The organism is Streptomyces sp. NPDC020489 (assembly GCF_044386545.1).
Classification (GTDB): domain Bacteria; phylum Actinomycetota; class Actinomycetes; order Streptomycetales; family Streptomycetaceae; genus Streptomyces.
In genome coordinates, this window is sequence record NZ_JBIRUZ010000001.1 from 47,926 (window position 1) to 489,014 (window position 441,089).

Consider the following 441,089-nt stretch of genomic DNA (forward strand, 5'->3'; position numbering starts at 1 on the left):
CGCGGGGCCCTGGCCCCCCGGAAACAGACGGGGCGGCGCATGTCCCCCGCCGCGGCCCCCGGGGCCCCCGCCGCCGCCCTGTCACCCCCCGCCGCGGGGGGGGGCCCCCCGGGGGGGCGCCCACCCCTCGCGAGGACGATCGGGAGTCCTACTCGGACAGCTCCGCCGCCACCAGCTCCGCGATCTGGACCGCGTTCAGGGCCGCGCCCTTGCGGAGGTTGTCGCCGGAGATGAACAGCGCGAGGCCGTTGTCGACGGTCTCGTCGGCGCGGATACGGCCCACGTAGGAGACGTCCTTGCCGGCCGCCTGGAGCGGGGTCGGGATGTCGGAGAGCGCCACGCCCGGGGCCCCGGCCAGCAGCTCGGTCGCGCGCTCCGGGGAGATCGGGCGCTCGAAGCGGGCGTTGACCTGGAGGGAGTGCCCGGAGAAGACCGGGACGCGGACACAGGTGCCGGAGACCTTCAGCTCGGGGAGCTCCAGGATCTTGCGGGACTCGTTGCGGAGCTTCTGCTCCTCGTCGGTCTCGTTCAGGCCGTCCTCGACGAGGTTGCCGGCGAAGGGCAGCACGTTGAAGGCGATGGGGCGCTTGTAGACCTGCGGCTCGGGGAAGTCGACCGCCTCGCCGTCGTGGGTGAGCTTGTCGGCGTCGGCGACGACCTTCTGGACCTGGCCGTGCAGCTCCGCCACGCCCGCGAGCCCGGAGCCGGAGACCGCCTGGTAGGTGGTGGCGACGAGCGCCGTCAGACCCGCCTCGGCGTCCAGCACCTTCAGGACCGGCATCGCGGCCATCGTGGTGCAGTTCGGGTTGGCGATGATGCCCTTGGGGCGGTCCGCGACGGCGTGCGGGTTCACCTCGGAGACCACCAGGGGCACCTCGGGGTCCTTGCGCCAGGCCGAGGAGTTGTCGATCACGACGGCGCCCTGCGAGGCGACCTTCTCCGCCAGCGCCCGGGAGGTGGCGCCGCCCGCCGAGAACAGCACGATGTCCAGGCCCGTGTAGTCCGCCGTCGACGCGTCCTCGACCGTCACGCCGTCCAGGACCGACCCCGCCGAACGGGCCGAGGCGAACAGGCGCAGCTCGGTGACGGGGAAGTCGCGGTCCTTGAGGATCCTGCGCATGACCGTGCCGACCTGACCGGTGGCTCCGACGATTCCGACCCTCACGGTGACTCCTTCGCGTGCGTACTGCGTGGCCTGGACGTTTCCATCATGCGTCTCACCCGGGCCGTTGTGTCCAATCCTTTGCCCGAGGGATGGGACGGCACTCCTGCCAGGGGCGCGGCTCCGGCGTCTCCTCGCCGGGCGACCGCACGGGGAGGAACGTGTCCGAGACGCGATGCGGACCGGAAGAAGTTGCGAGTTTCCGGTGCGGGAACGGATTTTCGTCGACCTCGAAGAGATGGATCACGGCCGATCCGGAGATCACCGGCTCCGCCTCGGGTCCGGTGTGACGAACGACTCCGTACCAGCCACCCGTGGTCCGGGCTCCGAGCGCGGGGTCGCGTCGAGCCGGGCCGGCTCCACACGCCACTGCGTGCTCCCGTTGGCACGGACCGTGACGAAGCGGTGTCCCCGCGATCTTCCGGCGGCTCACGGTGACAGTGAAGATCACGCGAAGAAAGAATTTCCGTGCCCCGGGCCGAACGTTTCCGCCCGGGTCGGCGTCATAGAGGAAACGCGGCGAGGAGAGGGGGAGCCGTGCTGCGCAGAAAGGCCCGCCACGGGCAGGGGGACGTCGTCGACGACCCCCTGGACGCGGCCCAGGAACGCCGGGTGCGCGCGGTGCTCGCGCTCGGCGGTGTACCGCAGGCGGACCTGCCGGACGGGGTGCAGCAGGTCCGCCTGCGGCTGCTGGAGCGGGCGGCGAAGGGGTACGAGGCTCCGCGCGACGTCTCCGCGTGGGCGGCCGTCGTCGCCTCCAACCTCGCCATGGACTGGCACCGCGCCAAGCGCCGCCAGGAGCGCATCGGTGAACGCCTCGCCTCCTTCCGGCAGTTGGAGCACCCCTCCGGCGAGGACACCAGCGTGCTCTCGCTCGCCGTCGCCCAGGGGCTCGACGAACTGCCCGACGCCCAGCGCCAGGTCGTCGTGCTGCGGTTCTACGCCGATCTGCCGGTCCGTGACATCGCCCGGGAACTCGGCGTCCCGGAGGGCACGGTCAAGAGCAGGCTGCACACGGCGGTCCGCGCCCTGCGCGCCCGTCTGCACGAGGACGAGGTGGTGTGACATGACCGCCGAACACCAGGGCGCCGACGCGCTGATGGCCGCGATCACCGGCGAGCCGCTGCCCGAGGGCACGGACGCCGCCTGCCTCGCCGAGCACCGCGAGGCCGCCGCCGATGTGGCGCTGCTGCGCGAGCAGTTGGGGCTCATCGCCGACGCGCTCGTCGAACCGCCACCGGCCCCGGCTTCGGCCGCCAGGAGAGTCCCGGCCGTCAGGAGAGTCCAGTCCGCCAGGAGAGTCCCGGCCGCCGGGAGTGCCCCGGCCCGTCCTTCCCGAGGCCGCCGACGCACCGCCGTCCGGTTCGCCTTCGGCGGTCTCGCGGTGGCCGCGGTCGCCTCCGTGGTCGCCGGAGTGGGCTGGCTGGCGGCCCAGGGCGCCGACGGCATCGGGGGCTCCCAGGCCGACAGCGCCAGCGGCGCGAAGTCCCAGCCCGAGGCCGACGCCGGCACCCGCTTCGGCAGCCCCTACTACCTCGCCTGCACCCGGCTGGTCGCCGAGGGCACCGTCGCCTCGGTCGAACGCCTCGCGGACGGGGTGCAGTTGAGGGTGGTCGTGGACGTGATCCGCTACTACAAGCAGGAGGAGAAGCGCCCGGAGCGGCTCACCTACGTCGTCGAGGACACCTTCGCCCCCGGCCTCGTCCGTGGTGAGCGGGTGCTCTTCGGGGTCCCGCAGGGCGCCGCGGTGCCCGACCACTGGGTGGTCGGCGAGCAGGCGGTGGCCCGCGAACGGGCCTGGATCCAGGCCTCGTTGCCACAGTCGCGCGAGCTGGGCTGCTGAGACCCGGCAGGACGGCAAGAGGGGGACGGCACGAGGGGAAGGCACGAGGAAGGGGCGGGCGCCCGGTGGACGCCCGCCCCTCATGCCGTAACGATGACTTACGGCGTGACCTTCTCGATCTTCACGCTGCCGATGCCCGCGACCGTGCCGCGCGCGTTGACCAGCTGGACCTGACCGAAGAACTCACGGCCCTCCGGAGCGGCCGCCAGGGCGGTGACCTTCGCGGAGACGTTCGCGGAGGCGCCGGTGCCCAGCTTCACCGCGGCCGAGTCGTCGACCGAGACGGAGCCCAGGGCGGCGGAGAAGAACACGTCCTGGTAGTCGTAGGCGGTGGAGCCGGCCGGGATCGCGTAGCCGATGACCTGGACGGTGTACGTGCCGGCGGCCGGGGAGGCCACCGAGACGGACTCCTCGGAGTCGCCGTCGGCGGAGGTGCCCGCCTCGCTGCCGTCGGGGGCGAGGACGACCAGGTCGAGGTCGGCGGCCGCGTCGGAGACGTTGCCGATGGCCACGTCCAGGGACTTGGCGCCCGCGGGCACCTCGACCGTGCTGACCTGGGTTTCGCCGTTGGCGATGGTCGGGCGGGCCGACTTGGCCGAGCCGAGCGGGCCGCCGACGAGCTTGCCGTCGAGCGCGGCGAACTTGTTCGTCACCGTCCAGGAGACGGCGGCCGGGGTGCCGACCTTGGCCTCGGGCACGGTCACGACCTCCGGGGCGAAGGTGGCGCCCAGGACGCTGACGTCCAGCTTGTAGGGGTTGTCGAGCAGCGGCGACGTACGGCGCGACTCGACCTCGATCTCCCAGACGCCCGCGACCGGGTTCGCGTACGAACGCACGTCGGGCTTGCAGCCGTTGCCGTCGAGGTAGTTGTTGTAGCAGAACGGCGTACCGGCGAACGCGGAGTCCTCAGCGGACACGCCGTAGGGGTGGATCGCCATGAACCGGGTCTGGCTCTTGTCCTTCAGCCCGCCGATGGCGACCTCGAGGGACGTGGCGCCCTCGGGGACGGTCACGAAGTAGTGCTGCGAGCTGTTGCGCTGGACGGTGTGCGACGCCGAGTAGGTGTACTTCAGCGGCGCCGAGACCACGACCGTGTTGAGGATCTGCTGGTCGATGCCCTCGGTGCGCGGGTCGTCGACCTCGAGGATCGCGCTCTTGAGGCCGGCGGTCGGCGACTTCGCGGCGATCTTGACGGTGACCGGCTTGTTCAGCCCCAGCTTGATCTCGTCCGAGCCGGCGATCGAGAACGTGCCGGAGGCGTTGTTCTCCAGGTGCAGCTCGTGGCGGATCGCCTTGTCGGGGCCGGACGTACGGGTGATGGTGACCTCGTACGACTTCTTCACGCCGGCCTTCAGGCCGCCCTCACGGTCGTAGATGCCGGTGCCGAAGCCCGGCGTCTTCAGGAACTGGTCGAGCGCGGTGTCGACCGGTGCCTTGACGGTGTAGTCGTGGGCGGTCGCGCCGTCCTTGATGGAGTCCCAGGCGTCCTCGATGTTGATGAGGCCCGCGCCCTCCTCGTACGCCTGCACACCCTTGATGTGGTCGGCGGTCGAGGTCAGCGCCGTGCGCAGGGTCTTCGGGGTGAGCTCGATGCCCTTGGCCTTGGCGGCGGACAACAGCAGCGCCGAGGCGCCCGCGGCCTGCGGGGACGCCATCGAGGTGCCCTGGAGCATGCCGTAGCCGGCCGGCAGCGAGTAGCCCGCCTCGGCGACCGGGGCGCCCGGCAGCCAGGTCTGGATCGTGTTGATCGCGGCACCCGGGGCGACCAGGGTCGGGGCGAAGCCGCCGTCCTCACGCGGGCCGCGCGAGGAGAACGGCATCATCGCGTACTTCTTCTCCACGACCGAGCCGTAGTTGACGTACCAGGTCGCCTTGGAGATCGAGGCACCGACGGAGATCACCTTGTCGGCCAGACCGGGGTCGCCGATGGTGTTGGCACCGGGGCCGGAGTTGCCGGCCGAGATGACCAGCTGGACGCCGTAGGTGTCGATGAGGCGGGTGTAGAGCTCGGAACGCGCGTTGTTGCCGTCGTTCAGCGCCGGGAGACCGCCGATGGACATGTTGACGATGTCGACGCCGCGGTTGGCGACGAGGTCGATCATGCCCTCGGTGAGCGCGATGTTGGTGCAGCCGGGGCCGAACACGCACGCGCGGGAGGAGACCAGCTTGGCGCCCGGGGCGGCACCGTTCATCTTGCCGCCGAACAGGCTGTTGGCGGCGGTGATACCGGCGACGTGCGTGCCGTGCTCGCTGGAGATCATGCCGATGTTGACGTAGTCGGCCTTGGCGCCGGAGGCGTTGTAGACGACGTCCTTGCGGATCTCGGCGACGAACGGGATGCGCTCGGAGACCTCGGTCGCCGGGTTGTCCGTGCCGAAGTAGGCGATCTGGTGGCCGTCCTTGTACGGCTTCAGGGCCTCTTCGTCGGTGAAGTCGTGGTCGTCGTCGAGGTCGACCCGCATGGTGCCGGCCGCGGCGTCGTAGAGCACGCCCCAGGCGTCGGTGGTGTCGCCGTCCCGGTTGACGTCGCCCGCCTGGTCGCCGCCGGACGTCACGGACTCGTAGAAGTAGTTGAACTTGTACGAGCCGTCCGGTGCCTTGAAGGTCTCGGCGGCGCCGCCCGCGGGGGTCGCCGAGAACGCCGGGCCGGCCACGGAGGTGGTCATCCGGCGCCAGGAGAGGTCGCCGTCGGAGACCGGGTCGGTGGAGGTGACCCAGTCGACGACCTTGCGCTCACCGGTGGTGGTCTTCTGGAGCGACGGGTGGCCGAGGTCGATGCCCGAGTCGAGGATGCCGATGGTGATGCCGCGGCCGTCCGCCTTCGGGTGGTCCTCGACGAAGTCGACGGCGCCCGTCTCGAAGGACGGGTTGTACGGGTTCTCGGCGGGGGTCTGCTTGCCGGGGGCCTTGGGGGAGGCCGTCGCACCGGCGGCACGCTTGGCGGTGTCCGCGCTCGGCGCCGGGTCGTCCAGCGGGATCTCCTGGCGCAGGTCGATGCCGTGCACGGAGGAGAGCTTGACGGCGGCGGCGATGGCCGAGTCCGCCTTCGCGGTGGGGACGGTGGCCCGGACGTATCCGACCTTGTCGAAGGTGCGGCCCACGAGACCGCCGTCGACGGCGTCCAGCTGCTTGGCGACCTGCTCGGTCTGCCCCGGAGCGGTCGCGATCATCATCGAGATGGTCTTGTCGCCCTCGGCCTTCGCCTCGGCGAGCAGGTCCGCGTCGTCCGAACCGAGCTTGCCGTGGGCGGACTTGGCGCCCGGGTCGGCCGCGGCCGGCGTGTCGGCGTCGGCCGCGAACGCCATGGGTATCGGCCCGGCGGCGGAGAGCGCGGCGACGAGACCGGCGGCGACGGCTATGCGCACCACGCGTCTCGCGCCGCCCGATATCGGTTCGCGCTGAGGGGTGAGGGTCATCGGCATCCCTTGTAGGTAAAGGAACGTGCGGTAGCGGCCGGGGCCGATCGGTCCTGACCGCGAAGGCCCGGAACGAGATCCCGGACGATCGCACAGCTTTACGCATGGGAAGGATGTTTAGGGAGAGTTGACCGAATCGATATGGGCGTATGGGGAAAACCCGCGATCCGTTTTAGGGAGTTGAGCGACAAAAGGGATGAGTCGCTCGCCCGGTTCTCAGAATTGTCTGGTACAACCGTCAACTTTCCTTGGTGCGCGCGTAGTGCCGCGACGCCTTCGCCCGGTTCCCGCAGGCGGCCATCGAGCACCAGCGGCGGGTGCCGTTCCGTGAGGTGTCGAAGAAGTGCAGGATGCACGCGTCGTGGGCGCAGGTGCGGATCCGGTCCGGCGCGGTGCTGAGGAGTTCCAGATAGTCGCGGGCGGCGAGCCATGCCGGACCCCAGGCGGCGTCGCGGAACTCGGGCGCCTCGCCCGGCCCCTCGGCGGTCAGGGTGGCCCGGATCCGTCCGTGGGCGAGGATGTCGTCGACCGGTTCCGTGGCGCCCTGGTGGACCGCCCGGTGCAGCGCGTCCCGGGCCTGGAGGGTGTGGCGCAGGGTGGCCGCGTCGGCGTCGAACCGCCCGCCGAGCCCGTTCGCCGTCAGCCATACGGCCAGTCCGTCCGTGTCCGCCAGGAGGTCCTGCACGGCCCCCTCCCGCATCCACCGCGTGTTGAGCAGGTCGAGGGCGAGGGGCTCGCCGGTGAGGGGACGGGGGTCGGCGGACATGTGGGGCTCCCTTCCGTGCTAACCGCTCAAGGGTACGTGACCGGTTGCGCTCACCCTCTCTAACCCTTAACCTCTCAATAACTGGTTAGATCTGATCTGCTGCTGAAGGGGACCGTCATGACCCTGCGTACCGGCCACATCGGCCTGAACGTCACCGACCTCGACCGCTCGCTCGCGTTCTACCGCGACGTCCTGGGCTTCACGGCGATCGGCGAGGGCAAGGAGGAGGGCCGCCGCTACGCGTTCCTGGGCGACGGCGAGAGCCTCGTCCTCACCCTCTGGCAGCAGGCGGAGGCGGCCTTCGCGGGCGACCGCGCCGGCCTGCACCACCTCGCCTTCGAGGCCGACTCGATCGAGCGGGTCCGGCAGTACGAGCAGGCGCTGCGCACGGACGGCGTGGACTTCGCCCACGAGGGGGTCGTCGCCCACCGGGAGGGCTCGGCGTCGGGCGGCATCTTCTTCCACGACCCGGACGGCACCCGCCTGGAGATCTCGGTGCCGAGCGGCGCGGACGGCGCGCCTGCCCCGGTCGAGGCGGCTCCGACCTGCGGCTTCTTCTAGCCATGAGCGTCCACGACATGAGCGGCACCGACCCGGGGGTCTATCACGCGGGCTCACGGGCCGTGCAGGACCGGGTGGGGGTGCGGGAGGCCGCGGACCATGTGGGGCGGTCGATCGGCGAGGGCATCAAGCCGGTCGCCGCGGCCTTCCTGGAGGCGCAGCCGTTCCTGGTGCTCGGCGCCGAGGACCCGGCGACGGGCCGGGTGTGGGCCTCGGTGCTCACCGGCACGCCGGGTTTCGTCCGCGCCACCGGAGCGCACCGGATGTCGGTGGCGGGCGGCCTTCTGGAGACCGACCCGCTCGCCGGCGCGCTCACCACGCCCGAACTGCCCGTCGGCACGATCGCCCTCGACCCGCGCACCCGCCGCCGCATGCGCCTGAACGGGCGCCTCCGGCCGACGCGGGAGGGGTTCGCGGTGGAGGCGGAGAGGGTGTTCGCCAACTGCCCCAAGTACCTGCAACGCAGGGAGTCCTACGAGGTGATCGGCGACCGGCGGCCGGGCCCGCAGCGGCGCGGCGGTGAACTGACCCCGGAGGAGGCCGGGTTCGTCACCGCGGCGGACACCTTCTTCCTGGCCACGACCCACCCCGCGGGCGCCGACGCCAGCCACCGGGGCGGCAACCCCGGTTTCGTGACGGTGCGTTCAGCGCGCGAGCTGAGCTGGCGGGACTACCCGGGCAACGCCATGTTCCTCACGCTCGGCAACCTCGCGGCCGACCCCCGGGCGGGCCTGCTGTTCCTGGACTGGACGACGGGCACCGTGCTCCAGCTGACGGGCGAGGCGAGGACGGAGTTCGACGGCGGGGAACGCAGGGTGCGCTTCACGCTGACGGAGGCCGTGCGGACACCGTCGGCGGTGCCGCTGCGCTGGTCGGCGCCCGCATACTCACCGGCCAATCCGGACCCGGCGGGCTAACTTGCCCGTATGCGCAAGAACGTGAGGGTGGCGGCCTACGCCATATGCGTCCGTGACGGCCAACTCCTCCTCGCCCGCTGGGTGGGCGGCGACGGACGCCCGGAGTGGACCCTGCCGGGCGGCGGCATGGAGCACGGCGAGGACCCGTACGACACCGTCCACCGGGAGGTGGCCGAGGAGACGGGCTACACCATCGAGATCACCGGCCTGCTCGGCGTGCGCTCACGCCGCCACGTCTCCCGCCGCCGCTTCGGCCGCACCGTCGACCACCACGGCGTGGGCCTCGTCTACGAGGCCCGCGTCACCGGCGGCGAACTGCGCCCCGAGGTCGGCGGCTCCACCGACATGGCCGCCTGGCACGACCTCGACGCGGTGCCCGACCTGAACCGCGTCAACCTGGTCGACGTCGGACTGCGGCTGTGGCGGGAGCGGCCGGTGACAGGGCGGGTGGTACAGCGGTAGTACCCCGGGAGATGAACGCGGAGTGACCGCCTCCCGGCCGTTCGAGGAGCGGGCGTGGACGCGCAGGGCAGCCCAAGATCCACGTACGGTGATCGGCGTCGGTCGTTGCCGTCTCGTTCACGCGCAGGCCATCCCCGGTGCCAACGATCCAGGGTGAGCGGGTTGTTCGCGACTGCGGACCCCCCGCGACCACTGCCGACGCGTTCGCACTCGGGGAGACCGCGCCATGTCGCGCACACGCTCTGTCAACCGCCGTACCGTCCTCGCCGCCACCGGCGCCGCAGCCGTCTCCGCGGGCGTCGGCTACGCCCTGCGGCCCACCGACAGCCAGGCCGCCACCACGGCCCCCGGCACCGGCACCGGCACCGCCGCCGAGGCGCCCGTCGCCCAGTCCCGGCAGGCCCCGGCCGCCGCCCCGCTCGCCCCGTACACCCGCGGCACGACCGTCGCGACCGTCGCCGCCCCCCGTACCTCCTCCGGCTTCCGCCGCCTCGGCGACGGCATCGGCTGGCGCCGGGTGGTCCGCGACGACCTCGCCACCCCGAAGTCGGGGCGGGCCGGGCGCCGGACCGCGCTCGCCGCCTTCGTGCAGCTCACCGATCTGCACCTGATGGACACCCAGCACCCGCTGCGCCTGGAGTACCTGCGTTCCACCGACGTGCACGCCTGGCGGCCGCAGGAGGCGCTCACCGTGCACGGGGCGGTCGCGCTCGTGGAACGGGTCAACGCGCTGCGCGGCGGACCGGTGACCGGCGCGCCGCTGCACTTCGCCATGACCACCGGCGACAACACGGACAACAACGCGAGGTCCGAGCTGGAGTGGTTCATGAAGGTCATGAGCGGCGGCCGCATCCGCCCCAACTCCGGTGACCCACGCCACTACGAGGGCGTCCAGAACAGCGGCATCAAGCAGTACTGGCAGCCCGACACCACCGTCCGCGACGCCGACAAGCAGCGTGGTTTCCCGCACCTCGACGGCTTCCTGGCCGCCGCGATCCGCGAGCTGAACAGTCCCGGCCTGAACCTGCCCTGGTACTCCACGGTCGGCAACCACGACTCCATGCCGCTGGGCTGCTACGCCTCGCACGGCGACTCCTGGCTCACCGAGTACGCGGTCGGCGGGAAGAAGCTGATGAGCCTGCCCGCGGCCGAGGCGAAGAAGCTCCAGGACGCGATCAAGAAGGCCAAGGACCCCCGGGGCGTGGGCTTCCGCGACCTGCTCAAGGCACACGCCCGCGACATGCGCTCGGTGACCCCGGACGCGTCACGGGCCCCGTTCACGCCGCGCGAGTACCTCCAGGCCCACCTGGACCCGGCGTACCGCGGCCTCGGTCCGGTCGGCCACGGCTACTCCACCGCCAACCTCGACGCGGGCACCCAGTACTACTCCTTCCGTATCGCCGAGGACGTCATCGGCATCAGCCTCGACACCACCGACGCGGGCGGCCACTACGAGGGGTCCGTGGGATCCGCCCAGCTGAAGTGGCTGGAGCGGACCCTGAAGGAGAACCAGGACTCCTACGCCGTGATCTTCAGTCACCACACCAGCTCGTCCATGGACAACACCCGCCCCGACCCGGCCCGCCCCGGCGAGCGGCGGCACACCGGTGCGGAGGTCCTCGCCCTGCTCGGCCGGCACCGCAACGTCCTCGCCTGGGTGAACGGCCACATCCACCGCAACGAGATCACCGCGCACGCCGTCGGCGAGGGCCGCTCCTTCTGGGAGATCTCCACCGCCTCCCACGTCGACTACCCCCAACTCGCCCGCGTCATCGAGCTGGTGGACAACAAGGACGGCACGATCTCCCTGTTCACCACCTGCGTGGAGTCCTCCGCCCCGCACCGCACGGACTTCGCCGACCTCTCCCAGACCGGCCTCGCCGCCCTCTACCGCGAGTTGTCCTACAACGCCCCCGGCGCCCGCACCGACCTCGCGGGCGGTGCCCGGGACCGCAACACGGAGCTGGTGCTGAAGAAGGGCTGAAAGCCGCTCAACCGGCGCACCCGGCGCAACCCCGGTGATCTCGGCCGGGTCTCCCTCCCCGACCACGCTCGGTGAAGAGCACACAGGGGAGAGACATGACCGTACGGACGACTCTCGTGGCGGCGACGGCCGTGGCGCTGTCACTGGCCCTGGCGGGCCCGGCGTTCGCGGCCGCACCTGCCGGAGGCGGCCACGAGGCGACCCGCGAGGCGATCGAGGCCGCGGTGAAGGACGGCGTGCCCGGGGTCACGGCGACGGCGAGGACCGGACCCCGCGTCTGGTCCACGACCGCCGGCGTGGGCGACCTCGGGACGGGCCGGCCGCGTTCGGTCCACGACCGGTACCGCGTCGGCAGCATCACCAAGACCTTCGTGTCGACGGTGCTGCTGCAACTGGAGGCGGAGGGCCGGCTGTCGCTGGACGACAAGGTGGCGAAGTGGCTGCCGGGTACCGTCCGGGGCAACGGCCACGACGGCCGCCGCATCACCCTGCGCCGGCTCCTCGACCACACCAGCGGCATCTTCGACTACACCGCCGACGACGACTTCGTCAGGACGTACTTCCTCAAGGACGGCTTCTTCGCGCATCGCTACGACACGAAGGCACCGGCGGACCTGGTGGCCGTCGCGATGACCCACAAGCCGGACTTCGCGCCGGGCACGTCCTGGAACTACTCCAACACCAACTACGTCGTGGCGGGCATGGTGATCGAGAAGGTCACGGGCAGACCGTACGGAGAGGAGGTCCGGCGGCGGATCGTCGAGCCGCTGTCCCTGACCGCCACCTCCGTCCCCGGCACCCGGGTCACCGTCCCGGGGCCCAGCAGCCGCGCCTACTCCAAGCTCGGCGGGGCGGCGACGGGACCGACGTACGACGTCACCAGGCTGAACCCCTCGCTCGCCTCCTCGGCGGGCGAGATGATCTCGGACTCCTCCGACCTGAACCGCTTCTACTCCGCGCTGCTGCGGGGCAGGCTGCTCCCGCCGAAGCAGCTGAAGGAGATGAAGACGACCGTGCCGGTCGACGTCATCCCGAACGCCGGCTACGGCCTCGGCCTCATCGACCGCAAGCTGTCCTGCGGCGTCCACGTCTGGGGCCACGGCGGCGGCATCCACGGCTCGAACTCGGAGGCGGTGACCACGGCGGACGGCCGCCACACCCTCGCCCTCAACCTCAACGGGGACTGGTCGGGGGACACCGACGCCGTGATCGAGGCGGAGTTCTGCGGCTAGGACCGTGGCGCCGGGCGCCGGCGCGCGCGTGAGGAGGGGCCGCCGATCCCCCTCCGATCGGCGGCCCCTCCTCTCCCCTCCTGGTGCTGCCCGGTCCGTCACTACCGGGGCAGCACCACGACATACGCCGCCGGATCGCGGTCGCCCGACGCCATCAGGGCCGTACGGACCACGGCCGCCTGCTGTTCCATGGCCTCGCGGAGCTTTTTCGGCGTGATGTGCACGACCGTGATGCCGAGGCGTTCCAGGGTTTCGCGCTTGCGGGCGTACTCCGACCACAGGGCGTCCTCGTCCTGGCGCGGGGCCCGGGTGTCCAGCTCCACCGCGACCGCCTGCTCGGGCCAGTACGCGTCCAGGCCGCCGAGGTGGGGGCCGCCGGGCAGCCGCAGGTCGACGTTCCAGATCGGGTCCGGCAGACCGTGCTCGCGCACCATCCGGTACAGCCGGTCCTCCGCGATCGCCCTGCCCTCCGCGAGCAGGGAGTCCACCGCGTCCACCACGTGCGGCCGGCCCAGCAGCTTGGCGTTGTTCAACTCCCGTACCACCGCCGCCGGTTCGCAGTGGCCGCCGCGGACCGCCTCGGTGAGCAGCCGGCGCACCACGCCCGCGTCCGACAGTTCCGCGACCGCGTCCGCCAGCGCGCGCGGCACCGGTGCCACCGGCAGGCCGGTGACCTGCTGGGGCTGCGGCAGGGACGTCGTGCGCACGACGCGGGCACAGCCCGTCGAGCGCAGCCGGCGCAGCCGCGGGACCAGGACGTCCAGCGTGTCCTGGGACATCAGCGGCGGCGCCGAGGTGAAGCCGTGCAGCGTCAGGGCGGCCAGACCCGTCAGCATCGCCTCCGTGTACGTCGGCGCGTGCGACTGCTCCGCGCCGGGCTGGGCCGGGACCCCGGCCGGGCGCTCCTTGGCCGCGTACATCAGGACCGCGTGCAGCCGCTCCTCGCTGGTGGGCGGGCCCGGGTGGAGCAGGACCACGCCCGGCAGGAGCTGCTGCCAGGGGCCGCCGGGGCGGCACTGCTCGTTGGTCTCGGACGACGAGACCCCGTGCGACCTCAACTGCGCGGCCGTCATCACCCGGCGGTGCACCTCCGAGAGGTGGCGGACCGGGCGGGGGGAGAGCGGGGGGACCGGGGTGTTGTGGTTCATGCAGCGGGGATTCCCGCCGTTGATCTGATTCCTAACCCCTGTTACACGCCTGTCGACGAATGCGGACAACACGGTACTAAAGGACGGGTGTTCGGATGCCGAGTAGGCGGCGAAAACCCCTGGTCCGAATGGGTGGGACCAGGGGTTACGGCCCTGATTGCCTGAACTTCGTAACGGCTACCGACCGCCCAAGCTCAGGCCAGCGATGTGATCAACCGGCGGTCGCGTCACATGCCTGGCCGCGCAGCGCCCGCGCCAGGTCGTCCCGCGCCTCCAGGACCAGCCGGCGCAGCGCCGGAGCCGCGTCCTGGTGCGCCGAGAGCCACGCGTCGGTCGCCTCCACCGTCTCCCGCGACTGCTGGAGCGCGGGGAACAGGCCGCCGACCACGTCCATGCCGATCTGGATCGACCGGTCCGTCCACACGCGCTCGATCGCCTCGAAGTACCGGGGGGCGTACGGCGCCAGCAACTCCCGCTGCGAGGACTGGTTCCAGCCCGAGATCGTCGCGCCGACCAGCGCGTTGGACAGCGCGTCCGACTCCACCACCTGCGCCCACGCCTGCGCCTTCACCGCCTGCGACGGCCGGGCCGCGAGACAGCGGACCTGGTGGCGCTTGCCGGACGCCGTGTCGTCACGGGCCAGCTCCGCCGCGAGGACGTCCTCGTCGGCGACCCCGTGCGCGGCCAGCGGCTCCAGGAACGCCCAGCGCAGCTCCTGGTCCACCGCCAGCCCGTCGATGCTCTCCGTGCCCGCCAACAGGCCCTGGAGCAGCTGGAGGTCGGCCTCGCCGGAGGCCACGGTCGCGAAGAACCGCGCCCACGCCAGCTGGTGCTCGCTGCCCGGCTCCGCCAGCCGCAGCTCCTTCAGCGCGCCCTCGGCCAGCAGCCGGCCGCCGGTGGCACGCCACTCGGGCGCCACGTAGTTGACCAGCGAGGAGTTCGCCCAGGCGTGCAGCATCTGGAGCACGCCGATGTCGGACTCCCGGCCCGCGAACCGCAGCACCAGGTCGACGAAGTCACGGGCGGGCAGCAGCGCGTCCCGTGTCATGTTCCACAGCGCCGACCAGCACAGCGCACGGGCGAGGGGGTCCGCGACGTCCCCCAGCCGCGCCTTGAGGGTCTCCAGGGAGGTCGCGTCGAACCGGGTCTTGCAGTACGTGAGGTCGTCGTCGTTGACCAGCACCAGCTCCGGCGCCGCCGCGCCCGCCAGGTCCGCCACGACCGTCCGTGGCCCGTCGACGTCCACCTCCACGCGCGCGTACCGCTCGACCGCCCCGTCGGCGCCCTTGCGGTACAGGCCCACCGCGACCCGGTGCGGGCGCAGTTCGGGGTGCGACTCGGCGGCCTCCTGGACCACGGCGACCTCGTCCACCAGGCCCTCGGGGTTCAACAGCACCTGCGGGGTCAGCGAGTTGACCCCGGCCGTCTGGAGCCAGGACCGCGACCACGCCGTCATGTCCCGGCCACTGGTCTCCTCCAGCACCGACAGCAGGTCGCCCAGGCGTGTGTTGCCGTACGCGTTGCGCTTGAAGTAGCGGCGCGCGCCCTCCAGGAACGCGTCCTGGCCGACGTACGCGACGAGCTGCTTGAGCACCGAGGCGCCCTTGGCGTAGGTGATGCCGTCGAAGTTGAGCTTGGCGTCCTGGAGGTCGCGGATGTCGGCGGTGATCGGATGCGTCGACGGCAGCTGGTCGGCGCGGTACGCCCAGGCCTTGCGGCGGTTGGCGAAGGTGATCCAGGCGTTCTCGAAGCGGGTCGCGCCGACGTTCGCGAACGTGCCCATGAAGTCCGCGAAGGACTCCTTCAGCCACAGGTCGTCCCACCAGACCATGGTGACCAGATCGCCGAACCACATGTGCGCCATCTCGTGCAGGATGACGTTGGCCCGCGCCTCGTAGGACGCCTGGGTCACCTTGCCGCGGAAGATGTACTCCTCGCGGAAGGTCACCAGGCCCGGGTTCTCCATCGCGCCGAGGTTGTACTCGGGCACGAACGCCTGGTCGTACTTCCCGAAGGGGTACGGGTAGTCGAAGTGGTCGTGGAAGAAGTCCAGGCCCTGCTTGGTGATCAGGAAGACGTCGTCGGCGTCGAAGTGCTTCGCGAGACCCTTGCGGCACAGGGCGCCGAGCGGGATCTCCAGCGTCGTGCCGTCGCCGAGGTCACGGGAGTACGAGTCGGTGACGTAGTGGTACGGACCGGCCACCACGCAGGTGATGTACGTCGAGATCGGCTTCGTCTGCGCGAACCGCCACACGCCGTCGGTCCGTTCACCGACACCGTTGCTCCAGACCGTCCACTCCTCGGGCGCGCGCACCTCGAAGCGGAACGGCGCCTTGAGGTCCGGCTGCTCGAAGTTCGCGAAGACCCGGCGGGAGTCGGCCGGCTCGTACTGCGTGTAGAGGTAGACCTCGCCGTCCTCGGGGTCGACGAAGCGGTGCAGGCCCTCGCCGGTGCGGGAGTAGGCGCACTGGGCGTCGACGACCAGCTCGTTGTCGGCGGCCAGGTCCTCCAGGAGGATCCGGGAGCCGTCGAAGACCTCGCTCGGGTCGAGGTCCTTGCCGTTGAGCGAGACGGCCGTCACCGTCGGCGCGATCAGGTCGGCGAAGCTCGACGCGCCGGGCCGCGCGCAGCGGAAGCGGATCGTGGTGACGGACCGGAAGGTGCGCGGAGCCTCGTCGGCGCCCGCGGGGCCCACGGCGGACCGGACGTCGAGCGACACGTCGTACCCGTCGACGGACAGCAGGGCGGCCCGCTCCCGGGCCTCGTCGCGGGACAGATTCTCACCGGGCACGGGCGGCACTCCCTCGGTCGACCAGCGGATGGTGTTCGGTATGTGGACAGCACCGATCCTGCCATGTGCCCCTGACGCGCGGCAGCGGGGAATGACGGCGGGAGCGGGGAATGGCGCGGGCCGCGGTCGGTGTTGCCTCTGTCGATCGAACTCTTTCCTGAGGAGACGCATGTCCGAGACCAGCTCCACCAAGACGCCCGTCGACTTCTGGTTCGACCCGCTGTGCCCCTGGGCCTGGATGACCTCCCGCTGGGTTCTGGAGGTGGAGAAGGTCCGGGACATCGAGGTGCGCTGGCACATCATGAGCCTGGCCGTGCTGAACGAGCCGAAGCTCGACGAGCTGCCCGAGGAGTACCGCGAGCTGCTGGAGACCAAGGCCTGGCAGCCGATCCGGGTGGTCACCGCGGCCTGGCAGAAGCACGGCTCCGACATCCTCGGCCCGCTGTACACCGCGCTCGGCACCCGTATCCACAACGAGGGCCAGGGCCCGACGCGTGAGGCCGTCGAAGGCGCCCTGGCGGACGTCGGCCTGCCCGCCGACCTGATCGAGTACTTCGACCAGAAGGACTTCGAGTTCGACGCCGAGCTGCGCGCCTCCCACAAGGAGGGCATCGACAAGGTCGGCCAGGACGTCGGCACCCCGGTCATCGCGGTCCCCGGCCCGGACGGCGAGCAGATCGCCTTCTTCGGCCCGGTCGTCACCCCGGCCCCCAAGGGCGAGGAGGCGGCCCGCCTCTGGGACGGCACGGTGGCGGTCGCCTCCGTCCCCGGCTTCTACGAGATCAAGCGCACCCGGACCAAGGGCCCGGACTTCAGCAACCTGTAGGGATCACCCCTCGGGGTCGGCGGCCGGGATCCGGAGGTCCTCCGGGAGCAGGTCGCCGTCCCCCTGGTGGTGCACGGGCTGGTACCACCGGCAGCCCTCCGCGGTGCACCGCCACAGGTCGGTCCTGCCGCGGTGCTTCTCCTTCGTCCTCGCCCGCTCCCCGGCGTCGAGCATCCGGTACACCTGGTTGTACTTCTTGCAGCCGGGACAGTACTTGTTCTTGAAGAACACCGACCCCTCCTCGCGCTCACCGCCGGATCAGGGAAGTCCGTCACCACCGCGTCGACTCCCAGCCGGTAGTACAGCGCGTACGGCGCCCACGCGCCCCCGAAATCGCCCGCTCCGCCGGAACCAGGCCGGAAGGAACCGGTTCTCCGCGCGGACGGTGTACGGCCCCCACTGCCGCCGCCCCAGCTGCCGCGCATCCCCCGAGGGTCTCCTCCCGGGCGCTCCCCGACTACGCGACGCGGCGGTCACCGGACTCCGGGTGACCAGCGACGACGGCGTCGCACCCGTCTCCCCTCGAAGTGCCGTACGAGCAGGCCGAGCCGTAGCACCATGGGCCCATGACGGAGATCGACACCTCGGTACCCCACTCGGCCCGCATCTGGAACTACTGGCTGGGCGGCAAGGACAACTACCCCGTGGACGAGGAGGCCGGCGACGCCTACACCGCCGTCTTCCCCGGCATCGTCACCATCGCCCGCAGCAGCCGCGCCTTCCTCGGCCGCAGCATCCGGTACCTCGTGCAGGAGGCCGGCGTACGCCAGTTCCTGGACGTCGGCACCGGGCTGCCCACCGTCGACAACACCCACGAGGTCGCCCAGCGCCACGCCCCCGAGTCGCGGATCGTCTACGTCGACAACGACCCGCTCGTCCTCGCCCACGCCCGCGCCCTGCTCACCTCCACCCCGGAGGGCCGCACGGCCTACGAGGACCTCAGCATCCACGACCCCGAGCGCATCCTCCGGGCGGCCTCCAGAACCCTCGACCTCACCCGGCCGACCGCTCTGATCCTCAGCGGCATCCTCGGCCACATCGCCGACCACGACCTGGCCCGCGAACTCGTCGCCCGCCTGTTGGCAGGGCTCCCCTCGGGCAGCCACCTCTGCGTCAACGACGGCTCCCGGGGCACCGACCCGGACTACGAGCAGGCCCAGGACGCCTACAACGAGACCGGCGCGGTGCCGTACTTCCTGCGCCCGGTCGAGCAGATCGCCGCGTACTTCGAGGGCCTGGAGCTGGTGGAGCCCGGGGTCGTCTCGGTCCCGCTGTGGCGCCCGGACCCCGGCACCGCGCCCACCCCGATCGGCCAGCACGGCGGCGTGGGCCGCAAGCCCTGACGGGCGGGCTCAGGGACGGGGCAGCAGCCCCCGTTCCATCGCCACCACCACCGCCCGCGTCCGGTCGTTCACGTCCAGATGCCCAAGAGCCTGGTCGACCAGGGCAGTTGGCCGACACGGGTGCTCGGTGGAACATGGCGTCAACCGATCGGCTGACCCGCGGGGTGCGGAAAACCCCCGTGCGTCACGTTCTCGCGAGTGCGGAAAACCCCCGCGAGTCACGTCCTCGCGGGGGCCTCCCGTCTTTCCGCCCGCCGGTGAAGGGTGAGAAGACGATCACGAGGCGGGACGACTCACGGGCACCCCTCAGGGGGCCAGCAGCAGCACGTCGGCGCGGGACGTGGCGGCCCGGTGACGCCGGGCCACGTCCTGCCAGTTGACGACCTGCCACATGGCCTCGATGAAGTCGACCTTCTGGTTCCGGTACTGGAGGTAGAAGGCGTGCTCCCAGGCGTCGAAGACGAGGAGCGGCACCGAGCCCTGGCCGACGTTGCCCTGGTGGTCGTAGACCTGCTCGACGATCAGGCGCCCGCTGAGGGGCTCGTGGGCGAGGACGCCCCAGCCCGAACCCTGGGTGGTGGCCGCGGCCTTGGACAGCTGCGCCTTGAAGTTCGCGAACGACCCGAAGGACTCGGTGAGGGCGTCGGCCAGGTCCCCGACCCCGTCCGCGGCGAGCGGCTCGCTACCGCCGTCACCGGTCATGTTCTGCCAGTAGATCGAGTGCAGGATGTGCCCGGAGAGATGGAACGCCAGGTTCTTCTCCAGCGCGTTGATCGCTCCCCACGTCTCCTTGTCCCGCGCCTCCGCCAGCTGCTCCAGCGTGTCGTTCGCGCCCTTCACGTACGCCGCGTGGTGCTTGTCGTGGTGCAGCTCGATGATCTCGGGGCTGATCACGGGTGCGAGCGCGGAGTAGTCGTAGGGCAGGTCCGGAAGCGTGTAGACGGGCATGGCGGCGGGTCCCCTCGGGATCTTGTTGCAAGTGGCTTGCAACAACAAGCTAACAGCAAAAAGCCCCCGTGTGGATCACACGGGGGCTTTTTGCCGGCGGGCGCGTCAGCGCACGGCACGCCGTCGCTGCCAGGCGTACCCGACGGCCGCCAGCACGGCCGTCATGCCGCCGGTGAAGTACAGCTGGACCCGGGTGTCCGGCTCCCGGGCCATCAGTACGAAGATCGCCGCCATCCCGGCCATCGCCACCCAGGTCAGCACCGGGAACGCCCACATCCGCACGGTCAGCCGCTCCGGGGCCTCGCGCTCCAGCCGCCCGCGCAGCCGCAGCTGGGACACCGCGATGAAGGCCCAGACGACCAGGATCACCCCGCCGATCATGTTGAGGAGCCAGGAGAAGACGTCGTCGGGACGCCAGTAGCTCAAGCCCACGCACACGAAGCCGAAGGCGCAGGAGACGAGGACCGCGACACGGGGCACACCGCCGGAGACCCGGCCCAGCGCCTCGGGCCCCTGGCCGCGCGCGACCAGCGAGTAGGCGATCCGGGACGAGCCGTAGATGTTGGCGTTCATCGCGCTCAGCAGCGCCACCAGCACGACCACGTTCATCAGCTGCCCGGCGCCGGGGATGCCCAGCTCGTCCAGGGCGGCGACGTAGGGGCCCTTCTCGACGACCGCCTTCGAGTCCCAGGGGACGAGGGTGACGATGACCGCCATCGAGCCGATGTAGAACAGCGCGATACGCCACATCGCGGTGCGCACCGCGCTCGCCACGCCCCGGACCGGGTCCTCCGACTCGGCCGCCGCGATCGTGACCGTCTCCAGACCGCCGTACGCGAAGACGGAGGCGAGGATGCCGATCACGAGTCCCTCGCCGCCGTTCGGCAGGAAGTCCGCGAGATGGCCGGTGCCGGGGGAGTCCGTGCCGGGCAGCACCCCCGCGATCGCCAGCACGCCCAGCACCAGGAACAGGCTGATCGCGCCGACCTTCAGGGCCGCGAACCAGAACTCGAACTCGCCGAAGTTGCGCACCGCGGCGAGGTTCGTGGCGCAGAAGACGACCATGAACAGCACCACCCAGGCCCACTCCGGAGTCCCCGGCAGCCACCCCGACACGATCTCGGCCGCGCCGATGCCCTCGAGGCCCACGGCCGTGCACAGCAGCACCCAGAACGACCACCCGGCGGTGAAGCCCGCCCACGGCCCGATCGCCCGCTCGGCGTGCGCGGAGAAGGAGCCCGAGGAGGGGTAGGCGGCCGACATCTCGCCCAGCATCCGCATCACCAGCATCACGAGGAGGCCGGACAGGACGTAGGCGACGACGATCGAGGGTCCGGCGGCGGCGATCCCCGCGCCGGAGCCCACGAACAGCCCCGCGCCGATCACGCCCCCGAGGGCGATCATCGACAGATGGCGTTGCTTGAGGCCGTGGGAGAGGGCGGCGGCGTCCGACTCGGGGGGTGTCGGGGCTTGGGTGGTGCTGGGCATGGGCGTGGTTCGTCCAATGCGTGAGATGGCAAAAACGCCCACAGTCTGGGCGGCCTCTCCGCCCAGAGGGATCGACTGCCCAGTATGCGGACGCTTCCGCGACCCTGCGTGACCTGTCGGCCACGCTCGTGCGGTGCGACGCGCGCCCTCGACGCCGACCGGGACACCCGGAGATCCCTCCCCGCGGCGCCCGTTTGGCGGGACCCTACAGACGCTGTTCACACGGGACACGTGAGCGAAACGTCCCGGCCTCAGTGACCGGTGTCACGTCCTGCCCGGTGTCACCACCACCCTTTGTCCGGAGCCCACCAAACCGCCGCTCCAGCCTTTGTCGAGCGCTGACGGTGATCGACGCGAGGACCCCGGGATAGCGTCGCGATGTCCTCACCGTTCATACCCTCGCGGAGTCCCCATGAGCACCGCCGTCGCCCCCGTCCGCCCCGGCCAGGTCCTCGCCGACCTGCTCCCGGCCTCCCGTGTCCGGGACGCCGCGCTCGTGCTCGGCGGCGCCGCCCTGACCGGCCTCGCCGCCCAGATCGCGGTGCCCGTGCCGGGCTCCCCGGTGCCGGTGACCGGCCAGACCTTCGCCGTCCTGCTCGTCGGCATGACGCTCGGCGCCGGCCGCGGCTTCCTCTCCCTCGCCCTCTACGCGGTCGCGGGCGTCGCGGGCGTGCCCTGGTTCGCCGACGGCGGGTCCGGCGCGGCCGCCGCCTCCTTCGGGTACATCCTCGGCATGATCCTCGCCTCGACCGTCGTCGGCGCCCTGGCCCGCCGCGGCGCCGACCGCTCCATGTGGCGCACCGCGGGCGCGATGCTGCTGGGCGAGGCGATCATCTACGCCGTCGGCGTCCCGTACCTGGCCTACGCCGCCGACCTGTCCCTGTCCGGGGCCGTCGACGTCGGCCTCACCAACTACCTGATCGGCGACGCTCTCAAGGCGGCCCTGGCCATGGGCCTGCTGCCCACCGCCTGGAAGCTCCTCAACCGCGACGAGCGCTGACGTCGTCCCTGAAGAGGCTCGCCGGGTCGTACGACGACTTCAGCCCGGCGAGCCTCTCGCGCGTCCCGGCGTCGTACAGCCCCTCGCGCCGGCCCCCGGCCCCGAACGCGAAGTTGAGCGCCCGCCCGAGCGTCACCGGCGCGAGCACCGCGAAGGCCGGATCGAGGACCGCGCGCGCCGTCTCCCGGTCCGCCATGGTCAACAGCCGCACCAGGAAAGCCCCCTCCCGCCACGGCACGGAGTTCGGCGCGGGCCCGGCGAGCGCGCCGCCGAGATGGTTGACCTGTACGACGACCATGGCGCCGACGCCCGCCTCCGGCCCGGTCCGCCGCAGCACCTCGGCGCCCCGCGCGACGTCCAGCTCGCTGAGCACGGCACTGTCCCCGTAGTACGCGTGCGGGACGTCCGGGTCGCTGTGGATGGTGTGGCTCTCGGCGTACGGCATCGTGCGCAGCGACTCGGTGAGCACCGGCCCGATCTCCCGCAGCGGTGCCACGAGCCGCTCCCCGTCGGAGCCCGTGTACGCCACGCGCACGGAGACCACGTACCGTCCGCGCAACCGGGGCGGCAACGCCGGCAGGTCCGGATACGGTACGGCGGCGAAGGACGAGGTCAGCCCGTCCGGCACGGTCCGCGTCCACGCCTCCCACACCCGGAGCGCCGCCGCCGGGTCGACCACCCGCCCGTCGAAGGCCAGCGCTCCGCCGTACAGCGTCCGCACGGGGACGAGGTCGATCTCCAGTTCCGTGACGACGCCGAAGTTGTGACCGGCGCCGAGCAGCGCCCCGTACAGGTCGGGCGCGGACCGCCGGGTCACGTGCCGGAGCCGGCCGTCGGCGGTGACGACGTCCAGGGACCGGACATGGTCGGCCGCGTAGCCGAACTCCCGGGCGAGGATGCCGAGTCCGCCGCCCAGCGTGTACGAGACGGCGCCGACGCCCGGCGCGGAGCCGTTGAGCGGGGCGAGCCCGTGGGGTGCGGCGGCCTCGACGACCTGGCCCCAGCGGACGCCCGCCTGGAGATGTGCGGTGCGGCGGACGGGGTCGACGCGCACCCCGTCCATGTGCCGTGTCGAGATCAGTACCCCGCCCTCCAGCGGCCCCGGCACGCCGTGACCGGTGGCCTGGACGGCGACCGGCAGTCCCTCGGCGGCCGCGCCCCGCACGGCGGCGACGACGTCGTCGGCGTGGCGGGCGGCGACCACGCGAGTGGGCCGCTGGGCGAATCCGGTCTGGAAGGTGGTGAGTTCCTGCGCTGCATGGCTGTTCATGCACCCCATGCTGGAGACATAACCTGACAGCTTCCGTCAGGTTATGTCCCCGTCGTGCGCAGACCCTGCCGCCGGCGCGGGCAGGGCCGTCGGGTCAGCTCACCCGCGGTCGCCGGGTCGACCACCACAGACCGGCCGCACCGGCCGTCAGCAGCGCCGCGCCCGCCGCTCCCAGCGGGAGCACGTCACGGTCCGGACCGGTCTTCGGCAGTTCCTCCTTCTCACCGCCCGGTCCCACGGGCTGGTTGTCGGTGCCGAGCAGCAGCGGGGTGACCGGGGCGTTCGGCGACGGATTCGTCGTACCGAACGGAACCGGGCCCTGCTGCCAGTACGTCTTCTTCCCGTCGCCGGTCTGCACCGGCAGACAGATCTTGCCGGTCTTCTTGAGATCGAATGTCGCGTCCACGGCGTACGACTTCGACTTACCGGCCGCGAGATTGTCGATCAGGCAGGCGAAACCGCTGTTCGAGCCCTCCGGCAGATCGCTTTTGGCAATCGAGGAGCACCCTTGAACGTCATTGACCGTCAGGCCGTCGAAGCCGACGACCAAAAGCCGGATCTTTCCGCTGTCCTTGGTCCCCTCGTTCTTCACCGTGGCGGTGAGATCGGTTTTTTCGGAACTGTTGTCGACCGAGATCTGTTCGGGCAGCAGCGTGGTCAGCTTTACACCCGCCGGCGCCTCGTCAACGGCCTTTCCCCCCTTGCTGCTTCCGGGTCCCTCGTCCGCACCGGCGGCGGTGGAAAGGATCAGCACGGCCGAAAAAGATGCCGTGACCAGCGATCCCGCGATGGTCGTCCTACGACGAGAACTCATGTTCGTCCCCCTTGGCTGCGCCTGAATTCGCAGTACTTGAAGAGCTACCACAAGATTTCTCCGCACTATGCTGGTACGGCGTGAAGTGTGACCATTGTGTTGAAGTAGGCGGGGACCGGTGCGTGACCGAGGGGGTGTGACGGATTGCCGGGAAACACGGAGAATGCGGGAAACACGGGAAACACGCGGAGTGGTGGGGCTCCCGGGACAGTGGTGACGGGACGTTATCGCCTGGTCGAGAGCATCGGTCAGGGCGGAATGGGGCGGGTGTGGCGGGCCGCCGACGACATGCTCGACCGGGAGGTCGCGGTCAAGGAGATGCGCATAGACGGCCTCGACGCCGAGGACGCGCGCACCCGACGGGAACGCACCCTGCGCGAGGCCCGCGCCACCGCGCGGATCGACCACCCCAACGTCGTCCGGATCTACGACGTCGTCGACGAGGGCGAACGCCTGTGGATCGTCATGGAGTTGGTCGTCGGCCGCTCCCTGGAACGGATCGTGGCCGAGGGCGGCCCGCTCGGCCCCCTGGAGACCGCCCGCATCGGCATCGGGCTGGTCACCGCGCTGCGCCAGGTGCACGCCCGCGGCGTCCTGCACCGGGACATCAAGCCGGGCAACGTTCTGGTCGAGGCCGGCGCACGACGTGTCGTCCTCACCGACTTCGGCATCGCGGCCATCCAGGACGCGAAGGCCCTGACGATGGTCGGCATGCTCGTCGGTTCCCCCGACTACATGGCACCCGAGCGGATCTCCGGCCGCCCGCAGGGCCCGCCCTCCGACATCTGGTCCCTGGGCGCGACCCTCTGTGCGGCCCTCGGCGGCCGCTCCCCCTTCTCCCGCGACACCACCCTCGCCACCCTCCACGCCGTCCTCTACGAGGAGCCCGAACTCCCCCCGGCCGCAGGCCCCTTGCGCGAGATCCTGGCCGCCCTGCTGGAGAAGGACCCCGAGATCCGTCCGGGCCTGGACGAACTGGAGGCCTCCCTGCACCCGGTGGCCTTCCCGGCGCCCACCCCGACGGTGCGGGTGGCCGGGGGAGAGGTGCGGGCCGAGACGGAACCCGAACCCGTGGCGGAGCCGGAGCCGTCCACCCCGGACCACGCGCCCCCTCGACTCCCCTGGCCACCGGGGGAGTCGCCGACGCCGCTCTATGTGGACCCCTCCCACGTCCTGGCGCCCCCGGACCCCAGGACTCCCGGCCCGGACCGCGAACCGGACGCCGTGCACGACGCGACGCCGCAGCACCGCGCGACACCCCCGAGGACCCAGCGCCCCGCCACCCACGAGCCCGCGCCCCAGCCGGCGGGACACAGCTCCCCGCTCCACCCGGCGGGACACACCTCCCCGCCCCATCCGGCCGGACACACCTCCCCGCCCCACCCGGCCACCCAGGGCCCGCCGGCCCACCCCGCGACCCCCGGCCCCGACCCGTACAGTGCCTCCACCGAAGCCGCCTCGTCCGCCGCCTCGGAGGTCCGTTCCGAGACCCCGGGCGCCGGCAGGGCACAGGGCACTGCCCGGCCGGGCGGCGTCTCCCTGGTCCCTCCCGAGGCGGCGACCGAGGAGCGCCCGGTGCGTCCACCGCCGCCCGTCATGCCCCCCGGCGAACTGCCGGGCCCCGCACGCCCGGGCGGCCCGCGGCGCCCGCACCGCCGTACCGGACTGCTCGCCGCCGCGGCCGCCGTCACCGCCGGTGCGGTCGTCGCGGTCGTCCTGCTGATGAACTCCGGCTCGCCCGGCGGGAACCGGGCGAGCGACTCGCCCACGCCGTCCACCACGGCCTCCGTGAGCCCGCAGCCCACCGTCGAGGGCACGTCCCGGCCGCGGAGCCTGCCGCCGGGCGCGCACCGGGAGGCCGGCGGGTTCGCCTGGGCGACCCCGGAGGGCTGGCGCCGGGACGTGAAGACCGGCGCCGAGGTGCACTACACCTCGCCCGACGGCACCCAGGAACTCGTCGCCAAGTCCTCGCTGGCCCGCGGCGATCTGATGGAGACCTGGCAGACCTCGGAGGAGAACGCCCACCAGGGGCAGGACTACCGCAAGATCCGCCTGGAGGAGACCAGGTTCCGCGAGTACCCGGCGGTCGTCTGGGAGTACACCTTCACCCTGCGGGGCACCCGCTGGCACGCCCGGCTGCTGGGCTTCAACGCGAACGGCAAGTCGTACCAGATCAACACCTGGTACCAGCCCGCCGTCGAGAAGCAGGCGCTGGAGACGTACGAGAGGGTCACGGACAGCTTCACGATCCTGTGACGGCACGGGCACCGGTGACGGCATGGGAAAAGGGGCCCCGCGTGCGGGGCCCCTTCATCCTGTCGCGGACGAGGTCAGCCGACCTTGATCTCGTCGTGGACCTCGGCGGGGGCGGTGGCCCGGCCGCGGCCGATCCTCTCCTTCACGAAGGCGATGGCGAGCACGATCGCGGCGACCAGCAGGGACAGCAGCACGGTCTCGCGGCCGTCGTGCTCGGTGTCGGTGAGCATGTAGCCGAGCACGAACACGATCAGCGCGGCCGTCGCCCAGGTCAGGTACGGGTACAGCCACATCTTCACGACCAGCTTCTCCGGTGCCTCGGCCTGGATGATCCGGCGCATGCGCAGCTGCGAGAAGCAGATGACGAGCCAGACGAACAGGGCCACGGCACCACTGGAGTTGACCAGGAAGAGGAAGACGGAGTCGGGGAACTTGTAGTTGAAGAACACCGCGACGAAGCCGAACACCACGGAGGCCACGATGGCGGCGAGCGGCACGCCCCGGCCGGTGGTCTTCGCGAACGCCTTCGGCGCGTCCCCGCGCTCACCGAGCGAGTAGGCCATGCGGGAGGCGGTGTAGAGCCCGGAGTTGAGGCAGGACAGCACCGAGGTCAGCACGATGAAGTTCATGATCTGACCGGCGTGCGCGATACCGAGGGAGTCGAGCGCGGCGACGTAGGAGCCGTCCTTCTTGATGGACGGGTCGTTCCACGGCAGCAGCGTCACCACGACGAAGATCGAGCCGAGGTAGAAGACGGCGACCCGCCAGATGATGCTGTTGGTCGCCTTGGTGACGGCCTGCTGCGGGTTCTCGGACTCGCCGGCGGCCAGCGTGGCGATCTCGCTGCCCATGAAGGAGAAGACGACGAGCAGGACGCCGGTGAGGATCGCGCCCGCGCCGTGCGGGAGGAAGCCGCCGTGGTCGGTCAGGTTGCCGAGGCCGGCCTGGTCGCTGTCGACGCCGGGGAGCACGCCGAAGACGGCGAGACCGCCGATGACGATGAACGCGGCGATCGCGACGACCTTGATGCCGGCGAACCAGAACTCGAACTCGCCGTAGGAGCCGACGGAGACGAGGTTGGTGGCGGTCAGCACGACCATCACGATCAAGGCCCAGCCCCACTGCGGTACGGCGGGCACCCAGCCGTTGAGGATGACCGCTCCGGCGGTGGCTTCCACGGCCAGGACGACGACCCAGAAGAACCAGTACAGCCAGCCGATGGAGAACCCGGCCCAGCGGCCGAGCGCGCGGTCGGCGTGCGCGGAGAACGAACCGGAGGTGGGGTTGGCGGCCGACATCTCACCGAGCATCCGCATCACCAGCACCACGAGCGTGCCGACGAGCGCGTAGGACAGGAGGATGCCGGGCCCTGCGGTGGCGATGCCGGAGCTGGAACCGACGAAGAGACCGGCACCGATGACTCCACCGATGGCGATCATGGACAGATGGCGGTTCTTCAGTCCGGCCTGGAGACCAGTCATGCGGGGAGTTCCTTTGTGCCGGGTGTGCGGGGACGATTCAATGAATCAGAGGTAAATGAATTAATGAACCTTCGATTCCAGATCGTTACTTGAGGTTTTCGTGAGGTTGAATGGCCTGGGGGTCTCTTTACCGGGCCGACACCCGAGGCTGCTGCCCCGAAACCGCCGTGTCACACTCGTCCCATGCGCGTGTATCTCGGCTCCGACCATGCGGGCTTCGAACTCAAGAACCACCTCGTCGACTGGCTCAAGGCGGCCGGCCACGACGTCGTGGACTGCGGCCCCCACATCTACGACGCCCAGGACGACTACCCCCCGTTCTGCCTCCGTGCCGCGGAGCGGACGGCCGCGGACCCCGACGCCCTCGGCGTCGTGATCGGCGGCTCCGGCAACGGCGAGCAGATCGCCGCCAACAAGGTCAAGGGCGTCCGCGCGGCGCTGGCCTGGAGCGAGGAGACGGCGTCGCTGGGCCGCCAGCACAACAACGCCAACGTGGTGGCGGTCGGCGCACGCATGCACACCCAGGACGAGGCGACCAGGTTCGTCGAGACCTTCCTCGCCACCCCGTTCTCCGGCGACGACCGCCACATCCGCCGCATCGACATGCTGTCCGCCTACGAGACCACCGGCGACCTTCCCCCGATCCCGCCCCACCACCCTCAGCAGTAACGGCAGCGCTCTCCCGGCGCGCGAGGGCAGGGGTGCGTCCCGGCGCCCTCGCACGTCCGGGGCGGCGGGTGCGGGGACGGTCCCCGCGCCCACGGACGAAGAAGGAGCCACCGTGCCTGAGGGGCACACGATCCACCGCCTGGCCCAGGACTACGCCGCGGCGTTCCGCGGCACACGCACCCAGGTCAGCAGCCCCCAGGGCAGGTTCACCGCCGCCGCCCTCCTCGACGGCGCCGAACTCACCCGCACCGAGGCCCACGGCAAGCACCTCTTCCTCGCCTTCCGCGAGACCGACTGGATCCACATCCACCTCGGTCTCTTCGGCAAGGTCACCTTCGGCGCGGCCCCCGCGCCCCCGCCCACCGACACGGTCCGCCTCCGCCTCGCGAACCCCACCGCGTACGTCGACCTGCGCGGCCCGACCACCTGCGCGCTGATCACCCCCGCCGAGAAGCAGGCGATACACGACCGCCTCGGCCCGGACCCGCTGCGCGACGACGCGGACCCCGAGGCCGCGTACCGGAGGATCTCCCGCAGCCGTACGACGATCGCCGCCCTGCTGATGGACCAGAAGGTCATCGCCGGCGTCGGCAACGTCTACCGCGCCGAGGTCCTCTTCCGGCACCGCGTCGACCCGTACCGCGCGGGCAACACCGTCACGCCCGCGGAGTGGGCCGCGATCTGGCAGGACCTCGTCGACCTCATGCGCGAGGGGGTGCGGAACAACCGCATCGACACCGTCCGCCCCGAACACACCCCCGAGGCGATGGGCCGCCCGCCGCGCGTCGACGACCACGGCGGCGAGGTGTACGTCTACCGCAGGGCCGACCTCCCCTGCCACGTCTGCGCCGGTGAGATCCGCACCGCCGACCTCGCCGCCCGCAACCTCTTCTGGTGCCCGACCTGCCAGACCCCCTGACCTGCCCAACCCCCTGACCTGCCCAACCCCCTGACCGGCCCAACCCCCTGACACGCCGGAAGGCCGCCCGGCCCGGGCGGCCCCCGCCCCTCGACGACCCCGTCAGAACCCGTGCGGCAGCCAGGGCGCGGTCGTCGAGCCGAACGCCAGCGCCGCCTCGGCCAGCGCCCCGCGCCGAAGCTCCCGCACCCGCCCCGCCGCCCCCAGCGCGGCCAGGCTCACCCCGCCCAGATACGCCGACCCCAACTCCCGTACGGACAAGGAGAGATCGGCGGCGTCGGTGGTCCGCTCGCAGGACGCCCCCTTCGCGTCCCCGGTCAGCCGCCAACGCCCCGCGTTCCAGGGGCAGAAGTCGTCGGCGACCTCGAACACCACGTCCACCGGCGCCTGGTAGGTCCGCGCCTCCAGCGCGGCCCCCACGTCCACCAGCCGCACGTACAGCGAGTCCCGCACCTGCGGTGAACACCGCCGGATGTCGGAGACCAGCGACTGCCATGCGTCGTCCACCGGACGCGACCCGGTCACCAGCACCGACGTCAGGTCCACGTCGAACAGGAACCGCCACAACGCCGCGTACGCCGCCGGATCCAGCGCCTCCAGGTCCCGCAGGAGCACCTTGCCCCGCGGCCCCGCCGGCTCCCAGTCCGGCTTGACCCGGAAGCGGGTGTACCCCACCATCTCGCCGTCCCGCTCCGCTACCACGCACTGCAACGGCGACGCCCCGTCCCGGTCGCTCGCCGGGTCGAGCAGCCTCAGCCGCTCCCAGCCGGGGGCCCGCGCCAGCATCCCCGGCCGCTCCGGCACCACGCGGGCGTAGACCGCCTCGCACGCGTCGAGCACGTCGGCGGGCCTGGCGTACCGCAGCCGTACGTCGTCCGTCCCCGGCGGCACGGACAGTCGTACCCGATGGGTGTCGATCTCGGCGCTGATCTGGAAGGTGGCCGCGCCGTACCCGAACCGGCCGTAGATGGCGGGCTCCGAGGCGGTCAGCACGGCCAGCGGCCAGCCCCAGGCGCGTACGTCGTCCAGCTGACGCCGCTTCATCGCGGTGAGCACACCGCGCCGCCGGTGGGTCGCGGCGACGCTGACCATGGTCACGCCCGCCGCCCGCACCGAGGAACCCCCGGGCACGGTCAGCCGGAAGCTGAACGCCCCCGCGGTGCCGACGCACTCGTCACCGTCCCAGACGGCGAGGGAGCGGTCGGTCTCGGTGAGGGAGTCCCACAGCTCCCGTTCCTCGGTCGACTCCGGGACCCCGCCGAAGGCGCGGATCAGGACGTCGTACCACTCGTTCCACTCTTCCCGCCGCAGCACCCGCAGGTCGGTCGCCAAGTCAGAAGCCATGGACCATGCCTACCAGGGCATTGCGGGGCGAGCCAGGGAATTTCCGCCGGGCGGCGGCGCGAGGGCGGTCCGTGAAGTTCACTGTGAAGTCGAACCTCGGACGGGGGACAAGTGGGACCTCCCGTGCCAAGCAACTGATCCGATGGATAAGGTCCCCAACTAATGGCAGCAGGACGAGAACGGCGCGCGGCGGCCGAGACGTTCACGGCCCGGTGGAAGATGCAGTGGCACCGGGTCCGCGTCGGCCTGCGGCGAAGTGCCGTGGACTACTTCCGCGGGGACGGCTCGGACTGGGTCGCGCTGGTCGGTCTGCTCGTCACGATCCCGCTGATCGCGGCCACCACCCTCGCCAACTCCGTCTGGTGCTCCCCGGCCGCGCTGGTCCTGCCGATCGTCGCGGGCGGCCTGGTGCTGCGCCCGGCGAGCCTGCTCGGGCTGTACGCGGCGGCGGCGACGGCACTGATCGTGGAGTCGGTGCAGCTGGGGCCGTACACGGAAGGGCCGTCCCGGGTGACCCCGGGCATCGTGCTCGTGGTGGCGGCCTGCGGCTTCTTCGGTCTGCTGATCGCCCAGTTCCGCAGCAGGGTCGGTGTGCCGTGGCGGCGCGGCGGCACCATGCTCTTCGACCTCCGCGAACGCATCCGGGTGCAGAGCAAGCTCCCCCAGCTGCCGCAGGGCTGGCACCGCGAGATGGCGCTGCGCCCGGCGGGCGGCCAGTCCTTCTCGGGCGACTTCGTGGTCGCGGCCCGCACCAACGGCGGCCGCACCCTGGAGGTCGTCCTGACGGACGTGTCGGGCAAGGGCATGGACGCCGGCTCCCGCGCCCTGCTCCTCTCCGGCGCCTTCGGCGGCCTCCTGGGCTCCCTCCCGCCCCACGCGTTCCTCCCCGCCGCCAACGGCTACCTCCTGCGCCAGGACTGGGACGAGGGCTTCGCGACCTCCATCCACCTGGTCCTGGACCTCGACTCCGGCGACTACGAGCTCTACTCCGCGGGGCACCCGCCGGGCCTGCAACTGAGCGCGGGCAGCGGCCGTTGGGAGGAGAAGGCCGCCGAGGGCCCCCTCCTCGGGGTGTACGACGGCGCCCAGTTCGACCCGGTCAAGGGCTCCCTGCGCCCCGGCGACGTCCTGATGCTGTTCACCGACGGCCTGGTGGAGACCTCCGAGCGCGACATCGTCGAGGGCATCGACCGCCTCACCGGCGAGGCCGACCGCTATGTGGCGGGCGGCTTCAACGGCGCCGCCTGGCACCTGATCGAGGCCGTCGCCAAGGACGTCAACGACGACCGCGCCCTGCTCCTGATCAGCCGCGAGGGCCCGACGGCCCTGGCGGCGAACCTCTGAGCGGCACCCGAGGGGCCCGCATCGGGCCCGGGGTGGCATCCGAGGGGCCCGCATCGGGCCCGGGGTGGCATCCGAGGGGCGTGCGCCGGGCCCGGGGTGGCATCCGAGGGGCGTGCGCCGGGCCCGGGGCGGCACCCGAGGGACATGCGCCGGACCCGGGGTGGCACCCGAGGGGCGTGCACCGGACCCGGGGTGGGGATTACCCCCGCTCCGATCCGCCAGCCGTCCTCATCGCCGCGGCCCTGCGGTGCTCCGTAGCGTCGAGGCATGACCAGGGACCGGACTGAATCAGACCTGCCGCGCGCATGGGCCGTGGAACTGCGCGGGGTGCACCGGCGCTACGGACGGGGCCGCACCGCCGTCCACGCGCTGCGCGGCGTCGACCTCACCCTGCCGCCCGGCACCTTCACCGCGGTCATGGGCCCCTCCGGCTCCGGCAAGTCCACCTTCCTCCAGTGCGCGGCCGGTCTGGACCGCCCGACCTCCGGCACGGTCCGCCTCGGCGGCACGGAGATCACCGGCATGAAGGAGAACAAGCTCACCGCCCTGCGCCGGACCCGTCTCGGCTTCGTCTTCCAGGCGTTCAACCTGTTGCCGTCCCTCACGGTCGAGCAGAACGTCGCCCTGCCGACACGCCTCGCCGGCCACCGCCCCGACCGCCGCCGAACCGCGGAGGTCCTCGCCCAGGTCGGCCTGACCGACAAGGCCCGGCGCCGCCCCGGCCACCTCTCCGGCGGCCAGCAGCAGCGCGTCGCGATCGCCCGCGCCCTCGTCACCCGCCCCGACGTGATCTTCGCCGACGAGCCCACCGGCGCCCTGGACACCACCACCGCCGCCGAGATCCTCGGCCTGCTGCGCCGCGCGGTGGACGAGCAGGGCGCCACCGTCGTCATGGTCACCCACGACCCCACGGCCGCCGCCTGGGCGGACCGCGTGCTGTTCCTGGCCGCCGGTGACATCGTCGACCACCTGGACCGCGCCACCCCCGAGCGGATCGCGGCCCGGATGACCGCCCTCACCACCGCGCGGCCCTTCGAGGGAGCGGCGGCCTGATGCCCAACGGTCTCGCCCGCGCCGCCCTCCGCTTCCGCCCCGCCGCGTTCGCCGGCACCTTCGTCGCCCTCGCCATGGCCGCCCTGATCGTCTCGGCCTGCGGCATCCTCCTGGAGACCGGCCTGCGGGCGAAGGTCCCGCCCGGCCGCTACGCGAACGCCCCGGTCGTGGCCGCCGCCGACCAACGCGCCCACTACGGCACGGGCGACAGCGCCGACAGCGAACCGGTCCCCGACCGCGCCCGCCTCGACGCCTCCCTGGTCGCCAAGGCGGCCCGCGCCCCGGGTGCCCGCGCCGCCGTCGCCGACGTCACCTTCCCGGTGACCGAGACCCGCGCCGAGACCCGCGCCGGGGCCCGCGACACCCGGGCCCGCGACACCCTGGCCCGCACCGCCCACAACTGGTCCGCCACGGCCTTCACCGGCGAACACCTGACGGCGGGCCGCGCCCCGGCCCCCGGTGAAGTCGTCCTGGACCACGCCCGCGTCGGCGACCGTGTCACCCTCACCACCCCCACCGGGACCCGGACCTTCCGCGTCTCCGGCACCACCGACACCCCCCAGGTCTGGTTCGCCGACGAGGAGGCCCTCCGGCTGTCCGGGCACCCCGGCCGCATCGACGCCATCGCCGTCCTGCCCCGGCCCGGCGTCCCCACCAAGACCCTCGCCTCCCAGGTGAACCGGGCCCTCGACGGCAAGGCCGAGATCCACACCGGCAGCTCCCGCGGCACCGTGGCGGACCCCGCCCTCGACGAGGGCAGGGAGATCCTCGTCGCGCTCGGCGCCTCCTTCGGCGGCACCGCCACCCTGGTCGCCATGTTCACCGCCGCCGGCACGGTCGCCCTCGCCGTCGGGCAGCGCGGCCGGGAGTTCGCCCTGCTGCGCGCCATCGGCACCACCCCGCGCCAGATCCGCCGCACGATCGCCACCGAGGCCCTCCTGGTCGCCCCCGTCGCCGGCGTGATCGGCTGCCTGCCCGGAGTCGCCCTGGCCGCCTGGTGGTTCGGGCAGTTGCGGGACCGGGGCGCGGTGCCCCGCCCCGTCGACCTCGCCGTCTCCTGGATCCCGCTCGTCGCCGCGGTCGGCGCGGTCCTCCTCACCGCCCTGCTCTCCGGGTACCTGGCGGCCCACCGCAGCTCCCGCATCAAGCCGGGCCAGGCGCTCGGCGAGGCGTCCGTGGAGCGGCTGCGCCCCGGCTGGATCCGCACCCCGCTCGGCGTCGCCGCGCTGGCGGGCGGCTGTGTCTGCGCAGGGCTCGCGGCCTCGACGACCGGCGCGGACGCGGCCAACGCCGCACTCGGCATCGTCATGCTGTTCATGCTGGCCGTGGCCCTGCTCGGCCCGCTCGTCGCCCGCGCCTGCGCGACCCTGTTCGGCCTCCCGCTGCGCGGCGCCGACGCCCCCGCCGTCCTCGCCGCCGCCAACGCCCGGACCAACTCCCGCCGGATGGCCTCCGCGATCACCCCGATCGTGCTCGCCATGGCGTTCTCCTCGGTGCTGCTCTTCCTGCACACCAGCGAGGACCATGTCGCCGCGGAGCAGCGGCGCGAGGGGATCACCGCCGACCACATCGTCACCGCCGACGGCCCCGGCCTCGCCCCGGACGCCGTACGACAGGCCGAGCGCGCCCCCGACGTCACCGCCGCCGTCGGCCTGTTGAAGACGTCCGTGCTCGTCCCGGCCTCCGGCGGCGCGCTCCAGGCGGCCACCGCCCAGGGCGTCACCGGCTCCGCGCGCGCCCTGGAGGCCGTGCAGGACCTGGACGTGAAGGAGGGCCGGCTCTCCCTGGGGCGGGGCGAGATCGCCGTGGACGCGGGCCTCGCCGCCGACGCGGACGTGCGGCTCGGCGACCGCCTGCCGATCCGGCTGCCCGACGGCACGAAGGCAGAGCCGCGGATCGTGGCGACGTACGGGCGCGGCTTGGGCCTGTCGCAGGTGACGATGGGCCGCGCCGAGCTGGCCGGCCACGTCACCTCCGCCTTCGACACCGAACTGTGGACGAAGGGCGGCACCGGCGCCGGTCTGAAGGACCTCGGCACGGTCCTGGCGTGCGCCGACCACACCAGCGCCCCGTCCATGGACCGCGAGCTCAACTCCTGGGCCAACCACGTCATGGCGGCCGTCCTCGGCGGCTTCGCGGCGATCGCCGCCGGCAACACCCTGGTGATGACGGTCCTCGACCGGCGCCGCGAACTCGGCACCCTCCGCCTCATCGGCTCCACCCGCGGCCAGGTGCTGCGCATGATCCGCTGGGAGGCCCTGCTGGTCACCGTCGCGGGCATCGCGCTCGGCACGGCGATCGCGCTCGCCACCCTCGTCCCGATGACGAACGGCCTGACGGGCCAGGGCCCCCACATCCCGCCGCTGATGTACGGCTCGCTGGTCGCGGCGGTGCTCGCCCTGGGCCTGGCCGCCGCCGTCCTGCCGGCCCGTGTCGCGCTGCGCGGGGAGACACTGGAGCCGTGACCGACACCTCACCCACGCTGACCCTCACCGAGGTCGAGACCCTCGCCCGCACCGCCCACCAGGGCCAGACCGACAAGGCCGGCCGGCCCTACGCCGAGCACCTCCAGGCGGTCGCCGACGGGGTACGTGCCCGGGGCGGAGACGCCGAGCAGATCGCGGCCGCCTGGCTGCACGACGCCGTCGAGGACGACGCCCTCTCCGCGCACTGGCTCGAACAGGCCGCGCTGAGCCGTCGTACCAAGGACATCGTGCTCGCGGTGACCAAGCGGGCGGGGGAGCCGCCCGAGGCGTACGCCCGGCGGATCCTCGCCACGCCGGGCGCGCTGCTGGTGAAGGAGGCCGACCTGGCGCACAACGCCGATCCGGCGCGCCTCGCGGTCCTCGACGAGGAGACCCGGAAACGACTGACCGAGAAGTACACGCGGATGCGCGCACTCCTCGGTCTCGGTCCGGGGGCGGTCGGCTAGGCCATGACCTTCTCGCGGGGTTCCGTCTTCTGCCGCTGACGGGCGAGTTCGGCGGCGTCCCGCTGGAACGCCCACTCCATCCTCGGCTCCATCGCGAACCGGAAGACCCGCCGGACCGGCTTGGTGCACAGCGCGGTGACGACGACTGCCGCGACGACGCTGACGGCGATCTCGCCGAGCGGACGGTGCAGCCAGGGGTGGTCGAACCAGCCCTGGTAGTCACCGGCCTTCACCAGGAAGCCGTGCAGCAGGTAGCCGTACAGCGTGCCCGCGCCGAGCGCCGTGAACCACATCGGGCGGCGGGGCGTCCAGGCGAAGAAGCAGGCGGTCAGCAGCAGCGAGCAGCCGAACATCGCCAGCACCATGACCGGACCGGCCCACCACGGCGCGCCCAACTCCTGCGCGGCGTCACGGTGGTAGAACCACGCGGTGTTCATGCGCGGCACCGCCCACCAGCCGACCGCGAGCGCGGCGGCGAACACCGGCACCGCCAGGATCCGGACCGCGCGGGTGCGCACCCGGTGGAAGTGCTCGGGCTTCATGCACAGGCCCAGCACGAAGTAGGGCAGGAACTGCAGGACCCGCTGGAGGTCGAGGTCGTCACCGATGGACGGGGTGACGGAGGCGAGCATGGCGATGCCGAGCGCGAGGGGGAGGGGCCAGCGGACCGTCTTGAGGATCGGCGTGACCATCCGCCAGACGAACAGGGCGCACAGGAACCAGGTCAGGTACCAGGGGTCGAGCAGGCTGATGTCCTTGCCGGGGTCGTCCCCGACCACCCGCTCGAAGACGACGTAGGCGGTCTCGAAGAGGATGTACGGCACCGCGACGCCGGTGATCAGCCGCCGCAGCCGGTCGGGGCGCATGTCGAAGCTGCGGGAGAAGAACCCGGAGATGATGATGAACGCCGGCATGTGGAACGAGTACACGACCGTGTACGCGGCCTCCAGGACGCGGCTGTCGCCCTTGAGCGGTTCCCAGGCGTGACCGACGGCCACCAGGACGATCGCCAGGTACTTGGCGTTGTCGAAGAAGGCGTCGCGCTGCTTGCCGGCGGGCTTGGCCGACTGCTCGGTCTGCTGTTTGAGGGGCGAGCGCGGACTCGGCACTCCCGTTGCCGACGGCCTTGCAGGGGGGAGCGGCGCTCTGCCGCGTGCGGGGGACGAGGCAGCGTGGAACATCTGAGGCACCCTAGCGTTGTCTGTGGCTCTTCGTAAAACCTGCGAGGTCGGTCCTGGTTATTCGCTTCGAATGCCCGGGAAATCGCACGGTTGACGCGCCGGGAACGTGACGGTCAACACACCAGGACAGTAAGGATTGTTGCCCCCGCAAGCGCCAACTTGGTGGGATTCATCCCGACTAAATAGGGCATAAGACCAGCAGCCGACTCCGGTGGAATGTCCGCTTCCGGCAGCCGTGGCGCCCATTCGAATTACCTGCGAACAGGTTGTGTGGAGGGCGAAACGATCCTGTCGAATTACCCGTTCGGGGGAGAGGCGGACACGCTCTCGAATTGTCGTGCGGAACACGGAGGTTGGCCCGCGCGGCCGGCCGGCGCCCCATGGATCGAGCACACCTGTGGTCAACGATGCCTCACCTGCCGCATACAGCGGCTTGGTTGGTGGCACGATGGTTCTGGCGGGGGTGCGCGGGGCCGGCATCCCCGGGCCGGGAGCGGACCGACCGAGGGTGTGTGATCAGTTGTGGCCATTTCGCTGTCAGTGGTGCTGCTGTTGGCGATCATCATGGTGGTGTTGATCCGTGGCGGATCCCTCAAGGCCGGACCTGCCGTCGTGGCCGTGCTGTTCGGCTTCTTCCTCGCCTCGACGGGCATGGCCGACGACATCCAGCGCTTCCTCAACTCGATAGCGGAGACCATCAACTCGATCCAGTTCTGACCCCCTTCGGCCCCTGGTACTAGGCTGATCCGTCCGGTCACGGGGGCCGGCGGCGGACAAACAGGGGGCGTACGGGGATGGCGCTGCGCGACTCGGACCCGGCGGACGTGGGCGGGTACCGCATCGAGGACCGCCTGGGCAGCGGCGGCATGGGCGTGGTCTACCTCGCCCGTTCCGCCTCCGGCCGCCGTCTCGCGATCAAGGTGGTGCACGGCCAGTACGCGGACGACGACGAGTTCCGCGCCCGGTTCCGCCGTGAGGTGGCCGCCGCCCGCCAGGTCAGCGGCGCCTTCACCGCTCCGGTCGTGGACGCGGACGCCGACGCGCCGCGCCCCTGGATGGCCACGCTCTACATACCGGGGTCCAACCTCGGCGTGCACATCCAGGACAACGGCCCGCTGCCGCTGCCCCGGCTGCGGGACCTGGCCGCCGGCCTGGCCGAGGCCATCCGTGACATCCACCGCGCCGGAGTGGTCCACCGGGACCTGAAACCGGCCAACGTGATGCTCGCCGACGACGGCCCCCGCGTCATCGACTTCGGCGTCTCCCGCGCCGCCGAGTTCGCCGCCTCCGACGTCCTCACCCAGACCGGCCGCGTGATGGGCACCCCGCCCTTCATGTCCCCGGAGCAGTTCTCCTCGCCCCAGGACGTGGGCCCGGCCGCGGACATCTTCTCCCTGGGCGCCGTGGTCGCCTACGCCGCCTCCGGCCACGGCCCCTTCGACAGCCCGAGCCCGTACGAGACGGCGATCCGCGTGGTCGAGGGCACCCCTGAACTCGACGGCGTCCCGGCCGAGTTGCTCCCCTTCATCCGCCTCTGCCTGGAAAAGGATCCCAAGTCCCGCCCCACCGCGGACGAGTTGCTGCGCCTGCTCAAGGACGGCGACTGGCCGACCGCGCAGGACACGCCGACGGGAGTGTCCGGCACCGGCCGGCCCCGCCGTCGCACCCGCCGGTGGCTGGCCACCGCGGCGGGCACCCTGGCGCTCGCGGCCGCCGTCACCACGACACTCGCCCTCGACGGCGACCCCGCTCCCCCCGGCGACCTCCCGGCCGGCTGGACGGCCTGGCACGCGCGGTCGAAGGATCCGAGCGTCGACAAGGACCCGCTGGGCCCCAGCACCCTCTTCAACCGCTGCGCCGCCACCGGCACGTCCCTGGTCTGCGCGGGCGACGAGGTCATGGCGACCCGCTTCGCCCTGGCGGACGGCGAGAACACCTGGGCCCTGCCCATCGACCCGACCGCCGACAACGAGGACTTCAGCAGCAGCAGCTCCGGCGGCGGCACGATCATCGGCACCCGCGAGGGCCGGGTGTACGTCTACGGAGCCGACGACCGGCCCGACGCCGACAAGAGCTCGTACCTGACCCGCTACACGGTCCAGGCCCTGGACGCCGAGACCGGCAAGGTGATCTGGAGGACGGTCACCGCCGACGGCGAGGACGGCACGGAACCGAGCAGCGACCAGGGCGCCTCGGCGGCCGTGCCCGAGGGCGTCATATCCGTGTACGGCAGGACGGGGAGCCAGCTGGCCCTGCTCGACGCCGACGACGGCAGGGTCCGCTGGAAGCGCCCCTTGCCGGACCCGGCACGGTACCTGTGCCTGCTGCACAGCGTCGGCGGACAGGCCTACCTGCTCAGCGGCAAGTACACCTCCGACGAGATCGAGACCACGAGCGTCTCCCAGCTCGACCCCGCCACCGGCAGACCCCGCTGGACCGTCAAGGTCAAGGGCGACATGAACATCGTCGGCCACCACGACGGCCGCCTGGTGCTGATGAGGACCACCGGCGCCCACCGCACCCTGACCCTGATCAACATCGCCACGCACGTCGTGACGACCGTGAAGCTGTCCGAGGCCCAGCCCGAGGCCGCCACCCCCACCCTCGCCGGCGGCACCCTCTACTTCACCCTCACCAACGGCGGCATCCGCGCGGTCGACCCCACCACCGGCCGCCAGGCCTGGGCGAGCAACACCGGCGTCGAGCAGTCGGGCCCCCCGACCGTCTCCGGCACCCACCTGTACGTCGCGTCCCCGAGCGGCCGCCTCGCCGCCGTGAACCGCGCCGACGGCGAGGTCGACAGCACCCTCCCGGGCCGCGACGACGGCGCCGTGGAGGGCCCCCCGACCGGCGCCCCCCTCACCCTGGTCGGCGACGCCCTCTACGTCCCCTACGGCCTGCGCTCCGTGTACACGGTGGACGTACGCGACCTCTGACCCCGGGGAGGGCTCCGCAACCCCCGCCTCGGACGTGACCCGAGCGCCCCCACCCTGATATTTGTCAGGGTCACGACGTCCCTGGTGCGGTCTACGGTTCGAGTCGTCGGTTGCGACTACACAGGAGATCCCATGGGACTGAGAAAACGAGCGGCTGCGACGGTCGCGACGCTGATCGCCGCGTTCCTTCTTCCGCTCGCCGCGCAGGCACCGGCACAGGCCGCCGCCACCGCGTGGACGCCGGGGATCTCCCCCCTGTACTCGGGCGAGTACGTGCAGCGGGACATCCAAGGCGGTGCCGATGCGGACAGGGCGCTCAAGATCTGCGCCCTGGCGTCAGGGATCGCCTGCGTCTCGGTCGGTCAGGGCGACGGCAAGCAGAGCATCTTCCACCTGTACAGGTGCGGTACGCGATCGCTCTCGAACTTCATCGACGCGCTCTCCGTGCTCAACAACCAGACGGGCGGAGCCGAGGTCCGCTTCACGGGACCCAACGTCGGCACGTACCGCGCCCCCGCCAACTCCAGCGTCATCTGGAGGTTCCCGAACGAGGCGACGTACGACTTCAACACCATGTCCGTCTGCTGAGATCACACCACCCCAGCAAACGATCAGGGCCAGGCGGAGGAATGAACCTCCGGCCTGGCCCTGAGCCGTACAGAGCGGGCGACGGGAATCGAACCCGCGTAGCTAGTTTGGAAGACTAGGGCTCTACCATTGAGCTACGCCCGCACAGGAGGCGCCGCAGGTCAGGTGACCGCGGCACAGAAGGCATCGTAGCGGGTCGGGGCCCCTGACCGCACGCCCCGTCAATACGGCGGCCCCACCGCTCGCGGGCATGTACCCTACGTGTCGCACCAGACGGGGTGTGGCGCAGCTTGGTAGCGCGTCCGCTTTGGGAGCGGAAGGCCGTGGGTTCAAATCCCGCCACCCCGACCACCTTTCTTGATCGCCTTTTGGGGCGTGTCTCGGCTGCGGTTACTATGCAAGCTGCGCGCCCGTGTGCCTCTCGTCTGATGTAGTCCTGGGCGGCGAATCCGCCGGAGCCGTTCTGGCCCCGGCAATCCAAGAAGTCAGCCACAAGGAGACCGAACCGTGAAGAGCGCCGTGGAGACCCTGAACCCGACTCGGGTTCGGCTCACTGTCGAGGTGCCCTTCGAGGAGCTCAAGGACAGCCTCGACGCGGCGTACAAGAAGATCAACCAGCAGGTCACGGTGAAGGGCTTCCGCAAGGGCAAGATCCCGGCCCGCGTCATCGACCAGCGGTTCGGTCGCGGCGCCGTGCTGGAGGAGGCCGTCAACGACGCGCTTCCGAAGTTCTACACCGAGGCCGTCAACGAGGCCGAGATCGACGTCCTGGGCCAGCCCGAGGTCGACATCACCGAGCTGAAGGACGGCGAGACGCTGAACTTCACCGCCGAGGTCGACATCCGTCCGTCCCTGGAGCTCCCCGAGGACTTCTCCTCCATCGAGGTCGAGGTCGACGCCGTCGAGGTGACCGACGAGGACGTCGAGAAGTCGGTCGAGCAGCTGCGTGAGCGCTTCGCCTCCACCTCCCCGGTCGAGCGTGCCGCCGAGGACGGCGACGTCGTCACCATCGACCTGGAGGCCAAGGTCGACGGCGAGGTGCTGGAGGACGGCATCGCCAGCGGTGTGTCCTACACCATCGGCTCGGGCGAGCTCCTCGACGGCATCGACGACGCCGTCAAGGGCCTGGAGGCCGGTGGCGAGACCACCTTCACCTCCGAGCTCAAGGGCGGCTCCGCGGCCGGCAAGGAGGCCGAGGTCACCGTCAAGGTCACCCAGGTCGCCGCCCGCGAACTGCCCGAGCTGGACGACGAGTTCGCGCAGCTCGCCTCCGAGTTCGACACCCTCGACGAGCTGAAGGCCGACAGCCGCAAGCGCCTCGAGAACATGAAGCAGTACGACCAGGCCACGCAGGCCCAGGAGCGCGTCCTGGAGAAGCTGCTGGAGCTCGTCGAGGTGCCCGTCCCCGAGAAGCTCCTCGAGGACGAGATCAACACCCGCAAGCACAACCTCGAGCACCACCAGCTCGGCCAGATGGGCCTGGACCTGGAGAAGTACCTGGAGATCCAGGGCAAGACGGTCGAGGAGTTCGACACCGAGACCAAGGACGCCGCGGTCAAGGGCATCAAGACCCAGTTCGTCCTCGACGAGCTGGTCAAGCGCGAGAAGCTGAACGTCAACCAGGAGGAGCTCACCGAGCACCTCATGCGCCGTGCGGCCTCCTCGGGCATGTCCCCCGACCAGTTCGCCCAGGCGGTCGTCGAGGGCGGCCAGGTTCCGCTCCTGGTCGGCGAGGTCGCCCGCGGCAAGGCCCTGGCCGTCGTGGTCGAGGCCGCCACGGTGAAGGACACCAACGGCGAGGTCATCGACCTGGACGACGAGGACGAGGCCGACGAGACCGCCGCGGAGGCCACCGAGGCCGACGCCACCGAGGCGGACGCCAAGACCGAGGGCTGATCGCGCCCACGGCGCCGCACAGGCCGTAGAGCGTCGCGTACGGCCGTCGCGCGCCCTTGTACGTCGCAGGAAAGGCCCCCGGGGACATGGTCCCGGGGGCCTTTCCCGCCTACGGCGGCTACGCCCCCGGCGAACACCCCGGGAACCGGGATGGCTCGGCCGGGCCTGCGCGTTAGGGTCCATGAGTACGAGGGCAGGGGAGTCTGACGAAACTGCCCAGCCCCGGCAGGAACACGTGAAGACGGCCCGGCGCCGTCGTAAGACGAGCAGGTGGATACGTGACGAATCTGATGCCTTCAGCCGCCGGCGAGCCTTCCATCGGTGGTGGCCTCGGTGACCAGGTCTACAACCGGCTGCTCAACGAGCGGATCATCTTCCTCGGCCAGCCGGTCGACGACGACATCGCCAACAAGATCACCGCACAGCTGCTGCTCCTTGCCGCCGACCCGGACAAGGACATCTACCTCTACATCAACAGCCCGGGCGGCTCGATCACCGCCGGCATGGCGATCTACGACACCATGCAGTACATCAAGAACGACGTGGTGACGATCGCCATGGGTCTCGCCGCCTCCATGGGGCAGTTCCTGCTCAGCGCGGGCACCCCCGGCAAGCGCTTCGCGCTGCCGAACGCCGAGATCCTGATCCACCAGCCGTCCGCCGGTCTCGCCGGTTCGGCCTCGGACATCAAGATCCACGCCGAGCGGCTGCTGCACACCAAGAAGCGCATGGCCGAGCTCACCTCGCAGCACACGGGGCAGTCGTTCGAGGAGATCACCCGCGCCTCCGACCGCGACCGCTGGTTCGACGCGGAGGAGGCCAAGGAGTACGGCCTCATCGACGAGGTCATCACCACGGCCGCCAACATGCCGGGCGGCGGCGGCACCGGGGCCTGAGCCCCACCGCTGGGCCCCAGGGCCCCGCAAGCGCCCCCAGCCGACCGCCTCAGCTCCTAGGAGACAGACAGTGAACGACTTCCCCGGCAGCGGCATGTACGACCGCACGCGCGCCGAGTACACGGGCCCCTCGGCGGAGTCCCGTTACGTCATCCCGCGCTTCGTCGAGCGCACCTCGCAGGGCGTCCGCGAGTACGACCCGTACGCGAAGCTGTTCGAGGAGCGCGTGATCTTCCTCGGCGTGCAGATCGACGACGCCTCCGCCAACGACGTCATGGCGCAGCTGCTGTGCCTGGAGTCGATGGACCCCGACCGGGACATCTCGGTCTACATCAACAGCCCCGGCGGCTCCTTCACCGCGCTGACGGCCATCTACGACACGATGCAGTTCGTGAAGCCGGACATCCAGACGGTCTGCATGGGCCAGGCGGCCTCCGCCGCGGCCATCCTGCTCGCCGCCGGTACGCCCGGCAAGCGCATGGCGCTGCCGAACGCGCGCGTGCTGATCCACCAGCCCTACAGCGAGACGGGCCGCGGTCAGGTCTCCGACCTGGAGATCGCCGCCAACGAGATCCTGCGGATGCGCGCGCAGCTGGAGGAGATGCTGGCCAAGCACTCCACCACGCCGATCGAGAAGATCCGCGAGGACATCGAGCGCGACAAGATCCTCACGGCCGAGGAGGCGCTCTCCTACGGTCTGATCGACCAGATCATCTCCACCCGGAAGATGAACAACGCGGCCGTCCGCTAGTCGGAGGCTGTATTGTCTGCCGCCCCTTGGCCTGGTTCGTGTGCTTTGACACGCTGCACGTCAAAGTGAACCGCGCCAAGGGGGGCCCGAACGGGGGGCCCGGCAAGGTACCGTCGGAATAAGGCAGCACCAGGAGCCGCTGGACCTAGGCGTCTCCCAGGCGAAGGGGAAGCACACCGTGGCACGCATCGGTGACGGCGGCGATCTGCTCAAGTGCTCGTTCTGCGGCAAGAGCCAGAAGCAGGTCAAGAAGCTCATCGCAGGGCCTGGTGTGTACATCTGCGACGAGTGCATCGACCTCTGCAACGAGATCATCGAGGAGGAGCTCGCGGAGACGAGCGAGGTGCGCTGGGAGGAACTGCCCAAGCCCCGCGAGATCTACGAGTTCCTCGAGGGCTATGTGGTGGGCCAGGAGTCGGCCAAGAAGGCGCTCTCCGTGGCGGTGTACAACCACTACAAACGCGTCCAGGCCGGAGAGAACGGCGGCGGCAACGGCCGTGACGACGCGATCGAGTTGGCGAAGTCCAACATCCTCCTGCTGGGCCCGACGGGCTCCGGCAAGACCCTGCTGGCCCAGACCCTGGCCCGCATGCTGAACGTCCCGTTCGCGATCGCCGACGCAACGGCGCTCACCGAGGCGGGGTACGTCGGCGAGGACGTCGAGAACATCCTCCTGAAGCTCATTCAGGCGGCGGACTACGACGTCAAGAAGGCCGAGACGGGCATCATCTACATCGATGAGATCGACAAGGTCGCGAGGAAGAGCGAGAACCCCTCCATCACGCGTGATGTGAGCGGCGAGGGTGTCCAGCAGGCCCTGCTCAAGATCCTCGAGGGCACCACGGCCTCGGTCCCGCCCCAGGGCGGACGCAAGCACCCGCACCAGGAGTTCATCCAGATCGACACGACGAACGTCCTGTTCATCGTGGGCGGTGCCTTCGCGGGCCTGGAGAAGCTCATCGAGTCCCGGGCGGGCGCGAAGGGCATCGGCTTCGGCGCGACGATCCGCTCCAAGCGGGAGCTGGAGGCCAAGGACCAGTTCGAGGACGTCATGCCGGAGGACCTGGTGAAGTTCGGGATGATCCCCGAGTTCATCGGCCGTCTGCCCGTCATCACCTCGGTCCACAACCTCGACCGCGAGGCGCTGCTCCAGATCCTGGTCGAGCCTCGCAACGCCCTGGTGAAGCAGTACCAGCGCCTCTTCGAACTCGACGGCGTGGAGCTGGACTTCGAGCGCGAGGCGCTCGAGGCCATCGCCGACCAGGCCATCCTCCGCCAGACCGGCGCCCGAGGCCTGCGCGCCATCATGGAGGAAGTCCTCCAGGGCGTCATGTACGAGATCCCGTCCCGCAAGGACGTCGCCCGCGTCGTCATCACGGCGGACGTCGTCCACTCCAACGTCAACCCCACCCTGATCCCGCGCGACGCGCGCAACGGCCGGGGCCCGGGCGAGGCGAAGACGGCGTAACCGCCGCCGCGCACCAGGACGAACGAAGGGGCCCCGGTCAACCGACCGGGGCCCCTTCGCAGTTCGGAGCGTCAGATCTTGACGCGGACCTCCTTGCGGAGCTTGACCGTGAGCGCGGCCACCTCCGTCGGATCCGCCCCCTTGCCGGCCGCGATGTCCGAGAACTCCAGGGGCATCACGAAGCCGATCGTGCTGTGGTCGCCCCAGGCGCAGTACGTCATCTTCATCTCGCTCGGCACACCCGCCGAGGCCTCGGTGTTCTTCATCGTGGCCTGCTGGCACTTCAGGACGGTGCCGTCGAAGCCCTCGGGCGTGTAGGCCTTCGGGTCGCCCTCGAAGGTGACGTCGTTCTCGGCCGCGTCCTTCTTCATGGAGGCGAAGAGCGCGTCGACCGTCTTCTCGGGGTCCTCGATCTCGCCGTAGACACCACCGAAGGACAGCAGCTTGCCCGCCAGCGGGTTGTCCGGGTCCTCGCCCGCCTGGTACGACGCGTCGACGTCCTTGGGGTCCTTCACGCCCCACTTCGCGGCGTCCTTCAGATCCTCCTCGGTCATCGCACCGTCGGAGTTCTCGCCCTCGCTCTTCTTGTACTCGCCGAGAACCTTGGCCGGAGTGGTCAGCTTGTGCGGACCGTCGTCCCCGGCGGCCGAGTCGCTGTCACCCCCACCCAGCACCAGCGCCGCGCCCACCGCGATCGCCGCCACGACCGCCACCGCGCCGATGATCAGGCCGAGCTTCTTCTTGCCGCCGCCGCCACTGCCACCGCCGGGCACGGGCGGCATCGGGGTCGTGTAGGGCTGCTGACCGTACTGCTGCTGCCCGTACGGCGGGGTCTGGGGCGGGACGCCGCCCTGCTGGGGGTAGCCGTAGCCCGGCTGTTGGGGCTGGGCGGGCTGCTGGGGGTAGCCGTAGCCGGGCTGGGGGGCCTGCGGCGGCTGCTGGCCGTACGGGCCCGGCTGGCCGTACGGTCCGGGCTGCTGGGGCTGCCCGCCGTACGGGCCCGGCTGGTTGTGACTCATTACTGGGGTCCCCTCCAGATGCTTATGTGTTCCGAACATCCTGGCGCAGGCAGGGCGCACGCACCGCATCGGGGGGTGCCACCGTTACAGAACAAAGCCGTTTCGGGACACCCCCGCGACACCCCTAAACTGGGCCCGTGACCGAGAACGCTCAGCAGCAGCCATCAGCGCCCGACACCGAACTGCCGACCCAGTACGCGCCGGCCGAGGTAGAGGGGGCGCTGTACGAGCGCTGGGTGGAACGGGGTTACTTCGCCGCCGACGCGAAGAGCGACAAGCCCGCGTACACCATCGTCATCCCGCCGCCGAACGTCACCGGCTCCCTGCACCTGGGGCACGCCTTCCAGCACACGCTCATGGACGCCCTCACGCGCCGCAAGCGCATGCAGGGGTACGAGTCGCTGTGGCTGCCCGGCATGGACCACGCCGGTATCGCGACCCAGAACAAGGTCGAGCAGCAGCTCGCCGAGGAGGGCAAGTCGCGGCACGACCTGGGGCGCGAGGAGTTCGTCGAGCGCGTCTGGCAGTGGAAGGAAGAGTACGGCGGCAAGATCCTCGGCCAGATGCGCCGCCTGGGCGACGGCGTCGACTGGGACCGTGAGCGGTTCACCATGGACGAAGGGCTGTCCAAGGCCGTCCTCACCATCTTCAAGAAGCTCTACGAGGACGAGCTGATCTACCGCGCCGAGCGCATCATCAACTGGTGCCCGCGCTGTCTGACCGCCATCTCCGACATCGAGGTCGAGTACCAGGAGGACGACGGCGAGCTCGTCTCCATCACGTACGGGGAGGGGGAGGAGACGCTCGTCGTCGCCACCACCCGTGCCGAGACCATGCTCGGTGACACCGCCGTCGCCGTTCACCCCGACGACGAGCGCTACCGGCACCTCGTCGGCAAGCGGATCAAGCTGCCGCTGACCGACCGCACCATCCCCGTCGTCGCCGACACCCACGTCGATCCCGCGTTCGGCACCGGTGCCGTCAAGGTGACCCCGGCCCACGACCCCAACGACTTCGCCATCGGCCAGCGCCACGGCCTGGAGTCGATCACGGTCATGGACGAGCGGGCCGTCATCACGGTCCACGGACCCTTCCAGGGCCTGGACCGCTTCGAGGCGCGCTCCGCCATCGTCGCGGCGCTGCGCTCGCAGGGCCGGATCGTCGCCGAGAAGCGGCCCTACGTCCACTCCGTCGGCCACTGCTCGCGCTGCAAGACCACCATCGAGCCGCGCCTGTCGATGCAGTGGTGGGTCAAGGTCGGCCCGCTCGCCAAGGCCGCCGGTGACGCGGTCCGCGACGGCCGGGTCAGGATCCACCCCGAGGACATGTCGAAGCGGTACTTCGACTGGGTCGACAACATGCACGACTGGTGCATCTCGCGGCAGTTGTGGTGGGGCCACCGGATTCCGGTCTGGTACGGCCCGGACGGCGAGGTCGTCTGCGTCGGCCCCGACGAGGAGCCGCCCACGGGCGAGGGCTGGCACCAGGACACCGATGTCCTGGACACCTGGTTCTCCTCCGGCCTGTGGCCCTTCTCCACGCTCGGCTGGCCCGAACAGACCGCGGACCTGCGGAAGTTCTACTCCACCGACGTCCTGCTGACCGGCCACGACATCATCTTCTTCTGGGTCGCCCGGATGATGATGTTCGGCCTCTACGCCATGGACGGCGAGGTCCCGTTCAAGACCATCGCCCTGACCGGCCTGGTCCGCGACGAGCGCGGCAAGAAGATGTCGAAGTCCTTCGGCAACGTCGTCGACCCGCTCGACTGGATGGACAAGTACGGCTCCGACGCCGTCCGTTTCACCCTGGCCCGCGGCGCCAACCCCGGCACCGACGTCCCGATCGGCGAGGACTGGGTCCAGGCGTCCCGGAACTTCGCCAACAAGATCTGGAACGCCACCCGCTTCGCGCTGATGAACGGCGCGACGGTCGAGGGCCCGCTGCCGTCCCCCGAGCAGATGTCGGCCACGGACCGCTGGATCCTGTCCCGTCTCAACAAGACGGTCGCCCAAGTGGACGCGTTCTACGAGGACTTCCAGTTCGCCAAGCTCTCCGACGCCCTCTTCCACTTCGCGTGGGACGAGGTCTTCGACTGGTACGTCGAGCTGTCGAAGACCACGTTCCAGGCGGGCGGCGAGGGCGCCAAGGTCTCCCAGCGCGTCCTCGGCGAGGTCCTCGACGTCACGCTGAAGCTGCTGCACCCGCTTGTCCCGTTCGTCACCGACACCCTCTGGACCACCCTCACGGGCGGCGAGTCCATCGTCATCGCGGACTGGCCGACGGACAGCGGCTTCCGTGACGACGCCGCCGAGCGGGAGATCGAGACCCTCCAGTCCGTCATCACCGAGGTCCGCCGCTTCCGCGCCGACCAGGGCCTCCAGCCCGGCCAGCGCGTCCCGGCCCGCCTCACCCTCGACGGCACGGCACTGGCGCCGCACGAGGCCGCCATCCGCCAGCTCCTGCGCCTCCAGCCCGAGGGCGACGCCTTCACGGCCACGGCGACCCTCCCGGTCGCCGGCGCCGAGGTCGCCCTCGACCTCTCCGGCACCATCGACGTCGCGGCGGAGCGCAAGCGCCTCGCGAAGGACCTGGCGGCCGCCGAGAAGGAGAAGGCCCAGGCCACGGCGAAGCTCGGCAACGAGGCGTTCCTCGCCAAGGCCCCGGACAACGTGGTGGACAAGATTCGCGGCCGGCTGGCGAAGGCGGACGAGGACATCGCCCGTATCCAGTCCCAGCTGGACAGGCTGCCCCAGCAGTAGCCGACCCCGGGGCGCGGGGAACTGTGCGAGCCACAGCCTCCCCGCGCCCGCAAGGCGGCACCGGCCACCCCACTCCATGGGCGGCATGCCGGTCAGCCTCCGTAGACTGGCCCCGTGAGCGACAGCGACCCCTTCGACGAGATCATCGACGCCGAGACAGACCGGGACCCCGACCTCGCGGTCATCGAGGCCGGCAGCCGCACCCTGCGCACCCAGGGCGGCCCGCCGGAGGCAGACGTGCCGGGACGACCCGAGGACCCCGAGGTCGACAAGGCTCTGCGCGCGGTCGAGGCGGACCTCGCCACGCGGTGGGGCGAGACCAAGCTGGAGCCCTCCGTCAGCCGTATCGCCGCGCTCATGGACGTCCTGGGCGACCCGCAGCGGTCGTACCCCTCGATCCACATCACCGGCACCAACGGCAAGACCTCCACGGCCCGCATGATCGAGGCCCTCCTCGGCGCCTTCGAGCTGCGCACCGGCCGGTACACCAGCCCCCACGTGCAGTCGATCACCGAGCGCATCAGCCTGGACGGGGCACCGATCTCGGCGGAGCGCTTCATCGAGACGTACGAGGACATCAGGCCGTACGTCGAGATGGTCGACGCGCAGCAGGAGTACCGGCTGTCCTTCTTCGAGGTGCTGACCGGCATGGCGTACGCCGCCTTCGCCGACGCCCCGGTCGACGTGGCGGTCGTCGAGGTCGGCATGGGCGGCTCCTGGGACGCCACCAACGTCATCGACGGGGACGTCGCCGTCGTCACCCCCATCGACCTGGACCACACCGACCGGCTGGGCGAGACGACCGCCGCGATCGCCACGGAGAAGGCCGGCATCATCAAGCAGGACGCGACGGTCATCCTGGCGCAGCAGCCGGTCGACGCCGCTCAAGTCCTGCTGAAGAAGGCGGTCGAGGTCGACGCCACGGTCGCTCGTGAGGGACTCGAGTTCGGAGTGGTCGCGCGGCAGGTCGCGGTCGGCGGGCAACTGCTCACGCTGCGCGGGCTCGGCGGGGAGTACGAGGAGGTCTACCTCCCGCTGCACGGTGCCTACCAGGCGCACAACGCCGCCGTGGCGCTCGCCGCGGTCGAGGCGTTCTTCGGCGTCGGCTCGCAGCGGCCCGAGCCGCTCGACATCGACACCGTACGCAAGGCCTTCGCGGCCGTGACCTCCCCGGGGCGGCTGGAGGTCGTACGGCGTTCTCCCACCGTCGTGCTGGACGCGGCGCACAATCCCGCGGGCGCCCGTGCCACCGCCGAGGCGATCGGCGAGGCCTTCGACTTCAGCCGGCTGATCGGGGTGGTCGGGGCGAGCGGCGACAAGAACGTGCGAGGGCTGCTGGAGGCCTTCGAGCCGATCTTCGCGGAGATCGTCGTCACCCAGAACACCAGTCACCGGGCCATGGACGCGGACGAGCTTGCCGGAATCGCCGTCGAGGTGTTCGGTGAGGAGCGCGTACAGGTCGAGCCGCGGCTGCCCGACGCCCTGGAGGCCGCGATCACGCTGGCCGAGGAGGAGGGCGAGTTCGCGGGCGGCGGTGTGCTCGTCACCGGATCGGTCATCACAGTCGGCGAGGCCCGGCTGCTGCTGGGGAAGGGCTGAAACCCACCAATGCGTACTCTGTGCTCCTCGACCCTGATCGGCGAGTTCTTCATCATCGGCTTCGCCGCGCTGGTCGCCATGAAGGACGACAGCCTGTCCACGTCGGCGGTGTGGACGGTCAGCGGTGTCGCCATGGTGCTGTGTCTGGTGCTGTGCGGTGTGATCACCCGGCCCGGCGGCGTCGCCCTCGGCTGGGCCCTTCAGATCGCCCTGATCGCCTCCGGGTTCGTCGTGCCGACGATGTTCTTCCTGGGCGTGGTCTTCGCGGCGCTGTGGTGGGCCTCGGTGCACTACGGGCGGAAGGTCGACGAGGCGAAGGCCAGGTTCGCGGCGCAGGCCGACTCCCCTACACCTGACGCTGCGTGACCGGCCGGGGGACACGCCCGGTAATCTCGTCACCCGCACATTTTTTGATCACAAGGAGCCCGTCGTGACCCAGCGCACCCTCGTCCTGCTCAAGCCCGACGCCGTCCGTCGTGGCCTGACCGGCGAGATCATCAGCCGTATCGAGCGCAAGGCCGGCTGGCAGATCACCGCGCTGGAGCTGCGCACCCTCGACCAGGACACGCTGGAGCAGCACTACGGCGAGCACAAGGGCAAGCCGTTCTACGAGCCGCTGGTGGAGTTCATGGCCTCCGGTCCGGTCGTGGCGCTGATCGTCGAGGGCGAGCGGGTCATCGAGGGCGTGCGCGCGCTGGCCGGCCCGACCGACCCGATCGCCGCGGCGCCCGGTTCCATCCGCGGTGACTTCGGTGTGATCGTCCGCGAGAACCTGATCCACGCCTCCGACTCGGAGGAGTCGGCCGAGCGCGAGGTGAAGATCTTCTTCCCCGGCCGCGCCTAGCCTCCGCGCGCGTTCCTTCCGTGCGTGGGTTTCGTGGCTTTTTCTGACGGCGTGTCATAACGCCCGTCGGTCTGACCTGGGACGGCCGTCTGTTTTCGGCCGTCCCTTGGCATATGCGTGCCGATCGGGGGAACGGGTTCCCCCTATGGACCGTCTCCACAAGCGCGGCGGCCTCTCATCTGCTGACAATGGCGAAGACCCTCGCGCAGTGTTCGCGTAGGCGCCACTACGATGGAAGCCTTCACGTCACAGCACCCACTTCGCCGACCTGAAAAGCCCTCAAAGCTCCCAGGAAGGCCAGACGAATCCTGATGGGGAACTCAATGTCGTTCATCGGCCGTGACATGGCTGTCGACCTCGGGACCGCCAACACGCTGGTGTACGTCAGGGGTCGCGGGATCGTACTCAACGAGCCGTCCGTCGTCGCGATCAACACGAACACCGGTGGAATCCTGGCTGTCGGCGCCGAAGCGAAGAAGATGATCGGGCGCACGCCCGGCAACATCGTTGCCGTGCGTCCGCTGAAGGACGGTGTCATCGCCGACTTCGAGATCACCGAGCGGATGCTCCGCTACTTCATCCTGAAGATCCACAAGCGGCGGTATCTGGCTCGTCCGCGGGTCGTCGTCTGTGTGCCCTCGGGCATCACGGGCGTCGAGCGCCGCGCCGTCATCGAGGCGTCGTCCCAGGCCGGCGCCCGTCAGGTGCACATCATCGAGGAGCCCATGGCCGCGGCCATCGGCTCCGGCCTGCCGGTCCACGAGGCCACGGGCAACATGGTGGTCGACATCGGCGGCGGCACCACGGAGGTCGCGGTCATCTCGCTCGGCGGCATCGTCACCGCCCAGTCCATCCGCGTCGCGGGCGACGAACTGGACAACGCGATCATCCAGCACATCAAGAAGGAGTACTCCCTCCTCCTCGGTGAGCGGACGGCCGAGCAGATCAAGATCACGATCGGTTCGGCGTACGACCTCGACGCTGACGAACACACCGAGATCCGCGGCCGGGACCTGGTGTCCGGGCTGCCCAAGACCGTCGTCATCTCGGCCGCCGAGGTCCGCAAGGCGATCGAGGAACCCGTCAACGCGATCGTGGACGCGGTCAAGACGACCCTCGACAAGTGCCCGCCCGAGCTGTCCGGCGACATCATGGACCGCGGGATCGTCCTGACCGGCGGCGGCGCCCTGCTGCGCGGTCTGGACGAGCGGCTGCGCCGGGAGACCGGCATGCCGATCCACATCGCCGAGGACCCGCTGGACAGCGTGGCGCTCGGCTCCGGCAAGTGCGTGGAGGAGTTCGAGGCGCTCCAGCAGGTCCTCGACGCCCAGCCGCGCAGATGACGTAACTCTTCGATTCCGCCGTACGAGATGATCTCCTCTCGTGCGGCGGATCGTTGATATAGAGGCATATGCTCGCGCACACACCCGCCTCTACACACCCGCACATTCCTGAACACCGCACATTCCTATTGAGGAAGGCACGCCGCCGCACGTGAGGGACACACGAGAGAGCCGGCTGCTCCTGGTGCTGCTGATCGCCATCGCGTTCGCACTGATCACGGTGGACATCCGCGGCGGGGAGGACTCACCGGTCGACGGTGCCCGCCAGGCCGCGGCCACGGTCTTCGGCCCCGTCGAGGACGGCGTCTCGGCCGCCGTGAACCCGGTCGGCAACGCGGTCTCCGCGATCCGCGACTCCGGCGAGCGACACGACCGGATGGCCGCGCTGGAGAAGGAGAACGCGGCCCTCAAGGCCCGCCTCGGCAGCGACGACCGCAACGCCAGCCGCCTCAAGCAGCTCACCAGCATGCTGAACGTGGCCGCCGAGGGGCAGTACGGCATCAAGGGCGCCGAGGTCATCGCCATAGGAGCGGCCCAGGGCTTCTCCTGGACGATCACCATCGACGTCGGCAGCAACGACGGCATCAGGCGCGACATGACCGTGCTCAACGGCGACGGACTCGTCGGCCGCGTGACCACCGTCGGCCCCGACACCGCCACCGTGCTGCTCGCCAGCGACCCCGACTTCACCGTCGGCACCCGCATGGAGGCCGGTGACGAGCTGGGCTTCGCCTCCGGGCAGGGCGACCGCCCGCTGCGCGTCGAACTCCTCAACGGCAAGGCCGAGGTGAAGAAGGGCGACCGTCTGGTCACCTTCGGCTCGCAGGCCGACAAGCCCTTCGTGCCCGGCGTCCCCGTCGGCGTCGTCTCCCGCGTCGACCCCTCCGGCGGCGACCTCACCCGCACCCTCTACGTCACGCCGTACGTCAGCTTCACCAAGCTCGACATCGTCGGCGTCGTCGTCGAGACCCCGAAGAAGGACCCGCGAGACACGGTGCTGCCCGACAAGCCGAAGCCGACCCCCCGGCCGACCGTCACCGTCACGGTGACCCCGTCCGCCAACGCCCCCGCCGACGGCCAGCTCGAGCAAGAGCAGTAGGAGCTGATTCCCCTTGCGTGTCAACCGGATCCTGCTCTCCACCTCCCTCGTCGTCGTCGCCCTGGTCCTGCAGGTCAGCGTCCTGGCCCGACTCCACCTCCCGGGCGCGGTCCCCGACCTGCTGCTGCTGACCGTCCTCGGTCTGGCGATGGTCTACGGCCATGTCGGCGGCGCCCTCGTCGGGTTCGGCGCCGGTCTGCTGGCCGACCTCGCGCCGCCCGCCGACCACGCCGCCGGGCGCTACGCGCTGGTCCTGTGCGTCATCGGCTATCTCGCCGGGCTCGCCAAACCGGAGAACGGCAGACTCAAGTCGGCCACCGGCCCGATGCTCGTCGTCGTCGCCGCGGCCGTCGGCACCACCCTGCTCTACGCCGGTGTCGGCGCCCTCGTCGGCGACACCGCCGCCCGCCATGTCGGGCTCGGCAGCCTGCTGTTCACCGCCGCGCTCTACGACCTGCTGCTCGCGCCCTTCGTCGTCCCCGGCATCATGGCGCTCGCCCGCCGCGCCGAGAACGACCCCCTCGCGGAGACCACCTCCGCCGCCAACGCCACCGACATCTCCTCCGGCTGGCTCTCCTCGGGCACCGGCCTGAGGATCGGCGGCCAGCGCGGCGGACTCGGCGCGCTGAAGACCAAGGCCCGCACCCGGACCGCACGCGTCGGGCGCATCAAGGGGGTCAAGCGGCTGTGACGGCGGGGCAAGGGCGCCTGGAGCAGGCGCCGGTGAGGGCGGGGCAGATGGCCGAGAGGCCGGGCGAGTTCACCCGAACGTGTCCGCCGGGACGGAACGCGGCCTCACAGGTCAGCCGTTCATCATTCGTACGCGCACACCACACGGCGCACTGAGAGGGGGCGGCAGCCGCAGTGACCAACATCCCCGAGACCGGTCGGACCCCACGGGTCCAGATCAGGCTCATCGTGATCCAGATCCTCGTCCTGTCCCTGCTCGGCACCCTCGGCGGGCGCCTGTGGTACCTCCAGATCCGCGAGGGCGACGAGTACGCCAAGGAGGCCTCCGGCAACCACGTCCAGCAGGTCGTGGAACCCGCCGTCCGCGGCTCGATCCTGGACGCGCGCGGCGTGCCCATCGCGGACAACGAGACCCGGCTCGTGGTCTCCGCCTCCCGCACCGACCTGCTGAAGATGAAGGACGACGGCAAGGCCGTCCTCACCAAGCTGGCCAAGGTCCTCGGCATGACGCCCCAGGAAGTCATGCAGAAGGTCCGCCTCTGCGACGCCGAGACCCCCCAGCCCTGCTGGAACGGCTCGCCGTACCAGCCCATCCCCATCACCGACGAGGCCACCGCCAAGCAGGCCCTGCAGATCCGCGAGCGCGCCGAGGACTTCCCCGGCATCACCGCCGAGCCCGAGGCCGTCCGCCGCTACCCGAGCCCCGGCAAGGCCAACACCGCCCAGGTCCTCGGCTACCTCTCCCCGGTCACCGACGAGGAGATCACCAAGGCCCAGGACACCGACTCGCCCTACCTGCGCTCCGACCAGGTGGGCCGCAGCGGCCTGGAGCGCCAGTACGACAAGGAGCTGCGCGGCAAGGCCGGCGTCACCCGCTACGAGGTCGACAACCTCGGCCGCGTCATCGGCCAGGCCGAGGCCGACGAGGCCCAGCCCGGCGCCGACCTCGTCACCAGCATCGACGCCCGCGTCCAGCGGGTCGCGGAGTACGAGCTGAACGACGCGATGAAGAAGGCCCGCGAGGTCTTCGACGACAACACCGGCGAGAACTACAAGGCCGACTCCGGCGCGGTCGTCGTGATGGAGGCCAAGACCGGCCGCATCGTCGCCATGGCGTCCAACCCGACCTACGACCCGAACGCCTGGGTCGGCGGCATCTCCGCCAAGGACTACAGGAAGCTCACCGGCAAGGACTCCAACTACCCGCTGATCAACCGCGCCATCCAGGGCCAGTCGGCGCCCGGCTCCATCTTCAAGGTGGTCCCGACCGCCGCCGCGGTCAACGCCGGCTACTCCTTCGCCGGCCCCTACAACTGCTCCAGCTCGTACTCCATCGGCGGCCAGGTCTTCAAGAACTTCGAGACCAAGGGATACGGCCCGATCAGCCTCGGGCGCGCCCTGGAGGTCTCCTGCGACACCGTCTTCTACCGCCTCTCCCACGAGGAGTGGAAGAAGGACGGCGGCCTCAAGCCGAAGAAGGACGCCAACAACTGGTTCTACAAGACCGCCCACCAGTTCGGTCTCGGCGCCACCACCGGCATCGACCTGCCCAACGAGGTCAGCGGCCGCATCCCGGACCGCAAGTGGAAGCAGGACTACTGGAAGGCCAACAAGGACGCCTGGTGCAAGACGGGGAAGAAGGGCGGCAGCTACGCCGAGCAGATCGCCTACGAGAACTGCCTCGAAGGCAACCTGATGCGCGCCGGTGACTCCGTCAACTACTCCATCGGCCAGGGCGACACCCTCGTCACCCCCATCCAGATGGCCACCATCTACGCGGCGATCTCCAACGGCGGCACGCTCTACGACCCCTCCGTCGGCAAGGCCGTCGTCAGCGCCGACGGCAGGACGGTCGACGAGATCAAGCCGAAGGCCCACGGCAAGCTGCCCATAAGCGCCAAGACGCTGGCCGAGATGGACGACGCCCTCGCGGGCGTCGCCACCCGCGGCACCGCCGCCTGGCGGTTCGCCGACGTCGGCTGGCCGCAGGACAAGATCCCGATGCACGCCAAGACCGGTACCGCCGAGGTCTACGGCAAGCAGACGACGTCCTGGTTCGCCACGTACACCAAGGACTACGCGGTCGTCATGACCATCTCCCAGGGTGGTACGGGCTCCGGCGCCTCCGGCCCCGCCGTGCGCAACATCTACGACGCGCTGTACGGCGTCTCCGACGACGGCACCATCGACAAGAAGAACGCGCTGCTGCCCACCCCGCAGAAGGGCCTGCCGAAGGTCCAGACGGACGGCACGATCAAGTCCCCGAAGGTCTCCAAGGACCCGGGCAAGGAGCAGCGGGTGACCCAGGAGGGCGCCCCCGAGCCGGACGAGACCCAGCTGGCGGCGACCGTCGAGAACACCGCGACACGTAACCGCGACACCCGCAGGCGCCGCCGCAGGGGAAGCCGGAGGATGTGCACATGACCGGCAACAGCTTCTCCGTCCCCGGCTACGGTCCCGAACGGGCGGGCTGGACCCGGCTGTTCGCCCGGGACTCCGTGGCCCGCCGACTGGACTGGCCGATACTGTTCGCGGCCCTCGCCCTGTCGGGGATCGGTTCGCTGCTGGTCTTCTCGGCCACCCGCAACCGCACCGAGATCAACCAGGGCGACCCGTACTACTTCCTGATCCGGCACATCATGAACACCGGCATCGGCTTCGCCCTGATGATCGGCACCGTCTGGCTCGGCCACCGCGCGCTGCGCACGGCCGTGCCGATCCTCTACGGCGCCTCGGTGTTCCTGATCCTGATGGTGCTCACCCCGCTCGGCTCCACGGTCAACGGCGCGCACTCCTGGATCGTGCTCGGCGGCGGCTTCTCCCTCCAGCCCTCGGAGTTCGTGAAGATCACGATCATCCTGGGCATGGCGATGCTGCTGGCGGCGCGGGTCGACGCGGGCGACAAGCCCTACCCCGACCACCGCACCGTCCTCCAGGCGCTGGGCCTGGCCGCCGTGCCGATGCTGATCGTCATGCTGATGCCCGACCTCGGGTCGGTCATGGTCATGGTCATCATCGTGCTGGGCGTGCTGCTCGCCTCCGGCGCCTCCAACCGCTGGGTGTTCGGCCTGCTCGGCGCGGGAGCGACGGGCGCGATCGCGGTCTGGCAGCTCGGCGTCCTGGACGACTACCAGATCGCCCGCTTCGCCGCCTTCGCCAACCCCAGCCTCGACCCGGCCGGCGTCGGCTACAACACCAACCAGGCCCGTATCGCCATCGGCTCCGGCGGGCTCACCGGCTCCGGCCTGTTCCAGGGTTCGCAGACCACCGGCCAGTTCGTCCCGGAACAGCAGACCGACTTCGTGTTCACCGTGGCGGGCGAGGAGCTCGGCTTCGTCGGGGCGGGCCTGATCATCGTGCTGCTCGGCGTGGTGCTGTGGCGGGCCTGCCGCATCGCCCGCGAGACGACGGAGCTGTACGGCACCATCGTGGCCGCCGGGATCGTGGCCTGGTTCGCCTTCCAGTCCTTCGAGAACATCGGGATGACCCTCGGGATCATGCCGGTCACCGGCCTGCCGCTGCCGTTCGTGTCGTACGGCGGAACGTCGATGTTCGCGGTGTGGCTGGCGGTCGGACTGCTCCAGTCGATCAGAGTCCAACGGCCGATGTCGGCATAGCGCCACGAGTCGTGCCCAGCGGTGGGCACATGCCCGGTGAGTTCCTGTGGGGTGGGGGAGTGGGATGTCCGAGGAGTACGTGGCCGTGTGCCCGCTCGACGAGGAACTGGTGAGCCGGGTCCTGCGGCTGGCGGAGCTGGACCTGACCGACGCCGACGCCGTCGAGGCCGCGACCGGTGAGGCCGGCTGGTCCGACTGGTCGCAGGCGGTCCAGGGCCCGGCGTACGCGGAGACGCCCGACGTCCCCGAGGCCACGCATGTCACCCCGCAGGGCCACTTCGTGACCGCCGACGGCGACGGCGCGCTCTCGCTGCCCTTCGCCTACCTCTACACGGTCGACGGCGGCCTGCTCGACGAGGACATCTGGGACGCGGTCCCCGGCTGGAGCAGCCAGGAGGGCGCCTGGCGACCGGAGTTCGACGCCCACTACGCCACCGTCGTCCAGCGCTTCACCGATCGGCTCGGACCACCGGACCACGACATACGCCGGCCCAAGTACGACACCCGGTACGTCAGCTGGCGCCTGGAGCACAACGCGCTGGTCGTCGCACAGGGCCCCGAGCCGCTGTCGTACCACCAGTTCGAGGACGCCCACATCCTGCTGATCTCCCGGACCGCGAAGGACGCGCCGTTCCCGGACGCCGAGCAGCTGCGGGCACTCCTCACCTCCTGACCTCGGCAATCCACCCGGGGACTCGCCGTCGGTGCCCTCTGCCGTCCCCGCCCGACTCCGTCTAGATTCGGTGCATGGCGGACACACAGCGCGAGATCGAGCGAAAGTACGAGTCCGACGAGAGCGGGCTGCCCGACCTCACCGGCGTCGCCGGGGTCGCCGCGGTCATCGACAAGGGCGTCGCCCACCTGGACGCCACCTACTACGACACCCACGACGAACGCCTCGCCGCGTCCTCGATCACCCTGCGCCACCGCACCGGTGGCTCCGATCCCGGCTGGCATCTGAAGTTCCCCGTCGCCCCCGGCGTACGGGACGAGATCCGGGCCCCGCTCTCCGACACCCTGCCCGACACCCTCGCCGCCCTGGTCCGCTCCCGGGTCCGGGACGCCGAGCTGGTGCCCGTGGTCCGGCTGCGCTCCGACCGGGACGTGCGCGACCTCGTGGACGCCGACGGCCGGCTGCTCGCCGAGGCCAGCGTGGACGCCGTGCACGCGCAACGGCTCACCGGGGGCGACGGCAGCGCCCAGTGGACCGAGATCGAGGTGGAACTGGCGGACGACGGCGACCCGGCCTTCCTCGACAAGGTGGAGAAGCGGCTGCGCAAGGCGGGGGTGCGGCCCTCGGCGTCGGCGTCGAAGCTCGCGCGCGCCCTGGCCGAGACCGCCCCGCGCAAGCCCGACCTCGCGCCCGTCGAGGACCCCGTGACCGCGGGCGACCACGTGCTCGCGTACGTCCGCACCCAGCGGGACGCGATCGTCGGCCTCGACCCCGCCGTACGCCAGGACACCGAGGACGCGCTCCACCGTATGCGCGTCGCCACGCGCCGGCTGCGCAGCACCTTCACGTCCTTCGGCGAGGTCCTGGACCGGGCGGTCACCGATCCGATCGGCGACGAGCTGAAGTGGCTGGCCGGCGAGCTGGGCGTGGACCGGGACCGGGAGGTGCTGAAGCAACGGCTGTCGGCGACCCTCGACGCGCTGGACCCGACGCTGGTCGCCGGACCGGTCAGCGAGCGACTGAACCGCTGGGCGGGTGACCAGTCCGGGGCCAGCGCCCGGCTGATCGGGGTCCTCGACTCCCGCCGCTACCTGGCCCTCCTCGACGCCCTGGACGCGGTGCTCACGGACCCGCCGCTGCGGAAGGCGGCCGGGAAGAAGCCCGGCAAGGTGCTCGCCGAGGCCGTACGCGAGGCCTTCGGGAAGGTGTCCGCGCTCGTCGAGCAGGCGCTGGAGCTGGAGCCCGGCACCGACCGGGACGCCGCGATCCACGAGGCGCGCAAGAAGACCAAGCGCACCCGGTACGCGGCGGAGGCGGCCACCCCCGCTCTCGGCAAACCCGCGAAGTCCCTGACCAAGAGCATGAAGGGGCTGCAGAACCTGCTCGGGGAGCACCAGGACAGCGTCATGGCCCGCCAGACCCTGCGCGAGCTGTCGGCGGTGGCGCACGCGGCGGGCGAGAGCGCCTTCACCTACGGGGTGCTGTACGAGCGCGAGGAGCAGCGGGCGGCGACCGTGGAGGCCGAGCTGCCCGGCCGCTGGGACGGGATCAGGGGCGCCGCGGACGCCCTGTGAGCCTTCGGGCGTGCTGGGGGTGGCCACGGCCGCGTTAGGCTAGATGGTCACCCCTGCCAGCAAACCCTGTCCTGTCAGTCCAGCCCACCCCACGAAGGTTCGCGAGATGTCTGCCGAAGTCGCTGCGGCCGCTGAGTCTGTGTTCCCGCAGCTCGAAGCTCTGCTCCCGCATGTGCAGAAGCCGATCCAGTACGTCGGCGGAGAGCTCAATTCCACGGTCAAGCCGTGGGAGTCCTGTGACGTCCGCTGGGCGCTCATGTACCCCGACGCCTACGAGGTGGGTCTGCCCAACCAGGGCGTCATGATCCTCTACGAGGTCCTCAACGAGCAGGAGGGCGTCCTCGCCGAGCGCACGTACAGCGTGTGGCCGGACCTGGAGGCGCTGATGCGGGAGCACGCCGTCCCGCAGTTCACGGTGGACAGCCACCGGCCCGTGGGCGCGTTCGACGTCTTCGGCCTGTCCTTCTCCACCGAGCTGGGCTACACGAACATGCTGACGGCGCTGGACCTGGCGGGCATCCCGCTGGAGTCCCGCGACCGCGGTCTGGACGACCCGATCGTGCTGGCGGGCGGCCACGCGGCCTTCAACCCCGAGCCGATCGCGGACTTCATCGACGCGGCGATCATCGGCGACGGCGAGCAGGCCGTGCTCGACATGACGAAGATCATCCGCGAGTGGAAGGCGGAGGGCCGGCCCGGCGGCCGCGAGGAGGTCCTCTTCCGCCTCGCGAGGACGGGCTCGGTGTACATCCCGGCGTTCTACGACGTCGAGTACCTCCCGGACGGCCGAATCGCCCGCGTGGTCCCCAACAAGTCGGGGGTCCCGTGGCGGGTGTCGAAGCACACGGTCATGGACCTCGACGAGTGGCCCTACCCCAAGCAGCCCCTCGTCCCGCTGGCCGAGACGGTGCACGAGCGCATGTCGGTGGAGATCTTCCGCGGCTGCACGCGCGGCTGCCGCTTCTGCCAGGCCGGCATGATCACCCGCCCGGTGCGCGAGCGGTCCATCACGGGCATCGGCGAGATGGTCGAGAAGGGCCTGAAGGCGACCGGCTTCGAGGAGGTGGGCCTGCTGTCGTTGTCGTCGGCCGACCACACCGAGATCGGCGACATCGCCAAGGGCCTGGCGGACCGGTACGAGGAGGACAAGATCGGTCTGTCCCTCCCCTCGACCCGCGTCGACGCCTTCAACGTGGACCTGGCGAACGAACTCACCCGCAACGGCCGCAGGTCGGGCCTGACCTTCGCGCCCGAGGGCGGCTCCGAGCGCATGCGCAAGGTCATCAACAAGATGGTCTCGGAAGAGGACCTCATCCGCACCGTCGCCACCGCCTACGGCAACGGCTGGCGCCAGGTGAAGCTGTACTTCATGTGCGGCCTGCCCACGGAGACCGACGAGGACGTCCTCCAGATCGCCGACATGGCGATGAACGTCATCCAGAAGGGCCGCGAGGTCTCCGGCGCCAACGACATCCGCTGCACGGTCTCGATCGGCGGCTTCGTCCCCAAGCCCCACACGCCCTTCCAGTGGGCCCCGCAGCTCTCGGCGGAGGAGACCGACGCCCGCCTGGAGAAGCTCCGCGACAAGATCCGGGGCGACAAGAAGTACGGCCGCTCCATCGGCTTCCGCTACCACGACGGCAAGCCCGGCATCGTCGAGGGCCTGCTGTCCCGCGGCGACCGCCGCATCGGCGCCGTCATCCGCGCGGTCTACGAGGACGGCGGCCGCTTCGACGGCTGGCGCGAGCACTTCTCCTACGACCGCTGGATGGCCTGCGCCGACAAGGCCCTGGCCGACTTCGGCGTCGACGTCGACTGGTACACCACCCGCGAACGCTCCTACGAGGAGGTCCTCCCCTGGGACCACCTGGACTCCGGCCTCGACAAGGACTGGCTCTGGGAGGACTGGCAGGACGCCCTCGACGAGACAGAGGTCGACGACTGCCGGTGGACGCCGTGCTTCGACTGCGGGGTGTGCCCGCAGATGGACACGAGCATCCAGATCGGCCCGACGGGCAAGAAGCTGCTGCCCCTGACGGTCAAGAACGGCGGCCCGACACCGACGGGGAGCGGGCACACGCACTGACGTGCGTGCGGCGGCTGTCGCCTGAGGGGCGGAGGTCCGGGCCGGGCTCTTCCCGGCGCCGGGGGTGCGGGGTGACCTGAGCGACGCCGAGTCGATATGCCTCGGGGGGATCCGGATCGGGGGAGACGGCGTCTTGTGCGGTATGGAGCTGGAGAAGACCGTGCCGTCGTCGCCCGTGTCGCAGGCGCGGCCGTCCGAGGGGTGTCTGGCGGTGGTGATTCGTGTTCCGGTGCGGATCGTCGCGCTGGTGCTCGTGGTGCCCGTGCGGATGGTGTGGGACGCGTGTGTCGTGGCGGGGAGGTTGCTGAACGACACCGTGCTGCGGCCGGTCGGGCGGGCCCTGTTCGTGTGGCCGTTGGTGGGGCTGTGGCGGTATGCGGTCGTGCCGTTCGGCAAGGGGGTGGGGTGGCTGGGGACGTACCTGCTCGTCGTGCCGGTGGGGTGGCTGTACCGGTATGTGCTTACGCCCTTCGGGCGTGGGCTCGGGGCCGGGTGTGCGTGGGTGTACGCGCGCGTGCTCACACCCGTCGGACACGGGGTGCGGGCCGTCGTGGCGTGGTTGGCGCGGTATCTCCTCGTCCTGCCCGCCACCTGGGTCTGCACGTGGATGCTGATGCCCGTCGGGCGTGCCCTCGTATGGCTGTTCAGGGGGGTCGGGCTCGCGCTGTACTGGGTCACGCGCGTGGTTGTCGTGCTGCCCCTGCTCGCGCTGTGGCGGTGGGTACTGGTGCCCGTCGGGCGGTTCCTCGCCGTCGTGGGGCGGGAGGTGGGGGAGGCCCTCGGGCACGCGTGGCGGGTCGCCGGGCATGTCTCGCGTGCCGTCGGACGGTTCCTCGGAACCCTCTTGCGGTGGCTCCTCGTCGAGCCGGTGCGGTGGGTGTACCGGACGGTGCTCACACCCGTCGGGCACGTCGTCCGCGACCTGGTGCTGCGGCCCGTGGCGGAGGCCGCGCGCAGTGTCCGGCAGGCCGCCCGACAGGCGGTCACGGCCGCCCGGGAGTCCGTACGGCAGGCCCGGGCGGACTTCCGGCGCATGCTCCTCGGCGAACCGGTCAAGAGGGCCGCGGTGGACCGGCGGGAACCGATCGGCCGCGAGACACGTACTCTTGGTAGCAGTACGACCGCACTCACGAAGGACTGAACGACACTGGGCAAGCGACAGCCCGAAGGCCCGCCGCCCGCACCCGCGGTGCAGCGCATCCGACTGCGCTACACCAAGCGCGGCCGCCTCCGGTTCACCAGCCACCGTGACTTCCAGCGCGCTTTCGAGCGTGCGCTGCGCCGTGCCGAGGTGCCGATGGCGTACTCGGCGGGGTTCACGCCGCATCCGAAGGTGTCGTACGCCAATGCCGCACCCACCGGCACGGGCAGTGAGGCGGAGTATCTGGAGATCGCGCTCACCGCGGCGCGTGATCCGGAGCAGCTCAGAGCGCTGCTCGACGAGTCGCTGCCGACCGGCCTCGACATCGTCGACGCGGTCGAGGCCCGGACCTCCGGGCTCGCCGACCGGCTCACGGCTTCGGAGTGGGAGCTGCGGCTCGACGGAGTGGACCCGGCCGACGCCGAGCGCGCGGTCGCGGCCTTCAACGCCGCCGAGTCCGTCGAGGTCCAGCGGATGACCAAGAACGGTGTCCGCACCTTCGACGCCCGCCCCGCGGTCGCCCGGCTGGAGACGCACCGTCCCCAGGCTGATAGGCCGACCGACCAGCCCTGTGCGATACTGCGGCTGGTTGTTCGGCACGTGACGCCTGCCGTACGACCCGACGACGTCCTGTCCGGTCTTCGCGCCGTGGCCGACCTGGCGCCGCCGGTCCCCGCAGCGGTGACCAGGCTGGCGCAGGGGCTGTTCGACGCAGAGAGCGGCACGGTGACCGACCCGCTCGCGCCCGACCGCGAGGCAGCTGAGGCCCATGCGGCCGCCGCCGCCGCGAAGGCGCCGGCGTAGGGAAGGTCCCGCGAAGGACGGATGCCGTAGCGCCGCCCTCGTACTCGGGAGCCACCTGGGTCGGGCAGCGTACCGACCACAAGACTTTCGCCAGGCCGTACCCAACAGGGTGTACGGAACCGGCGAGACAGGACACAGAGAGCTCCCGTGCGGCGCCCGCGCCCCGGACGGCGGCACCGCGCAACGCGCGAGCCGCGGACGTCACCGGCATGTGCCGGGCCAGGCGCGGCGCCCGGGAGCCTGACGGGAGAAACGCCCGCATGCTCGAGCCGACCGAACCCACCGAGGGTTCCGAACTCAACACCCCCAGCGACACCCTGCCGCCGCGTCGTCGGCGCCGGGCCGCTTCCCGACCGGCGGGTCCGCCGGTCGGCGCCGCCGCCGAGACCCCGGACGAGGTGACGCCGGCCATACCGGCCGCCGATGCCGTCGACACGGTCGAGGCCGAGGAGACCGAAGAGACCGAGGAGACGACGGTCGCCGCGGAGGCCCCCGCCGCCCCCGAGCCCGTCGGGGAGCCGGCTCCGGCCGCTCGTACGCGTCGGCGTGCCACGCGGCGCGCCACCGCCCCCGCCGCTGCCACGACCGCGGCCGAGGCCGCCGAGACGGTCGTGCCCGTGACCGACACGCCCGTGGCGCCCGCCGCCGAGACCGCGCCCGCCGCCGAGGACGCTGCCGAGCCCGCGCCCGCCGGTCGTACGCGTCGGCGTGCCACGCGGCGCGCCTCCGCGCCCGCCGGTGCTCCGGCCGCCGCGGAGAGCGTCGTGCCCGCTGCCGAGCCGACCCCCGCCGTCGCCGAGACCCCCGCCGAGCAGGCCGCCGTCGAGGCGCCCGCCGAGGACGCCGCGCCTGCCGGTCGCACCCGGCGTCGGGCCACGCGCCGGGTGACCGCGCCCGTCCAGGACACCGAGGCCCAGGCGACGCCCGCGGCCGAGCCCGCCCCCGTCGCCGACGAGGCCCTCGCCGAGGAAGAGGCCCCGCGCCGCACCCGCCGCCGCACCACGCGCCGTACGTCGGAGAGCGTGGAGGCGCCCGTGAGCGCCGCCGAGGAGACCGAGCCGGCCGCCGAGGCCGCCGTGGAGGCCCCCGCCGCTCCCGAGGCGCCCGCCGCCGACGAGGAGGCCGGCCCGCGTCGTGCGCGACGGCGTTCCGTGCGCCGGGCCGCCACCGGGTTCGCCGCGCCCGCCGCCGCGGAGACCGACGACGACGAGCCGCGCAAGCCCGCCCGGCCCGCCGTGGCCGTGTTCCAGGCGCCCGTGTTCACCGAGCCGCAGTTCCAGACGCCGCAGCGGGCCGCCGCCGAGGCCGCCGCCGCGGGGACGGAACCCGAGGAGGCCGAGGAGGAGTTCCAGGAGGAGCCCGCCCCGCGCCGCCGGCGCCGCCGCCGGGGTGCCGAGGAGCCCGCCGAGGCCCCGGCCGCCGTGGAGAGCGCCGCCGAGGACGAGACGGACGAGGCCGAGGACGGCACCGACGCCGAGGACTCCGTCGAGACCGACGACGCCGAGGAGGGCGGTTCGCGCCGTCGCCGCCGTCGCGGTGGCCGCCGCCGGCGCCGCGGTGACTCCGCCGAGGCCGAGGCGGACGGCGAGGACGCCGACGAACTCGCCGCCGAGCAGGCGGATCAGGACGCCGAGGACACCGCCGAGCAGACCGAGGAGGACGCCGACGAGGACCACTCCGACGACGGCGGCTCCTCGTCCTCCAGCAGCCGTCGCCGCCGGCGCCGTCGTCGCCGTGCCGGTGACACCTCCGTCGACACCGAGCCCGACGACGGCGACCCGGAGCGCACGGTCGTCAAGGTCCGCGAGCCCCGTCCCGCGCGGGACAAGGGTGCCGAGCCGTCCGACGAGGTGCAGTCCATCAAGGGCTCGACCCGTCTGGAGGCCAAGAAGCAGCGCCGCCGCGAAGGCCGTGAGCAGGGCCGCCGCCGGGTGCCGATCATCACCGAGGCCGAGTTCCTGGCCCGCCGCGAGGCCGTCGAGCGCGTGATGGTCGTCCGCCAGTACGGCGACCGCACGCAGATCGGCGTCCTCGAGGACAACGTGCTCGTCGAGCACTACGTCAACAAGGAGCAGGCCACCTCGTACGTCGGCAACGTCTACCTGGGCAAGGTCCAGAACGTGCTGCCGTCGATGGAGGCCGCCTTCATCGACATCGGCAAGGGCCGCAACGCGGTGCTCTACGCCGGTGAGGTCAACTTCGAGGCGCTCGGCATGGCCAACGGGCCGCGGCGCATCGAGAGCGCGCTGAAGTCCGGTCAGCCGGTGCTCGTGCAGGTGACCAAGGACCCGATCGGGCACAAGGGCGCGCGGCTCACCAGCCAGGTCTCCCTGCCCGGGCGCTACCTCGTGTACGTGCCCGAGGGGTCGATGACCGGCATCAGCCGCAAGCTGCCCGACACCGAGCGCGCGCGTCTGAAGACCATCCTCAAGAAGATCGTCCCCGAGGACGCGGGCGTCATCGTGCGCACCGCCGCCGAGGGCGCGAGCGAGGACGAGCTGCGCCGCGATGTCGAGCGACTCCAGGCGCAGTGGGAGGACATCCAGAAGAAGGCGAAGAACGGCAACGCGCCGACGCTGCTGTACGGCGAGCCGGACATGACCGTCCGGGTCGTCCGCGACATCTTCAACGAGGACTTCACCAAGGTCGTCGTCAGCGGCGACGAGGCGTGGGAGACCATCCACGGATACGTCTCGCACGTGGCGCCCGACCTCGCCGACCGGCTGTCGAAGTGGACCTCCGAGATCGACGTGTTCGCGTCGTACCGGATCGACGAGCAGCTCGCCAAGGCGCTGGACCGCAAGGTCTGGCTGCCCAGCGGCGGCTCGCTGGTGATCGACCGGACCGAGGCGATGGTCGTGGTCGACGTCAACACCGGCAAGTTCACCGGTCAGGGCGGCAACCTCGAGGAGACGGTCACCAGGAACAACCTGGAGGCGGCCGAGGAGATCGTGCGTCAGCTGCGGCTGCGCGACCTCGGCGGCATCATCGTCATCGACTTCATCGACATGGTGCTGGAGCAGAACCGGGATCTGGTGCTGCGGCGCCTGCTGGAGTGCCTGGGCCGGGACCGGACCAAGCACCAGGTCGCCGAGGTCACCTCGCTGGGCCTGGTGCAGATGACCCGTAAGCGGGTCGGCCAGGGCCTGCTGGAGTCCTTCTCCGAGACCTGCGTCCACTGCAACGGGCGCGGTGTCATCGTGCACATGGAGCAGCCGACCTCCGCCGGTGGCGGCGGCAAGCGCAAGAAGCGCGGGCGCGGCGGCATCGAGCACGTGCACGAGGCCGCGGTGGCCGCCGAGGCGGCGGAGGCCGTCGAGAGCGCCGAGTCCGCCGAGGAGGCGGAGACCGAGGACGAGGTCGCCGCCGAGGCCGCGGCCCCGGTCGCGCTGCCCGCGCCGGAGTACGAGGCGGACGAGGAGCTGTACAGCAGCGCCGCCGAGGCCGAGGCCGCCGCGACCCGTGGCCGTTCGCGGCGACGGACGAGCCGGCGGGCGTCGGCTCCGGCCGGCACGCCCAGGCGGGAGCGGACGGAGAAGGCCGAGCAGGGCGAGAAGGCCGTCGAGAAGGCCGAGGTCCCGACCGCCCAGGACGTGACCGCGGAGGACGAGGTCGAGCGTCCGGTGCAGCCGGAGCCGGCCACCCAGGCCCAGGCCGAGCCGGCCGCCGTCGAGGACCCGGTCGTCGAGGACGCCGCGCCCAAGGGCCGTACGCGCCGTCGTGCGACCCGGAAGGTGTCGGCGCCCGCCGGATCGCCCGCGGGTGCCGAGGCGGCCGTCGTGACGGTCACCGAGTCCGCGCCGGCGCCCGCGCCGGTCGCCGAGGAGGCTCCGGCCGAGCCGGTGGCCGCCGAGGCGCCCGCCGAGAGCGCCGCCCCGGCCCGTCCGCGGCGCCGTGCCGTCCGCAAGGCCACCGCGCCCACCGCGCCGGAGGAGGCGGCCGTCGTGGTCGTCCCGGCGGCGGAGAGCGCCCCCGAGGCCCCGGCAGCCGAGGCCCCGGCCGCCGAGGAGGAGGCCGCGGCTCCGGCGAAGCGGACGGCCCGCAAGACGGCCAAGAAGGCGACGGCGAAGAAGGCCGCCACCAAGAAGACCGCCGCCAAGAAGGCGGTCGCGAAGAAGGCGACGACCAAGAAGGCCGCCGCCAAGAAGACGACGGCGAAGAAGACCGCGGCGGCCGAGCAGACGGCGTCCTCGGTCTCCGCTTCCGCCGACGAGAGCTGACGTCCGGCTCGTCCCGGGGTGCGGCTGGTCAGAAGTGATCAGCCGCACACCCGGGGGGCCCGACCCGGTTTGACCCGTTCGGCTGCGGCCCCGTAGCCTTGAGCGTCGGCGTGTCGACTGACACGTCACATCCCCGTAAACCTCTTCCTCCCGGGTTGTGTCCGACCGGGAGAGGCTGCCCTTGTGTCGGGCTGCTGGACTGCGGGGGTGCCGTCCCCGAGCAAGAGAGTGAGATCCGCGTGTACGCCATCGTGCGCAGCGGTGGTCGCCAGCACAAGGTTGCTGTCGGCGACATCGTTGAGGTTGACAAGATTTCCACTGCCAAGGTTGGCGACACGGTCGAGCTCTCGACCCTGCTCGTTGTCGACGGCGACTCCGTGACCAGCGACCCGTGGGTCCTGGCCGGTATCAAGGTCCAGGCCGAGGTCGTGGACCACCACAAGGGCGTCAAGATCGACATCCTTCGCTACAAGAACAAGACCGGCTACCGCCGTCGTCAGGGCCACCGCCAGCAGTACACGGCGATCAAGGTCACTGAGATCCCCGCGGCTGCGAAGTAAGGGACTGAGGAGAGATGGCACACAAGAAGGGCGCATCGTCCACCCGTAACGGTCGTGACTCCAACGCTCAGCGCCTCGGCGTGAAGCGCTTCGGCGGTCAGGTCGTCAACGCGGGTGAGATCCTGGTCCGCCAGCGCGGCACCCACTTCCACCCCGGTGCGGGCGTCGGCCGTGGCGGCGACGACACGCTGTTCGCGCTGAACGCCGGTGCGGTGCAGTTCGGCACCCACCGTGGCCGCAAGGTCGTGAACATCGTCCCGGTCGCCTGAGCCAACGCTTAGGGCTCAGACCGAACGTTTCGCGAGGCGGACCTCACTTCCCGTGCGGGAAGGCGGGTCCGCCTTTCGCGTGTTAGAGCAGTAGAGAACCGTACGAAGATTTCAAGTGCTGGAGGCACCTCACCATGACCACCTTCGTGGACCGCGTCGAACTCCATGTCGCCGCGGGTAGCGGAGGTCACGGCTGTGCCTCCGTCCACCGGGAGAAGTTCAAGCCGCTCGGCGGCCCCGACGGCGGCAACGGCGGACGGGGCGGCGACGTCATCCTGACCGTCGACCAGTCGGTGACCACGCTCCTGGAGTACCACCACTCCCCGCACCGCAAGGCCACCAACGGCAAGCCCGGCGAGGGCGGCAACCGCTCCGGCAAGGACGGCCAGGACCTGGTCCTGCTCGTGCCGGACGGCACCGTCGTCCAGGACCGGGCGGGCAACGTCCTCGCCGACCTGGTCGGCCACGGCACCTCCTATGTCGCCGCCCAGGGCGGTCGTGGCGGCCTCGGCAACGCGGCGCTGGCCTCCGCGCGGCGCAAGGCGCCGGGCTTCGCGCTGCTCGGTGAGCCGGGGGAGCTCCACGACATCGTCCTGGAGCTGAAGACCGTCGCCGACGTGGCGCTGGTCGGCTACCCGAGCGCGGGCAAGTCCTCGCTGATCTCGGTGCTGAGCGCGGCCAAGCCGAAGATCGCCGACTACCCCTTCACCACGCTGGTGCCCAACCTCGGTGTGGTGACCGCCGGTTCGACCGTCTACACCATCGCCGACGTGCCCGGCCTGATCCCGGGCGCCAGCCAGGGCAAGGGCCTGGGCCTGGAGTTCCTGCGGCACGTGGAGCGGTGCAGCGTGCTGGTGCACGTGCTGGACACGGCGACCCTGGAGTCCGACCGTGACCCCGTCTCCGACCTCGACATCATCGAGGAGGAGCTGCGGCAGTACGGCGCCGGGCTGGACAAGCGGCCCCGGATGGTCGTGCTGAACAAGATCGACGTCCCGGACGGCAAGGACCTCGCCGAGATGGTGCGCCCCGAGCTGGAGGCGCGCGGCTACCGCGTCTTCGAGGTGTCGGCGGTGGCGCACATGGGGCTGAAGGAACTGTCGTTCGCGCTGGCCGACGTGGTCGCGAAGGCACGCGCCGCGCGGCCGAAGGAGGAGGCGACGCGGATCGTCATCCGGCCCAAGGCCGTGGACGACGCGGGCTTCACCGTGACGCGCGAGGAGGACGGGCTGTTCCGGGTGCGCGGCGAGAAGCCGGAGCGCTGGGTGCGGCAGACCGACTTCAGCAACGACGAGGCCGTCGGCTACCTCGCCGACCGGCTCAACCGCCTCGGTGTCGAGGAGAAGCTGATGAAGGCGGGCGCCCGCGCGGGCGACGGCGTCGCGATCGGCCCCGAGGACAACGCGGTCGTCTTCGACTGGGAGCCGACGCTGATGTCCGGTGCCGAGATGCTCGGCCGGCGTGGCGAGGACCACCGCTTCGAGGCACCGCGTCCGGCCGCCCAGCGGCGCCGCGACAAGGAGGCCGAACGGGACGAGGCGTCGCGGGAGTTCGACGACTTCGACCCCTTCGAGGGCTGACCGTCCCGACCTGCCGCGTGTGCAGCCGTGCGCGCGGCTGAGCGTCCGTCCCGGCCTGCCGGGTGTGCAGTCCTGGCGCGCGGCTGAGCGTCCGTCCCTACCTGCCGCGTGCGCAGTCCTGGCGCGCGGCTGACCGTCCGTCCCGACCTGCCGCGTGTGCAGCCCTGCGCGCGGCGGGTCAGGCGACCGTCGTTCCGGTGAGTCGTACGGGGCGGTGCGGCTGAGGTCCAAGAACCTCAGCCGCACCGCCCGTACCTCAGCCGAAGTTCACGTGCCCCACGCGGCCGACCGCGGCGGAAGAACACCCCCTGTGCCGCCGGGGCCCCTGTTGTCTTCCGAGTTGTCATGCATGCGAAGACCACGGTTCAGCGGGCGGACCGTCGAGAAGGCGAGCTTCTTCTTGTCCAAGAGGCAAGTGAGGCAGGGGAGTTCGCTGATGACCGGAGCAACGTCGCCCGACCGACGCCGCTTTCTGACCGCCGGTGCCGCCGTGCTCGGCGCCGCCGCCTCCGCCCAGCTGTGGGTGCCGGGCACCGCCCGGGCGGCCGGATCGGCGCTGCCCGACGGGGTGTTCAGCCTCGGTGTCACCTCCGGCGACCCGCTGCCCGACGGCATCGTCCTGTGGACCCGGCTCGCCCCCGACCCGCTGAACGGCGGCGGCATGCCCGACCGTGCGGTGCCGGTGCAGTGGGAGCTCGCGGAGGACGAGCGGTTCAGGAAGACCGTGCGCCGGGGCGTGGCCCAGGCCCGGCCCGAGTACGGGCACAGCGTTCACGTGGACGTACGCGGTCTGCGCCCGGGCCGCGGCTACTGGTACCGCTTCCGCACGAGCGGGCAGATCTCGCCGACCGGCCGCACCCGCACCGCCCCCCATCCGCACAGCAAGGGCGGCAGTCTGCGCTTCGCCCTCGCGTCCTGCCAGAACTACCAGCACGGCTGGTTCACGCCGTACGCCGACATGCTCGCCCAGGACCCCGACTTCGTGCTCTTCGTCGGTGACTACATCTACGAGTCCTCGCCCGCCTCGACCGGGGTGCGCCGGCACGAGGGCACCGGGGAGCCGTACACCCTGGTCCAGTACCGCAACCGGTACGCCCAGTACCGCTCGGACCCGGACCTCGCCGCGATGCACGCCGGCGCCCCCTGGATCGTCACCTTCGACGACCACGAGGTCGACAACGACTTCGCCGGCGAGATCCCGCAGGACCCCGACAAGCAGGCGCACGACGCCTTCACGGCCCGGCTGACCGCGGCCTACCAGGCGTACTACGAGCACATGCCGGTCCGCGCGACCTCCGTGCCGAACGGCCCGCACATCCAGATGTACCGCCGCCTGGAGTTCGGCCGCCTCGCCCGCCTCAACGTGCTCGACACCCGCCAGTTCCGCAGCGACCAGGCCACCAGCCAGGAGGGCGCCCAGGACCCCGCGCTCACCATGCTCGGCGCCCGGCAGAAGGAGTGGCTCCTCGACGGACTGCACGACTCACCGGCCCGCTGGAACCTCGTCGCCTCGCAGATCATGATGGCCGAGACCGACCTGAAGGTCGGCGAGGGCAAGCTCTGGTACTACGACGCCTGGGACGGCTACCAGGCCGAACGCAACCAGCTGATGCGGGAGTTCGAGGACGTCCGCAACCCCGTGGTGCTCACCGGCGACCGCCACCTGACCATGATCAGCGACCTCAAGCAGGACTACGCCGACCCGGACTCCGACGTCGTCGGCGCCGAGTTCGTGGGCACCTCCATCTCCAGCAACGGCGACCAGGACCAGGACACCTTCCGCAAGCAGTGGGACCCGCTGATGGCGGACAACCCGCACTGGAAGCTGCTCGACGCCCACCGCGGCTACCACCTCTTCGACGTCGACCGGCACGGCATCGACGCCCAGGTCAGGGTCGTCGACACGGTTCGCCGGCCGCAGGCGACGGCCGGCACCCTGGCCAGGCTGCGGGTGGAGTCGGACCGGCCCGGGGTCGAGCTCGCCTGACCGCGGACACGGGGTGAGGGGAGCCTGGGACTCATCGGTGTCCCAGGTCTCCCTCAGCGCCGTCTCAGGAACCCCTCGGCAGAGCGGCTTCTCGGGCTGCCCGAGAATCTCCTCCAGCCGGTCCCGGACGCCGCGAACGGTTCGCTCACCCTCGCCGAGACCGAAATGCTGCGGAATCTTAATCGGGAATTCCGCGCCAATGGACTGCCCGACGAGTGGTATTCCCCGCTCGTCCGCAACGGCGCCGTCATGCATATGAAGAACACGTGCAGCCCCTCGTCCGAGGACGTGAAGATCGGCACCCCCGGCCGGGCCGTCGAGGCCGCCGCGCGGATCGGCGCCGAGACGACCGGACGGATCACCGCGACGGGCGTGTGGGTGCTGGGCGACCCGGCGCTGTCGGCCGCCGTACTGCCGCCGCCCGTGCGGGAGGCGCCCGCCGAACCGCGGGTGTCACCCGAAGTGGCTGCCCAGGCGCTGTACGGCGCGCTTGCGGCCGCGGCCGCGAGGCCGGCAGGGCGCACCGGCCCCCGGCACGGCGCGCTCGGTGCACCGGACGCCCTCCCGGGAACTCGTGAAGGTGCGGGGGCATCGCTGTCTGAAGAAGCTCCGCGGACATTGACCGTTTGTGCGCTTACTCACAGCAATTCCACGGGTGCCCGATTCGGGTCTCCCTCCGTCACCTGGAGTACAAGGTGAATGACAGATGGCGCGCACATATGCGGCGGAGGGCGCTCACCTTGCACTGCGGTAACCGGAAGTGGGACCATTTCCGAGTTCCCTGTCGCCCCGAGGTAGGTCATCTGTGTCCCAGCACATCGCCAAGCCCCGCACCACCGCAGTGATCCTGGCCGGGGGTACCGGTCAGCGCGTGGGTCTCTCGATCCCCAAGCAGCTGCTGAAGATCGCCGGCAAGGCAGTCATCGAGCACACCCTGACCACCTTCGAGAACGCCGACTCGATCGACGACATCATCGTCCTGATGGCGCCGGGCTATGTGCCGGACATAGAGAAGATCGTGGCCAAGGCCGGGTTCACCAAGGTCAAGAAGGTCATCGAGGGCGGCTCGACCCGGAACGAGACCACCGAGCGCGCCATCGAGGCGCTCGGCGAGGGGCTGGCCGAGGGCGAGGACGTCAACGTCCTGTTCCACGACGCCGTTCGCCCGCTGCTGTCGCGGCGCGTCATCGACGACTGCGTGGTCGCGCTGGAGCGCTACCAGGCCGTCGACGTCGCCATCCCGTCCGCGGACACCATCATCGTCACGCGCAAGCACGGCGACGACGGCGAGTTCATCACCGAGATCCCGGACCGCTCCCGGCTGCGCCGCGGCCAGACCCCGCAGGCCTTCAAGCTGTCCACCATCAAGCGGGCCTACGAGGTCGCCGCCGGTGACCCCAACTTCCAGGCCACGGACGACTGCTCGGTCGTGCTCAAGTACCTGCCGGACGTGCCGATCCACGTCGTCGCGGGCGACGAGTACAACATGAAGGTCACCCAGCCCGTCGACGTCTTCATCGCCGACAAGCTCTTCCAGCTGGCCTCCACCGCCGCGCCCGAGCAGGTCTCCGAGGAGGCCTACCGCGAGCTGCTGACCGGCAAGACGGTCGTGGTCTTCGGCGGCTCGTACGGCATCGGCAAGGACATCGCCGAACTCGCCGAGGCCTACGGCTCGAAGGTGTACGCGCTGGGCCGCTCCACCACCGGCACGCACGTCGAGAACCCCGAGGAGGTCGACGACGCGCTGTCCAAGGCGTACGCCGAGACCGGGCGCATCGACTTCGTCGTGAACACCGCGGGCGTGCTGCGCATCGGCAAGCTGGCCGAGACCGACAACGCCACCATCGAGGAGGCGCTGAAGGTCAACTACCTCGCCCCGGTGCAGATCGCGCGCTCCAGTTACAAGTACCTGGCGGAGACCAAGGGCCAGCTGCTGCTCTACACCTCCAGCAGCTACACCCGCGGCCGTGCCGAGTACAGCCTGTACTCCTCGACCAAGGCCGCGATGGTGAACCTCACCCAGGCCCTGTCCGACGAGTGGGCCGGTGACGGCGTCCGCGTCAACTGCATCAACCCGGAGCGCACCGCGACCCCGATGCGCACCAAGGCCTTCGGCCAGGAGCCCACGGGCACGCTGCTCTCCTCCGAGGCGGTGGCCCGTACCTCGCTCGACGTCCTGCTCTCGGAGCTGACCGGTCATGTGATCGACGTCCGCCAGCAGGACCCGACCGCGGCCGCGGGGCAGGCCTCCGGCTTCGAGCAGGCGCTGGCCGCCGTGTTGGACCGTCAGGACGGCGTGGCATAATCGTCTGCAATTGAACATCTGCTATTCAGGCCTCTGTGGCTGCCCGTTATCGGAGCATTCGCAGGGGCCTGAATAGCTCCCCCTCGCGAATTCCTCACATGTTCGCTGCACGTCAGAACCACACCAGCACTCCCCCTCCAAGAGCAGGTTCCTCTGTGATAACCAGAGCCATTCGCGTCGCCCGGGTGGGCAGCGCGGCCGAACTGGCCGCGGCGGCCCTCATGATCCTGGGCTTCCCGGCGCTCATGCTGGCCGCGCTCGTCCCGAGCGTTCCCGCCTTCACGGCCGCCGCCGCGGTGACGTACCTGGCGGACCACTTTCTGCACCGCAAGGGCAGCTATCTGATCAACCGCCTGAGCAAGGTGCGCGCGGGCCTGTCGATCCGCTTCCTGATCAGGCAGCTGCTCCTGGTCCTGCTGCTGGCCCGCCTGGGCCTCGCGGACGGCCTGGTCTTCTACGGCACGGTCGCCTGCTTCATCGCGTTCTACGGCCTTCAGGCCCCGCACGGCGCGCTGGTCACCCTGATCCGCAACCGCCGCAGGATGCCGGTCGCCACCCGCAACGTGGACCTGAAGTCCCGCATCCGCATCCCGGACGCCCCGCCGCGCCGGCTGCTCCACCGCAGCGCCGAGAAGATGCTGCACCTGGACCTCGCCGCCGTCGTCGGTGTGCTGGTCGGCGCGGCCGTGGACGAGACCGTCCCGGCCCTGGTGGGCATCGGTGTGACGATAGCGCTGGGCTGCCTGTACGTCCTCGCGCTCATGCCGTACGTCCGCGGCAGCAAGACCCCGCCCCACGCGGACGCCGTGCTCGCCGCCGTCGACGACTGGCTCGCCGCCTACCGGCCGGAGACGGTGCTGTACTTCTCCGGCTCCAAGGACTCCGCCTACCAGGTCAACATGTGGCTGGAGACCATGGGGCAGCTGGACTCCAGGCCGCTGATCATCCTGCGTGAGCGGGTCATCCTGGCCAACCTGGCGCCCACCACGGTCCCCGTCATCTGCGTGCCCGGAGGGGTGCACCTGATGAACATGGACCTGAGCACCGTGCGCGTCGCGCTGTACGCGGCGAACGTCGGCAAGAACATCCACCTGCTGCGGGTGCCGACCATGAAGCACGTCTTCATCGGCCACGGCGACAGCGACAAGCTCGCCAGCGTCAACCCGTTCAGCAAGGTGTACGACGAGGTGTGGACCGCGGGCCGCGCGGGCCGCGACCGCTACGCCATCGCCGACGTCGGTGTCCGCGACGAGGACATCGCCGAGGTCGGCCGCCCCCAGCTGGCGCCGATCCAGACCTGGCAGGGCGTGCCCGAGGGCCGTGTCCCGACCGTGCTGTACGCGCCCACCTGGGAGGGCTGGGACGGCAACCCCGGCAACACCTCGATCGTGCTGGCCGGCGAGAACATCGTGCGGCGGCTGGTGCAGGCCGACCCGCCGGTCCGGGTCCTGTACAAGCCGCACCCCTTCACGGGCACGGTGAGCAAGGAGGCGGGCGCCGCGCACGCGCGGATCACGGCCCTGGTCGAGAAGGCCGCCGCCGAGCGTGCCGCCGACGCCCGCTTTTCCGCCGACGCGGCCGCCCAGGCGCGGGCCAAGGCGGACCTCGCCCGGATCGAGGCCCGGATCGCCGTGCTGTCCGGCAGCGGCGGCGACAAGGGCGACGAGGCCGAGGCCACCCGGGACGGCGTGGTCGACGTGGCCCGGCACGAGGAGATCGCCCGGCTGCGCGCCGAGTGGAACGACGCCTACTGGCGTTCCTTCGGCAGCTTCGAGCACCGGGTCATCACCGGCGCCGAGCCGCGGCTGTACGACTGCTTCAACGTCTCCGACGCGATGGTCTCCGACATCTCCAGCGTGGTCTCCGACTTCATCGCCAGCGGCAAGCCGTACGCGGTGACGGACTCCGCCGAGCTGGGCGTGGAGGAGTTCAAGCGGCAGAACACCGCGGTGCGCGCCGCGACGATCCTGTCCAACAGCGCCATCGAGCTCGGCGCTCTCCTGGACGCCGTCCGCGACCCCGCGGGCGACCCGCTGGCGGCGGACCGCAGGGAGCTCAAGCAGTACCTGCTGGGCCCGGACGAGCCGACCTCGATCGAGCAGTTCAACACCGCGGTGGCCAACCTCGCCATCAAGGCGGAGGCACGCAACGTCGGCCAGGAGTCACGGGCGGCGAGCGGAGCGGCCGAGGCCACGACCACGGCCTGACCGGCGCAGCGGTAGAACGTAAAAAGGGGCCCTGTTTTCGGGAGGTGACTCTCGGAAACAGGGCCCTGTTACGTATGTCAGGAGGACGGGTGTCCAGGGCCCGGTGACCTGCGCCACAAAAATGGTATGGGCAGGCAACCGCTTCCCGTCCTGGTCCGTCTACTACGTTGCGAATAAGCCAATACAGGGGGAATGCCCTATGACCAAGGGTTCCTCATGATGTGGGGGAAGTGTGTCCGTGCCGCAGCCTGATGTGACCGTGATCATCGGGGCGTACGAAGCGATGCCGTACCTGGTCGACTGCCTCGCCTCCGTCGAGGCCCAGACCATCGACCACACCCGCATCGAGGTCATCGCGGTCGACGACGGCTCCACCGACGGCACCGGCGAGTGCCTGGAGCAGTTCGCCGCCCGCGCCGACATGCCGGTCACGGTGATCCGGCAGGACAACTCCGGCGGCCCCAGCGGCCCGCGCAACGTCGGCCTGGGCAAGGCCGCCGGACGGTACGTGTTCTTCCTGGACGCCGACGACCGGCTCGGCCCGGAGGCCCTGGAGCGGATGGTCGCGATGGCCGACCGCAACGGCACCGACGTGGTGCTCGGCCGCGTCGAGGGCATCAACCGCAAGCCCCCGCGGTCGATGTGGGGCAAGACGCTGGAGCGCACCGACATCTGGTCCTCCAACATCAAGTTCACCCTGAGCGCGCAGAAGCTGTTCCGCCGTGAGCTGCTGGAGCGTCACGGCATGCGCTTCGACGAGTCGTTGTGGACCGGCGAGGACGCCCTGTTCACCATGGAGGCCTATCTGCGGGCCGACGGCGTCTCCCTCATCGACGACTACGTCTGCTACTACCTGGTGGGCCGTGAGGACGGCAAGCACGTCACCAAGAGCGGCAGCTACACCCTGCGCTTCGACTCCGCGCGCGCCCTGATGAACCTGATCGCGGAGATGGTCCCGGCCGGCCCGCGGCGCGACATGCTCATGCTCCGCCCGTTCCTCGTCACCCTGCTGCCGCAGTTCGGCCCCCGCTTCCTCAAGGACAGCGAGCAGGTCCGCCGGCACAAGCTGGAACTCGCCAAGCCCCTGATGGACGCCTACTGGACCGACGAGGTCGCCGTCCGCCTCAAGGTCGAGGAACGGCTGCGCCTGCACCTGATCGCCGAGGAACGGCCCGACCTCCTCCTGGACGTCCTCACGTTCCTGCGGGACAAGAGGCAGGCCGCCGCGCTCCTGGAGAAGCGCGGCCGCCGTCTGTACCTCGCCTACCCCCACTTCCGCGACGCCGCCGCCGGCATCCCCGACGCCGTCTACCTCGCCGAGCCGCGCGAGGCCCGGAACTTCCCCGGGTACCGGGAGGGCGGGCTCGACTCCTTCACCCGGCGGGCGGCGCGCAAGGCCCGCCGGATGCTGCCGGGCCGGGGCGTCAAGCGGGCTGCGGCGGTGTGACCGACGGCTCCTCGGAGCGTTCCCCGGCCTGTTCTCCGGCCCGCTCCCCGGTCTGCCGCGGCGCAGGGATCTCCGCCGCCAGCCGCTCCCGCATCCGCGTGCGGTGCTCCCCGGCCTTCGCGCACAGCGCCTGCACGGCCGCGTCGAAGCGCACCTGCGACACCGGCTCCGCCGGGCCCAGCAGATGGCGCTTCAACGCCGCCCGCTCCTCGGCCAGCCCGTCCTTCTCCGGCCGACGCACCGCCTCCAGCAGCGCCGGCACCCCCTGTCCGTCCGGCGTCAGCACGGTCGCCGCCCGCACGGTCGGGAAGGTCTCCCGGAACGCCTCCTCGGCCAGCCCGCTGGTGTTGGCCACCGCATAGGGCTTGCCGCTCGCCAGGAAGTCGCTGACCACGCTGGACACATCGCTGATCAGCAGATCGGCCCGGTTGAAGCAGGCGTACAGCGCGGGCCGGGCGTCGGTGACGACCTGGTGCTCCCACTCCGGCAGCGACGCCCAGTACGCCTCCTCCCAGGCGGCCATGGCCCGCTCCACCGCCCGTGCCCGCCCCTTCGGCGGCACCGACTGAAGCAGCATCCGCTCCACCTGGTCGGCGCCGTCCCGGAAGTCGGCCGTGGTGAGCCGGTCCAACTCCGCTGTCCGCAGCGCCAGTTCCCCGTCGTCGGCGGGACGCGGTCCGGTCCGCCGCCGGTTGGCCGCCCGGATCAGCTCCCGGATGCGCTGATCGGCCGCCCCGGCCCGCGGATCGACCGAACCGGTCAGCGGGTGCGGCTTGTAGAGCAGCCGTACGCCGTCGTCGGCGAGCAGCGCCCGTACGAGGTTCTCGCCGGCCGCGATCACCGAGGTGTTGCCCGGGTTGCCGTCCCAGCCCTCCCAGGTCGGCGCGTAGAGCACCGTGGTGTACGTGCCGGTCGGCGGGCCCGCGTACGGCGTCACGGCGTCCAGCTGGGGACGGCCGATCTCCACCACGTCCCGGTCGTCCACGCCGACCTCGGCCAGCGCGTAGCGCTCACGGGCCGCGGGACCGGCCACCCACACCTCGTCGTACGCCTTCGCGTACGGGTTGCACGAGGACAGCTTGTCGCTCTCGCCGTGGTTGACGAAGGTGTGCTTGAGCGTGGGGATGCGCAGGACCTGGGAGGTCTTGCCGGAGTTGGAGGGGTGGATCAGGACCTGGAGCGTGGACTGCTCCAGCCGCATCAGCGTGGTGACCTTGGGCAGGCAGATCACCGGGATGTCGGTCGCCGCGATCTTCTGCACCATGAACCGCTCACGCAGCACGACGACCGGCCGCGCGTCCAGCTTGGCGAGCGGCTCCAGCCACATGTTCGCCTGGTACGCCGAGGACGCGCCGCCGGAGAAGTACAGGCCGACGGTCGGCCGGTACTCGGCCAGCCACGCGTCGAACCAGTCCAGCACCTCCTGCTCGCCCGCCGGACGACGGCTCGGCAGCAGCCGCAGCAGCAGCTCACCCAGGCCCAACAGCGCCAGCAGCAGCGACAGCGCGACCCCCGCCGCCGCGGCCGCGGGCACGTCGGTGGCCGCCGTCGCCGCGAGACCGGCGGTGGCCGGCAGCCCGAACAGCAGCAGCCGGTGGCCCGGCCGGCGCAGCAGCAGTGCGGGCGGGGCGGTGGTCAGGCGCAGCGCGGAGGCGTCGATGTTCCGGGTCACCACCGGCAGGGTGCGGGTGCGGCGGACCAGGACCGAGACCGCCTGGATCGCGAAGTGCAGACCGTAGAAGATCAGGACGCCGGCGACGAGCGGGGCGTACACCGACTCGCGCTCCTGCTCGCCGACCCGCAGCAGACCGGCCACCAGCAGCAGGTCGCGCAGCACGTGCCGCACGGTGATGTCAGCGTGCGACTTGGCGAACATCGACATCATGGGGCGCTGCCACCGGTACAGCACGCCCTCCCCGGCCACCGAGGCGGCCGTCGCGGCGAGCAGCAGCGGGATGTCGGGCAGGAGGGCCGCGACGGCCTGCGCGGCGAACGCGGCGGCCAGCAGGGCGATGACGGACAGCTGGGCGGCGCGACGGCGCAGCGGGAGGGCGACCCGGCGCCTGCGCGGGCGGCTGAAGGGACGTTTCAGGAGACCCGCGAGCGAACGGGTGCGCGGGCGTCTCGGGGAGCGTCCGAGGCGGAGTCTCTTCGCGGGCCGTTTCGGCGTCTTGGACGCCTTCGGCCTCTTCTTGAAGCGCCGGCGGGCAAGGGAAGGGGACACTGCGTCACTCCAAGGTCGTCGCAGGACGTGCGCCCGGGTTAACGCCCGCCGACCTCTGGACGACACGCGCGTGTCCGGGCGCCTTGTGACGACCGTGGAGTGCTAGGGCTACGGGCGGCCCGACTGAAGAGCCCGGCGGATGGGGGCGCCCACCACCCGGCGCGCCCGGCGGTAGACCGACGGCGCCGGGATGTTCACGGACGTCCGCGATCCGGACTTCGCCCGGGCCAGGTCCCGCTTCAGCCGCTCGTTGTCCCGGCCCAGTTCGGTGATCTGGCGCTGCATGAACGCCATCCGCGCGGCCAGCGAACCGAGGTCCGCCTCGAGCCAGGGACGCACGGCCGGCGGGAAGGAGAGCTTGCCCAGCCGCTTCTCGAAGGCCGCGCCGCCGTCGCCGTGCGTGAAGGTGTTCCGCAGGCCGTTGCGGTCGAGGAACCCGGTGAACCGCTCGAAGCGCTCCTGGTGACCGCTCACCAGCGCGCCGAAGTCCGCCTCCTCGTACAGCCGCGCCGGGTCCAGGTCGGCGGGCACCTTGTCGATCGGGACGTGCGGGATGTCGAAGTAGCGGCACAGCTCCAGCGTCCGGGAGTCACCGACGAGCACCGTCGCGGGGGTGCCCGCCAGCAGCGCCGCGATGTTGCCGTGGATGCGGGAGCCGAAGGAGAAGTCGAACGCGCGCAGGTCGTCGATCCAGGTGATCGGGTCGAGGTAGACCCGGACCTTGTCCTCCCCGTACATCGGGTGGTCGGGGTGCGTCGGTATCGCCGTCACCTTGGCGTTGGGGTCCGACAGGTCCCGCCAGTGCAGCTGCCGCGCGTCACTGAGGTTCTGGCCGATGAAGCGCAGGTGCGGATAGCGGGCGTGGGTCTGGGCGATGAGCTTGCCGAGGCCCTGCTTCTGCACCGCGTTGTGCGAGCCGTTGATCGCGATCCGGGACTCGGCGGTCAGCGCGGGCGTCCGCTTGCGCACGTCGAGTTCCTTGCCGTACATGAACAGCGAGGGGCAGCCGATCGTCTCGACGTCCCGGAACCCCATGTCCTTCAGGTACTGCTCGGTGAACTCGCCGCGCACCCCGATGGAGGCGCTGTGGTCGAGGACCGCCGAGACGAACGCGCGCACCGACGGCTCGATGGGCTTCAGCCGCGACGGGTCGTAGTTCAGCCCGGTCTGCGCGCCGACCCCGACCACCACGACCGGGATCTTCAGCCGCTGGATCAGCCGCGTCAGCCGCTGGAGCGCCGTCTCGAAGGACGGTCGGAAGGCGTTGGCCAGAGGGACGACGAAGGCGTCGTACTCCTGGTTGATCCGGTCGGCCTCGGACACCAGGGACCGCATGCCGTTCGAGTGCACCTCGGTGTCCGGTGTCTCGAGGATCTTGTGCGTGGCGTCGCTGAAGATCAGGTTGCCCGAGTTGGTGGCGATGAGGTCACGTTGGAGGGACTCCTCCGTGGGAACCACGTCGAACGGGCTCTTGCCGGACCGGATCAGGATGCGCTTCACACTGTGAACTTTAGGCGACACAAACTACAACTTAAATTTGGATCCCCTTTGATTTCTATAAGCAACCCCTACAACCTTTTTGCCGTACGCAAACGGTGAGCAACCGGTTACCGCGTGAGGTGTCCGGGGGTTGGAACGAGACGTCTCACACGGGCCGGTTCGCGTAGATTGCTGTCACGCGCAAGGAAGTGGGGACAGTGCAGGTGGCAAGCGCACGGCAGGACGTGGCCGAGGCCCGCAGGATCGTCGTCAAGGTGGGCTCCTCGTCGCTGACCACCGCCTCGGGCGGCCTGGACGCCGACCGGGTCGACGCCCTGGTCGACGTGCTCGCCAAGAGCCGCGGCGGGGGAGAGCGGGAGGTCGTCCTCGTCTCCTCCGGGGCCATCGCGGCCGGACTCGCCCCGCTGGGACTGCGCCGCCGCCCCAAGGACCTCGCCCGCCAGCAGGCCGCCGCCAGCGTCGGACAGGGCCTGCTCGTGGCCCGCTACACCGCCTCCTTCGCCCGCTACGGCGTCCGGGTCGGCCAGGTCCTGCTCACCAGCGACGACATGAGCCGCCGCGCGCATCACCGCAACGCCTCCACGACCCTCGACAAGCTCCTCGCGATGGGCGCGTTCCCGATCGTCAACGAGAACGACACCGTCGCCACGGACGAGATCCGCTTCGGCGACAACGACCGTCTCGCCGCCCTCGTCGCCCACCTGGTCCGCGCCGACCTGCTGGTCCTGCTGTCCGACGTGGACGGGGTCTACGACGGCGACCCCAGCAAACCCGGCACCTCGCGGATAGTGGAGGTGCGAGGGCCCGCGGACCTGGCGCACGTGGAGATCGGCAGCACCGGCAAGGCCGGCGTCGGCACCGGCGGCATGGTCACCAAGGTCGAGGCCGCCCGGATCGCCGCCGCGGCCGGTATCCCGGTGGTGCTGACCAGCGCGGTCCACGCCGCCGAGGCGCTCTCCGGCGGTGACACCGGCACCTACTTCCACCCCACCGGCAAGCGCTCCGCCGACCGCCTGCTCTGGCTCCAGCACGCCTCCACCCCGCAGGGCTCGCTGACCCTGGACGACGGCGCGGTCCGCGCGGTCGTCCAGCGCCGGACCTCGCTGCTGCCGGCCGGGATCGCCGCCGTCGAGGGCGAGTTCAACGCCGGCGACCCGGTCGAGCTGCGGGACGCCGAGGGGCGCGCGGTGGCCCGCGGGCTCGTCAACTTCGACGCCAGGGAGATTCCCCAGCTGATCGGGCGTTCGACCCGGGAGCTGGCGCAGGAGCTGGGCGCGGCCTACGAGCGCGAGGTCGTGCACCGCGACGACCTGGTGATCCTCCAGCCCTGACGCCGTCCGGGCGGCGTACCCGAAAACGGGGTGAACGCCCCGGCCGGAGCGTCGCCCTCAGGTGGACGTTCCGCAAAAGCGCCACACGAACCCTTGCGGCCTGCTCAACTTTGTCCCAGGGACACATTCCGCACGACCACCGGGTCGGTCACTGAGTGGAGGAGGCCGTCGTGAGACGAGTGCGCCCGGGGGATCGGTCCCGCAGCGGTACCGCCGAGGTCTCGTCACGTGCAGCCGGCGAGGAGCGCGCCCTGACGAGCGTCGCGGCCGGTGACCGGTACGAGGAGCCGCGTGACCTGCCCCGGCTGTGGCATGTCACGCTCAGCGTCTCCGGGCCCCAGGCCCCGCTGAAGGAGGTGCGGCGCGGTCTCGAACAGCTCGCCCACGACCACCCCTTTCTGCTGACCAGCCGCTACGCCGGCGACCACGCGGAGATCCGGTACTGGGAGGAGGCCCGCGACCTGCACGACGCGGCCGCCGTCGCGCTGCGGCTGTGGGGCGAGCACCGGCTGACCGCGGGACTGCCGCCCTGGGAGATCGTCGGCCTGGAGGTCATCGACCGCGAGACCTACCACCAGCGCATCTCCGAGGGGTACGGCCCGCTCCCGGCGACGCCGGTGGGGGTCCACCCGTTCTGACGGCAGGTGGACGGATGTCTCGGGGTGTGGGATGAACGCCGGCCGTCCCGCTTGTCCGCACTACCCTTCCCTCATGACCACGCTCTCGCCGTACGACGCCATGTCCCCGGTCGCCCAGGCCGCCTACCGTGCCAAGGCCGCCGCCGCCGACCTCGCCCCGCTGCCGCGGGCCGAGAAGGACGACGCGCTGCTCGCGATCGCGGACGCGCTGGAGGTCCGTACGAGCGAGATCGTCGAGGCGAACGCCAAGGACATCGCCAAGGCCCGCGAGGCCGGCACCAGCGAGGCGATCATCGACCGGCTCACCCTCACCCCCGAGCGGGTGCGGGCCATCGCCTCCGACGTCCGGGACGTCGTCGCGCTGCCCGACCCGGTCGGTGAGGTGGTGCGCGGCTCGACCCTGCCGAACGGCATCGACCTGCGCCAGGTCCGCGTCCCGCTCGGCGTGGTCGGGATCATCTACGAGGCCCGCCCGAACGTCACGGTGGACGCCGCCGCCCTGTGCCTGAAGTCCGGCAACGCCGTCCTGCTGCGCGGCTCGGCCTCCGCGTACGAGTCGAACACCGCCCTCGTCCGGGTCCTGCGCGATGCCGTGGGCGGCGCCGGACTGCCCGCCGACGCGATCCAGCTCGTCCCCGGCCAGTCGCGGGAGAGCGTGCAGGAGCTGATGCGCGCCCGCGGCCTGGTCGACGTGCTCATCCCGCGCGGCGGCGCCTCGCTGATCCAGACCGTCGTCACCGAGTCGATCGTCCCCGTCATCGAGACCGGCACCGGCAACTGCCACGTCTACGTCGACGCCCAGGCCGACGTCGACATGGCGATCGACATCCTGATCAACTCCAAGGCCCAGCGGGTCAGCGTGTGCAACGCCGCCGAGACCCTCCTGGTCCACCAGGACATCGCCGCCGAGTTCCTGCCGCGCGCGCTGGACGCCCTCGCCGAGGCCGGGGTGACCGTCCACGCCGACCCGCGCGTGCTGGCGTACGCGAACGACACCAAGGCCACCGTCGTCGAGGCGACGCTGGAGGACTGGGACACCGAGTACCTGTCCTACGACATCGCCGCCGCCGTCGTCGACTCGCTCGACAAGGCCGTCGAGCACATCCGGCTGTGGACCTCCGGCCACACCGAGGCCATCGTGACGACCTCCCAGCAGGCGGCCCGCCGCTTCACCCAGCTGGTCGACTCCACCACCGTCGCCGTGAACGCCTCCACCCGCTTCACCGACGGCGGCCAGTTCGGCTTCGGCGCCGAGATCGGCATCTCCACGCAGAAGCTGCACGCGCGCGGCCCGATGGGGCTGCCGGAGCTGACGAGCACGAAGTACATCGTCACGGGCGACGGACACGTCCGGCGCTGAGGCACCGAGGCGCACCAGAGGCGCATATGCGGTCGGCACACGCGTGCGGTACGCGCCCCTACCGCACGCGAGGTGCCTCGGACGGCGGACGAATTTCCGTACCGTCTGCCCAAAATGACCCCCCAGGTCTACTCTGGATCCGTGCCGGAGGACGTGGGGGGCATGCCGTTCCCTGACGGCTGGGAGCCCGACGACGACCACGACCGCGGGGTGTCGGACGAAGAGTTCGCCTCCGTGGTCTTCGACGAGGCCTTCGTACGAGCGGCCGTGGTGCACGAGCCGACCGCCGTCGAACGCCTCCTGGCCGCCGCCCAGGCGAGAGCGGAGGCCTCCGAGGCCGAGGCCCGCCGGGCCCACGGCGGCGGTGAACGCTACGAGGACGGGTTCGGTCCCGCGGGACGCGGCGCTTTCGGCCATGATCCCGAGCTCGACGAGCTGGACGACGCCGACATCCTCGAGGGCCGCTACGGCGCCCCCTGGACCTACGGCAAGCAGGTCCGCTGGCACCGTCCCGTCGCCTGGATGCTGGCGCTCGTGATGGGCGTCGGCATGGTCGCGCTGGCCTTCGTCGCGGTCTACCGGGGCGCCTCCTCCGACAGCCGGGACCAGGGCCCGCCCGCACCCGCCTCGACCGGTCTGGAACAGGGTTCCGCGGCGGCCCCCTCGGCCTCCGCCGACCATTCCCAGCCGGCCATCTCGGCCTTCCCGCGCACCCCCTGACCAAGGACCGGCCGGCTGCCGACGATCCCGGTGAGAACCTGTCAGAAGTTGTCGCACAGCGGGGCGTTTACCTGAGCTCCCGGAGACCTACTCTGAAGGTATGGGAGGGCCTGGAGACCCGCCTGAGGGGGCACCCGAGGGCGTCCCCGGTGGCGGTGAGGACGAGTACCGATCCGTCGTCTTCGACGAGTCGTTCGTCCGCGCTGCCCGGCTCCAGGAGTTCTCCGCGCGCGAGCGCCTCGCCGACCACGCGCCCGCCGTCCGGCGCCTCCCGCCGATGCGCCGGGGCCTGTCCCGGCAGCTGCTCGTGCTGGCCGTGCTGATCGCCCTGGCCTTCGGCACCGCGATCTACATGGGCGTACGGCACCCCTACGAGAACCCCGCCGCGCTCCGGGACGTCGAGGCCTCCGCGTTCCGCACCACGGTCGTCCCGCTCGCCCCGCAGGGCGAGGTGCCCGGCGCGGCCGACCCCGAGTCCCTGTACGCCCACAGCCCCGCCGCCCGGTTCCGCGTCGGCGCCGCCGGGATCACCCTGCCCGCCGCCCGGGACACCTCGCACTTCTCCACGACACAGGTCATGAGCGCCCTGGACACCGTCAAGGAGTACCTCGTGCGCTCCGCGCTCTACCCGGAGGTGCTCACCGGCGGGGAGACCCGGCCCGTGCGGGTGCTGCTGCCGGCCGACCAGCACCCCCAGTTCGACGAGAGCCTGAACCATCCGGCCGCCGACGGACGGCACGCGGTCACCGGATGGCTGGTGCGCTTCGACCCCGAGACCGTCGAGCTGGCCGACCCCCGGATCCGGGTCCGGGGCACCCTCAGGACCACCGAGACGTCCTCGGCGTTCCTGGAGATCACCTCGGACCACACCTTCGTCTACGCGCTGCGGCCGGCCGGCGCGGCCGCCGGGGCGGACTCCTCGCTGTTCACCGTGCGGCGCGAGATGCGCTTCCGCTTCGACCAGAACGACGTGCGGCTGCACCAGGCGCAGCTCACCGTGTCGTACGTCCAGGCCGGGCCGCTGTCCTGCGGGGACGACGTGGCGGAGCTGCTGCGCCCGCTGCTGGCCGGCCGGACCGCGAAGGCGGGCGGACCGACCGGGACGGACCCGTTCGCGACGGGACGGGCTACGGCGGTGTGCGGGACGTTGGCGGCGGGGGCGCAGCCGAAGGTGTGAGGTGCGGTGCGCCTGGCCGCCGTTGGGGGCCGCGTTGTCGGCGAGTGCGGGCTGTGTGTGGCTGGTCGCGCAGTTCCCCGCGCCCCTGAGGCGCCTCCGGCGGCCTCGGCGCCCTCAGGTCTCGTCTCGTGGGGGCGTGTCCCTGTTGTTCGGGGGCTCTTCGTCCCTCGGGGGTGCGCTGGTGAAGCCGCCGAAGCCCCGGCGGACCCGGCCGCCCAGGTCGCCCGCGCCGCCGGCGATGTCGGTGACCAGCTTCATCAGCGGGTCCTTGGAGCTCTTGACGTTGCTCGCGTAGGCGGCCGCCGACTCGCGGAAGGAGTCCGTGACCGAGGTGTCCTTGTCCTCGTCGCGCCGCGGGTAGTGGCCGTCCATGATCCGCTGGTGGTCGCGGGACTCGGCCCACTTCTTCAGCTCGGCCGCCCGCACCGTGGTGAAGGGGTGGGAGCGCGGCAGGACGTTCATGATCTTCAGCACCGAGTCGCGCAGGTCGCCCCCGGCCTCGTACTCCTCGGCCTGCTTCAGGAACGCGTCCACGTTCATCTCGTGCAGATGGTGGCCGCCCGCCAGCTTCATCAGGCCGCGCATCGAGGCCCGCAGGTCCTGGCCGACCAGCAGGCCCGCCCGGTCCGCCGACAGCTCCGACTTGCGGAACCACTCGCGCAGCGCGGTCACGATCGCCATGATCGCGAGGTTGCCCAGCGGGATCCACGCCACGCGGATGGCGAGGTTGGTCAGGAACAGCAGGATGGTCCGGTAGACCGCGTGACCGGACAGGGCGTGCCCCACCTCGTGCCCGACGACCGCCCGCATCTCCTCCTCGTCGAGCAGATCGACCAGGCCCGTGGTGACCACGATGATCGGCTCGTCCAGGCCGATGCACATCGCGTTCGGCTGCGGGTTCTGGCTGACGTACATCGGCGGGACCTTCTCCAGGTCCAGGATGTAACAGGCGTCCCGCAGCATGTCGTTGAGGTACGCGAACTGCTGGTCCGACACCCGCACCGAGTCGGACAGGAACATCAGCCGCAGGCTCCGCTCGGGCAGCAGCCCGCTCAGCGCCTTGAAGACCGTGTCGAACCCGCTCAGCTTGCGCAGCGCCACCAGCGCGGAGCGGTCGGCGGGGTGCTCGTAGGCGCGCGAGGAGATCCCGGGGAAGCGCCTGCGCTGCCTGCTCGGCACGTTCTCGTGCCCGTTCTGCTCGTGGCCGTCGTCGGACATGTCTTCCCCCATGTGCGTGAGAGGTGGTCCTTTGCGGACCCTTGTGCGGTCCTTTGCGCCCCCGAAGCAGAGCCCAGCCTAGGCGGAGATACGGTGGACGGGCAGTACAGCGAAGGAGTCCCGTCATGGAGCACCACCCCGCGTCCGCCTGGCTCACCGCAGCCGCGGGCGCAGCCGAGCAGCAAGGGCCGGGAAACCTGCTCCGGGTCGTACTGGTGGTGATGCTGGTGGGCTGTCCGCTGACCGCGTGGTTCCTGCTGCGTGGCTACAGGCAGAAGGACGACTGACGCGCCGCGGAGGTTCCCTCCGGCGCGAGCCGGACGGCAACCCGGCGTCCCAACGGCGGAGTCGGCGTGATCGGCGCGGAGCCGCCCGCTTACCATGGGCCGACGTCTTTATCCCGCCCACCGGATAGGTCCTGCCGAAGATGAGCTTCCACAGCGCCGCTGCCCAGTTGGTCACCCTTGCCGCCGAGGGCGAGGAGCACGGCGGCAACCACGAGAGCCTCAGCCCGCTGCTCACCGGCGGCGGCGCCTTCGTCGCCCTGATGCTCCTGCTGTGGATCACCACTCGCTTCAACCGCGACCGCTGAGGCACCGGTGCCCATACCGGGGCACCTCGGGCCTCCTCCGGCCGCTGCCCTCAGGACGGGCCGGTAGGGTCTGCACGCATGGGAGAGCAGGACATGCCTACCGGCCCGGGCAACGCCCCGTCGAACCGCGGCAAGCGGCGCCTCGGCGTGATGGGCGGAACGTTCGACCCGATCCACCACGGGCACCTCGTGGCGGCCAGTGAGGTCGCCGCGCAGTTCCACCTGGACGAGGTCGTCTTCGTGCCGACCGGGCAGCCGTGGCAGAAGAGCCACCGCAGTGTCTCGCCGGCCGAGGACCGCTATCTGATGACGGTCATCGCGACCGCGGAGAACCCGCAGTTCTCGGTGAGCCGGATCGACCTCGACCGCGGCGGCCCCACCTACACCGTGGACACCCTGCGCGACCTGCGCGCGCTCAACCCCGACACCGACCTGTTCTTCATCACCGGCGCCGACGCCCTCGCCCAGCTGCTCACCTGGCGGGACATGGAGGAGCTCTTCTCCCTGGCGCACTTCATCGGGGTCACCCGCCCCGGCCACCACCTCACCGACGCCGGACTCCCGGAAGGCGGTGTCTCCCTGGTGGAGGTTCCCGCGCTCGCCATCTCCTCGACGGACTGCCGCGCGAGAGTCGCCAAGGGCGACCCCATCTGGTACATGGTGCCGGACGGAGTCGTGCGCTACATCGACAAGCGCGAGCTGTACCGCGGCCAGTGAGCCGAGAGGGGCACCCGGTGAACGATCCATACGACACGGGACACGGCGGCGACCACGAGGACCGCTACGAGGTGGTCGGCTACGACGAGTACGGCCGGCCCGTCTACCAGCAGGTCGCCCCGCAACAGCCGCAGCAGCAGCCGTACGACCCGTACGCCCAGGGGCAGGGCTACGCCTACGACCCGTACGCGGCCGGCGCACAGCAGCAGGAGCAGTACCCCGCCCCGTACCCGCCGCAGTACCCGGGACAGCCCTACGACACCGGCCACCAGGCGCCCGTGCCGCCCTACGACCCGTACGGGCACACCGGGACCCAGGCCGCGGGCACGGCGTACGACCCCTACGGGCAGGCCGCCGCGAGCGGGCAGCAGCCCCGGGTCGCCGAGCAGACCGCCTACATCCCGCAGCAGGCCGGACCGGCCGAGGAGCCGGACGCCGGGGACACCCGGTCCGAACGGGACTACGAGACCGCCCAGTTCGCCTTCGTCGAGGAGCCGGACACCGACTCCGAGGACGTCATCGACTGGCTGAACTTCACCGAGAACCGCACCGAGCGCCGCGAGGAGGCCAAGCGCCGCGCCCGCAGCCGGCTCGTCGCCCTCGTCGTCGTCCTCGCCCTCACCGCGGTCGGCGGTGTCGGGTACCTCTGGTACGCCGGGAAGCTGCCCGGACTGTCCTCCTCCGAGGACAAGACCGGCACGGCCACGTCCGCGGCCGCCCAGAACCGCGACGTGATCGTCGTCCACCTGCACAACACCAAGAAGGGCGGCACCTCCACGGCGCTGCTCGTCGACAACACCACCACGAAGCAGGGCACCACCGTCCTGCTGCCCAACTCCCTCGCCGTGGCCGACGACGACGGCACCACGACCACACTCGCCAAGTCCGTCGAGGACGACGGCTCCTCCGGCACCCGCGAGGCCATCGACACGGTTCTGGGCACCCAGATCCAGGGCACCTGGCGGCTGGACACCCCCTACCTCCAGAACCTCGTCGACATCATCGGCACCATCGAGGTCGACACCAACGCCGACGTGCCCGACCCGGACGCCAAGAAGAAGGGGACCGCACCCCTGGTGAACAAGGGCGCGAACCAGACCCTCAGCGGCAAGATGGCCGTCGCCTACGCCACCTACCGCGGCTCCGGCGAGGCCCAGAACGCCCAGCTGGAGCGGTTCGGACAGGTCATGCAGGGCGTGCTGCGCAAGATGTCCTCCGACGCCCAGGGCGCCACGGTCACCGTCCAGACGCTGGCGCAGATCCTCGACCCCTCGCTCACCGACAAGGACCTCGGCACCTTCCTCGCCAAGCTCGCCGACCTCGCCAAGGGCGGCGACTACAAGACCGCCCTGCTGCCCGTCCAGACCGACGGCGCCCTGAGCGCCCAGGCCAGCGACAGCGTGGTCAAGGACGTCCTCGGCGGCACCGCCAAGAGCCCCGACCAGGACGCCGCGGTCCGGGTGTCCGTGCAGAACGCCAGCGGCGTCAAGGGCAACACCGAGAAGGCCCGCATCGTGCTCCTCAACGGCGGTTTCACCTTCCTGGAGGCCGGCACCGCGTCCGCCGCGCAGAGCGCCTCCGAGGTGGTCTACGCCGACGCGGCCGACAAGGACAACGCCACCGAGGTCGCCAAGACCCTGGGCCTGCCCACCGGTGCCGTCACCAAGGGCAAGGTCTCCTCGAACGCCAACGTCTCCGTGGTCCTCGGCCAGGACTACGCGCCCTCGACGTCATGATCACCCGACGGACGGGGACCCTCTGCGGTCCGTGAGACCCTTGAGGTCCAGCCATCACCGACCGAAAGCCGTGTAGTGACCGCCACTGACCGCTCCATCGAGCTCATCCACACCGCCGCCCAGGCGGCCGCCGACAAGCTCGCGCACGACATCATCGCCTACGACGTCAGCGACGTGCTGTCGATCACGGACGCCTTCCTGCTGGCCTCCGCGCCCAACGACCGCCAGGTCAAGTCGATCGTCGACGAGATCGAGGAGCGACTGAACAAGGAGCTCGGCGCCAAGCCGGTGCGCCGCGAGGGCGACCGCGAGGCCCGCTGGGTCCTGCTCGACTACGTCGACATCGTCGTGCACGTCCAGCACAGCGAGGAGCGCGTCTTCTACGCCCTGGAGCGGCTCTGGAAGGACTGCCCCGAGCTGGAGCTGCCCGAGGACGCCAAGGCCACCCGCGGCAAGGGCGAGGAGCACGCCAAGCTCAAGGCCGCCGAGGAGGCGGCCGACCTCGGTGAGGACTGGCGGTGAGCGCCACCGGTGAGGTGACGGGCGGCCGGTCCGGCCGGGGCCGCCGCGTCATCCTGTGGCGGCACGGCCAGACCGCCTGGAACGTGGAGCGCCGCTTCCAGGGCACCACGGACGTCGAGCTGACCGAGACGGGCCGGTCCCAGGCCCGCCGCGCCGCCCGGCTGCTCGCCTCCCTGGGGCCCGACGCGATCGTCGCCTCGGACCTGAAGCGGGCCGCGCACACCGCCGCCGAGCTCGCCGCCCTCACCGGTCTCGAGGTCAGCCACGACGAGGGCCTGCGGGAGACCTACGCGGGCGTCTGGCAGGGGCTGACCCACGACGAGATCATCGCCTCGCACGGCGAGGAGTACGCCGCGTGGAAGCGCGGCGAGCCGATCCGCCGCGGCGGCGGCGAGCTGGAGACCGAGGTGGCCGACCGCGCCGCCCCCGTGGTGCTCCGGCACGCCGACAAGCTCCCCGACGACGGCACCCTCGTCGTCGTCAGCCACGGCGGCACGATCCGCACCACCATCGGCCGGCTCCTCGGCCTGGAGTCGCGGCACTGGGAGAGCCTCGGCGGGCTCTCCAACTGCTGCTGGTCCGTCCTCGGTGAGGGCGCTCGCGGCTGGCGGTTGCTGGAGCACAACGCCGGCACGCTGCCCGAGCCGGTGCTCGGGGACGACGACTGAGCGGATTTCACTTTCTGGCAGGTCGCAGGCTAAAGTTCTTCTTGTTCGCCCCGCGGAGCGGAACGAACAAAGCAAGGGGCTATAGCTCAGTTGGTAGAGCGCCTGCATGGCATGCAGGAGGTCAGGAGTTCAATTCTCCTTAGCTCCACATCTCAAGATCCCGTCCCCCTCAGGGGGCGGGATCTTGTCGTATCGGACCGATCCGCATCCGGTCGCATCCGGCTTGAGTCACTTGGGCCCCGGAGGCGTATACCTCTACGGAGGCGCCTTGGCGTGGCTGTTCGCGCTGTCCGGCACGGCCCGCGGTGGGTGCCGTGTCCGGACTGGTACTGAGGCGTCGCTGACCGTATTGGTCCGGCCGTGGCAGAATCAAACGGCCGGAAGGGGGCGCGGCCCGACGGGAGGGAGCAGTGATGCCTGCGAGCATCCTCAAGGAGGTCGGCCACCTCCTTGAAGCAGCGTCGACACGGGACACGGTCACCCGGCTCACCTGCCCTTCCTGCGGTTCCCTGCACGTTGCCCAAGTCCTCGGTGACAATGGAGGGGTTTCCTACGTGTGCACGGCCTGCGGCCACAGCTGGAGCTGATCGATGGGTGCGCACAGGCGAAAGTGCGACTGGTGCGGCAGCGGGACGCCGATCGTGCGGGACATGGAGCCGGTCAATCCCGACTACCAGTACTGGTGCGAGGAATGCGCGCGGGCGCTGATCATAAAAGGCGACCCGATCGAGACGTACCGCGAGCTCGAGGGCGAGCCGATCTACGGCCGGCTGCTCGAGGAGCACTGCACGCTCAAGAGGTTCTACTCGTTCGTCACCGCGTGAGGCCCGTCGGTGGCGGGCCTCCGAAACGATTTGGTGTTCCACCCGGGTGACCGTGTAATGTTGGCGTCGCCGCCGGGGAAGCCCGGAGGACACCGCAAGGGGCTATAGCTCAGTTGGTAGAGCGCCTGCATGGCATGCAGGAGGTCAGGAGTTCAATTCTCCTTAGCTCCACGGAAAGATCCCGCCAGATCATCACGATCCGGCGGGATTCTTGTGTTTCCAGGGGCAGTTGAGACGGCGGTCGATCCGGTGGTCGATCCGGGGTCGTGACGCCGAAGGGGCCGCCCGGAGACGGGCGGCCCCTTCGTGCTGTCGGCTCAGCGGCCCAGAGCGCGGCGGCCGCGGCCCTGGGAGAGCACCGGGAGGTTGCGGGCGGTGCCGTTGTCACGCGGGGCCGACTCCTCCAGGCGCAGGGCGAGGGCGGGGCAGCGGCGGACCGCGCGCAGCGCCTTCGCCTCGGCGTAGCGCGGGACTTGGGCCTGGGCGACGGTGGGGAAGCCGTCGGCGCCGAGCTCGAAGACCTCCGGGAGGATGTCGGCGCACAGACCGTGGCCCCGGCAGAGCGTCCAGTCGACGTAGATCTTCTGGCGGCTCGGGCCGTTCTCCTCGGACTCGGTGCCGCCCGGGAGGCCCGAGGGGGTCTGGCCGCCCTCGAAGAGCGGCAGGACGCCCTCCACGGGCCGTCCGCAGCCGTTGCCGAGGACATGCGCGGCGAGGTCGTCGGTGAAGGCCTTGATGGTCGACTCCAGGAACATCGCGGAGCCGTCCGGGTGCGAGCACGCGCCGCGCCGCTTGACGTTCTTGGCGACCTGCTTGAGCGCCTCCAGGGCGGCCGGGCCGCCGCCGTTCAGGATGTCCTCCAGGCCGCGCGCGGCGGCCGGCAGACCGAGGTAGCAGGGGCCGCACTGGCCGGCGCTCTCCTCGGCCAGCCACTTCGCCACCATCAGCGACTCGCCCAGCGGGCAGGTCTCCTGGCTGATCGGCAGGATGGCGCCGGCGCCGAGCGAACCGCCCACGGCGTCCAGGGAGTTGCGGGAGACGATCGCCTCGTTGACGGTCGCCGCGTCGATCCACTTGCCGTGGTAGCCGCCGGTCAGCACGCCTTGGGGGACCGGTGGGGCGCCCGCGAGCTGGAGGACGTAGCGCAGCGGCACGCCCGTGGGGACCTCGATCACCATGGGGCGGGCGACGGCGCCGGAGACGGTGAGCATGACGGTGCCCGGCTCGTCGTAGAGGCCGGTGTTGCCGTAGCGCTCGGGGCCGATGCGGGCGGCGATGGCGAGTTGGGCGAAGGTCTCGGCGTTCGACAGGAGGGTCGGGGCGCCGCCGACGCCGTTCTGGGAGGCGCTGACCTTGCGGCCGGGCGGGATCGCGGGGCCGCCGTCGATGGAGCGGACCAGCGAGGCCGCCGCCCCGGTGACCATCCGGACGGGGTTGCGCTGCACGCGGGCGCGCAGGGCCGACCTGCGGCCGTTGCTGAGGCCGCGTTCGGCGAGGGCGGCCTCCATGGAGCGCTGGGTGGACTCCCGGGTGACCCCCACCACGAGCGTGCGGGCGCCGAGGGCCTCGGCGACCAGCAGGGCGCCGTCCAGGATCAGGTGCGGGGCGCGGTTGATGAGCACCGTGTCCTTGCGGCAGGCCGGTTCGTCCTCGCTGCCGTTCACGACGACGACCGGGCGCACCCCGCGCTTGATCGCCGCCTCGGCGACCGAGCGCAGCTTCTTGTGGAAGGGGAAGCCCGCGCCGCCGCGGCCCTTCAGGTTGATGTTCTCGGAGAGCTTCGCGAGTTGTTCGCCGCCCAGGGGTTCCAGCGGCCCGTGCACCTTCAGGTGCATGGGCAGATCAAGTCTTTCGACAAGGTCGAAGCCCGACGTGAGCTGAGGAAGTCCGACCACGCGGACTTCTGGGACGTCGGGCAGGGCCTCGTTCACCTATAGCCTCCGGAAGGCATGTTCCAAGGTTCGCCCGGGCCCGGTGTGTCGAAGTCGTACGACTCCCCGGGCCTTGGATCAGTGGCGGGACCGCTGTTGTACGTGTCGTTCGAGTAGTACGCGCCGGACATGGTGTTTGTCTCACCGGTGTCGTACATGTCACTCGTGCCGTATCCACCGGTGCCCGGATCGCGGTAGGTCGGGATGGTGTAGCCGGTGTCCTGGAGCGGGTCGTAGGCCGAGGGGGGCGCCTCGCCGACCGGCGGGGGCAGCGGGACCGGCCAGCTGCCGGAGGTGCTGCCGCCGGTGTCGTAGCGCGGGATCGCCTCCGTGGCCTGCAGGTCCGTCGGCAGGTCCATGCGGGCGGTCTGGTCGGCGCCGTAGGAGGGCTGCTGGGGGATGCGGGGGGTGGGCGTGACGGCACGGTAGGCGGCCGCGAAGCCGTTGGCGGGCTCCGCGGCGGGGGGTGCGGGGGTCTCGAACGCGGCGGACGAGGGGGACCGCGTGGCGCGCGTGCCCTCGTAGCCCGGCAGTGAGGAGGTCTCGGCGTTCCTGGCGCGGCTGGCGTCCAGCTCCTCGCGGCCCCGGTTGTCCGGGGTGCCGAGGATCGCCTGGATGCGGTCGGCGACCTTGCGCTTGACCGGGCGGGGGGCGGCGCGCAGGGCCAGGGCGGCCATGACGCCGGCGAGCGACAGGCCGTAGAGGATCACGAAGACCGGCTTGGCCTCGCGGCCCGAGTACAGGCCGTGGAGCAGGGCGAAGCACCAGGCCGGGTAGGCCAGCATGTGCATGGCGCGCCAGCGGGCGGCGACCGGGGCCGGGGAGGCGAACTGGCTGCGCAGGGCGCCGGTGATGCCCACGAAGATCATCAGCAGGCCGGCCAGCGAGCCGAGCCCGATCAGGCCGGCGCTTCCCGTGACGCCGAGTGAGAACGGGATGATCGCGGAGATCAGCGTGGTGTGGTCGAGGACGACCTTGGTGGTGATGTGCAGCAGCAGGAAGGCGATCGAGCCGACCGCCGTGGTCCGGTGCACGGCCTGGCCGATGATCCGCTGCTGCGGGTTGAGGAAGATCCGGTCCTGGGCGACCAGGCCCCAGATCACCGAGCAGGTGAGCGAGACGAGGGACAGCACGCCCGCGCCGAAATTGAGGAAGTCTCGGACCCTCTCACCTCCGACCAGCACGAACACGGGTATGAAGAGCAGGACGACAGCCGACACCATCCCGTAGACCGATCGACCGGCCTTGGGCAGTGAGCTGTTGTTACGACGAGGGTTCATGGGGGCAACTCCGAGCAGTTCGGGAAAGCGGTCCCGCTGCCGCACTCTAAGTCGAGCCATACCGATGGGTACGAGGTTTGAGTTATTGCGTTGTTATCAAAGGACAATGGGGTCGTTGTGATGTCCCTTAGCGGTTGTTACGCGAAGTAACCTTTGACTGTTGTTCAGTTGTTGTCGGGTGATGTTGGAGTGCTCTGCGGGATCTGAGCGAACGGCACCCGGTGCCAAGAGGGCATACGTAAGCGCGTCGCGGCTTGCTCAATGGCTGCGGTACCCTGACGCCATGCGTGCCGTACGCCTTCTGCTTAGCGAGCCGCGCTGATCAGTCCCGACCGCCGGTAACGGCCCGGTCGGCATCGGCGCGGCGTCCCCTCCTGTGCGAGGGGATTTTTCGTTTCCCCACGAGACAGCCGCCGGCAGAGACGATCGATGGAGCTTGAGGATCATGAGCGAGACGAACCCCGCCGCTGCTGCCGAGGTGGCCGCGCCGCACCGCTACACGGCCGCCGTCGCGGCCGAGATCGAGGCGCGCTGGCAGGACTTCTGGGACGCCGAGGGTACGTACGCCGCACCGAACCCCAAGGGTGACCTGGCGGGCGACGCGGAGCTGGTCGCCAAGCCCAAGAAGTTCATCATGGACATGTTCCCGTACCCCTCCGGTGCGGGCCTGCACGTCGGGCACCCGCTGGGGTACATCGCGACCGACGTCTTCGCCCGGTTCCAGCGCATGACCGGCCACAACGTCCTGCACACCCTGGGCTTCGACGCCTTCGGCCTGCCCGCCGAGCAGCACGCCGTGCAGACCGGCGAGCACCCCCGGGTCACCACCGAGGCCGCCATCAACAACATGAAGTCCCAGCTGCGCCGGCTGGGCCTGGGCCACGACAAGCGCCGGTCGTTCGCCACGATCGACCCGGAGTACTACAAGTGGACCCAGTGGATCTTCCTGCAGATCTTCAACTCCTGGTACGACGACGAGGCTCGCCGCGCCCGTCCGATCGCGGACCTGGTCGCCCAGTTCGAGAGCGGTGAACGTGCGGTGCCCGGCGGGCGCTCCTGGGCCGAGCTGAGCGCCGGCGAGCGTGCCGACCTGCTGGGTGAGTACCGCCTGGCCTACGCCTCCGACGCGCCGGTCAACTGGTGCCCCGGCCTGGGCACCGTGCTGGCCAACGAGGAGGTCACCGCCGACGGCCGCTCCGAGCGCGGCAACTTCCCCGTCTTCAAGGCCAAGCTGCGCCAGTGGAACATGCGGATCACCGCCTACGCCGACCGGCTGCTGGACGACCTGGACGCGCTGGACTGGCCCGAGGCCATCAAGCTGCAGCAGCGCAACTGGATCGGCCGCTCCGAGGGCGCCCGCGTCGACTTCCCCGTCGACGGCGAGCACATCACCGTCTTCACCACCCGCCCCGACACCCTGTTCGGCGCGACGTACATGGTGCTGGCGCCCGAGCACCCGCTGGTCGACAAGCTCACGCCGGCCGCCTGGCCCGAGGGCACCCACGACGTGTGGACCGGCGCTCACGCGACCCCCACCGAGGCCGTCGCCGCGTACCGCGCGCAGGCCGCCGCCAAGTCCGACGTCGAGCGCCAGGCCGACGCCAAGGACAAGACCGGCGTCTTCATCGGCTCGTACGCCACCAACCCGGTCAACGGCGCTCAGATCCCCGTCTTCATCGCCGACTACGTCCTGATGGGCTACGGCACCGGCGCGATCATGGCCGTCCCGGCCCACGACACCCGCGACTTCGCGTTCGCGCGCGCCTTCGAGCTGCCGATCCACTGCGTCGTCGAGCCGACCGACGGCCGCGGCACGGACACCGCCACGTGGGACGACGCCTTCGTCTCCTACGACGCCACGATCGTCAACTCCGCGCGGGAGGGCGTCTCGCTGGACGGCCTGGGCGTCGCCGAGGCCAAGGCGCGCATCACCGAGTGGCTGGAGCGGACCGGCATCGGCGAGGGCACCGTCAACTTCCGGCTGCGCGACTGGCTGTTCAGCCGGCAGCGCTACTGGGGCGAGCCCTTCCCGATCGTCTACGACGAGGACGGCATCGCCCACCCGCTGCCCGAGTCGATGCTGCCGCTGGAGCTGCCCGAGGTCGAGGACTACTCGCCCCGCACCTTCGACCCGGACGACGCGGACACCTCCCCGGAGACCCCGCTCTCCCGCAACGAGGACTGGGTCAACGTCACCCTGGACCTGGGCGACGGGCCGAAGAAGTACCGGCGTGAGACCAACACCATGCCCAACTGGGCCGGTTCCTGCTGGTACGAACTGCGCTACCTGGACCCGCACAACAGCGAGAAGCTGGTCGACCCCGAGATCGAGCAGTACTGGATGGGCCCGCGCGAGGGCCAGCCGCACGGCGGTGTCGACCTGTACGTCGGCGGCGCCGAGCACGCGGTGCTGCACCTGCTGTACGCCCGCTTCTGGTCCAAGGTGCTGTTCGACCTGGGGCACGTCTCCTCCGCGGAGCCGTTCCACAAGCTGTTCAACCAGGGCATGATCCAGGCCTTCGTCTACCGCGACAGCCGTGGCTTCCCGGTACCGGCCGAGCAGGTCGAGGAGCGCGACGGCGCCTTCTACTACCAGGGCGAGAAGGTGTCCAGGCTGCTGGGCAAGATGGGCAAGTCCCTGAAGAACGCGGTCACCCCGGAGTCCATCTGCGAGGAGTACGGCGCAGACACCCTGCGCCTGTACGAGATGGCCATGGGTCCGCTGGACGTCTCCCGGCCGTGGGACACGCGCGCGGTGGTCGGCCAGTACCGCCTGCTGCAGCGGCTGTGGCGCAACATCGTCGACGAGGCCACCGGCCAGGTCACGGTCGTCGACACCGAGGCCGACGAGGACACGCTGCGCGCCCTGCACAAGGCGATCGACGGGGTGCGCCAGGACCTGGAGGGCATGCGGTTCAACACCGCCATCGCCAAGGTCACCGAGCTGAACAACCACCTGACCAAGGCGGGCGGCGCGGTCCCGCGCCCCGTCGCCGAGGCCCTGGTCCTGCTGGTCGCCCCGCTGGCCCCGCACATCGCCGAGGAGCTGTGGCGCAGGCTGGGGCACGCGGAGTCGGTCGTCCACCAGGACTTCCCAGTCGCCGACCCGGCGTACGTCGTCGACGAGACCGTGACCTGCGTCGTGCAGATCAAGGGCAAGGTCAAGGCCCGACTGGAGGTCTCGCCCGCCATCTCCGACGAGGAGCTGGAGAAGGTCGCGCTGGCCGACGACAAGGTCGTGGCGGCGCTGGACGGCGCGGACATCCGCAAGGTGATCGTGCGGGCGCCGAAGCTGGTGAACATCGTTCCGGCGTGACGGGCGGGTGCGTGGTGCGCGGGCGCGTGGTGCGCGGGGGTGTGTGACCTGCGCGGGTGCGTTGCGCACGGGCGCGTGGTGCGCGGGCGCGTGGCGCTCGGGGGTGGGTGACCTACGCGGGTGTGGCGCGGACGCGCGAGGGTCGTGACGCGTGACGGTGTGACGCGCGAGGGTCGTGACGCGTGACGGTGTGACGCGTGACGGGTGTCGGCTGCCGGTGGTGGTCCCCTAAGGGTTGGGTGCGGGCAGGGTCGGGGTTCTCCTGGAACTCCGGGCCTGCCCGTAGCGTTTACGGTGGGAGAGCGGCGCGGAATCTCGCGCCCGGTCCGAGGAGGAGCGTTGTGGAGGCATGGATGACGGTGGTCGCGCTGCTTTTCGTGCTCTTCCTCGTGCTCGGCGCCTACGCCACGGTGAAAGCGGTCGGCGCCGCCAAGCGGGGCGTGGACCGCACCCTCACCCAGGCCCGCCGCACGGTCGAGGACCACACCCTGCGCGCCAAGTCCTTCGCCCAGCCGGGCCCGGGCGGCGAACTGGCCCAACTCCGGCTGAAGCTGCGCACCTCCATGCGCGCCACCCAGGACGCGCTGCACGCGGGCGTGGCCGAGGACGAGTCCCTCAAGGAGTCCCTCGCCCTCTTCCAGCGGCTCAGCGCGCACGGCCATGAACTGGACGGGGAACTCAGGCGGCTGGAGTCCGAGCCGGACCGGACCACCCTCGCCGAGCGGCTGCCCGGACTGCGTGAGCGCACCGAGCAGATCACCCACTCCGCGGACTCCCTGCGCTGGGCGGCCCGGGACCGCGCCCGCCGCTTCGCCGACGACGATCTGGACTCGCTGAGCACCCAGATCGACATGGAGGCCGGCGCCCTGCGGCACTGGACGACGGAGCCGACCGCGTCGAACGGACCGGCGGGGTCGCCCGGACCGGCCGCCCAGGCGGCGGCGCCGTGGCCGGAGGCACCGACGGTCGCCGACGACGCGAGCGGTCAGCAGACCTGGCCGCAAGCCCCGAGGTCGTCCACCGCCGAGGAACCGACCCGGCCCGCCATCACCCCGCCGGGACAGCGGCCCGCCTACCCCTGGCAGAAGAAGCCCCGTCCCGAGAGCACGACTTGATCCGGTCAAGGCTGTTCCAGGTGACAGGGGTCGGGCTGCCGCGCCCCCGCTACGGCAGGTAACCTCCAGCTCATGTCCCGCCATGTCGCGATCGTCACCGATTCAACGGCCTACCTGCCGCAGCGGACGATGGAGCGCCACGGCATCACCGCGGTGCCCCTGACCGTGGTCCTCGGCGACCAGGCACTCGAAGAGGGCACCGAGATCTCGACCCGTTCCCTGGCCCAGGCGCTCCAGAAGCGGCGCTCCGTCACCACTTCCCGCCCCAGCCCCCAGCAGTTCGCCGAGACCTACCGCGAGATCGCCGAGACCGGCGTCACCGGCATCGTCTCGCTGCATCTGTCCGCCGAGCTCTCCGGCACCTACGACGCGGCGGTCCTCGCGGCGCGTGAGGCGCCGGTGCCGGTGCGGGTCGTGGACACCGGGATGATCGCGATGGCGCTCGGCTTCTGCGCGCTGTCGGCGGCGGAGGTCGCGGAGTCCGGCGGCACGGTGGACGAGGCGGTCACCGCGGCGGAGAAGCGGGCCGCGGGGACCGCCGCCTACTTCTACGTCGACACCCTCGACTATCTGCGCCGCGGCGGCCGGATCGGTGCCGCACAGGCCCTGCTCGGCTCGGCACTGGCGGTCAAGCCGCTGCTCCAGCTGGAGGGCGGCCGGATCGTGCCCCTGGAGAAGGTGCGCACGGCGTCCAAGGCCATCGCCCGCCTCGAGGAGATCGTGGCCGACCGGGCGGGCAGCGCCCCGGTCGACATCGCCGTCCACCATCTCGCCGCTCCCGACCGGGCCGCGGCCCTCGCGGAGCGGCTGCGGGTCCGGGTGCCGGGGCTGGTGGATCTGCATGTGAGCGAGGTCGGTGCGGTGATCGGGGCGCACACGGGGCCGGGGCTGTTGGGGACGGTTGTGTCGCCGCGCTGAGAGGGCGCGGTGGGAGTGGTCGCGGTGGCACTGGTCGTGGCTTCACTCGTGTGAGTGGCCGAGTTGTCCACAAGTGGGCTGTCGTCCCCGGGAATTGAGCAAGATCATCGCGTGGGCGCGGGGTGGCCGATCCTCGTCGCATGGCACTTCGATCACGTTCACGTACAGCGACTTTGACCAGTGGGCCGGGCCGTGGTCCCGCCTCCGACGTCCGCGCCCGCCACCGGCGCCGGTCACGGGTGCGGCATCGGCATGCGTCGGCGGAGGAGCTTCGGCGGCGGGCCGAGGCCATGTTCGGGGATTGTGCGGGGGAGAGGGGCGGGGGCGCGGGCTCGGGGGTGGGCCCGGACGCGGGTGTGGACTCCGCCGTGGAGTCAGGTTCCGGTGCGGGCGGTGTGCGGGCGCCGGATGGCTGTGTCGGGGTGGTTGACGCGGGGGCCGGGGCGTTGGTGGGCGCGCGGGTCGGGGTGGATGCCGAGAGTGTGCGGGCCGGGGTGGATGCCGAGGGTGCGCGGGCCGGGACGGATGCCGACGGTGTGCGGGAGGTCTGGGCCGACGGCCATTCCGGCGCACCGGCTGTAGCTGACGCCGGGGTAGGGGCCGGGGAGTGGCGCGTGCGGGCCGGGATGGCTCTGCGGGAGCGGCTGCCGGTGTGGGTGCAGACAAGGTGTGGGCTGGAGCGGCGGAGCGTGGTCGCGCTGGCGGTGCTGCTCGTCGTGGCCGCCGGTTTCGCCGTGCAGCACTTCTGGACCGGGCGGGCGCAGTCCGTGCGGGCGCCCGAGGTGGTCGCGGCGCCCTACGCGGAGCGGGGTGCCGAGGCCGAGGCCGGGCCCGGGCCGGGTGCGCCGAGCACCGCGGGCACGCCCTCGGCCGAGATCGTGGTGGACGTCAGCGGGAAGGTCCGCGAACCCGGCGTCCATCGCCTCCCCATGGGCTCGCGGGTCGCCGACGCGCTCCGGGCGGCCGGTGGGGTGCGGCCGGGTGCGGACACCGCGGGGCTCAACCGTGCCCGCTTCCTCGTGGACGGTGAGCAGGTCGTCGTCGGTGCTCCCGCGGCAGCGCCCGGTGTCGGCGCCGGCTCGGGCGGTACGGCGGCCAGCGGTCCGGCAGGTGCGGTGCCGGGGGCGGGGCCCGTGGCGCCGGTCTCCCTCAACACGGCCACCGTGGACCAGTTGGACACGCTGCCGGGGGTCGGTCCGGTCCTCGCCCAGCACATCGTCGACTACCGCACCCAGCACGGCGGTTTCCGCTCGGTGGACGAACTGCGCGAGGTCAACGGCATCGGCGAACGCCGCTTCGCCGACCTGCGGAATCTCGTACGGCCATGAGCGACGTACCCGAGGTTGGTCCGGGGGTGTCCCGGCCCCGCGGAGCCGTGCACGCCGCCTCCGGCAGCCGGCTCGGCGCGGCCCACCCTCGTCAGGAAGGGCCCACCGACCTACGGCTGGTCCCGCCCGCGCTCGCCGCCTGGGCCACGGCGGCGCTGACGCTGGACGCGGCGCCCGAGTGGACCGCCGGTGTCGTCGTCGCGTGCCTGGTGGTGGCCGTCGGGCTGCTGGTGACGCGGCGCGGTGCGGGGCCGCGGGTCGCGGTGGCCGCCGTGCTGCTCTGTGTCGCCGCGGCCGCCGCCTCGGCCGGGTTGCACGGAGCGGATCTGCGACGCGGGCCGGTACCGGGGTTGGCGCGCGCGTACGCGACGGTGACCGCCGAGATCGAGGTCACCTCCGACCCCCGGCTGACCCGCCCACGCGTGACGGGGGACCGGCCGGCCCCGGTCTCCGTGCTGATCAAGGGGGAGGTGCGGCGGGTCCGGAAGGCTGACGGGACGTCGGTGGACACGCGGGCGCCCGTGCTGGTGATGGTGGATGCGGGGGCCGGGGTGGATGCCGGGGCAGGGAGGGGAACGCGCGCCGAAGAGGGGCCCGGGCGCGGTGTAGGCGAGGGGGCGGCGGCGAATGCCGGGGGCGCAATCGAGGGGAGGGGCGGCGAGGGCGCCGGGGAGGGGACCGGGGGGAAATTCGCTGCGGGTGGGTCCACCTCGTCGTCCTGGCTGCGGCTGTTGCCCTCCACGCGGGTTCGGGTGAGCGCGCGGTTGGCGCCGGCGATGGTGGGCGGGGACCGGATCGCGGCCGTGGTGCGGGTGCGGGGGAAGGGGGCGCCGGAGATCGTCGCGGGGCCCTCGGGGGCACAGCGGTTCGCCGGACGGCTGCGGGCCGGACTGCGGGAGGCCACCGACGAACTCCCGGGCGACGCGCGGGCGTTGCTGCCGGGACTGGTCGTCGGGGACACCTCGCGGATCACCGAGGAGTTGGACGAGGCGTTCAAGGAGACCGACCTCGCGCACACGCTCGCCGTGTCCGGGAGCAACCTCACGATCATCTTGGCCCTGCTCATCGGGCCGCCCGGACTGGCTCAGCGCGTCGAGCGAAGAGGGCTGGCGCCCAGGCTCGGCATCCCTCTGCGCACGACGGCGCTGCTCGGCGGTGCGCTCACCCTCGCCTTCGTCGTCGTGTGCCGGCCGGACCCGAGCGTGCTGCGGGCCGCGGCCTGTGGCACGGTCGTCCTGCTCGCCCTGGCGACCGGGCGCCGCAGATCCCTGATCCCGGCGCTGGCGACGGCCGTCCTGCTGCTGGTGCTCTACGACCCCTGGCTCGCCCGGAGTTACGGCTTCCTGTTGTCCGTCCTGGCCACCGGGGCGCTGCTCACGCTGGCACCCCGCTGGAGCGCGGCCCTGCGACGGCGCGGGGTGCCACCGCGGCTGGCCGAGGCGTTGGCCGCCGCGGGTGCCGCGCAGGCCCTGTGCGCGCCGGTCGTCGCGGTGCTGTCGGCGCGGGTGAGCCTGGTGGCGGTGCCGTGCAATCTGCTGGTGGAGTTCGCGGTGGCGCCGGCCACCGTGCTGGGGTTCGCCGCGCTGGCGACGGCGCCCCTGGCGATGCCGGTTGCCAAGTCGCTCGCGTGGTGCGCGAGTTGGCCCGCGGGATGGATCGCGGACGTCGCCCGTACCGGGGCCGCGCTGCCCGGCGCCGGGGTGGACTGGCCCGGCAGCTGGACCGGGGCGGCACTGCTCGCCCTGACGACGGTGGTCGTGGTGGCGGCCGGGCGGCGCCTGCTGCGGCACCCCTGGTGGTGCGGGGTCTGCGGGGCGCTGCTCCTGCTGGTGGTGGTGCAGCCACCGCCCCTGGCCAGGGTGCTCACGGGATGGCCGCCCCCCGGTTGGCGGTTCGCGATGTGCGACGTGGGACAGGGCGACGCGACCGTGCTCGCGGCGGGCGACGGCACCGGCGTGGTGGTGGACGCGGGGCCCGATCCGACGCTCGTCGACCGGTGCCTGCGCACCCTGGGCGTCACCAGGGTTCCGCTGGTCGTCCTCACCCACTTCCACGCCGACCACGTGGCGGGCCTGCCCGGGGTGCTGCGCGGGCGGAGCGTGGCGGAGATCGAGACGACCGGGTTCGAGGAACCGGCGGACCAGGTGGAGTTCGTACGGCGGCAGGCGGCGCGGCATCGGGTTCCGGTCACCCGTGCCGTGGCGGGGGAGAGGAGGCGTACCGGGCCGCTGTCCTGGGAGGTGGTGTGGCCACCGCCACCGCCACCGCCACCGTCATTGCAGCAGCAGCAGCAGCAGCCGAGCCGGAGCGGGGCCCTCCCCGTATCGGGGCCGGAGCCCGAAGGCCCGAACGACGCGAGCGTCACCCTGCTGGTGCGGTCGGGCGGGCTGCGGTTGCTGCTGCTCGGAGATCTCGAACCCCCGGCGCAGCGGGCGCTGTCGAGATCGCCGGCGGGTGCGCTGCTGGGCGGCGTGGATGTGCTCAAGGTCGCCCACCACGGCTCGGCGTACCAGGACCCGGAACTCATACGGCGGGTGGCGCCGCGGCTGGCGTTGATCTCGGTGGGCCGGGACAACACCTACGGGCACCCGGCGCCCGGCACGGTCGCGGCGCTGCGGGCGCTGGGCGCGAGGGTGCTGCGGACGGACGAGGACGGCGCGCTGGCGGTGGTGGGGACGGGCCCGGGGTTGCGGGTGGCAGGAGACTGACGGCATGAATTCCGCACAGGTTGATGCCTGTCTCCGCCGCCTCGGTGCCGAGTACCCGGCGTGGCCCACCGTGGACGTCCTGCGTGAACTGCACCTGCGCCACCTGCGGACCGTCCCCTTCGAGAACCTGTCGGTCCATCTCGGTGAGGAGATCGTGCTGGAGGAGAAGCGGTTGCTGGACAAGGTGGTGGGGGCGCGAAGGGGCGGCTTCTGCTACGAACTCAACGGCTTCTTCGGGGCGCTGCTCGCGGCGCTGGGCTTCGAGGTGACGCTGCTCGCGGCCCGGGTGTACGGGGAGGAGGGGCGGCTCGGCGTCCCGTACGACCATCTCGCGTTGCGGGTGCGGACGGTGGACGGCGGCGACTGGCTGGCCGACGTCGGCTTCGGGGCGCACAGTCACCATCCCCTGGCCATCGGGGCGCGGGGCGAGCAGGTGGATCCCGGCGGCACGTTCCGGATCGTCGAGGCCGGGGCGGACGCGGCCGGGGTACGGGGTGGGCACACGGTGGCGGAGGCGGCCGACCTGGACGTCCTCAGGGACGGCCGGCCCCAGTACCGGCTGGAGGCGCGGCCCCGGGTGCTCGGCGACTTCGTGGCCGGCGCCTGGTGGCACACCACCTCGCCGGCCTCGCACTTCACCCGCTCACTGGTGTGCTCGCTGGTCACGGAGGAGGGAGGCCGGATCACGCTCAGCGGCCGGACCTTCACGGCGACGGCGGCTGACGGGACCCGCGAGGTAAGGGAGTTGGGGACCGACGAGGAGGTGCTCGGGGTGTACCGGGAGCGGTTCGGGATCGAACTGGAACGGGTGCCGGTGGTGCGGGGCGGCGGCGGGGGCCAGGGGGCCGACGAGAAGGGGTGAGCGAGGTCGGCTTGCGGTGGCGTGCCGGAGAATGGGGCTGTGAGTGATGTGAGACATGTGCTGGTGCTGCCCGACCGGGATGCCGCGGAAGCGGTGGTGGAGGAGCTCGGGGAGCGGTTCGGGGTGGCTGAGGAGCCGCAGATCGTTCGGGACGCGCTGGCGGGGGAGGACGACGCCGAGGACGCGCAGTGGCTCGTCGTGCTGCGGGACGAGGAGGGGCGACTGGATCCGGGGGAGCTGGACGAGTTCGCCGGGCAGTGGGAGGGGTGGCGCGAGGAGCCGTGACGCTCGACCGGGGGTGCCGGGGGTGTGCCGGGGGCGCCGGGAACGCCGGGGGTGCCGCGAGCCGGCGGCGGGGTGCGGCCGTACCGGTCGTCGTGTCAGTGGCGCGTGCCATGCTGTACGCGATGGCCAAGAAGACTGCGAATGACGACCTCCTCGCCCCGGTGACGCTCGCCGTGGGACAGGAGGACCTGCTGCTCGACCGCGCCGTGCGGGAGGTGGTGGCCGCCGCGAAGGCCGCCGACGCCGACACGGACGTACGGGACCTGACCTCGGACCAGTTGCAGCCTGGCACGCTCGCCGAGCTGACCAGTCCCTCGCTCTTCGCGGAGCGCAAGGTCGTGGTCGTACGCGACGCCCAGGATCTGTCGGCCGACACCGTCAAGGACGTGAAGGCGTATCTCTCGGCGCCCGCCGAGGAGATCACCCTCGTGCTGCTGCACGCCGGCGGGGTGAAGGGCAAGGGACTGCTCGACGCCGCGCGGAAGGCGGGGGCGCGGGAGGTCGCCTGTCCGAAGATGACCAAGCCGGCGGACCGGCTGGCGTTCGTGCGGCAGGAGTTCCGGGCGACCGGGCGGTCGGCCACGCCCGAGGCGTGCCAGGCGCTCGTCGACTCCATCGGCAGCGATCTGCGGGAGCTGGCGTCGGCCGTGTCGCAGCTGGTCGCCGATGTCGAGGGGACGATCGACGAGGAGGTCGTGGGGCGGTACTACACCGGGCGGGCCGAGGCGTCGAGCTTCACCGTCGCCGACCGGGCGGTCGAGGGGCGGGCCGCGGAGGCGCTGGAGGCGTTGCGGTGGTCGCTGTCCACCGGGGTGGCGCCGGTGATGATCACCAGTGCGTTGGCGCAGGGGGTGCGGGCGATCGGGAAGCTGTCGTCGGCGCGGGGCGGGCGGCCCGCGGATCTCGCGCGGGAGCTCGGCATGCCGCCGTGGAAGATCGACCGGGTGCGGCAGCAGATGCGGGGGTGGACCCCGGACGGGGTCGCCGTCGCGTTGCGGGCGGTGGCCGAGGCGGACGCGGGGGTGAAGGGGGGCGGGGACGATCCCGAGTACGCGCTGGAGAAGGCGGTCGTCACCATCGCCCGGGCGGCGCGGTCGCGGGGGTAGGGGGTAGGAGAGCGGGTGGTCCGCGGTGGGGTGTTTGCGCCCCCGCCGCCCTTACCCGTTCCCGTCCCCAGGGGCGCTGCCCCTTCGACCCCGGTCCTGGGGGCTCCGCCCCCGAACCCCCGTCGGCCCTGGACGGGCCTCGTCCTCAAACGCCGGACGGGCTGAGAACAAGGACCTCGACCATGCCGAAGGCCCCGGATTCCGCCCTGGGGAAGGGCGGGCTCCGGGGCCTCGGTGCAAGATGTCGAGCCCGTACCCGCGTGGCGAACGCAGGCCGCGTACGGGCTCTTGTGGGCCGGTCGGGAGCGGAAGAGAGAGGGCCCGCTCGGGTCCGTCCGGCGTCAAATCAAGTGTCAGCCGTTGAGGGACGCGACCTTGGAAGCGAGCGCCGACTTCTTGTTGGCAGCCTGGTTCTTGTGGATGACGCCCTTGGCGACGGCCTTGTCGAGCTGACGCGCGGCAGCGCGCTGGTACTCGGTGGCCTTCTCGACGTCACCCGCGGCAGCGGCCTCACGGGCCTTGCGGATCGCGGTCTTCAGGGAGGACTTGACGGCCTTGTTGCGCAGCCGGGCCTTCTCGTTGGTCTTGATCCGCTTGATCTGGGACTTGATGTTCGCCACTGATGAGCCTTCTCAGGTTCAGGCGCGGGACCGCACGGGCCCCATGCCAGGTGATTTCTTGGGGTGTGCCTCGCGCTGAGAGGGCATGAGACACAGCCACCCAGGCTACCAGGGCCTCGCCCGACGGCCCAAAACGGTCCCCGGTCGCCCGCCGTGGGACCATGGAGCCTACGTATCGATCCGACCCGAGCCGCTGCTGACCCTGCGGATACCTCAAGAATCAGGACCCTGCGTGCCCGCGACCCCTAACAATGTGCCCGCGCCGAGCCGTACCGACCCGGCTCTGATCCGCAACTTCTGCATCATCGCGCACATCGACCACGGCAAGTCCACTCTCGCCGACCGGATGCTCCAGCTGACCGGTGTGGTCGAGCAGCGGCAGATGCGTGCTCAGTACCTCGACCGTATGGACATCGAGCGCGAGCGTGGCATCACGATCAAGTCCCAGGCGGTGCGTCTGCCGTGGGCTCCCACCACGGACCCCGGCACCACGCACATCCTCAACATGATCGACACCCCCGGGCACGTCGACTTCACCTATGAGGTCTCGCGGTCGCTGGCCGCGTGCGAGGGCACCGTCCTCCTCGTCGACGCCGCCCAGGGGATCGAGGCCCAGACCCTCGCCAACCTGTACCTGGCGATGGAGAACGACCTCAAGATCATCCCCGTACTGAACAAGATCGACCTGCCGGCCGCCCAGCCGGAGAAGTTCTCCGAGGAGCTCGCCAACCTCATCGGTTGCGACCCCGAGGACGTGCTGAAGGTCTCCGCCAAGACGGGCGTGGGTGTCGACGCGCTGCTCGACAAGGTCGTCCGCGAGGTTCCGCCGCCCGTCGGCGTCAAGGACGCGCCCGCCCGCGCCATGATCTTCGACTCGGTGTACGACTCGTACCGAGGCGTGGTCACCTACGTCCGTGTCATCGACGGCCAGCTCAACAAGCGTGAGCGGATCAAGATGATGTCGACGGGCGCCACCCACGAGCTGCTGGAGATCGGCACGAACTCACCCGAGATGCTCGGGGCCGACGGCCTCGGCGTCGGTGAGGTGGGCTACCTCATCACCGGGGTGAAGGACGTCCGTCAGTCCAAGGTCGGTGACACCGTCACCAGCCAGTCCAAGGGCGCCACGGAGGCCCTCGGCGGCTACAAGGACCCGAAGCCGATGGTCTTCTCCGGCCTGTACCCGCTGGACGGCTCGGACTACCCGGAGCTGCGCGAGGCCCTCGACAAGCTTCAGCTCAACGACGCCGCGCTGGTCTACGAGCCGGAGACCTCCGCCGCCCTCGGCTTCGGCTTCCGTGTCGGCTTCCTCGGGCTGCTCCACCTGGACGTGATCCGCGAGCGCCTGGAGCGCGAGTTCGGGCTCGACCTGATCGCCACCGCGCCGAACGTGGTCTACCGGGTGGTCATGGAGGACGGCAGCGAGCACGTCGTCACCAACCCGAGCGAGTTCCCCGAGGGCAAGATCAACGAGGTGTACGAGCCCGTCGTACGCGCGACGATCCTCGCTCCCTCCGAGTTCATCGGGGCGATCATGGAGCTGTGCCAGACCCGGCGCGGCACCCTCCTCGGCATGGACTACCTCTCCGAGGACCGAGTCGAGATCCGCTACACCCTGCCGCTCGCGGAGATCGTCTTCGACTTCTTCGACCAGCTGAAGTCCAAGACGCGCGGGTACGCCTCCCTGGACTACGAGCCCACCGGCGAGCAGACCTCCAGCCTGGTCAAGGTCGACATCCTGCTGCACGGCGACAAGGTGGACGCCTTCTCGGCGATCACCCACAAGGACGCCGCGTACGCGTACGGCGTGCGGCTGGTCGCCAAGCTGCGGGAGCTCATCCCGCGGCAGGCCTTCGAGGTGCCGATCCAGGCCGCCATCGGCTCCCGGGTGATCGCCCGCGAGACCATCCGCGCCATCCGCAAGGACGTCCTCGCCAAGTGCTACGGCGGTGACATCTCCCGTAAGCGCAAGCTGCTGGAGAAGCAGAAGGAGGGCAAGAAGCGGATGAAGATGGTGGGCTCTGTGGAGGTTCCGCAGGAGGCCTTCATCGCCGTGCTGAGCAGCGACGAGAACGCGGGCTCGGGCAAGGGCAAGAAGTAACCGCGTACTTCCGCGTGAACAGGGGCCTGTCGCGTCCGAGCGCGATGGGCCCTACGCGTGCGTAACGTCGCGCACTGTAGGAAGTGACAGCCCGCCGCCCCTTACATAGGGGGCGGTCGCGCTCTAGTCTGATCTCCACTCGATGGTTACTCGTGAGTTAAACAACGCGCGAGAGCACACCAGCCGCACTGAGCAGCCGCCGCACTGTCGCGGGCCCCGGAGGATGTCGTGAGCGACACACAGACCCTGATCGAGAACCGTCCGCCGAGCGTGGCGACCCTCTTCCTGGAGCGCGTTTCGGCCACACCCGACGCCGAGGCGTACCGCTACCCGGTGCCCCCGGCCTCCGGTGAGGGTCCCGACGAGTGGAAGTCGCTGAGCTGGGGGCAGACCGCCGAGCGGGTCCACGCCATCGCCGCCGGGCTGATCGAGCTCGGGGTGCAGCCCGAGCAGCGGGTCGCCCTGTCCTCCGCGACCCGGATCGAGTGGATCCTCGCGGACCTCGGCATCCTGTGCGCCGGTGCCGCCACCACCACGGTGTATCCGCAGACCAACGCCGACGAGTCCGCGTTCATCGTCTCCGACTCCGACAGCCGGGTGCTGTTCGCGGAGAACGCCGAGCAACTGGCCAAGGCGCGGGACAAGCGCGGTGAGCTGCCCGACCTGCACCATGTCGTGGTCATCGACGCCGAGGGCGTGGAGACCGGCGACTGGGTGCTCTCCCTGGCCGAGCTGGAGGCCCGGGGCGCGGCCCGGCTGGAGAAGGAGCCCGACCTGATCAAGGAGCGGGTCGGCGCGATCACCAAGGACCAGCTCGCCACCCTCATCTACACCTCGGGTACGACGGGCCGCCCCAAGGGCGTCCGGCTCCCGCACGACAACTGGGCCTACATGGCCAAGGCCATCGCCGCGACCGGCCTGGTCGGCGCCGAGGACGTGCAGTACCTGTGGCTGCCGCTCGCGCACGTCTTCGGCAAGGTGCTCACCTCCGGCCAGATCGCGGTCGGGCACGTCACCGCCGTCGACGGCCGGGTCGACAAGATCATCGAGAACCTGCCGGTCGTCCAGCCGACGTACATGGCGGCCGTCCCCCGCATCTTCGAGAAGGTCTACAACGGCATCGCCAACAAGGCCCGCGCGGGCGGCGGCGCCAAGTACAAGATCTTCCGCTGGGCCGCCGACGTCGCCCGCGAGTACGCCAAGGTCACCCAGGACAACTTCCGCCGCACCGGCACCGCCAGCGCGCCCTTCGGCCTGGCCGCCAAGCACGCGGTCGCCGACAAGCTGGTGTACGCCAAGATCCGCGAGGCCTTCGGCGGCCATCTGCGCGCCTGTGTCTCCGGCTCCGTTGCCCTCGCCCCGGAGATCGGGTTCTTCTTCGCCGGCGCCGGCATCCACATCCTGGAGGGCTACGGCCTCACCGAGTCCTCCGCGGCCTCCTTCGTGAACCCGGGCGAGGCGTACCGCACCGGCACGGTCGGCAAGCCGCTGCCCGGCACCGAGGTGCGGATCGCCGAGGACGGCGAGATCCTGCTGCGCGGCCCCGGCATCATGGAGGGCTACCACGGGCTCCCGGAGAAGACCGCCGAGGTGCTGGAGGCCGACGGCTGGTTCCACACCGGTGACATCGGCGAGCTGTCGCCCGACGGCTACCTGCGGATCACCGACCGCAAGAAGGACCTGTTCAAGACCTCCGGCGGCAAGTACATCGCGCCGACCGAGGTCGAGGGCCAGTTCAAGTCGGTGTGCCCGTACGTGTCCAACATCCTGGTGCACGGCGCCGACCGGAACTTCTGCACGGCGCTCATCGCGCTGGACGAGGTGTCGATCCTCGGCTGGGCCGAGGAGAACGGGCTGGGCGGCAAGTCGTACGCCGAGGTGGTGGCCGCGCCGGAGACCGTCGCGATGATCGAGGGCTACGTCAAGGAGCTCAACGAGGGTCTCCAGCGCTGGCAGACCATCAAGAAGTTCCGCCTGCTGCCGCGGGACCTCGACGTGGAGCACGGCGAGATCACGCCGAGCCTGAAGCTGAAGCGGCCGGTGGTGGAGCGGGAGTACAAGCACCTGATCGAGGAGATGTACGCGGGGACTCGCGAGGCGTAGCGCGAGGGCGGCGGGCGGCGGGGCGCGTCGGCCGGTGGCGTCGTCGTGGCGGCGGCCGGTCGCGCGGTTCCCCGGGCGCCCGGGCAGTTGACGCGCGCTGCCTGCCCAGGCGACGGCGCCGGTCTCGCGCTCGCGGGTCGCGCCGGGCCCACTGGCCCGTGGGCCGCGCCGGGCTCACCGCTCCGCGGGTCGGGCCGGGCCCGCCGCCCCGTGGGCCGCGCCGGAGCCACCAGCCCGCTGATCGCGGACCGCGTCCGGCGTGGGCGGCGCACGGCTCCCGCCGAGCACCCCGCCCTGTCGATCGCGGAACGCGCCCGGACGGGCGGCGCGCGGCTCCCCACGGCTCCGGCCGAGCACCCCGCCCTGTTGACCGCGGAACGCGCCCGGACGGGCGGCGCGCGGCTCCCCCCGACCACCCCGCCCCGTCGATCGCGGAACGCGCCCCGACGGCCGCCGCGCGGCTCCCCGCCGCTCCCGCCGAGCACCCCGCCCCGTCCTGGACAATGGACGGCATGCCTTCCGCACTCCCCGACGGCGAGCCCGTCCCCGACGACGGTGCGCTCCCCGCGTCCGCGCTCGCCGGGGCCGCCGACCGCCCCCTCGGGTTCTACCTGCACGTTCCGTACTGCGCGACCCGCTGCGGCTACTGCGACTTCAACACCTACACCGCGACCGAGCTGCGCGGCACCGGCGGCGTCCTCGCCTCCCGTGACAACTACGCGGACACCCTGATCGACGAGATCCGCCTGGCCCGCAAGGTCCTCGGCGACGACCCCCGCCAGGTCCGCACGGTCTTCGTCGGCGGCGGTACGCCCACCCTGCTGGCCGCCGGCGACCTCGTCCGGATGCTGGCCGCGGTCCGGGACGAGTTCGGTCTCGCGCCGGACGCGGAGGTGACGACGGAGGCGAACCCGGAGTCGGTGGACCCGGCGTATCTGGCCACCCTGCGCCAGGGCGGCTTCAACCGGATCTCCTTCGGCATGCAGAGCGCCCGGCAGCACGTGCTGAAGGTGCTCGACCGCACCCACACCCCCGGCCGCCCCGAGGCCTGCGTGGCGGAGGCCCGCGCGGCGGGCTTCGAGCACGTGAACCTGGACCTCATCTACGGCACCCCGGGCGAGTCCGACGACGACTGGCGGGCGTCCCTGGAGGCGGCGATCGGCGCCGGACCGGACCACGTCAGCGCCTACGCCCTGATCGTCGAGGAAGGCACGCAGCTGGCCCGTCGTATCCGCCGGGGCGAGGTCCCGATGACCGACGACGACGTGCACGCGGACCGTTACCTGATCGCGGAGGACACCTTCTCGGCCGCGGGCTACGACTGGTACGAGGTCTCCAACTGGGCCACCTCCGACGCCGGCCGCTGCCTGCACAACGAGCTGTACTGGCGGGGCGCCGACTGGTGGGGCGCGGGGCCCGGAGCGCACTCGCACGTCGGCGGGGTGCGGTGGTGGAACGTGAAGCATCCAGGGGCGTACGCCGCCGCGCTGGCGGCGGGCAGGTCGCCGGGCGCGGGCCGCGAGCTGCTCTCCGAGGAGGACCGCCGGGTCGAACGGATCCTGCTGGAGCTGCGGCTCCGGGAAGGGGTCCCGCTGGACCTGCTGCGCGAACGGGGGCTCACGGCCGCCCGGCGCGCGCTGTCGGAGGGGCTGCTCCAGGAGGCGCCGTACGCGAGGGGACGTGCCGTCCTGACGCTGCGGGGGCGGCTGCTGGCCGACGCGGTGGTGCGGGACCTGGTGGACTGAGAGGCTGTGGGGCGGCTGCGGGTCTGTCGTGGCTGGTCGCGCAGCTCCCCGCGCCCCTGGGTGGGTGCGGTTCCCTCGGTCCCTGAGGGGCCCCGGGTCACGTCGTGACGAAATCGATCAGTTCTTCCACGCGGCCCAGGAGCTCCGGCTCCAGGTCCTTGTAGGAGTTCACTCGCTTCAGGATCGCCTGCCACACCGCCCCCGTGTTCTCCGAAGGCCACCCCAGCCCCCGGCATACGCCCGTCTTCCAGTCCTGGCCGTGGGGGACTTTCGGCCACCCGGCGATGCCCAGGGCCGACGGTTTCACCGCTTCCCAGATGTCGATGTACGGGTGACCGACGACCAGGGCGTGCTCGCTCGTCACCTGCTGTGCGATGCGCCACTCCTTCGTGCCCGGCACCAGATGGTCCACGAGGACCCCCAGGCGGGCGTCCGGGCCGGGCGCGAACTCGGCGACGATCGAGGGCAGGTCGTCGACCCCCTCCAGGTACTCCACGACCACGCCCTCGATGCGCAGGTCGTCGCCCCAGACCTTCTCCACCAGCTCCGCGTCGTGCCGGCCCTCGACGTAGATGCGGCCGGCGCGGGCCACGCGCGCGCGTGCCCCGGGGACGGCCACCGAACCGGAGGCGGTACGGCTCGGACGTGCCGGAGCGGCGGCCGAGGGGCGGACCAGCGTCACCACCCGGCCCTCCAGCAGGAAGCCCCGCGGCTCCATCGGGAACACCCGGTGCTTGCCGAACCGGTCCTCCAGGGTCACCGTGCCCGCCTCGCAGCGGATCACCGCGCCGCAGAACCCGGTGCCGGGCTCCTCGACCACCAGGCCGGGCTCCGCCGGGACCTCGGGGGCGGCCTTGGGCTTCTTCCAGGGAGGGGTCAGGTCGGCTGAGTACTGGCGCATTCGGATGACGATAGGAGAAGCGCCGGACCGCCTAGCGCGACACGCCGAAACGGGCGGCCAGCGCGTCCCGTTGCCCCCGGACGAACGCCGCGTCCACCACCGCTCCGTGACCCGGCACGTACAGCGCGTCCTCGCCGCCGAGGTCGAGGAGCCGGTCCAGCGCCGCCGGCCACCGGGACGGTACGGCGTCGGGGCCCGCCTGCGGTTCGCCGGACTCCTCGACCAGGTCGCCGCAGAAGACCACCTCCGGGGTGCCCGGCACCAGCACGACGAGGTCGTGGCCGGTGTGGCCGGGGCCGACGTTGGCCAGCAGGACCTGGCGGCCGCCGCCGAGGTCGAGGGTCCACTCGCCGGAGACCAGGTGGCGGGGGCGGGGCAGGGCGTCCAGCGCCTCGTCGGCGAGCCGCTCGTCCAGGCCGTTGCGGACCGCGTCCGCCCGCAGTTCCGCACGTGTCTGCTGCTGCTCGAGGAGCGCGTCCATGCCGACCGGCCCGAAGACCTCCGCGTCCGCGACGGCCGCTGCCCCGAACACGTGGTCGAAGTGGGGGTGGGTCAGCGCGAGATGAGTCACACGGTGGCCGGCCAGCGACTCCGCCTGGGCCCGCAGCCGCGCGCCCTCCGCGAGGCTCGACCCGGCGTCGATCAGCAGGGCGGTGTCCACCCCGACGACCAGCCCCGCCGTGCAGTCCCAGCCCGGCAGACGGCACCGGCCCACGCCGGACGCCAGCCGCTCCCACTCCAGCTCTTCCCAAGTCACCGTCATACCGCGACGCTAGCCGTACGCGGGGTCGCGGCGGGACCGTCCTTGCCGGGGCGGTACCCCACCGCCGTACACTGGCCGGGGAACGCTGGCACTCGGACGGACAGAGTGCCAGGCGGGGAGCCGAGGGAACGACATCTGGAGGTGCGCGCGATGCTGAGTGAACGCAGGCTTCAGGTGCTGCGTGCCATCGTCCAGGACTACGTCGGCACCGAGGAGCCGGTCGGCTCCAAGGCCCTGACCGAGCGACACAGCCTCGGCGTCTCCCCGGCGACGATCCGCAACGACATGGCCGCCCTGGAGGACGAGGGGTACATCGCCCAGCCGCACACCAGTGCCGGGCGCATCCCCACGGACAAGGGCTACCGGCTCTTCGTCGACAAGCTCGCGGGCGTCAAGCCGATGACCGCGCCCGAGCGGCGCGCCATCCAGAACTTCCTCGACGGCGCCGTCGACCTCGACGACGTGGTGGCCCGGACGGTACGGCTGCTCGCGCAGCTCACCCGGCAGGTCGCGGTGGTGCAGTACCCCTCGCTCACCCGGTCCACCGTGCGCCATGTCGAACTGCTCGCCCTCGCGCCCGCGCGTCTGATGCTCGTGCTGATCACGGACACCGGGCGGGTCGAGCAGCGGATGATCGACTGCCCGGCGCCGTTCGGCGAGAGCTCGCTCGCCGATCTGCGGGCCCGGCTCAACAGCCGGGTCGCCGGGCGGCGCTTCACCGATGTGCCCAGGCTCGTCGAGGACCTCCCCGAAGGCTTCGACCTGGAGGACCGGGGCACTGTCTCCACGGTGCTCTCCACCCTCCTGGAGACGCTCGTCGAGGAGAACGAGGAGCGGTTGATGATCGGCGGCACCGCCAATCTCACCCGCTTCGGACATGACTTCCCCCTCACCATCCGGCCCGTCCTGGAGGCGCTGGAGGAGCAGGTCGTGCTCCTCAAGCTGCTTGGCGAGGCCGGGGATTCGGGCATGACCGTACGCATCGGTCACGAGAACGCCTACGAGGGACTCAACTCCACTTCGGTGGTGTCGGTCGGCTACGGTTCGGGCAACGAGGCAGTCGCCAAGCTCGGCGTGGTCGGACCGACCCGCATGGATTACCCGGGAACGATGGGAGCGGTACGCGCAGTGGCACGGTACGTCGGACAGATCCTGGCGGAGTCGTAAGTGGCCACGGACTACTACGCCGTTCTCGGCGTGCGCCGCGACGCGTCGCAGGATGAGATCAAGAAGGCGTTCCGTCGGCTCGCGCGCGAGCTGCACCCGGACGTCAACCCCGATCCGAAGACCCAGGAGCGGTTCAAGGAGATCAACGCCGCCTACGAGGTGCTCTCGGACCCGCAGAAGAAGCAGGTCTACGACCTCGGCGGCGACCCGCTCTCGCAGGCCGGCGGCGGTGGCGCGGGCGGCTTCGGGGCCGGTGGCTTCGGGAACTTCTCGGACATCATGGACGCGTTCTTCGGTACGGCGTCCCAGCGGGGCCCGCGGTCGCGTACGCGGCGGGGCCAGGACGCGATGATCCGGCTGGAGATCGAGCTCGACGAGGCGGCCTTCGGCACCACGAAGGACATCCAGGTCGACACCGCGATCGTGTGCACCACATGCAGTGGTGAGGGCGCGGCGCCGGGCACCTCCGCCCAGACGTGTGACATGTGCCGCGGACGCGGTGAGGTGTCGCAGGTCACGCGGTCCTTCCTCGGGCAGGTCATGACCTCGCGGCCGTGTCCGCAGTGCCAGGGGTTCGGGACGGTCGTCCCCACGCCGTGCCCCGAGTGCGCGGGCGACGGGCGGGTCCGCTCCCGGCGCACCCTGACCGTGAAGATCCCCGCCGGTGTCGACAACGGCACCCGGATCCAGCTCGCGGGCGAGGGCGAGGTCGGGCCCGGTGGCGGTCCCGCCGGCGACCTGTACGTCGAGATCCACGAAATGCCGCACTCGCAGTTCCAGCGCCGGGGCGACGACCTGCACTGCACGGTCACCATCCCGATGACCGCGGCCTCGCTGGGCACGAAGGTGCCGCTGGAGACGCTGGACGGTCTGGAGGAGGTCGACATCCGGCCCGGTACCCAGTCCGGCCAGTCGATCCCGCTGCACAGCCGCGGCGTCACGCACCTGCGCGGTGGCGGTCGGGGCGACCTCATCGTCCACGTCGAGGTGCAGACGCCGACGAAGCTGGACCCGGAGCAGGAGCGGTTGCTGCGCGAGCTGGCGAAGCTGCGCGGCGAGGAGCGGCCGCAGGGCCAGTTCCAGCCGGGGCAGCAGGGGCTGTTCTCGCGCCTGAAGGACGCGTTCAACGGTCGCTGACCGTCGGGTGGCGGGGGCTGGGACCGACCGGCTCGGGGCCGGTCCCCAGCCCCCTCGCCCACGGCCTGTTCCTCTGGACTATGCCGCTCGTGGGCCGGATTCGGTCCTGTCCGGTGGACGTGGCACCATGCGGGCATGTCCTCCGCGCTGACCGATCTCTTCCCCCATCCGATCGTGCAGGCCCCCATGGCGGGCGGCGTCTCCGTGCCGCGTCTCGCCGCCGCCGTGTCCGACGCCGGGGGGCTCGGATTCCTCGCCGCCGGGTACAAGACGGCGGACGGGATGTACCAGGAGATCAAGCAGCTCAGGGGCCTGACCGGGCGGCCGTTCGGGGTCAACCTGTTCCTGCCGCAGCCCGAGTACGCCGACCGCGGCGCCGTCGACGTCTACGCCCACCAGCTGGCCGGCGAGGCCGCCTGGTACGAGACCGAGCTCGGGGACCCCGACAGCGGCCGCGACGACGGCTACGACGCCAAGCTCGCCGTCCTGCTCGACAACCCGGTGCCGGTGGTCTCCTTCCACTTCGGCGTGCCGAGCGCCGACGTCCTCGACTCCCTGCGCCGCGCCGGCACCTTCACCCTGGTCACCGCGACCACCGCCGAGGAGGCCCTCGCCGTGCAGCGCGCCGGCGCCGACGCGGTCATCGCGCAGGGCGTGGAGGCCGGCGGACACCAGGGCACCCACCGTGACATCCCGGAGAACGACGGGACCGGCACCGGGCTGCTGGCGCTCGTCGGACAGATCCGCGAGACCGTGGGCATCCCGATCGTCGCCGCCGGCGGCCTCATGCGCGGCAGCCAGATCGCCGCCGTCCTCGCCGCCGGAGCCAGTGCCGCCCAGCTCGGCACCGCCTTCCTCGCCACCTCCGAGTCCGGCGCCGCCGACGTGCACAAGCAGGCGCTCACCGACCCGCTGTTCGTGCGCACCGAGCTGACCCGGGCCTTCTCCGGCCGCCCCGCCCGCGGCCTGGTCAACCGCTTCCTGCGCGAGCACGGCCGGTACGCCCCCGCCGCCTACCCGGAGGTCCACCACCTCACCTCGCCGCTGCGCAAGGCCGCCGCCAAGGCCAAGGACGCGCAGGGCATGGCGCTGTGGGCCGGACAGGGGTTCCGGATGGCGCGCGAACTGCCCGCCGGACAGCTGGTGGAGGTCCTGGCCGCCGAACTCGCCGACGCCGCGACAGCGTTGTCGCGCCTGCCCAAGGGCGGTGACGTCCGATGACGGCGCCCGTGTTCGTGGTCGAGCACTTCCGGGCCGGGGGTGGCGGGCACTACGTGCTGGACGGGCCCGAGGGGCGGCACGCCGTCTCCGTGAAGCGGCTCGCACCCGGCGAGGACGTGATCCTCACGGACGGGGCCGGACGCTGGGCCGACTGCGTGGTGCTCGGCACCGAGGGCAAGGACCGGCTGATCGTCCAGCTGGACTCGGTGAGCGAGGAGCCGATGGAGGAGCCGCGCATCACCGTCGTGCAGGCCCTGCCCAAGGGTGACCGCGGCGAGCTGGCCGTCGAGACGATGACCGAGACCGGCGTCGACGCGATCGTGCCCTGGCAGGCCGCCCGCTGCATCACCCAGTGGAAGGGCGACCGCGGTCTGAAGGCGCTCGGCAAGTGGCGGGCCACCGCCCGCGAGGCCGGCAAGCAGTCCCGTCGCCGACGCTTCCCCGAGGTCGCCGACCTCGCCACGAGCAAGCAGGTCGCCGCCCTCCTCGCCCGGGCCGACTTCGCCGCCGTGCTCCACGAGAGCGGTGACGAACCGCTCGCCACCGTCGAACTCCCCACCGCGGGCGAGATCGTGCTGGTGGTGGGCCCCGAAGGGGGCGTCTCCCCGGAGGAGTTGGCGCTGTTCGCACAGGCGGGGGCGAAGCCCTACGTGCTCGGGCGTAGCGTGCTGCGTACATCGACCGCCGGGACCGCGGCCGCCGCCGTGCTCCTCGCCCGCACCGGCCGCTGGTCCTGACCCCGAGGGGAACCCCGTGGAACTCGCACAAGTCCGGCTGCTCGTCAGCGACTTCCCCGCCTGCTACCGCTTCTACGCCGACGTCCTCGGCCTCAAGCCGCAGTCGGGCGCGACACAGGGACCGTACGAGAAGTTCAGCCCCACCACCGGCTCGGCCGGGATCGCGCTCCAGGACCGGTCCATGATGGCCGGAGTCCTGGGGGAGTTGGGCGGCGCGGCGAGCGGGCACCGGTCCCTGGTCGTGCTCCGCGTCGACGACCTCGACACCTACTGCGCGCAGATCACCGAACGCGGCGCCACCCTCCTGCACGGCCCCGCCCCCATGACCGACCGCATGCGGGTCGCCCACCTCAAGGACCCGGAGGGCAACCTGGTGGAGCTCCAGCAGTGGCTGCTGCTGCGCTCCTGAGATCGACGGCCGCGGCGACGGCGTGGAACAGCTCCCAGCCGTCCACCTCCCGCTCGCCCGCCGGCAGCAGGCCGCGCCGGCCCGCCTCGTCGACCAGGGCGCGTACGACGGCGGGCTCGCGCAGGTTGATCCCCGCCCCGCGGCCGTCCACGGCCCAGCCCTGGAACCAGATGTCCCCCTCGGAGACGTACCGCCCCGAACCCGGCCCGCCGGCCCGGAAGACGAACCGGGTGCGATCACGGCCCCGGTGCAGCGTGAGGACGTCCCGCCAGACGCCGTCGGTCCTCTTCTGACGGAAGGTCCACTCGTAGGTCACCCGCTCGTCCACCACGAGCCGGCGGACCCGGCGGTCGTTGCGCATGGGGTCACCGTAGACGGCGGGCGATGCCCGGTCCTCGGGTTCTTCTGTCCGCTCGAACGCGCGAGGACCGTATGCCTGTCCGCTCGTCCGACACCCGAGTGGCTGGGGAGGGCGGAGAGTGTCCGTATGCGCTCTTCCGTGACGGCCGGGACAGTGGGAAGCTGCCCTCCATGGGGGCATTGAGGAGGATTTGGCGGCGCCGGGGGCGACGTGGACTCGCCGCGGCGGCGCTGGTCGTCGTGGGTGTGGGCGGTGCCGTCGCCTGTGACCCGGCGGGGCTGAACTCCGCGTCCGTGGCGTACACGACCGACCAGACCGTGACCCGGGAGCTGGAGCGACAGAAGGCCGAGGTGCAGTGGCTGACCTGCCAGGCCTCCTACGGCGACCGGTCCACCCCGACGGCGACCGAGAACGCCGTCGCCGAGGTCACCTGCACGGGTGAGACCACCGACGGCAAGGACATCGACGTCGACGGGAAGATCACCCGGGTCGTCAACGGACAGTGCGTCCGAGGTGAGTTGACCGCGAAGGTCGACGGCAAGCAGTGGTTCCAGGTCAACGGGCTCGGCAACTGCAACGCCTCGCCCGAGCCGAACAACCCGGGTGGCGACGGACGGCCCGGAGCCACCGTCACCGTGACCGTCACGGAGACCATCTGGTGCGACAGGTACCCGGACTGCCGGCCCGTCCAGGGCAAGTGACCGTCAAGTGATCCAGCGCCCTGTCCGCCGGGGACCACCCCTGCGTAGGCTGACCGGGTGACCCGGCCCGCGACGCCCTCGTATCTCCGATTCCCGCACCTGCACGGCGACTTGGTGACCTTCACCGCCGAGGACGACGTGTGGGTCGCGCCCCTCGACGGCGGCCGGGCCTGGCGGGTCAGCGCCGACCACGTGCCGGTCACCACCCCGCGCATCTCGCCCGACGGCACCACCGTCGCCTGGACCTCCACCCGCGACGGCGCCCCCGAGGTGCACCTCGCCCCGGTCGACGGCGGCCCCGCCAAGCGCCTGACGCACTGGGGGAGTCCGCGTACCCAGGTGCGCGGCTGGACCCCGGACGGGCAGGTCCTCGCCCTCACCACCCACGGCCAGGCCAGCCTGCGCCGCTCCTGGGCGCACACCGTCCCGCTCGACGGCGGACCCTCGACCGTGCTGCCGTACGGACCCGTCGGCGCCGTCGCCCACGGGCCGTCCACCGTGCTGCTGTCCGCGCCGATGGGGCGGGAGGCCGCCTGGTGGAAGCGGTACCGGGGCGGCACGGCGGGCAAGCTGTGGATCGACCGCGAGGGCGACGGGGAGTTCGTACGGCTCCACGAGGACCTGGACGGGAACCTCGAGTTCCCGCTGTGGGCCGCCGCGGGCAGGATCGCCTTCCTCAGCGACCACGAAGGCGTCGGCGCGCTGTACTCCTGCCTCGCCGACGGATCCGACCTGCGCCGCCACACCCCCACCGACGGCTTCTACGCCCGGCACGCGGCCGGTGACGGCACCCGGGTCGTCTACGCCTGCGCCGGTGAACTGTGGATCCTGGACGACCTCGAGGGGGCCGAGCCACGCCGCCTCGACGTGCGACTCGGCGGACAGCGCACCGCCCGGCAGCCGTTCGCGCTGAACGCCGCCCGCTGGTTCGGCTCCGCCGCCCCCGACCACACCGCGCGCGGCAGCGCCATCGCCGTCCGGGGCGCCGTGCACTGGGTCACCCACCGCTTGGGCCCGGCCCGCGCGCTCGCCGCCGAACCCGGCGTCCGCGCCCGGCTGCCCCGCACCTTCCGCACCGAGGGCGAGGAGTGGGCGGTGTGGGTGACCGACGCCGAGGGCGAGGACGCCCTGGAGTTCGCGCCCGCCACCGGACTCGCCCCCGGCGCCACCCCGCGCCGCCTCGCCGCCGGACAACTCGGCCGGGTCCTCGGCCTCGCCATGGCCCCCGACGGCAGCCGGGCCGCGGTCGCCGCGCACGACGGACGCGTCCTGCTCGTCGAACGGGAGACCGGCGAGGTCCGCGAGGTGGACCGCAGCGAGGACGGCGACGTCTCCGGCCTCGTCTTCTCGCCCGACTCCACCTGGCTCGCCTGGTCCCACCCGGGCCCGCGCCCGCTGCGCCAGCTCCGCCTCGCCCACACCACCGACCTGTCCGTCACCGAGGCCACCCCGCTGCGCTTCCAGGACTACGCGCCCGCCTTCACCCTCGACGGCAAACACCTCGCCTTCCTCTCCAGCCGCTCCTTCGACCCGGTCTACGACGAGCACGTCTTCGACCTGGCCTTCGTGGACGGCGACCGCCCGCACCTGATCACGCTGGCCGCGACCACGCCCTCGCCGTTCGGCCCGCAGCGGCACGGCCGGTCCTTCGAGGCGCCGGACAAGGACGAGACCCCCGACAGCGAGGGCACCCCGGCCACCCGCATCGACCTGGAGGGGCTCGCCGACCGGATCGTGCCCTTCCCCGTGGAGGCCGCCCGCTACTCGAACCTGCGCGCCGCCAAGGACGGCGTGCTGTGGCTGCGCCACCCCGTCCAGGGCGTCCTCGGCTCCTCCCGGGCCACCCCGGACGACCCCGACCCCAGGACCGAGCTGGAGCGCTACGACCTCGCCCAGCAGCGCCTGGAGCATCTCGCCGCCGACGCCGACCACTTCGCCGTCAGCGGCGACGGCAAGCGGGTGCTGCTGTGGACCGACGGCCGGCTGAAGGTCGTCCCCAGCGACCGGCGCGCCTCCGGCGACGACGACAGCGACACCAACATCACCGTCGACCTCGACCGGGTCCGCCAGAACGTCGACCCCTCGGCGGAGTGGCGGCAGATGTACGAGGAGACCGGCCGCATCATGCGGGACCACTTCTGGCGCCCCGACATGAGCGGCGTCGACTGGTCCGGCGTCCTGGACCGCTACCGCCCGGTGGTGGACCGGGTCGCCACCCATGACGACCTCGTCGACCTGCTGTGGGAGGTCCAGGGCGAGCTCGGCACCTCGCACGCCTACGTCGTGCCGCGCGGCGGCCACGGCCACGGGCCCCGCCAGGGGCTGCTCGGCGCGGACATCTCCCGGCACGAGGACGGCAGTTGGCGGATCGACCGGATCCTGCCGACCGAGACCTCCGACCCCGACGCCCGCTCCCCGCTCGCCGCGCCCGGCGTCGCGGTGCGCGCGGGCGACGCGATCGTCGCGGTCGGCGGGCACCCCGTCGACCCGGTCACCGGCCCCGGACCGCTGCTCGTCGGCACCGCGGGCAAGCCGATCGAGCTGACCGTCTCGCCGTCCGGCGGCGGAGACCTCCGGCACGCCGTCGTCGTACCGACCGCCGACGAGGAACCGCTGCGCTACCACGCCTGGGTGACGGACCGGCGGGGGTACGTCCACGAGCGGTCCGGCGGCCGGCTCGGCTACCTCCACGTGCCCGACATGCAGGCCCCCGGCTGGGCCCAGATCCACCGGGACCTCAGGGTCGAGGTGGCCCGCGAGGGGCTGGTCGTCGACGTCCGGGAGAACCGCGGCGGCCACACCTCCCAGCTGGTCGTCGAGAAACTGGCCCGGCGGATCGTCGGCTGGGCCCTGCCGCGCGGGATGCGGGCCTACAGCTATCCGCAGGACGCGCCGCGCGGGCCGGTGGTCGCCGTGGCGAACGAGTTCTCCGGGTCCGACGGCGACATCGTCAACGCGGCGATCAAGGCGCTGGGCATCGGACCGGTGGTCGGCACCCGCACCTGGGGCGGGGTGATCGGCATCGACAGCCGCTACCGGCTCGTGGACGGGACCCTGATCACCCAGCCCAAGTACGCCTTCTGGCTGGAGGGTCACGAGTGGGGCGTGGAGAACCACGGCGTCGACCCGGACGTCGAGGTCGTCCAGCGGCCGCAGGACCACGCGGCGGGGCGGGACGTCCAGCTCGACGAGGCGGTGCGTATCGCGCTGGAGGCCCTGGAGGGGACACCCGCCAAGGTGCCGCCGCCGCTTGACTGACCTGCTCGGTACGATGCCCCCACAGCCGCGACCGAAGGGACACCACATGCCAGGGGAACCGCAGGACGACTGCCTGTTCTGCAAGATCGTCGCGGGGGCCATCCCGGCGACGATCGTCCGCGAGACCGACACCACCGTCGCCTTCCGGGACATCAACCCCCAGGCCCCCACGCACGTCCTGGTGATCCCCAAGGTCCACTACGAGAACGCCGCCGCCCTCGCCGCCGCCGAGCCGTCCGTCGCGGCCGACGTGCTCCGCGAGGCGCAGGCCGTCGCCGACGAGGAGAAGGCGGAGAGCTACCGCATCGTCTTCAACACCGGCAGCGGCGCCGGTCAGACCGTCTGGCACGTCCACGCGCACGTCCTCGGCGGCCGCGGTCTCGCCTGGCCCCCCGGGTAAGTCGCCGTGTCCGTACGCGAACTCGTGGTCCTCGGCACCGCCAGCCAGGTCCCCACCCGGCACCGCAACCACAACGGCTACCTCCTGCGCTGGGACGGCCAGGGCATCCTCTTCGACCCCGGGGAGGGCACCCAGCGCCAGATGCTGCGGGCCGGCGTCGCCGCGCACGACCTGCACCGGATCTGCGTCACCCACTTCCACGGCGACCACTCCCTCGGACTCGCGGGCGTCATCCAGCGCATCAACCTCGACCGGGTGCCGCACCAGATCACCGCCCACTACCCGAGGTCGGGCCAGCACTTCTTCGACCGGCTGCGGTACGCCACCGCCTACCGCGAGACCGTCACCCTCACCGAGGCGCCGGCCGACGCGGACGGTGTCCTGGCCACGACCCCCTCCTACACGCTCCAGGCCCGCAAGCTCTCGCACCCCGTCGAGTCGTACGGCTACCGCCTCGTCGAACCCGACGGGCGCCGCATGCTGCCCGACCGTCTCGCCGCGCACGGCATCAAGGGCCCGGACGTCGGCCGGATCCAGCGCGAGGGCGCCGTCGACGGGGTCCGGCTGGAGGACGTCAGCGAGGTCCGGCGCGGGCAGCGGTTCGCCTTCGTCATGGACACCCGGCTCTGCGACGGCGTGTACGCCCTCGCCGAGCGCTGCGACATGCTCGTCATCGAGTCGACCTTCCTCGACGAGGACACGACCCTCGCGGTCGAGCACGGTCACCTCACCGCCGGGCAGGCCGCCACCGTCGCCCGCGAGTGCGGCGTACGGCACCTCGTGCTCACCCACTTCAGCCAGCGCTACACCGACCCCGACGAGTTCGAACGGCAGGCGCGGGCCGCCGGGTTCGACGGCGAGCTGACGGTGGCTCACGACCTGCTGCGGGTGCCGCTTCCGAAGCGCAGATAAATCGGCCGTACGATGCTTTGATGCCCCTCCCCAAAGCGGAACTGCACCTGCACATCGAAGGCACCCTGGAGCCCGAGCTGGCGTTCGAGCTCGCCGCGCGCAACGGAGTCGAACTGCCGTACGCCGACACGGACGCCCTGCGCAAGGCCTACGCCTTCGAGGACCTCCAGTCCTTCCTGAACCTGTACTACGAGCTCATGGCCGTGCTCCGCACCGAACGTGACTTCGAGGACCTCGCGAACGCGTATCTGGCCCGAGCCGCCGCCCAGGGGGTACGACACGCGGAGATCTTCTTCGACCCGCAGGCGCACATCGCGCGCGGTGTCCCCATGGGCACGGTGGTGGACGGGCTGTGGCGGGCGCTCGGCGCGAGCGAGACGAACCACGGCGTCTCCACCCAGCTGATCATGTGCTTCCTGCGGGACGAGTCGGCCGAGTCGGCCCTTCGGACGCTGGAGGCCGCCAAGCCCTACCTCGACCGGATCGTCGGCGTCGGCCTCGACTCCGCCGAGGTCGGGCATCCGCCCGCGAAGTTCCGCGAGGTGTACGAGGCCGCCGCGGCCCTCGGTCTGCGGCGCGTCGCCCACGCCGGGGAGGAGGGGCCGCCGGAGTACATCGTCGAGGCGCTCGACGTGCTCGGCGTGGAACGCATCGACCACGGGCTGCGGTGCGTGGAGTCACCGGAGCTGGTGGCCCGACTGGTGCGGGACCGTGTACCGCTGACGCTGTGCCCGCTGTCCAACGTGCGACTGCGGACGGTCGACGTACTGGCCGACCATCCGCTGCCCGCCATGCTCGACGCCGGGCTGCTGTGCACGGTCAACTCCGACGACCCCGCCTACTTCGGGGGATACGCGGGGGACAACTTCGACGCGGTGAGCTCGGCACTGGGCCTGGGCGAGGAGCAGTTGCGGGAGCTGGCCCGCAACTCCTTCGTCGCGTCCTTCCTGGAGCATGACGAGGAGCGGCGGGAGCGGTATCTCGCCGAGGTGGCGGCGTACGAGTTCTAGGGCCCCCGGCGGGGGGCGTGTTCAGGCGGCTGTCGCCTTGTCGTACGCCTGGGTCTCCACCTGGATCTCCACCACCGGCAGCGGGCGCCTGCCCACGCCCAGCGCCACCGCGGTCATCGGCGCCGTGATCACCAGCAGGCCCGCCGCCAGGACCAGGCCCATCGCCGGGAAGCCCGCCTGGGCCGCCAGCAGGCTGCCCGTCAGGGGGCCCGCCGCCGTGCCCAGGGAGGACGCCGAGCCGACCAGGACCGCCCATCTGCCGCGCGGGTCCAGGGAGGCGGCCAGGCCTATGACGTACGACAGGACGATCGGGTAGAGCGTGTTCCAGGCGATCTCACCCGTCGCGAACGTCGTCAGGTCGGTCGCGGACGCGCTCAGCGCGATGCAGGCGGCGATCAGAGCCGTGCCCCCGCCGACCGGCAGGGCGTGGCCGAGGCGGGGCCCGAGGGTGCCCGCGCCGATGACGCCCAGCAGGCCCGCGCCGAGCGCCACGGCGAAGACCGCGCCGACCGTGGTCTCCGTCAGATGGGCCTGGGTGAGGCCGATCCGGCCGCTGACGCCCCAGAGCGCGTTCTGGGCGAGGGACCAGCAGGGGAGCGTGGCGGCGAGGAGCAGGCCGGCCCGCAGATGGGGGAGCGGGGTCCTCGTCCGCCGGGTCCGCGGGGTCGGGGTGTGCAGCGGGAGACGGTTCGTCAGGGGCCAGACCGCCAGGGCGGTGAGGGCGATCGCGGCCAGCGGCTGCCCGTGGCCCGGGCCCAGGTGCGGGACGGTCAGATAGACGGCACCCGCGAGCGCGGAGACGCCGAGCAGGCCGAGCGTGGTCGTCCGGTGCGGGTCGCGCTGCGCGGCGATGCCGGTGGCGGCGACCGTGGTGGCCGTACCGGATCCGAACCCGCCGATCACCGCGCCGGTGACGACGGCCACTACGCTGCCGCTGAGCGCGGCCCAGCCGTAGCCGGCCACCGCGAGGGCGAGTCCGACGCGCGCCAGCCTCCGCGCGCCGATCCGGTCCACCTTCGACGCCAGCAGGAACCCCGCGGACGCCGAACTCAGCAGCAGCGCGCTGCCGACGGCGCCCGCCTGGGTGGCGGTCAGAGGCAGCCCCGAGTCCAGTCTGCCGACGGTGGTCGGCAGGAGGTACGGGGCGAGGTACCCGGCGGTGAAAAGGGCGACGAGGGGCCAGGGGATGGTGCGGGGGGCGAACACGGGCGTTCCAAGGGCATGCGAAAGGAGCGGCTCAAGAAGGGGATTGGGCGCCGACCGTCGACGGACAGGAACGCGCGGGCAATTTGTATCAAGCACGCGGTTCCGGAAAGAAGCGCGGGGGGTGTGATCTGAGGCACGTCGCGTTTCGGGCGAGGGAGGGCGGGTAAAAGCGCCCGCCCCGGCAACGCCCCAAGGGGCGCGAGGAACTGCGCGACCAGCCACGACGGCGCGGCAGCAGCGCGACGGCCTAGGGCGGCACCCCCTCAGGGGCGCGGGGAACTGCGCGACCAGCCACCACGGCGCGGCAGCAGCTCGACGGCTTGGGGCGGCACCCCCTCAGGGGCGCGGGGAACTGCGCGACCAGCCACGACGGCGCGGCAGCAGCGCGACGGCCTAGGGCGGCACCCCCTCAGGGGCGCGGGGAACTGCGCGACCAGCCACCCACGGTGCCGCAGCAGCGCGACGGCCTACGGCGGCACCCCCGCAGGGAACCGCGCGATTCGTCTCCCCTCATGGATGACGTCCACGTAGGGAGATGCGCGAGAGTGGGTCTCGATACCGGCGACCTCGTAGGAGAGACCCTGTGAACCTCACGATCACGGACGTACGGCTGACCCCGATCCTCGTCGCCGACCCGCCCCTGCTCAACACGCAGGGCGTGCACCAGCCGTACACCCCCCGGCTGATCGTCGAGGTGGAGACCGCCGACGGGGTCGTCGGGCTCGGCGAGACGTACGGGGACACCAAGTACCTGGAGCTGGCGCGGCCGTTCGCGCAGACGCTGGTGGGGCGACGGGTCAGCGATCTGAACGGGCTGTTCACCCTCGCCGACGACGTCGCGGTCGACTCCGCGCTGGTCTCGGGGCAGGTCGACGTCGGCGGACTGCGCGGTGTCCAGACCGCCGACAAACTGCGGCTCTCGGTCGTCTCCGGGTTCGAGGTCGCCTGTCTGGACGCGTGGGGCCGGGCGATCGGGATGCCCGTGCACGCCCTGCTCGGCGGGAAGGTGCGGGACACCGTCGAGTACAGCGCGTACCTGTTCTACAAGTGGGCCGACCACCCCGAGGGCGTGGCCTGCGAGAAGGACGACTGGGGCGCGGCGCTGGACCCGGCCGGGGTGGTGGCGCAGGCGCGGCAGTTCACCCAGCGGTACGGATTCACCTCGTTCAAGCTCAAGGGCGGCGTGTTCCCACCGGAGCAGGAGATCGCGGCGGTCCGCGCGCTGGCCGAGGCCTTCCCCGGGCACCCCCTGCGGCTCGACCCCAACGGGGCCTGGTCCGTGGCGACCTCGCTGAAGGTCGCCGAGGAGCTGGGGGACGTCCTGGAGTACCTGGAGGACCCGACGCTCGGCACGCCCGCCATGGCCGAGGTGTCCGCGGGGACCGACGTGCCGCTCGCCACCAACATGTGCGTGACGACCTTCGCGGAGATCAAGGAGGCGTTCACCAAGGACGCCGTGCAGGTGGTGCTCTCGGACCACCACTACTGGGGCGGGCTGCGCAACACCCAGCAACTCGCCGCGATCTGCCGGACGTTCGGGGTGGGCGTCTCCATGCACTCCAACACCCACCTGGGCATCTCGCTGGCCGCGATGACCCACGTGGCGTCGACGGTCCCGAACCTGCACCACGCCTGCGACTCGCACTACCCCTGGCAGTCGGAGGACGTGCTGACCGAGCGGCTGACCTTCGAGGACGGGTCCGTGCGGGTCGCTGACGCACCCGGCCTCGGCGTCGAACTCGACCGCGAGAAGCTGGCGTTCCTGCACCGGCGGTGGCTCGACGACGACGGGTCGCTGCGCGAGCGCGACGACGCGGCGGCGATGCGGGTCGCCGAACCGGGCTGGGTGACGCCGGCGGTGCCCCGCTGGTAGGGCGCGGCGTCCCGGCCCCACGGGGGGTCGTCGGGTTTCGGCCGAGCCGGGCGTACTTCTGGTGCGTGGGGTGCGTGGGGTGCGTGGGGTGCGTGGGGTACGCGCGCGGCGGGGGCGCACCGACCGGATCCGGACGCGGTCGCCACGGCACCCTGGGCCGCTCCCGCCCCGGGGGTCCCACCGGGCGCGGCGCGGGACGGCGGGCCGGCGCCGTCGACACCCCTGACGTGCCGGGCGGGTCGCGGGTGAGCGGCGGCCGGTTGTCGGTGACGTGGTGCAAACTGGCCTGATCGGCACCACGTCAGGGAGCGCACCGTGATCGCGTCCGGGAAGGGACCGTCGTACGACACCGGGACAGCCGGGCACCGTCAGGCCCAGGTCGACCCGCTGGCCGCCGTGCGCACACCGGACGACCCGCCCTGGGACGTGTATCTGACCGGCCCCGTCTTCCTCGACATCATCTTCACCGGGCTCGACTCCGCCCCGGTGCGCGGGACCGAGTCCTGGGCGCGCGGGATGGGGTCGAGCCCCGGCGGTGTCGCCAACATGGCGACCGCGCTGGCCCGGCTCGGCCTGAGGACGTCCCTCGCGGCCGCCTTCGGCTCCGACCACTACGGCGAGTACTGCTGGGACGCGCTGGAGCAGGGCGAGGGCATCGACCTCTCCCCGTCCCGCACGGTCAGCGGCTGGCACTCCCCGGTCACCGTGTCGATGGCCTACGAGGGCGAGCGCACGATGGTCTCCCACGGCCACGAGCCGCCCCCCGAGGAGCCGGCCCCCGACTGCCCGCCGCGCGCGCGTGCCGCCGTGGCGTCGCTCGTGCCGGGCAAGCGGGCCCCCTGGATCGCCCAGGCCGCGAGCAAGGGCACCAAGATCTTCGGTGACGTCGGCTGGGACGAGACCGGGGCGTGGGACCTGGCGGGGCTGGCCGACCTGGAGCACTGCGAGGCCTTCCTGCCGAACGCCGAGGAGGCCATGCGCTACACCCGCACCTCCTGCCCGCGCGAGGCGGCCCACGCCCTCACCGCGCACGTGCCGCTCGCGGTGGTCACCCTCGGCGCGGAGGGCGCGTACGCGGTGGACCGGCGGACCGGGGAGAGCGCCGAGGTCCCCGCCATCGCCGTGGAGGCCCTCGATCCCACCGGCGCCGGTGACGTCTTCGTGGCCGGCTTCGTCACCGGCACACTGGCCGGCTGGCCGCTCGCCGACCGGCTGGCCTTCGCGGGGCTCACGGCCGCCCTGTCGGTCCAGGAGTTCGGCGGCTCGCTGTCGGCGCCGGGCTGGTCCGAGATCGGGGCGTGGTGGCGCCGGGTCCAGTCCGTGCCCGGCCAGGACCCCGCGGCCCTGCGCCGCTACGGCTTCCTCGCCGACCTGGTCCCGACGGAACAGGCCCGCCCCTGGCCCCTACGCCGCGCAGTACCGACGATCGGCTTCCGCCGCTCGGCGTGAGACCGCGCGGGCCCGGCGCCGGCTCCTGGGGCTGCGGTACCGGCGGTGCGGGTGAGGCTCTGCGCGGGCCCGGCGCCGGCTCCTAGGTCGGCGGTACCGGCCGTGCGGGTGAGGCTCTGCGCGGGCCCGGCGGTGGCGGCTCCATCGGGCGGTACCGGGGATCGGTTTGCGGCGCTTGGCGTGAGGCCTGGCGGGGGCCCGGCGCTGGCCGCGTCGGCGGGCGGTACGGGGCGGTACCGACGATCGGCTTCCGCCCCTCGGAGTGACGCCGCGCGGAGGCCCACGGCGTTGGCCGCTGGGTCGGGCGGTGTCGTCGATCGGTTTGCGCCGCTCGGCGTGGGGCCTTGCGCAGGCCCGCTGCGCTGGCTCCTGGGCCGGGCGTACCGGTGATCGGGTTCCGCCGCTCGGCGTGACGCCCCGCGCGGGCCCACGATCCTGGCCCCCGCGCCGGGCGGTTCCGACGCTCGGCTTCCGCCGCTGGGCGTGAGACTCCATCCCTCGGCCCGAGGCCCGCCCCGCTCGGCCTGAGGCCCCGCCCCGCTCGGCCTGCCGCCCCGCCCCTCGGCCCGAGGCCCCGCCCATCCGCCTACCGCCCCGCCCCTCGGCGTGACGGCCCCCGTCAGCGACCGGCCGCGCGGGCCAAAACCGCCGTGACCTCCTCGCGGACCACGTCCCACGCCTCCGCGGGCAGGGTGCCGAGCGAGGTGCGGGACAGGGCCTCCAGGGCCGGGGCGGGGTCCGTGGCGCACGGGACGCTCTCGCACGAGACGTCGTAGCCGACGCGCACCGCGACCCTCAGGACGTGGTCGTCGCGCACGGCCGTGGTCACGACCAGGGGCGGTTCGCCGCCGGGGGCGTCGGGGAGCTTGCGGTGGCCGCTGGCAAGAGGGGTGCGCCAGCGCAGGCTGAGCAGGAGCGGACGCTTCGCCGTCAGTTCGGCGAGGTCCGTCTCGTAGGGGCCCTGCGCGTCCAGCGCCGTGGCGCGGGCGTCCAGGACGAGGGCCGCGGGCAGCAGACAGCGCAGCGTGCTGCCGACGATGTTCCCGCCGACCGTCGCGGCCCGGCGAACGGCCCCCGTGCCCACCCGCGCGGCCGCCCCGCGCAGCGCCTCGGGAACCCGGTCGTCGACCCGGGACAGCAGCACCGCCGCCCCCAGCTCCTCGGCACCGAGCACATTGGCCTCCGGCACCTCGCGCAGCGACATCGCCTGCTCCGGGAAGCCGTCCCGCTGCCAGACGGCCCACTGGAGCGTGGCACCACCGACGGGTATCGCTCCCTCGGACAGGCACCGCTGTGCCTCGGACACGGACGTGGGCAGACGCAAGAGCACGGCCGACCTGCTTTCCCCGGCGGGCGGGCGACCTCGTCGCCCCGAACATGTGTGGCACCGACGGGCGGATTCTGCCCACGCGCGCGGGGGTCGCATGCAGGGCTCACCGCTGCACCGAGGGCGCCCTCCATCCTCCGGCACCCCGGCACCGGCCCGGGCCCGAAAAGCCCTACGGGGTTGTCAGTCCCCCGGCGTACCCTGGAAACCGCCAGGCCGCCCGAGTGGCGGGCGAGTCGTTTCGAGGAGGACGAGCAAGGCCTTCAGAGCCGGCCCATGACTCAGACACCCACAGATCGCACACCCGCGCAGGGGCAGGCGAGAGCAGAGTTCACCGTCCCCGCCCAGCACCCCATGGTGACCGTGCTGGGGTCCGGCGACTCCCTGCTGCGCGTGATCGAGACGGCCTTCCCGGCGGCCGACATCCATGTCCGGGGCAACGAGGTCAGCGCGGTCGGCGACCCGGCCGAAGTCGCCCTCATCCAGCGCCTGTTCGACGAGATGATGCTGGTGCTCCGCACCGGACAGCCGATGACGGAGGACGCAGTGGAACGCTCGATCGCCATGCTCAGAGCGAGTGAGAACGGCGAGGGTGACGGCCCGGAGACCCCGGCCGAGGTGCTCACCCAGAACATCCTCTCCTCGCGCGGCCGCACGATCCGGCCCAAGACCCTGAACCAGAAGCGGTACGTCGACGCGATCGACAAGCACACGATCGTCTTCGGCATCGGCCCCGCCGGTACCGGCAAGACCTACCTCGCCATGGCCAAGGCGGTCCAGGCCCTGCAGTCCAAGCAGGTCAACCGCATCATCCTGACCCGCCCCGCGGTCGAGGCCGGCGAGCGGCTCGGCTTCCTGCCGGGCACGCTCTACGAGAAGATCGACCCGTACCTGCGCCCGCTGTACGACGCCCTGCACGACATGCTGGACCCGGACTCGATCCCCCGGCTCATGGCCGCCGGGACCATCGAGGTCGCCCCGCTGGCGTACATGAGGGGTCGCACCCTCAATGACGCCTTCATCATCCTGGACGAGGCCCAGAACACCAGCCCCGAGCAGATGAAGATGTTCCTCACCCGGCTCGGCTTCGACTCGAAGATCGTGATCACGGGTGACGTGACCCAGGTCGACCTGCCCAACGGCACCAAGTCGGGTCTGCGGCAGGTGCAGGACATCCTGGAGGGCCTCGACGACGTCCACTTCTCCCGCCTGTCCTCGCAGGACGTCGTACGGCACAAGCTCGTCGGCCGTATCGTCGACGCGTACGAGCAGTACGACAGCGAGCACGGCACCGAGAACGGCACCCACAAGGGCGGCCGGGGCGGGCAGTCCGGGCACAAGGGGAAGTAGAAGCAACCGCACCATGTCGATCGACGTCAACAACGAGTCCGGAACCGAGGTCGACGAGCAGGCGATCCTCGACATCGCCCGCTACGCGCTCGCGCGGATGCGCATCCACCCGCTCTCCGAGCTGTCGGTGATCGTCGTGGACACCGACGCCATGGAGCAGCTGCACATCCAGTGGATGGACCTGCCGGGGCCGACGGACGTCATGTCCTTCCCGATGGACGAGCTGCGTCCGCCGTCGAAGGACGACGACGAGCCCCCGCAGGGCCTCCTCGGCGACATCGTGCTCTGCCCCGAGGTCGCCAAGAAGCAGGGTGAGGAGGCGCCGACGCAGCACTCCATGGACGAGGAGCTCCAGCTGCTCACCGTCCACGGCGTGCTGCACCTGCTCGGCTACGACCACGAGGAGCCCGACGAGAAGGCCGAGATGTTCGGCCTCCAGGCGGCCATCGTGGACGGCTGGCGCGCGGAGAAGGGCCACACGGGCCCGTCCCCGGCCCCGACCGTGTCATGAGCCTTCCCCTCGTCTCCGGCGCGATCGCCCTGGTCGTCGTCGCGTGGCTCGCCGCCTGCGCGGAGGCGGGCCTCGCGCGGATGTCCAGCTTCCGTGCCGAGGAAGCCGTCCGTTCCGGCCGCCGCGGCAGCGCGAAGCTCGCCCAGGTCGCGGCCGATCCGACCCGCTATCTCAACGTGGCGCTGCTGGTGCGCGTCGCGTGTGAGATGGCGGCGGCCGCGATCGTCACGTACGCCTGCCTGAAGGAGTTCGACGGGACCACCGAGGCCCTTTTGGTCGCCATCGGTGTCATGGTGCTGGTGTCGTACGTCGCCGTGGGGGTCTCCCCGCGCACCATCGGCCGCCAGCACCCGTTGAACACGTCCACGGCGGCCGCGTACGTCCTGCTGCCGCTCGCGCGGATCATGGGCCCGATCCCGAACCTGCTGATCCTCATCGGCAACGCGCTCACTCCCGGCAAGGGTTTCCGCCGCGGGCCCTTCGCCTCCGAGGCGGAGCTGCGTGCGCTGGTCGACCTCGCGGAGGCGGAGTCGCTGATCGAGGACGACGAGCGCCGGATGGTGCACTCGGTCTTCGAGCTCGGCGACACCCTCGTACGGGAGGTCATGGTCCCGAGGACGGACCTGGTCGTCATCGAGCGTTACAAGACGATCCGGCAGGCCCTCACCCTCGCCCTGCGCTCGGGTTTCTCGCGCATACCGGTCACCGGGGAGAGCGAGGACGACATTGTCGGGATCGTGTATCTGAAGGATCTGGCCCGCAAGACGCACATCAGCCGGGACGCGGAGAGCGAGCTGGTGTCGACGGCGATGCGGCCCGCGGCCTTCGTGCCGGACACCAAGAACGCCGGTGACCTGCTCCGTGAGATGCAGCGGGACCGCAATCACGTCGCCGTCGTCATCGACGAGTACGGCGGCACCGCCGGCATCGTCACGATCGAGGACATTCTCGAGGAGATCGTCGGCGAGATCACGGATGAGTACGACCGTGAGCTGCCGCCGGTGGAGGAGCTGGGCGAGGACCGCTACCGGGTGACCGCCCGTCTGGACATCACCGACCTGGGCGAGCTGTACGGGCTCGACGAGTACGACGACGAGGACGTGGAGACCGTCGGCGGGCTGCTCGCCAAGGCGCTGGGCCGGGTGCCGATCGCCGGGGCCTCCTCGGTGGTGGAGCTGCCGGACGGGCGTGGGCTGCGGCTCACCGCGGAGGCGGCGGCCGGGCGGCGGAACAAGATCGTGACCGTGCTGGTGGAGCCGGTGGAGCCGCCGAAGGAGGAGGACGAGCCGGAGTGACCCCCGAGCAGCTGCGCGCCTTCTGTCTCTCCTTCAACGCCGCGGTGGAGGAGTTCCCGTTCTCGCCGGAGATCTCCGTCTTCAAGGTGCGGGGCAAGATGTTCGCGCTGAGCTGGATCGACGCGCGGCCGCTGAAGGTCAACCTCAAGTGCGACCCCGAGGACGCTATCCGGCTGCGGGGTGAGCACGAGGGGCTGATCGCTCCCGGGTACCACATGAACAAGCGGCACTGGAACACCGTCACGGTCGACGGGGGGCTGCCGGACCGGCTGGTGCGCGAGCTCGTCGAGGACTCCTACGACCTGGTCGTGGCCGGGTTGCCGCGGGCCGAGCGGCTGCGGCTCGACCGCTCCTGAGGCCTCGCGGGACCCTTGGCGGGCCGGGGTCCGGGGTCTACGTATGCTCGGCTCATGACCGACAGCAGCGCGCTTGACCCCGAAGACCGCAAGATCGTCACCCTCGCCCGTTCCGCGCGGGCGCGCAACGGTGTGCCCGAGGGCGCGGCCGTGCGGGACGAGACGGGGCGTACGTATGTGGCGGGCACGGTGGAGCTTGCCTCGCTGCGGCTGAGTGCGCTGCGGACGGCGGTGGCGATGGCCGTGGCGTCTGGGGCGAGATCGTTGGAGGCGGCGGCGGTGGTGACTGAGGCGGAGGGGGTCGCCGCGGAGGACCTCTCGGCGGTGCGGGATCTGGGTGGGGCGGGGACGCCGGTGCTGGTCGCCGGGCCGGACGGGGCGGTGCGGGAGACGCTCGCCGCGGGGTGAGCGAGCGCGGGCGGGTCCCGCGCCTGCCTCCCGGCGGCGTCGAGGAGTCCGTGCCGCCGTCGGTTCAGAGGGCGTCGGGGCCGCGTTCGCCCGTGCGTACCCGTACGACCGTCTCGACCGGCAGCGCCCACACCTTGCCGTCGCCGATCTTGCCGGTGTGGGCGGCCTTGACGATCGCGTCGATCACGGCGTCGGAGTCGGCGTCCTCGACGACGACCTCGATGCGGACCTTGGGGACCAGGTCGACCTGGTACTCGGCGCCGCGGTACACCTCGGTGTGGCCGCGCTGCCGGCCGTACCCGCTGGCCTCGGTCACGGTCAGGCCGTGCACGCCGATCTCCTGGAGCGCCGTCTTGACCTCGTCGAGGCGGTACGGCTTGACGATCGCGGTGATGAGCTTCATGCCTGGGACTTGACCTTCTGGGCGGAGGGGACGACGGAGGAGCTGACCGGGGCGCCGTGGCCCAGGACGCCGTGATCGTATGCCGTCTCGGCGTGCACCGTAAGGTCGAGACCGGTCTGCTCCTGCTCCTCGGTGGCCCGGAAGCCCAGCACCTTGTCGATCAGCTTGGCGATGCCGTACGTCACCAGGAAGGCGTACGCGCCCACGGTGACCACGGCCACCAGCTGCTTGCCGAGCTGGGCGAGGCCGCCGCCGTACAGCAGTCCCTCGGTGGAGCCGGTCATCGACTCCACGGCGAAGACGCCGATCAGGAGGGTGCCGATGACGCCGCCGACCAGGTGGACGCCGACGACGTCGAGCGAGTCGTCGTAGTTCAGCCGGAACTTCCAGCCCACGGCGTACGAGCAGACGACACCGGCGGCGAGGCCGACGACGAGCGCGCCGAGCAGGGAGACCGAGCCGCAGGAGGGTGTGATCGCGACCAGACCGGCGACCGCGCCGGACGCGGCGCCCAGCGTCGTCGCGTGGCCGTCGCGCTTCTGCTCGACGAAGAGCCAGCCCAGCAGGCCCGTGCAGCCGGCCGCGAGGGTGTTGAGGAACGCGGCGGCGGCGAGGCCGTTCGCGCCGAGGGCGGAGCCGGCGTTGAAGCCGAACCAGCCGAACCACAGCAGACCGGCGCCGAGCATGACCATGGGGAGGTTGTGCGGGCGCATGGCGTCCTTCTTGAAGCCCAGGCGCGGGCCGAGGACCAGGCAGAGCGCCAGTCCCGAGGCGCCGGAGGTGATCTCGACGGGGAGGCCGCCCGCGAAGTCGAGGGCGCCGAGCCGGTCGAGGATCCAGCCGCCGGGACCCCAGACCCAGTGGGCGACCGGAACGTATACGAGCAGCGCCCAGACGGGGACGAACACCAGCCAGGCCCCGAACTTCGCCCGGTCCGCGACCGCGCCGCTGATCAGCGCGGCGGTGATGATCGCGAAGGTCAGCTGGAAGGTGGCGAAGAGCAGGGTGGGGACGGTGCCCTTGACGCTGTCGGGGCCGAGCCCGGACATGCCCGCGTGCTCCAGGCCGCCGATGAGTCCGCCGCCCGCGTCCTGGCCGAAGGCGAGCGAGTAGCCTGCGGCCAGCCACACCACGGTGACCAAGGCGATCGACACGAAGCTCATCATGAGCATGTTGAGGACGCTCTTCGTGCGGACCATGCCGCCGTAGAACAGGGCGAGGCCCGGGGTCATCAGCAGGACGAGGGCGGTGGCGGCCAGCAGCCAGGCGGTGTCGCCGGTGTCGATCTCTGCGGCTCGGGCGGCTTGGGCGGCGGCGAAGGTCACGGAGGTCTCCAACGGGAGTGGGGGCTCGTCAGAGGGTCACCGGCCCGCGTTTCCGGACGTGTACAGGTGTGTTTCGGCGAGGTTTCATTGCCGTGGGGTTACCGGCGGCTCACCGTCGGCGGCGTGTGCGGACGGATGTACGGCGGGGCTCCGGGGATCAGGGAGAATGGGGCCCATGAGCGTGCGCAGTCAGTCATCCGAGCAGTCCGCCGAGTCCGGGCACCGTGCGGGCTTCGCCTGCTTCGTGGGCCGTCCCAACGCGGGCAAGTCCACCCTCACGAACGCTCTGGTCGGCAAGAAGGTGGCGATCACCGCGAACCAGCCGCAGACCACGCGGCACACGGTACGCGGCATCGTGCACCGGCCCGACGCCCAGCTGATCCTCGTCGACACCCCCGGGCTGCACAAGCCGCGCACGCTGCTCGGTGAGCGGCTCAACGACGTCGTCCGCACCACGTGGGCCGAGGTCGACGTGATCGGGTTCTGCATCCCGGCGAACGAGAAGCTCGGTCCCGGTGACCGCTTCATCGCGAAGGAACTGGCGGCGATCAAGAAGTCCCCGAAGGTCGCCATCGTCACCAAGACGGACCTGGTCGACTCCAAGACCCTCGCCGAGCAGCTGATCGCGATCGACCAGCTCGGCAAGGAGCTGGGCATCGAGTGGGCGGAGATCGTCCCGGTGTCGGCGACGGCGAACAAGCAGGTCGACCTGCTTGCGGACCTGCTGATCCCGATGCTCCCCGAGGGGCCCGCGCTCTACCCCGACGGCGAGCTCACCGACGAGCCCGAGCAGATCATGATCGCGGAGCTGATCCGAGAGGCCGCGCTGGAGGGCGTGCGCGACGAGCTCCCGCACTCCATCGCGGTGGTCGTCGAGGAGATGCTCCCCCGCGAGGACCGCCCCGCGGACAAGCCGCTCCTGGACATCCACGCCTTCGTCTACATCGAGCGCCCCAGCCAGAAGGGCATCATCATCGGCCCCAAGGGCAAGCGCCTGAAGGAGGTCGGCATCAAGAGCCGCAAGCAGATCGAGGCCCTGCTCGGCACGCCGGTCTTCCTGGACCTCCATGTGAAGGTCGCGAAGGACTGGCAGCGGGACCCGCGCCAGCTGCGCAAGCTGGGCTTCTAGAAGCCCGGGGACCTCCCGACGCGCCCAGGGCCTACTCCACTGCCTTGATCCGTCCCACCAGCACCGCCCCCGCGAGCCCCACGGCCGCCGCCACCGCGTACAGCACCCGGTATCCGCCCAGGTGCGTCACGATCGGCGCGGCCAGGGCGGGGGCGGCGACCTGGGGGAGGGCGTTGGCGACGTTGATGACGCCGAGGTCCTTGCCGCGGTCCAGGGCCGTGGGCAGCACGTCGGTCATCAGAGCGAAGTCGACCGACATGAACACCCCGAGGCCCACCCCCAGCAGCGCCGCCACCACGATCGCGCTCGGCCAGGTCTGCCACCCGGCCAGCAGGGCCGTCGCCGCCGCCATCAGCACCCCGGACCACCGCACGAACGGCTTGCGGCGGCCCACCCGGTCCGACAGGACGCCGCCCACCACGACCGTGGCCAGCAGCGTCACGCTGTTGACCGCGGTCAGGACGAGCACGCCCTGCTCGGGGTCGTCGTGGCGCAGACCGTCCCGCAGGTAGTAGAGGAGGTAGAGGATCACCAGCGCGTTGCTGAGGTTGATCAGGAAGCGGGTCAGCCAGGCCCAGGCGAGGTCCGGGTACCGGCGCGGGCTCAGCCAGAAGCCGCGCGCGAACGACCCCCAGGACCAGGGCGGCCGGTCCGCGGCCGGCAGGCTGAGATCGCGGTGGCGCAGCACGTACGGCAGCACCCCCGCGAGGGTGAACACCGCGCACGCCGCGTAGCCCGCCGCGATGCCGCCCGCCGCGGTCGCCAGTCCCGTGCCGACGACCGCGCCCAGGATCTGCGCCGCGCCGATCCAGCCGCCCACCACGCCCCGCTGGAGCCGCGGCACCCGGTCCGGCACGGCCGCCGTGACCGCCGCGAAGGCCGCGTTCAGGGTGAGTTGGACCAGGCACCAGCCGAGGGTCATGAGCCACAGTCCGTCCGCCCCGGCGAGCAGCAGCAGCGACAGCGCGCCGCCCGCCGCACCGGCCACGATCCACGGGCTGCGGCGGCCCCAGCGGGCCGTGGTGCGGTCGGACAGGGCGCCGAAGAAGGGGTTCGCCGCCAGCGACACCACCGCGCCCGCCCCGGTCACCCACGCCAGCAGCGTCTCCTTCGACATCCCGGCGCCGGGCGCGAAGTCCTCCGCCTGCCGGGCCAGGAGGATCTGGAGCGGGCCGTACCAGCCCACCCAGATCGCCACGTTGGCCAGTGACAGCGCCGACGTCCAGCCCCGGCCGACCCGGTCGACGGGCTCCGCGAGGGCGCCGGTGGTCACCTCTGGGCCCGGAGCACGTCCCGGTACCAGCCGTAGGACGCCTTGGGTGTCCTCGCCTGGGTCTCGAAGTCCACGTGGACCAGTCCGAAGCGCCGCGCGTAGCCCTCCGCCCACTCGAAATTGTCGAGCAGCGACCACACGAAGTACCCGCGGACGTCGACGCCCGCCTCCACCGCCCGGTGCAGCGCGCGCACATGGCCGTCGAGGTAGGCGATCCGGTCCTGGTCGTCGGTGCCCGGGTAGGAGCAGCCGTTCTCGGTGATGACGACGGGCGGCAGCCGGTCGCCGTAGCGGTCCGAGAAGCCGGTGAGGAGTTCGGTGAGTCCCTCGGGGACCACCGGCCAGCCGAAGTCCGTCACCGGCACGTTCTCGATCTCCTCGACGGAGAAGGGGAGTTCGGCGGGGATGGTCAGGCCGCCGAACTCGATGTCGGTGCCCTGCGGGGCGCCCACGCGGGTCGGCGCGTAGTAGTTGACGCCGTAGAAGTCGAGCGGCTCGGCGATGACCTTGAGGTCGGCGGCGACGTCGCCCGGCATCAGATCGCCGAGGCCGGAGGGGTATTCACCCAGCAGGACCGGTTCGGCGAACAGGCGGTTCAGGAGCAGGTCGTAGAAGTCCGCGGCCTCCAGGTCGGGCTGCTCCTGGGAGGCCGGCCAGGTCGGGCCGTGCGAGTTGGCGATGCCGATGTCCGCGGCGCCGGCCGCGCGCAGCGCCTGTACGGCCAGGCCGTGGCCCAGGAGTTGGTGGTGGGCGGCGGGCAGCGCGTCGAACATCAGCTGCTTGCCCGGGGCGTGGGCGCCGAGCGCGTGGCCGAACAGGGTGTGTTCGGCGGGCTCGTTGAGGGTGATCCACTTCGTGACGCGGTCGCCGAGGCGGTCGGCCACGAGGGAGACGTACTCCGCGAACCGGGAGGCGGTGTCCCGGTCCAGCCAGTCGAGCGTGAGCGGCAGGTCCCAGTGGAAGAGGGTCGGGACCGGGCGGACGCCCGCGGCGAGGAGTTCGTCGACGAGGCGGTCGTAGAAGTCGAGGCCGCCCGGGGAGTTCACCCGCGGCCAGGAGATCGAGAAGCGGTACGCGTCCACGCCCAGGCCGGCCAGCAGGGACACGTCCTCGCGGTAGCGGTGGTAGTGGTCGCAGGCGACCACCGCCGTGGAGCCGTCCTTCACCCGCCCCGGCTCGGAGGTGAAGGCGTCCCACACGGACGGCTCGCGCAGGTCCGCCGCGCCCTCGATCTGGTGGGCCGAGGTCGAGACGCCCCACAGGAAGCCGGCCGGGAAGCGGGGTATCGGATGCTGTTCAGTCGCCATGGGCCGGATCATCCGTACCAGCGGTAACGGAAGTCAACGGGCAAGCGGGAACCCGCGGTTACGCGCCCTCCTTCAGTACGCGCGAGATCAGGCTGCGCTGCTCCTCGGTCAGGCTCGGGTCGGCGGCGTAGACCGTCCTGTCGTCCACGGTGATCTCGTAGGCGAACCCGTCGGGCACGCCGAGGGGTGGTGTGCCCCGGCCGGCGGCGAGTGCCTGCTCGGCCAGGGCGTGCCACTCGTGGGCGTCGGACCGCCCCACGGTGTCCACCTCGGCGTGACGTTCGATGCCCGCGAATCCACCGGTACGGCTCACTCGAATACGCATGGGTCCGTGTCTAGTACGGAACTACGCCGTGCGCACCCCGACCCGCTCCCAGGCCTTCAGGACGGCCTGAAGCTCCTCGCCGTCCTGGTAGCGGGCCCTGGCCGCGGCCACGGTCAGCGCCGCGAAGTCGGTGAACAGGGCGTCCTTCTTGAGTTGGCCGCCGGTCAGGACGTCGTACCAGATCTGTCCGGCCCGCTCCCAGGCGTGGCCGCCGAGGGTGGTGGCGACGCTGTAGAACGCGTGGTTGGGGATGCCGGAGTTGATGTGGACGCCGCCGTTGTCGCGGCCGGTGCGGACGAAGTCGTCCATGGTCGCGGGCTGCGGGTCCTTGCCGAGGACGTCGTCGTCGTACGCCGTGCCCGGGGCCTTCATCGAGCGCAGGGCCGAGCCGGTGACGCGCGGGGCGAGGAGCCCGGCGCCGATCAGCCAGTCGGCCTCGTCGGCGGTCTGGCCGAGGGTGTGCTGCTTGATGAGGGAGCCGAAGACGTCGGACATCGACTCGTTGAGCGCGCCGGGCTGGCCGAAGTAGGTGAGGTTGGCCGTGTACTGCGTGACGCCGTGGGTGAGTTCGTGGCCGATGACGTCGATCGGGAGGGTGAAGTCGAGGAAGATCTCGCCGTCCCCGTCGCCGAACACCATCTGTTCGCCGTTCCAGAAGGCGTTGTTGTAGTTCTCGTCGTAGTGGACGGTGGCGTCCAGCGGGAGTCCGCCGCCGTCGATGGAGTCGCGTGCGTAGGCGCTCAGGAACAGCTCGAAGGTGGCCCCGAGGCCCGCGTAGGCGCGGTTGACCGTGGCGTCCGTTCCGGGCTCCTCGCCCTCGCCGCGGACCTTCCGGCCGGGCAGGTCGGTGCGGTGGCCGGCGTCGTGGATCGTGCGGTGCGGCTTGCCGGGCTCGGCGTCGGCGGGCGCGGCGATGGAGGGGGCGCCGACGACCGTGGTCAGCCGGCGGTGGGTGCGCTCGTAGGCGTCGCGCTGAAGGGTCCTGCGCGCGGGGTCGGCGAGCGCGGGGTCCTCGGACCGGGCGAGCTTGTCGAGGACGTGCGGTGGTACGACGGTGCAGAAGACGGGCTCTGGGCCCCCGTGGGTCGTCATGCCCGGCACCATTGCACTGCGTTATGTCCGTGTCACTACCCGCAACCATGATTGGTGAAATATGCGGACAGGGAACGGCACGCTCCGTGACGAAGTGGTATGGCGCACTTTTTGTCCACTTTGCGACCCTGGTCCCGCATACTGATACGGCGCCCCGCGTCCGAACCGGCTCGGCTACCATGCTTCGCATCATGCGTTTCGGGCTGCTTCTTCTTAGCTGCCGCGGCGAGGGCCTGTAGTCCAGGTCGACTCCCTCCCCGCGGAGCTTCGCGTTGCGTGTCGGCCGTCCTTTCCGGACATCCTGAGGAGCCCCCGCATCATGGCGAACCGCCAACAGCCCAGTTCCATGCCGATCCACAAGTACGGCCAGTACGAGCAGGTCGACATCCCGGACCGCACCTGGCCGAACAACCGGATCACCGTCGCCCCCCGCTGGCTCTCCACTGACCTGCGCGACGGCAACCAGGCCCTGATCGACCCGATGTCGCCCGAGCGAAAGCGCCGGATGTTCGACCAGCTGGTCAAGATGGGCTACAAGGAGATCGAGGTCGGCTTCCCGGCGTCGGGCCAGACGGACTTCGATTTCGTACGGTCGATCATCGAGGAGCCGGGCGCGATCCCGGACGACGTCACCATCTCCGTACTGACCCAGGCCCGCGAGGACCTGATCGAGCGCACGGTGGAGTCCCTGAAGGGCGCCAAGCGGGCCACCATGCACCTGTACAACGCCACCGCCCCCGTCTTCCGCCGCGTGGTCTTCCGCGGCTCCAGGGACGACATCAAGCAGATCGCCGTCGACGGCACGCGTCTGGTGATGGAGTACGCGGAGAAGCTGCTGGGCCCCGAGACCGAGTTCGGCTACCAGTACAGCCCCGAGATCTTCACCGACACCGAGCTGGACTTCGCGCTGGAGGTCTGCGAGGCGGTGATGGACGTCTACCAGCCGGGTCCGGGCCGCGAGATCATCCTCAACCTGCCCGCCACCGTGGAGCGTTCGACCCCCTCCACGCACGCGGACCGCTTCGAGTGGATGAGCCGCAACCTCTCCCGCCGCGAGTACGTGTGCGTCTCGGTCCACCCGCACAACGACCGCGGCACCGCCGTCGCCGCCGCCGAGCTGGCGCTGATGGCCGGTGCCGACCGCGTCGAGGGCTGCCTGTTCGGACAGGGCGAGCGCACCGGCAACGTCGACCTGGTCACCCTGGGCATGAACCTGTTCTCCCAGGGCGTCGACCCGCAGATCGACTTCTCCGACATCGACGAGATCCGTCGCACGTGGGAGTACTGCAACCAGATGGAGGTCCACCCGCGCCACCCGTACGTGGGCGACCTGGTCTACACGTCCTTCTCCGGCTCCCACCAGGACGCCATCAAGAAGGGCTTCGACGCCATGGAGGCCGACGCGGCCGCCAAGGGCGTCACCGTCGACGACATCGAGTGGGCCGTGCCGTACCTGCCGATCGACCCCAAGGACGTCGGCCGCTCCTACGAGGCGGTCATCCGGGTCAACTCGCAGTCCGGCAAGGGCGGTATCGCGTACGTCCTGAAGAACGACCACAAGCTGGACCTGCCGCGCCGGATGCAGATCGAGTTCTCCAAGCTCATCCAGGCCAAGACGGACGCCGAGGGCGGCGAGGTCAAGGGCTCCGACATCTGGGCGGTGTTCCAGGACGAGTACCTGCCGAACCCCGAGAACCCGTGGGGCCGTGTCCAGGTCAAGAACAACCAGTCGACCACCGACACCGACGGCGTGGACACGCTGAAGGTGGAGGCCACCGTGGATGGTCAGGACACGGTCCTGACCGGTTCCGGCAACGGTCCGATCTCGGCCTTCTTCGACGCGCTGCAGTCCATCGGGATCGACGTACGGCTGCTGGACTACCAGGAGCACACGATGAGCGAGGGCGCGTCCGCGCAGGCCGCGTCCTACATCGAATGCGCGATCGACGGCAAGGTTCTGTGGGGGATCGGGATCGATGCGAACACGACGCGTGCCTCGCTGAAGGCGGTCGTCTCCGCCGTGAACAGGGCTGCGCGCTAGAGGCTGCCGCACGGGGCCGGCCGCGGCGCCGTCGTGGCTGGTCGCGCCCCGCAGCGGAGCTGCTGACATCTGCAGCCCCGCGCCCCTGAGGGCATCACCCGCACCGGCGTTTCGAGGCCCTGCCCGCTGTCATACAGCGGGCAGGGCCTCGTCCCTTTTCGGCCATCCCTCTGTGCAGGTCACGGAAAGGTCTCGTCCAAGGTGCTGACTCGGGCACCCGGATGTGGCTAACATCACGCCAGCACGGCGATGTTGCCGTGCGGTCACGCGGAGGTGCGACGTGCTGCCAGGACGGGGACGAAACGGCCGTGCCGCCAGTGCTGCGCGCATTCTGGGCTGCCGTACCGCGTGGACGCCGACGGGCGACGGGGAGTTCTTCTGCCCGGGCTGCGGAGGCGACCGCAACTACCAGCGGCTGACCGGCAGGCGCCGCTTCACCCTTCTCGGCATGCCCGTGCTGCCGCGCGGCGAGACCGGCCCGGTGGTGGAGTGCGCGGCGTGCAAGCGCCACTTCGGCACCGACGTCCTCGACCACCCGACCACCACCCGCTTCTCCGCGATGCTCCGCGACGCCGTCCACACCGTCGCCCTCGCGGTGCTCGCCGCGGGCGGCACCTGTTCCCGTACGGCACTGGAGACGGCCGCGGGCACGGTCCGTGCCGCCGGCTTCGACGACTGCACGCAGGAACAGCTCGGCGCCCTGGTCGAGGCGCTGGCCGCCGACACCGGGCGGGTCTTCGGCGAGCCCTGCGGTCCCGGCCTCGCCATCGAGCTCCACGAGGCACTGGACCCGCTGGCCCCCCACCTCGCCCCGGCCGGCCGTGAGTCGATCCTGCTCCAGGGAGCCCGGATCGCCCTGGCCGACGGCCCGTACACCCCCGCCGAGCGCGACGCCCTCGCCACCGTCGGCGCCGCGCTCACCATCTGCGCGGACGACGTGACCCGGCTGCTCGCCGCGGCCCGTACACCGTCGTAGGACCGCCACCGCTCCCCGGGGGAGGCGCACACCCGGGTGCGCTGTGCCGGCCGGGTTCCTACAACAGGCCCGCCGCGGCAAGGAACTTACCCACCGTCTCGACCTCGGCCTCGGACAGGCCCACCTGGGGCTCGGCGGTCACCGGGCACCCGATGACGCCCCGCAGGTACAGCGCCGCCTTGAACGCGCCCAACGCCGCCGAGGAGCCCCCCATCCTGCCCGCGTCCCCCGCCCGCACCATCCCGAACAGCGCGCACAACCGCTCCTGTTCCACCCGGGCCCGTTCCCAGTCACCCGCCCGGCACAGCCGGTCCAGCCGCACGTAACCCTCCGGGTCCACGTTCGCCAGGCCCGGCACCGCGCCGTCCGCGCCGACCTGGAGCGCCGCGTCCACGATGAGCTCGGAGCCGGTCAGGACGCTGAAGCCGTGGATGTCGCCGCGGGTCCTGGCCCCGACGACCACCTCGCGGAACGCGCCCAGGTCACCGCTGGAGTCCTTGAGGCCGGCGAGGACGCCCTCGGCGGCGAGTTCGAGCACCAGTTCCGCGGGCAGCTTGGTGTGGACGGCCGTGGGGAGGTCGTAGGCGAGGACCGGGACCGGAGCGGCCGCGGCGACCAGGTGGTAGTGGCGGGCGACCTCCGCGGGGTGGGTGGCCGTGTAGAACGGGGAGATCACGACCACGGCGTCCGCGCCCGCCGCCGTCACCGCCGCCACATGGTCCAGGACCCGCGGGGTCGTCATGTCGATCGCGCCCGCCAGGACCGGGAGTTGACCGCCGACATGCCCCGTGACCGTCTCCACGACCAGCCTGCGCTGCGCGTCCGTCAGATACGCCGCCTCCGACGACGTGCCGAGCACGAACAGCCCGTGCACCCCGCCCCGCACCAGATGGTCGACGAGCCGGAGCAGCGAGGGGACGTCCACCTCGCGGGAGGGGGTCAGGGGCGTGCAGACGGGCGGGACGACACCGGTCAGCGGGGCGGGGATCGTCATCGAGGCTCCCTGGGGTCGTGGCTCTGGCCTACCGGGACAGTGTGCCGCGCCCGGGGGCGGGAAATCGGGCGGCGGGCGGGAGGCGGGGCGTGGTCGAATGGGCCCATGGACCAGTGGGACACGAACCTGGCGGGAGTCATGCGGCTGCCGTCCGGACGGCTGGTGCGCGGCCGCGGCCTGCGGTATCCGCTCGGACCGGAGGCGCCGACGCCGTCGTACGCCCTCTATCTCCTCGGCTCCCGGCCGCCCGAGGTGCCCTGGGAGTCCCGTTGGGTCCGCTGGCCCGACTTCCGGCTCCCGGCGGACGGGCCCGACGCCCGCGCCGCGCTGACCGAGGCCTGGGAGCGCGCCGCGGGTGTTCGCGTCGAGGTGGCCTGCGGAGGCGGGCGCGGGCGGACGGGGACGGCGCTGGCCTGTCTGGCGGTCCTGGACGGCGTACCGGCGGACGAGGCCGTCGCGTACGTCCGGGCGCACTACCACCGGCGGGCGGTGGAGACGCCGTGGCAACGGCGCTATGTGCGGCGGTTCTCAGGGACCGCGTAGGCCCGCGCCGGTCAACCGAGCGTCTCTGCCAGGAACTTGGCCGTCTCGGCGACCAGGACGTCGTCCCGGGCGGCCGATTGCTCCGGCTTCGTCGTCAGGATCGCCAGCAGCACCGGGGTCCCGTCCGGCTTCCAGGCGATACCCGTGTTGTTGTTGGTGCCGTAGGAGCCGCCTCCCGTCTTGTCCGCGACCGTCCAGGATTTGGGCAGCCCGGCGCGCAACCGGGTGCCGCTGGTGGTGTTGTTGAGCAACCAGTGGGTCAGGAGCCGGCGGTCGGGGCGGTTCAGGGCGTCGCCGAGGACCAGCCGGCCGTACGTCCGGCCGATCGCGCGCGGGCTCGTGGTGTCCGTGATCCGCCACGGCTCCGCCGAGTTGAGCTCCGTCTCCCAGCGGTCCAGGCGGGTCACCCGGTCGCCGAGGGAGCGGGCGAAACGGGTGATGGCGGTGGGGCCGCCGAGTTCGCGCAGCAGCAGGTTGCCCGCGCCGTTGTCGCTGAAGGTGATGGCGACCTCGGCGAGTTCGGCGACCGTCATGCCGTCGGCCAGGTGCTCACGGGTCGTGTCGGAGCCCTCTGCCGGCAGGTCGGCGTCCGTGTAGTGGATCCGGCGGGACAGGAACTCGCCGTGCCGGTCCAGATCGCGCAGGACGGCCGCGGAGGCCAGGGTCTTGAACAGCGAGCACATCGGGAACAGTTCGTCGGCGCGGTGCCGGACCGTCCGTCCGGTGCCGAGGTCGCGGGCGAACACCCCCAGACGGGCCCCGTGTTCGGTCTCCAGCTCGCGCAGGCGGCCGGTGACCTCGGGGGTGGCCTGTGCCGGGGTGGCCGCGAGCAGCGTGGCGGCCGAGGCTGCGAGAAGCGTACGTCGGGTGAAGATCGCGCTCTCCTTCGTCCGATGACATGGATGATCTCTCAGTAGATCGACGCCGGACGTCATCCGTTGGTTGCGGGCCCGTAGACCATCGGCGGACGGCGGTGCGGGCGCCGGCTCGCCACAGTGGCCCTATGGAGAACACCAAGGGGATCGATCGGGCACAGTTCCTGGCGGGCGCGGCGGCGGTCGCGGCGGGCGGGGCGCTGCTGCCGGCGGGGCGCGCGACGGCGGCGGGCCGGGACAGGGGGGCCGGGGCACGGCGGGGCCTGACCCGGCGGGGGGTCGTCTACACCGTCGGCGCGGGGGAGACGCCGGCCACCGCGTGGAGCGCCGCGCGGATGCGGGCGGACCTGCGAACCATCCGTGACGACCTGCACGCCGACACCGTCGACGTCACCGGCGACGGCGTCGAGCGGCTCACCGCCACCGCCGCCGAGGCCGCCGAGCTCGGACTGCACGTGTGGCTCCAGCCGACCCTCGGCGACGTCCCGGAGCGGGACGTCCTGGAACACCTCGCCGAGACCGGCCGGTTCGCGGAGCGGCTGCGCCGGCAGGGCGCGAGCGTCGAGTTCAGCGTGGGCTGCGAGTTCTGGCTGTTCGTGCCCGGGATCATCCCCGGGGACGACGTCTTCGAGCGCATCGACAACCTCCAGAACGGCACCGTCGACTGGGCGGCCATGCAGGCCCGCCTCGCCCGTTTCACCGCGCGGGCGGCGGCGCTCGGCCGCACGGTCTTCCACGGCCGCCTCAGCTACGCCTCCGCCCCCGAGATCGACGTCGTCGACTGGAACCTCTTCGACGTCGTGGGCATCGACTACTACTCGTACTTCCCCCGACGAGCCGATTACGTACGGGAGGTGAGGCAGCACCTGCGCTGGGGCAAGCCCGTCGCCGTCACCGAGTTCGGCACCTGCCCCTACCGGGGCGCCCCCGAGGCGGGCGGCATGGGCTGGGACATCGTCGACCACGACAAGACCCCGCCGGAGATCAAGGACCCGGTCCCGGTCCGCAGCGAGCGCACCCAGGCCGCCTACCTCACCGACCTGTTGGACGTCTTCGAGTCGATGAACCTGTACGCCGCGATGGTGTTCGAGTTCCTCACCGCCGACGCCCCGCACCGCCCCGGCGACCCCCGCCACGACCTCGACATGGCGAGCTACGGCATCACCAAGGCGCTCCAGGACCGCCCCGGCGACCCGGACACCCGCTGGCACCGGGAGCCGAAGGCGGCGTTCCACGCGGTGGCCCGTGCCTACCGCCGGGCCGGTCAGCGGCAGTAGGTGTCGCCGGCGGGACGCTCACCGGTGGCCAGGAACCGCGACACGAGCCCGTCCCCGCACGCGTTGCCGTTGTCCAGATAGGCGTCGTGGCCCGTGGAGTCCACGGTGACCATGACCGCACGCCGGCCGAGGGCCTCGCGGAGCTTCAGGGCGCCGCTCACGGGGGTGGCGACGTCCCGTTCGTTCTGCACGAGCAGGATGTTCGACGGCCCTCGGCCGGTGACGCGGACCGGCGCCTCCTCGGGCGCGTACGGCCAGGCGGCGCAGACCATCGCGTTGCGCGGCATCCCGGCGGTGAGCGGGTACCTGGCCCGGCTCTCCGCGACACCCTTGCGGTACACGGCCGCGGCGCGCGGCCAGGCAACGTCGTTGCACAGGGTGCCGGCGCCGACCGCGGCCACGTTCTGCAGGACCGCGTCGGGCGGCGAGGCGGGCGCGGGCGGCAGGGTGCCGCTCTCCGCGGCCAGCATCAGCTTCGCCAGGACGGGGAAGTCGTCGGGGTCGTAGAGGCTGTCCAGCATGGTCTGACGCAGCACGTTGCCGTTGAGCTCCTGCGGGTTGGCCCCGGGCCACGGCATCGGCTCCCGGTCCAGCCGCGCGGCCAGCCTCAGGAACAGCGGCCGCACCTCGGCGGCGCTCCCGGCGAGCCGGTACGGGTTGTCGGGCCGCGCCGCCCACTCGGCGAACTCCGGGAAGGTGTCCTCGACGCCCCGCTCGTGCCCGGCGAGCCAGGCCCGGGACACCTTCCGCGGGTCGGGGTCGTCGTTGCTGTCCAGCACGAGACGGTCGGTGCGGCGCGGGAACAGTTCGGCGTAGACGGCGCCCACGTACGTCCCGTACGACACCCCCCACGCGGAGATCTTCCGCTCGCCGAGCGCCGCCCGCAGCCGGTCGAGGTCCCGGGCCTCGTTGCGGGTGCTCAGGTGCCGGAGCAGCTCGCCGCCGTTCGCCGCGCAGGCGTCCGCCATCCGCCGGGCGGTGACCAGGTTGTCGTCGACGGACCCGTCGGCGGCGGGCCAGGGCCGCAGCTTGGACAGGGCGAGGTCGGCGTGGTCGAGCCCGCAGGTGACGGCGGTGGAGGGCGCGAGCCCGCGCGGCGCGAACCCGATCAGGTCGTAGGCGTCGCGCACCTCCTGCGGGAGCCGCTGCCCCTTGCCCGAGGGGTCGTTGAGACTCGACCCGCCCGGCCCGCCGGGGATCAGGAACAGTGCCCCGCGCCGGGCGTCCGGGTTCTCGCTCGGGATCCGGGACACGGCGACGGAGATCTTCCGGCCGCCCGGATCGGCGTAGTCCATGGGGACCTCGAGGGTGGCGCACTGCTGGCGGGGGTCGACGGCCGGACCCGCGCACCGCGTCCACTCCAGGGCGGGGGAGGCGGCGCTCGCGGTGAGCGGGGTGACGACGCCGAGCGTGACGGCGGTGACGGCGACGAGGGCGGCGGTGCGTGCGGTCTGCTTCATGACCACGAGCCTCGCGGATCTTCGGCGACCGCCCCATCCGGCCAACTGCCTTGTCGGCACGGGGGATTGCCCCCGCCCGGGCGGGGCGCCGCGGAAAATCCGGGCGACCGGGGAGGGACGCCGTGGAATCGTGCCCCCGTGACCCTGCCCCGTACCACCCCCTACGACGACGACCGCGCCGCCTACTCGCGTGCGGCCCTGGCGCGCCTCGCCCTGTGTGCGCAGGCCGTGCACGCCGCCTCCCGCGCCCAAGCCCTGGTGGCGACCCGCAACGACGTGGACACCGGCCCGGGCGGCCGGGTCAGCGAGGCGGTGAGCGTCGGGGAGGCCGCCGAGCGGTTGCTGGCGCGGGCTGTCGTCTACGAGCGGGAGCGAGGGGCCTCCTGGGCGGAGATCGGGCACTACCTCGGACTCGGCGCGGCGCAGGCCGAGGGCCGCTGGACGGCCGAACTCGACCGCTGGAGCGACGCCTTCGAGGTGCCGTACGAGCTGGACCCGACCGGCCGTAAGCGCGTCCCCCGGCTGCCCCGGGGCGCGTACGACCCGCGCGGTGCCCTGTGGGGGCTGGACCTCTGGGCGGGCCTGCACGTGACCACCGGTGACCGGCACGCCGTCAGCGGGGGCCTGACCCCCTGCCCCGTCCACGCCGAGCGCGAACTCGGCGGCGCCGTCCACAGCGCGCACCTGCGCACCTTCCTGGAGGTGCTCTCCGGCTACCTCGTGTACGAGTTCGACGACACCGACTGGGACACCGTCGCGCTCGGCATCGAGGACACCGACGACGAGGAGGACGTCACCGGCTGGTACGACTGTCCGCTGGAGGGTGGCCTGCACGCGGTCCGGGTGCACCTCGCCCGGTGCCGGCCCTTCCCGGAGGACGACGACGGTGAGACCGACCTCGTCTCCGTGCGCGTCACGGGCGTGTACTCCGCCGATCTGTGGCTGCGTGTCGACACCCTGATCACCGCGCTGTGACACGGACAGACTCCTGCCGAGTGTAGGAGCAGTCCCTCACACCGCAGGTGAAAAGCGTGAAACTCGGCAGGGTCGGGGAGCCAGCTGACGGCGACGAAAGAGGAGCGGACATGAAACCCCCACCCCCCGTCGGAAGCCACGTGGTGGACACCCGCAGCGGAAGGGTCGGCATCGTCATGGGGCACGAGGGGCCGTACGTGCAGCTCAGGCCCTACGGCGGCGGCAAGGAGTGGGACGCGGACCCCGCCGGGATCCGCCGCGCCACCCCCGCCGAGCGGCTCGGCGCCGGGACCGCGCCGACGGACGCACACGGCCGCGGCGAGGTCCCTTGAGGCGGACCGGCCCCGCCGCGCTCCGCGCGTACGCGAGAATGGACCCATGAGCCTGTTCCGTGACGACGGCATCGTGCTGCGTACCCAGAAGCTCGGTGAAGCCGACCGGATCATCACGCTGCTCACGCGCGGTCACGGGCGGGTGCGGGCGGTGGCGCGGGGGGTGCGCAGGACCAAGTCGAAGTTCGGGGCGCGGCTCGAACCCTTCTCCCACGTCGACGTGCAGTTCTTCGCGCGCGGCAGCGAGCTGGTGGGGCGCGGGCTGCCGCTGTGCACCCAGAGCGAGACCATCGCGCCCTACGGCGGCGGGATCGTCAGCGACTACGCGCGCTACACCGCCGGGACGGCCATGCTGGAGACCGCCGAGCGCTTCACCGACCACGAGGGCGAGCCCGCCGTCCAGCAGTACCTGCTGCTCGTCGGCGCCCTGCGGACGCTCTCCCGCGGCGAGCACGCCCCGCACCTCGTGCTCGACGCCTTCCTGCTGCGCTCCCTCGCCGTCAACGGGTACGCCCCCACCTTCAGCGACTGCGCCCGGTGCGGAATGCCCGGGCCGAACCGGTTCTTCTCGGTCGGTGCGGGCGGTTCCGTCTGCGTGGACTGCCGGGTGCCGGGGAGCGTCGTACCCTCACCGCAGACCCTGGAACTCCTCGCCGCGCTCCTTACGGGAGACTGGGAGACCGCGGACGCGAGCGAGCCGCGGCATGTCCGGGAGGGCAGCGGGCTGGTCTCCGCCTATCTGCACTGGCATCTGGAACGCGGACTCCGCTCGCTGCGTTACGTAGAGAAGTAAGACGAAGAGGAATCGAGAAGCACATGGTCGTAGGCCGGCTGTTGGGGCGCCAGCGCCGCGAGTACAAGTCGCCGGAACCGCACCCCTCCGGTGCCCGCGCGCCGAAGCTCCCCGGCGAACTCGTCCCGAACCATGTGGCGATCGTCATGGACGGCAACGGCCGCTGGGCCAAGGAGCGGGGTCTGCCGCGCACCGAGGGCCACAAGGTCGGTGCCGAGCGCGTCCTGGACGTGCTCCAGGGGGCGGTCGAGATCGGCGTGGGCGCCATCTCGCTGTACGCGTTCTCCACCGAGAACTGGAAGCGCTCGCCCGACGAGGTCCGCTTCCTGATGAACTTCAACCGCGACTTCATCCGCAAGACCCGCGACACCCTCGACGAACTCGGCATCCGGGTGCGCTGGGTGGGCCGGATGCCCAAGCTGTGGAAGTCGGTCGCCAAGGAGCTCCAGATCGCCCAGGAGCAGACCAAGGACAACGACCGGCTCACGCTGTACTTCTGCATGAACTACGGCGGCCGCGCCGAGATCGCCGACGCCGCGCAGGCCCTCGCGGAGGATGTCCGGGCCGGCCGTCTGGACCCGTCGAAGGTGACCGAGAAGACCTTCGCGAAGTATCTGTACTACCCGGACATGCCGGACGTGGACCTGTTCCTGCGGCCCAGCGGCGAGCAGCGCACCTCCAACTACCTGCTGTGGCAGAGCGCGTACGCCGAGATGGTCTTCCAGGACGTGCTGTGGCCGGACTTCGACCGCCGCGACCTGTGGCGGGCGTGTGTGGAGTTCGCCTCCCGGGACCGCCGCTTCGGCGGCGCGATCCCGAACGAGGAACTCCTGGCCATGCAGGGCAGGACTCCCGAGCAGCGGGGGCGGTAGCCGCCGCCCGGGGCCGTCGACGCCGCGGGGGACCGTCCGCCGGTCTCCCGCTCGCCGAACGGCCCGTGATACGGACCGGTCGGGGAGCCGCCTAGGAGGTCTGCGCGCAGTCCGCGCAGGTGCCGAAGATCTCCACCGTGTGGGCCACGTTGACGTAGCCGTGCTCGGCCGCGATGGCCTCGGCCCACTTCTCCACCGCGGGGCCCTCGACCTCGACGGCCTTGCCGCAGACGCGGCACACCAGGTGGTGATGGTGGTCGCCGGTGGAGCAGCGGCGGTAGACGGACTCGCCGTCGGAGGTGCGCAGGACGTCGACCTCGCCGGCGTCGGCGAGGGACTGCAAGGTGCGGTAGACCGTGGTCAGGCCCACCGAGTCGCCCTTGTGCTTGAGCATGTCGTGGAGATCCTGCGCACTGCGGAACTCGTCGACCTCGTCGAGCGCCGCCGCCACGGCGGCCCGCTGCCGGGTCGCGCGGCCCTTCACGGGCGGTCCAGCGGTCGTCACCGTTGCCTCCTACCTGACGTCTGCGGCTGCCGGGCCATTGTGCCAGCCCGTTCCGTGCCGAGTCAGACGCCGATCTTCCCGGACGCCTCCCGGCTGGCCGGAATCGTGCATTCCGCCGGGTCGCCGCCGGGCTGCGCGGCCGCCGCCTGACGGGCCCGGCGCCGGGCCAGCGGGGTCGCCAGCACGGTCAGCACGATGAACGCGCCGATGGTCAGCAGCACGATCGTCGCGCCGGGCGGTACGTCCTGGTAGTACGAGGTCACGGTGCCGCCGATGGTCACCGCCACCCCGATCGCCACCGCGATCGCGAAGGTCGCCGCGAAACTCCGGCTGAGCTGCTGCGCCGCCGCCACCGGCACCACCATCAGCGCCGACACCAGCAGCAGGCCCACGACCCGCATGGCGACCGTGACCGTGATGGCCGCCGTGATCGCGGTGAGCAGGTTCAGGGCGCGCACCGGCAGCCCCGTCACACGCGCGAACTCCTCGTCCTGGCTGACCGCGAAGAGCTGCCGCCGCAGCCCCAGCGTGACCAACACCACGAACGCGGCCAGCACGCAGATCGCGGTCACGTCGTCCTCGGAGACCGTGGACAGCGACCCGAAGAGGTACGAGGTGAGGTTCGCGTTGGAGCCGGTGGGCGCGAGGTTGATGAACATCACGCCGCCGGCCATGCCGCCGTAGAAGAGCATGGCGAGGGCGATGTCGCCGCGGGTGCGGCCGAACCAGCGGATCAGCTCCATGAGGACGGCACCGAGCACGGAGACGACGGTCGCCATCCACACCGGGGACCAGGACAGCAGGAAGCCGAGGCCGACGCCGGTCATCGCGACATGGCCGATGCCGTCGCCCATCAGGGCCTGGCGGCGCTGGACGAGGTAGATGCCGATCGCGGGGGCCGTGACGCCGACCAGGACGGCGGCGAGCAGGGCCCGCTGCATGAAGGCGTAGTTCAGGAATTCCATCAGCTCAGCAGTCCCGTCCGGATCGGTTCGGCGTCGTGAGCCGCGTGCGGGTGGACGTGGTCGTGGCCGGGCAGCGCGTGCTGGCCGACCGCCTTCGGGGGCGGGCCGTCGTGCAGGACGCAGCCGTCGCGCAGGACGACCGCGCGGTCGATCAGCGGCTCCAGCGGACCCAGTTCATGGAGGACGAGCAGGACGGTCGTGCCCTGCGCCACCTGCTCGCGCAGCGTGCGTGCCAGCACCTCCTGGCTGGCCAGGTCGACGCCCGCCATCGGCTCGTCCATGATCAGCAGTTCGGGGTCGCAGGCCAGCGCCCGGGCGATCAGCACACGCTGGTGCTGGCCGCCGGAGAGGGCGTCCACGGAGTCCTTGGCGCGGTCCGCGAGGCCGACCAGCTCCAGGGCGTGCCGCACGGCCGCGCGGTCGGCCTGGCGCAGCACGCCGAAGCGGGCCCGGGACAGGCGGCCCGAGGAGACCACCTCGGTCACCGTGGCGGGCACGCCGCCCGCGGCCGTGGTGCGCTGCGGGACGTACCCGACGCGCGCCCAGTCACGGAAGCGGCGGCGGGGGGTGCCGAACAGCTCGATCTCGCCGGCCGCGACCGGCACCTGGCCGATGACGCTGCGCACGGCCGTCGACTTGCCCGAGCCGTTGGCGCCGAGCAGCGCGACGACCTCACCGCGGTGCACGGTGAGGTCGATGCCGCGGAGCACGGGGCGCGAGCCCAGGTCGGCGCGGACCCCGCGCATCGATATGACGGGCTCGCTCACTGAGGCCTCCGTAACGGTCATGTGGCGCCGAGAGCTGTCTTGAGCGCCGCGAGGTTGGACTCCATGACCTGGATGTAGTCCTCGCCCTCGGACTTGTCGGTGATGCCCTCGAGCGGGTCGAGGACGTCCGTCTTCAGTCCCGCGTCCGAGGCGAGGGTCTTCGCGGTCTTGTCGGACACCAGTGTCTCGTAGAACACGGTGGTCACTCCGTCGGCCTTCGCCTCGGTCTGGAGCTCCTTGATCCGGGCGGGGCTCGGCTCGCTCTCCGGGTCGAGTCCGGAGATGGCCTCCTGGGTGAGGCCGTAGCGCTCGGCGAGGTAGCCGAAGGCGGCGTGGTTGGTGAAGAAGACCTTGGTCCTGGTGTTCTTCAGCCCGTTCTCGTACGCGGTGTCGAGGGCGTCGAGCTTCGCCGTCAGGGCGGCGGCGTTCTTCTTGTAGTCGGCCGCGTGGTCGGGGTCGGCCTTCTCGAAGGCCCGGGCGACGCCCTCGGCGACCTCGCGGTACTTCACCGGGTCGAGCCAGAGGTGCGGGTCGCGGGCGTGCTCCTCCTCCTCGGAGTGCTCCTCCTCGCCGCCGTGCTCGTGCTCCACGTCGCCGTGGTCCTCCAACGTGGTCAGCGAGGCCGCGTCGATCTTGGTCTCGACCTCGGACTGGGAGACGGCCTTGTCGACGGCCGGCTGGAGCGACTTCAGGTAGAGCACCGCGTCCGCCTCGCCCAGCTCGGCGGTCTGCTTGGTGCTGAGCTCCAGGTCGTGCGGCTCCTGACCGGGCTCGGTGAGGGTGGTGACGTTCACGTGGTCCCCGCCGATCTGCTCGGCGAGGTACTGCATCGGGTAGAAGGACGTGACGACGTCGAACTTCTCCGTGTTGCCGGCCGCGGTGCCGTCGCCGGAGCAGGCGGACAGGGTGCCGAGGCCGAGAGCGGTGGCCGCCGCGACCGCGATCCCGGATATGTGGTGTCGTCGTACGTTCATGACACTCATTTTCAACAAATATGGAAACCGTTGTCAACAAAGCGGGGGTGGGGAACCGATTTGATACCGGGGGTGGCGACGCCGGTAACCTGAGGCATTCGCTGCCGTCCATTCGTCATGAAGAGAGCACCGTGGCCGCCGACAAGATCGACACCATCGTCAGCCTGAGCAAGCGCCGTGGCTTCGTTTTCCCTTGTAGTGAGATCTACGGCGGCCAGAAGGCCGCCTGGGACTACGGACCCCTGGGTGTCGAGCTGAAGGAGAACCTGAAGCGTCAGTGGTGGCGCTACATGGTCACCTCGCGCGAGGACGTCGTCGGTCTCGACTCGTCCGTGATCCTGGCCTCCGAGGTCTGGGTCGCCTCCGGTCATGTCGCCACCTTCAGCGACCCGTTGACCGAGTGCACCTCCTGCCACAAGCGGTACCGCGCGGACCACCTGGAGGAGGCCTACGAGGCCAAGCACAACCGCCTCCCGGAGAACGGCCTGGCGGACATCAACTGCCCCAACTGCGGCAACAAGGGCCAGTTCACCGAGCCCAAGCAGTTCTCGGGTCTGCTCTCCACCCACCTCGGCCCGACCCAGGACTCCGGCTCCGTCGCCTACCTGCGTCCCGAGACCGCACAGGGAATCTTCACCAACTTCGCCCAGGTGCAGGTCGCTTCGCGCAAGAAGCCGCCGTTCGGCATCGCGCAGATGGGCAAGTCCTTCCGCAACGAGATCACGCCCGGCAACTTCATCTTCCGCACCCGCGAGTTCGAGCAGATGGAGATGGAGTTCTTCGTCAAGCCGGGCGAGGACGAGAAGTGGCAGGAGTACTGGATGGAGCAGCGCTGGAACTGGTACACCGGTCTCGGCCTGCGCGAGGAGAACATGCGGTGGTACGAGCACCCGAAGGAGAAGCTCTCCCACTACTCCAAGCGCACCGCTGACATCGAGTACCGCTTCCAGTTCGGCGGCAACGAGTGGGGCGAGCTCGAGGGTGTGGCCAACCGCACCGACTACGACCTCACCGCGCACTCCAAGGCCTCCGGCCAGGACCTCTTCTACTACGACCAGGAGGCCGGCGAGCGCTGGACGCCGTACGTCATCGAGCCGGCCGCCGGTGTCGGCCGCGCGATGCTGGCGTTCCTCCTCGACGCCTACGTCGAGGACGAGGCCCCCAACGCCAAGGGCAAGATGGAGAAGCGCACGGTGCTGCGTCTCGACCACCGCCTCGCCCCGGTGAAGGTCGCGGTCCTCCCGCTCTCCCGCAACCCGGAGCTGTCCCCGAAGGCCAAGGGCCTCGCCCAGGCGCTGCGCCAGCACTGGAACATCGAGTTCGACGACGCCGGCGCCATCGGCCGCCGCTACCGCCGCCAGGACGAGATCGGTACGCCATTCTGTGTCACCGTCGACTTCGACACCCTCGAGGACAACGCGGTGACCGTCCGCGAGCGTGACTCGATGAAGCAGGAGCGCGTGTCGCTGGACCAGATCGAGGGCTACCTGGCGAGCCGTCTGATCGGCTGCTAGTCACCCAGGATTCGCCAAGACCCCGGTTCCCGTGCCCGACAGGACGGAACCGGGGTCTTGTTCTGTCCAGGGCTCCCCCGCGGGGCGGAGTGGTCCCCCTGGCGGCCGGTCGATTGGCCCTGTGACCGGTGGCCCGCCCGCGACAGGGTGAACGCCATGAGCCTCGCGTTCCTGCTGACCACCCTCGTCGTGGTCGCCACTCCCGGTACCGGTGTCGTCTACACCCTCGCGGCGGGCCTGTCGCGCGGGCGGCGGGCGAGCGTCGTGGCGGCGTTCGGCTGCGCCCTCGGGACCGTGCCGCACATGGTGGCCGCGATCACCGGCGCGGCCGCGCTGCTGCACGCCGGCGCCACCGCCTTCCAGGTCCTCAAGTACGCCGGTGTCGCCTACCTGTTGTGGATGGCGTGGGCCACCCTGCGGGACCGGGACGCCATCGCCGTGGAGGGGCCGAGCGCCCCCGTCCCCGCCGGGCGGGTCATCGTCCGGGCGGTGCTGATCAACGTCCTCAACCCCAAGCTGACGATCTTCTTCTTCGCGTTCCTGCCGCAGTTCGTGACCCCGGGGGAGCCGCACGCGCTGACGCGGATGCTCGCGCTGAGCGGCGTCTTCATGCTGGTCACCTTCGTGGTCTTCGCCGCCTACGGGGTGCTCGCGGCGTCGGTCCGCCGCCATGTGATCTCACGGCCCCGGGTGCTGACGTGGCTGCGACGGAGCTTCGCGGGGTCCTTCGTCCTGCTCGGAGCGAAGCTGGCGACGACCGAGGGGTGACGCGACGCGGGCGACCCCCGGGTGAGGCGAGACGGCCCGGTTCCGTGACGGCCGGGTGCGCTGAGATGACGGACTAGTGACAAGTGACAGCTGACAGATATTGAAATTTGTCAGCTGTCATGTCAGGCTGAGAGGCATGACCACACAGACCCGCACCCTCGGCACCACCGGCCCCCAGGTCTCCGCCCTCGGCCTTGGCTGCATGGGCATGTCCGGCATGTACGGCGACGCGGACCGCGCCGAGTCCGTCGCCACGGTCCACGCCGCCCTGGAGGCCGGCGTGACCCTGCTCGACACGGGCGACTTCTACGGCATGGGCCACAACGAACTGCTGATCAACGAGGCCCTGCGCACCGCCCCGGCCCACCTGCGCGAGAACGCGCTGCTCAGCGTGAAGTTCGGCGCCCTGCGCGGCCCGGACGGCGACTGGTACGGCTTCGACGGGCGCCCGGCCGCCGTGAAGAACTTCGCCGCGTACTCCCTTCAGCGCCTCGGCGTCGACCACATCGACGTCTACCGGCCCTCCCGCCTCGACCCGGACGTGCCGATCGAGGAGACCGTCGGCGCGATCGCCGAACTGGTCGAGAAGGGATACGTCCGCCACATCGGGCTCAGCGAGGTCGGCCCGGAGACCATTCGCCGGGCCGCCGCCACCGCCCCGATCGCCGACCTCCAGATCGAGTACGCGCTCATCTCCCGGAGCCCCGAGCGGGAGATCCTGCCCACCCTGCGCGAGCTGGGCATCGCCGTCACCGCGTACGGAGTGCTCTCGCGCGGGCTGATCTCGGGCCATGTCACCCCCGGCCGGCAGTACGCGCCGACCGACTTCCGCGCCCACTCGCCGCGCTTCCAGGGCGACAACCTCCAGCACAACCTCACGCTGGTCGAGTCCCTGCGCAAGATCGCCGAGCAGAAGGGCGTCTCGGTCGCCCAGATCGCCATCGCCTGGGTGCTGGCCCAGGGCCCCCGGCACGACACGACCATCGTGCCGCTGGTCGGCGCCCGCACCCGCACACGGCTCGACGAGGCCCTCGGCGCCCTGGACGTCACCCTGGACGCGTCCGACCTCGACGCCATCGAGGCGGCCGTACCCGCGGACGCGGCGGCCGGTGAGCGGTACGCCCCCGCACAGATGGCCATGCTCGACAGCGAGCGCTGATCGGCGCGCCGGGTACCGTCTAGGCATGCCCCCGACCAGCGAGACCCTGACCGCCGAGCGCATCCTCGAAGCGACCGAGGAGGTGCTGCGCCGCCACGGCCCGGCGAAGGCGACCGTGGTGGACGTGGCCCGCGCGCTCGGCGTCAGCCATGGCAGCGTCTACCGCCACTTCCGTACGAAGGCGGCGCTGCGGGAGGCGGTGACGAAGCGGTGGCTGGACCGGACGACCGAGCAGCTGGCCGGGATCGTCGCGGCGGAGGGCCGGGAGCCCGAGTCCCGGCTCCGGGACTGGCTCACGGCCCTGTTCGAGGTCAAGCGCCGCAAGGCCGGCGACGACCCCGAGCTGTTCGCCACGTACTCGGTCCTGGCCGGTGAGGCCGGGGAGGTGGTCGGCGAGCACATCACCGACCTGACGGCCCAGCTGACGGAGGTGGTCCGCGCGGGCGTCGCCGCGGGGGACTTCGCCACCGTGGACCCGGCCTCCGCGGCCCGCGCGGTCTTCCAGGCGACCGGCCGCTTCCACGACCCCTGCTACGCCCGCGAGTGGGAACAGCCCGGCGTGGAGACCGAACTCGAAGCGGTCCTGGATCTGCTGGTCCGGGGTCTGCGGGCGGGCTGAGCCCCGGACCGGCCGAGTCTCGGACCGGCTGAGCCTCGGGCCGGTGGGCGCGTGACCGGTGCCCCGCGTGCCCTCTGTACAGGCCTGCCGTGCCCGGCCCTCGTAAAAGTTCGCCCCGTCACCCCGCCGTGGGGTCCACCGTCGCCTGATGTGCCTCTGCCAGATGGTCCTGCGCCTTCAGCCACGGCAGGAACTGCGCGGTCTTGCGCCAGCCGCAGGTGTCGCATCTGATCGTGCGTTGCGTGCCCTGGCGTCGCACCTGGACGACGTGCTCGCGCCCGTGCTGGTCCCAGCGGCTCACTCTGCTCGAGTCGATCCCCGACACGGCCTCACCTCCGGCTAGGAGTGTGCAGCAGGACCAACATCAACAGCAGTGTCTTCACGGCACGTTCGCCGTTCGTCGCCGTTCCTCGGCGTCCCCGGCGCGTTCCCGGAACCGCCTCAGCCGACCGTCCGCGGCAACCGCAGGCTCAGCAGGCCCGTCAGGGCCACGCCCGCCAGTTGCGCCGCCAGTGTCGTCACCAGCGCGTCCCGCATGCCCAACGCCGGGATCAGGGACAGGAACAGGGTGCCGAGCGTGGCGACGCCCAGGGCCAGGGCGGACTGTTGGATGGTCACCATGACGCCGCCGCCGACGCCCGCCCGCGCGGCCGGTACCTCGGAGAGCACGATCCGGAAGATCACCGGGAGTTGGAGGGCCTGACCGGCGCCCGCGATCGCCGCTCCCGGGAGCAGTTCCAGGAGTCCGAGGCCCGGCCAGGACCGCCACGCCGCCAGCGCGATCAGTCCGACGCCGACCGCCTGGATCCCGGCCCCCGCGGTCACCACGCGCGTGCCGAACCTCGCGACCAGCCGGGGTCCCGCGAGGGAGACGAAGAAGAACGTCACCGCCATCGGTGCCAGCGCCAGCCCCGCCCGGACCGGGCCGAGCCCCGCGCCCTGCTGCAACGCCACCGCGATGACGAACATGAAGCCGCTGAAGCCGATCGAGAAGGGCACGATCATGACCAGCCCGCGCCGCAGCGACACCAGCCGGAACAGGCTCGGCGGCACCAGCGGCGTACGCCCCAGCCGGTCCGCCCGGCGCTCCACCGCCCAGAACGCCGCCGCCACGAACGGGAACGCCACCAGCGACAGCCACGTCCACAGCGGCCAGCCCGCCGAGCGGCCCTCCGTCAGCGGGGCCAGCAGGGTCAGCAGCGAGACGCCCAGCAGGACCGTGCCCGGGCCGTCCACCGGCTGCGGGTGCGGGGAGCGCGTCTCGGGCACGGCACGGGCGGCCAGGACCAGGCCGACGAGGACCACGGGCACGTTCACCAGGAAGACCGAGCGCCAGCCCGTGCCCGCGACGTCGGCGGCGACCAGGACACCGCCCAGGATCTGGCCGGCCACCATCGACAGGCCGGCCGTCGCGCCGTACAGGCTCATCGCCTTGGCGCGCCGCTGTCCGGAGGTGGCCGCCTGGATGGTGGCGAGGACCTGCGGCAGCATCGCCGCGGACGCCATGCCCTGGGCGACCCGGGCCGCCACCAGGGTCCACGCGGTGGGCGCGAGCCCGCAGGCCAGCGAGGTCAGACCGAAGGCCGCCATGCCGCCGAGGAAGAGCCGGCGGCGGCCGAACAGGTCCCCGAGCCGCCCGCCGAGGACGAGGAGGACCGCGTACGCCAACCCGTAGCCGGACACGACCAGTTCGAGGACCGACTCGCTCGCCGCGAGATCCCGGCCGATGGTGGGCAGGGCGACGTTCACGATGAAGAAGTCGATGAGGGGCAGTGCCGCGCCGAGCAGCACGGTGAAGAGTCCGAGGCCGCCGAGCACGGGTGGCGCGCTCGCGGTGCGGACCGGGCGTGGAAGGGTGGTTTCGGTGGTCACGCGCCCCAGCCTCCGCCCATCGCCAGAGGGGTACCAGAGTGTCTTTATCCTGGTAGCGGGAGTACCTGGCAACAGGGTCCGGACGGCGGCACGCTGGAGGCATGACGACGATGGTCCAGGAGCCGACGGTGGCCCCCGCCGACATCCGGCGGCATGAACTCGCCGCCTTTCTGCGGCACCGCCGCGAGCACCTCACCCCCGAGCAGGTCGGCCTGCCCCGCGGCCGCAGGCGCCGCACCCCGGGACTGCGCCGCGAGGAGGTCGCCCACCTCTCCGCGGTCGGCGTCACCTGGTACACCTGGCTGGAGCAGGCCCGCGACATCCAGGTCTCCGTGCAGGTCCTGGACGCCCTCGCCCGCGCCCTGCTGCTCGACCCGAGCGAGCGCGCCCACCTCTTCCAGCTCGCCGGGGCGGCGGACCCGACACCGGCCACCCGCTGCCCGTCGATCACCCCCGCGCTGCTCCAGATGCTCGAACAGCTGGAGCCGCTCCCGGCCTGCGTGCAGAACAGCCGTTACGACATCCTCGCCCACAACCGGACCTACGGCCTGCTCCTGTGCGACCTGGAGGCGGTGCCGCCGCAGGACCGCAACTGCATGGTGCTGTGCTACACCAACGAGGAGTGGGCCCGGTCGATCGTGCACCTGGAGGAGACCCGCCGGCTGATGGCCGCCCGGCTGCGCGCCGCCATGGCGAACCATCTCGCCGAGCCCGCCTGGAAGATGCTGCTGAAGCGGCTGCGCGCGGAGTCCCCGGAGTTCCGCGAGGCCTGGGACCGGCACGAGGTGGTCTCCCACCGCAGCAAGCGCAAGGAGTTCCGCAACCCCCACGTCGGCCGGGTCTCGGTCATCCACACCGACCTGTGGCTCGGCCCGGACCTGGGGCCGCGCATGGTGACGTACACCCCGGCGGACGAGGAGTCGCGGGAGCGGCTGGAGAAGCTGCACGCCATCGCGGTCGCCCGGTCGGCGTGAGACGACGGCAACCGCTGGGCTACGCGCCGACCTGTGCCGCCTCGCGCACCTCGGCCGACTCCAGCCGCTCGGCGGTGCGCAGCGCGGTCCGGCGCGCCCAGGCGCCGCTGGTCACCGCGCCCAGCACCAGCACCGCGAGCCCGCACCCGGCGATGATCCACCAGGCCGGCACCGAGGCGGCGACGAACGTGTCGGCGTACGAGGCCGAGCCCACGCCCGCCACCAGCACGGCCCCCACCACGGCCACGCCGAGGGTCTGACCCAGCTGCCGGCTGGTGGAGGCGACCGCCGCCGCGACGCCCGCCTGCGCCCGGGGCATCCCCGAGACCGCCGTGTTGGTGATCGGCGCGTTCACGAACCCGAAGCCGACGCCGAAGAGCACATAGCCGAGCAGGAGCGTGACATCGGAGGTCTCGGCGTCGAAGGCGGCGAACAGCACCCCGCTCGCGGTGATCGCCACCCCGGCGACCAGCAGTGGCAGCCGCGGCCCGTGCCGGCCGACCAGCCGCCCGGAGAGCGGGGCGCACAGGAATGTCGGCGCGGCGATCGGCAGCATCCACAGACCGGCGTGCAGCGCGTCCAGGCCGCGGACGTTCTGGAGGTAGAGGGTCGACACGAACAGGAAGCCGCCCAGTGCCGCGAACGCGCTGATCGCGATCACCGTGGCCCCGCTGAACGGTGCCGAGCGGAAGAACCGCAGGTCGATCAGGGGTTCGTGGCGCCGGGGCTCGTAGACCAGCAGCCCCACCAGAGCGGCGAGCGCGAGCGCGGCGTACGGCAGGACCGGGCCGAGGCCGGTGTTCGGCGCCTCGATGATCGCGTAGGTCAGGGAGCCGAACAGCGTGATCACCAGGAGCTGGCCGACCGGGTCGGGGCGGCGGGCCTTGGGGGCGCGGGACTCGGGGACGAAGCGGAGGGTGAGCAGGAGGGCGGCGAGGCCGACGGGGAGGTTGATCCAGAAGATCGAGCGCCAGCCGACGGAGTCCACCAGCAGGCCGCCCGCGACCGGTCCCGCGGCCATGGAGATGCCGACGACCGCGCCCCACGCCCCGATCGCGCTGGCGCGTTCGCGGGGGTCCGTGAAGGTGTTGGTGATGATCGACATGGCGACCGGGTTGAGCATCGAGCCGCCCACCGCCTGGACCATGCGGAAGGCGATCAGCGCCTCCAGGTTCGGGGCGAGCGAGCACAGCACCGAGCCGAGGGTGAAGACGATCAGGCCCGCGACGAAGACCCGCTTGCGGCCGAGCCGGTCGGCGGTGGAGCCGGCCAGCATCAGCAGGGAGGCGAGCACCAGGGTGTACGCGTCGATGGTCCACTGGAGCCCGGACGTGGTGGCGTCGAGGTCGTGCTGCATGGACGGCAGGGCGACGTTCAGGACGGTGTTGTCGAGGCTGACGATCAGCAGGCTCATGCAGCAGATCGCGAGGACGAGCAGGCGTCGCCGGAAGCTGAGCTCGGGCATGAGAGTCATCGTACGCCCGTATCGATAGTGCGTCTAACTAATGGTAGGTACAAGGTCAGGCGGACCGGTACCTGTCGTCGTACGCCACAATGGGGGAATGCCCACGACCGCGCCCACCTCGCACTCGACCCTCCGGATCGGTCCGCACACCGTGCAGCCGCCCGTCGTCCTGGCCCCGATGGCCGGGATCACCAACGCGCCCTTCCGTACCCTGTGCAGGGAGTTCAGCGGCGGCAAGGGGCTGTTCGTGAGCGAGATGATCACGACCCGGGCGCTGGTCGAGCGCAACGAGAAGACCATGCAGCTGATCCACTTCGACGCGACCGAGACACCGCGCTCGATCCAGCTGTACGGCGTCGACCCGGCGACCGTCGGCAAGGCCGTCCGCATGATCGCGGAGGAGGACCTCGCCGACCACATCGACCTCAACTTCGGCTGCCCGGTGCCCAAGGTGACCCGCAAGGGCGGCGGCTCGGCACTGCCCTACAAGCGGAACCTGCTGCGGGCGATCCTGCGCGAGGCGGTCAGCGGGGCCGGGGACCTGCCCGTGACGATGAAGATGCGCAAGGGCATCGACGACGACCACATCACCTACCTCGACGCGGGCCGGATCGCGGTCGAGGAGGGGGTGACGGCGATCGCGCTGCACGGCCGGACCGCCGCCCAGCACTACGGCGGCACGGCGGACTGGGAGGCGATCGCGCGTCTGAAGGAGCACGTGCCGGAGATCCCCGTCCTCGGCAACGGCGACATCTGGTCGGCGCAGGACGCGCTGCGGATGGTGCGGGAGACCGGGTGCGACGGCGTGGTCGTGGGCCGTGGCTGCCTCGGCCGGCCGTGGCTGTTCTCCGACCTGGTGGCGGCGTTCGAGGGGCGCGCCGAGGACATCGCGCGGCCGTCGCTGCGCGAGGTCGCCGACGTCATGGTCCGGCACGCCACTCTCCTCGGCGAGTGGATCGGCGACGAGGCCCGGGGCGTCATCGACTTCCGCAAGCACGTGGCCTGGTACCTCAAGGGCTTCGCCGTCGGCTCGGAGATGCGCAAGCGCCTCGCGATCACGTCGTCGCTGGAGGAACTGCGTTCCGGTCTCGACGAGTTGGACCTCGACCAGTCCTGGCCCACGGGCGCCGACGGCCCCCGCGGCCGCACCTCGGGCAACAACCGGGTCGTCCTGCCGGACGGCTGGCTGAAGGACCCCTACGACTGCGCGGGCGTGAGCGAGGACGCGGAGCTGGACACCTCGGGCGGCTGAGGCACTCCGGGCGGCTCGGTCCCCGTGACCGTCAGTCCTTCGACGGGTGCGGGGTCGAGCCGTAGGCTGTCAGGAAGCGGTCGCGGAACGCGCTCATCTTCCACACCGGGGCGTCGTGGGCGGGGCGCAGGCCCTCGGTCCAGTTCCAGTCCGCGATCCTGTCCAGCACCTTCGGGTCCTTGGCCACGATCGACACCGGGACGTCCCGGCTGGCGTGGTCGCCGCTGACGCGGGCGATGGGCTGGTGGTCGCCGAGGAAGACCAGGACGGTGTCGTCGGTGCCGTAGCGCTCCAGCCACTGGGTCAGCGCCGTGACCGAGTACTGGATCGACTTGCCGTACTCCTCACGGGACTTGGTCGTGTCCGTGACGACGTCGCCGGGCTTCTCGCCGGCCTTCTGGATCGCGTCGAAGACCGAGCCGTCGCCCAGCGCGTCCCAGTCGACCAGCTTCGGGATCGGGGCCCACGGCTGGTGGCTCGACGTCAGGATGACCTCCGACATCAGCGGCCGGTCCCGCTTCTTGCCGTGGACCAGGCGCTGGAAGGCCTCCAGGGCGTACTGGTCCGGCATCGTCGACCAGCTGAACTTCGGTCCCTGATAGCCGAGTTGGAAGGCGTTGTAGACCTTGTCCAGGCCGTAGTACCGCGCCTCGGGCCAGCCCTTCTGGATGCCCGGCATCACCCCGACCGTGTCCCAGGCGCCGGTCTTCTGGAACGCCTTGGTGAGGGTGAGATGGTCACCCGAGGTCACCGTGCGGTACCGCTGCTGGTTGTCGATCCACAGGCCGGACAGGAACGTCGAGTGCCCCAGCCAGCTGCTGCCCCCGTACGTCGCCGACGTCAGCCAGCCGCTCCTGGCACGGAACCCCGCCTTCGCCAGGGCCTCGGTGCGCGCCGCCAGGGTCGCGTCCACCCCCGGCGCCATGATCGGGTCCTCGACCGCGCTGCGGCCGTAACTCTCGATGAACGTGAAGACGACGTCCTTGCCCCGCAGGTCCGGGACCAGCTGCGCACCCGGCGTGGCCCCGAAGGTGTCGGCCTTCGCCTCCTTCGCGAACGCCGCCTCGTCCCGCACCGTGTCCACCACCCGCCGCGCCTGGATCTTCAGCGCGTCGGCGGCCCGGTCGGAGGCGATTGGCGTACCGGCGATCTGGAGCCCGAGGGCGTAGCAGGTGATCCAGGCCATCGCCGCGATCAGCGTGCCGCGCGCGGCGACCGGTCTGCTCGCCACCAGGACCTCGCTCAGCCGGACCATCGCCAGCGTCATCACCGCGACCACCACCAGCACCAGGACGACGGCGCCCACGGCGGCCAGCACCGCGTACGTCCCGCCCATCGAGTCCGCGACGTACGCCTGCGCGTCGTCCAGCAACTCCCAGTCCAGGACCAGGTTGAAGCCCCGCCCCAGATACTCCCGGAACCCCATGTCGAGCACGTTGAGCACGGTCAGCACCCCGAGCCCCGCCCCGGACAGCACCGCCACGACCACCCGGGGCCGGCGCGGCAGCCACAACGCCACGGCCGCCCCGAGGATCGCCTCGACGGGGATCCGGGTGAACCGGTCCGGTCGCAGCGCCCCGACCGCGTTCGGCAGCAGCAGCGCGCCGACGACCAGCACCGCGGCGAGCGCGGTGAGGGTCCGGCGCAGGATGGGCGGGCGGCGGGGCGAGGGTGGTTCGGGGACGACGTCGTCGGTCGCGTCCGGCAGTTGCGGCGTGCTGGTGGAGGCAGACACCCGAAGGCCCTTCCGTACGAGACCCGGCAAGACGGCGGACCCGGCCTGGGGTCCCGGACCCGCCGCACTCCCGTACGGCACCCCGCCCGCGCCTGTTCACGGGTTCGGGCAAACACCGGGCAAACGGTTGGTGCCCCCGGCGCCGGGGCGCGGCGGACCGGAAGGTGACGACACGGCCTCAGGCGCCGCCCACCGCGGTCAGCAGGGCGAGGGGCGTCGCGGCCGACCGGGACTCGCGCACACACGCGTGCGGGTACGGCACCGGCTCCGGATGGGTGTCCCGGCCGTACCCGGCCAGCACCTCCGGCAGCCGGTGCCCGGTGGCCGTCGCCGCGTCCACCAGCGCGTGGGCGACCGTCCGCGCCTCGTCGTGCAGCCCGTACCGCGCCAGCCCGAGCGTGATCAGGGCGTTGTCGTGCGGCCACACCGAACCGCGGTGGTACGACAACGGGTGGTACGCCCCCTGCCCCGCCGCCACCGTGCGGACCCCCCACCCGGAGAAGAAATCCGGCTCCAGGAGCCGCCGCCCCACGGCCTCCCCGTACTCCTTGTCCAGCAGCCCCGACCACAGCAGATGCCCGGCGTCCGAGGCCAGCGCGTCCACCGGGCGGCCCTCGCCGTCCAGCGCCAGGGCCGGGAAGGCGACGTCCGGCATCCAGAAGTCCCGCTGGAACCGGTCCCGCAGATCGCCCGCCGCCTGCTCCAGCAGCGCCGCGTACGTCTCGTCGCCCCACACCGTCCGCGCCACCGACGCCGTGCGCCGCAGCGCGTCGTACGCGTACCCCTGCGCGCCCGCCGCCAGCACCGGCCCGCTCGCCCGGGTTCCGTCGGCCCGGCAGATCGCGCCGGGGGAGTCCTTCCAGTTCTGGTTGGCGAGGCCGCCCTGGTCGGCGCGGTACACCAGGTAGCCGCGCGAGGTCAGCCCGCCGTGGTCCAGCATCCAGCCGACCGCGGCACGCGCGTGCGGCTCCAGACGGCGGGCCAGGGCCACGTCCCCGGTTTGCTCCACGTACGCGCCGAGCAGCACCAGGAACAGGGGGGTGGCATCCACCGAGCCGTAGTACCGCCCGAAGGGGACCTGGCCGAAGTGGGCCAGCTCGCCGTGCCGTACCTCGTGCACGATCTTGCCCGGCTGGGCCACCGCGTCCACGCCGGTCTCCGTCGCCTGGGTCGCGGCGAGGGCGGGGAGGGTGGCGGCGGCCAGGCCGGGGCGGTAGGGGAGGGCGAACAGGGAGGTCAGCAGCGCGTCGCGGCCCAGCAGGGTCAGGAACCAGGGCGCGCCGGCGGCCGGGACGCGCAGCTCCTCGCCGTCCGGGCCGGTCGCCGGGACCTGGAGCGCGGCGAGGTCGGCGAGGCCGCGGGCGCAGGCGGCGGCCAGCTCGGGCCAGCCGCTCGGGAAGGCCACGTCCTGCACGAACTCGCCCTCCAGGCGCAGGAGTTCGTCGTGGAGCGCGGCCGGTGAGCGCGGCACCCGCAGCGCGCGCCGGTCGCCGTGCGGGCGGGCCATCACCCGCAGGGTGAGTTCCGCCGTGCCGTGCGGCTCCAGCTCCAGCGTCCAGACCAGGCGCCGCGCACCGGTGCCGGTCTCCTCGACGGCGTCCGGGGCGGGCTCGGCCGTCACCGTCGTACGGGACCGCCATTCGCGGCGCCGGTAGGTGAACTCGACGCCCGCCTCGATGACGTCGCGGGAACGGGTGACGCCGGACTTCGTGTAGGTGCGGTGGTCGGAGCGGAGTTCGAACTGGTCGGCGAAGTCGGCGTCGGCGGTCACCGCGAGGCGGACCGTCGTCGGGACCGGGCGGTTGCCGGTGACGCGCAGGGTCTCGACGAACGCGCCGTCACCGACGGCCTGTTCGCGGAAGACCGTGTATGCGGGCGGTTCCTGGCGGCCGCCGCGCGGCACCAGGACGCAGCGGGCGCCGTCGCCGTCGGCCACGGGTGTGAGGGTCTCGGGCACGGCGCTGTCCAGCGTGAGCTGCCAGCGGCTCAGGTGCCGGGCGTCGCACACGAACAACCCTTCCGGGAAGGGGGAGTTGCCGCCCCGGACCCCGCTGATGTCCCCGTTGTCGCCCACGGCCGCGAAGGTCGCGCCACGCACGAGCAGGTGATGGCGGTCCGTCATTCCCGTTCCTCTCCCTGGAAGATGCCGGTGTGCAGCAGGTCGAGCGTGAGCGCGGCGGTCCAGCCGAAGCCGGTCGTGCCGCACGCCTCGCCGGTGTACGGGTCGACGTACTCGGCGAAGTCGGAGGTGTCCGCGAGGTCCAGGACGGCCCGGCGCAGCGCGTCGGCGCGGCCGCGCTCGCCGTGGGTGCGCAGGCCCCGCTCCATCAGCCAGGCGGTGTTGAACCAGGCCGGGCCGCGCCAGTAGCGGTGCGGGTCGAAGGCCTCGCCGAGGAGGTCGTAGCTGGGGACCAGGCGGGTGGCGCCGCCGAGCCCGAAGTGCGCGGAGGCGGTCGTCCGGACGAGGGCCTCGACGATGTCCCGGGGGAGGGTCGGCAGGAGCAGCGGGACCAGCCCCGACACGGCTCGCTCGGGGATCGGGCGGGCGCCCCGCACGTCCCGGCAGAAGAACATGCCCTGCGCCGGGTCCCACAGCCGGTCGATCAGTGCTCCCGTCAGGCGTTCCGCGCGCGCGTGGCGGGCCGTGCCCGGCGCCCCCAACTCCTCGGCGATCCGGGCGAGGGCGTGCTCGGAGGCGATGAGCAGGGCGTTGAAGGAGGGGTCCTCGACGGCGAAGTCCCCCTGGCCGTCGGCGTATCCGCCATCGCGGTAGTCCGCCGCCAGCCGTACGTACCGCCCGTAGTCCAGGTCCGTCGGCCGGTCCTGCGCCGCCCCGTGGTCGAGGTCGGCGCGCCGGAAGGAGCGGGCCGGGGCGGGCGTGACGCGCGACAACGGCAGGTCCCAGCAGGGGCTGTTGTCCATCCCCTGCTCCCAGGGGTGCACCACGGACGCGAGCCCGCCGCCGCCCAGGTCCCGGCGGTGCAGCAGATAGCGGTGCCAGGCCGCCAGCCGGGGGTAGACCCGGGTGAGGAAACCGCGCGCCCGGGACAGACCGGGGTCCGCACGGTGCACCAGCCACGCGGCCAGCGCGTGCACCGGTGGCTGCACGATGCCCGAGGTCTGTACGGTGCGCGGGGCCCCCGCGGCCTGTCCCGCGGTCGAGGAGCGCCAGAAGTCGGGGCTCGGGAAGTACGCGTCGAGCGGCACGGAGGGGTTGAAGACGATGTGCGGGACGCGGCCGTCGCCCCACTGGGCGGCGAGCAGCGTCTCCAGCTCCGTCTGCGCCCTGAGCGGCGACAGATGCCTCAGGCCGATCGCGATGAACGCCGAGTCCCATGACCACTGGTGGGGGTACAGGCCGCGCGAGGGCACCGTGGAGGTGCCGGTCCAGTTGTCCTCCAGGACCCGGGCGGCCCGGTGGTGCAGCGCTTCCGGGGGCGGGGGTGGATCGTATGCGAAGGCGCGTGCCGCGCGGCGGGTGGTGAGCTGGGCAGTGCGATCCACTCGGGGCTCCCCGAAAGACGTCTGGCCGACCCGTTCGGTCGTGACCACCGTAGAGTTACGTCTATTTAACACGCAAAACCCAATATGTAATGCAGAGTTGAGAAACACAAGGGGGTGCGCATGACCGGACGGGGTCAGGGAAGCGCCGGCGAGCTGCTCGAACTGGTACGAACCGGGCGGGCGGTGACGCGCGGCGCGCTCCAGCAGGCCACCGGACTCTCCCGTGCCACGGTCGGCCAGCGTCTGGACCGGCTCTTCCGCGCGGGCTGGCTGCGCGAGGGCGCCGGCGGCCCGGTGGACTCCCCGCTCGGCGGCCGTCCCTCGATCACCCTGGAATTCGACGACACCCACGCCGTCGTCCTCGCCGCCGACCTCGACACCCGGCACGCCCGCGCGGCCGTCCTGACGCTCACCGGCGACCTCCTCGCCGAACACGGCGGCGTCCTCGCCGTCGAGGACGGTCCGGACGCGGTACTGGGGGAGCTGGGCCGCTGGTTCGCCGAACTGCTGGAGAAGGCGGGCCGGCGCGCGAGCGAGGTCTGCGGCATCGGGCTCGCGGTGCCGGGACCGGTCGACAGCGGCAGCGGCCGGGTGGTCCAGCCGCCGATGATGCCGGGCTGGGACGGCTACGACATAAGAGGCCGCCTCGCCGGCTCCTTCACCGAGCACACGGGCACGCCCGCGGTCCCGGTCCTGGTCGACAACGACGCGAACCTCATGGCGTACGGCGAACAGCGCACGTCCTACCCCGACTGCTCGGCGTTCGCGCTGGTCAAGGTGTCGACCGGGATCGGCGCCGGGGTCGTCGTCGACGGCTCGATCTACCGGGGGATCGACGGGGGCGCCGGGGACATCGGCCACATCCGGGTGGGTGCGGACGCGCTGTGCCGGTGCGGTTCCCGGGGTTGTCTGGCCGCCGTCGCCAGTGGGGGCGCCGTGGCCCGCAGGCTGGCGGAGAAGGGGGTGCCCGCGGCGTCCGGCTCGGACGTGCGGGATCTGCTGACCGCCGGGCACCCGGAGGCGGCCGCGCTCGCCCGGGAGGCGGGGCGGCAGGTCGGGGACGTGCTCGCGACGGTGGTGACCCTGCTGAACCCCGGCGTGCTGATGATCGCGGGCGATCTGGCCGGAACTCCCTTCCTCACCGGGGTGCGGGAGCTGCTGTACCAGCGGGCGCTGCCGCGCTCCACCGCTCATCTGGAGGTCGTGACCTCCCTGCTCGGCGAGCGGGCCGCGCTGGTGGGGGCGGGTGCGCTGGTCGTGGAGCACCTGTACGCCCCGGAGCGGGTGGAGGAGCGGCTGGCGGCACGGGGTGTGTGACCGGCGTGTTTCGTTCCGGATGTCCGTCCGCATGGTGAAATCCGGGCGGCTGTGGCAGCGTGATTCTCGCCACCCCTGATAGGGGTAGCGCTCAGATGAGCGGATCATGAGCGGATGCACTTCTCCAAGGGGTGGCACTGAGTGCCACCCCTTGATCGTTCATCGATCGAAATCAGACGTGTCGAAAGCTGCTCACATGAGCGAAATCCTTCGGCTCCGCGAGTTGGATCGTTCAAGAAGTGAAAACATGACCAGTCGTTCGCTTGCCAAGCTTTGACTTTCGATCCACTGGCAGCCGGGTGGTTACGGGCGCATGACGCGCAGGTGGACCTCCCCAGACGCCTTCGATCTGGGTATGTTCCTGCCCGTCAGGGCAGCCACCGCGTCCTCGAGGGAGTCGAGACCCGTGTCGGAAAACAAAGATCTCCACGGAGCGAAGTTCGTTTACGACTTCACCGAGGGAAACAAGGACCTCAAAGACCTCCTGGGTGGCAAGGGCGCCAACCTCGCCGAGATGACCAACCTGGGCCTGCCCGTTCCCCCCGGCTTCACCATCACGACGGAAGCCTGCAAGGTCTACCTGGAGTCCGGCGAGGAGCCCGCGGCACTGCGTGACGAGGTGAGTGCGCACCTCGACGCCCTCGAGGCCACGATGGGCAAGAAGCTCGGCCAGGCCGACAACCCGCTCCTCGTCTCGGTCCGCTCCGGCGCCAAGTTCTCCATGCCCGGCATGATGGACACGGTCCTGAACATCGGCCTCTCCGACCAGTCCGTCAAGGGCCTCGCCGAGCAGGCGGGCGACGAGCGGTTCGCCTGGGACTCCTACCGCCGGCTCATCCAGATGTTCGGCAAGACGGTCCTCGGCGTCGACGGCGACCTCTTCGAGGAGGCGCTGGAGAAGGCCAAGGAGGCCAAGAAGGTCACGGTCGACACCGACCTGGAGGCCGCCGACCTCAAGAAACTGGTCACCGCCTTCAAGAAGATCGTCAAGAAGGAGGCCGGCCGGGACTTCCCGCAGGACCCCCGCGAGCAGATGGACCTCGCCATCCACGCGGTCTTCGACTCCTGGAACACCGACCGCGCCAAGCTCTACCGCCGCCAGGAGCGCATCCCCGGCGACCTGGGCACCGCGGTCAACGTCTGCTCGATGGTCTTCGGCAACCTCGGCCCCGACTCCGGCACGGGCGTCGCCTTCACCCGCGACCCCGCCAGCGGCCACCAGGGCGTCTACGGCGACTACCTCCAGAACGCCCAGGGCGAGGACGTCGTAGCCGGAATCCGCAACACGGTCCCGCTCGCCGAGCTGGAGTCGATCGACAAGAAGTCGTACGACCAGCTGATGCAGATCATGGAGACCCTGGAGAACCACTACAAGGACCTCTGCGACATCGAGTTCACCATCGAGCGCGGCCAGCTCTGGATGCTCCAGACCCGGGTCGGCAAGCGCACGGCGGGCGCGGCCTTCCGGATCGCCACGCAGCTCGTGGACCAGGGCCTGATCGACGAGGCCGAGGCACTCCAGCGCGTCACCGGCGCGCAGCTCGCCCAGCTGATGTTCCCCCGCTTCGACGAGGACGCGAAGGTCAAGCAGGTCGGTCGGGGCATCGCGGCCTCGCCGGGCGCCGCGGTCGGCAAGGCGGTCTTCGACTCGTACACCGCCGTCAAGTGGTCCCGCTCGGGCGAGAAGGTCATCCTGGTCCGCCGCGAGACCAACCCCGACGACCTCGACGGCATGATCGCGGCCGAGGGCATCCTGACCTCGCGCGGCGGCAAGACCTCCCACGCGGCCGTCGTCGCCCGCGGCATGGGCAAGACCTGTGTCTGCGGCGCCGAGGAGCTGGAGGTCGACACCAAGCGGCGCCGGATGACGGTTCCCGGCGGACACGTGGTGGAGGAGGGCGACCTCATCTCCATCGACGGCTCCAGCGGCAAGGTCTACCTCGGCGAGGTACCCGTCGTGCCCTCCCCGGTCGTCGAGTACTTCGAGGGTCGGATGCACGCCGGTGCGCAGGACGCCGACGAGCTGGTCGAGGCCGTGCACCGGATCATGGCGTTCGCCGACCGCAAGCGCCGGCTGCGGGTCCGGGCCAACGCGGACAACGCCGAGGACGCCATGCGCGCCCGCCGCTTCGGCGCCCAGGGCATCGGCCTGTGCCGGACCGAGCACATGTTCCTCGGCGACCGGCGAGAACTGGTCGAGCGCCTCATCCTGGCCGACACGGAGAACGAGCGCGAGGAGTCGCTGAAGCAGCTGCTCCCGCTCCAGAAGCAGGACTTCGTGGAGCTGTTCGCGGCGATGGACGGCCTGCCGGTGACGGTCCGCCTCCTGGACCCGCCGCTGCACGAGTTCCTCCCCGACATCACCGAGCTGTCGGTCCGCGTGGCCCTCGCGGAGTCCCGCCAGGAGCCGCACGAGAACGAACTGCGGCTCCTCCAGGCGGTCCACCGCCTGCACGAGCAGAACCCGATGCTGGGCCTGCGCGGCGTCCGCCTCGGCCTGGTCATCCCCGGCCTGTTCACCATGCAGGTCCGGGCGATCGCCGAGGCGGCCGCCGAGCGCAAGAACGCCAAGGGCGACCCGCGCGCCGAGATCATGATCCCGCTCGTCGGCACCGTCCAGGAGCTGGAGATCGTCCGCGAGGAGGCCGACCAGGTCATCGCGGAGGTCGAGGCGGCGACGGGCACCCAGCTGAAGCTCTCCATCGGCACGATGATCGAGCTGCCGCGTGCCGCGCTGACCGCCGGTCAGATCGCGGAGGCGGCGCAGTTCTTCTCCTTCGGCACGAACGACCTCACCCAGACGGTGTGGGGCTTCAGCCGGGACGACGTGGAGGCCTCGTTCTTCACGGCGTACCTGGAGAAGGGCATCTTCGGGGTGTCGCCGTTCGAGACGATCGACAAGGACGGTGTCGGCTCGCTGGTGAAGCTGGCCGCCGAGGCGGGCCGCAAGACCCGCCCGGACCTCAAGCTCGGCGTCTGCGGCGAGCACGGCGGTGACCCGGAGTCGGTCCACTTCTTCCACGAGGTCGGCCTCGACTACGTCTCCTGCTCCCCGTTCCGGATCCCGGTGGCACGCCTGGAGGCGGGCCGCGCGGCGACCCAGTCGGAGGGCAGCGACCACCGCTAGGCCGTACGCCGTTCGGCCACCGAACGCCGGAGCCGTCGTCCGTCCCCGACCCTCACAACCGATGGGCGACGGTTCCGGAGCACGAAAAGAGGGCGGCACCCGTGCGGGGGTGCCGCCCTTTCGCGTCGACCGCCTTCGCCCGGGGGGTCGTTCCCGTTCGGGCGCCCCTGCCTCGGGCGCCCCCGCCTCAGCTGTCGCAGCCGACGCCGTCGTTGTCGCGGTCCAGGTGGGAGCCGTAGCCGGGCTCGCCCCGGTGGACGGGAGCGGCGCCGGCGGCGCGGGCCTCGGTGCAGTTGCCGTAGTACACGCTGCCGGAGTCGGAGTCGGAGTCGGAGTCGTTGTCCGTCGCGGTCTCCGCCTCCGCCTCGGCCTTGGCCGTGACCGTCTTGGTGACCTTGACCGTCTCGGTGGCGGTGACCGTCTCGGCGGGTTCCGGTTCCGCGGTGACCGTCGCGGTCGCGGTCGCGGTGACCGTCGGCCGGGGCTTGGCGCTGACCGGCTTGGCGTCGGTCGTGTCCTGGCCGCTGCCGCCTATGCCGACGCCGACGAAGAGGGCGAGCGCGAGGGCGGGCAGGACGTACCGCTTGCGAGCCCACTTGGGGGCGGCGGTCGGCTCGGTGTACGGGTTGGTCATGTCGTCCCCCTGAGGTGTGGCGCGAGGGGACGACCGTAGTGCGGCACCTCCGGTTGTGAAGGTGAAGTGTTCAATTCGTGACTATCACGTGCGTGCCGTGGCGGTCAGGGCGTGTCGCGTCGCCGGGTCACGATCACCAGCGCGGCCGCGCCCGCGAGCATCACGGACATGCCGGCGGCCGCGATGTACGGGGTGGTGTCGTCGGCGCCGGTCTCGGCGAGGTCGGTGGCGTCCTTGCCGGTGCCGCCCTTGCCGATGCCGTCCTTCTCGGCGGCCTTCGCCGGTGCGGCGTCGTGCTCGGCGGGCTCGAAGCCCGCGGGCGGCTGGTCGCAGGCGGTGCCGTCGTCGTCGCGGTCCAGGTGGGTGCCGTAGTGCTCGTCGCCCCTCGGGATGTCGGCGTAGCCGTTCTCGTACGCCTCCGTGCAGGTGGCGAAGGGGTGGTCGCCGTCGTGCGCCTCGGCGGCTGCGGGCAGGACGGCGAGGGCCAGCGCGGCGACGGCGATGGCGCCGGGCTTGCGGAGCAGGTTCACGGCGGGTCCTTCCACGTTCGTGGTGCGATGAGGTGCCGAACGTAGTGGGGGACCGCTGTGACGGAGGCGGCGCGAAGGAGCCGTGACGCGAACGTGACGTGATCGGACGATTGCGCACCGCGTTCGGTCAACCGCGGTCGCCGGGCGCCCCGTTGGGGGCGCCCGGCGAAGACTACGAGCGGAACGGCCCCGTCACCTCATAGGTGATCCCGCCGGACGAACTGCCCGTCGTGCCGCGCTGGCTGGAGAAGTACAGCCGCCTGCCGTCCGGGGAGAACGCCGGTCCGGTGATCTCCGAGGACGACTGGCCGTCGACGCGCAGGAACGGCGCCACCACGTCGTCCGGGGTGATCAGGCAGATCTCCATGGTGCCGCCGTCCTCGGCGACGAAGAGGTCGCCGGAGGAGGTCCCCGTGATGTTGTCGACGCCGGTCAGCGGGGCCGTCCCCGAGGTGACCAGCGAGTCGTCGTACGCCAACTCGTAGGTGCCGGCCGTCAGGTCGAGCTGCCAGACCCGGTTGTCGCCCTTGGTCGTGAACCAGACCTTGTCGTCGGCGTAGTAGCAGCCCTCGCCGCCGTTGAAGGACTTGGAGCCGGAGACCTGGGTGCGGGTCGAGGTGGGGGAGCCGTCCGGGTCGGGGACGTTCACCCAGCTGTAGGAGCCCGAGGTGCCGGAGCCGGCGACCATCACCTGGAGGGTGCCCGCGGACAGGTTGCCCCAGGTGGTGGGCACGAAGCGGTAGAAGCGGCCGTTGGTCTCGTCCTCGGTCAGGTAGACCACCTTGCGGACCGGGTCGGCGGCGGCCGCCTCGTGCTTGAAGCGGCCCATCGCCGGGCGCTGCACCGCCGCGTTCACCCCCCACGGGTCCGTCTCGTACACATAACCCCGGTCGACCTCCTCGCAGGACAGCCAGGTGTTCCACGGGGTCCGCCCGCCCGCGCAGTTCTGCCGGGTGCCCGACAGCACCCGGTAGGCCGACGTGATCGTGCCGCTGGAGGAGAACCGCACCGCGCTCGCGCCGCCCGACGGATTGATCTCCGAGTTGGAGACGTAGATCCAACCCGTGCCGTCCGCGTAACAGGCCCCGCCGTCCGGGGCGTTGTGCCAGGTGTACGACGTTCCGCCGACCGTCTGGCCGGAGCGGGCGATGACCCGGCTGGTGAACCCGGCGGGCAGCCTGATGCCGTTGGCGTCCGGCGAACCCGGCGCCCCGTACGGGCCGGTGCCGGGCTGGGCCGGCGCGGCGTACGCGGCGCCGCGCCACAGGGTGCCGCCGAAGACGGCGGAGGTGCCGCCGAGGGCGGTCGCGCGGAGGAAGGTACGACGTTCCACTGTCGCTCCAAGGGGTGCCGTGACCGTCCCGCCACCGGTCGGGGGCGGGGGGCGTGCGGGTGGGAACCTAGGCGAAGGGAGTGGACATGTCATGGACGGCCCGTGAACTCGTGCGCGCGGTCCGTGCGGTGGACCGTGCGCACGAGGGGCCCGGCCGGTCCCGAGCCCGCAGCGTGGCCGGTTCCGAGCACGCGCCGCGCGGCCCCGGTCCTGCGCGGGTCGTCGACGCCGGGGCGCGACGAGGGCAGGCTGGCGGCAAGCGATTCAAGCCCGGCGGGAAGGAGTCGGCCATGTCCGGCTGGAACGAGCAGAGCATCCCCGACCAGCACGGCCGTACCGCTGTCGTCACCGGGGCCAACAGCGGCATCGGCTACGTCACCGCACGCGAACTGGCCCGCAAGGGCGCCCGGGTGGTGCTCGCCTGCCGGAGCGAGGCGCGCGGGACCGAGGCCGCCGCCCGGCTGACCGGCGAAGCGCCGGGCGCACAGGTGGAGTTCGGGCACCTCGACCTCGGGGACCTGTCCTCCGTACGGGAGTTCGCGCGCCGGCTCCCGTACGACCGTCTCGACCTGCTGGTCAACAACGCGGGCGTGATGGCGCTGCCGTACGGGACGACCGTGGACGGCTTCGAGACGCAGTTCGGCGTGAACCACCTCGGCCACTTCGCGCTGACCGGACTGCTGCTGCCGGTACTGCTCGACACCCCGGGCGCCCGGGTGGTGACCGTCTCCAGCTCGACGCACGCACTGGCCAACATCGACATCGACGACCTCAACAGCGAGCGCCGCTACCGGCGTTGGAGCGCCTACGCCCGCTCCAAGACCGCCAACCTGCTCTTCACCCACGAACTGGCCCGCAGGCTCGCCGCACACGGCTCGGACGTCGTCGCTGCCGCGGCCCACCCGGGGTACGCGGCCACCAACCTCCAGGCGGCCGGACCCCGCATGGCGGGCCGGCGCCTCGCCGAGCGCTTCATGGCGGTCGGCAACAGGTTCTTCGCCCAGTCCGCGGAGGCGGGCGCCCTCCCCACCCTCTACGCCGCCACCGCCCCCGACGTACGCCCCGACTCCTTCACGGGCCCCTCCCTCGCGGGCTGGCGCGGCACCCCGGCCCCGTCCTGGCGAGCCCCCTGGACCCGCAACGACCGCGCGGGAGAACTCCTGTGGACCGCTTCGGAGCGGCTCACCGGAGTGTTGTACGAGGCGCTGAAGGTCTGATTCCCCCCTCACAGGCCGAGCGTTCCACCGAAAGGTTGAATCCAGGGGCAACCTATGGACGACGCGGAACGGTGCGGCCGGTCGGCAGACTGGCGGCGCCGCCGCGTACGGAAGGTGGCGGCGGAATCAGGAGGATCCCCCCACCATGCCCAGCAACTTCAGCAGGCGCCGGTTGCTCACGACCGGTGCCGGTGTCGCGCTCGGCGGTGCCGCCGCCGTCGCCACGCACAGCACTGCGAGCGCCGCCCAGACCGTCGGCTCGTCGCTCACCGGCGTCCGCGAGGAGACCCGCTCCCTCGACGAGCTGTACGAGGCGGCGATCGCCGAGGGCGGCAAGCTCGTCCTGTACCAGGGCGGGGACGTGGACAGCCAGGCGGCCGGGGTGCGTTCCGCGTGGGCCGCGCGCTTCCCGAAGGTCGAGCTGACGGCCGTCGTGGACTACAGCAAGTACCACGACGTCCGCGTCGACAACCAGCTCGCCACCGGCACCCTGGTCCCCGACGTCGTCCAGCTCCAGACGCTCCAGGACTTCACCCGCTGGAAGCGCGAGGGCAAGCTGCTGCGCTACAAGCCGGCCGGGTTCTCCAAGGTCCACCCGGGCTTCAAGGACCCGGACGGCGCCTGGAGCGCGCTCATGGTCATCGCCTTCAGCTTCATGTACGACATCCAGGGCGCCGGCGCCAACGCGCCCAGGACCCCGCTGGGCCTGCTCGATCCGCGTTGGAAGGGCGCGATCGCGTCCTCGTACCCGAACGACGACGACGCGGTCCTCTTCCTCTACACCCTCTACCAGCAGCGGTACGGCTGGGAGTGGGTGGCGAAGTTCGCGGCGCAGCAGCCGCAGTTCGCGCGGGGCACGAACACCCCCGGTGCCGCGGTCAACGGCGGGACGAAGACCATCGGGGTCGGCGGCTCGGGCAGCACGATCTCCTCGTCGACGACGGTCAAGTGGGTCCTGCCCGAGGGCGACCACCCGTTCATGGCGTGGGGCCAGCGGGCCGCGATCCTCAAGCAGGCGGCCCATCCGGCTGCCGCCAAGCTGTTCATGAACTGGCAGCTGTCCGAGGAGCGCCAGAAGGCCGCCTTCAACGGCTGGTCGGTGCGCACCGACGTCACCCCCAACGCGAACCTGAAGCCGGTGTGGGAGTTCCCGAACGCCCACGTCGACGAGTTCCCGAGGTTCATGGAGGACCGGGCGAAGGTCGAGCGGATGAAGCAGACGTTCTCCCTGTACTTCGGTGAGGTCCAGGGCGCTCCCTCGCCCGGCTGGCTCGGACTGCACCCGGGAGCCTGACATCAGCCCGAGCACGGTTTCGCCTGGGCGTTTACCGCGATCACACAGGTCACGGCTTACACTCCGTGCCCTGTCGTCACCGCCGCCCGGCCCGCCCCAGGGAGCCGCAGCCGTGCCCGTCACCGCTCTCGCCGCCCGCCGGTCCGCCGTGTCCGCGCGGCACCTGCCGCACCTGGTGTTCCTGGTCGCGGTCGGCGGCACCGTCGTCCGGCTCGTCCAGTTGCACAGCGAGCTGTGCTGGCGGGTCGCGCCGCCCACGGCGGCCATGGCCCTGCTGTACGCGGTCGGGCTGAGCCGCTGGGAGCGGCTCGGCCGGGCCCGGACCCTTCTGCTCGGTGTCCTTCTGCTGCTGTGGACTTCGGTGGCCTGGACCCTGTCGGGCCCGCTCGCCTCCGGGTACGCGTGGCTGGCGGTGCCCTTCGCGGTCCTGGCGATGCGGACGCCCACCCGCGCGGAACGCGCCGTGGCCCTCGGCGTCATCACGGCCCTGCTGCTGGCCGTCCTGGTGCGGGCGTACGGCGCCGTCGACCCCGACGTGCTGGCACCACCGGTCGCCGCCGTCTGGGCCACCGTCCTGCTGTACCGCGACCAGCAGCGGCTCACCCAGGAGCTGGCCGGCACCCGCGGGGCGCTGGCGCGGCAGCAGCGTGAGGCCGGGCGGCTGGCGGAGCGGGCGCGTATCGCCCGGGACCTGCACGACACGCTCGCGCAGGAGATCGCCGGCAGCCGGATGCTGCTCCAAGCCGCCGAGCGCGACTGGGAGCGCCGTCCGGAGGCGGCCCGCAGGCAGGTGCGGGTGGTCACCGAGGCGCTCGGCGACCATCTCGCGCAGACCCGCGGCATCATCCAGGACCTCACCCCGCCGGTGCTCGCCGAGGACGGTCTGGAGTCGGCGCTGCGCGACCTGTGCGCCCGCATGGACACCACGGCCGGCACGCCCCGGATCTCCTTCCGTACCGAGCACGACGCCTGCCCGCTCCCGACCGAGCACGCCGTCGCCCTGTTGCGGGTCACCCAGGGGCTGCTCGCCAACGCGTGCGAGCACGCGAGCGCCGACCAGGTGCAGGTGACCCTGGTGTACGGCCAGGAGGGGGCGGCGGCCGTCGAGGTGCGCGACGACGGGACCGGATTCGACCCGGGCACCGTGCGGTCCGCCGAGGACCGCCGGGGCTTCGGGCTCGGCGGGGCGCGGGAGCGGCTGGTCGCGCTGGGCGGTTCGCTCGCCGTGGACAGCGCGCCGGGACGGGGCACGCGCGTGCGCGCGTCGCTGCGGGGCCCGGCGCACGCGGTGGACCGCCTCCCGGTGGGCGCCCGATGAGCGAGTCCGCCGAGCCCACGCTGCGGATCCTGATCGTCGACGACCACACCGTCGTACGAGCCGGTCTGCGCGCCCTGTTGGAGGGCGAGCCCGGTTTCGACGTGGTCGGCGAGAGCGGGAACGGTCTCGAAGCGGTGCGGCTGGTCCAGCGGCTCGGTCCCGACGTCGTGCTCATGGACCTGCGCCTGACGGAGCCGGGCGCGGCGGGTGACGGCATCGACGGCATCGAGGCGACCCGGCGGATCCTCGACGTCGACGCGCGCGTACGGGTCGTCGTGCTCACCAGCTACGGCAGCCAGGCCGACGTACTGCGGGCCGTGGAGGCGGGGGCACGCGGCTACGTGCTCAAGGCGGGCCCGCCCGAGGAACTGTTCCGCGCGGTGCGGGCCGCGGCGGCCGGGGGTCTGGCGCTGGCCCCGGAGGCCGCCGCCAGTGTCCTGGGCCACGCGCCCGAACCGCCGCTCAGCGAGCGGGAGATCGAGGTCGTGCGGCTCCTCGCGCAGGGGCACAGCAACCGGGCGATCGCCGGCGCGCTCTTCCTGGCCGAGGCGACGGTGAAGACCCACCTCGTCCGCATCTACCGCAAGCTCGGCGCCGAGAACCGCGCGGCCGCGGTCAGCGAGGCCGTCCGCCTCGGGCTGATCGAGCCGGCCCGACCCGCCGCCCACAGGCCTGCTTCCAGCGGGCCCGATGCCACGCGTCGCCCTCTCTCCGGCCGTTGACGGCGGCCCAGGGAGAGGAGGGGCGTTCCGTTGCTCGGTGAGGACTTCGTCCACGTCCTCAAAGGCGAGCACGACGGCGGCACAAGGGGTGGTCGCTCAGGCCGTCGCCCCGCTGTCCACCACCAGGTCCGTGCCCACGACGGAGGAGGCGTCGTCCGAGGCGAGGTAGAGGACCGCGGCGGTGACCTCGGCGGTGGTGGAGACGCGGCCGAGGGGGACGGCGGCCTTCATACGGGCGGCGCGGTCCGCTTCCGTCTCGCCCGGGCGCAGGGACATGGGGGTGTCCACGGCGCCCGGACTGACCGCGTTGATGCGGACGCCGTCGCCGATGTGGTCGCGGGCGGCGCCCCGGGTGAGGACGGAGACGGCCGCCTTGGTGGCGGCGTACGCGGCGGCGCCGGGGTGGCGCGCGTGGGCGCCGAAGATGGAGGCGATGTTGACGATCGCGCCGCCGGAGGGCTGGGTGCGCATCTGGCGGATCTCGGCCTGGAGGGCGTGGAACACCCCGGTGACGTTGACGCCGAGCTGCTCGTCCCAGTCCGCCTCCGGCAGCTCGGCCAGCGGCTGCCCGCCGCGGAAGACCCCCGCGTTGTTGACCGCCACGTCGAGCGAGCCGAAGTGGTCCACCGCGGCCTCCACGACGGACCGGACGTCCCGCGCGCGCGAGACGTCGGCGGTCACCGCGAGCGCCTTGCCGCCCGCCTCCTCGATCAGCCGCGCGGTCTCCGCCAGCGGCTCCTGACGGCGTCCGGCCACGACGACCCGCGCGCCCTCGGCGGCCAGCGCCAGCGCCACGGCGCGGCCGATGCCCGAGCCCGCGCCGGTGACGAGCGCCGTCCTGTCGGTGAAGCGACTTCTGATGGTCATGAGCTCCCCTGTGATTCTTGACCGATCGGTTCAATATGGCGGCGGGAAAAAGGGCGCCGCCCGGGCGGCGCCCCCTTGTCGTCTCAGTCGAGCAGCGTCAGTGCCTGCTCCGCCGCGTCCCGCACCCGCGCCGGGTCCGGCGACGCCTTGCCCACCACCTTCAGGCCCTGGAGCAGGACCAGCAGCATGCGCGCGAGGGTGAGCGGATCGCGGTCCGCGCCGAGCTCGCCCTGGGCCCGGGCGCGGGTCAGTGCCGAGTGCAGCACCGTCTCCAGGTGGTCCCAGTTCCGCTCGACCTGCCGTGCGGCCGCCGGGTCGTGCGGGGCCAGCTCGGCGGCCGTGTTGGTGATGAAGCAGCCGTTCAGGCGCAGGTTCTCGGCGGCGGCCTCGACGGCGTACCGCCGGACCAGGGCCCGTACGGCGGGCAGGACCGGCCCCGGCCGGGACAGCTCCCCGAGCAGGTCGGGGAGCTGTTCCTGGTAGCGCTCCAGCGCCTTCAGGTACAGCTCGTGCTTGTTGCCGAAGGTCGCGTAGATGCTGGCGCGGCCGATGCCGAGACGCTCCACGAGGTCGGCCATGGACGTCGCCTCGTAGCCGCGCCGCCAGAACAGCTCCAGGGCTGCCTGTAGTGCGGCCTCGGGATCGAACTCCTTGGTCCTGGCCATGTGGCGCAGCCTAGATCCAATGAGAACGATCGGTCAAGAAAGGCGCCTTCGGGGTCGTGATCCCGGCCGTGAACCGGCGCCGCGATCCGGGGCCGTGAACCGCGGCCGTGAACCGCGGCCGTGAACCGGTGTCGGAATCCGCGAGCTACGAAACCCGCACCTGATACGTAGGGATCCGCACCGTCTCGTCGTCCAGGCACTGTCCCGACAGCAGGTCGAAGCGCTGCTTGAGCAGGGGGGAGGCGACGAACGGGCGCCCCTGGTGGGTGCCGGTCAGGCCGCGGGAGAGGACCGCCGCGCCGCCGAACGGGTCGCGGTTGTCGATGGCGTACAGCTCGCCCGCGCGGTCACGGAACAGGGCCACCTGGCGGCCGTCCGGCAGCAGGGCCGCCACCCCGCGTCCCGGCAGCAGGACATCGAGGTCGCAGACGGTGAACCAGCTGTCGTCGAGGCGCAGTTGGATCTTGAGGGTGGTCGTCTCGGGGGCCAGGGTCATCGCTGGGCGCTTCCTTCCAGGACGTCTTCAGCGGGGCGCATGCCGATGGACAGCAGCGGCAGGTCGGGCTTGATCTGGTCGCGCTCGGGGACGAAGCCGACGACCGGGTCGGGGGTGTCCGGCGCGTTCACGAAGGACACGAACCGGGCCAGCTTCTCGGGGTCGTTGATGGTGTCGGACCACTCGTCGCGGTAGTGGGCGACGTGCGAGGTCATCAGCGACTCCAGCTCCTCGCAGATGCCGAGGGAGTCCTCCACCACCACGTCCCGGACGTGGTCCAGGCCGCCGGGGATCCGCTCCAGCCAGGTCGAGGTGCGCTCCAGGCGGTCGGCGGTGCGGATGTAGAACATCAGGAACCGGTCGATCAGACGGACCAGTTCGGCGTCCGAGAGGTCCTGCGCCAGGAGGTCCGCGTGGCGGGGCGTCGCGCCGCCGTTGCCGCCCACGTAGAGGTTCCAGCCGTTCGAGGTCGCAATGACGCCGAAGTCCTTCGACTGGGCCTCCGCGCACTCGCGGGCGCAGCCCGACACCGCCGATTTGAGCTTGTGCGGCGACCTCAGTCCCCGGTAGCGCAGCTCCAGGTCGATGGCCATGCGGACCGAGTCCTGGACGCCGTAGCGGCACCAGGTCTGGCCGACGCAGGACTTCACCGTGCGCAGGGACTTGCCGTAGGCGTGCCCGGACTCGAAGCCGGCGTCCACCAGGCGGGTCCAGATCAGCGGGAGCTGCTCGACGCGGGCGCCGAACATGTCGATCCGCTGACCGCCGGTGATCTTGGTGTAGAGGCCGAAGTCGCGGGCGATCTCGCCGATGACGATCAGGCCCTCCGGGGTGATCTCACCGCCGGGGATCCGGGGGACGACCGAGTACGAGCCGTTCTTCTGGAGGTTGGCCAGGAAGTGGTCGTTGGTGTCCTGGAGCGCGGCCTGCTCGCCGTCCAGGACGTAGACGTCGGCGCCGATGGTCGGGGCGAGGGAGGCGATGATGGAGCCGACGGCCGGCTTGCAGACCTCGCAGCCGTCGCCGCCCCGGGCGTCCTCGCGGCCGTAGCGGTCGAGCAGGTCCTGGTAGGTGTTGATGCGCAGGGCGAGGACGATCTCGTAGAGCTCCTCGCGGGTCTGCGAGAAGCAGCCGCACAGGCCCTTGTCGACCTCGACGCCGGACGCCTCCAGCTCCGCGGTGACCAGCTGGCCGAGGACCTTGACGCAACTGCCGCAGGTCGTACCGGCCTTGGTGCACTTCTTCACCTCGGGCACGGTCGTGCAGTTGTGCTCGGTGACCGCCCCGCGGATCGTGCCCTTGCGGACGTTGTTGCAGGAGCAGATGATCGCGTCGTCCGGCAGCGCGGTCGGGCCGAGCTGGACCGACTCGCCGGCGCCCGCGGGCAGTACCAGCGACTCGGGCGAGACCGGAGGTACCGAACCGGTGAACGCCTTCAGCGTGCCGTACGCCTCCGCGTCGCCGACCAGGATGCCGCCGAGCAGCGTGCCGTCGCGGCCGATGACCAGCTTCTTGTACAGGCCCGAGCGGGAGTCGGAGTAGACGACGTCCAGGCAGTCCTCGGTGGTGCCGTGCGCGTCGCCGAAGGAGGCGACGTCCACGCCGAGCAGCTTCAGCTTGGTCGACAGGTCGGCGCCCAGGAAGGCGGCCTCGTCGGTCGCGATGGTCGCCGCCGCGGTCTCCGCCTGCTCGTAACCCGGCGCCACCAGGCCGTACACCCGGCCGTCCGCGGCCAGCGCGCACTCGCCGATCGCGAAGACGTGCGGGTCGGCGACCGTGCGGCACTGCTCGTCGACGGTGATGCCGCCGCGCTCGCCGACCGTCAGACCGCAGTCGCGGGCGAGCTGGTCGCGGGGGCGGACACCGGCGGAGAACACCACCAGGTCGGTGGCGAGTTCGCTGCCGTCGGACAGCTTCATGCCGGTGACGGCACCGTCCTCGTCGACGACGATCTCCTGGGTGCCGACGCCCGTGTGGACGCTCAGGCCCATCTCCTCGATGGTGCGCAGCAGCGCCGCGCCACCGCCCTCGTCGACCTGCACCGGCATCAGCCGCGGCGCGAACTCCACGATGTGGGAGGTCAGTCCGAGGCCCTTCAGCGCACCGGCCGCCTCCAGTCCGAGCAGACCGCCGCCGACCACGGCACCGGTGGTGCGGGTCCTGGCGTACTCCTCGATGGCGAGGAGGTCGTCGATCGTGCGGTAGACGAAGCAGCCCTTGGCGTCCTTGTTCGGGACCGGCGGCACGAAGGGGTAGGAGCCGGTGGCGAGGACGAGGATGTCGTAGCCGAAGACCTGCCCGGACCGGGCGGTCACCGTGCGGGCCTCGCGGTCGACGCTCTCCGCGGGGTCGCCGACGTACAGCTCGATGCCCTCCTTCTCGATGAACGCCATGTCCGTCATCGACAGGTCCTCGGGCGTCTTGCCCGAGAAGTACGAGGTGAGCGCGACGCGGTCGTAGGCGGGGCGCGGCTCCTCACAGAGCACGACCACGCGGTGCGTGGCGGTCAGGCCGCGCTCGGCGAGCGCTTCGAGGAAGCGCTGGCCGACCATGCCGTGGCCGACGAGCACGATCGTGGGAGTGGTCGCCCTGTTGGCGGTCATCAGGAGCCTCCGTCGTTGGTGAGCAGGTGGAGCAGGGGACCGTTGTCGGGGAGCGGCTCTGCTCCCTCCCAGGCGCGCGCGAGCGCGCCGACGGTGCCGAGTTCGCCGACGAGGACCCCGCCGACCAGCCGGTCGTCGCGGACGACGACCTTGCGGTAGGTGCCCCGGGTGGCGTCGGTGAGCTGGACGACGTCGTCGCCGGGAAGTGCCTCCGTCTCGCCGAACGCGGCGAGGTCGAAGGCGGTCTGACCGGCCAGCGTGAGCCGGGTCAGCGAACGGGTGCCGGTGTAGCGGGCGTTCGCCCGGCCGGCCAGCGACTCCGCCAGGATCTCGGCCTGTTCGAGGGCCGGGGTGGCGAGCCCGTAGACGTTTCCGTCGTGCTGGGCGCAGTCGCCGATGGCGTGGATGTACGGGTCGGAGGTGCGCAGTTCGTCGTCGACGACGATGCCCTTGCGGACCTCCAGGCCCGCGTTCCAGGCGAGGCCCGCGCGGGGACGGACGCCGCAGGCCAGGACGACCAGATCGGCGTCGAGCGCGTAGCCGTCGGCCATCTCCACCGAGCGGACCGCGCCGCCGACACAGCGCACGTCACGGACCCGCAGGTCGGTGTGGACCTCGACGCCGAGGTCCTCGAGGTGCCGCTGCACCAGCTTCGAGGCGTTCGGGTCGAGCTGGCGCTCCATGAGCCGCTCGGACTGCTGGGCGAGGATCACCTGGGCGCCGCGCTGGGCGAGCGCCCGGGCGGCGGAGACCCCGAGGAGCCCGCCGCCGATGACGACCGCCTTCACTCCCGGCCGGACCGCCTTGGACAGGCCCAGGCAGTCGTCCATGGTGCGGAAGGCGTGGACGCCCTCCGGCAGGACGTGGTCGGGGGTGAACAGGCCGCGCAGCGGCGGCAGCACCGGGTTCGAGCCGGTGGCCAGGACCAACCGGTCGTACGGGATCGTGGAACCGTCCGCGCACTCCACGGTCCGCGCCCGGCGGTCGATGCCGGTGACCCGGGCGTGGGTGAGCCCCGCGGGCGCGGGCAGCGCGATCACGTCGGGGCTGTACCGCCCGGCCAGCACCTCGGCGAGCAGCACCCGGTTGTAGGGCCGGTGCTCCTCCTCGCCGATCAGCGTCACGGGCGTGCCGAGCTCGCCGAGCCGCCGGGCGAGACGGACGCCCGCGAGCCCGGCGCCGATCACCACCACACGCGTATTCGAGGTCATGTCCAGGAGCGTGCGTTGCCGGTGTTTCCCGACCGCATCACCTCTGTTTCCCGCGAGGAACGCTGCCCTCAGCGGGGGCGCGGAGCGAGTGTGAGGGTTCCCGGGGTACGCCGGGGACGGGCTGTGAGGTGGCCGGCGAGGCGCGATCCGTGCAGGTGGCATCGTCTACGAGGCGCGGAGCCGGTCCCGCGCGGTTCTCACAGCCTCACGATCGGCGGTGTGCGCGGCGGCGGTGAAAACGGCGTGGGAGCGGTGGGTGCCCCGGCGCTACGGTGACCGCATGACGCAGACCCAGGTGATCGTGCTCAACGGCGGCTCCAGCTCCGGCAAGTCCGGGATCGCGCGGTGTCTTCAGGCCGTGCTCCCCGAGCCCTGGCTGGCCTTCGGGGTCGACTCGCTGATCGAGGCGATGCCGGGCACGGGCGCGGGCATCTCGTTCGAGCCGGACGGCGCGGTGAGCGTCGGCCCGGAGTTCATGACCCTGGAGGCGGCCTGGGCGCGGGGGATCGCGGCCATGGTGCACGCGGGCGCCCGGGTGATCATCGACGACGTCTTCCTGGGCGGTGCCGCCACCCAGGACCGCTGGCGCACGGTCCTCGACGGCCTGGACGTGCTCTGGGTCGGCGTCCACTGCGAGGCCGCCGTCGCCGCCGGCCGCGAGATCGCCCGCGGCGACCGGGTGCGCGGCATGGCGGAGAAGCAGGCGGAGATCGTCCACCAGGGGGTGGCCTACGACGTGGAGGTGGACACGGCCGTGACGGAGTCGCTGGAGTGCGCGCGGATCATCGCCCGCACGGTGGTCAGCGGCTCGCGGTGAGATGGGCGAAGACGACCACGTTCCCCTGGTACCCGGTGGACCGTGAGTAGCCGCCCCCGCAGGTGATCACCCGTAGCTCGGGGCGTTTCGACGCGCCGTACACCTTCGCGTCGGGGAAGTCCTTCGCGTCGTACACCTCGACGGAGTCGATCGAGAAGACGGCCGTGCCGCCGTCGCGTCGGTCCACCTCGATGGTGCCGCCCTTCTTCAGGGCGCCCAGGCGGTAGAAGACGGCGGGCCCTTCGGCGTTGTCGACGTGGCCGGCGAGGATCGCGGTGCCCGTCTCGCCGGGTGTGGTGCCGGCCTCGTACCAGCCGGCGAGGTTCTCGCGTTCCGCGGGCGGTACGTCGAGGCTGCCGGTCGGGGTCAGGCCGAGGCCCGTCAGGGGCGCGTCCACCCCGATCGCGGGGATGCGGACGCGGTCGGGCGGGGAGGGCGGCAGCGGGGGCGCCGAGCGCGGGTCGGCGTGGCCGCCCCGGGCCTCCGCCGGGGCGGGCTGGGGCGGGGCGTGGGTCGCGGCACCACTGCGCAGCAGCCAGGCACCGCACGCCAGGGCGACGAGGGTGACGGCCGCTATGACGGTGTTGCCGACACTGCTGCATCTGCTGAGTCTGCGCACGCGAGCCTCCGGCCTGGGGAGCGGGTGGACCCGCCCCCCTCCGGGCCGCGAGGGGCGTCGGACCCGGAGGGGGAGGGACATGCGGTACCGGCGGACGGACAGCGGAGGGTGTCCGTCAGATCCCGTCGCCTCTCGCCCGGCGATGCAGGAGCCAGGTACCGCCCGCGGCGGCGACGGCGAGAGCCGCCACGCCGGCCGCGGTCTGCACGGGGTCGGGGCCCAGAGCGCCACCGACCCCCGTCTTCACACTGCCGCGGGGATACACCTGCCGGGCGGAGGTGAGCGTGACCACCAGGTCGCCGGTGACCCGCCGCCCGCCCTCCGCGCACGTCGCGACGATCTCGTACGTCCCCGGCTGGGCGCTCTCGGGCACCTTGAACTGCCCGATCACGTCCTGCTCGTGGGTGCTCGGCGCGAGCGTGAACGACCCGGCGCCCACCGCGCTCGCGTCACCCGCCGCCGTACCGCCGTCCCCGCACGCCGCCGTGTTCACCGTGACCTGCCCGCCCGGTACGACCGAGGACGGGTACACCTCCAGACGGCCCGCGTCGGCGCCGGCGGCGGGCGCGGCGGCCAGACCGGCGGCGGCCACGGCGAGCGCGGTGCCGGTCAGCATGCGGGCGATAGAACGCATCGGTGCTCCCTGGAGATCTTCGGTGTCCCTGCCCCTCCGAGGTAAGTGGCAGCGGGCCGAGCGCGCTTGCTGAGGGAGCGTCAGAATTGCGGTGAATGGGTGTCAGGTCGGTGCGGGGCGAGGCCTGCCCGCCGGTGTTTGGGCAGGTCACCGGGGTGGTCCGAGGGTGTCGCGGAAGAGAACCCGAAGGGCGCGCGGCGCGGGTGCGACCGGGTGACTCCTGCCCGACAAACTGGGCTTGACCTCAACCTTCCTTGAGGTATCACGCTGTTGCCCATGCAGATCACAGACGCTCCCCTGAAGGTCACCCTCGTCATCGGCAGCAACCGCCACGGCCGCTTCGGACCCGTCGTCGCCGACTGGCTCCTGGATCGCCTGCGCGCCCACGACGACCTGCTCCCCGAGGTCGTGGACGTCGCCGAGGCCGACCTGCCCATGTCCTTCGCCCGTACGACGGACACGACGACCGCCCTCGCGGACATCACCCCGCGACTGGCCGCCGCCGACGCCTTCGTCGTCCTCACCCCCGAGTACAACCACTCCTACCCGGCCGGCCTGAAGAACCTCATCGACTGGCACTACACCGAATGGCAGGCCAAACCCGTCGCGCTCGTGTCCTACGGCGGCATGTCCGGCGGCCTGCGCGCGGTGGAACACCTCCGCCAGGTCTTCGCGGAACTCCACGCGGTGACGGTGCGCGACACGGTCTCCTTCCACAACGCGGGCGGCTCCTTCGACGACGAGGGACGCCTGAAGGACCGGGCGGGCCCGGACGCGGCGGCGAAGGCGATGCTGGACCAGCTCGTGTGGTGGGCGAGGGGACTGAGGGAGGCGAGGCGCCTGCACCCCTACGGGACGTGACCCGGCTGCCGGGGCGACCGGGGCCGGGCCGAGAATCGTCTCCGTGAGACTCCCGTTCTTCGTCTACGGCACCCTTCGCCCCGCAGAGGTCAACCACGACGCCTTCCTGCGCGGCCGCACGGCGTCGGAGGAACCGGCGCGACTCGACGGCGCGGCCCTGTACGACGGACCCGGCTACCCCTACGCCGTCGAGGAGCCCGGCACGGTCCACGGCGACCTGATCACCGCCCGCCCCGACGCGTACGCCGAACTCCTCGTCGCCCTGGACCGGTTGGAGGAGTTCGTACCCGGCGACCCGCGCAACCTGTACGAGCGGGTCGCGCGCGACGTCGTACGCACCGCCGACGAGCGCACCGTCCAGGCCTGGGTGTACGTCGCCGCCCCCGCCACGGCGACCCGGCTACGAACCCGCGGCACACGCATCACCGGCGGCGACTGGACAGCACGCGCCTAAGCGGCCAGGGGCGCGGGGAACTGCGCGCCCAGCCACGACGCCGCGCCCGGTCGACGCCCCGACGAGGCACACGTCCCGCCCCGGCACTCCCGGCGGAGCGCTTCGCGCTACTTCAGGCACGGCGCGCCCCTGAAGGGGCGCGGGGAACTGCGCGCCCAGCCACGACGGCGCCGCAGCCGACCGACGCCCCGCCGAGGCACACGTCCCGCCCCGGCACCCCCCGCGGAGCGCTTCGCTTCAGGCGCGCCCCTGAAGGGGCGCGGGGAACTGCGCGCCCAGCCACAACGGCGCTGCAGCCGACCGACGACCCGCCAGGACACGGACCCCCGTCCCGGCACCCCCCGCGGAGCGCCCCCTACTTCACCGTCTCCAACCGCACCGCGCACACCTTGAACTCCGGCATTCGCGAGGTCGGGTCGAGGGCCGGGTTGGTGAGGGTGTTCGCGCGGCCCTCGCCCGGCCAGTGGAAGGGCATGAAGACGGTGTCGGGGCGGATGCCGGTGGTGATCCGGGCCGGTGCCACCGCCCGGCCGCGCCGGGAGACGACCGCCACGGGGTCGCCCTCGGCCGCGCCCAGCCGGGCCGCGAGCCGGGGGTGCAGTTCGACGAACGGGCCGGGCGCGGCGGCGTTCAGTTCCTCCACGCGGCGGGTCTGGGCGCCGGACTGGTACTGGGCGACGACCCGGCCGGTGGTCAGCAGCACCGGGTACTCGTCGTCCGGCTCCTCGGCGGCGGCCCGGTGCGAGACCGGGACGAACCGGGCCCGGCCGTCGGGGGTGGCGAACCGGTCGAGGAACAGGCGCGGGGTGCCGGGGTGCACGTCCTCCTCGGGTGTCGGGCACGGCCAGAACACCCCGTTCTCCTCGGCCAGCCGCCGGTAGGTGATCCCGGAGTAGTCCGCCGGACCGCCCGCGCTGGCCCGCCGCAGCTCCTCGAAGACCTCCTCGGGATCGGTCGGGAAGCCCTTCTCCACACCGAGCCGGTCGGCCAGTTCGTGCAGGACCTCCAGGTCGCTGCGGACGCCGTCGGGCGGGGTGATCGCCTGGCGGCGCAGCAGCACCCGGCCCTCCAGGTTGGTCGTCGTGCCCGTCTCCTCCGCCCACTGCGTGACCGGCAGGACCACGTCCGCCAGCTCCGCCGTCTCGGAGAGGACGACATCGCAGACGGCCAGGAAATCGAGGGACGTGATGCGCTCCTCGATGTGCGCGGCACGCGGCGCCGACACCACCGGGTTGGAACCCATCAGCAGCAGCGACTTGATGTCCGAGCCCAGGGCGTCCAGCAACTCGTAGGCGCTGCGCCCCGGTCCGGGCAGGGAGTCGGGGTCCACGCCCCACACCTCGGCGACGTGCCGGCGCGCCGCCGGGTCGTCCAGCTTGCGGTAGCCGGGCAACTGGTCGGCCTTCTGGCCGTGTTCGCGCCCGCCCTGCCCGTTGCCCTGCCCGGTCAGACAGCCGTACCCGGAGAACGGCCTGCCCGCCCGGCCCGTCGCCAGGCACAGGTTGATCCACGCGCCCACGGTGTCGGTGCCCTTGGACTGCTGCTCGGGCCCGCGCGCGGTCAGCACCATCGCGGCCTCGGGCTCGCAGAACATCCTTACGGTCTCGCGGAGTTGGGGAACCGGAACGCCGGTGATCCGCTCCACGTACTCCGGCCAGTGGGCCATCGCCGCGGCGCGGGCCCCCTCCCAGCCGGCCGTGCGCTCGGCGACGTACTCCTCGTCGACCCGCCCCTCGGCGACGACCAGGTGCAGCAGACCGAGGGCCAGGGCGAGGTCCGTGCCCGGGCGGGGCATCAGGTGCAGGTCGGCCTGCTCGGCGGTCTTGGTCCGGCGCGGGTCGACGACGATCAACGTGCCGCCGTTCTCCTTCAGTTCGCTGAAGAACCGCAGCGACGGCGGCATGGTCTCGGCGAGGTTGGAGCCGACGAGGATCACGCACCCCGTCCTCGGGATGTCCTCCAGCGGGAAGGGCAGCCCCCGGTCGAGACCGAACGCCTTGATGCCGCCCGCCGCCGCCGAGGACATGCAGAAGCGGCCGTTGTAGTCGATCTGCGAGGTGCCGAGGACGACCCGGGCGAACTTGCCCAGCGTGTACGCCTTCTCGTTCGTCAGGCCGCCCCCGCCGAACACCCCGCACGCGTCCGGGCCATGCTCCGTCCGCGTACGCCGCAGTCCCTCGGCGATCCGGTCCAGTGCCTCCTCCCAGGTGGCGGGCGTGAGCTTGCCCTCGGAGCGCACCAACGGGGAGGTCAGGCGCACCCGGGAGGAGAGCACCTGGGGCGCGGTCCGGCCCTTGCCGCACAGCGCCCCCCGGTTCACCGGGAAATCCGCGCGCTCGGATACCTCCACGCCCCCGTCCGGGACGGGCGTGAGATTCATCCCGCACTGCAGGGCGCAGTAGGGGCAGTGGGTGGGCGTCGCGGAGTTCTGCATGCTCCTCAGCGTGCTTCCGCCTTGTTACGTGCGGCACGGCGCCCTGTTACGCGAGCGGCACGGCGACCTCCCCGCCGGACGCCGGGCGCGGTGAGGCCGCCCGGCCGGGCGCACAGGTGCCCACCACAAGTCGCCGCCGACGGTGACGAACGTTGCCTGTGCTGTGCAAGACGTCACATGTGGCTCGTTACGTCTCGTCCTTGGCCGACGACGCATTGTTGAGCGTTGAAAAACCGGAGCTACAGTCGAGCGCGGATCCAGCTTGGCGCCAGGCAATCTCTCACGCGAAAAGCCAGCCAGGAGGTTTCCCCAGCATGCCCCTGCGCCATTTGACCCCCCGCGACCAGCACCTCTTCCACCGGTACGGCTTCGGCCCGGCCGTCCCCGTCCCGGATCCGCTGATCCACCACGCCGTCGAGCGGCAGGCGGCCGCCGCCCCGCACGCCGTCGCCGCCGAACACCTCGGTGCCCGGATCACCTACGGCGAGCTCGACCGCTGCGCCGACGCCCTCGCCGCCCGCCTGATCCGCCAGGGTGTGCGCCCCGGCGACCACGTCGGCCTCTTCGTCCGCCGCTCCGTGCCGATGCTCGTCGGCCTCCTCGGCATCCTGAAGGCGGGCGCCGCCTACGTCCCCCAGGACGTCGGCCTCGCCCCCGCCGCCCAGCTCGCCCACGTGATCCGCGCCGCCCGCACCCGCGTCGTGATCACCGTCGCCGAGCACGCCCACCGCGTCCCGCTGCCGCCGGGCCACCATCTGATCGCCCTCGACGAGCCGCTGCCGTACGTCCCGGGCCCCCGCACCGCCGCCCCCGGACCGCGCCCGGACGTCCGGGTGCGCCCCGACGACGGCTGCTACGTCCTGTTCACCTCCGGCACCACCGGCCGCCCCAACGGGGTGAAGGTCACCCACCGCAACGTCGCCAACATCCTCCTCACCGCCCCCGGCGACCTCGGCATCCGCCCCGGCGACCGGGTGGCCCAGCTCCTCAACATCGCCTTCGACATGGCCGCCTGGGAGATCCTCGGCTGCCTCGCCCACGGCGCCACCCTCGTCATCCGCGGCACGGACATCGCGGCGGCGGCCCGCGGCGCGGACGTCGTCATCGCCACCCCGACGGTCCTGTCCGGCGTCGACCCGGCGACCTGCCCGCGCGTGCGCACGGTCGCGGTGGCGGGGGAGCCGTGCCCGCGCCCGCTGGCCGACCGCTGGGCCCGCCAGGCGGTGTTCTACAACTGCTGCGGTCCGACGGAGACGACCATCGTCAACACGATGCGCCGCCACGAGGTGTCCTCCCGGACCCTCACCATCGGCCGCCCCACCCCCAACAACACGGTCTACGTCCTCGACCCGGACCTGCGCCCGCTCCCCATCGGCGAGGTCGGCGAGATGTGGGCGGGCGGCGCCTGCGTCTCGGCGGGCTACCTGGACAACGACCGGCTCAACGCCGAGCGCTACGCCTCCGACCCCTTCCTGGGCGCCGGCCACCGCATGTTCCGCACCCGGGACCTCGGCCGCTGGACGCCCGACGGGGAACTGGAGCACCTCGGTCGCACCGACGACCAGGTCAAGGTGCGCGGCTTCCGCGTCGAGCTCGACTCCGTCTCCTCGGTGCTGGAGTCGGTCGAGGGCTGCCGGCGTGCGGTGACCCTGAAGCGGGACGCCCGCACCCTGGTCTCCTTCGTCACCCCGGCCGACGTCGACCCCGACGCGGCCCGGCGCGCGGTGGCAAACGCGCTGCCGTACTACTGCGTGCCCGATAGTGTCATGCCCCTGACACATCTGCCGGAGACGGACCGCGGCAAGATCGACAAGGCGGCGCTGCTGCGGCTGGCCGAGGAGCGCACGGCGGTGTCCCGATGACGACCTCGCTCGAGCGCCAGTCGGTGGACCTGCCCCCGCGGACCCCGGCCCCGCGCCGACTGCTGAAGCACCCGCGGCTGATGCACTACAACCGCCTGGCGGCCCTGGTGCTGACAGTCAACCTGGTCTTCCTGTACGTGAGTTGGGTCCCGTCGGCCCGCACCATGGGCCACGCGGCCCTCGCCGACCTGGCCCTCGCGATCCTCGTGCGCCAGCAGTACGTCATCAACCTCCTGTTCAAGCTGGCCACGCGGGCGCCGACCAGCTGGCCGCTGAAGGTCCGCTGGACGCTGGGGAAGGTGTACCACTTCGGCGGACTGCACGTGGGCGGGGCGCTGGCGGGGGCGAGCTGGTTCCTGGCGCTCACGATCACCACGACCGACGCCCCGCTCAGGGCGGTGGGCTGGACCCTGACGGCTCTGCTCGCCCTGATCATCGCCACGGCCCTGCCGCCCTTCCGCTCCCGCCACCACGACCACTTCGAGAAGATCCACCGCTTCGGCGGCTGGACGGCCCTCGCCCTGTTCTGGACCCACACGCTCCTGGCGGCCCCGGGCCCCGTGGAGGTGGCGGTCCTGTCGGTCGTCACCTTCAGCGTCGCCCTGCCGTGGCTGCGCCTGCGCAAGGTCGACGTACGCCTCGAACGCCCCTCCCCGCACGTGGTGCTGGCCCGCTTCGACCACGGCGAGACCCCCTTCGCGGGATCCTCCACGGCCATCAGCCGCAGCCCGCTGAGGGAATGGCACTCCTTCGCCAACGTCCCGGCCCCCGGCGAGCCCGGCTTCCGGCTCACGATCTCCCGGGCCGGTGACTGGACGGGCGCCTTCATCGACGACCTGCCGGACCGGGTCTGGGTCAAGGGCATCACCACGGCCGGCGTCGCCAACATCGAGACCCTCTTCACGAAGGTCGTCTACGTGGCGACCGGCAGCGGCATCGGCCCCTGCCTCCCGCACCTCCTGGCCGCCGAGGTCCCCTCCCGCCTGGTCTGGGCGACCCGCGACCCCCGCACCACCTACGGCGACGCCCTCGTCGACGAGATCCTCGCCGTCCAGCCCCACGCCCTGATCTGGGACACCTCCCGCGACGGCAAACCCGACATGGTGCGCCTCGCGTACGCCGCCTACCGCGACTTCGGCGCCGAGGCGGTGATCTGCATCAGCAACAAGAAGCTGACCTGGCAGGTGGTCCACGGCCTGGAACAGCGGGGGATCCCGGCCTACGGCGCGATCTGGGACTCGTGATTCCACGGAGGAAAAATGCACACGCTCAAGATCGAGCGCCACGGCCGAGTCGTGGCCGTACGCCTGCACCGCCCCCACGTCCGCAACGCGCTGAGCGGCGAGCTGCTGACCGAACTCCTCGACGCCCTGCGCCCGTTGGACGCGGACCCGGAGGCCGGCTGCTTCGTCGTCACCGGCTCGGAGCAGGTCTTCGCGGCGGGCGCCGACATCAAGGAGATGGCCACGAGGACGGCCGTGGACATGGCCGCGGAGGACTACTTCCACGGGTGGGAGGAGTTCGCGGACCTCCGCACCCCGAAGATCGCCGCCGTCAACGGCCATGCCCTGGGCGGCGGTTGCGAACTGGCGATGATGTGCGACCTCGTGATCGCGGGGGAGTCGGCGGTGTTCGGCCAGCCCGAGATCAAGCTCGGCGTCATCCCCGGCATCGGCGGCACCCAGCGCCTGACCCGCCTCGTCGGCCGGGCCAAGGCCATGGACCTGGTCCTCACCGGCCGCCCCATGGACGCCAGGGAGGCGGAGAGCGCCGGCCTGGTCTCCCGGGTCGTCCCCGACGAACGGGTCCTCACCGAGGCCCTGGAGGCCGCGGAGACGATCGCCTCGTACGGCCGTACGGCGGTCAGAGCCGCCCGCGACTGCGTCGACCGTGCCCTGGAGACGGGCCTGCGCGACGGCATCCGCTACGAACGCCGCGTCTTCCACGCCCTGTTCGCGACCCACGACCAGAAGGAGGGCATGACCGCCTTCCTGGAGAAACGCGCCCCGCGCTTCACCGGCCGCTAGCGAGCGCCTGCCGGACCCCCGGTTCCTCCGGCCCGAGGAACCGGGGGTCCGGCTCGAAGACCGCGTCGAGCGCCGCCTTGCCCGCCGCGAGGACCTCCCGGGCGCCGCCGTAGTACCAGGTGGCGTCGTGCTTGGCCTCGACCCCGACACCGTAGGAGGTGACGCCCGCCGCCTGGCACAGCGCGACCGCCCGCCGGATGTGGAAGCCCTGGCTGATCAGCACCGCCTCGTCGACACCGAAGATCTTCTTGGCGCGGACACAGGAGTCCCAGGTGTCGAACCCGGCGTAGTCGCTGACGATGCGCCCGTCGGGCACCCCGTGCCGGGTCAGATAGGCGCGCATCGCGTCCGGCTCGTCGTAGTCCTCGCGGCTGTTGTCGCCGGTGACCAGGACGACCTCGATCCGGCCCTCGCGGTACAGCTTCGCCGCCGCGTCCAGCCGGTGGGCGAGGTACGGGGACGGCTCGTCGTTCCACAGCCCCGCGCCGAAGACGACGGCGACCTCGGTGTGCGGCACGTCGGCGCTCGTGCGCAGCCGGTCGCCCGTCACCACGTACATCCACGTCGCCGGCAGGAGGGCGAGGACACACCCGAGCATCACGGCCTGCACGAGCCGCCGCTGCCCGGTACGGGTGCGCGGCAGACGGGGTCTGCGCGGTCTCACGAGGGGTCCCTCCCTGGTAGGCCTTCGACAGTCAGGGACGACGAACGGGGGCCCACGGTTCACGCCGGGCCACGTGACCAGCCTCACCCGGCCGATGAAAACGCAGGTCAGGGATGCTCACAGCGCCCTACCACCGCACCGTGAACCGATGGAAAATCCCCGTTATCCTCGCGCAACGGGGCGGCAACCTCCCGCCGTCACCATCGGTCCATGACGGCGACGAGTAACGCGACGGACAGCTCGACGACTCCTCGCGACGAGTCCAGGACGCTCCACCTCGACAGTACGGCGCACCTCATGAACCGGATCACCAGCCAGCTCGCCGGCCGGCTCGGCCTCGTGTCGCTCGACGGCCGGCGGCGCCCCGAACCGCCCGCCCTCGTCGTCGTCGCCCACGGCAGCCGCGACCCGCGCGCCCTGAGCACCGTGAGCGCCCTCCTCGACACGGTCCGCGCCCTGCGCCCCGGCCTGCCCGTCCACCTCGGGCACATCGAACTGAACGAGCCCCTGCTCACCGACACGCTCACCGCCCTCGGCGACCGCGCGGCGATCCTCGTCCCGCTCCTGCTCAGCCGCGGCTACCACGTCAAGCGCGACATCCCCGAGATGGCCGCCGAGACCCGGGTACGCGCACGCGTGGCCGCGCCGCTCGGCCCGCACCCCCTCCTGGTGGAGGCCCTGCACGCCCGTCTGGTCGAGGCCGGCTGGCGCGCCCCCGCGGACGAGGAGGCCCGCGCCCGCAGCGCCGTGGTGCTGGCCGCGGCGGGCTCCAGGGACCCCGAGTCCAAGGTCGACACCGGCCGTACCGCCCAGCTGCTGTCCGCCCGCCTCGGCGTGCCGGTCGTCCCCGCCTACGCCACCACGGCCGCCCCGAGGGTCCCGGACGCCATCGCGGCCCTCGTCGCGAGCGGCCGCACCCAGGTCGCCGTCGCCTCCTGCTTCACGGCCCCCGGGCGCTTCGCCACCGAGTGCGCCGAGGCGGCCCCGTCGATCGCGTCGGCCCCGCTCGGCACCCACCCGGCGATGGCGCGGCTGCTCCTGCACCGCTACGACCAGGCCATGGCGACCCCGCTCGCGACGGAACGGGCACTGGCCTCGGCGTGAAGGCGCCCCCCGATTGTCAGTACCTGCCCGTACTGTCGAGACATGGAAGGCGAGAACCACATCCCACCCGCGGGCTATGACCCGGCGTCAGTCGAACGATGGGCGACCGAACACGACAAACGTCCGGGCCGCACCGCCTTCCAACGCGACCGCGCCCGCATCCTGCACTCGGCCGCCCTCAGAAGGCTCGCCGGCAAGACCCAGGTCGTCACGCCCGGCACCCGCAGCCAGGCCTGGGACGCCAGCCCCCGCACCCGCCTCACGCACTCCCTGGAGTGCGCCCAGGTCGGCCGGGAACTGGGCGCCGCCCTCGGCTGCGACCCCGACCTCGTGGAGGCGGCCTGTCTCTCCCACGACCTCGGCCACCCCCCGTTCGGCCACAACGGCGAACAGGCGCTCAACGAGTTCGCGGAGGACTGCGGCGGCTTCGAGGGCAACGCCCAGTCCCTGAGGCTCCTCACCCGCATCGAGCCCAAGCGGTTCACCCCCGAGGGTTCCGTCGGCCTCAACCTCACCCGGGCCACCCTGGACGCCGCCACCAAGTACCCGTGGCCGCGGGGCGGCCACCCCACGGACCCCGCCTCCCCGAAGTTCGGCGTCTACGAGGACGACCGCCCCGTCTTCGACTGGGTCCGCAAGGAGGCCCCCGGCACCCGCACCACCTTCGAGGCCCAGGTCATGGACTGGGCCGACGACGTGGCGTACTCGGTCCACGACGTCGAGGACGGCCTGCACGCCGGCCACATCGACCCCAACTGCCTGCACGCGGAACCCGAACGCCAGGAGGTCTTCGCCGTAGCCCGCGGCCGGTACGTACCCGAGGACACCGACCCGGCGGAACTCGCGGCGGCCCTCGACCGACTCCAGGACCAGCCCTGGTGGCCGCACGGCTACGACGGCTCGGCGGTCGCCCAGGCCCGCCTGAAGGACGCCACCAGCCAGCTCATCGGCCGCTTCTGCCTCGCCGCCGAGTCCGCCACCCGCGCGCGGTACGGCCTCGGGCGCCTGAGCCGCTACACCGCCGAACTCGTCGTACCGCGCGAGGCGCGGCTGGAGTGCGCCGTCCTCAAGGCCGTCGCCGACCGGTACGTCATGCAGCGCGCCGAACAGGAGCGGCTGCGCGCGGACCAGCGGATCGTGGTCGCCGAACTCGCCGAGGCGCTCACCGCCCGCGCCCCGGACGGCCTGGAGCCCCAGTTCCGCGCGGTCTTCGACCAGGCCCCCGACGACCGCGCCCGCAAGCGGGTGATCGTCGACCAGATCGCCTCCCTCACCGACGCCTCCGCCCGCTCGCTTCACGCACGGCTGACGGGGCACTTGTGAGACATATGTGCCACGGGTGACGTGAAACGCGCCCGAATGTGACCCTCCGTGGCCTGATCGGGCCACTCCCTCTTCCCCCATCACACTCCGTGCGGGACGCTCCCCTGTGGCGGCACCCTTACGAGGAGGCATCAAGTGGTCGACGCGGATCAGACATTCGTCATCGTCGGAGGCGGTCTCGCCGGCGCCAAGGCGGCCGAGACGCTCCGCACGGAGGGCTTCACCGGCCGCGTGATACTGATCTGCGACGAACGCGATCACCCCTACGAGCGCCCCCCGCTTTCCAAGGGCTACCTGCTCGGCAAGGAGGAACGCGACAGCGTCTTCGTGCACGAACCGGCCTGGTACGCGCGCAACGACATCGAACTGCACCTCGGCCAGACCGTCGACCACGTCGACCGCGCGGCCAGGACCGTCCGCTTCGGTGACGACGGCACGCTCGTGCACTACGACAAGCTCCTCATCGCCACCGGCGCCGAACCCCGCCGCCTCGACATCCCCGGCACCGACCTCGCCGGCGTCCACCACCTGCGCCGCCTCGCCCACGCCGAGCGGCTCAAGGGCGTCCTCGCCGCGCTCGGCCGGGACAACGGCCACCTCGTGATCGCCGGCGCCGGCTGGATCGGCCTGGAGGTCGCCGCGGCGGCCCGGGAGTACGGCGCCGAGGTCACCGTCGTCGAACCCGAGCCGACCCCGCTGCACTCGGTGCTCGGCCCCGAGCTCGGCGCGCTCTTCGCCGACCTGCACCGCGAGCACGGCGTCCGCTTCCACTTCGGCGCCCGGCTCACCGAGATCGTCGGCCAGGACGGCATGGTGCTGGCCGCCCGCACCGACGACGGCGAGGAGCACCCGGCCCACGACGTCCTCGCCGCGATCGGCGCCGCCCCCCGCACCGCCCTCGCGGAAGCGGCGGGACTGGACATCGCCGAGCGCGCGCACGGCGGCGGGATCGTCGTCGACCAGCAGCTACGCACCTCCGACCCGGACGTCTACGCCGCCGGTGACGTGGCCTCCTTCCACCACGCCCTCTTCGACACCCGGCTGCGCGTCGAGCACTGGGCCAACGCCCTCAACGGCGGCCCCGCGGCGGCCCGCGCGATGCTCGGCCGCGACCTCGCCTACGACCGCGTGCCCTATTTCTTCTCCGACCAGTACGACCTGGGCATGGAGTACAGCGGGTGGGCGCCCCCGGGGTCCTACGACGAAGTGGTGATCCGCGGGGACGCCGGAAAGCGTGAGTTCATCGCGTTCTGGGTGAAGGAGGGCCGGGTGCTCGCCGGGATGAACGTGAACGTGTGGGACGTCACAGAGCCCGTCCAGCAGCTGATTCGCTCCAAGACCCAGGTGGACACGGACGCGCTGGCGAACCCGCACGTTCCGCTGGCGAGCCTCGTCTCCTAGCGCCGCGCCGTCCGGGGGAGCGTGAAGCGTCCTCCGGGCCCCGGCGCGGGACCGCTCGCCCCATGAGTGTCAGTTCTGCCCCGTAGAATCACCACGTGGCAGGACGGATCAACGACGAGGACGTGAAGGCGGTACGGGACGCGGTCCCGATCGACGCCGTGGTGTCCGAGTACCTCCAGCTGCGCAACGCGGGCGGCGGCAACCTCAAGGGCCTGTGCCCCTTCCATGACGAGAAGTCGCCGTCCTTCCAGGTCAGCCCGAGCAAGGGCCTCTTCCACTGCTTCGGCTGCCAGGAGGGCGGCGACACCATCACGTTCGTGATGAAGGTCGACCACCTCACCTTCTCGGAGGCGGTCGAGCGCCTCGCCGGCCAGGCCGGCATCACCCTGCGCTACGAGGAGGGCGGCTACAACCCCTCCCACCAGCGCGGGGAGCGCATCCGCCTGGTCGAGGCCCACAAGATCGCCGCCGACTGGTACGTGGAACAGCTCGCCACCAGCCCCGAGGCCGACGCCGGCCGCAAGTTCCTCGCCGAGCGCGGCTTCGACCAGTCCGCCGCCGAGCACTTCTCCGTCGGCTACAGCCCCCAGGGCTGGGACCACCTCACCCGCTACCTGCGCGGCAAGGGCTTCACCGACAAGGAACTGCTGCTCTCCGGACTCGCCCAGGAAGGCCGCCGCGGCCCCATCGACCGCTTCCGCGGCCGGCTGATGTGGCCCATCCGCGACATCGGCGGCGACGTCGTCGGCTTCGGCGCCCGCAAGCTGTACGAGGCGGACACCGGCCCCAAGTACCTGAACACGCCCGACACCCCGATCTACCGCAAGTCCCAGGTCCTCTACGGCATCGACCTCGCCAAGAAGGACATCGCCAAGGCCTCCCGCGCGGTCGTCGTCGAGGGCTACACCGACGTCATGGCCTGCCATCTCGCCGGCGTGACCACCGCCATCGCGACCTGCGGCACCGCCTTCGGCAGCGACCACATCAAGATCCTGCGCCGACTGCTGATGGACAACGGATCGGCCCGCGTGATCTTCACCTTCGACGGCGACGCCGCGGGCCAGAAGGCGGCCCTGCGCGCCTTCGAGGACGACCAGAAGTTCGCCGCCGAGACCTACATCGCCATCGCCCCCGACGGCATGGACCCCTGCGAGCTGCGCCTCGCCAAGGGCGACGAGGCGGTCGCCGACCTGGTCGAACCGCGCACCCCGCTCTTCGAGTTCGCGCTCCGCCAGATCGTCGTCCGCTACGACCTCGACACCCCGGCCGGCCGCGCCGCCGCCCTGGACGAGGCCGCCCCCATCGTCGCCCGCATCAAGAACACCGGCGCCCAGCACGAGGTCGCCGTGCAGCTCGCCGGCATGCTCGGCATCCTCGACACCCAGTTCGTCGTCAAGCGCGTCGCCCAGCTGGCCCGCTGGGCCCGCGACCGCGGCGGCAAGGGCCCGGCCCCGGCCGCGCGCGGCCCCCGGCCCTACGACTCCGCGCCCCGCTCCCACGCCTCAGGACCGGCCCTCAACCTCCGCAACCCCGTCTACGCCACCGAGCGCGAGCTCCTCAAACTCGCCCTCCAGCGCCCCGAGTTGGTCGCCCCGGCGTTCGACGCGTACGGCATCGACGAGTTCACCGCCGCGCCCTACGCCGCCGTACGCCAGGCGATCATGGAGGCGGGCGGCGCCGAGTACGGCGTGCAGGACTCCCAGGACTACCTCGTCCGGGTCCGTGCGGCGGCGCCCGACGACGCGGTGCGCGCCATGGTCACCGAGCTGGCCGTCGAGGCGATCATGCGCCGCACCGTCGACGAGAACTACGCCGGCGAGCAGCTCGTCACCGTCCGCCGCCGCGCCGTCGAGCGCCGCGTCCGCGACATCCAGAGCACGCTCGCCCGCCTCGGCACCCACGGCGACCCCGCCCAGCTGGCCGCCGTACAGAACGAATTGTGGGTGCTCCAGCAGTACGACCAGGCACTGCGCGCGCAAGGAGCCGCAGCTCTCTGACGGTTGGCGTCCGGCAGGGTAACCACGCGGTCACGGAACGGACTCAAAAAGTCACCGCACGCCCCTCGTGGCGGCGATGTGTCGTACTCCACACTGGGTTCCGGTGCCTGAGTCCTCGGAGCGCGGCCGATCCGTCCCCAGCGGGTCCCTGACCCCCGCGGTTCCGCTCATCGCGTGCGGGACGGACAGCGGCGAGGCCGCCGACTCCGCCCCCGAAACAGCGCTGCCGCTCACCTCTGCAGCGATCATCCTGGAGGTCGCCCCCGTGCAGACCCGGACCCTCAACAAGACCGACGCCCGTACCGACGGCACGGACGCGGAGACGGAGACCGGCGTCCTCGCCGCGGTCCCTCCGCAGAGCCGCGTCGCGCACCACCCCGAGGCGGAGCAGGACGAGCCGCCCGCCGGCGCCCTGGAGGGCGCGGAACCCGCCGAGCCGGTGACCCGCGCCCGCCCCGACACCAGCGGCCCCTCCTCCGACCTGTTCCGCCAGTACCTCCGCGAGATCGGCCGCATCCCGCTGCTCACCGCGGCCGAGGAGGTCGAACTCGCGCGGCGCGTCGAGGCCGGTCTGTTCGCCGAGGAGAAGCTCCTCAACACCCCCGACCTGGACAGCCAGTTGGCGCTCGACCTGGACCGTCTGGTCGTCATGGGCCGGATGGCCAAGCGCCGCCTCATCGAGGCGAACCTGCGGCTGGTGGTGTCCGTGGCCAAGCGGTACGTCGGCCGCGGCCTGACCATGCTCGACCTCGTCCAGGAGGGCAACCTGGGCCTGATCAGGGCGGTCGAGAAGTTCGACTACGCCCGCGGCTACAAGTTCTCGACGTACGCGACCTGGTGGATCCGCCAGGCCATGTCCCGGGCCCTCGCCGACCAGGCCCGGACCATCCGCGTCCCCGTCCACGTCGTCGAGCTGATCAACCGGGTCGTCCGCGTCCAGCGCCGCATGCTCCAGGAACGCGGGTACGAACCCACGCCCGAAGAGGTCGCCGCCCATCTCGACCTGGCCCCGGAACGCGTCAGCGAGGTCCTGCGCCTGGCCCAGGAGCCGGTGTCCCTGCACGCGCCGGTGGGCGAGGAGGACGACGTGGCGCTCGGTGACCTCATCGAGGACGGCGACGCGGCCTCGCCGGTGGAGTCGGCGGCGTTCCTGCTCCTCAGGCAGCACCTGGAGGCGGTGCTGTCCACGCTGGGCGAGCGTGAGCGGAAGGTCGTCCAGCTCCGGTACGGCCTGGCCGACGGCCGCCCGCGCACGCTGGAGGAGATCGGCAGGATCTTCGGCGTGACCCGGGAACGGATCAGGCAGATCGAGTCGAAGACCCTGAACAAGCTGCGGGACCACACGTTCGCGGACCAGCTCCGGGGATACCTGGACTGAAACCCCCCAGGCCCCGGGGGCGCGGGGAACTGCGCGACCAGCCACGACGGACCGGCAGACAACCGACGGCCCGTCGCGGCTGGTCGCGGAGCGACTAGTCCACCTCGGCCACCGCCTGCGCGAACTGCGCCTGGTACAGCCGTGCGTACGCCCCGCCGGCCTCCAACAGCTCCGCGTGCGCGCCCTGTTCCACGATCGAACCGTTCTCCATCACCAGGATCGTGTCCGCGTCCCGGATCGTGGAGAGCCGGTGGGCGATGACGAACGACGTCCGCCCGTGGGCCAGTTTCGCCATCGCCTTCTGGATCAGCACCTCGGTGCGAGTGTCCACCGAGGACGTCGCCTCGTCGAGGACCAGGATCACCGGATCGGACAGGAACGCCCGGGCGATGGTGATCAGCTGCTTCTCGCCCGCGCTGACCCCCGACCCCTCGTCGTCGATCACGGTGTCGTACCCGTCGGGCAGCGTCCGGACGAACCGGTCGGCGTGCGCGGCGCGCGCGGCCTCCTCGATCTCGCCCCGGGTGACCTCCCGCGAGGCCCCGTACGCGATGTTCTCAGCGATCGTGCCGCCGAACAGCCAGGTGTCCTGGAGTACCATGCCGATCCCGGCCCGCAGCTCGTCCCGGGACATCCTCGCGATGTCGACGCCGTCGAGGGTGATCCGCCCGCCCGACACCTCGTAGAACCGCATCAGCAGGTTGACCAGCGTGGTCTTGCCCGCGCCGGTCGGCCCGACGATCGCGACCGTGTGCCCGGGTTCGACCTTGAGCGACAGGTCCTCGATGAGCGGCTTGTCCGGGTCGTAGCGGAAGGACACGCCCTCCAGCGCCACCCGCCCGCGCAGCTCGGCGGGCCGCTCGCCCGGCACCGCGTCGGCCTGCTGCTCCTCGGCGTCCAGGAGTTCGAAGACCCGCTCGGCCGAGGCCACCCCGGACTGCACCAGGTTCGCCATGGACGCCACCTGCGTCAGCGGCATCGAGAACTGGCGGGAGTACTGGATGAAGGCCTGCACGTCACCGATGGACAGGGACCCCGAGGCGACCCGCAGACCGCCGACCACCGCGATCAGGACGTAGTTCAGGTTCGACACGAACATCATCAGCGGCTGCATGACCCCGCTGTTGAACTGCGCCTTGAACCCGGCCTCGTACAGCGCCTCGTTCTGCTCGGCGAACTGCCGCGCCGACTCCTCCTGGCGTCCGAACACCTTCACCAGGGTGTGCCCGGTGTACATCTCCTCGACATGCGCGTTGAGCTTGCCGGTCGAGCGCCACTGCTGCACGAAGTGCGGCTGGGACCGCTTGCCGACGCGGGTGGCGACGACGAACGACAGCGGCACCGTCACCAGCGCGACCAGCGCGAGGATCCACGACACCCAGAACATCATCGCGAGCACGCCGATGATGGTGAGCAGCGAGTTGATGAGCTGGCCCATCGACTGGTTCAGGGTCTGCCCGATGTTGTCGATGTCGTTCGTCGCCCGGGACAGCACCTCACCGCGCTGCCGCTTGTCGAAGTACGACAGCGGCAGCCGGGACATCTTCGTCTGCACGTCCTCGCGCATCCGGAACATGGTCCGGTTGACCACCCGGTTCACCAGCCGCGTCGCCACCAGCATCAGCAGCCCGGCGACGACGAACACCCCGAGCGCGAGCAGCAGGACGTGCCCGACGGCGTCGAAGTCGATGCCCTGGCCGGGGGTGAAGTCCGTGCTGCGCAGCATGTCGGCGATCTCGCCGTCACCGCGCTCCCGCATCCCCTTAAGGACCTGCTCCTTCGAGGCGCCGGGCTCCATCTGCCGGCCGACGATGCCCGCGAAGACCAGGTCGGTGGCCTCGCCGAGGATCTTCGGCCCGACGACCGACAGCCCCACGCTCACGAGCACGCAGGCCACCAGCGCGAGGACCGTGAACCGCTCCGGCCGGAACCGGGCGACGAGCCGCCGGCCCGACACCTTGAAGTCCAGCGAACGGTGGTCCGGGCCGGTCCCGGCCATCATGCGCCCCATGGGCCCGGCCATCAGGCAGCCTCCGCTTCCGTGAGCTGGGAGAGCACGATCTCCCGGTAGGTCTCGTTGTCCGCCATCAGTTCGTGATGCCGGCCGGTGCCGACGACCCGTCCCTCGTCGAGCACGACGATCCGGTCGGCGTCCCGGATGGTCGCCACCCGCTGGGCGACGATCACGACGGTCGCCTCGGCGGTCTCCCGGGACAGCGCCGCCCGCAGGGCCGCGTCGGTGGCGTAGTCGAGGGCGGAGAAGGAGTCGTCGAAGAGGTAGATCTCCGGGCGCTGCACGAGCGTACGGGCGATGGCGAGCCGCTGCCGCTGACCGCCGGAGACGTTGGTGCCGCCCTGGGCGATGGGGGAGTCGAGGCCGTTCTCCAGGCGCTCCACGAAGTCCTTGGCCTGCGCCACCTCCAGCGCGTGCCACAGCTCCTCGTCGGTGGCGTCCGGGTTGCCGTAGCGCAGGTTGGTCGCCACGGTCCCCGCGAACAGATACGGCTTCTGCGGGACCATCCCCACGGTCCTCGCCAGCAGCGCGGGGTCGAGGGCCGCCACGCTCTCCCCGTCGACGAGCACCTCCCCGTCGGTGGCGTCGAACAGGCGCGGCACCAGCCCCAGGAGGGTGGACTTGCCGCTGCCGGTCGACCCGATGACGGCGGTCACCTCGCCGGGCCGGGCGACGAGGTCGACATCGCGCAGGACGGGCTCCTCGGCACCCGGGTAGCGGAAGCCCGCCCCGCGGATCTCCAGATGCCCGTGCCGCCGCAGCTCCAGGACCGGGGCCTTGGGCGGGACCACGCTCGAGGAGGTGTCCAGCACCTCCTGGATCCGCTCGGCGCACACCTCGGCGCGCGGCACCATCATGAACATGAAGGTGGCCATCATCACGGACATGACGATCTGCATCAGATAGGCGAGGAACGCGGTGAGGTCACCGATCTGCATCTGGCCGCCGTCGATCCGGTGGGCGCCGAACCACACCACCGCGATGGACGACAGGTTCACCACCGTCATGACCATCGGGAACATCAGCGCGAGGTACCGGCCGGTGCCCAGCGACATCTCGGTGAGTTCGGCGTTGGCCTCCCGGAAGCGGTCCTTCTCGTAGTCGTCGCGGACGAAGGCGCGGATCACCCGGTTGCCGGTGATCTGCTCGCGCAGCACCCGGTTCACCGTGTCGAGGCGCACCTGCATGGTCCGGAACAGCGGCCGCAGCCGGCGCACGATCAGCGTCACGCTGAGGCCGAGCACGGGCACCACCGCGACCAGCACCGCCGACAGCGGCACGTCCAGGCCGAGCGCCAGCACGATGCCGCCCACGCACATGATCGGCGCGGACACCATCAGCGTGAACGTCATCAGGGCCAGCATCTGGACCTGCTGGACGTCGTTGGTGGTCCGGGTGATCAGCGAGGGCGCGCCGAACTGGCCCACCTCGCGGGCGGAGAAGGACTGCACCCGGTCGAACACGGCGGCCCGCATGTCCCGGCCCAGCGCCGAGGCCGTCCGGGCGCCGTAGTACACGGCCCCGATGTTGCACACGACCTGGATCAGCGAGATGCCGATCATCAGGGCGCCGAAGGACAGGATGTAACCGGTGTCGCCCTTGACGACGCCGCTGTCGATGATGTCCGCGTTCAGCGTGGGCAGGTAGAGGGTGGCGCAGGTCTGGAGGAACTGGAGCACCACCAGCAGGGTGATGGGTTTTCGGTAGGGCCTGAGATAGGTCCGCAGAAGTCGTATGAGCACGCTGGGTCTCTCGGAGTCGGCGACAGGGGCCGGAGGTGGTTGCCCCTGGCCCCTATCGTCGGACACTCCACCCGCGTTACCTCAACCGATTAAGCCGACAGCGGTGCTCCGTACGGCCTTACGGGTAGAGAAAGCGCCGGGTTCCTACCGGTGTCTTACCTTCCGTCACGACCGGAAGGCCCCCGGATGCGTCTGCTCCCGCACCGACACGAACTGCTGCCGCACCGCCTGCCCGACCGCCAGCTCCTCACCGGGCTCCAGGATCTGCGCGGCCGCCCCCTGCCAGGCCGGCGGGGTCCGCGGGTCGAGCGTGCCCTGCGACACCCCGAGCGCCCAGGCGGCCTGCCGAGCGGCACCCCGCGCCGCGTAGTCCGCGGGCTGCGGTACGACGACCTGCGTCCCGAAGATCGCCGGCGCCGCCGCCTGCACGGCCGACAGCTCCGCGGCCGCGCCCAGCAGGAAGACCCGGCGCACCTCCACGCCCCGGCCGCGCAGGACGTCCAGGGCGTCGGCGAGCCCGCACAGCATGCCCTCGAAGGCGGCGCGCGCGAGGTGCTCCGCCTTCATGGACTCCCTGCGCAGTCCGGCGAGCGTCCCGGCGGTGTGCGGCAGGCTGGGCGTCCGCTCGCCCTCCAGATAGGGCAGCAGCACCAGACCGTGGGAACCGGGGGTCGACTTCATCGCCAGCTCGGACAGGCTCTCCAGGTCGGGCAGCCCGAGGAGCTCGGCGGTGCCGCGCAGGGTCCGTACCGCGTTCAGGGTGGTGACGACCGGCAGGTGCATGCCGGTGGCGTCGGCGAGGGAGGTGATCATCCCGCTGTTGTCGTAGAGGGCCTCGGGGTGCACCGCCATGACGGAGCCGGAGGCCCCGAGGGAGACGACGGCGTCGCCGAGCCCGATGCCGAGCCCGAAGGCGGCGGCCATGGTCTCGCCCGTCCCGGCGGAGATCAGCAGCCCCTCCGGTGTCGTACCGGCGGCCTCGGCGGGGCCGATCACCTCGGGCAGCATCGCCTGGTGGCCGAGGGCGAGCTCGACGAGGTCGGTGCGGTAGGCGCCGGTGGCGGCGGACCAGTAGCCGGTGCCGGAGGCGCCGCCGCGGTCGGTGGTCCGGCGCACCGGACGGCCGAGGAGCTGCCACACCAGCCAGTCGTGCGCCTGGAGCAGGACGGCGGTGCGCAGCGCGGCGTCGGGCTCGTTCTTCACGAGCCAGCGCAGTTTGGTGACGGGCTGCGCGGCCTGCGGGACACATCCCACGGCCTGCGCCCACGCCTCGCGCCCACCGAGCGCGTCGACGAGGTCGACAGCCGCGACCTGGGCGCGCTTGTCGCCGCCGACGAGGGCGGGGCGGACGGTGTTGCCCTGGGCGTCCAGCGGCACCAGGGCGTTCTGCTGGGCCGACACGCCGATGGCCTGCACGCCCTCGAGGAGTCCGCCGCCCGCGGCCTCGCCGAGGGACAGCAGCCAGGCCTGGGGATCGATGTCGGAAGGCCGGCCTTCGACCGGATGCGGCGCGTACCCCTGTTTGAGTACGGCGCCCGTGTCTGCGTCACAGACGACGATACGAGTGAAATCGGGCGAACTGTCCAACCCGGCGACTATCCCCATGGCCAAAATTCTGCCGCACCGCGGGGGGTGGCCGTACCCGGTGAAGGTACGGCCGACCGATTATGAGTCCGTTGTCACGTACTACTGGTCCCGGTGCCGGTGCCCCAGTCGTCCGCGGCCGCCCCGTTGGTGTTCCGGTCCCGCAGGGATCGCACCCGCTGGGTCACCGACTCCGGAACCCGGTCGCCCACCTTCTCGCTCACCGCGTGGTACGCCTTGCCGGCGAACTGGCGGCCCTGCTGGGCGGCCGACTCGGCGGTGTTGCGGACCGCGGGGTTCTGGGAGACCTGACGTGCCGACTTCTTCAACTGTTCATAGCGTTCCCGTCCGGCCCGGGTCCCCAGCACGTAACCCAGTGCCAGCCCGGTGACGAACGTGAGCTTGAAGCGCATGGCGGAGCCACCCTTCCCTCGTGGAGGAGTACCGATTGGCGGAGCACCCCCCTGCTTGCGCTAATGTATGTGTCGCAGCGAACGCCCGCCCTCTGGCGACTACCCAGGGAGCTACGTTCGATGCAACGAGGCATTCCTCCGTAGCTCAATTGGCAGAGCAGCCGGCTGTTAACCGGCAGGTTACTGGTTCGAGTCCAGTCGGGGGAGCTTCGATCTTCCGTAGCTCAATTGGCAGAGCAGCCGGCTGTTAACCGGCAGGTTACTGGTTCGAGTCCAGTCGGGAGAGCACACGGACAAGGACCCCCTCGGGGGTCCTTTTTCATGTGATCACCCCTGCGCCCGGGAACCGTGCAGGTCACGGCGGAGTCCTTCAGGGCATGCGAAGTCGACCGTACGAAGCAGGAGATCGTATGAGCGGCTATGCTGCGGCAGACGGCGCGCACACATGTACGCGACACGCCGCTATGGGGCGGTAGCTCAGCCGGTTAGAGCAGCGGACTCATAATCCGCCGGCCGTGGGTTCGAGTCCCACCCGCCCCACCGTGCAGGCCCCTGGCCTGCGGAAACGTTTACTTCGGGCTGTCGGATCGCCCGCGCCGCCGGGTCCGGGCGGGCGCCCTCAGTTCTTCGCTTCGGCTCGTTCCGCCGTCACGTGGGCCACCGCGGTGGAGAGTTGTTGGCGGGTGGCCTCCGGCAGGGCTTCGCCGCGGATCGAGTCCACCAACTGCTGTGCGCCGCGGTGCAGCTTGGTGTTGGTGTTCTGGGAGGTCATCACCAGGACGTTCCAGGCCTCCTCCGCGGTGAGCGAGAAGGTGGCCATCAGGATGCCGCGGGCCTGGTCGGTCAGGCCCCGTGTCTGCATGGCGCGCCGCAGCTGGGCGGCCTCGACCCGGGGGTCCGGCGCGGTGGCGTGGCCCTGCTGAGGCTGCGCTTCGGCCTCCGGGTCGAACAGGGGCAGGGTGCCGGTGAGGGAGAACACCCGCGCGGCGGCCGGGCTGAGGCGCCGGATCGTGGCCGTCTTGTACTGGTCCAGTGCCTGCTGCCGGATGCCCAGCAGGACGTTGAGCCCGGAGCAGTCGCAGAAGTCGACGCCGCCCAGGTCCAGGTCGATGCCCTTGCCGGAGTCGTCGAGCGCCGAGCGCAGGGCGTGCTGGAGGGTCTGGTCCGCGGCGAGGTCGAGGTCCCCGCTGAGCGTGACCACCGTCCGGTCGCCGTCGGGGCGGGCGCAGACCGTCAGCCGGGCCGAGCCGTCACCACCGACGAGCCTGGTGCATCCGTGGTCCGGTCCGGCACAGCAGGGTGCCGACTTGGGCATGGTCCTCTCCCCACGGCTGGGTACACCCGTCTTCCCGACCTCATCAGCGTCCCCCGCGCACGGACCTACGTCAAGCGATACGTGAAATTGTTTTCGTGTGTTTTCATGCGTGAATCCTCAGGCGTACGATGCCCACATGAGTGGAGCGACGGAATCGCACACGGGCTGGACCTTCATCACCAACCACGCGCGCGTCCTGGCCGCCATCGCCGAGAACCAGAGCGCGCGGGTCCGGGACATCGCGGCGCACTGCCGGCTCACGGAACGCGCCGTCCAGAAGATCATTTCGGATCTGGAGCGCAGCGGTTACCTGTCCCACACGCGCGAGGGGCGGACCAACACCTACCGGATCGAGCAGGGGAAGGTCCTGCGCCATCCGGCCGAGGCCGGCCTGACCGTGGCCGCCCTGCTGGCGCTGCTGATCCAGGTGGACGGGGAGCACGAGGTCCTGCCCCGCGCCGGGACGGCGGCCGTCGAAGAGGCCTGAGCGGGCGGGGGCACGCGCGACGACGCGGGCCCCGGACGGGACCCGCGTCGCGGAGTGCGGGTCAGCGCCGGGCGGCCTCAAGGACCGCTTCCAGCTGCCGCAGCGGCTCCGCGCCGACGAACCGGAGGACGACGGTGTCGGCGCCCGACTCCTCGAGCGCGGCGATCCGTTCCGCGGCCCCGGCGGCGTCACCGGAGACGGTGAAGACCTCCTCCTGAGGGCGGCCCAACCAGGCGCCGTGCCCCTCGGTGTGCGGGTGCAGGGCCCGCGCGACCTCCTCGGGGTCGTCGCCGACACAGGCGAACGCGAACACGTTCAGCGTGTGGTCGTCGCCCGCACCGCCCTTGGCCAGCAGCGCCCGTACCTGCTCCAGGTCCCGCGGGCCGTGGCCCTCGGCGATCAGCGTGCCGTCCGCGACCCGACCGGACAGCTCCAGCGAGCGCGGCCGTACCACCCCCGCCACCACCGGCGGCGGCTCGGCGGGCGGATGCACGAGCTCGATGCCGTCGATCCGCACCTCCCGCCCGTCCACCGTGACCCGCTCCCCGCGCAGCAGCGCCCGTACCGCGGTGATCGTCTCCTCCAGCAGGGCCAGCGGAGAGCGCGGCGCCACCCCGACCTGCTCCATCCACTCCCGTACGCCATGGCCGATCCCGGCCACCAGCCGGCCCGGGAACACCCGTGCCAGCGTGGCCAGTTCCATCGCCAGCAGGGCCGGGCTGCGCAGCGGCGCCGGGGCGATCCCGATGCCCACCCGCAGCCGCTCGGTCGCGCCCAGCGCCACGCCCGCCGCCGACACCCCGCCGTACCAGCGCAGGTCCTCCACCACCCACAGGTCGTCCGCGCCGAGCGCCTCGGCCCGGCGCGCGAACCCGGGCAGCTCCTCGGGGGCCCAGTCGCGGTCGTACATCACACCGATCCGGAGATTCGTCATGCGACGGAACCTACGGTCCGGCCGAAGAGGTGATCAACGGCTTTGCCGGTGCGGGGTCGGCTTTCGGCCCCCGCCGAGGGCCGCTCAGTCCAGACAGCTGCGGACCGCCGTGCGCAACGCCGTGCGCACCTCCTCCGGCGGCGGCGGGCCGTCGGGCCTGGTGCCGGCGGTGAGGGCCTCCGCGACGGAGCGCAGCTTGGTGTTGGACAGCTGGGAGGTGGTCCGCAGAATGGCCCAGGCCTCCTCGGGGGTGCAGGAGTGGGCGGCCATCAGTATGCCGCGGGCCTGGTCGATGACGGGCCGCGAGACGATCGCCTGGCGCAGCTGCTCGACCTCCTCGCGCAGCAGCTGGATCTGTTCCGTGCGCTCCAGGGCGACCGCGGAGGACGCCGGGGGAGCGGGCTCCGTGTCGTCCGGGCGGGGGGCCGTGTGCAGCGGGTCGGTGGTGTCCAGGCCGGCGAGTTCGAGGATCCGGCGCGGCTGGCCGGTCCAGTGCGAGGTGGTCACCGGGACGTGCCGGCGGTGGCGGTAGTCGTCCAGGAGCTCCAGGAACTGGAGCCCGGCCGTGTCCATGAACACCACGCCGGTCATGTCCAGCTCGACCCGGTGGACCTCGTCCGGCAGCGCCGACAGGGCCGCCTCCAGGACCCGCGCGCAGCCGTGCACCAGCTCGCCCCGCGGTCGCAGCTCGGCCCGGCCCGCGTCCGTGCGGGCGTCGATGACCAGGGTGTTCAGGCGCCGTGCGAGTGGTGTGTGTGCCGCTGAGCTCATCTCCCCGTCCCGTCGGTCCCCTACCGTCGTCACGCTGACGGCCCTCCTTCGCGCCACCGGTCCTGGACGGATGCACAGCGTCAGCCCCGCGGGGGCCCGGCGGTGCCGCTCATGCGCCTGCCCGACCCGGCACGGGCTACACCTGGGGCGGACGGGGGAGTGGGAGCTTCCCGGCGGGGTAGACGCCTGGGTGCCCGGACGCGGCCTGCGCGCCGCGGGCGAGGTGGCCGCGGCCACTCACGGGAATCTCGGGAGCGCGCGCTGGAGCGGACGGTGGGCGCGTGTGCCGACGTGTACGGTCTGGAGCTGTCCGCCGTGATGTTCGTCGATGTCACGGGCGCTGACGCCCTCGCGGCCGCCGCACGGCGTCTGGAGGAGGGTCGGTTGTTGGAGTCGCACGGTCCGCCGCCCATGCCCAGCCGGACTCCTGAGCTGCTTTGGCCAGGACTGTCCGGGAGCGAGGGGTCGTCGTCGTGAGCGCCCCGTTCCTGCACCCCGCGCTCTTCTACGGCGACGCCCAGGAGTACCTCGCCGGCACGGTCCCCTTCGTCCGCGAGGGTCTGGAGGCGGGCGAGCCGGTCGCCGTGGCCGTACCGGGCGACAACCTCGGGCTGATCCGCGACGCGCTCGGCACCGACGCCGACACGGTACGGCTCCTGGACATGCGCGAGGCCGGCCGCAATCCCGGCCGGATCATCCCCGGCGTGCTGCGTGCCTTCGCCGACGCCCAGCCGCCCGGACGCCGGGTGCGGATCATCGGCGAGCCGATCTGGGCCGGCCGCACCAGCGGCGAGTACCCCGCCTGCGTCCAGCACGAGGCGCTGATCAACGCGGCCTTCGCGGACCGGCACGCCACCATCCTGTGCCCCTACGACGTCCGGCGCCTGGACGAGACGGTGCTCGCCGACGCCTGGGCCACCCACCCCACCGTCATCCCCTCCGGCGGCGGGCCGGAACGGCGGAGCGACGCGTACGCCCCCGACGCGGTGGTGGACCGTTGCAACGAGCCGCTGTCCGTCGTCCCGGACGTGCTCTGCCTAGGCTTCGACGCGGGGTCGCTCTCCGCGGTCCGCCATCTCGCGACCGCCGAGGGCGCGCGGCTCGGGCTGACCGGGATCGCGCTGGAGAACCTCGCCCTGGTCGCGGCCGAGCTGACCACCAACAGCGTGGTGCACGGGGGCGGTGCGGGGACGCTGCGGGTGTGGAGCGAGGACGGGTACGCGCTCTGCGAGGTCCGGGACGCGGGGCGCCTCGCCGACCCGCTGGCCGGACGGCGGCCCCCGGCGCGCGACCAGCGCGGCGGACGCGGGCTGCTGCTGGTCAACCTGGTCGCCGATCTGGTGCGGACGCACACCGGGGAGGACGGCACCACCGTGCGGTGCTGGTTCGCCCGCTGACCGCGTCGGTCCCGCCGACCTGCCCGGCCGTGCTCAGAGCGGCGCCTGCCAGGTCACCGTCGTCCCCGTGCCCGCGCCGTCGGCCGTCCCCTCGTCGGCCGCCCCGTCGTCGTGCACGGTCAGCCGTACGCCCTCCCGGCCGTCCGGCAGGGTCGCCGTCGCGTCGACCGTGACCTCGATACGGCCGACGCCGGGCCGGCGGGAGGCGGTGGCCAGGGCGCGGCGCAGGGCGGTCAGGAGGCCGGCGGTCGCTTCTGGGACGCGGCTCTCGACGGCGCCGGTGAACCGGGTGGACGGGGCGAAGCCCAGCAGGGCGGCCGCCCCCGCGGTCTCCCGGAGCACCTTGCCCCGGAACGTCGTCGGGGCGTCCGCGGGCGGCTGCTGGAGGGCGAAGATCGTCGTACGGACCTCCTGGACGGTGGACTGGAGTTCGTCGACCGCCCGGCCCAGCGTCTCGTGGACCTCGTCCTCCTCGGTGCGGCGCTGGGCGGACTCCAGCATCATGCCGGTGGCGAACAGCCGCTGGACGACCAGGTCGTGCAGGTCCCGGGCGATGCGGTCACGGTCCTCGAAGACCGCGAGCAGCTCCCGGCTGTGCTGGGCGTCGGCGAGGACCAGGGCGAGCGCGGCCTGCGAGGCGAACTGCACCGCGAGGAGCCGCTCGACGGAGGTGTACGGGCGGTCGCCGCGCCGGCGGGGCAGGGCGAGGGTGCCGATCAGCCGGCCGTCCGCCTGGAGCGGCAGCATCATGCTGGGCCCGAACCGGTGCCGGACATGTGTCGTCATGCGCGGGTCGGTCGCCGAGTCGTCGACGAACACCGGTTCACCGCCGAGGAGTTGTTCCAGGACCGGGCTGCCGGGCGCGATGGTCGTACCGACGATGTCGCCCGGGTCGTCGTGCGTCGACGCCGTCACGATCTCCATGCCGCCCTCCTCGGTGGGGTGCAGGATGACGCCCGCGCAGGCGTCGGCGAGGAGCCGGGCGCGTTCGGCGACCGTGGTGAGCGCGTCGGCCGCGGGGCCCTCGCCGAGCAGCGCGGTGGTGACGGCGGCCGCGCCCTCGATCCACCGCTCACGCTGCCGGGCCGCCTCGTAGAGCCGGGCGTTGCCGATGGCGATGCCGGCCTGGACGGCGAGGACGTGCAGGAGCTGCTCGTCCTCGGCGGTGAACCGGTCCTTCCCGGCGAGGTGGAGCCTGCCGAACTCCTCGTCCTGGACATGGATCGGCACCGTCAGGCAGGCGGTGGCGGACGGCACGGTGCCCGGGGTGCGGATCTCGCTGAGTCCGTCCTGCCCCGGGTCGGCCGTGCCGAGCGCGGCGTACCGGGCGCCGGTGAGCTCGGCGGCGGCGTCCACGATGTGCTGGAGGGTGGTGCGCAGTTCGAGGTCGGTGCCGACGCCGAGGACGGCTTCCAGGAGCGGGGGGAGGAGGGCTTCGGGCATGGCCGGGGCCGGCGATCGGCTCAGTCGGTCAGCGGGCTCAGCGCGAGCGGTTCGATACGGCCCTCCAGCATCGCGCCGAGTCCCTCCACCGCGCACACCTCGGGCCGCTCGGCGATGTGCACCGGCATGCCGGTGGCGTGCCGCAGCATCTGGTCGAAGCCGGGGAGCAGGGCGCTGCCGCCGACCATCATGATCCCGCGGTCGGCGAGGTCGGCCACCAGGTCGGGCGGGCAGTCCCGCAGCACCTTGCCGATGCCGTCGAGCACGGCGGTCAGCGGGGTCTGGATCGCGTCCCGGACGGCGGCGGTGTCGACCTGGACGGAACGGGCGAGGCCGGTGGCGACGTCCCGTCCGTGGATCTCGGTGGAGGCGGGGCCGGAGGGGGTGAGGCCGTTGCCGGACAGGGCGAGTTGCAGCGGTCGTACGGACTGGCTCGGCAGCATCAGCTCGTGCTGGTGGCGCAGGTGCTGCACGATCGCGTGGTCCACGGCCTCGCCGCCGACGGGGATGCGGACGGCGTTGACGATCGAGCCGAGCGAGAGCACGGCGACCTGGGTGGCCGCGGCGCCGCAGACCAGCACCATGGTGGCCTCGGGCCGCTCCACGGGCAGTCCGCAGCCGACGGCGGCGGCGATCAGCGTGTCGACCAGTTCCACCCGCCGGGCGCCCAGTCCGACCAGCGTCTCGATGCAGGCGCGCTGGGCGAGGGGGTCCGCGTCGTGCGGGGTGCAGGCTGCGGCGCGCAGGATCGGCTTGCGCCGCAGCGAGCGGCGGATCTTGTCGCCGAGCAGGTGCCGGAGCATGCGCTGGGCCATCTCGATGTCGACGACGGTCCCGCCGGAGACGGGCCGTACGACCCGGATGTAGTCCGGCGTCCGGCCCGTCATCTTCTCCGCGAACTCGCCCACCGCGATCAGCGCACCGGTCCGGGTGTTCACGGCGGCGACGGACGGCTGGTCGACGACGAGCCCGGCGCCCTTCACGTACACCCGCGTCCTCGCCGCGCCCAGGTCGACGGCGAAGTGGCAGCGACGCAGCTGCTCCAGACTGGCGGTGGCGGTCATGGGCAGGTCCTCCCGAGAACACAGACCGTGGCCGCGCCGGGCGGCGGGGCTCACTGGCATCGTGCGAGGGGCGGGGGTGGGGCGCCTTCTGGAGGGGGCCGGGTGGGGCGCGACTGAATGGGGGGTTTTGTCTGTTATGTCCGATGTAAGCGTCACATAAAGGTCTTGACGTGGGGTCAGTCGGTACGGATCACTCCCAGCTCCGCCAGGTCCTGGGGCCGCAGACGCAGGTGGTCCGCGGTGGCCGCCGTCTCCTCCGGGGGCCGTTTCAGGATGGCCGCCGCCGACTCCGGGGCGATCACCGAGAAGTAGCTGTCCGGGGCGGCCCAGGTGGCGCCGGGGGCGGCGAGCGCGAGGGCGCCGCCGGAGCCGCCCTCGCCGATGAGCAGCGTGGTGATCGGGGTGCGGACGGTGGCCACTGCGTCGAACAGGTCGGCGATCGCCGCCCCCGCGCCCTGGCGCTCGGCCTCCGCGTCGTTGGCGGCGCCCGGGGTGTCGACCAGGGTCAGGACCGGGATGCCGAGCCGGTCCGCGAGGCGGATCAGCCGGGCGGCGGTGCGGTAGCCGGCCGGGCGGGTCGCGGTGCCGGTCTGTGCGGCGTAGGCGACCGTCCGGCCCGCGTGCTCCCCGAAGCCGCACAGCATCCCCGGGTCCGTGCCGCCGCAGCGGTCGCCGGAGATCGCGACGCGGTGGGTGAAGCAGGCGTCCAGGTAGCGGTCGGCGCGGGGCCGCCGGGGGGAGCGGGCGCGCTGGACCGCCTCCCAGCCGGTGCGCGGCAGGCCGGGTGCGGGGGGCGGGCCGGGGTGGCGGGGCAGCGGTGCCTCCGCGGCCGGGGAGGTCAGCAGGCGCAGCCAGCGGCCGAGGGTGCGGCGCAGGTCCTCCGGCCGGACGAGGGCGTCGGCGGCGCCCGCCGCCACCTGGGCCTCGGCCGTGTACGCCGCCGGGTCCGCGTCCGGGGGGCGGACCCGGGAGCCCGCGAAACCGACCTGGGCGCCCGGCAGGGCGAGGACGACGTCGGCGCCCGCGCCCAGGGTGGCCCAGCCGCCCCCGGTGGTGGGGTCCCTCAGGACCGCGATCTGGGGCAGGCCCGCCGCCCGGGTGAGCGCCGACTGCCGGGCCACGCGCTGGAGTTGGGTCAGGGCGAGCATGCCCTCCTGCATCCGGCTGCCGCCCGTGGCGACCAGCGGGACGACCGGCAGGCGGTGGGCGCGCGCGTAGCCGTACGCCGCCTCCAGGCGGTCGCCGGTGAGCACGCCCAGGGAGCCGCCGAGGTAGCCGAACTCGAAGGCGAGCAGGACCGCTCGCACCCCCTGGACGTGCCCCGTGCCGCACACCACGGACTCCGCCTCGCCGGTGCGCTCGCGCGCCCGGGCGCGTGCGGCGTCGTAGCCCGCCCAGGCGAGCGGGCCGTCGGGCCCCCACTCGCCCTCGGGGGTGGGCAGTTCGGTGAAGTCGTCCGTGACCTGGGTGAGGAAGGCGCGGGCGGAGCTGCGGTCAGTCACGGGGCAGCGCCCGCTTCATGATCTTCCCCATGTCGTTGCGCGGGAGGGCGTCCAGGTGGCGGACGACCCGGGGCCGCTTGTGCGGGGCGAGCCGCCGGGCCACGTGGTGGGCCAACTCCTCGGTGCCGGGCGGCGACTGGGGATCCGCCGGCACGATCCAGGCGACGATCCGCTCGCCCAGGTCGGCGTCCGGCTCCCCGGTGACCGCCGCCTCCCGCACCCCGGGGTGCTCCAGGAGCGCGTTCTCGATCTCACCCGCCCCGATCTTGTACCCCCCGCTCTTGATCAGGTCGGTGGCCTTCCGGCCGACGATCCGGACGTAGCCGTCGGCGTCGCGCACCGCCATGTCGCCGGTGCGGAACCAGCCGTCCGCGGTGAACGCGGCCGCCGTGGCGTCGGGCCGGTCGAGGTACCCGGTGAACAGGTTCGGGCCGCGCACCTGGATCTCGCCGACCGTCTCCCCGTCGTACGAGGCGATCGGCGTCCCGTCCTCCTCCACCAGCCGCAGCTCCACCCCGGGCAGGGGCACCCCGACCGTGCCCGGGCGGGCCTCGCCGTCCGCGCGGACGCTGGTGTTCATCAGGGTCTCCGTCATGCCGTAGCGCTCGATGACGTGGCGGCCGGTCGCGGCGGCGATCCGCTCGTGGTCGTGCACGGGCAGCGCGGCGGAGCCGGAGACCAGCAGCCGGGCCCGGCCCAGTGCCTTCGCCAGCTGCGGGTCGGCGGGCAGGGCCTGGGCGATCCGGTGGTACATCGTGGGGACGCCGAACAGCAGGGTCGCGCCGTCGTTCAGCTCGCGGGCCACGCCCTCGGGGCTGAACCGGCCGAGGTGGCGGACCGAGCCGCCGCGGCGCAGCGGGCCGAGGACGCCGAGCACCAGGCCGTGCACATGGAACAGGGGCAGGCCGTGGACGAGGACGTCGTCGCCGGTCCACTCCCAGGCGTCCGCCAGCGCGTCCAGCGTCGAGGCGATCGCCCGGCGGGGGATGACCGCGCCCTTGGGCGGGCCCGTGGTGCCGGAGGTGTAGACGACCAGGGCGGGGGCGGTGTCCTCGGCGCCGGCGTCGGCGACGGGCCCGCCGGTGCGGTCGAGGGTGACGTCCAGGCGCGGCACGTCCCGCACCGGGGAGGGCAGTTCGTCGCCCGGGGCGGCCAGGACCAGGGTCGGCGCGCTGTCCGACAGGATGTGGCCGAGCTCCCCCTCGCCCGACTTCGGGTTCAGCGGAACGGCCGGGACGCCCGCCCGGAGCGCCGCGACCACGGCGACGGCGGTCTCCAGGGCCGGGGTCGCCCAGACGGCGACGCGGCCGGCGTCCCGCAGCTGGCCCGCGAGGACGCCGGTCACGGCGGCCAGCTCCCCGTAGGTCAGGGAGCGGTCGCCGAACCGCAGGGCGGGCCGGTGCGCCGGGGCGTCGGTCAGGGCCGGGAAGAGAGGGGTCACGCGGCGTACTCCTTCAGGATCTTTCGGGGCGGCGTTCTCCGGTACCGCTCCTACCCGATGCCCCGTGCCCGGACGCCCGCCCGCCGTCCGTCCGGGTCAGACGGGTGTGCACTCCACCGGGATCCACAGCTCCGCGTCCGCCTCGGCCGCGTCCGGGGACAGGCGGGTGCGCAGCAGCTCGGGGCCCGGGCGGCTGCGGTACGGGTTGGACGGGAACCACTGGGTGAACACGTCCCGCCACAGGTGTTGGAGCGTCTGCGGGAAGGGGCCGGAGTTCTCGAACACCGCCCAGGTGCCGGCCGGCACGGTGAGCGAGTCCAGGTCCCCGGGCGCGTCCGCGCCGGTCACCACCCCGTGGTAGTAGTCGAGTTCGGTGCCCTCGGCCCGGCTCGGGTCGAGGTCGTCACTGACCCCCACGATCCCGCGCGGCTCCTGGTCCGCGAGGCCCTCCAGGCGCCGCAGCGTCTCCTGGTCGATGCCCCGGATGAACGCGACCAGGGCCGGGTTCATCCCCTCGTGCACCAGGGGGACGCGTGCCTTGCGGCCGACCACCCGGAACTCGTCCTTCTCCACGATCCGATAGCGCATGCTGCTGTTCCCTTCGACGGTGAGGCGGAAGGAGAGCCGGGGCTGGGACCGCAGGCTCGCACCGGAGCGCCGGGCCTCGCCCGGACCGACGCCGTGCAGGGCGCGGAACGCCCGCGCGAACGCCTCGCCGGACGTGTAGCCGTAGCGCACCGCGATCTCCAGCAGCGTCCGGTCCCCGGCCAGCACCTCCGCGCCGGCGACGGTGAGCCGTCTGCGCCGGATGTACTCCGACAGCGGCATCCCCGCCAGCGCGGAGAACAGCCGCCGCAGGTGGTACTCCGACGTCGTCGCGATCCGCGCCAGGTCGGCCGCCTCGATCCGCTGGTCGAGCCGCTGCTCGATGTGCTCCATGGCCTCGTTCAGCCCGTCCAGCACCCCGGTCTCCTTCCCTTTCGTTTCCTCACGTTAGGAAGGACCCACCCTGCCGGACCCGACATCCTGTGCCCGATCAGGTCGGGTCGAACCGGGTTGCCGGGGGCGTGGGGGACCTGGCTAGCCTGCGGAGGTCAGTGCCGTAGCAGAAGGGACCCCGTCGTGCCCCGAGTCGCCCTCGTCACCTACGACCCCCGGCCCGAGCCGCACCGTGACCGCGACCTGCCCGTGCTGGTGGACGCCCTGCGGGCGGCCGGGGCCGGGGCGGACGCCGTGTTCTGGGACGACGCCGGCGTCGACTGGGGCGGCTACGACCTGGCCGTCATCCGGTCCACCTGGGACTACAGCTGGCGGGCCGCCGAGTTCGTGGCGTGGGCGCAGCGGTGCGGCAAGGCCACCCGGCTCGCCAACCCGGCCGGGGTCGTGCGGTGGAACACCGACAAGCGCTACCTCGGGGAGCTGGCAGCGGCCGGGGTGCCCACCGTGCCCACGCGCTATCTGGCGCCCGGTGACCCGGCCGACCTCCCCGACGAGGGCGAGTACGTCGTCAAGCCGACCTCCGGGGCGGGCGCCCGGTACGCCGCGCGGTACACGCCGGACCGGCGCGAGACCGCCGTACGGCAGCTGGCGCGGATGGGCGAGGAGGGGCTCACCGCGATGGTGCAGCCGTACATGCGGGGCATCGACACCGGCGGGGAGCGGGCGCTGGTGTACGTCGGGGGACGGTTCCTGCACGCCAGCCGCAAGCGGGCCGTGCTGGCGCCCGGTACGGCCTTCGACGCGGACAAGGTCGCCCACCCCGGCCTGGAGCCGTGGACCGCGACCCCGGCCGAACTCGCCGTCGCCGAGCGCGCCCTGGCCGCCGTACCGGAGGCTCCCGAGCTGCTGTACGCGCGCGTGGACCTCGTCGACGGCGACGACGGACAGCCGCGGGTGATGGAGCTGGAACTGGTCGAGCCGAATCTCTTCCTCGACCTGCACCCGCGGTCCGTGCCCGTCGTCGTGGCGGCGATCCTGGAGGCGGCCTCCGGGCGCTCCTGAACCCCGCGGCTCAGCGCACGGCGACGCGTTGCAGCAGCCCCCAGGTGAACTCGGCCGCGCATTCGCGCCGTACGCCGCCGCCGTCCGGGGCGGTGAACGCCAGCCCCCAGCGGGTGGGCGCCGTGCCCTCCAGGGGGCGGGCCGGGGCGAAGGCGCGGGCCACCTCGTCGACGGTGCACGACCAGGGCGTGAGGTCGTCCAGGGTCCGCAGCTCGGGGCCCGGCGTCCCCGGCGCGCGGACCAGCCACTCGTTCCACACCCCGCCGTCCGGCGCGAGCAGCACCTCGAAGCGCAGCTCGGGCCAGAGCGGCAGGGTCCACAGCCAGGCCTCGCAGTCCAGGTCGCCCACCCTGCGGGCGAGCACCGACTCCGGGGTGCCCAGGACCGAGCGGTGGCGCGCGGCGGCGCCCCGGGCCCGGGGGGAGCGGAGCATCGCCTGCCAGCGCTTGTTGGCCTCGCGCATCTCGGCCAGGGAGGCGCCCAGCGCACGGCGGGCGTCCTCGACGAGGTCCGGGTTGTGGTCGGCCATGCGCCGCAGCAGGACCAGTTGGAAGTCGCGCGGGGTGAAGGGGCTAGCCGGGGGTTTCGCGGAGGGCATGGGGACCATGGTCGCCGATCGGGCGGCGGCCGTCCGGCAGGAAGAGCACCGAATTGACGTACCGGGGTCCCCGGAAGGGCAGCACGCGGCGCAGCAGGCCGTGGTGCACGACGTACGAGGCCCGCTCCTGGTGCGCCTCCAACGGGAAGGCGCTCAGCGGAATCCAGTCCCGCCCGGGCAGCACCCAGCCCTCGTAGCCGAGCAGCGCCAGATACGTCACCACCGGACTGATCGGCTGGATACGGGACTCCAGCTCGATGAAGAGGGCCGGCCGGTCCCGCGCCAGGATGCCCGTGGCACCGCGCAGCACCGCCAGTTCGCTGCCGTCGACGTCGATCTTCACGAACCCCACGTCCGTCAGCCCGAGTTCGTCGAGGGTGACGCAGCCGACCGGCACCGCCTGGGCGTGGATGTCGCGGCGGACCAGGGAGGAGACCCCCCGGTCGCCCGCGTCGCGGGCCGGCAGCCACAGCTGGGCCCGGCCGGGGCGCTCGGCCGCGGCGGCCTGCACCACCCGGACGTTGGGCGGGGCCGTCGCCGCGAGCAGCCGCGCGAGGTGGGGGACCGGTTCCACGGTCACCACCCGGCGGGCCCGCCGCGACAGCCGGCGCGTCCACGGCCCGTACCAGCCGCCGACGTCCACGGCGGTCCCGCACCCGGCGGGGCACAGCTCGGACAGCCGCGCCAACTCCGGTTCGAAGCGCGGGTACACGGCCCGGGCGACGGCGGCGACCAGCCGGGTGGGCAGCAGGGAGGCGACCTGCGCGGCCAGGGTCATGGGGTCATCCGCTGGAGGAGGTCCTCGTGCTCGTCGTCCGAGACCTGTTCCCCGGAGGACGGCAGCAGCTGCGGGATGCCGTCCACGACGGGGTAACGGCGGCGCAGGCGCGGGTTGTAGAGGACCTCGTCCGGGGCCGCCGGGTCGTCCGGCACGACGAGGTGCAGCGGGCCCTTGTCGAGCGGGCACGCGAGGATCCGCAACAGCGGGTCGTCGGCTTTCATGGAGTCAACTCCTTGGCACCGATGGGGGGTTGCGCGGGACGTTGGTCGTGCTTGGGCATGGCCAGCAGCACGGAGACGGCCAGCGCCGTCCCGGCCACCCGCAGCGCGAGGCGCAGCGGGTCGTGCGGCAGCGCCTCGCCGAACGACAGCGTGCCGAGCACCGCGGTGAACAGACTGGTCACGGTGGTGCACACCGGCACGATCAGCGACGCCCGGCAGCGCTGGAGCGCGGCCTGCGACATGACGAGCCCGAACGCGCCGGTGAACAGCAGGAGATACGGGTACGGGGAGCGCAGGACCCCGGTCAGGGCCCCTCCCCAGTCGCCCGAGGTCAGATACGTCGACACGCCCTTGATCGCCAGCGAGCTGACGCCGTAGAGCAGGCCCACCGCCACGCCGTACTCGACGCCGGTCGTCGGCAGCCGGTGCCGGTGCCTCGCGCGCCGCTCGGCGGACCCGTACAGCCACACGCCCCCCGCCAGCGAGGGCACGCACACCAGCAGGATCAGCGGGTAGGGGGCGGCGTGGCTGACGGTGTCCGCGCGCTCGTCCAGAGACAGCACCACCATCAGCAGCGCCCCGAGGATCGCCGCCAGGGCGTACCGCTCCCGCCCGCTGGTCCGCTCGCCCAGCAGCCGCGCGGACAGCAGGACCAGCAGCACCAGGCCGGAGACGAAGATGCCCTGCGCGGCGGCGATCGGCAGCGTGCGGTAGACGATCAGCTGCGCGCCGAACCCGGCGGCCAGCGCGAGCGACCCGCCGATCCACAGGGGGCTGCCCAGCACCAGCCGGAGCAGCCGGGCCGGTTGCCGGATCGACACCTCGGGCAGGGAGGTGAGCGCCCGTTTCTCCAGGACGAAACCGATGCTGTACAGGGTGTTCGCCAGCAGGGCCGCGGCCACTCCCCACCACATCCGGCCCCCTAGGTCTTCCGCGCGTGCAGCAGCAGGATCGAGGCGAGCGAGGGTCTGTGGCACGCCAGCCGGTCCAGCGGGCGCATCGGCCGCGGTACGCCGTGGAAGGGCGCCCCCTCCAGCCGTACGACGGTGAAGCCGGCCGCCGCGACGAACTCCCGCAGCGCGCGGGCCGTGTAGAGCCGCAGGTGCCCCACCACCTCCCGGCCGGGGCGCCCGTGGATGGCGCGCAGGCTGACCTCGGAGAACACCGGCTGCACCCCGGCCAGCAGCAGGGCGCGGTTGTACCAGGCGGCCAGGTTCGGGGTGGACAGCAGCAGATGGCCGTCCGGGCGCAGCACCCGCCGGATCTCCTCCAGCGCCGAGTCCGGGTCGACGAGATGCTCGATCACCTCGCTGAACAGCACGGCGTCCACGGACTCGGTGCCGAACGGCAGCCCCCCGTCGCCGAGTTCGCCCCTGACCGCGTACGGCATCCGGGTGCGGGCGCGGCGCAGCGCGTCCTGGGACCAGTCGACGCCGACGAGGCGGTGGCCCGGGAGCAGGGGGGCGGCGACGGCGGCCGCGGTGCCGTCGCCGCAGCCGATGTCGAGGACGGTCCGGGGGCGGCCGGTGCCCAGGGCCCGCGCCAGCATGCGGGCCTGCCGGAGGCTGCGGGGGGCGCCGGAGGCGACGGGGACGGCGGGGTCCTCGTAGAAGTCCCGCAGGCCGGGCGGCCGGGCGGGGGCGGTCCCGGCGGCCCGGGGGTCCTCGGTCGTCTCGGGGGGCTGGGTGGACGTCATCGGGACTCCGCGTCCGTCGTGTGCAGACAGTGCTCGAACAGGTCCCGCAGATGGGCGCCGTCGCCCTCGCCGAGCAGGGCGCGGGACCAGCGCAGGGCGAGGTGGAGGCGGCCGGCGGTGGAGGCGGTGGTGACGGTGAGGCCGCGGGGCATCCGGGCCGGCGCCGAGAACCAGACGGCGTGCGCGCGGCCCGCCTCCTCGCCGAAGTCCAGCGGGTACGGGACGCGGCCGATGTTGCTCAGGAGCGTGGTGGACGTCCAGGGCGCGGCGGCCCGGCGCAGACCCCGGGTGACGGCGGCCCGCCACGCCACCGGGGTGACCGGGGCGGTGAGCAGGCCGGCGCCGTGGCCGAGCTGGGGGCGGGGCAGGGACTTCAGGGCGCGGGTGCGCGAGGCCGTGCGGCGCAGCAGTCCTGGCAGGTCGTCGGTGACCAACTCCTCCGGAGCGAAGGGGACTTCGACGAGCCGGGTGCCGTTGCCGATGGGCATGGTGGTGTCCCGGGGGCGGTCGTCCACGGGCATCGTGATGCGCAGCGGGCGGGGCCGGGCGCCGTGTTCGCGGTTCCACTGCGCGATGGTGAGGGCGGTGGCGACCATGAGCTGGTCGTTCACCGTGTAGGGGGCGCCCTTGGGGCGGCGCGGCAGGGGCAGTTCGGTGACGAGCAGGCCGTTGCCGGGGGAGTTCTCGGGGGTGCCGGGGGCGACCCGGGCGGGGGGTGCCCAGTTGGAGGGCGTGTCCGCGGGGGCCTGCTGGAGCTCGGCCGGGCGGACGGGGGGTGCGGCGGGGCTGTTGTCCCGGCCGCTGTAGAGCTCGGCGGCGGTGGCCAGGACGCGCAGACAGGCCGGTCCGTCGAGGGCGGTGTGGTTGATGGTGAGGAACAGGACCGTGCCCCCGGGCGGGGAGGGGGGCCCTTCCGGGACGCCGGCGGCACCGGCACCCTGACCGTCCGTGCCCCGTCCCTCCGCACCCCGACCGTCCGTGCCCCGGCCCGCCGTCGGGTCCGCGGCCGCACCGCCTCCCGCCCGGCCCGCCTTCTCCACCACCTCCAGTCGGATCGGCGGTGAGTCCGTCAGCGGCGGGGCCGTCGTCAGCGCCCGGGTCCGGGCGTCCCGCAACGCGTCGGGGCCCGGCGCCGGAAAGGTGACCACCTCCACGTCCGGGCGCTCGGTCAGCTCCCACTCGTAGCGGCGCCGGTACCAGGGGCCGCGGGCCTCCCGCATGAGGATGCGCGGATGCCGCAGCAGTGCCTCGTGGAACGCCTTGCGCAGCCCCGCCGGGTCCAGGCGACCCGGAAGATGGACCTCGATGTGGACCGTCTCCGGTTCCTCCTCCTGGAGGCAGTGCCGGGAGACCTCGTCCACCACGGGGAACGGAACGCGCTCGGGTGCGGCGGTCATGCCGGGTCGCCCTCCTCGGTCCTGGGCAGCCGTCGCGTCGGTGCCTCGGAGTCGGGTGGGCCCGTCTCGGGAGACGGCTCGCGCACGCTCACCACCGCCGCGAACAGGCCGATCAGCGCCAGCAGTTGGGCCGTGTGGCCGAAGGCGCCGTGGCCCGCCGACACTGGCTCGCCCGCTCCCGTCGCGGCCGCGACGCCCGCCCCGGCCAGCGCCACGAACGCGACCGGCATGAGCCACTCGTGCCTGCGGTGGGCCAGCAGCGCGAGCGCCGGCACCAGCAGCGCGAGCCACCCGGCGATGACCACGCCCACCAGTGTGAGCGCGACCGTGCCCAGCCAGAGCCCCGGCGGCGGGGGCGGCGGCTGCGGCGCGTCGGGGTTGGGTTCGTCCCGCCGCCACAGCACCAGGCCGACCAGGACCAGCACCGCCACACCGCTGCCGATCAGGGCGCCGTCGTAGGTCGTCGCCGGCTCGTAGCTCAGCTTGACCGTGCCGCCCGCCCCGGCCGGGACCCGCCAGCCCTGCTGCCAGCCGTCGAGCCGCACCGACGACAGCTCCTTGCCGTCGAGCGTGGCCTTCCAGCCGTCGTTGTAGTTCTCGTACGTCGTCAGGTACATGGCCGCCCCGGAGCCGACGCTCACCTCGCGGCGGTCGCCGAGCCAGTCCCGTATCCGCAGATCCCGGCCCGCCGCGGTGGGCTCGGCGACCGTGCCCCGGGTCAGGGTCAGGTCGGTCAGGAGCAGGGGCCCGGCGTCCCCAACCTCCACCTGGTGCGCACCCGGACCCAGCTCCAACTCCGGCTTGTCGCGCCCCTCTTGACACAGTGTCACCTCGACGGGACGGCGCTCGGTGAGGTCGCCCACCGTGCCCTTCACGCTGGTCTCGTACAGCTCGCGGTCCACCGACACCACCGGGCCCTTGCCGCAGGGCAGCGAGAACGCGCGGTCGCTGTCGGGCTGGGGCGTGCGGTAGGAGGCGTCGGGGGTCTCCAGCGAGGGGAGGTAGGCCTCGGTCAGGCCCACCGGCAGCCGCAGGTCCTCGTCGACCACCGGGTTGTACAGGGTCAGCGGCGCGGTCTGGGTGATCGTGATGTCGAGGCGGTCGGTGGTGATCGCCGGGAAGCGCACCCAGCCGTTCTCGTCGACACCGGCGACGGTCGCGCCGTCCGGGGAGCTGATGCTCACCTCGGTGGGCCGGGTGGACAGCCCGCCCGCGGGGGCCAATACCAGTTCACCGATGGGCTGCTTGCCGTCCCAGCGCAGATGGATCGTGGGCCGCTCGCCCGCGATCCACGCCGTCGTCAGATCGCCGTCGGTGAGGTTGCGCGCGGACAGCCCCACCCCGAGGGCGGCCGTGGAGTCGGCGGTGGCGGTCACCCGCCGGTCCTGGGTGGGCGCGACCTCGTACAGCATCCGGTCCAGTTCCTCGCCCGGCACGGCGGTCGCGCTCGCACGGATCGTGTACGTCCCTGTCGTGGCCGTCGAGAACCGCCGGTGCAGGCCGGCCTCGGTCCCCGTGGCGGACAGGCCCGTGGGGTTCGCGGCGCGGTGCAGGGAGACCAGTTCGGCGGCGGCACCGCCCTTCCCGGCGTCGGTGGGCAGCCGCAGCAGCCGGGTCACCTGGACGTCCGGCAGGGTGACCTCGGAGAAGCCGGCGCCCAGCAGACCGGTGCGGCGCTCCACCGAGTCGAGGATCGTCAGTCTCATCCAACTCGTCGGTCCGGGAGGCGCCTTGATGGTCTGCGTGCTGCCGTCGGAGCGCACGATGGTGGTCTGCTCGCCCTTGTCCGTCTCCACCCGCACCTTCGTCGCCGCCGACCGGACGCTCTCCTGGGGCAGCGGGGTCACCTTGAACGAGGACGGCATGTCGTAGGCCTTGTCGGAGAACTCGATGCGCAGCCACTGCCCGTCCGCCGAGCCCAGGGAGCCCTCCACCCACGCGGTGTCCGGGTCGCCGTCGAAGGCGTTGACCGGGTCGTACTGCGGGAGGTGGAAGAGCCAGTTGCCGTAGCTGGACGCCGACACCGAGCGGGCGCCGCGCAGTTGGGCCACCGTCTGGTGCTCCAGGCCCTTCGTCGGCAGGATCTGGTGCGGTTTCTCGCCCGCGTCCTCGGCGGCGTCCGGGGCGTTGCGCTCGTCGGCCGTGTACGTGTACGAGGTGTTGGCGTTGACCAGGCCGAACCGGGTGTCCGCGCGGCGCAGCCCGTCGCCGACCACCTGGAGCGGCGGGCTGCCGACGCCGGGGTGGTGGTCGCCGGTCAGCACGGTCGGCCGACCGCGCAGCTCGGAGGCGAGCGGCAGCAGCGACTCGGGACCGCCGGAGACCACGGCGGTGTCGGCGACCGGGAACAGGCCCGCCTGCCGGGGGCGGGGGACGTCGTCGGCGGGCCGGTAGATCTCCACCGCCCGCTGCCGCGGGTACAGGCCCTCGACGGCGAGCGGGGCGTCCTCGATGATCCGGCCGCCGGTCATCACCGGGCCGAGGCCTTTCATCCGGACGTACCCGGACTGCTCCAGGGTCCGCTTCACCGTGGTCGTCGGCACATAGCCGATCTGGTCGGGGTCGAGGTCGTTGCGGACGACGACGTAGTGGATGCCGGAACGGCTCAGGTAGTCGGCCAGTCCCGGGACTTCGCCGCCGGTCATCAGGGCCTGCTCGACGGCGTCCATCGCGCGCCGGTTGCCGGGCGTGCCGAAGGGGACGTAGTCGCGCTGCGCCCAGCGGGACCCGGCCACCACGTCCAGCGGCTGGTCGATGGGGGAACCCCAGGTGTAGATGCCGTGCGCGGTCGCCGGGACGACCAGGGCGCGGGCGTCCGGCGAGGCCTCCTCCAGCCAGTCGGCCGTGGCCTTCCAGTACTTGGGGATCTCCTGGAAGGAACCCGGGTTGAGGATCGAGCCGTTGAGGTACGGCCACATCAGACCCGGCAGGATCAGCACCGCGGCGACCAGCGGCGCGAACCGGCGCCCCCGCACCGGTCGGGCGCCCCGCGCCTCGGCCGCGACCCCGACCAGGTGGGCGAGGCCCAGCACCAGCGCCAGGGCCAGCCCCGTCTGGAACTTGTAGATGTTCCGGAAGGGCACCAGGGCGCCGTTCAGCCAGTCCTGCGCCACCCCGTGGAAGGGCGCCCCGAAGGCGCCGCCGTACCCGGCGAGCAGGATCGGCGCGATCACGATCACCGTCAGCGTCAGCCAGCGCCGCTCCGGCATGTCCCGCCGGGCGAGCCCCGCGAGGCCGAGTCCGGCGGCGAGGGCGGAGCAGACGACGACGATCACCGAGGCGACGACGGTCCAGCCGGCCGGCAGCCAGGCCTCGCCGAAGTGCAGGTACGCCACCCAGTTCCCGGCACCGCGCAGCGCCTCGGTCGCCGCCATCGTCTCGGTGGTGGTCTGCGAACTCTCCACGTAGGGAAGGAAGTTCTCGCCGTAGAAGCCGAGCAGCAGCAGCGGGATCCACCACCAGGCGGTCGCCAGTACCAGACCCGGCAGCCACCACACGATCAGCTTGCGCCGGCGGGGTCCCGGCGGCCGGGACAGCAGATAGAGCCCGACGGGCAGCAGGGAGGCGAGGGTGGAGGCCGCGTTCACCCCGCCCATGAAGGGGATGAGCACGGCCGAACGCAGGGCGGCGACCCGGGCGTCGTGGCGCTCGTCCACCAGCGGCAGCAGCACCCAGGGCAGGAAGGCGCCGGGCAGCGCGGCCGCCGACGTGGAGCCGACGACGATCGTGAACACCGGCCACAGCGCGTACGCGAGGCCGGCGAGCAGCCGGGAGGCGCCGCTGCCGATCCGCAGCCGCTCGGCCAGCCGCAGCGCGCCCCAGAACGCGACCGCCACGATGAGCGACATCCACAGCCGCTCCGCGAGCCACACCGGCAGCCGTACCAGGTCGGCCAGCCAGTAGAACGGCAGCATCGGCCACAGGTAGCCGGTGTACTGGTCGGAGATCCCGCCGAAGCCGCCCTGGTCCTGCCAGAGCTGACCGAGGTCGGAGAGGAACCGGCCCGGGTCGACGGTGACCCCGAGCTTGGTGTCGAAGGTCTGCCGCCCCGGGTGGACGGCCAGGAACAGCACGAACACCACGGCCCAGAACCCCAGCAGCCAGCGCCGCGAGCGCGGGCCCTCCGGCGGGCCCGACATGCGCGCGGTGGAGGGTACGGCGGCCGGGGGAGGGGCCTGGACCGTGGACGTCGTCATGGTGGACACCGCCGGAGGATGAGGAGGAGGTTCCAGGTGGCGATCTCACGGATGCCGGGCGCCTTGACGACGGTCTCCGCGAGAAAGGGCCAGTAGCGGGAGCGCGCCGAGACCACCCGCACGTCGTCGCGGGCGCGCACCTGCCGCAGGGTGGGGCCGATGTGCACGGCGAACAGGTTCTCGCCGAGGGTGTGCTTGGCGGCCCTTCCGGTACGGCGCCGGTAGCGGGCCCGCGCCCGCTCGGCGCCCAGGTAGTGCCAGGGCGCCCACTCGTGGCCGCCCCACGGGGACAGCCAGTTGGTGAACGACAGATAGATCAGTCCGCCGGGCCGGGTCACCCGTACCAGCTCGCTGACGAAGGTCTGCGGATCGGCGACGTGCTCCAGCACGTTGGAGGAGAACGTGACGTCCGCGACCCCGCCGGACAGCGGCAGCAGATACCCGTCGGCGACGACGGCCCCCTCGGGCGGCTCGGGGCCCAGCTCCCGCGGGTCGGGTTCGAAGAGGTAGGCGTGCGCGCCCCGGCGGCGGAACTCCTCGGTGAAGCAGCCGTTGCCGCCGCCGACGTCCACGACGACCCGCCCGTCGACCGGGCCGTCGTAGGCCTCGACCTGGTCGACGGAGTCCCGGGCGAGGAGGCGGTAGCAGGCCTCGGGGTCCTCCTGCTCGCGCAGGAAGGCCCGGAAGAGGGCGACCGATCTGCGGATCGAGGGGTCCTTGAGGCCGGTGCCCGTCACGGTGCCCAGCTCCTCACCGCCTCCGCGGCGACGGCACGGAACTGTCTGACCGTACGGTCCCAGCGGTAGCGGGCCGCGCGCTCCCGTGCCGCCTTGCCCATCAGCTCCCGGCGCTCTGCCGAGAGGGCGAGCGTGCACCAGGCGGCGGCGAACGTGGACTCACCGCGCGAGAGGACACCGGTCTCCCCGTCCACGACGGAGTCCCGCAGCCCGGGTACGTCGAAGGCGACCGTCGGGGTCTCGCGGGTGGCGGCCTCGGTGACGACCAGACCCCACCCCTCCACCGCCGAGGGGTGCAGCAGCAGCCAGGCCTCGCACAGCAGCCGGTGCTTGTCCGCCTCGGAGACATGGCCGGTGAACTCCACGCCGGGACCGGCGAGTTGCTCCAGGCGCTCGCGCTCGGGGCCGTCGCCGACGATGACCAGCCGGCCGCCGGTCACGGGCCGTACCCGCTCCCACAGCCGCAGCAGCAGATCGATCCGCTTGTACTCGACGAGCCGCCCGACGGCGACGAACAGCGGTTCGGGCGACCGGTCGGCGCGCGGGCCGGGCTCCTCGACGCCGTTGTGGACGACGCGGATACGGTCCCGCTCCACGCCGATGCCGCGCAGCGCGTGCGCCGTCGAAGGGGACACGGCGACCAGCAGACTGCGGTGCTGCGCGCCGGTCAGCGCCCAGTGCTCGAGTCTTCGGCCGAGGCGGGCCGCGGGCGCCATCGGCCCGCCGAACCGCATCGACCACAGGTCGGTGTGCACGTGGTTGACCAGGCACAGCGTGGGACCGCGGTGCCAGACGGGCGCGAAGTACGGCATCCCGTTGCAGACCTCGACCAGCAGGTCGCAGTCGCCGACCTGACGGGAGAAGGCCGAGCGGGCGCGCAGGAAGTGCCCGAGTTCGCCGCCCGCGGAGACGACCCGGTAGTCGCGGTACGAGGCGGGACCGCCGCACAGCAGGGTGACCTGGTGGCCGAGCCGGGTGAGTCCGTCGGCGAGCCGGTCGACCAGGAGCTCGGAGCCTCCGGCGGCCGGGTTGCCGAGGTCGCGATGGGCGAGGAAAACGATTCGGCGCGGAGGTGGGGGGAGCGCCGAGGGGTGCTGCGTCACCCGGGGATGCGGGGTGTGCAGCGAGGGTGGCACGTGCTGGGGCATGTGCGCTCCAACTCGTCTCAGGGTGCGGAACTTCGAGCGTGGGGGCGAGCTTTGCGTTCCTGTGGGGGGTTGAGGTGCCTACTGCGAGGGTGATGTGGGTGGACTGTGCTCGGGTGGGGAGTGGACAGTTTTCGCCCACCCGTTCCCCGTGGCTACTCACGGAGGTGACAATTTCCGGCGTTATTAGAGCTGACGTCCAATCACTTCATGAGCGGGGAGCCGGGCGTATCGGAAGAACCGGGACGCCGCCTCCCCCGTACCACCAAAACGGAACCGGCCACCACCAGGACGAACCCCGCCACGGCCGCCCCGATCGGCACCGTCTCGCCGATGGCGCGCAGCTGGCCGCTGTCCTGCTCGGCCTTCTCCACCGCGTCCTTCTGCGTGCCGGTCGTGAAGGCGATCTTCTCGCTGTCCAGCAGCACCACCGCGTCCTTCTTGGCGCCCGGCGCCCGCAGGGTGCGCCTCGGGCCGGTCTGCGCGTAGATCACGCGGCCGGTGCGCTGGTCCACGACCAGCTCGAAGCCGTGGTTGGAGTACCACTCCTCGGCCAGCACCTGCGGACTGTCGGGCCGGCCGACGAGGGTGCCCGGCACCATCCGGCTGCCGACCCGGGTCGGGGCGACCGTGCCGGTGAACCGGTAACCCGTGTACCCCTGGACCTTCCTGGTATCCCGGTAGGTCAGCACGACCGTGTTACCGAGGGTGTTGTCCCACCACTGGTAGGAGCGTTTCTGCACGTCGAAGGGGAACTTGAGGTACGCCTCGCCCTCGATGTACGGCGTCTCGCCGCAGCAGTGCACGGGCTTGGTCGTCCTGCGGTCCATCACCCAGCGGTGCGGCACGAAGTCCAGGGCGTCGTGCGGGTCCGAGGCGGGCAGCGTCTTGTCGGTGTCGACGGTGGTCGTCACGTCCCACACCGCGTCACCGCTGCGCTCGCTGTCCTCGACGTTGCCGCGCACCCGCTGGGTGACGGTGATCGTCTGACCGTCCAGGGTCTTGACCTTGTCGGTGTCGAAGACCCGGCCGGTGCCCTTGTAGACGGCGGTCTGGTCGATGTCGATCGGGTTCACGGCGGCCCGTGGGGTCACGTACCACGCCAGCATGGGCGCCAGGACCAGCAAGAACGTGCCAAGTCCCAGCAGGATCAGGGAGAAAGGAGAGGCTGTACGGCGCATCCGGGCACTCCTGGGGCTCGAGGGTACGGAGTTCGGGCCGCTCTCGGCCCGTCGTCACGCCGCGGGGCGGGCGGCAGTGTGACGACAGGGACCTTGGGCCGGGAACCGTAGGCGGCCCTTGACGGAGTGTCAATGTCACGCTGACACTGGGACGGACGGACAGGGTGGAACGCCGGGGTGGGGACGCCGGACCGAGCCACTGAAAGGCTGACCCTGCGATGTCCAGACTGCTCGCTGTCGCACTGACCGTCGTGGCCGCCGCCGCGCTCGCCGTGGGCGCCGCGTTCGGGATCGTCGCGCTGCTGGAGGCGACGCCCGACCAGCCGAACACGCCCTTGATCACGTACGAGCAAGCCGGTCAGGGGAGTTGACCCGTGACGGCGGTGACCTCCCGCTCGGCCTGGCTCGACGTACCGCGGCTCAAGGTGCGCCGCTTCGCGGAGATCGCGATGGCGGAGGCCCCGGAGCTCGCCGAGGAGATCCTGCGCGAGATCCGCCGCGAGTACCCCCATCTGCCGCTCGTCCTCGACGAGTCGGGCGAACCCATGGCCCTGGTCGGCATCCGCCGCGCCATCGAGGTCTTCGTCCAGCACCTGGAGACCGCCGAGGGCCGCCCCTCGGTCCCGCCCGGCGTCTTCCAGGAGTTCGGCCGCGGCGAGGGCCTCAACGGCCGCAGCCTGGACTCCTTGCAGGCCATCTACCGCATGGGCGTACGGCTGGCCTGGCGCCGCTTCGCCGACATCGGCCAGCGCGTCGAGATCCCGCCGCCCGCGATGTACGAACTCGTCGACGCGGGCTACGAGTACCTCGACGGCCTCGTCGACCAGTCGGTCCGCGGCTACGCGGAGGCGGCGGCCCGCCAGGCGGGCGAACGGCTGCGGCTCCAGCGCCGCCTGATGGAACTGCTGCTGGCCGAGCGCCACCGGCACGGCGACCCCGCCGACGCCCTCGCCGAACGCGCCGCCCGGATCGGCTGGCCGCTGCCCGCACGGGTGGCCGTCGGGGTGCTGCTGCGGCCGGCACGGGAGGCGGTGCCGCCCGCGGTCGGACAGCGCGTGCTGCTGGACATGGAGTACGAGCAGCCCCGCATGGTCGTGCCCGAGCCGGACGCGGCGGGCCGCCCGGAGCTGCTGCAACGCGCCCTGACCGGCTGGGCGGGCGCGATCGGACCCCCGGTGCCGCTGGCCGACGCGGCGAAGTCGCTGCGCTGGGCCGAGGCCGCGGTACGGCTGATGGAACGCGGCCTGCTCCCGGCGGGTGAGGTCCTGTACTGCACCGAGCACACGGAGGCGCTGGTCCTCCTCCAGCCCGAGGAGCTCATCGACGACCTGGCCCTGCGCTGCCTCGCCCCCCTGGCCCACTGCGGTCCCACCCACGGCCGCCGTCTCGCCGAGACCCTGCTGGCCTGGCTGGAGACCCGCGGCGGCGCCCCGGAGGTGGCCGCGCGCCTCGGCGTCCACCCCCAGACGGTCCGCTACCGCCTGCGCCAGATCCGTGAGCTGTGGGGCGCCGAGATCGACGACCCGGACCGCCGCTTCGAGCTGGAACTGGTGCTCAGGGCGCAGCGGTTACGAGGGGCGCTCGGAGTGACACGCGGATAGGCCGCGCGCGGTCAGGCGCGGCGCTTGAACTCCACCGGGCCGGCGTTCATCTGGATCGTGCCGTCCGGGTGCAGGACCGGGCGGCGCTCGGTCATGCGGTTGCTGTAGGCCTCGATCTGGTGGACCGCCGCGCCGTCGGGGACGGTGAAGTCGACGAGGGCGATGGCCACCCAGAAGCGCGTCGAGGTGTTCTCGTACAGCGGCACGGTGACCTGGGAGCCGCGACCGTCGTCCACGACGACCCGGGCGCCGAAGCTCTTGAAGGAACCGAAGCCGTTGCTGACGGCGGAGTAGGCGCACAGCAGGACGTACCCCTGCTCGTCGGGCCGCGCGACGCGGATCGTCTCGCGGCCGGGGGCGCGGGAGTCGCCGTCGAGCTGGATGTAGGGCGGCTGCTGGAGCGAGCCCAGGTTCTTGTAGTAGACGACGCCGGGTTCCTCGCCGCCCTTCGCCCCGGAACGGTCCTTCTTGACGATGGTGCCCGGGGCCTGCCCGCCGCCGGGCCGTACCTGCGAGGCGGGCACGAACAGCGCGTACAGATCGAGGTCGGCACCGCGCCGGCGCCGCTGATCACTGCCGCCGTCCCACTCCAGCGACACGGTGACGACCAGCGCGCGGTCCTGCTTGTCCAGGCTGATCGAGACCTGGCCGCCCTTGTCGAGGCTGACCTTGCCGAGCGGGGGTTTGGTGAGGTCGGCGGGCCGGCGCGCGGGCGCCGGCGGCGCGGGCACGGGGGCCCGGGTCTCGGGCTCGGGCTCGGGCTCGGCGACCTCGATCCCGAAGTCCGTCGCCAGCCCGGCCAGCCCCTCCGCGTACCCCTGCCCGATGGCCCGGAGCTTCCACCCCTCGCCCCGCCGGTACAGCTCCATGAGCAGCACGGCCCGCTCGCCGTCGGTCAGCGCGGGCGGGTGGAAGACGACGGGCTCGCCACCGTCCTGCTGGGCCCGCACGGTGACCTCCTTGACGCCACGGAAGGTACGGGCGGTGTCGTCGGGGTCGCAGCTGCCGACGAGCACGACCCGGTCCACGTCGTCGGGCAGCCCGCCCGGATCGACGACGACCCGCTCGGCCCCGCCCCCGTCGGCCGCCACATGGCGCACCGCGCCGCCCTCGGCGAGCGGCTGGTTGTAGAAGACCAGGTCCCCGTCCGACCGCACCCGCCCGTCCGCCCCGACGAGCAGCGCACTCAGGTCCACGGCCTCCCCGGCCACCCGCAACTCCACCGTCACGGCCCCGGTCCCCAGCCCGGTGTTCCCGCCCTTGAGCAGCTCCGGCACGGCATCCCCCTCCGCTTTTCGGCCACCCTGTCACACCGGGTACCCGCAGGACCATTGCCCGGAGAAAGCCGAGTTGAGTAGCCTGTGTTCGTCATTCCGATCGGCTGTTGAAATTTCGAACGCAGCCGCACAAGCATGCAAGGGAGGGGGCCGGACGTGGGACGTCTCGTACCTGCCGTGACCCGGGCTCTCGACATTCTCGAGCTCTTTCTCGACGGGGACGGCACACTCTCCGCCCCCGACATCGTGCGCAAGCTCCAGCTGCCGCGCACCACGGTGCACGAGCTGGTGACCACGCTGGCGGCGCGGTCGTACATCGTCGCGGTGCCCGGTCAGCCCGGACGCTACCGGCTCGGGGTGCGGCCGTACCAGCTCGGCAGCCGATACGCCGAGCAGCTCGACCTCGCCGCCGAGGGCCAGCAGGTCGCCCGGTCCGTCGCCGAGACCTGCGACGAGACGGTGCACGTGGCGATCCTCGAGGGTACCGACGTCATCTACATCGCCAAGGTGGACTCCACCCACGCGGTGCGGATGGTGTCCGCCGCCGGTCGCCGGCTCCCCGCCCACTGCACCTCCGTCGGCAAGATGCTGCTGGCCTCGCTCCCCGAGCCGGAGCTCGCCTCCCGGCTCCCGGACGGTGTCGAGCTGGTCGCGATGACCCCGAACAGCATCACCGACCCGGCCGTCCTGCGCGAGGCCCTCGCCGAGATCCGTGAGCGCGGCCTCGCCGTGGAGCGCCGGGAGTCCAACCCGGACGTCTCCTGCGTCGCCGCCCCGGTCCGCGACCGCACCGGCCGGGTCGTCGCCGCGCTGTCCATCTCCGTGCCGATGATCCGCTGGAGCGACGACCGCCGCGAGGAGCTGGAGCAGCTCGCCGCGAAGGGCGCCGCCGAACTCTCCGAGCGCCTCGGTCACCGGAGCGTGGCATGAGCCGGTACGGGTACGAGGTCGCCGTGCGGGCCGCGGCCATCCTCGGGGAGGGGCCGACCTGGGACGCCGCCTCCGGCCGGCTGATCTGGCTGGACATCCTCGGCGCCCGCGTCAACACCTACGACCCCGTCTCCGGCCGGCGCACGGCCCGGGTCGTCGACCAGCACGTCGGCGCCGCCAAGCCGCGCGCGGGCGGCGGGCTCGTCCTGAACCTGCGGGACGGGGTGGCGCTGCTCGACGCGGACGACTCCCTGCGCTGGCTGCACCACGAGCCGGTCCCCGGCCGCCGCGCCAACGACGCCGCCGTCGCCCCCGACGGCTCCCTGTGGGCCGGCACCATGCGCTACGACGAGGCCCCGGGCGGGGGCACCCTGTCCCGGTTCACCGGCGACGGCTCGGCCGAGACCGTCCTCGACGACGTGGCCGTCAGCAACGGCACCGGCTGGAGCCCCGACGGGCGGCTGATGTACTACATCGACTCGCCCACCCGCCGCGTCGACGTCTTCGACCACGACGGCGGCCGTGTCTCCGGCCGGCGCGTCTTCGCCGAGATCGAGGAGGGCGCCGGCTTCCCCGACGGCCTCACCGTCGACGCCGACGGCTGTGTGTGGGTGGCGCTGTGGGACGGCGGAGCCGTACGCCGCTACACCCCGCGGGGCGACCTGGACCGGGTCGTCAGCCTGCCGACCCCCAGGGTCACGGCCTGCGCCTTCGGCGGCGCCGGCCTGACCGACCTGTACATCACGACGGCACGGGTCGGCCTGGACGCCCCGCACCCGGTGGCGGGCTCGCTGCTGGTGGTACCGGGCGCGGGGCGGGGGTTCGCGCAGCCGGCCTTCGCCGGGTAGCGGGCGGCCGCCGCCCCGGCCGGTTACTGCAACCCCGCCTTTTTCAACTCCTCGGCGGTCAGCGGCGGCGCGTTCAGCGGGGGCTTCAACGGCCCCACCGCCGCCGCCAGCAGCACCGACGGACTCAGCAGCACCTCCGCCCGCCGCTCCAGCGACGTCACGTCGGTGACGCGGCGGGCGATCCGTCCGTTCCCCGTGGCGGTGTACATCAGCCGGTCCACGTACCCCGCCACCAGCCGGTCCCGCAGCGTCGGCCCGTTCTGTGTGGCGCCCGGATAGAACACGTCCTGGCCGATCGCCAGGTCCCAGGCCGCCCCGACCGGCCGGGCCACCGCCTTCTGGACCCGACGGGACAGCCCGGGCGCGCCCCAGCCGTGCCGCCGGGTCACCTCGCGCAGGATCAGCGCGCTCTGCGCCCCGACCGCCAGCCCGTGGCCGTAGACCGGGTTGTAGGCGGCCAGCGCGTCGCCGAGGACCGTGAAGTTCTCGGGCCAGGCCGGCATCCGCTCGTAGAAGTGGCGCCGGTTGACGGTGGTGCGGGTGAACGCCACGTCGGACAGCGGCTCGGCCCGCGCGATCAGCTCACCGATGATCGGATGCCGCAGCTTCTCGCGGGCGAAGCGGACGAACTCGTCGTCGAGGGAGCCGAAGGAGCCGGAGAGGTCGGGGGAGCCGGCGGGGTTCGAGGAGTCGCGGGGGCCCGGGGTCCCGGCGGAGGCCGGAGGCTCGCCGCCCCTCGTGCCGCTGAGCGTGACCAGCCAGCGGCCGTTCTCGATGGGCAGCAGGACCCCCGCCCGGCCGGGACCCCCCGCCCGCGGATCGACCTGCACGTTGACCACCGGGAAGCCGCCCCGCGCCGCCTCGGGGGCGAGCAGGAGCCGGCTCGCGTACGCCAGTCCGGAGTCGACCTCGCGCCGCACGGGCGCCGGCAGTCCGAGCCCGGCCAGCCAGCGGGGCGCCGCGGAGCCACGGCCGGTGGTGTCCACGACCAGGCCCGCCCGCAGCGTGCTCTCGCGGCCGTCGCGCCCGCGCAGCCGTACCCCCGTGACCGCCCGCGCGTCGCCGAGCAGGCCGAGCACCTCCGTGCCGTCGAGGACCTCGACCCGCTCGTCGGCGAGGACCCGCTCGCGGACCGTCGCGTCGAGCAGGTCGCGTCCGGCCAGGACCATGTGGTGCGACTCGGGCCAGCGGCGGAACCAGCCGCGCGCCGACAGGGCGACCATGTCCGTCGTGATCGGCGCCCGGCGCGCCCCGGCGGCGCGCAGCGCCCCGGTGATGCCCGGCAGGAGTTCCTCCATGGCCAGCACCCCGCCCGACCAGAGCAGATGCACATGGCGGGCCTGCGGCAGCCCCTTGCGGGGGTCGGGTCCGGCCGGGAGCACGTCGCGCTCCACGACGACCACCCGTTCGGCGAGTCCGGCCAGGGCGCGTGCCGCGAGCATGCCGGTATGGGACCCCCCGAGGACCACGGCGACTCTGGCGGGGGAGGGGCGTTCACTCATGCGCGGACATGCTCTCTGCCGGGACGGCCGCGCGGGCGCGTACCGCCGTGATCTCGTCGGGGCTGCGCAGGGCGCCGGAGACGGCGTGGATCTCCCGCAGCAGGTAGGTGGTGTCGGGGTCCCCGGTGCCGTCGCCGTCGGGCACGCGCCGGCCGGTCTCGACGGCGTCGAGGATCACCGCCGCGACGGCGAGGGCACGGGCCCGGCCGGGCTCGACGCCGAGGTCGAGGGCGGCGTCCTGGGCGCGTCGGCGCAGGTCGTCGTCGAGGTGGCGGGAGAGCTGGAGGAGCGCGTCGCGGATGTAGGTCTCGCGGCGGATGAGCCGGATCTCGGGCGCCGCCCGCAGTTCGAACGGCTCGCGGCGACCGGCGACCGTCCGCAGCAGCCGGGCCAGCGGTTTCAGGCTCCGCCGCCGGCGCCGCACCAGCAGCCGTTCCTGGAGGTACTGGCCGGCGTGCGGGACGATCACGCCGACCGCGACCATGGTGGCGCCGATGCAGGCGGCGGACGGCGCGATGTTGGTGTTGAGCCAGTCCAGGTCGTGCCCGGTCCAGCGGGCCACGATGGCGGTGAACTTGGCGGCGCTGAAGAGCAGGTTGGTGACGTAGCCGACGCTGAGGAACCGCAGTCCCCAGCGCAGCCAGCCGTCCAGTCCCTCGGTGCGGATCCAGGTCCAGATCAGCCGGGCGGTGATCAGACAGGCCACGGTGTGCACGACCAGGTAGAGGAGGATCTCCTCGCGCATGAACGGCGTGGTGGCGTAGTAGGTGTCCAGGTCCTGGATCTGCTCCACGGGGACGTCGGCCAGCGCGAACAGCACCCACAGCGCGACCACCACGGTGGCGTAGACGGAGACCACCCAGCGGGTCGCGCGCCGGGTCTGCTCCCGGCGCTCGGTGTGGCCGTCGCGCCAGTGCACGACCAGCAGCAGCCAGGACGCGGACAGCGCGGTGATCAGGGAGTACACCCAGGGCGCGGCGATGTTGGGGACGCCGGTGACCCGGTTGGTCCAGGCGATGGTGCCGGGGGCCGCGAAGACGAAGACCGAGCAGGCGAGCAGCAGCAGGCCGCCCACGGCGCGCAGCAGCGGGTCCCGCCACAGCTTGACGATGCTGGGCAGCTTGATGGCCAGGGCCGCGCCGAGGACGAGGCCCGGGAGCCAGAAGGAGATGTACAGGCCGGAGAGGAACTCGACCGGTCCTTCGGCCAGTTGGGCAGGTGTCACCGCGTCCTGCCTCCGCGTCCGCGATAGCCGAGCGAGCGGTGGACCGGGTCGGGGGAGGCGCCGTCGGCCTCTCCGGAGACCAGGCCCCGGAACGCGGCGGCCAGCCGGTGCCCGAAGTCGTCCGCCTCGGCCTCGTCCGTCTGTCGGGAGCCGTCGCGCGCCGCGACCGTGAGGGCCACGTCGTCCCAGTCGGGCCGCCCGGTGAGGGCGTGTGCGGCGGCCGTGCCGACGCCGTGGTGGTGGTGCCGGTGCCCGGCGTCGAGGTGCCACAACTCATGGCCGAGGATGACCAGTTGCTGCACCGCCTCGGCCCGCTCCTCGACGATGACCAGGTCGAAGTCCTGGAACTCCACCCAGAGTCCGGTCACCTCGATCTCGTCGGGGAACCGCTCGAAGCGCAGTTCGACGGGGCGTCCGCCGCGGCGCGCGCTCATCTCCTCGCACAGCGCCCGGCACACCTCGCGCGCCCCGGTCGGGGGTGTGGGCCTGGCGTGCAGCGCGGTGCCGAGGGCGTCGGCCAGGCGGCGCATCGCGGACCGGGTTCTCGCACGCCGCAGCGCCGCGGCGACCCGCCCCGCCCTCGTGCGCGCGATGTCCATCGATCCCCCTCTCGCCGCCGCCCGGCAGCCCGTCCGAGCGTACGCGGCGAGAAGTGTCCACGTCATGCGATCCGGCGACCGTTCGTACAACTCCGTACAAGCAGGAGCACCGACTCCGTACAGGCAGGAACGGCGACTGCGCAGGTTCTGAGAATCTTGTCCGGACCATTGACTGGAAAGCGCTTCCTATCTACGGTCCCGTTCGAAGTTACGAGCATGTTTCGAAATATCGAACCACGTAGATCTCTTCTTCGACTGTAAGGGCAGGCAATGGGACGACCTGACCTGAACCGCAGGCACCTGCTCGCCGCCGCGGGCGGGGTGGCCGTGGCCGGCAGCTTCGGCTTCGCCGCGCTCGGCACCGGCGCCGACGCGCTGGCCGCCGGCGCGGACACCCGGGTGCGCTACTGGAACCTCTTCAGCGGCGGCGACGGCGCCAACATGATCGCGATGCTGGACGCCTTCCGCGCCGAACACCCCGACATCGCCGTCAAGGACTCCACGCTCCAGTGGGGCAACCCCTTCTACACCAAGCTCGCCATGGCCGCCGCGGGCAACCGCGCCCCCGAGCTCGGTGTCATGCACATGGGCCGGGTCACCGGCTTCTCGCCAGGCCGCCTCCTCGACCCCTGGGACGTCGGCCTGCTCGCCAAGTACGGCGTACGGGAGGGGGACTTCAACCCCGCCCTGTGGAAGCGCGGTGTCATCGACGGCAAGCTCTACGCCCTCCCGCTCGACATCCACGTCCAGCTCTGCTTCTACCGCAAGGACGTCCTGAGAAAGGCCGGCCTGCTCGGCGACGACGGCCGGATGGTCCCGGTCTCCTCCCCCGACGAGTGGTTCGACGTCCTGAAGAAGGCCAAGGCCGTCCAGAAGAAGGGGCTCCAGACCATCGGCCTGTGGACCCACGACCAGAACTTCCAGTGGTGGTTCTTCGTCGCCTTCTACACCCAGCTCGGCGGGCAGTGGTTCGACGACACCGACACCGAGGTCCTCTTCGACGAGGACAAGGCCACCCAGGTCCTGGAGTTCCTGCGCCGGCACGTCACCGACGGCTATGTCATCCCCGGCGCCCCGACCGGCGAGCAGTTCATCAACGGCGCCCCCTTCACCTGGGAGGGCAACTGGTCCGTGCCGGTCTTCTCCGGCGCGAAGCTGGACTACGGCGCCACCCCGCTGCCGCCCGTCTTCGGCAGGCCGGCCACCCACGCCGAGTCGCACGCCTTCGTGCTGCCCCACCGGTCGGGCCGCGGCGGCCCCGAGAACGAGGCCGCCCACGAACTGGCCGCCTATGTCGTCAAGCACGCCCAGCAGTGGGCCGCGGGCGGCCACATCCCCGCCTACACACCCACCCTGTCCACCCCCGCGTACCAGAAGCTCACCCCGCAGAACGAGTACGCCAGTGCCATGGACCACCAGGCCACCGAGCCCAAGGTGTGGTTCGCCGGCTCCACCGGTGTGCTCGCCCAGGACCTCGGCCCGGTCGTCGTCTCCTCCACGACGGGCTCCGCCCGGCCCGCCGCGGTGGCGAGGACGATGAAGAACCGTCTGACCAGGCTCCTCGCCTCCAAGAACCCGATGGACGGCAGGACCGCCGCACAGGGAGGTGCGGTCGCATGACGACCAGCGCTCAGACCGTCCTCGCGCCGACCCGCGCCAGGAGCGCGACGGCCGCCGCGACCGTCCGCCGCAAGCAGGGCTTCCAGCACGGGGGTTGGTTCGTCGCCCCCTTCCTCCTGCTCTTCGTCCTGTTCGTGGCCTGGCCGCTGCTGCGCGGCCTCTACCTCAGCTTCACCGACGCCAACATCTCCGGCGAGGGCGCGCGTTTCATCGGCCTCGACAACTACCGCGAGGCCTTCCACGACCGGATGATGTGGGACGCGCTGGGCCACAGCGCGTACTTCACCCTGCTCGTCGTGCCCTGCATCACGGTCCTGGCGTTCCTGCTGGCGATGCTCGCGCACCACATCGAGCACGGCAAATGGCTGTGGCGCCTGTGCTTCTTCGCCCCGTTCCTGCTCCCCTCCACCGTCGCCGCCAACCTGTGGCAGTGGCTGTTCACCCAGGGCATCGGCCTGTTCAACGAGACCCTCGGTCTCGACACGCCCTGGCTGACCGACAAGTCCTACGCGATGCTCGCGATCGTCATCGCGACCCTGTGGTGGACGGTCGGCTTCTCCTTCCTGCTCTACCTCGCCGCGCTCCAGGGCATCCCCGGCCATCTCTACGAGGCCGCCAGGCTCGACGGGGCGAACGCCTGGCACCGCATGGTCCACATCACCCTGCCGATGCTGCGCACCATCACCGGACTGGTGATCGCGCTCCAGATCCTCGCCTCGCTCCAACTGTTCGACCAGGCCGTCGTGATGCAGGACTTCGGGCCCGGGCCGGAGCTCAGCACCCGCCCCTTCGTCCAGTACACCCTCGAACAGGGCTTCACCAGCTACCGCGTGGGCTACGCCTCGGCGATGTCCATCATCTTCTTCGTGATCATCGCAGTCGTCGCGCTGACGCGGATGTGGCTGCTGCGCACCCGTGAGGAGAGCGTCCGATGAGCAGCACCCCGATCAAGCTCAAGCCGCGCGGCACCTGGACCCCCAGCCAGATCGTCCTCACGCTGATCGGCGGGGTCGTCTCCGCCGTCTTCATGGCACCGATCGCCGCGGCCCTGGTCACCTCCTTCAAGTCCGAGGCGGAGGCGGCCGAGATCCCGCCGCACTGGCTGCCCGAGGTGTGGACGGCCCAGGCGTGGAAGGCGCTGTGGGAGACCGGCAACGTCACCAACTGGTTCGTCAACTCCCTGGTGGTGTCGGTCTGCGTCACGGCCGTCGTGCTGGTGGTGGCCGCGCTCGCCGGGTACGGCTTCGCCCGCACCGAGTTCCGGGGCAAGGGCGTCCTGCTGGGCGTGGTGATGGCGGGCCTGATGGTCTCCCCGGCGATCCTCGGCGTGCCCCTGTTCACCACGGTCCAGCAGATGGGGATGGTCGACACCTACTGGGGCATGATCCTTCCGCAGTGCGCCCCGTCCGCGATGGTCTTCATCCTCTACAAGTTCTTCCAGGGCATCCCGCGCGAGCTGGAGGAGGCGGCGTTCATCGACGGCGCGGGCCGCTGGCGGGTCTTCTTCACCATCGTCGTCCCGCTCGCGCGGCCCTCCCTCGCGGCGGTCGGCATCTTCACCTTCATCGCCTCGTGGAACAACTTCCTGTGGCCGTACACGGTGACCAACAACCCCGACCTGATGACCATGCCCAACGGCATCGCCACCGTCATGAACTCCTACGGCATCCAGTGGGCCCAGCTCATGGCCGGCGGTCTGATGGCGGGCCTGCCGCTGATCGTCGTGTTCGTCTTCTTCCAGCGGCAGATCGTGGCGGGCGTCGCCCACACGGGATTGGCGGGCCAGTGACCCTGCGCAGCACCCTCACCGCCCTCACCGCCGCGGCCGTCCTCGCCCTGCTGCCCACCTCGGCGCAGGCGGCGGTCACTTACCCCGACCCCCGCCCCCTCAGCGGCCAGCAGATCATCCACGACCCGACCGTCCTCAAGCTCAAGTCCGGGCGGTACGTGGCCTATTCGACCGGCGGCGTCATCGGCGCCCGCCTGTCGAAGGACGGCAAACGGTGGGACGACGCGGGCAACGCCTTCGCCACGCCCCCGAGCTGGTGGTACGAGTACAACGACACCGGCGACCCCTGGGCCCCCGACCTCTCCTACCGGGCGGGCCGCTACTGGCTGTACTACGCGGTGTCGTCCTGGGGCACCAACCACTCCGCGATCGGCGTGGCCACCTCGCCCTCGGGCCTGCCCGGCACCTGGACCGACCACGGCAAGGTCCTCGCCTCCGGGACCACCGACCCCTGGAACGCCATCGACCCCGCCCTGGTCCGGGCCGACGGCAGGCTCTGGATGTCCTTCGGCTCGTACTGGACCGGCATCCGCATGGTCGAGCTGGACCCGAGGACGGGCAGGGCGAAGGCGGGCGCCCTCGTCCACCACCTGGCCACCCGCCCCGACGCGCCGTACGCGGTCGAGGGCCCGTACATCGTGCGGCACGGCCGCTTCTTCTACCTCTTCGCGTCCTACGACACCTGTTGTGCGGGAGTGAACTCCACGTACAGGATCAGGGTCGGAAGGTCCACGACGGTCACCGGACCCTACGTCGACAGCACCGGCAAGCCGCTGCTGGAGGGCGGCGGCGACCTGCTGCTGGCGGGACACGGGAGGTACATCGGCACGGGCGGACAGTCGGTCTTCCGTGACCGCGGCCAGGACTGGCTGGCCTACCACTACTACGACGCAGAGGACAACGGCACACCCAAGCTGGGCCTGAACAGGCTCGGTTGGGTCCGTGACTGGCCGGTTGTCAAGTAACCCCGTTCCTGAAAGGACGCCATGAGCAAGTCCACCGCCCGCTTCACCCTCGACCCCGCGTTCACGGTCGGCGAGGTCAACCCCCGTGTCTTCGGCTCCTTCGTCGAGCACCTCGGGCGCTGCGTCTACACCGGCATCTTCGAACCGGACCACCCCACCGCCGACGACAAGGGCCTGCGCCAGGACGTCCTGGAACTCGTCCGCGAACTCGGGGTCACCGCCGTCCGCTACCCCGGCGGCAACTTCGTCTCGGGCTACAAGTGGGAGGACTCGGTCGGCCCCGCCGCGGACCGTCCTCGCCGCCTCGACCTCGCCTGGCACTCCACCGAGACCAACCGCTTCGGCCTCGCGGAGTACATCGACTTCCTGCGCAAGGTCGGCCCCCAGGCCGAGCCCATGATGGCCGTGAACCTCGGCACGAGGGGCGTCGCCGAGGCCCTCGAACTCCAGGAGTACGCCAACCACTCCGGCGGCACCGCGCTCTCCGACCTGCGTGCCGCGCACGGCGACAAGGACCCCTTCGGCATCCGTCTGTGGTGCCTCGGCAACGAGATGGACGGCCCCTGGCAGACCGGCCACAAGACGGCCGAGGAGTACGGCCGGGTCGCCGCCGAGACGGCCCGCGCGATGCGCCAGCAGGACCCGAAGGTCGAACTGGTCGCCTGCGGCTCCTCCAGCCAGTCCATGCCGACCTTCGCGGAGTGGGAGGCGACGGTCCTGAAGGAGACGTACGACCTCGTCGACTACATCTCCCTGCACGCCTACTACTGGCCGGAGGAGGGTGACGTCGACTCCTTCCTGGCCTCGGCCGTGGACATGGAGTCATTCATCGAGAACGTCGTCGCGACCGCCGACCACGTCGGGGCCCGGCTGAAGTCGAAGAAGAAGATCAACCTCTCCTTCGACGAGTGGAACGTCTGGTACCTGCCCGAGTGGGAGGCGCGCGCCAAGGAGTTCGCGCAGGACGAGTGGCCGGAGGCGCCGCGGCTGCTGGAGGACAACTACAGCGTCATGGACGCGGTCGTCTTCGGCTCGCTGCTGATCGCGCTGCTGCGGCACGCCGACCGCGTCACCGTCGCCTGCCTCGCCCAGCTCGTCAACGTCATCGCGCCGATCATGACCGAGCCGGGCGGCCCGGCCTGGCGCCAGACGACGTTCTTCCCGTTCGCCCAGGCCTCGGAGTACGGCCGGGGCGAGGTCCTGGACGTCCGGGTCGACTCCCCGACGTACGCGACGAGGAAGTACGGCGAGGCCGACCTGCTGCACGCCACCGCGGTGCGCGGCGAGGACGGCTCGGTCACGGTGTTCGCGGTCAACCGCGGCCGGACCGAGCCGCTGCCCCTCGAAGTCGCCCTGAACGGGCTGGACCTGACGTCGGTCGTCGAGCACAGCGCCCTCGCCGACGCCGACCCGGACGCCCGCAACACCCTCGCCGAGCCCGAGCGGGTCGCCCCGCACACGGTCGAGGGCACCGTGCTCAAGGACGGCACCCTGACCGCCGTGCTCGAACCGCTGTCGTGGAACGTGATCCGGCTGGCCTAGGCCGGCCGGACCCGGCCCCTCATCGCTCGATGGACACCTGTGCGGGTGGGTACGGCGAGGACGAGTTCGTGCCCACGGACCAGTACCCGCCCGCACCGGGGACGGACGCGAGCCCCATCGGCAGCACCGGTGTGGTGGACAGCGGCCCCCGCTCGCTCACCCAGGCCCCGTCCGACCAGCGCAGGTAGTGAGCACGGGTCTGGTCCCAGAAGTCCCAGCCCGCGATGCGGTCGGGGGCACCCTGGTCGTCGGCGACGATCGCGGTGAGCATGCCGACGGTGAACGGGGTGGAGGCGTAGCTCCAGGCGCTGCCGTCCCAGTGCCGCAGGGTGACGCTCGGCGGCTTGCCGGGCGGGCCGCCGACGCCGTAGTCGTAACCGGTGAGCCAGACGTCGTCGGGGGTGACCGGGAGCAGTCCGGTGACGTAGGGGCGCAGGCCGGCCGGGGTGGGCAGCGCGGTCCAGCGCTCGCCGTCCCAGCGGGCGACGAGCGCGGCGTCGTACACCCACACGTCGCCGCCGGGGGCGATGCGCAGGCCTGCCGGTGCGCTCGTGGGCGGGTTCGGGGGCGGGGTCACCCAGGTCCAGTCGTCCCCGTCGCCCGTCAGCAGGACGCTGCCGTCGCCGGTGCGGCCGGAGAGCCAGACCCGGTCGTCGGCGGCCAGTGCCACACCGGTCAGGGCCGTGCCGGACGCCGGCCGTCCGGCGAAGTCGGACTCCTGCCAGGTGGCCCCGTCCCAGCGCAGCAGCCTGGCCTTGCCGTCCGCGCCGGTGGCGACGGCCCAGGCGGCGCCGTACGAGCCGGCGACCGCGCGCAGATGGCCGCGGCCGAGGGCGAGGTGGGACAGGTCGAGGCGGGTCCAGGTGATGCCGTCCCAGACCAGGGCGAGCGGTGTCCCGCGGGTGCTGCCGTTGCGGCCCTCCTCGCCGACGGCCCACGCGAGGTCGGGGCCGGCGGCGGCGACCGCGAGGAGCTGCGCCGCCGGGTCGCACGCCGGGGCCGGGACGGGCTGCCAGTCGTGCGGGCCGGTCTGCCGGGGGCCGGCGGCCGGTGGTGGTGCGGTCCGGGCGACTCCGCTGCTCTCCGGGGCGATGGTCATCGCCGCCCCGGCGCCGAGTAAGCCGCCCAAGAAACGCCGTCTTCGCACAGGGTTCCCCTCCTCACAGGTCGCGCACGCGCACCCCGCCCGCCGTCGCCCCCAGCAGTGTCAGACGGACGTCCTTCGGGCCCGCCTGCGTGGTGCCGTCCGAAAGGACGGCCAGAGCGAGGGTGTTGGCGCCCCGCGTGCGCAGGATGCCGTTCGGCAGGACGAAGGCGTGCTGCGGGCCGACGTCGTTGACGTACTGACCCATGTTCCAGCCGTTGAGGAAGATGTCCACCCGGTAGGCGCGTTCCGGATCGTCGTCGAGGGTGAGGGCGATGGAGGCGTCGGTGCCGGGGTCGACGGACAGTCGGAAGGTGGTGCGGTACCACGTCACGCCCTGGCGGCGGTCCGCACGCGGCAGCCTGACACTCTCCCAGTCGCTGTCGTCGAAGTCGGGCAGGTGCCAGCCCTCCCGCTCCCCGTGCAGTCCGCCGCCGTTCAGGGCGCCGCGCACCGGGTCGGGCTCCGCCGCGCCCTGGATCCGCCACCTTGCCTTCGGGGACGCCCCCTTGAAGGTGACCGCGGTCAGGCCGCGGGCCGCCCTGTGGGTGTCGCGGGCCTCGTCGTCCTGGTCGTGCTGCATCCGCCGGACGAGGACGGACAGCACGTGCGAGGTGTCCTCCTCCTCTTCTTCCCGCCGCCCCTTCTCGCGGAGCTTCGCGGGGATGTCGAGGGCGGCCGTGTCCGTCCAGGTGCCCTGCCGGGCCGTCCGCTTGTCCGGTACCGGCATCCGGTGGGTGCCCAGCGGCTCGCCGTCCAGCCAGGCCATCAACAGGCCCTGGGTGCCGGTGCTGTAGGCGAGGGACACCGACTCGGCGTCCGCGAGGTCCGTGACGCGGGCGCGGTACCAGACGTCGCCGTAGTGGAAGCCGTAGTCGTCCGCGAAGAGCACGGGCTGCCCCTCGGGCACCGGGGTGGTGCTGAACGAGCGCTTCTTGTCGGCCCGTTGCCACGCCGAGTCGTCGAAGTCGGGCTCGGACTCGGGGTTCTCGGTGCGCCGGCGCCAGCCCTTGTCCAGCGCGGGCAGGGGCACGGGGCCCTGTCCGGCCAGCGGGGCGAGGGCGAGGAGGCTGTTGGTGGCGCTGATCCGGGAGGCGACCGGGCGCCCGTTCCAGGTGACCTGGCCGATGCCGCGCGGGCCCCACACCTCCAGACCGGTCACCTTGGTGGTGTCGCCGGTGACCTGGACCGTGGAGTCCTTCAGGGTGACGTCCCGGACCAGCGACGGGCCGTAGACCAGCACCGTCCCGGACGGGGTCTCGCGGGGCCACAGCCGCAGCGCGGTCGCCTCGTCAGCGAACAGCAGCAGCAGCGGGCGGCCGGAGCCGCCGTTCTCCACCTTGACGCGGGCCAGCTCGCCGACGCCGAGCGGGCAGGTCACCCGCAGCAGGCCACGGTCGTAGATCCACGCCGGTTCCGCGTCGAGGCGGGTCGCGGTGGGCTCGTCCGGGCACTCCAGGACGACCTGGGCCATGTCGCCGTACCGGCCGGAGAAGACGGCGATGTCCTGCCGCCCGGCGGCGACGAACATGGCGAGCTGGGCGGTGGCGTACCGCAACTTCCGGCCACCGAGCCGCAGTTGGGTGGTGAGGAGCTTGGCGTCGTGGGCCGGGACGGTCACCGGGACCTCGATGCCGGCGTCCGGCAGCGGGGTGGAGACGGCCTCGGCGGAGTCGTTGCGCACGACGTAGACGTGGGAGCCGGTGTCGCGGTTGGTGAGGTGGGACACCGTGAGCCGGTCGTCGTGCGGTGCCACCGGCCTCGCCCGGTCCAGCTTCGCGAAGTCGGGGACGTGCCGCAGCAGATGACCGAGCTGGTGCAGCGGGGCGAGCGCGGCCGTCTGCCGGCGCCCCTCGTCCAGGGGTGCCCCGTGGTCGTACGACGTGTAGACCTGCGGCGCGGGCAGCCGGCCCCAGGAGGTGCCGCCGAAGACCATGGGGACCTCGTGCAGCGTGACCCCGTCGGCGAGGTCGGCGAGGTGGCGGCGCCGCTCGTACGCCGCGTCGCGGGTCCGCCGTACCTCCTCGTACCCCTTGCCGCCGAAGGGCGCCCCGCCCCACGGGACGGCCGCCGTGTCCGCGGCCGTGAAGGCGTCGGCCACCAGGCGGCCGGCGCGCCCCGGGCCGTGCGGGAGGAGGGGGACGTCGATGCCGTCCGCCCGTGCCTTCGCGCGCAGATGGGACAGGTAGGCGGTGTCGGCGCCGTTCTCCAGCTGGTGGAGCAGGACCGTGCCCGTGCCCCTGGTGTACTGGTGCCGGGCGGCGATCGCGTGCACCCGCGTCAACCACGCGTCGGCGTGCGCCAGATAGGCCGGGTCGGTGGTGCGGGCCCGGCCCCCGGTCGCCGTCAGCCAGCCGGGCAGGCCGCCCGCGTCGACGTCGGCGCCGATGTACGGGCCCGGGCGCAGGATCACGTACAGGCCGGTCTCGGCGGCCGTGCGCAGGAACCGGTCGAGGTCGCGCACGCCGGTGAAGTCGTAGGTGCCGGGCGCGGGGGAGTGGTGGTTCCAGGCGACGGGGACGCTCACCGCGTTGTGGCCGTGGGCGCGCATCTTCTGGAGCACGTCCCGCCACAGCGAGGGGCTCGGCAGCCGGAAGGGATGCATCTCGCCGGACCACAGGACCAGCCGACGGCCGTCGACGAGCAGGGAGTAGCGGTCGAGGGCGACGGTGTGCGCCTTGCCGTCCGCGGCGGGCGGGCTCGGCGGCGGTCCCGTGGGCGTGGGCCCGCGCGTGGCGGAGGACGGCAGCGTGCCGCCGCTGCCGGTCAGCGCCAGGCCGAGCGCGGTCGTGCCGGCCAGGGCGCTGAATGTACGTCTGCTGAGCTCCACGCGAGCGTCGCCTCCTGTTGTGCCTGCGTTTCCCGGGACGCGAGGGAGGGACCATTCTCCACGCCGTCGGGGCACGCCTCACAATGGGAGGCATGAGGATCTCGGCACGGGCGGACTACGCGGTCAGAGCGGTACTGGAGCTGGCCGTGCGGCAGGGCGAGGGGTCGGTCAAGGCGGAGGCCATCGCCGCCGCTCAGGACATCCCGCACAAGTTCCTGGAGGGGATCCTCGGCGACCTGCGGCGCGGTGGCGTGGTGGACAGCCGGCGCGGGGGCAACGGCGGTTACCGGCTGGCCCGTGACCCGGCGCGGATCACGGTCGCCGACGTGGTCAGGACCGTGGACGGCCCGATCGTCTCGGTGCGCGGCGAACGCCCCAGCAAGCTCTCCTACACCGGCTCCGCGCAGCCGCTGCTGCCGCTGTGGATCGCGCTGCGCGCCAATGTGCGCCGCATCCTGGAGGGCGTGACCATCGCCGACATCGCGGCGGACGCGCTGCCGGAGCCGGTCCGGGCGCTGGCGGCGGAACCGGCCGCGTGGGAGAACCCCTGACGCCTCCCGCGGCCTGCCGTCCGGGCCTGCCGGGGGGAAGCGGACGGCGATGTCGTTCCTGTGAAGGAAATGTGAAAAGCGCAGGTGTGAATGGCTGGAGTTCCTCCTGTCCGCGAGGCGTGCGGCTCCCTACGGTCCGGGGTGCGACAACCACCCCCCAACCCTTCAGGGAGAGACCATGGCTGGTGGACTCCTGCTGGGCGGCGCGCTCGCCGCTCTGCTCACCACCGCACTGCCCGCACACGGCCCGTCCGACGGATTCGAGGACCCGCCGCCGGACAAGATCGTCATCAAGGTCGCCACGGTGAACGGCTCGGGATGCCCGCAGGGCACGACCGCGGTCGCCGTCTCCGAGGACAACACGGCCTTCACCGTGACCTACAGCGACTACCTCGCCCAGGCGGGCGGCGGTTCGGACCCGACCGCCTTCCGCAAGAACTGTCAGCTCAACCTGATCGTCCATGTCCCGCAGGGCTTCACGTACGCCGTCGCCAGCGCGGACTACCGGGGCTTCGCCGCGCTCCAGCCCGGGGCGAGCGCCACCCAGAGAGCCTCGTACTACTTCCAGGGCTCCTCGCAGACGGCGTTCAAGAGCCACCCCTTCAGCGGCCCGCTCAACGACAACTGGCAGGCCACCGACAGCACGGAGTGGGCCCAACTCGTCTGGGCGCCCTGCGGGGTTCAGCGCAACTTCAACATCAACACCGAGATCCGGGTCACCGCGGGGACGACGTCCGCGAACAAGGTGAGCTTCATGACCATGGACTCGACCGACGGTGACATCAGCACGGTGTACCACATGGCGTGGAAGGAGTGTCCGCAGTCGTAGCGGCGCCGCTCCCCGGGTCCCCGCGGTCCGCGGCGGGGGCCCGGGGAGGCGGTTCAGCGTTCGACGCCGAGGGTGAGGGTGCCGGTGTAGCCGGCGGAGGGGCTGCTGCCCAGGGCGGTCAGGGTCAGGAGACCGGAGGCGGCGCCCCCGTCGTCGTAGATGGAGTCCTGGGCGAGGGTGGTGCGGGTGACGGTGTTCGCCGCGTACGGCGAGAGCCTGCCGACCCGCGCGGTGATCGTCTCGCTGAAGAAGAGCTGCCCGGTGTGGAGTTCGGACCCGCCGGTGAAGGAGCCGTCGGAGGTGAGGGTGACCCCGGTGTGCACCTTGACGTGGATGTGCACACAGCGGCCGCGGTACCAGCCCGGGTAGACCGTCGTGATGCGGGCGACCCCGCCGGCGTCGGTGAGGACGCCGCCGCGCAGGAAGGTGCCGTTGTCGGGCTCGTCGTGGCCGTTGTTGCCGACGTAGCCGGAGTACTCGCCGAGCACGTCGGCGTGCCAGATCTCCACGAGCGCGCCCGGGATCACGGCACAGGTGTCGTCGTCGACGACGGTGAGCGCGAGGTCGAGCCGGAAGCCGGTCTTGTTCTCGCGGATGTCGGCGCGCACGAGCGCGCCGTCCAGGTAGTAGGGCCCTTCGGTCATCTCCTTCGTCAGGGTGCAGACGGCCGCGGCGGCGACGGGAGCGGTGTCGGCCGTGTCGGCTGTGGGGGCATCGGGCGCGGCGGCGCCCACGGCGGCTGCCGCGGCCGTGGCGCCGGTGGCGATCAGTACGGTACGACGCCCGATCGGGGTGGGGGTTGCTTCCGACATGTCTGTCATGAACACGGCACCGTAGGGAGGGTTGCTGTTGGTGAGCTGTCAGTTCGGCAAAGTGAGGCGGCGTCAAGTTCCCTGCCGGACACGCCGGGTCGGGCCGACACCGCAGGGTGACGAGTAGTCACGTTTTGAATTCCGGCGCCCTGTTTCTTCTCTAGCGTGGGCCCATGACCGACAACCGGATCGAGCTGGCCGACGCCGTGCAGGCCGTGCGAGACGAACTGATCACCGCCGCGGCGCGTTCCACCGGCCATGATCTCGCCTTCGAGGTGGGCGACATCGAGCTGGAATTCGACGTCGAACTGCGCAAGGAGACCAAGGGCGGCACCAAGGTGAAGGCCTGGGTCGTCGAGGCCGGCGCGGACGGGAGCGCCGGCACGACCCGCGCGCACCGGGTGACCGTCACGCTGCAGGCCCTGGACCGCCGGACCGGGCAGCCGTGGAAGGTGCGCGGCGACAGCCGGGGAAGCGTCGGCCGGTTCGGCGGGGGTGACGACGGCCGGTGATCGGGGGAAGGGCCCTGGACCGGGTGGTCGTGGTGCGCGGCGACGACGGTCAGGGGAGCGGGGTGCTGCTGGACCGGCGGCGGGTGCTGACGGCGTGGCACGTGGTGGCGGACAGCAAGTACGTCGAGGTGGTGCACCCCTCGTCGGACAAACCGGTGCCCTGCCATGTGACCTGGGCGGGCGAGTCGCTCGACGCGGCCGTGCTGACCGCCGCGACCGACGTGATCAGCGCCGGGCGGGCGGCACCCATGGGCCGCCTCAGGATCGGCGAGGTCGCCACCGGGACCGCGCTGCCGCACTGCGAGATCGTCGGGTTCCCGCGCATCCAGCGCTACGGCGAGCAGGGCGAGGACCTGGAGTACGACCAGTACCGGGTGAGCGTGCTCCCGATGGCCGGGCGGATCAAGGGCGCCCTGACCTGCGAGCTCGACCAGCCGGCCGCCGCCGAGCCGAAGGACGGCACCTCCCCCCTGGACGGGCTGTCCGGCGCCCCGGTCTTCGCCGGACCCGTGCTGCTCGGCGTGGTCACCCAGGTGCCCCGGGGGCGCGGGCACCTGCGGATCGAGGGCGCGCCCCTGCGCGAGATCCTCGAACGCAGCTCGCTGAGGCTCCCCGGGACCTGGCCGGAGGAGATCACCGAGGTCCACCCCGAGGACGAGCGCTTCGAGGCCCGGTACGCGAAGGACCTCAGCTCCCAGTACCGCCGCACGGAGATCTTCGGGATCGAGGAACTGGGGCGCAGCGAGTCCCGGTGGGACCTGGACACCGCCTATCTGAGCCTGACCGCCGAGGCCCCCGGGACCGCCTCCGGTGCGCAAGGGGCCCGCCCGCTGTGGGGCCCCCAGCGCATCGAGACCCTGCTGGCCGACCGCCCCCGCGCCCTGCTGCGCGGCGAGGCGGGCGCCGGCAAGACGACCCTCGTCTGGTGGCTCGCCGCCCATGCCGCCAACGGCACCCTGGACGACGCCCTCACCGACCTCAACGGGCTCGTCCCCTTCGTCGTCCCGCTGCGTGAGGTCCACGCGCGCGGTGGCCGCTTCCCCCTGCCCTCCGAACTGCTCACCGCCGGCCGCGCGCTCACGGACGGCCCGCCCGAGGGCTGGGCGCACCGCGTACTGGCGGCGCGCCGCGGCCTTCTCCTGGTGGACGGCCTGGACGAGGTCCCGGAGCCGGAGCGGGACGAGGCCAGGCGCTGGCTCGCCACGCTCCTCGACCGCTACCCCGGCACGCGCTGCCTGGCCACCGTGCGTCCCAACGCGGTGGCGAAGAACTGGCTCCAGGCGGAGCGCTTCAGCGAGCTGACCCTGCTGCCCATGAACGACGCCGACGTCCACGCCTTCATCAAGGCCTGGCACGCCGCCGCCCGCATCGAGTGCGCGCACGCCGACGACGGCCTGCTCGCCTCCCTGGAACAGGACCTGGCCCACCAGCTGAACCGCAACACCGCCCTGCGCGACCTCGCCCGCACCCCGTTGCTGTGCGCCGTGATCTGCGCCCTGCACCGGCGCCGGAGAGGCCTGCTGCCCACCACCCGCTGGCAGCTCTACCAGGCCGCCCTCGCCATGCTCCTCGGCGGACGCGACGCCGGACGCGGGGTCCGGCACGCCGATCACCTCCGGCTGGACTCCGTCGCCCAGCACACCCTCCTCCAGCGGCTGGCGATCTGGCTGGTGCGCACCGGACAACAGCAGATGACGCACACCGAGGCGGTCGAGCAACTCGCCTCCGCCCTGCGGGACATGCCCCACGTCGAGGAACAGGGCCCGCCGGAACGGGTGCTGCGCTTCCTCCTCGACCGCAGCGGGCTGCTCCAGGAACGCTCGGACACCGCGATCCAGTTCATCCACCGCACCTTCCAGGACTTCCTGGCGGCCAAGGAGTTCCACGAGAGCGGATATCTCCGGGAACTCGACCAGCACGCCCTCGACGAGACCTGGCAGGACGTGATCGTGCTGGCGGCCGGCCACGCGGCACGCCCGGACGCCTACCGTCTCATCCACCACCTCGTGGCCCTCGGGGACGCCGCGGAGGACAGGACGGGGCGATACCGGCTGCACGTCCTGGCGGCGCGCTGCGCGATCAGCGTGCAGACCCTGGACCAGACGCTCATGGAGACGGTGAAGGGGCGCGTCGACGCCCTCATGCCGCCCCGGGACGACGGGGAGGTCGAGGACCTGGCCGGCCTGGGTGACTGGATCGTCGGCGTCCTGCCGGACGGACGGCAGCTGAGAGAACGCGCGGCCCTGAACACCGTGCGGCTCCTGACCCGCATCCGCAGCCCCAGGTCCCGGCGGAAGCTGCGGCAGTGCGCGTTCTTCTGGTCACCGGAGATCCGCAGCGAGGTGGCCAAGGGCTGGGACCTCCAGCCGACGGAGGAGTACACCGCCGAGGTCCTCGAAGGAGCCGACCTCCACGACCTCTTCGTCGACAAGGACGCGCAGCTCGAACGGCTGCCCAGACTCGGGTCCGTCAGGAAGCTGACGGTGCGCGGCTCCTACGGCGCCCGGCGACTCGACGAGCACCTCCCGGTGCGGGGCCTGGAGTCCCTCACGCTCTGGGGCGACGGCGACCTGCGCGGCATCCGGTTCCTGCACAGCCGCAAGGACCTGCGCGCGCTCGAACTGCAGGAGTGCGCCGGCCTGCGCGACGTGTCGGTGCTGCGCCACCTCGACCTGGTGAGACTGCGGGTGACCGGAGGCGGCACCGCCCTCGACCTCGAACCGCATCCGAAGGTGAGCCGTCTGGAGATCGGCGCCGAACACCTCCAACGGCTCGACTACCTGCGGGCCTGGCCGGAGCTGCGGTCCCTGACGGTCGAGGGGTACACCCACAGCCCCGCCTGGATCCTGGAGGCGGTGTACCACGCCCCCAAGCTCACCGGGATCGGGCTGGCCGTCGACACGATCACGGCACTGCGGTCGCTGGTCCCCTTCCCGCACATCCAGAAGCTGATGATCACCGGCCTGGAGTACTACACCGACATCGGGCTGTTGAGCCGCGTCTTCCCCAACCTGCGACGACTGGGACTGGAGCTGATCGGAGGGGGCACGCTCGACCTCAGCCCCCTGCACGACATGCCCGGACTGCGGATCGACCTGTGGCACTCCACGCCGAGAAAGGCGGTCATCGAGGGCGCGGAGGCCTTCGGTGACCGGCTGCGGATGTGAGGAAGTCGGCCCAGGCGACGGGGGAGACGGCCAGGCGGGGACCGGGCCGGTTCTTGGAGTCACGGACGTGGACGGTGGCGGGGGTGAGGGCGACCTCGACGCAGTCGCCGTCGCCGCTGCTGCTGTAACTCGACGTGAACCAGGGCAGTGTGTCGCCGGTCATAGTGCTCCTCGCATCCGTTCGAGCAGGCCCACGGAGTCTTCGAGGGAGAGAGCCTGTGAACGCATCCTGGCATACCGCATCTGGAGCACGCTGATCTCTTTCGGGTCACTGACGAACAGGCCGCCACGTTGGCCTTCGTTGTACGCGAACCGCTGGTTCTCGGGGGTTTCCAGTAACTGCATGGGACCGGCCAGGCCGGCGTGCGCCCCTCGGGACTGCGGCATGATCTGGATCTCGACGTTGCGCAACTCGCCGATTTCCAGAACCTGTTCGATGACCTCGCCCGTGACGCTCGGCCGCAGGAGCAGGTGCTCCTCCAGGATGAAGCTGAAGGCGGTATTGGGCCGCTCCCGCAGCAGCTTCTGGCGCTCGGCGCGCGCGGACCACCGCTCCTCGATCTGCGCGTCGTCCAACGGCGGCAACTGCCCGGCGAACAGGCTCCGTGCGTACGCCTCCGTCTGCAACAGCCCGGGGATCATGCGGCATTCGTAGGTGCAGAGAGTGATCGCCACCCGCTCCAACCGAGCCCACCGCCGGAACCAGGCCGCCAACCCCGGCTGCCGAGCCAACGTGGGCAACGCCCTCCGCAGCGCGCCCGTGTTCCCCAGCACCGCCTCGGCTCGCTCCACATAGGTGGGGTCCGGCATCCGCCTCCCCAACTCCACCGACGCCACCGTGTGTTTGGAGAATCGCACCAGATCGGCGTACGCCTCCCTGCTCATCCCGGCGTGCTCCCGCAGAGCCTGGTGCACCGCACCGAACGTCCTCAAGCTGTCCGACGCCTCCGGCTCATCGACCACAGTCGGTCACCTCCCGAGCCCAGGGTTACGGCCTGTGACGCGTACTGTCCACCCCGTGACCGCGTACGCTGCGGCAGCGTACGCGCGTCGGACCTGGTGAATCGCCCGGCTCAGCCGCCAGATTGGGCCCCATGACCGGACCCGTCGCCCCCCACCTTCGGATTACCGTACGTGCGTTCGCCCAGCGCCTGAGCCCCACTCCGCGCGGTGCCCGGCTGGCCCGCCACCTCGCCCTGCACCAGCTGCACGAGTGGGGCATCCCGCATGGCAGCGACACCTCCGACACGGTCGCGCTGATCGTCGCCGAGCTGGCCGCCAACGCCGTCACTCACGGGCGCGTCCCGGGGCGGGACTTCGAGCTGCGGCTCAGCCTGGTCACCGGCAGCGTCCGGATCGAGGTCACCGACACCCGTGCGGAACGCAGACCGCCCGCACCCGGCGCCGTACCGCAGGTGCGACCGCTGGACGAGAGCGGCCGTGGTCTCGTGCTCGTCGACGCGCTCGCGGACCGGTGGGAGGTGGTGGACCGGGAGCCGCCCGCGAAGACCGTCCGGGCCGAGGTCGACCTGCCGGTGCACAGGTTCCGCCCCTGACCGCGCCCCCGGGCCGGGGGCGCGGTCGTGTGATCAGTTCGCGGCGCAGGCGAAGACCCAGCCGCCGTAGGAGCCGCTGACGTAAGCGCCGTCGTCGACGTGGCCGACGCGGAAGTAGAAGCAGGCGTCCTCGTTCATGTCGGTGTCGTACACGTAGGCGTTGGACAGGTCCCAGCCGGTGTAGCCGCCGGTGTAGTCCACGGTGATCTTCGTGTTGCTGGTGGACGGGCTGCCCGTCGTGGGGTTCGTGTACTGGAGGCGCACGCCCTTGCCGTCCGTACAGACGTCGATCATCTTGAACGTGTCGCCGACGTCGTAGAAGTACGTGGCCCCGCAGGAGTTGCTGGAGCTGGCCGTGTAGGTCGAGGCGTAGGACGAGCCCGCCGTCCCGATCACGAGGCTGGCCGCGGCGAGTGCGGTGATGGCGAGGTGCCTGATCTTGGGCATGCCGAAATCTCCTTGCTGGGCGGGGACCGTTGGCGCGGGGGGTGTTCACGTCGTGATCACGACGTGAACGGATCATGCCCAGTAATTGATCCGTGGACAAGCCCTGCCCGGTTGCGAACTCCTGTGAATGTCAGGGCCATTGACGCACGAGTGATTCGATTCTACGTTCCGAGCGTCCGAATCGGCGATCGCTGTTCGGTATTCCGAACAGTCTCCCCTCTCTGCCAGGAGGTCAGTGTGATGCGCACCCGCACTCGTACCACGCTCCTCGCCCTTCCCGCCGCAGCCCTGCTCGCCCTCCTGCCGTCCACGGCGTCGGCGTACCCCAACCCCGGGACCGTCACCGGGGCCACCGTCATCCACGACCCGACGATGATCCGCACCTCCGCCGGCCGCTATCTGCTGTACGGCACCGGCGGCGGCCTCGGCTACCGCACCTCCACCGACCGCACCGCGTTCACGGCCGGCAGCGACGCCTTCTCCACCAAACCGGGCTGGTGGTCCGCGTACGCCACCGAGGCCTGGGCGCCCGACATCTCCTACCAGGGCGGCAAGTACCTCATGTACTACGCCGTCTCGACCTTCGGCTCCAACAAGTCCGCCATCGGCCTCGCGACGTCGAGCACCGGCCTGCCCGGCTCCTGGGCCGACCAGGGCACCGTGTACACCTCCACCACCGCCAGCGACTACAACGCCATCGACCCGAACCTGTTCGTCGACGGCGACGGCAAGTGGTGGCTGTCCTTCGGCAGTTGGTGGACCGGCCTGAAGATGATCCAGCTCAACCCGGCCACCGGCAAGCAGCTCTCCACCAACACCACCCGCTACTCGATCGCCTCCCGCCCCACCGGGACCAAGGCCGTCGAGGCGCCGTACATCGTGAAGCGGGGCGGCTACTACTACCTCTTCGCGTCCTACGACACCTGCTGCGCCGGCACCGGTTCGACCTACAAGGTCAAGGTCGGCCGCGCCACCAGCGTCACCGGGCCGTACGTCGACAAGAACGGCGTCTCGCTGATGAACAACGGCGGCACCCCGGTCCTGGAGTCGCACGGCCGGTACATCGGCCCCGGCGGCCAGTCGATCATGAACGACTCCGACGGCGACCTGATCGTCTATCACTACTACGACGGCAACGACAACGGCACGCCCAAGCTGGGCATCAACCTTCTGAACTGGAGCAGCGGATGGCCCGTCGCCTACTGACCCTGCTGGCCGCACTGGTCCTCGCCCTGTCCCTGGGGCAGTCCTCGGCGAGCGCGGCCTCCTTCAGCAACCCGGTCAAGACCCAGAAGGGCGCCGACCCCTGGATCACGTACCACGACGGCAACTACTACCTGGTGACGACGAGTTGGACCAACGTCATCACCCTGCGCAAGTCGCCGACGCTCGGCGGCCTGGCCACCGCCCCCAGCATCCAGGTGTGGACCGGCGACAACGCCTCGCGCTGCTGCAACATCTGGGCGCCCGAACTGCACTTCCTGGGCGGCAAGTGGTACCTGTACTACGTGGCCGGCCAGAACGTCACCGACTACAACGCCACCCAGCGCACCCACGTCCTGGAGAGCGCGGGCACGGACCCGACCGGCCCCTACACCTACAAGAGCCAGCTCAACTCCGCCTGGATGCTGGACCCGACGGTCGCCACCATCAACGGCCAGCTGTACCTCTTCGGCAGCGCGAGCGGCGGCGGCACCCAGAACCTGGTCGCGGCCCGGATGTCCAACCCGTACACCCTGGCCACCGGCTTCTCGACGATCTCCACGCCCACCTACTCCTGGGAGACCTCCGGCGGCACGGTCAACGAAGGGCCCGAGATCCTCCAGCGGGGCGGCCGGACCTTCCTGGTCTACTCGGGCAGCGGCTGCTGGACCCCGGACTACAAGCTCGGCCAGCTCACCCTGACCGGCGCGGACCCGCTGGCGGCCTCCTCCTGGACGAAGAAGCCGACGCCCGTCTTCCAGCGCAACGACTCCGCCGGCGTCTACGGTCCCGGCCACAACGGCTTCTTCACGTCCCCCGACGGCACCGAGAACTGGATCGTCTACCACGCCAACGACGCGGCCTCCGACGGCTGCGACAACGGCCGCACCACCCGCGCCCAGAAGTTCACCTGGAACTCCGACGGCACCCCGAACCTCGGTACCCCGGCGGCCCTGGGCGCGAGCATGACGGGGCCCTCTGGAGAGCCGTCGGCGACGTCCACGACGTACACCCTCACCAACCGCAACAGCGGCAAGTGCCTGGAGGTCGCCGGGGGTTCGACCGCCGACGGCGCCAACGTCCAGCAGTACACCTGCAACGGCGGCAGCAACCAGAAGTGGCGCGTCCAGGACCAGGGCGACGACACCAGCAGGCTGGTGAACGTGGCGAGCGGCAAGGTCCTGGACACGGCGGACTGTTCGAGCGCCGACGGCGCGGACCTGCGCCAGTGGAGCTGGCTGAACAACACCTGCCAGAAGTTCCGGTTCGTCGTGACCGACACCGGCTGGGTCAGGATCGTCAACCAGGCCACCGGCAAGGTGGCGGATGTGGCGAACTGCTCCACGGCGGACGCGGCGGACGTCAGGCAGTGGTCATGGCTGGGCAACACCTGCCAGCAGTGGCGCCTGACCCCGGCCTAGGACCGACCGCCCCAGGGGCGCGGGGCACTGCGCGACCAGCCACATCGGACGCGCGGTCGCCCCGCCGCACCACCCCCTACGGCGAACAGGCGACCGTCACGCACCCGCGGCGTTGGGCCAGCTACCGGAGGTGGGCCACCCCGAAGCCGGCGCGGGCGTCAGCCCGTTCGTCCCCCGCACCTGAGCCGCCGTGAGCCCGCCCCGGGCCGGTACCCCCGGCGGGGTGGGACCGGCGGGCGCGGCGAACGGCGAAGGAGCCGCGGCGGCCGGAGCCACCGGCTGGGGAACCTGGGGCATCTGCGGCTGCGGAAACTCCGGCTGGGCGACCTGCGGCTGGGGAATCCGCGGCTGGGGGATCTGGGGCTGCGGGATCTGGGGCTGCGGGATCTGGGGCTGCGGAACCTGCTGCGGCATCTGCGGAGCGACCTGCGCCGCCGCCGGCACCGGCTGGGGCTGCGGCATCGGCTGAGGCATCGGCACACCGCCCCCGTACGAGGGCGTGGCCGCCATCGCCTGGGCCGCCAGATTCGGCATCCCCGCCCCGTTGGACGCACCGACAAGCCGGTCCACGGCCGCCGTACCCGAGCTGTAGTTGGTCCCGGTGGCCAGCTCGGGCACGGCGGCTCCCCTCCTGGTCCCGTAGAGCACCTGTTCCAGGCCGGACACCAGGCGACGCACGTCCACCTGGGGGCGCACCACGAGTCTCAGGAAGCGACTGGACGAACCGATCTTGTTGCCGCACTCGCGGACCAGGATCCGGTGCTCGGTAAGCAGCCGGTCCCGGACCACCGTGCCCTCGGCGCCCACGGGGAGGCGCACGAAGAGGAAGTTGCCCTGCGAGGGGTAGACGGTCAGGCCGGGCAGCGCGGAGAGCTGGCTCGACATGTCGAGACGGTCCCGGAACACCTGCCGCAGGCTCTGCGCGTACTCGGCGCCGTGCTCCTTGAGCATGAACACCACGTACTCGGCGAAGGCGTTGAGGTTCCACTTCGGCAGCATCGAGCGGACCCGGCCGGCCAGCGACGGGTTGGCGACCATGTAACCGAACCGTATGCCGTGCAGGCCGAAGTTCTTGCCGAGCGAGCGCAGCACGATGACGTTGGGCCGGAGCATCGCCTCCTGGACGACCGACGGCTCGGCCTCGGCGTCGGCGAACTCCAGGAAGCTCTCGTCGATGACGATCAGGTCCAGGTCGGCCATGGCGTCCATGAACTGCACGATGGCGTGCTTGTGCAGGAAGCCGCCGTCGGGGTTGTTCGGGTTGCAGATGACCGCGGCCCGGGTGCCGCGGGCCCGGATGAACTCGGCGTACTGCGCGAGGTCGAGGGCGAATCCGCTGGACTCCTGGAGCGGGAACATGTCGACGCGCTTGCCGGTCTCCATCGGCTGGTCGGTCCAGCGGCCGAAGGTGGGGACGGGGATGGCGAGGGACTCGCGGACCAGCAGGTGGTCGATCCAGGTGATGAGCTCGGTGGAGCCGTTGCCCATCGCCACGGCCTGCGGCGGGAGTTGGAGGAGGTTGCAGAGCTCGGAGGTGATGGTGTCCGCGCTGCTCGGGTAGTACGTGATGATGTCGCGCAGCCGGCTCGACATCTCGTCCCACATCCCCGGGGTGGGGAAGTAGGGGTTGACCGGGATGCAGAAGTCGATGGGGCCCGCCCCGTCCCCGGCCGCCCGCGTCAGCGCCGCCATGGACGGGCTGTGCGCCGCGGTGGCTCGGAACAGCGACGTGACGTTCTCGCCCATGGAACCTCCGTGTGGGGCGGACCCGGTGGGGACGTCCGGGACCGTCGTCTGTGGGTGGCCCGCGCGGGGGAGCGCGGGCCGTCCCTACATACGGGGGCCGGGATGGCACTGTTCAACCACTGAGAAACGGGTAAGAACTTGTGTCCCCGCTGTGCGGAACGGGCAGGAGGCGCCCGCCGGGACTCACGCCGGGACTCACGCCGGGAACGCGTGCACCGTCGACGACCGGTACGTCTCGCCCGGCCGCAGCACGGTCGAGGGGAACGACGGCTGGTTCGGCGAGTCGGGGTAGTGCTGGGTCTCCAGGCACACCGCGTCCCCCTGGCGGTAGACGCGCCCGCTCGGCCCGACCAGGGTGCCGTCGAGGAAGTTGCCCGAGTAGAACTGCACGCCGGGCTCGGTGGTGGCAATCTCCAGGGTGCGCCCGGACAGCGGGTCGTGCAGGGTCGCGATCGGCTCGGGCGCGGCCGTGATCCCCTTGTCCAGCACCCAGTTGTGGTCGTACCCCTGGGCGGCGAGCAGCTGGGGGTGCCCGGCGCGCAGGTCCCGGCCGATCGGCTTGGACGCGCGGAAGTCGAAGGGGGTGGCGTCGACGGGCGCCAGCTCGCCGGTGGGGATCAGGCCCGGGCCGACGGGCGTGAAGCGGGAGGCGGCGAGCCGCAGTTCATGACCCTCGACGGTGCCGCCGCCCTCGCCGGCGAGGTTCCAGTAGACGTGGCTGGTGAGGTTGACGACCGTGGTCCGGTCGGTGACGGCCTCGTAGTCGACGCGCCACTCGCCCCGGTCGGTGAGGGTGTACGTCACCTGGGCCGTGAGGGTGCCCGGGTAGCCCATCTCGCCGTCGGCGGAGGTGTAGGACAGGCGCAGGCCGACGTCGGTGCCGTCGGTGAACGGCTCGACCTCCCACACCCGCCGGTCGAAGCCCTCCGCGCCGCCGTGCAGGCTGTGGTCCCCGTCGTCCGCGGACAGTCGGTACGCCTCGCCGTCCAGCGTGAACCGGCCCTTGGCGATGCGGTTGCCGTACCGGCCGATCAGGGCGCCGAAGTAGGGGCTGGAGTCGACGTAGTCCTCCAGCCGGTCGAAGCCGAGCGAGAGGTTCGCGTACACCCCGTGCCGGTCCGGTCTCGCCAGGCACTGCACGATCCCGCCGTACGACAGGACCTTCAGCCGGGTGCCGCCGTTCTCCAGCGACCAGCGGTGGACCTCGGTGCCGTCGGCGAGCTCGCCGAAGAGTTCCTTCACGGGTGCCTGTCTCCTCCCATGGGAAGGGCCCCGCCGTGCGACGGGGCCCGATCCGGTCGATCCGGTCTACGAACCGGACTTGCGCTTGTTCCAGACGTCGAAGCCGACCGCGGCCAGCAGGGCCATGCCCTTGATGACCTGCTGCCAGTCGGAGCCGACGCTGAGCAGGTTCATGCCGTTGTTGAGCACGCCGAGGACGAGACCACCGATGATCGCGCCGAGGACGGTGCCGACACCGCCGCTCATGGACGCGCCACCGATGAACGCCGAGGCGATGGCCTCGAGTTCGTAGTTCAGGCCCGCCTTCGGGGAGGCCGCGTTCAGTCGGGCCGCGATCGCCAGACCCGCCAGGGCGGCGAGCGCGCCCATGTTCAGGAAGACGAGGAAGACGACCTTCTTGTCCTTGACGCCGGACAGCTTCGCGGCCGGCAGGTTGCCGCCGATCGCGTAGATGTGACGGCCGAACACGGCGTTGCGCATGAGGTAGCCGTAGCCGACGACCAGGCCGCCCAGGATGAGCAGGATGATCGGCGCGCCCTTGTAGCTGGCGAGCAGCATCGTGACGACGAGGACCGCGGCGACGATCGAGACGAGCTTCAGCAGGAAGAGGTTGCGCGGCACCACGTCCAGGGCGAACTCCTGCTGGCGCTTGCGGTCCCGGAACTCCTGGAGGACCACGAAGACGATCAGGACCAGGCCGAGCAGCAGCGTGATGTTGTGGTAGTTGGTCTCCGGGCCGGTCTCCGGCAGGAAGCCGTTGCCCATCTTCTCCAGGCCGCTCGGGAACGGGCTGAGGGTCTGGCCCTCCAGCAGGATCTCCGTGAAGCCACGGAAGATCAGCATGCCGGCGAGGGTGACGATGAACGACGGTATGCCGAGATACGCGATGAAGAAGCCCTGGATGCCGCCCGCCACCGCGCCGACCACCAGGCTCAGCGCCACCGCGACCGGCCACGACACGCTGTGCTGCACGGTCAGCACGGCCGCGAACGCGCCCACGAACGCCGTCAACGAGCCGACCGACAGGTCGATGTGGCCCGAGATGATGACCAGCATCATGCCGATCGCGAGGATCAGCACGTAGGCGTTCTGGAGGACCAGGTTGGAGACGTTGCGCGGCTCCAGCAGGACGCCGTCGGTCCAGACGGCGAAGAGGGCGACGATCAGGCCGAGGGCGATCAGCATGCCGTACTGGCGCATGTTGCGGCGCAGGCCGTCCAGCATCAGCTGCAGCAACCCGGCGTCGGAGGACGATCCCCCGCTCTTCCCCGGGGGTGCCACCGCCGGGCTCTTGGTCACGTTCGTGCTCATCGGGTTACCTCTTTGTCCTTGGTCATCTGTCGCATCAGCGATTCCTGCGAGGCCTCGGCCCTGGAGAACTCGCCGGTCAGCCGCCCCGCGGCCATCGTGTAGATGCGGTCGCACATACCGAGCAGCTCCGGCAGCTCGGAGGAGATGAAGACGACCGCCTTGCCCTGGGCGGCCAGCTGGTCGATGACGGTGTAGATCTCGAACTTGGCGCCCACGTCGATGCCGCGGGTGGGCTCGTCCAGGATCAGCACATCGGGACCCGCGAAGATCCACTTGCTGAGGACGACCTTCTGCTGGTTGCCGCCGGACAGCTTGCCCACCGGCTCGAAGACGGTCGGCGCCTTGATGTTCATGGTCTTGCGGAAGCTCTCGGCGACCTTCCGCTCCTCGTGCTCGTCGACGATCCCCCGCTTGGCCACCTTGCCCAGGGCGCTGAGCGAGATGTTGCGGTTGATGGTGTCGATGAGGTTGAGGCCGTAGTGCTTGCGGTCCTCGGTGACGTACGCGATGCCGTGTCCGACCGCCTCGGACACGGTCTTGGTACGGATCTCCCTGCCGTCCTTGAGGACGGTGCCGCCCGCGTACCGGCCGTAGGAGCGGCCGAAGACGCTCATGGCGAGCTCGGTGCGGCCCGCGCCCATCAGGCCCGCGATGCCGACGATCTCCCCGCGCTTGACGTTGATCGACACGTCGTCGACCACCTTGCGCGCCTGGTCGATCGGGTGGTGCACGGTCCAGTCCCGGATCTCGAGCGCCGGAGCCTCCTCCGACTCGCCCTTGTACGCGGTGCGTTCGGGGAAGCGGTGGTCGAGGTCGCGGCCGACCATGCCGGAGATGATCCGGTCCTCGCTGGTCCCCTCGGCCTGCACGTCGAGCGTCTCGATCGTCTGCCCGTCGCGCAGGATGGTCACCGAGTCGGCGACCTTGCGGATCTCGTTGAGCTTGTGGGAGATGATGATCGAGGTGATGCCCTGCTTCTTCAACTCCAGGATGAGATCCAGGAGTTTGCCGCTGTCCTCGTCGTTGAGCGCCGCGGTCGGCTCGTCGAGGATGAGCAGCTTCACCTTCTTCGAGAGCGCCTTGGCGATCTCCACGAGCTGCTGCTTGCCCACGCCGATGTCGGCGACGCGGGTCTCCGGGTGGTCGCTCAGACCGACCCGGCGCAGCAGCTCACTGGCGTGCCGCAGGGTCTCGCGCCAGTCGATGAGCCCGCTCCTGGCGTGCTCGTTGCCGAGGAAGATGTTCTCCGCGAGGGAGAGGTAGGGCACCAGCGCGAGTTCCTGGTGGATGATCACGATGCCGTGATCCTCGCTCGCGCGGATGTCCTTGAACTCGCAGCGCTCTCCCTCGAAGAGGATCTCGCCCTCGTACGTGCCGTGCGGATGGACGCCGGAGAGCACCTTCATCAAGGTGGACTTGCCGGCGCCGTTCTCACCGCAGATGGCGTGGACCTCGCCCTGCCGGACGGTCAGGGTGACGTCCGAGAGCGCTTTGACACCGGGAAAGGTCTTGACGATCGAGCGCATTTCCAGGACGGGTCCCGCCATGGTCGTGCCTTCCAATCTCTGTTCTGTCTACAGGCGGGGCAGGACTACTTGAGGTCGCCCTCGGTGTAGTAGCCGCCGTCGACCAGGACCTGCTTGTAGTTGCTCTTGTCGACGCTCACCGGCTTCAGCAGGTAGGCGGGGACGACCTTGGAGCCGTTGTCGTAGGTCTTGGTGTCGTTGGTCTCCGGCTTCTTGCCGTTGAGGACCGCGTCGACCATGCTGCCGGCGACCTTGGCCAGCTCACGGGTGTCCTTGTAGACGGTCTGCGTCTGCTGGCCCGCGATGATCGACTTCACCGAGGCGAGCTCGGCGTCCTGGCCGGTGAGGACCGGCAGCGGCTTGGCCTTGGTGCCGTAGCCGTCGGACTTCAGCGCCGACAGGATGCCGATCGAGATGCCGTCGTACGGCGAGAGGACCGCGTCGACCTTCTTCTTGGAGTACGACTTGGTGAGGATGTCGTCCATGCGCTTCTGCGCCGTGGCGCCGTCCCAGCGCAGCGTGGTGACCTGGGTGAGGCCCGTCTGGCCGGACTGGACGACCAGCTTCTTGCTGTCGATGTACGGCTTCAGGACGCTCATCGCGCCGCCGAAGAAGTACTTCGTGTTGTTGTCGTCGTTGGAGCCGGCGAACAGCTCGATGTTGAAGGGGCCCTTGCCCTCCTTCAGACCGAGCTTGTCGACGATGTAGTTGGCCTGGAGCTCGCCGACCTTGGTGTTGTCGAAGGACGCGTAGTAGTCGACGTTGGCCGTGCCGAGGATGAGGCGGTCGTAGGCGATGACCGGGATGTTCGCGTCCTTGGCCTGCTGGAGCACGCCGTTGAGGGACTTGTTGTCGATCGCCGCGACGATGATCGCCTTGACGCCCTTGGTGATCAGGTTCTCGATCTGTGAGACCTGGTTCTCCGGGTCGTCCTCGCCGTAGACCAGGCTGGTCTTGTAGCCCTTGGCCTCCAGGTCCGCCACGACGTTCTTGCCGTCGGCGATCCAGCGCTCGGAGGACTTGGTGGGCATCGAGATGCCGATGGTGCCGCCCTTGGCGCTGCCCGATTCCTCCGCACTGCCTCCTTCGCTGTCCTGGCCGCAGGCGGTCAGGGTGAGGGCGAGGACGGCCGAGGTGGCTATGGCGGAGAGTGCGGCTCTGCGGTTCAGCATGATCATCTTCCTTGATGTTCTAGAGGCCATGGGCGATCCGGCGGTGCGGGCGCCTGTCGGTGGTGCGGTCGACCGAGAGAAGTTGTGTCGGAGTCTGTGTGACTCCGTGGACTTCTGTGAAGGGGCGTTGTCCGGAACGTTATGCAGGCGTTTCGAATCGCTTGAGCGCGCCCGGCAGCCGCGAGCCGAGCGGCGCCATGTCGCCGTCCGCTCCATGCCGTGCGAGCAGGTCCAGGGCGAGCCGTCCGCGCCGCACTCTTTCCTTGGCGGTGGACAGCGTGAGCTCCCGCAGGTGATGCCCGTACGGGTAGATCCCGGGGGCCTTCGACAGGCCGAACTTCAGGTACAGCGGCGCGCCGCGCCGGATCAGCTCGGCGACCTCGTACATCCGGATGTAACCGCCGAGGTCGTCGGGGGCCTCGATGTACATGTCCATGGGGGCGCCGGAGACCCGGCGGATCTCGGTGAGGTGATCGAGCGTCAGATCGCTCGGCACGTTGATCGAGTCGCCGCCGAGGTTCTCGTAGACGGCGTACGCGGTCGGGTTCACCGGTCCGATCAGCGCCGACACCTTCAGCGTGGTGTCCGCCGGGATGATCCCGGCGACGCGGGCCCGGTGCAGCGTCCACAGCACGCCCTCGTCCGCGACGAGCAGGCACTTCACGCCCAGCTCGGTGGCGCGCACGGCGTCCTCGACACACCCCGCGACCGCGTCGTGGCCACGGGCCCGCAGCCCGCCGCCCTTGGAGTCGGTCCGGGTGGAGCCGCCGATGTCCCAGGTGCCGCGGGGGCCGGTGAACAGGCAGAGCTCGATGTCGCGCTCGGCGGTCGCCTCCACCATCTCGGTGATCTCGGCGTCGGTGAGCATCCAGATGCCCGAGCCCTGGCTGATCCGGTGGACCGGCACATCGAGCCGCGAGGACTCCTTGAGGACCACGGCGAGGGCCTCGGGACCCTCCACGGAGGGCACTTCGGTGCGCCAGCGGCCGCCGCCGGGGAAGGTGTGCGGGGACGCGTCGGACGGGTCGAGGGCCGGTGCGTCCAGGCCCAGTGCGGCGAGTACCTGCTCGCCGGGTCGTCGGGCCGCTCTGGCGGGGGTCTCGGTCACAAGCTGTCCTTCAGGTTCGATATTTCGGACGAGGATCGCGGCTCTGGGTGCGCTGGACTGTGGATGTACGCCGGTACGGAGTCGTCAGGTACTCCGTACCGGCGTACGGCTCTCGGGGCGGGTCACGGCCGCAGCAGGACCTTGCCGACCTTCGGGTCGCCGGACCCCACCAGCGCGATGGCCTCCGGGAACTCCTCCAGCGGCAGCTCGTGCGTGACGAGCGGCAGCGGGTCGAGCAGTCCGGCGCCGAAGACCCGCACGGTGTGGGCCCAGGCCTCCGGCGGCGCCCCGAACACGGTGTGCACCTCCAGCTGGCGTACGACGAGGTCGGTGGGGTCGAGGCCGTCGGCGCCCGCGGCCGGGATACCGGTCAGGACCAGTCGCCCGCCGCGGCGCAGCAGCGCGGAGGCGGTGTTCGCGGCGGACGCCGAACCGGCGGTCTCGATGACCACGTCGAAGTCGCCCGGCAGCTCCTCGTCCCGGACGCGGAAGTCGGTGGCGCCGAACTTCTTCGACAGCTCCGCGCGGTCCGGGCGGGTGCCCACCACCAGCAGCTCCGCCGGCGAGCCCGCCTTGAGGAACTGCACGGCGAACATCCCGAGCGTGCCCGTGCCCACGACCGCGACCCGCTCACCGGGTCGTGCGTTCGCCTTGAGCGCGGCCGCGGCGATGCACGCGGCCGGTTCCAGGAGCGCCGCCGCCGTCAGGTCGGCGTCCTCCGGGAGAGCGTGCAGCAGCCGGGCCGGCAGGGTGAGGGTGGCGGCCATGGCGCCGGGCTCGGTGAAGCCCGTCTCCTCGTAGCCGGCCGTGCACAGCGTGGTCTCGCCCGCGTGGCAGCGGTCGCAGACCTGGCAGTTGCGGAAGCCCTCACCCACCACCTTGCGGCCGACCAGCGAGGCCGGGACGCCGGAGCCCACCGCTGCCACCGTGCCGGACCACTCGTGGCCGGGCGTCAGCGGGTAACGGACGTAGCCCTCGGGCCGGTTGCCCTGGTAGACCTCGCGGTCGCTGCCGCAGATCCCGACCGCGTGGACGCGGACCAGGGCCTCCCCGGCGCCGGGCTCACGAGGGGTGTGCTCGACGAGCCGGTGCTCCCCGGGCGCCTCGATGACGACGGCGGTGCTCACGCCTGGGTGCCCTTCGGCTGGCGCCGCTCCCAGCCCTCGGCCCACAGGTCGAAGCGGGCCTGCTGCTGCGGGAACTCGGCCGCCGCGTCGACGTCCAGCTCGACACCGAGGCCCGGGGCGTCGGAGAGGTGGAAGTAACCGTCCACGACCTGCGGGGCGCCCTTGACGACCTTCTTGATGTCGGCGTCGGCGAAGTCGTTGAAGTGCTCCAGGATCTTGAAGTTCGGCGCGGTGAAGCCGACCTGGAGCGAGGCGGCGGTCAGCACCGGGCCGCCGACGTTGTGCGGGGCCACCAGCATGTAGTGGGTCTCGGCGGTCGCGGCCAGCTTCCGGGTCTCCCAGATGCCGCCGATGTGGCCGACGTCGGGCTGGATGATGTCCACGGCCTGGCTCTCGAAGAGCTCGCGGAACTCGATGCGGTCGTGGATCCGCTCACCGGTGGCGACCGGCATGTCGACCTTGGCGGCGACCTTCTCCAGCGCCTTGAGGTTCTCCGGCGGGACCGGCTCCTCCAGCCAGGCGGGCTTGAAGGGGGCGAGGTCCTTGGCGAGGCGGACGGCGGTGGCCGGGGAGAAGCGGCCGTGCATCTCCAGCATCAGCTCGGCGTCGGGGCCGATGGCGTCCCGGACGGCCTCGATGAGGGAGACGGCGTACAGGCTCTGCTCGTGGTCCAGCTCGAAGTGGCCGGTGCCGAAGGGGTCGATCTTCAGCGCCTTGTAGCCGCGCTCCATGACCCCCCGGGCGGCCTTGTGGTAGGCCTCCGGGGTCCGCTCGGTGGTGTACCAGCCGTTGGCGTACGCCTTGACCTTGTCGGTGACCTTGCCGCCCAGCAGCTGCCAGACGGGGACGCCCAGGGCCTTGCCCTTGATGTCCCAGCAGGCCATCTCGATGACGGCGATGCCGGACATCACGATCTCGCCGGCGCGCCCGTAGTCGCCGTACTTCATCCGCTTGACGAGGTCCTCGACAGCGAACGGGTCCGACCCGAGAATGTGGTTGACCTCTGCCTCACGCAGGTATCCGAGCAGGGCGTCGGTGTGGCCCAGCATGCGGGTCTCGCCGATCCCGGTGAGTCCCTCGTCGGTGTGCACCTGGACATAGGTCAGGTTCCGCCACGGCGTCCCGACCACGTGCGTGCTGATTCCCGTGATGCGCACGTCAGCTACTCCCTAGACTTTCCGACTTGTTCGAAATTTCGGCTCACGTTCGAAATGCTGGCCCGACCGTAAGGACGACGTGGTCGGGGTGTCAATGGGTCGGGTGGTCGAACGGCGTAACGGTTTTGGTGGCGTGCACATCCGTCCGAGATCACGACTCCCGCAGCCTGCTGCGTTATTCAACCGTGACGACCCACCTTCTGCAGCCCTCTTGACCGCCGCGAATTGTTAGCGCTCACAATGACCTCCGCATTCACCGATCGATGCCGACCGGCATCCAAGGAGGTTCGAGCGTCGTGTCGGTAGTGCTCCCGCCCGTGACCGCCGAGGAGGTGCGGCCGTGAACCACTTACAGCTCCGGCCGCCCACCATGGCCGATGTGGCACGCCTGGCCGGGGTGTCGCACCAGACCGTGTCCCGAGTGCTGGGGGACCACCCCAACGTGCGGGACGAGACCCGGGCCAAGGTGCTGCGCGCGATCGAGGAGATGGGCTACCGCCGCAACTCCTCCGCACGGGCCCTGGTCACCCGCCGCACCCGGACCCTGGGTGTGGTCGCCTCCAACACCACGCTCTACGGGCCGGCCAGCACGCTGTTCGCCCTGGAGGACGCGGCCCGCGCCGCGGGGTACACCGTCTCGACGGTCAGTCTGCGCAGACTGGCGGTGGAGACCCTCTCCGAGGCGCTGGACCACCTCAGCGAGGGCGGTGTGGAGGGGGTGATCGCCCTCGCCCCGCAGCGTTCCGCGGTCGAGGCGCTCGCCGAACTGCGCCACCCCTTCCCGGTGGTGGCCGTGGGAACCGGCTCCGGCGCGGAGATCCCCAGCGTCAACGTGGACCAGCGGCTGGGGGCGCGGCTGGCCACCGGGCATCTGCTCGCCGCCGGGCACCGCACGGTCTGGCATCTCGCCGGACCCGAGGACTGGCAGGAGGCGGCGGACCGGGAGGCGGGCTGGCGGGCCACCCTGGAGGCGGCGGGCATCGAGCCGCCGCAGCCGCTCAGGGGGGACTGGAGTCCGCTGTCGGGCTACCGGGCGGGCCAGGAACTGGCCGGCTGGGTGGGCCGTGGACTGACCGCCGTCTTCGTCGCCAACGACCAGATGGCACTGGGGGCGTTGCGGGCCCTGCGTGAGGCGGGGGTGCGCACCCCGCAGGACGTCGCGGTGGTCGGCTTCGACGACATCCCCGAATCGGAGTTCTTCGCTCCACCGCTCACCACCGTCCGGCAGGACTTCGCGACGGTGGGCCAGCGGAGCATCGCCCTGCTGCTGGACCTCATCGAGGGCCGGGCCCCGTCCGGGACGCCCGGGGTCGCCATCGAGCCCCAGCTCGTCGTCCGCGCCAGCACCGCTCCCGACTGACCCGACCTCAGCCAGTCAAATTCGCACACCAGTGTGACCGATATTTCGAATAATGATCGACAGGCTGGACGCAGTGCGGTCGGTCCCCGAGTAACAGCGGTCCTTCCCGGGCCGGCTCTTCAAAGGAGAAGAAACATGCTCAACAGAAGGAACTTCCTCACTGCGGCGATCGGCGTGGCGGCGGCGGGCACCCTGGCGGCCTGCGCCAAGGAGGACGACAGCTCCGACACCGGCTCCTCCGGCGGCGGCAGCAAGGCCATCACCCTCGGCTTCTCCCAGGTCGGCTCCGAGAGCGGCTGGCGCACCGCCAACAGCGACTCGGTCAAGTCCGCGGCGAAGGAGGCCGGTTACACCCTGAAGTTCTCCGACGCCCAGCAGAAGCAGGAGAACCAGATCTCCGCCATCCGCAGCTACATCGCGCAGAAGGTGGACGTCATCGCCTTCTCCCCGGTGGTCGTCACCGGCTGGGACGCGGTGCTCAAGGAGGCCAAGGCCGCGAAGATCCCGGTCGTCCTCACCGACCGCTCCGTCGAGACCTCCGACGACTCCCTCTACGTCACCCTGGTCGGCTCCGACTTCACCGACGAGGGCCGCCGCGCCGCCAAGATCCTCGAGAAGGTCATCGAGAAGGCCGGCCTCAAGGGCCCCGTGAAGATCGCCCAGCTGGAGGGCACCACCGGTGCCGCCCCCGCCATCGAGCGCGCCAAGGGCTTCAAGGAGGTCATGGACGCCGACCACGCGGACGACTGGAAGATCGTCGTCAGCCAGACCGGTGACTTCACCCGCGCCGGCGGCAAGCAGGTCATGGCGGCCTTCCTCCAGTCCAACCCGGACGTCAACGTGCTCTTCGCGCACAACGACGACATGGCCATCGGCGCCATCCAGTCCATCGAGGCGGCCGGCAAGAAGCCCGGCAAGGACATCCTGATCGTCTCCATCGACGGCGTGAAGGACGGCTTCGTGGCCATGTCCGAGGGCAAGATCAACGCCATCGTCGAGTGCAACCCGCTGCTCGGCCCCCAGCTGATGGAGGTCGTCAAGACGGTTCACGAGGGCGGCAAGGTCGAGCGCTGGATCAAGACCAAGGAGGGCGACTTCATGCAGGACCAGGCGAAGGACGCGCTCCCCACCCGCAAGTACTGACCGACCGCACCCACCGGCGGGGAGCCCCCGGCCGGCCGACCACACCTCGGCCGGGACGGCTCCCCGCGGGCCCGGCCCGCCGCGGCCCACCACCGCCCCGGGCCGAACCGATTCCGTGAGGAGCGCTGCCATGGCAGAGCCGCAGCCCGTCCTGGAGATGACGGGCATAGTCAAAGAGTTTCCGGGGGTACGGGCTCTGTCGGGCGTCGACTTCCGGCTCTTCCCCGGCGAGATCCACGCCCTGATGGGGGAGAACGGGGCGGGGAAGTCCACCCTGATCAAGGTGCTGACCGGGGTCCACCCCCTGGACGGCGGCACCATCACCCTCGACGGCCGGCCCGTGCGGATCGACAGCCCGCTACAGGCGCAGCACGCCGGCATCAGCACGGTCTACCAGGAGGTCAACCTCTGCCCCAACCTCTCGGTGGCGGAGAACATCTTCATCGGCCGCGAACCCACCCGCGCGGGCCGCATCCAGTGGAAGCAGATGCGCCGGCAGGCCGCGGAGATGGTCGACCGGCTCGGCCTCGACATCGACGTGAGCGCCCCGCTGTCCTCGTACCCGCTCGCCGTGCAGCAACTCGTCGCGATCGTACGGTCGGTGGGCCACGGCGACAGCGACGGCGCGGGCTCCCGCACCAAGGTGCTGGTCCTGGACGAGCCCACCTCCAGCCTCGACCGCGACGAGGTCCTCGAACTCTTCCGCCTCATGCGGCAGTTGCGGGACGAGGGCGTCGCGATCCTCTTCGTCTCCCACTTCCTCGACCAGATCTACGAGATCTGCGACCGCATGACCGTGCTGCGCAACGGCACCCTGGTCGGCGAGCACATGGTCCGCGACCTCGACCAGGTCCAGCTGATCGAGCTGATGATCGGCAAGGCGCTCGACCAGCTGGAGGAGCTGCACGACCACCAACTCCACGCGGACGTCGGCGAGTCGCTGCTCACCGCGGAGGGCCTCGGCAGGAGCGGCGGCATCGCCCCCTTCGACCTCGACATCAAGAAGGGCGAAGTCGTGGGCCTGGCAGGCCTGCTGGGCTCCGGCCGCACCGAACTGGCCCGCCTGCTCTTCGGCGCCGACCAGCCCGACAGCGGCAAGGTCACCATCGGCGGCAAGCAGGTCTCCATGAGCGCCCCGAACGACGCCATCGGCGCCGGGGTCGCGTTCTGCTCGGAGAACCGCAAGGCCGAGGGCCTGGTCCCCGACCTGACCGTGCGCGAGAACATCATCCTCGCCCTCCAGGCCGCCCGCGGCTGGACCCGGCCCATCCCGGCCGCCCAGCGCGACGAACTGGTCGCCAAGTACATCAGGGCCCTCGACATCCGCCCCGCCAACCCCGAGGCCCGCGTGGGCCAGTTGAGCGGCGGCAACCAGCAGAAGGTGCTCCTGGCCCGCTGGCTGATCACCCAGCCCAAGCTGCTGATCCTCGACGAGCCGACCCGCGGCATCGACATCGGCGCCAAGACCGAGATCCAGAAACTGGTGGTCTCCCTCTCCGAGGACGGCATGTCCGTCCTCTACATCGCGGCCGAGCTGGAGGAGGTGCTCCGGCTCAGCCACACCATCGGGGTGCTGCGCGACCGCAAGCTGGTGGCGCGGCTCACCAACGGGCCCGACATCACCACCAGCAAGATCCTCGAGACCATCGCGAGCGGAGAACTGACGTGACCACCACCTCCCGCTGGCGAGCGCTGACACGCCACAACCTCTTCTGGCCGGTGGCCGTCCTGATCGCCCTGCTGCTCGTCAACGTCCCCTTCACCCCCGACTTCTTCGCGATCCACATGACGGACGGCCACCTCTACGGCAGCCTCGTCTCGATCGTCCTGTTCGGCTCGCCCCTGATCCTGGTGGCGGTCGGCATGACCCTGGTCATCGCCACCGGCGGCATCGACCTCTCGGTCGGCGCGGTCGTCGCCATCACCGGCGCCCTGACCTGCTCCTACATCAGCGACCAGAAGGACCAGGACGCCCTGTCGGGAGTGCTGCTGGCGATGGGCCTCGGCCTGATCGCGGCGGTCGTCTGCGGCCTGTGGAACGGCTTCCTGGTGGCCCGGATGGGCATCCAGCCCATCATCGCCACCCTGATCATCATGGTCGCCGGCCGCGGCGTCGCCCAGCTGATCACCGACGGCCAGATCATCACCATCAACAGCGAGCCGTACAAGCTCATCGGCGGCGGCTACTGGCTGACCCTGCCCTTCTCCATCTTCGTGGTCGCCGCCGTGGTGGCCGTGACGGTGGCACTCACCCGCCGCACGGCCCTCGGCCTGCTCGTCGAGTCCGTCGGCGGCAACGCCGAGGCCAGCCGCCTGGTCGGCATCCGCTCGCTGCGCATCAAGATCATGGTGTACGTCTTCTGCGCCCTGTGCGCGGGCATCGCCGGCCTGATGATCAGCTCCAACACCTCGGCGGCGGACGGCAACAACGCCGGCCTGTGGATCGAGCTGGACGCGATCCTCGCGGTCGTGATCGGCGGCACGTCACTGCTGGGCGGCCGCTTCTCCATCGGCGGCACGGTCGTGGGGGCCCTGGTCATCCAGACCCTGACCACCACGATCTACACCATCGGCGTCCCCACCCAGACCAACCTGGTCTTCAAGGCCGCCGTCGTCATCGTCGTCTGCCTGCTCCAGTCCCCGAAGTTCCGCACCAAGGTCTTCGGCGCCCGGGCGAAGACCCCGCCCGCGGCCGCGCCCGCCGTGGTCACCGAGCCCGCCGACCCCGCTCCCAAGATGGAGGTGTCGTGATGAGTACGACCACCAAGACCCCCACGACACCGCAGACCCGCACACCGTCCCAGGCCACGCGCCTGCTCGGTGACCGGCGGCTGCCCGTCCTGGTCACGGCGGCGCTGTTCCTCGCGATGTACATCGGCGGACTGAGCCGCTACGTGAACTACGGCTTCGGCGACTCGCAGGTCTTCCTCAACCTGTTCATCGACAACAGCTACCTCCTCGTCGCCGCCGTCGGAGCCACCTTCGTCATCCTCTCCGGCGGCATCGACCTGTCCGTCGGCTCCGTCATCGGCTTCACCACGATGCTCACGGCGTGGCTGGTCCAGGACGTCGGGCTGCCCCTGCTGGCGGTCATCCCCATCTCCCTGGGAGTGGGGGCGTTCGGCGGCTTCCTCATGGGCTACGTCATCCACAACTTCGAGATCCAGCCGTTCATCGTGACGCTCGCCGGACTCTTCCTCTTCCGCGGACTGTGCCTCGTCATCAGCAAGGAGTCGATCGCCATCAACGACTCCTCGGTCAGCAGCCTCGCGGAGACGCGGGTGACGCTGGGGCTGGGGGACCTGTCGATCGGCGCGCTGGTGGCGCTGGCCGTGCTGGCGGCCGCCTTCTACCTCCTGCACTACACCCGCTTCGGACGCCGGATCTACGCCATCGGCGGCAACGAGCAGTCGGCGCTGCTGATGGGGTTGCCGCTCGGCGGCACGAAGATCGCCGTCTACACGCTGAGCGGGTTCTGCTCCTCGCTCGCGGGCCTGCTCTTCATGCTCTACATCCAGTCCGGTGACCCGCTGCACGCCGTGGGCATGGAACTCGACGCCATCGCCGCGGTCGTCATCGGCGGCACGCTGCTCACCGGTGGCTCGGGGTACGTCCTCGGCACGCTGTTCGGCGTTCTGGTGCTGGGGCTGATCAAGAGCATCATCCAGTTCGAGGGGACGCTGAGTTCCTGGTGGACGAAGATCGCGACGGGTGTGCTGCTGGGTGTGTTCATCCTGATCCAGCGGGTGATGACGACCCGCAAGCCGACCTGAGCGGCGGGGGACCGGCTCGGTCCGGCGCGTTTTGGCGTGATGCCGGTTTCGGTGGGATGGGGTGGATCGTCCTCGGTCCGCCGCGCCGGAAGGGCTGGTTCCCCACACAACATTCACAGGCGGCTCTAGGAACGGCCCCGGTTCGGAACTTAACCTTCCCGCGTCATGGACTACTGCCTCCCGTGCCGACGGCACCTCAACGGCGCCCTCGCCTGCCCGGGGTGCGGCACTTCTGCCGAACAGCTACGCGCGTCCACGGACTTGGGGGCCGACCCGTATGCGGGGATCGGTGGCGGGGCGTATGAGGTCGAGGTCGACAGCGACGTCGCTGTCGACGCCTATGAGGACGACGTCGCTGGTGGTGTCACGAGTCGGCGTGACCGCAAGGCGGCGGCGCATCGGCGTCGGCGGCGTCGGACGTTGCTGATCGCCGCGGGGTTCATCCTCGCCGCGGGGGGTCTGAGTCTCGCGGAGCTGGGTCTGGACGCGCCCGGGTCGTCGCCCACGCCGGCTGCCGCGGGCGGGGAGTCGGCGGACGGGGGTGCGTCGGAGGCGGCCGACGAGACGGCGGAGCCTCTGGCCGACGAAAGCGGTACGGCTGCGGCTTCCTCCTCGGCTTCGCCGGACGCCTCGGCGTCTGCCTCTGTCTCGGCGTCGGTGTCCGCGTCGGAGTCCGTCGACACGGACGCGCAGTCGGCGGCGGCCTCTGCCCCGAACCCGGCCACGACGGCTCCTGCGGCCACGAGTCCGGCCGCGTCCGCGACGCCTACGGCCGCCCCTACGACGTCCGATCCCACGCCGGCTCCGTCGCCGAGCGAGTGCGACCGTTTTCTGTGGTGGTGTACCTGACGGTGCGTTGTGGGTCGGGGCCGCACCGGGGGGTGTCCGTCCTCGGTCGGGCGGTCCCGTAGGACCAAGCTGTGCCGCAAGTCGGACGCCCGACACTGCGGGCGGGCACCCCCCGGTACGTCCCCTCCTCGCCGTGGCGCCAGTGGCCCGTTCGTGGGGGGCGCACCTCTTCCCTTCCCGTCGTGGCGCCGGTGCGCATCTTTCAGCCCGTCCGGCGTTTGAGGACGAGGCCCCTTCAGGGCCGGTGGGGGGTCTGGGGGCGCAGCCCCCAGGACGGGGGTCGAAGGGGCGGCAGCCCCTTGGTATGGGACGGGTAGGGGCGGCGGGGGCGAGAAACGGTGGCGGTGCGGGGACCGCTACGCGGTCAGCATGCGTTGCAGCAACCCCCGAAGGACCCGCCGCTCCTCGTGCGACAACCCCGCCAACGGTTCGCGGGCGAAGCGCAGATCGTCCCTCAGGGTCCGGGCCACCCCCCGCCCTTCCTCCGTCACCGCGGCCAGCTTCACACGGCGGTCCGCCGGATCGGGGCGGCGTTCGACCAGCCCGCGGGACTCCAGCCGGTCCACGATCCCCGTGACGTTCGACGGCTCGCAGCGGAGTTTGTGGGCCAGCTTGCGCATCGGCAGCGGTTCCAGGGACAGCAGGCTCAGCAGCCGCGCCTGCGCCCCGGTCAGCGCGTGCTCCGCCGCCGCCTCCTCGAAGTCCGCGTGGTAACGCGCCACGACGTCGCCGATCAGCTCGACGACCTCGAGGGTCAGCGGGTCGGGGCGGGCGGTCTTCTCCGGGGTGGCCATGGCTTCACGATACCCCCATTACTTGACAACCTGAAATATTCAGGAGCATGGTTGTTTCAGGTACTGAAGTAAATCCGAAAGGCTCCTGTCATGATCAACCGCGAGTGGCACCTCCTCTCCCGCCCCGTCGGCTGGCCGAAGCCCGAGGACTTCGCCCTGGTCGAGGCGGAGGTCCGGCAGCCCGCCGAGGGGCAGGTGCTCGTACGGAACAAGTACCTGTCCGTCGACCCGTACATGCGCGGCCGGATGAGCGCCGCCAAGTCCTACACCGCTCCCTTCGAGCTCGGCAAGGTCATGCAGGGCGGTGCCGTCGGTGAGGTCGTCGCCTCCGAGGCGGACGGCGTGGCCGTCGGTGACCACGTCCTGCACTTCGGCGGCTGGCGCGAGTACGCCACGATCGACGCCCAGCAGGCCGTCAAGGTCGACCCGGACGCCGCCCCCCTGTCCACCTACCTCGGCGTCCTCGGCATGACCGGCCTCACCGCCTACGCCGGGCTGCTGCGCACCGCCGCCTTCAAGGAGGGCGACAGCGTCTTCGTCTCCGGTGCCGCCGGTGCCGTCGGCAGCCAGGTCGGTCAGATCGCCAAGCTCAAGGGCGCCTCGCGCGTCATCGGCTCGGCGGGTTCCGACGAGAAGGTCAAGCTCCTCGTCGAGGAGTACGGCTTCGACGCCGCCTTCAACTACAAGAGCGGCCCGGTCGGCGAGCAGCTGCGCGCCGCCGCCCCGGACGGGATCGACGTCTACTTCGACAACGTCGGCGGGGACCACCTGGAGGCCGCCATCGGTTCGCTGAACCTGCATGGGCGGATCGCCGTCTGCGGCATGATCTCGGTCTACAACAACACCGAGCCCGCCCCCGGCCCGCGCAACCTCGCCCGTCTCATCCAGACCCGCGGCCGTATCGAGGGCCTGCTCGTCGGCGATCACTACGACCTTCAGCCGCAGTTCGTCCAGGAGGTCGGTCCCTGGGTGGCCTCGGGCGCGCTCAAGTACCGCGAGACCGTCGTCGAGGGCATCGAGAACAACCTGGAGGCCTTCCTCGGCGTCCTGCGCGGCGACAACACCGGGAAGATGATCGTCAAGCTCTGAGCCTTCACTGGGTTTCCGACATGCGGTAACTTCTTTCCGAAACCGTCGGCGATCGTGGGCGCGAGTCGCGGCGGACCCAGGAGGTAGACACCGCATGTCCATCCAGCAGTCCGACGTCCTCTACACCGCCGTCGCCACCGCCGAGAACGGTCGCGACGGCCGGGTGGCCACCGAGGACGGCAGGCTCGACGTCGTCGTGAACCCGCCCAAGGAGATGGGCGGCAGCGGCGAGGGCACCAACCCCGAGCAGCTGTTCGCCGCCGGCTACAGCGCCTGCTTCCAGGGCGCCCTCGGCGTGGTCGCCCGCCAGGAGAAGGCCGACATCTCCGGCTCGACCGTCACCGCGAAGGTCGGCATCGGCAGGAACGACGACGGGTTCGGCCTCATCGTCGAGATCTCGGCCTCCATACCGGCCGTCGACGCCGAGACCGCCAAGGCCCTGCTGGAGAAGGCCCACCAGGTCTGCCCGTACTCCAAGGCCACCCGCGGCAACATCAGCGTGACGCTGGTCTGATCGCGTACGACGAGAGGCCGCCCCCCGGACGTGGGGTGCGGCCTCTCGTCCGTGTCACGCGCCCAGGGTCAGCGCCGCGCTGTGCACCGCCTTCACCAGCCGGTCGTTCTCCGGGGCCGCGCCGCCGGGGAAGGCGAGCCGACGGCGGGTGTAGCCGTAGGCCAGGCCGCTGCGGGCGTCCGCGAAGGCCTGGGAGCCGCCCGCGCCGCTGTGGCCGAACGTGCCGGCGCCCAGGAACCGGTGCCGGGTGTCGGCGATCGCCTGGAAGCCCAGGCCGTAGGCGCGGTACTCGCCGGCCACCAGGTCGTGGCCGCTGGAGTGGATCTGGCCGATCTCCGCGATCGTGTCCGGCTTGAGCAGGGGCGGCCGGTCACCCACCTCGCTGATCGCCGCCGCGTACATACCGGCCAGGCCCCGCGCCGCCGCCACCCCGCCCGCCGACGCCGGTCCCTTGGCGCGCACGGTGCGGGAGTTGGCGTGCTCCACCAGGTCACCGGGGTCCGGGACGTGCGTGTTGAACGCGATCGAGGCCAGGGTGTGCGGGCCGGTGGGCATGGCGTCGATCTGGACCTGCTGGGTGGGGGTGGGCAGCATCGGCTGCGCGGAGCGGAACCTCGGCTCCAGGGCCGCCGGCAGACCGAGGTGGAAGTCCAGGCCGTACGGGGCCCGCACGCGCTCCTCCCACTGCTCCTGGATCGAACGGCCCGTCGCCCGCCGGACCACCTCGCCGGTGAGCGCGCCGATGACCAGGGCGTGGTAGCCGAAGGCCGTACCGGGGCGCCAGAACGGGCGCTGATCGGAGAGGCGTTCGGCGATCACCCGGTCGTCGGCGAGCTCGTCCCGGCTGAACCCGGCGTCCAGGCCCACCAGTCCGGCCCGGTGCGTGATCAGGTCGCGCAGGGTCAGCTGGCCCTTGCCCTCGGCCGCGAACTCCGGCCAGTAGTAGGTCACCTTGCGGTCCAGCTCGAGTGTGCCGTCCTGGACGAGGAGAGCGACCACGAGATGCGCGGCACCCTTCGTCGACGAGAACACGGCGTGCAGCGAGTCGGCTTCGTTGCCGTCACCCGCCCACAGGTCGACGACCCTGCGGCCGTGCACGTAGGCGCACAACTGACCCTCGTAGTCGGGGCGTTCACCGGCCACGAACGCGGCGAACTCCTCGCGCACCGCCTCGAAACCGTCGGCGACGCTGCCGTGGATCTCCTGAGTCATCCGCTCTCCTTGACTGCTCTTACCGCCGGCCGGCGTCAGCCATGCTGAACAACGCCCTTGCGACCTGCGGGAATTCCCCCTTCGGATGATCCCGGAAGAGGGGTTCGGTGCCGAAGAGGACCGACTGCGGACCGCTGACGACCGAGGGCCGGCCGGCCGCGGCGGAAGGCCCGCCGGTGCCGTCCGCCGACGGGCGCCAGTGCCCGGAGACAAGGGGGTTCCCGGCCGCGTAGGACTGCTCCACGCGGACCTCGGGGCCGAGATCGGTGAACCAGACGGGCGCGTACACGAACCCGTGGCCGGGGGCACCGGCCGTCAGCCGTCCCGAGTTCACCACCCGCACCACACCGTTGGCGTCCCCGTTGCCCTCGACCGCCTTCGCCGTCGACAGGCCCGTGGCGGCGCCGAGTTCGGCTCCCGTGACACCCCGCCCGACCAGACCGTGGCCGTCCGCCAGGAAGGCGTCCAGGGCCGTGCGGGCGGCCGCCGTCAGGGCGGTGTGGTCCAGGCCCGTCGAGACGAGGAGGACATCGACCGAGGTCCAGTCGAAGCCGCCGTTGAGCACCGCCGTCGACACCGGTGTGACCTCGAAGCCCATCTCGCGCAGCGCGAACAGCTCACCGGGGGCGACCGCGGCGGCGACCCGGGTGCGGGGCAGCGCCCGTGCGCCGACGAGGGTCGTGGCGTCGAAGGCGACGTCGTAGGCGCGCGCCGCCTCGGCGGCCTGCGCGCGCGCCGACGCCGGGACGATCGCGCTGCCCCCGTCGCCCGTCTGCCGTACCGCGACACCCTGCCGGAGCAGGGAGTTGGCGGCGGCGACCGCCCGCGGGTCGTCCAGGCGCAGCCGCAGGGCGCCGCGCGGGGCGACGTACCCCACGGGCGCGGCCTCGCGCACGGCACGCAACGGCAGGCCGGTGAGGCTACCCCTCGGCACGGCCGTCACCTCGGCGCCCCACAGCCGGCCCAGGCTCCAGCCCGAGATGTCGTACATCACCGTGACCTTGTCGCTGATGTCCCGCCCGTCGGCCAGCAGCGCGTTGGCGAGACCGCGCTTGGGCTGGCGCATGTCGACGACGTAGGAGCCCTTCGGGTACGACCTCGCACCGAGTCGGAAGGAGTGGCTCGCGCGGGTGACGCGGACGTCGTTGGCGAGGAGGTGGTCGACCAGGCGGGCGGTCGCGGTGGACCCGCCGGCGGGCAGGACGTAGGCGCGCGGGAAGGTGGTCGTGTAGACGTCCTCCGGGCCGATGCCGGGCACCCCGGGGACCGTCGCGGCGGAGACCGGCACCTGGGCCGCGCCCGCGGCGCCGCGCCGGAACACCTCGATCTGGTCGGCGATCAGGCCCTGCCGCCGCTCCCGTACGAAGTCCAGGGTCGCGCGGAGCGCGGCGCCCGCCACGGCGACGTTGACCGCCGACCGGCGCCGCAGCTCCGCCACCGGCAGGCTGTCGTCGGCCGCGTTGTTCACCTGCAACGGGATCTCGACCGTGTGCGCGGCGACCGTGCCGTGGAAGGCCGCGTACTGCGGGGTGAAGACCGGCGGCCAGTCGTCCCAGCCCTCCTCCTGGTCCCGGAAGGGGATCTGCGCGGGCTCGACACCGTCCGTCCGCGGTGTGTACCCGAGGCCGTTGACCGCGGCCTCCATGCCGAGGGCGTTGGCGTAGGTGTTCTTCAGGAACAGGTCGTACTCGTAGTTCTCGCCGTGCGGGGGAGTGGTGGGCTCGATGAGCGTGCCGTTGACGTAACCGTGCAGGTCGAGCATGACGGCGGGCTGCTTGTCGATCTCGATCCGCCGCATGGCGCGGGTCTCGGGCTGCGAGGCGGTGACGAAGTCCCGGTTCATGTCGAACCCGTTGGCGTTCGCCCGGGTGCCGGCGATGCGGCCGTCCGGGTTGGCGGTGATGTTGAAGTAGAGGCGGGAGCGGGAGAGCAGCTCGCGGGTCCTCGCGTCCGTCGCGGTGGCGAGCTGCTCGATGAGCTTCAGGGAGGCGTCGGTGCCCTCCCACTCGTTGCCGTGGATGTTGTTGTTGAAGAAGACGGGCGCCTTGTAACCCGCCTTGATCTCAGGTGACTTGGCGGCCCGCGCGGGGGCGTTCTCGATGAGGTCGCGCATCCGCTCCTGGGCGCGGGCCTGGCGGGCCGTCTCGGGCGCGGTGACGGTGACCAGGTACAGGCGGTGCCCGCCGGCCGACCGCCCGGTGACCTCGACGCTGACCCGGTCGCCGAGTGCCTGGAGCACGTTCAGCTTCGGGGCGATCGCGTGGTACGGGGTGAGGCCGAGCTTGAGGGACTTGTCGGCGGGGTTCTCCAGGTCGGGGGAGAGGACCTGCTCGCGGGGGTAGCCGCGGACGGCTCCGCCGAGGGCGCTCTCCTCGGCGAGGGCCCTCCTCGCGGCGCTCGCGGGGGCCCGCGCCGCGCGCTGGTCGAGCGCGGCCCCCTCCCGGGTGACGGGCCGGGGGTCGGCACCGGCCGACTGCGGGCCGAGCAGCAGCGAACCTGCGGTGCCGAGGGCGAGGGCCGCGATCAGTACGGGTCTCGCAGGGGCGGTTCTCGTCGTGCGCACGCGTCGTACCTCCTCCGGGAGCTTCCTGAGATCGGTACGGCGACATGTACCTGTTCGACTCAACCGGAACAAGAGGGAGTTGGGTGAGGGCACGGGGGAGGACGGGGCCGATGGCGAGGTGAGGGCACGGGGGAGGACGGGGCCGGTGGGGTGGGGTGCGGCCCCAGGTCCGGTGTCGGTGCCGCCCGATAGAGTTCGGGCATGCGCGATCTCGGGGCGGGTTTCAGCTATCTCCTGAAGGGCCAGCGGTGGGTGGCCCGGCACGGCAAGCAGTACGGGTTCGGGCTGGTCCCGGGGCTCATCACCCTCGTGCTGTACGCGGCGGCGCTGGTCGCGCTCGCGATCTGGGGCGAGGACTTCGTCGTCTGGGCCACCCCGTTCGCCGACGACTGGTCCAGCCCCTGGCTCGGACTGTTCCGCGGTTTCCTGACCGTCGTGCTGTGGGCCCTCGCGCTGCTCCTGTCCGTCCTCACCTTCACCGCCGTCACCCTCCTGATCGGCCAGCCCTTCTACGAGAACCTCTCCGAGAAGGTCGACCGGGACGTCTCCCCGGACGGCACCGCGCCCGAGTCGGGGCTCCCCCTCTGGCGCGAGCTGCTGATCTCGGCGCGGGACAGCCTGCGGATCCTGGTCCGGGCCGCGCTGTGGGGCGTGCTGCTCTTCGCCCTCGGGTTCGTCCCGTTCCTCGGGCAGAGCGTCGTCCCCGTGCTCGGGTTCTTCGTCACCGGGTTCTTCCTCACCGAGGAGCTCGTCGCCGTCGCCATGCAGCGCCGCGGCGTCGAGCTGCGGGACCGGCTCGCCCTGCTCCGCTCCCGCAAGACCCTCGTCTGGGGCTTCGGCACCCCCCTGGCCGTGGCGTTCCTGGTGCCGTTCGTCGCGGTGTTCCTGATGCCGGGCGCGGTCGCGGGCGCCACCCTCATGGCCCGTGAGCTGCTCGGCGAACAGACCCGCGAGGACAACGACGACGAGGTCGAGGAGGCCATCGCATGACCGAGATACTCGCCGTCGCCGTCATCACCGTCCTGGCCGTCATCGCCCCCGGTGCCGACTTCGCCATGGTGGTCCGCAACAGCTACCTCCACGGCCGCCGCACCGGCCTGTTCGCCGCGATCGGCGTCGCCGCGGGCGTCCTCGTGCACGTCACCTACACGATGCTCGGCGTGGGCCTGCTGATCGCCTCCTCCACCTTCCTGTTCACGATCATCAAGCTGGTCGGCGCCGCCTACCTGGTCTACATCGGCGTCCGCACCTTCCGCACCCGCGGCGAGGTGCGGGTCGACCTGGAGACCCGGTCCGACCTGACCCCGCTGAAGGCCCTGCGCTCGGGGTTCCTCACCAACGTCCTCAACCCGAAGACGACCCTGTTCGTCGTCTCCACCTTCGCCCAGGTCGTCAGCCCCGGCACCCCGGTCTACCAGCAGGTGGGCTACGGCCTGTTCATGTCGCTGGCCCACCTGCTGTGGTTCGGCGTGGTCGCGGTCTTCTTCTCCCACGACCGCATGCGATCCCTGATGCTGCGCGGCCAGAAGGTCCTCAACAAGGTCATCGGCTCGGTCCTGGCCGGCCTCGGCGTCAGCCTCGCGTTCGCTCCGTCGCACTAGCGTCCGCGGCGGTGGCGTCCGCGGCCACGGTGAGGATCGCCCGGACCTGGCCGATGATGTCCAGCCGGTTGCGCACGAACTCGGGGTCGGTGACCTCGGTGGTGTTCCCCGTCCCGAACTGCAGCACGGGCGTGTGCACATGGCCACCCGGCAGGACGTCGTGCAGCCCGAGCCGGTCCCGCAGCAGCGTGGCCCGGTAGGCGATCTCGTTGGAGAGGTAGTTCCCACCGCCCCCGGCCCGGGCGGTCGACCCCGCCGTCGGCCCGTCCGGCCGTACGACGGCCTCGGTGCCGCCCGCCGGTATCTCGGTCACGCTCGTGTTGTCGTAGACCGGGAACGGACCGGTGCCCGCCGCGACGATGGCCGCGTACGGCAGGGTCGTCGTCGTCCACTGCGGCTGCGAGGCCGGATCGCCGACCGGGACGATCTCGGTCAGCCCGACGTTCTCGTTGTCCGGGAACCCGCCCCGCCAGGCCCCGTTGGTCCGCTCGACGTCGAACCGGCCGACCCGCCCCTGGCTCACGGTCGTGAACAGGTCCACCCGCCGGAGATACGGCCGCAGGGTCCGCTCCACCGTCCCCTCGGTGAAGTCCCGCCACCGCACCGGGAACACGGCCGTCTCCACCCGGGCCGGTCCGTGCGCGGTCTCGATCACCGTGCCGTCGAGCGCGAGCGCGGTCGCCCCGGACGGGTTGGAGATCCGGATGTCCCGGTCGAGCGTGAACGGGTCGAAGCCGGTCACGAGGATCCGCCTGACCCCCTTCCCCGACGGGTACCGGATCGCCGTCTGTCCCCGCGAGGTCCGCTCCAGCTCGTCGAGGAGCGCGGCCCGGCGCGGCTCGCTCAGCCCGAACGCCGGCTCCCACGACCGCACCTGCCGGGTCATCCCCAACCGCGCCCAGTACAGCGGCCGGTCGTCGTCCCGGCTCAGATCACCCCCGGCCGGCCCCCGCCCCTGCGCCCGGTCCACGGCCCGCTTCCACAGCGCCGCTCCCTCGCGTACGACGACCCGGCGGGCCTGCGCGTAGCTGTGCGCCGAGCCGAGCGCCCGCGCGAACTCCGGTGCCACCGCGTCGAATCCGGACCGCCGGAGGATCTCCTGGGGCACGGCCTGCTCCAGCCGCCGCTCCTCGACGGTGGTGGCCGGCGCGGTGGCGGCCGGCGCGGTGACGGCACCGGCCGGACACGGGGTGACCGTGAGCCCGGCGGTCAGGGCGAATCCGAATCCGAGGACGACTGTCCGAACACGTAGTGCGCTCACGGGAGTTCAGCCTCCGTCTGGTGTGGGGGAGAGGGCTGAAGTATCGCGTGACGGAAGTGCTCCACGCCATGGTGCGGGACCCGGGGGAGGGTGTGGGAACGGGCTCATGAGTGCGAGCAGCACGAACACCGGCACCGCCTGGAAATCGGCCGCACACTCGGCCCGGTTGTCACGTTCCCGGGTGCCGGTTGTCACGTTCCCGGGTGCCGGGTGCCGGGTGCCGGGTGCCGGGTGCCGGGTGCCGGGTGCCGGGTGGCAGCCGTCCCAGCACCCCCGCCGACCCGCGACCGAGTCACCGCCGCTCCGGCGCCGCGACCCGTCCCGCACCCGGCGCGCCCACCCGCCCCTCCGCCCCGCCCCCAGGGCCCGCGCCCACCCGCCCGGCCGCCTCCCGCAGCGCCCGTACGAACGCCTCCGCCGCGGGTGTCGACGCCCGCCCCCGCGCGGTCGCCGCGTACACCGCTCGGGCCGGGGCGCCCTCGTCCAGCACCGGCACCAGCGCGACGTCCGGGCGTACCGACGTGGCGGCGAGGGCCGGGACCAGGGTCACGCCGAGGCCCGCGGCGACGTAGCCCTGCTTGGCGGTCCACTCGGCGACCACGTGGGCGACGCGGGGGCGGAAGCCCTGCCGCAGGGCCGCGTCGAGCAGGGTGCCCTCCGGGCGGGCGCTGCCGGAGATCCAGTCGGCGTCGGCGAACCGGCCGAGCCGCACCGGACCGGAGCCCGCCAGTTCGTGCGCCGTGGGGACGGCGACGTACAGGGACTCGTCGAGGAGGTGGTGGAGGTCGTAGGAGTCCAGGGGCGCGCGGCCCGTGGTGGAGACCACCGCCAGATCGAGGTGGCCGGCGGTGAGCCGGTCCAGGAGGGCGGGCGTGAGTCCCTCCTCGCGGGTCAGCCGGACCCGGGGGTGCCGGCGGCTGAACGCGGCGAGGGCGAGCGGCACCAGCGCGGCGTCGGCCGTGGCGAACGCCCCGAACCGCAGCCGCCCGCCCGCCACCTCACGCAGCGCCGCCAGCTCCCGCCCGGCCCCGTGCAGCGCCTCCACGACGGTCTCCGCGTGCGGTACGAGGACCCGGCCCGCCTCGGTGAGCCGTACGCCCCGCGGCAGCCGGTCGAACAGGGGCGCCCCGCCGAGCGCCGCCTCCAGCGCGGCGATCTGCCGGGACACCGCGGACTGGGTCCAGCCGAGACCGCGCGCGGCGAGCGTGAACGAACCCTGGCGGGCGACCTCGAGGAAGGCGCGCAGCCAGACGGTGGAGACATCGGCACTGGGATGCGGACTCGGCATGGCGACCATGCTAGACATTCGCTTGTCGCATCCCGTGAGCGGATCTAGCGTCGGCGCCATGGAGCACATCGCATTCCTCGGCCTGGGACGCATGGGCGCCCCGATGGCCCGTCAACTCCGCGCCGCAGGACACCCTTTGACCGTCTGGAACCGCACCGCGGAGAAGGCGGAACCGCTGCTCGCCGAGGGCGCCCGGGTGGCCGGGTCGGCGGCCGGGGCGGTCCGGGACGCCGACGTCGTCGTCAGCATGCTCGCCGGTCCCGAGGCGCTCGCCGCGGTCGCGGAGGCCGCCGCAGCGGCCCTGCGCCCCGGCACCCACTGGATCGAGATGTCGACCGTCGGCCCGGACGCGGTGCGTGCGCTGGCGGCCGGGCTCCCCGCGGGGGTCACCCTCGTCGACGCGCCCGTCATGGGCAGTACCGACAAGGCGGCCACGGGTACTCTCGGCATCCTCGCGGGCGGTGACGCGACCGGCGTGGAACACGTACTCGCCCACCTCGGGCACGTCACCCGCACCGGCCCCCTCGGCTCCGGCGCCGCCCTCAAGCTCGTCCTCAACTCGGCCGTCATCAGCGGGGTCGCCGTGGTCGCCGAGGCCCTCCGTCTCGCCGACGCCCTGGGCCTGGACGACGACACCGCCCGCACCGCCCTCGCCAACGGCCCCCTCGCCCAGGTCGTCGCCCGCGCCTTCGCCGAGAACGTACACTTCGACGCCCCCCTCGCGGTGAAGGACCTCGACCTCGCCACGCGCACGGCCCACCTGCCCGTGACCGAAGCCGCCTTGGCGCACTACCGCCGGGTCGCCGCACCCGGCGAGGACCTCGCCGCGGCCGCCGCCCGCATCCGCACCGGCCGACCCCCGACGACAAGGACCCCCATGAAGGTCACCCTCGACAACCCCGCCGGCGCACCCCAGCCCCTGAGCCCGTACTACTCGCAGGTCGCCCGTGTCGAACAGGCCGACGGCGGCGCCCTGTTGTTCGTCTCCGGTCAGATCGCCGAGGGCGCCACCCTCGCCGAGCAGAGCCGCGGTGTCTTCGAGACGCTCGACGCCCTGCTGAAGGCCCACGGCGGCACGCTCGCGGACATCGTCAACATCCGCACGTACCTCACCGACATCGGCAAGCTCCAGGAATACGGCGCCGTGCGGCGGGAGTTCCTCACCGGCACCCCACCCACCAGCATGACCTTCGAGGTGCCGAAGCTGTTCAGGCCGGAGGCACAGATCGAGGTGGAGGTCGTCGCCGTCGTCGGCCAGGCCGCTCGCCCGGCGGCCTGAGCAAGTCCCGGACCGTGCCTGCCTGTCCACCGTGTCGGGAGTTGGCGGTCCGGGCCTTCGAGACCGGGAACGAGGAGGAGGGGGCGTGGTCGTTTGTGAAGGGTTCGTACGAGATCCGGATCGGCCGCTCGATCACGGTCCGCAGGCGCACCGCTACGATTAACGTCTCATCCGGGACACGTCTCCCCACAGAGCAGCCCCGGTCCGGGACCTGACACCCGGACCGGGGCTGATGGCTGTGTCCACGGCTAGCGCGCGGAGAACGCGTACACCGTCTCCGAACGGAACACCTCGCCCGGCCGCAGCACCGTGCTCGGGAACTCCGGCCGGTTCGGGGAGTCGGGGAAGTGCTGGGTCTCCAGCGCGACCCCGTCGCAGGGCGCGAACGGCCCGGTCAGATGGTCGGCGGTGTACAGCTGGAGGCCGGGCTCGGTGGTCGACACCGTCAGCACCCGCCCCGACGAGGGGTCCCGCAGTTCGGCGACCTCGACGGGGGAGTCCGTGACCCCCTTGTCGAGCGCGAAGTTGTGGTCGTACCCCGACCCCACCTCCCGGCTCTCCCGGAAGTCGAAGCGCCCCCCGGTCACGTCCTGGAGCACCCCGGTCGGGATCAGATCCGCGTCGACCGGAGTGAACCGGGAGGCGGCGATCCGCAGTTCGTGACCGCTCGCGCTCCCGGAACCGGCCAGGTTGAAGTAACTGTGGTTGGTCAGCGCGAGAACCGTCGGCGCGTCCGTCACCGCCTCGTACGCGATCCGCAGCGCGCCGTCCGCGTCCAGCGTGTAGGTCGCCGACACCTCCAGACGGCCGGGGAAGCCCTCCTCGCCGTGCGGACTGACCCGGGAGAGCCGGATGCCGTGCTCCACCGGCTCCACGTCCCACACCCGCTTGTCGAAGCCGCCCTCCCCGCCGTGCAGGGAGTTGGGCGCGTTGTTGGGCGCCAGCGAGTACGTCACCCCGTCCAGCGTGAACCGGCCACCGGCGATCCGGTTGGCGTACCGGCCGATCAGCGCGCCGAAGTAGGGCTCGGTGTGGGTGAGATAGCCGTCCAGACCGGCGAACCCCAGCACCACGTTCCCGGTCTGGCCTTCCCGGTCGGGGACCTCGACGCCCTGCACGATCCCGCCGTACGACAGCACCCCGACACGCACGCCGGCCCGCTGAAGGATCCAGCGGTGGACCTCGGTGCCGTCGGGAAGTGTGCCGAAGCGTTCGTTCATGGTGAAAACTCTAGGTCACGCCCCCGGCGGCCGTGACCTCCCGGTAGGCGATCTCGGCCAGCCTGGCCTGTCCGTTCACGCTCGGATGGAACCAGTCCCAGTGGCTCAGCTGATCCGTGCCGAACCGGAACTCGTACACCGCGCCGCCGTCGAAGCGGCACCGCTCGTCCCGGGCGCAGACCTCCTCGAGCACCTCGTTGTACGCCTCCACCCGCTGCTGCACGGTGGCCCGCCGCTGCGTGGCCGCCGCGTCCAGGGCGTCCGCGTCACCCAGCATCGACGGGCATATCCCGAGCTTCCACACCTGCTTGCCCATCGGGTTGGCGCGCCCCTCGGACCACAGCCGCTTCAGGTCCGGCACGCTCGCCACGTACACCTGCGCCTTGGGGGCCGCCTTGCGCAGGGTGCGCAGCGCGTCCTCGAACTGCGTCCGGAAGTCCGCCACCGACGTCATCGCCGCGGTCGAGTCCCGGCACGCGTCGTTCGCGCCCGCCATCACCGTCACCAGCCCCGGCCGCTTCGCCGCAGCCTGGGCCATCTGCCCGGCCAGGTCCGCCATCCGCGCCCCGCTGACCGCGTAGTTCCAGCTGCTGGTGGCCGCCTTCGCCCTCCCCAGCAGCCGTACGGCGAGACTGTCGACCTCGGTGCTGCTACCGGTCGCCCAGGAGGCCTCCGGGCAGTCCTGGAGGACGGAACAGGCGTCGAAGGCGCGGGTGATGGAGTCGCCCACCGCGGCCAGCGAGGCGGGGCTGGGGTCCCAGACGGGTCCGGTCGGGGTCGCTCTGCGCGCCGCGGAGCCGGACGGCCCCGGCTCGTCGCCACCGACGGCGTCACAGCCGGCGGCGCCCAGCACGGCCGCCGTCACGACGGCGAGCACGGCGCGCGCACGCTGCCTTCGCTTCCGCATCCCCTCGAGATCCCCTTCGGTCGACATGGCATCCCCCGCGAACTTCGTCCCCCTCCATGACAACGCGCGGGAGTTCCCGACCCCTCCGCGTGCGACGGCTAGCGTCCTGGCGGGTGAATGGCGGGCGTTTCCGGGCACCGGGACCGACGGTACGTCACACTCCTTGCGCCGTCGCACGGTAGCCTCGCCATCAACGTGGCTGCCGCCACCACCGTTCCGCCCATTCGCACAATGGTCCCGCTCTGCCCGGAGGTCCCGGTGACGACACGTGGAGTTCTGTACGTGCACTCCGCGCCGCGCGCGCTGTGCCCGCACGTCGAGTGGGCCGTCGCCGGGGTGCTCGGCACGCGCGTCAACCTCGACTGGATCCGGCAGCCCGCGGCCCCCGGCACCTGGCGCTCGGAGTTCTCCTGGCAGGGCGAGGTGGGTACGGCGTCCAAGCTGGCGTCGGCGCTGCGCGGCTGGCACCTGCTCCGCTTCGAGGTGACGGCCGAACCCTGTCCCACCGCCGAGGGCGAGCGCTACAGCTGCACCCCCGACCTCGGCATCTTCCACGCCGTCACCGGCATCCACGGTGACATCCTCATCCCCGAGGACCGTCTGCGCGCCGCCCTGAGCCGCTCGCAGGCCGGCGAGACCCAGCTGGAGTCGGAGATCGCCAAACTCCTGGGCAAGCCGTGGGACGACGAACTGGAGCCGTTCCGCTACGCCGGCGAGGGCGCCCCCGTGCGCTGGCTGCACCAGGTGGTCTGAGCGCGCGCGGCCGGCAACGGTCGGGAAACGGCGAGTGGCCCGGCCTCCTCACGGAGACCGGGCCACTGTCGTCACAGGCGCTGTCAGACGGTACGGAACGCCAGCACCACGTTGTGCCCGCCGAACCCGAACGAGTCGTTCAGCGCGGCGATCCGGCCCTCGACGGGCAGCTTGCGCGCCTCACCGCGTACGACGTCGGCGTTGGCCTCCGCCTCCGGGTCGAGGTTCTCGACGTTGATGGTCGGCGGGGCGAGGCGGTGGTACAGGGCGAGGATCGTCGCCACCGACTCCACACCACCGGCGCCACCCAGCAGGTGACCGGTCATGGACTTAGTACCGGACACCGCGAAGTGGTCGGTGTCGTCGCCGAACACCTTGCGCAGCGCCTTCAGTTCCGCCACGTCACCGGCCGGCGTCGACGTCGCGTGCGCGTTGACGTGCACGATCTCCGCCGGGTTCAGGTCGGTGCTGTCGAGCAGGTTCTGCAGGGCGTGGGCGATACCGCGCCCCTCCGGCTCGGGCTGCACGATGTCGTGGCCGTCGGCGGAGATGCCCTGGCCCACGGCCTCGGCGTAGACCCGCGCACCGCGCTTGGCCGCGTGCTCCGCGGACTCCAGGACGATCACGCCGGCGCCCTCGCCGAGGACGAAGCCGTCGCGCGCGACGTCGTAGGGACGCGAGGCGCCCTGCGGGTCGTCGTTGTTCTTGGACATCGCCATCATGTTGCCGAACGCGGCGATCGGCAGCGGGTGGATCGCCGCCTCCGTGCCACCCGCGACGACGACGTCGGCGCGGCCGGTGCGGATCATCTCGATGGCGTAGCCGATGGCCTCGGCGCCCGAGGCGCAGGCGGAGACCGGGGTGTGCACGCCGGCGCGCGCGCCCACGAGGAGACCCACGTTGGCGGACGGGCCGTTCGGCATGAGCATGGGGACGGTGTGCGGGGAGACGCGGCGGACGCCCTTCTCCTTCAGCACGTCGTACTGGTCGAGCAGCGTCGTCACACCACCGATGCCGGAGGCGATGACGGCGCCGAGGCGGTCCGGGTCGACGCTCCGGTCGTCCCCGGCCTTGCCCTCGAAGCCCGCGTCCTTCCAGGCCTCCTGGGCCGCGATCAGCGCGAACTGCGCCGAGCGGTCCAGGCGCCGGGCCTGCGGCCGCGGGATGACCTCGGTGGGCTCCACGGCGACGGGCGCCGCGATACGGACGGCCTGGTCGGCCGCCCACTCCTGCTCCAGGGGCTTGACGCCGGACTTGCCGGCGACCAGGCCTTCCCAGGTAGAGGCTGCGTCGCCACCCAGCGGTGTGGTTGCGCCGATACCGGTGACGACCACGGTGCGATTGGTCGGGCTCACGGGAAATCTTTCTCCAACGATTACGAGGATTCAGCGGCGCCACCGCCGGGTGGCGGCAGCCGGACCTGAGATCAGGCCTGGTGCTTGAGGATGTAGTCGGTCGCGTCGCCGACCGTCTTGAGGTTCTTCACGTCCTCGTCCGGGATCTTGACGTCGAAGCGCTCTTCGGCGGCGACGACGACCTCGACCATGGACAGCGAGTCGACGTCCAGGTCGTCGGTGAAGGACTTGTCCAGCTGGACGTCCTCGACCGGGATGCCGGCGATCTCGTTGACGATGTCGGCGAGACCGGCGACGATCTCTTCCTTGGTGGCGGCCATGTGAGGCGCTCCTTCGTAGATATCCAGAGGGTTGGGCGGTTCACCGTGTCCGGACCGGGTGATCCGGCACGGAGTGCCTAGGGGAGGGTAACGACAGTCGCGGCGTAGACGAGACCCGCCCCGAAGCCGATGACGAGCGCGGTGTCGCCGCTCTTCGCCTCGCCGGTCGCCAGGAGCCGCTCCATCGCGAGCGGGATCGAGGCGGCCGAGGTGTTGCCGGTGGTGCGGACGTCACGCGCGACCGTGACGGACTCCGGCAGCTTGAGTGTCTTCACCAGCGAGTCGATGATCCGCTCGTTGGCCTGGTGCGGAATGAAGACGTCCAGGTCCTCCGGCGAGACGCCGGCGACATCCAGCGCCTCCTTGGCGACCTTCGCCATCTCGAAGACGGCCCAGCGGAACACCGCCTGGCCCTCCTGCGTGATGGCGGGGAACTTGCCCGTGCTGTCGTACTCGGTCCACGCCACGGTCTGCTTGATCGTCTCGGACTTGTCGCCCTCGGAACCCCACACGGTCGGGCCGATGTGCGGCTCGTCGGAGGGGCCCACGACGACCGCGCCGGCACCGTCGCCGAACAGGAAGGCCGTCGCGCGGTCCTCCAGGTCGGTCAGGTCGCTCAGCCGCTCGACGCCGATGACGAGGACGTACTCTGCCGAACCCTCGACGATCATGCCCTTGGCGAGGGTGAGACCGTAGCCGAAGCCCGCGCAGCCGGCCGAGATGTCGAAGGCGGCGGCCTTGTTCGTACCGAGCTTGTCGGCGATCTCGGTGGCGACGGCAGGGGTCTGCTTGAAGTGCGAGACGGTCGAGACGATCACGCCGCCGATCTGCTCCGCGGCGATCCCGGCGTCGGCGATCGCCTTGCCGGACGCCTCGATCGACATCGCGGCGACGGTCTCCTCGTCGTTCGCCCAGTGCCGGGTCTCGATGCCGGAGCGCGAGCGGATCCACTCGTCGGACGAGTCGATCGTCTCGAGGATCACCTCGTTCGGCACGACCCGCGTCGGACGGTAGCCGCCGACACCGAGGATGCGCGCGTACGGGGCGCCCTTGCTGGGCTTGATCTTCGACATTGCTCTCGGGCTCCTTTTCAGGCGCTCTGCTCGGCGAGGAGCTCGCGAGCGGCGTCGAGGTCGTCGGGGGTCTTCAGCGCCAGCGTCTTCACGCCGGGCAGCGCGCGCTTGGCGAGACCGGTGAGGGTGCCGCCGGGGCACACCTCGATCAGCGCGGTCACGCCGAGCTCCTTGAACGTCTCCATGCACAGGTCCCAGCGCACCGGGTTGGCGACCTGGCCGACCAGCCGTTGCAGCACCTCGGCGCCGGTGGCGACGGTCTGCCCGTCCTTGTTGGAGACGTACGTCAGCGTCGGGTCGGCCGGCGTCAGGTCGGCGGCGGCCTTGGCCAGCGCGTCGACCGCGGGAGCCATGTGGTGCGTGTGGAAGGCGCCGGCCACCTTCAGCGGGACGATCTTGCGGACGCCCTCGGGCTTGTCCTCGTTCAGCGCGGCGAGCTGCTCCAGGGTGCCGGCCGCCACGATCTGGCCCGCGCCGTTCACGTTCGCCGGGGTCAGGCCGAGCTTCTCCAGGTGCGCGACGCTCACCTCGGGGTCCCCGCCGAGCAGCGCGGACATCCCGGTCGCGGTGATCGCGGCGGCCTCGGCCATCGCCAGCCCGCGCTTGCGCACGAGGGTCAGCGCGGCCGTGTCGTCGAGGACACCGGCGAAGGAGGCGGCGGTGAACTCACCGACGCTGTGCCCCGCGACGGCGCCCGGGGTGACGGCACCGAGTGCCGAGGCGGACAGGATTCCGGCGGCCACCAGCAGCGGCTGGGCCACGGCGGTGTCACGGATCTCGTCCGCGTCGGCCTGGGTGCCGTAGTGGGCGAGGTCCAGGCCGATGGCGTCCGACCACGCGGCGACGCGGTCGGCGGCACCGGGGAGTTCGAGCCAGGGGGTCAGGAAGCCGGGCGTCTGGGCGCCCTGGCCGGGAGCGACGAGTACGAGCACTCTCACACTCTCTCTTGTGGACGGGCACGGCCGCCCGTGGGGACAGGGACGAAGAACACGAGGGGGTTTTGTAGACCCCCGACAAAAGCCTAGAGCTGGATATCCCCGTCGACCAGACGCCCGAGGATGAGCGCGATCCGCAGCGTGAACGCCGAGCGTACGTCGGACGGTGACCAGCCGGTGACGTCAGTCACACGTCGAAGCCGGTAGCGCACGGTGTTGGGATGCACGAAGAGCATACGGGCGGCGCCCTCGAGACTGCTCGCCTGTTCCAGATAGACCGAGAGCGTCTCGAGGAGAGCTGAACCCGCCTCCTCCAACGGTCTGTAGATCTCCTCCACCAGCTGCTCGCGCGCGTTCGGGTCACCCGCGATGGCGCGCTCCGGAAGCAGATCGTCCGCCAGCACCGGGCGCGGGGCGTCCTGCCAGGCCGAACAGGCCTTGAGCCCGGCCGCGGCGGCCTGCGCGGAGCGGGTGGCGGCCTGCAGATCGGGGACGACGGGCCCGGCCACCACGGGTCCGGCGGCGTACGGCCCGATCAGCGACTTGGCGACGGCGAGCGGGTTGTCGCTGCCGCCCGCGATGACCACGAGCCGGTCCCCGAGGACCCCGGTGAGCACCTGGAGCTTGGCGTGCCGGGCGGCCCGCCGGATCGCCTCGACGGTCAGCTCGGAGTCACCGTCGGGCGCGGTGCCGAGGACCACGCACACATGCTCGGGCGCGTTCCAGCCGAGCGCGGCGGCCCGGCTGACGGCGCCCTCGTCGGCCTCGCCGCTGAGCACGGCGTTGACGACGAGGGACTCCAGACGCGCGTCCCAGGCACCGCGTGCCTCGGCGGCCTGGGCGTAGACCTGGGCGGTGGCGAAGGCGATCTCGCGGGCGTAGACGAGCAGGGCCTCGCGGAGCACCGACTCGTCGCCGGGTGCGGCGACCTCGTCGATGGCGGACTCCATGACCTCGATGGTGGTGCGCACCATCTCCACGGTCTGGCGCAGCGTGATGGCCCGGGTCAGCTCGCGCGGGGCGGTCCCGAAGACGTCGGTGGAGATCGCCTGCGGCGCGTCCGGGTGCCGGAACCACTCGGTGAACGCGGCGATGCCGGCCTGCGCGACCAGCCCGATCCAGGACCGGTTCTCCGGGGGCATGGCCCGGTACCACGGCAGCGTCTCGTCCATCCGCGCGATGGCCTGCGCGGCAAGTGACCCGGACGACTTCTCCAGCCGCTTCAGGGTCGCGGAGTGGGAATGGAGGTCGCGTGCGACGGCTTCGGTGTTGCTGGCTTCGGGTTCGGGCACGGGGACAAGACTGCCTTATCCGGACGTGAGTGCGCTCCGCCGGGTGCCGGGTCAGGGCTACGGTGGTGCACGTGACGGACGTACGGCGCGCCGCTGAGCGCTATCCAGGGGGCGAGCCGGCGGCCGGGATCGAGTCGTTCCACGCCTTCTCCTTCGGGCCCCACTACGACCCCGACAACCTCCGGTTCGGCGCGATGATCGCCTGCAACGAGGAGCGGCTCGCCCCCGGCGCCGGGTTCGACGAGCATCCGCACAGCCACACCGAGATCGTGACGTGGGTGGTCGACGGCGAGCTGACGCACCAGGACTCCGCGGGGCACGTGACGACCGTGCGCCCCGGTGACGTCCAGCGCCTCAGCTCCGCGGCGGGCGTCCGGCACGTGGAGCGGAACGACGGCGCGGGCCCCCTGACCTTCGTACAGATGTGGCTGGCCCCCCGGGAGCCGGGCGGCGACCCGTCGTACGACGTCGTCCGCGGCATCGCCGACTCCACGCCGTACGCCGTCCCGGAGGCCGCCGCGATACTGCACGTACGGCGGCTGAGGGCGAACGAACGAACGGCGATGCCGGACGCGCGGTGGCTGTACGTCCATGTGGTACGCGGCGAAGTCCGCCTGGACGCCGTCCAGTTGGGCCCGGGCGACGCGGCCAGGATCACCGACGCCCGGGACCTGGAAGCGGTGGGGTTGATGCCGGCGGAGCTACTGATGTGGGAGATGCAGTAGGTGCCTTTCAGCCCGTCCGGCGTTTGAGGACGAGGCCCTTTCGGGGCCGATGGGGGTCTGGGGGCAGAGCCCCCAGGGGGCGGCGGGGGCGAGAAAGGCCCGGCATGCCCCCGCGCCACCCCTCACCCCCGCAGCTCCGCCAGCACCGCGTCCGTGAACGCCGGCCACGCCTCGACCGCCCACGGTCCGAAGGCCCGGTCGGTCAGGGCCACGCAGGCCACCCCCGCGGCGGGGTCGATCCACAGGAACGTGCCGGACTGGCCGAAGTGCCCGAAGGTGCGCGGGGAGGACGAACCGCCCGTCCAGTGCGGGGACTTGGCGGCGCGGATCTCGAAGCCGAGGCCCCAGTCGTTGGGGTTCTGGTGGCCGTAGCCGGGCAGCACGCCCTTGGTGCCGGGGTACTGGACCGTCATCGCCTCGGCGACCGTGCGCGGGTCCAGCAGCCGGGGCGCCTGCACCTCCGCCGCGAACCGCAGCAGGTCCCCGACCGTGGAGACACCGTCCTTGGCCGGGGAGCCCTCCAGGGAGGTCGCCGCCATCCCCAGCGGCTCCAGCACCGCCTGGCGCAGATACTCGGGGAACGGGATGTCCGTGGCCTTCGCGAGGTGGTCGCCCAGCTGCTCGAACCCGGCGTTGGAGTACAGCCGCCGCTCGCCGGGCGGCGCCTGCACCCGGTGCTCGTCGAAGGCGAGACCCGAGGTGTGCGCGAGCAGGTGCCGCACCGTCGACCCCGCGGGCCCGGCGGGCTCGTCGAGCTCGATCGCGCCCTCCTCGTGGGCGACGAGCGCCGCGTACGCCGCGAGCGGCTTGGTCACCGAGGCCAGCGGGAAGCGGTGGTCGGCCGGGCCGTGGGTGCCGAGCACCGTCCCGTCCGCCCGGACGACGCCCGCGGCGGCGGTCGGGACCGGCCAGTTCTCGATCATGGTCAGGCTCTTCAGCGACATGCGCCGATGCTAACCACCGGCTCCCGGGGAATTCTTACCGGTTCCGCTTGCCTGGAGTGCACTCCAAGGTCATAGCGTTGAGGGCATGACGGTGATGGAGACCACGACCACCACGGGTACCAGGACCGACAGCTGCAGCGCCCCGCCGCACCCGCACCGGCGCCCCCTGGGCCAGGACAGCTACACGATCAGCGAGGTCGTCGCCTTTACCGGCCTGTCGGCGCACACCTTGCGCTGGTACGAGCGCATCGGCCTGATGCCGCACATCGACCGCTCCCACACCGGCCAGCGCCGCTACAGCAACCGCGACCTGGACTGGCTCGACTTCGTCGGCAAGCTCCGGCTCACCGGCATGCCGGTCGCCGACATGGTGCGGTACGCGGAACTGGTCCGCGAGGGCGACCACACCTTCGGCGAGCGCTTCGAGCTGCTGGAGTCGACCCGCCGGGACGTACTGACCCGCATCGCGGAGCTCCAGGACACCCTCGCCGTGCTCGACCGCAAGATCAGCTTCTACGCCGACGCCGGACACACCTATGAAACGGAGAAGGCCGGATGACCGACAGCAGGATCCCGACCGTACGACTGGGCGCCGGCGGCCCCGAGGTGGGGGTGCAGGGCCTGGGCTGCATGGGCATGAGCTTCGCCTACGGCCCCACCGACGCGGGGCAGTCCCGGGCGGCCCTGGAACGCGCGCTGGAGCTGGGCGTCACGCTGTACGACACCGCGGACGCCTACGGCGCGGGGGAGAACGAGAGGTTCCTCTCCCCGTTCTTCAAGGCCCACCGCGACGAGGTCGTGATCGCCACCAAGTTCGCCCTGTCGATCCCGCCGGACGACCCGACCCGGCGCGTCATCCGCAACGACGCCCCGTACATCCGCCAGGCCGTCGAGGCGAGCCTGCGGCGGCTCGACGTCGACGTGATCGACCTCTACTACATGCACCGGCGCGATGTGAACGTGCCGATCGAGGAGACCGTCGGCGTCATGGCCGAGCTGGTCCGCGAGGGCAAGGTCAAGCACCTCGGCCTGAGCGAGGTCACCGGCACGGAGCTGCGTACGGCTCAGGCGGTGCACCCGATCGCGGCCGTGCAGTCGGAGTGGTCGCTGTTCAGCCGGGACATCGAGGCCGGTGTGGTGCCGGCCGCCCGCGAGCTGGGCGTGGCCCTCGTGCCGTACTCCCCGCTCGGCCGCGGCTTCCTCACCGGCTCCTTCGCCGACGCCGAGCAGGATCTGACGGCCGGTGACTTCCGCCGCCAGCAGCCCCGCTTCACCGGCGAGAACGCGGCCGCCAACGTGGCCCTGCTGGAGCCGGTCCGCGCGGTGGCCGAGGCGCACGGGGTCTCCCTGGCGCAGGTCGCGCTGGCGTGGGTGCAGCGGCAGGCGCGGGTGCACGGGCTGCCGGTGGTCCCGATCCCGGGCACCAGCAAGCCGGGCCGGGTGGCGGAGAACGTCGCCGCGACCCGGGTCGAACTGACCGAGGATCAGCTGGCCCTGCTGGAGCCGATCGCCGGGAAGGTGGCGGGCGAGCGCTACGCGGACATGGCGTTCACCTCCGCCGGGCGGGAGTGACTCACAGCTCCGCGAGCAGCTCCGCCTTCTTCACCGAGAACTCCTCGTCGGTGACCAGCCCCGCCTGGTGCAGTTCCCCGAGGTGACGGATGCGCTCGGCGATGTCGGCCGGATCGCGCCGCGGCGCCCCGGCCGGCACCGCGGCGACGGGTCCGTTGCTGCGGACGGCGGCCAGGACCGCCGCGGCGAACGGCAACGACTCGTGCACCGGCCCGTAGCCGAGCCCGAAGACCACGGCGGCGGGGTCCTGGTCGGCCTGCGCGGGCGGGGTGCCGCCGTCCCGGGGCAGCAGCCGCAGATGGCCCTCGAACACCTCCGGGGAGCGCCACTCCACCCCGCCGAGGTCGGTGACCGGGAAGCTCTGGTCACCGGCCTTCCACTTCGCCGAGGACGCGCCCGTCCAGAACCACCGGAAGCGCACGGTGCTGCCGTCGAAGGACGCCTTGCCGTCGTAGGCCTTGAAGGACAGCGGCACTTCGGGCGCCGGCACCAGGAAGCGCTCGGCCGGCTCGTCGTCCGGGCGCAGCAGGCCGCGCAGTTCGTCGGCGTAGTACTCGGCGAGCACCTCCCGCTCGGCGGGCAGCACCAGCCGGTACGGATCGCACCCTTCCTTCAGCTGTCCCGCGGCCGCCTCCATCAGCGGGTCGGCGCCGGGGCGGGGCACGGCGCGCAGCACGACGGTGCCGCGCTTGCCGGGCGTCAGCGTCACGCCGGCCAGCGCCGAGAAGGGGATGCGTCGCTCTCCCAGGGCCTGGAAGAGCTTGGGTGTTCGAATCCCCCGTTCGTAACGGATGAGCACGGAGTCGGACTCGAACTCCCAGGCAGCATGAAATCCGGCCAGTACGTCACCCATGCGGCTCATCGTATGCGGCACGAGCTCCTCCGTCGCCTCCCCGCGCAGACCGTGGTTCTTGCGGCCTCTACGCGCGTCAGCCCGCCATGGTGCCGGACAAACCGGCCCGGCAGGCCTCGTCGGTCTCCGCACAGTGCACCGAGCGGTACGCGCCCACGCCGATCTCGGCGAAGTTCGTGAGGCTCTCGGTGCCCGGCTCGAAATAGCCGCTGTGCCCCTTCGCGTCCGCCGCCGACAGCACCCGTGCCCCGAACGCGGAGGACACCGGGTCGGCTCCGTGGCCCAGCCCGCCCAGCTCCAGGTACGGCACGTCCTGGATCCAGTCGTCGGCGTCCCGCATCGCCCACACCTGGGCCGAGGTGTGCAGCTGGGAAGCGTTGGTGACCCGCATGCCCGGGCTGCCGGCCACCGCGATGTCGGCCACCCGCTCCGGCAGCCGGTGCGCGGCGACCCCGCACACCACCGAGCCGTAGCTGTGGCAGAACAGGGAGACGGGCGCCTCGCCGGGCAGCGCGCGCACCAGCGCGTCCAGCCGGACGGCGCCGTTCTGGGCGCGCATCGCGGTCGCCGAGTCGAGGCCGAGACCGCCGGGCGTGGTGTAGTCGGCCCAGGCGATCACGGCCGTACGCGTCGAGGGGCTCGCCGCCTTCTCCGCGGCGTACAGCGACTTGGCCATGCCGACCGGGGCCGAGTACTTGCGGTAGGTGCGCTGGAAGGTGAGCAGGTCGGTGTCGACGCCGGGGACGACGACCGATACCCGCTCCGCCCGCGTCAGGTCGCCGAAGACCTCCGCGACCCGCCCGGAGCCCTCCGGGTCGAAGGCGAGGATCTTGCGGTTCGCGCTCATCAGCGACTCGAACCGGTGCATCCGCTGGCCGGCCGCGCGCTGCCCGTTGGCCGAGAGCCGGTGGTCGTGCATGCGCTTGAGCTCGACCTTGCGGGCCTGGCCGAGGGCGACGCGGTTGGCGCGGTAGCGCAGCTCGACGGGGGCGCCGTTCATGTTGCCGACCGCGAGGGGGTAGCGGCGGGCGAGAGCGCCGCGCTGCTGTGCGGTGAGCGAGGCGAAGAAACGGGAGAGCTTCGCCGGGGCGGCGTCCGGGGCGGGCAGCCGGTGTCCGGCTATCCGGCCGTGCTCCCAGGCGCTGATCGAGCTCTGGAGCGCGGTCGTGTTCCGCTGGTTGCGCAGGGCTGTCCAGCCGGTGGTCGCCAGCATCACGAACACCACGGCCAGCGCGAGCAGTCCGCGCCAGACGTTCAGTTGGGGAGAGGTGTCGAAGGAAGTCACTGAAAGGACACACTAGGAGAACGGGAGGGTCTCGCGTCAACTGAGTGACGGAGGTCACGTTTCGATCGGTAGGGGGATGACCTCAGTCGGTCCGCCAGTTCTCCGTCAGGGCTGGACCCACCTGTTCGAGATGCGAGACGGTGAGCGTCCGCATCGCGTCCAGGCTGACGTCCGCGGCCAGGTTCCACCGCCGCTCCGTCACCCGCATCACCCCGCTGAAGACCGCCACCGCGAGCCGCGGTCGCGGATCGGCGTCCACGTCGAGCCCCTCCCGCTCGGCGATCACCCGCGCGAGTGTCTCCTCGACCTCCATGGACCGGCGCAGATGCGCCGCGAGCAGCACCGGCGTCGACTCGACCACCCGGTACATCCGCAGGTAGAGCTCCACCGGTACGACGGACTCGATCACGTCGTTGAGCGTGTCCCAGCCCTCCAGGACCGCCTGCCGCAGCGCCTCCAACGGTCCCTCGTGCGCCGGGCGGCCGCGCACTGCCGCCACGAAGTGCTCCACCGTCATCGCCTCCGCGGCGAGGGCGGCCTCCTCCTTGTTGGCGAAGTAGCGGAAGAAGGTCCGCTGCGAGACCTCGACCGCCTCGGTGATGTCGTCGACGGTCGTCCCCTCGTACCCCCGGGTCGTGAACAGCTCCAGGGCCGCTCGAATCAGCGCCTCTCGGGTGCGCTGCTTCTTGCGTTCGCGCAGGGTTTCCATGGGGTGTCAGTTACCGACTTATGAATTGGATTGTCAACTGTCAGTGGCTGTCATTAGCCTCGCCGTATGACTAGTCAGACCACGCTCGACAAGACGGGGCCGGGGGACGGCAGGCCGGCCGCCCCGTCGGACGGAGCCCGTGCCTCGGGGCTGCGCGGCCACCCCTGGTTCACGCTCATCACCGTCGCCGTAGGCGTCATGATGGTGGCCCTGGACGGCACCATCGTCGCCATCGCCAACCCGGCCATCAAGGAAGACCTCGGCGCCACGTTCGCCGATGTGCAGTGGATCACCAACGGCTACTTCCTGGCCCTCGCCGTCTGCCTGATCACCGCGGGCAAGCTCGGCGACCGCTTCGGCCACCGCCAGACCTTCCTGATCGGCGTGGTCGGCTTCGCGGGCGCCTCCGGTGCGATCGGCCTGTCCGACAGCGTCGCGGCCGTCGTGGCCTTCCGTGTCGTCCAGGGCCTGTTCGGCGCCCTGCTGATGCCGGCCGCGCTCGGCCTGCTGCGCGCGACCTTCCCGGCCGAGAAGCTCAACATGGCCATCGGCATCTGGGGCATGGTCATCGGCGCCTCCACCGCGGGCGGCCCGATCCTCGGCGGTGTCCTCGTCGAGCACGTGAACTGGCAGTCGGTGTTCTTCATCAACGTGCCCGTCGGCGTCCTCGCCCTGGTCCTGGGCATCCTGATCCTCCTGGACCACCGCGCCGAGAACGCCCCGCGCTCCTTCGACCTCCTCGGCATCGCCCTGCTGTCGGGCGCCATGTTCTGCCTGGTCTGGGCCCTGATCAAGGCCCCGACCTGGGGCTGGGGCGCCGGACAGACGTGGACGTTCATCGCCGCCTCCGTCCTCGGCTTCACGCTCTTCGCCTTCTGGGAGACCAGGGTGAAGGAGCCGCTGGTGCCGCTGGGCCTGTTCCGCTCGGTCGCGCTGTCCGCGGGCGTCGTCCTGATGATCCTGATGGCCATCGCCTTCATGGGCGGCCTGTTCTTCGTGACGTTCTACCTCCAGAACGTGCACGGCATGAGCCCCATCGACGCCGGTCTGCACCTCCTGCCGCTCACCGGCATGATGATCGTCGGCTCCCCGCTCGCGGGCGTGCTGATCACCAAGCTGGGCCCGCGCATCCCGCTGGCCGGCGGCATGGCGGCCACCGCGATCGCCATGTACGGCATGTCGACCCTGGAGACGGACACCGGCAGCGCGGTCATGTCCCTGTGGTTCGCCCTGCTGGGCCTCGGCCTCGCCCCGGTCATGGTCGGCGCCACCGAGGTCATCGTCGGCAACGCGCCCCTGGAGCTCTCCGGTGTCGCCGGCGGTCTCCAGCAGGCCGCGATGCAGATCGGCGGCAGCCTCGGCACCGCCGTCCTGGGCGCCGTGATGGCCTCCAAGGTCGACAGCGACCTCGCGGGCAACTGGAAGGACGCCGGCCTGCCGCCGCTCACCGCCGCTCAGGAGGCCCGGGCCTCCGAGGCCGTCCAGGCCGGAGTGCCGCCCATCGCCCCGGGCACCCCGCAGGCGGTCGCCGCGAAGATCACGGACGTCGCCCACGACACCTTCATCTCCGGCATGAGCCTGGCCTCCCTGGTCGCCGCCGCGGTCGCGGCCGTCGCCATCTTCGTCGCCCTGCTCACCAAGCGAGGCGTGAACGCGGAGGCGGGCGCGGGAGTGGGGCACATCTAGGACCGGTCCGCGGGCCCCCGACGGGAGGCCCGCGGACCGAACTGACGCGATGTCAGGCGACTTCGCCTATCAGGGTGAAGAGGCTAAAGATTCCTCGCCCCGGGTACGCGCCACAGGTCACAGTTAGTCAAGCCCTCCGCACGGCACGGCATATGCCGGGGAGGGCGGACCGGTGCTGCGGCGCGCTGCCGGAGGGGGGCGGCGCGCCGCAAGGCCGTAGCAGCGAAGCAGGATTGAAGGTCCTATCGGGGGTTACCCGCCACATCGAGCCCAGACTGCCCAAGGGTTGAGGGAGTTGGTGACGATGGCGGGCTTCGGACACAGCACGCGCAGGCACCCCCGCTCACGTGGCCGGACGTGGTCACGGACCGGGCCGGATCGCGCGACCCTGGGGCTTGTCGGAGTCATCTGCGCGATCGCCGGGTTCTTCGTCCTGGGGATCATCCTCGGACCCGTGGCGGTCGTCGCCGGCTGGCTCGCGATGGGCCGCAGCTGGAACGGCTCCCGCCAAGTGACGCCTGTGGTCGCCGTCGTCCTGGGCGCCATCGACACGCTCCTGGCCGTCATCTGGCTGGCCGGAGCGTCCCCCGGCACCGGCGTCTTCTGAGCCGGGGGGAGTGAGGGGAGGGCCCCCGGTGGATGGGCCGGGGGCCCACCTCAGTGTCTGACCGACTGCTCCTGGAGCGCCGCGACCTGGGCCCGCAGCGCCTTCACCTCCTCGGTCAGCGCCACGATCGCCTCCGTCTGCCGCCGCTCCTCCACGTCGTCCTTCTCGAACCGGGCGATGAACCACGCCGCGATGTTCGCGGTGACGACACCGAGCAGCGCGATGCCGGACAGCATCAGCCCCACCGCGATGATCCGCCCCAGTCCGGTGGTCGGCGCGTGGTCCCCGTACCCCACGGTCGTCATCGTGGTGAACGACCACCACACCGCGTCACCCAACGTCCGGATGTTCCCGTTCGGTGAGCCCCGCTCGGCCGACAGCACCGCCAGCGAGCCGAACATCAGCAGCCCGACCACGGCCCCCGCGACATACGTGGTCAGCTGGATCTGCGAGGCCATCCGGGCCCGCCGCTGCACCAGCAGCAGCGTGGCGACGACCCGCAGCAGCCGCAGCGGCTGGAGCAGCGGCAGCAGCACCGCGCACAGGTCCAGCCAGTGCCTGCGCACGAACGTCCGCCGGTCGCGCGCGAGCGACAGCCGTACGACGTAGTCGACGGCGAACGCACCCCACACCGTCCACTCGACCGCCGTGCACACGGTGGTGAGCGACCGGCCGGCCGTGTCGTCCACGATCGGCACGGCATAGGCGACGGCGAACAGCACCGCGAGCGCCAGCAGGGGCCGCTGGGTGAGGTGTTCCCAACGGACCTGGGCCGATTGTTCCTTCATGAACGCATCGTAAAGAAGCGGTAAGGGCGGTGGGGCCATGAGCCCCACCGCCCTTCACCTCACCGCGGTGCCTACGCGTCGCCTCCGGCGGCGCCCGGGTCGGCCGCCGCCACGTCGAGCAGCTGGTACCGGTCGATGGCCTGCTTCAGCGCCGACCGGTCGATCTTGCCCTCCCTGGCCAGCTCGGTCAGCACGCCCAGCACGATCGACTGCGCGTCGATGTGGAAGAAGCGCCGGGCCGCGCCCCGGGTGTCGGCGAAGCCGAACCCGTCGGCGCCCAGCGACTGGTAGGTGCCCGGCACCCAGCGCGCGATCTGGTCCGGCACCGCCCGCATCCAGTCGGACACCGCGACGAACGGACCCTGCGCACCCGACAGCTTCCGCGTCACGTACGGCACCCGCTGCTCCTCCTCCGGGTGCAGCAGGTTGTGCCGCTCGACCTCGACCGCGTCGCGGCGCAGCTCGTTCCAGGAGGTGGCCGACCAGATGTCCGCCCTGACGTTCCACTCCTCGGCGAGGATCCGCTGCGCCTCGACGGCCCACGGCACCGCGACACCCGAGGCGATGATCTGCGCCGGGATCGAGCCGGAGGTGCCCTCGGAGAAGCGGTGGATGCCCTTGAGGATGCCTTCGACGTCCACGTTCTCGGGCTCGGCCGGATGCTGGATCGGCTCGTTGTAGACCGTGAGGTAGTAGAAGACGTCCTCGCTGTCCGGGCCGTACATCCGGCGCAGACCGTCCTTGACGATGTGCGCGATCTCGAAGCCGTAGGCCGGGTCGTAGGCGACGCAGCCCGGGTTGGTCGAGGCCAGCAGCTGCGAGTGGCCGTCGGCGTGCTGGAGCCCTTCACCGGTCAGCGTCGTACGCCCGGCGGTCGCACCCAGGACGAAACCGCGCGCCAGCTGGTCGGCCATCTGCCAGAACTGGTCACCGGTGCGCTGGAAACCGAACATCGAGTAGAAGACGTAGACCGGGATGAGCGGCTCGCCGTGGGTGGCGTACGCCGAGCCCGCCGCGATCAGGGAGGCCGTGCACCCCGCCTCCGAGATGCCGTCGTGCAGCATCTGACCGGTCGGCGACTCCTTGTACGCGAGCAGCAGATCGCGGTCCACGGCCTCGTACTGCTGGCCGAGCGGGTTGTAGATCTTCGCACTCGGGAAGAAGGAGTCCATGCCGAAGGTGCGGTACTCGTCCGGCGCGATCAGTACGAACCGCTTGCCGAGCTCCTTGTCCCGCATGAGGTCCTTGAGGAGCCGGACAAAGGCCATGGTCGTCGCGATCGACTGCTGACCCGAGCCCTTCTTCACGCTCGCGTACGTCTTGTCGTCCGGCAGCGCGAGCGGCTTGGCGCGCACCACGCGCGTGGGGACGTACCCGCCGAGCGCGCTGCGGCGGTCGTGCATGTACTGGATCTCCTCCGAGTCCCGGCCCGGGTGGTAGTACGGCGGCGCGCCGGACTCCAGCTCGCGGTCGGTGATCGGGATGTGCAGCCGGTCGCGGAACCCCTTGAGGTCGTCGACGGTCAGCTTCTTCATCTGGTGCGTGGCGTTGCGGCCCTCGAAGTTGGGACCCAGCGTCCAGCCCTTGACCGTCTTGGCGAGGATCACCGTCGGCTGGCCCTTGTGCGCCTTGGCCGCCGAGAACGCCGCGAAGATCTTCTTGTGGTCGTGACCACCGCGGCCCAGGTGCAGGATCTGGTCGTCGGTCATGTTCTCGACCATCGCGCGCAGCCGCTGGTCGTCACCGAAGAAGTGGTCGCGGATGTACGCGCCGGTCTCGGTGGCGTACGTCTGGAACTGGCCGTCCGGCGTGGTGTTCATCCGGTTCACCAGCACGCCGTCGCGGTCCTGGGCCAGCAGCGGGTCCCAGGAGCGGTCCCAGACCAGCTTGACCACGTTCCAGCCGGCGCCGCGGAAGACCGACTCCAGCTCCTGGATGACCTTGCCGTTGCCGCGCACGGGGCCGTCGAGGCGCTGGAGGTTGCAGTTGACGACGAAGGTCAGGTTGTCCAGGCCCTCACGGGCGGCGATGGTCAGCTGGCCGAGCGACTCGGGCTCGTCCATCTCGCCGTCGCCGAGGAAGGCCCACACGTGCGACTTGGAGGTGTCGGCGATCCCGCGCGCGTGCATGTACCGGTTCATCCGCGCCTGGTAGATCGCGCCGATCGGACCGAGGCCCATCGACACGGTCGGGAACTCCCAGAAGTCCGGCATCAGACGCGGGTGCGGGTAGCTCGACAGGCCGTGCGGCGCCTTCGACTTCTCCTGGCGGAACGCGTCGAGGTTCTGCTCGCTGAGGCGGTCCAGCAGGTACGCGCGCGCGTAGATGCCGGGGGAGGCGTGCCCCTGGAAGAAGACCTGGTCGCCGCCGTCGCCCTCGTCCTTGCCGCGGAAGAAGTGGTTGAAGCCCACGTCGTACAGCGAGGCCGAGGAGGCGAAGGTGGCGATGTGGCCGCCGACGCCGATGCCGGGGCGCTGCGCCCGGGACACCATGACCGCGGCGTTCCAGCGGGTGGCGTTGAGGATCCTGCGCTCGATCTCCTCGTTGCCCGGGAAGAACGGCTCGTCCTTGGTGGCGATGGTGTTGACGTAGTCCGTGCTGCGCATCTCGGGCACGGCGACGCGCTTCTCGCGGGCCCGCTCGATCAGCCGCAGCATGAGGTAACGGGCCCGCTCGCGGCCCCGCTCGTCGACGGCGGCGTCGAGCGAGTCGAGCCACTCCTGGGTTTCCTCGGGATCGAAGTCAGGAACCTGACTCGGAAGGCCGCCAATGATGATCGGATTGCGATCGGATCCGGAAGCCACGCTGTTCCTTCGCTGTCAGAGGGCTGTTTTCCATGGGTATGCGGGATGCCTGCACCGCTCCCCATCGTGTACCTCGGAAAAGCAAACGTCATCTCTACCGATTGGTAACCAAGGCTCTTTGTGGGCTTCTCCGGTCCCACCCGGGTTCCGAAAGCCGCAAAGCGGGCACAAAGGTGTGGTGTAGGTCACTTATCGCCGCAATCGCGTGCCTGGAGTTGCGGTGACACGGCCAGGAACGTCACCGTTTCGGCGGTCTGAACGGCCGGGTACTTGCGCGATCCGTCCCGCCCGTGTGGACTACGGCCAATGCTTCGCGCACGCGCGTGGCTGAGTTATTCCCAAAACATGATCAGGAGGCAACCCGTGAGCGCGACCGCGGACCACGCGGAGGAGCGGACGAACCCTGCCGCAAGGCTGGGGTTCCAGCCCGAGCAGGTGGTCCAGGAGATCGGCTACGACGACGACGTCGACCAGGAGCTCCGCGAGGCCATTGAGGAAGTCATCGGCAGCGAGCTGATGGACGAGGAGTACGACGACGTCGCCGACGCCGTCGTGCTGTGGTTCCGCGATGACGACGGCGACCTCACCGACGTACTGGTGGACGCCACCACGTACATCGAGGAGGGCGGCTCGATCCTGTTGTTGACGCCGAAGACCGGCCGCGACGGCTACGTCGAGCCCAGCGACATCTCCGAAGCCGCGACGACGGCGGGACTCTCCGCCTCCAAGAGCGTCAGCGTCGGCAAGGACTGGAGCGGCAGCAGGCTCGTGACGCCGAAGGCGGCCAAGCCCAAGCGCTAACCTCCGCGCCCAAGCGCCAGACCTCCGCCGAGCAAAGGACGGGCCGGGTTCACCCGGCCCGTCCATCAGTCTGTCGTGAGCGCTGCGTAGGGTGTTCTCACCCGAACAGCCCCACCCGAGAGGGATTCACGACGATGGCGATCCAGGTCGGCGAAAAGGCCCCCGACTTCGAGCTCAAGGACAACCACGGCAGGACCGTCAGGCTGTCGGACTTCCGTGGGGACAAGAACGTCGTCCTGCTCTTCTACCCCTTCGCCTTCACCGGCGTGTGCACCGGCGAGCTCTGCGAGCTGCGCGACCACCTGCCGCAGTTCTCCGACCGCGACACCCAGCTGCTCGCCGTCTCCAACGACTCCATCCACACCCTGCGCGTCTTCGCCGAGCAGGAGGGCCTCGAGTACCCGCTGCTGAGCGACTTCTGGCCGCACGGCGAGGTCTCCCGCGCCTACGGCGTCTTCGCCGAGGACAAGGGCTGCGCGGTGCGCGGCACCTTCGTCATCGACAAGGAGGGCGTGGTGCGCTGGACCGTCGTCAACGCGCTGCCCGACGCGCGTGACCTGAACGAGTACGTCACGGCTCTCGACAGCCTCTGAGTCGGCACACCCGGTGATTCTTCGGTTCCAAGGCCTGCGGGCCACGGGAACCCGTCACTAGGATCGACACGTTGATCCGGTATCACACGCATGGCGGGGCTCCCCGCCCCTGGACACCAATGGAGGACTCGTGGGAGTCAGCCTCAGCAAGGGCGGCAACGTATCGCTGACCAAGGAGGCCCCGGGCCTGACCGCGGTCATCGTCGGTCTGGGGTGGGACGTCCGCACCACCACCGGCACCGACTTCGACCTGGACGCCAGCGCACTGCTGCTGGACGCCTCGGGCAAGGTGAGCAGCGACGCGAACTTCGTCTTCTTCAACAACCTCAAGAGCCCCGACGGCTCGGTCGAGCACACCGGCGACAACATCACCGGTGAGGGCGAGGGCGACGACGAGCAGATCAAGGTCAACCTCGCGGGCGTCCCGGCCGAGATCGAGAAGATCGTCTTCCCGGTCTCGATCTACGACGCCGAGAACCGCCAGCAGTCGTTCGGCCAGGTCCGCAACGCGTTCATCCGCGTCGTGAACCAGGCGGGCGAGGCGGAGATCGCGCGCTACGACCTGTCCGAGGACGCGTCCACCGAGACCGCGATGGTCTTCGGCGAGCTGTACCGGCACGGCGCGGAGTGGAAGTTCCGCGCCATCGGCCAGGGCTACGCCTCGGGCCTGCGCGGCATCGCGCAGGACTTCGGCGTGAACGTCTGAGACGTCCTTCAGACCTGAGCCACCCCGTCCGGCGCCGCACGGTTTGCGTGCGGCGCCGGACGCGCAGGACCACCAGAGACAGCAGTACTACGGGGAGGGACCAGCATCATGGGCGTCACGCTCGCCAAGGGGGGCAACGTCTCCCTGTCCAAGGCCGCGCCGAACCTCACTCAGGTGATGGTCGGGCTCGGCTGGGACGCGCGCTCCACCACCGGAGCCCCGTTCGACCTCGACGCCAGCGCACTGGTCTGCGACAGCGGACGGGTCCTGGGCGACGAGTGGTTCGTCTTCTACAACCAGCTCAAGAGCCCGGACGGCTCGGTGGAGCACACCGGCGACAACCTCACCGGTGAGGGCGAGGGCGACGACGAGTCGATCCTGATCGACCTCTCCAAGGTGCCGGCCCACTGCGACAAGATCGTCTTCCCGGTCTCGATCCATGACGCGGACAACCGCGGCCAGACCTTCGGCCAGGTCAGCAACGCCTTCATCCGCGTGGTGAACCAGGCCGACGGCCAGGAGCTGGCCCGCTACGACCTCAGCGAGGACGCCTCCACCGAGACCGCCATGATCTTCGGCGAGGTCTACCGGTACCAGGGCGAGTGGAAGTTCCGTGCCGTCGGACAGGGGTACGCGTCAGGGCTGCGGGGCATCGCCCTGGACTTCGGGGTCAACGTCTCGTAACGCGTTATGAGCAAAAGCCGGGGCCGGGTGGGGTGTGGAGGGGGGCCGACTAGACTCCGCTTCAAAGTTCGGTAAAAAGCCGAGTACGGCAGCGGGGGAGACCCTCCCCCAGACTTCGTCTGGGAGGCGCCCCCAGACAGGATTGGGTAGCCAGTGGTTCTGAAAACCTTCGGCTGGTCGTTCGCGGTCACCGCGCTCGGCCTCGTGGCGGCGGTCTTCTACGGGGGGTGGACCGGGTTCGGCATCGTGGCGATCCTGTCCATCCTCGAGATCTCGCTGTCCTTCGACAACGCGGTGGTCAACGCCGGAATCCTGAAGAAGATGAGTGCCTTCTGGCAGAAGATCTTCCTCACCGTCGGTGTCCTCATCGCCGTGTTCGGCATGCGACTGGTGTTCCCGGTCGTGATCGTCGCCATCAGCGCCAAGATCGGCCCGATCGACGCGGTCGACCTCGCGCTCAACGACAAGGATCACTACCAGGAGCTCGTCACCGACGCCCACCCCGCGATCGCCGCGTTCGGTGGCATGTTCCTGCTGATGATCTTCCTGGACTTCATCTTCGAGGACCGGGACATCAAGTGGCTCGCGTGGCTGGAGCGCCCGCTCGCCAAGCTCGGCAAGGTCGACATGCTGTCGGTCTGCATCGCGCTCGTCGTCCTGCTCGTCACCGCGATGACCTTCGCGACCCACGCCCACCAGCACGGCGGCGCGCACGTCGACAAGGGGGAGACGGTTCTCCTCTCCGGTATCGCGGGTCTGATCACCTACATGATCGTCGGTGGTCTCTCCGGCTACTTCGAGGACAAGCTCGAGGAGGAGGAGGAACGCGAGCACGAGGAGGAGGAAGAGGCCGCGCGCAGCGGCAAGCCGCGCTCGGCGGTCGTGCTCGCCGGCAAGGCGGCGTTCTTCATGTTCCTCTACCTGGAGGTCCTGGACGCGTCCTTCTCCTTCGACGGTGTCATCGGCGCCTTCGCCGTCACCAACGACATCGTGCTGATGGCGCTGGGCCTGGGCATCGGCGCCATGTACGTCCGGTCGCTGACCGTGTACCTGGTCCGCCAGGGCACCCTCGACGACTACGTCTACCTGGAGCACGGCGCCCACTACGCCATCGGTGCGCTGGCCGTCATCCTCATGATCACCATCCAGTACCAGATCCACGAGGTCATCACCGGTCTCGTCGGAGTCGTCCTGATCGCCTGGTCCTTCTGGTCCTCGGTGCGCCGCAACAAGGCACTCGCGGCCGCCGAGGGAAAAGCCGAGGGCTCGAAGACTGAGATCTCCGTCTAGCACCCGGACCCCCGGCCGGGTGTGACAGCCCTCCGGGTGAGGAACGCTCTGAGCGGGGCGGCGTCGACTCCTCGACGCCGCCCCGCCGGTCTTTGACGTGAAACGTGGGGCGGGAACATGGGCTTCTTCGACGGGCTTAGGGGCGGCCGCGAGGCCGACTTCGACTCGGGCAACGCGGCGACCAACGCCATCGAGCTGACCAAACGGCACGACCGGGTCTCCCTGAGCAAGCAGGGCGCGGAGACCGGGCATCTGCGCATCAACCTGGCCTGGCGCATGCGAACCTCCGACATCGGCGGCTCCCAGCGCGAGAGCCTGTTCCGGCACCCCTTCCGGGCGCTCAAGCCGCCGGAGGTCATGGGACACAGCCAGAGCATGGTCAACGTCGACCTCGACCTGGGATGCCTGTACGAGCTGGCTGACGGCACCAAGGGCGTGGTGCAGCCGCTCGGCGGGCTCTTCGGCGACGTCAACGCGGCGCCGTACGTCAAGCTGAGCGGGGACGACCGGTTCGGGTCGGCGTCGGGCGAGACGATCTACGTCAACCTCGACCACAAGGACGCCATCAAGCGGATCCTGGTGTTCGTCTACATCTACGACCAGACCCCGGCCTTCGACCGGACGCACGCGATCGTGACCCTGTACCCGAGCAACGGCCCCCGGATCGAGATAGGCCTCGACGAACGCCATCCCCAGGCCCGGTCCTGCGCCGTGGTGATGATCGAGAACGTCAAGGGCGAGATCCTCGTCCGGCGCGAGGTGAAGTTCGTCTACGGGTTCCAGGCCGAACTCGACCGGCTGTACGGGTGGGGACTGCAATGGGGGCGGGGCTACAAGACCAAGGCGGGCCGGTGACGGCCCCCCGCCCCGGCGCCCCTACGGCCGGATGAACTGCGGTCCCTGGGGCGGCAGGCGGAAGTCGGGGTCCGGGGCCGCGGCGGGCGCCGACTGCGGGTAGCCGTATCCCGACGCCCCCGCGGCCGCCGGGACCGGGGCCTGCGGATAGCCGTAGGCGGAAGGGTCGGCGGACTGCGGGTAGCCGTAGGCCGACTGGGTCGGCGGCGGCGCCTGCGGCGCCGGGGGGTAGCCGTAGGACGGCTGGGACGGGACCGCCGTGGTCGGCTGCTCGGGCGGCAGCGGCTGGGAGGGCTCGGGGGCCGGTGCCGGCTCCTGGGCCGCGTCCGACTCGTCCACCGAGATGCCGTAGTCCCCGGCCAGGCCCTCCAGGCCGTTCGAGTAGCCCTCGCCCAGGGCGCGGAACTTCCAGCCCTCGCCGCGGCGGTACAGCTCCCCGCAGATCAGCGCGGTCTCCTGGCCGGTCTCCGGCTTGATGTCGAAGTAGGCCAGCGGCTCGCCGTCGGGAGCCTTGCCGTCGTACAGCAGTATGCGCAGGGCGGGTACGCGGTCGAAGGTGACGCCCTCCGCCGATGCGACCAGGAGAATCTGGCCGACGGCGGACTCGACACCGGAGAGGTCTGTCTGGATCGTGTCGGTGAGGCCCTCGGCCACGCGCTTCTTGCCGAGCAGCCGTACCGTCCCGGAGGGGTGCCGGGGCTGGTTGTAGAAGACGAAGTCCTCGTCGGAGCGCACGCGACCGTCGGGGCCGAGGAGCAGCGCGGAGGCGTCGACATCCGGGACCTCCTGCCCGGGCGTCCAGCGCACCACGGCGCGCACCGTGGTGACCTCGAGCGGGACGTTCGACCCCTTCAGCATGGCGTGCGTCATGCGGTCATCCTGCCTTCTCGGTCCTGGTCACGACAACGCGGGGGTGCAGGTTCCGCGGGTCGGATCCGCCCCACCTGTGCTCGGCCGCGTTACCTGGAATTCATGCCCGACGGGAACCCCTGTCATGGGTTTGTACGTACTATTACCGGCCACCTGTGAATCGTTCACAGAAGGCCCGTCACCACAGGGGAGTCCTATGCGTCATTTCGGGCACATCGCCCCTGAGGTGCGTCAGCGCCTGTTCCACCAGGAGCCGTGCGAGTTCACCGCCGACTCCCCGGCCCGGCTGCTCTCCGCGGCCCTGGGCGCCACCCTGTACAGCCCGGCCACCCGGCCGCGGCTCGCCGACGACATCCTGAAACAGGTCGGGCGTGGCGTGGTCTCGATGGTGCTGTGCCTGGAGGACTCGATCGGCGACGACGACGTCGTGGAGGCCGAGGAGAACCTCGTCCGGCAGTTCACGGAGCTGGCCCGGCGCGCGCCGGCCGATCTGCCGCTGCTCTTCATCCGGGTCCGCCACCCCGGACAGATCCCCGACCTCGTCGAGCGGCTCGGGTCCACCGCCCGGCTGCTGTCCGGATTCGTGCTCCCGAAGTTCACCGAGGAGCGCGGCATCCCCTTCCTGGAGGCGCTGTCCGGCGCCGAGGTGGCGAGCGGGCACCGGCTGTTCGCCATGCCGGTCCTGGAGTCGCCTGAACTGATGTACCGCGAGTCCCGGGTGGAGACCCTGGAGGGCATCGCCCGCGCGGTCGAGAAGTACCGGGACCGGGTCCTCGCGCTCCGCCTCGGCGTGACCGACTTCTGCTCCTCCTACGGCCTGCGCCGGGCCCCCGACATGACCGCCTGGGACGTCCAGATCGTCGCCTCCGTGATCGCCGACGTGGTGAACATGCTGGGCCGCGCCGACGGCACCGGCTTCACGGTCACCGGGCCGGTCTGGGAGTACTTCCGGGTCCAGGAGCGCATGTTCAAACCGCAGCTGCGCCGCAGTCCCTTCCTGGACGGCCAGGCCGAGGAGCTGCGCGAGGCGCTCATCGAGCACGCCATGGACGGGCTGCTCCGGGAGATCGCCCTCGACCAGGCCAATGGTCTGATGGGTAAGACTTGTATTCACCCCTCGCACGTGCTGCCCGTGCACGCGTTGTCCGTGGTCAGTCACGAAGAGTTCAGTGACGCGGCGGACATCCTGCGCCCGGAGCGCGGCGGCGGGGGAGTGCTGCGCTCGCAGTACACGAACAAGATGAACGAGGTGAAGCCGCACCGGGCCTGGGCCGAGCGCACTCTGCTGCGCGCCGAGGTGTTCGGGGTGGCCAACGAGGACATCGGCTTCGTGGAACTGCTGGCCGCCGGAATCCCGGACTGAGCCGGTTCGACCCGAGGGACGCATGAACAACGCAGTGAACAACGAGGTGCCGGACACGACGTGGTCCGGGACCTGGGTCGCCGAGCGGCTCGGGGTCGAGCTCCTGGGCGACGACGAGCTGACCGGCCTGCTGGGCCTCGCCCTGCGCCGCAACCCCAAGCGGGCCCATCTGCTGGTCTCCAACGTGCTCGGCAAGCACGTCCCGCAGTCACCGTCCGTGGTTTACGGCTCCGGCCACGCCCTCGGCCTGCGCGTGCGTGAGCTGCTGGGCGCGCGGGAGGCCGAGCGGGCGGTGGTCCTCGGCTACGCGGAGACCGCGACCGGTCTCGGCCACTGCGTCGCCGACGGCATCGGCCTCGCCCCCTACCTCCACTCCACCCGCCGCCCGGTCCCCGGGGTGGCCCCGGCGGGCGGCTTCGAGGAGTCCCACTCCCACGCCACCTCCCACCTGCTCCTCCCGGAGGACCCGGCCCTGCTGGTCGGCGACGGCCCGCTGGTCCTGGTCGACGACGAGTTCTCCACCGGCAACACGGTCCTGAACACCATCAGGGACCTCCACGACCGGTATCCGCGCCGGCGGTACGTGGTGGTGGCCCTGGTCGACATGCGCTCGGAGGCGGACGCGGGCCGCCTGGAGGCCTTCGCCCGGGAGATCGACGCGCGGGTGGACCTGGTGACGGCGGCGTCGGGGACGGTCAGGCTGCCGGAGGGGGTCCTGGAAAAGGGACAGGACCTCGTGGCGCGCCACGAGGTGACGGGCACGGCGCGACCCACCCCCGCCGGCCCGCCTCCGACCTACAGGCGCATCGACCTCCACTGGCCCCACGGCCTCCCCGACGGCGGCCGCCACGGCTTCACCCCCGCGCACCGAATACGCCTGGAAGCCGCCCTCCCCGCCATGGCCGCCCGCCTGGCCGAGGCCCTCCCGGCGAACGCCCACCGCGTCCACGTCCTCGGCTGCGAAGAGCTGATGTACGCCCCGCTCCGCCTCGCCCACGAGCTGGAGCAGGCCGCCGAAGGGGTCCAGGTCACCTACTCCACCACCACCCGCTCACCCGTCCTCGCCGTCGACGACCCCGGCTACGCCATCCGCACCCGCCTCGCCTTCCCCGCCCACGACAACCCCGCCGACGGGCCGGGCGAGCGCTACGCCTACAACGTCGCCGGCGCCGGCTTCGACGCCGTCGTCGCCGTCGTCGACTCCGCCGCCGACACCCCCGAACTGCACGCCCCCGACGGCCTGCTCGCCCAACTCGCCGCCCACACCCCGCACGTCGTCCTCGCGGTCGTCCCCAGCTATGTCCCCGAGCCGCTGTACGTGCCCGAAAGGCCCCCGATGCTGCCCGAGCCCCTCCGCGGCCCCGCCTTCTCCTCGTACCCGCCGGAAGAGGTCGGCTGGCTGCTCCAGGACCTCTCGGACGTGACGCTGGAGGCGCCGACCGAGGAGCGCGAGGAGGCCATCCAGAGCGGCGGCGCGCACTACGCGGAGTCGCTGCCGGTGGAGTACCAGCCGAGCGAGCAGTACCAGCGGCTCTTCCACACGGCCCTGGACGGCGCGGCCCCCCGGCTCGCGCAGGCGGTCGGCGCCGTGACCGAGCTCGTGCTCACCGAGCGCTCACCGCGCCCGGTCCTGGTCTCCCTCGCCCGCGCCGGCACCCCGATCGGCGTCCTGATGCGCCGCTGGGCCCAGTTCCGGCACGGCCTCGAACTGCCGCACTACGCCGTGTCGATCGTCCGCGGCCGCGGCATCGACGCCAACGCGCTGCGCTGGCTCGCCGCCCACCACGACCCGGCCGACGTCGTCTTCGTCGACGGCTGGACCGGCAAGGGCGCGATCACCCGTGAACTCGCGGACGCCATCGAGGAGTTCGAGGCCTCCGACGGCATCACCGGCTTCGACCCGGAGATCGCCGTGCTCGCCGACCCGGGCTCGTGCGTGCGGACGTACGGCACCCGCGAGGACTTCCTCATCCCCTCCGCCTGCCTCAACTCCACGGTCTCCGGCCTGATCTCCCGCACGGTCCTGCGCGCGGACCTCGTCGGCCCGCACGACTTCCACGGCGCGAAGTTCTACCGCGAACTCGCGGGCGCCGACGTCTCCGTGGCCTTCCTCGACGCCGTCGCCGCCGCCTTCCCGGAGGTCGTGGAGGCGGTGGACGCACAGGTCAAGGAGCTGCTCTCCAGCGACCGCAGCCCCACCTGGGAAGGCTGGGCGGCCGTCGAGCGGATCAGCGAGGAGTACGGCATCCACGACGTCAACCTCGTCAAGCCGGGCGTCGGAGAGACCACCCGGGTGCTGCTGCGCCGCGTGCCCTGGAAGATCCTGGCACGGGCCGGCGCGGGCGCCGACCTGGACCACGTACGCCTGTTGGCCGAGCAGAGAGGTGTCCCGGTGGAGGAGGTCGGCGAACTCCCGTACACCTGCGTGGGGTTGATCCACCCCAAGTACACGCGGGGCGCGACGGGCGCCGACGGCCGGGCGGTGGCCCTCTGATGCCGATGCTGGTGGCGAGCGACCTCGACCGTACGCTGATCTACTCCTCCGCGGCCCTCGCGCTGACCATGCCGGACGCGCGGGCGCCCCGGCTGCTCTGCGTCGAGGTCCACGAGAGCAAGCCGCTGTCCTACATGACCGAGACGGCCGCCGCACTGCTGGCCGACCTCGGTGACGCGGCGGTGTTCGTGCCCACGACCACCCGGACCCGCAAGCAGTACCAGCGCATCAACCTCCCCGGACCCCCGCCCGCGTACGCGATCTGCGCCAACGGCGGGCACATCCTGGTGGACGGGGTGACGGACGCCGACTGGCACACGCGTGTGCAGACACGGCTCGCCGACGAGTGCGCGCCGCTGAGCGAGGTGCAGGAGCATCTGCTGCGGACGGCCGACCCGGTGTGGGTGCGCAAGCACCGGGTCGCCGAGGACCTCTTCGCCTACCTCGTCGTCGAGCGTGAACTGCTGCCCGAGGACTGGGTGAAGGAACTCGCGGTGTGGGCGGAGAACCGCGGCTGGACGGTCTCGCTCCAGGGCCGCAAGATCTACGCCGTCCCCAAGCCCCTCACCAAGAGCGCCGCCCTGCACGAGGTCGCCCGCCGCGCCGGCGCGGACCTGACGCTCGCGGCCGGGGACTCCCTCCTCGACGCCGACCTGCTGCTCGCCGCGGACCGGGGCTGGCGCCCGGGGCACGGCGAACTCGCGGACGAGGGCTTCACCGCCCCGAACGTCAGCGCGCTGCCGGAGCGGGGCGTGCTGGCGGGGGAGCGGATCCTGCGGGAGTTCCTGCGCGCCACCCGCGGGGCACCGGCGGCCCCTACGAGTTGACGCGCGTGTCCCGCGCCCGCCTGCGGCGGCGGCCGGACCCCGGTCGCCGCACCAGTCGTACGACGACGAACGCCACCACCGCCAGCGCGGCACCCGCCAGCACCACCTTCGAGTACGCGGACACGATGTCGGTGACCTGCGTCCAGTTGTCGCCCAGCAGATAGCCCGCCATCACGAAGGCGGTGTTCCACAGCGCGCTGCCCAGTGTGGTCAGGCCGAGGAAGACGGGCAGCGGCATGCGCTCCACGCCGGCCGGGACCGAGATCAGGCTGCGGAAGACGGGGATCATGCGGCCGAAGAAGACCGCCTTGGTTCCGTGCCGCAGGAACCACGCCTCGGTCTTCTCGACGTCGGAGACCTTCACCAACGGCAGCCGCGCCGCGATCGCGACCGTGCGGTCCCGGCCGAGCAGCGCGCCGACGCCGTACAGGGCGAGGGCGCCGACCACCGAGCCGGCGGTCGTCCACACCAGGGCGGCCAGCAGGTTCATCTGACCCGTGCTGGCCGCGAACCCGGCGAGCGGCAGGATGACCTCGCTCGGCAGCGGGGGGAAGAGGTTCTCCAGGGCGATGGCCAGCCCGGCGCCGGGCGCGCCGAGCGTGTCCATGAGTCCGTTGATCCACTGCGGTGCGGCTGTCATGCCGTCCACGGTAGGAAACCGCGGCTGAAGGTTTCCTGAAGCCGCCGCCCGCGGGGCCGTCAGCCGCAGCAGCCTCCGCCGCAGCAACCGCCGCCGCCTGAAGGCGGCGCCTGGGCCGGTGCGGAGGCAGAGCCGCCGACGGCCACCGTCGACAGCAGCTTCACCGTGTCGTCATGACCGGCCGGGCAGTCCGCCGGGGCGGACGACTCCGCCATCGGACGGCTCAGTTCGAAGGTGTCGCCGCAGGTGCGGCAGCGGTACTCGTAGCGAGGCATGAGCACAGGTTAACCGGGCCTCAGTGGCCGGCGCCGCGCTCCTCGCGGATCTGCGAGACCACCCGCGCCACCGTCTGCCGCACCGCCTCCGTCTCGGTGAGGAAGTGCCAGTAGTCGGGGTGGCGGCCCTCCAGGGTGCCGATCGCGCGGTCCAGGCGGGCCACCGAGTCGTCCAGCGGGCGCGCGTGGCGCGGGTCGGGGGTGGTCCGGCCGGTCATCGCGAGCCGCTGGGCGTCCCGGATGGCGAACCGGGTCCGGTCGATCTCCTGCTGGGGGTCCTTCTGCACGGCGTTCAGGCGCCGCAGCCGGTCACCGGCGGCCGAGACGGACTCGTCGGTGGAGTTCAGCAGGGCCCGCACGGTCGACAGCAGGGCGGTGGCGTCCGGCCAGCGCTGCTCGTCGCGCGCGGCGCGGGCCTCCGCGAGCTTGCGCTCGGCCTGGCGGACGTTCTCCGTCGCCTGGTCCGGGACCTGCTGGAGGTCCTGCCAGCAGGCGACGGTGAAGCGGCGGCGCAGCTCGCTGAGGACCGGGTCGACCTGCCCGGCGCGGGTGGTCAGGGCCTGGGCGCGGGTGCGCAGGGAGACCAGCCGGTGGTCGATCTCGGCGGCCTTCTCCGGCAGCCGCTCGGCCTCGACCCGGACCGCCTCGGCCTCGCGCGCGACCCGCTCGGCACGCTCCAGGGTCTGCGGGACGCCGTGCTGCCCGGCGCCCTGGTTCAGCTTGGTCAGCTCGGGGCCGAGAGCGGCCAGCCGGGCGGCGAGGTCGTCCGCCTTCAGCCCCGACTCCCGTACCGCGTCCAGGGCGTTGGACGCGGCCAGCAGGCCCTGCCGGGCGCGCTCGACGGCGGGAGCCAGACGGGCCAGCTGCGTCTCGGCCTTGCCGAGCAGCGGGCCGAGGCCGTCGCCGAAGCGGTCCAGGTCCCGCTTGACGTTCGCGAGGTCGTCCTTGGCCTTGGTGAGTTCGGTCCGCGCGCGGACGGCGACCGAGGCCTCCAGGTCGTCCCGGTCGAGGTCGTGCGCGTCGACGGCTTCGATGTACTGGCGGCTGGCCTCGTCGATCCGCCTGCCGAGCCCCTCGAAGTCGGCGACGGCGCGCCGGGCGGCGGGGGAGTCGTCGACCGCGATGATCGTCTCGATCGAGATCCGCAGATCACGCTGGGCGGTGTCCAGCTCGTAGAACGCGGCCGCGGCGGCGTCCTTCGCGGCCTGCGCCTCGGCCCGCTGGCTCTCCGAGCGGCCCCCGAACCAGCGCCGGGTGCCGCCGCCCGCGAACGCGGCCGGCAGCGCGAGCGCGGCGAGCAGGGGCAGGGCGGCGAGGGTGAGCGCGTCGCGCAGCACCTCACGCGCGCGCGGCTCAGACGGCGAGTACGGCTGCGCTGGTGTCGCCGTCACATCCCTCTCCCGTGCTGTGATCCGTCCCTGCCCGGTGTCATTCTCCCACCGTAAGGACGAACACACGGGCCCGTTAGTTCGCGGTGCGGACCGTGACTTTGCCGTCGCCGGTGCGGGCGGTGATGACATGGGTGCTGGAGTCGGCCCGGGGGACGGACACGTCCACACCGCCGTCACCGGTCTCGGTCGTCACCTTGTACGTCGCCTCGGGGACGTCGATGGTCACGGACCCGTCGCCGCTTCGGGACTCCACCCGGTCCGGTACGGCGCCCAGTTGGAGGTGGACGGAGCCGTCGCCGGTCTCGGAGCGGATCCGGCGCGAGGTGACCTCGGCCCGCACGGAGCCGTCGCCGGTCTTCAGGTGCAGCGGGCCGCTGGAGTCGGTGACGTGGACGGAGCCGTCCCCGGTACGGATGCTCAGCGCGTCCTCGAAGCCACGCGCGCGTACGCTGCCGTCGCCGTCCTGGACCGTGACGACGACACCGCGCGGGACCTCGATGCGGTGCTTGGCGGCGCAGTCGGCGACGACGCCGGTGCACTTCATCCGCAGTTTCAGGGTGTCGCCCTTCATGGACCAGGTGACCTTGGGGTCCTTGCCCATCGCGACCGTGCCCCGGAACCAGCGGGTGACCTCGATCCGGCCCGCCTCGTGATCGTCGGCGGCGACGATCTCCAGGGCGGAGTCGTCGGAGTCGATGGTGAGGGTCCTGCCCTGAAGCGCGAACGAACGGTGGTCGGGCTCCTTGTCGTCCGAGGCGGAGGCTCCGCAGGCGCTGACACCCGCGACGAGAGCGACCGCCCCGGCGGCCAGGGCGACGCGGGCGGTGACGGAACGGGCCATTGGGATCTCCCCCTGAGACAGACTGATGAGGCTCTTCGACCGTACGGAGCGGAAGGCCGTCGCGGGATCCGGGTCGCTCCCGGATGCGGGGTGGGGAAAACCCCCGGGTCCACCCGCGCGAGCGGCTCCCGCGATACGGGTTTGCAGACCAGGGGCCGGGGCGATGTAGGCTGTCGACTCGTCCTGGACACGGCTGTTCGGGACCCGGGTGCGTAGCTCAGGGGTAGAGCGCCTGCCTTACAAGCAGGATGTCGGCGGTTCGAAACCGTCCGCGCCCACAGGAACGAAAAGGACCCCGGTCGATCAGACCGGGGTCCTTTCCTTTTTCTCAGTTCCCCGCGTTCCCCGCGCTCTCCACTTCCCGTTCCTGTTCCTGTTCGCGTTCGTGCGCGTGCTTCAGCCTCATGCGGGCTTCCACGCGGTCCGCGCCGGTGACCTCCGCCCAGAAGCGGTGGCCGCTGACGAAGACGGCGAGTTCGTGCTCGCGTCGGCGGAGCTTCTCCACCTCGGCCTGTTCGTCGGCCGTCCAGCCGGGGGAGGCGGGGCGCTCCACCTTGCGCCAGCCGGCGGTGTCACTGAATCCGTCCAGGGGCTCGACCGACCAGGGCAGCCGCTTGAGCAGGGCCGACAGCTCGGCCCGGACCTGATGCAGCTCCTCCTGACCGGCGAGGAGGTCACTCGGAAAGTCATAGGTCGTAGCCACGGCGCAATGCTACGCCTGTTCGATTTAGGGGTGCGAGTTTCTGGGGGTAGTTCGTGTGTTCGGGCGTGCCGCCGAGTCCGTCTGTTCGGGCGTACCGCCGAGCCCGTCCCACCCCGCGGGGGCACGGCGTCAGTGGCGGGCGGCCTCCAGCTCCGCCACCAGCCGCGTCGTCACCGGCACCGGAACGCCGTGCTGGTCCGCCGCGCGGAGCAACGCCCCGCCGATCGCGTCCAGTTCGAGCCGGTGGCCCGCCTCGGCGTCGCGCTGCATGGACGACTTGGTCCCCGCCGGGAACGCGTCGTAGCGGGCCAGCGCCTGAACCGGGTCCGCCGGGCCGCCGCAGGCGCGACTGACCGCGGCCGTCTCCTCCACGAGCGCCGTCAGCTCCTCGCGGTGGCGCGTGCGAACGTCGCCCAGCGGCAGCCCGTACCGGGTGGTGAGCAGGGCGAACGGGGCCAGGAACGACATCTTGGCCCACAACGCCGCCGTCTCGTCCGGCAGCACCCGCGTGGTCGGCCCGGCCGCGCCGAGCACCGCCGCCAGCGCCTCCAGACGCTCCCGGGGCACCGTGTCCCCCGCGAGGTCGACCTCCGCGAACGGGCTGCCGTGGACGATCTCCCCCGGTGCCACCCGCGTCGACTCCACCCGGATCACCGCCGGCGCCACCACGTCCTCGCGGTACCGGGCCCGCAGGGTCGCCGGGTGCTCCACGCCGTTCAGGAACGGCACCAGGAGCGCGTCGCCCAGCGCGGCCGGCGGGACCCGGTCCAGGGCCGCGTCGAGCGCGGTGTGCTTGACCGCCACCAGACAGGCGTCGACCCGCGTCCGCAGCTCGGTCTCCGCCTCCACCTGCGCGGTGAAGTCCCCGAACACCGCACTGCGGACGCGGATCCCACGGGTGCGCAGGGCCGCGGCCGTCTCGTCCCCGGCCAGGCAGATCACCCGGTGTCCGGCCCGGGCCAGCAGCCCGGCGAGCAGACCGCCGATGCCGCCCGGCCCCAGCACCGCCACGGTCGATCCGCCGTCGTACGTCAGTTTCTCGTCGTGCGTCGTCACACGAAGTCCCTTCGTCGGTCGGCCCCTTGAACGGTGGCCGCCTCGCGGAGGATCATCCCAGACCTCCTCGCGACCGGGGCTCCCCGGACCCGGTTCCGCGAAGCCCCGGGCGGTATTTCCCGAGGGAGGCGAGACTGGGGGTATGTGCCGCAGCATCAAGACCCTTCGCCCGCCCGCGCTGCCCGAGGAGGCGACCGAGGACGAGATCCGCGCCGCCGCCCTCCAGTACGTACGGAAGGTGTCCGGATTCCGGGCACCGGCCGCCCACAACAGGGAGGTCTTCGACCGAGCCGTGGCCGCGGTCGCCGAGGCCACGGCCGACCTGCTGGACGGCCTGGAGGTGCGGGGCGCCGCCCAGAAGGCGGGCTGAGCGGACCCGACGTGGACGACGGCGTCCCGAGCGGGGAGGCGCGCGAGCCGTCTGAGAGGCGGCTGCGGTCGCCCGAGCGGGTGCCGCGCGTCATGACCGTCGCCGGTCAGGGTCCCTCCGCGCGTGCCGCGTGCCGCGTCCGTCGCCGGTCAGGGTCCCCCGCGCGTACCGCGTCTCACGACCGTTCCCGGTCACGGCCCTCCGCGCGTGCCGCGCGCCACGACCATCCCCGGTCACGGCCCCCGGCGGTTCGCGCTACGACCGTCGCCGGTTACCGCCCCCGGTGCGTGCCGCGTGCTGCGACCGTCGCAGGTCAGGGTCCCCCGGCGGTTCGCGCGCTACGACCGTCGCCGGTCAGGGTCCCCCGGCGGTTCGCGCGCTACGACCGTCGCCGGTCAGGGCCTCCCGGCGGTTCGCGTGCCACGACCGTCGCCGGTCACGGCCCTCCGCGCGTGCCGCGCGCCACGACCGTCCCCGGTCACGGCCCCCCGCACGGCACCCGACCGGCTGCCACCGCGTCACGGCCGCCGTCCGGCTTACGCCGGCTGCCGCCGCATCACGTACGCCGCCCCGGCGCCCGCGCCGAACAGGGCCAGCACGGAGACGCCGGTCGCCAGCCAGGTCGTGCCCAGCCATTGGGCGCCGTAGTAGCCGAGGCCGACGCTGTACGCCGCCCAGGCCAGGCCCGCCAGCGCGGACCAGGGGAGGAACTCGCGGACGCGGCGGTGGGCGGCGCCCGCGACGAAGGAGACCACCGAGCGGCCGGCCGGGGCGAAACGGGCGAGGACCATCAGGGGGCCGCCGCCGCGCGCCAGCGCCGAGCCGAGACGTTCCTGCGCGGAGGTGAGGCGGCGGGACCGGGCGATCGCCCGGTCCAGTCGGGCCCCGCCGCGCCAGGCCAGCCGGTACGCCACCAGGTCGCCGAGGACCGAGGCGGTGGCGGCGACCAGGGTGAGCAGCAGGAGGTCGGGGACCTCGCCGGGCACCTTTCCGGTCGCCGCGCCGGGCACCGCCGCCGCTGCCGTGGCGGCGGTGATGACGAGGACGCCGCTCGGCAGGACCGGCAGGAACACGTCGAGCAGCACCGACGCGGCCACCACCGCGTAGATGATGCCTGGGCTGCCGATCAGCGTGCCCACACTCCCGAGACTCTCCAACACCGTCACTCCCCGTTTTCCCCCGTAACAGCCCTACAGCGTACGCCCGGGGTGTGACAGCGGGTTCATGGGGGGCGCGTGTGTTCAGCACAGGATGTTCACGCGGCCGACACGTTCGGGCGGACACAGCCCCAGCCGCAGACACCGACGGCGCCCGTCCTCCGTGAGGGCGGGCGCCGTCGGGTGCGGGCGCGGGTCAGACGGCCACGGGTGTCTGGTCCGAGGCGGGCCGACCTGCGACCGTCGAGCGCTTCTGGAACAGCCGGTCCAGCCCGAAGGCGCCGGAGCCGGTGAAGACCAGCAACAGGAAGGACCAGCAGAACATCGCCGCGCCCTCGCCGCTGTTCTCGATCGGCCACAGGGCGTTCGGCTGGTGCACCTTGAAGTAGGCGTAGGCCATCGCGCCGGAGGCGATGAACGCGGCGAAACGGGTGGCGAGGCCGATCATCACCAGCGAACCGCCGACCAGTTCGATCGCGGCCGCGTACCAGCCGGGCCAGGTACCCAGTTCGACGGTGCCGCCCTTGCCGTCCGCGCCGCCGAGCACTCCGAAGAGCGCGACGGCACCGTGGCAGGTGAAGAGCAGTCCGACGACGATACGGAACAGGCCGAGGACGTACGGCTGGGCGCTGTTGAGGCGTCCGGTCATGTGGGGGGTACTCCTGCGGTCGGGCCGGTCCGTGGGGCCGGACCGGTCGGGGGGACAGAACCGTTCGAGCGCCCCACCGTAGGCAGCCCTCACCAATGCTTTCAAGTTCAACATTTGGCCACGGCTTTGCTTCCGTTTGGCCGTCCGTCCCTGTCGTAGCCGCACGTGGAGCCGTTCCGGCCACCGCCGTTCACGACCGAAAGTGTGTCCGAATCCACACCAGACCGCGCTGCGCGGCGGTCACCCGGCGCCGCGTCCCCCGTCACCACCCCGTACGCGGACCGCCGCGCGCACGGCCGACACCGACCGGTCCCCGGGTCAGGCGTTGCCGGTGGCGATGCTCAGCCAGGGGGTCCAGGTCGAACAGTTCTCCCAGCCGATGTCGTTGGAGTAGTTGCGCAGGCACACCTTGATCCGGACCTTCTTGTCCTCGTCGAAGTTGTAGTTGCACTCCTCACGACCGCTGAACGCTCCGCCGGTCGCCTTGCACTCGCCCTCACGGCCGTAGTCGGTCTCCCAGCGGGTGACGGTGCTCTTGTGGTCCTCCCCGATGTCGTTCGCCATGATCCAGTCGCCGTCGGCCTGGAAGGCGCCCTCGCCCTTGTTGTCGGACGTGTAGGCGTGCTGCGGCCACCCCGTCGGGTACCAGGTGGCGTGCGCCGGTACGGCCATGAGGCCGACCCCCGCGCCGGCGGCGACGAGCGAGAAGCAGATCTTCTTCAACAAGGCGTGTCCTTCGAGCGGTTGGGCCGTCCGTGCGGGCCCGAATGCCGAGGAGCGTAGGGTCGGGGACGGGTTTACAGAAGCTTCAGCCGTGCACAACTCGCCCTTTCCGGGGCTCATGTGTGCACGCCCGGTCACTTCTCGCCCAGCACCGTCTCCGTCACCACCTCCAGCCGAGGGGCGCCGCCCCGCACCGCGCGGGCCTGCTCCATCCGCAGCAGGGCCGAACGGCCTTCGAGGGTCAGGGTCATGAGCTGGTTGCCGAACCAGGGGCCGCCCGTGCGCCGCCAGTCCACCGACGGCCGTGAACAGCGGCCGTGCCGGGCGAACCCGCGTCCGAGCGCGCGGCCCACCCCGCTCCAGCCGAAGCGGAAGCCGAGGCGCATCGACAGCGGGATGGAGTTGTGGACGGGGGAGCAGGTCAACTGCACGACGTGGGCGTCCGGTTCGGCCTCCGCCGACCAGCTCGGCTCGGCGACGTAGGCGTGGTGGACGTCCCCCGACAGCACGCACACCGTCGCCGGCGCGTCCGGCCCGGACCCGGCCTCCGCGATGAGCGCGGCCAGCGCCTCGAAGGAGTCCGGGAACGCCGCCCAGTGCTCCAGGTCCGCCCCGCGCCGCACCTTCTCCCCGAACCGCGCCCACCGTTCCCCGCGTTCACCCCGGCACAGCGCGGCGTTCCACGCCTCGGCGTCGTGCACCAGGTTCGGCAGCAGCCAGGGCAGCGAGGTCCCGATCAGGAGATGGTCGTACGATCCCGGCCCGTCCAGCACCTGCTCGCGCAGCCACTGTGCCTCGCCGGGGTCGAGCATCGACCGCTTGTCCTCGTCGAGGACCCGGGCCGCCCGCGAGTCGACCATCAGCAGCCGGGCCCGCCCGAAGTCCCGCCGGTAACTCCAGCGCACGGAGGCGGGTTCGGTGTCGGCCCGGACGGCGAAGGCGCGCAACTCGTCGGTGCCGTCGGCGCTTTCGCACACGGCGGCGTAGAGCGGGTCGGCGGCCAGCTCCTGCGGGGAGAGGTTCCCCAGGTGCTGGTAGACCCAGTACGACATCAGCCCGCTCTGCACCCGCTCGCCCCACCACGAGGTGGCCCGCATGTCCTCGACCCAGGCGGCGGAGGTGTTCCAGTCGTCCACGACGTCGTGATCGTCGAAGATCATGCAACTGGGCACGGTGGACAGCAGCCAGCGGATCTCCGGGTCGAGCCAGGACTCGTAGTAGAGGTGGGTGTACTCCTCGTAGTCCGCGACCTCGTTGCCCGGCGGCTCGCTCACGTCCCGGCGGGCGGCGAGCCAGCGCTGGGTGGCGGGCGAGGTCTCGTCGGCGTAGACCTGATCGCCGAGCAGCACCAGCGCGTCCGGGCGCTCCCCGTCGGGGGCGGCCGCGATCCGGGCCGCGAGGGTGTCCAGGGCGTCCGGTCCGACGGGGTCCCGCTCGCCGTGGGGTGGAGCGGCCCAGCGGCAGGAGCCGAAGGCGATCCGGACGGCCCCGCCCTCGGGCGGCGTGCGGATCACCGGGTCCGGGAACGGCGAGTCGGGCGGCGGCCACACGCGCTCCCCGTCCAGCAGGACCTCGTACGCCGACGAGGTCCCCGGCGTCAGCCCGGTGACCTGGACCAGCGCGTAGTGATGGCCCGCGACCTGGAAGGTGCGGGTCTGTCCGCCCGCCCCGTCCGCGCAGCGCACCTCGGCCGCACACGGGCGGCTCGCCTCGACCCACACGGTCGCGGACGAGCGGTCGGTGTACCTGAGCAGCGGTCCCAACCGAAGTTCGGCCACGATCACCTCCTCCGTCGTCCCGTACGGTACGGAACGACGGAGGCCGCTGGGGAGGTCCCTCACCGAATCGTCAGCAATTGGCCAGGTATCCGGTCAGCGCGCTCTTCTCCGCGGAGTCCACGGACAGGTCGTAGTAGTACTTCACCTGGACCCAGGCGCGGACGTAGGTGCAGCGGTACGCGGTGCGCGACGGCATCCAGGTGGCGGGGTCCTGGTCGCCCTTGGCCTGGTTCACGTTGTCCGTGACGGCGATGAGCTGCGGGCGGGTCAGGTCGTTGGCGAAGTTCTGGCGCTGGGTGGAGGTCCAGCTGTCGGCGCCGGAGTCCCAGGCCTCGGCGAGCGGGACCAGGTGGTCGATGTCGAGGTCGGAGGCGGCGGTCCAGGTGGCGCCGTCGTACGGGGAGTACCAGCTGCCGCTGGTGGAGGCGCAGGCGGAGTCGGTGACGACGTTCGTACCGTCGCGCTTGAGGACCGTCTCCCGGGTGTTGCAGCTGCCCGAGATGGTGATCCAGTGGTTGAACAGGTCACGGCTGTAGCCGGTGCGGTCCTCGGTCGCCACGGTGAGCGAGGCGAGGTAGGTGCGGGCCGTGGCGGCGCTGACCGGAGTGGGCAGCGCGGCGGAGGCGCTCGGACCGTTGAAGAGCCCGACGGAGGCTATGAGCCCGGTGAGCGCGGTGAGTATGCTGAGCCGTCGACGCGCGTAGAACTTCGCCATGCGAACTCCCTTGAGGGGTGGGGGTGTTGAGCGCGAGCGAGGGAATGCTCGCGGCGCCGCGTTGCGGGGAGATGTGCGCCGGGTAAGAAGCTAATGACGTGTACATGACACAACAAGGTTTACGGCGAAACGATCTCGTATGATGGTCGGAGCAGAAGGGGAGTAGCTCTTCGCCGGACCGTCGACATACTGCTCAGCTCGTCTGAGCCGGCGCCCGGAGGCAGGTCTTCTCGAGGACCGGCCAGCGAGACCTTCGGCAAGCAGTGCACAGGTGTATCCGTGTGCTGCCGTGCCGAGGTGTCGTAGTGCAGCAACACTCTCGGTGGGGCAGCCCTACCGATTGAGGAACCTTGATCAGCTTCACCGTGACGGCCGTCGTCTTCGGCGTCGTCTTTCTCGCGGAACTGCCGGACAAGACCGCGCTTGCCGGCCTCGTCCTCGGCACCCGCTACCGCGCCTCGTACGTCTTCGCCGGCGTGGCGGCGGCCTTCGCCCTCCACGTGGCGCTGGCCGTGGCGGCGGGCAGCGTGCTCACGCTGTTGCCGCAGCAACTGGTCCACGCGCTCACGGGGCTCCTCTTCCTGGGCGGTGCCGCGGTGCTGCTGCTGAAGAAGGAGGAGGACGACGAGGAGATCCGGCGCCCTCAGGACCAGTCCTTCTGGAAGGTCGCGGGCGCGGGCTTCATGCTCATCCTGGTCGCCGAGTTCGGCGATCTGACCCAGATCATGACGGCGAACCTGGCCGCCCGCTACGACGACCCGCTCTCCGTCGGTCTCGGTGCGGTGCTCGCGCTGTGGGCGGTGGCCGGGCTCGGGATCGTCGGCGGAAAGGCGCTGATGAAGCGGGTGCCGTTGCGGTTGATCACGAAGGTGGCGGCGCTGCTGATGCTGGGCCTCGGGGTGTGGAGCCTGTGGGAGGCGGCCACCGGCTGAGCTGAACGGCGGATGAACAGTTCAGCCATGCGCTGGCGCAAACCGGTCACGGTTTTGTACCGTGGAGAAACAAAGTGGTTCCCCGCCCGTTCTCCCTGACCGGCGGGCGGGGGCCGCCTTGTCCCTCCGGGTCACCCCCGGTCCCCTCGTCCTGGAGCTGCCGATGACGGCCACCGCCGTACCCACCGTGCTGACCGCCCGTGCCCTCCTGCTCGACATGGACGGCACCCTGGTGAACTCCGACGCCGTCGTCGAACGGTGCTGGCGGCGGTGGGCCGAGCGGCACGGCCTGGACGGCGGCGAGATCATGAAGGTCGTCCACGGACGGCAGGGCTACGCGTCGATGGCGCTGCTGCTGCCGGACCGCCCGATGGAGCAGAACCACGCGGACAACGCCCGCATGCTCGCCGAGGAGACGGCGGACATGGACGGCGTGGTGGCGATCCCCGGCGCGGAGGCCTTCCTCGCGTCACTCCGAGGGGTGCCGCACGCCCTGGTCACCTCGGCCGACGTCGCCCTCTCCACGGCCCGGATGGCTGCCGCCGGCCTGCCGCTCCCCGACATCCGCGTCACCGCCGAGTCCGTCGGCGAGAGCAAGCCCCACCCCGAGGGCTTCCTGAAGGGGGCCGCGGAGCTGGGTGTGGCGCCGGAGGACTGCATCGTCTTCGAGGATTCGGGGGCGGGGATCGCGGCGGGGCGCTCCGCGGGGATGCAGGTCGTGGGGGTCGGGCCGCGGGCGGACTTCCACGAGCCGGACGTGGTCGTACGGGACCTGACCCAGGTCCGGGTGGAGCGGGACGAGGACGGAACGGTCCGGGTGTACGTGGGCTGACCGCCGCGGCGGGGGCGGCCGGCGAGTGTCCCTCGCCCCCGCCGCCCCTACCCGTCCCATCCCCAGGGGCTGCCGCCCCTCCACCGCCGCCCAAGCCCTGGGGGCTGCGCCCCCAGACCCCCATCGGCCCTGAAGGGGCCTCGTCCTCAAACGCCGGACGGGCTGAAAAACACGGGCAGGCGCCCCCAACCGGAAGGCGAAGCGCCCCGCACCGGCGCCACGGCGGGAAGGGCAGAGGCGCGCCCCCGCGGACGGGCCACTGGCGCCACGGCGGAAGGGGACGTACCGGGGGGTGCCCGCCCGCAGTGTCGGGCGTCCGACTTGCGGCACAGTTTGGTCCCACAGTTCCGCCCGACCGAGGACGGACACCCCCCGGTGCGGCCCCGACCCCCCACGCACCGCGCCGGCCTACGGCTCCCGCGTCTCCGACTCCAGACGCTCGCGCGTGGTGAGGTCGTACACGCCGTATTCGTCGACCTGGATCCCCCGCGCCCACTGGTAGCGCGTCACCGCGTCCTGGACGCCCTCGTTGTACTGGCCGCTCGCCTTCCTGGTGTACAGCCCGAGCTGGGTGAGGCGCAGCTCCAGTTCCACGACCTCCTCGCCCGCCGAGCCGCGGCGGAGCACCGGCGGGGTGCCCTCACGGGCGCCGTCGGCCTCGTCCGCCGCCCCGGTCGTCGCGGCGGAGGTGGTCACCGGCGCCGACGGCACCGCGGAGCGGGACGGGGACGGGGAGGCGGAGCTACGAGAGGGGGACGGGGAGGCGGAGGGGCTGGCGGAGGCCGACGCGGAAGGGACAGCCGCCGGGGGCGGCGCGGAGGCCGTGCTCGGGGTCGGAGACCCGGACGCCGAGGGCGTCGTAGCGTCCGGGACGCTCGCCCGTACCTGCTCCGGCAGGGCCCCGTCACGGCTCGGCGCCTCGTAGGAGAAGAACCCGCTCGCCAGCCCGGCCGCGGCGATCACCGCCACCACCCCACCGGCCGCGCCCAGCAGAAGCGTTCGGCGAGGTCGCCGGGCCCCGGCGACCTCGCCGTCGTCCGACGGGACCCCCGCGGCGGCCCCGTCGAACAGGCTCAGATCGATGGTGCTCGGCGCCGACGGCGCGGGCAACTCCGCGGACACCGCCCGCAGCGGCATCGTCGCGTCAGCCCCGGCCGGCGCCCCGGCCGCCGCCTCCCCCTCCAGCTCCACATAGGGACGTATCCGCAACGGATCGAAGTCCTCCGCCGCGGCAGCCTCCGCCGTACGCGCCTCGCGCAGGGCGTTGGACGCCCGCTGCGTGCAGCCGCACGACGGCGTGTGGTCGGCCCCTCTGGGCGCCCCGCACTCCGGGCACAGATGGCCGCTCGGTTCCGCCATGTGTTCGTCCCTCCCCTCGCGAACTCCAGAGATTATGCAGACCCTCTCCACACGCCCACCCCACAAGCCCCCGGAATGTCGGGTTCCGACAGGACTCAACAGGCCATAAACGGTCACACCAACCACGATGGAGAGGTAACGAGACCGCCAGGAGGTCTTCATGGCCGAGGACGCGCACGGTATGACGGGAGATGTGCGAGACCCACAAGACGGGCCCCAGGACCAGACGCACGCCCGAACCCCCGATCAGGCCCCCGGCCTCACACCGGGCCGCCCGCAGGACCCGCCCCAGGACCCACCCCCGGGCCCGCCCCAGGACCGCACCCAACGCCGCCCCGGCGACCCCCACCCCTCCGGCGACGTCCTGGTCTCCATCGGCGCCCTGCTCCTGGGGATGCTCCTGGCCGCCCTGGACCAGACCATCGTCTCCACCGCGCTGCCCACGATCGTCAGCGACCTCGGCGGTCTGGAGCACCTGTCCTGGGTGGTCACCGCGTACCTGCTCGCCTCGACCGCGGCGACCCCCCTGTGGGGCAAGCTCGGCGACCAGTACGGCCGCAAGAAGCTGTTCCAGACGGCGATCGTGATCTTCCTGATCGGCTCGGCGCTGTGCGGCATGGCGCAGAACATGCCCCAGCTGATCGCCTTCCGCGCCCTCCAGGGACTCGGCGGCGGCGGTCTCATGGTGCTGTCGATGGCGATCGTCGGCGACATCGTCCCGCCGCGTGAACGCGGCCGCTACCAGGGCCTGTTCGGGGCGGTCTTCGGGGCGACCAGCGTCCTCGGCCCGCTCCTCGGCGGCCTGTTCACCGAGCATCTCAGCTGGCGCTGGGTGTTCTACGTCAACCTGCCCGTCGGTGTGGTCGCGCTCGCCGTGATCGCCACCGCGCTCCGCATCCCGCGCAGGGCGACGCGGCACGTCATCGACTACCTCGGCACGTTCCTCATCGCCGCCGTCGCCACCTGCCTGGTGCTGGTGGCGTCACTCGGCGGCACGACCTGGGGCTGGGGCTCGCCGCAGATCATCGCTCTGGCCGTCCTCGGTGTCGTCCTGGCCGTCGCCTTCGTGGCCGTGGAGCGCCGAGCCGCCGAACCGGTCCTGCCGCTGAAGCTGTTCCGCGTCCGCACCTTCACGCTGTCCGCGGTCATCAGCTTCGTCGTCGGTTTCGCGATGTTCGGCGCGATGACCTACCTGCCGACCTTCCTCCAGGTCGTCCAGGGTGTCAGCCCGACCATGTCCGGCGTGCACATGCTGCCGATGGTGGCCGGCCTGCTGCTGTCGTCGACCGCGTCCGGGCAGATCGTCAGCCGCACGGGCCGCTGGAAGGTGTTCCCGATCGTGGGCACCGGTGTGACCACCCTCGGTCTGCTCCTGCTCCACCGTTTGGACGAGAACAGCTCGACCGCGGAGATGAGCGCGTACTTCTTCGTGTTCGGTCTGGGTCTCGGCCTGGTGATGCAGGTGCTGGTCCTCATCGTGCAGAACGCCGTCCCGTACGAGGACCTGGGGGTGGCCACGTCCGGCGCGACCTTCTTCCGCTCGATCGGCGCCTCGTTCGGCGTGGCCGTCTTCGGCACGGTCTTCGCGAGCCGGCTCGGTGACAAGCTCACGGCAGCCTTCCGCGGCGCCGAACTCCCGCCCGGCGCGTCGGTGGACGGCCTGGAGTCCGACCCGCGCGACATCCTCGAACTGCCGGGCGCGCTCCAGCCGCCCGCGGTGCACGCGTACGCCTCCTCCATCACGGACGTCTTCCTGTACGCCGCCCCGGTCGCCCTGCTCGGCTTCGTGCTGGCCTGGTTCCTGAAGGAGGACCGGCTGCGCGCCTCGGTCACGGCGCCGGACCTCACCGAGACCCTCGCCAGCAACCCGGTCGAGCGGTCCTCGTACGACGAGGTGTGCCGGGCGCTGTCGGTGCTCGGCACCCGGGAGGGGCGCCGGGAGATCTACCGGGAGATCACCGAGCGGGCGGGCTACGACCTGCTGCCGGGGGCGAGCTGGCTGCTGCTGCGGATCAGGAGGTACGGCTGGGCGGAGCCGGCCGTCCTCGCCGAGGGCAGTGCCGTCCCGCTGCACGTGGTGATCGCCGCCGCCCGCCAGGTCGAGGAACGGCGTCTCGCGACCCGGCAGGGCGTAGACCTCGTCCTGACCGACACCGGCCGGGAGGTCGCCGAGCGTCTCGCCGCCGCCCGTGAGGAGTCCCTGGCCGCGCTCCTCGGCGACTGGTGGGGCCCGGACCGCCCCACGGACCTGGCGCAGCTGGTGAAGGACCTCAACGCCGAGCTGTGCGGATCGGACCGGGAGCAGCCGCACAACGGGACGGCGTCCCGCACCGGCTGAACGGCCCACGACGACCGCCGACGCCGTACCGAACCGCAGGGCCGTTCTACAGGGTCTTGCCGAACCAGTGCTCGGCGTAGGTGTCGTCGTTGTGCGGCTCGGTCTCCTCGAAGCCGAGGCGCGCGTACAGGGCCCGCGCCTCGACGAGGTCGTGCCGGGTGTCGAGGATCATCCGTACGGCACCCAGCGCGCGGGCGGCGTCCTCGGCGGCCCGCACTAGGACCTCGCCGCCGCCCCGGCCGCGCAGCTCCTCGCGGACGAACACCCGCTTGAGCTCGGCGGTGTCCGCGTCCAGCAGCTGTACGCCCGCGGTGCCGGCGGGTTCGTCCCCGTACCGGCCGACCAGGAGCCGCCCCTGGGGAGGGGTGAGCGCGGACCAGTCCGCGCGGGCGACCTCCCGTTCCAGCTCCTCCGGCGCGGTCCGCCGCCCCTCGCGCAGGAGGTAGTACCGGTCGCTGACCTCCGTGTAGTACGCCCGCCAGAGCGCGGCGGCGACAGGGGAGTCGTAGGGCTCGGGGGCCACGGACCAGGTCGTCATGGCGCCCATTGTCGGACACGGCGTGCCCCACCGGCCCCACCAGCCTTTCCGCCCCCGGCCCGCACAGACAAGGTGGTTGCCGGTTTGAGGACCCGGTCCGGGGCTACCCGGTATACATGTCAACAGGCCTGATCATCGCTCTGATCGTGATTGTCCTGGCCGTCCTTGTGGGGGCGGCCGTATTCGCCCGGCGTGCCCGGGGCCCGCAGCGTGGCCGCAGTCTGCAGCACCGCTTCGGCCCCGAGTACGACCGGGCCGTGGCCCGGCACGACGGTGACGCGCAGGCTGCCGAGCGCGAGCTCGCCCAGCGTGTCGAGCGGCACGGTTCGCTGCGCGTGCGGTCCCTGGAGCCGGCCCAGCGGGAGCAGTACGAGGCCCGCTGGACCGCGGCCCAGGAGCGGTTCGTGGACTCGCCGCGCGAGGCCGTGGCGGAGGCGGACCGGCTGCTCGCCGAGGTGGCCGGGGCCAAGGGGTTCCCTGACGGCGGCCAGTACGAGGAGCAGGTCGCCGCGCTGTCCGTGCACCACGCCCATCACGTGGACGGCTACCGGCGCGTGCACCGCGCCGCCCATCTGCGCGGGGGCGAGACGCAGGACGGCGCCACGGCCGGCACCGAGGAGTTGCGCGAGGCCATGGTCGAGGCTCGGGCGCTGTTCGAGGACCTGGTGGGCGAGGGTCGCCACCGTGAGTCGTCCCGGACGGTCGAGCGGGCCGATCGTGCCGAGATCCAGCAGGAGTCCGAGGGCGGCAACCTACACGCCCGCACCGACGGCCGCGGTCATCAGCCGTGGGCGTTCAACCGCCGTCACGCGAAGGGGAGTTGAGTGACATGAGGGACGCCACAACCGGCCCGGGGGCCGAAGGCCCGCTGCACGGGGACAAGCTCACGGGCACCACGGGCACCACCGGCTCGACAGGCACCACGGGCACCGACCGGACGGGCACCGACCCGACGGGACGTGGCTACGGCACCGGCGCCCGCTCGGCCGATCCGCAGGACCAGGAGAGCGCGCCCCTGGTGGCGGGCCACGACACGGCCCACGACACCACCCGCGACAGCGCCTTCCGCGACACGTCCGACGCCGCGCAGGCCGAGAAGGGCGACAACTCCAGGTCCCCGCTGGTCGCCGGGGAGAACGGGCACGAGAGGGCGGTTCAGGGCGAGGGTGCCCACCGCGGCCGACTGCTCCCGCACGACGAGATAGACAAGCTCTCGCTGCGGCTCCAGCACGCGGTCGCCGGGTTCGTCGACGGACCCCGCACCGCGGTGGAGGAGGCCGATCACGTGATGGAGGAGATCGCCTCCCGCCTCACGGACGCCCTGACCCACCGCCGCCGCACCCTGCGCACCTCCTGGCAGCAGGACGGCGCCGGCAAGAACGCCGACGCCGGCGACACCGAGCAGCTGCGCCTCGCCCTGCGCGACTACCGCGAGCTGGCGGACCGGCTACTGCACCTCTGAGTCATCCGCCGCCGCCCGGCGCTCCCGCCACAGCCGTACGACGTCCTCGACGTCGTACGGCTTCATACCCAGCGGGGGGCCGGGCGGCGGTCTGAACATCATGTCGCGGATCTTGACGTTGACGTCCGTGAGCAGTTTCCGGACGATCCGTTCCGACGGTGCCGCGTACGCCGCGGCGAGCGTGTCCTCCGCCTCCTTGCGCAGCGCCAGCGCGGGCGGCAGGACGGCCAGGCCCTCACGGGCCATCTTGCGCCTGATCCACCACAGTTCGTCGTACGGGGCCTCCAGGGCGGCGGGCAACGGCTCGCCCGCGCCGGGCAGCCGGTCGAACTCGCCGCGCCTCTGCGCCTCTCGGATCTGCTGGTCCACCCAGGACTCGAACGGGACGCCGGGTGGCTTTCGCTCGGTCATGAGCCCATTGTGCCGGACGTGGGGTGGCCGGGCGATTTATCATGCGGCCGCTGTGCAAGGACACTTGCTCGGGAACGGTTCAGGAACTGCAAAGGGAGCGCACGTGCTCGAACTCACCATGGCCGCCGTATCCGCGGCGGAGGAGGGTGCCACGGCCGGCATGCAGATGGCCGACGCGCCCAGTGACCCGGGTGCCGTGCTGCGCGTCGGACGGGACCAGTCCGTGTGCCGGCTGTCGACGCCCGACGACTGGCTGTTCGTCTCCCGGGTGCATCTGGAGTTCCTGTGCGGCCCGGAGGGCGGCTGGCAGGTGACCTGGCTCCAGGGCTCACAGGCCGAACCGTCCTCCGAGGTGCACCTGGTCGTCGGCCAGTACGCCCAGCCCCTGGTCTACGGCGGGACCATCCCGCTGCCCCGGGGCGGCAACGGGGAGATCGTCATCCGGGACCGCACCGCCCCCCGTACCGTCAACGTCGGTTTCTACCACGAGGGTTGATCGGCGTCGGTGGGCGCAGGGCTACGCGACCACCCGCGCCAGCGCGAAGCCGTCGTAGCCCTTGGCGCCCACCGTCTGGATCGCCGTCCCGCTCAACCTCGGGTGGGAGCCGATCAGTTCGATGGCGGCCCGGGTGCCGGTGATGTCCGGCGCGGCGCTGTCGGGGTCGGCGACGCGGCCGCCGCGCACCACGTTGTCGACGATGATCAGGCTGCCCGGTCGGGTGAGCTTCAGCGCCCACTCCACATAGTGCGGGTTGTTGTCCTTGTCGGCGTCGACGAAGACCAGGTCGAAGGGGTCCGGGTCCTCCTCGGCCAGCTTCGGCAGCGACTCCAGGGCGGGGCCGACGCGGACCTCCACGAGCCGGTCGAGGCCGGCCCGCGCGATGGCGCCGGTCGCGACCTCCGCGTGCCTCGGGCTGTACTCCAGGGAGACCAGCCGCCCGTCGGCGGGCAGCGCGCGGGCCAGCCAGATGGTGCTGTAGCCGCCCAGGGTGCCGATCTCCAGGATCCTTCGGGCGCCCTGGATCTGGGCGAGCAGCTGGAGCAGCTTGCCCTGGGTGGCGCTGACGGCGATCCGCGGAAGTCCGGCGGCCTCGCTGTCGCGCAGGGCGGCGGACAGCGCCTCGTCGTCGGGTGTGAGGTGGGTGGCGAAGTAGTCGTCGACGTCGTCCCAGACCTGCGACTCACTCATGTGTCTGTGCCTTTCCCGCGGCTGATCGGAGCTGCTCACCCCTGGGGCTGACGAACGGACGCCCCGCCGAGTTCCCGGCGGGAGCGCCGCACGGCGAGCAGGGCCGTGGCCGTGACGCCCAGCGCCAGACCGCCCCGTCGATGAGGGACGGCGTCGGGAACTCCCGGCCCATGGCGGTCAGGAAGGGCGCGCCCCACGACAGCTCGGCCAGCGGCCCGGACCTCGCGCTCACCGCCCCGCGAAGGTCACCCGGGGGACGCGAGCCGCCGCCCTCGCCGTACTCCGACCATGTCTCCCCAGCCCCTCCGCGTCGACGGCTTCAGACGGTAGTACGGCGGGAGCACACGGTTCCGTTCCGCCGTACGCCGTACGTGAGCCAGGTCGCGCCTCGCGCGCCGCCGCACGCGGCCGCGGACTATCGTCATTCGGACAAAAGCGGGACAGACGTCAGGTGAAACCGGAGTCGCCGCGTCTCTCTCCGGGGGCGGTGCGAGGCTGAGAGGGTTCGCAGAACAGCCCACACGCGGGCAACGCGTGGAAGAACGGGGCGGGAGGCCTACGAGGCGTGCTGAATGCGGAACACGGCGGACGACCCGCGCAGGCGCTCGGAGCGAGTGCCGCGGACACGGTGCGGGCGCGGGTGCACCTGGCCCGCCTGGGGCTGTGGCTGGTCGCCGCGATACTCGCCGTCCGGCAGGTGGCCGTCGTCCTGAGCACCCCCGAGGGGGAGCGGCTGACGGACCTGGAGACCTGGGTCGGCCCCGACGGCGTCCTGCATGTGAAGGGCTCGCTGTACGACTCCACCCTGTTCACGGGCACGCCCTTCGGGGGGCTCGTGCTCAAGCCGCTGACGCGTGCCGCCGAGCAGGCCCTCGGCTGGGGGTGGACCTTCGGCACGCTGCTGCTGGTGGTCCTCCTCGGCCTGGTCGCCGCGCGCGCCCTGCCGCAGCCGGTCGGCCGGCTCACGGCGCTGCTGGCCGCGCCGGTCGCGGTCAGCCTGCTGATGCTGTCGCTGCCGGTGCGCAACACCCTCTGGCTGGGCCAGACCAGCATCATGCCGGTGCTGCTGGTCCTGCTGGGCTGCTTCGTCGTCCGCGGTCAGGGGGCGAGCGGGGCGCTGATCGGTGTCGCCGCCGCGCTCCAGCCTCCGGTGCTGCTGTTCGCGGCGCTGCTGTGGTTCACGGGGCGGCGACCGGCCGCGCTGTGGGGCGGCCTCAGCTTCGCCGCGTGCACGGCGATGGCCTGGCTGGCGATGCCGCACGACTCGTACACCTACTGGGTCCACCACATGGCGGGCACCGGGCTCGGCGGCCCGGCGGACGACCTGTCCAACCAGTCGCTGCACGGCGCGCTGCTGCGCGCGGGCCTGTCCGGTCCGGTGGAGATCGCGCTGTTCCTCGCGCTCGGCGCGGCCGTGACCGTGCCGGCCCTGCGCCGGGCCGTGCGGTACGCCCGTGACGGCCAGCTGCTGCTGGCGGTCGCGATCACCGGCTGCGCGGCGATCCTGGTCTCGCCCACCACCTGGCAGCACCAGCTGCTGTGGGTGCTGCTCGCGGTGGTCGGGCGGGTCGGGAAGCGGGCCTCGGACCGGTATGTGTGGCCGGTGGCCGTGGTCCTGGTCATGACGCTGCCGGCGAAGATGATGCTGCCGAACATGTCCGCGCTGTACCCGGTGCGCGACAACGTCGTCCTGCTGGCGGCGCTCGCGGCGGCGACGGTCGTGCCGTTCCTGCCCCGGACGTCCCCGCACTACGCGAGCCCGATCCCCGCGGAGCACGCCGAGCCGGTCCCGGCGCGCTTCCGGCGGGTGCCGCTGCTGCCGTTCCTCAAGAGGGTGTCGACCCGTCCGAACCTGCTCCTGGAACTGCTGCTGATCCGGGTGACGTACGCGGCCTACCAGAAGGTGCGGCTCGCGGCGACGGGCGGCAGCAACTCCGAGGGCCGGGCGCGCGCGGAGGCGCACGGCCGGCAGATCCTCGACCTGGAGCGATGGCTGCACATCGACATCGAGCACTGGGCGAACCACGCGGTGGTCGAGGTGCGCTGGCTGCGTGACTTCCTCGACTTCTACTACACGTCGTTCCACTTCGTGGTCCCGCTGTCGGTCCTGGCGGTCCTGTACTGGCGCCGCCCGGTCGACTACCGCTGGGCCCGCGCCTCGCTGGGCTTCACCACGCTCCTGGCCCTGGTCGGCTTCTGGCTCTACCCGCTGGCCCCGCCCCGGCTGATGCCGGGCCTCGGCATCATCGACACGGTCCACGGTGCGCAGGACTTCTCCCAGCCCGACTACGGCACCCTGACCCACCTGACCAACCAGTACGCCGCGATGCCGTCCCTGCACTTCGGCTGGTCGCTGTGGTGCGGCCTGGTCATCGTGATCATCGCGCCCCGGGGGTGGCTGAAGGCCCTGGGCCTGCTGCACCCGCTGTGCACGCTGACGTCGATCGTGGCGACGGGCAACCACTGGATTCTGGACGCGGTCGGCGGCGCCCTGGTGGTGGCCGGCGGCTTCGGGCTGGCCTATCTGTTCCAGGGGCCCAGGGCGCGTACGGCGGAGAAGGCCGGGGCCGAGTCCCAGGGGCGGCCGGTGGCGGTGGGCCACGGGGGAGGCGGGAGCGGGACGTAGGGATGGGGGTGCCCCCTGCCTCCCCCGGGTCAGGACGGGCCGGCGGCGCCGGGAAGCCACCGGCCCGGGTCGCGGGTCAGGCCACGCTCACCTGGAGTTCCTTGACGCCGTTGATCCAGGCCGAGCGCAGGCGGCGCGGGTCGCCGGTCAGATGGAGGCCCGGCATGGCGTCGGCGATGGCGTTGAAGATCAGGTTGATCTCCAGCACGGCCAGGGACTTGCCCAGGCAGAAGTGCGGACCGCCGCCGCCGAAGCCCAGGTGGGGGTTGGGGTCGCGGGTGATGTCGAAGGTGTCGGGCCGGTCGAAGACCTCCGGGTCGTGGTTGGCCGAGGCGTAGAAGATGCCCACCCGGTCGCCCTGCTTGATCTTCTTGCCGCCCAGCTCGGTGTCCTGGGTCGCGGTGCGCTGGAAGCTGACCACCGGGGTCGCCCAGCGGACGATCTCCTCGGCCGTGGTGGCCGGACGCTCGCGCTTGAACAGCTCCCACTGCTCGGGGTGGGTGAGGAAGGCGTGCATGCCGTGGCTGATGGCGTTGCGGGTGGTCTCGTTGCCGGCCACCGCCAGGGCGAGGACGAACATGCCGAACTCGTCCGAGGCCAGGTTGCCCTCGTCCTCGGCCGCCACCAGCGTGGTCACGATGTCCTTCGCCGGGCACTTCTTGCGCTCCGCGGCCATGGTCATGGCGTACGCGATGACCTCCATCGCCGCCTGCTGGCCGACCTCCTCGGTGATCGCGTACTCGGGATCGTCGTAGGAGATCATCCGGTTCGACCACTCGAAGATCTTCAGCCGGTCCTCCTGCGGGATGCCGATCAGCTCGGCGATGGCCTGGAGGGGGAGTTCGCAGGCGACCTGGGTGACGAAGTCGAAGGAGCCCTCGTGGGCCAGGGCGCGCTGGACGATGGAGTGGGCGCGGTCGCGCAGGGCGTGCTCCAGGGCGCGGATCGAGCGGGGCGTGAAGCCGCGCTGCACGATCTGGCGCACCCGGGTGTGCTCCGGCGGGTCCATGTTGAGGATGATCAGCCGCTGGGCGTCGATGGCGTCGCGCTCGATGCGCTCGTTGAAGCGGATGATCGCGGTGTTGAGCGTGGAGGAGAAGAGCTCGGGGTGCGTGGAGACGTACCTGACGTCCGCGTGCCGGGTGACGGCCCAGTAGCCCTCGTCCCGGAACCCGGCGACATTGCCGGACTGGGGGATCCAGTGCACCGGTTCCGTCCGGCGCAGCTCGGCGAACTCCGGCAGCGGGACACGGTGTTGCAGCAGGTCGGGATCGGTCAGGTCGAACCCGTCGGGCAGCGCTGGACAGGGCATGGGCAACTCACTCCAGCCGTGGCTCTGACAGTCGTGTTCTGACGGCCCATCAGGTCGGGTTGCCGTGAAGGTAGTAACGGGTTCTACAAGAGGCAAGGGGTACGGCGAGCCCAATTGCGTGCACGACCCTTGCGGTTGTGGACGCGAAGTCAGCAGACTGCACAGGGAACTAGAACACGTACTAGTTCCGCGTGGCGGGCCGGGCCGGGACGCCCCCGCGCCGCGCTCTTGAGGAGGAGAGGAACTCCCCATGGCCGCGGAACCCGTGATCGTCGAAGCCGTACGCACCCCCATCGGCAGGCGCGGTGGCGCGCTCGCCAACCTCCACCCCGCCTATCTCCTGGGCGAGACCTACCGTGAACTCCTCGGCCGCACCGGCATCCCCGCCGACTGCGTCGAGCAGATCGTCGGCGGCACCGTGACACACGCCGGCGAACAGTCCATGAACCCCGCGCGCACGGCCTGGCTGACGATGGGCCTGCCGTACGAGACGGCGGCGACCACCGTCGACTGCCAGTGCGGCTCCTCGCAGCAGGCCTCGCACATGACGGCGAACCTCATCGCCGCGGGCGTCATCGACGTCGGCATCTCCTGCGGGGTGGAGGCGATGTCACGGGTGCCGCTCGGGTCCGGGTCCAAGCACGGGCCGGGCAAGCCGTTCCCCGACGAGTGGAACGTGGACCTGCCCAACCAGTTCGAGGCGGCCGAGCGGATCGCCCGGCACCGGGGGCTGACCCGCGGACACGTCGACGCCCTCGGTCTGATCTCGCAGGAGCGGGCCGCGGCGGCCTGGGGCGAGGGGCGCTTCAAGCGGGAGACGTTCGCCGTCCAGGTGCCCACCACCGAGGACGAGCAGCAGGCCGGACAGGGCATGTGGCGGCTGGTCGACCGGGACGAAGGGCTGCGCGACACCTCCATGGAGGCGCTGGCGCGCCTGAAGCCGATCATGCCGACCGCGGTGCACACGGCCGGCAACTCCTCGCAGATCTCCGACGGCGCCGCCGCGATCATGTGGGTGTCGAAGCGGATGGCGCGGGCGCTGAAACTGCGGCCCCGGGCGCGGATCGTGGCCCAGGCGCTGGTCGGCGCCGACCCGCACTTCCACCTCGACGGACCGATCGACGCGACCAGGGCGGTGCTGGGCAAGGCCGGGATGTCGCTGAAGGACATCGACCTCGTGGAGATCAACGAGGCCTTCGCGTCCGTGGTGCTGAGCTGGGCGCAGGTCTTCGATCAGGACCTGGAGAAGGTCAACGTCAACGGCGGCGCCATCGCGCTCGGGCATCCGGTGGGGGCCACCGGGGCCCGGCTCATCACGTCGGCACTGCATGAACTGGAGCGCGTGGACAAGGAGTTCGCGCTGGTGACGATGTGCGCGGGGGGCGGGCTGGCCACCGGCACGATCCTCCAGCGCGTCTAGCTCTGACGTCCGGCAGATTTTGGCTCGACAGAGTTGACGCGCTCTGATCAACTTGCCCGATGTTTCTCAACCTCATCCTCCGTGTCCTGCCCTTCTACCTGCGCGAGCCCCTGGTCATCGGCATCTGCCTGACCATGGCCGGGGCGTGCTTCTACTGGTTCGTCCAGGTGGGGGGCCTGGGCCGGGGCGGTTTCGGGCTGCTGTTCCTCGGGATCGCGGTCCTGCGCGGCTATCTGTTCCGCAAGGAGTGGAGAGCCCACCAGGCGGCCAAGGCGCTCGCTCCGGTACCGCAGGCTTAGCGCCGCGCCGGTCGCCCCGCCGCGGCCGTGAGCAGTACGGCGAGCAGCTCGGCGAGCGCCAGGGCGCCCTCGGGATCGTCGGCACGCCGGCTGATCCGGCGTACGGGGCCGACCTGGTCGAGAGCGGCGCCCTCCCGGGCCAGGACGAAGGTCAGGGCGAGGAACGCGGAGCGGGCGTTGCCGTCGTCGAACGGGTGGAAGAAGCAGACGTCGAGATAGACGCGGGCGGCCCGGGCGGTGAGGGGAAGTGCGGGGTCGCGGGCCTCGGCCAGGCACGCGTCCAGCCGGGCGGGCAGGTCGGGACCGATGCCGTACCGCTCCCGTCCTGCCTTGGCGTACGCGGGGGCGCCGCGGAACGGCGGTGCCTGCGGAACGCCCAGCACGTGCCGCTGCCAGCCGCCGAGCAGCGCGAAGCTGAGCGGCACGGCCCGGGCCGCGTCCGCGCGGGCCTGGGCGAGGGCGGTCAGCAGCCGCTCCGCACGCTCCGGCGAGCGGGCGCGGTCATGCGTGCGGATGTCATGGGCGGCGCCGTCCCGGGCGGGGGTGACGGGGCAGGGAGCCGCGGGCACCCGATGCCAGGGCACGGTGGCGCGGAGCGCGAGCCAGACACGCAGGTGGTCGGGAGCGGCGGGACCGGGGCGCGGGTGGTCCGGGGCGGGTGCCGGGTGGCGGCTGAGGTGGTCCGAGATGGGTGTCGGGCAGGGGCCGCAGTGATTCCGGGCGGGTGCCGGGTGTGAGCTGAGGGGGTCGGGGGTGGGTGCCGGGCACGGGCTCGGGTGGTCTGGGGCAGGTGCCGGGCACGGGCTCAGGTGGTCCGAGGTCGCGGCCGGGCAGGGGCCGCGGAGGTCTGGGACGGGGGCCGGGCAGGGGCCGCAGTGGTCCGGGGTGGGCGCCGGGCGGCGGCTGAGGCGGTCCGAGACAGGTGCCGGGCAGGGGCCGCAGTGGTTCCGGGCGGGTGCCGGGTGTGAGCTGAGGTGGTCGGGGGTGGGCGCCGGGCGTGAGCTGAGGCGGTCCGGGACAGGTGTCGGGCAAGGGCCGCGGAGGTCTGGGACGGGCGCCGGGCAAGGGTCGAGGTGCTCCCGGGGCCGTGTAGGGCAAGGGCCGTCCGGTTGGTGTCCCGGTGTCATTCGTCGAGGTGTGACTGGAGGCGGGCCGAGATGAACCGGCGGTCCTCGGCGGTGGGCGGGGTGGGTGCGTGGGGCTCCAGGGAGGTGGCCAGGTGTTCCGCCACGTCGTCCACCAGGTCCCCCTCCGGCATGGTCCAGCTCTCGAAGCGGCCGCCGATGGCCTCCTCGACCAGCGTCTCGGCCGTCTGCGGGGGCACCTCCCAGCGGGTGAGGAACCAGGTCAGGACCTGACGGCAGTGGCTGTACCAGGCGTCCCCCGAGCCGGTGCGGTCCAGGACCTGGAGGATCAGGTGCTGGGTGGCGCGCTCCCAGGCGTCCCGGCGGCTCTCGGGGTCCGAGGCGGTCAGCGGGTAGGCGTCGAACCGTCGGCTCAGGTACTCCAGCCAGTCCCGCCACTCGCACAGCGAGGCGGCGACCCGGGCCAGGGTCTCCCCGGGCGTGGTGATCGAGTGCAGGGTGCAGCACCAGCCGCCCACGGGCCCACCGCCGAGGTCTCCCTCGTCGTGCGCCCAGCGCCAGCCGGTGCTCCAGCGGCCGTATCGCGCGACGAGCTCCTCGGTCATCTCCCCGGTCCAGTCCCAGCCCTCGCTGTGTGACCAGTCGCACAGCCTGGCGTACTCGGCGTAGGCCTCGTCCGGGTGGGCGGCGGGCTTTCTGACCGGCCGCTCGGGCACCCGGCTCGCGGCGTCCAGACCCCGGACGACATCGAGGGCGGCGGCGCTGTCGAAGGGATGGCTCCGGGGGTCGACCTCGGGCCAGGTCAGGTCGTAGGGGAGGAGTTCGTGGGGCATCGAGGCATGCTCCGTCATGGGCGGTCGCATTTCAACCCGATTGATCGAACCTGCGTTCGGTGGTTTGAGGGGCCGGTGCACGACGATGCGGCGACCCCACAGGGGGTCGCCGCATCGCGGTGAGTCGGTGCCGGCCGGCTCAGTACCAGCCGTTGGCCTGCCAGAACGCCCAGGCGCCGGTCGGGCTGCCGTAGCGGGAGTTCATGTAGTCGAGGCCCCACTCGATCTGGGTCTCGGCGTTGGTCTTCCAGTCCGAGCCGGCGGAGGCCATCTTGGAGCCGGGCAGGGCCTGGACCAGGCCGTACGCGCCGGAGGAGGCGTTGGTGGCGTCGACGTCCCAGCCGCTCTCGTGCTCGACGATCTTGCTGAACGCGTTGTACTGGGCGGTGTTCGGGATCATCTGGCGCGCGATGGACTTGGCCTCGGCGGCGGAGCTGGTGGTGGCCGCCTGAGCGGGCGCCGCGGTCAGCACCAGACCGGCGGTGGCGGCGGCCATCGCGACGGTGGTGACGGCCTTCTTGGGGGAAGCGATGCGGCGAACGATGCGGGAGACGGACACGGAGAACCTTTTCCTCGGGGACGGGGCTGTCGCCTGCACGCTCCGGAGGTCCGGGTCATGCGTCGGCGCCGAGGCCCGTGGGGCGGGTCGGCGCCGTGCGACGTTGTCCAGAGAAACAGGCTCGGAAGCTGTCCGCAATGACCCCTTTTACTAGTTGTGGTCGCATCTGGGGTGGTCGGGGTGCGTGTGAGCTGGCTCTCAATGCCCAGGTCAGAGGCGGTTCTGGCATGGGCATGGCGTCCGATTTGCACTACTAAGTCGGTTAGTGAGTGATGTGGGTCATGTGGGACGGTTCACCGGTCAACGAGGTTCGAATGTGACCGCGGTCTCGAACCTCGCCCGCCGGGTGGCTCTGCGTAGCGCCCTGAGCACGGCGGGACCGAGCAGGAAGGTCAGCACGACCGTGCACACCGCGCGGCCCAGGTCCCAGCCGAGGGACGTGGCCAGGCAGTACGCGACGAACCGGGCCAGGTTCACGGAGACCGGGTCCCCGACGACGAAGGCGATGTTCGAGGCCAGCGCCCCCAGGAAGGGCCAGCCCGCGAGATTCATCGCCGTGCCGTACGCGAACGCCGCCACGAACCCGTACAGGGCCAAAAGCCGGATCTCCGCCCGGCCCCGGAACCGGGCCGGCAGCAGGCCCGCGCCCATCGTGAACCAGCCCATCGCCATCATCTGGAACGGCATCCACGGCCCGACCCCGCCCGTGAGCAGCGCCGACGCGAACATCGTCGTCGAGCCCAGCGCGAACCCGAAGCCCGGTCCGAGGACCCGGCCGCTCAGCACCATCAGGAAGAACATCGGCTCGATACCGGCCGTCCCGGCACCGATCGGCCGCAGCGCCGCCCCCGTGGCGGCCAGCACCCCCAGCATCGCCACCGCCTTCGGACCGAGGCCCGCCTCCGAGATCGCCGCCGCCACGACCGCGACCAGCAGGAGCAGCAGACCCGCGAAGAGCCACGGCGCGTCCTGGCTGTGGGCGCCGACGGCGGAGGTCGCCGGGGTGATGAAGGGCCAGCCGAACGCGACCAGGCCGACCACGCCGGTGACGACGAGGGTGGCGACCGAACGGGGACCCAGCCGGACGGCCGTCATCCGAGCGCCTCGCGCACCTGCGCCACCGTGAGCCACTTCTGCGGCGCCAGGATCTTGCTGACCTGCGGCGCGAAGGACGGGGAGGCGACGACGACGTCCGCCGCGGGGCCGTCCGCGATCACCTCGCCGTCGGCGAGGAGCACCACCCGGTGGGCCAGCTCGGCGGCCAGCTCCACGTCGTGCGTGGCCAGAACGATCGCGTGCCCCTCGGCGGCCAGCTCGCGCAGGACCGTCACCAGGCGGGCCTTCGCGGCGTAGTCCAGTCCGCGCGTCGGCTCGTCGAGGAGGAGCAGGGGCGGCCGCGCGGTGAGGACGACGGCCAGGGCGAGCGCGAGGCGCTGGCCCTCGGAGAGGTCGCGCGGATGGACCTCGTCGGCGACGCCGGGGAGCAGCTCGCCCACGAGGGCCCGGCAGGTGCCGGGCGCCGCGCCGGCGTCCCGGTCGGCGGCCTCGCACTCGGCGGCGACCGTGTCGGCGTAGAGGAGGTCGCGGGGTTCCTGGGGGACGAGGCCCACGCGGCCGACGAGGTCCTTGGGGGCTGTGACGTGCGGCGTCAGGCCGCCCGCGCGGACCTCGCCGGAGGTGGGCCGGACCAGGCCCACCAGGGTGTTGAGCAGGGTGGACTTTCCGGCGCCGTTGCGGCCCATGAGGGCGACGGTCTCGCCGGCGGCGATGGTGAGGTCGACGTGGCGCAGGGCCTGGACGCGGGATCGCGTGACGGTGAGGGCGCGGACCTCGGCGGGATGCGGGGAGGGGGCGGCCTGGTTCTGCCTGCGGCGAAACCAGCGGGCGGGCGGGGTGCCGCGCGAGGAGCCGGGGGCGTCCGAGGGACGGGTGGGGCGCCGGTCGTGCAGTTCCCCGGACTCCTTCAGGGCGTCCCGGTGCGGTGTCTCCAGCCGCTGCCGGAGGTCCGTCGCCCGGCGCCGCGCGTCCCGCACCGTCAGGGGCAGCGGGGACCAGCCCGCCAGGCGGCCCAGGTTCACCACCGGCGGGTACACCGGGGACACGGCCATGATCTCGGCCGGGGTGCCGAGGAGCGGGGCGGCGCCCGGGCCGGGCAGGAGGACGATCCGGTCGGCGTACTGGATGACGCGTTCCAGACGGTGCTCGGCCATGAGGACCGTCGTGCCCAGGTCGTGCACCAGGCGCTGGAGGACGGCCAGGACCTCCTCGGCCGCCGCCGGGTCGAGCGCCGACGTGGGCTCGTCGAGGACCAGGACCAGCGGGTGCGGGGTGAGGACCGAGCCGATCGCGACGCGCTGGCGCTGACCGCCGGAGAGGGTGGCGATGGAACGGGCGCGCAGCTCGGCGAGGCCCAGGAGGTCGAGGGTCTCCTCGACCCGGCGGCGCATCACCTCGGGCGGCAGACCCAACGACTCCATGCCGTAGGCGAGTTCGTCCTCGACGGTGTCCGTCACGAAGTGGGCGAGCGGGTCCTGGCCCACCGTGCCCACGACGTCCGCCAGTTCGCGCGGCTTGTGGGTCCGGGTGTCGCGCCCGGCGACCGTGACCCGACCGCGCAGGGTGCCGCCGGTGAAGTGCGGGACCAGGCCCGCGACGGAGTTGAGGATCGTGGACTTGCCCGTGCCCGACGGGCCCACGAGCAGGACGAGTTCCCCCTCGGGCACCTCCAGGTCCACGCCCTGGACGGCGGGTTCGGACGCGTCCTCGTAGATGACGGAGACGTCCTCGAAGCGGATCACGACGGCTCCTTGTGCGGGGCGAGGAAGGCCGGCAGGAGTCCGACGAGGACTGCCGCGGCGGGCCAGAGCGGAAGGGTGGGGGCGGTCAGCGGGATCACCCCGGGGTGCAGGGCGGCGGGGTCCCGTACCGCGGCGAGGGCCAGCAGCGCCGCGACGGCCGCGCCGGAACCGGCGACCAGCCACGCGCGCGCGGTCCAGCGGTCCGGGCGGTACCGGGTGCGTGGCGTACGGCGGCCCCCGAGCCGCAGGCCGACGAGGGCGGCGGCGACCCCGGCGAGCAGCACGGGCAGACCGTAGGTGCCGCCCTCGGCGGTGAGCAGACCGTACGTCCCGGCGCAGATGCCGAGCAGGCCGCCGAGGGTGAGGGCGGCCGTCGTACGGCGTACCGGGGCGGGGACGGCGGCGGTGCGGCCGTAGCCGCGGGCGTCCATCGCGGCGGCGAGGGCCACGGAGCGTTCCAGGGCGCCCTCCAGGACGGGGAGCCCCACCTGGAGCAGGCCGCGCAGACCGTGGTCCGGGCGGCCGCGCAGGCGGCGGGCGGCGCGCAGCCGCTGGACGTCGGCGATGAGGTTCGGGGCGAAGGTCATCGCGACGACCACGGCCACGCCCATCTCGTAGAGCGCGCCGGGCAGGGTCTTCAGCAGCCGGCTCGGGTTGGCGAGGGCGTTCGCGGCGCCGACGCAGATGAGGAGGGTGGCGATCTTCAGGCCGTCGTAGAACGCGAAGACCAGGGTCTCGACGGTGACCCGGCCGCCCAGCCGGATGCCCTGCGCCCAGTCGGGCAGGGGGAGTTCGGGGAGGGTGGCGATCACGTGCGTGCCGGGCAGCGGGGAGCCGAGGGTGACGGCGAAGGCGAGGCGGACGAGCAGGACGGCGAGGCCGAGCTTGACGAAGGCGGAGTAGGCGCGGGCCCAGGGGGCGTCGGTGCGGCACGCCGCCACGACGAAGGCGGAGGTGGCGATCAGCAGGGCGAGCAGGAGGGGGTTGGTGGTGCGGGTGGCTGCGACACCGAGGGAGAGTGCCCAGAGCCACCAGGCGCCGGGGTGCAGCGGCGTGGCGGCGGAAGGGAGCCGTGCGGCGCCGCCGGGGGCGAGCCGCGGGGCGCGGCCGTCGCCGCGGCGCCCGGGCTCAGCGCGCATTCCGGCGCCGCCTCGCCTGCCACACCGCCGCCGCGCCGAGTGCCGCCACGGCCGCGGCGCCGGCGAAGACGCCCACCGACGGGCCGGCGCCGCCGTCGTCCTTCTCGGAGGGCTGAGCGGACTCGGTCTCCGGCTTCTTCCCCGACGCCACCTGCTCCCCGCACCCCGCCCGCGGATACCCGGCGATGGCGCACAGCAGGGCGTCGGAGCCGTACCGCAGGGGTGGGGCGACCGCCGCCAGGGCCTCCGCCGTGGTCGCGTCGGTGGCGACCACCGCGCACGCCGTCCGCGCCCGCGGCGGGGTCTCACCGGAGGGCGCGTCCGACGTTGTACCGAAGTCGACGACCAGCGCGACGCGCTTGCGGCCGTCCTCGGCCGGGGTGTGCGCGCAGATCGTGGCGAAGGACGCCGTGCCGCGGGGCTTCGCGGCGTCCGCGGAGTCCTCGCTGACGGCGAACCGGAAGCCCTGGACGTCCCCGTCGGAGGGGACGGCGGTGGCGGGCCCCTGGGTGGCGTAGGTCCAGGTGCCGCCGGTGCGGTCCCAGAAGGACCAGTAGCGGTAGCCGGTGGCGTGGGCGGCGCCGGTCGCGCCGGTCAGCAGGACCAGCGCGGCCAGGAGCGGGGCGAGGGCTCGGCGGGTCACGGCTGCCGCTTCTTGTTGCGGCCGCTGATCAGGAAGCCGACGCCGATGCCGGCGACGAGTCCGACGCCGATGATCCACCAGACGCTGACACCCTCCTCGTCCTTCTCGGCGGCCTTGTCGTCCGCCTCGGGGGCCCGGCTCTCGTTCGCGGCCGGGACGTCCCGCGGCTGGGGACCGGTGGCGTTCAGCAGGGCCACGAGGTCCGCGCCCCCGAAGTCGCGCGGGTTCAGACCGGCCGCCTGGGCGGCGAGGACGAGCTGCGCGTACGCGGCCGGGCCGCTCTGCTCGGCCCACTTCAGGGCGTGCGCCGCGAGCCAGCGGCCGGAGGCGGTGGCCTCGGTGTGGAAGTCGGCGGCGGAGAGGGCGACGACCGCGTCCGCGGTGTTGCCGTAGTCGGGCTGGTTCTCGCTGCCGGGCAGCACCGAGGTGAGGTGCTTGTCCTTCGCCATGGTCCTGGCGAGGTAGGAGGCGCCGTTGTGCGCGGCCTGCTCGGCGTCGCCGGGCTTCGCGCAGGACGCCGAGGCGGTGTCGTCGTCGGCCTGGATGTTCGTCGGCTGCTCACCGAGCGCGCCGAGCACGGCCGCGGCCGTCGCGTCCGCGTTGGCGGCGAGCTTGCCCTTCTTGTCGGGCTGGTAGGCGAAGGCACCCGCGCCGTCACCGGTGCACGGCAGGGCGAGCTTCAGCAGGGCGTCGTACGGCGTCCTGCCGCCCGTGCGCACCTTCGCGGGCTGCTCGCCGACGGCGGTCAGGGCGCCGATGACCACGGAGGTGGAGTTGGCGTCGCTCGCCCCGCCCGGCATGTAGCCCCAGCCGCCGTCCTTGTTCTGCACGGACTTCAGCCAGGCGACCGCCTTGCCCGGCGCGTCCTGGTGGCCGCCGGTCGCCGCGAGGGCCTGGACGGCGGCGGCCGTGCTGTTGGTGTCGACCATGACCTTGGCGTCACAGGCCTTGGCGGCATCCGCGCGGAAGGCGGGAAAGGCGCCGTTCGCGCACTGCTGGCCGGCCAGCCAGTCCACCGCCTTCTCGGCGGGGTCCACGCCCTGCTCCACCTGCGCGAGCAGGGTCACCGACTGCCGCCACACCCCGTCGTACGTGGGGTCCGCGCTGCCGTACAGCCCGTCCGGTGTCACCACCGACGGCGACGGCGAAGGACTCGCGGCCACGGCCGGTGCGGCGGCCCCGATGACGGCGGTGGCGGCCAGGACCGCGGCGCTGCGGCGGACGTTCATGATCGGCGGGTGCCTCTCCCTGAAAGCGGGGCCGGGCAGCGCGGGACACCCCGGCGGCTCGGCCCCGTATGCCTCGACGGTGCCGCACACCGGCCGGTTGCCGGTGCGCGTGAGCCGGTCACTGGGACCGTACGGGGCGATCCGGCTCGCCCTCGCGCGCTGCGCAGGGCTCACGGTTGCGGGTCAGCGCCGGAATTGCACCGGCTTCCCCCCGTACGGGCGTGATGACGACCCAGCCACTGTACCGGGCCGTAGAAAGCCGCTGAGGGGCGGCTGTGAGCGGCGGTGGTTCCGGGGCCGCGGAGAGCACGGGGAGCCTGATCGGCTCGGGGCGGGCCTGGGACGTGTACGAGATCGACGGGGCGGGGGTGCGGCGGCGACCAGAAGCGGGGGGGATGGTCCGGTAGGCGGGGGGATGGTCAGGCCCGGTCTCCTCGATTACCCGCTCGCCCCGGTCGCCCGAGGTGTCGGGCCGCCGAAGGGCAGGTGCAGGACCCGGGAGGCCAGCAGCCAACTGCCGTTCGCCGTGCGCCGGAACGTGTCCTCGTAGTGCCCGACCTGGACCGGCGGTCCGGAGGGGATCGGGGTCGTGCCGCCGGCGTGGCCGTCGACGCGGTACGTGGTGAAGTACGAGGTCGCGCTCGCGGTGTCGGCGGAGTCGACGGTGACCAGGATGTTCGACATCACCCGCCGCGAGAGCCGGCCGCCGGGGCGCGAGCCGAAGTACTCCCGCAGTGCCGCCCGCCCCTGGAACCGCCGCGCGTCGCCGCCCGGAGAGGGCCACTCCCAGCAGCCGTCCTCGGTGAACAGCTCGGCCACGGAGCCGGGTTCGCCGAGGTCGAGGCGGCGGACGAGGTCGACGATGAGGCGCTCGCAGGCGCGCTCGGCGAGGAGTCGCTCGATGGGGTCCATGATCCTGTGTAGCAGCCGCGGGCGGGCCGGGGCGACCGATCAGGCCACCGGGCCACCGAGGGGAGCGCGGCTCACGTCGCGTTCGGGGCTGCCACCGCCACGTACGTCACCGGCTCGCTCCCCGCGACCGCCTCCGCCCGCCCCAGCTTCACCAGCCGCCGCAGATGGGCCTCGGCCTCCGAGACCGCGATGTTCCGTGATCCGTAGGGGATCTGGTGCCAGGGCCGGTTCCACTCCATGCGCTCGGCGAGCTGCCACGGGGTCAGCGGCGCCGCGAGCAGGGCCAGCAGTCCGGTCAGCCGCTCCTCGTGGTGGGCGAGCAACTCCCGTACCCGGGCGGGCGCGTCGGTGAACGCGTACTGGTGGGCGGGGAGGATCTCCGCGGGGGCGAGACGGCCGACGCGTTCGAGGGAGTCGAGGTAGTCGCCGAGCGGGTCGGTGACGGTGGCGTCGTCGGGGTCCTCGTACAGGCCGATGTGCGGGGTGATCTCGGGGAGCACGTGGTCGCCGGAGAACAGCCGCCCGTGGCCGGGGAGTCGGGCGGGGTGCTCCTCCTCCAGGTGCAGGCAGACATGGCCCGGGGTGTGGCCCGGCGTCCAGATCGCGCGCAGCCGGCGGCCGGGGAGGTCCAGGAGTTCGCCGGGGACGATCTCGCGGTCGGGGAGCGCGGGGGAGAAGCCGGGGAGCCGGCGGGGCCGGGCGGCGCGCAGCGGCGCGACGTGCTCCTCGGGGGCGCCGGCCGCGGTGAGCTTGGCCGACATGTACGACAGCCAGTGGCCGGCGTCGGTCTCGCGGGTGCGGCGGACGATCGCCGAGTCCGCCGCGTGCATCGCGATCCAGGCGCCGGAGGCCTCACGGACCTTGCCCGACAGTCCGTGGTGGTCCGGATGGTGATGGGTGATCACCACGCCGTGGATCTCGCCGACCGAGGTGCCCAGCGCCGTCAGTCCCGCGGTGAGGGTGTCCCAGGACTCCGGGTCGTCCCAGCCGGTGTCGACGAGGACCGGGCCGCGGTCGGTGTCGACGACGTAGACGAGCGTGCAGCCCAGGGGGTTGTCGGGGATGGGGACTTGCAGGGAGCGGACGCCTCCGCCGTGGTCGCGGACCGCCGGTTCGGGCTGTGGCACCGACTGCGTCATGGGCTCCCCCGTCTCCGCGTTCCGGCCACTATAACTAGAACGCGTTTCGATGGGAGCCCCGGTCACCCTTCCGGTCGGTTCGCCCCTGTGGACTCCTCCGAGGGGAGCTGGTATCAGTTTCCGGTATCTGATGAACCGTCAGAGCCAGTCCCCGGGGAGGCAGTCGCCATGACCGAGCTCGTGGAACACGGACAGCTGTTCATCGGCGGGGAGTTGACCGACCCCCTGGGCAAGGACGTGATCGAGGTGATCTCCCCGCACACCGAGGAGGTCATCGGACGGGTCCCGCACGCCTCGACCGGGGACGTGGACCGGGCCGTCGCGGCGGCGCGCGAGGCCTTCGACCACGGACCCTGGCCGCGCATGACGCTCGACGAGCGCATCGAGGTCGTCACCCGCATCAAGGACGGCATCCTCACCCGGCACGAGGAGATCGCCCGCGTCATCTCCTCCGAGAACGGCTCTCCGTACTCCTGGAGCGTCCTCGCGCAGGCGCTCGGCGCGATGATGGTGTGGGACGCGGCGATCACGGTCGCACGGGACTTCCCCTACGAGGAGCAGCGCGACGGCGTCCTCGGCAGGATCCTGGTCCGGCGTGAGCCGGTCGGCGTCGTCGCGGCCGTGGCCCCCTGGAACGTCCCGCAGTTCGTCGCCGCCGCCAAGCTCGCGCCCGCGCTGCTCACCGGCTGCACGGCGGTGCTCAAGCCGTCGCCCGAGTCGCCGCTGGACGCCTATCTCCTGGCCGAGATCACACGCGAGGCCGGGCTGCCGGAGGGCGTGCTGTCGATCCTGCCCGCCGACCGGGAGGTCAGCGAGTACCTGGTCGGGCACCCGGGCGTCGACAAGGTCTCCTTCACCGGGTCGGTGGCGGCCGGCAAGCGGGTGATGGAGGTGGCGTCACGCAATCTGACGCGCGTGACACTGGAGTTGGGCGGCAAGTCCGCGGCGGTCGTCCTGCCGGACGCGGACCTCGAGACCTCCGTCCCCGGGATCGTGTCGGCGGCCTGGATGAACAACGGCCAGGCGTGCGTCGCCCAGACCCGCATCCTCCTGCCGCGCTCCCGCTACGACGAGTTCGCGGACGCCTTCGCCGCCGCGGCGAGCGCCCTGGTCGTCGGCGACCCGCTGGACCCCGCGACGCAGGTGGGCCCGCTGGTGGCACAGCGCCAGCAGCGCCGGAACCTCGACTACATCCGCATCGGCCAGGAGGAGGGCGCCAAGATCCTCGCCGGCGGCGGCCGGCCGCCCGGCCTGGACCGCGGCTGGTACGTGGAGCCCACCCTCTTCGGCGAGGTCGACAACTCCATGCGGATCGCGCGGGAGGAGATCTTCGGCCCCGTGATCTGCCTGCTGCCCTACGGTGACGAGTCCGAGGCCCTGAAGATCGCCAACGACTCGGACTACGGCCTGTCCGGCAGCGTGTGGACGGCGGACGTGGCCCATGGCATCGAGGTCGCGCGGCAGGTCCGTACCGGCACCTACTCCGTCAACACCTTCAGCCTGGACATGCTCGGCCCGTTCGGCGGCTACAAGAACTCCGGTCTGGGGCGGGAGTTCGGCCCCGAGGGCTTCAGCGAGTACCTGGAGCACAAGATGATCCACCTCCCGGCCGGCTGGGAGGGATGAGCGGCCGTGGGCGACCGCTGGCAGGTCGAGGTCGACCGTTCCCTCTGCATCGGCTCGGCCCAGTGCGTCCACCACGCCCCCGACGCCTTCCACCTCGACACGGGCCGCCAGTCCCACCCGGTCGAACCGGAGACGGACGCCAACGAGAAGATCCTCGCGGCGGCGGAGAGCTGCCCGGTGGAGGCGATCATGATCACGCTGCTGGGGAGCGGGGAGCCGGTGTTCCCGCCGGAGGAGTAGCGCGATCTTGTGTGCGAGACTCCCCTGTCTGTGTGGTGACTGTGGACGGGGGAGCGATGCGACGGACGGGGATCGCCGTGGTCACGGCCTGGGCGGCGGCGGTGGCCCTGACGGGATGCGGCGGCGACGGGGACACGGGGCCGGCCGCGGCATCCGCGAAGCCGCGGGTGCTGACCGCCGAGGCCGTGCGGGGGGACCTGCGGGCCGCCCTGGAGGAGGCCGGGTTCGGGAAGCCGACGTTCGACGGCGCGGACTCCGAGCAGATGCGCAAGCGCCCCTGCCAAGTCTCTGGGCGGCTGCGCACGTCGACCGCGCCGGACCGCGAGGCAGCCGAGCGTGCCGTCGCGGAAATGGACCGGCGCGGCTGGAAGGTGAGCGAAGGGATGCCGGACGACCATGGCGTCGGCTGGGCCCTGGACCGCTCCGGCTGGTCCGTGAGCTTCGTATCCGGCGAGGCGGGGCCCGCGGGGAGCACGCTCCTGGGGGAGCTCCTGGCTCACGAGGGCGGCGAGGCTGGGGACTTCCATGGACTGGCGTTCTACGGCTTCGGCCAGAACTGCGGGGAAACCGCTGCTACCGCGTCTCCCTGACCTCCGTCAGATCGATCAGGCGGCACACCGTCTCGATGTCGATCTTGACCTGGGCGATGGAGGCGCGGCCCGACAGCCAGGTGATGAGGGCCGAGTGCCAGGTGTGCTCGATGACGCGGACCGCGGAGAGCTGCTCGGGGGTGGGGTCCGCCAGGCCCATCGCGTCCAGGATGATCACCGTGGTCTGGCGGGAGACATGGTCGACCTCGGCGGAGACGCTGCGGTCGGCGAAGGTCAGAGCGCGCACCATCGCGTCGGCGAGGTGAGGCTCGCGCTGGAGGGCTCGGAACGCGCGCATCAGCGTCTCCGCCACCCGCTCCGCCGCCGACTCGCCCTGCGGCGGCTTCTTGCGCAGCGTGCCGTGCATGTGCTCCAACTGGTCCTGCATCGTGGCCACCAGCAGATGCACCTTGGACGGGAAGTAGCGGTACAGCGTGCCCAGCGCCACCTGCGAGGACTCCGCGACCTCACGCATCTGCACCGCGTCGAAACCGCCCCGGCTGGCAAGCTGCGCGCTCGCGTGCAGGATGCGACGACGACGGGCCTCCTGGCGCTCGGTGAGCGGCGGGGCGGCGGGGCGCTGGGTGCTGACTTCCGCAGGCATGGGTCCCGTTCCGTGACAGTCGGTGAGGGCGGGTGATCACACAGCATGGCAGGGTCCGGTCGTGGCGTGAATCACCTGATCCACTGCTCACACCACTCCTACCTGCCGGTAGATTCAGAGCCTCTTGGACGATCAAGTCTGAAACTTGTTCTAGATTAGCGTCCCGGCGTAATCTCGCGGGAAACAGCAGGGAGAAGGGGGCCGGGAGTGACCGCTGAGGCCAGTCGGACGGGGTCCCAGGGGGACCCGGCCGCGGACGGCGAGCGACCGCTCAACATCGCCCTCCTCACCTACAAGGGAAACCCGTTCTGCGGTGGCCAGGGCGTCTACGTCCGCCACCTCTCCCGCGAGCTGGCCCGTCTCGGCCACCGCGTCGAGGTCATCGGCTCCCAGCCCTACCCCGTCCTCGACGAGGGCGACGACATCGACGGCCGCCTCCGTCTCACCGAGCTGCCGAGCCTGGACCTGTACCGCTCCCCGGACCCGTTCCGCACCCCCGGGCGCGACGAGTACCGCGACTGGATCGACGCGCTCGAGGTCGCCACCATGTGGACCGGCGGCTTCCCCGAGCCGCTGACCTTCTCGCTGCGCGCCCGCCGCCATCTGCGCGCCCGGCGCGGCGAGTTCGACGTCGTCCACGACAACCAGACGCTGGGCTACGGCCTCCTGGGCGACCTCGGCGCCCCTCTGGTCACCACGATCCACCACCCCATCACCGTGGACCGCCAGTTGGAGCTGGACGCGGCCGAGAGCTGGGGCCAGCGCTGGGCCAAGCGGCGCTGGTACGCCTTCACCACCATGCAGAAGCGGGTGGCCCGCAGGCTCCCCTCGGTCCTGACCGTCTCCGGCACCTCGCACCAGGAGATCGTCGACCACCTCGGCGTCCGCGAGGACCGGATCCACGTCGTCCACATCGGCGCCGACACCGACCTCTTCTCGCCGGATCCGTCGGTGGCCGTGATCCCCGGCCGGATCGTCACCACCTCCAGCGCGGACGTCCCGCTCAAGGGCTTGGTCTTCCTGGTCGAGGCCCTCGCCAAGGTCCGCACCGAGCACCCCGGCGCCCATCTCGTCGTCGTCGGCAAGCGCGCCGAGGACGGCCCCGTCGCCCAGGCCATCGAGCGCTACGGCCTCGAAGGCGCCGTCCGCTTCGTCAAGGGCATCTCCGACGCGGAGCTGGTCGACCTGGTCCGCTCGGCCGAAGTGGCCTGCGTGCCCTCCCTGTACGAGGGCTTCTCGCTCCCGGCGGCCGAGGCGATGGCCACGGGCACCCCCCTCCTCGCGACCACCGGCGGAGCGATCCCCGAGGTCGCCGGCCGGGACGGGGAGACCTGCCTGGCCGTACCACCGGGCGACTCCGGGGCCCTGGCGACCGGCCTGAGCCGCCTGCTCGGCGACGCGGAGCTCAGAGCGCGGCTCGGCCGGGCGGGCCGTGAGCGGGTACTGGCGCGGTTCACCTGGGCCAGAGCCGCCGAGGGCACGGTGTCCCGCTACCGCGAGGCCATCACCGGCTCCGCCGACCAGACCCCGGGCCGCTCCGCGGCCCCCGTGAGTGTTGCAGGCGTCTCTTCCGAAAGCAGGGCCACGTGCTGACCGTCGACTTCTCCCGGTTCCCGCTCGCCCCGGGCGACCGCGTCCTGGACCTCGGCTGCGGAGCCGGCCGGCACGCGTTCGAGTGCTACCGGCGGGGCGCCCAGGTCGTGGCCCTGGACCAGAACGCGGAGGAGATCCGCGAGGTCGCGAAGTGGTTCGCGGCGATGAAGGAGGCGGGGGAGGCGCCGGAGGGTGCCACCGCCACCGCCATGGAGGGCGACGCCCTCGCGCTGCCCTTCCCCGACGAGTCCTTCGACGTCGTGATCATCTCCGAGGTCATGGAGCACATCCCGGACGACAAGGGCGTCCTCGCCGAGATGGTCCGGGTGCTCAGGCCCGGCGGGCGGATCGCCGTCACCGTCCCGCGCTACGGCCCCGAGAAGGTGTGCTGGGCGCTGTCGGACGCGTACCACGAGGTCGAGGGCGGCCACATCCGCATCTACAAGGCCGACGAGCTGCTGGCGAAGATGCGCGAGGCCGGCCTGAAGCCGTACGGCACCCATCACGCCCACGCCCTGCACTCCCCGTACTGGTGGCTGAAGTGCGCGTTCGGCGTCGACAACGACAAGGCGCTGCCGGTGAAGGCGTACCACAAGCTCCTGGTCTGGGACATCATGAAGAAGCCGCTGGCGACGAGGGTCGCCGAACAGGCGCTCAACCCGCTGATCGGCAAGAGCTTCGTGGCGTACGCGACCAAGCCCCACCTCCCCGCGGTGGACGCGCGGTGACGACTCCGCGTACCGAACACCTGGTGCTGCCCGGGGTGTTGACCGCCGAGCAGGCTGCCGCGACCGTCGCCGGCATCCTCGCCGTGCAGCGGGAGGACGGGGCGATCCCGTGGTTCCGCGGCCACCACCTCGACCCCTGGGACCACACCGAGGCCGCGATGGCCCTGGACACGGCGGGCGAGCACGAGGCCGCCGAGCGGGCCTACGACTGGCTGGCGCGGCACCAGAACGAGGACGGCTCCTGGTACGCGGCGTACCGGGACGGGGACTTCGCGGACGTCACCGACCGGGGCCGGGAGACGAACTTCGTCGCCTACATAGCGGTCGGGGTGTGGCACCACTACCTCTCCACGGGCGACGACACCTTCCTGGACCGGATGTGGCCCGCGGTCTACGCGGCGATCGAGTACGTCCTGCGGCTCCAGCAGCCCGGCGGCCAGATCGGCTGGAAGGGCGAGGACGACGGCACGTTCACGAACGACGCGCTGCTGACCGGCTCCTCCTCCATCCACCACGCGCTGCGGTGCGCGCTGGCGATCGCCGAGCAGCGTGAAGAGGCGCAGCCGGACTGGGAGTTGGCGGTGGGGATGCTGCGGCACGCCATCCGCCGGCACCCCGAGCGGTTCCTGGACAAGAACCGCTACTCGATGGACTGGTACTACCCGGTGCTGGGCGGCGCGCTCACCGGCGCGGAGGCCAAGGAGCGCATCGAGGCGGACTGGGACCGCTTCGTCGTCCCCGGCTTCGGGGTGCGCTGCGTGGTCCCCAACCCGTGGGTGACGGGCGGCGAGTCGGCCGAACTCGCCCTCGCGCTCTGGGCGATGGGCGAGTCCGACCGTGCTCTGGAGATCCTTCAGGCGATCCAGCACCTGCGGGATGCGGAGAGCGGGTTGTACTGGACGGGCTACGTCTTCGACGACGACGCCGTCTGGCCGCGGGAACTGACCACGTGGACGGCCGGTTCCCTGCTCCTCGCGGTCGCCGCGCTGGGCGGCCACGAGGCGACGTGCGCGGTGTTCGGGGGCGAACACCTGCCGACCGGGCTGGACCCGGACTGCTGCGACTGAGCGTTGCGGGTCAGTGGCGGTGGACCCGGTTGGCGATGGCGTGTCCGACGAACAGGTAGACCACGGCCGCCAGTCCGTAACCGGCGACGACCCGGGCCCACGCCTCGTCGAACGTGAACAGGTCGTGCGACCAGCCCGCCAGCCAGCGGGCGGCGTCGTGGATGAACTGCACGAAGTCGTTCGCGCGGTTCGCGTCCAGCAGGTACATCAGGATCCACAGGCCCAGGATGAGGGCCATGATGTCGGCGACGATCGCAATGATCGTGCCGGCCGAGTTGGCACCGCGATATCGAGAGGACATGACCGTCGGGTTGCCGCACTTGACGGAATCAAACCTGTGTGCCTACGAGTTGAGCTCCGCGAGCACCCTCAAGGTCCCGGGGTCCGGTGCCAGCGCCAGGAGGTCCGTCACCGGGCCCTTGCGCCACGACTCCAGCCGCTCGGCGATGCGTTCGCGCGGTCCGACCAGGGAGATCTCGTCGGCGAAGGCATCCGGCACGGCCAGCATCGCCTCCTCCCTGCGCCCCTCCAGGAACAGCCGCTGGATCCGCCGCGCCTCCTCCTCGTACCCCATGCGCGCCATCAGGTCGGCGTGGAAGTTGCGGGCCACGTGCCCCATGCCGCCGATGTAGAACCCGAGCATGGTCTTCACGGGTAGCAGACCTTCGCGTACGTCGTCGCAGACCCGGACCTGGGCCATGGGGGCGACGAGGAAGCCGTCCGGGGTGTCGGTCAGGGAGGCCTCGTAGACCTCGGGGCGGGTCGGGGACCAGTACAGGGGCAGCCAGCCGTCGGCGATCCGGGTCGTCTGGGCGACGTTCTTCGGACCCTCGGCGCCCAGGAGGATCGGGAGGTCGGGGCGCAGCGGGTGGGTGATGGGCTTGAGGGGTTTGCCGAGTCCGGTGGTGTCAGCGCCCCGGTAGGGGTGCGCGTGGAAGCGGCCCGCCAGCTCGACCGGCGCCTCGCGCCTGAGGACTTGGCGTACGACGTCGACGTACTCCCGCGTCGCGGTCAGCGGCGACTTCGGGAACGGCCGCCCGTACCAGCCCTCGACCACCTGCGGCCCGGACAGCCCGAGGCCCAGCATCACGCGGCCGCCCGACAGGTGGTCCAGGGTCAGCGCGTGCATGGCGGTGGTGGTCGGCGAGCGCGCCGCCATCTGGGCAACCGCCGTGCCCAGCTTGATCCTTGAGGTCCGGGCGGCGATCCAGGTGAGGGGCGTGAAGGCGTCCGAGCCCCAGGACTCGGCCGTCCATACGGAGTCGTAGCCGAGCCGTTCCGCCTCCTGCGCCAGCGGTACGTGGCCGGGGTCGGGGCCACGGCCCCAGTAGCCGAGCGCGAGACCGAGCCGCATAGCCGCCTCCTGACGCTGTGTCAGTTCGCTGGTCGGGGGACGCGACTGTACGACAACGGCCCCCCGCCCGGAAGGGCGAGGGGCCGTACGTTGAAGGTCCCGGGTCAGCCGCGCTGGATCCCCGAGGTGTCCTGGAGGACGCCGCGACGGCCGTCCTGCGTCTGGGCGACCAGGTTCGCGCCGCGCTGCTCCACGGCCAGGTACCAGGTACCCGGGGCGAGTTCGGCGATCGGCGACGGCGAGCCGTCCTCCGCGAACAGCGGACGCGGCACGGGGACCGCGAACCAGAACGGGGAGAAGTCCCCGGCCGGCTGCGGCGCCTGCGGCTGCGGCTGCGGCTGGGACGGACCCGGCTGCGGCTGACCACCGTACGGCTGACCCGGCTGCGGCTGACCGCCGTAGGGCTGACCGGGCTGCGGGGCACCGGCGCCCGGGTAGCCGTAACCACCGGGGGGCTGGGCGCCGTAGGGCTGCGGGGCGTGCGGGCGGGAGGCCGGGACCAGGGTGCCCTGGAGGGCGGGCAGGAGCGGCGTGGCGATGGCGGCCGCGGCCAGCAGGAGCGCGGCGATGAAGCCGAGGATGAGACCGGCGCCGGAGTCGGTGTTCTCACCGGAGTCCACCAGCGACCAGAACAGGCTCCACGCGGTGAGCACCGCGAAGGCCGTGCCGACCGTGCCGAGATCCAGGCCGGCGACCTTGCGCGGCTGCGGCATGCACCGGTTGACCACGATCAGGACGGCCCCGATGACCCCGGCCATGTAGATGCCGAGACCCAGGCCCAGGCTGTCCCAGGCGTTGACGTCGAGGTCGTAGTTCTCGACGCTGTACAGATCGAGGAACGACGCGATGAAGAGCAACACCGCTGCTCCGATCACCACGCCGTCGCCTCGAGTGAGGGAGCGGATATTCACTTCAAGGAGTCCTTCGGTTCAGTCGTCTCGTCGTCGGCATCGCTGGAGGCGTCGCTGTCACCATGTCGCCGTCAGGCCCCGGTGTGAAGCGCGGGGGTGGCCCCTCATCGTAAAGACGACCTTATCGTCCGTCCGACGAGGCTGTCCGCAGGGATCGACCCGTGGACCTCTAGCCGCGCAGGAAACTCACGATTCCTTCAGAGATCCCCTGTGCCGCCTTCTGCCGCCAGGCACCGCTGGTCAGCTGTGCCGCGTCCTTGCTATCGCGCATGTTGCCGCACTCGATGAACACCTTGGGAACCGTTGACAGATTGAGACCGCCCAGGTCCTTACGCGTGACGAGACCGGTGCCGTCACCGACGTAGTTGGAGGGGGCGCTGCCCGTCACGCGGACGAAGTTGCCGGCGATGCGCTCGCCGAGGGCCGCGGAGGAGGCCACGATGGGGCCGGTGTCGGCGCCGCCCGCCTTGACCTTGCCGGGGAGGATGACGTGGAAGCCGCGCTGGCCCGCGCCCGCGCCGTCCGCGTGGATCGACACCACCGCGTCGGCGCCCGCCTTGTTGCCGATCCGCGCCCGCTCGTCGATGCACGGGCCGTACGCCCGGTCGCCGTCCTGGGTCAACTTCACCGTGGCGCCCTGCTGCTGGAGCAGCGTCCGCAGCCGGTGGGCGACGTCGAGGGTGAACCTGGCCTCCGTGTAACCGGAGTTGGTGGACGTGCCCGTGGTGTCGCACTCCTTCCACGTCGTGCCGATGTCCACCTTCTTGTTGATCTCGGCCGTGTGCTGGAAGTTGTCGGGGTTGTGGCCCGGGTCGATGACGACGACCTTGCCCTTGAGCGGACCGGAGGCGCCCGGGGCGGACGTCGTGGGCGCGGGGCTCGGCTTCTCGTCGTCCGTGGCGGACGCCGCGCCCGAGGGGGTCGTCGGGGCCGTGGAGGTCGCGGGCGCGCTCGGGGACGACGTCGGCGTCCCCACCGCCTCCCCGGAACCTCCCCCGGATCCGCCCACCGTCTCGTACACCAGCCACCCGAGCAGCGCGCCCGGCACCAGCGCGGCGACCGCGACGGTCAGAGGGCGGCGCCGGGAGCGGCGGGGCTGGGGAGGATCGAAGTCCGGGCCTACGTACGACACGACAGCCACCCTAACGGCGAAGCAGGGCTGGAGCAGGGCCACTGCCGCCGAGCGGGTTCCGTTCGAACGGACCTCAGACGCCCGCGCCCGTCCGACGCAGCACCCGCAGCGTGTCCGTGGCGGAGACCTCCGTGAACGCGCCCGACCCCAGCGCCCGCAGATAGACCCGGTACGGGGCCTGGCCGGTGAACTCGTCCTTCGGGTCCGGGTGGACGTCGTGGATGAGCAGCAGTCCGCCCTCCGCCACATGGGGCGCCCAGCCCTCGTAGTCGGCGTTCGCGTGCTCGTCCGTGTGGCCGCCGTCGATGAAGACCAGGCCCAGGGGCGTGCCCCAGACCTTCGCCACCTGCGGGGAACGCCCGACCAGGGCGACGACGTGGTCCTCCAGGCCGGCGCGGTGCAGCGTCCTGCGGAACGTCGGCAGCGTGTCCATCAGCCCCAGCTCCGGGTCCACCGTCTCCGGGTCGTGGTACTCCCAGCCGGGCTGCTGCTCCTCGCTGCCGCGGTGGTGGTCGACGGTCAGGGCGGTCACCCCGGCTGCCCGGGCCGCGTCGGCGAGGAGGATCGCCGAGCGCCCGCAGTACGTACCGACTTCGAGCAGCGGGAGCCCGAGGCGCCCGGCCTCGACCGCTGCCGCGTACAGGGCGAGCCCCTCGTCCCTGGGCATGAACCCCTTCGCGGCCTCGAACGCGGCGAGGGTCTCGGGCTGGGGGGCCACGGTCATGGGGTCCCTTTCGGTCGTACGAGGATGTGGGCGCCCCATGGTGCACCACACCCCCCGTCACCTGGGCGACAGGGGGTGCGGTGGCGGTGGGTCAGGCGGTCACCGTCTCGCCGGGCAGGGAGAGGTCCAGGTCGACGGCGGTGTCGTCGCCCGCGTGCGTGGCGGCCGAGGCGAGCGGCCCGTGGCCGGAGGCCTTCGCGGCGAGCACGTACGAGCCCTGCGCGGGAACGGCGAGCGCGTAACCGCCATCCTCGCCGGACAGCGTCGCCCCCGCCTGGCGGCCGCGGCGGTCGATGAGCGTGACCTTGGCGCGCGGCACCGGGGTGCCGGAGGCGTCCAGGACACGGCCGCGGAAGCCGCGCAGGACCTCCTCGGCGCGCTCCAGGTTGGCGTCCTCCTCGCTGCTCGCCCGCAGCTGGGGGGCGCGGTTCGGCTTCGGCAGGAACAGGGCCATCAGCAGGCCGATCGCCACCGCGCCCGTCGCGATGAGGAAGGAGACGCGGAAGCCGTGCATGGTCGGGATCTCGACGCCGTTCACGGTGTCGGCGGTATTGGCCAGCACCATGCCGATGACGGCGCTGGACACCGAGGTGCCGATGGACCGCATCAGTGTGTTCAGGCCGTTCGCGGCGCCCGTCTCCGAGGCCGGGACCGCGCCGACGATCAGGGCGGGGAGCGAGGAGTAGGCGAGGCCGATGCCGGCGCCGAGGACGACGGCGATGACCAGGCTCTGCCAGGCGGCGCTCATCAGGCCGAGCCCTGCGCCGTAGCCGATCGCGATGATCAGCATGCCGAGGATGAGGGTGGACTTGGGGCCGTACTTCGCGGACAGGCGGGCGTAGACGGGCGCCGTGAACATCATCGTCAGGCCCAGCGGGGCGACCAGCAGGCCCGCCACGACCATCGACTGACCGAGGCCGTAGCCGGTGGCCTTCGGGAGCTGGAGCAGCTGCGGAAGGACCAGCGAGACGACGTAGAAGCTGACCCCGACCATGATCGACGCGAGGTTGGTGAAGAGCACGGCGGGGCGGGCCGTCGTGCGCAGGTCCACCAGGGGGGCCTGGGTGCGCAGCTCGAAGACGCCCCACAGGAGCAGTACGAGGGCGGAGCCGGCGAACAGGCCGAGCGTGGTGCCCGAGGTCCAGCCCCAGTCGCTGCCCTTGGTGATGGGCAGCAGGAACAGGACCAGGCCGATGGAGAGGCCGAGGGCGCCGAGCCCGTCGAAGGAGCCCTCGGCGCGCATGGGGGATTCCGGTACGACGAGGAGGGTGAGGACGATCGACAGCGCGCCGAGGCCGGCGGCGCCGTAGAAGAGGGCGTGCCAGTCGGCGTGCTGGGCGATCAGGGCGGCCAGGGGCAGGGCGAGACCGCCGCCGACGCCGATCGAGGAGCTCATCAGGGCCATCGACGAGCCGAGCTTCTCGCGGGGCAGCATGTCGCGCATCAGGCCGATGCCGAGCGGGATCGCGCCCATCGCGAAGCCCTGGAGGGTACGGCCGACGATCATCAGGATCAGATCGCTGGTGACCGCGCTGACCAGCGCGCCGACCACCATCACCGCGAGGCTCGCGATCAGCATCCTGCGCTTGCCGTACAGGTCGCCGAGACGGCCCATGATCGGCGTGGCCACGGCGCCCGACAGGAGGGTGGAGGTCAGGACCCAGGTGGCGTTGCTGGGGGCGGTGTCCAGGAGCTGCGGCAGGTCCTTGATGACCGGGACGAGCAGGGTCTGCATCACCGCGACGACGATGCCCGCGAAGGCGAGCACCGGGACGACGGCGCTGCTGCTCGCGCGGGTGGTCTGGTCGGTCGGGGTAGGTCTCATGTGCGTAAGGAACTCGGTGTGCCGGGGCAACTATTCCGATGTTTTGAACAGCTAACGATTTCTTTATCTTCTCTTGACGTACGACGTTCCCGCGGCCCTCCTACGACCCTCCTGCGGCCCTCCTGAGACCGCGTGCGGCCCCTCCCGCGCCGGCCCAGGCGCTTCCGCGGCCCCCTGCGGCCTCGGTCCTACGCCCATATCCCGATGCCAGGAGCGTCCGGCGGTTGAGAGCATGACACCCATGCCCGCAGCCACCGAAGTCTCCGCCCCCGCCCGCCGCCGGGCCGCGCCGCCCGCCTGGGTGCTCGTCGCGCTCGCGTGCGCCGGGCAGTTCCTCGTCGTGCTCGACGTCTCCGTGGTCAACGTGGCACTGCCCTCGATCCGGGCCGACCTCGGCCTCGACGAGCAGGGCCTGCAATGGGTCGTCAACGCGTACGCGATCGCCTTCGCCGGATTCATGCTGCTCGGCGGACGGGCCGGTGACCTCTACGGCCGCAAGCGGATGTTCCTGGTCGGGCTCGGCCTGTTCACCCTGGCCTCGCTGGCCGGCGGACTGGCCCAGGACGGCTGGCAGCTGCTGCTCGCACGGGCCGTGCAGGGCCTCGGCGCGGCGGTGCTGGCACCCTCGACGCTGACCATCGTCACCTCCGCCGTCCCCGAAGGACCCGCACGCGCGCGTGCCATCGCCACCTGGACCGCGGTCGGCGGCGGTGGCGGCGCGGCCGGCGGACTCGTCGGCGGCGGGCTGGTCGACGTGTGGTCCTGGCGCTGGACGCTGCTCATCAACGTGCCGGTCGGCGCCCTCCTGCTGCTCGGCTCCCTGCGGTGGCTGACCGAGAGCCGGGCCGGTGACGGACGCCGCCTCGACCTGCCCGGCGCCGTACTGGTGACAGCGGGGCTCGCCACCCTGGCCTACGGCATCTCCCAGACCGAGGCCGAGGGCTGGACCTCGCCGGCGACGGTGCTCGCGCTGCTGCTCGGCGCCGTGCTGATCGCCGTGTTCCTGCTGGTCGAGGCGCGTACGGAGGCGCCGCTGATGCCGCTGGGACTGCTGCGGCTGCGGCCGGTGGCCTCGGCGAACGTGGCCATGTTCCTGTCCGGCTCGGCCATGTTCTGCATGTGGTTCTTCATGACGCTGTACGCCCAGAACGTGCTCGGCTACTCGCCCCTGGAGGCCGGGATCGCGCTGGTGCCCAGCTCCCTCGCCGTGATCCTGGGCTCGAAGCTGGCGCCGCGGCTCATGCGGGCGCTGGACGCGCGGCTGGTGGCGATGCTCGGGACCGGCGTGGCGGCGGCCGGCTTCGGCTGGCAGTCGACGCTGACCGTGGACGGCGGGTACGTGGTGGCGGTCATGTGCCCCGGGATCCTGATGATGCTGGGCGCGGGCCTGGCGACCACACCGCTGGCCGCGCTCGCCACCTCGGGGGCGGCGCCGGGGGAGGCCGGACTGGTGTCGGGCCTGGTCAACACCTCGCGCACGATGGGCGGTTCGCTGGGGCTCGCGGTGATGTCGACCATCGCGGCGGCACGGACAGCGGGCAGCACGAACCCGGAGGCGCTCACGGAGGGGTACGCCCTGGTGTTCCGGACCGGGACCGGCGTACTGGTCGCCGGGCTGCTGCTGATGCTGGTGTGGCTGCCGCGAGGGGTTTCCGCGAAGGCGTAGGCCGTCGATCTCGGTCCCGGGACTTCCGTCGGACGGGAGGTCCTCCTACACCCACCCCTGTTGCCGGGCCTCCCGCAGCGCCTCCATCCGGTTGCGGGTGCCGGTCTTGCCGATGGCGGAGGAGAGGTAGTTGCGGACCGTGGACTCGGAGAGGTGGAGCGCGGAGGCGATGTCGGCGACCGTCGCCCCGTCCGCCGAGGCGCTCAGCACGTCGCACTCGCGGGAGGTGAGGGGGTTGGGGCCGGCGCTGAGGGCGGCCGCGGCCAGGGCGGGGTCGATGACCGTCTCCCCGGTCAGGACCCGGCGGATGGCGGTGGCCAGCTCCTCGACCGGGCCGTCCTTCACCAGGAAGCCCGCGGCACCGGCCTCCATGGCCCGACGGAGGTAGCCCGGGCGGCCGAAGGTGGTGAGGATCAGCACCCGGCAGTCGGGGGCCTGGTCGCGGAGGTCGGCGGCGGCGTCGAGGCCGCTCCTGCCGGGCAGTTCGATGTCGAGAAGCGCGACGTCCGGACGGTGGACCAGCGCCGCGTCCACGATCGCGTCGCCGGTCCCCACCTGGGCCACGACCTCGATGTCCGCCTCCATCCCGAGCAGCAGCGCGAGCGCGCCCCGCATCATGCCCTGGTCCTCGGCGAGCAGAACCCTGATGGACTTGGCGGGCCGGTGGTCCCGGGGCATCTCGTTCACGGCCCAAGGGTAGGGCGCGGGGGCGGGGTGCGGCCCGTGGGAGCGGCGCGGTTGCGTGCGGTGCGTCCCTGTGGGACCGGCACGGTTGCGCGCGGTGCGCGGCGGTCGTGGAAGGAATGCGGTGGCGTGCCCGACGCGGGTGCTTCTAGCCTGCTGCGGGTGATGACCGCTGACGACGTGCTGGCTGTCCTCGCCCTGCTGCGGCGGGCGGAGGTGGAGGTCTGGGTCGGGGGTGGCTGGGGGATCGACGCGCTGGTCGGCGAGCGGACCCGGGACCATCGGGACCTGGATCTGATGCACCGGCGGGAGCAGGAGCCCACGGTGGTCGCCGCGCTCGCCGGGGCCGGGTTCGTGGAGAGCCTCGACCGGCGGCCCGTGCGGTTCGTGATGACGGCGCCGGGAGGCCGGGAGATCGATCTGCACCCGCTCGTGTTCGCCGAGGACGGCTCCGCGGAGCAGGCTTCCTTCGAGCCGGAGCAGCCCTTCAGGTACCCCGCCTCGGCCTTCACGACCGGCACGATCGGGACCACACCCGTGCCCTGCCTCTCCGCCGAGCAGCAGGTCCACTTCCATCAGGGCTACGACCCCACGGAAAGCGACCGGCACGACATGGCCCAACTCCGCCGCGCCTTCGGCATCCCCACCCACTTCTGACCCACCGGCCCCCACCGCCGGCCACTCTCGTTGCCGTAGGCGCCGTGGCCCTCGCCCTTCCAAGTGAGCATCACACCGACGTCCTCGCCCAGCTCGTCCGCCATCTTCCGGGCACCCTCGTACGGGGTCGCCGGGTCGCCGGTGTTGCCGACCACGAGGATCGGCGGGGCGCCGGGTGCGCTCACCTCGGGGTGTCCCACTGCCCGGTCACCGGCCAGTCGTGGCACCAGCCGGTGACCGGCGCCCCTCAGGCTCGCCCTGTCCGCAACGTGAGCAGCCCGCCCCCTACTTGGGCAGCCCGGGCGCCCCCTCCACCGGAAGCCCCGCCCCGCCGACCGGTGGTTTCGCCCCGTCCGCTCGGAACCCCGCCGCCTCCTCCACCCTGAACTCGGCCGTCCCGAACTCCGCCCTCTCCACCGGCAGTTCCGCCGTGACCGTGAACCCGCCCCGCGATCCCACCACCCCCGCCCCGGTGGCCGTCTCCAAGCGGCCGCCCGCCGCCGCGAGTCGTTCGCTCAGCCCCTTCAGGCCGGTGCCGGGTGTCGTGGGTCCCGTGTTGGAAGGGCCGCGTCCGTCGTCCGTGATCCGGAGGCGGACCCGTTCCGTCGTCCCCTCGACAGAGATCTCGCAGCGTGAAGCCCCGCTGTGGCGGACCGCGTTGGTCACCGCCTCGCGCACCACCCAGCTCAGCAGGGTCTCGGTCGGGGCGGCGAGAGGGGGTCCGCAGAGGCGTACGACGGGCTCGATCCCCGCGGCCCGCAGTGCCGAGCGGGCGCTGTCGAGCTCGGTGGTGAGACTGCCCTCGCGGTATCCCGTGACCGCTTCCCGGATCTCGGTGAGCGCCTGGCGGCCGACGGACTCGATGTCGGTGATCTGGGCGAGGGCCGCGTCCATGTCCCGTGCGGCCAGCCGCCTCGCCGCCTCCGACTTGACCACGATCACCGAGAGCGTGTGGCCGAGCAGGTCGTGCAGATCGCGGGAGAAGCGCAGCCGCTCCTTCTCGACCGCGCGCCGGGCCAGTTCCTCGCGGGCGGCGCGCAGTTCGCGCACCGCCTCCGAGAGGGAGAGGATCGCCGCGGTCACCATGGTCGACAGGAACGTGGCGTAGCCGATGTTCACCGCGTCCCAGCCGTCCCGCACCGCGGAGACGGCGACGGCGAGCCCGGTCAGGCCGAGTCCGACCCGGCCGAGCCACGGGCCCCGGGTCACCGCGCCCGTGGCGAGGCCCAGCAGCGGGAAGAAGAACAGCCAGTTGCCGCCGTAGCCGACCGCGAGGCCGCAGGTGACCAGGCCCATCAGGACCAGCGCGACCCGGGTCGAGCGGGCCTCGCGCTTCTCCTTCACGAAGGCGCGGAAGACCACGTGGATGTACAGGGAGTTGAAGGCGAGCAGTCCCAGACCGCCCAGCCAGGGTTGCGCGGTGCCGGCCTGGAAGAGGTTCGAGAACGCGCCCATTCCCATCAGCAGCCAGGGGAGAAGGGAGAAGCCGGTGGGCGGGGGGCCCGGGTTCTCGGTCGGGGTGCCGTCGCGGCGCGCGGCGCGCTGGTCGGCCTTGAACCGCTCCATGTCGGCCTTCCAACCCGCCCGTGCCGCCTGCCAGGCGTCCATACGGCACGACGCCTTCCGCCACCACGATCCGTTCCCGTTCCCCTGTGTCATGGTTCCCACGCTACGAACCCGCCCCCGCGCGTGGCAGAGGCGCATGTACGGAAACCGGCGGTACAAATGTCACGGCCGACTGAGCGTCACCGAGTATCTGACATGCCGTCAGCAGTCTTCACAACTGCCGGGAGCTGGGCTATACAGGGGTCGCCGTACTGGAACGCGTTCTAGAACGAGCGCGCAGGCGCGGCCCTGTGAACGACCTCGGTGCGGCCGACGGTGCGGACGGCCGTACCGAGGTCTCCGAACCGCGAGCGAGCCCCGGGAGCCCCATGCCCATCGATGCCGCGAAGGCCGTAGCCGCCGAACCCCGGACCGGCGAGATTTCCTGGAACTCCAAGGACGTGCAGCTCTACCACCTCGGCATCGGAGCGGGCGTCCCGGCGACGGACCCGGACGAACTGCGCTACACCCTCGAGTCACGCCTGCACGTCCTGCCGAGCTTCGCCACCGTCGCCGGCTCCGGCTCACCCGGCGTGATCAGCGGCCTGTCCATGCCCGGCATCGAGGTCGACCTCGCCAAGGTCCTGCACGGCGGCCAGTCGCTCACCGTCCACCGCCCCCTCCCGGTCGAGGGCACCGCGACCGCCACCGGCCGGATCGCCGCCGTCCACGACAAGGGCAAGGCCGCCGTCCTCGTCATGCGCACCGAAGTCGCCGACGCCGAGGGCCCGTTGTGGACCAACGACGCCCAGATCTTCGTACGCGGCGAGGGCGGGTGGGGCGGCGACCGCGGGCCGTCCGGACGGCTGGAGCCGCCCGCGGGGGAGCCCGACCGGGTCGTCGAGCGGCGGCTGCGCGAGGACCAGGCGCTGCTCTACCGCCTCTCCGGCGACTGGAACCCGCTGCACGCCGACCCCGAGTTCGCCAAGGTCGCCGGGTTCGAGCGGCCCATCCTGCACGGACTGTGCACCTACGGCATCGCGCTCAAGGCGGTCGTCGACACGCTGCTGGGCGGGGACGTGACCCGGGCGCGGTCCTACGACACCCGGTTCGCCGGGGTCGTGTACCCGGGCGAGACCCTGCGCATCCGGATGTGGTCCGGCGCGGAGTCCGTCCGGGTCGCCGTGAGCGCCGTCGAACGGGACGACGCGCCCGTGCTCGCCGACACCGTCGTCCACCACACCTGAGTCCACCCGCCGTCGAGGGGAGCCGCACCATGCGCGCAGCCGTACTGCACGAGATCGGCCAGGACAAGCTGGAGGTCCTCGACGACGTCGAGGCGGTGGGGTTCGGCCCCGGGCGGGTGAGGATACGGGTACGGGCCGCGGGGCTGTGCCACTCCGACCTGTCCGGGATGAGCGGGGTGCTGCCGCAGCCGGCGCCCTTCGTGCCCGGTCACGAGGGTGCGGGCGAGATCCTCGACGTCGGGGAGGGCGTCGGCCATCTCAAGCCCGGTGACCGGGTCGTCGTCTGCTGGCTGCCCGCCTGCGGTGCCTGTCCCGCCTGTCGGCGGGGGCAGACCGAGCTGTGTCTGGCCGGGTTCATGAACGCCGGCACCCCCAACTTCAAGCGCCCCGGCGGAGACGTCTTCGGCATGGCCGGCACCGGCACCTTCACCGAGGAGGTCGTCGTCGACGCCGGCTGCGCGGTGCCGATCCCCGACGACGTGCCCTTCGACATCGCCGCGCTGATCGGCTGCGGGGTGACCACCGGGCTCGGTGCCGCCCTCAACACCGCCGACGTGGCCGCCGGTTCCTCGGTCGCCGTCATCGGCTGCGGTGGCGTCGGCATCTCCGCGATCCAGGGCGCCCGGCTCAAGGGCGCGGCGGAGATCGTCGCCGTCGACCCGGTCCCCACCCGCCGGGAGGCCGCCCTCAAGTTCGGTGCCACCAAGGCCGTCTCCCCCGAGGAGCTGGCCGACGCCAAGCAGCAGGTCACCGCGGGCGAGGGCTTCGACTACGTCTTCGAGGTGGTCGGCAAATCGGCCACCGCCCGGGCGGCCTACGACAACACGCGGCGCGGCGGCACCCTGGTCGTCGTCGGCGCGGGCGCCATGGACGACAACCTCCAACTCAACATGTTCGAGCTGTTCTTCGACGAGAAGCGGATCCTGCCGTCCCTGTACGGCGGCGGCGACGTCCTGACCTCCTACGAGCGGACCATCGCCCTGTGGCGGGCCGGACGGGTGGATCTGGCGGGCCTGATCACCCACCGCGTCCCGCTGGCCGACATCAACGAGGCCCTGGACCAGATGCGGACCGGCACCTCGCTCCGCACCTGCATAGAGATCTGAGGGGAACCGCGGGGATGTCACTGCCACTTGACGGACTGTCAGCCGTCGTCACCGGGGCCGGCCGCGGGCTCGGCCGGGCCGAGGCGCTCGAACTCGCCCGGCTGGGCGCCACCGTCGTCGTCAACGACTACGGACAGCCCGGCCGGGACGGCTCCGGGGAGGCCTCCGCCGGCCCCGCCGAGGAGGTCGCCGCCGAGATCCGCGCCGCGGGCGGCAAGGCGCTCGCCCACACCGGGGACGTCGCCGACTTCCGACAGGCCGGGGAACTGGTCGGGCTGGCGATCTCGGAGTGCGGCAAGCTCGACATCCTCGTCAACAACGCGGGCATCCTGCGCGACCGCATGGTCTTCTCGATGACCGAGGGGGAGTGGGACGCCGTCATCCGGGTCCACCTCAAGGGCCACTTCAACACGACCCACTTCGCCGCCGCGCACTGGCGCGCACGCTCCAAGGAGGCGCGAGGGCCGGTGTACGGGCGGATCGTGAACACCTCCTCCGAGGCGTTCCTCGCGGGCTCGGCCGGACAGCCCAACTACGCGGCCGCGAAGGGCGGCATCGTCGGCCTCACCACCTCCACGGCCCTCGCCCTCGCCAAGTACGGCGTCACCGCGAACGCCATCTGCCCGCGCGCCCGCACCCGGATGACCGAGGACGTCTTCGCGGGCCTCGAACCCCCCGACGCAGGCCTCGACCCGCTCGCCCCCGAGCATGTCGCCCCGCTCGTCGGCTACCTCGCCTCACCGGCCGCCGCCCGCGTCAACGGCCAACTGCTCGTCGTCCACGGCGGGATGGTCGCCGTCGTCGAACGACCGCGAGTGCAGGCCAAGTTCGACAGCAAGCAGGACACCTTCACCTACGACGAACTGGACGCGCTGCTCACCCCGCACTACGCGGCCCGGCCTCCGCAGGAGACCTTCGCGGCGGCCGAAGTGCTGGGCCTCAAGCGGGAGTAGACCCGAAACGAACAGCGGCCCCACCCACCCTCCAGGGTGAGCGGGGCCGCGCGTCGTACGTCTCAGGCCATCGACTCGGTCTCCTCGACCGAGGCCGAGACCGGCTTGCGGTGCCGGCCGCGAGGCGCCGACTCGCCGTCGTGAGCCGAGAGCTGGCCCCGGTGCCTGCCGTGGCCGGCAGACTCGTGGACATCGGTGCGCGGCGGCTGGATCGTGCTTGCGTCGCTCATCGTTTGAATTCACCCCGTCAACATGATCTTTAAAACAGCCGGGAGAGTTTAACCGGCCCACCGCGGCCCGAATCCAGGCGGCCACGCCAACCGGCACTACTTCGTTACAAGCCCACCGGACGCGTCTCTCCCGCCACCTCTGACACCCCTTCACGGGACACCTCGGAGGAACGCCCAGCGGACACCACGGGTTGCCTCCGACGGCATCTCCCCGAGTCCGTCCGACGCCTCCTCGCGGGATCGCCGGGGGCCGCCTTGCCGGGTGCCACCGGGGCGCCTCTACGCCGGGTGCCTTCGGGGGACCCTCGCCGGGTGCTCCCGGCACGCCCTTGCCGACTGCCCCTCCCGGGGCCCTGGTCGAGTGTGACCGGGGGCTCTACGTCGAGTGCCCTCGGGGACTCCTCGCGGAGGGCCACCAAAGCCTCTACGCCGGGTGCACTTGGGGGGTCCTTGGCGAGTCCTCCGGCACCCCCTTGCCGACTGCGCCCGGGGCCTTGGCCGAGTGCTACCGGGGCCTCTGCGCCGGATGCCCTCGGGGACTGGGACTCCTCGCGGAGGGCCACTTGGGCCTCTACGTCAGGTGCACTCGGGGGGTCCTTGGCGAGTCCCTCCGGCATCCCGTCGCTGACTGCCCCGGGGCCCTGGTCGAGCGCCACCGGGGGCTCTACGTCGAGCGCCCTCGGGGACTCCTCGCGGAGGGCCCCAGAGCCTCTACGCCGGGTGCCCCCGGCCCCCGTTGCCGAGTGCCCCGGGGCCCTGGTTGCCGCGTGTCCCCGGGGCCTTGGTCGAGTGCGACCGGGCCTCTGCGCCGAGTGCCCTCGGGGACTCCTCGCGGAGGGCCACCAAAGCCTCTACGCCGAGCACCCTCGGGGGCCCTTGCCGACTGCCCCCGGATCCCTGGCCAACCGCCTCCGGGAGCCTTGGCCGCATCCCCCCCCGCCGAGTGCCTCTCGGGCCCCTTGCTGCGGGCCACCGCGTCCACACCGACCGCCCCCGGCCGCCCCGCCACATGCCCCGGCACCCCCCTCACCCGCCCCTTCCAAGCACCCCCGACCAATCACCCCCCGGCGGTCTCTTCCGGCCCGCCCCCCAGCCAGCCCGTCCCCGAGGCCGCCCTGCCGAGTGCCTCCAGCGGTGCCTTCCCCAGCGGTACCGCGGCACCCCCCTCACCCGCCCCCTCCACGCACCCCCGACCAATCACCCCCGGCGGTCTCTTCCGGCCCGCCCCCCAGCCGGCCCGCCCCCGAGGGCGCCCTGCCCAGTGCCTCCAGCGGTGCCTTCCCCAGCGGTACCGGGCGTGCCACGACAGGCCCCGGAGGATCCGGCTGTGACGGCCCGTCCGAGTGCGGCGGCCTCCCCGGCGCCGACCCGTCGACCGTGCCGTCCCGGACCGGATCCCCCGGGTCCGCGCCCCCCGTCGTTCCCCCGCCCCCCGCAGGGACGCCCCCCGCGTCCCCCGTCCATCCCCCGCCCACCGCCGGGGCACCCCCCACCAGGACACCCCCCGCGCCACCCACCGGCGCCGTCAACCCCGCCACCCCGCACGGCACCTCGTCCGTCGCGTACGGCAGGCGCAGTACCCCGTCCGGTGTCCACAGGCCGGTCCCCGTCAACCACCCCATGGGCGCCGCGAGATGGTGCACCCGGCGTCCGTCCGGCCGCCACACCCCGACCCAGCTGCCGACCGGGCCGTCGATCCGCAGCGCCACCGCACAGCTCTCCGGCATCAGCACCTGCCCGGGCTGCACGGCGAACGGCGTGGTCGCGCACTCGGGCATCCGCAGGCTCTCCGGGAAGCGCACCGGCAGCGTGCTGCCGAGGACGCCCCAGCCGAGCCGCTCCTCGCCGGGCGCGTCCGAGCGGATCAGCAGCAGTCCGGAGTCGGGGTCGGCGAGCAGCAGCCGGTCGTCGCTGCCGGCCGCGATCTGCAGGAGCGGCGAGACCTCGCCGTCGCGCTCCAGGTCCACCACGATCGCCTTGGTGCACCCGCCGACCTCCCGGTCGAGGGCCAGCATCCGCCCGGTCCGGTCCAGCCACACCCCGCCCGAGCAGCGCCCCGGGACCTCCGCGAGGTGCTCCGGGCCGAAGGCGCCCCCCGCCACCAGCCACACCGCGCTGGAGCGCCGGCCCACGGCGAGGGCGTACGCCTTCTCGCCCCCCGGCGCGGGCGGCAGCAGCCGCAGCGAGGTGCCCTCCGCCGGGCACTCCACCGCCCCGAGCGGCAGCTCGCCGGTGCCGGGGCCGGTCGGGTAGAGCAGCGAGAAGTTGTGCCGTCCGTCCGCGAACCGCCTGATCAGCACCCGTCCGTCAGCCATCGGCTGGACCTCGGTGCCGGGCTCCTCCGGCTGGTTGCCGGGCAGCGGCACCGCGTAGGGCTCGGGGCCGCCCAGGGTCCAGCGCTCCGGGAACCAGGAGTCGCCGTCACGCGTGAGGCGGGCGGCGTACCCGCCGTCCGCGGTGATCGTGCAGCCAGCCTGCGGCGTACCGTCCTCGTCCGCCGCCGTGGGCTCGATCGCACAGGCCGTCATCGTTCGGTCACCTCCGGCCACGAAGCTAGTTTTCGCACGCACAGGCGTGGGACAGGCCGACGATCGCTTCACACAAAGGGGTGGCCCAGGAACGATTCGCCTGAGGAAACCGGGGCGATTGTGCTGCGCGGGACCCAGGGGGGCCGCGACCGGTACGGGGGCGCAGAACGGCCAGGTAGCCTTCTGTGCGTGCCCCGTCTGTCTGAAGTCATCGCCGCGCTGGAGAACCTGTGGCCCGCCGAGCGGGCCGAGTCCTGGGACGCGGTCGGCACCGTCGTGGGCGACCCCGACCAGGAGGTCTCCCGGGTCCTGTTCGCCGTCGACCCGGTCCAGGAGATCGTCGACGAGGCGGTGAAGCTGGGCGCCGACCTGCTGGTCACCCACCACCCGCTGTATCTGCGCGGGACGACGACGGTCGCGGCGAACCACTTCAAGGGCCGTGTCGTGCACACCCTGATCAAGAACGACATCGCCCTGCACGTGGCCCACACGAACGCGGACACCGCGGACCCCGGGGTCAGCGACGCGCTCGCGGGCGCGCTGGACCTCCGGGTCGTACGACCGCTCGTCCCGGACCCCTCCGACAAGGAGGGCCGCCGAGGCCTCGGCCGGATCTGCGAGCTGGACCACCCGCTGCCGCTGCGGGACCTCGCCGCACGGGCCGCCGCCCGCCTCCCCGCCACCGCGCAGGGCATCCGGGTGGCCGGCGACCCCGACGCGCTCATCCGCACGGTCGCCGTCAGCGGCGGCTCCGGCGACAGCCTCTTCGACGTCGTACGCGCCGCCGGTGTGGACGCGTTCCTCACCGCCGACCTGCGCCACCACCCGGCGTCGGAAGCCGTCGCCCACAGTCCTCTCGCGCTGCTCGACGCGGCGCACTGGGCCACCGAGTGGCCCTGGTGCGAGCTGGCCGCGAGCCAGCTCGACGAGATCTCCGACCGTCATGGATGGGGCCTGCGGGTCCACGTCTCCACGACGGTCACCGACCCCTGGACCGCCCACGCGGCGTCCACCACCACCACCGATTCCACGGGAGCCCCCAACTGAACGCCGCGCCCGCCGACCAGATCCGTCTCCTCGACGTCCAGGACCTCGACGTCCGCCTCCAGCAGCTCGCGCACAAGCGCCGGTCGCTGCCCGAGCACGCCGAGATCGAGTCGCTGACCAAGGACCACATCCAGCTGCGCGACCTGCTCGTCGCCGCGCAGACCGAGGAGAGCGACACCGCCCGCGAGCAGATCAAGGCCGAGCAGGACGTGGACCAGGTGCGCCAGCGCGCCGCCCGCGACCAGCAGCGCCTGGACTCCGGGGCCGTCAGCTCGCCGAAGGACCTGGAGAACCTCCAGCGCGAGATCGCCTCGCTCGCCCGGCGCCAGGGAGACCTCGAGGACGTCGTCCTGGAGGTCATGGAGCGCCGCGAGTCCGCGCAGGAACGGGTCGCCGAGCTGACCGAGCGGGTCGGCGCGGTGCAGGGCAAGATCGACGACGCGACCGCCCGCCGGGACGCGGCGTTCGAGGCCATCGACGCCGAGATCGCCACGGTGACCAAGGAGCGCGAGGTCATCGCGGGCACGGTCCCCGCCGACCTGCTCAAGCTCTACGACAAGCTGCGCGGGCAGCAGGGCGGCATCGGCGCGGCGAAGCTGTACCAGCGGACCTGCCAGGGCTGCCGCCAGGAGCTGGCGATCACCGACATCAACGAGATCCGCGCGGCCGCGCCGGACACCGTGGTGCGCTGCGAGAACTGCCGCCGCATCCTGGTGCGCACCGCCGAGTCCGGCCTCTAGGAGCCTGTGCGGTGCGGGAGTTCATCGTCGAGGCCGACGGCGGGTCCCGGGGCAACCCCGGACCCGCGGGCTACGGCTCCGTCGTCATCGACGCGGCGACCGGCGAGACGCTGCTGGAGCGGGCCGAGTACATCGGCGTCGCGACCAACAACGTCGCCGAGTACCGCGGCCTGCTGGCCGGCCTGCGCGCCGCGCACGAGCTGGACCCCGCGGCCGACGTCCGCGTCCGCATGGACTCCAAGCTCGTCGTCGAGCAGATGTCGGGCCGTTGGAAGATCAAACACCCGGACATGAAGCCCCTGGCCATGGAGGCGTCCCGAATCTTCCCGCCGGACCGGGTGACGTACGAGTGGATCCCGCGCGAGCACAACAAGCACGCGGACCGGTTGGCCAACGAGGCGATGGACGCGGGGAAGCGGGGGGAGCGGTGGTCGGCGTCGGCTTCGACGGCGGAGTTGGATGCGGGGGTCTCTGCCTCGGCGGAGCTGGACGCACGGGCAGCCTCTGCACCTGCCTCGGCGGAGCTGGATGTGGAGGCTTCTTCCTCCCCCTGTTCGGCTCGCCGCGGAGCGGCGGAGGGGCTGGGCGGCGGAGCCGCGAGGGCCGGCGTGACTGAGGGGGCTGGGGGGCCTGGGGCCGGGGTGCCTGGGGACGCGGTGGTCGGGGACGCGGGTGCGGGGGCGGCGCGGGTGCGTGCGGCCCTGGGGTCCGTCCCCGGCGCCTCGGCTTCCTCCCCCCGCTCGGCTCGCCGCGGAGCGGCGGAGGGCCCGGGCGGCGGAGCCGCGAAGGCCGGGGACGACGTGCGGGCCGGCAAGGCCGGGGACGATGTGCGGGCCGCGAAGGTGGTCGCCAGTCCCGGGTGGGCGCCGGCCGACATGGGGGCGCCCGCGACCTTCGTACTGCTGCGGCACGGGGAGACGCCGCTGACGCCGCAGAAGCGGTTCTCGGGGAGTGGCGGTACCGATCCGTCCCTGTCCGACGTGGGCCGGGAGCAGGCCGAGCGGGTCGCGGTCGCGCTGGCCCGGCGGGGGACGGTCCAGGAGATCCTCGCCTCCCCCCTCGCCCGTACCCGGGAGACCGCCGCCGCCGTCGCCGAGCGGCTCGGGCTCGACGTCACCGTCGAGGACGGGCTCCGCGAGACCGACTTCGGGGCGTGGGAGGGGCTCACCTTCGGCGAGGTGCGGGAGCGGTACCCCGACGACCTGAACCGGTGGCTGTCCGACCCGGACGCCGAACCCACCGGCGGCGGTGAGAGCTTCGCGGCGACGGCCACCCGTATCGCCGCCACCCGCGACAAGCTGACCGCGGCGTACGCGGGCCGTACGGTCCTGCTCGTCACGCACGTCACGCCGATCAAGACCTTCGTACGCCTGGCGCTCGGCGCCCCGCCGGAGTCCCTGTTCCGGATGGAGCTGTCGGCCGCGTCGCTGTCCGCCGTCGCCTACTACGCCGACGGCAACGCGAGCGTCCGGCTCTTCAACGACACGTCCCACCTGCGGGCCTGAGCCCGGACGCGGCCCGGGCCAGCTCCGTCACCCGCCCCCAGTCCCGGGCCGCGATCGCGTCCGCGGGCAGCATCCAGGTCCCGCCCACACAACCGACGTTGGGCAGCGCCAAATACTCCGCCGCGTTCGCGGCACCGATGCCCCCCGTCGGGCAGAACCGCGCCTGCGGCAGCGGCCCGGCCAGCGACGTCAGATACGCCGTCCCGCCCGCGGCCTGCGCCGGGAAGAACTTCATCTCCCGCACCCCGCGCTCCAGCAGCGCCACGACCTCCGAAGCCGTGGACACCCCCGGCAGGAACGGCACCCCGGACGCTCGCATCGCCTCCAGGAGTACGTCCGTCCAGCCCGGGCTGACGAGAAAGCGCGCCCCGGCCGCCACCGCCGACGTCACCTGCTCCGGCGTGATCACCGTCCCCGCCCCGACCACCGCGTCCGGCACCCGCTCGGCGATCGCCCGGATCGCCTCGGCCGCGACCGGCGTCCGCAACGTCACCTCGATCGCCGGCAACCCCCCGGCCACCAGCGCCCGCGCCAACGGCACGGCGTCGCGGACGTCCTCGATGACGACGACGGGCACGACGGGGGCCAGATCCAGGACCGAGGCGTACGACGAGGAGGGCAGCGGCGAGGTCATGGCCTCATCGTGCCCAGGAGAAGCAGCGTGCGCAATCAGCGTTGCGCCCACTGCAACGCGCCAGTTGCGAGGTGTCAGTGGCAACGCGTCAGTGGATCTCGTCCACCAGCACGTCCAGCGTCCACGCCTTCCCGGCCCCCTTCGGCGCCGCCACCTCCACCACGTACCCGAGGTCCCGGAGCGCCTCCACCAGCGCGGCCGGGTCCTTCGGAGCGGCCCCGGCCGACAGCAGCGACCGTACGATCCGCCCCTTGGTCGCCTTGTTGAAGTGGCTGACCACCTTCCGCGTCGGCGCGTGCAGCACCCGCACCGACGCCGTCCGCGAAGCCACCTCACCCTTCGGCTTCCAGGCCGCCGCGTACGCCGAGGACCGCAGGTCCAGCACCAGCCCACTGCCCGCGGCCTCGGGCAGCGCCGCCGCCATCGGCGTACGCCAGTGCGCGCCCAGCGCCCCGATCCCCGGCAGCCTCACCCCCATCGAGCAGCGGTACGAGGGGATCCTGTCGGCGATCCCGACGGCCCCCCACAACCCGGAGAACACCAGCAGCTGACGCCCCGCCCGCCGCTTCGCGGCCGCGTCGAGGGAGGACAGCTCCAGGGCGTCGTACAGGACACCGGTGTAGATCTCCCCGGCGGGCCGCGCCCCCGCGGTCCGCAGCTCCGCGTTCTTGGCGACCTCGCCCCGCAGCCCCTCGCTCAGCCCGAGCACCTCGCACGCCTTGTCCTCGTCACCGGCGCACAGCTCGACGAGCTCGTCCAGCACGGCCGCCCGGGCCTGAGTCAGCCCCGGCAGCGACAACGACTCCAGCTTCAGCGGGGCGCCACGACCGGAGGAGGCCTTGCCTTCGGACGGCGGCAGCAGGACAAGCACGGGTGGTTCTCCTTCTGTAGAGCTCCCGGACAGCGTACGGGCCCCCGATGTGCTTACCCTCGCTGTATGCCTCGCCGCCACATCCGCGTGACCGGCGCCCCCGAAGCCCCCCTCCGGGCCGCCCTCACCGCGCTGCGCACCGAACTCGACGTCTCGGACGCCTATCCGCCGGAAGCGGTGACGGAGGCCGAGCGGCCACCCGTCCTCCCGGCGCACGACGCCACCGACATCCCCCTGTTCACCATCGACCCGCCCACCTCCACCGACCTCGACCAGGCGATGCACCTCGCCCGCAAGGGCACCGGCTACCGCGTCCGGTACGCCATCGCCGACGTCGCAGCCTTCGTCGTACCCGGATCGGCGCTGGACGCGGAGACCCACCGCCGGGTGATGACCCTGTACTTCCCGGACGAGAAGGTCCCCCTGCACCCGACGCCGCTGAGCGAGGGCGCCGCCAGCCTGCTGCCGGACCAGGTGCGCCCGGCCGCCCTGTGGACGATCGACCTCGACGCCGAGGGCCGTACCGCCGCCGTCGACGTCCGCCGCGCCCTGGTCCGCAGCCGCGCCAAGCGGGACTACGAGAGCGTCCAGAAGGAGATCGACTCGGGGACGGCCGAGGAACCGCTGACCCTGCTGAAGGAGATCGGCGAGCTGCGGGAGCGCCTGGAGGTCGAACGCGGCGGGATCTCGCTGAAGGTCCCCGAGCAGGAGATCGTGGCGCGGGACGGCACCTACGAACTGACCTACCGCGCCGGAGTGCCCGCCGAGGGCTGGAACGCCCAGATATCCCTCCTGACCGGCATGGCCGCGGCCGACCTGATGCTCGCCCACGGCACCGGCGTCCTGCGCACCCTCCCCGCCGCCCCCGACGGCGCGGTCGGCCGCCTGCGCCGCACCGCCCACGCGCTGCACATCGACTGGCCGCACCACATGTCGTACGCCGCGCTGGTCCGCTCCCTGGACCCGAGCGACCCGCACCACGCGGCCTTCCTCCAGGAGTGCACGACCCTGCTGCGCGGCGCCGGCTACACCGTCTTCCGCGACGGCGTCCTGCCCGACCTCACCACCCACGCGGCGGTCGCGGCACCGTACGCCCACTGCACCGCCCCGCTGCGCCGCCTCGCCGACCGCTACGCCTCGGAGATCTGCCTGGCGGCCGTCGCGGGAACCGCGGTCCCCGACTGGGTGCTGACTGCCTTCGACGCCCTGCCGCGCGAGATGGCCGAGGGCGGCCGGCGCGCGGGCGCGGCGGAACGGGGCTGCGTGGACATCGTCGAGGCGGCCCTGCTGAAGGACCGGGTCGGAGAGGTGTTCGACGGCTGCGTGGTGGACGTGGAGGACCGACGGCCCGCGGTCGGCACCGTGCAACTGGAGTCCCCGGCGGTCATCGGCCGCCTGGAGGGCTCCGAGCCACTGCCCCTGGGCGAGCGCCTGCGCGTCCGCCTCACACAGGCAGACCCTTCCCGCCCGATGAAGGTGCGTTTCGCGCCCGCGTGACCGCGCGGACGAGACCGCCGGGGTCGTCGGCGTGGAAGCGGACGAGATGGACCGGCCTGCGCCGCCCGAGGAGGGTGAAGTGGTCGACGGGCCGGTCCAGTTCGAGGACGACGGTGGTCCGCGCCCCCACGGCGAGGTCGAGTTCGCCCTCGGCGCGCTGGTGGGTGGTCCGCAACTCCCGTCGTAAGGCGGCGATCTGGGTGAGCGGAATCCGCAGATCGATGTGCGCGGCGCGACGGATGCGCAGCGCGCCGCCGTCCAGCACATGCGGCCGTACGACGTTCGCCGCGTACGTCCCGACGACGAGGACGACCGTGCAGACGTCGAGCGCGAGCACGACCCGGTGCACGGCCGGAAGGTCCCGCAGCAGCACGGCCATCGTCACCGACTCCACGACACACGCGAACGCGAGACCGAACATCAAGGGCCCTTCCCCGCGGGCGTACGGAAAGGCCCGGCCCCGGCCGGTCCCGTGCGTCCGCCGAGCCACCCAGAGGACAAGGCTGACGAGCAGCCGCACCTGATGCCGGACGAGGGCGGCGGCCGTTCTCACGTGTCCCCCTCTCGGGTGTCCCCGGTGAGGATGCGCAGGGCGCGGCGGATGGCCTCCGCCTGGGCCGGGGCGAAGTCGGCGTAGAAGGCGCGCAGGAAGCTGTGGTCCTGGTCGATGCCGGACCCCGTGTCGGGGAGCAGCTCGGCGGGGACGAGGGTGGCGAGCGTACGAGCGGCCTCGCCGACCCGGGGGTCGTCCGGCGCGGCGTCGGCGAGGGCGTCGAGCAGCGCGTACGCCTCGTTCGCCCGCGCCACGGCCTGCGGGGACGCCAGCGCGGAGGCGACGGCGGTGACCAGCCGCTCCCGCTCCTCGGGCCCGGCGGCGGTCTCGATCAGCGCGAGCACCTCACGGTCCTTGGCGGCCATGGGGGAGTCGGCGAGTGGCGCCATGTCCCGGAACAGGGAGGCCAGTTCGGGGGAGACGGGCCCCTCGGCGGGCAACTCGCCGGCGTCGAGCAGCGCCCGCAGCCGCACCCGCCGCTCATGGACGGCCGCCTCCTGCCGCGCGAGATCCTCGTCCAGCTCCTGGAGGATCTCGGCGAGGTCCTTCCTGGAGTCATCGGCGAGCACGTCCCGCACCTCGGCCAGCCCCAGCCCCACCTCCGTCAGCCGCCGGATCCGCGCGAGCACGACGGCATGCCTGAGCGTGTAGTCCCGATAGCCGTTCGCGAGCCGCTCGGGCTCCGGCAACAACCCCTGATGGTGGTAATGCCGCACGGTCCGCGTGGTGACGCCGACGGCGGCGGCGAGTTCTCCGATCCGCATGGGACCAGTAGAGACGTTGACGCCGCGGCAGGGTCAAGACAGCGGCCCGGCGTGCCTGACGGCGACCGGAACGCTGTGCCACGATCGAGGGAGGGTTCCCGATCTCACGGACAGGTGATCTTCCGATGTCCCAGTCTGGCGAGCGACAGAAGGAGGGGCGTGACATGACTGCCATGGCCCACGAGCCGCTCACGCAGGAGGAGGTCCTGCTGGAGGGCTTTCTCGCCCTGGACACACCGGAGGGTTTCCGGGCCGAGCTGATCGACGGGGAGATCGTTGTGACACCGCCGCCGGACGGGGATCACGAGGACTGCATCGGACTGATCGTGAACCAGGTGATCAGGAGGTCCCGGACCGACATGCAGTTCTCGGGGAACAAGGGGCTGAAGCTGAAGAGCGGAGACGGCTGTCCGAAAGACCACGTGATCCCGGACGGCACGTTCGCTCCCACGGAGCTACGGCTCTACCGTGGCGCCGACTCCTGGATGCCCTGCGACGGCGTCGCCATGGTCCTGGAGGTGACGTCCACCAAGCCCAAGGCCGACCGTGAGGCCAAGCGCCGCTGCTACGCCCGCGGCGGCATCCCGCTCTACCTGCTGATCGACCGCGAGGCGTCGTCGGTCACGCTGTTCAGTGACCCGGAGAAAGGCGACTACCGGGAGCACTGCACCCGCCCCTTCGGCAAGCCGCTCACGCTCCCCGAGCCTTTCGCCTTCGACATGGAGACAGCGGACTTTCTCTGACAGCCCGGCGCTGCACCCTGAGGTCGGCGGACAGGAGGCGGCGGTGGGCCAGGACGCCGCTGGGCCCCGCGGGCCGGTCCGGCGAGGAGCGAGGGGCCGGTACCATGGTCACCACGGCAGACGAGCCGGGCGGACGGCCGCGTGGAGTCCCTTGACGGGGGCTTCCCGAGGAACGTCCGGGCTCCACAGGGCAGGGTGGTGGCTAACGGCCACCCGGGGTGACCCGCGGGACAGTGCCACAGAAAACAGACCGCCGGGGACCTCGGTCCTCGGTAAGGGTGAAACGGTGGTGTAAGAGACCACCAGTGCCCAGGGTGACCTGGGCAGCTAGGTAAACCCCACCCGGAGCAAGGTCAAAAGGAGCCGCCTCGGCGACTCTGCGGGAACGTTCGAGGGCTGCCCGCCCGAGTCCCCGGGTAGACCGCACGAGGCCGGCGGCAACGCCGGCCCTAGATGGATGGCCGTCGCCGGGGGGTTCGCGAGAACCCCTCGGAACAGAACCCGGCGTACAGCCCGACTCGTCTGCCTTTCGGTCCGCTGGCCAGTGAACATGCTGGTCAGCCCCTGTTTTTTGTCTGTCGGGGGAGAGACAAGACCCCGTTCCGTACCGGTTCCAACGGGAGCGCGCGGCTTCGTACGAAGCCATGAGCGACCGCCGTCCTGGAGGATCCGGGTCCCGCCCCGATGGCTGAGCCGTCCTACGACGTCCCGGCTGACGGGGCCCTCTGACGGCTCTGCTTACTCCAAAGGCATGACGGAGCGAGTTGTACATCGAGTGATCGATCCGGTGGACCGCAAGCGTGACGAGCCAGGAGATTTCATCCCGCGGTCGCGGCCGTAGCAGTTGACCTAGCGGCGCTGTGCCGCGCTGGGAGCTGTGGCAGTTGATCTCCCGGACTTCACCAGCTCACGCAGTTTCGCCCGGGTCTCCGGGTCCGTCGAGTAGATGGCTGTGCCGACCATGCCACGTGTCAAGAGCACCTTGTACGTGTTGCGGATCAGCCGATCCACGTCGATGTCCGATGCCGCAGCCTTGCCGTTGCCCCTCCGCAGGGCGGGGTCCTTCGAAGCGGCTCGGTCGACAACCCAGCCGTTCTCCCGCCAGACGAGGTCGGGGCCGATGATCACGCCGCTCCAGTCGTACTCGAAGCCCTGAGCCGTGTAGACGCAGCCGACTTGGCCGAAGCCCGCAGGGTCAGTGGCCCAGAGCGCTGATGGCGGTGCACCCATGATCGACCGCTCACCCTTGAGGTTCCAGGGCCGGGCCCAGTCGCCGATCTGAACATCGGTGGGAAGCGGCTCGCCGGGCTTGGCATCCGACCAGCGCCAACAGAACCCGGCTGACAATCTGGCTCCGTACCCCTCAGACCGCTTCTCCTCCAAGAGCGCTTCCAACTCCTCCGGGGAGTCGGCGACATCGAGCTGCATCCGACCATCGGGCTCCCAAACGACGGCCCCGTCGCCCTCCAGCCCCAGCAACCGCACGACCCACCGCAGGTACGCATCGCTTCCACCGCAGCGGAACTGGCTGTCCAGCTCCACCATGCGGCACTGCAGATCCTTCTGCGCGGCGGCTGCCTTGATCTCCTCGACGGTGCCCGTCTCCCCGGGCCGTACGACCTGATGCTGGTCCAGGAGGAAGACGGGCACGCGGGCCACGTCGATCAGTTCCTCGAGCTGGCGCTTACCGGTGCGCTGTGACGCCGGGGTGAAACGGCTGGCGGACGTCTCCCGCACGCGATGGGCCTCGTCGCACACCAGCACGTCCAGACTGTTGCGCTTGGCGGCCACGAAACTGTTGAAGTACTTGAAGAGGTCTCGCACTTCGGGCTTCCGCGCGCCGGCCACCTTGCGCATGGTCTTCGTGAACGACTGCGAGCCGGTCGCGTGCAGAGCGGGGACTCCACGCCGGTACAGCTCCCCGAGGAGCGACAGGGCGATCACACTCTTGCCGGTTCCAGGCCCGCCCGTGATGATCACAACCTCTTTGTGATCAGCCTCGTGCGCTCGCTCGACGGCCCTCAGTACGGTCTCGTACGCCACACGCTGCTCATCGAGAAGGACGAATTGCTCCCGCTCGCGCACCTCCTGCGCGGCGACGGCCATCAAGTGCTTCGAGGGCTGGACCTTGGCGAGCAACAACTCGTCGGCTGCCTCGGCTCCGGATGCGGCGCTCAGCTTCGACTGCAGGTATGCGAGAAAGTCCCCGCGCCTGTCCGCCGTGAACATGCGACCGCGTTCACTGAGTTCGACCTCGTCGAGGCCGGACACGCCGAACGCGGTTGCGTTGTGCAGGTAGGCAACGCCCGAAATGCGCTCGGGATGCTGAGCCAGCGCCCCATTGAAGGCGACGAGGTAGTCGCAGTAACCGCGGACCTGCTCAATGGGGTTGAGGACCGGGCGGGGGTAGTCGTCCAGGACGCACAGCAGAGGATCATCATCGTCGGGGTGAGCCTCGCTCCACTGCTTGAGCTCAACGACGACATACGAGGGCTCACCGGTCCGGGGATGGACTCCGGCGAGAACCGCATCGGCCCGCTTGCTGGTCAACGGCAGCCCGTACTCCAGCAACACCTCCACCTGGCCGAGCCCTGCGTCGAGCAGCGCGTCGGTGAGTGCCGGGATGCTCCGGTCCCAGGAGCGTGTCTCCGCCATGCTCGGCCTGTACCCGTGCACCCGAGTGAACTGCTCGGTGAGATACAGGCCCAGCGACCCTTCGAGACGGCGGGCAGCGACCGCGGTGGCGGAGTCACGGAACAGCAAGAAAATGCCCCCAGGCAGCACGAAGTGTCTCGTGCGGGTGGGGGCATGTCCTGAGGCGGAAGCCCGGCGGGCCGCAATGACGATTGATCGAATGCTACCGAACGGCCTGCCGGGCGAACTGGCGGAATAACGTCGTCACGGGCTGACTATCTTGCGCATCTGCTTGGGCAGCGGATGCTGCACCGAGGTGATCACATGCCCGCGCAGAGCGTCCCGCGTGGCCTCGTCCGTCGAGTAGATCACGACACCCATGATCCCGCGGGTCAGCAGGACGTGGTAGGCGTTACGGACGCAGCGGTTGATGTCGGCCTCGTCGATCGTCCTGGGCCGCAGTTCCGGGTCATGGGTGGCGGTCCGGTCGACGACGAAGCGGCCCTCACGCCAGACGAGATCGGGGCCGATGATCACGCCCACCCAGTCGAACTCGAAGGTCTGGGCGGTGTAGACGCAACCGACCTGCCCGGTTCCCCGCGGGTCGGTAGCCCAGAAATCGGCATCGGGTGCGCCCTCCACGGCATGGCCGCTCTTCACGTTCCAGGGCTGCTGCCAACCGTCGATGGAGACGTCCGGGACCAACTCGCCGTTCTCGTCCGGATTGCTCCACGGCCAGCAGAAACCAGCGACGATTCGCGTGCTCGCCCCTGTGAGTCGACGCTCTTCAAGGAAGTCCGTCATTTCCTGTGGAGAGTCGGCGAGGTGAACCTGCATCCGCCCGTCGGGCACCCAGACCTGAGGGGTGTGCACGCCCACGCTGAGCAGCTTCAGCACCCAGTCCCGGTAGTAGGCGCTTCCCTGGGCCCGGAACATGCCGCCGAGGTCGATGAGGGTGTGTCGAAGCCCCAACGCCTTCGCACGCTCGATCAGGTACTCGGCGGTACCGACCTCGCCGGGGCGCAGGGACTGCCAGTCGTCGAGCAGGAAGACCGGGACGCGTGCCGCCTCTATGATCTCGTCGGCTTGGGGACGTGCGTTCTCCCGTTCCTCGCGGGGCGTGTACCGGTCGACGGAGTGGCGACGAATGCGGTGCGCTTCGTCGCAGATAACCACATCACAGCTGTCCGGCGGCAACTTCTTCAGCTGGTTGAAGTAGGTGAACAGCCGTGTGGCCTCCTTCTTCAGCTTTCCCTTCATGCCACGCGGCGCGTTCTGCGCGTAGGTCTCGCGAAGGGTCAGGGTCAGCGCCTTGGCACCCGAGGCGTGAACGACGTTCCAGCCCGCCTGGTCGAGGGTGCGCCGGAGTTCGAGCGCGATGGCGCTCTTGCCGCTGCCCGGGCCACCCCGGACGATGATGACTTCCTTGGTGCCGCCCTCGTGGACCCGTCGCACCGCCTCGTGTACGTCCTGGTGCGCCAACTCCTGCTCGTCAAGCAGTTCGAAGCGCTCCGGCGGCCCCATACGCGCGGGAAGGTTGACGTCGGCGATCTTCGGAGGGTCGTACTCAGGGGAGTCGAGCAGCACCTGGGCGGCCTCTCCACCCGGCAGTGCGGCCAACCGCGCACCCAGCATCTTCCGGAACGGCTCGAGCCGGTCCATGGTGTAGAGCCGTCCGTGCTCGCTCTCCGGAAGCTTGAACAGCTCTCGCACGTCATCGTCGTGAGCGTTGTGCATCAGCACGGCTCCGACGACGCTCTCGGGCTTGCCGCGCAGAGCGGCTTTGTACTGCACCAGGTAGTCGCAGTACTTCTGTACCTGCCGGACCGGATGCAGCTTCCAGTTGGTGAAGCCGAGATCGACGGCGACCGACCGCTCCGGGTGGACGGTGGCGGAACGTTGCTGCTTCAGCTCGATCAACACGTACGAGGGTCCGCCGCTGCCCGGGTGCACGCCGGCCAGGAGCACGTCCACCTCGGCGTTGGTGTGCGGAAGCCCGAACTCTATGAACACCTCCACCTGACCAAGACCCCGCTCGACCAGGGCATTGATCACGGGAGGAAGACTGTTCTCCCAGGCCTCGACAAGACTGTTCGCCGGAGGCGTCCCGTCCTGGTCCTTGCCCTTCTTCCGCTTGTGCTTGTCCTTGTAGGCCAGGATCAGCCGTTCGGTCAGCGGACGATGAGCCGTTCCAGGTTGGCGCTTGACCTCTTCGGCCAACGAGGCAGCAGATTCCCGGAGCAGATAGGACGACAAGGACTTCCCCCACGGCACACCAAATCCCTTGCGGGTGGAGGCATGTCCTGGAGAGCGGAAGCCTGGCGGGCCGCGATGACAGCGAGCAACGTTAGCTCGACTCGGAGCCGTGGGGGCAAGATCGAGCCAGGGTCTCCAAGCAAGCACGGGGAGGGCGATAGTCGCTCGACTCTGCTTCCTGCGGTGCATGAACAGGCCTTGAAGGGCTCGAATTCAGCACGGTCTTGCCACGCCGTTCCAGTTCAGCACCGTGCCCTGCTGAGCAGGGGCCCGGAAGTCACGTCGCAGGGGAGGACGGTCCGGGGGACGTGGCAGCGGTAGCCAGGTCGAGAGGGGAACCCTGCCCGGGGATGCCCACCATTGGCGCAGTCACGGCGGTGACCGCTGGAGCGAACAGCTTGCCCGCCGACTGATGCCCGCGGGCATCTGAGACGACGATCCCGCCTGTCCACTTGCCCGTTGGGGCCTGATAGCGGTGTTGGAGTTTTCCGAGACGGGGACAGTGCCGGTCCCGCACCTCGACGAACCCGGGGTGACAGTGGACATTGCCGGTCAGGTCACCGGCGTATGTCACGGCTGCAGACGGGGCCAGTACGGCGCTCACCAGGAGATCAGCGATCTGAAGGCCCAAGTGTGTGTCGCTGTGGCCGAAGACCGGAGACTCGGGCAGGTGGGGCAGCGGGTCGCCGCCCTTGGCGAACTTTCTGGTCGTCACGCAGTGCACGTTGCCGACGTTGTCGCTGGGGTTGCGACTGTCCAGCACGGCGATGCCGCTGCTGGAGCGCTCAGCGAGATAGTGCTCGAAGTTCGCGCACAGAGCGGTCACCGAAGCCGCGTACATGGCCGCGTCGTCGTTGACGACACCGTCCTGCTTCACCCAGATACGAGCCATGACCCTGCAGTCGCGCCGTTCCAGGATCGTCAGGAGATGGTCGAGCAGGCCGTGCGCCATACGCCGTTGGTTGCGCCCCGGCCGGCGGAAGGACTTGCGTATCGTCTCGCCCTTGATCTCATGGTGTACGACCTGGCTCAAGGCGGGCAGCTTGCGCAGTTCCGGCCGGAACTGCTTCTTGAGTGCGATGAAGTCCCAGGCGAGGCCCTTGATCTGGCTCTCCGGCACAGTGAATCCGCCGATCACCATGACCGGAACGGAGTCGGCCACGGCGGGGTTGAGGACCTGCCCGGTCCCGGACTCATCGAGATAGCACAGGTGCAAGACCTTCCCCCTGGATGCACAAACAGCTATGGCCGACCCCAAATCCTTGGGGGACGGCCATAGGAGGTTCCACGCCGAGCGGAGCCCGGTCGCAGAGTGGTGTTCGTTCTGAGGCGCAGCGTAGTGGAGCCCGCTCATGACGGGCAATCACGGCCTAGCCGAGACCGGGATGAAGGACAGTTTCGCGCCACCATGCACCGCCGCCCCATGGTGAAGGCTGACGAATGGGGGCGAGGGCTGTGCGCGTTAACGTAGCCGCAGGCGTGGCCGACCGGCATGTTTGTGCTGGGCATAGTGCTGTGGCGATCCTCTACGGCCTGCAGCCCAACTCGTCTGCCGCTTCTCGGGTACGGGCTTGTTCAGTCCTCCGAACGCCGGACCAGACCGACGTGATCACGGGCCTTCCGGATTCTTCGGTGCCGCCTTCGTCATCCGGGACTGGCAAGACCATCGGGCAAGGGCCCCCACGGCGATGGCTGCGAGAATCGCTCCCCAATCGATGACATGAGGCAGTCCGGGGAAGAACGCGAAGAACGCGAGGGTGATCACCAGGCCCACGAGAAAGGCGGCGATGCCGGCTCGGCGCCGTCGGGTTTCCCACGCCTGGTCCGTGATCTTCCCCTGTTGCTGCTCGATCATGAAGGCTCACTTCGTGATGTGGTGGCACTGGCTGACGCGGCGCACCCCGTTGACGTGGAGATGAGCGCACGCTCTGCCGTAACGAGGGAGCCTCTGCGGAGAGTTGTTGTGCATCGGATCGATCTTGCACTCGCTGTGTGTCTTGCCGCGTGACGTGCGGTAGGTGCGGTTGTTGGTGTCGGCGTAGGTGAAGTCGATACGCCAGTTGCAGAAGCCGGTGCTGAGGGCGGCGACGAAGGCGCAGTCGACGCCCGCGTTCTGATAGGTGATCTTCTTTCCGCTGCCGCGGATGATGTGGGTGAACATGCACCCCGTCGGCACCTTCATCGCCATTCCGCCCACGCTGTACTCGAAGGTACGTACGGGGGTGGATCCAATTGCCGTGGCGTGCGCGGCTGTCGGCGTGATGAGGGCGAGGGCTGCCGTAGCGGTCAGGGCGGAGAAGAGGCGCGTGACGTGGCGCGAGAGCAAGACGGTTCCTCCAGGCAATGTTCCGATGAGCACTCGGAGCAACCGCATCCACACACGGTGGGAGTTGCGTGGATCGGCGTGCATCGCCGCGATTGAGTGATCACTGAGCAAGCTGCTGACCTGTGGAAACGTTAAAGCGGTTTGAGTTTGAATCGGCCGAGGGGGTCTCATCTCACCCCACCATCGTCACCAGCCTACAGAGGACCCAGTGAGCGCTCTCTGACTCGGGTCAGGTGCCGTTCGAACACCCCCCGCGTGTCCGGTGTCAGCGTGCGCAGGGCGACCAGGGCCGTGATCACGACGTCGCACAGTTCGCTCTGGACGTCGTCCCAGGTGTGGGAGGCGCCCTTGCGCGGGTTGTGGTTCATCGCGCCGATCACCGCCTCGGCCACCTCGCCGACCTCCTCCGACAGTTTCAGCATCCGTAGGAGGAGGTCCTGGCGTCCGTCGAGCGGGCGGTGGGAGTCGAGCCACGTCCACAAGTCGTCGATGCCCGACCAGATGTCGGGGTCCGGGTCACTCATGGACGCAGCTTGGCACGGTCCGCTCAGTCCTCGGCGGGATCGAGGAGCTTGTCCATCTCCTCGATCTCGGCGGACTGCGCGGTGACGATGTCGTCGGCCATGGCGGTGGCGGGCTTGTACGCGCCCTTCGCCTTCTGCGTCTCGGCCATCTCGACCGCGCCCTCGTGGTGTTCGACCATCAGCGTCAGGAACCGCGTGTCGAAGGCCTTGCCGGACGCCTTCTCCAGCTCGGTCATGGCGGCGCCGTCCATCATGCCGGGCATGCCGGAGTGCGAGCCGTGCGCCGCGTTCGGGACGGTCTCGCCCCAGGACCTCAGCCAACCCGTCATCGTCTCGATCTCCGGGTCCTGGGCCTTCTCGATCCGCGCCGCCAGGCTCCTGACCTCGGGGGAGGAGGCCCGGTCGGCGGCCAGTTCCGCCATCTCCAGTGCCTGGCGGTGGTGCGGGATCATGCCCTGGGCGAAGGAGACGTCCTGGGCGTTGTGGGAAGCGGCGCTCGGCGAGGGGGAGTTGTGCCCACGCCCGCCCCCACTCCTGCTCCCGTGCCCGCTGTCGCTGTCCTTGCCGCCGCACCCCGTGAGGACGAGTGCGGCGGTGACCGTCACCGCCGTCAGGGCGGCGCGGCGCGTACGGATGGTGCTCATGCTTGAACTCCTGTTGGTCAAAGGGATCTGGACATGCCTCTGCGCACCGCCCGGTGCGCCGAGCGGTGTCTAGATCCGCAGGAGTTGGAGTTCCGCCAGGGACGGGGGTGCGCGGGCGCTGTCGGGGGCCGAGCCGACGTACGCGCACCGCGAGTCGTCTCGTACGACGTCGGCGACCGGGTCGGGTACCAGAGCGGGCAGCACCGGCCCGCCGCTCACCGCAGCCGCCGCACAGGTCGTGTCGGCGTGTGAGACATGGCCCGTGCCGCAGTGGCCCGCGCCGTCGCAGTCGCCGTGGGCGGCCGGCACGGAGACGGCGACCAAGGGAGCGGGATGCGCGTGGCCGTTCGCCACGGCCGCACCCGGCGCCAGGGCGTGCATGCCCATCAGTCCCGCCAGCAGGGCCAGCACGAGCAGCGCCCGCCACCCCCGTAGGGGCGGGTGCGCGGGGTGCTGCTCGGGGACGGTCACGGGGGCATCGTAGGAGAGCGGGTTCACGATCCGCGTAGGCGCCCCGCCCCTACTCCTCGAACAGCGCCTCCTGCTCCCCCCTCTCCCTCTCCTGGAGCCGGCGGTTGCGCGCGCCCACGACCACCGCCGTCACCGCGGCCGTGGCCGCCAGAGCGGTGGGCACCATCCAGCCCCGGTCCAGAACGTGCCCGAGGGCGTGGTCGAGGGAGAGGCGGCCGGGGCCCGTGATCGCCAGCCCCGTCGCGGCCAGCCCCAGCGTCGCGGCGTACTCCAAGCCGCCGGACTGGTTGAAGAAGCCGTTGGGGGCGTGCACGGCCGCCGCGCCCGCCATGCCGCCGGCGGCCGCCGCGCCCGCGGCCGGGGTCGCCAGGCCCAGTGCCAGCAGGGTGCCGCCACCCGCCTCCGCGAGACCCGCCGCGGTGGCGCTCGCCTTGCCGGGGGAGTAGCCGACGGACTCCATGAACTGGCCGGTCCCCTCGATGCCGTGGCCGCCGAACCAGCCGAGCAGCTTCTGCGCGCCGTGCGCGGCCAGCACGCCCCCGGTCCCCAGCCGGAGCAACAGCAGGCCCAGATCACGGCGGTCGTACGACGAAGCGTGTGAGGTCACGATGACTCCCGGGAGAGTTGGACAGGAACACCCCCCTCGCGTCTCCACCGTCGCACTCCTGACAGCTGAGGGAGCCACCCGCGCCGCCGTTCGGGTGGCGGGCCCGGGAGGGCGGTGTGAGTCTGGCTGGCATGACGATTCAGACCGGCAAGCTCAGCGACCCCGCGGTCCGCGCCTTCGTCACCGCCGTCAACGCGCACGACCGCGACGGCTTCATGGCCCTCCTCGCCCCTGGCGCGACCATGTCGGACGACGGCTCCGACCGTGACCTCGACGACTGGGTCGACCGGGAGATCTTCTCCTCCCACGGTCACCTGGAGGTCGACAACGAGTCCCGCGGCGGCCGCGACCTCATCGCCCGCTACAGCAACGACACCTGGGGCGAGATGCGTACCAAGTGGCACTTCGAGGTGGACGGCGAGAAGATCACTCGCTTCGAGACCGGACAGGCCTAGCCACAAGGCCGGCGTAGCCACGAGACCTGCCTGGCGAAAAGACCTCCCGCAGACCCTTGCCCTGAAGCGCGCTTCAACTCCTAGCGTCCCTCCCATGGACACGAACGCGCACACACACCGGACTCTGGGCCGCAGCGGCATCGACGTCAGCCCGCTCGGCTTCGGCTGCTGGGCCATCGGCGGTGAGTGGTCCACCCTCGACGGGCAGCCCCTCGGCTGGGGCAAGGTCGACGACGACGAGTCCGTACGGGCGATCCGGCGCGCCCTCGACCTCGGCGTGACCTTCTTCGACACCGCCGACGTCTACGGCACCGGGCACAGCGAGCGGGTGCTGGGCCGCGCCCTCGGCAAGCGCCGTGCGGAGGTGGTCGTCGCCACCAAATGGGGCAACCTCTTCGACGAGCGCACCCGCACGCTCAACGGGCAGGACGCCTCGACGGAGTACCTCCGCGAGGCTCTCACGGCCTCCCTCGCCCGCCTCGACACCGACTACGTCGACCTGTACCAGTTCCATCTCTCCGACGCCCACCCCGAGCACGGCGCCCGACTGCGCGACGCCTGCGAGGAGTTGGTGCGCGAGGGTCTCATCCGCGCCTACGCCTGGAGCACCGACGACCCGGCCCGCGCCGCGGTGTTCGCCGAGGGGAAGCACTGTGTGGCCGTCCAGCACGCGTTGAACGTCCTTCAGGACGCCCCCGAGATGCTCGCCCTGTGCGAGGAGTCGGACCTCGCGAGCATCAACCGCAGTCCGCTGGCGATGGGCCTGCTGGCCGGCAAGCGCCAGGGACCCCAGGACTCCGGCGACATCCGCAGCACGCCCCCGGCCTGGATGCGGGGCTTCACCACCGAAGGAGCCGACGCCGACTGGCTGGCCCGCGTCGACGCCCTGCGCTCCCTTCTCACCAGCAACGGCCGCACCCTCGCCCAGGGCGCCCTGGCCTGGATCTGGGCGCGCAGCCCGCGCACGGTGCCGATTCCCGGGTTCCGTTCCGTCGAGCAGGCGGAGCAGAACGCGGGGGCGATGGAGAAAGGGCCGCTCAGCGCCGACCAGTTGACCGAGATCGACCGCCTCCTCGAACGGTGAGCGGCGCCGCTCCTAGTGCTGCGCGTACGACGCTTGCCGCGGCTGCTCGGTCAGGCTGATCCGCCCCGCCTCGATGGTCGCCAGCCGCGGCGCCCGCCGAGCGATCGACGAGTCGTGCGTGACCATGATGAAGGTCAACTCGTACTCGTGCCACAGCCCTTCGAGCAGCCCCATGATCTCGTCCCGCATCGACTCGTCGAGGTTGCCGGTGGGCTCGTCGGCCAGCAGCACCTTCGGCTTCTTCACCAACGCCCGTGCGATGGCGACGCGTTGCTGCTGCCCGCCGGACAACTCCGCGGGCGCGTGCGAGAGTCGCTCGCCGAGCCCCACGGACCGCAGGGCCTCCGCGGCGCGGGCCCGCCGTTCGGCCGGCTTCACTCCCAGCGGGACCAGCGCCGTCTCGACGTTCTCCTGCGCGGTGAGCGTCGGGATGAGGTTGAAGGACTGGAAGATGATGCCGATCTTCTCGGCCCGCAGCCGGGTCAGCTTGGCCTCGCTGATCCTCGCGAGGTCCACGCCGTCCAGCTCGACGCTGCCCTCGGTCGGCCGGTCGAGGCCGCCGATCATCTGCAACAGGGTGGACTTGCCGCCACCGGTGGGGCCCTGGATGACGAGTTGGTCGCCGTCCTCGATGGTGAGGTCGACGCCGCGCAGGGCCTCCACGGTCTCCTTGCCGCGCAGGTAGCGCTTGGTGACGCCGGTCAGTCTGTACATGGGTGCTCCGTGAGGACGTGAGGACGTGAGGAGGTCGGAGAAGGACGAGGGCTACGACACGCTGCGCAGCGCGTCCGCCGGGCGCATCCGCGACGCGCGCCAGCCGCCCATCGCGCCGGCGATCAGACCGCCGGTGACCGCCAGGCCCACCGCGAGGGCGATGGTGGTGAGGGAGACGGGCGCGGAGAGCGCGATCTCCATGGTGTTCTGGGCCGACTGCTGTCCCGGGCCCCCGCCACCGGGCCCGCCCATGCCGCCCCCGCCGCCACCGCCGGTGCTGCCGACCTGCGCGGTCAGCGTCGGGCTGATCGCGGTCACCGTGTACGCGGCCGCGAGGCCCAGGCCGATGCCGAGGGCGCCGCCGAGCAGGCCGTTGACGAGGGACTCGCCGACGACCTGCCGGGTCACCCGGCGGCTCGGCCAGCCGAGCGCCTTCAGCGTGCCGAACTCACGCACCCGGCGCGACACCGCCGAGGAGGTCAACAGCGCGGCCACCAGGAACGCGGCGGCGAGCACCGCGACGGACAGCCATGTGCCGACGCTGGTGGCGAGGTCCGAGGCGGTGGACAGGGAGCCGGAGACGGTCTCCGCGAGGTCCGCCGAGGTCGTCACCGTCGTCCCGGAGATGTTCTTCTGGATCGTCGACTTGACGGCGTCGATCCGCTGCGAGTCGGTCGCCTTGACGTAGATCGTGGTGACCTGGTTCTTGGCGTCGGCCAGCGTCTGGGCCTGCTTCAGCGGCAGGTAGACGTCGGTGGTGGACTCGCTGCTGGAGGCCGTCGCGATACCGATGACGGTGTACGTGGTGCCGGAGATCTTGAGGGTCTTGCCGACCTTGTAGGAGTTCTCCTTGGCGTACGACGTGCTGAGCACCGCGACCTTGGCGTTGGTCTGCGCGGCGGTGAAGGTCTTCCCCGAGGTGATCTCCATGCCGGCCAGCGGGCCGAGGGTCTGGTCGGTGACGTCGACGCCGGCGACCGAGTAGGAGTTGACGTCGAAGGAGGCACCGCCGCCCTGCACCTGCGGGGCCGCCGTGCTGTTGCCGCCGCTGCCGCCACCGGGACCGCCCTGGCCCTGGGACTGGCCGGTCGTGGACTGGGCCTTGCCCTGGGTGAAGGAGCCGTTGACCTTGGTGACGTTCAGGGTGATCGCGCCGACCGCGTTCGCCACGCCGTCCTGCTGGGCGACCTTCGTCACCAGCGCGGCCTTGAGGGCCTGGCCGCCCTGGGTCATCACACGGTCCGAGCTCTGTTCCTCGTCGCTGTCGTCGGACCGGGCGTCGAACTCGAAGTTCGGTCTGCCCGAGCTGTCGCCGGTGGGTGCGGAGCGCGCCTTGGTGACGGTCATGTCGGTGCCGAGGCCGTACAGCGACTTCAGGACCTTGTCCTGCGCCTGTGTCATGCCGGCCGACACCGAGGTGACGGTGATGACCAGCGCGATTCCGAGCGCCAGACCCAGTGCGACGACCAGGGCGGCCTTCTTGCGCCGGCCCAGCTCGCGCTTGAGATAGATGCCAAACATCCCGTTCCTCGAGGTTCGTGGCGCCCGCTGTGGGCGCGGCCTCAAGGTAGGGACGAAATGTTGAGTGGCCGTGAGGAAGGGATGTGCGGGAGCTGAGAGGCGATGTGCGCGAGCTGAGAATGTGCGCGCCGCCTGCGACGGTGCGGCAGCCGTGCCGCCCACCGGTGTGTCCCTCGCGGTCGCTCGCGAGGCCCACCCCCATCCGGTGTGGCGGGACGGCTGCCGCCTCCCCCCTCGGGTTCGGTCTACGGGAGCTCACTGCTCCAGATGTGAAGCTCTGATGAAGGAGATGTAGAGCATAAGCCCGTCACCGGCCCGAATGGACCGGATTAACAGATTCCGGTTGTGCAGATCGCGCCCTCCACCGCAACCGCAACACCACCCTCACCCACGTCCCACGTACGGCATCGCCGTCGCCAGCACCGTCGCGAACTGTACGTTCGCCGCCAGCGGCAGCTCCGCCATGTGCCGTACCGTGCGCGCCACGTCGGCGACGTCCATCACCGGCTCGGGCGCGACCTCGCCGTTGGCCTGGAGTGCGCCGGTCTGCATGCGCGCGGTCATGTCGGTCGCCGCGTTCCCGATGTCGATCTGCCCCACCGCGATCCCGTACGGCCGCCCGTCCAGCGACAGTGACTTGGTGAGCCCGGTCAGGGCGTGCTTGGTCGCGGTGTAGGCGACCGAGTGCGGGCGGGGCGTATGGGCCGAGATGGACCCGTTGTTGATGATCCGGCCGCCCTGCGGGTCCTGCTCCTTCATCTGCCGGTACGCCGCCTGCGCGCACAGGAACGCCCCGTTGAGGTTGGTGTCCACCACGTGCCGCCACGCGTCGTACGGCAGCTCCTCCACGGGCACCCCGCCGGGCCCGAACGTCCCCGCGTTGTTGAACAGCAGGTCGACCCGGCCGAAGCGCTCCACGGCCGCGGTGAAGAGCGCGGCCACGTCGTCGGGCTGTGAGACGTCCGTCCGTACGGCGAGACAGGCGCTCTCGGGCACCAGGGCCGCCGTCTCCTGGAGTGTCTCGGTTCGTCGCCCGGCCAGCGCCACCGACCAGCCCGTGCGCAGCAGTTCCACGGCGACGGCGCGGCCGATCCCGGAGCCCGCTCCGGTCACCACGGCGATCCTCGTCCTTTGGATGTCCATGAGCGCGCAGCGTAAATGAACCTCCGCGATACGGAAGTGCCTGTCCGCCATCCGGGTGCTGTCGCCCCGGTGCGCGTGTGTCGGCGCAGCTTCGCGCCGCTCTCCTCCCTCAACTGTGACGGGAGGAAAAAGAATGACCATCACACCCGGCCGGTCGCACACGGACCGCCGTGAACTGCGCGCCGCCGCCCGCCACATCGGCCGTCGGCGCTTCCTGAGCCTGACCGCCGCAGCCGCCGCACTCGCCTTCGCCGTCGACCTGCCCGCGACCGGTACGGCGGCCGCCGCCGAACTCGACGCGGCCCGCATCACCGACTTCCCCTTCACGCTCGGCGTCGCCTCGGGGGATCCGCAGCCCGGCTCGGTCGTCCTGTGGACCCGGCTCGCGCCCGCCCCCTACCAGCCCGACGGCGGACTGCCCGCCGAACGCGTCGACGTCGACTGGGAGGTGGCCCTGGACGAGACGTTCGCGCTGGTCATCGCCAGGGGCACGGCCGTCGCGCACCCGGAGTTCCACCACACCGTGCACGTCGAGGCCGAGGGCCTGACCCCCGGCCGCGTCCTGTACTACCGCTTCCGGGCGGGCGGTTGGCTCAGCGAGACCGGCCGTACCCGCACCGCGCCCGCCGCCGGCACCCCGGTCTCCTCCCTGACCCTGGCCGCCGTCTCCTGCCAGGCCTACCACGACGGCTACTTCACGGCCCACCGCCACCTCGCCCAGGACGACGTCGACCTCGTCCTCCACCTCGGCGACTACCTCTACGAGTACGCCGTGAACGGGGCCGGCGGCGCCCGCAAGTACACCGACCAGGTGCTGCCGCCCGGGTTCAACAAGGAGGCCATGACGCTGGAGGACTACCGGCTGCGCTACGCCCTCTACAAGACCGACCCCGACCTGCGGGCCGCCCACGCCAGGCACCCCTTCGTGGTCACCTTCGACGACCACGAGACCGAGAACAACTACGCCGGCTCCGTCCCCGAGAACGACGTCCCGCCCGAGCAGTTCCTGCTGCGCCGCGCCGCCGCCTACCGCGCCTACTGGGAGAACCAGCCGCTGCGCGCGCCCCAGCTGCCCATCGGGCCCGACATGCAGCTCTACCGACGGCTCCAGTGGGGCCCGCTGGCCCAGTTCGACGTCCTCGACACCCGCCAGTACCGCTCCGACCAGGCCTACGGCGGGGCCCGGCACGTCCCGGGCCCCGAGTCCGAGGACCCGGCACGGACCATGACCGGCACGGCACAGGAGAACTGGCTGCTCGGCGGCTGGAACGCGTCGCAGGCGGTGTGGAACGTCGTCGCCCAGCAGGTCTGCTTCTCCCAGCGCCGGCTGGACCTCAACCCCGTCGCCGAACTCTCCATGGACGCCTGGGACGGTTACCCGGCCTCCCGTCGCCGCATCCTGGACGGCGCCAAGGCGGCCGGGGTCGAGAACCTGATGGTCCTCACCGGCGACGTGCACGTCGGGTACGCCTTCGACATCAAGGACGACTTCGACGACCCCGCCTCCCGCACCCTCGGCACCGAGATCGTCACCACCTCGGTCGCCAGCGGCAGGGACGGGGCCGAGAAGCCGCCGAACTGGCCCACGTACACGTCCGCCAACCCGCACCTGAAGTTCTACGACGGCCGGCGCGGCTACACCACGGTCACCCTCGACCGGTCCCAGGCGCGCGCCGACTTCAAGATGCTGCCCTACGTCACCACCCCCGGGGCGCCGATCACCACGGCCGCCTCCTTCGTCACGGAGGTGGGGGACCCGGGGCTCAAGCCGGCGTGACGGCCTCCCGGGCGAGCTCTCCCGGGTAGCGGACGCCGACCCGGTCCCGGATCGCGTCCATGGTCCGCATCACCGCGAGCGTGCCGTCCAGCGGCACCAGCGGTGACTCGGTCTCGCCGGCCCGCAGCGCCCGCATCACCTCGACCGCCTCGTGCTTGAGGCTGTTGCGCGGGCTGGCCTCGGCCGTGAACTCCTCCGGCTCACGGCCGTCCCGGTGCAGCACGAACCGCTCCGGGAAGAAGAAGCCGGACGGGACGTCGATACGGCCCAGCGAGCCGGTGACCGACGCGGAGGTCGCCGTACCGCCGATGATCGAGCAGTGCACCGAGGCGAGCGCGCCGCCGTCCCAGGACAGCAGGGCGCCGGTCTGGAGGTCGACGCCCTCCTCGGAGAGGGTCGCGCGGGCGGCGACGTCCGAGGGCTCCCCGAGCAGCAACTGGGTGAACGACACCGGGTACACACCGAGGTCGAGGAGCGCTCCGCCGCCCTGGGCCGGGTCGCGCAGCCGGTGGCTGGGCGGGAAGGGGCCCGCGAGCCCGAAGTCGGCCTGGACGTGGCGCACCTCGCCGATCGCGCCGTCGTCCACCAGCGCCTTGAGCCGGCGGATCAGGGGGTTGCAGTACATCCACATGGCTTCCATCAGGAAGCTCCCGCGCTCCCGTGCCAGCGCGACCAGTTCCTCCGCCTCGCGCGCGTTCAGCGTGAACGCCTTCTCGCACAGCACGTTCCGCCCGGCCTCCAGGCACAGCCCGGCGGTCGCCCGGTGCGCCGCGTGCGGGGTGGCGACGTACACGACATCGATGTCCGCGTCCTCGGCCAGCGCGCCCCAGTCGCCGTACGCCCGCTCGATCCCGAACCGCTCCGCGAACGCCTTCGCCGACGCCTCGGTCCGTGACGCCACCGCCACGACCTCCGCGTCCGGCAGATCCACCAGATCCGCCGTGAACGCCGCCGCTATCCCGCCGGTCGCCAGGATCCCCCAGCGCACCTTCTGTTCCGTCATCCCCGCGCCCGCCCTCACTCGCCCGTCACCCGGCACTTCGTACGAGCTGAGAGCATAGGTGGCGGATCCGGAGGAGAGGGAGGGGCACATGCCCGACAGCGGGGCGTCGACACCACAACGGGAACAGGCGGCTGCGGCGCAGCCGCCGACTCGTGCCCCGCGCCGCACGGGTCTGCTCGTGACCTTCGTCCTCGGCGGGCTGACCGCCACGCCCCCGCTGGCGATGGACATGTACCTGCCCGCGCTCCCGCAGGTCACGAACTCCCTGCACGCGCCCGCCGCGACGGTTCAGCTCACCCTCACCGCCTGTCTCCTCGGCATGGCCCTCGGCCAGCTCGTGGTCGGCCCGATGAGCGACCGCTGGGGCCGCCGCCGTCCGCTGCTGGCGGGCCTCGCGGTCTACGTCGTCGCCACCGTCCTGTGCGCGCTGGCGCCCACCGTCGAGACCCTGGTCGCCTTCCGGCTCACCCAGGGACTCGCGGGCGCGGCCGCCATAGTGATCGCCCGGGCCGTCGTACGCGACCTCTACGACGGTGTGGCCATGGCCCGTTTCTTCTCCACGCTGATGCTGATCGGCGGGGTCGCCCCGATCGTCGCGCCGGTCATCGGCGGCCAGATCCTGCGGGTGACCGACTGGCGGGGCGTGTTCGTGGTGCTGACGGTCATCGGTGTGCTGCTGGCCGTGCTGGTGTGGGCCCGGCTGCCCGAGACGCTGCCGGTGGAGCTGCGCCACGGCGGCGGGGTCGGGGTGGCCCTGCGCTCGATGGGCGCGCTCCTTCGCGACCTGCCGTTCACCGGTTTCATGCTCGCGGGCGGCTTCGCCTTCGCCGCGCTGTTCGCGTACATCTCGGCCTCGCCCTTCGTGGTCCAGGAGATCTACGGTGCCTCCCCGCAGACCTTCAGCCTGCTGTTCGCCGTGAACTCGATCGGCCTGGTCGTCGTCGGCCAGATCAACGGCAAGCTCCTGGTCGGGCGGGTCAGCCTGGAGAAGGTGCTCGGCCTCGGGCTGGCGATCGTGATCACCGCGGCGACCGCGCTGCTGCTGATGGCGCTCGGCGTCTTCGGCGAGGCCGGTCTGGTCCCGGTGGCCGCGGCCCTGTTCGTCCTGATGTCGGCGATGGGCCTCACCCTGCCCAACGCCCAGTCCCTCGCCCTGCTGCGCACCAAGCACTCCGCGGGGTCCGCCTCCGCCCTGCTGGGCACGTCCTCCTTCCTCATCGGGGCCGTCGCCTCCCCGCTGGTCGGTATCGCGGGGGAGGACACCGCCGTGCCGATGGCCGTGGTCCAGGTCGTGTCGGCACTGGTCGCGCTGGCCTGTTTCATGGGACTGTGCCGTCCTTGGAACAGACGTGCGATCGCGGAGGGGGCAGGGAGCTGAGCGCGCCGAGACTGCGCAGCGACACACCGGAACGGGCCGGACTCGACCCCGGGGAGCTGGACCTCCTCGTCCGGGAGGTCCGCGACCTCACCGTCGGCGAACGCCCCTGGGCCGCGGGCACCGTCGTGGTCGCCGGGCGCGGCCCGGTGATCGCCGTCGAGGAGGCGGCGGGCTGGGCGGTCCGCTACGCCTCCTACGACCCCGAGGCCGACGCGGGGGTGGAGCTGGCGCGCGGGAGCCGCGTCCCCATGACCGTGGCCACCCCCTTCGACCTCGCCTCCCTGACCAAGCTGTTCACCGCGGTCGCCGCGATGCAGCAGATCGAGCGGGGCACGCTCGGCATCGACGCCCGGGTGGGCGCCTACCTGCCGGACTTCCGGGCCGCGGCCGAGCACGGGGTGACGGTACGGGAGCTGCTGACGCACACCTCCGGGCTGCGGCCGGAACTCCCGCTGTACGACTGCGCGGGGGACGAGGAACGGCTGGAGATGCTGCGGGCGGAGGCCCCCGTCGGCGTACCGGGCACCTACACGTACTCCGATATCAACCTGCTCCTGCTCCAGCACGTCCTGGAACGCCTCACCGGCCGGGGCCTGGACGTCCTCGTCCACGACGGCATCACCCGCCCCCTGGGCATGACGGCGACCTCCTTCGGACCGTGCCCCGGAGCGGCGGCGACCGAGTACCAGCGGCGCCCCTGGGCCAAGGCGGACCGCGGGATGCTGCGGGGCGTCGTCCACGACGAGAACGCCTGGGCGCTGGGCGGGGTCGCGGGCCACGCCGGCCTCTTCTCCACCGGCCGGGACCTCGCCGTCTTCTGCCGGGCCCTGCTGGCGGGCGGCGCGTACGGGCCCGCCCGCATCCTCGGCCCCGACTTCGTCGACCTCCTGCTGACCCCGCCCGGCCTGGGCTTCGCGCTGGACCAGCCCTGGTTCATGGGCGAACTGGCGGGACGGGGAGCCGCCGGCCACACCGGCTTCACGGGCACGTCCCTGGTGCTGGACCGGGCGACGGACACGTTCCTGGTGCTGCTGTCGAACGCCGTGCATCCGCGGCGGCGCGGGGCGGACAGCGGACCGCGGGCACGCGCGGCGACGCGGCTGGCGCGGGCGGTGCGGGGGGCGTGAGCGGTGGCGGGGGCGTGAGGACCCTTCGGGCGACGAGACCGCGCTTCTCGGCGTCGGCACCGGCTCCGGTGTCGGCGTCGGTGTGCGGTGGGCCGGTGCGGTGGGGGCGGGGAAACGCCGAGGCCCACCCCCGCACCGGCGCCCATAGAATCACCGGGTGAACGACCCCGCACCCCCCGCCGAGACCCTCCGCCGCACCCTCGCCGACCTCCTCGACGGCCTCCCTCCGAAGCAGGCCGCCCAGGCGGTCGACCGGCTGATCGCCGCCTACCGCGGGGCGACCCCGACCGACGCCCCCATCCTCCGCGACCGCGCGGACGTCGCCGCGTACGCCGCGTACCGGATGCCGGCGACCTTCGAGGCGGTGCGGTCGGCGCTGGAGGCGTTCGCGGCGGCGGTGCCCGACTGGACCCCCGCCGGCCATGTCGACGTCGGCGGCGGCACCGGCGCGGCGACCTGGGCGGTGAGCGCGACCTGGTCCGGCACCCGGCCGGTCACCGTCCTGGACTGGGCCGAGCCCGCGCTGGCCCTCGGCCGGGAGATCGCGGCGGCCAACCCCGGCCTGCGGGAGGCGAGCTGGCGGCGATCGCGGATCGGCTCGGCGCTGACCCTGGACGCCACGGACCTCGTCACCGTCTCGTACGTCCTCAACGAACTCACCCCCGCCGACCGCACCGCCCTCGTGGACGCCGCCGCGTCCGCCGGACAGGCGGTGGTGATCGTCGAGGCGGGCACCCCGGCCGGGTACGCCCGGGTGATCGAGGCCCGCGACCGGCTGATCGGCGCCGGCTTCCAGGTTGCCGCGCCCTGCCCGCACAGCGCCGCGTGCCCGATCGTGCCGGGCGAGGACTGGTGCCACTTCTCGGCCCGGGTCAGCCGCTCCTCCCTCCACCGCCAGGTCAAGGGCGGCTCGCTGGCGTACGAGGACGAGAAGTTCAGCTACGTCGCCGCCACGCGCCTCCCCGTGGCACCGGCCGCCTCCCGCGTGGTCCGGCGCCCCCAGATCCGCAAGGGCCAGGTCCTCCTGGACCTCTGCGAGCCGGAGCAGCGGCTGACCCGCCGGACGATGACGAAGAAGCACGGCGCCCTGTACAAGGCGGCCCGCGACGCGGACTGGGGCGACGAGTGGCCGCCGGCGGATTAGGGGGCGCGCACACCTGGCGGGGCACACCCGGCGGCGCACACCCGTGATCCAGGGCCCGCTGCCCCGGTCGGTGCCCGCCGTTCGGACGAGACGCCCCGTCTCCCCGCCCTGCTACCGTCGCCCCATGGCCAAGCAGTCCGCCCCCGACACCACCCGCCGCAGCGAGAAGTCCCGCCGCGCCATCTACGACGCCGCCCTCGCCCTCGTCGGAGAGGTCGGCTACGCCAAGACCACCATCGAGGGCATCGCCACCCGCGCCGGTGTGGGCAAGCAGACGATCTACCGCTGGTGGTCGTCGAAGGCGGAGGTGCTGATGGAGGCCTTCCTGGACCTCGCGGAGCGCTCCGCACAGGAGGCCGGCCAGCAGGCGCACGCCTTCCCCGACACCGGAGACCTGGCCGCCGACCTGAAGACCGTCCTGCGGGCCACCGTCGACGAGCTGCGCGACCCCCGTTTCGAGGTGCCGTCCCGGGCCCTGGCCGCCGAGGGCGTCGTGAACGAACCGCTCGGCCGTGAACTGGTCGCCAAGCTCCTCGAACCCTCGCTCCAGCTCTACGTCGACCGGCTGCGCGCGGCCCAGGCCGCCGGTGACGTCCGCCCGGACGTCGACCCGCGCATCGCCCTGGAGCTGTTCGTCTCACCGCTCGCCCAGCGCTGGCTCCAGCACACCGCGCCCATCGACCACGCCTACACGGACACCCTCGTCGACTACGCGCTCCACGGCCTGCTCCCGCGCTGAAGGCTGTGCCGGAGCACCCGCCGGGGCACCCGTGCCAGCCGGCCCGGCGTGTCCGTGATCACCCCGTCGCAGCCGAGGGCCAGCACCCGGTCCCGCTGCGCAGGCGTCACCACCGTGTGCGCCCACACCCGCCGGATGCCGGAGGCGGCCGCCCGGACCAGGTCGGCGTCGCGCGCCCGGTAGTCGACGTCCAGGACGTCCACGAAGGACCGCCATCGCTCGGGCCGGTCGGTGCGCAGCTGCCGGGCCGATCGCCACAGGCCGGTCACCAGCCCTCTCGTGTGGGCCCGCCGGGCCAGCGACGGGTCGTTGGAGTGGACCACCACCGAGCGGGTCAGGCCCCGCGAGCGGATCAGCGCGGCCAGCGGGGCGAGACTGCGCGGGTCCTTCGCCTCCAGCATCAGCACGACCCGCCCGCCGAACGCGTCCAGTACCCGGGCCACCGTCGGGGGCCGCTCCGAGCGCCAGCTGCCGGGCAGGGAGTCCTTCGGGCGCACCCGTACGCCCCGCCATTCCCGGGCGTCCAGCCGGTGCACCTCGCCGCCCAGGTACGTCGTGCGGTCGAGCCGGGGGTCGTGCATCACGACCAGCGTGCCGTCGCGCAGCATGCGGGTGTCGAGGTCGAGCACGTGCGCCGTACCGCGCCGGTGGGCGGCCATCAGTCCCGACATGGTGTTCTCGGGCACCTCGCGGGCGCCGCCGCGATGGGCGACGTATGTCACACGGGGGAGCGAGTCGACGGTGAGCGGTGCGGGCCCCCACTCCAGCGGGATCGTCGGTCCCATCAGCGAGACCCAGGAAACCGCCGAAGCCAGGCCCGTCAGCGCGATCCTTGTGACCATGACGACCACGGTAGGTCGCTGACGCGCAAATCCCGCCAAAGCGGGTGATGACACCCGATCCGCGTTCCCGGTACGGCCTGCCCCACCTACCCCGGTTGTCGGCTCCGGGCCCCCCGGGCGCAGGATGGTGGGACCATAGGGCATGCTGACGGCACCACAGCGAGGCGAGGGGATAGATGAGCGCGGAGTTCGGCGGCCGGACCGGCCTGCAGGGCAAACTCACCCAATGGCTGCGCGGACGCCGCCCGAAGGAGGCCGCCGACGAGGGCGGCCGTGAGGCCCTGCTGCTGGCCGCCGCCGAGGCGGGACTGCCCCTCGCGCCCGCCGCGCACCCGGCCCCCGGGTACCGATGTTCCTGCGACCGGGTCGGCTGTCCCACCCCCGCCCGGCACCCCGTCTCCTTCGCCTGGCAGACCCAGTCCACCACCGACCGCGGCCAGATCGAGCGCTGGGCCCGGCATCAGCCGCAGGCCAACTTCATCACCGCCACCGGCATGGTGCACGACGTCCTGGACCTGCCCCTGGAGGCGGGGCGCGAGGCCCTGGAGCGGTTGCTCGCCTCCGGGATCGAGGTCGGCCCGGTCGCCGAGAGCGACGACGGCCGGCTGATGTTCTTCACCCTCACCCGCGGCACCCCCGAGGACGAGGACGAGTGGTGGCCCTGCGAGCTGGACTGCCACCCCGAGACCATGGACGAGCACCCCGGCCTCCGCTGGCACTGCCGCGGCTCCTATGTCCTCGTACCGCCCGCCCGGCTTCCCGGTGACGGCCCCCGGGTGCACTGGGTGCGCGGCCCGGAGCATCCGCTGCCCGACCCGCTGAGCCTGCTGGAGACCCTCACCGACGCCTGCGCCCGCCACGCCGGCGAGGAGCCCGACCACGCCTCCGCCGCCTGGCCCCTGCGCGGCTGAGGACCGCCGGCCGGTCCTTACTCGCCCTTCGCGGCCGTCAGTCCCTGGATCCGCCCCAGCACGGTCACCTGCCCGCCGCCGGCGCCCCTCGCCGGGTCGAGGGCGACCTCGTTGGAGACGAACTCCATCGTCAGCGACTGCTTGACCTCGCCGGTCGTCAGAGCGTCCACGGCCGCGGTCTGGTCGGGGAGTTCGGTGCCCGCGTAGGCGGTCTGCTTCATGTAGTGCCGGGTGGTGAAGAACACCAGCGCGCCCCCGTCCGCGGTGCGCAGCGCCAGCGGGGCGTAGTCGCCGTTCGTCAGCGGTTCGTCGATGTACTGCGTGACCCGGCCGGGCTTCTTGGCGTCCTTCTGGCGCTGGGTGCGCCACCCGCTGGTGTGCGAGCCGGCGGCGAAGGCCCTGCCCTTGCCGTCCTGTAGGTACGTGGCGTAGTCCTGGCTCAACTGCCGCGGTGCGACGGACAGTTCCGTGGAGTTCGCGGGTACCGCCTCGGCCCAGCCGTCCTTGTCCGTCCTGAACCGCGGTACGTCGTCCGGTGCGACCAGCGTCAGGTACGCCACCTGGAACGGCTCGTCCAGGCGGTCGCGCGTGAACACGAACAGCCAGCGGGCGCTGCCGCCCTTGTTGGCGGCGGTGTCGGCGACGAACCAGCGCGGCCAGCCGGCCTTCTTGGGGATGGTGAACCGCGCGTCGGACAGCTTCAGCGGGGTGTGCGCCGTGTTGCCCTGCGGGCTGTTGACCTTGCCGGCCTTCAGCCGTGCCGCGTCGATGTCGGCGAGAGGCCCGGTGACGTGGTCCGCGTCCAGCGAACTGTCGTACGCCTTGTCGGCGTTGTTGTACGCGGTCGTGAACTCCCGGAGCGCCTCGGCGGCTTCGGCCCTGGTCGTCGCGGGGAGCACCTCGCGCTCCCCGTGGACGACCACGCAGCCGCTCGCCGTCAGTGACAAAGCGGTCACCGAGGCCGCTGCCAGCACCCTCCGGTCAAGCCTGCGGAGCCTTCGAGGGCTGCGATCCCTGCTCATCGGATGCCTTCACCTTCCCCTTCCCGGAGGCGAACCCTACCGGGGCGAGGAACAGGGCGAGCGTCGGGATCAGGTACAGCAGCCACACCGTGACCTGGAGGACCGTCGGGTCGGGCTGGAAGTTGAGGACGCCCTTGAGCAGGGTGCCGTACCAGCTGTCCGGCGGGATGGTCCCGGAGATGTCGAAGGCCTTGTCCGCCAGGCCCGGCACCCAGTCGGCCTCCTGGAGGTCGTGGACGCCGTACGCCAGCACGCCCGCCGCCACCACGACCAGCATGCCGCCGGTCCAGGTGAAGAACTTCGCGAGGTTGATCCGCAGCGCGCCCCGGTAGAACAGCCAGCCCAGCAGGACCGCCGTGGCGATGCCGAGCGCGGCGCCGATCACCGGGCGCGGGGTGCCGTCACCGGCCGCGCGCACCGAGGTCCACACGAACAGCGAGGTCTCCAGGCCCTCCCGGCCGACGGCGAGGAACGCGGTGGCGACCAGCGCGCCGGTGCCCATCTGAAGGGCCGCGTCGAGCTTGCCGTGCAGTTCGGACCTCAGGTGCCGGGCGGTGCGCCGCATCCAGAAGACCATCCACGTCACCAGGCCGACCGCGAGGATCGACAGGGAGCCGCCGAGCGCCTCCTTCGCCTTGAACGTCAGCTCCTGGGAGCCGAATTCGAGCGCGCACCCGAAGCCGAGCGCGAGCGCCACGGCGACGCCGATGCCCGTCCAGATGGGCTTCAGGGCGTCCCTGCGGCCCGTCCTCACCAGATAGGCGATGAGGATGCAGACGACGAGAGAGGCCTCCAGGCCCTCGCGCAGACCGATCAGGTAGTTGGAGAACACGGTCTCTCACGCCTCCTTGGCGAACAGCGTGCTGCCCCACCAGTCGTCCTGGTCACGGACGCCCGGCGGAACGGCGAACACCGCCGAACCCACGTGCTGGATGTACTCGTTGAGCGCGTCCGTGGCCAGGTTGCGCTGGATCTGCACGAACCCCTTGCGCACATCACGCTGGTAGGCGAGGAAGAACAGCCCCGCGTCCAGCCGCCCGAGGCCGTCCGTGCCGTCGGTGAAGGAGTAGCCGCGGCGCAGGATGGTCGCCCCGTGGTTGGCGTCGGGGTGCGCGAGGCGGACGTGCGCGTCGGGCTTCATCGCCTTCAGGAACGGCTCGTCGCGCTCCTTGGCCTTGCCGACCGGGGCGCCCTCGCCCTTGTCGCGGCCGAAGATGTCCTCCTGCTCCTGGAGGGAGGTGCGGTCCCAGGTCTCGATGTGCATCCGGATCCGGCGGGCGACGAGATAGGAGCCGCCGACCATCCAATCGGGCCCGTCCTGCTCGGAGACCCACACGAACTTCTTCAGCCGGTCCGTCTCGGTCCCCGCGATGTTGCGGGTGCCGTCCTTGAACCCCATGAGGTTGCGCGGGGTCTGCGCCTCGGGGGTCGTGGAGGAGGTCTTGCCGAAGCCGAGCTGCGACCAGCGGATGACTACCTTGCCGAACCCGATCCGGGCCAGGTTGCGGATGGCGTGCACCGCGATCTGGGGATCGTCGGCACAGGCCTGGATGCACAGGTCGCCGCCGCTGCGGTTCTTGTCGAGGGCGTCCCCGGCGAACTGGGGCAGCTCGAACAGGCCCTCGGGCCGGCGGTCGCGCAGCTCGAACTTCTCGAACAGGGACGGCCCGAAGCCGATGGTGAGCGTCAGCCGTGACGGCTTCAGACCCAGCGCCTCACCGGTGTCGTCCGGCGGCGCCTCGGCCAGCCCGCCGAAGGCGCCCTCGCCGACGGCCTGCCCGGAGGTCATCCGTCGCGCCGCCGCCGTCCAGTCCTTCAGCATCCGCACGAACTCGGCGCGGTCCTCGGTCTTCACGTCGAACGCGGCGAAGTGCAGCCGGTCCTGCACCGGCGTGGAGATGCCGGCCTGGTGGGCGCCGTGGAAGTCGACGGCGCCACCGGCCTCGGCGCCGGCCGGGTCCACGTCGTTGCCGGCGCGGGTCATCGCCACCGCCCCGCCGGCCGCGGCGGCACCGAGCGCGAGCCCGGCGCCGCCCCAGCCGATCAGCGCACGGCGGGACGGGGGCTGAGAGGTCTCGGTCACGGGGTGCCCCCTACTTCACGACGACGGCGGCGGCGAGCTTGGACAGCGGCTCCGCCAGGGCGTTCACGGCGTCCGACAGCTCCTTGCGGTCGGCGTCACCGACCTTGTCGTACGAGGTGAAGTCGTACGACGTCTTGTTCGCGCGGTACTTGTCCAGCAGCGTGTTCAGCGCGGCGAACTGCTTGTCCAGTTCGGCCGTCAGGGCCGCGTCGTTCTCCTTGGCGACCGGCTTGAGCAGCTCGTAGGACTTCTCGGCGCCCTCGACGTTGGCCTTGAAGTCGACGAGGTCGGTGTGCGAGTAGCGCTCCTCCTCGCCGGTGACCTTGCCGGTGGCGACCTCGTCGAGGAGTTCCTTGGCGCCGTTGGCCATGGAGGTCGGGGTGATCTCCGCCTTGCCGACCCGCTTCTGCCAGTCGGTCAGGTCGGTGATCAGCTGGTCGGCGAGCTCGGAGTCGCGGTCGGTGAGCTTCTTGTCCTTCCACAGCGAGCGCTCCAGGCGGTGCCAGCCGGTCCAGTCCTTCTCCGGGTCCTGGCCCTCCTCCAGACCGTCCTCGCGGACGTCGACCTTCGGGTCGATGTCACCGAAGGACTCGGCGACCGGCTCGGTGCGCTCCCAGCCGATGCGGGAGGGGGCGTAGGCCTTCTTCGCGGCTTCGAGGTCGCCGTCCTTGACCGCCTTGGCGAAGGTCTCGGCGAGCGGCAGCGTCTCGTCGGCCTGCGCCTGCGCGTACTGGCGGTAGGCGGCGACGGCCTTGTCCAGGCGGGGGTCGCGCTTGGCCGCGGTGCCGCCGGTGGCCCGGACGTCCTGGCGGATGCCGTCGCCCTTCATGCCGGGCTTGCAGGCGATCCGGTAGTCACCGGCCTTCACCTCGGCGGTGACGGTCTGCTTGGTGCCGGCGCCGATGTTCTCCCGCTCCGTGACGATCCGGTCGTCGGGGAAGAGGAGGTAGACCTCGGTGACCTTGGAGCCCTTGTTCTCGATGGCGAGTTCGATGTGCCCGGCCGGGAACTCCTTCTTCGAGACCTCGCACGTGCTGTCGGTGGCGGTGACCTGGATCGCTCCGTCGCCGCTGCCGGAGCTGCCCTTCTCCGTGCACCCGGTGACGGCGGTCAGGGCCGCCACGGCGGCGGTGGCGGTGACAGCGGAGAGTCTGGCGGCTCGCATGCGGGCTCCCGGGCGATGGCTGAAAAATCACGTGACAGGGCTCACACGGTTCGGTGAGGCTCGCCTAACTTATCTGAGGCTTACCTGCGTGATACCCCATCCATCCGTGATTCACCTCTCATAGACGCTGTAAGAGCACGAGCCGATCACGGTGACTCAAAACGGGCCCCAAGCGCAGGTCAAAGGAGATTCAAAGGTTCCGCTCCCGATCGACCGCCGAGCACCCCGGGCGCCGCTCGGGGCCCGGACGGCGCCACCGGCGCCGGATGCTTCAATTCCCCTCGTGACTGACTACGACGTGCTGCGCGTCTTCTGCGCGCCGAACGGCGGCTACGGCAACGAACTCGGCGTCGTCCGCGAGGGATCCGTACTGCCGGACCGCGAGGAACGGCAGGCGTTCGCCGGGAAGCTCGGGTTCAGCGAGACGGTGTTCGTCGATGATCCGGAGCGGGGCGTCATCGACATCTACACGCCGACCCTGCGCCTGCCCTTCGCCGGTCACCCCTGCGTCGGCACGGCATGGCTGCTGGACGTGCCCGAACTCGTCACGCCGGCCGGTGTCGTGGGCGCCCGCCTCGACGGGGAGTTCAGCTGGATCGAGGCCCGGCCGGAGTGGGCGCCGCCGCGGACGCTGCGGCGGTACGGCACGGCGGCCGAGGTCGACGCCCTGGACGTGCCGCCGAAGGGGGAGTGGATCTACGCCTGGGCCTGGGAGGACGAGCCGGCCGGGCGCATCCGCGCGCGGGCGTTCCCGGGGCGTGACGACGGCATCGAGGAGGACGAGGCGACCGGGGCCGCCGCGCTCCTGCTCACCGAACAGCTGGGCCGCGCCCTGAACATCACCCAGGGCGCGGGCTCGCAGATCCTCACCTGCCCCCAGCCCGGCGGGTGGGTGGAGATCGGCGGACGGGTCCTCCTGGAGCGCTGAGCGCCCGGGCGAGGCGTCACGCGCTCAGCGGGAACTCCTCGCCCAGGGCCCGGAAGACCGCGGTGTTCAGCGCGAACGCCCTCTTGCACTCCGCCACGATCCGCTGCTTCTCCAGGTCGTCCGCCCGCACCCCGTCCAGCAGCTCCCGGTAACCCCGCTTGAACGCGGCGGGGTTGGCGACGCCCTCGAAGACGTAGAAGCGGACCCCGTCGCCCTTGCGCTCGAAGCCCCAGGTGCGCTCCGCCTTGTCGCGGATGATCTGGCCGCCGGAGAGGTCGCCGAGGTAGCGCGTGTAGTGGTGGGCGACGTACCCGGCGGGCCACTCGGCGGCGCACTCGCGCACCCGGTCCGCGTAGACCCGCGTGGCGGGGAGCGCGGTCAGTCCCGCCCGCCAGTCCGCGCCCCGCAGATGCTCCAGGTCCCGCTCCAGCGCGCCGAGCCGGTACAGCTCGGGCCGGATGAAGGGTCCGGCCACCGGGTCCGCGGCCAGCCGCTCGGCCCCGCTCTCCAGCGCCTCGTACACGAACCACAGCTGTTCGGTGTAGCGGGCGTACGCGTCCACGCCCAGCCTGCCGCCGAGCAGGTCGCTCATGAAGGACGAGGTCTCCGCCTCCGTGTGCTGCTCGTGCGACGCGGTGCGGATGACGGTCGAGAAGGAGTCCATGCAGAACATCCTTTGAGGTTAGGCTCACCTAAGTCAAGAGGTTTGCCGACGCGTTGTCGGTAAAAGCGTACAAGAAAAGACCCACCCCCAGCAGGGGGCGGGTCCAGGGGTGCTACGGCAGCGTCAGGATCTCCGCGCCCGTCTCCGTCACCACCAGCGTGTGCTCGAACTGCGCCGTCCGCTTGCGGTCCTTGGTGACGACCGTCCAGCCGTCGTCCCACATGTCGTACTCGTGCGTGCCCAGCGTCAGCATCGGCTCGATCGTGAAGGTCATCCCGGTCTGGATGACCGTCGTCGCGTGCGGGCTGTCGTAGTGCGGGATGATCAGCCCGGAGTGGAAGGACGAGTTGATGCCGTGGCCCGTGAAGTCCCGGACCACGCCGTAACCGAAGCGCTTGGCGTACGACTCGATGACCCGGCCGATGACGTTGATCTGGCGGCCCGGCCTGACCGCCTTGATCGCGCGGTCCAGGGACTCCCGGGTCCGCTCCACGAGCAGCCGGCTCTCGTCGTCGACGTCTCCCACCAGGTACGTCGCGTTGTTGTCGCCGTGCACCCCGCCGATGTACGCCGTCACGTCCAGGTTGACGATGTCGCCGTCGTTCAGGATCGTCGAGTCCGGGATGCCGTGGCAGATCACCTCGTTGACGCTGGTGCACAGCGACTTGGGGAAGCCCCGGTAGCCGAGCGTCGACGGGTAGGCGCCGTGGTCGCACATGTACTCGTGCGCCACCTTGTCCAGCTCGTCGGTCGTGACGCCCGGGGCGATCAGCTTGGCCGCCTCGGCCATCGCCTGCGCCGCGATGCGCCCGGCGACCCGCATCGCCTCGATCGTCTCGGGCGTCTGCACCTCCGGACCGGTGTACGGCCTCGGCGCGGGCTTGCCCACGTACTCGGGGCGGCGGATGTTTCCGGGCACGGAACGGGTGGGGGACAGCTCCCCTGGGACGAGCAGCGACTGGCCAGACATGCCAGCGAGTCTAACGAGCCGCCGTGGGGGAACATGTCGTAGGCGAGAGGAGCTGGTCATGGCCCTGTTCAAGAAGCGCACGGTCGGCAAACCGGGTGAGTGGTACTACTGCCTGGAGCACAAGAAGGTCGAGGAGGGGCCGGACTGCCCCGGCAAGGACCGGTTCGGGCCCTACACCTCCCGGCAGGAGGCCCAGCACGCGATGGAGACCGCCCGCGAGCGCAACCTCCAGTGGGAGAACGACCCCAAGTGGCACGACGCCCCCGCGGGCGGCGCCGCCGACGACTGACCCGGTCAGGTCTGCGCCTCGGCGGGTGCGGCGGCGGCCCTGCGCTGCTCCCGCACCCGCGCCGCGTGCTCGTCCGTCCGGGCGTCGTAGGTCATCAGCCTCGGCAGGCACAGGGCCAGCAGACCGACCGCACCCGCGCACAGCAGACCGCCCGACCACACCGAGGCCCGCACGCCCCACCACGCGGCGAAACCACCGGACCTGACCTGGCCGAGCGTCGGACCGACGGAGTAGGACAGCAGCTCGATGCCGGCGAGCCGGCCGCGCAGCTCGTCCGGGATCGTCTGGTTCCACATCACCCCGCGGAAGATGCCGCTGACCATGTCGCAGCCGCCGGCCACGGTCAGGCACAGCAGCACCAGCCACACGTCGCCCACGGCACCGGCCGCCGCGATCGCCACGCCCCACAGCGCGGCCGACAGCACGACCATCCGGCCGTGCCGGTGGATCCGCGCCGTCCAGCCGCTCGTCACGCTCACCAGCAGCGCGCCCAGCGGGATGGTGGCGTACATCAGGCCCAGTGACCACTCGGCGTCCAGCTCGTCCGCCAGGAACGGCAGCAGGGCCAGCGGCATCGCCAGGAACATCGCGGCGAGATCGACGGCGTAGGTGCCCAGCAGCTCCTTGCGGCTCCAGGCGTACCGGGCGCCCTCCGCGATCGCCCTCAGCGACGGCTTCGCCGCCTCGTGCGCGGCGGGGGAGGAGGCGATCGGGAGGATCAGCACGACCGAGATCACGAAGGTCGCCAGGTCCGCCGCGTAGGCCCAGCCGAGCCCGGCGTACGCCACCACCACACCCGCCACCGCCGGGCCCGCGACCCCGCCGACCGTCCAGCGGAAGGTGTTCAGCGAGGCCGCGGCCGGCAGGTGCTCATGGGCCACGATCCGCGGCCACAGCGAGTCCAGCGCCGGCCGCTGGACCGACACCAGCGCCGAGGACAGGGCGGCGACCACGTACAGCGGCCAGACCGCCGGCCGCGGCATCAGCGCGTTGACCAGCAGGGCGGCGCTGAGCAGCCCCTGACCGGCCTCCGTCCAGATGATCAGGCCCCGCTTGTCCAGGGCGTCGGCGAGCGCGCCGCCGTACAGGCCGAAGACGATCAGCGGGACCAGCTCCACCGCGCCGATCGCGCCCACCGCCGCCGCCGAGTCCGTCAGCTCCTTGATCTGCACCGGCAGCGCCACGAACGTCAGGAAGCTGCCGAAGTTCGAGATCAGCCCCGACACCCACAGCCGCCGGAAGTCCGCCGACGCCCGCCACGGGGTGAGATCGGGCAGCACGGAACGCAGCCGGGAGGGCGGCTTCGCGGGAGGAGCGTCGTCGTCGGTCACGAACGGTCATGCTCGGGCGGGACGGCCACCGGCGGCAACCGGTTTTCGCGCTACCAGCGCGCCGGCGGCGGGGCCGTCAACTGGTCCGTCAGACGGGACAGACGGTCCAGGAAACGCCGCCGGGCCCTCGGCGTCGGCAGGGCGTTCTCACCGGCCGCCGCGCTCACCAGGTGCTGCACGGTGTCCAGGTCGAGGTCGGTGTCCGCCGGTACCGCGAGCGACTCGTGCGCCATCGCCGCCAGCTCCCCCTCGCCGGAGCCCAGCGCCAGCACCGTCGCACCGGCCACGCGGGCGTCGTGCACCCGCTCCAGGAGCCCGGCACCCGGCCCCTCGGGCGACACCACCAGCAGCGTCTCGCCCCGCCGCACCGCCGCCAACCGGCCCGGACCGACGGCCAGATGAGCCGGGTCCGAAGGGCGCGCGCCATGGCGTACCAGCGTGGGGGCCAGCTCCGGGGTGCCCGACCAGGCCGCCTCGTCCACCAAGTGGGCCGCCAGATGCCAGGGTTCGTACGCGGGCGTGCCCACCAGCAGCAGCCCGCCCCCGTGCGAGACCACCGAACCCCGCAGCACGCCCGCGAACCTCCGGGTCGCCCCCAACCACTCGGTCCCGGCGAGCACTTCGCGCAGCAACGCGACACGTACGGCGTCCATACGGCCGCATCCTGCCGCAACCGGCCCCCGGCGACCCGCGGTTCACCACCGATTCGCCCGAACCGGGCACGGGAGCGGCCCGCCACCCGGACGGGGCGCACCCCCTCGGACTCCGTCCGGCGGGCGCCCGTGACGCGGCCCACCTGACCGGACGGGCCGCGCACGGCGCACGTACAGTCGCCCCATGACCTCTACCGACAGTGCTGCACAGGCCCCCGCGAAGGACCCCTGGGACCTGCCCGACGTCTCCGGGCTCGTCGTCGGCGTGCTCGGCGGGACCGGGCCCCAGGGCAAGGGCCTCGCCTACCGGCTCGCCAAGGCCGGCCAGAAGGTGATCATCGGCTCGCGCGCCGCGGACCGCGCCCGGGCCGCCGCCGACGAGCTCGGCCACGGCGTCGAGGGCGCCGACAACGCCGAGACCGCACGCCGCAGCGACATCGTGATCGTCGCCGTGCCCTGGGAGGGCCACGGCGCGACCCTGGAGTCCCTGCGCGAGGACCTGGCCGGCAAGCTCGTCGTCGACTGCGTCAACCCGCTCGGCTTCGACAAGAAGGGCGCCTACGCGCTCAAGCCGGAGGAGGGCAGTGCGGCGGAGCAGGCCGCGGCCCTGCTGCCGGACTCACGGGTCGCCGCCGCCTTCCACCACCTGTCGGCGGTGCTGCTGATGGACCGCGAGATCGAGGAGATCGACACCGACGTCATGGTCCTCGGCGAGGAGCGCGCCGACGTCGAGATCGTCCAGGCGCTCGCCGGCCGGATCCCCGGCATGCGCGGCATCTTCGCGGGCCGTCTGCGCAACGCCCACCAGGTCGAGTCCCTGGTCGCCAACCTGATCTCCGTCAACCGCCGGTACAAGGCGCACGCGGGCCTGCGCGTCACCGACGTGTGAGCCGATGGGGGACACTGGACGGCGACGTCACCAGTGTCCCCCGACAGGAGAGCCGCCCCCATGCCCCGCCTCGCCGTCTACGCCCTGATCGTCTGCCTGCTCGCCGTGGCGGCGGCGGTCGTGTCCTTCGCCCAGGGCAGCCTGCTGGGGATCGTGTGGGTGCTGCTCGCGGGGCTGTCCAGCAACATGTGCTGGTACTACCTCAAGCGCGGCCGGGCCGAGCGGTCCGTCAGCCGTTGACCGAGCAGAAGTCGCTGGTCTGCCAGAACCGGTACAGATCCTGGCCGCAGTAGGTCTCGAAGTCGCTGATGCCGAGCGAGGCCAGGAGCGAGTCGACCACGTCGAAGAAGACGTTGTTGACCGCCGGCACCCACAGCAGCGCGAACACGAACAGCAGACCGAACGGCGCGAACGGCTCCACCTGCCGCTTGACGTTGTACGACAGCCAGGGCTCGATGACGCCGTAGCCGTCCAGGCCCGGCACCGGCAGGAAGTTCAGGATCGCGGCCGTCACCTGGAGCAGGGCGAGGAAGGCCAGCGCGAACCGGAAGTCCGCCGGCACCCCGTCCAGCGCGTCCAGCCAGAACGGGGCGGTGCACACGACCGCGAACAGCACGTTCGTCAGCGGCCCGGCCGCCGAGATCAGGCTGTGCCGCCACCGCCCCCGGATCCGACCGCGCTCGATGAAGACCGCGCCGCCCGGCAGACCGATCCCGCCCATGATCACGAAGAGGACGGGAAGGACGATGCTGAGCAGGGCGTGGGTGTACTTGAGCGGGTTGAGGGTGAGATACCCCTTCGCGCCCACGGTGATGTCACCGCTGTGCAGGGCGGTCCGCGCGTGCGCGTACTCGTGCAGACACAGCGAGACGATCCACGCCGCCGTCACGAACAGGAAGACGGCCACCCCGGGCTGCTCCGCGAACCCGGTCCAGGTCGCCCAGCCGGTGACCGCGGTCACGGCGAGGATCCCCACGAAGACGGGGCTGATCCGCCGATCGCTGTTACGGGCGGCTGTGGTGGTCATGGGGCTCCCCCGACTCTCGTACACGCTCTGGGACTGCCCGACCGTACCGGGCGTACGACGAAAACGTCTCGCGGTGGGGCGTCGGTTCCGTGGAGGGTGGGGGCGGGACCCGACCCGGCCCGTCCGCGTCCGACGCCCGATCACCGCCCCCGCATCCACCAGAGACAATGGACCCCGTGCGCTATCGCATCCTCGGCACCACCCAGGCACTCCGTCCCGACGGCACCGCGCTCCCCGTCGGCGGCGCGCGGCTGCGCGCGCTGCTGACCGTGCTCGCGCTGCGGCCCGGCCGCACGGTCACCCCGAGCCTGCTCGTCGACGAGGTGTGGGGCGGGGACCCGCCCGCGGACGCGCCGGGCGCGCTGCAGGCGCTCGTCGGGCGGCTGAGGCGGGCCCTCGGGGCGGACGCGGTCGCCTCCGTGGACGGCGGTTACCGGCTCACCGCCGCGCCCGACGACATCGACCTGCACCGCTTCGACCGGCTGACCGGGGAGGGCACGCGCGCCCTCGCCGACGGCGACCCCGCCAAGGCGGCCGGTGTCCTCGACGGCGCCCTCGCCCTGTGGCGCGGCCCCGTCGTCGCCGACCTGCCCGACCGCAGCGCCGAGGCAGCCCGCTGGGAGACCCGGCGCCTGGACGCGCTGCGCGCCCGGCACACCGCAGCCCTCGCCCTCGGCCACGCCGAGGCGTCCCTGCCCGAACTGACCGCCCTGTGCGACACCCACCCCCTCGACGAACCCCTCCAGGCCCTGCGGCTGCGCGCCCTGCGCGACTCGGGCCGCACCGCACAGGCGCTGGCCGCCTACGAGGACGTACGGCAGACCCTCGCGGACCGACTGGGCACCGACCCGGGCCACGAACTCAGGTCCCTGCACGGCGAGTTGCTGCGACCCGAGGAGCCGGGACGGGGAGGCGGCGGGCCCGCGAACGGGCGGGGGCACGGGGCTGACGCGGCGTCCTGGGCCGGACGGGGGACCGCGGTGGCGGGGGGTCGGGGCCTGGGGAGCGGGGGGTCCGAGGCGACGGGAGGGGCGGAGGCGGCCGGAGGGCCGGGGAGTGCCGGGGGGTCAGAGGCGACGGGAGGGTCGGAGACGACGGGAGGGTCGGAAGCGGCCAGAGGATCGACGGCCGGGGGGTCAGAGGTGACCGGAGGGTCGGGGGCGACAGCAGGGTCGGGGATGGCCTGGGGGACGGGGACGTCCGGGGAGTCCGAGGCGACGCGAGGGTCGGGGACGGCCGTAGGGCCGGAGGTGACGGCAGGGTCGGGGATGACCTGGGCGTCGGGGACGGCCGGAGGGTCGGGGACGACTGGTGGGCCGGAGGCGACCGGCGGGTCGGAAGCGGCCGGAGGGCTGGAGCCGGCCGGAGGGCAGGAGGCGGCCGGAGGGTCGGAGCCGGCCGGGGGACCGGAGGGTGCGCTGGGTCTCGCCGCCCCCTCGGACGCGTCCCGCAACCCCGCCGCCGCTGCCACCACCACACCACCCGTCCTCGGCAACCTCCGCGCCCGCCTCACCTCCTTCGTCGGGCGGGAGAGCGACATCGCGGCCATCCGGGGCGACCTCGCGACGGCCCGGCTCGTGACGCTGCTCGGACCCGGTGGCGCGGGCAAGACACGGCTGTCGCAGGAGGCCGCCGAGACGGTGCGCCACACGGTCCGCGACGGGGTGTGGCTGGCCGAACTGGCGCCCGTGGACGACCCGGAGGGCGTCCCGGAGGCCGTGCTCACGGCAGTCGGTGCCCGCGAGACCGTGCTGTACGGCGCGGGCGCGGAGGCGATGCGGGCCGGCAACGAGCGGCACGCCGACCCGGTGGAGCGGCTCGCGGAACACTGCGGGAAGCGGCGGATGCTGCTGATCCTCGACAACTGCGAACACGTCGTCGAGGGCGCCGCACGCCTCGCGGCGGAGCTGCTGGCGCGCTGCCCGCAGCTGACGGTTCTGGCCACCAGCCGTGAACCCCTCGGCGTGCCGGGGGAGTTGCTGCGGCCGGTGGAACCGCTGCCCGAGCCGGTCGCGCTGCGCCTGCTCGCCGACCGCGGGGCCGCCGCCCGGCCCGGGTTCCGGGTCGACGCCGACGAGGAGAGCGCCGCGGCCTGCGCCGAGATCTGCCGCCGCCTCGACGGCCTGCCCCTCGCCATCGAGCTGGCCGCCGCCCGGCTGCGCATGCTGACGCCACGTCAGATCGCCGACCGGCTCGACGACCGCTTCCGGCTGCTCACCTCCGGCAGCCGTACCGTGCTGCCCCGCCAGCAGACCCTGCGCGCGGTCGTCGACTGGTCCTGGGAGCTGCTCGACAAGGACGAACGCGACGTCCTGCGGCGGCTGTCGGTGTTCGCCGGCGGCTGCGACCTCGCCGCCGCCGAGGCCGTCTGTGGCCCCGTCGCGCTGGAGGCGCTCGGCTCGCTCGTCGACAAGTCCCTGGTCGTCGCCACCCCTTCGGGCGAGGGCGGCCAGATGCGCTACCGGCTCCTGGAGACCGTCGCCGAGTACGCGGGCGAACGGCTCGACGAGACCGGCCTGCGCGGCGAGGCGGAGCGCGCCCACCTGACCTACTACCGCGAACTCGCCCGCGCCACCGACCCGTTGCTGCGCGGCCCGCACCAGTCCCTCGCCATCGAACGGCTGGAGCGCGAGTACGAGAACCTGCGCACCGCCCTGCGGCACGCCATCGCCGAGCGCGACGAGCAGGAGGCGATCAGCCTGGGGCTGTCGCTGGGCTGGTACTGGCAGATGCGGGACGTACGCATCGAGGCCCGCGGCTGGTACGCCGAGATCATGGCCCTCGGCCCCGATCCCTTCACCGCGCCGGTGCGCCGCGCCCTGCCGGTCCACGAGCGCTGCACCGACGTGCCGCCCCCGCTGACCGGCGAGCTCCTCGTCGAGGCCCGGCGCGGTGTCCACCTCGCCCATCTGGCCTGCATGGACACCGAGTTGGAGGCCTGGGACACCCCGCAGGCGAAGGACAAGCTGCGCATCATCGCCGAGACCTACGAACCCGGCCTCCCGCAGGTCTGCCGCGTCCCCGGCCTGCTCTGGTTCTACGCCGTGATGCTGTCCGGGGGAGTGCACCGGCTGCCCGGCATCCTCGACGCCGCCATCCGCACCTGCCGGGCGACACCCGGCATGGAATGGGAGCTCGCGGGCGCCCTCCAGCTCCGGGCCAACCTCCTCGCCAACCGCGCCGACTGGGCGGGTGACGCCGCCCGCGACGCCGACGAGTCGCTGGCGCTCTTCGAACGCCTCGGCGACGCCTGGGGCACCGCCGAGGCGCTGTCCGCGCGCGGCGAGGCCCGGGAGCGCGCCGGCGAGTACCTGGCGGCCGCCGCCGACTACGAGGCGGCGATGGAGCGGGCCGATCGGCTCGGCGCCCGCGCCCAGAGGGCGGTGCTCGCCGCCCGGCTCGGCAGCGCCCTCATGGAGGCGGGCGAGACGGAGCGGGCCGAGCGGCTCCTGCGCGAGGTGATCGAGCGGCGGGACGGCTCGGGCAACGAGGCCATGCCGGCCGCCCGGATGTTCCTCGCCGGGCACCTCGCCCTGAGCGGCCGGGTGGCCGAGGCACGCGAGCAACTCAGGCTGCTGCGCGAGGAGTTCACCATCTCCCACTTCGTCGTCTTCGACGCGTTCATCCTCGGCTCGGAGGCCTGGGTGGAGGCGGTCGGCGGCCGCTACGACGTCTGCCTGGACAAGGCCCGGCAAGCCCTGGAGCAGGCCGACGACCCGCTGTCGGAGGCCATCGCCCCGTACATGCGCCCGCTGTACCTGACGGTCGCGGCGATCGCCCTGGCCGCCCGCGACGACGACGGCGGGGCCGCCCGTGACGCGGCGCGCCTGCTGGGGGCCGCGCGCGCGATGCTGCCGCCCTCCCACGTGGCCACCTCCATCGAGCGTGAGGCGTACACCCGGGCCGAGCGGTTCGCGCGGTCCGCGCTCGGCGACGCGGCCTTCGACGCGGCGTACGCGGAGGGCGGGGGCCTCTCTCCCTCGGAGGCCACCGCCCTGGTCTGACGCGGAACCGACGCGTGGCGTCAGCTCTTCGACTTGAACTTGCTGATCGCGACCGGTGCCATCACGGCGGTGATGGCCACCGACCAGCCGAGCGTCACCCACAGGTCGTGGGCGACCGGGCCGCCCACCATCAGCCCGCGCGCGGCGTCCGCGAGCGTCGACAGCGGGTTGTAGTCGGTGAACGCCTGGAGCCAGCCCGGCATCGACGTCGTCGGCGCGAAGATCGAGGAGCCGAACTGGAGCGGGAACAGCACCAGGAAGCCCATCGCCTGCACGGACTGCGCGCTCTTCATGACCACGCCGAGGGTGAGGAACACCCACATGATCGAGGAGGCGAAGGCCGTGGACAGCGCCACGGTGGCCAGCAGACCGCCCCAGTTGGTGATGTCGAAGCCGACGGCGACGGAGACCAGCATCAGCACGGTGGTCGCGAACAGCATCCGCAGGAGCTCCACGGAGATCTTCGCGAAGAGCACCGAGCCGCGCCCGATCGGCAGCGACCGGAAGCGGTCCATGACACCGGAGTTGAAGTCCTGGCTGAAGCCGGTGCCGACGCCCTGCGACAGCGTCATGCTCATCATCGCGATCATGCCCGGGATGACGTACTGCACGTACTGGTCCTGACCGCCGCCCAGCGCCTGCCCGATCGAGCCGCCGAAGACGAACACGAACAGCAGGGTGAAGATGATCGGCATCAGCAGCGCGTCGGCCATCGACTCCGGGTCCTGACGGATCCAGAGCAGGTTGCGGCGGATCAGGGCGCCGGTGTGCCGCAGATGCCCGCGCAGCGGGATGCGGGCGTCGTCGGCGACGGGGGCGGCGGGCACGGGGGTGGCGGTGGCGGCGCTCATACGGCGACCTCCTCGCGGTCGTCGGCGGGCACGGCGTCCTGCGGGGCGCTCGCGCGGTGGCCGGTGAGGGACAGGAACACCTCGTCCAGGCTGGGGAGTTCGGTGGTGATGGCGGAGAGCGTGACCCCGCGCGCGGTGACCGCGCCGACCACGGCGGTCAGCTGCTCGTCGCTGAGGATCGGCACCAGCAGGGACCCGGCGTCGAGGTCCAGGGTGGTGGTGGCGAGGCCGGTGATGCCGAGCCCGTCGAGGTGGGAGGCGAGCGGGCGCAGCTGGAGCGGGTCGACGGGGCGTACCCGCAGGGTCCGGCCGCCGACCTTGGCCTTCAGCTCCTCGATGCCGCCGCCCGCGATGACCTTGCCGCGGTCGACGACCGTCAGCTCGTCGGCGAGCTGCTCGGCCTCCTCCATGTACTGGGTGGTCAGCAGGACGGTGACGCCGTCGCCGACCATCCGCTTGACCTCGTCCCACACCTCGTTGCGGGTGCGGGGGTCGAGCCCGGTGGTGGGTTCGTCGAGGTAGAGCACGGCCGGGCGGCCGATCATGGAGGCGGCGAGGTCGAGCCGGCGCCGCATACCGCCGGAGTAGGTGCTCGCCGGGCGCTTGGCGGCCTCGGTGAGCGAGAAGCGCTCCAGCAGCTCGTCGGCGCGGGTGCGGGCCTCCTTGCGGGGCAGGTCCAGCAGGCGGCCGATCATGTACAGGTTCTCCCACCCGGGGAGCTTCTCGTCCACGGAGGCGTACTGCCCGGTGAGTCCGATGACCCGCCGGAGCTGCCGGGGCTGCCGTACCACGTCGTACCCGGCGACCGTGGCCTGTCCGGAGTCCGGCGTGAGCAGGGTGGACAGGATGCGGACGAGGGTGGTCTTGCCGGCACCGTTGGGCCCGAGGACACCCATGACGGTGCCCTCCCGCACCTCCAGGTCCACGCCGTCGAGTGCCTTGGTCTCGCCGTAGTGCTTCACCAGCCCCCGCACGGTCACGGCGATGTCGGCGCCGCTGGGCTTGTTGTCGATTCGCGTCATGGGCAAGACGGTGTCAGGCCCCACTGACAAACGACCGACAGGCGGCTGACACCGCCGACAGATGACCGACAGCGGCGGTTTCTCCCGCCGACGACGGCCGCCACCGTCACCTGTCGCGGAACCGCGGCGGCGGGAACCGCCTCCGCGAGAGCGGCGCCGGTTCGGGCGCACCGACGGCAGCAGCCCGCCGACGGGGGAAGATCGGCGGGCTGCCGTGGAACCGCAGTGGCTCTAGTGGACGCTGTGCTCCTCGAGCGGGAACGTCCCGCCCACCACGTCCTCCGCGAACGCCTTCGCCGCGTTGCCCATGACCTCCCGGAGGTTCGCGTACTGCTTGACGAACTTCGGGACCCGCCCGCCGGTCAGACCCAGCATGTCGGTCCAGACCAGGACCTGTGCGTCCGTCTCCGCGCCCGCGCCGATGCCGACCGTCGGGATGTGCAGGGTGCGGGTGACCTCGGCCGCCAGCTCCGCGGGGACCAGCTCCAGGACGACCGCGAAGGCGCCCGCGTCCTGCACGGCCTTGGCGTCGCGCAGCAGCTGTGCGGCCGCCTCCTCGCCGCGGCCCTGGACGCGGTAGCCCATGGCGTTGACGGACTGCGGGGTGAGGCCGATGTGGGCCATCACGGGGATGCCGGCCTCGACCAGAAGGCGGATCTGCTCGTGGGACCGCTCGCCGCCCTCGAGCTTGACCGCGCCCACCCCGGCGTCCTTGATCAGCCGGGTGGCCGAGCGCAGCGCCTGGACCGGGCCCTCCTGGTACGAACCGAAGGGGAGATCGCCGACGATCAGGGCGCGGGAGGTGCCCCGGACGACGGCCGCGGCCAGCATCGTCATCTGGTCGAGGGTCACGGGCACCGTCGACTCGTAGCCGAGGTGACAGTTGCCCGCGGAGTCGCCGACGAGCATGACCGGGATGCCGGCCTCGTCGAAGACGGACGCGGTCATCGCGTCGTAGGCGGTGAGCATGGGCCACTTCTCGCCCCGCTCCTTGGCGAGGGCGATGTCGCGAACGGTGATGCGGCGGGTGCCCTTCCCCCCGTACAGCGCTTTGCTGCCGTCGGAGGGCTTCGTCTGGGCAGCCGAAAGCTGCGTCATGGCAACGGCTCCTTCGTCATCTCGAGGCGCCCTGACGGCGTCCCCGGACCACCTCCATGGTGGCACCTCGTGCCACGCGCGGCCAGAGCGGGGCACGGGACATCGCTCACGCCTCGAGCGACGTAGGCCTGACGTCCTAGGGCTGTTCTTAAGGTCTCCGTAAAAGATTCCGATACGAGACGGTGCCGTATCGAAATGGGGCTAGGCTCGACCCCATGACTTCTCCTGCCGACCCGGCCCTCGCCGGCCCCCGTATCCCGGAAGCCGTGCACCGGCGCCGCTGGGCGATCCTCGGCGTGCTGATGCTCAGCTTGCTGATCGTGGTGCTCGACAACTCGATCCTGAACGTCGCGATCAAGACGATCTCCACCCCCGCCCCGACCGGTCTGGGCGCCACCCAGAGCGAGCTGGAGTGGGCGATCAACTCCTACACCCTCGTCTTCGCGGGACTGCTCTTCAGCGCCGGGCTCCTCGGTGACCGGCTCGGGCGCAAGAAGGTGCTGCTCGGCGGGCTCGTCGTGTTCGGCCTCGGCTCCGCCCTCGCCGCCGGCGCCGGATCGCCGGCCGAGCTGATCGCGTTCCGCGCGGTGATGGGACTCGGCGCGGCCTTCGTGATGCCCGCCACCCTCGCCGTGCTGATGAACGTCTTCGAGCGCGAGGAGCAGCCCAAGGCCATCGGCATCTGGGCCGGCGGCGTCGGACTCGCCATCGCCATCGGCCCGATCACCGGAGGCGTGCTCCTGGACCACTTCTGGTGGGGGTCGGTCTTCCTCATCAACGTCCCGATCGTGCTGCTCGCCCTCGCCCTGATGGTGTGGCTCGTCCCGGACTCGCGCGACCCGAACCCCGGCCGCGTCGACCCGGTCGGTGTCGTGCTGTCGGTCGTCGGGCTGGTCCTGCTGGTCTACGGCATCATCAAGGGCGGCCAGCTCGCCGACTTCACCGACGCCACCGTGCTCTCCACGATCGGCGCCGGTCTCGCCGTGCTCGTCGCCTTCGTCGTCTTCGAGAAGCGCAGCGACCACCCCTCGATCGACGTCACCTACTTCCAGAACAAGGTCTTCTCCGCCGCGATCGCCGCCATCGCGCTGGTCTTCTTCGCGCTGATGGGCGTGACGTTCTTCTCCGTCTTCTACACCCAGAGCGTGCGCGGGTACTCGCCGCTGGAGACGGGTCTGCTGATGCTGCCGCTGGCCGCCGCGCAGATGGTGTTCGCGCCCCGGGCCCGGCTCGTCGTCGACCGGTTCGGCAACAAGGCCACCACCACCGCCGGACTGCTCGTCATCGCCGCGACCCTCGCCGCGTTCGCCGGGTTCGAGGCGGACACCCCGATCTGGGTCCTGGAGGTCGTCTTCTTCCTCATGGGCGCCGGCATGGCGCACATCATGACCCCGGTCAGCGTCGTCATCATGCAGGCCCTGCCCCGCGAGAAGGCCGGCTCCGCCTCCGCGCTCAGCAACACCTTCCGCCAGGTCGGCGGCGCCCTCGGCATCGCCGTGCTCGGCTCGGTGCTGTCCACGGCCTACCGCAACGGCATCGAGGACAAGCTCGGCACGCTGCCGCCGAACCTGCGCCACACCGCGGGCGAGTCCATCGAGGCCACCCTCGGCGTCGCCGCGAAGCTCGGCCCCGACGGCCGCGCGCTCGTCGGCCCCGCCCACGACGCCTTCCTGCACGCCATGCACGTCACCGCGCTGTGGGGAGCGGGTGTCGCGGTCGTCGGCGCCGTCGTGGTGGCGCTGTTCCTGCCGGGCAGGGCGCCGGCCGTCCAGAAGGACGAGGAGGGACGGAAGTTGGTCGCGGCGGAGTAGAGGCGGCCTGCGGGTGGGGCCGCGCCCGGGGGACAATCGTCCGAGGAGACAGAAGGGATCCAGCGACGTGAGCAGCCTCGCCGAAGGCCACCCCCGGCAAGCGGCCCCCGTGCGGGGCCGCCCCCGCAGCGAGGCCGTGGAGCGCGCCATCGTCGAGGGCGTGCTGAAGCTCCTGGAGGACGGCGTGCCGCTCGCGGAGCTGTCCATCGAGCGCATCGCCCGGACCGCGGGCGTCGGCAAGGCCACCATCTACCGGCGCTGGAGCGGCAAGGAGGAACTCTTCGTCGACGTCGTCCGCGCCACCGAGCCGCCCGACCCCGAACTGCCGGGCACCTCCATGCGCGACGACCTCGTGGCGATCCTGGAGCAGTTGCGCCAACGCGGCCTGATGACCCGGTCGTCGGCCCTGCTGCGCAGTGTCTTCGCCCAGATGAAGAGCAGCCCCAAGCTCTGGGAGGCCTATCACGCGATCGTCGTGACCCCGCGCCGGCAGAAGCAGTACGCCATCCTGCGCCGCGGCCAGGCCAACGGCGAGCTCCGCACCGACCTCGACGTCGAACTCCTCAACGACCTGCTGGTCGGGCCCATGCTGTTCCGCACGATCATGCAGCCCGACGCCGACCTGCCCGAGGGGCTCTCCGAACAGGTGGTCGACAGCGTGCTCCAAGGGCTACGGCCCGTCAGCTCACCGTCCGTCAGTTCGCCCACGCCGTAGCGCCCGTGTGCGCGTTTCGTCACAGAGGGCGCTTTCTCCTCCCGAGGCCGGAACTGCGGGCGCCGACTTGTTCGTGCTCGTAGGGGTACGGCCGTCATGGGACGGCGGGATCGGAACCGATCATCCCCTAGGGTCTTGTGCGGGGGACGGACGGATGCACGGCAGGCAGTGAGGCGATCGCGGTATGGCGCAGCAGGCGTACATGGAGGAGACGGACAACGGCGGCTCGGATCCCGAGCGTCGGGGCTCCAGGCTCCGGCGCCTGATCGACCGGGTCGTGGGCGGCTGGCGGGGCGACGCGAGAATCTGGCGCCGCGGTCTCGTTCTCGCGGCGCTGGCGGGGCTCCTGGCGCTGGTGATGCTGGTCCACTCGCGCATCCCCAACCGCATCGGCAACCTCGGCAGTCTCACCGAGACCTTCCTGCCCTGGCTGGGCGTGGCCGTGCCGGTGCTGCTGGTCCTCGCCGTCGTCCGCAAGTCGGCGACCGCCTTGATCGCCGTGGTGCTCCCGGCGGCCGTGTGGCTCAACCTCTTCGGCGGGCTGGTCACCGACAAGACCGGCTCCGGCGGTGACCTCACGGTGGCCACGCACAACGTCAACGCCGACAACCCCGACCCGGCCGGCACCGCCCGGGACGTGGCCGCGTCCGGGGCGGACGTGGTGGCGCTGGAGGAGCTGACCTCGGCGGCGGCGCCGACGTACGAGAAGGCGCTGGCGGGGACCTACCGGTACCACTCGGTGCAGGGCACCGTCGGGCTGTGGAGCAGGTACCCGCTCTCCGGCGTGCAGCCCGTCGACATCAAGCTGGGCTGGACGCGTGCGATGCGGGCCACCGTGGCGACGCCGCAAGGGCAGGTCGCGGTCTACGTCGCCCATCTGCCCTCGGTGCGGGTCAAGATGAAGGCCGGGTTCACCGCCCGGCAGCGCGACAAGAGCGCCGACGCGCTCGGCGAGGCCATCGCCGACGAGCCGCTGTCGCGGGTGGTGCTGCTCGGCGACCTCAACGGCACGATGAACGACCGCGCGCTCAACGCCGTGACCGCGCAGATGCGCTCCACGCAGGGGGCGGCGGGCAGCGGGTTCGGGTTCAGCTGGCCGGCGTCGTTCCCGATGGCGCGGATCGATCAGATCCTGGTGAAGGGGGTCGAGCCGGAGAGTTCGTGGACCCTGCCGGAGACGGGGAGCGACCACCTTCCGGTGGCGGCCCGTGTGAAGGTCGACACGTCGTCCTGACCGGATGGAATACGGGGCCCGACGGGCTTTGTTCCGCAGATGAACATATGCTGTGGAACCCGCTCTGGAAAGGCCCCTTCTTCATGCCCCTGGCCCTGCTGGCGCTCGCCGTCGGCGCCTTCGGTATCGGCACCACCGAGTTCGTGATGATGGGGCTGCTGCCCGATGTCGCGGACGACCTGCACGTCTCGATCCCCACCGCCGGTCATCTGGTCTCCGCCTACGCCCTGGGCGTCGTCATCGGCGCCCCGCTGCTCGCCGCGGTCACCGCCCGCATGTCCCGCCGGACCGTGCTGATCGCACTGATGGCACTGTTCGTCGCGGGCAACGCGGCCTCGGCCTTCGCGCCCGACTACGACTGGCTGCTGGCGGCCCGCTTCGTGAGCGGTCTGCCGCACGGCGCGTTCTTCGGGGTCGGCGCGGTCGTCGCCACCGGCATGGTCGCCCCGGAGCGCAGGGCCCGCTCGGTCTCCCTGATGTTCCTCGGACTGACCGTCGCCAACATCGCGGGGGTGCCGGTCGCCACGCTCATGGGACAGCAGTGGGGGTGGCGGGCGACCTTCCTCGGCGTCAGCGCGATCGGCCTCGCCGCCATCGGGGCCCTCGCGTCGCTGATTCCGCACGACAAGGCGACGGCGGCTTCCGGCGGCGGCCTGCGCGGCGAGCTGGCGGCCCTGAGGTCCCTGCCCGTCTGGCTCGCCCTCGGCACGACCGTCGCCGGGTTCGGCGCGCTCTTCGCCGCGTACAGCTACATCACGCCGATGCTGACGGACTCCGCCGGGTTCGCCGGGGGGAGTGTGACGCTGCTGCTGGCCCTGTTCGGCGTCGGCGCGACGATCGGCAACCTGCTGGGCGGACGACTGGCCGACCACGCGATGCGCGGCACGCTGTTCGCGGGACTCGCCTCGCTGGCCCTGGTCCTGGCCCTGTTCCCGGTGCTCATGACGGCGGCCTGGAGCGCGGCCCTGGCGGTCGTCCTGCTCGGCACGGCCGCCTTCGTCACGGGCTCCCCGCTCCAGCTGATGGTCATGGAGAAGGCGTCCAGCGCCCCCTCCCTGGCCTCCTCCGCCAACCAGGCCGCCTTCAACCTGGCCAACGCCGGCGGCGCCTGGCTCGGCGGCCTGACCCTGGCCGCCGGTTTCGGCATCACGTCCCCGGCCCTGGCGGGCGCGGCCCTGGCCGTCCTCGGCCTGGGAGTCGCGGCGACGGCGTACGCCGTGGACCGACGCGGGCCCGTGCGCCGGCCCGGCCGTGAACGACTGGTCGCGGCGCACCGCCCGCGGGTCGCGGAGACCGTGGACCACTGAGCGTAGGGGTGCCCGCGGACTGACGGCGGGGCGTTCCCGGCGCGGGGGCGCGTCCGTCCAGCCGGTCGTCCGGCGGACCGCAGGGGAGGCACCTCGGACTGCCGGGGGTCGTCGACGGCAGCCCCGGCAGGGGGCAGGCCCTCGCAGGTCCCCGTCCGTCTACGCGCAGGTGAGGCACCTCGGACTGCCGGGGGTCGTCGACGGCAGCCCCGGCAGGGGGCAGGCCCTCGCAGGTCCCCGTCCGTCTACGCGCAGGTGAGGCACCTCGGAC

Annotated in this window: 389 protein-coding genes, 8 tRNA genes, 1 other RNA gene, 2 pseudogenes and 1 riboswitch; of the genes and pseudogenes, 216 read left to right on the forward strand and 184 right to left on the reverse strand. The window is 71.8% G+C overall.

Translation table 11 applies throughout. From position 1 onward, the window contains the following. Positions 1–148 precede the first annotated feature (148 nt). Positions 149–1,165: an aspartate-semialdehyde dehydrogenase gene (locus ACH41F_RS00200; protein WP_391241341.1), complete on the reverse strand. Its 1,017-nt coding sequence runs from the start codon at positions 1,163–1,165 to the stop codon at positions 149–151. Positions 1,166–1,699: 534 nt separating this feature from the next. Between ACH41F_RS00200 and ACH41F_RS00205 the strand changes: the two genes are divergently transcribed. Both ACH41F_RS00205 and ACH41F_RS00210 read left to right on the forward strand, forming a co-directional pair. Then, a complete protein-coding gene (locus tag ACH41F_RS00205) occupies positions 1,700–2,227 on the forward strand; it encodes a sigma-70 family RNA polymerase sigma factor (RefSeq protein WP_391241344.1) in 528 nt (175 codons plus the stop codon). A gap of 1 nt (position 2,228) precedes the next feature. After that, the gene (locus ACH41F_RS00210; protein ID WP_391241347.1) at positions 2,229–3,005 is read left to right on the forward strand and encodes a hypothetical protein; all 777 of its coding nucleotides are present in this window, start codon (positions 2,229–2,231) and stop codon (positions 3,003–3,005) included. 98 nt (positions 3,006–3,103) lie between these two features. Here the strand turns inward: ACH41F_RS00210 and ACH41F_RS00215 are convergent, their stop codons facing one another. Further along, positions 3,104–6,421 (reverse strand): S8 family serine peptidase, encoded by a 3,318-nt coding sequence (locus ACH41F_RS00215; RefSeq protein ID WP_398831817.1) that lies wholly within the window; start codon positions 6,419–6,421, stop codon positions 3,104–3,106. 238 nt (positions 6,422–6,659) lie between these two features. Then, on the reverse strand, positions 6,660–7,187 hold the full coding sequence (locus ACH41F_RS00220; RefSeq protein WP_398831819.1) for a CGNR zinc finger domain-containing protein: 528 nt from the start codon (positions 7,185–7,187) through the stop codon (positions 6,660–6,662). 117 nt (positions 7,188–7,304) lie between these two features. Here ACH41F_RS00220 and ACH41F_RS00225 point away from each other — a divergent pair, with 117 nt between their 5' ends. From ACH41F_RS00225 to ACH41F_RS00245, 5 genes are all read left to right on the forward strand, one after another. Beyond that, positions 7,305–7,748, forward strand: a complete 444-nt coding sequence (locus tag ACH41F_RS00225) for a VOC family protein (RefSeq protein ID WP_398831821.1) — start codon at positions 7,305–7,307, stop codon at positions 7,746–7,748. 2 nt (positions 7,749–7,750) lie between these two features. Next, positions 7,751–8,665 (forward strand): pyridoxamine 5'-phosphate oxidase family protein, encoded by a 915-nt coding sequence (locus ACH41F_RS00230; protein ID WP_398831823.1) that lies wholly within the window; start codon positions 7,751–7,753, stop codon positions 8,663–8,665. 9 nt (positions 8,666–8,674) lie between these two features. Then, a complete protein-coding gene (locus ACH41F_RS00235) occupies positions 8,675–9,127 on the forward strand; it encodes an NUDIX domain-containing protein (protein ID WP_391241361.1) in 453 nt (150 codons plus the stop codon). Between the two features lie 226 nt (positions 9,128–9,353). Continuing rightward, complete coding sequence (locus ACH41F_RS00240) at positions 9,354–11,111, forward strand: TIGR03767 family metallophosphoesterase (protein ID WP_398831826.1); 1,758 nt, start codon at positions 9,354–9,356, stop codon at positions 11,109–11,111. A gap of 95 nt (positions 11,112–11,206) precedes the next feature. After that, the gene (locus ACH41F_RS00245; RefSeq protein WP_398831828.1) at positions 11,207–12,343 is read left to right on the forward strand and encodes a serine hydrolase domain-containing protein; all 1,137 of its coding nucleotides are present in this window, start codon (positions 11,207–11,209) and stop codon (positions 12,341–12,343) included. A gap of 101 nt (positions 12,344–12,444) precedes the next feature. Here the strand turns inward: ACH41F_RS00245 and ACH41F_RS00250 are convergent, their stop codons facing one another. After that, on the reverse strand, positions 12,445–13,491 hold the full coding sequence (locus ACH41F_RS00250; RefSeq protein ID WP_391241367.1) for a hypothetical protein: 1,047 nt from the start codon (positions 13,489–13,491) through the stop codon (positions 12,445–12,447). A 211-nt stretch (positions 13,492–13,702) separates the two neighbouring features. Then, on the reverse strand, positions 13,703–16,282 hold the full coding sequence (pepN, locus tag ACH41F_RS00255) for an aminopeptidase N (RefSeq protein ID WP_391241370.1): 2,580 nt from the start codon (positions 16,280–16,282) through the stop codon (positions 13,703–13,705). 169 nt (positions 16,283–16,451) lie between these two features. On the opposite strand from pepN, the gene ACH41F_RS00260 reads away from it, so the two are divergent. Then, positions 16,452–17,108: a DsbA family protein gene (locus tag ACH41F_RS00260; protein ID WP_391241374.1), complete on the forward strand. Its 657-nt coding sequence runs from the start codon at positions 16,452–16,454 to the stop codon at positions 17,106–17,108. A gap of 3 nt (positions 17,109–17,111) precedes the next feature. Here the strand turns inward: ACH41F_RS00260 and ACH41F_RS00265 are convergent, their stop codons facing one another. Beyond that, positions 17,112–17,339, reverse strand: a complete 228-nt coding sequence (locus ACH41F_RS00265; protein ID WP_398831832.1) for a hypothetical protein — start codon at positions 17,337–17,339, stop codon at positions 17,112–17,114. A 335-nt stretch (positions 17,340–17,674) separates the two neighbouring features. Here ACH41F_RS00265 and ACH41F_RS00270 point away from each other — a divergent pair, with 335 nt between their 5' ends. Further along, a complete protein-coding gene (locus tag ACH41F_RS00270) occupies positions 17,675–18,451 on the forward strand; it encodes an SAM-dependent methyltransferase (protein ID WP_391241380.1) in 777 nt (258 codons plus the stop codon). Positions 18,452–18,757: 306 nt separating this feature from the next. Here the strand turns inward: ACH41F_RS00270 and ACH41F_RS00275 are convergent, their stop codons facing one another. Further along, positions 18,758–19,399, reverse strand: a complete 642-nt coding sequence (locus ACH41F_RS00275; RefSeq protein WP_398831835.1) for a superoxide dismutase — start codon at positions 19,397–19,399, stop codon at positions 18,758–18,760. A 105-nt stretch (positions 19,400–19,504) separates the two neighbouring features. After that, complete coding sequence (locus ACH41F_RS00280) at positions 19,505–20,887, reverse strand: amino acid permease (RefSeq protein WP_398831838.1); 1,383 nt, start codon at positions 20,885–20,887, stop codon at positions 19,505–19,507. Positions 20,888–21,299: 412 nt separating this feature from the next. Between ACH41F_RS00280 and ACH41F_RS00285 the strand changes: the two genes are divergently transcribed. Beyond that, on the forward strand, positions 21,300–21,887 hold the full coding sequence (locus tag ACH41F_RS00285; protein ID WP_391241387.1) for a biotin transporter BioY: 588 nt from the start codon (positions 21,300–21,302) through the stop codon (positions 21,885–21,887). Here ACH41F_RS00285 and ACH41F_RS00290 read toward each other — a convergent pair. Both ACH41F_RS00290 and ACH41F_RS00295 read right to left on the reverse strand, forming a co-directional pair. Beyond that, entirely contained in the window at positions 21,868–23,166 is a 1,299-nt protein-coding gene (locus ACH41F_RS00290; RefSeq protein WP_398831842.1) for an FAD-binding oxidoreductase, read from the reverse strand. The two genes, ACH41F_RS00285 and ACH41F_RS00290, sit on opposite strands and share 20 nt — an antisense overlap. An 85-nt stretch (positions 23,167–23,251) precedes the next feature. Then, on the reverse strand, positions 23,252–23,971 hold the full coding sequence (locus tag ACH41F_RS00295; protein ID WP_398832749.1) for an LPXTG cell wall anchor domain-containing protein: 720 nt from the start codon (positions 23,969–23,971) through the stop codon (positions 23,252–23,254). Between the two features lie 213 nt (positions 23,972–24,184). Between ACH41F_RS00295 and ACH41F_RS00300 the strand changes: the two genes are divergently transcribed. After that, positions 24,185–26,227 (forward strand): protein kinase, encoded by a 2,043-nt coding sequence (locus ACH41F_RS00300; RefSeq protein WP_391241392.1) that lies wholly within the window; start codon positions 24,185–24,187, stop codon positions 26,225–26,227. Positions 26,228–26,301: 74 nt separating this feature from the next. Here ACH41F_RS00300 and ACH41F_RS00305 read toward each other — a convergent pair whose 3' ends face one another. Further along, complete coding sequence (locus ACH41F_RS00305; RefSeq protein WP_391241394.1) at positions 26,302–27,708, reverse strand: amino acid permease; 1,407 nt, start codon at positions 27,706–27,708, stop codon at positions 26,302–26,304. Between the two features lie 183 nt (positions 27,709–27,891). Between ACH41F_RS00305 and ACH41F_RS00310 the strand changes: the two genes are divergently transcribed. Then, positions 27,892–28,377, forward strand: a complete 486-nt coding sequence (locus tag ACH41F_RS00310) for a ribose-5-phosphate isomerase (protein WP_391241397.1) — start codon at positions 27,892–27,894, stop codon at positions 28,375–28,377. Positions 28,378–28,489: 112 nt separating this feature from the next. Beyond that, the gene (locus ACH41F_RS00315; protein ID WP_398831846.1) at positions 28,490–29,296 is read left to right on the forward strand and encodes an Fpg/Nei family DNA glycosylase; all 807 of its coding nucleotides are present in this window, start codon (positions 28,490–28,492) and stop codon (positions 29,294–29,296) included. 102 nt (positions 29,297–29,398) lie between these two features. Here the strand turns inward: ACH41F_RS00315 and ACH41F_RS00320 are convergent, their stop codons facing one another. After that, positions 29,399–30,640, reverse strand: a complete 1,242-nt coding sequence (locus tag ACH41F_RS00320) for a GNAT family N-acetyltransferase (protein ID WP_398831849.1) — start codon at positions 30,638–30,640, stop codon at positions 29,399–29,401. Between the two features lie 162 nt (positions 30,641–30,802). Between ACH41F_RS00320 and ACH41F_RS00325 the strand changes: the two genes are divergently transcribed. The 4 genes from ACH41F_RS00325 (at position 30,803) to ACH41F_RS00340 (ending at position 35,969) form a co-directional block, all read left to right on the forward strand. Then, positions 30,803–31,984: a SpoIIE family protein phosphatase gene (locus tag ACH41F_RS00325; protein WP_391241406.1), complete on the forward strand. Its 1,182-nt coding sequence runs from the start codon at positions 30,803–30,805 to the stop codon at positions 31,982–31,984. Between the two features lie 267 nt (positions 31,985–32,251). After that, on the forward strand, positions 32,252–33,037 hold the full coding sequence (locus ACH41F_RS00330; RefSeq protein ID WP_391241409.1) for an ATP-binding cassette domain-containing protein: 786 nt from the start codon (positions 32,252–32,254) through the stop codon (positions 33,035–33,037). Beyond that, positions 33,037–35,502, forward strand: a complete 2,466-nt coding sequence (locus tag ACH41F_RS00335) for an ABC transporter permease (protein WP_398831853.1) — start codon at positions 33,037–33,039, stop codon at positions 35,500–35,502. The genes ACH41F_RS00330 and ACH41F_RS00335 overlap by 1 nt, the downstream gene beginning before the upstream one ends. Next, complete coding sequence (locus ACH41F_RS00340; RefSeq protein ID WP_391241415.1) at positions 35,499–35,969, forward strand: HD domain-containing protein; 471 nt, start codon at positions 35,499–35,501, stop codon at positions 35,967–35,969. The genes ACH41F_RS00335 and ACH41F_RS00340 overlap by 4 nt, the downstream gene beginning before the upstream one ends. Here ACH41F_RS00340 and ACH41F_RS00345 read toward each other — a convergent pair. Beyond that, entirely contained in the window at positions 35,966–37,078 is a 1,113-nt protein-coding gene (locus tag ACH41F_RS00345; RefSeq protein WP_391241418.1) for an acyltransferase family protein, read from the reverse strand. The two genes, ACH41F_RS00340 and ACH41F_RS00345, sit on opposite strands and share 4 nt — an antisense overlap. 594 nt (positions 37,079–37,672) lie before the next feature. Here ACH41F_RS00345 and ACH41F_RS00350 point away from each other — a divergent pair. The 3 genes from ACH41F_RS00350 (at position 37,673) to ACH41F_RS00360 (ending at position 40,674) form a co-directional block, all read left to right on the forward strand. Further along, the gene (locus tag ACH41F_RS00350) at positions 37,673–37,867 is read left to right on the forward strand and encodes a hypothetical protein (protein WP_059191782.1); all 195 of its coding nucleotides are present in this window, start codon (positions 37,673–37,675) and stop codon (positions 37,865–37,867) included. A 77-nt stretch (positions 37,868–37,944) separates the two neighbouring features. Next, a complete protein-coding gene (locus ACH41F_RS00355) occupies positions 37,945–40,086 on the forward strand; it encodes a serine/threonine-protein kinase (protein ID WP_398831857.1) in 2,142 nt (713 codons plus the stop codon). A gap of 132 nt (positions 40,087–40,218) precedes the next feature. Next, complete coding sequence (locus tag ACH41F_RS00360; RefSeq protein ID WP_391241423.1) at positions 40,219–40,674, forward strand: hypothetical protein; 456 nt, start codon at positions 40,219–40,221, stop codon at positions 40,672–40,674. Between the two features lie 73 nt (positions 40,675–40,747). On the opposite strand, the gene ACH41F_RS00365 is transcribed toward ACH41F_RS00360, so the two are convergent. Further along, positions 40,748–40,818 (reverse strand) — tRNA-Gly (locus tag ACH41F_RS00365). Between the two features lie 130 nt (positions 40,819–40,948). Between ACH41F_RS00365 and ACH41F_RS00370 the strand changes: the two genes are divergently transcribed. From ACH41F_RS00370 to clpX, 5 genes are all read left to right on the forward strand, one after another. Continuing rightward, a tRNA-Pro gene (locus ACH41F_RS00370) sits at positions 40,949–41,025 on the forward strand. Positions 41,026–41,181: 156 nt separating this feature from the next. Beyond that, positions 41,182–42,570 carry a trigger factor gene (gene tig, locus ACH41F_RS00375; protein ID WP_391241425.1) on the forward strand — a complete coding sequence of 463 codons (1,389 nt, stop codon included), beginning with the start codon at positions 41,182–41,184 and terminating at the stop codon, positions 42,568–42,570. A 290-nt stretch (positions 42,571–42,860) separates the two neighbouring features. Continuing rightward, entirely contained in the window at positions 42,861–43,466 is a 606-nt protein-coding gene (locus ACH41F_RS00380; protein ID WP_059192220.1) for an ATP-dependent Clp protease proteolytic subunit, read from the forward strand. A gap of 70 nt (positions 43,467–43,536) precedes the next feature. Then, on the forward strand, positions 43,537–44,217 hold the full coding sequence (locus tag ACH41F_RS00385; protein ID WP_391241428.1) for an ATP-dependent Clp protease proteolytic subunit: 681 nt from the start codon (positions 43,537–43,539) through the stop codon (positions 44,215–44,217). Between the two features lie 178 nt (positions 44,218–44,395). Beyond that, positions 44,396–45,685, forward strand: a complete 1,290-nt coding sequence (clpX, locus tag ACH41F_RS00390; RefSeq protein ID WP_365401143.1) for an ATP-dependent Clp protease ATP-binding subunit ClpX — start codon at positions 44,396–44,398, stop codon at positions 45,683–45,685. A gap of 71 nt (positions 45,686–45,756) precedes the next feature. On the opposite strand, the gene ACH41F_RS00395 is transcribed toward clpX, so the two are convergent. Further along, complete coding sequence (locus ACH41F_RS00395) at positions 45,757–46,704, reverse strand: hypothetical protein (RefSeq protein ID WP_398831860.1); 948 nt, start codon at positions 46,702–46,704, stop codon at positions 45,757–45,759. Between the two features lie 137 nt (positions 46,705–46,841). On the opposite strand from ACH41F_RS00395, the gene ACH41F_RS00400 reads away from it, so the two are divergent. The 23 genes from ACH41F_RS00400 (at position 46,842) to ACH41F_RS00510 (ending at position 79,511) form a co-directional block, all read left to right on the forward strand. Further along, a complete protein-coding gene (locus tag ACH41F_RS00400) occupies positions 46,842–49,466 on the forward strand; it encodes a valine--tRNA ligase (protein WP_398831864.1) in 2,625 nt (874 codons plus the stop codon). A 114-nt stretch (positions 49,467–49,580) separates the two neighbouring features. Beyond that, positions 49,581–51,065 carry a bifunctional folylpolyglutamate synthase/dihydrofolate synthase gene (locus tag ACH41F_RS00405; RefSeq protein ID WP_398831867.1) on the forward strand — a complete coding sequence of 495 codons (1,485 nt, stop codon included), beginning with the start codon at positions 49,581–49,583 and terminating at the stop codon, positions 51,063–51,065. Positions 51,066–51,074: 9 nt separating this feature from the next. Continuing rightward, complete coding sequence (locus ACH41F_RS00410; protein ID WP_391241441.1) at positions 51,075–51,431, forward strand: DUF4233 domain-containing protein; 357 nt, start codon at positions 51,075–51,077, stop codon at positions 51,429–51,431. Between the two features lie 64 nt (positions 51,432–51,495). After that, positions 51,496–51,909: a nucleoside-diphosphate kinase gene (ndk, locus tag ACH41F_RS00415; RefSeq protein WP_391241443.1), complete on the forward strand. Its 414-nt coding sequence runs from the start codon at positions 51,496–51,498 to the stop codon at positions 51,907–51,909. A gap of 323 nt (positions 51,910–52,232) precedes the next feature. Further along, positions 52,233–53,252 (forward strand): rod shape-determining protein, encoded by a 1,020-nt coding sequence (locus ACH41F_RS00420; protein ID WP_004931372.1) that lies wholly within the window; start codon positions 52,233–52,235, stop codon positions 53,250–53,252. 151 nt (positions 53,253–53,403) lie between these two features. Beyond that, positions 53,404–54,351, forward strand: a complete 948-nt coding sequence (gene mreC / locus ACH41F_RS00425; protein WP_391241446.1) for a rod shape-determining protein MreC — start codon at positions 53,404–53,406, stop codon at positions 54,349–54,351. A 13-nt stretch (positions 54,352–54,364) separates the two neighbouring features. Then, a complete protein-coding gene (gene mreD, locus ACH41F_RS00430; RefSeq protein ID WP_391241449.1) occupies positions 54,365–55,042 on the forward strand; it encodes a rod shape-determining protein MreD in 678 nt (225 codons plus the stop codon). Between the two features lie 173 nt (positions 55,043–55,215). Beyond that, the gene (gene mrdA / locus ACH41F_RS00435) at positions 55,216–57,465 is read left to right on the forward strand and encodes a penicillin-binding protein 2 (RefSeq protein ID WP_398831871.1); all 2,250 of its coding nucleotides are present in this window, start codon (positions 55,216–55,218) and stop codon (positions 57,463–57,465) included. Beyond that, positions 57,462–58,658 (forward strand): rod shape-determining protein RodA, encoded by a 1,197-nt coding sequence (gene rodA / locus ACH41F_RS00440; protein ID WP_391241456.1) that lies wholly within the window; start codon positions 57,462–57,464, stop codon positions 58,656–58,658. Before mrdA ends, rodA begins: the two co-directional genes overlap by 4 nt. A gap of 64 nt (positions 58,659–58,722) precedes the next feature. Continuing rightward, a complete protein-coding gene (locus ACH41F_RS00445) occupies positions 58,723–59,331 on the forward strand; it encodes a hypothetical protein (protein WP_398831875.1) in 609 nt (202 codons plus the stop codon). A 74-nt stretch (positions 59,332–59,405) separates the two neighbouring features. Continuing rightward, positions 59,406–60,905: a CHAD domain-containing protein gene (locus tag ACH41F_RS00450; RefSeq protein ID WP_398831877.1), complete on the forward strand. Its 1,500-nt coding sequence runs from the start codon at positions 59,406–59,408 to the stop codon at positions 60,903–60,905. 106 nt (positions 60,906–61,011) lie between these two features. Beyond that, on the forward strand, positions 61,012–62,991 hold the full coding sequence (locus ACH41F_RS00455) for a TIGR03960 family B12-binding radical SAM protein (RefSeq protein ID WP_391241464.1): 1,980 nt from the start codon (positions 61,012–61,014) through the stop codon (positions 62,989–62,991). 142 nt (positions 62,992–63,133) lie between these two features. Further along, positions 63,134–64,132, forward strand: coding sequence for a hypothetical protein (locus ACH41F_RS00460; RefSeq protein WP_391241495.1), 999 nt, complete (start codon positions 63,134–63,136; stop codon positions 64,130–64,132). Between the two features lie 48 nt (positions 64,133–64,180). After that, positions 64,181–64,936: a TIGR03936 family radical SAM-associated protein gene (locus ACH41F_RS00465; RefSeq protein ID WP_391241468.1), complete on the forward strand. Its 756-nt coding sequence runs from the start codon at positions 64,181–64,183 to the stop codon at positions 64,934–64,936. A gap of 260 nt (positions 64,937–65,196) precedes the next feature. Beyond that, entirely contained in the window at positions 65,197–69,156 is a 3,960-nt protein-coding gene (locus tag ACH41F_RS00470) for an Rne/Rng family ribonuclease (protein ID WP_398831880.1), read from the forward strand. 239 nt (positions 69,157–69,395) lie between these two features. Continuing rightward, the gene (rplU, locus tag ACH41F_RS00475) at positions 69,396–69,716 is read left to right on the forward strand and encodes a 50S ribosomal protein L21 (RefSeq protein ID WP_041819941.1); all 321 of its coding nucleotides are present in this window, start codon (positions 69,396–69,398) and stop codon (positions 69,714–69,716) included. A 14-nt stretch (positions 69,717–69,730) separates the two neighbouring features. Beyond that, positions 69,731–69,985: a 50S ribosomal protein L27 gene (gene rpmA, locus ACH41F_RS00480; RefSeq protein WP_030961848.1), complete on the forward strand. Its 255-nt coding sequence runs from the start codon at positions 69,731–69,733 to the stop codon at positions 69,983–69,985. Between the two features lie 134 nt (positions 69,986–70,119). Further along, a complete protein-coding gene (gene obgE, locus ACH41F_RS00485; protein ID WP_391241474.1) occupies positions 70,120–71,565 on the forward strand; it encodes a GTPase ObgE in 1,446 nt (481 codons plus the stop codon). Positions 71,566–72,001: 436 nt separating this feature from the next. Continuing rightward, on the forward strand, positions 72,002–73,552 hold the full coding sequence (locus ACH41F_RS00490; protein WP_391229060.1) for an alkaline phosphatase D family protein: 1,551 nt from the start codon (positions 72,002–72,004) through the stop codon (positions 73,550–73,552). A gap of 165 nt (positions 73,553–73,717) precedes the next feature. Beyond that, on the forward strand, positions 73,718–74,251 hold the full coding sequence (locus ACH41F_RS00495) for a hypothetical protein (RefSeq protein WP_398831885.1): 534 nt from the start codon (positions 73,718–73,720) through the stop codon (positions 74,249–74,251). 106 nt (positions 74,252–74,357) lie between these two features. After that, positions 74,358–75,857: a D-ribitol-5-phosphate cytidylyltransferase gene (locus ACH41F_RS00500; protein WP_391229063.1), complete on the forward strand. Its 1,500-nt coding sequence runs from the start codon at positions 74,358–74,360 to the stop codon at positions 75,855–75,857. Between the two features lie 185 nt (positions 75,858–76,042). Beyond that, on the forward strand, positions 76,043–78,064 hold the full coding sequence (locus ACH41F_RS00505; RefSeq protein ID WP_391230555.1) for a hypothetical protein: 2,022 nt from the start codon (positions 76,043–76,045) through the stop codon (positions 78,062–78,064). A 232-nt stretch (positions 78,065–78,296) separates the two neighbouring features. After that, positions 78,297–79,511 carry a glycosyltransferase gene (locus ACH41F_RS00510; RefSeq protein WP_391229064.1) on the forward strand — a complete coding sequence of 405 codons (1,215 nt, stop codon included), beginning with the start codon at positions 78,297–78,299 and terminating at the stop codon, positions 79,509–79,511. Here ACH41F_RS00510 and ACH41F_RS00515 read toward each other — a convergent pair. Both ACH41F_RS00515 and ACH41F_RS00520 read right to left on the reverse strand, forming a co-directional pair. Continuing rightward, positions 79,489–81,555: a hypothetical protein gene (locus ACH41F_RS00515; protein ID WP_398832752.1), complete on the reverse strand. Its 2,067-nt coding sequence runs from the start codon at positions 81,553–81,555 to the stop codon at positions 79,489–79,491. The two genes, ACH41F_RS00510 and ACH41F_RS00515, sit on opposite strands and share 23 nt — an antisense overlap. A gap of 288 nt (positions 81,556–81,843) precedes the next feature. Continuing rightward, on the reverse strand, positions 81,844–83,235 hold the full coding sequence (locus ACH41F_RS00520) for a polysaccharide pyruvyl transferase family protein (protein ID WP_398831888.1): 1,392 nt from the start codon (positions 83,233–83,235) through the stop codon (positions 81,844–81,846). 203 nt (positions 83,236–83,438) lie between these two features. Between ACH41F_RS00520 and proB the strand changes: the two genes are divergently transcribed. The 5 genes from proB to ACH41F_RS00545 all read left to right on the forward strand — a co-directional run bounded on the left by proB (position 83,439) and on the right by ACH41F_RS00545 (position 88,461). Continuing rightward, positions 83,439–84,566 (forward strand): glutamate 5-kinase, encoded by a 1,128-nt coding sequence (proB, locus tag ACH41F_RS00525; RefSeq protein WP_391229067.1) that lies wholly within the window; start codon positions 83,439–83,441, stop codon positions 84,564–84,566. 170 nt (positions 84,567–84,736) lie between these two features. Beyond that, complete coding sequence (locus ACH41F_RS00530; RefSeq protein ID WP_391229069.1) at positions 84,737–85,204, forward strand: hypothetical protein; 468 nt, start codon at positions 84,737–84,739, stop codon at positions 85,202–85,204. A 73-nt stretch (positions 85,205–85,277) separates the two neighbouring features. Further along, complete coding sequence (locus tag ACH41F_RS00535) at positions 85,278–86,564, forward strand: glutamate-5-semialdehyde dehydrogenase (RefSeq protein ID WP_398831891.1); 1,287 nt, start codon at positions 85,278–85,280, stop codon at positions 86,562–86,564. Positions 86,565–86,678: 114 nt separating this feature from the next. After that, positions 86,679–87,284, forward strand: coding sequence for a hypothetical protein (locus ACH41F_RS00540; protein ID WP_391229073.1), 606 nt, complete (start codon positions 86,679–86,681; stop codon positions 87,282–87,284). Between the two features lie 100 nt (positions 87,285–87,384). Beyond that, positions 87,385–88,461 (forward strand): hypothetical protein, encoded by a 1,077-nt coding sequence (locus ACH41F_RS00545; RefSeq protein WP_391229075.1) that lies wholly within the window; start codon positions 87,385–87,387, stop codon positions 88,459–88,461. A 114-nt stretch (positions 88,462–88,575) separates the two neighbouring features. Here ACH41F_RS00545 and ACH41F_RS00550 read toward each other — a convergent pair whose 3' ends face one another. After that, positions 88,576–89,679, reverse strand: coding sequence for a M48 family metalloprotease (locus ACH41F_RS00550; protein ID WP_391229077.1), 1,104 nt, complete (start codon positions 89,677–89,679; stop codon positions 88,576–88,578). A gap of 125 nt (positions 89,680–89,804) precedes the next feature. Here ACH41F_RS00550 and ACH41F_RS00555 point away from each other — a divergent pair, with 125 nt between their 5' ends. From ACH41F_RS00555 to ACH41F_RS00595, 9 genes are all read left to right on the forward strand, one after another. After that, the gene (locus ACH41F_RS00555) at positions 89,805–89,966 is read left to right on the forward strand and encodes a hypothetical protein (RefSeq protein ID WP_391229078.1); all 162 of its coding nucleotides are present in this window, start codon (positions 89,805–89,807) and stop codon (positions 89,964–89,966) included. 140 nt (positions 89,967–90,106) lie between these two features. Next, a complete protein-coding gene (locus ACH41F_RS00560) occupies positions 90,107–90,271 on the forward strand; it encodes a hypothetical protein (RefSeq protein WP_046259935.1) in 165 nt (54 codons plus the stop codon). 78 nt (positions 90,272–90,349) lie between these two features. Continuing rightward, positions 90,350–90,988, forward strand: a complete 639-nt coding sequence (gene nadD / locus ACH41F_RS00565) for a nicotinate-nucleotide adenylyltransferase (protein WP_391229080.1) — start codon at positions 90,350–90,352, stop codon at positions 90,986–90,988. Positions 90,989–91,005: 17 nt separating this feature from the next. After that, a complete protein-coding gene (locus ACH41F_RS00570; protein WP_391229082.1) occupies positions 91,006–92,724 on the forward strand; it encodes a LytR C-terminal domain-containing protein in 1,719 nt (572 codons plus the stop codon). Between the two features lie 75 nt (positions 92,725–92,799). Beyond that, the gene (rsfS, locus tag ACH41F_RS00575; protein ID WP_391229084.1) at positions 92,800–93,246 is read left to right on the forward strand and encodes a ribosome silencing factor; all 447 of its coding nucleotides are present in this window, start codon (positions 92,800–92,802) and stop codon (positions 93,244–93,246) included. Further along, complete coding sequence (locus ACH41F_RS00580; RefSeq protein WP_391229086.1) at positions 93,243–93,914, forward strand: histidine phosphatase family protein; 672 nt, start codon at positions 93,243–93,245, stop codon at positions 93,912–93,914. Before rsfS ends, ACH41F_RS00580 begins: the two co-directional genes overlap by 4 nt. A 75-nt stretch (positions 93,915–93,989) precedes the next feature. Then, a tRNA-Ala gene (locus ACH41F_RS00585) sits at positions 93,990–94,062 on the forward strand. Positions 94,063–94,564: 502 nt separating this feature from the next. Next, positions 94,565–94,738 (forward strand): hypothetical protein, encoded by a 174-nt coding sequence (locus ACH41F_RS00590; RefSeq protein WP_004001335.1) that lies wholly within the window; start codon positions 94,565–94,567, stop codon positions 94,736–94,738. A 98-nt stretch (positions 94,739–94,836) separates the two neighbouring features. Then, positions 94,837–94,909: transfer RNA gene (locus tag ACH41F_RS00595), tRNA-Ala, on the forward strand. Between the two features lie 146 nt (positions 94,910–95,055). Here ACH41F_RS00595 and ACH41F_RS00600 read toward each other — a convergent pair. Together ACH41F_RS00600 and ACH41F_RS00605 are read right to left on the reverse strand one after the other, a co-directional pair. Further along, positions 95,056–96,669 (reverse strand): NADH-ubiquinone oxidoreductase-F iron-sulfur binding region domain-containing protein, encoded by a 1,614-nt coding sequence (locus tag ACH41F_RS00600; protein WP_391229088.1) that lies wholly within the window; start codon positions 96,667–96,669, stop codon positions 95,056–95,058. Continuing rightward, positions 96,666–97,949 carry a cytochrome b/b6 domain-containing protein gene (locus tag ACH41F_RS00605; RefSeq protein WP_391229090.1) on the reverse strand — a complete coding sequence of 428 codons (1,284 nt, stop codon included), beginning with the start codon at positions 97,947–97,949 and terminating at the stop codon, positions 96,666–96,668. The genes ACH41F_RS00600 and ACH41F_RS00605 overlap by 4 nt, the downstream gene beginning before the upstream one ends. 445 nt (positions 97,950–98,394) lie before the next feature. On the opposite strand from ACH41F_RS00605, the gene leuS reads away from it, so the two are divergent. The 8 genes from leuS to holA all read left to right on the forward strand — a co-directional run bounded on the left by leuS (position 98,395) and on the right by holA (position 109,587). Further along, positions 98,395–101,265, forward strand: a complete 2,871-nt coding sequence (gene leuS, locus ACH41F_RS00610) for a leucine--tRNA ligase (RefSeq protein ID WP_391229092.1) — start codon at positions 98,395–98,397, stop codon at positions 101,263–101,265. Positions 101,266–101,618: 353 nt separating this feature from the next. Then, positions 101,619–102,380, forward strand: a complete 762-nt coding sequence (locus tag ACH41F_RS00615; RefSeq protein ID WP_391229093.1) for a hypothetical protein — start codon at positions 101,619–101,621, stop codon at positions 102,378–102,380. Between the two features lie 72 nt (positions 102,381–102,452). Continuing rightward, positions 102,453–103,298, forward strand: a complete 846-nt coding sequence (locus ACH41F_RS00620) for a DegV family protein (RefSeq protein ID WP_391229095.1) — start codon at positions 102,453–102,455, stop codon at positions 103,296–103,298. A 140-nt stretch (positions 103,299–103,438) separates the two neighbouring features. Next, positions 103,439–104,626: a helix-hairpin-helix domain-containing protein gene (locus ACH41F_RS00625; RefSeq protein ID WP_398831900.1), complete on the forward strand. Its 1,188-nt coding sequence runs from the start codon at positions 103,439–103,441 to the stop codon at positions 104,624–104,626. Further along, positions 104,623–107,334, forward strand: a complete 2,712-nt coding sequence (locus ACH41F_RS00630; protein ID WP_391229098.1) for a ComEC/Rec2 family competence protein — start codon at positions 104,623–104,625, stop codon at positions 107,332–107,334. Before ACH41F_RS00625 ends, ACH41F_RS00630 begins: the two co-directional genes overlap by 4 nt. A gap of 4 nt (positions 107,335–107,338) precedes the next feature. Beyond that, complete coding sequence (locus tag ACH41F_RS00635; protein ID WP_391229099.1) at positions 107,339–108,196, forward strand: arylamine N-acetyltransferase; 858 nt, start codon at positions 107,339–107,341, stop codon at positions 108,194–108,196. Between the two features lie 39 nt (positions 108,197–108,235). Next, the gene (locus ACH41F_RS00640; RefSeq protein WP_391229101.1) at positions 108,236–108,481 is read left to right on the forward strand and encodes a hypothetical protein; all 246 of its coding nucleotides are present in this window, start codon (positions 108,236–108,238) and stop codon (positions 108,479–108,481) included. A gap of 122 nt (positions 108,482–108,603) precedes the next feature. Further along, positions 108,604–109,587 (forward strand): DNA polymerase III subunit delta, encoded by a 984-nt coding sequence (gene holA / locus ACH41F_RS00645; RefSeq protein ID WP_391229102.1) that lies wholly within the window; start codon positions 108,604–108,606, stop codon positions 109,585–109,587. 353 nt (positions 109,588–109,940) lie between these two features. On the opposite strand, the gene rpsT is transcribed toward holA, so the two are convergent. Next, positions 109,941–110,207, reverse strand: coding sequence for a 30S ribosomal protein S20 (rpsT, locus tag ACH41F_RS00650; RefSeq protein ID WP_391229103.1), 267 nt, complete (start codon positions 110,205–110,207; stop codon positions 109,941–109,943). Positions 110,208–110,439: 232 nt separating this feature from the next. Here rpsT and lepA point away from each other — a divergent pair, with 232 nt between their 5' ends. From lepA to hemW, 3 genes are all read left to right on the forward strand, one after another. Further along, positions 110,440–112,308, forward strand: coding sequence for a translation elongation factor 4 (lepA, locus tag ACH41F_RS00655; RefSeq protein ID WP_391229104.1), 1,869 nt, complete (start codon positions 110,440–110,442; stop codon positions 112,306–112,308). A 228-nt stretch (positions 112,309–112,536) separates the two neighbouring features. After that, positions 112,537–114,411, forward strand: a complete 1,875-nt coding sequence (locus ACH41F_RS00660) for an AMP-binding protein (protein ID WP_391229106.1) — start codon at positions 112,537–112,539, stop codon at positions 114,409–114,411. Positions 114,412–114,923: 512 nt separating this feature from the next. Then, the gene (gene hemW, locus ACH41F_RS00665; RefSeq protein WP_391229107.1) at positions 114,924–116,156 is read left to right on the forward strand and encodes a radical SAM family heme chaperone HemW; all 1,233 of its coding nucleotides are present in this window, start codon (positions 114,924–114,926) and stop codon (positions 116,154–116,156) included. A gap of 97 nt (positions 116,157–116,253) precedes the next feature. Here the strand turns inward: hemW and ACH41F_RS00670 are convergent, their stop codons facing one another. Beyond that, a complete protein-coding gene (locus ACH41F_RS00670; RefSeq protein ID WP_391229108.1) occupies positions 116,254–117,057 on the reverse strand; it encodes a DUF3097 family protein in 804 nt (267 codons plus the stop codon). Between the two features lie 31 nt (positions 117,058–117,088). Further along, positions 117,089–117,820: an MBL fold metallo-hydrolase gene (locus tag ACH41F_RS00675; protein WP_391229109.1), complete on the reverse strand. Its 732-nt coding sequence runs from the start codon at positions 117,818–117,820 to the stop codon at positions 117,089–117,091. Positions 117,821–117,970: 150 nt separating this feature from the next. On the opposite strand from ACH41F_RS00675, the gene hrcA reads away from it, so the two are divergent. The 5 genes from hrcA (at position 117,971) to ACH41F_RS00700 (ending at position 122,491) form a co-directional block, all read left to right on the forward strand. Beyond that, on the forward strand, positions 117,971–118,987 hold the full coding sequence (hrcA, locus tag ACH41F_RS00680) for a heat-inducible transcriptional repressor HrcA (protein WP_391229111.1): 1,017 nt from the start codon (positions 117,971–117,973) through the stop codon (positions 118,985–118,987). Then, complete coding sequence (gene dnaJ, locus ACH41F_RS00685; protein ID WP_391229112.1) at positions 118,988–120,124, forward strand: molecular chaperone DnaJ; 1,137 nt, start codon at positions 118,988–118,990, stop codon at positions 120,122–120,124. A 135-nt stretch (positions 120,125–120,259) separates the two neighbouring features. Then, positions 120,260–121,345 carry a nitronate monooxygenase gene (locus tag ACH41F_RS00690; RefSeq protein WP_391229113.1) on the forward strand — a complete coding sequence of 362 codons (1,086 nt, stop codon included), beginning with the start codon at positions 120,260–120,262 and terminating at the stop codon, positions 121,343–121,345. Then, positions 121,342–122,082, forward strand: coding sequence for a 16S rRNA (uracil(1498)-N(3))-methyltransferase (locus ACH41F_RS00695; RefSeq protein WP_398831910.1), 741 nt, complete (start codon positions 121,342–121,344; stop codon positions 122,080–122,082). Before ACH41F_RS00690 ends, ACH41F_RS00695 begins: the two co-directional genes overlap by 4 nt. A 16-nt stretch (positions 122,083–122,098) precedes the next feature. Then, a complete protein-coding gene (locus tag ACH41F_RS00700; RefSeq protein ID WP_391229115.1) occupies positions 122,099–122,491 on the forward strand; it encodes a VOC family protein in 393 nt (130 codons plus the stop codon). Here ACH41F_RS00700 and ACH41F_RS00705 read toward each other — a convergent pair. Beyond that, positions 122,433–122,852, reverse strand: coding sequence for a hypothetical protein (locus ACH41F_RS00705; RefSeq protein WP_391229116.1), 420 nt, complete (start codon positions 122,850–122,852; stop codon positions 122,433–122,435). The two genes, ACH41F_RS00700 and ACH41F_RS00705, sit on opposite strands and share 59 nt — an antisense overlap. Positions 122,853–123,022: 170 nt before the next feature. On the opposite strand from ACH41F_RS00705, the gene ACH41F_RS00710 reads away from it, so the two are divergent. The 5 genes from ACH41F_RS00710 to ACH41F_RS00730 are packed head-to-tail and all read left to right on the forward strand — an operon-like array spanning position 123,023 to position 129,133. Next, complete coding sequence (locus ACH41F_RS00710) at positions 123,023–123,553, forward strand: hypothetical protein (RefSeq protein WP_391229118.1); 531 nt, start codon at positions 123,023–123,025, stop codon at positions 123,551–123,553. A 57-nt stretch (positions 123,554–123,610) separates the two neighbouring features. Then, positions 123,611–126,811: a S41 family peptidase gene (locus ACH41F_RS00715; protein WP_398831915.1), complete on the forward strand. Its 3,201-nt coding sequence runs from the start codon at positions 123,611–123,613 to the stop codon at positions 126,809–126,811. Between the two features lie 46 nt (positions 126,812–126,857). Then, positions 126,858–127,211: an HIT domain-containing protein gene (locus tag ACH41F_RS00720; protein ID WP_391229120.1), complete on the forward strand. Its 354-nt coding sequence runs from the start codon at positions 126,858–126,860 to the stop codon at positions 127,209–127,211. A 6-nt stretch (positions 127,212–127,217) separates the two neighbouring features. Beyond that, complete coding sequence (locus ACH41F_RS00725) at positions 127,218–128,123, forward strand: ribonuclease Z (protein ID WP_398831918.1); 906 nt, start codon at positions 127,218–127,220, stop codon at positions 128,121–128,123. 20 nt (positions 128,124–128,143) lie between these two features. Further along, positions 128,144–129,133 (forward strand): adenosine deaminase, encoded by a 990-nt coding sequence (locus tag ACH41F_RS00730; protein ID WP_398831921.1) that lies wholly within the window; start codon positions 128,144–128,146, stop codon positions 129,131–129,133. A 21-nt stretch (positions 129,134–129,154) separates the two neighbouring features. Here the strand turns inward: ACH41F_RS00730 and ACH41F_RS00735 are convergent, their stop codons facing one another. Beyond that, positions 129,155–130,339 carry an MFS transporter gene (locus tag ACH41F_RS00735; protein WP_398831923.1) on the reverse strand — a complete coding sequence of 395 codons (1,185 nt, stop codon included), beginning with the start codon at positions 130,337–130,339 and terminating at the stop codon, positions 129,155–129,157. Positions 130,340–130,874: 535 nt separating this feature from the next. Between ACH41F_RS00735 and ACH41F_RS00740 the strand changes: the two genes are divergently transcribed. After that, positions 130,875–132,212 (forward strand): glucarate dehydratase family protein, encoded by a 1,338-nt coding sequence (locus tag ACH41F_RS00740; RefSeq protein ID WP_398831926.1) that lies wholly within the window; start codon positions 130,875–130,877, stop codon positions 132,210–132,212. 315 nt (positions 132,213–132,527) lie between these two features. Continuing rightward, the gene (locus ACH41F_RS00745; protein WP_391229129.1) at positions 132,528–133,661 is read left to right on the forward strand and encodes a PfkB family carbohydrate kinase; all 1,134 of its coding nucleotides are present in this window, start codon (positions 132,528–132,530) and stop codon (positions 133,659–133,661) included. A gap of 619 nt (positions 133,662–134,280) precedes the next feature. On the opposite strand, the gene ACH41F_RS00750 is transcribed toward ACH41F_RS00745, so the two are convergent. Next, complete coding sequence (locus tag ACH41F_RS00750) at positions 134,281–134,991, reverse strand: FAD binding domain-containing protein (RefSeq protein ID WP_398831929.1); 711 nt, start codon at positions 134,989–134,991, stop codon at positions 134,281–134,283. A 273-nt stretch (positions 134,992–135,264) separates the two neighbouring features. Here ACH41F_RS00750 and ACH41F_RS00755 point away from each other — a divergent pair, with 273 nt between their 5' ends. From ACH41F_RS00755 to ACH41F_RS00775, 5 genes are read left to right on the forward strand one after another with little or no spacing between them, the layout of a single operon-like run. Further along, complete coding sequence (locus ACH41F_RS00755) at positions 135,265–136,338, forward strand: PhoH family protein (RefSeq protein ID WP_391229132.1); 1,074 nt, start codon at positions 135,265–135,267, stop codon at positions 136,336–136,338. Between the two features lie 13 nt (positions 136,339–136,351). Then, entirely contained in the window at positions 136,352–136,849 is a 498-nt protein-coding gene (ybeY, locus tag ACH41F_RS00760) for an rRNA maturation RNase YbeY (RefSeq protein ID WP_391229133.1), read from the forward strand. Then, positions 136,846–138,144: a CNNM domain-containing protein gene (locus tag ACH41F_RS00765; protein ID WP_391229135.1), complete on the forward strand. Its 1,299-nt coding sequence runs from the start codon at positions 136,846–136,848 to the stop codon at positions 138,142–138,144. Before ybeY ends, ACH41F_RS00765 begins: the two co-directional genes overlap by 4 nt. After that, positions 138,141–138,500, forward strand: coding sequence for an MmcQ/YjbR family DNA-binding protein (locus ACH41F_RS00770; RefSeq protein WP_391229137.1), 360 nt, complete (start codon positions 138,141–138,143; stop codon positions 138,498–138,500). Before ACH41F_RS00765 ends, ACH41F_RS00770 begins: the two co-directional genes overlap by 4 nt. Positions 138,501–138,554: 54 nt before the next feature. Further along, complete coding sequence (locus tag ACH41F_RS00775) at positions 138,555–138,908, forward strand: cytidine deaminase (RefSeq protein ID WP_391229138.1); 354 nt, start codon at positions 138,555–138,557, stop codon at positions 138,906–138,908. A gap of 64 nt (positions 138,909–138,972) precedes the next feature. On the opposite strand, the gene ACH41F_RS00780 is transcribed toward ACH41F_RS00775, so the two are convergent. Together ACH41F_RS00780 and ACH41F_RS00785 are read right to left on the reverse strand one after the other, a co-directional pair. Next, complete coding sequence (locus tag ACH41F_RS00780) at positions 138,973–139,311, reverse strand: P-II family nitrogen regulator (RefSeq protein ID WP_391229139.1); 339 nt, start codon at positions 139,309–139,311, stop codon at positions 138,973–138,975. Continuing rightward, complete coding sequence (locus ACH41F_RS00785) at positions 139,308–140,648, reverse strand: ammonium transporter (RefSeq protein WP_398831933.1); 1,341 nt, start codon at positions 140,646–140,648, stop codon at positions 139,308–139,310. Before ACH41F_RS00785 ends, ACH41F_RS00780 begins: the two co-directional genes overlap by 4 nt. A gap of 154 nt (positions 140,649–140,802) precedes the next feature. On the opposite strand from ACH41F_RS00785, the gene era reads away from it, so the two are divergent. Then, positions 140,803–141,765, forward strand: coding sequence for a GTPase Era (era, locus tag ACH41F_RS00790; protein WP_391229142.1), 963 nt, complete (start codon positions 140,803–140,805; stop codon positions 141,763–141,765). Between the two features lie 31 nt (positions 141,766–141,796). On the opposite strand, the gene ACH41F_RS00795 is transcribed toward era, so the two are convergent. The 4 genes from ACH41F_RS00795 to ACH41F_RS00810 are packed head-to-tail and all read right to left on the reverse strand — an operon-like array spanning position 141,797 to position 145,762. Beyond that, positions 141,797–143,038 (reverse strand): MFS transporter, encoded by a 1,242-nt coding sequence (locus tag ACH41F_RS00795; RefSeq protein WP_391229144.1) that lies wholly within the window; start codon positions 143,036–143,038, stop codon positions 141,797–141,799. After that, positions 143,035–144,345 carry a GH1 family beta-glucosidase gene (locus tag ACH41F_RS00800; RefSeq protein WP_398831937.1) on the reverse strand — a complete coding sequence of 437 codons (1,311 nt, stop codon included), beginning with the start codon at positions 144,343–144,345 and terminating at the stop codon, positions 143,035–143,037. The genes ACH41F_RS00795 and ACH41F_RS00800 overlap by 4 nt, the downstream gene beginning before the upstream one ends. A 58-nt stretch (positions 144,346–144,403) precedes the next feature. Continuing rightward, on the reverse strand, positions 144,404–144,670 hold the full coding sequence (locus ACH41F_RS00805) for a protealysin inhibitor emfourin (RefSeq protein ID WP_398831938.1): 267 nt from the start codon (positions 144,668–144,670) through the stop codon (positions 144,404–144,406). Positions 144,671–144,691: 21 nt separating this feature from the next. Further along, on the reverse strand, positions 144,692–145,762 hold the full coding sequence (locus tag ACH41F_RS00810; RefSeq protein WP_398831941.1) for a M4 family metallopeptidase: 1,071 nt from the start codon (positions 145,760–145,762) through the stop codon (positions 144,692–144,694). Between the two features lie 319 nt (positions 145,763–146,081). On the opposite strand from ACH41F_RS00810, the gene leuA reads away from it, so the two are divergent. After that, the gene (leuA, locus tag ACH41F_RS00815; RefSeq protein WP_398831943.1) at positions 146,082–147,803 is read left to right on the forward strand and encodes a 2-isopropylmalate synthase; all 1,722 of its coding nucleotides are present in this window, start codon (positions 146,082–146,084) and stop codon (positions 147,801–147,803) included. 280 nt (positions 147,804–148,083) lie between these two features. Beyond that, the gene (locus tag ACH41F_RS00820; protein ID WP_391229154.1) at positions 148,084–148,779 is read left to right on the forward strand and encodes a TerB family tellurite resistance protein; all 696 of its coding nucleotides are present in this window, start codon (positions 148,084–148,086) and stop codon (positions 148,777–148,779) included. 58 nt (positions 148,780–148,837) lie between these two features. Here ACH41F_RS00820 and ACH41F_RS00825 read toward each other — a convergent pair whose 3' ends face one another. Beyond that, on the reverse strand, positions 148,838–149,773 hold the full coding sequence (locus ACH41F_RS00825; protein WP_398831945.1) for a dihydrodipicolinate synthase family protein: 936 nt from the start codon (positions 149,771–149,773) through the stop codon (positions 148,838–148,840). A gap of 105 nt (positions 149,774–149,878) precedes the next feature. Here ACH41F_RS00825 and ACH41F_RS00830 point away from each other — a divergent pair, with 105 nt between their 5' ends. Next, positions 149,879–150,316: a protein phosphatase gene (locus ACH41F_RS00830; RefSeq protein ID WP_391229158.1), complete on the forward strand. Its 438-nt coding sequence runs from the start codon at positions 149,879–149,881 to the stop codon at positions 150,314–150,316. Between the two features lie 11 nt (positions 150,317–150,327). Here ACH41F_RS00830 and bla read toward each other — a convergent pair whose 3' ends face one another. Then, on the reverse strand, positions 150,328–151,251 hold the full coding sequence (gene bla, locus ACH41F_RS00835) for a class A beta-lactamase (protein ID WP_391229159.1): 924 nt from the start codon (positions 151,249–151,251) through the stop codon (positions 150,328–150,330). A 68-nt stretch (positions 151,252–151,319) separates the two neighbouring features. Here bla and ACH41F_RS00840 point away from each other — a divergent pair, with 68 nt between their 5' ends. Further along, the gene (locus ACH41F_RS00840) at positions 151,320–152,468 is read left to right on the forward strand and encodes an abortive phage infection protein (protein ID WP_398831949.1); all 1,149 of its coding nucleotides are present in this window, start codon (positions 151,320–151,322) and stop codon (positions 152,466–152,468) included. Here ACH41F_RS00840 and ACH41F_RS00845 read toward each other — a convergent pair. Next, positions 152,456–153,928 carry an alpha/beta fold hydrolase gene (locus tag ACH41F_RS00845; RefSeq protein ID WP_391229161.1) on the reverse strand — a complete coding sequence of 491 codons (1,473 nt, stop codon included), beginning with the start codon at positions 153,926–153,928 and terminating at the stop codon, positions 152,456–152,458. The two genes, ACH41F_RS00840 and ACH41F_RS00845, sit on opposite strands and share 13 nt — an antisense overlap. A gap of 138 nt (positions 153,929–154,066) precedes the next feature. Here ACH41F_RS00845 and ACH41F_RS00850 point away from each other — a divergent pair, with 138 nt between their 5' ends. The 4 genes from ACH41F_RS00850 to ACH41F_RS00865 all read left to right on the forward strand — a co-directional run bounded on the left by ACH41F_RS00850 (position 154,067) and on the right by ACH41F_RS00865 (position 156,900). Beyond that, positions 154,067–154,903, forward strand: a complete 837-nt coding sequence (locus ACH41F_RS00850; protein WP_391229162.1) for a hypothetical protein — start codon at positions 154,067–154,069, stop codon at positions 154,901–154,903. A 110-nt stretch (positions 154,904–155,013) separates the two neighbouring features. Continuing rightward, positions 155,014–155,235, forward strand: a complete 222-nt coding sequence (locus ACH41F_RS00855) for a hypothetical protein (RefSeq protein WP_391229163.1) — start codon at positions 155,014–155,016, stop codon at positions 155,233–155,235. 46 nt (positions 155,236–155,281) lie between these two features. Next, a complete protein-coding gene (gene recO / locus ACH41F_RS00860) occupies positions 155,282–156,028 on the forward strand; it encodes a DNA repair protein RecO (RefSeq protein ID WP_391229165.1) in 747 nt (248 codons plus the stop codon). A gap of 23 nt (positions 156,029–156,051) precedes the next feature. After that, positions 156,052–156,900: an isoprenyl transferase gene (locus ACH41F_RS00865; protein WP_391229167.1), complete on the forward strand. Its 849-nt coding sequence runs from the start codon at positions 156,052–156,054 to the stop codon at positions 156,898–156,900. A 91-nt stretch (positions 156,901–156,991) separates the two neighbouring features. Here ACH41F_RS00865 and ACH41F_RS00870 read toward each other — a convergent pair whose 3' ends face one another. The 4 genes from ACH41F_RS00870 to ACH41F_RS00885 all read right to left on the reverse strand — a co-directional run bounded on the left by ACH41F_RS00870 (position 156,992) and on the right by ACH41F_RS00885 (position 160,111). After that, complete coding sequence (locus tag ACH41F_RS00870) at positions 156,992–157,405, reverse strand: transcriptional repressor (protein ID WP_391229168.1); 414 nt, start codon at positions 157,403–157,405, stop codon at positions 156,992–156,994. Between the two features lie 62 nt (positions 157,406–157,467). Next, on the reverse strand, positions 157,468–158,370 hold the full coding sequence (locus ACH41F_RS00875; RefSeq protein WP_391229170.1) for an iron chelate uptake ABC transporter family permease subunit: 903 nt from the start codon (positions 158,368–158,370) through the stop codon (positions 157,468–157,470). Further along, positions 158,370–159,158 carry an ATP-binding cassette domain-containing protein gene (locus ACH41F_RS00880; protein WP_391229172.1) on the reverse strand — a complete coding sequence of 263 codons (789 nt, stop codon included), beginning with the start codon at positions 159,156–159,158 and terminating at the stop codon, positions 158,370–158,372. The genes ACH41F_RS00875 and ACH41F_RS00880 overlap by 1 nt, the downstream gene beginning before the upstream one ends. Further along, positions 159,155–160,111, reverse strand: a complete 957-nt coding sequence (locus ACH41F_RS00885) for a metal ABC transporter solute-binding protein, Zn/Mn family (protein ID WP_391229174.1) — start codon at positions 160,109–160,111, stop codon at positions 159,155–159,157. Before ACH41F_RS00885 ends, ACH41F_RS00880 begins: the two co-directional genes overlap by 4 nt. A gap of 131 nt (positions 160,112–160,242) precedes the next feature. Here ACH41F_RS00885 and ACH41F_RS00890 point away from each other — a divergent pair, with 131 nt between their 5' ends. From ACH41F_RS00890 to ACH41F_RS00905, 4 genes are all read left to right on the forward strand, one after another. After that, a complete protein-coding gene (locus ACH41F_RS00890; RefSeq protein ID WP_398831953.1) occupies positions 160,243–161,625 on the forward strand; it encodes a glycine--tRNA ligase in 1,383 nt (460 codons plus the stop codon). Between the two features lie 156 nt (positions 161,626–161,781). After that, on the forward strand, positions 161,782–162,393 hold the full coding sequence (locus tag ACH41F_RS00895) for a LysE family translocator (protein WP_398831955.1): 612 nt from the start codon (positions 161,782–161,784) through the stop codon (positions 162,391–162,393). Positions 162,394–162,529: 136 nt separating this feature from the next. Further along, positions 162,530–163,552 (forward strand): aldo/keto reductase, encoded by a 1,023-nt coding sequence (locus ACH41F_RS00900; protein ID WP_391229180.1) that lies wholly within the window; start codon positions 162,530–162,532, stop codon positions 163,550–163,552. Between the two features lie 25 nt (positions 163,553–163,577). Next, positions 163,578–164,171: a TetR family transcriptional regulator gene (locus ACH41F_RS00905; RefSeq protein ID WP_391229182.1), complete on the forward strand. Its 594-nt coding sequence runs from the start codon at positions 163,578–163,580 to the stop codon at positions 164,169–164,171. 118 nt (positions 164,172–164,289) lie between these two features. Here the strand turns inward: ACH41F_RS00905 and ACH41F_RS00910 are convergent, their stop codons facing one another. After that, the gene (locus tag ACH41F_RS00910; RefSeq protein WP_391229184.1) at positions 164,290–164,496 is read right to left on the reverse strand and encodes a hypothetical protein; all 207 of its coding nucleotides are present in this window, start codon (positions 164,494–164,496) and stop codon (positions 164,290–164,292) included. Between the two features lie 116 nt (positions 164,497–164,612). Further along, positions 164,613–166,043, reverse strand: a complete 1,431-nt coding sequence (locus tag ACH41F_RS00915; protein WP_391229186.1) for an MFS transporter — start codon at positions 166,041–166,043, stop codon at positions 164,613–164,615. Between the two features lie 101 nt (positions 166,044–166,144). On the opposite strand from ACH41F_RS00915, the gene ACH41F_RS00920 reads away from it, so the two are divergent. Next, a complete protein-coding gene (locus ACH41F_RS00920) occupies positions 166,145–167,017 on the forward strand; it encodes a helix-turn-helix domain-containing protein (RefSeq protein WP_391229188.1) in 873 nt (290 codons plus the stop codon). 19 nt (positions 167,018–167,036) lie between these two features. On the opposite strand, the gene ACH41F_RS00925 is transcribed toward ACH41F_RS00920, so the two are convergent. Beyond that, on the reverse strand, positions 167,037–168,482 hold the full coding sequence (locus ACH41F_RS00925; RefSeq protein WP_398831962.1) for an MFS transporter: 1,446 nt from the start codon (positions 168,480–168,482) through the stop codon (positions 167,037–167,039). A gap of 97 nt (positions 168,483–168,579) precedes the next feature. Here ACH41F_RS00925 and dusB point away from each other — a divergent pair, with 97 nt between their 5' ends. Continuing rightward, a complete protein-coding gene (gene dusB / locus ACH41F_RS00930) occupies positions 168,580–169,734 on the forward strand; it encodes a tRNA dihydrouridine synthase DusB (RefSeq protein WP_398831964.1) in 1,155 nt (384 codons plus the stop codon). A 31-nt stretch (positions 169,735–169,765) separates the two neighbouring features. On the opposite strand, the gene ACH41F_RS00935 is transcribed toward dusB, so the two are convergent. The 3 genes from ACH41F_RS00935 to ACH41F_RS00945 all read right to left on the reverse strand — a co-directional run bounded on the left by ACH41F_RS00935 (position 169,766) and on the right by ACH41F_RS00945 (position 174,973). Then, the gene (locus ACH41F_RS00935; RefSeq protein WP_398832755.1) at positions 169,766–171,385 is read right to left on the reverse strand and encodes a CDP-alcohol phosphatidyltransferase; all 1,620 of its coding nucleotides are present in this window, start codon (positions 171,383–171,385) and stop codon (positions 169,766–169,768) included. Positions 171,386–171,647: 262 nt separating this feature from the next. Further along, positions 171,648–173,591 (reverse strand): glycogen debranching N-terminal domain-containing protein, encoded by a 1,944-nt coding sequence (locus tag ACH41F_RS00940; RefSeq protein WP_398831967.1) that lies wholly within the window; start codon positions 173,589–173,591, stop codon positions 171,648–171,650. Next, positions 173,588–174,973: an MGH1-like glycoside hydrolase domain-containing protein gene (locus ACH41F_RS00945; RefSeq protein ID WP_391229196.1), complete on the reverse strand. Its 1,386-nt coding sequence runs from the start codon at positions 174,971–174,973 to the stop codon at positions 173,588–173,590. The genes ACH41F_RS00940 and ACH41F_RS00945 overlap by 4 nt, the downstream gene beginning before the upstream one ends. Positions 174,974–175,093: 120 nt before the next feature. Between ACH41F_RS00945 and ACH41F_RS00950 the strand changes: the two genes are divergently transcribed. Together ACH41F_RS00950 and ppdK are read left to right on the forward strand one after the other, a co-directional pair. Then, positions 175,094–176,290 carry an ROK family protein gene (locus ACH41F_RS00950; protein ID WP_398831969.1) on the forward strand — a complete coding sequence of 399 codons (1,197 nt, stop codon included), beginning with the start codon at positions 175,094–175,096 and terminating at the stop codon, positions 176,288–176,290. Between the two features lie 406 nt (positions 176,291–176,696). Next, the gene (gene ppdK / locus ACH41F_RS00955; protein ID WP_391229200.1) at positions 176,697–179,417 is read left to right on the forward strand and encodes a pyruvate, phosphate dikinase; all 2,721 of its coding nucleotides are present in this window, start codon (positions 176,697–176,699) and stop codon (positions 179,415–179,417) included. 187 nt (positions 179,418–179,604) lie between these two features. Here the strand turns inward: ppdK and ACH41F_RS00960 are convergent, their stop codons facing one another. From ACH41F_RS00960 to ACH41F_RS00970, 3 genes are all read right to left on the reverse strand, one after another. After that, on the reverse strand, positions 179,605–180,051 hold the full coding sequence (locus ACH41F_RS00960) for an excalibur calcium-binding domain-containing protein (RefSeq protein WP_398831974.1): 447 nt from the start codon (positions 180,049–180,051) through the stop codon (positions 179,605–179,607). Between the two features lie 104 nt (positions 180,052–180,155). Continuing rightward, entirely contained in the window at positions 180,156–180,581 is a 426-nt protein-coding gene (locus ACH41F_RS00965) for an LAETG motif-containing sortase-dependent surface protein (protein WP_398831976.1), read from the reverse strand. Positions 180,582–180,753: 172 nt separating this feature from the next. Next, a complete protein-coding gene (locus ACH41F_RS00970; RefSeq protein ID WP_391229206.1) occupies positions 180,754–181,914 on the reverse strand; it encodes an alkaline phosphatase PhoX in 1,161 nt (386 codons plus the stop codon). 290 nt (positions 181,915–182,204) lie between these two features. Here ACH41F_RS00970 and ACH41F_RS00975 point away from each other — a divergent pair, with 290 nt between their 5' ends. The 4 genes from ACH41F_RS00975 (at position 182,205) to ACH41F_RS00990 (ending at position 186,465) form a co-directional block, all read left to right on the forward strand. After that, positions 182,205–183,131 (forward strand): oxidoreductase, encoded by a 927-nt coding sequence (locus ACH41F_RS00975; RefSeq protein WP_398831979.1) that lies wholly within the window; start codon positions 182,205–182,207, stop codon positions 183,129–183,131. Between the two features lie 145 nt (positions 183,132–183,276). Beyond that, on the forward strand, positions 183,277–184,425 hold the full coding sequence (locus ACH41F_RS00980) for an ABC transporter substrate-binding protein (protein ID WP_398831982.1): 1,149 nt from the start codon (positions 183,277–183,279) through the stop codon (positions 184,423–184,425). A gap of 112 nt (positions 184,426–184,537) precedes the next feature. Further along, positions 184,538–185,743 (forward strand): sensor histidine kinase, encoded by a 1,206-nt coding sequence (locus ACH41F_RS00985; RefSeq protein WP_398831984.1) that lies wholly within the window; start codon positions 184,538–184,540, stop codon positions 185,741–185,743. Then, complete coding sequence (locus ACH41F_RS00990; RefSeq protein ID WP_391229214.1) at positions 185,740–186,465, forward strand: response regulator; 726 nt, start codon at positions 185,740–185,742, stop codon at positions 186,463–186,465. Before ACH41F_RS00985 ends, ACH41F_RS00990 begins: the two co-directional genes overlap by 4 nt. 96 nt (positions 186,466–186,561) lie before the next feature. On the opposite strand, the gene ACH41F_RS00995 is transcribed toward ACH41F_RS00990, so the two are convergent. The 5 genes from ACH41F_RS00995 to ACH41F_RS01015 all read right to left on the reverse strand — a co-directional run bounded on the left by ACH41F_RS00995 (position 186,562) and on the right by ACH41F_RS01015 (position 192,307). After that, complete coding sequence (locus ACH41F_RS00995; RefSeq protein ID WP_391229215.1) at positions 186,562–187,332, reverse strand: glucose 1-dehydrogenase; 771 nt, start codon at positions 187,330–187,332, stop codon at positions 186,562–186,564. Positions 187,333–187,415: 83 nt separating this feature from the next. Then, positions 187,416–187,997: a TetR family transcriptional regulator gene (locus ACH41F_RS01000; protein WP_391229217.1), complete on the reverse strand. Its 582-nt coding sequence runs from the start codon at positions 187,995–187,997 to the stop codon at positions 187,416–187,418. Positions 187,998–188,142: 145 nt separating this feature from the next. Beyond that, complete coding sequence (gene nirD, locus ACH41F_RS01005; protein WP_391229219.1) at positions 188,143–188,493, reverse strand: nitrite reductase small subunit NirD; 351 nt, start codon at positions 188,491–188,493, stop codon at positions 188,143–188,145. Continuing rightward, positions 188,490–191,096 carry a nitrite reductase large subunit NirB gene (nirB, locus tag ACH41F_RS01010; protein WP_391229222.1) on the reverse strand — a complete coding sequence of 869 codons (2,607 nt, stop codon included), beginning with the start codon at positions 191,094–191,096 and terminating at the stop codon, positions 188,490–188,492. Before nirB ends, nirD begins: the two co-directional genes overlap by 4 nt. Next, a complete protein-coding gene (locus tag ACH41F_RS01015) occupies positions 191,096–192,307 on the reverse strand; it encodes an NAD(P)/FAD-dependent oxidoreductase (RefSeq protein ID WP_398831989.1) in 1,212 nt (403 codons plus the stop codon). Before ACH41F_RS01015 ends, nirB begins: the two co-directional genes overlap by 1 nt. Positions 192,308–192,587: 280 nt before the next feature. Here ACH41F_RS01015 and cpt point away from each other — a divergent pair, with 280 nt between their 5' ends. Continuing rightward, positions 192,588–193,124: a chloramphenicol phosphotransferase CPT gene (cpt, locus tag ACH41F_RS01020; RefSeq protein WP_391229225.1), complete on the forward strand. Its 537-nt coding sequence runs from the start codon at positions 192,588–192,590 to the stop codon at positions 193,122–193,124. Here cpt and ACH41F_RS01025 read toward each other — a convergent pair. Together ACH41F_RS01025 and ACH41F_RS01030 are read right to left on the reverse strand one after the other, a co-directional pair. Continuing rightward, positions 193,108–193,743, reverse strand: coding sequence for a class F sortase (locus ACH41F_RS01025; protein ID WP_398831993.1), 636 nt, complete (start codon positions 193,741–193,743; stop codon positions 193,108–193,110). The two genes, cpt and ACH41F_RS01025, sit on opposite strands and share 17 nt — an antisense overlap. A gap of 115 nt (positions 193,744–193,858) precedes the next feature. After that, the gene (locus ACH41F_RS01030; RefSeq protein WP_391229228.1) at positions 193,859–194,377 is read right to left on the reverse strand and encodes a hypothetical protein; all 519 of its coding nucleotides are present in this window, start codon (positions 194,375–194,377) and stop codon (positions 193,859–193,861) included. Positions 194,378–194,653: 276 nt separating this feature from the next. On the opposite strand from ACH41F_RS01030, the gene ACH41F_RS01035 reads away from it, so the two are divergent. Together ACH41F_RS01035 and ACH41F_RS01040 are read left to right on the forward strand one after the other, a co-directional pair. Beyond that, positions 194,654–195,238 (forward strand): NAD(P)H-dependent oxidoreductase, encoded by a 585-nt coding sequence (locus tag ACH41F_RS01035; RefSeq protein ID WP_391229230.1) that lies wholly within the window; start codon positions 194,654–194,656, stop codon positions 195,236–195,238. Positions 195,239–195,281: 43 nt separating this feature from the next. Further along, complete coding sequence (locus tag ACH41F_RS01040) at positions 195,282–195,692, forward strand: gamma-glutamylcyclotransferase (protein ID WP_391229232.1); 411 nt, start codon at positions 195,282–195,284, stop codon at positions 195,690–195,692. Positions 195,693–196,047: 355 nt separating this feature from the next. Here the strand turns inward: ACH41F_RS01040 and ACH41F_RS01045 are convergent, their stop codons facing one another. After that, a complete protein-coding gene (locus ACH41F_RS01045; protein WP_398831996.1) occupies positions 196,048–198,126 on the reverse strand; it encodes a molybdopterin oxidoreductase family protein in 2,079 nt (692 codons plus the stop codon). Positions 198,127–198,440: 314 nt separating this feature from the next. On the opposite strand from ACH41F_RS01045, the gene ACH41F_RS01050 reads away from it, so the two are divergent. From ACH41F_RS01050 to ACH41F_RS01060, 3 genes are read left to right on the forward strand one after another with little or no spacing between them, the layout of a single operon-like run. Further along, complete coding sequence (locus ACH41F_RS01050) at positions 198,441–199,988, forward strand: amino acid adenylation domain-containing protein (RefSeq protein ID WP_398831999.1); 1,548 nt, start codon at positions 198,441–198,443, stop codon at positions 199,986–199,988. Beyond that, positions 199,985–201,232 (forward strand): hypothetical protein, encoded by a 1,248-nt coding sequence (locus ACH41F_RS01055; RefSeq protein WP_398832001.1) that lies wholly within the window; start codon positions 199,985–199,987, stop codon positions 201,230–201,232. Before ACH41F_RS01050 ends, ACH41F_RS01055 begins: the two co-directional genes overlap by 4 nt. Positions 201,233–201,247: 15 nt before the next feature. Beyond that, entirely contained in the window at positions 201,248–202,015 is a 768-nt protein-coding gene (locus ACH41F_RS01060) for an enoyl-CoA hydratase-related protein (protein WP_398832004.1), read from the forward strand. Here ACH41F_RS01060 and ACH41F_RS01065 read toward each other — a convergent pair. After that, positions 202,002–202,613 carry an ElyC/SanA/YdcF family protein gene (locus ACH41F_RS01065; protein ID WP_391230562.1) on the reverse strand — a complete coding sequence of 204 codons (612 nt, stop codon included), beginning with the start codon at positions 202,611–202,613 and terminating at the stop codon, positions 202,002–202,004. The genes ACH41F_RS01060 and ACH41F_RS01065 overlap by 14 nt on opposite strands. Before the next feature lie 363 nt (positions 202,614–202,976). On the opposite strand from ACH41F_RS01065, the gene ACH41F_RS01070 reads away from it, so the two are divergent. The 5 genes from ACH41F_RS01070 (at position 202,977) to ACH41F_RS01090 (ending at position 209,882) form a co-directional block, all read left to right on the forward strand. Next, on the forward strand, positions 202,977–203,783 hold the full coding sequence (locus ACH41F_RS01070; RefSeq protein WP_391230564.1) for a CbiX/SirB N-terminal domain-containing protein: 807 nt from the start codon (positions 202,977–202,979) through the stop codon (positions 203,781–203,783). Between the two features lie 42 nt (positions 203,784–203,825). Beyond that, positions 203,826–205,106 (forward strand): deoxyguanosinetriphosphate triphosphohydrolase, encoded by a 1,281-nt coding sequence (locus ACH41F_RS01075; protein ID WP_391229242.1) that lies wholly within the window; start codon positions 203,826–203,828, stop codon positions 205,104–205,106. Between the two features lie 135 nt (positions 205,107–205,241). After that, positions 205,242–206,507: an FAD-dependent oxidoreductase gene (locus ACH41F_RS01080; RefSeq protein ID WP_391229244.1), complete on the forward strand. Its 1,266-nt coding sequence runs from the start codon at positions 205,242–205,244 to the stop codon at positions 206,505–206,507. Positions 206,508–206,602: 95 nt separating this feature from the next. After that, the gene (gene dnaG, locus ACH41F_RS01085; protein ID WP_391229245.1) at positions 206,603–208,504 is read left to right on the forward strand and encodes a DNA primase; all 1,902 of its coding nucleotides are present in this window, start codon (positions 206,603–206,605) and stop codon (positions 208,502–208,504) included. A gap of 103 nt (positions 208,505–208,607) precedes the next feature. Beyond that, entirely contained in the window at positions 208,608–209,882 is a 1,275-nt protein-coding gene (locus tag ACH41F_RS01090; RefSeq protein ID WP_391229248.1) for a sigma-70 family RNA polymerase sigma factor, read from the forward strand. 94 nt (positions 209,883–209,976) lie between these two features. On the opposite strand, the gene ACH41F_RS01095 is transcribed toward ACH41F_RS01090, so the two are convergent. The 4 genes from ACH41F_RS01095 to ACH41F_RS01110 all read right to left on the reverse strand — a co-directional run bounded on the left by ACH41F_RS01095 (position 209,977) and on the right by ACH41F_RS01110 (position 215,635). Next, positions 209,977–211,905: an ABC transporter transmembrane domain-containing protein gene (locus tag ACH41F_RS01095; protein WP_391229250.1), complete on the reverse strand. Its 1,929-nt coding sequence runs from the start codon at positions 211,903–211,905 to the stop codon at positions 209,977–209,979. Then, entirely contained in the window at positions 211,905–213,638 is a 1,734-nt protein-coding gene (locus ACH41F_RS01100; protein WP_391229252.1) for an ABC transporter transmembrane domain-containing protein, read from the reverse strand. The genes ACH41F_RS01095 and ACH41F_RS01100 overlap by 1 nt, the downstream gene beginning before the upstream one ends. Positions 213,639–213,803: 165 nt before the next feature. Further along, on the reverse strand, positions 213,804–215,243 hold the full coding sequence (locus ACH41F_RS01105; RefSeq protein WP_391229254.1) for an FGGY family carbohydrate kinase: 1,440 nt from the start codon (positions 215,241–215,243) through the stop codon (positions 213,804–213,806). 74 nt (positions 215,244–215,317) lie between these two features. After that, positions 215,318–215,635: a YtxH domain-containing protein gene (locus ACH41F_RS01110; RefSeq protein ID WP_391229256.1), complete on the reverse strand. Its 318-nt coding sequence runs from the start codon at positions 215,633–215,635 to the stop codon at positions 215,318–215,320. 134 nt (positions 215,636–215,769) lie between these two features. On the opposite strand from ACH41F_RS01110, the gene ACH41F_RS01115 reads away from it, so the two are divergent. The 3 genes from ACH41F_RS01115 (at position 215,770) to ACH41F_RS01125 (ending at position 216,175) form a co-directional block, all read left to right on the forward strand. Continuing rightward, positions 215,770–215,842: transfer RNA gene (locus ACH41F_RS01115), tRNA-Asn, on the forward strand. Positions 215,843–215,848: 6 nt separating this feature from the next. After that, positions 215,849–215,921: transfer RNA gene (locus ACH41F_RS01120), tRNA-Asn, on the forward strand. A gap of 180 nt (positions 215,922–216,101) precedes the next feature. Continuing rightward, positions 216,102–216,175: transfer RNA gene (locus ACH41F_RS01125), tRNA-Ile, on the forward strand. Between the two features lie 79 nt (positions 216,176–216,254). Here the strand turns inward: ACH41F_RS01125 and ACH41F_RS01130 are convergent. Beyond that, positions 216,255–216,950: an anti-sigma factor antagonist gene (locus tag ACH41F_RS01130; RefSeq protein ID WP_398832010.1), complete on the reverse strand. Its 696-nt coding sequence runs from the start codon at positions 216,948–216,950 to the stop codon at positions 216,255–216,257. A 136-nt stretch (positions 216,951–217,086) separates the two neighbouring features. Here ACH41F_RS01130 and ACH41F_RS01135 point away from each other — a divergent pair, with 136 nt between their 5' ends. Beyond that, positions 217,087–217,437: a MarR family transcriptional regulator gene (locus tag ACH41F_RS01135; protein ID WP_391229260.1), complete on the forward strand. Its 351-nt coding sequence runs from the start codon at positions 217,087–217,089 to the stop codon at positions 217,435–217,437. 61 nt (positions 217,438–217,498) lie between these two features. Here the strand turns inward: ACH41F_RS01135 and ACH41F_RS01140 are convergent, their stop codons facing one another. Next, on the reverse strand, positions 217,499–218,371 hold the full coding sequence (locus ACH41F_RS01140; protein WP_398832013.1) for an LLM class flavin-dependent oxidoreductase: 873 nt from the start codon (positions 218,369–218,371) through the stop codon (positions 217,499–217,501). Positions 218,372–218,455: 84 nt separating this feature from the next. Then, positions 218,456–219,142: an ANTAR domain-containing protein gene (locus ACH41F_RS01145; RefSeq protein WP_391229264.1), complete on the reverse strand. Its 687-nt coding sequence runs from the start codon at positions 219,140–219,142 to the stop codon at positions 218,456–218,458. Between the two features lie 473 nt (positions 219,143–219,615). Here ACH41F_RS01145 and ACH41F_RS01150 point away from each other — a divergent pair, with 473 nt between their 5' ends. Then, a complete protein-coding gene (locus ACH41F_RS01150) occupies positions 219,616–220,539 on the forward strand; it encodes an anti-sigma factor RsbA family regulatory protein (RefSeq protein ID WP_398832018.1) in 924 nt (307 codons plus the stop codon). 33 nt (positions 220,540–220,572) lie between these two features. Here the strand turns inward: ACH41F_RS01150 and ACH41F_RS01155 are convergent, their stop codons facing one another. The 5 genes from ACH41F_RS01155 to ACH41F_RS01175 all read right to left on the reverse strand — a co-directional run bounded on the left by ACH41F_RS01155 (position 220,573) and on the right by ACH41F_RS01175 (position 226,952). Next, the gene (locus ACH41F_RS01155; protein ID WP_398832021.1) at positions 220,573–221,982 is read right to left on the reverse strand and encodes a GAF domain-containing sensor histidine kinase; all 1,410 of its coding nucleotides are present in this window, start codon (positions 221,980–221,982) and stop codon (positions 220,573–220,575) included. 20 nt (positions 221,983–222,002) lie between these two features. Then, entirely contained in the window at positions 222,003–223,046 is a 1,044-nt protein-coding gene (locus ACH41F_RS01160) for a rod shape-determining protein (protein WP_391229270.1), read from the reverse strand. 176 nt (positions 223,047–223,222) lie between these two features. Next, positions 223,223–224,548 carry a carboxyl transferase domain-containing protein gene (locus tag ACH41F_RS01165; RefSeq protein ID WP_398832025.1) on the reverse strand — a complete coding sequence of 442 codons (1,326 nt, stop codon included), beginning with the start codon at positions 224,546–224,548 and terminating at the stop codon, positions 223,223–223,225. Next, a complete protein-coding gene (locus ACH41F_RS01170; protein WP_398832027.1) occupies positions 224,541–225,989 on the reverse strand; it encodes an acyl-CoA synthetase in 1,449 nt (482 codons plus the stop codon). Before ACH41F_RS01170 ends, ACH41F_RS01165 begins: the two co-directional genes overlap by 8 nt. 96 nt (positions 225,990–226,085) lie before the next feature. After that, on the reverse strand, positions 226,086–226,952 hold the full coding sequence (locus tag ACH41F_RS01175; RefSeq protein ID WP_391229274.1) for a GyrI-like domain-containing protein: 867 nt from the start codon (positions 226,950–226,952) through the stop codon (positions 226,086–226,088). 159 nt (positions 226,953–227,111) lie between these two features. Between ACH41F_RS01175 and ACH41F_RS01180 the strand changes: the two genes are divergently transcribed. Next, positions 227,112–227,990 (forward strand): RimK family alpha-L-glutamate ligase, encoded by an 879-nt coding sequence (locus tag ACH41F_RS01180; protein ID WP_391229276.1) that lies wholly within the window; start codon positions 227,112–227,114, stop codon positions 227,988–227,990. Between the two features lie 10 nt (positions 227,991–228,000). On the opposite strand, the gene ACH41F_RS01185 is transcribed toward ACH41F_RS01180, so the two are convergent. From ACH41F_RS01185 to ACH41F_RS01230, 10 genes are all read right to left on the reverse strand, one after another. Beyond that, the gene (locus ACH41F_RS01185) at positions 228,001–228,588 is read right to left on the reverse strand and encodes a hypothetical protein (protein WP_391229278.1); all 588 of its coding nucleotides are present in this window, start codon (positions 228,586–228,588) and stop codon (positions 228,001–228,003) included. Further along, positions 228,563–229,366 carry an FkbM family methyltransferase gene (locus ACH41F_RS01190; protein WP_391229280.1) on the reverse strand — a complete coding sequence of 268 codons (804 nt, stop codon included), beginning with the start codon at positions 229,364–229,366 and terminating at the stop codon, positions 228,563–228,565. The genes ACH41F_RS01185 and ACH41F_RS01190 overlap by 26 nt, the downstream gene beginning before the upstream one ends. After that, the gene (locus ACH41F_RS01195; RefSeq protein WP_391229282.1) at positions 229,363–229,590 is read right to left on the reverse strand and encodes a Trm112 family protein; all 228 of its coding nucleotides are present in this window, start codon (positions 229,588–229,590) and stop codon (positions 229,363–229,365) included. The genes ACH41F_RS01190 and ACH41F_RS01195 overlap by 4 nt, the downstream gene beginning before the upstream one ends. Further along, positions 229,587–230,492: a hypothetical protein gene (locus ACH41F_RS01200; protein ID WP_391230566.1), complete on the reverse strand. Its 906-nt coding sequence runs from the start codon at positions 230,490–230,492 to the stop codon at positions 229,587–229,589. The genes ACH41F_RS01195 and ACH41F_RS01200 overlap by 4 nt, the downstream gene beginning before the upstream one ends. 20 nt (positions 230,493–230,512) lie before the next feature. After that, a complete protein-coding gene (locus tag ACH41F_RS01205; protein ID WP_391229283.1) occupies positions 230,513–231,286 on the reverse strand; it encodes a methyltransferase domain-containing protein in 774 nt (257 codons plus the stop codon). Beyond that, positions 231,283–232,683, reverse strand: a complete 1,401-nt coding sequence (locus ACH41F_RS01210; RefSeq protein WP_398832032.1) for a condensation protein — start codon at positions 232,681–232,683, stop codon at positions 231,283–231,285. Before ACH41F_RS01210 ends, ACH41F_RS01205 begins: the two co-directional genes overlap by 4 nt. Continuing rightward, a complete protein-coding gene (locus tag ACH41F_RS01215) occupies positions 232,680–236,879 on the reverse strand; it encodes an alpha-(1->3)-arabinofuranosyltransferase family protein (RefSeq protein WP_391229287.1) in 4,200 nt (1,399 codons plus the stop codon). Before ACH41F_RS01215 ends, ACH41F_RS01210 begins: the two co-directional genes overlap by 4 nt. Then, positions 236,876–237,616 carry a methyltransferase domain-containing protein gene (locus ACH41F_RS01220; RefSeq protein ID WP_391229289.1) on the reverse strand — a complete coding sequence of 247 codons (741 nt, stop codon included), beginning with the start codon at positions 237,614–237,616 and terminating at the stop codon, positions 236,876–236,878. Before ACH41F_RS01220 ends, ACH41F_RS01215 begins: the two co-directional genes overlap by 4 nt. Continuing rightward, on the reverse strand, positions 237,613–238,764 hold the full coding sequence (locus tag ACH41F_RS01225; protein ID WP_398832035.1) for a glycosyltransferase family 4 protein: 1,152 nt from the start codon (positions 238,762–238,764) through the stop codon (positions 237,613–237,615). Before ACH41F_RS01225 ends, ACH41F_RS01220 begins: the two co-directional genes overlap by 4 nt. A 200-nt stretch (positions 238,765–238,964) precedes the next feature. Further along, on the reverse strand, positions 238,965–239,942 hold the full coding sequence (locus ACH41F_RS01230; protein ID WP_398832037.1) for a DUF3068 domain-containing protein: 978 nt from the start codon (positions 239,940–239,942) through the stop codon (positions 238,965–238,967). A gap of 218 nt (positions 239,943–240,160) precedes the next feature. Between ACH41F_RS01230 and ACH41F_RS01235 the strand changes: the two genes are divergently transcribed. Then, positions 240,161–240,313: a hypothetical protein gene (locus ACH41F_RS01235; protein ID WP_391229296.1), complete on the forward strand. Its 153-nt coding sequence runs from the start codon at positions 240,161–240,163 to the stop codon at positions 240,311–240,313. Positions 240,314–240,325: 12 nt separating this feature from the next. Next, complete coding sequence (locus ACH41F_RS01240; protein ID WP_398832760.1) at positions 240,326–241,543, forward strand: PucR family transcriptional regulator; 1,218 nt, start codon at positions 240,326–240,328, stop codon at positions 241,541–241,543. An 11-nt stretch (positions 241,544–241,554) separates the two neighbouring features. On the opposite strand, the gene ACH41F_RS01245 is transcribed toward ACH41F_RS01240, so the two are convergent. Then, on the reverse strand, positions 241,555–242,820 hold the full coding sequence (locus ACH41F_RS01245) for a TerD family protein (RefSeq protein WP_398832039.1): 1,266 nt from the start codon (positions 242,818–242,820) through the stop codon (positions 241,555–241,557). Between the two features lie 156 nt (positions 242,821–242,976). On the opposite strand from ACH41F_RS01245, the gene ACH41F_RS01250 reads away from it, so the two are divergent. Beyond that, the gene (locus tag ACH41F_RS01250; protein ID WP_391229299.1) at positions 242,977–243,750 is read left to right on the forward strand and encodes an IclR family transcriptional regulator C-terminal domain-containing protein; all 774 of its coding nucleotides are present in this window, start codon (positions 242,977–242,979) and stop codon (positions 243,748–243,750) included. Further along, complete coding sequence (locus ACH41F_RS01255) at positions 243,747–244,598, forward strand: SMP-30/gluconolactonase/LRE family protein (protein ID WP_398832042.1); 852 nt, start codon at positions 243,747–243,749, stop codon at positions 244,596–244,598. Before ACH41F_RS01250 ends, ACH41F_RS01255 begins: the two co-directional genes overlap by 4 nt. A 23-nt stretch (positions 244,599–244,621) precedes the next feature. On the opposite strand, the gene ACH41F_RS01260 is transcribed toward ACH41F_RS01255, so the two are convergent. The 3 genes from ACH41F_RS01260 to ACH41F_RS01270 are packed head-to-tail and all read right to left on the reverse strand — an operon-like array spanning position 244,622 to position 247,924. Continuing rightward, positions 244,622–246,100, reverse strand: a complete 1,479-nt coding sequence (locus tag ACH41F_RS01260; RefSeq protein ID WP_398832044.1) for an NAD(P)/FAD-dependent oxidoreductase — start codon at positions 246,098–246,100, stop codon at positions 244,622–244,624. Next, positions 246,093–247,325, reverse strand: coding sequence for an MAB_1171c family putative transporter (locus ACH41F_RS01265; RefSeq protein WP_391229305.1), 1,233 nt, complete (start codon positions 247,323–247,325; stop codon positions 246,093–246,095). The genes ACH41F_RS01260 and ACH41F_RS01265 overlap by 8 nt, the downstream gene beginning before the upstream one ends. Next, positions 247,322–247,924, reverse strand: coding sequence for a toxin-antitoxin system, toxin component family protein (locus tag ACH41F_RS01270; protein ID WP_398832047.1), 603 nt, complete (start codon positions 247,922–247,924; stop codon positions 247,322–247,324). The genes ACH41F_RS01265 and ACH41F_RS01270 overlap by 4 nt, the downstream gene beginning before the upstream one ends. A 270-nt stretch (positions 247,925–248,194) precedes the next feature. Here ACH41F_RS01270 and ACH41F_RS01275 point away from each other — a divergent pair, with 270 nt between their 5' ends. Genes ACH41F_RS01275 through ACH41F_RS01295 form a run of 5 tightly spaced genes read left to right on the forward strand, consistent with a single transcriptional unit; the run spans position 248,195 to position 253,840 of the window. Next, positions 248,195–249,544, forward strand: coding sequence for an extracellular solute-binding protein (locus tag ACH41F_RS01275; protein ID WP_391229310.1), 1,350 nt, complete (start codon positions 248,195–248,197; stop codon positions 249,542–249,544). After that, the gene (locus tag ACH41F_RS01280; RefSeq protein WP_398832050.1) at positions 249,541–250,479 is read left to right on the forward strand and encodes a carbohydrate ABC transporter permease; all 939 of its coding nucleotides are present in this window, start codon (positions 249,541–249,543) and stop codon (positions 250,477–250,479) included. The genes ACH41F_RS01275 and ACH41F_RS01280 overlap by 4 nt, the downstream gene beginning before the upstream one ends. Continuing rightward, on the forward strand, positions 250,476–251,333 hold the full coding sequence (locus tag ACH41F_RS01285) for a carbohydrate ABC transporter permease (RefSeq protein ID WP_398832052.1): 858 nt from the start codon (positions 250,476–250,478) through the stop codon (positions 251,331–251,333). The genes ACH41F_RS01280 and ACH41F_RS01285 overlap by 4 nt, the downstream gene beginning before the upstream one ends. Next, the gene (locus ACH41F_RS01290) at positions 251,330–252,298 is read left to right on the forward strand and encodes a family 43 glycosylhydrolase (protein WP_391229316.1); all 969 of its coding nucleotides are present in this window, start codon (positions 251,330–251,332) and stop codon (positions 252,296–252,298) included. Before ACH41F_RS01285 ends, ACH41F_RS01290 begins: the two co-directional genes overlap by 4 nt. A gap of 21 nt (positions 252,299–252,319) precedes the next feature. Further along, positions 252,320–253,840 (forward strand): alpha-N-arabinofuranosidase, encoded by a 1,521-nt coding sequence (locus tag ACH41F_RS01295; RefSeq protein WP_398832055.1) that lies wholly within the window; start codon positions 252,320–252,322, stop codon positions 253,838–253,840. A 19-nt stretch (positions 253,841–253,859) separates the two neighbouring features. Here ACH41F_RS01295 and ACH41F_RS01300 read toward each other — a convergent pair whose 3' ends face one another. Both ACH41F_RS01300 and ACH41F_RS01305 read right to left on the reverse strand, forming a co-directional pair. Continuing rightward, a complete protein-coding gene (locus ACH41F_RS01300; RefSeq protein ID WP_391229319.1) occupies positions 253,860–254,939 on the reverse strand; it encodes a hypothetical protein in 1,080 nt (359 codons plus the stop codon). Between the two features lie 61 nt (positions 254,940–255,000). Continuing rightward, positions 255,001–257,814 (reverse strand): beta-galactosidase, encoded by a 2,814-nt coding sequence (locus ACH41F_RS01305; RefSeq protein ID WP_398832057.1) that lies wholly within the window; start codon positions 257,812–257,814, stop codon positions 255,001–255,003. Positions 257,815–257,906: 92 nt separating this feature from the next. On the opposite strand from ACH41F_RS01305, the gene ACH41F_RS01310 reads away from it, so the two are divergent. Beyond that, a complete protein-coding gene (locus ACH41F_RS01310) occupies positions 257,907–258,365 on the forward strand; it encodes an Rrf2 family transcriptional regulator (RefSeq protein WP_391229323.1) in 459 nt (152 codons plus the stop codon). A gap of 178 nt (positions 258,366–258,543) precedes the next feature. Beyond that, on the forward strand, positions 258,544–259,194 hold the full coding sequence (locus ACH41F_RS01315) for a DUF4360 domain-containing protein (protein WP_391229325.1): 651 nt from the start codon (positions 258,544–258,546) through the stop codon (positions 259,192–259,194). Positions 259,195–259,247: 53 nt separating this feature from the next. On the opposite strand, the gene ACH41F_RS01320 is transcribed toward ACH41F_RS01315, so the two are convergent. Then, a complete protein-coding gene (locus ACH41F_RS01320) occupies positions 259,248–260,015 on the reverse strand; it encodes an intradiol ring-cleavage dioxygenase (protein WP_398832061.1) in 768 nt (255 codons plus the stop codon). A gap of 164 nt (positions 260,016–260,179) precedes the next feature. On the opposite strand from ACH41F_RS01320, the gene ACH41F_RS01325 reads away from it, so the two are divergent. Together ACH41F_RS01325 and ACH41F_RS01330 are read left to right on the forward strand one after the other, a co-directional pair. Next, positions 260,180–260,518, forward strand: a complete 339-nt coding sequence (locus ACH41F_RS01325; RefSeq protein ID WP_398832063.1) for a trypco2 family protein — start codon at positions 260,180–260,182, stop codon at positions 260,516–260,518. After that, positions 260,515–263,685: an NACHT domain-containing protein gene (locus ACH41F_RS01330; protein WP_398832066.1), complete on the forward strand. Its 3,171-nt coding sequence runs from the start codon at positions 260,515–260,517 to the stop codon at positions 263,683–263,685. The genes ACH41F_RS01325 and ACH41F_RS01330 overlap by 4 nt, the downstream gene beginning before the upstream one ends. Here the strand turns inward: ACH41F_RS01330 and ACH41F_RS01335 are convergent. Both ACH41F_RS01335 and ACH41F_RS01340 read right to left on the reverse strand, forming a co-directional pair. Beyond that, complete coding sequence (locus tag ACH41F_RS01335) at positions 263,642–263,848, reverse strand: DUF397 domain-containing protein (RefSeq protein ID WP_398832068.1); 207 nt, start codon at positions 263,846–263,848, stop codon at positions 263,642–263,644. The genes ACH41F_RS01330 and ACH41F_RS01335 overlap by 44 nt on opposite strands. Beyond that, entirely contained in the window at positions 263,845–264,648 is an 804-nt protein-coding gene (locus tag ACH41F_RS01340) for a helix-turn-helix domain-containing protein (RefSeq protein WP_398832070.1), read from the reverse strand. Before ACH41F_RS01340 ends, ACH41F_RS01335 begins: the two co-directional genes overlap by 4 nt. A 131-nt stretch (positions 264,649–264,779) precedes the next feature. On the opposite strand from ACH41F_RS01340, the gene ACH41F_RS01345 reads away from it, so the two are divergent. Continuing rightward, a complete protein-coding gene (locus ACH41F_RS01345; protein WP_391229337.1) occupies positions 264,780–265,241 on the forward strand; it encodes an ATP-binding protein in 462 nt (153 codons plus the stop codon). 33 nt (positions 265,242–265,274) lie between these two features. On the opposite strand, the gene ACH41F_RS01350 is transcribed toward ACH41F_RS01345, so the two are convergent. Further along, a complete protein-coding gene (locus tag ACH41F_RS01350; protein WP_391229339.1) occupies positions 265,275–265,688 on the reverse strand; it encodes a hypothetical protein in 414 nt (137 codons plus the stop codon). 240 nt (positions 265,689–265,928) lie between these two features. On the opposite strand from ACH41F_RS01350, the gene ACH41F_RS01355 reads away from it, so the two are divergent. Together ACH41F_RS01355 and ACH41F_RS01360 are read left to right on the forward strand one after the other, a co-directional pair. Then, positions 265,929–266,894: an arabinan endo-1,5-alpha-L-arabinosidase gene (locus ACH41F_RS01355; RefSeq protein ID WP_398832074.1), complete on the forward strand. Its 966-nt coding sequence runs from the start codon at positions 265,929–265,931 to the stop codon at positions 266,892–266,894. Then, positions 266,876–268,312: a family 43 glycosylhydrolase gene (locus ACH41F_RS01360; RefSeq protein ID WP_391229342.1), complete on the forward strand. Its 1,437-nt coding sequence runs from the start codon at positions 266,876–266,878 to the stop codon at positions 268,310–268,312. The genes ACH41F_RS01355 and ACH41F_RS01360 overlap by 19 nt, the downstream gene beginning before the upstream one ends. A gap of 96 nt (positions 268,313–268,408) precedes the next feature. On the opposite strand, the gene ACH41F_RS01365 is transcribed toward ACH41F_RS01360, so the two are convergent. The 8 genes from ACH41F_RS01365 to ACH41F_RS01400 all read right to left on the reverse strand — a co-directional run bounded on the left by ACH41F_RS01365 (position 268,409) and on the right by ACH41F_RS01400 (position 278,701). After that, complete coding sequence (locus ACH41F_RS01365; RefSeq protein ID WP_398832078.1) at positions 268,409–270,058, reverse strand: pyridoxal phosphate-dependent aminotransferase; 1,650 nt, start codon at positions 270,056–270,058, stop codon at positions 268,409–268,411. A 195-nt stretch (positions 270,059–270,253) separates the two neighbouring features. After that, positions 270,254–271,300 carry an aldose epimerase family protein gene (locus tag ACH41F_RS01370; RefSeq protein ID WP_398832081.1) on the reverse strand — a complete coding sequence of 349 codons (1,047 nt, stop codon included), beginning with the start codon at positions 271,298–271,300 and terminating at the stop codon, positions 270,254–270,256. Positions 271,301–271,366: 66 nt separating this feature from the next. Next, positions 271,367–272,611, reverse strand: a complete 1,245-nt coding sequence (mmsB, locus tag ACH41F_RS01375; protein WP_391229346.1) for a multiple monosaccharide ABC transporter permease — start codon at positions 272,609–272,611, stop codon at positions 271,367–271,369. Next, positions 272,608–274,158, reverse strand: a complete 1,551-nt coding sequence (gene mmsA, locus ACH41F_RS01380) for a multiple monosaccharide ABC transporter ATP-binding protein (protein WP_391229348.1) — start codon at positions 274,156–274,158, stop codon at positions 272,608–272,610. The genes mmsB and mmsA overlap by 4 nt, the downstream gene beginning before the upstream one ends. A 44-nt stretch (positions 274,159–274,202) precedes the next feature. Further along, positions 274,203–275,309: a multiple monosaccharide ABC transporter substrate-binding protein gene (chvE, locus tag ACH41F_RS01385; protein ID WP_391229350.1), complete on the reverse strand. Its 1,107-nt coding sequence runs from the start codon at positions 275,307–275,309 to the stop codon at positions 274,203–274,205. 139 nt (positions 275,310–275,448) lie between these two features. Continuing rightward, a complete protein-coding gene (locus tag ACH41F_RS01390; RefSeq protein WP_391229352.1) occupies positions 275,449–276,417 on the reverse strand; it encodes a hypothetical protein in 969 nt (322 codons plus the stop codon). A gap of 122 nt (positions 276,418–276,539) precedes the next feature. Further along, complete coding sequence (locus ACH41F_RS01395) at positions 276,540–277,544, reverse strand: zinc-binding dehydrogenase (RefSeq protein WP_398832085.1); 1,005 nt, start codon at positions 277,542–277,544, stop codon at positions 276,540–276,542. Beyond that, complete coding sequence (locus ACH41F_RS01400) at positions 277,541–278,701, reverse strand: enolase C-terminal domain-like protein (protein ID WP_391229356.1); 1,161 nt, start codon at positions 278,699–278,701, stop codon at positions 277,541–277,543. Before ACH41F_RS01400 ends, ACH41F_RS01395 begins: the two co-directional genes overlap by 4 nt. Positions 278,702–279,041: 340 nt before the next feature. Between ACH41F_RS01400 and ACH41F_RS01405 the strand changes: the two genes are divergently transcribed. The 6 genes from ACH41F_RS01405 to ACH41F_RS01430 all read left to right on the forward strand — a co-directional run bounded on the left by ACH41F_RS01405 (position 279,042) and on the right by ACH41F_RS01430 (position 285,826). Beyond that, positions 279,042–280,061 (forward strand): substrate-binding domain-containing protein, encoded by a 1,020-nt coding sequence (locus ACH41F_RS01405; RefSeq protein ID WP_391229358.1) that lies wholly within the window; start codon positions 279,042–279,044, stop codon positions 280,059–280,061. Positions 280,062–280,196: 135 nt separating this feature from the next. Further along, the gene (locus ACH41F_RS01410) at positions 280,197–281,204 is read left to right on the forward strand and encodes a substrate-binding domain-containing protein (protein WP_391229360.1); all 1,008 of its coding nucleotides are present in this window, start codon (positions 280,197–280,199) and stop codon (positions 281,202–281,204) included. A gap of 130 nt (positions 281,205–281,334) precedes the next feature. Next, the gene (locus tag ACH41F_RS01415; RefSeq protein WP_398832088.1) at positions 281,335–282,873 is read left to right on the forward strand and encodes a sugar ABC transporter ATP-binding protein; all 1,539 of its coding nucleotides are present in this window, start codon (positions 281,335–281,337) and stop codon (positions 282,871–282,873) included. Further along, the gene (locus ACH41F_RS01420; RefSeq protein WP_391229364.1) at positions 282,870–283,955 is read left to right on the forward strand and encodes an ABC transporter permease; all 1,086 of its coding nucleotides are present in this window, start codon (positions 282,870–282,872) and stop codon (positions 283,953–283,955) included. Before ACH41F_RS01415 ends, ACH41F_RS01420 begins: the two co-directional genes overlap by 4 nt. Next, positions 283,955–284,977 carry a galactofuranose ABC transporter, permease protein YjfF gene (yjfF, locus tag ACH41F_RS01425; RefSeq protein ID WP_398832090.1) on the forward strand — a complete coding sequence of 341 codons (1,023 nt, stop codon included), beginning with the start codon at positions 283,955–283,957 and terminating at the stop codon, positions 284,975–284,977. The genes ACH41F_RS01420 and yjfF overlap by 1 nt, the downstream gene beginning before the upstream one ends. Positions 284,978–285,142: 165 nt before the next feature. Further along, positions 285,143–285,826 (forward strand): hypothetical protein, encoded by a 684-nt coding sequence (locus tag ACH41F_RS01430; RefSeq protein ID WP_398832092.1) that lies wholly within the window; start codon positions 285,143–285,145, stop codon positions 285,824–285,826. A gap of 356 nt (positions 285,827–286,182) precedes the next feature. On the opposite strand, the gene ACH41F_RS01435 is transcribed toward ACH41F_RS01430, so the two are convergent. Continuing rightward, positions 286,183–286,620: a MarR family transcriptional regulator gene (locus ACH41F_RS01435; protein ID WP_391229368.1), complete on the reverse strand. Its 438-nt coding sequence runs from the start codon at positions 286,618–286,620 to the stop codon at positions 286,183–286,185. 90 nt (positions 286,621–286,710) lie between these two features. Between ACH41F_RS01435 and ACH41F_RS01440 the strand changes: the two genes are divergently transcribed. Together ACH41F_RS01440 and ACH41F_RS01445 are read left to right on the forward strand one after the other, a co-directional pair. Then, a complete protein-coding gene (locus ACH41F_RS01440) occupies positions 286,711–287,709 on the forward strand; it encodes a zinc-binding dehydrogenase (RefSeq protein WP_391229370.1) in 999 nt (332 codons plus the stop codon). 94 nt (positions 287,710–287,803) lie between these two features. After that, the gene (locus ACH41F_RS01445) at positions 287,804–288,223 is read left to right on the forward strand and encodes an organic hydroperoxide resistance protein (protein WP_398832095.1); all 420 of its coding nucleotides are present in this window, start codon (positions 287,804–287,806) and stop codon (positions 288,221–288,223) included. 54 nt (positions 288,224–288,277) lie between these two features. Here the strand turns inward: ACH41F_RS01445 and ACH41F_RS01450 are convergent, their stop codons facing one another. Both ACH41F_RS01450 and ACH41F_RS01455 read right to left on the reverse strand, forming a co-directional pair. Then, the gene (locus ACH41F_RS01450; RefSeq protein ID WP_391229374.1) at positions 288,278–289,435 is read right to left on the reverse strand and encodes a serine hydrolase; all 1,158 of its coding nucleotides are present in this window, start codon (positions 289,433–289,435) and stop codon (positions 288,278–288,280) included. Positions 289,436–289,454: 19 nt separating this feature from the next. Beyond that, complete coding sequence (locus ACH41F_RS01455) at positions 289,455–291,998, reverse strand: M14 family zinc carboxypeptidase (protein WP_398832098.1); 2,544 nt, start codon at positions 291,996–291,998, stop codon at positions 289,455–289,457. 201 nt (positions 291,999–292,199) lie between these two features. On the opposite strand from ACH41F_RS01455, the gene ACH41F_RS01460 reads away from it, so the two are divergent. Continuing rightward, complete coding sequence (locus ACH41F_RS01460; RefSeq protein ID WP_398832100.1) at positions 292,200–292,988, forward strand: EI24 domain-containing protein; 789 nt, start codon at positions 292,200–292,202, stop codon at positions 292,986–292,988. After that, a complete protein-coding gene (locus ACH41F_RS01465; protein ID WP_398832102.1) occupies positions 292,985–293,599 on the forward strand; it encodes a LysE family translocator in 615 nt (204 codons plus the stop codon). The genes ACH41F_RS01460 and ACH41F_RS01465 overlap by 4 nt, the downstream gene beginning before the upstream one ends. Here ACH41F_RS01465 and ACH41F_RS01470 read toward each other — a convergent pair. Together ACH41F_RS01470 and ACH41F_RS01475 are read right to left on the reverse strand one after the other, a co-directional pair. Continuing rightward, positions 293,571–294,860 carry a pyroglutamyl peptidase gene (locus tag ACH41F_RS01470; protein WP_398832104.1) on the reverse strand — a complete coding sequence of 430 codons (1,290 nt, stop codon included), beginning with the start codon at positions 294,858–294,860 and terminating at the stop codon, positions 293,571–293,573. The two genes, ACH41F_RS01465 and ACH41F_RS01470, sit on opposite strands and share 29 nt — an antisense overlap. Before the next feature lie 292 nt (positions 294,861–295,152). Beyond that, positions 295,153–296,157, reverse strand: coding sequence for a LysR family transcriptional regulator (locus ACH41F_RS01475; protein ID WP_398832763.1), 1,005 nt, complete (start codon positions 296,155–296,157; stop codon positions 295,153–295,155). 49 nt (positions 296,158–296,206) lie between these two features. On the opposite strand from ACH41F_RS01475, the pseudogene ACH41F_RS01480 reads away from it, so the two are divergent. After that, positions 296,207–296,644: pseudogene (locus tag ACH41F_RS01480) on the forward strand (NAD(P)-dependent oxidoreductase); the annotation flags it as partial. Between the two features lie 381 nt (positions 296,645–297,025). Further along, a complete protein-coding gene (locus ACH41F_RS01485) occupies positions 297,026–297,427 on the forward strand; it encodes a RidA family protein (RefSeq protein ID WP_398832767.1) in 402 nt (133 codons plus the stop codon). 248 nt (positions 297,428–297,675) lie between these two features. Here ACH41F_RS01485 and ACH41F_RS01490 read toward each other — a convergent pair whose 3' ends face one another. Further along, a complete protein-coding gene (locus tag ACH41F_RS01490; protein WP_391229387.1) occupies positions 297,676–298,647 on the reverse strand; it encodes a galactose-1-epimerase in 972 nt (323 codons plus the stop codon). A 10-nt stretch (positions 298,648–298,657) separates the two neighbouring features. Next, positions 298,658–299,554, reverse strand: coding sequence for an SGNH/GDSL hydrolase family protein (locus tag ACH41F_RS01495; protein WP_398832106.1), 897 nt, complete (start codon positions 299,552–299,554; stop codon positions 298,658–298,660). A gap of 258 nt (positions 299,555–299,812) precedes the next feature. Here ACH41F_RS01495 and ACH41F_RS01500 point away from each other — a divergent pair, with 258 nt between their 5' ends. Continuing rightward, positions 299,813–300,307 carry a DUF3145 family protein gene (locus ACH41F_RS01500; protein WP_391229391.1) on the forward strand — a complete coding sequence of 165 codons (495 nt, stop codon included), beginning with the start codon at positions 299,813–299,815 and terminating at the stop codon, positions 300,305–300,307. Positions 300,308–300,390: 83 nt separating this feature from the next. Here the strand turns inward: ACH41F_RS01500 and fabF are convergent, their stop codons facing one another. From fabF to ACH41F_RS01525, 5 genes are all read right to left on the reverse strand, one after another. Further along, positions 300,391–301,662: a beta-ketoacyl-ACP synthase II gene (fabF, locus tag ACH41F_RS01505; protein ID WP_391229394.1), complete on the reverse strand. Its 1,272-nt coding sequence runs from the start codon at positions 301,660–301,662 to the stop codon at positions 300,391–300,393. A 71-nt stretch (positions 301,663–301,733) separates the two neighbouring features. Beyond that, positions 301,734–301,982 carry an acyl carrier protein gene (locus ACH41F_RS01510; protein WP_391229396.1) on the reverse strand — a complete coding sequence of 83 codons (249 nt, stop codon included), beginning with the start codon at positions 301,980–301,982 and terminating at the stop codon, positions 301,734–301,736. A gap of 77 nt (positions 301,983–302,059) precedes the next feature. Continuing rightward, on the reverse strand, positions 302,060–303,055 hold the full coding sequence (locus ACH41F_RS01515) for a beta-ketoacyl-ACP synthase 3 (RefSeq protein ID WP_391229398.1): 996 nt from the start codon (positions 303,053–303,055) through the stop codon (positions 302,060–302,062). A gap of 17 nt (positions 303,056–303,072) precedes the next feature. After that, entirely contained in the window at positions 303,073–303,987 is a 915-nt protein-coding gene (locus tag ACH41F_RS01520; RefSeq protein ID WP_391229400.1) for an acyltransferase domain-containing protein, read from the reverse strand. Between the two features lie 89 nt (positions 303,988–304,076). Then, positions 304,077–305,282 carry a helix-turn-helix domain-containing protein gene (locus ACH41F_RS01525; protein WP_391229402.1) on the reverse strand — a complete coding sequence of 402 codons (1,206 nt, stop codon included), beginning with the start codon at positions 305,280–305,282 and terminating at the stop codon, positions 304,077–304,079. Between the two features lie 71 nt (positions 305,283–305,353). Here ACH41F_RS01525 and ACH41F_RS01530 point away from each other — a divergent pair, with 71 nt between their 5' ends. Next, a complete protein-coding gene (locus ACH41F_RS01530) occupies positions 305,354–306,007 on the forward strand; it encodes a pirin family protein (RefSeq protein ID WP_398832110.1) in 654 nt (217 codons plus the stop codon). Positions 306,008–306,129: 122 nt separating this feature from the next. Here the strand turns inward: ACH41F_RS01530 and ACH41F_RS01535 are convergent, their stop codons facing one another. Beyond that, entirely contained in the window at positions 306,130–306,951 is an 822-nt protein-coding gene (locus ACH41F_RS01535) for a serine hydrolase (protein WP_391229408.1), read from the reverse strand. A gap of 85 nt (positions 306,952–307,036) precedes the next feature. Here ACH41F_RS01535 and ACH41F_RS01540 point away from each other — a divergent pair, with 85 nt between their 5' ends. After that, positions 307,037–307,510, forward strand: coding sequence for a MerR family transcriptional regulator (locus ACH41F_RS01540; RefSeq protein ID WP_391229410.1), 474 nt, complete (start codon positions 307,037–307,039; stop codon positions 307,508–307,510). Beyond that, positions 307,507–308,523 carry an aldo/keto reductase gene (locus ACH41F_RS01545; RefSeq protein WP_391229413.1) on the forward strand — a complete coding sequence of 339 codons (1,017 nt, stop codon included), beginning with the start codon at positions 307,507–307,509 and terminating at the stop codon, positions 308,521–308,523. The genes ACH41F_RS01540 and ACH41F_RS01545 overlap by 4 nt, the downstream gene beginning before the upstream one ends. A 1-nt stretch (position 308,524) precedes the next feature. Here the strand turns inward: ACH41F_RS01545 and ACH41F_RS01550 are convergent, their stop codons facing one another. The 3 genes from ACH41F_RS01550 to ACH41F_RS01560 all read right to left on the reverse strand — a co-directional run bounded on the left by ACH41F_RS01550 (position 308,525) and on the right by ACH41F_RS01560 (position 311,370). Then, on the reverse strand, positions 308,525–309,385 hold the full coding sequence (locus ACH41F_RS01550) for a DUF4429 domain-containing protein (RefSeq protein WP_391230571.1): 861 nt from the start codon (positions 309,383–309,385) through the stop codon (positions 308,525–308,527). A gap of 67 nt (positions 309,386–309,452) precedes the next feature. After that, the gene (locus tag ACH41F_RS01555) at positions 309,453–310,661 is read right to left on the reverse strand and encodes an alpha/beta hydrolase (RefSeq protein WP_398832114.1); all 1,209 of its coding nucleotides are present in this window, start codon (positions 310,659–310,661) and stop codon (positions 309,453–309,455) included. Between the two features lie 82 nt (positions 310,662–310,743). Continuing rightward, a complete protein-coding gene (locus tag ACH41F_RS01560) occupies positions 310,744–311,370 on the reverse strand; it encodes a TetR family transcriptional regulator (protein ID WP_391229417.1) in 627 nt (208 codons plus the stop codon). A 198-nt stretch (positions 311,371–311,568) separates the two neighbouring features. Between ACH41F_RS01560 and ACH41F_RS01565 the strand changes: the two genes are divergently transcribed. Together ACH41F_RS01565 and ACH41F_RS01570 are read left to right on the forward strand one after the other, a co-directional pair. Next, a complete protein-coding gene (locus ACH41F_RS01565; RefSeq protein WP_391230572.1) occupies positions 311,569–313,056 on the forward strand; it encodes a DHA2 family efflux MFS transporter permease subunit in 1,488 nt (495 codons plus the stop codon). Between the two features lie 304 nt (positions 313,057–313,360). Beyond that, positions 313,361–313,663, forward strand: coding sequence for a small hydrophobic protein (locus tag ACH41F_RS01570; protein WP_391229419.1), 303 nt, complete (start codon positions 313,361–313,363; stop codon positions 313,661–313,663). A 50-nt stretch (positions 313,664–313,713) separates the two neighbouring features. Here the strand turns inward: ACH41F_RS01570 and ACH41F_RS01575 are convergent, their stop codons facing one another. Beyond that, positions 313,714–314,451: an ion channel gene (locus ACH41F_RS01575; protein WP_391229421.1), complete on the reverse strand. Its 738-nt coding sequence runs from the start codon at positions 314,449–314,451 to the stop codon at positions 313,714–313,716. 71 nt (positions 314,452–314,522) lie between these two features. Then, positions 314,523–317,255, reverse strand: coding sequence for a pyruvate dehydrogenase (acetyl-transferring), homodimeric type (aceE, locus tag ACH41F_RS01580; protein WP_391229423.1), 2,733 nt, complete (start codon positions 317,253–317,255; stop codon positions 314,523–314,525). 363 nt (positions 317,256–317,618) lie between these two features. Between aceE and ACH41F_RS01585 the strand changes: the two genes are divergently transcribed. The 6 genes from ACH41F_RS01585 to ACH41F_RS01610 all read left to right on the forward strand — a co-directional run bounded on the left by ACH41F_RS01585 (position 317,619) and on the right by ACH41F_RS01610 (position 322,184). Beyond that, positions 317,619–318,056, forward strand: coding sequence for a DUF3052 family protein (locus ACH41F_RS01585; protein ID WP_391229425.1), 438 nt, complete (start codon positions 317,619–317,621; stop codon positions 318,054–318,056). Between the two features lie 134 nt (positions 318,057–318,190). Next, positions 318,191–318,649, forward strand: coding sequence for a redoxin domain-containing protein (locus ACH41F_RS01590; RefSeq protein WP_391229427.1), 459 nt, complete (start codon positions 318,191–318,193; stop codon positions 318,647–318,649). A 130-nt stretch (positions 318,650–318,779) separates the two neighbouring features. After that, positions 318,780–319,355: a calcium homeostasis/redox stress adaptation protein gene (locus tag ACH41F_RS01595; RefSeq protein WP_391229429.1), complete on the forward strand. Its 576-nt coding sequence runs from the start codon at positions 318,780–318,782 to the stop codon at positions 319,353–319,355. Positions 319,356–319,463: 108 nt separating this feature from the next. Then, positions 319,464–320,039 carry a TerD family protein gene (locus ACH41F_RS01600; RefSeq protein ID WP_391229431.1) on the forward strand — a complete coding sequence of 192 codons (576 nt, stop codon included), beginning with the start codon at positions 319,464–319,466 and terminating at the stop codon, positions 320,037–320,039. A 153-nt stretch (positions 320,040–320,192) separates the two neighbouring features. Next, complete coding sequence (locus tag ACH41F_RS01605; RefSeq protein ID WP_391229433.1) at positions 320,193–321,329, forward strand: DUF475 domain-containing protein; 1,137 nt, start codon at positions 320,193–320,195, stop codon at positions 321,327–321,329. Between the two features lie 117 nt (positions 321,330–321,446). After that, on the forward strand, positions 321,447–322,184 hold the full coding sequence (locus tag ACH41F_RS01610) for a Tellurium resistance (protein ID WP_391229436.1): 738 nt from the start codon (positions 321,447–321,449) through the stop codon (positions 322,182–322,184). 21 nt (positions 322,185–322,205) lie between these two features. Here ACH41F_RS01610 and ACH41F_RS01615 read toward each other — a convergent pair whose 3' ends face one another. Then, the gene (locus ACH41F_RS01615) at positions 322,206–323,054 is read right to left on the reverse strand and encodes a TerD family protein (RefSeq protein ID WP_391229438.1); all 849 of its coding nucleotides are present in this window, start codon (positions 323,052–323,054) and stop codon (positions 322,206–322,208) included. Between the two features lie 196 nt (positions 323,055–323,250). Between ACH41F_RS01615 and ACH41F_RS01620 the strand changes: the two genes are divergently transcribed. From ACH41F_RS01620 to ACH41F_RS01630, 3 genes are read left to right on the forward strand one after another with little or no spacing between them, the layout of a single operon-like run. Further along, a complete protein-coding gene (locus ACH41F_RS01620; RefSeq protein WP_391229441.1) occupies positions 323,251–324,417 on the forward strand; it encodes an HpcH/HpaI aldolase/citrate lyase family protein in 1,167 nt (388 codons plus the stop codon). 22 nt (positions 324,418–324,439) lie between these two features. Beyond that, the gene (locus ACH41F_RS01625) at positions 324,440–326,911 is read left to right on the forward strand and encodes a phosphoribosyltransferase (RefSeq protein ID WP_398832122.1); all 2,472 of its coding nucleotides are present in this window, start codon (positions 324,440–324,442) and stop codon (positions 326,909–326,911) included. Beyond that, positions 326,911–327,738, forward strand: a complete 828-nt coding sequence (locus ACH41F_RS01630; protein ID WP_398832125.1) for an HAD family hydrolase — start codon at positions 326,911–326,913, stop codon at positions 327,736–327,738. The genes ACH41F_RS01625 and ACH41F_RS01630 overlap by 1 nt, the downstream gene beginning before the upstream one ends. Here the strand turns inward: ACH41F_RS01630 and ACH41F_RS01635 are convergent. From ACH41F_RS01635 to ACH41F_RS01650, 4 genes are all read right to left on the reverse strand, one after another. Continuing rightward, positions 327,728–328,378: a DedA family protein gene (locus tag ACH41F_RS01635; RefSeq protein WP_398832127.1), complete on the reverse strand. Its 651-nt coding sequence runs from the start codon at positions 328,376–328,378 to the stop codon at positions 327,728–327,730. The genes ACH41F_RS01630 and ACH41F_RS01635 overlap by 11 nt on opposite strands. Positions 328,379–328,437: 59 nt before the next feature. Further along, a complete protein-coding gene (locus tag ACH41F_RS01640; protein ID WP_391229447.1) occupies positions 328,438–328,653 on the reverse strand; it encodes an FmdB family zinc ribbon protein in 216 nt (71 codons plus the stop codon). A gap of 20 nt (positions 328,654–328,673) precedes the next feature. Continuing rightward, entirely contained in the window at positions 328,674–330,044 is a 1,371-nt protein-coding gene (locus ACH41F_RS01645) for a hypothetical protein (protein WP_391229449.1), read from the reverse strand. Between the two features lie 73 nt (positions 330,045–330,117). Further along, a complete protein-coding gene (locus ACH41F_RS01650) occupies positions 330,118–330,885 on the reverse strand; it encodes a DUF4097 family beta strand repeat-containing protein (RefSeq protein ID WP_398832130.1) in 768 nt (255 codons plus the stop codon). Positions 330,886–331,091: 206 nt separating this feature from the next. On the opposite strand from ACH41F_RS01650, the gene ACH41F_RS01655 reads away from it, so the two are divergent. After that, positions 331,092–331,163: transfer RNA gene (locus ACH41F_RS01655), tRNA-Val, on the forward strand. 50 nt (positions 331,164–331,213) lie between these two features. Here the strand turns inward: ACH41F_RS01655 and ACH41F_RS01660 are convergent. Then, positions 331,214–331,588: a hypothetical protein gene (locus ACH41F_RS01660; protein ID WP_391229453.1), complete on the reverse strand. Its 375-nt coding sequence runs from the start codon at positions 331,586–331,588 to the stop codon at positions 331,214–331,216. 129 nt (positions 331,589–331,717) lie between these two features. Continuing rightward, positions 331,718–332,644, reverse strand: coding sequence for a ketopantoate reductase family protein (locus tag ACH41F_RS01665; protein WP_398832132.1), 927 nt, complete (start codon positions 332,642–332,644; stop codon positions 331,718–331,720). A 142-nt stretch (positions 332,645–332,786) separates the two neighbouring features. Between ACH41F_RS01665 and ACH41F_RS01670 the strand changes: the two genes are divergently transcribed. Continuing rightward, positions 332,787–333,014: a DUF2277 family protein gene (locus tag ACH41F_RS01670; protein WP_391229457.1), complete on the forward strand. Its 228-nt coding sequence runs from the start codon at positions 332,787–332,789 to the stop codon at positions 333,012–333,014. Positions 333,015–333,550: 536 nt separating this feature from the next. Here ACH41F_RS01670 and ACH41F_RS01675 read toward each other — a convergent pair. The 5 genes from ACH41F_RS01675 to ACH41F_RS01695 form a co-directional block, all read right to left on the reverse strand. Then, positions 333,551–334,174: a VTT domain-containing protein gene (locus ACH41F_RS01675; RefSeq protein ID WP_391229460.1), complete on the reverse strand. Its 624-nt coding sequence runs from the start codon at positions 334,172–334,174 to the stop codon at positions 333,551–333,553. A gap of 193 nt (positions 334,175–334,367) precedes the next feature. After that, a complete protein-coding gene (locus tag ACH41F_RS01680; protein WP_391229462.1) occupies positions 334,368–334,820 on the reverse strand; it encodes a DoxX family membrane protein in 453 nt (150 codons plus the stop codon). Between the two features lie 318 nt (positions 334,821–335,138). Beyond that, complete coding sequence (locus ACH41F_RS01685) at positions 335,139–335,546, reverse strand: hypothetical protein (RefSeq protein WP_398832137.1); 408 nt, start codon at positions 335,544–335,546, stop codon at positions 335,139–335,141. 131 nt (positions 335,547–335,677) lie between these two features. Beyond that, complete coding sequence (locus ACH41F_RS01690; protein WP_398832139.1) at positions 335,678–337,321, reverse strand: alkaline phosphatase D family protein; 1,644 nt, start codon at positions 337,319–337,321, stop codon at positions 335,678–335,680. 70 nt (positions 337,322–337,391) lie between these two features. Then, positions 337,392–338,036, reverse strand: coding sequence for an HNH endonuclease family protein (locus ACH41F_RS01695; RefSeq protein WP_398832141.1), 645 nt, complete (start codon positions 338,034–338,036; stop codon positions 337,392–337,394). 350 nt (positions 338,037–338,386) lie between these two features. Here ACH41F_RS01695 and ACH41F_RS01700 point away from each other — a divergent pair, with 350 nt between their 5' ends. Then, positions 338,387–338,968, forward strand: a complete 582-nt coding sequence (locus tag ACH41F_RS01700) for a TMEM165/GDT1 family protein (RefSeq protein ID WP_398832144.1) — start codon at positions 338,387–338,389, stop codon at positions 338,966–338,968. Positions 338,969–339,131: 163 nt separating this feature from the next. After that, positions 339,132–339,800, forward strand: a complete 669-nt coding sequence (locus ACH41F_RS01705; protein ID WP_391229473.1) for an HAD-IA family hydrolase — start codon at positions 339,132–339,134, stop codon at positions 339,798–339,800. A 408-nt stretch (positions 339,801–340,208) separates the two neighbouring features. Here the strand turns inward: ACH41F_RS01705 and ACH41F_RS01710 are convergent, their stop codons facing one another. Then, positions 340,209–341,159 carry a peptidoglycan-binding domain-containing protein gene (locus tag ACH41F_RS01710; RefSeq protein ID WP_398832146.1) on the reverse strand — a complete coding sequence of 317 codons (951 nt, stop codon included), beginning with the start codon at positions 341,157–341,159 and terminating at the stop codon, positions 340,209–340,211. A gap of 160 nt (positions 341,160–341,319) precedes the next feature. Between ACH41F_RS01710 and ACH41F_RS01715 the strand changes: the two genes are divergently transcribed. Beyond that, complete coding sequence (locus ACH41F_RS01715; RefSeq protein WP_391229477.1) at positions 341,320–343,497, forward strand: DHA2 family efflux MFS transporter permease subunit; 2,178 nt, start codon at positions 341,320–341,322, stop codon at positions 343,495–343,497. Positions 343,498–343,543: 46 nt separating this feature from the next. Here ACH41F_RS01715 and ACH41F_RS01720 read toward each other — a convergent pair whose 3' ends face one another. After that, positions 343,544–344,044 carry a GNAT family N-acetyltransferase gene (locus ACH41F_RS01720; protein WP_391229480.1) on the reverse strand — a complete coding sequence of 167 codons (501 nt, stop codon included), beginning with the start codon at positions 344,042–344,044 and terminating at the stop codon, positions 343,544–343,546. A 107-nt stretch (positions 344,045–344,151) separates the two neighbouring features. Here ACH41F_RS01720 and ACH41F_RS01725 point away from each other — a divergent pair, with 107 nt between their 5' ends. Then, complete coding sequence (locus tag ACH41F_RS01725; protein WP_398832149.1) at positions 344,152–344,859, forward strand: hypothetical protein; 708 nt, start codon at positions 344,152–344,154, stop codon at positions 344,857–344,859. Between the two features lie 5 nt (positions 344,860–344,864). Continuing rightward, positions 344,865–345,497 carry a hypothetical protein gene (locus tag ACH41F_RS01730; RefSeq protein WP_391229484.1) on the forward strand — a complete coding sequence of 211 codons (633 nt, stop codon included), beginning with the start codon at positions 344,865–344,867 and terminating at the stop codon, positions 345,495–345,497. Here the strand turns inward: ACH41F_RS01730 and ACH41F_RS01735 are convergent. Then, entirely contained in the window at positions 345,483–345,908 is a 426-nt protein-coding gene (locus ACH41F_RS01735; RefSeq protein ID WP_398832152.1) for a DUF1992 domain-containing protein, read from the reverse strand. The genes ACH41F_RS01730 and ACH41F_RS01735 overlap by 15 nt on opposite strands. Before the next feature lie 103 nt (positions 345,909–346,011). Between ACH41F_RS01735 and ACH41F_RS01740 the strand changes: the two genes are divergently transcribed. Further along, on the forward strand, positions 346,012–346,404 hold the full coding sequence (locus tag ACH41F_RS01740) for a hypothetical protein (RefSeq protein ID WP_398832153.1): 393 nt from the start codon (positions 346,012–346,014) through the stop codon (positions 346,402–346,404). A 21-nt stretch (positions 346,405–346,425) separates the two neighbouring features. On the opposite strand, the gene ACH41F_RS01745 is transcribed toward ACH41F_RS01740, so the two are convergent. Beyond that, complete coding sequence (locus ACH41F_RS01745) at positions 346,426–347,097, reverse strand: class I SAM-dependent methyltransferase (RefSeq protein WP_391229491.1); 672 nt, start codon at positions 347,095–347,097, stop codon at positions 346,426–346,428. A 565-nt stretch (positions 347,098–347,662) separates the two neighbouring features. On the opposite strand from ACH41F_RS01745, the gene ACH41F_RS01750 reads away from it, so the two are divergent. Next, positions 347,663–349,723, forward strand: a complete 2,061-nt coding sequence (locus ACH41F_RS01750; RefSeq protein ID WP_391229493.1) for a phosphatase PAP2 family protein — start codon at positions 347,663–347,665, stop codon at positions 349,721–349,723. 76 nt (positions 349,724–349,799) lie between these two features. Here the strand turns inward: ACH41F_RS01750 and ACH41F_RS01755 are convergent, their stop codons facing one another. Beyond that, positions 349,800–351,035, reverse strand: coding sequence for a cytochrome P450 (locus tag ACH41F_RS01755; protein WP_398832157.1), 1,236 nt, complete (start codon positions 351,033–351,035; stop codon positions 349,800–349,802). 250 nt (positions 351,036–351,285) lie between these two features. On the opposite strand from ACH41F_RS01755, the gene ACH41F_RS01760 reads away from it, so the two are divergent. After that, entirely contained in the window at positions 351,286–352,455 is a 1,170-nt protein-coding gene (locus ACH41F_RS01760; protein ID WP_398832159.1) for a steroid 3-ketoacyl-CoA thiolase, read from the forward strand. A 59-nt stretch (positions 352,456–352,514) separates the two neighbouring features. Next, entirely contained in the window at positions 352,515–352,754 is a 240-nt protein-coding gene (locus tag ACH41F_RS01765) for a hypothetical protein (protein WP_391229501.1), read from the forward strand. Here the strand turns inward: ACH41F_RS01765 and ACH41F_RS01770 are convergent. The 10 genes from ACH41F_RS01770 to ACH41F_RS01815 form a co-directional block, all read right to left on the reverse strand. Further along, the gene (locus ACH41F_RS01770) at positions 352,751–353,323 is read right to left on the reverse strand and encodes a Fic family protein (RefSeq protein WP_391229504.1); all 573 of its coding nucleotides are present in this window, start codon (positions 353,321–353,323) and stop codon (positions 352,751–352,753) included. The two genes, ACH41F_RS01765 and ACH41F_RS01770, sit on opposite strands and share 4 nt — an antisense overlap. Positions 353,324–353,877: 554 nt before the next feature. After that, positions 353,878–354,672 carry a hypothetical protein gene (locus tag ACH41F_RS01775; protein ID WP_398832164.1) on the reverse strand — a complete coding sequence of 265 codons (795 nt, stop codon included), beginning with the start codon at positions 354,670–354,672 and terminating at the stop codon, positions 353,878–353,880. Between the two features lie 139 nt (positions 354,673–354,811). Further along, positions 354,812–355,231 (reverse strand): transglycosylase SLT domain-containing protein, encoded by a 420-nt coding sequence (locus tag ACH41F_RS01780; RefSeq protein ID WP_398832166.1) that lies wholly within the window; start codon positions 355,229–355,231, stop codon positions 354,812–354,814. A gap of 300 nt (positions 355,232–355,531) precedes the next feature. Next, positions 355,532–356,326 carry an ECF transporter S component gene (locus ACH41F_RS01785; protein ID WP_398832169.1) on the reverse strand — a complete coding sequence of 265 codons (795 nt, stop codon included), beginning with the start codon at positions 356,324–356,326 and terminating at the stop codon, positions 355,532–355,534. Then, positions 356,323–358,029: an ABC transporter ATP-binding protein gene (locus tag ACH41F_RS01790; RefSeq protein WP_398832171.1), complete on the reverse strand. Its 1,707-nt coding sequence runs from the start codon at positions 358,027–358,029 to the stop codon at positions 356,323–356,325. The genes ACH41F_RS01785 and ACH41F_RS01790 overlap by 4 nt, the downstream gene beginning before the upstream one ends. Continuing rightward, positions 358,026–359,168, reverse strand: coding sequence for an energy-coupling factor transporter transmembrane component T (locus ACH41F_RS01795; protein ID WP_398832174.1), 1,143 nt, complete (start codon positions 359,166–359,168; stop codon positions 358,026–358,028). The genes ACH41F_RS01790 and ACH41F_RS01795 overlap by 4 nt, the downstream gene beginning before the upstream one ends. After that, positions 359,158–359,811: an SCO2322 family protein gene (locus ACH41F_RS01800; protein WP_398832176.1), complete on the reverse strand. Its 654-nt coding sequence runs from the start codon at positions 359,809–359,811 to the stop codon at positions 359,158–359,160. Before ACH41F_RS01800 ends, ACH41F_RS01795 begins: the two co-directional genes overlap by 11 nt. After that, complete coding sequence (locus tag ACH41F_RS01805; RefSeq protein ID WP_398832179.1) at positions 359,808–361,040, reverse strand: prenyltransferase/squalene oxidase repeat-containing protein; 1,233 nt, start codon at positions 361,038–361,040, stop codon at positions 359,808–359,810. The genes ACH41F_RS01800 and ACH41F_RS01805 overlap by 4 nt, the downstream gene beginning before the upstream one ends. Before the next feature lie 117 nt (positions 361,041–361,157). Beyond that, a riboswitch (cobalamin riboswitch) is annotated at positions 361,158–361,291 on the reverse strand. A 187-nt stretch (positions 361,292–361,478) separates the two neighbouring features. Continuing rightward, positions 361,479–361,952: a nuclear transport factor 2 family protein gene (locus ACH41F_RS01810; protein WP_391229522.1), complete on the reverse strand. Its 474-nt coding sequence runs from the start codon at positions 361,950–361,952 to the stop codon at positions 361,479–361,481. 71 nt (positions 361,953–362,023) lie between these two features. Beyond that, positions 362,024–363,091: an MBL fold metallo-hydrolase gene (locus ACH41F_RS01815; RefSeq protein WP_398832182.1), complete on the reverse strand. Its 1,068-nt coding sequence runs from the start codon at positions 363,089–363,091 to the stop codon at positions 362,024–362,026. Between the two features lie 168 nt (positions 363,092–363,259). Between ACH41F_RS01815 and ACH41F_RS01820 the strand changes: the two genes are divergently transcribed. Genes ACH41F_RS01820 through ACH41F_RS01830 form a run of 3 tightly spaced genes read left to right on the forward strand, consistent with a single transcriptional unit; the run spans position 363,260 to position 365,547 of the window. Next, positions 363,260–364,717: an aldehyde dehydrogenase gene (locus ACH41F_RS01820; RefSeq protein WP_398832185.1), complete on the forward strand. Its 1,458-nt coding sequence runs from the start codon at positions 363,260–363,262 to the stop codon at positions 364,715–364,717. A 6-nt stretch (positions 364,718–364,723) separates the two neighbouring features. After that, entirely contained in the window at positions 364,724–364,957 is a 234-nt protein-coding gene (locus ACH41F_RS01825) for a 4Fe-4S domain-containing protein (protein ID WP_391229528.1), read from the forward strand. Between the two features lie 56 nt (positions 364,958–365,013). Continuing rightward, positions 365,014–365,547 carry a hypothetical protein gene (locus tag ACH41F_RS01830; RefSeq protein ID WP_398832187.1) on the forward strand — a complete coding sequence of 178 codons (534 nt, stop codon included), beginning with the start codon at positions 365,014–365,016 and terminating at the stop codon, positions 365,545–365,547. On the opposite strand, the gene ACH41F_RS01835 is transcribed toward ACH41F_RS01830, so the two are convergent. Further along, positions 365,531–366,151: a TetR family transcriptional regulator gene (locus tag ACH41F_RS01835; RefSeq protein ID WP_398832190.1), complete on the reverse strand. Its 621-nt coding sequence runs from the start codon at positions 366,149–366,151 to the stop codon at positions 365,531–365,533. The genes ACH41F_RS01830 and ACH41F_RS01835 overlap by 17 nt on opposite strands. A gap of 207 nt (positions 366,152–366,358) precedes the next feature. Here ACH41F_RS01835 and ACH41F_RS01840 point away from each other — a divergent pair, with 207 nt between their 5' ends. The 3 genes from ACH41F_RS01840 to ACH41F_RS01850 are packed head-to-tail and all read left to right on the forward strand — an operon-like array spanning position 366,359 to position 369,539. Next, positions 366,359–367,744, forward strand: a complete 1,386-nt coding sequence (locus tag ACH41F_RS01840) for a glycosyltransferase family 4 protein (protein ID WP_398832192.1) — start codon at positions 366,359–366,361, stop codon at positions 367,742–367,744. Beyond that, the gene (locus ACH41F_RS01845) at positions 367,738–368,472 is read left to right on the forward strand and encodes a class I SAM-dependent methyltransferase (protein WP_327716797.1); all 735 of its coding nucleotides are present in this window, start codon (positions 367,738–367,740) and stop codon (positions 368,470–368,472) included. The genes ACH41F_RS01840 and ACH41F_RS01845 overlap by 7 nt, the downstream gene beginning before the upstream one ends. After that, entirely contained in the window at positions 368,469–369,539 is a 1,071-nt protein-coding gene (locus ACH41F_RS01850; RefSeq protein WP_391229538.1) for a prenyltransferase/squalene oxidase repeat-containing protein, read from the forward strand. The genes ACH41F_RS01845 and ACH41F_RS01850 overlap by 4 nt, the downstream gene beginning before the upstream one ends. 10 nt (positions 369,540–369,549) lie before the next feature. On the opposite strand, the gene ACH41F_RS01855 is transcribed toward ACH41F_RS01850, so the two are convergent. The 6 genes from ACH41F_RS01855 to ACH41F_RS01880 form a co-directional block, all read right to left on the reverse strand. Continuing rightward, entirely contained in the window at positions 369,550–369,840 is a 291-nt protein-coding gene (locus ACH41F_RS01855; RefSeq protein WP_391229540.1) for a hypothetical protein, read from the reverse strand. A 42-nt stretch (positions 369,841–369,882) separates the two neighbouring features. Continuing rightward, positions 369,883–370,893, reverse strand: a complete 1,011-nt coding sequence (locus ACH41F_RS01860; RefSeq protein ID WP_398832196.1) for an LLM class F420-dependent oxidoreductase — start codon at positions 370,891–370,893, stop codon at positions 369,883–369,885. Positions 370,894–370,997: 104 nt separating this feature from the next. Beyond that, on the reverse strand, positions 370,998–371,804 hold the full coding sequence (locus tag ACH41F_RS01865) for a hypothetical protein (protein ID WP_391229545.1): 807 nt from the start codon (positions 371,802–371,804) through the stop codon (positions 370,998–371,000). A gap of 169 nt (positions 371,805–371,973) precedes the next feature. Beyond that, positions 371,974–372,936: an N-acetylmuramoyl-L-alanine amidase gene (locus tag ACH41F_RS01870; protein ID WP_391229548.1), complete on the reverse strand. Its 963-nt coding sequence runs from the start codon at positions 372,934–372,936 to the stop codon at positions 371,974–371,976. 73 nt (positions 372,937–373,009) lie between these two features. Next, positions 373,010–373,660, reverse strand: coding sequence for a class I SAM-dependent methyltransferase (locus ACH41F_RS01875; RefSeq protein ID WP_391229550.1), 651 nt, complete (start codon positions 373,658–373,660; stop codon positions 373,010–373,012). 91 nt (positions 373,661–373,751) lie between these two features. Further along, positions 373,752–375,485: an MFS transporter gene (locus tag ACH41F_RS01880; protein ID WP_391229552.1), complete on the reverse strand. Its 1,734-nt coding sequence runs from the start codon at positions 375,483–375,485 to the stop codon at positions 373,752–373,754. 232 nt (positions 375,486–375,717) lie between these two features. On the opposite strand from ACH41F_RS01880, the gene ACH41F_RS01885 reads away from it, so the two are divergent. Next, positions 375,718–377,151, forward strand: coding sequence for a DHA2 family efflux MFS transporter permease subunit (locus ACH41F_RS01885; RefSeq protein ID WP_391229555.1), 1,434 nt, complete (start codon positions 375,718–375,720; stop codon positions 377,149–377,151). A gap of 45 nt (positions 377,152–377,196) precedes the next feature. Here ACH41F_RS01885 and ACH41F_RS01890 read toward each other — a convergent pair whose 3' ends face one another. Further along, positions 377,197–377,829, reverse strand: a complete 633-nt coding sequence (locus ACH41F_RS01890) for a response regulator (RefSeq protein WP_391230573.1) — start codon at positions 377,827–377,829, stop codon at positions 377,197–377,199. 171 nt (positions 377,830–378,000) lie between these two features. On the opposite strand from ACH41F_RS01890, the gene ACH41F_RS01895 reads away from it, so the two are divergent. After that, positions 378,001–378,492 carry a nucleotidyltransferase domain-containing protein gene (locus ACH41F_RS01895; RefSeq protein ID WP_391229558.1) on the forward strand — a complete coding sequence of 164 codons (492 nt, stop codon included), beginning with the start codon at positions 378,001–378,003 and terminating at the stop codon, positions 378,490–378,492. A 23-nt stretch (positions 378,493–378,515) separates the two neighbouring features. Here the strand turns inward: ACH41F_RS01895 and ACH41F_RS01900 are convergent. Next, positions 378,516–378,739, reverse strand: a pseudogene (locus ACH41F_RS01900) (alpha/beta hydrolase); the annotation flags it as partial. 38 nt (positions 378,740–378,777) lie between these two features. Then, positions 378,778–380,151: a histidine kinase gene (locus ACH41F_RS01905; protein WP_391229560.1), complete on the reverse strand. Its 1,374-nt coding sequence runs from the start codon at positions 380,149–380,151 to the stop codon at positions 378,778–378,780. A gap of 275 nt (positions 380,152–380,426) precedes the next feature. Between ACH41F_RS01905 and ACH41F_RS01910 the strand changes: the two genes are divergently transcribed. Genes ACH41F_RS01910 through ACH41F_RS01920 form a run of 3 tightly spaced genes read left to right on the forward strand, consistent with a single transcriptional unit; the run spans position 380,427 to position 383,343 of the window. After that, positions 380,427–381,284, forward strand: coding sequence for a MaoC/PaaZ C-terminal domain-containing protein (locus ACH41F_RS01910; protein ID WP_391229562.1), 858 nt, complete (start codon positions 380,427–380,429; stop codon positions 381,282–381,284). Between the two features lie 29 nt (positions 381,285–381,313). After that, positions 381,314–382,390, forward strand: coding sequence for an alcohol dehydrogenase catalytic domain-containing protein (locus ACH41F_RS01915; protein ID WP_391229564.1), 1,077 nt, complete (start codon positions 381,314–381,316; stop codon positions 382,388–382,390). A gap of 14 nt (positions 382,391–382,404) precedes the next feature. After that, the gene (locus tag ACH41F_RS01920) at positions 382,405–383,343 is read left to right on the forward strand and encodes a 3-oxoacyl-ACP reductase (RefSeq protein ID WP_398832201.1); all 939 of its coding nucleotides are present in this window, start codon (positions 382,405–382,407) and stop codon (positions 383,341–383,343) included. 62 nt (positions 383,344–383,405) lie between these two features. Here the strand turns inward: ACH41F_RS01920 and ACH41F_RS01925 are convergent, their stop codons facing one another. Together ACH41F_RS01925 and ACH41F_RS01930 are read right to left on the reverse strand one after the other, a co-directional pair. Beyond that, a complete protein-coding gene (locus ACH41F_RS01925; protein WP_391229568.1) occupies positions 383,406–383,573 on the reverse strand; it encodes a hypothetical protein in 168 nt (55 codons plus the stop codon). Between the two features lie 1,166 nt (positions 383,574–384,739). After that, complete coding sequence (locus tag ACH41F_RS01930) at positions 384,740–386,101, reverse strand: hypothetical protein (protein ID WP_398832204.1); 1,362 nt, start codon at positions 386,099–386,101, stop codon at positions 384,740–384,742. A gap of 189 nt (positions 386,102–386,290) precedes the next feature. On the opposite strand from ACH41F_RS01930, the gene ACH41F_RS01935 reads away from it, so the two are divergent. The 3 genes from ACH41F_RS01935 to ACH41F_RS01945 are packed head-to-tail and all read left to right on the forward strand — an operon-like array spanning position 386,291 to position 389,393. Next, positions 386,291–387,148, forward strand: coding sequence for a Nif3-like dinuclear metal center hexameric protein (locus ACH41F_RS01935; RefSeq protein ID WP_391229573.1), 858 nt, complete (start codon positions 386,291–386,293; stop codon positions 387,146–387,148). Beyond that, on the forward strand, positions 387,145–387,888 hold the full coding sequence (locus ACH41F_RS01940) for a zinc ribbon domain-containing protein (protein WP_398832770.1): 744 nt from the start codon (positions 387,145–387,147) through the stop codon (positions 387,886–387,888). Before ACH41F_RS01935 ends, ACH41F_RS01940 begins: the two co-directional genes overlap by 4 nt. Positions 387,889–387,899: 11 nt before the next feature. After that, positions 387,900–389,393 (forward strand): bifunctional RNase H/acid phosphatase, encoded by a 1,494-nt coding sequence (locus ACH41F_RS01945; RefSeq protein WP_398832206.1) that lies wholly within the window; start codon positions 387,900–387,902, stop codon positions 389,391–389,393. Here ACH41F_RS01945 and eda read toward each other — a convergent pair. Both eda and yaaA read right to left on the reverse strand, forming a co-directional pair. Further along, the gene (gene eda / locus ACH41F_RS01950; protein WP_391229577.1) at positions 389,365–390,027 is read right to left on the reverse strand and encodes a bifunctional 4-hydroxy-2-oxoglutarate aldolase/2-dehydro-3-deoxy-phosphogluconate aldolase; all 663 of its coding nucleotides are present in this window, start codon (positions 390,025–390,027) and stop codon (positions 389,365–389,367) included. The genes ACH41F_RS01945 and eda overlap by 29 nt on opposite strands. An 88-nt stretch (positions 390,028–390,115) precedes the next feature. Continuing rightward, the gene (gene yaaA, locus ACH41F_RS01955; protein ID WP_391229579.1) at positions 390,116–390,898 is read right to left on the reverse strand and encodes a peroxide stress protein YaaA; all 783 of its coding nucleotides are present in this window, start codon (positions 390,896–390,898) and stop codon (positions 390,116–390,118) included. 66 nt (positions 390,899–390,964) lie between these two features. Here yaaA and ACH41F_RS01960 point away from each other — a divergent pair, with 66 nt between their 5' ends. Next, on the forward strand, positions 390,965–392,395 hold the full coding sequence (locus ACH41F_RS01960) for an RNB domain-containing ribonuclease (RefSeq protein WP_398832209.1): 1,431 nt from the start codon (positions 390,965–390,967) through the stop codon (positions 392,393–392,395). Here ACH41F_RS01960 and ACH41F_RS01965 read toward each other — a convergent pair. Both ACH41F_RS01965 and ACH41F_RS01970 read right to left on the reverse strand, forming a co-directional pair. Then, positions 392,343–392,948 (reverse strand): hypothetical protein, encoded by a 606-nt coding sequence (locus ACH41F_RS01965; protein WP_391229583.1) that lies wholly within the window; start codon positions 392,946–392,948, stop codon positions 392,343–392,345. The genes ACH41F_RS01960 and ACH41F_RS01965 overlap by 53 nt on opposite strands. Beyond that, on the reverse strand, positions 392,945–393,712 hold the full coding sequence (locus tag ACH41F_RS01970) for a MerR family transcriptional regulator (protein WP_391229585.1): 768 nt from the start codon (positions 393,710–393,712) through the stop codon (positions 392,945–392,947). The genes ACH41F_RS01965 and ACH41F_RS01970 overlap by 4 nt, the downstream gene beginning before the upstream one ends. Positions 393,713–393,876: 164 nt before the next feature. Here ACH41F_RS01970 and ACH41F_RS01975 point away from each other — a divergent pair, with 164 nt between their 5' ends. Both ACH41F_RS01975 and rnpB read left to right on the forward strand, forming a co-directional pair. Continuing rightward, complete coding sequence (locus tag ACH41F_RS01975) at positions 393,877–394,455, forward strand: Uma2 family endonuclease (RefSeq protein ID WP_391229587.1); 579 nt, start codon at positions 393,877–393,879, stop codon at positions 394,453–394,455. A 121-nt stretch (positions 394,456–394,576) separates the two neighbouring features. Further along, positions 394,577–394,980, forward strand: an RNA gene (rnpB, locus tag ACH41F_RS01980) — RNase P RNA component class A. Between the two features lie 324 nt (positions 394,981–395,304). On the opposite strand, the gene ACH41F_RS01985 is transcribed toward rnpB, so the two are convergent. The 9 genes from ACH41F_RS01985 to ACH41F_RS02025 all read right to left on the reverse strand — a co-directional run bounded on the left by ACH41F_RS01985 (position 395,305) and on the right by ACH41F_RS02025 (position 403,917). Continuing rightward, positions 395,305–397,218: a DNA/RNA helicase domain-containing protein gene (locus ACH41F_RS01985; protein WP_398832212.1), complete on the reverse strand. Its 1,914-nt coding sequence runs from the start codon at positions 397,216–397,218 to the stop codon at positions 395,305–395,307. A 135-nt stretch (positions 397,219–397,353) separates the two neighbouring features. Further along, a complete protein-coding gene (locus ACH41F_RS01990; protein WP_391229591.1) occupies positions 397,354–399,534 on the reverse strand; it encodes a DNA/RNA helicase domain-containing protein in 2,181 nt (726 codons plus the stop codon). A gap of 88 nt (positions 399,535–399,622) precedes the next feature. Beyond that, positions 399,623–400,603, reverse strand: a complete 981-nt coding sequence (locus ACH41F_RS01995) for a DUF3800 domain-containing protein (protein ID WP_391230576.1) — start codon at positions 400,601–400,603, stop codon at positions 399,623–399,625. Between the two features lie 351 nt (positions 400,604–400,954). Then, entirely contained in the window at positions 400,955–401,200 is a 246-nt protein-coding gene (locus tag ACH41F_RS02000; protein WP_398832215.1) for a hypothetical protein, read from the reverse strand. 6 nt (positions 401,201–401,206) lie between these two features. Beyond that, entirely contained in the window at positions 401,207–401,671 is a 465-nt protein-coding gene (locus ACH41F_RS02005; RefSeq protein ID WP_398832218.1) for a hypothetical protein, read from the reverse strand. A 194-nt stretch (positions 401,672–401,865) separates the two neighbouring features. Further along, positions 401,866–402,195, reverse strand: a complete 330-nt coding sequence (locus ACH41F_RS02010) for a MazG-like family protein (RefSeq protein ID WP_398832220.1) — start codon at positions 402,193–402,195, stop codon at positions 401,866–401,868. A 23-nt stretch (positions 402,196–402,218) separates the two neighbouring features. Further along, complete coding sequence (locus tag ACH41F_RS02015; protein WP_398832222.1) at positions 402,219–402,839, reverse strand: DUF305 domain-containing protein; 621 nt, start codon at positions 402,837–402,839, stop codon at positions 402,219–402,221. A gap of 69 nt (positions 402,840–402,908) precedes the next feature. After that, complete coding sequence (locus ACH41F_RS02020) at positions 402,909–403,310, reverse strand: DUF6153 family protein (RefSeq protein WP_391229599.1); 402 nt, start codon at positions 403,308–403,310, stop codon at positions 402,909–402,911. Between the two features lie 49 nt (positions 403,311–403,359). Beyond that, positions 403,360–403,917, reverse strand: a complete 558-nt coding sequence (locus ACH41F_RS02025) for a DoxX family membrane protein (protein WP_391229601.1) — start codon at positions 403,915–403,917, stop codon at positions 403,360–403,362. Between the two features lie 131 nt (positions 403,918–404,048). Between ACH41F_RS02025 and ACH41F_RS02030 the strand changes: the two genes are divergently transcribed. Next, a complete protein-coding gene (locus ACH41F_RS02030) occupies positions 404,049–404,372 on the forward strand; it encodes a nuclear transport factor 2 family protein (protein WP_391229603.1) in 324 nt (107 codons plus the stop codon). A 94-nt stretch (positions 404,373–404,466) separates the two neighbouring features. Further along, complete coding sequence (locus tag ACH41F_RS02035) at positions 404,467–405,456, forward strand: aldo/keto reductase (RefSeq protein WP_398832225.1); 990 nt, start codon at positions 404,467–404,469, stop codon at positions 405,454–405,456. 12 nt (positions 405,457–405,468) lie between these two features. Here the strand turns inward: ACH41F_RS02035 and ACH41F_RS02040 are convergent, their stop codons facing one another. From ACH41F_RS02040 to ACH41F_RS02050, 3 genes are all read right to left on the reverse strand, one after another. After that, a complete protein-coding gene (locus ACH41F_RS02040) occupies positions 405,469–406,170 on the reverse strand; it encodes an ABC transporter ATP-binding protein (protein WP_398832228.1) in 702 nt (233 codons plus the stop codon). Positions 406,171–406,221: 51 nt separating this feature from the next. Continuing rightward, positions 406,222–407,691, reverse strand: coding sequence for an ABC transporter permease (locus tag ACH41F_RS02045; protein WP_391229610.1), 1,470 nt, complete (start codon positions 407,689–407,691; stop codon positions 406,222–406,224). A gap of 384 nt (positions 407,692–408,075) precedes the next feature. After that, the gene (locus ACH41F_RS02050) at positions 408,076–408,834 is read right to left on the reverse strand and encodes an SDR family NAD(P)-dependent oxidoreductase (protein WP_391229612.1); all 759 of its coding nucleotides are present in this window, start codon (positions 408,832–408,834) and stop codon (positions 408,076–408,078) included. Positions 408,835–408,967: 133 nt separating this feature from the next. On the opposite strand from ACH41F_RS02050, the gene ACH41F_RS02055 reads away from it, so the two are divergent. Next, positions 408,968–410,611, forward strand: a complete 1,644-nt coding sequence (locus ACH41F_RS02055; RefSeq protein ID WP_391229614.1) for an alkaline phosphatase D family protein — start codon at positions 408,968–408,970, stop codon at positions 410,609–410,611. Here the strand turns inward: ACH41F_RS02055 and ACH41F_RS02060 are convergent. Next, the gene (locus tag ACH41F_RS02060) at positions 410,598–411,614 is read right to left on the reverse strand and encodes a Gfo/Idh/MocA family protein (protein WP_398832232.1); all 1,017 of its coding nucleotides are present in this window, start codon (positions 411,612–411,614) and stop codon (positions 410,598–410,600) included. The genes ACH41F_RS02055 and ACH41F_RS02060 overlap by 14 nt on opposite strands. Before the next feature lie 88 nt (positions 411,615–411,702). On the opposite strand from ACH41F_RS02060, the gene ACH41F_RS02065 reads away from it, so the two are divergent. The 4 genes from ACH41F_RS02065 to ACH41F_RS02080 all read left to right on the forward strand — a co-directional run bounded on the left by ACH41F_RS02065 (position 411,703) and on the right by ACH41F_RS02080 (position 416,002). Next, positions 411,703–412,992 carry a Bcr/CflA family efflux MFS transporter gene (locus tag ACH41F_RS02065; protein ID WP_391229619.1) on the forward strand — a complete coding sequence of 430 codons (1,290 nt, stop codon included), beginning with the start codon at positions 411,703–411,705 and terminating at the stop codon, positions 412,990–412,992. Continuing rightward, positions 412,944–414,119 carry a serine hydrolase domain-containing protein gene (locus ACH41F_RS02070; RefSeq protein WP_398832234.1) on the forward strand — a complete coding sequence of 392 codons (1,176 nt, stop codon included), beginning with the start codon at positions 412,944–412,946 and terminating at the stop codon, positions 414,117–414,119. Before ACH41F_RS02065 ends, ACH41F_RS02070 begins: the two co-directional genes overlap by 49 nt. A 157-nt stretch (positions 414,120–414,276) precedes the next feature. Beyond that, the gene (locus ACH41F_RS02075; protein WP_398832237.1) at positions 414,277–415,263 is read left to right on the forward strand and encodes a small ribosomal subunit Rsm22 family protein; all 987 of its coding nucleotides are present in this window, start codon (positions 414,277–414,279) and stop codon (positions 415,261–415,263) included. A 124-nt stretch (positions 415,264–415,387) separates the two neighbouring features. Beyond that, on the forward strand, positions 415,388–416,002 hold the full coding sequence (locus ACH41F_RS02080; protein ID WP_391229626.1) for a TetR/AcrR family transcriptional regulator C-terminal ligand-binding domain-containing protein: 615 nt from the start codon (positions 415,388–415,390) through the stop codon (positions 416,000–416,002). Here ACH41F_RS02080 and ACH41F_RS02085 read toward each other — a convergent pair. Then, positions 415,972–416,844: a glycerophosphodiester phosphodiesterase family protein gene (locus ACH41F_RS02085; RefSeq protein ID WP_391229628.1), complete on the reverse strand. Its 873-nt coding sequence runs from the start codon at positions 416,842–416,844 to the stop codon at positions 415,972–415,974. The genes ACH41F_RS02080 and ACH41F_RS02085 overlap by 31 nt on opposite strands. A 176-nt stretch (positions 416,845–417,020) precedes the next feature. On the opposite strand from ACH41F_RS02085, the gene ACH41F_RS02090 reads away from it, so the two are divergent. After that, positions 417,021–417,755: a bifunctional DNA primase/polymerase gene (locus ACH41F_RS02090; protein WP_391229631.1), complete on the forward strand. Its 735-nt coding sequence runs from the start codon at positions 417,021–417,023 to the stop codon at positions 417,753–417,755. A gap of 17 nt (positions 417,756–417,772) precedes the next feature. Here the strand turns inward: ACH41F_RS02090 and ACH41F_RS02095 are convergent, their stop codons facing one another. Genes ACH41F_RS02095 through efeO form a run of 4 tightly spaced genes read right to left on the reverse strand, consistent with a single transcriptional unit; the run spans position 417,773 to position 422,025 of the window. Beyond that, on the reverse strand, positions 417,773–418,777 hold the full coding sequence (locus ACH41F_RS02095) for a hypothetical protein (RefSeq protein ID WP_398832242.1): 1,005 nt from the start codon (positions 418,775–418,777) through the stop codon (positions 417,773–417,775). Beyond that, a complete protein-coding gene (gene efeU / locus ACH41F_RS02100) occupies positions 418,737–419,609 on the reverse strand; it encodes an iron uptake transporter permease EfeU (RefSeq protein WP_391229636.1) in 873 nt (290 codons plus the stop codon). The genes ACH41F_RS02095 and efeU overlap by 41 nt, the downstream gene beginning before the upstream one ends. A gap of 6 nt (positions 419,610–419,615) precedes the next feature. Then, positions 419,616–420,860, reverse strand: a complete 1,245-nt coding sequence (efeB, locus tag ACH41F_RS02105) for an iron uptake transporter deferrochelatase/peroxidase subunit (protein WP_398832245.1) — start codon at positions 420,858–420,860, stop codon at positions 419,616–419,618. 10 nt (positions 420,861–420,870) lie between these two features. Beyond that, positions 420,871–422,025, reverse strand: a complete 1,155-nt coding sequence (gene efeO, locus ACH41F_RS02110; RefSeq protein ID WP_391229640.1) for an iron uptake system protein EfeO — start codon at positions 422,023–422,025, stop codon at positions 420,871–420,873. Positions 422,026–422,308: 283 nt separating this feature from the next. Here efeO and ACH41F_RS02115 point away from each other — a divergent pair, with 283 nt between their 5' ends. Next, entirely contained in the window at positions 422,309–422,953 is a 645-nt protein-coding gene (locus ACH41F_RS02115) for a PhzF family phenazine biosynthesis protein (RefSeq protein ID WP_398832248.1), read from the forward strand. Positions 422,954–422,969: 16 nt separating this feature from the next. Here ACH41F_RS02115 and ACH41F_RS02120 read toward each other — a convergent pair whose 3' ends face one another. Then, positions 422,970–423,617, reverse strand: coding sequence for a biliverdin-producing heme oxygenase (locus ACH41F_RS02120; protein ID WP_391229644.1), 648 nt, complete (start codon positions 423,615–423,617; stop codon positions 422,970–422,972). A 112-nt stretch (positions 423,618–423,729) separates the two neighbouring features. After that, positions 423,730–424,587 carry a type I methionyl aminopeptidase gene (map, locus tag ACH41F_RS02125; protein WP_391229646.1) on the reverse strand — a complete coding sequence of 286 codons (858 nt, stop codon included), beginning with the start codon at positions 424,585–424,587 and terminating at the stop codon, positions 423,730–423,732. 58 nt (positions 424,588–424,645) lie between these two features. Between map and ACH41F_RS02130 the strand changes: the two genes are divergently transcribed. Further along, on the forward strand, positions 424,646–424,876 hold the full coding sequence (locus ACH41F_RS02130) for a hypothetical protein (protein ID WP_391229649.1): 231 nt from the start codon (positions 424,646–424,648) through the stop codon (positions 424,874–424,876). 5 nt (positions 424,877–424,881) lie between these two features. On the opposite strand, the gene ACH41F_RS02135 is transcribed toward ACH41F_RS02130, so the two are convergent. Together ACH41F_RS02135 and ACH41F_RS02140 are read right to left on the reverse strand one after the other, a co-directional pair. After that, positions 424,882–426,207, reverse strand: coding sequence for an MFS transporter (locus ACH41F_RS02135; protein WP_391229651.1), 1,326 nt, complete (start codon positions 426,205–426,207; stop codon positions 424,882–424,884). 50 nt (positions 426,208–426,257) lie between these two features. After that, positions 426,258–426,860 (reverse strand): hypothetical protein, encoded by a 603-nt coding sequence (locus tag ACH41F_RS02140; protein ID WP_391229653.1) that lies wholly within the window; start codon positions 426,858–426,860, stop codon positions 426,258–426,260. Between the two features lie 184 nt (positions 426,861–427,044). Between ACH41F_RS02140 and npdG the strand changes: the two genes are divergently transcribed. Together npdG and ACH41F_RS02150 are read left to right on the forward strand one after the other, a co-directional pair. Further along, positions 427,045–427,749, forward strand: a complete 705-nt coding sequence (gene npdG / locus ACH41F_RS02145; protein WP_391229655.1) for an NADPH-dependent F420 reductase — start codon at positions 427,045–427,047, stop codon at positions 427,747–427,749. Positions 427,750–427,809: 60 nt separating this feature from the next. Continuing rightward, the gene (locus ACH41F_RS02150; RefSeq protein ID WP_391229657.1) at positions 427,810–427,989 is read left to right on the forward strand and encodes a hypothetical protein; all 180 of its coding nucleotides are present in this window, start codon (positions 427,810–427,812) and stop codon (positions 427,987–427,989) included. On the opposite strand, the gene ACH41F_RS02155 is transcribed toward ACH41F_RS02150, so the two are convergent. After that, positions 427,979–428,776: a site-2 protease family protein gene (locus ACH41F_RS02155; RefSeq protein WP_391229659.1), complete on the reverse strand. Its 798-nt coding sequence runs from the start codon at positions 428,774–428,776 to the stop codon at positions 427,979–427,981. The two genes, ACH41F_RS02150 and ACH41F_RS02155, sit on opposite strands and share 11 nt — an antisense overlap. A 167-nt stretch (positions 428,777–428,943) precedes the next feature. On the opposite strand from ACH41F_RS02155, the gene ACH41F_RS02160 reads away from it, so the two are divergent. Then, positions 428,944–432,780, forward strand: a complete 3,837-nt coding sequence (locus ACH41F_RS02160; protein WP_391229661.1) for a BTAD domain-containing putative transcriptional regulator — start codon at positions 428,944–428,946, stop codon at positions 432,778–432,780. Positions 432,781–432,800: 20 nt separating this feature from the next. Here ACH41F_RS02160 and ACH41F_RS02165 read toward each other — a convergent pair whose 3' ends face one another. The 3 genes from ACH41F_RS02165 to panB all read right to left on the reverse strand — a co-directional run bounded on the left by ACH41F_RS02165 (position 432,801) and on the right by panB (position 435,751). Next, complete coding sequence (locus ACH41F_RS02165) at positions 432,801–433,631, reverse strand: ABC transporter permease (protein ID WP_391229663.1); 831 nt, start codon at positions 433,629–433,631, stop codon at positions 432,801–432,803. Continuing rightward, positions 433,628–434,653, reverse strand: a complete 1,026-nt coding sequence (locus ACH41F_RS02170; protein WP_391229665.1) for an ATP-binding cassette domain-containing protein — start codon at positions 434,651–434,653, stop codon at positions 433,628–433,630. Before ACH41F_RS02170 ends, ACH41F_RS02165 begins: the two co-directional genes overlap by 4 nt. Positions 434,654–434,884: 231 nt before the next feature. Next, the gene (panB, locus tag ACH41F_RS02175; protein ID WP_391229667.1) at positions 434,885–435,751 is read right to left on the reverse strand and encodes a 3-methyl-2-oxobutanoate hydroxymethyltransferase; all 867 of its coding nucleotides are present in this window, start codon (positions 435,749–435,751) and stop codon (positions 434,885–434,887) included. A 215-nt stretch (positions 435,752–435,966) separates the two neighbouring features. Here panB and ACH41F_RS02180 point away from each other — a divergent pair, with 215 nt between their 5' ends. The 4 genes from ACH41F_RS02180 (at position 435,967) to ACH41F_RS02195 (ending at position 440,818) form a co-directional block, all read left to right on the forward strand. Next, the gene (locus ACH41F_RS02180; RefSeq protein WP_391229670.1) at positions 435,967–437,562 is read left to right on the forward strand and encodes a DHA2 family efflux MFS transporter permease subunit; all 1,596 of its coding nucleotides are present in this window, start codon (positions 435,967–435,969) and stop codon (positions 437,560–437,562) included. Between the two features lie 67 nt (positions 437,563–437,629). After that, the gene (locus tag ACH41F_RS02185; RefSeq protein WP_391229672.1) at positions 437,630–438,277 is read left to right on the forward strand and encodes a TetR/AcrR family transcriptional regulator C-terminal ligand-binding domain-containing protein; all 648 of its coding nucleotides are present in this window, start codon (positions 437,630–437,632) and stop codon (positions 438,275–438,277) included. 184 nt (positions 438,278–438,461) lie between these two features. Then, a complete protein-coding gene (locus tag ACH41F_RS02190; protein ID WP_391229674.1) occupies positions 438,462–439,511 on the forward strand; it encodes an endonuclease/exonuclease/phosphatase family protein in 1,050 nt (349 codons plus the stop codon). Between the two features lie 83 nt (positions 439,512–439,594). Continuing rightward, positions 439,595–440,818 carry an MFS transporter gene (locus ACH41F_RS02195; RefSeq protein ID WP_398832260.1) on the forward strand — a complete coding sequence of 408 codons (1,224 nt, stop codon included), beginning with the start codon at positions 439,595–439,597 and terminating at the stop codon, positions 440,816–440,818. Positions 440,819–441,089 lie beyond the last annotated feature (271 nt).

What these genes read in the sequence shown, in the direction of transcription:
- ACH41F_RS00990 (WP_391229214.1), top strand. Translation starts at nt 185,740, where the DNA reads ATGAGCGAGTCCGCCGAGCCCACGCTGCGGATCCTGATCGTCGACGAC.
- ACH41F_RS00900 (WP_391229180.1), top strand. Translation starts at nt 162,530, where the DNA reads ATGACCACACAGACCCGCACCCTCGGCACCACCGGCCCCCAGGTCTCC.
- leuA (WP_398831943.1), top strand. Translation starts at nt 146,082, where the DNA reads ATGGCGAACCGCCAACAGCCCAGTTCCATGCCGATCCACAAGTACGGC.
- ACH41F_RS01065 (WP_391230562.1), bottom strand. Translation starts at nt 202,613, where the DNA reads ATGCTCGGGTGTGTCCTCGCCCTCCTGCCGGCGACGTGGATGTACGTG.
- ACH41F_RS00635 (WP_391229099.1), top strand. Translation starts at nt 107,339, where the DNA reads ATGAATTCCGCACAGGTTGATGCCTGTCTCCGCCGCCTCGGTGCCGAG.
- ACH41F_RS01190 (WP_391229280.1), bottom strand. Translation starts at nt 229,366, where the DNA reads ATGACCCTGGCCGCGCAGGTCGCCTCCCTGCTGCCCACCCGGCTGGTC.
- ACH41F_RS01930 (WP_398832204.1), bottom strand. Translation starts at nt 386,101, where the DNA reads ATGACGGCCTGTGCGATCGAGCCCACGGCGGCGGACGAGGACGGTACG.
- ACH41F_RS00625 (WP_398831900.1), top strand. Translation starts at nt 103,439, where the DNA reads ATGGCACTTCGATCACGTTCACGTACAGCGACTTTGACCAGTGGGCCG.
- ACH41F_RS01185 (WP_391229278.1), bottom strand. Translation starts at nt 228,588, where the DNA reads ATGCCCTCCGCGAAACCCCCGGCTAGCCCCTTCACCCCGCGCGACTTC.
- ACH41F_RS01550 (WP_391230571.1), bottom strand. Translation starts at nt 309,385, where the DNA reads ATGAGCCGCATGGGTGACGTACTGGCCGGATTTCATGCTGCCTGGGAG.
- ACH41F_RS00675 (WP_391229109.1), bottom strand. Translation starts at nt 117,820, where the DNA reads ATGACGGTGACTTGGGAAGAGCTGGAGTGGGAGCGGCTGGCGTCCGGC.
- ACH41F_RS02065 (WP_391229619.1), top strand. Translation starts at nt 411,703, where the DNA reads ATGCCCGACAGCGGGGCGTCGACACCACAACGGGAACAGGCGGCTGCG.
- ACH41F_RS01860 (WP_398832196.1), bottom strand. Translation starts at nt 370,893, where the DNA reads ATGCGGCTCGGTCTCGCGCTCGGCTACTGGGGCCGTGGCCCCGACCCC.
- ACH41F_RS02050 (WP_391229612.1), bottom strand. Translation starts at nt 408,834, where the DNA reads ATGGACATCCAAAGGACGAGGATCGCCGTGGTGACCGGAGCGGGCTCC.
- mmsB (WP_391229346.1), bottom strand. Translation starts at nt 272,611, where the DNA reads ATGAGCACGAACGTGACCAAGAGCCCGGCGGTGGCACCCCCGGGGAAG.
- ACH41F_RS01670 (WP_391229457.1), top strand. Translation starts at nt 332,787, where the DNA reads ATGTGCCGCAGCATCAAGACCCTTCGCCCGCCCGCGCTGCCCGAGGAG.
- ACH41F_RS00285 (WP_391241387.1), top strand. Translation starts at nt 21,300, where the DNA reads ATGAGCACCGCCGTCGCCCCCGTCCGCCCCGGCCAGGTCCTCGCCGAC.
- bla (WP_391229159.1), bottom strand. Translation starts at nt 151,251, where the DNA reads ATGACGTCCGGCGTCGATCTACTGAGAGATCATCCATGTCATCGGACG.
- obgE (WP_391241474.1), top strand. Translation starts at nt 70,120, where the DNA reads ATGACCACCTTCGTGGACCGCGTCGAACTCCATGTCGCCGCGGGTAGC.
- ACH41F_RS01255 (WP_398832042.1), top strand. Translation starts at nt 243,747, where the DNA reads ATGAGCCGGTACGGGTACGAGGTCGCCGTGCGGGCCGCGGCCATCCTC.
- ACH41F_RS01030 (WP_391229228.1), bottom strand. Translation starts at nt 194,377, where the DNA reads ATGCGTTCTATCGCCCGCATGCTGACCGGCACCGCGCTCGCCGTGGCC.
- ACH41F_RS00875 (WP_391229170.1), bottom strand. Translation starts at nt 158,370, where the DNA reads ATGGAATTCCTGAACTACGCCTTCATGCAGCGGGCCCTGCTCGCCGCC.
- ACH41F_RS01490 (WP_391229387.1), bottom strand. Translation starts at nt 298,647, where the DNA reads ATGAACGAACGCTTCGGCACACTTCCCGACGGCACCGAGGTCCACCGC.
- ACH41F_RS02030 (WP_391229603.1), top strand. Translation starts at nt 404,049, where the DNA reads ATGACGATTCAGACCGGCAAGCTCAGCGACCCCGCGGTCCGCGCCTTC.
- ACH41F_RS01045 (WP_398831996.1), bottom strand. Translation starts at nt 198,126, where the DNA reads ATGCAGAACTCCGCGACGCCCACCCACTGCCCCTACTGCGCCCTGCAG.
- ACH41F_RS01785 (WP_398832169.1), bottom strand. Translation starts at nt 356,326, where the DNA reads ATGACGGCCGTCCGGCTGGGTCCCCGTTCGGTCGCCACCCTCGTCGTC.
- ACH41F_RS00780 (WP_391229139.1), bottom strand. Translation starts at nt 139,311, where the DNA reads ATGAAGCTCATCACCGCGATCGTCAAGCCGTACCGCCTCGACGAGGTC.
- ACH41F_RS00495 (WP_398831885.1), top strand. Translation starts at nt 73,718, where the DNA reads ATGCTGCGGAATCTTAATCGGGAATTCCGCGCCAATGGACTGCCCGAC.
- ACH41F_RS01260 (WP_398832044.1), bottom strand. Translation starts at nt 246,100, where the DNA reads ATGAGTGAACGCCCCTCCCCCGCCAGAGTCGCCGTGGTCCTCGGGGGG.
- ACH41F_RS02060 (WP_398832232.1), bottom strand. Translation starts at nt 411,614, where the DNA reads ATGACGGAACAGAAGGTGCGCTGGGGGATCCTGGCGACCGGCGGGATA.
- chvE (WP_391229350.1), bottom strand. Translation starts at nt 275,309, where the DNA reads ATGCTGAACCGCAGAGCCGCACTCTCCGCCATAGCCACCTCGGCCGTC.
- ACH41F_RS02120 (WP_391229644.1), bottom strand. Translation starts at nt 423,617, where the DNA reads ATGGACTCCTTCTCGACCGTCATCCGCACCGCGTCGCACGAGCAGCAC.
- ACH41F_RS01695 (WP_398832141.1), bottom strand. Translation starts at nt 338,036, where the DNA reads ATGGCGAAGTTCTACGCGCGTCGACGGCTCAGCATACTCACCGCGCTC.
- rpmA (WP_030961848.1), top strand. Translation starts at nt 69,731, where the DNA reads ATGGCACACAAGAAGGGCGCATCGTCCACCCGTAACGGTCGTGACTCC.
- ACH41F_RS00420 (WP_004931372.1), top strand. Translation starts at nt 52,233, where the DNA reads ATGTCGTTCATCGGCCGTGACATGGCTGTCGACCTCGGGACCGCCAAC.
- ACH41F_RS01875 (WP_391229550.1), bottom strand. Translation starts at nt 373,660, where the DNA reads ATGACCGTGGCCCCCCAGCCCGAGACCCTCGCCGCGTTCGAGGCCGCG.
- ACH41F_RS01315 (WP_391229325.1), top strand. Translation starts at nt 258,544, where the DNA reads ATGGCTGGTGGACTCCTGCTGGGCGGCGCGCTCGCCGCTCTGCTCACC.
- ACH41F_RS01270 (WP_398832047.1), bottom strand. Translation starts at nt 247,924, where the DNA reads ATGGACATCGCGCGCACGAGGGCGGGGCGGGTCGCCGCGGCGCTGCGG.
- ACH41F_RS00960 (WP_398831974.1), bottom strand. Translation starts at nt 180,051, where the DNA reads ATGACCAACCCGTACACCGAGCCGACCGCCGCCCCCAAGTGGGCTCGC.
- ACH41F_RS00445 (WP_398831875.1), top strand. Translation starts at nt 58,723, where the DNA reads ATGTCCGAGGAGTACGTGGCCGTGTGCCCGCTCGACGAGGAACTGGTG.
- ACH41F_RS02190 (WP_391229674.1), top strand. Translation starts at nt 438,462, where the DNA reads ATGGCGCAGCAGGCGTACATGGAGGAGACGGACAACGGCGGCTCGGAT.
- ACH41F_RS00615 (WP_391229093.1), top strand. Translation starts at nt 101,619, where the DNA reads ATGACGGTGGTCGCGCTGCTTTTCGTGCTCTTCCTCGTGCTCGGCGCC.
- ACH41F_RS00545 (WP_391229075.1), top strand. Translation starts at nt 87,385, where the DNA reads ATGGGAGGGCCTGGAGACCCGCCTGAGGGGGCACCCGAGGGCGTCCCC.
- eda (WP_391229577.1), bottom strand. Translation starts at nt 390,027, where the DNA reads ATGACCTCGCCGCTGCCCTCCTCGTCGTACGCCTCGGTCCTGGATCTG.
- ACH41F_RS01975 (WP_391229587.1), top strand. Translation starts at nt 393,877, where the DNA reads ATGACTGCCATGGCCCACGAGCCGCTCACGCAGGAGGAGGTCCTGCTG.
- ACH41F_RS00245 (WP_398831828.1), top strand. Translation starts at nt 11,207, where the DNA reads ATGACCGTACGGACGACTCTCGTGGCGGCGACGGCCGTGGCGCTGTCA.
- ACH41F_RS01745 (WP_391229491.1), bottom strand. Translation starts at nt 347,097, where the DNA reads ATGAGTGAGTCGCAGGTCTGGGACGACGTCGACGACTACTTCGCCACC.
- ACH41F_RS01830 (WP_398832187.1), top strand. Translation starts at nt 365,014, where the DNA reads ATGCGACGGACGGGGATCGCCGTGGTCACGGCCTGGGCGGCGGCGGTG.
- ACH41F_RS00305 (WP_391241394.1), bottom strand. Translation starts at nt 27,708, where the DNA reads ATGACTGGTCTCCAGGCCGGACTGAAGAACCGCCATCTGTCCATGATC.
- ACH41F_RS01635 (WP_398832127.1), bottom strand. Translation starts at nt 328,378, where the DNA reads ATGACAGCCGCACCGCAGTGGATCAACGGACTCATGGACACGCTCGGC.
- ACH41F_RS00995 (WP_391229215.1), bottom strand. Translation starts at nt 187,332, where the DNA reads ATGACCATCAGAAGTCGCTTCACCGACAGGACGGCGCTCGTCACCGGC.
- ACH41F_RS00490 (WP_391229060.1), top strand. Translation starts at nt 72,002, where the DNA reads ATGACCGGAGCAACGTCGCCCGACCGACGCCGCTTTCTGACCGCCGGT.
- ACH41F_RS01050 (WP_398831999.1), top strand. Translation starts at nt 198,441, where the DNA reads ATGCCCCTGCGCCATTTGACCCCCCGCGACCAGCACCTCTTCCACCGG.
- ACH41F_RS01510 (WP_391229396.1), bottom strand. Translation starts at nt 301,982, where the DNA reads ATGGCCGCCACCAAGGAAGAGATCGTCGCCGGTCTCGCCGACATCGTC.
- ACH41F_RS01960 (WP_398832209.1), top strand. Translation starts at nt 390,965, where the DNA reads ATGCCTCGCCGCCACATCCGCGTGACCGGCGCCCCCGAAGCCCCCCTC.
- ACH41F_RS01450 (WP_391229374.1), bottom strand. Translation starts at nt 289,435, where the DNA reads ATGACTCAGGAGATCCACGGCAGCGTCGCCGACGGTTTCGAGGCGGTG.
- ACH41F_RS02045 (WP_391229610.1), bottom strand. Translation starts at nt 407,691, where the DNA reads ATGTTTGGCATCTATCTCAAGCGCGAGCTGGGCCGGCGCAAGAAGGCC.
- ACH41F_RS01345 (WP_391229337.1), top strand. Translation starts at nt 264,780, where the DNA reads ATGACCGGACCCGTCGCCCCCCACCTTCGGATTACCGTACGTGCGTTC.
- ACH41F_RS01920 (WP_398832201.1), top strand. Translation starts at nt 382,405, where the DNA reads ATGTCACTGCCACTTGACGGACTGTCAGCCGTCGTCACCGGGGCCGGC.
- ACH41F_RS01350 (WP_391229339.1), bottom strand. Translation starts at nt 265,688, where the DNA reads ATGCCCAAGATCAGGCACCTCGCCATCACCGCACTCGCCGCGGCCAGC.
- ACH41F_RS01625 (WP_398832122.1), top strand. Translation starts at nt 324,440, where the DNA reads ATGAACAACGCAGTGAACAACGAGGTGCCGGACACGACGTGGTCCGGG.
- ACH41F_RS01835 (WP_398832190.1), bottom strand. Translation starts at nt 366,151, where the DNA reads ATGCCTGCGGAAGTCAGCACCCAGCGCCCCGCCGCCCCGCCGCTCACC.
- ACH41F_RS00730 (WP_398831921.1), top strand. Translation starts at nt 128,144, where the DNA reads ATGCCCCTCCCCAAAGCGGAACTGCACCTGCACATCGAAGGCACCCTG.
- ACH41F_RS01970 (WP_391229585.1), bottom strand. Translation starts at nt 393,712, where the DNA reads ATGCGGATCGGAGAACTCGCCGCCGCCGTCGGCGTCACCACGCGGACC.
- ACH41F_RS00470 (WP_398831880.1), top strand. Translation starts at nt 65,197, where the DNA reads ATGCTCGAGCCGACCGAACCCACCGAGGGTTCCGAACTCAACACCCCC.
- ACH41F_RS01410 (WP_391229360.1), top strand. Translation starts at nt 280,197, where the DNA reads ATGCTCAACAGAAGGAACTTCCTCACTGCGGCGATCGGCGTGGCGGCG.
- ACH41F_RS01925 (WP_391229568.1), bottom strand. Translation starts at nt 383,573, where the DNA reads ATGAGCGACGCAAGCACGATCCAGCCGCCGCGCACCGATGTCCACGAG.
- efeO (WP_391229640.1), bottom strand. Translation starts at nt 422,025, where the DNA reads ATGCGAGCCGCCAGACTCTCCGCTGTCACCGCCACCGCCGCCGTGGCG.
- ACH41F_RS02130 (WP_391229649.1), top strand. Translation starts at nt 424,646, where the DNA reads ATGGCCCTGTTCAAGAAGCGCACGGTCGGCAAACCGGGTGAGTGGTAC.
- ACH41F_RS00940 (WP_398831967.1), bottom strand. Translation starts at nt 173,591, where the DNA reads ATGACGGACCGCCATCACCTGCTCGTGCGTGGCGCGACCTTCGCGGCC.
- ACH41F_RS02010 (WP_398832220.1), bottom strand. Translation starts at nt 402,195, where the DNA reads ATGAGTGACCCGGACCCCGACATCTGGTCGGGCATCGACGACTTGTGG.
- ACH41F_RS00540 (WP_391229073.1), top strand. Translation starts at nt 86,679, where the DNA reads ATGACCCCCCAGGTCTACTCTGGATCCGTGCCGGAGGACGTGGGGGGC.
- ACH41F_RS01195 (WP_391229282.1), bottom strand. Translation starts at nt 229,590, where the DNA reads ATGAAAGCCGACGACCCGCTGTTGCGGATCCTCGCGTGCCCGCTCGAC.
- ACH41F_RS00840 (WP_398831949.1), top strand. Translation starts at nt 151,320, where the DNA reads ATGGAGAACACCAAGGGGATCGATCGGGCACAGTTCCTGGCGGGCGCG.
- ACH41F_RS01765 (WP_391229501.1), top strand. Translation starts at nt 352,515, where the DNA reads ATGTTTCTCAACCTCATCCTCCGTGTCCTGCCCTTCTACCTGCGCGAG.
- ACH41F_RS01285 (WP_398832052.1), top strand. Translation starts at nt 250,476, where the DNA reads ATGAGCAGCACCCCGATCAAGCTCAAGCCGCGCGGCACCTGGACCCCC.
- ACH41F_RS01895 (WP_391229558.1), top strand. Translation starts at nt 378,001, where the DNA reads ATGACCGCTGACGACGTGCTGGCTGTCCTCGCCCTGCTGCGGCGGGCG.
- ACH41F_RS01445 (WP_398832095.1), top strand. Translation starts at nt 287,804, where the DNA reads ATGTCCATCCAGCAGTCCGACGTCCTCTACACCGCCGTCGCCACCGCC.
- ACH41F_RS01905 (WP_391229560.1), bottom strand. Translation starts at nt 380,151, where the DNA reads ATGACACAGGGGAACGGGAACGGATCGTGGTGGCGGAAGGCGTCGTGC.
- ACH41F_RS00235 (WP_391241361.1), top strand. Translation starts at nt 8,675, where the DNA reads ATGCGCAAGAACGTGAGGGTGGCGGCCTACGCCATATGCGTCCGTGAC.
- ACH41F_RS02035 (WP_398832225.1), top strand. Translation starts at nt 404,467, where the DNA reads ATGGACACGAACGCGCACACACACCGGACTCTGGGCCGCAGCGGCATC.
- ACH41F_RS02015 (WP_398832222.1), bottom strand. Translation starts at nt 402,839, where the DNA reads ATGAGCACCATCCGTACGCGCCGCGCCGCCCTGACGGCGGTGACGGTC.
- ACH41F_RS01160 (WP_391229270.1), bottom strand. Translation starts at nt 223,046, where the DNA reads ATGACCGCCACCGCCAGTCTGGAGCAGCTGCGTCGCTGCCACTTCGCC.
- ACH41F_RS00210 (WP_391241347.1), top strand. Translation starts at nt 2,229, where the DNA reads ATGACCGCCGAACACCAGGGCGCCGACGCGCTGATGGCCGCGATCACC.
- cpt (WP_391229225.1), top strand. Translation starts at nt 192,588, where the DNA reads ATGACGCAGACCCAGGTGATCGTGCTCAACGGCGGCTCCAGCTCCGGC.
- ACH41F_RS00865 (WP_391229167.1), top strand. Translation starts at nt 156,052, where the DNA reads ATGGTCGTAGGCCGGCTGTTGGGGCGCCAGCGCCGCGAGTACAAGTCG.
- ACH41F_RS00250 (WP_391241367.1), bottom strand. Translation starts at nt 13,491, where the DNA reads ATGAACCACAACACCCCGGTCCCCCCGCTCTCCCCCCGCCCGGTCCGC.
- ACH41F_RS01460 (WP_398832100.1), top strand. Translation starts at nt 292,200, where the DNA reads ATGCGCGATCTCGGGGCGGGTTTCAGCTATCTCCTGAAGGGCCAGCGG.
- ACH41F_RS01855 (WP_391229540.1), bottom strand. Translation starts at nt 369,840, where the DNA reads ATGTCCTCTCGATATCGCGGTGCCAACTCGGCCGGCACGATCATTGCG.
- ACH41F_RS01540 (WP_391229410.1), top strand. Translation starts at nt 307,037, where the DNA reads ATGACGGTGATGGAGACCACGACCACCACGGGTACCAGGACCGACAGC.
- ACH41F_RS02180 (WP_391229670.1), top strand. Translation starts at nt 435,967, where the DNA reads ATGACTTCTCCTGCCGACCCGGCCCTCGCCGGCCCCCGTATCCCGGAA.
- ACH41F_RS00775 (WP_391229138.1), top strand. Translation starts at nt 138,555, where the DNA reads ATGACCGACAGCAGCGCGCTTGACCCCGAAGACCGCAAGATCGTCACC.
- ACH41F_RS01000 (WP_391229217.1), bottom strand. Translation starts at nt 187,997, where the DNA reads ATGGCCAGGACCAAGGAGTTCGATCCCGAGGCCGCACTACAGGCAGCC.
- ACH41F_RS00920 (WP_391229188.1), top strand. Translation starts at nt 166,145, where the DNA reads ATGACGACGATGGTCCAGGAGCCGACGGTGGCCCCCGCCGACATCCGG.
- panB (WP_391229667.1), bottom strand. Translation starts at nt 435,751, where the DNA reads ATGACGCAGCTTTCGGCTGCCCAGACGAAGCCCTCCGACGGCAGCAAA.
- ACH41F_RS01230 (WP_398832037.1), bottom strand. Translation starts at nt 239,942, where the DNA reads ATGCGCCGTACAGCCTCTCCTTTCTCCCTGATCCTGCTGGGACTTGGC.
- ACH41F_RS00380 (WP_059192220.1), top strand. Translation starts at nt 42,861, where the DNA reads ATGCCTTCAGCCGCCGGCGAGCCTTCCATCGGTGGTGGCCTCGGTGAC.
- ACH41F_RS01280 (WP_398832050.1), top strand. Translation starts at nt 249,541, where the DNA reads ATGACGACCAGCGCTCAGACCGTCCTCGCGCCGACCCGCGCCAGGAGC.
- ACH41F_RS01720 (WP_391229480.1), bottom strand. Translation starts at nt 344,044, where the DNA reads ATGGGCGCCATGACGACCTGGTCCGTGGCCCCCGAGCCCTACGACTCC.
- ACH41F_RS01650 (WP_398832130.1), bottom strand. Translation starts at nt 330,885, where the DNA reads ATGGCCCGTTCCGTCACCGCCCGCGTCGCCCTGGCCGCCGGGGCGGTC.
- ACH41F_RS01225 (WP_398832035.1), bottom strand. Translation starts at nt 238,764, where the DNA reads ATGCCCCAGCACGTGCCACCCTCGCTGCACACCCCGCATCCCCGGGTG.
- ACH41F_RS00590 (WP_004001335.1), top strand. Translation starts at nt 94,565, where the DNA reads ATGGAGCCGGTCAATCCCGACTACCAGTACTGGTGCGAGGAATGCGCG.
- ACH41F_RS00855 (WP_391229163.1), top strand. Translation starts at nt 155,014, where the DNA reads ATGAAACCCCCACCCCCCGTCGGAAGCCACGTGGTGGACACCCGCAGC.
- ACH41F_RS00555 (WP_391229078.1), top strand. Translation starts at nt 89,805, where the DNA reads ATGGAGCACCACCCCGCGTCCGCCTGGCTCACCGCAGCCGCGGGCGCA.
- ACH41F_RS01815 (WP_398832182.1), bottom strand. Translation starts at nt 363,091, where the DNA reads ATGACGCAGTCGGTGCCACAGCCCGAACCGGCGGTCCGCGACCACGGC.
- ACH41F_RS01060 (WP_398832004.1), top strand. Translation starts at nt 201,248, where the DNA reads ATGCACACGCTCAAGATCGAGCGCCACGGCCGAGTCGTGGCCGTACGC.
- npdG (WP_391229655.1), top strand. Translation starts at nt 427,045, where the DNA reads ATGACCTCTACCGACAGTGCTGCACAGGCCCCCGCGAAGGACCCCTGG.
- ACH41F_RS00710 (WP_391229118.1), top strand. Translation starts at nt 123,023, where the DNA reads ATGGGGGCATTGAGGAGGATTTGGCGGCGCCGGGGGCGACGTGGACTC.
- ACH41F_RS01630 (WP_398832125.1), top strand. Translation starts at nt 326,911, where the DNA reads ATGCCGATGCTGGTGGCGAGCGACCTCGACCGTACGCTGATCTACTCC.
- ACH41F_RS00325 (WP_391241406.1), top strand. Translation starts at nt 30,803, where the DNA reads ATGGCAGCAGGACGAGAACGGCGCGCGGCGGCCGAGACGTTCACGGCC.
- dusB (WP_398831964.1), top strand. Translation starts at nt 168,580, where the DNA reads ATGCCCACGACCGCGCCCACCTCGCACTCGACCCTCCGGATCGGTCCG.
- ACH41F_RS01130 (WP_398832010.1), bottom strand. Translation starts at nt 216,950, where the DNA reads ATGCCCAAGTCGGCACCCTGCTGTGCCGGACCGGACCACGGATGCACC.
- ACH41F_RS01475 (WP_398832763.1), bottom strand. Translation starts at nt 296,157, where the DNA reads ATGGTCGCCATGCCGAGTCCGCATCCCAGTGCCGATGTCTCCACCGTC.
- ACH41F_RS00845 (WP_391229161.1), bottom strand. Translation starts at nt 153,928, where the DNA reads ATGAAGCAGACCGCACGCACCGCCGCCCTCGTCGCCGTCACCGCCGTC.
- ACH41F_RS02170 (WP_391229665.1), bottom strand. Translation starts at nt 434,653, where the DNA reads ATGACGCGAATCGACAACAAGCCCAGCGGCGCCGACATCGCCGTGACC.
- ACH41F_RS00975 (WP_398831979.1), top strand. Translation starts at nt 182,205, where the DNA reads ATGTCCGGCTGGAACGAGCAGAGCATCCCCGACCAGCACGGCCGTACC.
- ACH41F_RS01140 (WP_398832013.1), bottom strand. Translation starts at nt 218,371, where the DNA reads ATGACGAATCTCCGGATCGGTGTGATGTACGACCGCGACTGGGCCCCC.
- ACH41F_RS00410 (WP_391241441.1), top strand. Translation starts at nt 51,075, where the DNA reads ATGCGTACTCTGTGCTCCTCGACCCTGATCGGCGAGTTCTTCATCATC.
- ACH41F_RS00765 (WP_391229135.1), top strand. Translation starts at nt 136,846, where the DNA reads ATGAGCCTTCCCCTCGTCTCCGGCGCGATCGCCCTGGTCGTCGTCGCG.
- ACH41F_RS01440 (WP_391229370.1), top strand. Translation starts at nt 286,711, where the DNA reads ATGATCAACCGCGAGTGGCACCTCCTCTCCCGCCCCGTCGGCTGGCCG.
- ACH41F_RS01485 (WP_398832767.1), top strand. Translation starts at nt 297,026, where the DNA reads ATGAAGGTCACCCTCGACAACCCCGCCGGCGCACCCCAGCCCCTGAGC.
- ACH41F_RS00755 (WP_391229132.1), top strand. Translation starts at nt 135,265, where the DNA reads ATGACTCAGACACCCACAGATCGCACACCCGCGCAGGGGCAGGCGAGA.
- ACH41F_RS00705 (WP_391229116.1), bottom strand. Translation starts at nt 122,852, where the DNA reads ATGCGCAACGACCGCCGGGTCCGCCGGCTCGTGGTGGACGAGCGGGTG.
- ACH41F_RS01705 (WP_391229473.1), top strand. Translation starts at nt 339,132, where the DNA reads ATGACGGCCACCGCCGTACCCACCGTGCTGACCGCCCGTGCCCTCCTG.
- ACH41F_RS00810 (WP_398831941.1), bottom strand. Translation starts at nt 145,762, where the DNA reads ATGACGACCCACGGGGGCCCAGAGCCCGTCTTCTGCACCGTCGTACCA.
- ACH41F_RS01015 (WP_398831989.1), bottom strand. Translation starts at nt 192,307, where the DNA reads ATGACCTCGAATACGCGTGTGGTGGTGATCGGCGCCGGGCTCGCGGGC.
- ACH41F_RS01880 (WP_391229552.1), bottom strand. Translation starts at nt 375,485, where the DNA reads ATGAGACCTACCCCGACCGACCAGACCACCCGCGCGAGCAGCAGCGCC.
- rodA (WP_391241456.1), top strand. Translation starts at nt 57,462, where the DNA reads ATGACCGGCAACAGCTTCTCCGTCCCCGGCTACGGTCCCGAACGGGCG.
- ACH41F_RS00605 (WP_391229090.1), bottom strand. Translation starts at nt 97,949, where the DNA reads ATGAACCCTCGTCGTAACAACAGCTCACTGCCCAAGGCCGGTCGATCG.
- ACH41F_RS01105 (WP_391229254.1), bottom strand. Translation starts at nt 215,243, where the DNA reads ATGGGGATAGTCGCCGGGTTGGACAGTTCGCCCGATTTCACTCGTATC.
- ACH41F_RS00230 (WP_398831823.1), top strand. Translation starts at nt 7,751, where the DNA reads ATGAGCGTCCACGACATGAGCGGCACCGACCCGGGGGTCTATCACGCG.
- ACH41F_RS02055 (WP_391229614.1), top strand. Translation starts at nt 408,968, where the DNA reads ATGACCATCACACCCGGCCGGTCGCACACGGACCGCCGTGAACTGCGC.
- ACH41F_RS00360 (WP_391241423.1), top strand. Translation starts at nt 40,219, where the DNA reads ATGGGACTGAGAAAACGAGCGGCTGCGACGGTCGCGACGCTGATCGCC.
- ACH41F_RS01680 (WP_391229462.1), bottom strand. Translation starts at nt 334,820, where the DNA reads ATGACCGGACGCCTCAACAGCGCCCAGCCGTACGTCCTCGGCCTGTTC.
- ACH41F_RS01055 (WP_398832001.1), top strand. Translation starts at nt 199,985, where the DNA reads ATGACGACCTCGCTCGAGCGCCAGTCGGTGGACCTGCCCCCGCGGACC.
- ACH41F_RS01725 (WP_398832149.1), top strand. Translation starts at nt 344,152, where the DNA reads ATGTCAACAGGCCTGATCATCGCTCTGATCGTGATTGTCCTGGCCGTC.
- ACH41F_RS02080 (WP_391229626.1), top strand. Translation starts at nt 415,388, where the DNA reads ATGGCCAAGCAGTCCGCCCCCGACACCACCCGCCGCAGCGAGAAGTCC.
- mmsA (WP_391229348.1), bottom strand. Translation starts at nt 274,158, where the DNA reads ATGGCGGGACCCGTCCTGGAAATGCGCTCGATCGTCAAGACCTTTCCC.
- ACH41F_RS02095 (WP_398832242.1), bottom strand. Translation starts at nt 418,777, where the DNA reads ATGAGCAGGGATCGCAGCCCTCGAAGGCTCCGCAGGCTTGACCGGAGG.
- ACH41F_RS01095 (WP_391229250.1), bottom strand. Translation starts at nt 211,905, where the DNA reads ATGGCCGGGCCCATGGGGCGCATGATGGCCGGGACCGGCCCGGACCAC.
- ACH41F_RS00690 (WP_391229113.1), top strand. Translation starts at nt 120,260, where the DNA reads ATGTCCTCCGCGCTGACCGATCTCTTCCCCCATCCGATCGTGCAGGCC.
- ACH41F_RS00800 (WP_398831937.1), bottom strand. Translation starts at nt 144,345, where the DNA reads ATGGCGACTGAACAGCATCCGATACCCCGCTTCCCGGCCGGCTTCCTG.
- ACH41F_RS01035 (WP_391229230.1), top strand. Translation starts at nt 194,654, where the DNA reads ATGCAGATCACAGACGCTCCCCTGAAGGTCACCCTCGTCATCGGCAGC.
- ACH41F_RS00825 (WP_398831945.1), bottom strand. Translation starts at nt 149,773, where the DNA reads ATGACGATCCCCGCCCCGCTGACCGGTGTCGTCCCGCCCGTCTGCACG.
- ACH41F_RS00295 (WP_398832749.1), bottom strand. Translation starts at nt 23,971, where the DNA reads ATGAGTTCTCGTCGTAGGACGACCATCGCGGGATCGCTGGTCACGGCA.
- ACH41F_RS00450 (WP_398831877.1), top strand. Translation starts at nt 59,406, where the DNA reads ATGGCGGACACACAGCGCGAGATCGAGCGAAAGTACGAGTCCGACGAG.
- ACH41F_RS00830 (WP_391229158.1), top strand. Translation starts at nt 149,879, where the DNA reads ATGGACCAGTGGGACACGAACCTGGCGGGAGTCATGCGGCTGCCGTCC.
- ACH41F_RS00335 (WP_398831853.1), top strand. Translation starts at nt 33,037, where the DNA reads ATGCCCAACGGTCTCGCCCGCGCCGCCCTCCGCTTCCGCCCCGCCGCG.
- ACH41F_RS01110 (WP_391229256.1), bottom strand. Translation starts at nt 215,635, where the DNA reads ATGCGCTTCAAGCTCACGTTCGTCACCGGGCTGGCACTGGGTTACGTG.
- ACH41F_RS01710 (WP_398832146.1), bottom strand. Translation starts at nt 341,159, where the DNA reads ATGGCGGAACCGAGCGGCCATCTGTGCCCGGAGTGCGGGGCGCCCAGA.
- ACH41F_RS00630 (WP_391229098.1), top strand. Translation starts at nt 104,623, where the DNA reads ATGAGCGACGTACCCGAGGTTGGTCCGGGGGTGTCCCGGCCCCGCGGA.
- ACH41F_RS01640 (WP_391229447.1), bottom strand. Translation starts at nt 328,653, where the DNA reads ATGCCTCGCTACGAGTACCGCTGCCGCACCTGCGGCGACACCTTCGAA.
- ACH41F_RS01155 (WP_398832021.1), bottom strand. Translation starts at nt 221,982, where the DNA reads ATGCCCGAAGCCCTCCTCCCCCCGCTCCTGGAAGCCGTCCTCGGCGTC.
- ACH41F_RS01990 (WP_391229591.1), bottom strand. Translation starts at nt 399,534, where the DNA reads ATGCACCGCAGGAAGCAGAGTCGAGCGACTATCGCCCTCCCCGTGCTT.
- ACH41F_RS02040 (WP_398832228.1), bottom strand. Translation starts at nt 406,170, where the DNA reads ATGTACAGACTGACCGGCGTCACCAAGCGCTACCTGCGCGGCAAGGAG.
- ACH41F_RS02155 (WP_391229659.1), bottom strand. Translation starts at nt 428,776, where the DNA reads ATGACCACCACAGCCGCCCGTAACAGCGATCGGCGGATCAGCCCCGTC.
- ACH41F_RS02085 (WP_391229628.1), bottom strand. Translation starts at nt 416,844, where the DNA reads ATGGTCACAAGGATCGCGCTGACGGGCCTGGCTTCGGCGGTTTCCTGG.
- ACH41F_RS00550 (WP_391229077.1), bottom strand. Translation starts at nt 89,679, where the DNA reads ATGTCCGACGACGGCCACGAGCAGAACGGGCACGAGAACGTGCCGAGC.
- ACH41F_RS02160 (WP_391229661.1), top strand. Translation starts at nt 428,944, where the DNA reads ATGGACCCCGTGCGCTATCGCATCCTCGGCACCACCCAGGCACTCCGT.
- ACH41F_RS02150 (WP_391229657.1), top strand. Translation starts at nt 427,810, where the DNA reads ATGCCCCGCCTCGCCGTCTACGCCCTGATCGTCTGCCTGCTCGCCGTG.
- ACH41F_RS00355 (WP_398831857.1), top strand. Translation starts at nt 37,945, where the DNA reads ATGGCGCTGCGCGACTCGGACCCGGCGGACGTGGGCGGGTACCGCATC.
- leuS (WP_391229092.1), top strand. Translation starts at nt 98,395, where the DNA reads ATGAGCGAGACGAACCCCGCCGCTGCTGCCGAGGTGGCCGCGCCGCAC.
- ACH41F_RS02140 (WP_391229653.1), bottom strand. Translation starts at nt 426,860, where the DNA reads ATGGACGCCGTACGTGTCGCGTTGCTGCGCGAAGTGCTCGCCGGGACC.
- ACH41F_RS01620 (WP_391229441.1), top strand. Translation starts at nt 323,251, where the DNA reads ATGCGTCATTTCGGGCACATCGCCCCTGAGGTGCGTCAGCGCCTGTTC.
- ybeY (WP_391229133.1), top strand. Translation starts at nt 136,352, where the DNA reads ATGTCGATCGACGTCAACAACGAGTCCGGAACCGAGGTCGACGAGCAG.
- ACH41F_RS00885 (WP_391229174.1), bottom strand. Translation starts at nt 160,111, where the DNA reads ATGAACGTACGACGACACCACATATCCGGGATCGCGGTCGCGGCGGCC.
- ACH41F_RS01320 (WP_398832061.1), bottom strand. Translation starts at nt 260,015, where the DNA reads ATGACAGACATGTCGGAAGCAACCCCCACCCCGATCGGGCGTCGTACC.
- ACH41F_RS01495 (WP_398832106.1), bottom strand. Translation starts at nt 299,554, where the DNA reads ATGCGGAAGCGAAGGCAGCGTGCGCGCGCCGTGCTCGCCGTCGTGACG.
- ACH41F_RS00275 (WP_398831835.1), bottom strand. Translation starts at nt 19,399, where the DNA reads ATGCCCGTCTACACGCTTCCGGACCTGCCCTACGACTACTCCGCGCTC.
- ACH41F_RS01915 (WP_391229564.1), top strand. Translation starts at nt 381,314, where the DNA reads ATGCGCGCAGCCGTACTGCACGAGATCGGCCAGGACAAGCTGGAGGTC.
- ACH41F_RS01235 (WP_391229296.1), top strand. Translation starts at nt 240,161, where the DNA reads ATGTCCAGACTGCTCGCTGTCGCACTGACCGTCGTGGCCGCCGCCGCG.
- map (WP_391229646.1), bottom strand. Translation starts at nt 424,587, where the DNA reads ATGTCTGGCCAGTCGCTGCTCGTCCCAGGGGAGCTGTCCCCCACCCGT.
- ACH41F_RS01465 (WP_398832102.1), top strand. Translation starts at nt 292,985, where the DNA reads ATGACCGAGATACTCGCCGTCGCCGTCATCACCGTCCTGGCCGTCATC.
- ACH41F_RS00925 (WP_398831962.1), bottom strand. Translation starts at nt 168,482, where the DNA reads ATGCCCGAGCTCAGCTTCCGGCGACGCCTGCTCGTCCTCGCGATCTGC.
- ACH41F_RS00620 (WP_391229095.1), top strand. Translation starts at nt 102,453, where the DNA reads ATGTCCCGCCATGTCGCGATCGTCACCGATTCAACGGCCTACCTGCCG.
- ACH41F_RS01805 (WP_398832179.1), bottom strand. Translation starts at nt 361,040, where the DNA reads ATGAACGTCCGCCGCAGCGCCGCGGTCCTGGCCGCCACCGCCGTCATC.
- ACH41F_RS01430 (WP_398832092.1), top strand. Translation starts at nt 285,143, where the DNA reads ATGGACTACTGCCTCCCGTGCCGACGGCACCTCAACGGCGCCCTCGCC.
- hrcA (WP_391229111.1), top strand. Translation starts at nt 117,971, where the DNA reads ATGCTGAGTGAACGCAGGCTTCAGGTGCTGCGTGCCATCGTCCAGGAC.
- ACH41F_RS00260 (WP_391241374.1), top strand. Translation starts at nt 16,452, where the DNA reads ATGTCCGAGACCAGCTCCACCAAGACGCCCGTCGACTTCTGGTTCGAC.
- ACH41F_RS00290 (WP_398831842.1), bottom strand. Translation starts at nt 23,166, where the DNA reads ATGGGGTGCATGAACAGCCATGCAGCGCAGGAACTCACCACCTTCCAG.
- hemW (WP_391229107.1), top strand. Translation starts at nt 114,924, where the DNA reads ATGCCTTCCGCACTCCCCGACGGCGAGCCCGTCCCCGACGACGGTGCG.
- ACH41F_RS01885 (WP_391229555.1), top strand. Translation starts at nt 375,718, where the DNA reads ATGACACCCATGCCCGCAGCCACCGAAGTCTCCGCCCCCGCCCGCCGC.
- ACH41F_RS01325 (WP_398832063.1), top strand. Translation starts at nt 260,180, where the DNA reads ATGACCGACAACCGGATCGAGCTGGCCGACGCCGTGCAGGCCGTGCGA.
- ACH41F_RS01295 (WP_398832055.1), top strand. Translation starts at nt 252,320, where the DNA reads ATGAGCAAGTCCACCGCCCGCTTCACCCTCGACCCCGCGTTCACGGTC.
- yjfF (WP_398832090.1), top strand. Translation starts at nt 283,955, where the DNA reads ATGAGTACGACCACCAAGACCCCCACGACACCGCAGACCCGCACACCG.
- ACH41F_RS01570 (WP_391229419.1), top strand. Translation starts at nt 313,361, where the DNA reads ATGGCGGGCTTCGGACACAGCACGCGCAGGCACCCCCGCTCACGTGGC.
- ACH41F_RS00535 (WP_398831891.1), top strand. Translation starts at nt 85,278, where the DNA reads ATGACCACGCTCTCGCCGTACGACGCCATGTCCCCGGTCGCCCAGGCC.
- ACH41F_RS00695 (WP_398831910.1), top strand. Translation starts at nt 121,342, where the DNA reads ATGACGGCGCCCGTGTTCGTGGTCGAGCACTTCCGGGCCGGGGGTGGC.
- ACH41F_RS00560 (WP_046259935.1), top strand. Translation starts at nt 90,107, where the DNA reads ATGAGCTTCCACAGCGCCGCTGCCCAGTTGGTCACCCTTGCCGCCGAG.
- ACH41F_RS02090 (WP_391229631.1), top strand. Translation starts at nt 417,021, where the DNA reads ATGAGCGCGGAGTTCGGCGGCCGGACCGGCCTGCAGGGCAAACTCACC.
- ACH41F_RS01205 (WP_391229283.1), bottom strand. Translation starts at nt 231,286, where the DNA reads ATGACGTCCACCCAGCCCCCCGAGACGACCGAGGACCCCCGGGCCGCC.
- ACH41F_RS00880 (WP_391229172.1), bottom strand. Translation starts at nt 159,158, where the DNA reads ATGACCGTTACGGAGGCCTCAGTGAGCGAGCCCGTCATATCGATGCGC.
- ACH41F_RS01215 (WP_391229287.1), bottom strand. Translation starts at nt 236,879, where the DNA reads ATGACGACGTCCACGGTCCAGGCCCCTCCCCCGGCCGCCGTACCCTCC.
- ACH41F_RS00720 (WP_391229120.1), top strand. Translation starts at nt 126,858, where the DNA reads ATGCCAGGGGAACCGCAGGACGACTGCCTGTTCTGCAAGATCGTCGCG.
- ACH41F_RS01135 (WP_391229260.1), top strand. Translation starts at nt 217,087, where the DNA reads ATGAGTGGAGCGACGGAATCGCACACGGGCTGGACCTTCATCACCAAC.
- ACH41F_RS00280 (WP_398831838.1), bottom strand. Translation starts at nt 20,887, where the DNA reads ATGCCCAGCACCACCCAAGCCCCGACACCCCCCGAGTCGGACGCCGCC.
- ACH41F_RS01435 (WP_391229368.1), bottom strand. Translation starts at nt 286,620, where the DNA reads ATGGCCACCCCGGAGAAGACCGCCCGCCCCGACCCGCTGACCCTCGAG.
- ACH41F_RS01575 (WP_391229421.1), bottom strand. Translation starts at nt 314,451, where the DNA reads ATGAAGGAACAATCGGCCCAGGTCCGTTGGGAACACCTCACCCAGCGG.
- ACH41F_RS01730 (WP_391229484.1), top strand. Translation starts at nt 344,865, where the DNA reads ATGAGGGACGCCACAACCGGCCCGGGGGCCGAAGGCCCGCTGCACGGG.
- ACH41F_RS01715 (WP_391229477.1), top strand. Translation starts at nt 341,320, where the DNA reads ATGGCCGAGGACGCGCACGGTATGACGGGAGATGTGCGAGACCCACAA.
- ACH41F_RS00225 (WP_398831821.1), top strand. Translation starts at nt 7,305, where the DNA reads ATGACCCTGCGTACCGGCCACATCGGCCTGAACGTCACCGACCTCGAC.
- ACH41F_RS00320 (WP_398831849.1), bottom strand. Translation starts at nt 30,640, where the DNA reads ATGGCTTCTGACTTGGCGACCGACCTGCGGGTGCTGCGGCGGGAAGAG.
- ACH41F_RS01515 (WP_391229398.1), bottom strand. Translation starts at nt 303,055, where the DNA reads ATGTCGAAGATCAAGCCCAGCAAGGGCGCCCCGTACGCGCGCATCCTC.
- ACH41F_RS00240 (WP_398831826.1), top strand. Translation starts at nt 9,354, where the DNA reads ATGTCGCGCACACGCTCTGTCAACCGCCGTACCGTCCTCGCCGCCACC.
- ACH41F_RS01560 (WP_391229417.1), bottom strand. Translation starts at nt 311,370, where the DNA reads ATGGAAACCCTGCGCGAACGCAAGAAGCAGCGCACCCGAGAGGCGCTG.
- ACH41F_RS01335 (WP_398832068.1), bottom strand. Translation starts at nt 263,848, where the DNA reads ATGACCGGCGACACACTGCCCTGGTTCACGTCGAGTTACAGCAGCAGC.
- ACH41F_RS01535 (WP_391229408.1), bottom strand. Translation starts at nt 306,951, where the DNA reads ATGTCGCTGAAGAGCCTGACCATGATCGAGAACTGGCCGGTCCCGACC.
- ACH41F_RS02195 (WP_398832260.1), top strand. Translation starts at nt 439,595, where the DNA reads ATGCCCCTGGCCCTGCTGGCGCTCGCCGTCGGCGCCTTCGGTATCGGC.
- ACH41F_RS01910 (WP_391229562.1), top strand. Translation starts at nt 380,427, where the DNA reads ATGCCCATCGATGCCGCGAAGGCCGTAGCCGCCGAACCCCGGACCGGC.
- ACH41F_RS01610 (WP_391229436.1), top strand. Translation starts at nt 321,447, where the DNA reads ATGGGCTTCTTCGACGGGCTTAGGGGCGGCCGCGAGGCCGACTTCGAC.
- nirD (WP_391229219.1), bottom strand. Translation starts at nt 188,493, where the DNA reads ATGACCCTGGCCCCCGAGACGACCACCCTCAAGATCCAACTGCGCCTC.
- ACH41F_RS01600 (WP_391229431.1), top strand. Translation starts at nt 319,464, where the DNA reads ATGGGCGTCACGCTCGCCAAGGGGGGCAACGTCTCCCTGTCCAAGGCC.
- ACH41F_RS01075 (WP_391229242.1), top strand. Translation starts at nt 203,826, where the DNA reads ATGGAAGGCGAGAACCACATCCCACCCGCGGGCTATGACCCGGCGTCA.
- ACH41F_RS01355 (WP_398832074.1), top strand. Translation starts at nt 265,929, where the DNA reads ATGCGCACCCGCACTCGTACCACGCTCCTCGCCCTTCCCGCCGCAGCC.
- ACH41F_RS00895 (WP_398831955.1), top strand. Translation starts at nt 161,782, where the DNA reads ATGAGCCTCGCGTTCCTGCTGACCACCCTCGTCGTGGTCGCCACTCCC.
- ACH41F_RS01820 (WP_398832185.1), top strand. Translation starts at nt 363,260, where the DNA reads ATGACCGAGCTCGTGGAACACGGACAGCTGTTCATCGGCGGGGAGTTG.
- ACH41F_RS00270 (WP_391241380.1), top strand. Translation starts at nt 17,675, where the DNA reads ATGACGGAGATCGACACCTCGGTACCCCACTCGGCCCGCATCTGGAAC.
- ACH41F_RS02165 (WP_391229663.1), bottom strand. Translation starts at nt 433,631, where the DNA reads ATGAGCGCCGCCACCGCCACCCCCGTGCCCGCCGCCCCCGTCGCCGAC.
- nadD (WP_391229080.1), top strand. Translation starts at nt 90,350, where the DNA reads ATGGGAGAGCAGGACATGCCTACCGGCCCGGGCAACGCCCCGTCGAAC.
- ACH41F_RS00805 (WP_398831938.1), bottom strand. Translation starts at nt 144,670, where the DNA reads ATGCGTATTCGAGTGAGCCGTACCGGTGGATTCGCGGGCATCGAACGT.
- ACH41F_RS00740 (WP_398831926.1), top strand. Translation starts at nt 130,875, where the DNA reads ATGCGCGAGAGTGGGTCTCGATACCGGCGACCTCGTAGGAGAGACCCT.
- ACH41F_RS00330 (WP_391241409.1), top strand. Translation starts at nt 32,252, where the DNA reads ATGACCAGGGACCGGACTGAATCAGACCTGCCGCGCGCATGGGCCGTG.
- ACH41F_RS01590 (WP_391229427.1), top strand. Translation starts at nt 318,191, where the DNA reads ATGGCGATCCAGGTCGGCGAAAAGGCCCCCGACTTCGAGCTCAAGGAC.
- ACH41F_RS01145 (WP_391229264.1), bottom strand. Translation starts at nt 219,142, where the DNA reads ATGAGCTCAGCGGCACACACACCACTCGCACGGCGCCTGAACACCCTG.
- ACH41F_RS01775 (WP_398832164.1), bottom strand. Translation starts at nt 354,672, where the DNA reads ATGCCCCACGAACTCCTCCCCTACGACCTGACCTGGCCCGAGGTCGAC.
- ACH41F_RS01360 (WP_391229342.1), top strand. Translation starts at nt 266,876, where the DNA reads ATGGCCCGTCGCCTACTGACCCTGCTGGCCGCACTGGTCCTCGCCCTG.
- ACH41F_RS00215 (WP_398831817.1), bottom strand. Translation starts at nt 6,421, where the DNA reads ATGACCCTCACCCCTCAGCGCGAACCGATATCGGGCGGCGCGAGACGC.
- ACH41F_RS01545 (WP_391229413.1), top strand. Translation starts at nt 307,507, where the DNA reads ATGACCGACAGCAGGATCCCGACCGTACGACTGGGCGCCGGCGGCCCC.
- holA (WP_391229102.1), top strand. Translation starts at nt 108,604, where the DNA reads ATGGCCAAGAAGACTGCGAATGACGACCTCCTCGCCCCGGTGACGCTC.
- ACH41F_RS01210 (WP_398832032.1), bottom strand. Translation starts at nt 232,683, where the DNA reads ATGACCGCCGCACCCGAGCGCGTTCCGTTCCCCGTGGTGGACGAGGTC.
- ACH41F_RS01415 (WP_398832088.1), top strand. Translation starts at nt 281,335, where the DNA reads ATGGCAGAGCCGCAGCCCGTCCTGGAGATGACGGGCATAGTCAAAGAG.
- ACH41F_RS01755 (WP_398832157.1), bottom strand. Translation starts at nt 351,035, where the DNA reads ATGCCCTGTCCAGCGCTGCCCGACGGGTTCGACCTGACCGATCCCGAC.
- ACH41F_RS00310 (WP_391241397.1), top strand. Translation starts at nt 27,892, where the DNA reads ATGCGCGTGTATCTCGGCTCCGACCATGCGGGCTTCGAACTCAAGAAC.
- ACH41F_RS01275 (WP_391229310.1), top strand. Translation starts at nt 248,195, where the DNA reads ATGGGACGACCTGACCTGAACCGCAGGCACCTGCTCGCCGCCGCGGGC.
- ACH41F_RS00455 (WP_391241464.1), top strand. Translation starts at nt 61,012, where the DNA reads ATGTCTGCCGAAGTCGCTGCGGCCGCTGAGTCTGTGTTCCCGCAGCTC.
- ACH41F_RS00220 (WP_398831819.1), bottom strand. Translation starts at nt 7,187, where the DNA reads ATGTCCGCCGACCCCCGTCCCCTCACCGGCGAGCCCCTCGCCCTCGAC.
- ACH41F_RS01615 (WP_391229438.1), bottom strand. Translation starts at nt 323,054, where the DNA reads ATGACGCACGCCATGCTGAAGGGGTCGAACGTCCCGCTCGAGGTCACC.
- ACH41F_RS01735 (WP_398832152.1), bottom strand. Translation starts at nt 345,908, where the DNA reads ATGACCGAGCGAAAGCCACCCGGCGTCCCGTTCGAGTCCTGGGTGGAC.
- ACH41F_RS00395 (WP_398831860.1), bottom strand. Translation starts at nt 46,704, where the DNA reads ATGAGTCACAACCAGCCGGGCCCGTACGGCGGGCAGCCCCAGCAGCCC.
- nirB (WP_391229222.1), bottom strand. Translation starts at nt 191,096, where the DNA reads ATGACCGCCAACAGGGCGACCACTCCCACGATCGTGCTCGTCGGCCAC.
- ACH41F_RS00670 (WP_391229108.1), bottom strand. Translation starts at nt 117,057, where the DNA reads ATGCGCCAGTACTCAGCCGACCTGACCCCTCCCTGGAAGAAGCCCAAG.
- ACH41F_RS02000 (WP_398832215.1), bottom strand. Translation starts at nt 401,200, where the DNA reads ATGATCGAGCAGCAACAGGGGAAGATCACGGACCAGGCGTGGGAAACC.
- ACH41F_RS00980 (WP_398831982.1), top strand. Translation starts at nt 183,277, where the DNA reads ATGCCCAGCAACTTCAGCAGGCGCCGGTTGCTCACGACCGGTGCCGGT.
- ACH41F_RS01795 (WP_398832174.1), bottom strand. Translation starts at nt 359,168, where the DNA reads ATGCGCGCTGAGCCCGGGCGCCGCGGCGACGGCCGCGCCCCGCGGCTC.
- ACH41F_RS01365 (WP_398832078.1), bottom strand. Translation starts at nt 270,058, where the DNA reads ATGGGCGAGAACGTCACGTCGCTGTTCCGAGCCACCGCGGCGCACAGC.
- recO (WP_391229165.1), top strand. Translation starts at nt 155,282, where the DNA reads ATGAGCCTGTTCCGTGACGACGGCATCGTGCTGCGTACCCAGAAGCTC.
- ACH41F_RS00460 (WP_391241495.1), top strand. Translation starts at nt 63,134, where the DNA reads ATGGAGCTGGAGAAGACCGTGCCGTCGTCGCCCGTGTCGCAGGCGCGG.
- ACH41F_RS01310 (WP_391229323.1), top strand. Translation starts at nt 257,907, where the DNA reads ATGAGGATCTCGGCACGGGCGGACTACGCGGTCAGAGCGGTACTGGAG.
- ACH41F_RS00950 (WP_398831969.1), top strand. Translation starts at nt 175,094, where the DNA reads ATGACCGGACGGGGTCAGGGAAGCGCCGGCGAGCTGCTCGAACTGGTA.
- ACH41F_RS01810 (WP_391229522.1), bottom strand. Translation starts at nt 361,952, where the DNA reads ATGGACCCCATCGAGCGACTCCTCGCCGAGCGCGCCTGCGAGCGCCTC.
- ACH41F_RS01760 (WP_398832159.1), top strand. Translation starts at nt 351,286, where the DNA reads ATGGCCGCGGAACCCGTGATCGTCGAAGCCGTACGCACCCCCATCGGC.
- ACH41F_RS01300 (WP_391229319.1), bottom strand. Translation starts at nt 254,939, where the DNA reads ATGACCATCGCCCCGGAGAGCAGCGGAGTCGCCCGGACCGCACCACCA.
- ACH41F_RS01070 (WP_391230564.1), top strand. Translation starts at nt 202,977, where the DNA reads ATGAACCGGATCACCAGCCAGCTCGCCGGCCGGCTCGGCCTCGTGTCG.
- ACH41F_RS01565 (WP_391230572.1), top strand. Translation starts at nt 311,569, where the DNA reads ATGATGGTGGCCCTGGACGGCACCATCGTCGCCATCGCCAACCCGGCC.
- ACH41F_RS00905 (WP_391229182.1), top strand. Translation starts at nt 163,578, where the DNA reads ATGCCCCCGACCAGCGAGACCCTGACCGCCGAGCGCATCCTCGAAGCG.
- ACH41F_RS01890 (WP_391230573.1), bottom strand. Translation starts at nt 377,829, where the DNA reads ATGCCCCGGGACCACCGGCCCGCCAAGTCCATCAGGGTTCTGCTCGCC.
- era (WP_391229142.1), top strand. Translation starts at nt 140,803, where the DNA reads ATGGGGCCCATGAGCGTGCGCAGTCAGTCATCCGAGCAGTCCGCCGAG.